Raw genomic sequence first — 461,373 nt, forward strand, 5'->3', positions numbered from 1 at the left:
CGCCGTGCGTGAATTGCGTTCCCTGATGGGCGTGTCGGGTGAGGCGAGGGGCGCGGCATCGCTTGCGGCCCGGCGCGGGACCGATCCCGCGGGCCGCGTGCTGACGGCGGCCCATGAGCTTTACGATGCGACGCTTGCGCCGGTGGCGGACATGATCGACGGGCGCGATCTCGTCATCGTGCCCTCGAAACGCCTCGCCAGCCTTCCGTTCCATCTGCTGGTGAGCGAACGGCCTGCGGCCGAATCGTCCGATCGCTATCGCGATGCGGGCTGGCTGGCGCGTGACCATGCGATCACGGTGCTGCCCTCGGTCGGCGCGCTCCGCGTCGTCGCGTCCGCCGCGCCGCGACCGGGTTCGAACCCCTATCTGGGCTTCGCCAATCCGCTTCTGACCGGCAAGAACGGCAGCGACACGCGCGCCTTCGGTCGTGAAACGTGCCGGGACCGTGCGCCGTTGCAGACGGCGGCGCTGGCCGAGACAGCGCCGGATGTCTCGATCCTCTATCGCGGTGCGCTGGCCGACGTTTCCGCCGTGCGAGGATTGGAGCCGCTGCCGGAAACCGCCGACGAGGCCTGCGCCATCGCCGCGACGCTTGGTGCCGGGGCGGATTCCGTCCGGCTTGGCGAAAAGGCGACCGAAACCGAGATCAAGCGGCTTTCGGCATCGGGAGAAACAGCGCGGGCCCGCATTCTCCACTTCGCCACCCACGGCCTGGTTTCCGGCGACCTTGAAGGGCTGGCCGAGCCGGCCATCGTCATGACCCCGCCGGAGAAGGCTTCGACAGAGGACGACGGACTGCTGACCGCCTCGGAGGTCGCGGGCCTGAAGCTGGATGCGGACTGGGTGATCCTGTCCGCCTGCAACACGGCGGCCGGTGAAAGCGGCGGCGAGGCCTTGTCCGGGCTGGCTCGTGCCTTCTTCTATGCCGGCGCGCGCTCGCTGATGGTATCGCATTGGCCGGTCGCTTCCGATGCGGCGGTGCGGCTGGCAACCGGCGCGATCGCGGAAATGGCGGGCGACGGGCGGCTCAGCCGCGCGGAAGCGCTGCGCCGCGCCATGGTGGAAGAGATACGGGCCGGCGGTCATCGTGCCGATCCCGCCAACTGGGCGCCCTTCATCGTCGTCGGCGGCTGAACGTCACCTTTTCAGGCCGGCTTGAGCCTTTCCCGTGTCCTGGCCAGCACGTCGGGTCCGCCGACCAGCCGTACAAGACCCTGCTGGTTTCCCGGCGGCGCTGAGAAGCCTTCCCTCGGCTCGGCGACGACACCGCCAAATCGGGCTTCATGGACAACCACCTCGCGTCCACGGATAAGGCAGATGATGCTGCCGCAGCATTCGTCTCTCAGAGACTGATCGTCGGCATAGCGCCAGCCAAGGCCGCCCGCGGGGCTCGGATTGTAGAACAGCAGCCTGCGTCCTTCCCCATCCTCGGCCTGCGCGACGCAGGTGGGGCAGAAATACCAAGGATAGCGCGCGAAGAATTTTTGACGTACCCCACAGCCCGGACAGAAATGATCGGTATCGTCCTCGTCTTCTCCAACTCGTCCGGACCGGCCACCGACTTGGGGAACCCTTGTCATGTCATCCCCTTTTATCTCGCCGCGCTCTGGAAAAGCCGAGAGCGCAGTGTCAGTCCGTTGGTCATTCGGAGAATCTCTGCCTTAGGCTGTTATCCGCTGGTGAACATCATCATGGCTGCAACGATGACGACCAAAGCGGCAACTGCCCAGACTTGCCAGGGCGGCGGCCAAGGCATCCAGAAGATCAGGCGTTTCAATTGTTCCAGGCTCGTACTCCCATGATCGGAGTGATTCCGATTGCGAACAAAAGAATAATGCATTTCCGATAAGATACGAATAACTCAATCGCCTTTAGCCACCGTTGCCAGCGGCAGGAAGAGGTGCAGCGGTTGCGATGGGAACAGGACAAAGCCGTGATGGCGGTAGAAGGAGGCGGCTGCTTCGTCCTTGGCATCGACCGCCAGAGCAACAACGCCCATCTCCGCCCGCAGCGCCCGGTTGGCGGCATCCCACAGCAGCGCGGCGCCAAGACGCTTGCCCTGATAGTCCTTGTCGATCGCCAGTCGCCCGATGCGCGCGACGGGAACCACGGGATAGCGGGGGAGTCGCCGGGCGATGTCGTCGGGCATGTCCCGCAGCGCCACATCACCGGCGGAGAGCGTGTAGTATCCGGCAATGCGGTTTGAATCCGTCTCGCGCGCGACATAGCATAGTGCCGCACGCCGCTTGATGTCCTGTCCCGCCTGTTCCCTCAGATAGCGGTCCAGCGCAAAGACACCGCAGGAAAAGCCCTTCCTGTCATGCTGCGGGGCAAGCGCCTCGATGACGAAATGCGCCGTCACCGCGATTGCAGGATCAGTTCGTCATGGGCAGCCTTCGCGCGCTTCAACGCCGCCGCCGGCTTCGGCGGATTGAGCAGCATGTCGACAAAACGCTGCTGGTCCTCGACCGACAGCCGAATGACATTGTTCTGCTCGATCGTTCGCTGCGCGACCTCCTGCGCGGCTGCGACCACGAAGTCGCTCAGGCTGCGCCCCTCCAGTTCGGCCGCACGCCTGACGATCGCCAGAGCCTCCGGGGCGATCCGGGCCTCAAGCCTTGCGCTGCGTGCCGTGTCCTGTGTCATGGTAAGTCTCCTTACCTTCCATTGTACGTCAATCCACCGTACAAGCCAAGAAAATTCCGCCACTTGCCCGAAACCGCGCCATTGCACACCTAATGCGGCGACGTCTGTAGCGAACGGTTGATGGCGCGCGTCACCGACCATGCCGCCATGCCGTGCTCGGCGGCGATCTCGGCCGGCGTTGCGGTTCCTGCCACGATCCGGCAATGGGCTTCGAACAGCTCCACCTGCGTCAGCTTGGGCGGCCGGCCGAGGCGCACGCCCCGGCGGCGCGCGGCCGCAAGCCCTTGCTTGGTCCGTCGCGAGAGATTCCGCCGCTCGAACTCGGCCACCGCGCCCATAATCGTATAGACAAAATACCCCTCCGGTGTGGTGGTATCGATCTTCAGGCTGGCGATCCTGAACTCGACTCCGCGCTTTTGAAGCAGGTCCAGCTCGTTGAGGGCATCCTTGGCCGAACGGAAGGCGCGGTCGAGGTCCCAGACCACCAGCATATCGCCGGGCTTCAGCGAGCGGATGACCTTCTGGTAGATCGGGCGCTTCCGGCTGACGGCTGACAAGGTTTCGACAAAGTATTCATCGCAGATTTCCTTGAGGCCGTCGATCTGGCGGTCGGGCCGCTGCTCGCCCGTGGAGACGCGCATATATCCTATTTTTCTCATGTTTTTCAGTGCCTTATAATTATCATTCTGGCACCCCTCGGTCACACAATTGACCCTTTTCGTGTCCCTGTTTCCTGCCTCGGTTATCCGGAATGACTGCTTTGCAGTCGCCCATATTTACTCTCATTTCTACTATATTATAGCAAATTCTTACACATTATGAAAATTTCAACAGAATCGGTCGTTTATGTTGAAGCAAAAGCCGATAAATATACTGGCAGGCGGTCTGATCGCCGGATCGGTGCTGGCAAATGGCAACATGGCCACCGCGCAGGTGATGACGGCCGGTGTCATCGTGGAAAAAATGGAAGCGGATGAACTAGCCGGCTTCATAAGCGGGGTTATTGAAGGTCTGGCTTACGCACGTTTTCGCAAGGACACGATTGCCGCTGGCAGCAAGGACGAGCGTGGCATGAACTGCATCTACAATTGGTACTACGCAAGTAACGACCAGCCCGCCGGCATTCTGGCGACGTTTCGCAAATACCCTGATCGGATGCCAGGCACCATCGTCGCGTTGATGGTCAAGCAGGAGTGTGGCGAATGACGGGCACGAGCGCAGCCGGGTTGCTGAGCAGGGAGTTCGCCCACCGTGTCGATGCGGCGCATTTCCAACGCTTCCTGCAACGACAGCTTGACGAGCAGAAAAAGCGTGACCGTAAGGAAGACGTCGCGCAGGCATCCGACGGTCTGGACATGGCCGTTGCGGTTCTCACCACGGCTGAAACCGTCCACTTCCGGGCGGACCTCGATCGTCTGGATACCGCCACGGTCGCCGCATTGCAGGACAACCTGGAGCGGCAGTCATACGCCCGTGAGCAATTGGATGACATGCTGGACAGAGCCTATGTCCTGCCGGACGGCCGCCGGGTGTTCAAGACCGAGGACGGTATGCGCGTCTTCGATGAATACGGCGTCGAGATCGGCCCCGACATCATCGACCCCGACATGATCGCGGACGGCGCGCCTCGTTGGGAAGGGTACGACGCTAAGAAAAAGTTCCTGAAATCCCTGGAATGTGAACAGGCCGAAATCCTCGCCTATCAGGCGAAGCTGGACGAGGCCCGTGAACGTCTCGACTCCGGCAAGATGACACGCGAGGAACATGACCGCTTCCGCGAGGAACTGAAGGCGGAAATGCCCGACGCCGTGCGCCAGCAAATCCCCGAACTCGCCGATGATCCGAAAGCCGCCGTCGCCGCGTCTGCCGCCAAGGCTGCCGAACTCGACTTCTCCGGCGATGTAGCGCCGTCAAGGCCGGCGGCCAACGGTTTCGCGCCCGGCTAACTCCGTGCGCGAATTTACCCGGTGATTCCGGTCCCGTCGCTCCACACACGACACACGACGGGACCGGAATTTCTATCCCGTCAGGCGCATCGCGCTCGATTCCGTCTATCTCACAAGCGAGCACACCAGTGTTGAGTCTCTGCATAAAGGCGATCGCATCTCCGGGGTTTCGCAGTTTCGTCTTCTACACGCTCCTGTTCGCGATCCTCACATGCGCGATAGCCTGGCTGCCTTTGTGGTACTTCTCGATCTCCCGATTTCCTCTCCTGCTGATTTTTTCCGTGTTGCTGATCGTCTTCGCGCCGCTGCGCGCCGGATATCAGATTTATGTGTGGATTTCCGGGGCGAAGTCGATTGCTGACAAGGATGAGTTTCCGGTGCCTGAAGCCAACGAAGAGCGCCTGGAACTGGCCCGAAAATACTACGACTATTTCCGCGACGAGATAAAACGCGAGGACGAGATTACTCATCAGCGGGTGACATGGACCACGACCTTTCAGGGATTCATTATCTCCGCCATGACGCTGTTGCTGATCCTCGATTGGGACGGAACCCGGAAGATCGTGCCACTGGGCCGCCTGTCCCTGTTCGCGATCGGCATGATGGGCGTGTCCATCGGTCTCGTATCCTTCATGGGGATACTGGCGTCGAGGCGCTCGACAACGGACGCCATTACCGCCTGGGACCGGCGAAACGCGCAGTGGGGACTATATTCGCAATGTGTCCCGCAGGCTCATGGACAGCAGACCGCTTTTTCCGGCGGGCACACTTTCGCGGTGCTGATGCCGGCGCTCTTCATCCTCATCTGGACGCTGTTCCTAGCCGGCTATGCCCTGCTTTCCTACTTCACTTGGATCGAGCCGTGCCTTGATAGGAGCGAGATCTTCCGCTGCATGTTCATCCGGTCGCAGACGAATTGAGTGTTTCGTAGGTCGCTTGATAAGTACAATGGCGGGTTTCCAGCTATCATTCTTGGCGAGAATCTGGCGGGAAAATATTGGCTCCATCCTCGCTTTTTCACGGAGAAAATCGTTTCCGTTCTCTCGGCTTGGTTTTATGATTTGTGAATTCCTCCTTTAGGCTATTCAAAATGAATAGAAATGACAATAATGCGAAACGACGGTCCAAAATAAGCCATCGCGATCGAAATAATTTTAGATTATTTTATTGTTAGAAACAATTAGCATTCGTAATTTTATACTTCTCAATCAGGAATGCCATTCTCAATGCCTTGTCCATCTCTCGGAGCGTCGAACTGTCTCGCTGCGCCTGGAAGCGGCGACGCTGTTGCTGGAGGACTCAGAGAATTGATCAATATTGGCGCGACGTGAAATAGCCCTTTGATCTCAACAAGGTTACGCTGGCGAGCGTCGTCTTTCCTTCTCCGATTTGCCATAATCTGCAAAGGATGGAATAACCGCACCCTGTACCCTGATGGAGGAACGTGTCCGAATTGGCCTTTGGACAGGAAATCGAAAGGAATTGCCGATGAGTTTACCGAGCGAAACCGACTATGAGGTCGGCCAGGACAACGTCGAGATATTCGGACTCGACATACATAATCCGGTCTTTTTCGTCTCCGGCGGTATCATCGTGCTTTTCGTGTTCTTCGCCGCGATTTTTCATGGACCGGCGTCTGAATTTTTTGGATGGCTTCGTCCTGCCGTCACAGATTCGTTCGACTGGTTCCTGGCGATATCGGCCAATATCTTCGTGATCTTCTGCATCGTCCTGATTTTCACGCCGTTCGGCAGCATTCGGCTCGGCGGCAAGGACGCCACACCGGACTTCACCTATACCGGCTGGTTCGCGATGCTGTTCGCTGCCGGCATGGGCATCGGATTGATGTTTTACGGCGTTTCCGAGCCGGTTTCACACTTCACCTCCTCCTTCGCAGCCAATGCCGGGACGCCGGAAAGCTGGGCGCCGCTGTCGGGCGCGGCCAGCGACGCCGAAGCCGCGCGCAGGCTCGGCATGGCTGCGACCATCTTCCACTGGGGCCTGCACCCATGGGCGATCTATGCCGTCGTCGGCCTTGCACTGGCGTTCTTCGCCTATAATCGCGGGCTACCGCTGACCATCCGTTCCGCCTTTTATCCTTTGTTGGGCGAGCGCGTATGGGGCTGGCCCGGCCACATCATCGACGTGCTTGCCGTCTTCGCGACCCTGTTCGGCCTGGCGACGTCTCTCGGCATCGGCGCGGAGCAGGCCAATGCCGGCCTCAATCACCTGTTCGGCCTGCCGGTCACCGATATTTCCAAGGTGCTGCTGATCATCGGCATTACAGGCATCGCGCTTTTCTCGGTGGTTGCCGGCCTCGACGCAGGCGTCAAGCGGCTGAGCGAAATCAACATGGCGCTTGCGGCGCTACTGCTTCTATTCGTTATCCTCGTCGGGCCGACCCTGGCCATCATCACCGGCTTCTTCGACTATCTCGCCGCCTACGTAGTCAATCTTCCCGCGCTCTCCAATCCATTTGGACGAACCGACCAGCACTTCTTCGACGGCTGGACGGCCTTCTACTGGGCGTGGTGGATATCGTGGTCGCCCTTCGTTGGCATGTTCATCGCCCGCGTTTCGCGCGGCAGGACGGTGCGGGAGTTCCTGATCTGCGTACTGCTGATCCCGTCGGCGGTCTGCATATTGTGGATGACGACCTTTGGCACGGCCGCCCTCAACCAGATCATCGAGCAGGGTTCGAGCGCGATTGCCGATGCGTCGCTGGAATTGCAGCTCTTCATCATGCTCGAAGGCCTGCCGCTTGCCGCGATCTCGTCGTTCATTGGCATCGTCCTCGTGGTGGTTTTCTTCGTCACCTCGTCCGATTCCGGTTCCCTGGTGATCGACACCATCACCGCGGGCGGCAAGGTGGACGCGCCCGTTCCGCAGCGCGTATTCTGGGCGATCTTCGAGGGACTGGTGGCAATCGTGCTTCTGCTGGCCGGCGGGCTCGCTGCCTTGCAGGCTGCCGCCATCACCACGGGCATACCGTTCGCGCTGGTGCTGCTCGGCATGTGCGTCGCCATCTGGAAGGGGCTCTCCTCGGAGAGAGCCGCATTGCAGAGCGCCTGAGACAACCCTCCTTTGCACGCACAGGCCTGCCGCGCGCCTGCGCGTCGGGTCCATGCTGCTTTTTCCAGATTTGAACCAACGGAGAATGAATTATGTTTGGCGATCACAATCCGCCCCATTGTGACGACACGCTCGGCGGCCGCATATCGCTGGCCCGCGAAGCAAAGGCGATTTCCGTGGAGGACGCGGCAAGGCGACTTGGCGTTCTTCCATCGAGCTGGAACGCCTGGGAATGCGACCGCTCTATTCCACGCGCAAACAGGCTGACGATGATGGCCGGCATCCTCGGCGTCAGCCCAACCTGGCTGCTGACCGGTCTCGGGGAAGGTCCCCTGGAACAGACGACCGACAGCGATCCGGGAGACCTCAGGCAAGCAGTCCGTGAGATGTCGCAGGACATCGAGAACCTCAGCAGGCGTATGCGCGAACTCGCATCGCGCCTCGGGGGCGAGGCCGGCGCGGCGGCATAGGGCCGCTGCCAAAAGACGACCCTTTGGCGGTCGGCTCGCAAGGCCCGGCTGCACGTAGACTTCAGGACAGGACGATGATCTCCAACCTCCCGGAAATCCATCCGGCTCTCATGACTGGCGTAGCACTTGTCGCGCTCGTGCTCGCCGCGCTTTTCGCCAACTATGTGGTGAAGGCGCTGCTGGTCCGCGTGCTCAATCGGGTGCTTTCGTACACCGCCTATGGCCGCGACCCCGAACTGCGCCGTCACGGCTTCATCGAGCGTCTGGCGAACGTCATGCCCGCCCTGGTGATCTCGACGGGCATCATGCTCGTGCCGAACCTTCCGGCCTTCGTTGCCGTGGTGGTCAGAAACGTCGCGAACGCCTTCATGATCCTCACCGTGGCGATGGCCATCGGCGCGGCCTTCAACATCGTCGACACTATCTATCACCGCAGGCCGGATGCGAAGCTCAAGCCGATCAAAGGCTATGTGCAGGTCGTCAAGATCGTCGTCTACGTCATCGCGGCGCTGCTGATGATCGCCACGCTGATCGATCGGTCGCCGCTGATCCTGCTGTCCGGTCTCGGCGCCATGGCCGCCGTCCTCATCCTGGTGTTCCAGGACACGCTCCTGTCGCTTGTGGCCGGCATCCAGATATCGTCCACCGACATGGTGCGCGTCGGGGATTGGATCGAGATGCCCGGCCAGAACGCCGATGGCGACGTGATCGAGATCGCGCTGCACACGGTCAAGGTGCAGAACTTCGACAAGACCGTCACCACCTTGCCGATCCGCAAGCTGGTGACGGAGCCGTTCAAGAACTGGCGCGGCATGGAGGAGTCGGGCGGCAGGCGGATCAAGCGCGCGCTGAACATCGACCAGACGAGCATCCGCTTCCTCTCGCCGGAGGATCACGAAAGGCTGGCGTCGTTCGGCCATCTGGAGACCTACCTGGCCGATAAGCAAACCGAGTTGGCCGAATGGAATGGCAAGCTCGGCGAGCGCGCGAAAGTTCCCGCCAACACGCGACGCGCCACCAATATCGGCACTTTCCGCGCCTATGTGGAAGCCTATTTATGCAATCATCCCGGCGTGCATCATGGCATGACGATCATAGTGCGTCAGCTTCCTCCCGGTCCGGAGGGTCTGCCGCTGGAAATCTACTGCTTTACGAACACGACGGCCTGGGCGGCCTACGAGGGCATCCAGGCCGACATATTCGACCACCTCTACGCCATCCTGCCGGAGTTCGGCCTGCGCGTCTTCCAGAGCCCGAGCGGACAGGACCTCCAGATTCTGTCTTCCGATCGGATCTCCTGGGATGCCGACGGCGACCGTGACGGAGCGAGCCCAAGCCGGCATTAAGCGACGCCGTTTGGCCTGAATGATCTTGCGCGGCGCAGAGGAGTGCGGTGGATTCGCCTTGCACCTCCGGCGTCAACGGTGCATGTCCTTGTCTACATAGAGGGAGAAGACTGTAGTGCGGCGGCCCGCAACCCGGATCGGCCTCGTCCGACGCTCCCGCGCGATGGTGATTTCGCCACGAGTCTGGAAACCCCGGCTGGTATTCTGGGCGGGCGCCCTGGCGGTCGGCGTCGGCAGCGCCGCCTTCGCCCATCTCGCCGACGAGGCGCAGGCGTTGTTCTTTCTAGCCGTCGGCGGTGAGGGTTGGCGGCGCTTCCTGCCGCTGGTCCTGACGCCCGCCGGATTCGTGGTTTGCGCCTATATGGCGTTTCGCTTCTTTCCCGGCTCGCAGGGCAGCGGCATTCCGCAGGCGATCGCCGCCCGGCATCTGCGCGACGATCGGGAGCGCAGCCGTTTTCTGTCGCTCAGGATGGTGTTCGGCAAGATCGCCCTCACCATCTGCGGGCTCTTGTGCGGAGCCTCGATCGGCCGGGAGGGGCCGACGGTGCAGGTCGGCGCATCGATCATGCTGCAGGCTGCCCGCTGGGGCGGCATGGCGCAGGCGCGCGGCCTGATCCTCGCAGGCTCCGCCGCCGGCATCGCCGCCGCATTCAACACGCCGCTGGCCGGCATCGTGTTCGCCATAGAGGAGATGGGCCGCGCCTATCAGGCGCGCACGAACGGCCTGATCCTTTCGGCCGTCATACTCGCGGGCCTGGCCTCGCTGGCGATTGTCGGCAACTACACCTATTTCGGCGTTACGCGCGCGACCGCGAGCTTTCCGGGAGACTGGCCTCTCGTATTCGCATGCGGCGTCACAGGCGGCGCGTTGGGGGCGGTCTTCTCCAGCGTGACCCTTCGGATCACGCGCCGCATCCGGCGCTGGCGTACTCACGATCCGTTCGGCCGGACCCTGCTGGTCGCGAGCTGCGCGGGTCTGCTCGTCGCGCTTGTCGGCGTGGCCTGTGGCGGATCGACCTTCGGAACCGGCTACGCCGAGGCGCGCGGCGCGATAGAGGGCGGGCAACTGCCGGTTTTCTACTTCCTCGCCAAGTTCACGGTCACCCTCGCATCCACAGTCTCGGGCATTCCGGGCGGACTGTTCGCGCCTTCGCTTTCAGTCGGCGCCGGGCTGGGGTCGACCATCGGCATGGCGCTCGGGTCCGACATAGGGCTCGCCGCCATCCTCGGCATGGCCGGCTACTTCGCCGGCGTGGTGCAGGCGCCGATGACCGCCTTCGTGATCATCCTTGAGATGACCGGCAACCATGACAATGTGATACCGCTGATGGCCGCCTCGATGCTCGGCTACGGCACGGCGCGGCTGATCTCGCGGGAGCCGCTCTATCACGCCCTTTCACGATTGTTCATCGCGGACGAACTACGTCGGAGCCGGACCGAGGTTATATCGACCGCAACCCGTTGAATTTCCGCCGCCGCACCGCAATGTCGAATGAAGAAAATCGGATACCACGTCAGAAGATACGATCTCTGCAGGTCTCAGAGTCTGGTGCGAGTCTCTTACGCCGTTCTGGCCTAGGCGACTATGTTAGACATAGTGCGAGCCGATGGCGTAGACCATCGTCGCAACGGCGAAAGCGACCACAATCGCTCCAAGCACGGTTCCGATCTTCTCCGGCAGACCGTAAGGCGTTTCCGCTGTGTCCTTTGGACGATATCTTGCCATGAGAACTCCTCCAATCTCGTGACGTTCGATCGGCATTAAACCACGAGAGCAGGCCGGGCTAAAGACGGAGATTGGTCGCGAGACTTTTGTGAGGCGCACGCCTATCTGCGAGCCAGCTTGTCACCAGCGCGCGATGCGCGGGGCGGCGAGTGCGCCGAGAATAGCAAGACCGGCGACCGCGATCGTATACCACGTCGCGACGAACAGCGGGGAATCGTCGGTGCAGTGCATCGCGTAGAAAGTGGCCGCGATGCCCCCAGCAAGAAGACCGGCCACTGCTCCGGCAAGCGCGGGACGCGTCGGCGCCCCATGGCGCAGAGCGAGTAGGAAGACAGTCAGTGGGCCGAAGCCGATCAGCGGGATATAGGTAAGGCAGACAATAGCGTTGCTGCCGACCAGCCGGGCGCTCCATTGGCCGGGAGGAACAACTGCCATTTCGATCACAACCGCGGCAAGGAGCAGAAGCGGCGCCGCCGCGAGAACGACGATGGCCGCACTGCCGGCGGCGACGGGGCGCGCGAGAGCCGCAAGCGCCACGAATGCGCTGGCCGCAAGGAAAATGGCAACGGCCGGCTTCAGCAAAAAGCGGACAGTTTCCACGGCGCTTGCAATATCGGGCCGAGGACCGATCATCGCGAAGAAAACCACCGCCGCGACCGCGACGGCGGCCGTTACCGACACACGCCAGGCCCGTCCCATCGACATTGCGGGGGCGGATGTGTCGGTGGCGATCGCCTTGATGAGATCTTCCGTCTTCATGCCGTCCGTCCGAATCTTTTGGCGATCGCCTTGAGACCCCGATGCAGCGCCACGCGCACGGCGGTCTCGTTCATGCCTAGCTTCATTGCCGTCTCCGCGATCGAATGGCCTTCGACCGATATGGCCGAGACCACGGCCCGCTGGCCCGGCGCAAGGGCGTCCAGGGCACGGCCTACATCGCGGCTGATCATCGTCTCAGCCTCCGTCTGCGCGAGGGTGTCGGCGTGGTCGGCGAGATCGACCTCCGTCCGCCGACCCTGGCGCCGGAAGGCGTCGACCAGCTTGTGCCGGGTGATGGCGTTGACCCACGGCAGGACCGGCGCATCAGTGATCCAGGTGTGTCGCTTGGTGTGTATGGCCAACAAGGTTTCCTGCACAATATCTTCGGGGTCCACGCCGCCCTGCGTGATCCTGCGCCGCGCGAAGACACGGACGCGCGCCGCCACGCGAGTCAGGAACGCCGCATAGGCTCTCTCGTCGCCGCCGACGGCGGCCCGCAGGAGAACCGCCAGTTCGGCCTCCTCGCTTTCGCTCATCGCCGCTTCCCTCCGGCAATACGCACGCAGCAGGCACTTCGTTACATGGCAGCGCAGTGATCGACTCGATCACGAATTTGTGTCGGCGCCAAGCGTAACGCAGAACGCGCAGCACGCGAAGAGATCGTTACGCGGCCGGCGACCGGCGCGCGGACAACACCTCAGAGGAGATATTCCAGCATGAACCGTTCCACCCTCGCTCTCACCCTTGCCGGGTCGCTGACCGCCGCGCTCGCCTCGGCCGCATACGCTGCGCCGGTGTCGGCCGAGTACATGTCGGGAAAGGAGAAGTGCTACGGCATCGCGCTCAAGGGCCAGAACGACTGCGCGGCGGGCGCCGGCACCACTTGCGCCGGTACCTCGACGATGGACTATCAGGGCAACGCCTGGAAGGCCGTGCCGGCCGGCACCTGCGCGTCGATGAACGTCGACGGCCATATGGGCTCGCTGGAGCCGAAGAAAAGCTGATCCGAGGGGAGGCGCGGTTCGGCCGCGCCTCCCGACCTGCTTCGGCCTTGCAAGGAGCGACGCCCATGCCCGACAGAACCCCAAGCCTGCCCGCCCGCGCCGGCCTCGGCCTCAAGCCCGAGCACTATGACGCGATCCTCGCCGATGCGCCGGATGTCGGCTTCTTCGAGGTGCATGCCGAGAACTACATGGGCGCCGGCGGCCCGCCGCATCGCTATCTGGAAGCGATCGTGGAGCGCTATCCACTGTCGCTGCACGGCGTCGGCCTGTCGATCGGCGCGGCGAGATCGCTCGACAACGCGCATCTGAAGCGGCTCCGTGTCCTGATCGACCGCTACCGTTCCGCAAGCTTCTCCGAGCATCTCGCCTGGTCGACGCATGACACCGGCTTTCTCAACGACCTGCTGCCGCTGCCCTATACGCAAGAGACGCTGGCGCGGGTGACGGAGCATGTGGACCAGACACAGCAGGCGCTCGGCCGCAGGATGCTGCTGGAGAATCCGTCCACCTACGTCCTGTTTTCCGAGAGCACGATCGACGAGATCGATTTCCTCGACACGGTCGCGGAGCGGACCGGCTGCGGGCTGCTGCTCGACGTCAACAACGTCATGGTGTCGGCGGTGAACCATCGGCTGGACCCCTTCGCCTATATCGATTGCTTTCCCATAGGGCGCGTCGGCGAGATTCATCTCGCCGGCTACGACGAGACGGTGGACGGCGCGGGCGACCGGCTGCTGATCGACGCACATGGCTCGGCTGTCAGAAGCGACGTGATGGCGCTCTACCGCCACACGCTATCGCGTAGCGGCCCGCTGCCGACCCTGATCGAATGGGACAATGACGTGCCCGGTTTCCCGACCCTCCTTGCGGAAGCAAGGCGCGTCGACGCGCTGCTCGCTGAGGAAGCCATGCGTCGCAATCGCGGAAAGGCGGCCTGAGCCATGGCGCTCGCGGCCGGCCAGGATGCTTTCGCGGCGGCGCTGCTCGATCCCGGTTCGCCGGTGCCGGCCGGCATCACTTCGGCGCGGGGCGGGGCCGACGAGGCGCGGTTCGCGGTCTATCGCAACAACGTCTTCGTCGGCCTCACGAATGCGCTTGCCCGGCGCTTCCCGGTGACGGAGCGGTTGGTCGGCGCGGCGTTCTTCCGCGCCATGGCGCGCGCCTACGCACAGGAGTACAAGCCGGCCACGCCGCTGATGTTCGCCTATGGCGGCGACTTCCCAGAATTCATCGCCGCGTTCGCGCCTGCGGCATCACTCAGCTACCTGCCCGATGTGGCCCGGCTGGAGGCAGCGTGGACAGACGCCTATCACGCGGCGGACGCCGCTCCGGTCACGCCCGCCGATCTCGGCTCGCTGGCGCCGGAAAGGCTGGAAACAGCGAGACTGACACCACACCCCGCCGCGCGGCTGATCCGCTCCGACTATCCGATCGGGACGATCTGGGGCGCGCACCAGGGCGACGAGGTGACGTCGGTCCGCAATTGGCAGCCGGAAATCGCGCTCGTCGCGCGCCCGCAATTGGAGGTGCGCGTCCACGTCGTTCCGGCGCGCGATGCCGGCTTCGCGGCCGCGCTCCTGCAAGGCAAGACGCTGGGCGAGGCCGCGCAAGCCGCCTCATCCGATCCGCGGTTCGACTTCGGTGCCGCGCTTGTCGGGCTCGTCTCGCTCGGCGCATTCAGCGCCATAGATCAGGGAGAACAACAATGACCACCGAACCCATGCCAGCGCGGCGGCTCAACCCGCTGCTGGCGGCGAGCGACCGGGCCGAAAGATGGCTGGCCTCCATACCGGCCTCGCTTCCCCTGCTGGCGCTTCGCATAGCGCTCGCCGTGCCCTTCTACAAATCCGGCCTGACCAAATGGGACGGCTTCCTGACGCTGTCGGACGGCGCGAAGTTCCTCTTCGTCGACGAGTTCCGGCTACACATCCTCGGCAGCCAGTATCCCTATCCGTTCCCGCTCGCCGCCGCGACGCTCGCCGGCATCGCGGAGATCGTGCTGCCGATCCTGCTGGTGCTCGGCCTCGGCACGCGTTTCGCCGCGCTCGGCCTGCTCGCCATGACCGCCGTGATTCAGTTCACCGTGCCGGAGGGGTGGGCGAATTTCCATCTGCCCTGGGCCGCGATGGCCCTCGCGCTCATCGTCTTCGGGCCCGGCAAGGTCGCGATCGACAGTTTCGTCTTGCCAAAGCGGCAAGCGCAGCCGCAGCACCTGTGAACAGTGAGGCGGCGGCCAGCAACGATGTTGCTCCGCCCACGCAGAGAAGCGTCAAAGACTATGTCTCGGTGGGCGTCGGGTCCGCCGTGCCGCGTCGCTCTCGGGCTCATACTCCCGCGCGCACAGCGCCGATAGCTATTCACCTCACACGAGGTTTCCCATAGACTGCCGAGACGGCACGCCCGACCCTCATTCTGCCATAACCTCGGGGAAGGTTGCGGCCGGCTTGTGGGTGAGGTCAGGCATGGCGTTCGCTCTTTCCGGCATGTGGACGAAGGCGGGCGCGCTCTTCGCCAGCCGTTTCGTGCTTCTGCTTGCCCTCTGGCTTTCGGCCGCCGGCGCGGGCAGCGCGCAGACCTTGCGCGGCGTGGCGCTGGTGATCGGCAACTCGGCCTATAAGCACCTGTCGGCCTTGCCCAACCCGGCCAACGATGCTCGTGCTATTGAAAGCCTGTTGAACGATCTCGGCTTCGAGACGAAACTGTCGTCGGATCGCGACGGGCGACGGTTGGTCCGCGACCTGCGCGACTTCATCGAAGATGCCGAGGGCACAGACGTTGCTGTCATATACTATGCCGGGCACGGTATTGAGGCGGGCGGCGAGAACTTCCTTGTGCCCGTCGATGCCGACCTGTCCGCGCTGGAAGCGGCGCGCGAGAAGTTGGTGCCGATCTCGTCCTTCATCGAGCAGCTTCAGGCGACGGTGCCGCTGACCATCGTCATGCTCGATGCATGCCGCGGCAATCCCTTTCCATCCGGTGCGATGGTGAGGCTTGACGCTTCCGCCGAGCCCCTTCCGATCGGGGAAGCGGGCCTCGGCGAGACGCGCGGCGCACAGCGATTGACAGAGCCGGAACCCGGCGTCGAGAGCTTCGGCACGGTAATCGGCTTCGCTGCTGAACCGGGACGCGCTGCGCTCGACGGAGAGCCCGGCGGCAACAGCCCTTATTCGGCGGCCATCCTTCGCCATCTGGAGGCGATGGCGGGCGAGGAGTTCGGCGCGGTGATGCGCATGGTCGGCGAGGAGGTATACCTGAAAACCTCAGGACGCCAGCGGCCCTGGGTCAACGAAAACCTGCGCAGGCTGCTCTATTTCGGGCGGGCGCCTGCCCCTGTCGCAGGCGAGGAAGGCACGCTGCTCACCGAGCGACGCCAGCTTCTGCTCACCATCGCCGCGTTGCCCGACGCTGCCTCCCGCCGCGCGCAGGTCGAGCGGGTCGCGGCGCAAGGCGGCGTGCCGCTGGATGCGGTCTACGGCATCCTGCGCGCCATGGGCGGAGATGTTCCGGACGATCCCGCCGAACTGGAGGAGACACTTCGCAACGAGGCCGAGCGCTTCGCCAGGGTGCTGGCCGAGCGCGAGGCGATCAACAGCCCCGATGCCGATATCATGCGCCTGACCGCCCTGGCCGACCGGGCCGAGCGAGAGGGCCTGCTGTCATCAGCCGATGCCTTCCGCGAGCGCGCCAAGGCACGGGTGCTGGAACTGCGTCCCATGCGTGAGGCTCAGGAGGCGCTGCTGCGGCAGCGGAACATCGAGGACGCCGCAGTCTACGCACGCAGCGCGGAGACCAAGGCGTTGAACTTCGACCATATGACCGCTGCCGGGGACTACGCGGAAGCATTCCGGATTGTCGAGAAATGGGACGACCGGCTCGCGTGGCGCTACAAGCTCGCCGAAGCATGGGCGCTGATCGACCACGGCAACTACAAGGGCGACAACGCTGCACTGGAGCGGGCCATCGCGGCGGGCAGGCTGGCGCTGTCCATGACCTCGCGCGAGGCTACGCCGCTCGACTGGGCCCTGACGCAGCTCAATCTCGGCAACGCGCTCGCGACGCTCGGCCAACGCCAGAGCGATACGGTGCGGCTGGAGGAAGCGGTTGTTGCCTATCGCGCCGCGCTTCAGGAACGCACCCGCGAGCGCGCACCGCTCGACTGGGCGCGAACGCAGAACAATCTCGGCAACGCGCTTTCCTCGCTTGGCGGGCGGGATAGCGGCACGGCGCGGCTGGAGCAGGCGGTCGTTGCCTATCGCGCCGCGCTTCAGGAACTCACCCGCGAGCGCGTGCCGCTCCAATGGGCGGCGACGCAGAACAATCTGGGCAACGCGCTCCGGGCGCTCGGCCAACGCGAGAGCGGCGCGGCGCGGCTGGAGCAGGCGGTCGTTGCCTACCGCGCTGCGCTTCAGGAACTCACCCGCGAGCGCGCACCGCGCGACTGGGCGACGACGCAGAACAATCTCGGCAACGCACTCTGGGCGCTCGGCGAGCGCGAGAGTGGCACGGCGCGGTTGGAGCAGGCCGTCGCCGCCTACCGCGCCGCACTCCAGGAGCGCAGCCGCGAGCGCGTGCCGCTCCAATGGGCAACGACGCAGAACAATCTCGGCACCGCGCTCTGGACGCTCGGCGAGCGCGAGAGCGGCACAGCGCGGCTGGGGGAGGCGATCGCCGCCTATCGCGCTGCGCTGGAAGAGCGCACCCGTGAGCGCGTGCCGCTCGACTGGGCGGGAACGCAGAACAATCTCGGCAATGCGCTCTGGACCCTCGGCCAACGCGAGAGCGGCACGGCGCGGCTGGAGGAGGCCGTCGCGGCCTTTCGCTCCGCGCTTCAGGAGCGCACCCGCAAGCGCGTCCCGCTCGACTGGGCGCAGACGCAGAACAATCTCGGCGGCACCCTGGTGGAAACAGGCAAGCGGTCGCGGCGAAAGTCCGATGTCGAGGAAGGACGCGCCGCCATCGCTGCCGCGTGGGAAGTCTATCGCGAGGCCGGTTATACCCGGCATGACGGCTATTTCCGAACGCAGATCGAAGCGACTGATGCCTTGTTGGCGGCGATAGAGTGAAGCTGAGGCATCGGGATGAAACTCTGCCAGCTAGCCATCACTCATCGGCCCGAAAACCCGCTCTGACACGTTCGTCCGAACCTCGTCGCGGTCTTCCATCACACGCTTTTTTGTGACCGGACGGCGTCCGCGCTGAGTCCGACGGTCCATTTCTCCTTTCGCTGACATGATCTGGCCGCGCCCTTGAGCGGCCTGATTCATGGCTGTCCTCGCATGGGGTTTTCGCCCCTGCAACGGCATGCGCCGTCTTTCCGTTTCGCCCGCCCGCTCGCGTTCCGCTCGGGGTTCCGGGGCTCTCTCCCCCTGCAATCCGGACGCCATCAGGCCGCGACGGTCGCGGCCGGAAACAGCGAAAGGAGAGACAAATGTCCCGCAATCAACAAAAGTTCGACGTCCATCAGGAAGTCACCCACCGTATCGTGGCCGCGCTTGAAACTGCCGGCGAGTTCCAGCTTCCGTGGATCAGAAACAAAGGCGGCTCGATGAAGCGGCCCGTCAACATCGCCTCGGCCAAACCCTACAACGGCGTCAACATCGTCTCGCTGTGGGTCGCAGCGCAGGCTTGCGACTATCCCTCGCATCTGTGGGGCACGTATCGCCAGTGGCAGGAACGCGGCTGCCAGGTTCGACGCGGCGAGAAATCCTCGTTGATCGTCTTCTACAAGCAGCTCGAATACCAGCAGACCAACGAGCAGACCGGCGAAGCCGAACTTGCCGAACGCATGATGGCCCGCGCCAGCTTCGTCTTCAACGCCGCGCAGGTCGACGGCTTCAAGCTCGATGATACCAGCCAGCCGCTTCCCGGCGAACCTACCTTCGACCCCATCGAGCGGGCGGAAGCCTTCGCCAAAGCCACCGGCGCGAAGATCGAGGAAGGCGGCGACATGGCCTGCTACATTCCCGCAGTGGACATGATCCGCATAACCGGATCGTATCGAAACGCAGAGATCGGCTTGACGCTTATCGTGATCCAGGATCGGTCTTGCGCCTCCTACGGCGTGTCGTTACTGCTCTGTACATAACGAGGGGAAGTACATGACCGAAAAACTATTGGACCTGACGAGACATATCGTCATCGGATATGTAGCCAACAACGCCGTGCCGGCTGCAGGGCTGCCGACGCTTATCGCCGATGTTGCGGCGGCGCTGTCGGGGCTTTCGGCGCCGGCGGCACCGGAAGCCGACAAGCCCATACCGGCCGTTAATCCGAAGCGCAGTGTGCTGCCTGAGTACATAATCTGTCTTGAGGACGGGAAGACGTTCAAATCGATGAAACGGCATCTCGGAACGCATTATGGCCTGACGCCGGAAGCGTATCGGACCAAGTGGGGCCTGCCTGCCGATTATCCGATGGTCGCACCGAACTATGCCAAAGCGCGTTCGGTGCTCGCGAAGACGAGGGGCCTTGGGCGGAAACGGAAGGTAGCGCTGCCAGTCGAAGCGCCAGCGCCCGTAGCGAAAGTATCGAACGAAGTCGAAAAGCCGTCACGTCGACGTGGCAAGACCGTCAAAACGGTACTCGCAGAGGCCGCGCCGGCCAAGCGGAGACACAAGGCCAAAGCGAAAGCTGAATAGGCGTGTGCTGTCCGAGAAAACTTTGCACAATTGGTCCTACCGCCTAGTGGGCGTATCTTGCTAATTGTCTCTGACAACTGTGACAGCATGCGAGCGCTTGGAAGCGAATATTATGCTTTCGCCCCGCAACCGGGCAGGTGTATGGTAGCATTTCATGAAGCCTTCGACTCTTGCGATGTGAAAGTTGTGCAGAGTGCCTTGGGCCAGTATTGCACCCAAGGAAACTTGCGCCTTGAACCGATCAAGCTAGATTGGCGTCCGGCCACAACGGAGCCTCAGGAAAATGGATCGTGATGCGGAACTGGCGCGACGGGCGGGCGACAAGGCCGCGATAGTCATCTGCGCGATTTGCTTATTCCTTCTGGCCGTGCCGCTCCTTCGGCATTGGTTCTTCTGATCTCGTTCGCGACGCTGGCGTTCTTTCGCTATCGGCTGGCGGTGAACTCCAGAACAAGTGCGACGGCGATGAGAATCACGATTATCGCTGCCGCCAGCACCAGCCAGATCGGGAAGCCGCTTAGGTCCGCGTCCTGCTTTCGCTTCGGCTTGGTCATCGCATCCTCCATGCTCATCAGATGACTGTTCAAGAGTGATCTGCCTCCAACTGGACGGTTCGCCTCAATGCTGATGGAGCGGCGGCGGGATTTCCCGTGGCGCGATGCGAAGCACCAGCCACCCCAAGAACCCCGACACGACAGAGCCGGCGAGAATACCGATCTTGGTCTGCTCCTGAAGGGCAGGCTGCGCGTCGAATGCCAGAAGTCCGATGAACAGGCTCATGGTGAAACCGATGCCGCACAGCAGTGCGACGCCGAAGATCTGGGACGAAGTTGCCCCCATCGGCGTGTCAGCCCATCCCATCCGGATCGCAAGCCATGCGCTGCCGAACACCCCGACAAGCTTGCCGAGCAGCAATCCGAGCGTCACGCCGAGGGTGACGGGATGGGACAGCGCCTCAGCGGAAAGGCCGGCAAACGAAACACCGGCATTCGCAAAGCCGAACACGGGAAGCACGACAAACGTTACCCATGGCTGAAGGGCATGCTCCAGCCGCAGCAGGGGCGAATGATGAAGGTCGTCGGTTCTCGCCGGCCGGCGGCGCAGCGGTATCGTCATCGCCAGAAGAACGCCCGCTAGCGTCGCGTGAACGCCAGATCGCAGGAACAGGACCCATAGGAGCGTGCCGAGCACGAGAAACGGCCACAGGCCCCTCACGCCCATTTTGTTGAACAGGACCAGATTGCCAAGGATCAGAGTCGCGCCGCCAAGCGCATAGAGATTGATCTCGCCGGTATAGAACAACGCGATAATGACCACCGCTCCAAGGTCATCGATGATGGCAAGCGCGGTGAGGAAGATGCGGAGCGACATCGGGACCCGGTTGCCAAGCAGGGACAGGACGCCGAGCGCGAATGCGATGTCGGTCGCGGATGGGATGGCCCATCCTCGCACGGCCTGAGCATTGTCGGCGTTGAAGGCGAAGTAGATCAGCGCCGGAACAACCATGCCGCCAAGAGCCGCAACGCCGGGCAAGACACGTCGCCCCCACGTCGCAAGCTGCCCATCGAGCACCTCACGTTTGATCTCCAGCCCGACGAGAAGGAAGAACAGCGCCATCAAGGCGTCGTTGATCCAGTGCAGGACATTCAGCGGTCCGACATAGACCTGCAAGACGGCGAAATAGGTCGGCGCCCGTGTCGAGTTCGCCAGGGCAAGCGCCAGAGCGGCAGCGAACATCAGGACGATGCCGCCGGCCGCCTGACTGTCGAGGAAATCCCTGAGAGTGGAGAACGGGCGGCGGTTGATGGAAAGATGCGTCGGCATGCAAACCTCGGGAAAACGGATCGTCTCGTTCTCCGTAGTGGGGATTTCTCCCCGCGCACGCAGCACACGCTCGCCGAAGAAATATCGCCCGGGTCTCGGGTGTCAATACCGCCGGTCGCCGATTGTCGCAACCGATGTCGATCTTTGAGCAGGCCCGCTATCGTGGTTCAATGCAGCGAAGTGCTCGGACTGGAGGAAATTTCCATGGCAAGGCATGGCCTAAAGGACACGGTGAAAGCACCGCACGGACTGCCCGAAAAGATCAGCGCGCTTATCGGATCGCACTGTTTCTGACGTCGCCGCTCATCGCAGAACTGGGACAGCGTAGCGATCCAGGCAAGCTCGATCACTTGGCTTTGGCGATCTATGGGGCCAGATCGCATCGCAGCGAGATACGATCCTTTCGCGGACCACCGGGGGACGAATCAGTCAGAGCTTGTCCACTTGGCCACCACCTCGGCTGACGGTGACCCCACCGTGTCCTGCTTTGCTCCAGTCGATAGGCCCTTCGGCCGATGATGTACGCATATTACCGTGAGATAGTGTGTCGTTCCGTCATGCTGGGCTGCAATTCGATCTCCCGGCGATGGAAGCGAGACGAATTCGTAATCGCCCCAATCCTGCGATTGGTCTCGAATCGATCCTCGTTCAACCATCAACCTTGCCGCAGACGCCATCTCCGCCATTCTCCAGGAAGCGCTCGTTGGCGCTCATGCAACTTCATCGCTGACACACGATAGCGCAGCCGGATTTGTTCGCCAACACTGCAAGACGCGCCGCGCTCTCAGCCAGATCTGCATACAATCAAATCAGAACACCGTTCTATGCGTCCCTGCCGGAAGGTCTCCAAAAGGTCGGTCAAGCTTGGCTTCAAGTCTCTCAGAAGCTACGGGTTCGGGAAAACTTGGAGACCGAAATGCGAATCGTCATTTGCGGCGCCGGCCAGGTCGGGACGACAATCGCCCGGCATCTGGCGACAGAGGGCATGAACGTCACGGTCATCGACACGGATCGAGATCTGATCCGGCGCGTCGACGAAAGCTACGACGTTCGAGGCGTGGTTGGACATGCCTCACATCCGAGAACGCTCCGGAAAGCCGGCGCTCAGGATGCCGACATGCTGATTGCGGTGACCCGCTCGGACGAGGTCAACATGGTCGCGTGCCAGATGGCCTATTCGCTGTTCGGGGTCAAACGACGGATCGCAAGGCTGAGGCATGCCGGTTATATCGAACAGGACAAGTCTGGACTCTATGCCGCCGAGCATCTTCCAATCGATGTCATCATCTCGCCCGAAATCGAGATCGCCGAGGGCATTGCCCGACGGCTTCGAACGCCCGGCGCTTTCGATATGGTCCCCATGGCCGATGGGCGCGTAGAATTGTTAGGCATTCATACCGAGCAACCGCGGTGTCAGGTCGTTGGCGAGCGGCTCGTCGATATTTCGGAAAGCGATCAGTTCGATGGGATGTCAATTGTCGCCGTGATCCGAAAGGGACGCAGCTTTGTGCCCGACGAGCATGATCGCATAGAAGTCGGCGACGACGTTTACGTGATCGCCAGGTCCGACAAGGTTGCAGATGTAATGGCTGCTTTCGGCCACAGAGAAAGGGTCGCGAGGAAACTTGTGATTGTCGGAGCCGGCAATATCGGCCTGCATCTGGCGCAAAAGATCCGCAAAACAGCCCCGCAGGTCGACATCAAGATCATTGAGCAGAACCGCGAACGCGCTGAATATGTGTCGAGCGAGCTCGGATCGGCTGCAGTCGTTCTGCACGGCGACGCGCTGGACGGAGCACTTCTCGAGGACGCGCAAGCCGGGCTGTCGGAAACTATCGTGGCGGTGACAAATGACGATGAAACCAACATCTTCTCCTCGGTTCTCGCCAAGGAGGCCGGATGCAAACGCGCCATCACCCTCGTCAACAAGCGAAACTACGAGAGGCTGATCCCGACACTCGGCATCGACTCGGTGGTGAGCCCCAGCGCGGTGACCATCTCCACCGTGCTGCGCCATGTCCGGCATGGCTCGATCGCTGCCCTCTACACCTTGCGCGAGGATTTCGGCGAAGTCATCGAAGCCGAAATCACGGAAGGTTCTAGGCTCCTGCTTCGACCCATCGATCAACTGGGCCTTCCGCGAGGAATGAAGATCGGCGCTGTCGTAAGAGACGGCGATGTCATGATTCCGCGTCGGGACACTCAGTTGAAGATTGGTGACCACGTGGTGGCTCTTGTCACCTACAGCTATCTCCAACTCGCGGAAGCGCTGCTCGGCGCCACGAGGAGGCCCGCCTGATGGCTCGGGCTCGCCAAACCGGCGTATCGCGCGTCTCCATGTCTGTTCCGGGAACGAAGCCGATCCTGTTTCTCGTCGGGTTGGTGCTTCTGGCGACGGCTGCGATGATGACGTTTCCGCTGTTTGTCGACATTTATTATCGCAATTCGGACTGGCGCGCTTTCGCTCTCGCTTCGACGCTGTCCGCAGGCATCGGCGGCGTTCTCACTTACTCAAGCCGCAAATCGCTGAAGGCAGGGCTGACGCTTCGACAGGCGTTCATGCTGACGCCCATGAGCTGGTTCGGCGTTGCCGCCGTGAGCGCGATGCCGTTCTTCTTCTCCGACTACGGCATCGTCAGCCGCAGTCTGCCCGATTCCGTCTTCGAAGCGGTCTCAGGCATAACCACCACCGGCGCTACGGTGATTGCCGGCCTGGACGATGCGCCGCCCGGCCTGCTGCTTTGGCGGGCCATCTTGCAATGGATGGGCGGCATCGGGATCATCGCGACAGCGATTGCTATTCTGCCCGCCCTGGGCATTGGCGGCATGCAGCTCTTCCGCACGGAGTCCTCTGACCGTTCTGAAAAGGCGATGCCGCGTGTGCGTCAGATCGCCATGACCATCGGCGCCGTCTATATGGGCCTGACACTGCTGGCGACGCTCACCTATTGGCTGGCCGGGATGCGACCCTTCGATGCGGTCGCGCATGCACTGACTTCGGTCGCCACCGGCGGATATTCGACCTCCGACGGCTCATTCGGAACCTGGGAAGCAAATGGCATACAATGGTTCGCAACGCTTTTCATGCTCTCAGGCAGCGTTCCATTCGTGCTCTATGTCCGCTTTGTAGCGGGTGACCGCAAGGCGCTCTGGGATCGCCAGGTCAGGACGCTGCTGAGCTTTCTCGGGCTGGTGATCCTGCTTCTCGGGCTTTGGCTCGCCCTTTCAGGGAAATACGATGTCGAGCCGGCTTTCCGACACGCCGCATTCAACGTGGTTTCAGTGGTGACCACCACCGGCTATGCCTCGACGGATTATTCGATGTGGGGCAATGTGGCGATCGGTGTCTTCTTCGGCCTTACATTCGTCGGAGGGTGTACCGGCTCGACAGCGGGTGGGATCAAGATTTTCCGCTTCGAGGCCATGGGAGTGATGCTGAGGGCCTATTTTCTGCGCCTGCTTTATCCACGAGGGGTCTTTCCTCTTTATTACGGAGATCGTCAGCTCGACGACGAGATCGTCGGTTCAGTCGTGGCGTTTTTTTCCGTGTTTTTTGTCTGCTACGCAGCGCTCACGATTGCGCTCATGGCCTTCGAGCTTGATTTCCTAACCAGTGCTTCGGGTGCTGCGACCGCACTGGCGAATGTCGGGCCGGGACTCGGAGACATTATCGGACCCGCAGGAAACTTCTCGTCGCTTCCAGATGGAGCCAAGTGGCTATTATCTTTCGGTATGCTGCTGGGGCGCCTGGAGCTTTTCACGGTGCTCTTGTTGTTCGTTCCACGGTTTTGGCGGGGCTGAGATCAGAAAAATCGGAGCTCTCTGGCGAGAATTCTGGCTGACGATTCCTCGATCTGTGCCGCTGTCGCTTCTCGTGCCAAGCGCTTAGTGAGTGTAGTGGATAGTCAAGGGCCAAGCGAGAAGTATTGAAATGAATACAGACAGGGTTGTTCCGAGAATTCTTCCGAATCGCGCTGGCGCTTCGTTGGAGTTTTGGTCAAAATAAACCTTCCTCCTCAAGACGATCTAATTTGGCAACATGGAGATCAGGGTTAGTTCATTTCGTTAAGTACGCAGCGCCATTCCGCTCATTGTTACTGCATTCCTCTCGGACGGCGGGCAATCAGCGCGGCGTCTCTCGCGCGCGGTAAACGGCGTTCATCAACGCAGCCATAAACGCCAGAAAGAGACTGCCGCTTAGTAGCTCGATAACGACAAGCAGGGGCCATTCATCCCTAAGAAGAATAGAACCCGCCCTCCAGTCGAGTATCACTAGGAGACTCGTAGCCAAAAATACCGATCCAGTTATTTGGGCGAGGAAGGGAAGTGCGTTGCTCCGATTCTCTTCTGGCGACATCGTCATTAATCCTTGCGCTATCATCACTGGGCCTAGCGATTTGCACCCCAATCCGGCAATCATGGCTGGCTGCGACGATTTTACGTTACTATAGAATTCGATCGAACCACGTAAGCTGCCAAGATCATGCATTCGATATTCATCAGGAACGTTACTGAGGTTGCCAAGGCCGTGGCGCCATTGCTCGTGGTCGTATGCCTGTTGCAGGTCATGCTGGTCCAATCTCCAACCGAGCTATTCGTGCAATTCCTCATCGGAGCCGCTCTGGTCTTCGCTGGCATGCTGCTGCTTTTCGCCGGCATCGACATTGGCATCCTGCCTATGGGCAGGTTCGTTGGTTCAGAACTTCCGAAAAGAGGGTCCCTCTCGCTCATAATCGCGGTAGCATTTGCGCTCGGCTTCGTCACGACGGTTGCTGAGCCCGACGTGCTGGTGCTGGCCGAGCAGGTAGATGAGGCATCCGTTGGACGGATACCCGACCAAGCGGTCCTCTATGTGATTGCAGCGGGAGTTGCCGTGTTTACGGCGGGGGCTATGGTCCGGGTGATCCTTGGCTGGTCAATCAAGCGGCTGATCGTGGGTGCATATTTGCTGGCGCTTGGGCTCGCGCTCTTCGTGCCGGAAGATTTCCGGCCACTCGCCTTCGACTCCGGAGCAGCGACGACCGGAGTGTTGACCACCCCCGTGGTGATATCACTCGCCGCTGGCTTGAGTTCGGTTCTGGCCGGCCGAAATGCCGTGTCGGACGGGTTTGGAGTTCTGGGTCTGGCCTCTATCGGCTCGGTCATTGCGGTGCTCGTGATGGGGTTCTTATGGTCGTGAGCGAAGCCTTTCTGGATAATCTCGCCGACACGGCCACCAGCGTTGCACAAGCGATTCTGCCGCTTGTCGCGCTGTTCGTGATCTTTCAACTTTTCCTGCTCCGATTGCCGCGCGGCAGCGTGAAAGAAATTCTCGTTGGGGCCGCGTTGGCCACAGCAGGACTTTTCCTGTTCCTCCTGGGAATCGGCATCGGCTTCTTACCCTTTGGTCGCGCAATCGGGATAGCGATCGGTTCCATAGGTGAACCTTGGTTGATCGTGCCAATCGGCCTGTTCCTCGGATTCGTCACAGCTTGGGGCGAGCCCTCTGTCCGCATCCTCGCAAATCAGGTTGAAGAGGCTTCCAACGGCTCCGTTCCCGGCGCGTTGGTGCTTTATGCAGTTTGCATCGGTGTCGCCGTTTGGGCTGCGCTCGGCTTGGTGCGCGCCAGCTATGGGATTCCGCTACTATACCTTCTGCTGCCCGGCTATTTGCTGGCGATCATCCTGATCTGGTTCTGTGATAGGGATTTCGTTTCCATCGCCATCGATGCAGGAGGGGTTGCGACAGGACCTCTGGCTAACACGTTTCTGTTAGCTTTGGCGCTGGGTATATCTTCGGCCATAGCAGACCGGAATCCGGTCACTGATGGACTCGGTTTCATTTCTTTCATCTCCCTCGCGCCGATTATCTCGGTCACAGCGCTGGGGCTGCTGGTTCGCCGTAAGGCGCGTGTAAAGGAGTGACACATGATCGTGGACCCATGTCTTATCGTCAGTATTGTCCGCAAGGGATGGGGCGACGCTGTCTTGCAGGCGTCCATGAAAGCAGGTGCGCATGGCGGAACCATCCTTCTAGGACGCGGCGTCGGCCGCAACGAGCAAATGCGGGTCTTCGGCATCCAGATAGAACCGGAAAAGGAGATCGTGCTTACCGTGGTGCCTGCCGGAATGAAGAACACAATGCTACGGGAGATTGAGCGGGCCGCCGAATTGAACGCGCCAGGACACGGCCTCGCATTTGTGCTCCCGCTGGAGAAAGTGATCGGCGTTGTCCATCTCGTAGAGCCACACGATTAATGAACCGAAGTCGCCGACTCGGATAGCCGCTCGGCGACAGATCGCCAGGACTTGAACATGCCGTCCGGATGCAAAATCCAGTTGCCTCTTCGGCGCAACCTTGTGAGGAGTGCCAACGTTCCCGCATTCCAAATTCGAGCGTCTTTACATTCCGGTCGGCAAATCCGTTCCGGCGCTCGTACCGCAAGTCGCTGAAGGGTATGTGCTAGGCGCTTGGCCCTCGAATGCGCTGCCTGCGCCGTGTGCGTTCAGCGTCCGGGGTTTCGGCCTTGCGGTCGTTGCCGCGCTCGGCCTCTGAAATCTGGCGGTTGAGCCAGGTCATTTCGCGCATATGCTGACGGCGTTCCTGCCTGATTTCGTGTTGCAGGCTCCGGCGTTCCCGTAGCTGGCGGTCGATGAGCGCCTGTTTTTCCTCGGCGTCGCGCGCAGCGCAAGCGGCCGTCTCCGCTTCGTTCTGTCCGCGCAGCTTCCCGTGCTGCCCCGTGACACGATCCCACAGACCGAGGAATCCCTTGCGGAATCGTTCTGCACGTCGCCGCATCTCGCTGACATCGCGTTGCTCATGCAGGGTTTGCAGGTGCCGGCGCGCGGCGCGATGCTCTTCCACCATCGCGAGCCGCCTCGCTTCGAGCGCCTGTGCGGCGTGCGCAAAATCTTCGGCTGCTGACGCGAGGAAGCCGGTCAGCTTGTCGCGCACGCGGCCGGCGATATCGTCGTGTGCCTCCCGCACGGAAGGCAGCATCTCCAGATCGCCCAGCCGCTTCACTACCACCTTTGTTCTCACGCCGACCCAACGGGCTAGTGCTTCTGCATGCGCGCGCCGAAGTCGCGTATGAAGTCGACGCTGAATTGGCTGATCAGGACGTTCAGCGGCTGGGAATATTGCTGGCGGATGCAGCTTGCGGCGAGCGAGCTCGATGCGAAACGGTAGCTGCTGTCGCGCTCCACGACGAGCACGCTGCCTGAGAACGATTCGGTATCGGTCAGCCAGTAGGCGGTGGAAGAACCCATCACGGCGCCGCCAACTATTACTACATCATACGACTGCCGCTTCGGAGCCGATTGGCCTGTCGCCCGCATTATGCAAATTCTCCCCTGCGTCGTGGATACGCTTGCCAAACGGCCCGGCCATGCGTTATGAGTTGTGACATCATACAACTACTGTTGTCACACTTTCCCGACGTTGCCAAGTGGCTTGCCGCCATGCAAATAGAAGCCATGTTGGAGATATGGGCATGAAGAAACGGCAGTCATTTTCGGTAGAGGTCGCAGGTCAGCTGAAGGAGATGATCAGGAAGCGCAAGCTTAAGCCGGGCGATCGCATCCCAACAGAATCGGAGCTTTGCGAGATTTACGAAGTCAGCCGGACCGTGGTGCGCGAAGCGATCATGCGCCTGAGTTCAGAGGGTATCCTGGTCGCTCGTCAGGGCATCGGCGTTTTCGTCGGAGAGCAGGCCGTAAACCGCTTCGAGGTCGACTGGGACGCCATTCGGACCTTGCCTCAGACGATCATGGTGCTGGAATTGCGCAAGGCGGTCGAGGTCGAGGCGGCGGCGTTATGCGCTGCGCGACGGACCAGGAATGACGCGGTTGAAATCCGAAGGCTGATGGAGAAGATCGACGCCGAACACGCCGATCCAAGTTCGACGAAGGTCATCTATGACTACCGTTTCCATCTTGCGATAGCGAAGGCGTCGAAGAGTCCTTACATATATGAACTTTTGAAATATATGAAACCGATCGTTACTCCCAGAGTAAAACTGTCATCGATAGTTCCAGAAGAAAACGCCGAAAAATACTATGAAATGATCCATCAGCAGCACGAGAAGATTGTCGTAGCCATAGAAGAATCAGATGTAGAAGGTGCTACGGAGGCGATGAGATATCATCTGGAGACCAGCATAAACCGCTTGCGGAATCTGGTTTCGAATTCTCCCGGCCAGATGAAGGAAGCCGCAGCCCATGCGCCCGGCATAGTGGCAAGCCTGGTCAAGAACATAGACTCCGAAGGCGAGCAGAAGATCAGGTCTCGGGGCCGCAAGCATTGAGCGGCGCTTTCTAGATTCGTGAATTTCACCGGGGTGCGGGACGCGTGGGCAGGAACTTTTCGCAGAACCTTTGGCATGTGACCGCCTCGGAAAACGTTAGCTTCCCGGCGCTCGGCGGGGAGATGACCGCCGATCTCGTCATCATAGGCGGCGGCTTTACCGGCTGTTCGGCCGCGCTTCATGCCGCGGAACTCGGCGCAAGGGTCGTTGTCCTCGAAGCCAATGTGGTTGGCCATGGCGCTTCCGGCCGCAATGCCGGCTATGTGAACGCCGGCTTGTGGACGCCGCCGGACGACGTCGAGGCGCAACTTGGCCAAAAGGCCGGGGCGAGGTTGAATGCTGAACTGGCCGTTTCCCCCAAGGTGGTGTCCGACATCATCGACAAGTACGGCATCTCCTGCGACGACGATCGCGTCGGCTCCCTGCATCTGGCCCATTCGCGCTCCGGCCTGAAGGACTTGGAGAGGCGGTTTGGACAGCAGCAGAAACGAAAGTCTCCAGTCGTTCTCCTTCCTGCGAAGGAGACCGAGGAACGGACGGGTACCCCAGCCTATCTCGGAGCGCTCTACGATCCTCGTGCCGTCATCGTCCAACCCTATTCCTATTGCCGTGGCCTTGCCCGCGCCGCGACCGAGGCAGGCGCCGCGATCTACGAGACATCGCGCGTAACCAAGGTCAGCCGAGCCCAGTCAAACTGGCTGGTCGAAACAGACAATGGCTCCATCACGGCGCCGTTGCTGATCAACGCGACGGACGCTTATCACCGTGCGTTCCCGGGACTCAATCCGCCGCCGCTGACCGAAGCCTGCTATTTCCACATTGCGACGCAGCCGCTCGCCCCGGAACACCTGCGCCGGATACTGCCCGGCAAGGAAGGCTGCTGGGACACGGCGACCGTCATGTCCGGTCTGCGCGTCGACCGGGGCGGGCGCTTGCTGGTCGGCGCTGCCGGATCGCTGCGGCACGCGGCCAACGGCATCCATACGAACTGGGCCTATCGAAAGATGGTCGCGCTGTTTCCCTTCCTGAAGGGACAGCCGGTCGACTATGCATGGTACGGTGTCATCGGCATGACCGCCGATCATCTTCCCAAGATCCTGCGGCTTGGCGATAACGCCTATGCGGCGTTTGGCTATTCCGGTCGCGGTATTGGTCCGGGAACCGTTTTCGGCAAGGCGCTTGCGAAATTTCTGCTCCAGAGAGACGCGGACGTGCTGCCGGTTCCCCCGCTCGATGCGCACAGCGAGCGCTTCAACGTTCCCAAGCAGGTTTACTACGAAACCGGTTGCGCATTGACGCATCTGGTCGCCGACCGGGTCTGATGGATGTCGGGGCCTTCCATTTCGAGACAGAGAACGAGACGATCAGTCTCCCCAGGAAATACATCGTGATCTCACAGTCGATGGCGGCGTAAGGCCAATCGCCCGTCACTTCAAAAGAGGTCAACCGTCGCCGGAAGACTATCGAAGGAGAAGGCATGTCATCGCTTCGCGGAAAGAATGTTCTTATCACCGGCGGCACAACCGGCATCGGCTTTGAGACGGCGCGCGCATTTCTGGCGGCGTCGGCCAACGTCATCGTGACGGGCGCCAATCCCGAGCGCGTGGCGTCAGCCGAGCGGTCCTTGGGCGCGAATTGCGCCGGCATCGTTTCCGACAACGCTTCCCCGGCCGCGAACCGGGAGCTCAGCAAGGCCTGTGAAGCGCGTTTCGGCCATCTGGATGTCATCGTGGCGAATGCGGGCGTCTGCAAGGCGAGCAATATTCACGATGTGACGGAAGCCGCTTTCGACCACGAGATGGACATCAATTTCAAGGGAACGCTGTTTCTCATCCAGGCTTGCCTGCCTCTCCTGCGGCCCGGTTCGGTCATCCTGATGACGACCAGCGTCAACGACGTGAAGGGCATTCCGGGGCAGCTGGTCTATTCGGCGACCAAGGCCGCCATGCGTTCGATGGTCCGGACGCTGGCCGCTGAACTCGCGCCGAGAAAGATTCGCGTCAACGGGGTCGCGCCAGGGCCGATCGATACGCCCATCTTCGACAAGGCGCTGCCGATACCCGAGGAGGCCGCTGCGATGAAGGCGCTCGAGGCGAAGTTCGGCGTCATGGACAGGATAGGCAAGCCAGAGGAAGTCGCCGCGGCTTTTGTCTTCCTGGCCGGAGAGCAGGCTGGTTTCATCACCGGAATCGATTTGCCGGTCGCTGGCGGATGGGGCGACGTCTAGAGTTCGGTGAGCCGTATTGATGTGCGAGATGCGCGTCGCATCCTCTCCGTTCGCCGCTGTGCAGGCAGCATCGGTTTCCGACCACAAAGCACGCGACACTATCGACGAATCCTCTCTCGTACGAACATGACACGCTGGTCGGTGGTGGGAGAGCAGCCAAAACGGCTTCTGTATGCGCGCGAGAAGTGCGAAGCGGACGTGAAGCCGCAGGCGACCCCGGCGTCGAAAACCGACATAGAGGAATATCGCAAAAGCGCCCTTGCACGGTCCAGTCTGAGGCGGACGTAGTAGCGGGTAGGCGAGACGCCCAGCCAGGTCTCGAAAAGACGTTCAAGCTGCCGCGGCGACACCCCGATCTTGCGAGCGATCGCCGGCATCCGAAGGGGCGATTCCGTATTTGATTCCATCAGTCGTACAGCTTCGATCAGCGTCGTATGCGGCACGCCCAGCCGCATCCGAAGCGACATGCGCTGGCTTTCGTCATGGCTGCGTATGCTGCCGTATACGAAATTCTCCGACACCCGGTTGGCGAACTCGCTGCCCTTCAGGCTCCGGATGATCTCGAGCATCACGTCCATCGCGGCGACGCCGCCGCCGCAGGTGAAGACGCGGCGGTCGAAGACGAAGATGTCGTTGCAGACGTCCAGATGCGGATATTTCTCGCGGAAGGCATCGACATAATCCCAGTGCGTCGTGCATCGCCGGCCGTCCAGCAGGCCCGCTTCCGCCAGCATGAAGCTGGCGGTGCTGACGCTGCCGATGACCGTGTCGCTTCGGACCAGATGGCGCAGGAATTCGCGTATCCTGCGGTCCGCATAGGCCTCGTCCTCCTGGCCGCCGCAGAGCACCACCAGGTCCGAGCCGTCGTCCTGCGGCGGGACCGGCAGCGTCTTCACGTCGATGCCGTTGCTGGCCAGTACCGGACCGCCAGCAGCACTGAGCAGCCGCCACCGGAAGAGCTGGGCTCCGGCGATGCGGTTGGCGCCGCGCATCGGCTCGATCAGCGACGAGAACGACATCATCGAGAACCCCGGCGTCAGGATGATGGTAGCAGTATAGATGTTCGACTCGCGCATGGCCGTCCGCCCGGCATTTTTTAAGGCTTGGCGGATCATGCAAAGCGAACGTCGAAAAATGTCAAGCCTGCGGCAAGGTCGCGATCATAGTGCCCGCCGGGGATGCAACTCGGAAGATGCACGTCAGATGGGCAACCAGTTCCACGATTTCGTCGCCTCGACCCGCTTCGCGGATCTGCCGCCGGAGGTCGCCCGGATGGCGAGCCGCTGTCTGCTTGATCTGATCGGGACGGCGGCGGCGGGCACGCAGACGGATCTGTCCCGCATCATCAACGCACATGCGGCGCGCTTCTTCGGTCCCGGTGTCGGCGAACGCCCCGCCCGCATCCTGTTCGACGGCCGCGCGGCAAGCCCGGTGGGTGCTGCGCTCGCCGGTGGCATGACCATCGACAGTTTCGACTCCCATGACGGCCACGTACTGACGAAAGGCCACGCCGGATGCGCGATCCTGCCCGCGCTGGCAGCATTGGCCGACACACTCGGCCGTCCGACCAGCGGCGCGGAGTTTCTCGTCAGCCTGACGATCGGCTACGAAGTCGCGATCCGCGCCGGCATCGCGCAGCACCGCATCTGCTGCGACTATCACACGTCCGGCGCGTGGAACGCGCTCGGTGTTGCCGCGGTGGCCGGACGGCTATGGGGCCTGGACGCGAGGCATCTGCGCGAGGCCGTCGGCATTGCGGAGTATCATGGACCGCGCAGCCAGATGATGCGCTGCATCGATTTCCCGACCATGGTGAAGGACGGGTCCGGCTGGGGTGCCATGGCCGGCCTCAGTGCGGCCTACCTCGCGGCGGACGGCTTTACGGGGGCGCCGGCTCTCGTGATCGAGGACACGGCCGTCGCCGATCTGTGGAGCGATCTTGGCACGCGCTGGTGCATCCTCGAACTCTACTTCAAGCCCTATCCGGTGTGCCGGTGGGCGCAGCCGGCCATCGAGGCCGCGCTTGCGGTTCGGCGCGCTCATGATCTCCGGCCGGACATGATCGAGGAGATCGAGATCGAGAGCTTCCACAATGCCATCCGGCTGGACGACAGGACACCGGAAACGACCGAGATCGCGCAATACAGTCTCCCCTTCCCGGTTGCGGTGGCCGTGGCCTATGGCGAACTGCCGCCATCGGCGATCGTCGGCGCCGCCCTGCGGGATCCGCTGGTGCTGTCGCTCAGCCGGCGTATCCGCCTGATCGAGGCGCCGGACATCGAAGCGCGCTTCCCGGCCGAGCGCTTCGCCCGGGCGCGCTTTCGGCTGACGGATGGCCGCGTGCTCGAAAGCGGCACCCTGCCAGCTCGCGGCGACGCTGAACGTCCTCTCGACGATGACGAGATACTTACCAAATTCCATGCCAATGCCGACGACTTTTGCGGGATCGAGCGCGCCGCCGCCATCGCCGCTGCCGTGCACGATCTTGCCGGGCAGCCTTCGGTCCAGCAGCTTCTCGATCTCGTCTCCGCCCCGCCGGTCGCGCGGGCCTTCGGCAGGTCGGCCGCGTGAGCAACTACGCCACCCGCGTCGAGGAGACCGTCTGGATTGCGCTTCCGGACGGTTGCAGGCTTGCAGCGCGCATCTGGTTCCCGGTCACGAACGAGCCTCTGCCCGCTATCCTGGAATATCTGCCCTACCGCCGCCGCGACCGCCATCGCGGTGACGATGCGTTCACGCATCCGGCGCTGGCCGCCGAAGGCTATGTCTGTGTTCGTGTCGACATGCGCGGTTCGGGCGACAGCGATGGGGTGATGTTCGACGAATACACACCGCAGGAGTGGCGCGACGCGGTCGATGTGATCGGCTGGATCGCGGCGCAGCCTTGGTGTGACGGCAATGTAGGCATGATGGGGCTGTCCTGGAGCGGCTTCAATTCGCTGCAGGTCGCCGCGCTGGCGCCCGCCCCGCTGAAGGCCATCGTGACCACCTGCGCCTCGGACGACCGCTTCGCCGACGACATGCACTATATGGGCGGCTGCCTGCTCAACGACAATCTGCAATACGGCTCGACACTTTTCACCTGGCTGGCGACGCCGCCCGACCCGGCGATTGTCGGAGGGCGCTGGCGCGACATGTGGCTGGCACGCCTCGATGCAGTTTCGCCGCCTGCACTGCAATGGATGCGGAACGGGACGCGCAATGGCTACTGGAAGTCCGGCTCCGTCTGCGAGGATTATTCCGCCATCAAGGCGGCGGTGCTTGCGGTGGGCGGCTGGGCGGACGGCTATACCAATGCCGTGATGCGCCTGCTTTCAGGCTTGACGGGCCCGCGCAAGGGCCTGATCGGACCGTGGGGCCACGCCTTCCCGCATGTCGCCACGCCGGGGCCGGGCATCGACTTCATCGCCTATCTCAAGCGCTGGTGGGACTGCTGGCTGAAGGGGCGAGACGATGGCATCATGTCCGAGCCGATGCTCGCCTGCTGGATTCAGGAGAGCGAGGCCCCGCAGCCGTCCTTTGCAGTGCGAAAGGGCCGCTGGGCCGCCGAGTCCGTATGGCCGCCGAAGGATCAGGACCGGTTCATCCTGCACGCGACCGACGATGGATTGCGCGCCACGGTGCCGGTAAAGCTGGCGCCGACGCGCATCGACAGCCCGCCACAGACCGGCACCGCCTCGGGCGAATGGTGTCCCTATGGCTGGGGTCCCGACATGCCGCTCGACCAGCGGGCCGAGGACGCCGTCTCCGCCTGCTGGGACAGCGCGCCCCTCGACGCGCCGCTCACGCTGCTCGGCGGCGTCACGGTCGAACTCACCCTTGCCGTGGATGCCCCGGAGGCCATGGTCGCGATACGCCTGAACGACGTCTCGGCGGATGGCGTCAGCCGTCGCATCACCTACGGTTTGCGTAACCTAACGCTTACCGATAATCTCGGTGACGTCTGGACGTTGCGCTCCGGCGAACCTGTCACCGTGAGGGTCCGGCTGAACGACATCGGCTATGAGGTGCCGGCCGGTAACAGGTTGCGGCTTGCCGTGTCGACCGCCTACTGGCCGCTAGCCGTCGGCGCGCCCGCCCGTGCGCCCGTCACGGTGCTCGCCGCGCATGTCGCAATGCCGCTGGCCAGCAATACCGATGCGGCCGTTCCGCCGTCCTTCGGCCCAGCCATCAGCCTTCCCTATCCGGAAGCACGCGAGATCGTCGGGCCTGGTCGCGGTCGGCTCAGCCTTACCGAACGGCTTGATCGTCGGGAGACAGTGGTGGAAGTGGTACGCAATCTCGGCGCAGTGGAACTGGGCGATGTTTCGCTGACGCTGCGTGCGCTCGGTTCCGAGACCTACACGATGCCTTGGCAGGACCCTTCGTTCGCCCGTTCGGAAGCCCGGCGTCTGGCGGCAATGCGACGCCCGGACTGGGACGTTCGCGTCGAGACGCGTTCACGCATCGCCTTCGACGGGCCCGACTACGCCTTCAGCGCCGTCATCGAGGCTTTCGAGAACGACGGAAAGATATTCGAGCGGAGCTGGAACGAGCGCGTGGCAAGGCCGGGCGCTGCCGGGCTGCGTGCGAAGGACGAGGAAGCAGCAACCAACAAACAACAGGGGTGCACGTTATGACGAAGCAGAAGATCAACTTTTCCCGCAGAACGGTTCTCGCCGCCGCCGGCCTGGCGGTGGCCGCCACGGCGCTGGCGCAGGAGGCGCTCGCACAGGACAAGCCGGTCCGCGTCGGCTTTCCGAACCAGACCGAGCAGGCGATGCTCGGATACATGGCCGCGTTGATCGTCGAGAAGAAGCTCGGCCTTCCGGTCGAGCTCTCGCCCAATCTCGGTGGCACGGCGATCGGCCAGCAGGCGATCATCGACGGGGCGATCGACATTTTCCCGGACTATACGGGCGACGCGCTCGCCAATGTGCTGAAGGAGGAGGCGCTGACCGAGCCGGCAAAGGCTTATGACCGCGTTGCCTCCCAATACAAGGAGAAGTACGGCATCACGTGGCTGGCGCCGACGAAGTTCAACAACACCTATGCGCTTGCCTTGAAGAAGGACAAGGCGGAAGAGCTCAAGATCACCAAGATCTCCGACATGGCTCCTCACGCCAAGGACTGGTCTTTGGGTTCGTCGGTCGAGTTCGCCGGCCGTCCGATCGACGGCTATCCGGGTATGACCAAGGCCTATGGCTACGAATTCGGCTCGATCAAACCGATGGACATCGGCCTGATGTACACGTCCATCGATGCCGGCCAGGTCGATGTCATCGTCGCCTTCGCCACCGATGCGCGCATCGAGAAGGTCGGTCTGCGCGTGCTCGACGACGACAAGTTCTTCTTCCCGGCCTACAACGCCGCGATCACCGTCCGCGACGAACTGCTCGCCAAGCATCCCGAGATCAAGGATGCGATCGACCAGGTGATCGGCAACATCGACACCGAGACCCAGATCAAGCTCAACGCGCGGGCCGACATCGACAATGTGCCGCTCGACAAGGTCGCGGAGGACTACCTCAAGGAGATCGGCGCGATCCAGTAAACGATCAGAGCTTCGCGGCCCGCCCTAGGTGGGCCGCAGGGCGTCACCCGTGCTAGGGTCGGCGTCCATGGATCGCACGGATGGACTATTTCATCGCCAACTATGACCGGATCGCGCTGGCGACGGCGCGGCATCTGGAGATTTGCGCCCTTTCGGTCGTGCTGGCGCTGGCTCTGGGCATTCCGCTCGGCATCCTGGCGGCCAAGGTCAGACCGCTGTCCTTCGTCATCCTCGGCACGGTCAGCGTCATCTACACCGTGCCGACGCTGGCGATGTTCGGCCTCATGATTCCGGTGCTGGGCCTCGGCTTCGTGCCGGCGATCGCGGCCATCGTCCTCTATTCGCTGCTGCCGGTGGTGCAGAATACCTATACCGGCATCGTCAATGTGCCCGCCCATACCAGGGAGGCGGCCCGCGGCCTCGGCATGAGCGAGGCGCAGATCCTGTGGCGCGTGGAACTGCCGCTGTCCTTGCCCGTTCTCTCGGCCGGCATCCGGACGGCGGTGGTGAACGCCGTCGGCATGGGAACGCTGGCCTCGCTGATCGGCGCCGGCGGCCTGGGCGATCTCATCTTCCGCGGTATTTCCACCGTGTCGCTGGTCGTCGTTCTGGCGGGCAGCATCCCCGTGGTCGTCATCGCGGTTCTCGCCGATATGCTGCTGCGCTCTGTCGAGGCGCGAGCGGAACAGCAGACACGGGCGCGTGCCGCAGGCGGCGCGCCATGAGTTTCCCGCTCTATCTCTCCATCTTCGGCGGGATGATCGCCGACCTGCTGGTCAAACACATCCTTCTTTTCCTGGTGGCGCTGTCCGGTGCCACCGTTGCAGGCATCCTGGCGGGCATCGCCGTCTACCGGCTGCGTGCTGCCCGGGCCATCGTGCCCGTCATGAACGTGCTTCAGGCGACGCCGGAGATCGTTCTGCTGGCGATCTGCATTCCGTTCCTCGGCATTGGCTATGTCGGGGCCCTGGTGCCGCTGTTCATCAAGGGCATCCTGCCGGTGATGCAGAACACGCTGAGCGGCCTGCGCAGCGTCGAGCCCGGCCTGAAAGAGGCGGCACGTGGCATGGGCATGTCCGACCGGCAAACCCTGTTGCGGGTGGAACTCATCAACGCGGCACCGGTCATCATCGCCGGCATCCGCATCTCCGCCATCATGCTGGTCTCCGTCATCACGCTGACGGCCTATATTGGTGTCGAAAGTCTCGGTACGCTGATTCTCCAGGGCATTGCGCGCATGGACGCCAACGCTCTTCTTGTCGGCTCGGGTCTTTCGGCGCTGCTCGCCGTCATCGTCAACCAGATCATGATCCTCCTGGAGAAGGTAGCAATGCGCCTGGCAGGGAGAAGCAGATGAGCGACGCCGCGATCGAATTCCGCACGGTAACGAAACGGTTCGACGCGGCCGCGAAGCCGGCCGTGGACCGGCTCGATCTCGAAATCCGCCGGGGCGAGACCGTCGCCCTGATCGGCGCGTCCGGCTGCGGCAAGACGACGACGCTCAAGATGATCAATCGGCTGATCGAGCCGACGAGCGGAACAATCCTGGTTACGGGCAAGGACGTCCACGAAATCCCCGTTCTGGAACTGCGCCGCTCGCTGGGCTACGTCATCCAGCAGGTCGGTCTGTTTCCTCACATGACGGTGGCCAGCAACATCGCCGTCGTTCCCCAACTGCTCGGATGGGACAGGCAGCGCATCGCCGCGCGTGTCGACGAACTGTTGACGCTCGTCCATTTGCCGCCCGCCGAGTATCGGCACCGGCGGCCCGTCGAGCTTTCCGGCGGCCAGCAGCAGCGCGTCGGCGTGGCGCGTGCGCTCGCCGCCGATCCGCCCATCCTTCTGATGGACGAGCCGTTCGGTGCGCTCGATCCGATCACGCGGGCCAGCCTGCAGTGCGAAGTGCTGGAAATCCAGCGCAAGTTGAGGAAGGCGATCGTCATCGTCACCCACGACATGGAGGAGGCGATCCGCCTCGGCGATCGCATCGTGGTGATGGAGGAGGGACGCATCGCCCAGTCCGGGACGCCGGCCGAACTGCTGATGAGACCGGCCACTCCGTTCGTGGCGAGCCTGCTCGGCGAGGATCGGGCCATCAAGTTGCTTCAGACGATGACCGTCGGTGACCTGATGTCGGCAGGGCGCGGCGACGCTCCGGCCGATGCGCCGCGCCTCGACCGCTTGTCGACTCTTCACGACGCGCTGGGCGCGTTTCTGGCGAGCGGCCGGAGCGAACTGGTCGTGACCGACGAGGCGGGGACGGCAGTAGGCAGGCTTGCCCGCGACCGGCTGTTCGAACTGCAGGCGGCGCGAGCTTGAGACCGCCTTTGCGCATCGCGTTGGCGCAGACGGGCGGCCAGCCCGGTTCGATCGAGGGGTCGCTTGCAGAACTCGCGAGGCATGCCGCCGACGCGGCCAAGGCAGGTGCTGCCTTCCTGCTGCTGCCCGAACTCGCCTTGTCCGGCTATGGCGATCCCGCAAAGACACGCAGCCTCGCTCTCACCGTCGACACGGCCACCGCGCGCGTCGGCGCGATCGCAAGGTCGCATGGCATCGGCATCCTCGTCGGCTATTGCGAGAAGTTCGCGGAAGGCCATGCCAACGCCGCGCTGCTCGTCGCAGCGGATGGACGGCGGCTGCTCAACTACCGCAAGATGCATCTCTGGGGCGCCTATGAGGAAGCGATCTTCACGCCGGGCGGGCCGGGCGAGGTGATCGACCTTTGCGAAGGCATCAAGGCGGGCGTGCTGATCTGCTTCGATCTCGACCATCCCGTGACCGCGCAGGATCTCGTCGCGCGTGGCGCCGATGTCGTGCTCGTGCTCAGCGGCACGACGAAGCCCTATGGCGTGGTGCCGCTGGTCCAGGTCCCGGCGCGTGCCTACGAGAACTCGGTGTTCGTCGCCTTCTGCGACCAGGCCGGGCCGCAGAACGGTTGTGACTTCGTTGGCCTGAGCACGGTCGCCGCGCCCGACGGCTCCGTGCTCGCGAGAGCGGGCGCGGCTGCGGGCGAACTCGTCTTCGCCGACCTCGATCCAACCGCGTACGACGCCTATCGCAGCGCCCACCGCTACGCCGACCAGTTGCGGCGCGACCTTTATCCGGCGCCGCAACGGCTCAGGGACTTGAGATGAACACCTTTCGTGACGTCTTCCCGCACACGGTGCGAGAGATCGAAAACGCCTGGATACCGATGCCGGATGGCGTTCGGCTGGCCGCCCGCATCTGGCTGCCGGCCGATGCCGAGGCCTCGCCTGTGCCTGCGATCCTCGAGTTCATCCCCTACCGCAAGCGTGACGGCATGGCCCATCGCGACGAGATGATGCATCCGTGGTTCTCAGGCCATGGCTATGCGGCCGTTCGAGTCGATCTGAGGGGTTCGGGCGACTCCGAAGGGCTGCTCGAGGACGAATACGCCCCTCAAGAACAGGAGGACGGGCTCGCCGTCATCGACTGGATCAGTCGTCAGCCCTGGTGCAGCGGCAATGTCGGGATGATCGGCATTTCCTGGGGCGGCTTCAACGGCCTGCAGATCGCCGCGCGCCGGCCGCCGGCGCTGAAGGCGGTCGTGACCGTCGGCTCGACCGACGATCGCTATGGAGATGACGTCCACTACATGGGTGGCGCCCAGCTCAGCGCCAATTTCACCTGGGCGCAGACCTTCTTCTCCGACCTGACGCGGCCGCCTGATCCCGCGATCGCGGGCGAGCGGTGGCGCGAGATGTGGCTTGACAGGCTCGCCAACCAGACCTTCCTGATCGAGCGTTGGCTCGCGCATCCCACTCGGGACGCTTACTGGCGTCACGGCTCGGTCTGTGAGGACTACGCGGCCGTCGAATGCGCAGTGATGGCGGTCGGCGGCTGGACCGATTCCTACACCAACGCCGTCCTGCGCCTGCTTGCCGGCCTCGCTTCGCCGCGGCGCGGTATCATCGGTCCGTGGGGCCACGACTATCCGCACACCGCCGTTCCCGGCCCGGCCATCGGCTTTCTGCAGGAATGCCTGCGCTGGTGGGACCACTGGCTGAAGGACAAGCCGACGACCGCAATGGAGGAGCCGTTGCTGAGGGTTTATGTCCAGCGCGATCTGCCAACTGCGCCGGATCATGATTTCCGGGATGGCGAGTGGATCGGGATGGACGATCTCGGTCCGCATGCGGTGCGCGGCTTTCATCTCGGCGACGGCAGCCTGGACGACGCGCCATCGCCCTCACTTTCGTTCGACACCTGCTCGCCGCAGACGCTCGGCTGGACCGCGGGCGAGTGGTGCGCCTATGGCGCATGCGCCGACCAGCCGGCGGATCAGGCGGTCGAGGACGGCCAGTCGCTCTGTTTCGACACGCCGCCTTTGGCCGAAGACCTGGAGATAATGGGCGCGCCGATACTGCGGCTGCGAGTCGCCTCGTCCGGCGATCAGGGCATCTTGATCGTCCGCCTCAACGAGGTCGACGCGGCCGGCCGTTCTGCGCGTGTCACCTATGGCGTACTCGACCTGCGTTACAGGAGCGGTTTTAGCGAGCCGACGTCGCTAAAGCCGGGCACGCCGATGGACGTTGCCGTTCGCCTCTGCGACACCGCCTATCGCTTCCGGGCCGGCACGCGCATCCGCCTCGCCCTTTCCACCTCCTACTGGCCGACGGTCTGGCCGGCCGACGAAGACGTGACGCTCACGGTCGAAACCGGCCCTTCGGTGCTGGACCTGCCGCTGCTCGACCGCGCAAAATGTCGGCCGGAGCCGGTAGCCTTCTCCCCGCCGGAAGCGTCGCGTCCGCATGCGCACCGCACCGTCGAGCCCGGCGAGATGCGGCGTACGCTCAGCCGCGACTTCATCACCGGCGAGGAAATGCTGGAAGTCGTCGTGGACGACGGGCTGCGGAAGATAGAGGCGCACGGACTGGAGTTCAGCCGTCGCTGCGTCGAACGTTACTTCGCCAGGCCTTTCGATCCGTCCACGTTGCGCATCGAGGCGGACTGGACCTTGTCTCTCGGACGTGGCGACTGGCGCATTCGCACGGAAACGCAGGCCACGATGCGGCGCGTCGAGAAGAGCTTCGCGGTCGACTGCAAGGTTCGCGCTTTTCAAGGAGACGAGAAGGTTTTTGAACGGGAGTATTTGTCTGGGCCACGCACGTGAGCGCTCACGTATCGCTGCCGGACAGGAGCAGTCCAAAATCCTGCGTTAACATCCGTCCAGAAATCACTTTCAGGTCGCTTCGAGCACCATGTTGAGGGGGGTCTGGGTCGCTCGCCGGACATGCGTGAAGCCGCCGGACCGGATCACTTCGGTAAGCCGTTTCTCTCCCGCCTGTGCGCCAAGCGCGAGCCCCGTCTCCTGCGCCAGCGAGGTGGGCACGCAGATCATCGTCGAGGCTGAGTAATAGAGCCGTCCAACCGGGTTGATGTTGTCTTCCAGCGTGTCGCCGGCCATCGGCTCGACGACCATCCACGTGCCGCCGCCTTTCAGCGCCTTCCTGATATGTGCAGCCGCCGCCTTGGGGTCGCCCATGTCGTGCAGGCAGTCGAAGCAGGTGATCAGATCGAAATCGCGCCCCTCGAAGTCCTGCGCCAGGCCGACCTCGAACTGCAGGTTCGCCAACCCGTGCGCCCGGGCGTGCGCGCTCGCGGCGGCTATCGAAGCCGGATGAAAATCGTAGCCGATAAAGCGAGAGTCGGGGAACGCCTGGGCCATCAGGATGGTGGACAGGCCGTGCCCGCATCCCACATCGGCCACGTTCGCACCCGCCTTCAACCTGTCGACGACCCCGTCGAGCGCCGGCAGCCAGTCCTGCACGAGGGCATTTACGTAGCCCGGCCGGAACAGCCGCGCCACTGCGCAGAACATGCAGCCGGCCTGATCGCCCCAGGCGACGCCTCGTCCGGTCTTGAACGCCGACTGCACCTTCGGCTGGTTCTCGACCATCGCCGCGGCGGTATCGAACGCGCCGATCAGATTGACCGGGCTGTCGGGCTCGGCAAAGACGAATGCCTGCTCGGGCGTCAGCGAGAACTGCCCGTCCTCGTAATGCACGTAGCCCGAGGCCGTCTGTGCGGAAAGCCACTCGCGTACGTAGCGCGGCGCACATCCGGCGGCTTTGGCAAGCGCTTCGGCGTTCGCCGGTCCGGCCTCCTTGAGGGTCTTGTACAAGCCGAGCGCGTCTCCGATCCGCACCAGCGGCACGCTGACTGCTCCGCCGAGATCGCCAAGGACGCGGCCAACGAGTTCATTGAGGGTGGTTTCGTCAAGTTGTGCCATGTTCGGGTTCCTCCTTGCGTCGGAGAGCGTCTTGCTGCTCCGTCAGTCCAAGGATGAGGCCCGCCGTGTCGGCGGACATGAGGCGGCAGTCCCGCCCATATAAGAAAATCCGGCGACGGAGGGGACAGATGTCCCGCATGCGGGGCTGACTACGGTGTCAATCCGCCTGAGGCGGTCGCTCCCTGCCGGACAGCGTCATGACGATCGCCTGAGACCGGCTGTGCACGCCGAGCTTGCTGAAGATCACGGATAGCTGGTTGCGCACGGTCTTCACGCTCTTGCCGAGGCGTTCTGCGATCGCGCGGTTGTCGAGCCCTTCGGCGACGAGTTCCAGCAGGGCCGCCTCCGCGGATGTCAGGCCGGCCTCACGGATGGCGCGCGGTTGCACGGGTCGATCCTGGCCGAGGAAGGCGGCAAGCTCGGCCTGGAACGCCGCCCACGCCGGTTCGTCCGGCAGGAGCACATGGTTCTTGCTTTCCAGCGGCACGAAGCGCGCACCCGGAATAGCAGCCGCAAGCTTGCAGCCTTCGTCGAACGGCACGCGCATGTCGCCGCGGCAATGCGCGATCAGCGTAGGGACGCGGAGCTTCGCCGCGAGGTTCGACACGTCGATCCGCTGCATCTCCCAAAGCAGTTGCGCGGCGACGTCAGCGGTTGCCGTCACCCTCTCGAGATCGCCCCACCAGCGATGCTGTTCAGGCGTCCCGTCGGGTATGAACAGATTGGTGAAGAACTGGCAGAACGCCGGATTGTCGCGTCCCCAGCCGATGCGAACGAAGTTGACGAGGGTTTCGGCCTCCAGCAACTCGGCCTCCGTCTGCGCCCGAACCCGCATGCCCTGACCGTAGGCGTTGAGGAGCACCAGATGCGATACGCGCTCGGGATGCCTCAGGGCATATACGATGGCGAGGGCGCCGCCCTGTGAAAGTCCGAGGAGGACGAAGCGCGGGTCCTCGATTGATGCGGCCACTGCGTCCATGTCGGCATGCCACGCTTCGATGGACAGGTCGGAGACATGCCGGTCCGAAAGTCCGCAGCCGCGCGGATCGTAACGCACGAACCGGTTGCGGGCAGAAAGCGCCTGCAGCCACGGCCGCCAGATCGGGCTTTCGAGATCGTAGTCTACATGGCTCAGCCAGTGGGCCGCCCGAAGGATCACCTGTCCCTCGCCACAAGACGCCACGGCGATGCGAGTGCCGTCGGCAGAGGTGCAGAACCGTATGCTCTGGCCGAGTTTCATTGCTCAAGGATATCGTAGCGGAAAGGCGCGCAACAGGCAGGCGGATGCCTTTTCCTGCGGCGGCGGCTTCCAGAAGCTGGGAGGGAACGTGGTCCAGGTGTCCGGGCGAATCCAAGCCGGGTTGTGACTAACTCCCAGCAAAGGTGCGACACGGATTTTCCTGGCTGGAAAGCCGCACTTTAGCGATCCTGTGCTCCGAGTGCGGCTGGGCGGACAAAAATCGAGAACAGCTCCCTCTGGGAGGAAATGCGCATTTTGGCGTAAATGTTCTTGCGGTGGATGCGAACGGTGCCGGCCGATATGTTGAGGAGATTGGCAATCGACTCGGACGAATGCCCCTCCAGGACCAGGCCGACGACCTCGAGTTCGCGCGGCGTAAGGGGCGGCATCCCGCGGGTTCTGAGCGCCTCCTGAACGGTCCGGCGCAGAACCTCTTTGTCGTCTTCCTCATGACCCGCCGTCCTCAGACGTTCGTCGGTGCGCCAATGCGCCTCTGCGATGCGCCTGACGAGCGGCTCCACTGCACGCAGAACCCGCATGTCATGTACCGAAAAAGCTGGCTGGCTCGGGGCGCGCATCAACGAGGTCACGATCATCCAGCTATCCTTGCCGGGAATGAAAAACGCGACCTCGTCTACCGGGCCGGTCTGGATGTAGTAGGATTTGTAGTACTCGCTCTTGTAGAACTGATCCGGCGCCAGATCAGCGAGCCTGTAGAGACCTGATCTGATTCCGTTGGCGGTGGCTTTATACATCGGGTCGAGGAGATAAGGGCCGATCTCATACTCCTTGACATGGATATCGAATTGTCTTGGCCCGAATGTATGATGCAGGCAGACGGGCTTGGCCGACCCGCTATAGGCAAAGCTGACAGTATAGTCGTAGGGAGCCAGACGCCGGACGGTCGAGGCGAATGCTCCCGGGAAGTCGTGACTTCCCACCTGGGACAGAAGTTCGCCGAGCGCGGCGAACCATTCCGGCTGGGAAAGGAGCTGCCTGCCTGACGTCCCTTCGGAACTTACCGCCGCCACGCTCGCCTCCTACCGCAAAACGCATATGCCTTTTGGATTACACTGAATGGGAAATATCCCACGAGCGGCACCTTCTTATAGGCTTCGCTCAGTTTGTGGAATATGCCTCTGCCGGCACCTGTCGCCTTGGAGGCTCACGTCGGTTGCATATGCTGCTAACCCCCGGGCTTGCTCCAGTTGCTTCTCCGGCGTTTGTGCGAAACATGGCTCGGAGACCTTTCCTCCGGGAATTGGAGGACGCATTGGCTCCATAGGCAGCACTGCGAACCAGCCGTTTCTCACGCGCACCGGCGGCGAGATACGTGCAGCGTTCCCGCGATAGCGTCCGAGTGCTTTCTAAAAACAGTCTCGATCGCAGGATTCGGCCGAACGCAAGGCCGTCGGCCGCGCATGAAAAGAACAACCAACCACAGGGGAAGTGCGATGCTTGGAATCAACTCAAAACTGCGTACGTTCGCAGCGGTATCGGCGCTGTCGACGTTTGCCGTGTTCGGTGTTGTCGGCGCAGCGGGCGCATGGTCGCTGGAGGAAGCGGCGGCGCCGTACAAGGGTGTCACGATCCGCACCATCGGCGAGGCCCTTCCGCCCCTGGAGGCGATGAAGAAGCTGGCTCCCGAATTCGAGAAGCGCACGGGCATCACGGTCGAGATCGAGATGTACGAGCACTCCGAGGCGGTGAGCAAGGTGATGCTCGATCTCAACTCGAAGCGCGGCCGCTACGATTTCATCATTCAGCCGCATCGCGAGCTGGGCAAGTTCGTCACCAACGGCCATGTGGAGCCGGTGGAGAACTTCATGAGCTCTCCGATCTTGCGCGATCCGGACTTCAAGCCGGAGGAACAGCTCTATCAGGGACTGTGGAAGGAAATCTCCTGGTATGACGGCAAGCCCTACGGCTTCCCGTTCACCGCGTTGACGATGTACGCTTGGTACCGGTCTGATCTTCTGAACGATCCCAAGGAGAAGGAGGGCTTCAAGGCGAAGTACGGCTACGACCTCGGGCCGGCACAGGACTGGAAGCAGTACCACGATATTGCCGAGTGGTTCACCCGTCCGGACCAACAGCTTTACGGCACCGCGCTGCAGGGCAAGCGCCATGAGGCTCTCTGGTACGAGTGGCTGAATTTCCTCTATTCCTACGGCGGCGACATGCTCGAGGTGAAGTCGGGTTCGGAATGCGGCCCGGTCATCGTCAACAGCCCGCAGGCCATCGCCGCCACCGAATACTACAAGAGCCTCATGCAGTTCTCGCCACCGGACACTCTCAATTACTTCTGGGACGACGTGATGGCGCTGATGCAACAGGGCAAGGTCGCCGAGCTCATCATGTGGAACGACGCGACTTATGCCGTGGCGGTGGACGAGGCTGCCTCGACCGTGGTCGGCAAGATGGGCTTCGACCTCGTTCCGCAGGGCGACGGCGGCAAGGTGGCTCAGGTCGAGGGCTGGACCTATCTCGTTCCCTCCTCCTCCAAGAACAAGGAAGCGGCCTACCTCTTCATCCAGTGGATGATGGCCTACGAGCAGCAGCTGAACCAGCACCTCAACGGCGGCGCCACTGCGCGCCCGGATGTCTACGCTTCCGCCGAGGTCCAGAAGCTGCCCTATTCCCAGGCGTCGATGGGGTCGAACGAGGTTGCCAGGCCGAAGCCCACGATCCCGCAGTCGAGCGAGATGACCGATATCCTCGTGCGCGAGCTCTCTTCCTACCTTGCCGACGAGAAGTCCGCCAAGGAGGCGCTCGACCAGTCGGCCAAGGAGATATCGGCGCTGCTGGGTTCCTGCGCGCCGATGAAGTATCCTGTCCAGTGACAAGGGCGGCTTGTGCAATCCTTCCCGTGGGGCCGGGCCCCACGGGAGACGACTAGGCGAATGATGTCTGGAAATCAGCCTTCCCGGGGACTGTTCCTGCTCGATCGCGGTGCATCGCTGCCGCTGATCCTGCCGGCGACGCTGCTCGTCGTCGTCTTCCTCGTCGGACCGTTCTACTACATGGCCTACACCGCCATGACCGACCTGAGCTTCGCCAATCCGGACCAGAAAGGCGCGTTCATCGGCTTCGACAATTTCCGCAGGCTTGTCCGGGACGATCCCATCTTCTGGGGTTCGTTCTGGCTCACCATCCGTTTCGTGGTTGTCAGCGTGGCCGTCGAGTTCGTGCTGGGCTTTGCCCTGGCCTGGCTCATCTGGCGCTTTATCGACCGGCAGCGGCTTCTTACCACGTTGCTGCTGGTGCCGATGATGCTGGCGCCCGTCGCTGTGGGCCTCATCTGGCGGCTGCTGCTGCAGGGCGATTTCGGCATGGCGACCTACTATCTGCGGGCAGTCGGGGTGTTGTCGCCGGCGAGCGCCGTGTTTTCCTCGCCAAGCCTGGTCATGCCGACAATCATCGCCATCGACGTCTGGCAATGGACGCCCTTCGTGACATTAATCATCCTCGCCGGATTGATGAGCCTGCCGCGATCGCCCTTCGAGGCGGCGACGATGGACGGAGCCGGGCCATGGCGCCAGTTCGTCGATATCATGCTCCCCCTGCTGCGGCCCATCATTGCCCTGGTGCTCCTGCTGCGCGGCATCGATGCCTTCAAGGAATTCGACAAGGTTTTCATCATGACCGGAGGGGGACCGGGCACCGTATCGGAATTGCTGTCGATCTACGCTTATCGCGTGAACTTCAAGAACTGGAACCTCGGCTATGGGGCCGCGGTCTCCTTCATGGTCTATCTCGTCGTGCTCATACTGTGCTCGGTCTTCTACAAGGCCGTGTACTGGAAGTCGGCGACGGCGAGGGCGTAGGTCGATGAACCGGCCCTACAGGATCCTGGCGATAGGCGTTCTGGCCTGTGTGCTGGTGATGGCGCTGACACCCTACGTCTGGATGCTGCTCACTTCCTTCAAGGGAAGGCTGGACATCCTGTCGCCTCAGCCGACCTGGTTCTTCACGCCCACGCTCGCCAACTATCCGGCGGTCTTCATCGACAAGGACTATCTGCCGCTCGTCTACAACTCGCTCGCCATCTCGCTGGGCACCACCACGCTGTCGATACTCATCGGCGCACCGGCCGCTTATGTATTCGCGCGCTCGGACTTCGCGGGCAAGGAGGACCTGTTTTTCTTCTTCCTCACGACGCGCATGGCTCCACCCATATCGATCGCCGTCCCCCTCTTCCTCTTTTTCACGACTCTTGGGCTGACGGACACGATCTACGCTGTCGTGATCGCCCATACGAGCTTCAACCTCTCGCTGGTGGTATGGATGATGCGGGGCTTCTTTGCCGAGATTCCCAAGGAGATCGACGAGGCGGCCATGATGGATGGGCGCTCGAGGCTCGGCGCCTTTGTCCGCGTCATCGTCCCCCTCGCCGCGCCCGGTCTCGCGGCGACGGCCGTGTTGTGCTTCATCCTGTCGTGGAACGAATTCCTCTACGCCTTCATCCTCGTTGCTTTCGAGGGACGGCCGCTGACGGTCGGCATTCCGGGTCTCATCACCCCGCACGGCACCTTGTGGGGACAGGTCGCGGCGGTTGCGGTCGTCGCGACCCTGCCGATCCTGGTTTTCACCTTTCTTGTTCAGAAACACCTCGTTCGCGGCCTGACCTTCGGCGCGGTGAAGGGCTGAGGTCACGGTCGGAGCGCTCTATGGCGGTATCTTTCAAGGAAGTGACGAAACGGTTCGCGGACGGAACGATCGCGCTCGACCGCCTGAACCTCGACTTTGAGCGCGGCGAGTTCGTTGTGCTGCTGGGACCCTCGGGTTCCGGCAAGACGACGGCATGCCGCCTGCTCGCCGGGCTTGAAACGCCGTCGAACGGCAGCATCGAGATCGACGGCAAGGATATAACCGATGTGCCGCCGCGTTTCCGCGGAATCGGCATGGTGTTCCAGAACTACGCCCTCTACAGCCACAAGAGCGTCTTCGAGAATATCGCCTATCCCTTGCGTATCCGTAAGGTCGCCCCTGCCGAGATCGATCGTCAGGTGAGGGGCGTGGCTGAACTCCTACGGATCGAGGGCTATCTGCACCGCAAGCCCGCCCAGCTCTCGGGCGGCCAGGCGCAGCGCGTCGCGGTGGCGCGCGCGCTCGTCTGGGAACCCGCGATCTGTCTGATGGACGAACCGCTCTCCAATCTCGACGCCCTGTTGCGCCTGCATATGCGCACCGAACTCAACCGTCTCCACAGGAAGCTCGACAAGACTTTCGTGTTCGTCACTCACGACCAGGAAGAGGCCATGACCCTGGCCACCCGTATCGCTGTGCTGAAGGACGGCAGGCTTGTCCAGTTCGACGAACCTCGCGCCATATACCGCCGACCGGCCAATCGTTTCGTCGCCGGGTTCATGGGGCGGCCCGCAATGAACACGATCGACGGAATTGTCGAGGGCGGCGTCTTTCGTTGCGATGCGGTCGTCTGTCCCGTGGAGTGCCCTGACGGGCCTGTGACGTTGGGCATAAGGCCCGAGCAGATCGAGTTTGCAGATCCGGCGGCGCCCGGAGCCGTGCGGCTGACCGTGGATGTGAAGGAAGCGATCGAACCGGACACACTGCTGATTTTCCAGCTCGGCGGCGGTACGGCCGTCACACTGCGAACCCAGAAGAACTGCGATGCGATCGAGCCCGGTCAGCCGGTCTTCCTGACCTTTCCCCGGGATGCGCTGCACTATTTCGACGCTGCAACCGGACAGAGGCTGAGGTGACGCCCACAAGCTTCGTCCCGCTGCTCCTTGCGGCAATCGTCTGGCTCGTCTTCTGGGGCGTGAACCGCTCGCGAAAATGGTTCACCCCCGGTGAGGTCATCTTCTGGGATGCTATCGTCCTCATCCTCATTCAACTCGTGTGGCTGCGATGGTTCTGAAGAGGTCCGCGATCGTGACCCTTCGGGGAGAAGCACGATGACATCGCCCCCGCGCTGGCGCCGCTTCGACGAATGGGACGCGCGACCGCTGCGTCACGACCAGTTCGCCGCCGAGGACCCGGAAGCGGGATTCTCGACCTTCCACAGCCCGTGGGATCCGGCTCCATCGGCGCGTGTCGAAAACGGCCGCGTCGTCGAGATCGACGGCAAGCCCGAAGCGGACTTCGACATACTGGACGCATTCATCGCCGCCCATCACCTCGATCAGGACGCAATCGGCGAGGCGATGGCGATGGATTCGGCCCAGATCGCCCGCATGCTCGTCGATATCAATGTGCCGCGTCAGAAGCTCGAACGGCTCGCCCGAGGCATGACGCCGGCGAAGCTCGTATCGGTGGTGGCGGAGATGTCCTCACTGGAGCTTACCTTCGCCTATTCCAAGATGCGGCAGCGCCAGACGCCTGGAAACCAGGCGCACGTCACCAACGCCAAGGACGACCCTCTCCAGCTGGCGGCCGATTCTGCTGTCGCGGTTGCGCTCGGCTTCGATGAAATCGAAACCACGATGCGGGTCGCATCCAACTCCTGGGCCAATGCGATGGCCTGCGCCGTGGGTGCCGCGGTCGGACGCGGCGGCGTGCTGTTCCAGTGCTCGATCGAGGAGGCCGAGGAACTGCGCATCGGAATGGCCGGCTTCACGTCCTACGCCGAGACGGTGTCGGTCTACGGCACGGAAGCTGCCTTCGTGGACGGCGACGATACGCCGTGGTCGAAAGCGTTCCTGACCGCCGCCTATGCTTCGCGCGGCATCAAGGCGCGCTGTACGTCCGGCGCCTCTGCCGAACTCCTGATGGGTTTTCACGAGCGCCGGTCGGTGCTTTACCTCGAGGCGCGCTGTCTCTGCCTGCAGCGCGCCATGGGCGTTCAGGGAACGCAGAACGGCGGCATCGACGGCGCGCCTTTGACGGTGTCGATGGCCGGCGGCATGCGCGAGCTGATGGCGGAAAACCTCATCGCCGTCTGGCTCGGGCTCGAATGCGCCTCGGGCAACGACACGCGCGTCAGCGAATCCGAGATCCGCATCGGCGCCAAGATCACGCCCTTCCTGATGGCGGGGTCGGACCTGCTCTGCTCGGGCTTCGGCTCGATCCGCAAATACGACAATTCCTTCAATCCCTCTCTTTTCAACGGAGAGGATATCGAGGATTTCCTCGCGCTGCAGCGCGACTTCGAAGCCGATGGCGGACTGACTCCGGTCGAGGAGGGCGACATGCGCGAATTGCGCATGCGCGCTGTCCACGCCATCGCGGCGGTTTTCGAGGAGCTGAAGCTCGCCGGCGTGCCGGAAAGCTGGATGCTTTCGGTCGCTGCGGCTTCGGGGTCGCTCGAGACGGAGACATTCTCGACCCGCGAAATCACGCGCATCAGCGAGGCGATCCGGGACAGGGGATTGACGGCTGTCGACGTCGTGCGGGCGCTTCAGCGGCGCGGCTTTGTCCGCGAAGCCGAGAACCTTCTCCTGATGCTGCGGCAGCGCATTTCCGGCGATTACCTGCAGACGTCGGCGATCCTGCGCGAGGGCAGGGTGATCAGCGCGCTGAACGACCCCAACGACTATCGTGGTCCGGGCAGCGGCTATCGCATGCCCGATGCGCGCTGGGAGGCGGTGCGCGGCGTGCGCGATCTTCAGACGCGCGAGAAGGTGCTGGAGCGCGAGCGCCGCATCGATCCGACCGCCGCGCCCTGGTTGACCGCTATGGGGGACGCCCGCAAGGGCAGTGATCCGCGCGAGGTGGTCATAGGCCTGAGTCCCGCCTTCGGCAACGAGCTGACGCAGACGACGGCCGGGCACGATTTGATCGACGTGGTGCTGGCGCTGACTGACGGCGTGCGCGAGGGCGGCGGCGTGCCGCGGTTGATCCGCATACGCCACACCGCCGACACCTCCTTCCTCGGCCTGACGGCGGCCCGCCTGTCCGGCTCGGGCTACGCCATCGGCATCCAGGCCAAGGGCACGGCGGTCATCCATCGTGCCGACCGCCTGCCGCATATGAACATCGAGCTGTTTTCCAACGCGCCGGTGACGACGCTGGAACATTACAGGGCGATGGGGCGCAACGCGGCGCTCTATGCGAACGGCGACACGCCGGAACCGATCCTCGTACCCGTCGACGGTCAGGCGCTGAGCGCGCGCTATCATGTTCGCGTCGCCATGCTCTACGCCATCGAGACGGGTCTGGTCGCGCCGGACGCCCCGCCGCTCGATCTCGCCATGAGCATCGGCCAGGGAGGACCGTCGGAATGAACTCGCCACTGGACCTCTACCCGATTTCCGAGAAGGCGCCGGAGCAGGCCGTCTCGGCTTCGGGCCTGTCGCTTGATCGCTTGACGCTTGACGCCGTCGTTTCCGGACGCATAGGCGCGGCCGACATACGCATCTCGGCGGAGGTGCTGAGGCTTCAGGCCGGGATTGCGCGTGCCGCCGGCCGCGATCGGCTGGCCCTTAATTTCGAGCGCGCCGCCGAACTGGTGACGGTGCCGCAGGATGTCATCCTGGAAACATACGAGATGATGCGGCCGGGCCGCGTCTCGGACGCCGGCCTGCTTGCCGCTCGCGCTGAGATGCTGCGGCGCGACTACGGCGCCCATGCGATCGCGACGCTGATCGACGAGGCTGTCGCTGTCTACGAACGCCGAAATCTGTTTCGCCGGCGATATTGAGAAGGAGGTGCCGATGATTCTTGAGGGACGCACGGCGATCGTCACGGGGGCAGGCTCCGGCATCGGGCGCGCTGGATCGGAAGCCATGGCGCGCGAGGGGGCGATCGTCGTGGTGACCGATCGTGACCTGGAAGCTGCGCAGGCGACTGTCGAGCGCATTGCCGGCATGGGCGGCCGGGCGGAGGCCTGCAGACTGGATGTGACCGACGACGCTGCAGTCGTCGCGCTTATCGGCGACGTCGCCGATCGGCTCGGCCGGATCGACATTCTGCACAATCATGCTGGCGTGCAGGTTGCCGGTAGCGTGGAGGAAATTGACGGCACCGGCTTCGATCGCTCGTGGGCCGTCAACGTCCATGCCCAATTCATCGCGTGCCAGGTAGTTCTTCCCATCATGAAGAAGCAGGGGGGCGGCGTGATCCTCAATACGTCGTCGAACTCCGGCGTATTCCTTGATCGCGCCATGACCGCCTACATCACCAGCAAGGCCGCGTCGATCACCATGACGCGCCAGATGGCCCTCGACGTTGCCCGGTACGGGATACGCGTCAACGCCCTGTGTCCCGGCTGGGTCGATACGCCTTTCAACGACCCTTACACGAAGCAGCTTGGCGGTCGCGAAGCTTTGGAGCACGCGATCGCAAAGATCGTGCCGATGGGGCGCTTTGCGACGGTGGACGAGATCGCTGAAGTGATCCTGTTCATGGTTTCCGATCGCTCGTCCTACATGACGGGCCACGCATTGGTCGCCGACGGCGGCGAATCGCTGGCTGGCGGGACCAATTCAGGCGACTGAGAATCGAGTTAGCACTCTAGCCGCATCGATGGTGGACGTCGGCTGGCCGCGCCTCGCGGAAGGCGCGCGGTTCGCGCCCGTAAAGACCCACGGCCCTGTTGGTCGATACTATTCCGGCAATGGCAAGAGGTTCGCCCCACGCTTCGCAGGCCTCTTGGGGTTGGCCGCTAAGGCAGGCTGCGATCGTCTCCCCACCGTTGCCGCAGCCGCTGCGTCTGTTGGCTCTTCGCACCTGCACAAAAATATGCCAAACGCCATTCCGCCAGCAGATGACGCTGGGGAAGGAGGGTCCTTTGAGCGCGACTGCTCATACGAAGGCGACCACGCCGCCCGATATTCGCGCGCGCAAGGGCCTCACGCCGCTCGTTTGTCTGACGGCATATACCACACCGGTCGCGAAGCTGGTCGATCGGCATTGCGACATCGTCCTTGTCGGTGACAGCGTCGGCATGGTGATGAGGAGGGTCCGGAGCAGGCCTTTCGCAATGCGGCAAGGCTCATGGCTGAGACCGGCTGCGCGGCGGTCAAGCTGGAGGGGGGCGAGAATCTGGCCTCCACCATCGGCTTTCTCGCCACCCGCGGCATCCCGGTCATGGCTCATATCGGCCTGACACTGCAGGCGGTGAACACCTTCGGCGGCTATCGCGTGCAGGGACGCGGAGACGATGCCGACAGGATACGGTGTGACGCGGCAGCCATTGCCGATGCGGGTGCGTTCTCGGTGGTGCTTGAAAAAGTGCCCGAGCCACTCGCCAGGCAGATCACCGCCGGGATCGCCATTCCAACTATTGGCATCGGGGCCTCGCCGGCCTGTGACGGCCAGATTCTCGTCGTCGACGACATGCTCGGCCTGTTCGAAGCCTTCAGGCCTAAATTCGTCAAACGATATGCTGAACTCGCCGATGAGGCAGAGACCGCGATCTCGGCCTATGCGCGCGAAGTCCGAGCGGCGCTTTCCGGCAGCCGAGCACGTCTTCGGCGAACTGCCAAAGGGTATTGATGCCAACAGCCCCAAGGGTGGAGGGACTGCATGAGTGTGTCTGTCGCACGGACGGTTGCCGACCTGCGCGCGATGGTAGCGGAGTGGCGCAAGGCCGGCGCGCGCATTGCCGTGGTGCCGACGATGGGCGCTCTGCACGAAGGGCATCTCAGCCTTGTGCGCACCGCGCTCGCGCAGGCGGATCGCGTCGTCGTCACGCTGTTCGTCAACCCGAAGCAGTTCAACAGCGCTGCCGACTTGTCAGCCTATCCACGGACGGAGCAATCGGACGCAGTCAAACTGTTGCCGCTCGGTGCGCATCTTCTGTACGCGCCCGACGGTGATCAGATGTACCCGGACGGTTTTGCCACGACGATATCGGTGAGTGGCGTCAGCGAAGGGCTTTGCGGCGCCTGCCGGCCCGGGCATTTCGACGGTGTTGCGACGGTGGTGGCGAAGCTCTTCCTGCAGACCGGGGCTGATCTTGCCTTCTTCGGCGAAAAGGACTTCCAACAGCTTCATGTGGTGCGGCGCATGGCGCGCGATCTGGACATTCCGATAAACATCGTTCCATGTCCGACGGTCCGCGAGCCGGACGGACTGGCCATGTCTTCGCGCAATTTGCGTTTGACCATCGCTGAGCGCGCAGTCGCGCCCAAGCTTGCATCTGCCCTTTTCGAGGCGGCGGAGCGGATCGCCGTCGGCGCGTGCGTCGATGAAACGCTCGCGGAGACTCGGTCGAAGATCGCCGCGGCCGGTTACGCGCGTGTAGAATATCTTGAATTGCGGGCCGAAGAGGATCTGGCGCAAATACGAACGTTGGATAGGCCGGCGCGCCTTTTGGCGGCGGCTTGGCTTGGCGAGACGCGGCTGATCGACAATGCAAGGGTTTCTTCGCGTCTTACTTCACGGACAGGACAACAGGCCCGGAGATCGGATCTGTAACGCCCAGTCCGCCCCCCAGATCGACCAGAGCTTCGCGGAAGCTGTTGAGAGTCGCTATCATATGCGCCCGGGCAGCGGCCAGCGCCTCGGCGCTCTCCCATTCCGCGATGATGCAGTAACGTCCGTCGGCGGCTGAAATGATGTTGGCATGACGCAAGCCCGGCCAGTCCTGAGCTATGTTCCGGTGAGCATCAAGGAAGACGTCTTCCATGCCGCTCTTGACCTTGAAGCGCACAACGTTGAATGCCGTCACGACTGCCTCCGCGTTAGATGATTGCAATGATGTCCATGAGCGTTCCCGAAACCGGTCAACGGCACCTGCAACGCGCGCCATCGACGTCTTCGTATGGTGCACAGTATCGAGAACTGGCGTGCTATAGAAGCATTCAGACGCGACGACGGAAATAATTTTGGCGCGCCGGACAGGATGAAACTGGGAACTCGTATGTAATTGTAGCGGCACTATAATTTCGCGGCACTGATATGAATGCCCGTGCCAACCTCTTCGCTGCCGTTGAGCTGGAGGAGCTGCCATTGGGCTGGCGGGATAAAATTTTTCGGCGGCAGGATGATCCAACCGTCGTCGTCACCGACGGCGACAAAGTCACCTTTCGCTACGCAGAGCGCCGATAATGCACAGACGAGTGCGGCCCGATCATCGTGGTTGACAATGGCAAGCAGATCTCCCGCCAGTTGCCTGCCCGGAAGGCAGTGCGCAATCAACGACGCTAGAACGCCGTCCGTCGCGAGGTGCCGGTAAAACGTGTCGGAGCGGTCGGCTCTATGCGCCGCGAGACGCTCTGGGTCCGCAATCATCATACCGAGGAACGAACTCGGAAACGCCTCCACCAATGCTTTTTCGTCGATGGCAACCCCATGTCGCGCGGAACTCAGGACGGCGTGCCTGACGATGTGCCCGACGCACACGTTGGCATGAAGGTTCAAGAGCTTGCCGACCGGCGCGCTGGATTGACCGGGCTTGCCGATGAGCGGGCGTAGACGCCGCGTCAGCATCCGCTCTGCTGCCCGGTAGCGGCCGATGATCTCGAAGCCGCGCTTTATGGGGCCATCAAAAGCAGCCGCCAATACGGGCTGCCCACGCGCGAGCCTTGCGATGGTCTGTTCTCTCTCAGGTTCGACTGCCCGGAAACGCGCGATCGTCCACGACACTGTTGTGAGCGACCATTCCAGCCTGCAGATGGCGCTTGACCGCCTGACAGGCGAACATCCTACGTCGATACCTATAACCGCCCCGCTCTCCAATAGCTCTCCTTGCCGACCTACCCGGCTTCACTGTCATCGGACGGATTGGCTGATACGAAAGTGACACGCCAGCGGCTCACCGGTACAGGCCCATCATGCCCGCTTGGTTCGCGATAGCGCGGTATCATCGCGCGCACATCGTCGGGGATTGATTGAGATATCTCAGGTACAGGTGGCGCATCCTCAACTCCGCCCTGCAGCCTCTCAGCAAGTCGGTTCCGCACTTCAATCGGCGTAGGCGGGATCGCAAATCCGATTGCTCGGCGGCCGCCCGACGTTACGGCATAAATAGGCCCCGGTGGGCTGCCGGGAGCCAGGGCGAACGGTGGCACAGGCAGAATAGTTGGCGGACAGAAAATATCACTCAACGGGAAAATGTGAGGGGAAATCACGCGCAAGCTTTTGTTGCTGGTGCGTAGCGGGCGGGTACTAGCTGCTTTTACAAGCCGCTCGATCAAGTAGCCGTCGACTAAGTTGACGCCCGCCACTTTGGATACACGGTCCTTGCGTGCGAGCATGCAGGTATGGGCCGGGTGATAAAGGATATACAGCGGATAGGTTGCCGATCCGGGCGCGCGGGCGGTATCGCAAAGGGTTTCGGCCTGCAGCTTGGTACCTTTGCCGGACGTATGCAGTAGCTCTCGATAGGCGTGGCGCGTCCATTTTTCCCCGTCACCATAAGCCTGCTTCGCCTGCAGCAAGATGCGGAAAAACGTCCCGTCCGTCTGGTTGACGAAGTTCCATTCCATGTCCGCCCCGGTGACGGGCTCGTCGGGGAATTCGACGATCACCCTGCCGCTCCCAGCCGTGATGAGGCTTCCCATCAACAGGTCAGTTACCGTCTCTTCACGGAACCGGCGGCGCAGATGGCGTCCACGCTCCAGGAAGCTCTCTACGAAAGCCGGAAATTGGTGAGCAAGATAGCAAAGCATAGATCGGACTATTTCTGTGGCGGGCGTTGTCGACGTTGACGGCGAGGCAACTTCTTCTTGTCAGCACTCCATAGCGCGCGATCGAGCGTACGCATCGTCACGCCCTCGTCCCTCGCTTTGTCCCGACACAGCGCCCCGTACGCCAGCCATCTCTCAAACGTATAGTAAGTTGAGCCCCCAACAGAATTCATCGCCCTAACGTCAAGAATGGGATACTGCCCAGGAAAGGCAAAGTGAAGAATGACGCTGGCCATCGGCCAATCAACACCGCGTAACGCGAGGAGCGCCCCGATTTTGAGACGCTCCCCCTTCGCCGAAAAGGCGACGCGGGATATTTCCTCAACATCCTCCGCGCTATTCTCGCTCACCAGACTCCGTGTGCGGCCGCCGCGCCACTTCCAGCGCGCCACTGCCTGTAAATCTTCCAGCGTCATCGATCCCCGGGTTTGGGCTTCCTTCATTCGTTGGCCCAAAGCCGCGTCGTCAGCAAAATACTTGTAAGACGCGGCGAGCGCTTCTATCTCGGTTTTGGTCAAGGCGATCTGCAAAATTCCTCCTTAGCAATAGTCGTCAATCGTCTCGCCATAGTGCTCATGCGGCGTGCCAATAGCCATGCAGTGAGCCTTCATGGCGCTGGCCTCCTCGAAGAACATCCCGCCTGATTCATGGCAGAACAATCGTCCTTCGATGTAAACCTTGGCGCGCGTCCAACCCTTAACGCTGTTCGGCGGCGCGCTGCACACGACCGACATCACGTTGTCAGGACCGATGCCCGCCTCTACCACGAGGTTCTCGCCGTAGCGGCTGCGCGTGAACACCGCTCCAGGCGACAGCCGCCCGAGATAATCCGCAAGCGCCTCATCTCCGACTTCCGCCGGACATTGCGGAAATTCAGTGGGCGTGCGCCACTTGCGCTGAAACGCGCTCTCTGTGAGCGAAGGCGTATCAAGCGGCTCCGGCTCGAAGATAGGACTTTTCGTCACCGCGCCCGGTATCCGCACTTCACGTTCTGCGACCGGAAACGCGAAGGCCGGCACCTCCTGTGCTTCCCGCTGCGCGGCCGTCAGCTGCGCCTCATCAACCGGCAACGCAGGCCGTGCCGGCGCAAACACCCAATCATCGAGCTTCCCGCCTTTCCCGTTCTGCGCGGTCTGCGCCCACGCCAGCAGGCGCTGCCGGCTCACTTCCGCCTGCTCCTTCGTGACGACGCGCATCCATTCCCACTGTGGAATGGTGCTGGCGCCGGGATTGGCGAAGAACGCTTCGAGCGAGCCATAGGCCAGCTCGATCCTTGCCCGCGTGATCGGGTTCAATAGGATGTTTTCGAGCCGCGTCACCCAGCGCAGATTGTCCGGCCGGTTATTGAGGCGGTTCGTGTCGATATGATCCACGACATGCTCTGCTGACGGACAGGCGCCGTGGAAGGCCGTGGCAACGATGCGGTGAACGACGTGCCCCGCGATTTCGAAATACCCCGAGTGCCGGTTCAGGCCGCCGAACGTCCAAACCTCATCAAGCGGTCTGCGCCGCCGGCCACCCGCCCGCGCGCAGCGATAAACCGCGCCATTGTCGCGCACGCGGTACAGCTCGTCTTGAAACGCAGCTTGGACTTCCTTCTCAAAAACGAGAAGCACCTCAGAAAGAGGCGGCTGCGCGGCACTTGCGTCCAGGGCCGGCATCCGCACAAAGGAATCCGTGTCGTGCATGGCACGCCTCCATAGATTGTTTGCGGGATTTCATCAGCCTGACCAGTACATACTGGCGCTGGGTTGTTGATGGCCGCAATATTCGAGGTGCCAGGCGCAGCCTTATGCTCACATGCACCCACGAATACTGCCCGGCGGCCTCGCTGCTGTCAACGGCGCACGGTCGCCGCGCAAGACAGAGCTGAACTCAGTTATTTTCGATAATTCGTAGCATGTGCGCAGCACGCGTCTCGATCACAGCGCGAACCGCACCAAGAATTCCATGAGCTATGCCTGTATCCCCAAACTCGGCCAGAAGCCCGTCCGCCTCCTTCCCGATACGTCCAGCAAAATCAGCGATGTCCTTGACCAACAAACGCTGCGCACCGCGCGTCTCGGGAACAAGCGTCAGCCAGTGTTTCGACTGGATGGTGTCAGGGACCGCCCGCCCGCCAATCGCCATGGCTTGTTTCTTCGCGAGTCGCGGATGTATGAAAGGCTTCAGGATATGCGTGGTCGGGCGCCCGCCTTTGGCGAGCCCGATGGCATCGCCCTCCACGCAGACAGCGATTTTGTCCTGCGCGCCGGCGAGCGAAAGCCGCACCCCTTCCTCACCGCCGAGCAAAGGACGCTCGCGCAGCTTGCCGAGGATTTCTTCAAGGCGGGGCTGGCTCAAAATTTCGATGCCGTCATCGTCGGACGAGGGCGGTGCCTCACCAGCCGGATAGAGCGATAAGGCACCGGCGCATTCGCCGCCGATCACTTCCAGCAGCCCGAAAGCGTTGCCCGCCGAGATTCCTAGCGCACCCGCCAGACGCTGGCGCGCCCCTTCATCCGGCAGCAGGCCGGAGAAGAAGGGGCGAACAACCCTATCCGCGTAGGGGGCTTCCTGCAGTGGCATCGAAAAAGAAATGGCGCGCGGGTCTCGCCGACAGGGCTTACGACAGTGACGCCTTGCGCGAAGAGATGGACGGGCGCGGTGCATGGGCCAATGTCCGCGCCATGCCCAACAGGGTCAAAACCTTCGCCTTCAGCGCCTGGCTCTACCGCCAACGCAACGCCGTCGAGCGCTTCTTCAACAAACTCAAACACTTCAGGGCCGTCGCCACCCGCTACGACAAACGGGACGACAACTTCCTCGCATCAGTCCAGCTCGCTTCAATCCGCATCTGGTTGCGAAGTTATGAGTCGGTCACCTAGAGAAAACCGAAACGCCCTTCGGCAGGATTTCGGGTGAACACCGTCATAGTCAGGTCCTTTTCGAACACCGCGGGCGGATGCTGGTTTTCTATGATAATGACCTGGCTGTCACTGCCGTGATGTTGAATGAGGTATTTGTAGAACCGCTCCTTTAGGTCAGTGCCTTGAAGGGCCTGATCCTCATCCCCTTCCGGCTGGAAGTAGGCCAGCAGCGGGGAGTCGAGCACCACGAATCCCGGATGCGGCAGGGAATGCTCTTGGCAGTATTCAAGGAGCGCGAGGGTAACGGCCGTATGTGTGATCGCCCGGAGCCCTTTTCCTCTGCTACCTCTGGGTTTGCCATCAATCACAAAATCGCTGGTCGCCTTATCGAAGTGAACATGACATTCACCGGGAAAATTCCAAGCTTTAAGGATCGTCTCAATCTTAAGTGACAAAGCGTGCGAAACCGAATCGGGAATGCCCGCGGCAACCTGCTTCTTTTCTTCAGGCGAATCGTCCATCTCCAAAATCGTCTTCTTGCGCTGTTCAAGCTTATCAAGTCGGTCGTATAGGCTGATCGCCTTCTGGACGCTGGCACGCTTTTCTACCAAGGTCGCAAACGCTCCGCGCGCATCGCCAACTTGCGGAGAAACCGTTTCGCGAATCTCAGCGTCCAGAGATTCGTACTCCTGTATTATTTCCGCAAGCTGAGACGAAAGGCCCCCGCGTTCACCTTGAAGATCCTTCACTGTGTCATGCAGCTCAGCATTGAGTTTCTCAATTTTCGCAATTTCTGCTGCCGCCGCCTGAACGATCGCGTCGACATCCCCGTCGCAGTCGTCATCGAGGTGCTGCGCCTCTGGCGAAGCGCCGCAAAGAGGGCAAGGCGCCTGCTGCACATGAACGAACATCGAACCGCTCTCCTCAATCGCGGCGAGGCGCTTGGTATCGACTTCGTAGTGCTCTCGCAGAAGGTCAAAGCGCGCCAGAAGTTCCTCTATCTCCGTAAGCCGGCCTTCAATGGCGCTACGCTGCTGAAGCAAATCACGTCGGGCAGCGAGTCGCTGATTAAGCTCCTCTTGCGCAGATACTAACCCCTCGCGCTGCGATTCGATCGAGCCCTCCAACCGCTCCAACTGATCTGACAGGTCAGCCCGATCCAGACCAGCATCGGCAATATCGCTCGCGAGGTCGGCAATCAGTTCGTCGATCAAGGCAACCTGTTGAGAATTGTCCTTTTCAGAAGAAGCGCCGGCTGAAACGACATTTGAATCGTCCACGCCTGTAAGCAACAATTTGACTGTCGCAAGCTCTGGGGTCTTGAGCGTGAACTGTCCGCCCCAGAAAGGCGAACCTGACTGCTGAATTTCCCCCTCCTGCACGATTACGAGGCGAGCAAGATTGCGAAAGCTCAGGCTCTGCGTTGTTCCCTTCGTGCTGCTCTTGAGGATACGTTTGCCAAGCAAACCGATCTTTCCCAACAGGAAACCAGAAACATTATCAGTACGATCATGCGCATGGCTTTGCTTCAGGATTGTCGGTTCTGCACCTTTGATGTTGAGGTCTGTCAGCTTGAAATCGCCGCCGGACGTTGCTCTTTGGAGCAGCCAATTCTCGCCAAGACTGGTCGCCAGCTCCAATGCGGCTTCGCCATATCCGGCGCGCTCAGGAATCTCCTTAAGGGTTGAACCACCAAGCATGAAATCGATGGATTCAGCCAAGAAAGATTTGCCGGTATCAGACGCGCCGCAGATGACGTTGACGCCTGGGTTGAATTCGACATCCGCGCGCTTCTTCGGACCGGAGAAGGCAATCTTCCGAAGTTGAAGGTAACTGTCGGTCATGACCCCAGCCCTCTTTGTGTTGGCTGGAACTGGCTTGTCCACCGGTCGAAGAAGCTTTGTGTGATGCCGCGGATTTCCTCGGTGGAAGCCCCTTCAAAGTGTGCGGCTGCCCACTCGGCACGGTCCTTCAGACGCATTGCATATTCTGTGGTGAGCGAAGCGAGGAACGGCGCTGCGCCTTCTCCGGCCATATAGCTGATGCCTTCACTCGTCGGGAGCCGCTGGACTAGGCCGCGGCTCATCATCAACATCAGCCCCTTTTCAATCAGCCCACGTCGCACGAGTAACTCACCGGCACGAAGGGGCAGTGGCGCGTGAAGGCTTTCGGGTCCGCCAGCATCGCTGGAGTGGACGACGAGATAATCCATTTCGATCAATCTTTGAAGATCGAAGGCCGCCGGATAAGCTGCCACCAGAATCGCGAGAGACCGAACCCCTGTCTCTAGCGGACTGTTAAACGGTGTGTGACGGATGCTGTCAGACATCATTCGGCACCCAAGTCAGGCGGTCATCGTTGGCAAGCTGGTGGCAAATGCCCTGTCTGTCTTGCGACTTGGTGGCAGGCGCGAGGGCATTGGCCGTCAGCGCAACTTGCGCGGCCTGCGCCACGGTCGCCTTCATCCTTTCGAAGCCGTTCGCGTAAGTTCCCTCACAAACATCCACGACGCCGTGGTAAACCTCATCCTGCAAGGCGTCGAACGTTCCTTCAGGCACGGTATCGCGCGCGAAGTTCCGTAGCGACTCTGCATGATAGAATCTCTCGCGCTGGCGGAGGAAATCCTTGCTGAACGCAGCATTGGATTTCAGATCATCAGGCGTAGCCAGCGGAGAGCCTAAATGATCGGCGTAGGCGTCAAGAAGCTGCCGAATGTACCGGCTTTCTTCCGGTGCAGGTGCTGACGGGGGCGCACCCGCGACAGGACGAAGCGGCAATCCGCCGCCAAATCTAACGGCGTGATATCCCGTGGTAGCATGACCATCGATCAGCTCGATGAGCGACTTTGAGGAAAATATTTTGAAATCAAAGGCCTCGAAGAAGGCGAGCAAATCACCCTCGAGCTTCACCTCGCAGGTGTCCGTGATGCCTGTCTTACAGTGTTTATCCCAGTTCGCTCGGGTCTGAATTTTTAGTTTATCAGGATCGTTGAGAAGCTTCTCCAGGCTTGTTCCTATCCCTTGCGAGCAAACGAAGTAGTGCGCACGGGGAGACGAATACTCTCCGAGATGCGCGTAGTAGATGATTTTGCCGATCTCCACCCAGGCATCGCTTGGGCGAAGAGGATGACTGTAGTGTTTACACTGATAGTTATCCCAAGCCCCCTCAAAGCCGGTACTCGCCACAAATCCTGCAATGTCAACGCCAAGGTCGCCCGAACCGCCGAAACGTCGAACTTTGCCGTATGAGCCCCCGAGTGATGTCGACCATTCTTCGATGAACTCTTCCCACTCAGCTGGCGAGAACGTACGGACGCGCGCAGCCTTCGGAAGCGGAATGCCACTTTGGATGTGTCCCGAGGAAGCCTGAGCGGTGGGCGTCTTGGGCTTTATCTCTTTAAGATCTGCATCAGAAATCACCCGCCACCTCTCTTTCGGAGAGTCGGTCCATCTGCCCATAGGGCAAACATGGTACGATTTCTGAACGTCAGCAGGCAGTCTCGCATCAAATCATGCCGCCTTGCCCAATGAAGCCAACACAGCACGGAAGCTGTTCAACCCCGCCTCAAGGTTCTCGATAATCTCTTCGGCAAGTTCATCCGGCTCCGGTAGATTGTCGAGGTCGGTAAGGCTCTTGTCTTTCAGCCAAAACACGTCGAGGCTGGTTTTGTCGCGAGCTACTAGCTCGTCGTAGCTGAACTTACGCCAACGTCCCTCAGGATTCGCTTCCGCATCCCAGGTCTCTTTGCGTTCGTGGCGATTTGCGGGATTGTAGCAGGTGATGAAGTCCGAGAGGTCTTCGAACCTCATCGGCTTCTTTTTCAGCGTGTGATGGATGTTGGTACGGTAGTCGTAGTACCAGACCTCCTTCGTCCAGGGATTCGGACTGGCCTCTCGGTTATCGAAGAAAATGACGTTTGCCTTCACGCCGTTCGCGTAAAAGATGCCCGTCGGCAGCCGCAGAATGGTATGAAGGTCCGTATTCTCCAGAAGCTTTGAACCGCCCCGGGTTTGCCGGAGGCCGTTTCGTTTGGGTCACGCTGCCATGGCTGGTTCTTCCAGCATGGCGTAGTAGCGCTCCTCGGCTTCAGCCGGCGGGACGTTGCCGATGGGCTCCAGCAGCCGGCGATTGTTGAACCAGTCGACCCACGTCAGCGTGGCAAACTCGACGGCCTCGAAGCTTCGCCACGGTCCGCGTCGATGGATGACCTCGGCCTTGTATAGCCCGTTGATCGTCTCTGCGAGAGCGTTGTCGTAGGAATCTCCAACGCTGCCCACGGAGGGCTCGATGCCGGCTTCGGCCAGGCGCTCGGTGTAGCGGATGCTGACATATTGAGAGCCCCTATCGGAATGGTGCACCAGACCGCCGCGATGGATGGGCCGCCGTTCGTGCAGAGCCTGTTCGAGAGCATCGAGGACGAAGCCCGCATGGGCGGTCCTGCTCACCCGCCAGCCGACGATCCGGCGGGCATAGGCATCGATGACGAAGGCCACGTAGACGAAACCCGACCAGGTGCTGACATAGGTGAAGTCCGACAGCCAGAGGCGGTTCGGCGCCGGAGCATGGAAGACCCGGTTCACATGGTCGCGCGGACATGGCGCCGCCTTGTCCTGCACCGTAGTCCGGATGGCCTTGCCGCGGATGACGCCGTGAAGGCCCAGGCCGGCCATCAGACGTTCGACGGTGCAGCGCGCGACGGTAAAACCTTCGCGCAGCATCTGCCGCCAGACCTTGCGCGCGCCATAGACCTCAAAGTTCTCGGCGAAGACGCGCTCGATCTCCGGCCTTAAGGCCATGTCCCGCTTCGCCCGCGCCGAGAGCTTCTCGGGATCGACCCGCTTGGCGACATGGTTGCGGTAGGTCGACGGGGCGATCGGCAGCACCTTGCAGATCGGCTCGACCCCGTGAACCTCGCGGTGATCGTCAATGAACGCAATCATCGTTTGAAAGGGCGGTCGAGCTCCGCCTGGGCAAAATAAGCGCTCGCCTTGCGCAGGATCTCGTTGGCCTGTCGAAGCTCACGGTTCTCCCGCTCCAGAGCCTTCAGCTTCGCTGCCATGTCCGTCGGCACACCGGCCCGCTTGCCGGCATCAACCTCGAACTTCTTCACCCACTCATTCAGAGTTTGCGCCGTGCAGCCGATCTTGGCCGCCACCGATGATACCGCCGCCCAGCGCGACGGATGCTCGGGCTCGTGATCAAGAACCAGCCGCACGGCTCGCTGGCGCACTTCGGGGGAAAACTTGTTCGTCGTCTTGCTCATGATGGCTCCACCTTCTCAGGAGTTGGAGCCTCCGGCAAACCCGGGGCGGTTCACTTCTTGCGGATCGTTTCTCCGGCACCGCCTTCAAAAAGCACGTTGTCAGGCACCACAACGGCGGCACAGCCCGTCGTCTTGAGCATCGTGCGGATATGCTGGACGAAGTTCAGCTGCTTGTTCGAAGTCGTCGCCCAAAAATCCTGCCTGTTGTAGGTCAGGTCATCGGTTTCCTGCTCCCCTTCTTCGTTGGTGAAGCTCATGGAGCTCTTCTTGCCGAAGGGCGGGTTTGCCAGAACATAGTCATATGTCCGGGCACTCGGCGCAACGAGAGCGTCGTTCGGTGAAACCGCGCCTTCGCCGTCGATTTCGCCGATGTTGTGCAAGAACATATTCATCAGGCACATGCGGCGGGTATTGGCGACGATCTCGTTCCCGTGGAACGCCTCGTGCTTCAGGAACGCCTTCTGCGCCTTGTCGAGCTGGTAGTTCTTGGGATCGGTTATGAAGTCATAAGCCGCCAGGAAGAATCCGCCTGTGCCGCAGGCCGGATCGGCTATGGTCTTGCCCGGCTCCGGCTGTACACATTCCACCATGGCACGAATGAGCGCGCGCGGGGTAAAGTATTGCCCTGCGCCGGATTTCGTGTCCTCCGCATTTTTTTCCAGCAGGCCCTCGTAGATATCGCCTTTGACATCGGCGCCCATCGTGACCCACTGCACGTCATCGACCATGTCGATCAGTCGGTACAGTTTGGCCGGGTCCTGGATCTTGTTCTGCGCTTTGGTGAATATCTGCCCCAGCATACCCTTGTGTGAGCCCAGTTCGCGCAAGAGCTCGATGTAGTGGCCCTCAAGCTCTGCCCCGCGTTTCGCTTTCAAGCTCTGCCAAGAATATTCTTTCGGGATCCCCACGTCGCGGCTGTATGGCGGCTTTGCGTACTCATCGGCCATCTTGAGGAAAATCAGGTAGGTCAGCTGCTCCAGATAATCACCATAGCCAACGCCGTCATCACGAAGCGTGGTGCAAAAACTCCAGACCTTGGAAACAATGGGTGCCGTACTCATGCATTTACCGCCATCAGTTGGATTTCATCGCTATCGGTATCGTCGACCTTTTCATGGCTGATGCCGCGGTCGATGACCTTACCCATGGCCTGTTCGACGAGGTCGAGCAGGCTCTGCCGTCTGCGTTCATAGAAGAGCTCGAAATCATCGCTCCGGAGGGTCGCCGCGTCGATCAGATGCGATGAGACAATCGCGTCCATTGCCGCATCTTGCAGCCCGACCTGCTTGTGAGACTGGATTGATCCCAGATATTCAGAGGGCGCCTTGCGGCCAATCATACGGTTCGCCTTATATGATATCGGCGTCTTGTTGATGATAGCGTCAAAGACCGCCGGTTTGATTTTGTTGTCCTCACACCATGCCTTCGGGAAAATGTGATGAATGGCCTGCTGCCGGTTTTTCGGACACGAGGTTAAGCTAACATAGCTTTCTCCTCGAACTCGACAGGACTCAGGTAGCCCAGTGTCGAGTGCCTCCGTCGGGGGTTGTAGAAGCGCTCGATGTAATCGAACACATCTGCCCTTGCGTCGTCCCTTTTCCTGTAGACCTTGCGGGCTGTCCGCTCGGTTTTCAGCGACGAGAAGAAGCTCTCCATCGCGGCATTGTCCCAGACGTTGCCCGACCGGCTCATCGAACAGGTGATGCCATGGTCGGCCATCAGGCGCTGGAACTGCTCGCTTGTATATTGCGATCCCTGGTCCGAGTGATGGAGCAGGCTGTCGGGTTTGCCTCGGCGCCAGATCGCCATGATGAGGGCGTCGGTCACGAGCTGGGCCGTCATCTCTGCCTTCATCGCCCAACCCACGACACGGCGGGAGAACAGGTCGACGACGGCGGCAACGTAGAGCCATCCCTCGGCGGTCCAGATGTAGGTGAAGTCGGCGATCCACTTCTGGTTCGGCGCCGATGCCTCGAATGCGCGGTCAAGCAGGTTGTCCGACACGGAGGCTCGCTCGCCCGTATCCTTCGGCAATCCACGGCGTCGGGGCCGAGCACGCAGCCCGTTCTCCCGCATGAGCCTTTCGACACGATGAAGGCCGCAGGAGAAGCCTTCGGCCAGCACGTCATGCCAGACACGACGGGCGCCATAGGTTCGGTCGCTGCTCTTGAAGCTGCGGTCGATCCGGGGAATGAGCACCTCGTCGCGCCGCGACCGGGCGCTGGGGCTGCGGTTGAGCCAGGCATGGAAGCCCGAGCGGGAGACGTCCAGCGCACTGCACAGCCATGCCACCGGCCAGATCGAACGGTGCTTCGCGATGAAGGCGAATCTCATATCGCTTCCCTCGCGAAGTAGGCTGCGGCCTTTTTTAGGATGTCGCGTTCCGCCTTCAGCTTCGCCACTTCCTTGCGCAGCCGGTCGATCTCCTGCTGCTCTGGCTTCATCTGACCATGGCCGGGAAACGCATGCTGTCGATCGGCAGCGAACTCCCTGACCCACTTGCGCAGCACGTTCTCGTGGAGATCCAGATCACGGGCAGCCTGCGCAACAGCAACGCCTCGATCCTTCACCAACCTCACCGCCTCAAGTTTGAACTCGCGGCTGAACTTCCTTCTCTGCATTCCCACTCTCCAGTTCCGTCAAACACCTTATCTCGGTGTCCACGAAACCGGCAGCAGGCCATGTACCTTGGGCTCAAGCCAGCGCTCCTTAAGGGATGATAGTACCGCAGCCAAAGGCACGATCTGCGTGCGGTACGGCAGATCACGCGCCGTGAAAAAGCATTCCTTGCGCAGGAACTTCGCTGCGAGCAGGAAGCCCTTCTCAACCTCCGGCGCCCATTTCTGGTACTCGGCAAGCGTCAACGATAGAACGGACACCCGCTTCGCGCTTACCGCCGATATGGCCTTACCCGTCTTCCCCGCAGCAATATCAGCCTGACGCCTCTCATGCGTTTCAAGCAGGCTGATGGCCTGCAGGAAATCTGTAGGCTCGACCGAGCTTAATGCCGCCTCCGCCTTGATACGCTCAGCCCGCCCCTTCACTTTGCGGAGGCCGCTGCCATACCAGTCATCACGAAGATTGAAATTCTCCGCAGCAAAGCTGGCGGTCACAAGCTCAAACACAGACAGCGGCACGCCGCCCGTATTCACCTTCTCAAACACAAGGCATACGGCTTCCTTGGTCGTCGCCTTGCCCAGCACGATCAACGGCAGCTGATAGCTGCGGAAGGCGCTGAGTACTTTCTTGCGGAACTGCATATAAGTTTGGAACTTGTCAGGCGCATACTCCTGCAGGCTCTCTTCCCAAGCATCCGAATTGAGGATTTGGTTGCAGGGAAAATAGAAGGCCTCACATTCCTTCTGTGCTGACGACAGATCAAGGACAACATCGCGGCCAAAATTTTCTTTGACCTTCCTGTCCTGCTCGACGGCGATAAACGCCTCTTCCAGCCGTCCATCTTCGAGCGCCAGATTGATATCGACATAGTAGTACCTGTCGATCGGCTTGCCCTTTTCGTTGAACGTCTTGACCGGCGTATCGAGCGCCAGCACCTGCGTCAGGGATGTCAGTCGCTGCTGCCCATCAAGAATGAGCCTCTCCGGCTCCGGGATCGCGCCAGAGAAAATCACATTTTCTACGGGGCGAACCTGGAAGCGAATATCCCCGCCGGTCTCGAGCAGCATGACCGCCCCAACCGGGAAAGATCGCGCGATGCTCACCAACAGCGAACGGACATGGTCGTCATCCCACACCCAGCCGCGCTGGAAGTCCGGAAGCTGAACCTTGCCTTCTGTGATCTGCTTGATGATTTCGGGCAGCGGGGTCTTGGTGCTGTCAAAGGTGCTCATGCGGCCTCCTTCTTGCCATTCTTTTTGTTTCGCCGCTTGGCTCCACCGCCTTCTTGGCGCTCGGCGCGGATACGATCCAGAAGAGCAGAAGCTGGTTCGTCGCCTGCGTCCTGATCAACAAGCTGTCCGGAAAAGGCCTTTTGAAGAATGGAATTCTTCAGCAAATCGGTCCGTCGAAGCTGATCAATCACTTGCTGAATCGCAAAATCCGTTGTTGATAATTTTTCCTCAACAAGCGACACAATCTTTTCTTGTTCTTTCAAAGGCGGAACAGGAACTTCAAACGAAGAAACGTGACTCTGATTAATCTTATAAATACCCGCAGTTGTTCTTGCGTCCCGCTCGATTTGCTGTCGAACTATACGAGAGTTCCAACAAAGGGAAAAATACCTTGGATTTACCAATTTTGTGTCAAGTCGAATTCTGATCATCGTATCAGGGAATGCCACCTGACGTGGTACTTCCCTAACGAGGCCGCCAGCCCCAACAAGTTGTTTGCTGCCATTTCCTCTAGATAAGAAGAAATCCCCCTTTGATACGAGGAACGGCGCTGCGTCAGAGCACTCCCAGTCACCCTCTTTGAACTCTGTAAGATCAATACGACCTTGTTTAAGCGCGGTCAGCCTGAGCACTGGGAAACCGCCTGGTCGATCCTTAACCGACCTACCGTTGCAAAGCGGCTCACTCAACAATGCGGAGACAGGTGTAAGTTGCCACTCATTCGGCAAACTTTCAGTCAAAGCAGCGCAACTCGATTTATTGGAGCGTTGCAACTCACCATCCCGTCTGTTAGCGGTCAGCTTGCCTTCGAAAGCAGCTTTAAGGACGGACTGGCGATAGGCTTTTAGCTGCTCGTACGCGGTGATGAGGTTCTCAACTCCCTTATCAAGTTCAGACAACAATTCCTCGATCTTGCGAACGATTCGATACTGCTCGTTTAGTGGTGCAATGGGTATCTGCTGCGCAATATAATCTGGAAACCGCAAGTTACGAAGATTGTTACTCCCTCCCTGAAGAGTTTCAGTACCTCCGACAGAATAGAAATGCTGTAGATACCAATTAAGGTAGGAGGTATTAATATTTTTATTGGGACGGCAGAATCGAAAGAAGTTTGTGCACACGAAATCACAGTTCTGATCCGCGCTCAGCACTTCATTTGTGATCAAAACGGTTCGCCCAACCGCTTGATCGGGACCGCCTCCCGATACTTCGACCAGAATATCGCCGGTCCGTAGGCGGCGCTTCTCAATACTAGAGTTTTTCAAGCGACGGATCGCAGCAGTCTTGCCTTTTTGCGTCCCCCAATCGCGCAGCTCAGAAGCTCGTATGCAACGCACTAGCGAGCTATCATCGAGAGCATCAGAGGGGTCTGATCCCCAATCGCCACCCAGAACGATTTGGAATAACTCTTCAAGCGGTACTTGCGCCCAGCTGTTAGGCAGATTCATCATGCCGCCAGCGCCTCATTCAATTCTGCAATCACGTCGTCCATTTTCTCCCCAAACAACTGGTGCATCCGCCCCATCCCACCCTTAGAATCGAACGGCGCCATTTCCAGATCGTCACGCTCGACATGGAACGAGTCGATCACATGGTCGCGGATCATCCGCAACCACTCCATCTGTTCTTCCGTAAACTTTTCCCCGCTGCCGCTGTGACGCTGCATGATCCAGTTCTGGAAGTTTTTGCGCACAGTCTCGGAGAACGGCGAGATCGTCGCGTCAATCCCGCAGACGCGGCGGACAAGAGCGACCAAGGCCGCAAGCTCAGTTGAGGGATTGCTGCCCTTGTAGTCGTCGAGGTGGGCATAGGCCCGCCAGACGCGCAGCGGCGCAAGCTTGGGCCGATCCTTCTTCAACCGATCCATGACCTCCTTGATCATGGCATAGGTCAGCTCCGAGCGGCGCGCAGGCTCGCTGTAGAGGATGGTCAGGGCGTCGATCTCATCCCGGCTTTGTTCGAGGTATTCGGCAAAATCCTTCGCCATGACCTCGGCGTTTTCCTGGGCATCGCCGCTCCAGGCGGCCTCGATCAGGGTGTCGAGATTGTCATGGTCGATGGTCTGCTCCTTCTCGCGGCGGATGCCGTCGATGAGCGCGATCAGCGGCCCATTGAAGACGGACGCCGCATACCCGACCAGCTCGTCGCGCGCCTTGATGCGCTGCTCGTCCGTCGGCTCGCCGCCGCCTGCTGCCTGTCGCGCCTTCTCTTCGATACGGTCGGCGTCAAGCGCCGAAACCAGCCCGCTCACGATGTCCGAGAGCGGCATCCCGCCAGCGGCCTCTGTGATGCGGGCCTGTTCCTTGTCATCCAGCTGCTTGTTAAGGCGTGCCAAACGCCCGGCGAGCGAACTCACGGTGTCTTCATCGCGCACGCCCATCATAACCCCAGTGGCGAGGTCCTTCAGCGGCACATTCGGCTTCGTGATGAGCGGCTGGCTCGCCGTCTTCAGAGACTTGGTGACGCCGATAGCGTCTACGATCACATAGTGGGTCTTAGCGGTTGTGGCGGACGGCGTGACCTTCTTCAGTCCGTCCGCGTCAAGCGTTCGTGTCCCGCGCCCTTTCATCTGCTCGAAATAGTTTCTGCTCTTCACATCACGCATGAACAACAGGCATTCAAGCGGCCTCACGTCCGTGCCGGTTGCGATCATATCGACCGTCACGGCGATGCGCGGGTAGTAATCATTGCGGAACTGGGCGAGGACGGATTTGGGATCCTCGGTTGCTTGGTAGGTGATCTTCTTGCAGAACTGATTGCCTTCGCCGAACTCCTCGCGAACGATCTGAATGATGTCGTCGGCATGGCTATCGGTTTTCGCGAAAATAAGGGTTTTGGGAACCTCATTTCGGCCAGGGAATATCTCCGGCAACTTGTCACGGAAGGTGCGGATGACGGTGCGAATCTGATCGGGGTTTACGAACTCCCGGTCGAGCTGCTTGGCGGAATATGCCTCGTCTTCGTCCTGCCGCTCCCACCGCTTGGCACGGGTCAAGCGCTCGCGACGCTCGATCTGCTGGTGCGCTTTGATCTGAGCCCCTTGTTTGGTGCGCTCTGTTTCGATGACAAAAATCTCGTTCCCGACATTCACGCCGTCAGCAACCGCCTGGTCGTGGTCATATTCGCTGACGACGTTCTTGCGGAAAAAGCCGTAGGTGCGGTTGTCCGGCGTGGCCGTAAGGCCGATGAGGTAGCCGTCAAAATACTCGATCACCTGCCGCCACAGATTGTAGATGGAGCGGTGACACTCATCGATGATGATGAAATCGAAAAACTCCGGCGGAATCTTCTTGTTGTAGACGACTGGCAGCGGCTGTTTGCCCCGGACCAGCGCCTCAGCCGGGTTTTCCTCTTCTGCCGCCTCGTCGAGCGGCTCATCCTTCAACAGCGAATACATACGCTGGATCGTGCTGATGCAGACCTGCGCGTCCTTGGCGACGAAGGAGGATTTCAGGCGCTGGACGTTGTAAAGCTCGGTGAACTTCCTGTTGTCGTCGTTGGGCAGGAATGACATGAACTCCTGCTCCGCCTGCTCACCCAGGTTTTTGGTATCGACAAGAAAGAGCACGCGCTTCGCGTCCGCGTGTTTCAGCAAGCGATAGACAGAGGTGATTGCCGTGTAGGTCTTGCCGGAACCGGTCGCCATTTGGACGAGGGCGCGCGGCTTATCGGCCTTAAAGGACTGCTCCAGATTTTCGATCGCTTTGATCTGGCAGTCGCGCAGGCCGTCATGCGGCAGCGGCGGCATCGCTTGAAGGCGAGCCCGCAGGGACAAAGGCTTGGTCAGCCACTCCGCCATTGTTTCAGGACGATGGAACGTGAACACCTCGCGCGAACGCGGCTTGGGATCGCGGCCATCGGTGAAACGCGTTATGACGCCGGTGCTCTCGTACACGAAGGGCAAAGGCTGCTGGTTGTTGACCCATTTCAGAGTCGCAGCAGCATAGCCGCCGGACTGCTCTTCGACGGTGGTGAGCTTGTGACCCCACTCGCTGGGCTTGGCTTCAATGACGCCGACGGCTTTCTTGTCGACGAAGAGCACATAGTCGGCAGGGCCCACGTCCGTCTGATACTCGCGAACCGCGATGCCTTGGCCCGCATTGAAATTGATGGCCTTCTTGTCCTGAACGGCCCAACCGGCCTCAATCAGCAGCGCGTCAATCTGATCGCGCGCCAGCTGCTCTGGATTCTTGTTGCTGTCGTTCACGGTGGCTGCATCCCCCTCGCACGCCCTGTAATTTCAGCCGCCCTGGACGACTCCCTTGCTGGCCTTATCAGTCTTAGCCGAGAGGCGGTTAAGCCGCTCATATTCTTCTACACTCAGAACGATGACCACCGGCCGACCGTGCTTCTCAATCGTGACCGGTTCCGCGCGCGCCACGTCAATCATCATTCCAAAGGCATTCTTGGCGGCCTTGGCCGACATGGTCTTCATGATCATAGCCCCGGAACGAAATCGGCCCATAATGGCTATTTCGTCCACTTTCTGCAACCTTGAAGAGATTTGATTTTCCGTAATGTATAACGGTCCATGACTGACAAAGCACTGCTTCGTCTGGAGCCGTCCGTCGCCCTCACCAGCTGAGGGGCGGCGACGGAAACAGCGAAGCCAAGGCCTGCTTTGGTGGTGGGCTCCCGAGCCCTCAAACCCCGCGCGAGGGATCGTCACCCGTATGGGCCGAGACCTCAGGGGCTCGGCGGTCAAGTCGCGCTTTAGCCGAAGGCGCGAGCGGACGGACCGTAGAGCCCGTCCCGAAGGGCGCGTCCTCTACCTCTCCCTCTCAAAATCATCCCGTCCACGCCGCCGCGAGCGCTGCCGCTCACTCTTCCGCTCCGCGCGCGATATCCGGATGGGCTCCTCCGTCCCGTCATCCCCGCCGTCACCGCCGCCATCCTCACTGCCAGCAGCCCGTGCGAAATCCCCCGGTAAATCCACCTCCTTAGCCCACGGCTCCTGCCGCTCCAGCGCCTCGCGATGCGCGTCTTTCAGGTCGATCTCAGCCGCATCAGGCTCCAGGCGCTTCTCCTCCTCCGCCATCCGCGCCCGCATAGCGCGTTCTTCATCACGCGCATGATCGCGTCCCGTCAGCATCACTCAAGACCTCGGCGATGATCCGATGAGCGTCATGGTCCGGCAGGTCTTTGCCCTGTTCGACGAATACCAGTCCAAGGAGAACGCGAAGCACGTTCTTCGCGCCATGCAGGAGAACGCCCGGCAGGGCTTCTGGAATGGCGCTGCCGCGCCTTATGGATACGCCATTGTGGCTGCGGAGCAGCGGGGAGCAAAAACCAAAAAGCGCCTCGCCATCGATGCCGTGGAGGCAGAGGTGGTGCGGCTCATGTTCCGCCTTGTCCACGAAGGCAACGGCACGAGCGGCCCACTCGGCATCAAAGCCCTTGCCTGCTACCTGAATGAACGGGGCTACCGCACCCGGCGCGGTGCGCGGTGGGGTATCGGCCCGCTCCACGCCCTTCTGACCAGCCCAACCTACAAAGGCGAGTACCGCTTCAACCGCAAAGTCTGGAAGACAAAGGAAGACAAGCCCGAAGCCGACCAGATCATGGTGGCAGTCGATCCCGTCATCAACCCTGCTCTGTTCGATGCCGTGCAGGCCCGCCTGAAATCCCGTAACCCGAAACAGACGCCGCCGCGCGTCGTCACCGGCCCCATTCTCCTGACGGGCCTTGCGACCTGCGCCAGCTGCGGCGGCGGCATGACGCTGCGCACGGGCAAGTCGGGCCGCTACCGCTACTACACCTGCGCCACCTGCGCCCAGCAGGGCAAGTCTGCCTGCCCGGGCCGGTCCGTCCCCATGGACAAGCTCGACCAGATTGTCACCGACCAGCTCAATGCATCACTATTCACGCCAGAACGAGTCCGAGCCATCCTTGGCGGGCTGATGGCACGGCAAGCCTCGCGCAGCGAAGACCATGCGCAGCGCCTGACGGCTCTTCAGAACAAAGTTGCAGATTGCGAAAGCCGCCTCTCACGGCTCTATGAGGCGATTGAGAACGGCATCGCCGATGCTTCCGATCCGACGCTGAAAGACCGGCTGGCGGCCCTCAAGACTGAACGCGACCAAGCGAAGGCCGCCAAGGACCGCGCCTTCGCCGAGCTTCAACCCGAGACCAGAATCACCGAAGAGAAGATCAGCGCCTTCGCCTCCCTCATGCGCGAGAACGTCGCCAACGGCGCCATCCCGTTCCGCCGCGCCTACCTGCGCTCTGTTATTGATCAGGTCGAAGTCGACGACACGGAAATCCGCATCCACGGGCGGCGGGACGTTCTGGAGCGGCTTGTGATGGGAAATGGGGCAACTCCGGCAGGAGTGCCCAGTTTTGTTCGTAAATGGCGCACCCGACAGGATTCGAACCTGTGACCTCTGCCTTCGGAGGGCAGCACTCTATCCAGCTGAGCTACGGGTGCCTGCGGAAATTCAACCGCACCGGCCGGATGGAATGCCGACCGTGAGCGGTTCATAGCCGAAGCTGCGCCCGCCTTCAACCGGGGATGGCGCATGCGCCGCAAGAACCGGGGCTCGAACAGCCGTCGTCAACTGGTAGGCTGCAAGAGACCGGACATGGTGGAACGCGGATGTCGACATGCTTCTTCGTTCCGGCATCCGATTGCTCTGGCCGGCGCTGCAGATTCCGAATGCCGGTCTATTCCGTGACGTCGAAACCGTCGCCCATTTCGTTCGTGGCAGCCGGATCAACCGCCGTGCCCGCGACCGGCGTGCCGGCGTCGACCGGTGTGCTGCCGGGCGGCTGGACGCCGGGCAGATCCTCTTCATCCAGCGGCTGCGTCGAGACGGGCTGGGTTGCCGGCGGTGCGATTGCGGGCACATTCGCCACGGCAGGTGCGCCGCGGACCGTGCCGGCGGGCAGGAAACGCTCGATGAGTTCGGCGACATGCGCGTCGCGCTCTCGCGCCGACTTGCCGCCCATGACCACGATGACCAGGCGCTTGCCGCGCCGACCGACCGAGGTGACGATGTTGAAGCCGGACGCCCTGATGTAGCCAGTCTTGATGCCATCCACGCCGTCGATCAGCAGCGTGCGGTTGTGGCCGGTGACGGTTCGACCCCGGAAGGCGAAGCTGCGCTGCGAGAAGTTCCCGTAATATTGGGGGAAGCGCTTTCTGAGCGCGATGCCCAGCACGGCCATGTCGCGGGCAGTCGTATGCTGTCTGTCGTCAGGCAGGCCGGACGCGTTGCGGAAGACCGTGCTGCTCATCCCTATGGAGCGCGCCTTGGCGGTCATCAGGGCGGCAAAGCGTTCCTCGCTGCCGCCGAGATATTCGCCGACGGCGGCGGCGACGTCGTTTGCCGACTTCACCGAAAGGGCGTTGACGGCGGAACGCACGTCGATCGTCGTGCCGCGCTTCAGCCCGAGCTTGCTCGGCGCCTGCGAGGCCGCGTGCGCCGAAACCGGTATCTCGCTCGACATCGAAAGGCGGCCGCTGTCGATCGCCTCGTAGAGCATGTAGAGCGTCATCATCTTGGTGAGGGAGGCCGGGAAGCGCGGGGCCGTCGCATTCGCCTGATATAGCATGCGGCCGTTGTTCCCGTCGACGACGATCGCGGCATATTTCTCCGAGGCGAGCGGCGGCGGCGTGGCGACGCTCAATGCTTCCGGCCCCGTGGTGCTGCATGACGCAAGCGCGCCGGCCATCATCAAGAGCGCAAGGAAGCGAATCAGCAGCATCGGATCGAGAAAGGACGCCCGCAAGAAGAGCCTCGCACCAGAGGAAGAGCCTGCGGCAGCCCCCCGCTGCCGGATGAATGCGTCGCTTGTACCGTACTTAACCTTGACAGTCCATTTACGACGCATCGTTCGTACGGCCGCGATGGCGGCGCCTGTCGCTTGCGCTGTCGGGCTGACCCGGCTACCTCGGACGAGCGTCGTGGGAGGGAGATCGGCATGGACAGTTTCGACTTTGACGCCGGGGGCATTTCAGTCTCGATCGATCTCGGCATCGGTCACGTTGCCGATCTGGCGATCGAAGCCGGCGGCCGAACTCTGCGGCCATTGCACCGTGCCCCCTGGATCGACGAACCGGCGACACAGGCGCTCGACATACCGGCGGGGACCAGGGGTCTTGCCGGCGATTTTCTATGCGCGCCCTTTTCCGCGAACGACATCGAACCTGCGCCCATACATGGATGGCCTGCCAATACGCCGTGGGAGGTGGTCGACAAGAACCCCTTGGCGGACGGCGTCAGCGTGCGGCTCAGGCTGCTGCGGCCGGTGCTTGGCGCGACAGTGGAGAAGACGCTGACGCTGCGCGACGGGCATCCGTTCCTCTATCAGGAGCACGCCTTTATCGGTGGCGCGGGCGAGTTGCCGGCGGCGCATCATCCGATGACGGTCATGCAAGCCGGAGGCCGCATCGCCTTCTCCCCAAAGCGGCTTGCCCTGACGCCGGACACGCCGCTGGAGCCCGATCCGTCGCGCGGACGCTACGCGCTTGCCTATCCGGCGCATGCCACCGATCTCACCGCGTTTCCGCGCGCCGATGGTGGCAGCTACGATCTCACCCTCTATCCGGCCGGTGGCCGCGAGGAGGATTTCGTGGTCCTCGTCGAGGACGCGCATGAAGGCCCGGGCTGGACGGCGGTCGCCCGCCAGGCGGAAGCAGATCTGTTCCTGGTGCTGAAAAATCCGGCGGAACTGCCGGTGACCATGTTGTGGCTCAGCAACGGCGGGCGCGATTATGCGCCATGGAACGGCCGCCATCGCGGCGTGCTCGGCATAGAGGATGGCCGCACGGCGCTCGGACACAAGGCGTCGCTTGGCGACAATGCGCTGAAGCGGCTCGGCATATCCACGAGTTTCACGCTGGACCCGGAGGGCGCGGTGCGGTTCCGCCATGTGATGGGCGCGCTGCCGCTCGCCGCCGGCAGCGACGCGCCGGTGACTGTGGAGCCGCGTGACGGCCATCTCCACGCCGCCTTTGCCGACGGCCGCACCGTTTCCGCGCCTTTCGATACCGCGTTCCTGAGCGTCTGAAGCAGGCTCCGGCGGCAGTCTGCAATTTTCCTCGGCTGTGGTGTTTGCTAGTCTGCGCAGTTGAAAGGAATGGTCGGATCATGTCTCAAATCTCCCATCTTGCCGCCACGATCTTCCGGCGCGGCGCCGGCGCGAACCGCATCGTCGTCGCTGTCGCCGGTCCGCCGGCGGCAGGCAAGTCGACCATTGCCGAGGAGATCGTCTCGCTTCTGCCAGCGGGATCGGCCGCCATCGTGCCGATGGACGGCTTCCACTACGATGATCGGGTTCTGGACCAGATCGGCTGGCGTCAGCGCAAGGGTGCCCCGGAAACGTTCGATTTCGATGGTTATGAGGTCCTCCTGAGGCGCCTGCGCGACGCAGACGCCGACGTCGCGGTGCCGCTCTTCGATCGTTCGATGGAGCTTTCGCGCGCGGCCGCCGCCATCGTGCCGAAGACGGTCAAGTTCATCGTCACGGAAGGCAACTATCTGCTGCTCGACGAGGAACCCTGGCGCAGGCTGGCGCCGCTGTTCGACATCACCATCTTTCTCGATGTGCCGCGCGACGAAGTGGACCGTCGGCTCGTGCAGCGCTGGATCGATTACGGCCGCGGCGTCGAGGCGGGGCGCGCCTGGATCGACCGCAACGATCTTCCGAATGTCGACCGTGTCCTCGGCAGGCGCCGTCCTGCCGATATCACCCTCTGACTGGACAGTCGCGGGTTTCCGACCACCGCTTTCCGGCGCGCTGGCGCATTGAACCTTGCGGCGGCATGCCTACTTCGCTTTCGGAATGCAGCAGTTTTCGATGAAGGAAGACCGATGACAAAGCTCTCCGATTTCGCCGTCGCGAGGCGTTGGCCGGCGCAGTTCCCCGACCGCATCCAGCTCTATTCCGCGCCGACGCCGAACGGCGTCAAGGTGTCGATCGCGCTGGAGGAGATGGGGCTCCCCTACGAGCCGCACTACGTCGACATCATGAAGAACGAGACGTGGAACGATGACTTCCTCGCGCTCAATCCGAACGGCAAGATTCCGGCGATCATCGATCCCGACGGCCCGGATGGAGAGCCGCTCGCGCTGTGCGAGTCCGGCGCGATCCTCGTCTATCTGGCGGAGAAGAGCGGTCGGCTGCTGCCCGAGGACCCGGCCAGACGCTACGAGACGCTGCAATGGATGTTCTTCCAGGTCGGCCATATCGGGCCGATGTTCGGGCAGGTCGGCTTCTTCCATAAATTCGCCGGACGCGAATACGAGGACAAACGTCCGCTCAACCGCTATCGCGATGAATCCATCCGTTTGCTGGGCGTCCTCGAGAAGCGCCTGGGCAGCCGACAGTGGCTGATGGGCGACGAATTTTCGATCGCCGACATCCAGACCTTCCCGTGGGTCCGCAACATGCGCGGCTTCTACGACGCAGGCGAACTGCTCGGTCTCGAGAACTTCCCGAAGACATATGAATGGGTCGACCGCGCCGCCGCACGACCAGCCTCCGTCAAGGGGCTGGAAACACCGGCGCGCAGTTGAATGAGGCGAAGGCTTACGCCTTCGCCGTTTTCTTCCGGGTTGTCTTCTTTTCGGAGTGCACGACGGAAGCCGCCTTGGCCGCAGCGCCCTTGGCAGCACCCTTTGCCGCCTTTACGGCATCCATCGCCGCGTCTTCGGCGGTCCTCACCGCGCTTTTGGCGGACTTGACGGCGTCCTTTGCCGCTCCCTTGGCGGTCTTCACCGCGCCACGCGCGGTTTTGACCGCTTCCTTGGCCGTCTTCCTCACCGTTCCGATTACCGTTTCGGCTATCGAATGCTCGGATTTGGCGGATTTCTTCGGAGCAGCCTTCTTTGGAGCCGCAGCTTTTTTTACAGCGGTTGTTGCCTTGGAAGCGCTTTTCGCCGCCGCAGGCTTTGCGGCTTTCACGGCTGCTTTCGGTGCTGCCGCTTTCTTTGCGGCCGGCTTGGCTGATACCTTCGCCGGAGACTTCGCTGCCGCAGGCTTGGCGGCTGCTTTCGGCTTCGCGGCTGCCGCGGGTTTGGCCGCCGGCTTCTTCGCGGAAGCAGATGCGTCCTTGGTACGCCCGGCAAGCGACGCGGCGGCACCGGTCTTCGGGGATGCGGATTTCGATGCTTTGGCCATGGAACAGGTTCCCTCAGGAGCAAACACGCGGTTTACACAAACGGGAACCGGTACAATCGGTTCCAAAAACGCAGCAAAGGCAGCGGCTTGAGCCGCTAATTGCTGACTGAGCCGACCAACGTCTGGTCGCCGTCCTGTATCGACACCCAGCGGCCCGTATTCTGCGCCGACTGCCGCTTCAGGAAGCGGTAGCCCGTATGGTCCCATGGCAGAACTTCGGGATTGAGGTTGTCGAGAATGAAATCACCCCTGTCCGTGCGCACGGTCAGGATTGCATGTCCTTCGCCATCGGCCTTGCGCACGACGGTCATCAGCAGATTGGCGAGGGAAATGCCGCGCTGGGCCAGCGCACGCCGCTTCTCCAGCGCGTAGTCCTCGCAATCGCCGACGCCGTTGGGATAGGCCCAGGTCTCGTCCTTGCCGTAGATGTCGATGTCGCTCATCGGCTTGACGGCGGAATTCACCGCTTCGTTCACGCCGACGATCTGCCGCCACGTCGCATCCGTCAGCCTGAGCGGCTTCTGGTCGCGCGGGCGGATGGAGCATTCCTCGGGGTTGGCCTGGCAGAATTCGTAGTGGCCGATCGGCTGCGACGTGAAGCTGCCGACGGTCATGGAGCCGGCGCTTGCGGAAGAGGCGGCCGACGCGATGGCCAGAAGAGCCGCGCCCGCTGCAATCACCCCATACCGTCGCTTTGGTGACGATATCATCCGTCGGCCCGCCCGCCCTGCGAGTTATCGTTAAGGAAGCGTTAAATATTCTGCGTCGGCTGTCAATTTGGGTGGCGCCACAATCTGCGCAAATGGTTTATGCCGCCGCGCTCGACTGTCGGCAGGGTGTCATTATTGCAACAAATGGAGAGTCGTTGCGGATTTCAGCCGCGCATAATGCCGGCGGAAGACGAATCAGGCCTTCGCCGGGCGAACCAGCTTGAGGTTTGCCGAGCCGCGTTTCGCGGATGCATGGCTGCGCATGAAATCGACCATGCGCGGCGCGATCTCGGCGCGGAAGCGAGAGCCGTTGAAGACGCCGTAGTGGCCGACGACCGGCTGCATGTAATGCGCGCGCCGTTCGGCGGGGATGTTGATGCAAAGATCGTGCGCCGCCTTCGTCTGGCCGAGTCCGGAAATGTCGTCGTTCTCGCCCTCGACCGTGAACAGGGCGACGTTGCGCACCGCAGAGAGATCGACCGGTTCGCCGCGATGGACCATCTCGCCCTTCGGCAGCAGATGCCGGATAAAGACCGTGTCCACGGTCTGGAGATAGAATTCGGCCGTCAGGTCCATGACCGCGAGATACTCGTCGTAGAACTCCCGGTGCTTGACGGCGCTGTCGCCGTCGTTCTTCACCAGCTGGGTGAAGTAGTCCTTGTGGGCGATGATGTGCCGGTCGAGATTCATCGCCATGAACCCGGAGAGCTGCAGGAAGCCCGGATAGACGCGCCTGAGAAAGCCGGGGTTCGGCCACGGCACCCGCATGATGACATTGTCCTGGAACCATCGCAGGTCCTTGGTCTGCGCCAGTTCGTTGACGGCCGTGGGATTGCGCCGCGTGTCGATCGGTCCGCCCATCAGCGTCATCGTGGCTGGCACAAGGCGATCGCCTCGCGCCTCCATCAGCGCCACAGCCGCCAGCACCGGCACCGAGGGTTGGCATACGCCGACCACATGGGTGTCGGGCCCGAGCGCATGCAGCATGTCGATCACATATTCGATGTAGTCGTCGAGATCGAAATCGCCGGCCGCCACCGGCACCATGCGGGCGTCCGCCCAGTCCGTGATATAGACCTCGCAGTGCGGAAGCAGGGCCTCGACCGTGCCGCGCAGCAGCGTCGCATAGTGCCCGGACATCGGCGCGACGAGGAGGACCTTCGGGTCCGGCTTGCGCTTCGCCGGCAGGTCGCGACGGAAATGGATCAGGTCGCAGAACGCGCGCCGCCAGACGATCTCCTCGGTCACGTCGACCTTCTTCCAGTCGACCTCCGTCTGCTTGAGGTCGAAGCTCGGCTTGCCGTAGCGACGCGTCGTCCGCTCGAAAAGCTCGGCCGACGCGGCGATCGTGCGGCCGAGCGCCGTATGCGAAAGCGGGTTGAGCGGATTGGAGTAGGCAAGCCTCACCGCATCCGCGTAAGCCCGGAAAGGCTGCAGCGCGGCATGATTGAGTTCATAAAGCTGGTACATTCCCGATCCTGTCGTCCGGGCGCTGTCCCGACGCAGCCCGGCATGATTTCAACGAGAACGTAGCATCGAACCGCCCGGTTGCAAGGCGTGACGCTGCGTCATCGCCTGTCATGATCGGCGCGAAAGCGTTGAAAATCCGTTCCGGCGCCGTAGCGGTCGTGGATTCCTCAGCCGTCGACACCTTCGACGAGCACGATCTCGCCTGCGGCATGCTTTTGCCGGATGGAGGCGGCGTGCTGGTATTCAGGCGAATGGTAGCAGTCGTGCGCGGCCTGCAGGGAGGCAAACTCGATCACCACGTTGCGGGCCCGGCCCGGTCCCTCCGCCGCCTCCGAACGGCCGCCCCGGGCAAGGAATGTGGCGCCGTATTTGTCGAAGGCGAGCTTTGCCGCCGCGACGTAGTCCTTGTAGCCCTCCGGGTCGCGGACGTCGACGCGGGCAATCCAATAGGCTTTCGGCATGTCTCTCTCCCGGCTTTCATGAGCCTTTATGCGCGCGCCATCTCGGCCAGGACGGCCTCGGCCGCGGTGCGCCTGTCGGGCGCACCGACGATGGGCCGCCCGACGACGAGATGGCTTACCCCGGCGCGGATCGCGTCCAGCGGTGTCACGACGCGTTTCTGGTCGCTATGGTCCGCTCCCGCCGGACGGATACCCGGCGTCACGACCGCCAGTTCGGGACCGACGACCTTTCGCACCGCTGCCGCCTCCGCCGCCGAGCAGACGATGCCGCCCATACCGGCGTTCAGCGCCTGCTCCGCGCGCCGGAGCACCAGCGTGTGCGGATCGTATTCATAGCCGGCATCGATCACGTCCTGCTCGTCCATCGAGGTGAGCACCGTCACCGCCAGCAGGCACAGACCGCTGCCGCGCGCCGCCTCGACGGCCGCCCTCATCGCCTTCGGATAGGCGTGCAGCGTCAGCATCGTCATGCCCATCCTGGCGATGTTCTCGACGCCCTTGGCCACCGTGTTGTCGATGTCGAGCAGCTTCATGTCGAGAAAGACCTGCTTGCCGCCGCTGGCAAGCTCCCGCGCGAAGTCGAGGCCGCCCGCGAAGGCGAGCTGGTAGCCCACCTTGAAGAAGGCCGCCGTCCCTTCGAGGTCCCGCACCACCGCCTCTGCATGCGCGACGGTCGGCACGTCGAGCGCCACGATCAGCCGGTCACGCATGTCGCCCGTCATTTCCCGCTCCGTCGAATTCTTCTACCGGAGTCCATTCGCAGAGGAGTCGGCGTGTCGCAAGGCCGAAGGCGAAGACATTGCCGCCGCCCGTGGGTTGATCCTCGCTTCGCGAGATCGCCCGGTCCGCAATGTGGCATTTCAGCAGCGTGCCGACGGCGCCATGGCCGACGAAAAGCACAGCTCTGTCGCAACCGTGCCGTGCAAGCGTCCGTTCGACGGCAGAGACGATCCGGCTCTGCGCGTCGACCGCGCTCTCCCATCCACTCCAGCTTGTCTGCGGATGGCAAAAGAATTCGTCTGCGGCGGCCTCGAAACGATCGGGCTGCAGAAAGCCGGTGGACGAACGATCATTCTCGCCCATCTCGGCCTGTATCTCTACCGTCGCGCCTCGCCTCGCCGCGATGATCTCTGCCGTCTCGACGGCCTTTCGTTCCTCGCTGCTGACAATCCGGCTGATATTGGTCAGCCACCCCCTCTCAGCGATCGCCACGATACGGGCATGTCCCCTTGTCGAGAGACGCCATTGGGGCACGGGTATATCTGGATCGACCTCAACCTGCGGGTGGGTGAGATAGTAGCCGATCAATGCTGAACCCGGGTCGTGAGCAGCCTGGCGTGTTCGATCAGCGTGCGGCACAGACGCTCCATCCCCTTGCGCAGCCGTTCCTCCCGGAATGCGCCGTTCTCGTCGAAGGCCTCGCCGCCGTTCGGTACGGATACCTGCGGCGAGATCACCTCCATGCCGATATGCGAGAGGATGGCCCGCAGATGGATGATGCAGCGTATCCCGGCGAAATGGCCGTTGGAGGACGAGCACAGGCCGACGACCTTCCCCGGATAAGGCTTGAGCGGCCTGCCGCCGTCCTTTGAAATGCGGCTCACCCAGTCGATGGTGTTCTTGAGCAGGGGCGGCAGCGAACCATTGTATTCCGGCGTGCAGATAAGCAGCGCATCATGGGAGGCGAACAGCCTTGCCAGCTTGTATGCGTTGTCCGGAATGCCTTCCTCGCGTTCCAGATCCTCGCTCATCAGCGGCAGCGGATAGTCGGCCAGCGTTATGCGGGTGACCTCGGCGCCTTGCAGCGCAAGTTCGAGCTGGGCGCAGTCGGCAACCTTGCCGCTATAGGCGCCGACCCGCGTCGAGCCGGCGAAGACGAGGGTTTTGGGAATCAATACCGTCATGCTCCGGGGATGTCTGTGAAGCCGAAACGCAAGGAGCAGTTAACGCCAAATCGCACGACCGGCAACCGCGCTCGATAGGACGGCCTCCGTCATCTTCCGCTCGTTGAACCGCCGCGTCAGTTGGGTCGGCGGCGATAGATCCAGAGCTGCGTCGGGGGGATGTTGCGCAGGATGAAGCGGAAATGCTCCACCGTATAGTTGCCGCGCCCCGGCGGCACGGGCGATTTCGGCCCGTATGTCAGCTGCACGATCGGCCGCCCGGCGGGAATGCGATCGAGAAGGTCCTCGATGTACCGGACGCGCGCGGCGACCGGAAAATTGAGCAGCGGCACGCCCGATATGACCGAATCGAACGTTGCATCGCGCAGCCCGCCCAGTGTCTCGTCAAGATTGAAGGCGTCGCCCTCGATCACATTGACGCCCTTGAAGTGGCTGCGCAGATGCCGCACGAACTCCGGCGAATACTCCACTGCGTAAAGATCACCGGGTTTGACGCCGCGGGCCAGGATCGCCTTGGTGATGACACCGGTGCCGGGTCCGAGTTCCAGCACCGGCATGCCGGAATCGGGATCGATGACCGAGGCCATTTTCCTGGCGGTGATCGAACTTGTCGGAATGATCGATCCGACGGCTCTCGGTCTGTGCAGCCAACCCTTGAAGAATTTGACCTCTTCGTCGAACCGTTCCGCGAGCGTCTTCCTGCGCGCGCTGCTGAGGCCATTCATCCGGCTGATTCTCCATTACGCAACGTCAAGGTCATCTATAGAGCGCGGCGGAATTGCGGCAAGGCGGGACCGCGGCGGAACCTGTCCAAATCCTACTCGCCGAACGATTCGAAGAAGTCCTTCATGCGCGAGAAGAACCCGCTCGACTGCGGCGAATTCTCCTTCGAGGACAGTTTCTCGAACTCCTCGAGCAGTTCGCGCTGGCGCTTGGAAAGGTTCTGCGGGGTCTCGATCGCGACCTGGATGTAGAGGTCGCCCACCTGCGGCTGGCGCAGCACCGGCATGCCCTTGCCCTTGAGACGGAACTGACGGCCGTTCTGCGTGCCTTCCGGCACCTTCACCCGCGTCTGCGTGCCGTCCAGCGTCGCCACCTCGAACTGTCCGCCGAGCGCGGCCGTCGTCATCGAGATCGGCACCTTGCAGTAGAGGTCGGCGCCGTCGCGCTGGAAGAGCTCGTGCGGCTTCACCGAGAGGAAGATGTAGAGATCGCCCGGAGGCCCGCCGCGCAGGCCGGCCTCGCCTTCGTTGGCCAGCCTGATGCGCGTGCCGTCCTCGATGCCCGCCGGAATGTTGACCGACAGCGATTTTTCCTCGACCACCCGGCCTTGGCCGGAGCACTTGGTGCAGGGGTCCTTGATCGTCGTACCGCGCCCGTTGCAGGCCGGGCAGGTGCGCTCGATGGAGAAGAAGCCCTGGCTCGCGCGCACCTTGCCGTGGCCGTGGCACATGGCGCAGGTAACCGGCTGCGTGCCCGGCTTGGCTCCCGATCCGGAGCATTCCGTGCAGGCGATGGATGCAGGCACGCGGATCTGCGCCGTCTTGCCCGCGAAGGCTTCCTCCAGCGTGATCTCCATATTGTAGCGCAGGTCGGCGCCGTGCTCGCGCCCGCCGGGGCCGCGCCTCTGGCGGCCGCCCATCATCTCGCCGAAGATGTCCTCGAAGATGTCGGTGAAGCCGCCGGCGCCGAAGCCTCCCGCTCCCCGCGCGCCCATGCCGCCATTCTCGAAGGCCGCATGGCCGAAGCGATCGTAGGCCGCGCGCTTCTGCGGGTCCTTCAGGCACTCATAGGCTTCGTTGATTTCCTTGAACTTGTGCTCGCAGGCCGCGTCGCCGGGATTGCGATCGGGGTGGAACTGCATGGCGAGCTTGCGGAAAGCGCTCTTCAGTTCCTTGTCGTCGGCGCTCTTCTGGACGCCCAGTGTTTCGTAGAAGTCGGCTTTCATTCTGTCCCGCTGCCCTTGGAAAAGAGGGAAAGCAATCGTCGGGCGCCTCCGGCGCCGGGTTGGCCCCGATTTAGTGAGCCGAATCGCGCAATGCCATAGCCGGCAAAGGGACGAAAGGCTTTTTGCGCAATGAATGGCCGAGCGGCAACATCACCCGCGCGGCATGGTCCATCCCGCGGCGCGAGGCCGGGCAAAAAGAAGGGCCCGGACGTGCCGAGCCCTTCGTTGGTTCGATTGTTCACCTGACGTCAGGCCGACTTCTTCTTGTCGTCGTCGTCGATTTCCTCGAAGTCGGCATCCACCACATCGCTGTCCTTGGCTGCATCGGCCTTGGCGTCGGCTTCCGCCGCCTCCTTTTGCGAGGCCTCGTACATGGCCTGGCCGAGCTTCATCGACACTTCGGCGAGCGTCTGCGACTTCGCCTGGATGTCGTCGGCGTCGTCGCCTTCCGTCGCGGTCTTCAGCGCGGCGATGGCGTCGGCGATCGCGGTGCGATCGGTCTCCGAAACCTTGTCGCCATAGTCCTTGAGCGACTTCTCCGAGGAGTGGATCAGGGCTTCCGCCTGGTTGCGTGCTTCGACCAGCGCCTTGCGCTTCTTGTCACTCTCGGCGTTCGCCTCGGCGTCCTTCACCATCTTCTCGATGTCGGCGTCGCTGAGACCGCCCGAAGCCTGGATGCGGATCTGGTGCTCCTTGCCGGTGCCCTTGTCCTTGGCCGAGACGTTGACGATGCCGTTGGCGTCGATGTCGAAGGTGACCTCGATCTGTGGCACGCCGCGCGGCGCGGGCGGGATGCCGACCAGATCGAACTGGCCGAGCGCCTTGTTGTCGGCCGCCATCTCGCGTTCGCCCTGGAAGACCCGGATCGTCACCGCGTTCTGGTTGTCCTCGGCGGTGGAGAAGACCTGGCTCTTCTTGGTCGGGATCGTCGTGTTACGCTCGATCAGGCGGGTGAATACGCCGCCCAGCGTCTCGATGCCCAGCGACAGCGGGGTCACGTCGAGCAGCAGCACGTCCTTGACGTCGCCCTGCAGCACGCCGGCCTGGATCGCGGCGCCGATGGCGACGACCTCGTCCGGATTGACGCCCTTGTGCGGCTCCTTGCCGAAGAACTGCTTCACCACCTCCTGGACCTTCGGCATGCGGGTCATGCCGCCGACCAGCACCACTTCGTCGATCTCGCCCGGCTTCAGGCCGGCATCCTTGAGCGCGGCCTTGCAGGGATCGATCGTGCGCTGCACGAGGTCGTCCACCAGCTGCTCGAACTTGGCGCGGGTGAGCTTCATCGTCAGATGCTTCGGACCGGTCTGGTCCGCCGTGATGAAGGGCAGGTTCACCTCGGTCTGGGCCGAGGACGAGAGCTCGATCTTCGCCTTCTCGGCCGCCTCCTTGAGGCGCTGCAGCGCGAGCTTGTCGTTCTTCAGGTCGATGCCCTGCTCCTTCTTGAACTCCGCCGCCAGATATTCGACCAGACGCATGTCGAAGTCCTCGCCGCCGAGGAAGGTGTCGCCGTTTGTCGACTTCACCTCGAACACGCCGTCGCCGATCTCCAGCACGGAGATGTCGAAGGTGCCGCCGCCGAGATCATAGACCGCGATGGTCTTGCCTTCCTTCTTGTCGAGGCCGTAGGCGAGCGCGGCCGCGGTCGGCTCGTTGATGATACGCAGCACCTCGAGGCCGGCGATCTTGCCGGCATCCTTGGTGGCCTGGCGCTGGGCGTCGTTGAAATAGGCGGGAACTGTGATGACGGCCTTCTCGACCTTCTCGCCGAGATAGGCTTCCGCCGTCTCCTTCATCTTCTGCAGGATCGCGGCCGAGACCTGCGACGGGGACTGCTTCTTGCCGCCCACCTCGACCCAGGCGTCGCCATTGTCGCCCTTGACGATCTTGTAGGGGACGAGCTTCTTGTCCTTGTCGGTCACCGGATCGTCGTAGCGCCGGCCGATGAGACGCTTCACCGCGAAGATGGTGTTTTCCGGATTGGTGACGGCCTGACGCTTGGCCGGCTGGCCGACGAGGCGTTCGCCGTCGCCGGTGATCGCGAAGATCGACGGCGTGGTGCGCGCGCCTTCCGCATTCTCGATGACCTTCGCGTCCTTGCCGTCCATGACGGCGACGCAGGAGTTGGTCGTTCCGAGGTCGATACCGATAACTTTTGCCATTTCTCTAGTCTCTCCTTCAAGCAGGCCGTCGGGACCCAATGAGGCGTTCCGGGGACGGCCCCCGTTCACTGGAAATTCCGCGAAAACGACATGCTTTTCAGCCGGCTTGCGCGGTTGCCGCGTATATAAGAACAGCATTTCGGGCGCGCAAGCGGCCTGTGAAGAACTTCATGCCGGCGCTCTACGACATTTCGCTCCATAGCCGCCGGCGTGGCCCGCACGTTTTTCGGCGCGACGCGCCACCACGGTCTTGACGCGCCGGCATGCCGCGGGATCAACATGTGGAAGAGCCGGCTGCCCGATCCGCGGCCGGTCCTCTGCCTGACGCTGGGAGGAGCGTGTGTCGGAGATGACGAAGGCGGTGGCCGAAACCGTCGCGACAGGTCTCGGCTGGCCGGAAGGGCCGACGGTGCTGCCGGACGGGCGCATCGTTCTGGTCGAAAGCTACCGCAGCCAGCTTACCGCCGTCGATCCCCGGACAGGCAAGGCACAGCGCTTCGCCTATGTCGCCGGCGCGCCGAATTCCTGCGTCCTGGGCTCGGACGGCGCCATGTATGTCTGCCAGAACGGCGGCACCACCGGCCCCTGGCGCGCGGCGGAGATGACGACGCCGTCGATCCAGCGCGTGCGCGAGGGCGGCAGCGCCGAGATCATCCTTACGGAAGTCCAAGACATAAGGCTGAACGGGCCGAACGACCTCGTCTTCGCGCCGGACGGGCGGCTGGTCTTCACCGATCCTGGAACCTACGATCCGAAGAATCCGGACCCGAGCTATATTTTCGCGCTGAATCCGGACGGCAGCGCCGACGTGGCGGTGCGCTTCGACCGGCCGACATTCCCCAACGGCCTCGCGGTGGAGGCCGATGGCTCCATCGTCTGGGCGGAATCCTACACCGGCCATGTCTGCCGCCAGCGGCCGGACGGCCGCCGCGAGGATCTCGGCCGCCTGCCGGGCGACAATCCCGTTCCCGACGGCATGAAGATCGGCGCCGATGGCCGGCTCTACGTCACCGACATCGTTGCCTGTGGCATCCATGTGCTCACCCCGGAGGGCAGGGCGGAAGCCTTCCTTCCATGCGCGAAGGCGACGACCAACTGCGCCTTCGACGGCGAGACGCTTTGGGTCACCAATGCCGGGGTTCTGGCCGAGGGATCGGAAGCCTCCTTTGGCGGTACCCTGATCCGGCTGCACGTGCCGGGCGGCGGAGCGCCGACGCATTACGGCGCGATCGAAATTGGGCCGGTCGAAAGCGGGTCCGTCGCATGAACCCCGCGCCGCGTTCCGGGAAAGCGTCGGCACCTGTCGTTGCTCCGCCTGTTCCCGTCGAGCCCTATGTGCCGACCCCCGCGCTCAAAAATCTCTATAGCGTGGCGGAAGTGCGCAATGCGGCGCGCCGCGTGCTGCCGCGTCCGGTCTTCGATTTCGGCGACGGCGGCGCGGAAGACGAGCGCACGCTTCGCCGCAACGAAGCGGCCTTCGAGGATGTCGCGCTGCTTCCGCGTCCGTTGAACGGCGCCGCCGTGCGCGATCTTTCCGTCACCTTGTTCGGCCGCCGGCTGAGCATGCCGCTCGGCGTCGGTCCGACCGGCATATCCGGTCTGTTCTGGCCGGATGGCGAATGCGAATCCGCGCGAGCCGCGAGCGCCGCCGGGGTTCCCTATATCGCCAGCCACGGCTCTGTCTGCCGGCTCGAGGACATCGCCGCCACCAACTCCGACCCGCGCTGGATGCAGGTCTTCGTCTACACGGATCGCGGCTTCACCCGCGAGATGATCGAGCGCGCGCAGGCGGCGGGTTACGAGGCGCTGGTGCTCACCGTTGACAACCAGCTTCTCGGCAATCGCGAGCGCGACATCCGCAACGGTTTTTCGATCCCGCCGCGTTTCGGTGTCGCCGGAACGATCGCAGCCGGCACCAAGCTGGAATGGCTGATGCGCATGCGGTCGACTTTGCCGAAGATCACCTTCGGCAACTATCTGAAGCCGGGCGAGAAGGCCGAACTGGCCGCCGTCGCCGCCCGCATGGGCAGCCTGCTCGATCCCGCCCTTTCATGGCAGGAGGTCGACTGGATACGCTCCTTCTGGAAAGGCCCGATGCTGCTCAAGGGCATCCTGCACCCCACCGAGGCGAGCGAGGCGGTGGCGCGCGGCATGGACGGCGTCGTCGTGTCCAACCATGGCGGCCGGCAGCTCGACGGCGCGGCATCGTCCTTCGACGCGCTGCCTGCCGTCGCGGAGGCCGTCGACGGGCGCATTCCCGTCCTGTTCGACGGCGGCCTGCGCCGGGGCGCCGATGTGGTCAAAGCGCTGGCGCTCGGGGCGTCTTTCTGCCTGATCGCCCGGCCGCAGCTCTGGGGCCTCGCCGTCGCCGGACAGGTCGGCGTCCGCCACGTGCTCGAACTCTATCGCAAGGAGATCGACCGCGCGATGGGGCTGATGGGCGCGAAGGCGATAGGCGAGATCGGTCCGGACAGCGTGATGCGATTGAGATGACGAGCCGTCCCGGCCCGGATTTCCATGTCTTCGAATGAGGTTCCTGCATGATCACCGACCCGCCGATCCTGACCATCAGGCGCAATTTCGAACGCCCGACCGCCGCGCTGGTCGAGGCGTTTCGCGGCGTCCCGACCGGCTATCTGGTCGACGCCATGCAGGGACGCGGCTGCCTCGGACCCGCAATCCGCCCGCTGCTCTCCGAGCGGTCGAGCCTTGTCGGCGTCGCCGTCACCTGCCATGCCGGCCCCGCTGACAATCTGGCGGTCTTCGGCGCGCTCGAAGTCCTGCGGCAAGGCGACGTCATCGTCGCCTGCACCGACGCCTTCATGAAGACGTCCGTGACCGGCGACCTGCTCCTCGGCATGGCGCGCAATCTCGGCGCCGCCGGTTTCGTCACCGACGGTCTGGTGCGCGACCTTGCCGGCATCGAGGCCGTAGGCCTGCCGGTCTATTGCGCGGGGCTCACCGCCAACTCGCCGGTGCGCAACGGCCCTGGCACCGTCGGCTTCCCCGTCGTCATCGGCGACGCCGCCGTCGATCCGGGCGATATTCTGGTCGGCGATCGCGACGGCGTCGTCGTCGTGCCGCGATTGCGGGCGGAGGCGGTGCTCGCCGCGCTCGACGGCATAAAGGCGGCCGAACGCGCGCTGGAAGCGAAAGTCAATGCAGGCCTTGGCGTTCCGGATTTCATCAGGACGATCCTCGATTCCGGCCGCACGCGTTTCGTGGATTGAACACGAGTCGTTGACTGACGCGCCGGCCAACTTATCTTCCTCTTCGGCGCTGGGTGCTTCGCGCCCCCAAGGGGCGCCACTAGGGGCTTAACCGGAAGATATACAATCGTGCTGCGTGTTCTCCCGAGGCTTCTGGCCGTTGCGCTGGTCGCCGCTTTCGCCCTGTCGGCCTGTTCGACGGCGGGGTTCCTGAACACCGTTCTGACGCGCGACGAAGGCGCGAAGCGTCTTGCCCGGGATATCGCCTATGGCGGCGAGCCGCGGCAGAAACTGGACGTATACGGCCCGCAAGGCAAGCCCCGGGGCGTGGTGATCTTCCTCTATGGCGGCGGGTGGGCGAGCGGCAGCAAGGACGATTACGGCTTCGTCGCCGCGTCCTTCGCCAGCCGCGGCTATCTCACCATCGTTCCGGACTACCGTCTCGTGCCGGAAGTACGCTATCCGGCCTTCGTGGAGGACACGGCGAAGGCGACCGCATGGGCCTATCGCCATGCGTCGGACTATGGCGCTCCGGACGCGCCCCTGTTCCTCGTCGGCTATTCGGTCGGCGCCTACAATGCGATGATGGTGGCGGCCGCCCCCGAATTCCTGCGCGCGGAGGGCCTGTCCCCGGCCATCGTCTCAGGCGTCGCCGGCCTCTCGGGTCCCTATGATTTCCTCCCGCTCGACGCGAAGGAGACGAAGGCGGCCTTTGCCGGCATCGCCGATCTGTACGCGACACAGCCCGTCAACCGCGTCGCCCGAAAGGGGCCGCGTCCGCCGGTCTTTCTCGCCACGGGGACGGAGGACACGATCGTGCCGCCGATCCAGACCGATGCCTTGGCGGCGGCGCTGAAGCGCGCCGGCTGGCCGGTCGAGACGCACCGCTATCCCGACATCGGCCATCTTGGCGCCGGCCTCGCGCTCAGCCGCCCCTTCCGCAACCTCGCGCCGGTTCTCGAAGATCTGATCGCCTTCATGAGCCGACAGGGCTGAACGTTCCCGTGCCCTGCGCGGCATGATCCCGCTACGCGTCAGACATATTCCCAGCTGTCGTGACCGCCAGCCCGGAAGATGGCGTCGATTACTTTCTGGTTCAGCACGGATTCTTCGAGCGTGAACACGCGCACGCTTTCGCCGGCCGCCGCGCGGGCAAAGGCCTCGGCCTCGAGCCGGTACTGGCGCGTCGCCGGGAAGCGGTACACGGTCGCCTCCGTATGCGTCTGGTTGTGGAGTTCCACCCTGTGATGATCGTAGTCGCCCGCATTGAAGGGGGCATGGACCTCGATGAAGCCCTTCTCGCCATGGAAGACCATGAACTGGCGCAACGCCATCTGCGTCGAGCAATAGAAGGAGAGGTCGAAGGTGCCGAAATCGGCCTTCACGGTCGAGTAGATGTCGGTGCCGAAATTCTCGTCGCGCTCCACCTGCGCCTGGATGCGCACCGGCTCCTTGCCGGTGACGAAGCGCGTCGAAACGGTGGGATAGACGCCGATATCCGGCAGCGCGCCGCCGCCCAGCGCCAACTGATTGCGCATGTTTGCGGGGTCGACATTGTGATAGGAGAACGCGCCCTGCACGTGCCTGAGCCGCCCGATGGCGCCGCCCTGCACCAGTTCGCGGACCTTCTGCCATTGCGGATGGTAGATCACCATGAAGGCTTCGCAGATCAGCACCTTTTTACGGTCGCGGATCTCGATCAGCGGCAGGATGTCCTTCGCGTCGAGCGCCAGCGGCTTCTCGACCAGGACATGCTTGCCCGCCTCGGCGGCTTTTGCCGTCCACTCGACATGCTGCGATGTCGGAAGGGGAATATAGACGCCGTCGATCACGTCGGAGGCCAGCATCTCCTCATACGAGCCGAAGGCATGTGGCACGCCAAAGCGGTCGGCCAGCGTCCGCGCTTTCGCCTCGTCGCGGCTGGCGATCGCCGTGACGACGCCGTTCTCGGCGTCCTGCATGGCCGGGATGACATGGTCCCGACCGATCTTCGCCGTCGATATGATTCCCCAACGAAACATGCGCTCTCTCGCTCCCGAACAATCCGGGCGGCAGTCTTGCGCGAAACACGCCGGGATTGCCAGCGTTAAACCGGTTTCACGTCCGTTCGCGCAAGGAGCGCTTGGTTCCGGGAGAAGCACCGATCCAGCCAACAGCCGGACCGGGTGACCTAGGCAGCTTCCTGGATCGCCGAGAGCTTCCAGGCCTCGCCTTTCCGGCGGGTGAAGGTCCACAGTTCCGTCGTTTCCGTCGGCTCGGTTTCGTCGCCTTCGACCACCTTGCCGGTCGCCCGGTCGCGCATCACGTCGACGGATTCGTAGAGGAAAGCGGCCGTCGCATAGTCGCCACCGTCCTCGCTCCATGCTTCCGCGATATCGGCTTGCAGAAGGTGGACGCGCGAGACGTCGTTGCGCAGGCCGCGTTTCGCATTCTCGGCGAGTTCCTCGGAGAAGAACGACACCATCTCGGGTGTGCTCAGCCGGCGCATCGCGGCGTGGTCCTCTTCCGCGAAGGCGGTCTGCACCTCGGCGAGTATTCGCTCGAACGTGTCGAGGTCGTCCTGCGTCAACTCGACGTCCTGCGACGGCGTGGCCGTCGCGCCGCCGAAACCGGGAATGGTGAAGGAGCCCGCGCGGCCGCTGCCCGCCGGGCGCTCCTCATGCGTCTCGCGCGCATGCACGGGCTGTCCGAACATGCCTGTCGCTTCCCGGCCAAAGCCAGGTCCGCCGGCGGTCGCCGGCGTCTGGCGGGAACGGAAGAAGCGCAGTGCAAGCATCGCCAGAAGGCCGAGCAGCAGCAGCTGCACGAGGAAGCCCAGCATTCCGGCCATGCCGCCGAAGCCGTAACCCATCAGCATGCCGATCAGGCCGCCGATGAGCATGCCCCGCATCAGCGAGCCCCCGAGACCGTTGAACAGGCCGGGCCTCTGCTGCGCGACGCCTGTCTGCTGACGGGTGGCGGCGTTGGGCGCGGTGCTTGGCGTCATCGAGCGCTCGACCGGCGCGGTCGGGTTGGGCGCGGTGCGCGTCGCCGGCGCCTGCTGGAAGGTGCGCGTGCCACGGCTGCCGAAGCTGCCGCCGCGCCTTGCGTCGGCGAAATCGGTCGACACCAATGTGAATGCCATCATCAAGGTGGCGAGAAGAGCGAAGGTGCGCGTCATTCCAGAGTTCATTGGGTCCTTTTCTCCAACGACCCGCTCCGGATTGATGCGCAAGCGGGCCCGATCGTCGCGGTCCGACATCACGAACGCCTTGGTCGCGCGTACGTCAAAGAGGCCCGGCCCGCGGGCGGAATGTATGCATTCCTCATTCAGCCCGCAAGCAGCCTGTCGCTGCCTTTTGCAAGGAAATGACGTCGTTGGCGGAGAACCCGGCGCGCCCGCGATGAAGCGGGCGCAAGGCGGATTTCGGCAGAATCAGCCCCTCAGCACGCCACCGGTCTGCTTCCTGACGTTCTCGACGATGCGACCGGCCAGCACCTCGAAGTCTTCGTCGGTCAGCGTCTTGTCGACCGGCTGGATGGCGACCTCGATGGCGATCGACTTCTTGCCCTCGCCGAGCGACGCACCTTCAAAAATATCGAAGACGTTGACGCCGGTGATGAGTTTCTTGTCGGCCGCCAATGCGGCGCGCGTCAGCGTGCCCGCCTCGACCGCCTTGTCGACGACGAAGGCGAAATCGCGCTTCACTGCCTGGAAGGCCGAGAGATCGAGACGCGGCTTGGTCCGGGTCGGCTTGGCCTTCGGCTCCGGGATCGTGTCCACGAACACCTCGAAGCCGGCAAGCGGCCCCGAGACGTCCAGCCCTTCCAGCACCTTCGGATGGAATTCGCCGAAGGTGCCGAGCACGACCTTCGGCCCGAGCTTGATCGTGCCGGAGCGGCCCGGATGATACCAGGACGGGCCGCCGGCCTCGATCTGCAGCTTGTCCACCGGCGCGCCGCAGGCTTCGAGCACGGCAAGCGCGTCGGCCTTGGCGTCGAACACGCCGACAGGACCGGCATTGCCGGACCAGTTGCGGCCGGAACCGTCCAGCTTTGCCGTGCCGCGCCGCACGCCGGCTGCGACCCGGCGCTGCGTCTCGGGCGTGTCGCCTTCATAGGTGCCGGAAACCTCGAACAGCGCGACGTCGCCGATGCCGCGGTCGGCATTGCGCTGTGCCGCCGCGATCAGGCCGGGCAGCAGCGACGGGCGCATGTCCGACATGTCCGCCGCGATCGGATTGGACAGTTTCAGTTCCGGCTGGCCGCCGCCGAACAGTTCCGCATGCTTCGCCGGGATGAAGGACCAGGTGACGGCCTCCATCATGCCGCGCACGGCAAGCGCACGTTTGGCGGCCCGCGTGCGCACCTGCAGCGTCGTCAGGATTTTTCCGTTGACGGCGTCGTGGCCGCCGAGCGGCCGGGGCGCGATGTTGTCGACGCCGTGGATGCGCATGACCTCCTCGACCAGATCGGCCTTGCCGTCGACGTCCGGCCGCCAGGACGGAACGACGACATCGACCACCGCGCGGCCCTTGCTGGACGGCGTGAAACCGAGTCTGGACAGTATGTCGAGGCTCTCTTCGGCGGGCACGTCGAGGCCGGTCAGCCGCTTCACCTCCGACACGGGAAAAGCCACGATCTTCGGCTCGTACCCGGCATAGCCGACCACCTCGCTCTCGCTCGGCGTGCCGCCGCAGAACTCCAGCACAAGCTTCGTGGCCAGTTCCAGTCCGGTCACCATGAATTCAGGATCGACGCCGCGCTCGAAGCGGTAGCGCGCATCGGTGATGATGCCGAGCGCGCGGCCGGTTCTGGCGATGTTCAGCGGCTCCCAGAGCGCCGACTCGATCAGCACGTCGATCGTCGCCTCGTCGCAACCGGAATGCTCGCCGCCCATGATGCCGGCGATCGATTCCACGCCTTTGTCGTCGGCGATCACGCACATGTCCGGCGTCAGCGCGTATTCGCGTCCGTCCAGCGCAAGAACGCACTCGCCGTCCTGCGCGCGGCGCACGACGAGGTCGCCCTTCACCTTGGCGGCATCGAACACATGCAGGGGCCGGCCGCGGTCGAAGGTGATGTAGTTGGTGATGTCGACCAGCGCGTTGATCGGGCGCAGACCGATCGCGATCAGGCGCTGCTGCATCCATTTCGGCGAAGCGCCATTCTTCACGCCGCGCACCAGCCTGAGCGCGAAGCCGTGGCAGAGTTTCGGCGTGTCGCCGAACTCCAGCCCGACCCGCACGGGGCAGGGTCCTTCACCCGCATGCGGCATGATCGGATTGGCCTTCAGCCGCCCGAGGCCCGAGGCTGCGAGGTCGCGCGCGATGCCATGCACGCCCGTCGCGTCCGGCCGGTTCGGCGTCAGGTTGATCTCGATGACGGGATCGTCGAGATGCGCATAGGCCGCGAAGCTGGCGCCGACCGGCGCGTCCTCCGGCAGGTCGATGATGCCCGTGTGCTCGTCGGAAAGCTCCAGTTCGCGCTCCGAACACATCATGCCGTGGCTCTCGACGCCGCGGATCTTGCCGACGGCGAGCGTCACGTCGATGCCCGGCACATAGGTTCCCGGCGCGGCGAAGGCGCCGACCAGTCCGGCGCGCGCATTCGGCGCGCCGCACACAACCTGGATCGGCGCCTTGCCGTCGCCGATGTCGACCGAGAGCACGCGAAGCCGGTCCGCGTCCGGATGCTGGACCGCCGTCAGCACCCTGGCGATGACGAAGGGTTTCAGCGCGGCTTTGTCGTCGACATGCTCGACTTCGAGGCCGATCGAGGTCAGCCGCTCGACGATCTCGTCGAGCGTCGCGTCGGTTTCCAGATGATCCTTGAGCCAGGAGAGAGTGAATTTCATTGTCTTACTCTTATGCGGCTTCGCTTCGGTTCAGTACGTCAACCAAGTTGAAGCGTTTGCAGATATGTTCGTGGCGTGAAGCCGCTATTGCGTTGAATTCTGGTGACTGGCTGGTTTCCAACGGGCGCGCAAAACTATTCCGCCGCCACGGCGGGTCTGATTGCTTTCGGGTACTTCCAGCCGCGCAGCATTCCCTTGATCGAGAGGTCTTCATCGACATCCGGCCAGTGGAGCCCATCCAGCATCAGGTGGACATTGTTCCGCTGGCTGGGGGAGGCCGCGAGAAGACGCGGGTACCACCACAAAGGGGTTACCACTTCGCGGTCGTCGGCGAGCCGCACGTGCAGGTGCGACGGATCGCACCACGCTTCGACGGGCCGCTCACTCTCCGAATAGGTCTCTGAAGAATCCATTCCACGCCTCCAGGAACTCATCCTTGTGGTCGCTCGTCACTTCAATGATACGCTTCAGGTCCGACGCCTTGAAGCCCTTGTGCTCGGCAAATTCCAGAGATTCCAGCCAGACCTTCGCCACTCCGCCGTGACCTTCGGCATGAATATGGGGCGGCTCATGCATGTCCGAACCATAAAAGTGGAACCGGATCCCGTATTTGCGGAGAACGGTGGGCATTCAACTCGACAACCCGCCGAACAGCGTCGGCATGTCGAGCGGCCGAAAACCATAATGCGACAGCCAGCGGACGTCGGCGTCGAAGAAGGCGCGCAGGTCCGGCATGCCGTATTTCAGCATGGCGATGCGGTCGATGCCCATGCCCCAGGCAAAGCCCTGATATTTGTCGGGATCGAGCCCTCCATGGCGCAGCACGTTGGGGTGCACCATGCCGCAGCCCAGAATCTCCATCCAGTCGTTGCCCTCGCCGAAACGCACCTCGCCCGGCCGCGAACGATCGCACTGGATGTCGACCTCGAGGCTCGGCTCGGTGAACGGGAAGAAGGACGGGCGGAAGCGCATCTTGACGCTCGGCACCTCGAAGAACGCCTTGCAGAATTCCTCCAGCACCCATTTCATGTTGGCGACGTTCGCCGTCTTGTCGATCACCAGCCCCTCGACCTGATGGAACATGGGCGAGTGGGTGGCGTCCGAATCCTGCCGGTAGGTCTTGCCGGGGATGACGATTCGGATCGGCGGCTTCTGCGCCTCCATGGTGCGGATCTGCACCGGCGAGGTGTGCGTGCGCAGCACCTTGCGATCTCCCTTCGCGTCAGGCGGAAAGAAGAAGGTGTCGTGCATCTCGCGCGCCGGATGGCCTTCCGGAAAATTCAGCGCGGTGAAGTTGTAATAGTCAGTCTCGATGTCCGGACCTTCGGCGATGGCGAAGCCGAGGTCGCCGAAGATGGCCGCGATCTCGTCGATCACCTGGCTGATCGGATGGATGCGACCGCGCTCGGCCGGCGACTGCCGGACGGGAAGGGTGACGTCGACCTTCTCGGCCTTGAGCCGCGCCTCGATCGCCGCGTCCTTCAACGCGCCCTTGCGGGCGGCGAGCGCCTCGGTGACCCGGTTCTTGAGACCGTTGATCGCCGGGCCTTTGACCTGCCGGTCTTCCGGGCTCATGGAGCCCAGCGTCTTCAGGAGTTCGGAGACGGACCCCTTCTTGCCGAGCGCGGTGACGCGCACGGCCTCGATCGCCGCTTCGTCGTTTGCCGCCGCGATATCGGAAAGCAATGAGGTTTCGAGAGTGTCCAATTGTACGCTCACAATGTCTCTCCCGGCAGCATACCCCCACCCCATACCCCTCCCCACAAGGGGGAGGGGGTTCTGAGACGTCGACCCCCTCCCCCTTGTGGGGAGGGGTATGGGGTGGGGGTACTATTCAAAACGATCATCGCTCTTCGAGACGGGCATGGTGAGAACAAGGAAAAACCCGCGCCGGCCCTGCCAGCGCGGGTTTCCCAAATCAGAATTTTGAATGCTTGGGAAGGCGCTAGCTCAGGCTACAGCGCTTTCAAAAGCGTTCGGGGTCGTGTTCTTCAGATATTCGAGCGCCTTCTTCGCCTGCGCGACGATCGCGGCGAAAGCCTGCGGCTCGTGAATCGCCATGTCCGACAGGACCTTGCGGTCGATCTCGATACCGGCCTTGTTGATGCCGTCGATGAAACGGGCGTAGGTCAGGCCGTGCTCGCGGACGGCGGCGTTGATGCGCTGCACCCAGAGGGCGCGGAAGTTACGCTTGCGCGCCTTGCGGTCGCGATAGGCGTACTGCATCGACTTCTCGACCGCCTGCTTGGCGATGCGGATGGTGTTCTTGCGACGGCCGCGGAAGCCCTTGGCGGCATCCAGAACCTTCTTGTGCTTGGCGTGAGCGGTGACGCCTCTTTTGACGCGTGCCATGTGATGATCTCCTTAAACGCTGTCAGCCGGGCCGGGTCTCAGAGACCGCCGCCATTCGGCAGGAAGTTCTTGATGACCTTCTCGCCGTCTGCCTTGGCGAGAACCATCGTGCCGCGTGCGTCGCGGATGAACTTGTTGGAGCGCTTGATCATGCCATGGCGCTTGCCGGCGGCGGCGGAGAGAACCTTGCCGGTGCCGGTGATCTTGAACCGCTTCTTGGCGGCCGATTTGGTCTTCATCTTGGGCATTTTGCTTTCCTTTGTCTGTGGTCCGGTAAGGACCTGTTTTTGCTGCTTCGAACCGACCAAAGTCCGAAAAGCATAAAAGACCGCCACGGCATGCCCTGCCGGGCGGCTTTTTGGGAACGCGGCCCTATACTGCAAAGCCGGGGCGCGCGCAACACCCGTTGGCGCGGCTTTGCCTCAGGGCAGGCGGAACAGCACCGGCAACAGACCGGACAATTGCGCGGCGTCGATGGATTCGAAGAAAGGGATGGCGACGAGGAAGACGAGTCCGTCCAGGAGCGTGGTCAGAAGCAGCTTCGGCCGGAACGAGCCGGTATCTCCCTCCCGATAGAGCGAAAGGTCGGGAATGAAACGCGGCACCTGCCGCAAATAGGCCTCATATGGCGCGCCGAGCGCCGTCTTGAGATATTTCTCCTCGCGCAGAATGACGAAATGGAACGCCAGCGCGCAGGCCAGGCCGAAGCCGATCATCGCGGCGATCGACCCCATCTGCGCGCCGACGCCGGCGGCGGCCATGGTCGAGAAAACGTAGAGCGGGTTGCGCGTGATCGAATAAGGGCCGCCAGTCACGATTTCCTGGCCCTTGCGACCGCCGATGTAGAGTGTGCACCAAAGCCTCCCCACAATGCCGAGGACAATCAGCACCATGCCGGCCATCTCGATCGTTTCGTGTCCGATTGATTCCGGCGCAAACAGCGATTGACCGAAGAGCAGCGCAGCGAGCAGCCCGAGAACGATACAGGCGAGCACAAGACGGCGCATACTCTGGTAGCGTCCGAGCGAAGCCAAGTCGGGTCCGGCAGTCACTTTGTCTTCCATGATTTCGCCCCTGTCCGGCTTCAACCATCACAACTGCAAGGCAAGAAAAAGGCGTCCCATGCGGAAGCAGGAACGCCTTTTGGCTTCTGATCTCAGGCCTCAGCGCGGCGCCAGCACCATCATCATCTGGCGGCCTTCGAGCTTCGGCTCGGCCTCGACCTTGGCGATCGCGGCGGTCTCCTCGCGCACCTTGTTCAAGAGTTGCATGCCGAGTTCCATATGCGCCATCTCGCGACCCCGGAACCGGAGGGTCAGCTTGACCTTGTCGCCCTCCTCGAAGAACCGCCGGACCGCGCGCATCTTCACGTCATAGTCGTGATCGTCGATGTTCGGGCGCATCTTGATCTCCTTGATCTCGATGACCTTCTGGTTCTTGCGCGCTTCCGCGGCTTTCTTCTGGTTGGCGTATTTCAGCTTGCCGAGATCGAGGATCTTGCAGACCGGCGGTTCGGCATTGGGGGAGATTTCGACGAGATCGAGGCCGGCTTCTTCAGCCAGCAGCAGCGCATCGTTGATCGAAACGTTGCCGCGATTCACTCCTTCTGCATCGATGAGCTGAACCCGGGGAACCCGGATATCCTGGTTTGCGCGCGGACCTTCCTTGACGGGCGCTGCGGCTTTGAACGGTCTGCGAATGGTCGTATTCTCCTCGAATTGTTTCGCATGAAGTCGTTGACCGTGCCTATGTCGGAACGATCGGAGGCGAGTCAATAGCACAGTCGAGCGAAGAAATCACCAGACGCGTTCCCGGCCCGGGACGCGCAAACGCGTGATGACGCCGGCCGACGCAAGCGCTTCCTGACGTCGGGTCTTTTCCCGCACCCTGCCTTTGTGTCAAAGGTGCCGACCACAAATGGCGAAGACGGCATGACGCAACAACTGACGCAGCATTTCGATCACGACGGAATCCCGATCGCGTACCGCCGTCGCGGCGGCAAGGCGCCCGGCGTCATCTGGCTTGGCGGCTACCGTTCGGACATGCTCGGGACAAAGGCGGAGACGCTGGACGCATGGGCTGCCCGTACCGGGCACGCCTTCCTGCGCCACGACTATTCGGGACACGGCGAATCCGGCGGCGCCTTTCGCGACGGCACCATCTCGAAATGGCTCGCGCAGAGCCTCGACGCGTTCCGCCGCTTCACCATGGGCAGGCAGATCGTCGTCGGCTCGTCGATGGGCGGCTGGATCGCGCTCCGCATGGCCGAGGAACTGCGCAAGGCCGGCGAGGACCGTATCGCGGGCCTCATCCTTCTGGCGCCTGCGCCGGACTTCACCGCAGAACTCGTGTCGCCGAAGCTGGCCGAAGCCGAGCGTATTGATCTCGAAACAAAAGGCTATTTCGAACGGCCGTCCGAATACTCGCCGGAACCCTATGTCTATACCCGCGCGCTGTTCGAGGACGGCGAGAAGAACCGCGTCATGAAAGGTCCGATCGACACGCATTGTCCGGTCCATATCATACAGGGCCTCGCCGATCCCGACGTGCCGCACACCCATGCGTTGAAGCTGGCGAGTTGCCTCCCGTCGGACGATCTGACGCTGTCGCTGGTGCCGGATGGCGACCATCGCCTTTCCCGTCCGGAGGATCTCGAACTGCTGGTTTCGGCGGTGGACGCCATGGTCGGGCGGGCCATCTGACCATGCGTCTGTCGATCCCCGTTTCGGCCTTCGTCGGAGCGATCGTCGGCTTCGGCGGCACGCTGGCGATCGTGATTGCCGCCGCCAATGCGGTCGGCGCGACGCAGGTCGAGACGGCGAGCATGGTCACCGCCGTCTGCCTCGCAATGGCGGTGGAAAGCCTCTGGCTCTCCTGGCGCACGAAGATGCCGATCATCACGGCATGGTCCACTCCCGGTGTCGCGCTGATCGCGGCTTCTTCCGGATTCACCCTGCCTGAAGCGGTGGGCGCGTTCATCGTGACCGCTGTCCTGCTGGTCGCCACCGGCCTTTTCCGGCCGCTGACGCAACTGATCGCGCGGATACCGGCTTCCGTCGCATCGGGCATGCTGGCCGGCATCGTCGTCACCTTCGCCATCAACGCGACGAAGACCATCCCGGCTGACCCGTGGCTGATCCTGCCGCTGGTCGCCGCCTTTTTCGTGATCCGCCTGTTCAGCCCGGCGCTGTCGGTGCTGGCCGTGCTGGTCGGCGGCGTGGCGCTGGCCTTGATGACCGGACGCGTGGGCGGCCTGCCGACGCCGGAACTCTCGACTTTGACGTGGATCTGGCCGAGCTTCACCCTTCAGGCCACGATCGGACTGGCGCTGCCGCTCTATCTCGTCACCATGGCCTCGCAGAACCTGTCCGGTCTCGCCGTGCTGCGCGCCGCCGGCTATGATCCGCCGCCCGGTCCGCTGATCGGGGTCACCGGCTTCGTCGCGCTGCTGACCGCGCCGTTCGGCGCGCCGACCTCGAACCTCGCGGCGATCTCCGCCGCCATCTGTACCGGTCCGGACGTGCATCCCGATCTGGCCGAGCGGTGGAAGACCGGGCCTTTCTACGCGCTGGCCTATCTCGTCTTCGCCGCTTTCGGCGCATCGCTGGTGGCGTTGTTCGCGGCATTGCCGTTCGCGCTCATTTCCCTCGTGGCCGGGCTCGGGCTGCTCGGCGCGCTCGCCAATGCGCTCGCCATCTCGATGAAGGACGAGACCGGGCGCATCCCCGCGACCGTGACTTTCGCCGTGACCGCCTCCGGCGTCGTGCTGCTCGGCATAGGGTCGGCATTCTGGGGCCTCGTCGCCGGTCTTGCCGTGCTGGGATTGGAGCGGATGAAAAGAAGTTAGTCTTTTCAGTCAGTTATCCGGTTTTCAACAACACCGTCTTGAATCGGGATTTTCCCCTTACCATTTCGATTCAAGCAGCCCGTCGGCTGCCTCGAATTGAAGGAACGGGAGAAATGAGCACGACTGCACTGATCCGTCCGGCCTGGACGCCGGCGACAATCGCGCTGATGGTGATCGGCTTCATGGTGTTCTGGCCGCTGGGCTTCGCCATGCTTGCTTATATCATCTGGGGCGACCGGCTTGACGGTTTCAAGCGCGACGTCAACCGCGCAACGGACGGCATCTTCGCCGGCTGCCGCCGCGGCGCCAACAAGGCGCAGCGCTGGGGCAACGGCGCCCGCACGGGCAACGTCGCCTTCGACGACTGGCGCGAGAAGGAGCTCGAGCGCCTCGACGAGGAGCGCCGCCGTCTCGACGAGACGCTGGCCGAGTTCGACGAATATGCCCGCGAACTGCGCCGTGCCAAGGACCAGGAAGAGTTCGACCGCTTCATGGCCGACCGCAACCGTCGGACCGCTCCGGCGACCACGGCGAAGTCGGGCGCTCCCGCGAAGAAGGGCAAGGGCGGCGGATTGCTCGACGACGTCTGATCGACGCAACCTCTGGATCGGCGCCGTTCGCGGCGCCGATTTCATTCGTCCGTAGTACCTCTTCCTTCTTCTGCCTCGATCTAGGGGCCCGGTGCCAGCCGGGCCTTTCGCATTTTGACGGATCGCAGAATCACCTATGTTCCGCCCATGCCGTTCGGTTTCCTCCGACCCAAGATGCCTCGCATTTCCGCCTCTTCGCTCTTGCGGGAACACGAGGTCGCGGGTCGCCGCTTGCCGCTGCGTATCGTCGAGAACGATCGCGCCCGCCGTCTGACCCTGCGCATCGACGCTGGCGGGCACGGGCTGCGCATTACCGTGCCGCCCGGCCTTGCCCGCAACGAGGTGGAACGCTTTCTCAGCCGTCATCAGGGCTGGCTGGAGCAGCGACTCGCCAAGGTGCCGGAGCGTCCGCAGGTCAGGCCCGGCGTCAGGATTCCCCTGCGCGGCGTGCCGCACCTGATCGTCCACGAGCCTTCCGTTCGCGGCACGGTCCGGGTCGAGGCCGGCGACAATGGCCCGTTGCTCGTCGTCTATGGCGACCGCCGGCATCTCGGCCGCCGTCTCTCCGATTTCCTGAAGCGCGAGGCGAAAAACGACATCGAGGCGCTGGTCGCCCGGCACACGGCCGCCGTCGGGCGCAAGGCGAGGGCCATCCGCTTCAAGGACACGTCGAGCCGCTGGGGTTCCTGCACGGCGGATGGCAGCCTGTCCTTTTCCTGGCGCATCATGATGGCGCCGCCCGCCGTCATCGACTATCTCGTCGCCCACGAGGTCGCGCATCTCAGGGAAATGAATCACGGCCCGAAATTCTGGAAGCTGTGCAAGGAGCTTTGCCCAGACACGGAGCGCTGCAAGGCCTGGCTGAAGCGCAACGGCAACGCGCTTCAGGCGATCGGCTTCGAGTGAGGCCGTGATCGGTGAACCGTGAGCGGTGAACAGATCGTTCCCGCTTGCGCGCTGCAACCGGGAGATACTATTCACTGCTCACTGCTCACTGCTCACTGCTCACTGCTCACTGCTCACTGCTCACTGCTCACTGGCAAGAACATGGACATCAAAATCTGCGGCCTGAAGACTGAGGAAGCCGTCGCTGCCGCGCTGGCCGGCGGAGCGACGCATATTGGCTTCATCTTCTTCCCGAAAAGCCCGCGCAACATCGATCCGGAAACGGCCGGTCGCTTGCGGGAGTTGGCGCGGGGCAGAGCGCTCGCGGTGGCGGTGACCGTCGATGTGGATGACGATTTTCTCGACACGATCGTCGCGGCGATGCAGCCCGATATGCTCCAGTTTCACGGCAAGGAGACGCCGGAGCGGGTGGCGGAACTGAAGGCGCGCCACGGCCTGCCGGTGATGAAGGCGTTTTCCGTCAGCACCGCCGCCGATCTTGGAAAGATCGCGCCCTATGCCGGCATCGCCGACCGCTTCCTGTTCGACGCCAAGCCGCCACAAGGATCGGAGCTTCCGGGCGGCAATGGCGTATCCTTCGACTGGACGATTCTGCGTGGCCTGCAGGACGATACCGACTACATGCTTTCCGGTGGGCTCAATGCGCAAAATGTCGGCGAGGCCGTCCGTCTCGCCAATCCGCCCGGCCTCGACATCTCGTCGGGCGTCGAAAGCGCGCCGGGCGTCAAGGATGTGGCGTTGATCGAGAGCTTTTTCCGGGCCGTCGCGGCAGCACGAAGGATGCCCGCCGCCTGATCCGTTTCAGACGGGCGGCGTGCCGTTCTCGGCCAGCACTGCGCCGACCAGATAGAGCGATCCGCCGATCAGGATGCGGGGCGGCGCCTCGCGCTCGTCCCAGCCGTCGCGCAACAGCATCAGCGCATTGGCGACGGAGCTGACCGGCTCTGCCGACAGCCCTGCCTCGCCCGCGCGGACGGCGAGCTCGTCGTTCGGGACGCCGGCCTCGCTCGTGGTCACGGGGACGGTGTAGACATGCCGTGCCATGCCGTGGAAGGCGCGGAAGTAGCCGGTCTGGTCCTTGGTGTTGATCATGCCGGCAATCAGCACCAGCGGACGCGGATTGCGCTCCTCCTGCTCCGTGAGCGCCTCGGCGACGGCCAGTCCCGCACCGGGATTGTGGCCGCCGTCGATCCAGATCTCGGCCCCGGACGGCGCGAAGCCGGCAAGCTTTCCGATGGTCAGCCGCTGCATGCGGCCCGGCCAGTAGACATTCTGCATGGCGGCATCGGCGGCCTCCAGCGGAATATCGAAACCCGCCGCGCGCACTCCGGCGATCGCCGCCGCCGCATTGGCATATTGGTGACGGCCGGGCAGTCTGGGAAGGGCGAGGTCCATGAGACCCGTCTCATCCTGATAGATCAAGCGCCCGTTCTCCTCGTAGGCGAGGAAATCCTGCCCGTAGACCTGCATCGGGCAATGCAGCCTCTCGGCTGTCTCGACCAGCACCTCGCGCGCTTCGTCGAACTCCTGCGCGCCGATCACGACCGGCCGTCCACGCTTCATGATGCCGGCTTTCTCGGCCGCGATCAGTTCCACGCGGTCGCCGAGAAAAGCCTGATGGTCGGGCGAAATCGGCATGACGATGGAGACGGCCGGATCGCTGATGACGTTGGTGGCGTCGAACCGGCCGCCGAGCCCGACTTCCAGCACCACCGCGTCGGCGGGATGCTCGGAAAACAGCACGAAGCCGACCGCCGTCAGGATCTCGAAGACGGTGATCGTCTGCCCAGCATTGGCCGCCGCCACCCGCGCGATGGCCTCCGCGAATACCTCGTCCGACACGAGCTTGCCGCCGCCCTTTGCTCCCAGCCGATAGCGCTCATGCCAATTGACGAGATGCGGTGAGGTGTGGACGTGAACCGTATGGCCGGCCGCTTCCAGGAGAGCGCGCGAGAAGGCGGCGGCGGAGCCCTTGCCGTTGGTGCCGGCTATGTGGATCACGGGCGGCAGGCGGTCTTGCGGATTGCCGAGTTTTTCGAGCAGCCGCCGGATACGGTCGAGGGAAAGATCGTAACCCTTCGGGTGCAGCGCCATCAGGCGCTCGATCTCGCGGTCGGCAAGCTGGGTGGTCATGGGCAAGACTTACGGTGTCAGCCGGGAGCGGACAATCGCCTTTCGCGGCGTGGAATGACGGCTTCAGGCGGACGGACGCGCCTCTGCGGCGGAAATCGCCGGCGGCAGGATTTCCGGCTCGATCGGCTGGGCCTCGCCGGGTGACTTCATCAGGATCTTGAGCAGCCGCGCGACCGTCTTGCGCATGTCGAGGCGTGACACGACCATGTCGACCATGCCGTGCTCCATCAGATACTCCGCGCGCTGAAAACCTTCCGGCAGTTTCTCGCGGATCGTCTGCTCGATCACGCGGGGCCCCGCGAAGCCGATCAGCGCGCCGGGCTCCGCGATATGCACGTCGCCGAGCATGGCGTAGGACGCGGTCACGCCGCCGGTGGTCGGGTTGGTCAGCACGACGATGTAGGGCAGGCCCGCTTCCTTGAGCCGGTCGACGCCGACGGTGGTGCGCGGCAGCTGCATCAGCGACAGGATGCCTTCCTGCATGCGTGCGCCGCCGGACGCGGCGAACAGCACCATGGGGCGCTTCTTCTCAAGCGCCGTCTCGAACGCCTTGATGATGGCCTCGCCGGCGGCCATGCCGAGCGAGCCGCCCATGAAGGAGAAGTCCTGCACCGTGGCGACGATCGGCAGCCCCTCGATCGTGCCGAGCCCGGAAAGGATCGCGTCTTCGAGCCCGGTCTTGGCCTTGGCGTCCCTGAGCCGGTCCGTATAGCGTTTCTCGTCGCGAAACTTCAGCGGATCGACCGCCGCCTTCGGGCTGTCGATCTGCTCGTATCTGCCCTCGTCGAAGAAATATTTCAGCCGCTCCTTGGCCGAGATCTTCATGTGGTGGCCGGAGGAAGGGATGACGAACTGGTTGCTCTCCAGATCCTTGTGGAACACCATCTCGCCGGTTTCCGGATCCTTGATCCAGAGGTTTTCCGGCATTTCGCGCCGGCCCAGCATGGAGTTGATCTTGGGGCGGACGTAGTTGGTGATCCAGTTCATCGCTGTCCTCTGGCTTCTGGACGGACGGTGAGAATGCGCCGGCTATTGGGCAGCTTGAAGGCGAGCCGCGCGCACGCCCTGCGCCAGCCCGTTGACGAGCGTCGCCACGGCCTCGGCCGGATCGGCGGTCGTCTTTCCGTTCGGTCCAAGCACGTTGGCGACCGCGTTGACGATGGCCGTGCCGACGACCACGCCGTCCGCCGACGCGCCGATGACACGCGCCTGCTCGGCCGTCTTGACGCCGAAACCGACGCAGATCGGCAGCTTCGTATGCTGTTTGATGCGCCGGACAGCTGTATCCACCTTCGCCGTATCGGCGAGTGCCGAGCCGGTGATGCCGGTCATCGACACGTAGTAGACGAAGCCTGACGTGTTTTCGAGCACCTTGGGCAGGCGCTTGTCATCCGTGGTCGGCGTTGCCAGCCGGATGAAGTTGAGGCCTGCCTTCACGGCCGGGACGCACAATTCGGCGTCCATCTCCGGCGGCAGGTCGACCACGATCAGCCCGTCGACGCCCGAGGCTTTGGCATCGGCCAGGAAGCGGTCGACGCCGTAGATATAGATCGGGTTGTAGTAGCCCATCATGACGATCGGCGTCTCGTCGTCGCCGGTGCGGAACTCCGCCGCCATCTGCAATGTCTTCGCCAGCGTCTGGCCGGCTTTCAGCGCACGCAGCCCCGCCGCCTGGATCGCCGGGCCGTCGGCCATCGGGTCCGAGAAAGGCATGCCGAGCTCGATGACGTCGGCGCCTGCCTTCGGCAGCGCCTTCATGATCTTCAGCGAAGTGGCGTAGTCCGGGTCGCCGCCCATGAAATAGGTGACCAGCGCCGGCCGGCCCTCGGCGGCGAGCTTCTCGAAACGGCGGTCAATGCGGGTATCGGTCATTGATTGTCCTCGTGACGGACGAAGCTGATCACCTCGCCATCTTCCTTGACATAAGTTCTCGGCAGCGCATCCGCCGGCAGCAGTTCGGCAACCTTTTCGGAGGGCCGGCACAGAGCCGTGCCGCGCCCGGTCGAGACGATCGGTCGGTTCATCAGGATCGGATTCCGGACCACCGCATCGAGGAGGTCGTCGTCCGAAAGCGCCGGATCGTCGAGGTTCAGCGCATCGTATGGCGTGTCCTTGCGGCGCAACAGATCGCGCACCGGCTCACCGGTCCTCGCGAACAGATCATGGAGCTCCTCGCGCGTCAGCGGCGTCTTGAGATAGTCCACGATCGCTGGCTCGATCCCCGTCGCGCGGATGATCGCCAGCACGTTGCGGGAGGTGCCGCATTTCGGATTGTGGTAGATCGTGACCGACACGGTCAGATCTCCATGCCCATCATCTTGGCGACGGTGTGCACGTCCTTGTCGCCGCGGCCGGACAGGTTGACGATGATGATCTCGTCCTTGCCCATGGACGGTGCGACCTTGATGGCGTGGGCGATGGCATGCGCGGATTCCAGCGCGGGGATGATGCCCTCGACCTTCGTCGTCACCTGGAAGGCGTCCAGCGCCTCGTCGTCCAGGATGGGCACATACTCCACCCGCCCGGAGTCCCGCAGCCACGAGTGCTCGGGCCCGACGCCCGGATAGTCGAGACCGGCCGAGATCGAATGTCCCTCGAGGATCTGGCCGTCATCGTTCTGCAGCAGATAGGTGCGGTTGCCGTGCAGCACGCCGGGCTTGCCGGCATTCATCGAGGCGCAGTGCTCGACGCCTTCCAGCCCGCGTCCACCGGCCTCGATGCCGACGATCCTGACGCTGCGGTCGTCGAGGAAGGGGTGGAACATGCCGATGGCGTTGGAGCCGCCGCCGACCGCCGCGATGACGAGATCGGGCAGGCGGCCTGCCTGTTCGAGGATCTGGGCGCGGGCCTCGATGCCGATCGCCGACTGGAAGTCGCGCACCATCTCCGGATAGGGGTGCGGGCCGGCGGCCGTTCCGATGAGATAATAGGTGTCCTCGACGTTGGTCACCCAGTCGCGCAACGCCTCGTTCATCGCGTCCTTCAGCGTGCCGTGGCCGGCGGTCACCGGCCGCACCTCCGCGCCGAGCAGCTTCATGCGGAAGACGTTGGGCTTCTGCCGTTCCACGTCGGTGGCGCCCATATAGACGACGCAAGGATAGCCGAAGCGCGCCGACACGGTGGCGGAGGCGACGCCGTGCTGGCCCGCCCCTGTCTCGGCGATGATGCGCTTCTTGCCCATGCGCTTGGCGAGCAGGATCTGGCCGAGGCAGTTGTTGATCTTGTGCGAGCCGGTGTGGTTCAGATCCTCGCGCTTCAGATAGATCCTGGCGCCGCCGAGGTGGTTCGTCAGGCCTTCGGCAAAGTAGAGCTTTGACGGACGTCCGGCATAGAAGGTCGAGAGCGCGGAAAGCTCGGCCTTGAACGCGGGATCGTTCTTGGCGTGATCCCAGTGCTCTTCCAGATCGAGAATGAGCGGCATCAGCGTCTCCGCGACGAAGCGGCCGCCGAACATGCCGAACATGCCCTGTTCGTCTGGTCCGGTGCGGAATGAATTGGGTTCGATCGGCTTGTTCATGGGATTCCCGAAGCTGGCGCGGGCGCGCTACCGCAGAGGCTTAAGCCTTTCCCGCGGCAAAAGTAAACCGTCGCGCGCGGCGCGCTTCTATTTCAGCTCGATCTCGATGAAGGCGTATTCGCCGTCATTGGCGCTGATGACGTCGTGCTCAACGCCTTCCCGCCGGAAATAGGGCGCGCCGGCCTTCATGTCGGCAAAGCTCTCGCCCTCCTTCGTCACCAGCTTTAGCTTGCCGTCCATCAGCGGCACGATGACATAGTCGTGGCTGTGCCGATGCCAGCCCGTATTGTCGCCGGGCGCGAAACGCCATTCGGTGACGACGACGCGCTCGTTCTCGATGCAAACGGTGGATTTCGCCGTTCCGGACATCGTAATTCTCCTTTCCGGTCCCGATGGATGCCAGATTCGGTCATGCCTCCGCTTTCGGCAAGGTCCACATCCGGCCCGCGCTCGGCCCAAACAAAAAAACCCGGCGCGAGGCCGGGTCTTTCGGGATATTTTGCCGGGATCACGCCACCGCGCCGCTGATCCAGTGCGACAGCGCCGTCTTCGGCGCCGCGCCCACCTTCATGTCGGCCACTTCGCCGCCCTTGAAGATCATCAGCGTCGGAATCGAACGCACGCCGAACTGCGCGGCAAGCTCGGGATTCTCGTCGATGTTCAGCTTGGCGATCTTCACCTTGCCGCCCAGCTCAGCGGAAATATCCTCCAGCGCCGGGGCGATCATCTTGCACGGTCCGCACCATTCGGCCCAGAAGTCGACGACCACCGGCTCCCTGGCATCGAGCACGTCGCTCTTGAAGTTGCTCTTGTCGACCTTGACGGTAGCCATCTCGGGAAAATCCTTTCGGGTATTGGTAGCGCAATATGTGGTGCAGGCACGCCTGCCATTCAAGCAGGTCTTGTGTCATGCGCCGCTGAGTCGGGCAAGCGCGGCGTCCATCGCTTCGCCGGGCAGCGCGATCAGCCGCGGCGCTTCGGTGAAGAGCAGCGCGGCCGTAACCTCCTTGCCCGGATAGAGCGGTTTTAGCAGCGCGCGGTAGAGCGCGAGTTGCAGCACATACGCCCGCGGGACCTCATCCAATGAAAGGGGCGGCACGCGGTTGGTCTTGTAGTCGACGATCCGCACCGTGTCCGCCGTCACCGCCAGACGGTCGATCGTGCCGGAGATGGCGCGTTCGCGTCCCCGCACGGTCAGCGTTCCCATGACGCCCACCTCGGCGCGGGAACCGGGCGCGAAAAGCGGTGCGAAGCCGGGCGCGGCCATGATCTCCATGACGGAGGCGAGCGTCTTCTCCGCCATGCCTGCCGGCCAGTCGCGCGCGGCGCGGTCAAGATAGCGCCGCGCTGCTGCCTCGCGCTCGTCGGGCGGCATGTCCGACAGCGTCTGGAGCAGCGTGTGCGTCGCCAGTCCGCGCGCGATGGCGAGATTTGGCTCGGTGTCGGGATCGAGCACCGGCGATCGCGCGGCGGCTTCCTGCCCGGTCTCGACGGCCTCGTCGATCAGCAGCGATGCGCCGGACGGTGTCAGCGGGCGCGGCAGGCGTTCGTCGCGCTTCATGGGATCGAACAATTCCGCCGGCAACGGCTCCTCGGCTGATGGCACGACATCTTTCGGCTGTTGCAGGGCCGCCGCGTTCTCCAGCGGCGTCACGCGATAGCGCCAGACCGAACTGTTTTCAGGGCCGGTCGTGAACTCCTGGCAGTGCTCGTGATCGCAGATCGCCCGCGAGACGAGCGAGAGCCATGTGCCGTCGCCGGGCGCGCGCGCGCCATGATAGCCGCAGACGATGAGCCGGTCCTCGGCGCGCGTCATGCCGACATAGAGCAGGCGGCGATATTCGTCGTCGGCCGCCGCCTTAACCTCGTCCTGTATCGCCTTCGCGGTGGTGTTGGCGACGTCGCTGCCCGGATACCAGAGGAAGCCTTTGGTGACGCCGGACCCCTCACGCAGCGAGACCGGCAGCAGGCTGGGCATATGCTGGTTGGTGAAGGACGCTCCGCCGCTGTCGACTAGGAAGACGATCGGCGCTTCCAGACCCTTCGAGGCGTGCACCGTCATGATGCGCACCTCGTCGCGGCTCTGGTCCTGCTCGCGCTTGACCTCCAGCCCGCTGCCTTCCAGCGTCGCCAGGAACGCCTCCAGACCCGGCAGGCCAGTCATCTCCTCGGCGAGGCAGAAGTTCAGGAACTCGTCGAGAATTTCTGCCGCCTCGTGACCGAGCCGCGCGACCATTTTCCGGCGCACGCCGTCGCGCCCGAGCACGGCGGAGTAGAAGGCGAAGGGCGTGCTGAAAGCGGCCTCGTTGGACCAGCGCGCGATCTGCGCGACGATGGCCTGCAACGCTTCGTCGCCTTCGGCTCCCTCGCGGAGCGATGCGGCCAGCGATTTCCTGCCGCGACCATGGGCGAGCCCAAACAGCGCCTCCTCCGACAGGCCGAAAACCGGGCTGCGCAGCACTGCGGCGAGCGACAGATCGTCCTCCGGCTGCAGCAGCATTCTGCCGAGCGCGATCAGGTCCTTGACGGCGATATGGCCGGGCAGCAGCAGCCGGTCAGCGCCCGCCACAGGTATGTCGCGGTTCTTTAGGCTGCGGGAGAGCGCATGGACGAAACTGTCGCGCTTGCGCACCAGCACCAGAACGTCGCCCGCCGCGACGCGCTTGCCTGATCCCTCGATGACCTCGCCGCCGCGAATCCAGTCTCGGATCGTGTCGGCAATGCGCTCGGCCACCAGCACGGCGGGCGCCTTCGCGTGGTCGATCGATTCCGTCCAGTCATCCGGCTCCTCGACCTGGGCATTTCCGACCGAAGGCCATATCTCCACATAGCCGGGGGCAAGCTCGCGGATCGCATTGTGGGCGACGGGCGCATCGTCCCGCGACAGTCCGCGCCGCGCCTCGTCGAGCCTGAATACCGTGTCGACGGCCGATAGCACGTCCGCCGTCGAGCGAAAGGACCAGTTGAGGCGGACATCCGCGAACGCGCCGTCGATGTCGCGCACGCGCCGGGCGAAATGATGCTTCGTCTCGGCGAAGGATTCAGGCCGCGCGCCCTGAAAAGAGTAGATCGACTGCTTTTCGTCGCCCACGGCGAAGACGGTGCGGTGCACGTCGCGCGCGCCCTGCCCGGCGAAGAATTCTTCGGCGAGGCTCTTCACCACGTTCCACTGGTCGGGGCTGGTGTCCTGCGCCTCATCGAGAAGGATGTGGTCGATGCCCCTGTCGAGCTTGTATTGCACCCACGGGCCGGCGTCCGGCCGCGCCAGAAGGCGCAATGTCCGCACGATCAGGTCGTTGAAGTCGAGCATTCCCCGCGCGCTCTTGGCCCGCTCGTAGCGCGTGATCAGCCAGTCGGCGAGATCGAGCGCGGCGACCGTCGCTTCGAGCATGCGGAACCGCGCCAGCCTGTCGCTCGCCGCAATGATGGCGTCGGCCGCCGCCGCATAGCGTTCCGGCAGATCGGGAAGCTGTTGCAGCATCGCCTTCTTGAACGTGCTCGCCGCATAATGCTCGCCCTTGCCCGTCAGGAACGCCTTTCCCAGCAGCGCCAGCCGGTGGACCGGCTCGCTTTCGGCGAATGCGGCCGAGGCGTCGGGCAGGATGTTGTCGAGCGCGCGCCTCGCGTCGGTCGCATGCGCCACCGCCTCGAAATCGCGGAAATAGGAAGGCTCGAAACCCGGCAGCGGCCAGACCCCCGCCGCGATCCGCTCGACCGTATCCGCAGGCGAGAAACCGAAGGCCGCGAACAGTTTGAGATATCGACCGTCGATCTTCACCGCGTCGAGAAAGGCGCGCAGGCCGTCCCGCTTGGCGACGATCTCGGCGAGCAGCTTCTCCAGCCCGAACTCGCCGCCATAGGCCAGCACCATGTCGAAGGCGCGGGCGAGTTCCGGATTGTCCTCGGCCGCAGCGCCGGTAAGCATCTCCCGGCGCACGCTTTCGACCAGCAGCGCTTCCATCTTGGAATCTAGCAATTCGAAATGGGCGGCGATGTTCGCTTCGAGCGGGAACTGGTGCAGCACGGATTCGCAGAAGGCGTGGATGGTCTGGATCTTCAGCCCGCCCGGCGTCTCCAGCGCGCGCGCGAAAAGCCGCCTTGCGTCGGCGAGCTTGGCGCGCGACGGTTCCTGTCCTTCGAGCAGGCTTATTTCCCCGGCGAGCCTTTCGTCGGAAAGCGCCGTCCATTCCGACAGCGTCCTGAACACGCGGTTCGACATGTTGGCCGCCGCCGCCCGAGTATAGGTGAGGCAGAGGATCTTTGACGGCTCGGCCCCGCGCAGCAGGAGGCGTACCACGCGCTGCGCCAGCACATGCGTCTTGCCCGAGCCGGCATTGGCCGACACCCAGACCGAACTCGCCGGATCGGCGGCGCGTGCCTGATCGGCCTTGGTCTCGTCCGGGATGCGCGGGAACGACTTCGCCATCAGTCGCCGCCCTCGGCGCCGTCGTCGCCGCCGGCCGACCATTCCAGCACACGGGCGAGATGGTCGTAGTCGCCATCGGTGTCGCCGGCGCGGAAGGGCAGGGCGCGCGACAGATAGCCGGTCTCCGGCTTGCCGTAATGCACCAGAAGCTGCTCCAGTCGCCGCCATGCGTCTTCGGCGAGATCGCCGGCGAGCTTGATCTGGCGCTTGTATTCGAGGATGGATTCTTCCACGACCTCGCCGCTGCCCCTGAGCCGGACGAAGGCCAGATCGGCCGGTTCGGCCTTGCCGATATCGGCGAACGCGCCGCGCTGCAGCAGCGCGCCTTCCAGCGCCAGTTGAGGTGCGAGCAGCGTGTGCGCTTGCGCCTTGGAGGGCGACGAGCCGGTCTTGTAATCGAGGATCTCGGCCATGCCGGCGGGCAGCAGGTCGATACGGTCGGCCCGTCCGCGCAATGTCGCGCCGCTCAGGCCGACGGACGTTTCGGCGGCGCTCGCCTCGGCATGGCGGGTCTTCACCTTCGGCGCGCGCTTCCTCTCCCAGTCGAGGATTTCTGGCGCCATGCGCAGGAAGCGCGGCCACCAGATCGCCCTGATGTCCGGCGGCAGGTCGCGCTCGTCGAAGGCCGCGCGCCCCGCTTCGATCAGGATATCGAGCGCGTCGCCGCGCCCCGGATCGCCGATCGTCTCGGTGAAACGGTGCAGGATATCGTGGAACAGCGTGCCGCGATCGGCCGCGCCGGGATCGGCGATCAGCGGGTCGAGCGGCTGCAAATCGAGGATGCGGCGGGCATAGACCGCATAGGGATCGCGGCGCAGCGTCTCGATCTCCGTCACCGAGAATTTTTTCGGCCGTGCCTCGACCGGCGGCGCAGGATTGGGCCGCGCGGCGAAAGGCTGCTTGTCGCCGGTGTCGAGCAGATGTGCCCAGCGCAGCAGACGGTCGCCCCGCGCCTTGAGAGCCTTCGCCTGCTCCTCGCCGGCATAGGTGAGCAGCCTTTGCAGCCAGCGCGAGGCGACCGCTGGCGCGTCGCCCGAGCGCGCCGAACGGCTGAGCACGACGCGCCTCGCGCCCATCGTCATGGCGAAGTCATGCGCGGCGAGGCCGATGCGGCGCTCGGGCGGCTCCAGCGTCAGCTCGGTTTTCATCAGCCGGGACATGAAGCGGTCGGCCTCTGCCTTGCGCGGCCACTTGCCTTCGTTCAGGCCGCCGATCACCAGCAGGTCGACGGACTGCAATCGCGCTTCCAGCGCTCCCCAGATGGCGATGCGGCTTTCCGCGCCCGGACGCGGCTTGACCACCTCCGGCGCGATCAGCGCCCTGAAGACATCCGGCCATTCCGTCCCGGCGAGCGCGAAGGGCCCATCCGATGCGATCAGCGAACGCAGGAAATCCGCGAGCCTTTCGCCGGCCTCACCCCGGTAAAGTTCACCAAGCCCGCCATCCGCCCCACGCCCCAGCGCCTCGAATGCGATGACAGTCGCGCGGGCAAGATCGGCAACGGTGAGAGCGTGTTCCGAGCGCAAGGCGGCGAGCGGCGCGATGACCTCGCCAAGCCGGGCGAGCATGGCGCGCGCATCCTCGATCCGCCGCTCGGTCACGCGGCGTCGCCAGAAGGCGGAACGGCTTTCCTCAGGCAGACGCTTCTCGAACAAAGCCGTCAGTTCCGCAATATCCGGGCGTCCGGTGCCGCCGCGCAGCGCCACAAGTTCCACCATTTCCGCCGCCGCGCGCACCGCGCCACGGTCCATGCCAAGGGCGAGCAGCGGATGCTTCAGCAGCGCCACGATGGAAACGGGATCGCCCGGCTCGAACACTGCCGCCAGAAGCAGCGTCAGCAATTCGGCCGGAGCGGTTCGCGACAAGGGCGTGCCGCCGGAATCGTCGGCCACCACATTGAACCGCAGGAGTTCGGACGACACACGTCTCGCCAGATTGCGATCCGGCGTCACCAGCGCGACCTTCGCTTCTGGGTCCGCGGCGGCCTGCTTGAGCGCGATGGCGATGGAAGCCGCCTCGTCGCGCTCGTTCGCCGCCTCGATCAGCGTGACTTCGGCTAGGGCGGCCGACACCGCCTCGGCGCGCAAATCCCGCCCTGTCGCCCAGGTATCCGTCGTCTCAGCCGGTCGCAGCGCCTCGCTGACGCAGGCCCTGCGCGCAGACATGGCCGGCTTCAGTTCGCCGACCTCTTCGACGCCATCCCGCGTCGCCTTGAGCGCGCGCAGCAGCTTGGCGAGACCGTATTGCGGATGGCCGAGGATGGTGGGCTCGGGGTTCTGCGCGTTGATCGCGGCCCACGATTCCGCGTCTATGCCGAGATCGAGGCCGGGCAGCACCACCGCGCCGCGTTCCAGCCGCGCGATGACGGAGAGCAACTCGCAGGTCGCCGGTAGCGAGCCGGTCGAGCCCGCCGCGATCACCGGGCCGGGCGGCGGACTGCGCTTCAGCCGCTCCGCCTCCAACCGGATCAGCCGGCTGCGATGCGCAGCCGGATTGGATCTTTGGCGCGAGGCGAGGATCGCCGGCCATTGCTCGGTGACGATGTTGAGGAAATCCAGCGTCACCTGCCACCAGCCTGCAAGTTCCCCCGAGACGAGGTCGCCGAGCTTCGTCCAGTCCGCTCCTTCCGTCTCGATCTCGTCCATCAGCCCGGCAAGATCCCGGGCGTGCCAGATGGCGTCGGCGGAGGAAGCCGGCACGACGACATCCTCGGCATAGAGCGCGGCGACATGCGCCGGCAGGCGGCGCTTCCACGCGCGCACGAGATCGGCCAGCAGAAGCAGCCGGTCGAGCGGCGCGATCGGCGGTTCGAGATCGAGCGAGCCCGAGAAATCGCCGTCGAAGATCGCACCGTCCTCGTCGAACTCGCCCAGCGCGCGGATTGTCGGCAGAATGGCGGAGTTTCCACCGGAAAGCCCGACAAAGACGCTGCGCAACTCGCGCGCGGCGCGCCGCGTCGGCAGATAGATCGTGGCGCCCGCCAGCGCCAACGGGTCGCCGCCGTCGAAACCCGGCACCAGCCGGCCGGACACCAGCGCTTCCGCCAGCTTCGGCAGGAAAGGCGCGCCGGGCGCGATGGTAAAAAGACGCGGCGCGGCTGCGCTCATGACGCCCCGGAGGGAGCCACGCCGCCGGCTCGTTCGGCGAGCGCGCGGGCGACGACTGCCTCGGCCGGCGCGATGGCGTCGGGCGTGCCGACCGTGATCCAGTGCCCGTCGAGTACGTGACCGAACAGCCGGCCTTTGGCGATCGCCTCGTCGAAATAGCGGTTAAGCGAGGAAACGGCGATTTCCTTGCCGGCGAACAGATCGGCGCTGAGGATCGCCGCGCCCGCATAGATCATGCCGGACGGATCGCCCCTGGCGCGCGACAGGCGGCCATCGGCGTCGATCAGGAAATCGGCGCCGCCGCTGTGTCCCGTCGCGGATTTCAGGTCGGAAAGCATTAGGAGAATATCCATCCGCGACGGGTCCCATTCAAGGGCGAGCGCATCGAGATTGGCAACACTCCTGTCAATCCAGAACGTGTCGGCGTTGAGCAGGTAGAACGGTTCGCGCCCGAGTTTCGGCAGAGCCCTGACGATGCCGCCCGCCGAATCGAGAAGGCCGTCCCGCTCGTCCGAAACGACGATATGCGGGACCTTCCTGCCCGCGACATGGGCAATGATCTGGTCCGGGAGATAATGGACGTTGACGACTGCCTTCTCCACGCCGCTGACCGCCAGCATGTCCAGCCCCCAGTCCAAAAGCGTCTTGCCGGCGACCGGCACAAGCGGCTTCGGCATCGTCTCGGTGATCGGCCGCATACGCTTGCCGAGCCCCGCCGCGAGCACCATCGCCGTCTTGGGTTTCCAGCCGGTCATGCGGCAATCTCATCCAGAAATCCGTGGTGCGCATAGAGACCGGCAAGTTCCGCCAGCGCCGGATGTTCGAGCGCGCGGCGCAGATAATCGCGAATGCGCGGCAGATGCTTCAGATAGGCCGGCTTGCCGTCGCGCTCCTTCAGCCGCACGAAAATGCCGAGGATTTTCGTGTTCCGCTGTGCCGCCATGATGGCGTAGGCCTCGCGGAATCCCGCTTCGTCGAAAGCGCCGGACGCCTTCCGACGTTCGACATAAGCGTCGGCCACGGCGCGCTCCAGCTCCTCCGGCACGGTGACGCGCGCGTCCATGGCGAGCGAAGCGACGTCGTAGGCGACGGGACCGATCAGCGCGTCCTGGAAATCGATGACGCCGAGCCGGTCGTGGCCTTTCCTCTCAGCGCGCCAGATCAGGTTCGGCGAATGATAGTCGCGCTGGACAAGGCCGGGCTCGGCGGTTTCCAGCCGGTCGATCAGAGCGTTCCAGACGGCGGCGAATTCGGTCCGAAGCGGCACATCCGGTGGCTTGCCCGTGCGCCATTTGACGTACCAGTCCAGCAACAGTTCGACCTCGATCAGCATCGCCTCGCGGTCGAAGGGCGGCACGTCGTGAAAAATGCCGTCAGCGACCGGCAGATGGCTCCTGACCGGCTTGCCATGCAGGTCGGCCAGCAACTCGGCCGCCGCGATGTAGCGTTCCGCGATCGGCTGCCCCGCCGTATCGATGACGCCTTCGGAGCCGAGATTCTCGATCAGCAGGAAGCCATGATCGAGATCCTGCGCATGGATGCGCGGCACGCTGACGCCGGCCTCGGCAAGCGCGCGGTCGACGCCGACGAAAGCCGCGACCGTCCGCGACGTGTGCGCGATCTCGGCATAGGCCTTGCCGTTCTTGACGACCGGCCCGAGCACCAGCGGCGGCGAGTTCATCAGGATGCGCGGTTCTTCTCCCGCAAGGGACACCGTTTCATAGCTGCGCGCCGAGGCATCGCCGGTGAGATGACGGCGCGACGCCTCGCCCCATCCGGCCATCGCGAGAAAGTCCCGCATGGCGAGCGCCCGCGCGACTCTTTCGAACGGCTTGCCGATGCCGGTGATGGTCGCCAGCCGGCCTTCGCCTTCATGCGCCAACGTCACATGGATGGTTTCCGCCGGCAGCAGGTCGCCGGCCCGTTCGGGCCATTCGATCAGCGCCGCGCCCGTCTCCAGCGCCTCGTCGAGGCCTAGTTCCAGAAGTTCGTCAGGCGACGCCGTGCGATAGAGATCGAAATGATGGATCGGCAACCGCCCCTCATAGGCCTGCACCAGCGTGAAGGTCGGGCTCGGCACGTCGAGTTCGGCATCGTCTGCTACGGCCCTGATCAGCGCACGCGCCAGCGTCGTCTTGCCGGCGCCGAGATCGCCATGCAGCGCGACGACATCGCCCGCCTTCAGCGCCTGAGCCAGATCCTCGCCAAGCTGCGCCGTCGCGGCCTCGCTGGCGAGGAAGCGCTCGCGCCGGAACGCCGTCATCTATTCGGCCGCATCCTGCATCGCGCGCGGCTGCCGCGGGAAGAAGCAGATGACCGTGGTGCCGTGGTCGTCGCCGGATTCAATGCGAACATTGCCGCCATGCAGCTCGACGAAGCTCTTGACGATGGAGAGCCCGAGCCCGGCCCCGCGCCGGCGGCCGCCATTGGCGTGGGATTCGAAGCGGCGGAACGCGATCTCGAGCAGATCGGGCGCCATGCCGGGGCCGTCGTCCTTGACCGCGAATTCGACGCCCTCGGCGACGTCGCGGCAGGTCAGCGTCACGGTGCTGCCTTCCGGCGCGTAGTTGGCGGCGTTGCTGAGGAGGTTGAGCAGGACCTGGCGAACGCGATTCTCGTCGCCCAGCATCGATTTCGGCGCGTCGGCTATGTCGACCGCGAGCGTGATGCGATGCTCGGTGAAGCGGTCGGACACCATCTCCGCGGCCGACGCGATCACCTGCGGAATGCGGACCTCGCCCATTTCGAGCTGCATGATGCCGGCATCGACCGTGGCGAGGTCGAGTATGTCGTTGACTAGCGTCAAGAGCACCGAGGAGGAGGAGAATATGTGTCCGACATATTCCTTCTGCCGCTCATTGAGCGGTCCGGTGGTGCCCAGCTCCAAAAGTTCGGTGAAGCCGATGATGTTGGTCAGCGGCGAGCGCAGTTCGTAGGAGACCCGCTGGATGAAGTCGTCCTTGAGCTGGTCGGCCTTTTGCAAGGCGTCATTCTTGTCCTGCAGCGCGCGCTCGACATTGACGCTGTCGGTCACATCGATGAAGGTCAGCATCACCTGCCCGTTCGGCAGATGGATCAGGCCATGGCGCAGCACGGTGCCGTTGCGGAGCCCGGTCTGCCCCTGACAGTCGCGGCGCTCGTCGTCGAAGCCGGTCACGGCGGCGACGAAGCTGTTCCACGGGCTGTCGGCGGCCATGTCGCGGCAGGCGTCGCGCAATTGCGATATGTGCGTCTGCGAGCTGATCGTCTCGGGATCGAGCCCCCACAGTTTCGAGAAGGCCGGATTGGCGAGCCGCGTGCGGCCGTCCGGCCCGAACACGGCGACGCCTTCGGCCAGATTGTCGAGTGTCTCGCCCTGCACGCGGATCGCGGCGTTGTAGCGGCTTTCGAGGTCGATCTTTTCCGTCAGGTTCTCGAACACCCAGGTCACGCCGCCCTTGGGCTGCGGGTTGGCGACGACGCGGACGGTGCGGCCGTCCGGCAGGTGCCACCAATGTTCTGCCGGCTCGACGGCGCGATAGACGGCGAGCAGATTCTCCTTCCAGCGCCGCCATTCGGGTTGCTCGGCGAGCTTGCCGTCGCCCCGCAGCCGGTCGAGCACCAGCGCATTGTCGGGCGCGCTGTTGAGGAAGGGAACGTCCAGTTCCCACAGCTTCTGGAAGGCGGCATTGTAGAAGCGCAGCTTCTGGTCGGCGTCGAACTGGGCGACGGCCGTCGTCAGCTGGTCGAGCGTATTGGCGTGGTTGCGCACGATCTGGGCGTAGTCCTCGCGGATCGCCTCCGCGCCGCTGATATCCTGCGCCAGTCCTGCCGAACCGTTGGGGCCGGCGAAATCCGTGACGCTGAACATCCTGCGATCGCCGCGCACCACCGTCGAGACGATCTGCTCGAAAAGCTTGCTGGTCCGGTGCTGGTCCGCGATCGACTCGCGCGCCTGCGTGCCTAGAAGCTCCTTGCCGTCGCGCACCGCGCCTTCCGCGCCATCGGCTTCCGCCGCGTCGGCATAGGCGCGGTTGACCCATTTCAGCCGTCCGTCCTGGTTCCTGATCCAGAACGGCATATTGAGCGCGTCGATCATGCCGAGCAGCGTGTCATAATCGGCTGCGAGCTGCTGGTTTTCGATCCTGAGGCGCGCTTCGGCGCGCTGGGCTTCCGACAGCGAGATGAAACGCACGATGGCATGCGTCGGCGTCTTGCGCCCGCGCACTTCGAGCGGCGCGCCGCTCTGGCTTTCGACGAGCCGGTCGAAGGGCGTGCCTTTCTCCCGCAGCGTCTCGATGGCCTTTTCAATGGCCGACGCCGAGAGCGGCGACAGCCACCGCCCGAAGGCGAGGAACGAACTGCGGTCTTCCGGTGCCCCCGTTTCGGAAGGCAGTCCGCCGACCAGATCGGGTTTGGAGCGGTCGGCCGGCCATATGACGAGCCGCTGGTCGCGCAGGTTGAGCAGCGCCTCGGTGCGGGACAGCGCGTTGTTCAGCTCGGACACCTTGGCGCGCAACGCGACGTTCTGCGACGCCGTACGGGCGCGTTCCCGGATCAGCCATATCGCCGACAGCAGCGCCGACCCCATGACGCCGGCGAAGACGGCGAACTGGATCACCTCGAAGGTGCCGACGGAGATTCCGGAGATGCCGAACAGGTCCATGTCCTGCGCATGAGCGCGGCCGCCGAGCGTGAGCGCCGTCGTGGAGGCAAGCGCGGTGATCGCCGTCCGCGCTGCGGGCCGCATGGAAAACCTCTCGCGCGCCGTCGCCGGACGCGAATCGTTCTGGCCGCCGGATACGGCCTCTCCCGCATGGCGCGGGCTGTCCCCCGGCATGTCTTGTCCTCTCGCCGCTAGAATTCCAAGACCGCCTGTTCCGCTCCTACGAAGCCCTACCCCGAAGCGGATGCATCGCGAATCACTTCACAATAGACGCTGGGCGAATCGCCGTGAAGAAGCTTCGCGGCAAAAAGAAACGCCGCGCGCTTGTCAAGCGCGCAGCGTCAATATCTTGTGTTATATTCCAGCGAAATCAGTATCTGTAGTGTTCGGGCTTGAACGGCCCCTGTGGGGTCACGCCGATATAGGCGGCCTGCTCGCCGGACAGTTCCGTCAGCTTCGCGCCGAGCTTTTCGAGATGCAGCCGCGCCACCTTCTCGTCGAGGTGTTTTGGCAGCGTGTAGACCTTGTTCTCGTACTTGCCGGGCTGCGTCCACAGCTCGATCTGGGCCAGCACCTGGTTGGTGAAGGAGGCCGACATGACGAAGCTCGGATGGCCGGTCGCGTTGCCGAGATTGAGCAGGCGGCCCTCCGACAGCAGGATCATGCGCTTGCCGTCCGGGAAGACGATCATGTCCACCTGCGGCTTGACATTGGTCCATTTCAGGTTGCGCAGCGCGGCCACCTGAATCTCGTTGTCGAAATGGCCGATATTGCCGACGATCGCCATGTCCTTCAGCTTGCGCATATGGTCGAGCGTCAGCACGTCCTTGTTGCCGGTGGCGGTGATGATGATGTCGGCGGATGAGATCGCGTCGTCCATGGTGACGACCTCATAGCCGTCCATGGCGGCCTGCAGCGCGCAGATCGGATCGGCTTCCGTCACCTTCACGCGTGCTCCGGCGCCCTGCAGCGAGGCGGCCGAGCCCTTGCCCACGTCGCCATAGCCGGCGACGATGGCGACCTTGCCGGCCATCATCACGTCGGTGCCGCGGCGGATGCCGTCGACCAGCGATTCCTTGCAGCCATATTTGTTGTCGAACTTCGACTTGGTGACCGAGTCGTTGACGTTGATCGCGGGGAAAGGCAGCAGGCCCTTCTTCTGGAGCTGATAGAGGCGGTTGACGCCCGTCGTCGTCTCCTCGCTGACGCCGCGGATCGCCTCGCGCTGCTTCGTGAACCAGCCGGGCGATGCCTTGAGCCGCTTGGCGATCTGCGCGAACAGGATTTCCTCCTCCTCGCTGCCGGGATTCTTGAGGATGTCCTCGCCCGCTTCGGCGCGCGCGCCGAGCAGGATGTACATGGTGGCGTCGCCGCCATCGTCGAGGATCATGTTGGACAGGCCGCCATCGGCCCACTGGAAGATCTTGTCGGTGTAGTCCCAGTAGTCCTCGAGCGACTCGCCCTTGATCGCGAAGACCGGGACGCCGCTGGCCGCGATCGCCGCCGCCGCATGGTCCTGCGTCGAGAATATGTTGCAGGAGGCCCAGCGGATTTCGGCGCCGAGCGCCTTCAGCGTCTCGATCAGCACGGCGGTCTGGATGGTCATGTGCAGCGAGCCGGTGATGCGCGCACCCTTGAGCGGCTGCGTCGGGCCGAACTCCTCGCGCGCGGCCATCAGGCCCGGCATCTCGGTCTCGGCGATGTCGATTTCCTTGCGGCCCCAATCGGCCAGCGAAATGTCGGCGACGACATAATCCTTGTGAGCTGTCACGGCAGGTCTCCAATCGTTGAGAATCGGACGGCGCACGGCACGTCCTCCGGACGGCATCCGGAAATGGTGCGCCTGACTAGCAGAAGCCGTCTGTATCGACAATGGGACATAAAGAAATCTTTATGCGTGCATGTCGGACGTTATTTCCGGAGGTAAAGGAAATAACGGTCCTTCGGCACGCCGGGCGGCACGATCATGGGCTCCAGTGCCTCATGATCGAGCGGCAGACCGCTGGCTGAGATCCCGCCCGAACGCAGCAGGCCCGCGATCAGTTGCGGCAGCCAGCGCAGCGTCAGCGCGTCCTTGTCTTCATAGCCTGTGCCGATATCGGCATGCACAAGCGCGGCACCGATGCCGACGAAGGCCTGCGCAGTCTCGGCGATCTCACCCAGCACCAGATCGTCGGTTGCCGGCGCGGTAGGAAGATGCGCGGCGAAGGCCCTGTCGAAAGCGACGACGCGCCGCCCCGGCATGCGCTCGCGCAGATGATCGTAGGTGCGGCCGTTGCCTAGGCCGAGTTCCATCACCGGCCCCTCGACATCGGCAAGCAGGTCGGCGACATGGTTGAGGCAGTCGCGCTGCGCCGACATGCGGCGGATGAAGCTGTCGAGGCGGCTCATTTCTGTGGTCTCGTCCGCTCAGAGTTTCGCGTAGTCTCGGTACCAGCCGACGAAATCCGCCATGCCTTCCTGAAGCGGCACGCGCGGCTGGAAATCGAGGTCGCGGGCGGCGCGGGTGATGTCGGCATAGGTCAGTTCGACGTCGCCGGCCGGCTTCGGCTTCATCTCCATCACCGCCTTGCGTCCTGCGGCCTGCTCGATCGCGGCGATGAAATCCAGAAGCTCGACCGGGCTGTTGTTGCCGAGATTGTAGATGCGTTCCGTCTCGTCCGGCCGGGCGAGGATGCTGTCGGCGGCCGCCACGACGCCGGCGACGATGTCGTCCACATGGGTGAAGTCGCGTTTCATCTTCCCGTCGTTGAACACGGATATCGGCTTGCCGCGAAAAATGGCGTCGGTGAAGAGCCACGGCGCCATGTCGGGCCGACCGAAGCGGCCATAGACGGTGAAGAAGCGCAGCCCGGTGGAACGGATGCCATGGATGTCGCGATAGGCGTGGGCGAGCAGTTCGCCGGCGCGCTTGGTCGCCGCGTAGACGGAAATGGGCGAATCCGCCCGCGCCGTCTCCGAAAAGGGCGGCTGCGTATCCGTGCCGTAGACCGACGAGGAACTCGCATAGACGATGGGCGGGCGACGCTTCAGCTTCGCCGCCAGTTCGAACATGACGACCTGACCCGTCACGTTCGAGTCCACATAGGTCAGCGGCGCCTCGATCGAATAGCGAACGCCGGCCTGCGCCGCGAGATGCACGATGGCGTCGGCGTCGAGCGCTTCCCCGGGCAGCGTCTCCGCGAGGCGCGGATCGGCGACGTCGCCCTGGCGGAACTCGAAATTCGGATGGGTCTTCAATCGGGCCAGCCGGTCGAGCTTCAGGCTGACGGGATAGTACTCATTGAGGTTGTCGAGCCCGAACACCCGGTCGCCCCGCGCGAGCAGGCGCCGCGCCGTGTGGTAGCCGATGAAGCCGGCGGCGCCGGTCAGGAGGATTCTCATGTGGTTTCCATGGCTTACGCCCGGCGTGGCCGGCGGCCCGCGCGGCTTGTCCGTTTGCCATGTGGCAAATTTCGGCGGCGATGTCTATTTGAGGCCGACCATATCCGCTAAAACCCGTCCGGTTCGGCCGTACGGTCCCATCAGGAACGGTTTCGCATGAAGCTCACCATTTTCGGCACCGGCTATGTCGGCCTGGTCACGGGTGCCTGTTTCGCCGATGTCGGCCACGATGTGCTGTGCGTCGATATCGACCCGAAGCGCATCGAGACGCTGGAGCGCGGCGAGGTGCCGTTCTTCGAGCCCGGCTTGAAGGCGCTCGTCGCCTCGAACAGGGCAGCCGGCCGCCTCGCCTTCACCAGCGACGGCGCGGCAGCGATACGGTCGGGCGACATCATCTTCATCGCCGTCGGCACGCCTTCCAGCGCGGACGGTTCGGCCGATCTCTCCCATGTCCGCGCTGTGGCCCGGACGGTCGGCGACAACATCGACGGCTACAAGATCGTCGTCGGCAAGTCGACGGTTCCGGTGGGCACGGCCGACATGGTGCGGGAGGTGATCGCGGAAACGCAGCAGGCGCGCGGCACGCAGCATCCCTTCGATGTCTGCTCCAACCCCGAATTCCTCAAGGAAGGCAGCGCCATCGAGGATTTCGCGCGGCCTGCCCGCATCATCATCGGCACGGATTCGGAGCGCGTGCGCAAGACGCTCGCCGCCTGCTACCGGCCCTACAACCGCAACCACGACAAGCTGATGATGATGGATGTGCGCTCGGCCGAGCTGACCAAATATGCCGCCAACGCCATGCTCGCCACCAAGATCAGCTTCATGAACGAGATGGCCAACATCGCCGAGCGGCTCGGCGCCGACATAGAGGACGTGCGGCGCGGCATCGGCTCGGATCCGCGCATCGGCTACCATTTCATCTATCCGGGCTGCGGCTATGGCGGCTCCTGCTTCCCAAAGGACGTCAGCGCCATCGTCCGGACCGCGACAGACGCCGGCGTCGAGCCGCATCTCCTGGAGGCGGTCGAGCGGGTCAACGCCAGCCAGAAGCGCGTGCTCTTCGACAAGCTCCATCAGGCGCTCGACGGCAGGCTTGCGGGCAAGACGGTCGCCGTCTGGGGGCTCGCCTTCAAGCCCAACACGGACGACATGCGCGAGGCGCCGAGCCGCGTCCTCATCGAAGCTCTGTGGCAGGCGGGCGCCTCGGTGCGGGCCTTCGACCCGGAGGCGATGCAGGTTGCGCGGGAGATCTACGGCGACCGTGCGGATTTCGTGCTGGCGACGTCGCCGCGGGATGCCGCGACCGGCGCGGACGCGCTCGTCATCTGCACCGAATGGAAGCAGTTCCGCGTTCCGGATTTCGGCTGGCTCAAGGCCAATCTCCGCCAGCCCGTCATCGTCGATGGTCGCAACCTTTACGATCCCGAGATCGTCGCGCAGCACGGGCTTCTGTATTTTGCCGTGGGGAGGGGCCTGTCGGTGCGGCACGACGGCGTCGCCGCCAACCCGCAGGTGCGGGAAGTCGCATGAACGCACAGCGATTCACGCGCCTCGACAAGCTGCGCCTCAGGCTGGAGGCGCAGAACGCCTGTCTCGGCTGGGCGTTCGCCGAGATCGCCGGGCGTCCCGGTCCCGTCTTCGAGCTCGGTCTCGGCCACGGCCGCACCTACGATCATCTGCGCACGCATCTGCCGGACCGCGACATCTATGTCTTCGATCGCGAGATCGACTGCTACGACGATTGCGTTCCGCCGTCCGACCGGACTTTTCTCGGCGACATCGAGGAGACCTTGAAAGCTGCCGCCGCCCGCTTTCCGAACAAGGCGGCGCTGGTGCATTCCGACATGGGTTCCTACACGGAAGCCCACAATTCGGCCATGAGCGAGCGGCTCAGCCGCCTTCTGCCCGCCGTGCTCGCGCCGGGCGGCATCGTCGTGTCCGACCTGCCGCTCGCCATGGCGGGAGTTTCGACGCTGCCGCTTCCGGCCGGCGCGCAGGAAGGCCGCTATTTCCTCTATCGGGCCTGATTGCCGCTACCGGTACGGGTCCGCCGCGTCCCGCAGACCGTCGCCGAGGAAGTTGAAGGCGAGGATGACGAGGATCACCGGGACCATCGGGAACAGTAGCCACGGATAGAAGGCGATCACGGTCACGCCGCGCGCCTCGGTCAGCAATATGCCCCAGCTGGTGATCGGAGGGCGCAGGCCGAGGCCGAGGAAGGACAGCGCCGTCTCGCCGAGGATCATGCCGGGAATGGCGATGGTGGCGGTCGCGATCAGATGCGACATGAAGCCGGGGATCATGTGCCTTCCGATGATGCGGGCCGGCTTCGCGCCCATCAGTTGCGCGGCGAGCACGTAATCCTCCTCGCGCAGCGCCAGCAGCTTGGAGCGCACCGCGCGGGCGAGGCCCGTCCAGTCGAGCAGTCCGAGGATCATGGTGATGGCGAAATAGATCACGATCGGATGCCAGGTCACGGGCATGATCGCGGCGAGCGCCATCCAGAGCGGGATCGAGGGCAGCGATTGCAGCACCTCGATGATGCGCTGCACGATCATGTCGAGCGTGCCGCCATGATAGCCGGCCAGCCCGCCGATGACGATGCCGAGCACGAAGCTGAAGGCCACGCCGAGCAGGCCGATGGTGAGCGAGATGCGCGCCCCGTAGATGATGCGCGAGAGCACGTCGCGGCCGAGCCGGTCGGTGCCGAGCAGGAACATCTCGCCGCCCTCCGCAGGGCAGACCAGATGCAGGTTCGACTCTGCCATCCCCCAGAACTTGTAGCTGTCGCCGCGGCAGAAGAAGCGGACCGGCTGTATGTCGCCCGGCCTGTCCGTGTAGACGCGCTTCAGCGTCTCCATGTCGAGGTTCATCTCCCGGCCGTAAACGAACGGTCCGACGAAATTTCCCTGCGTGTCGAAGAGATGCACCCGCTGCGGCGGCGTGTAGATGAAATCCATGTTGCGCGTGTGCAGATTGTACGGCGCGACGAACTCGGACACGAGGATCAGGGCGTAGAGGAAGGCGAGGAAGATGCCGGAGGCGACGGCCACCTTGTGGCGCTTGAACTTCCACCACATCAGGCGAAGCTGCGAGGCCTGATAGACGCGCGACTGCTCCACCGTCATCGCCTCGACCGACATCGGGTCGAAGGGTGCGGCGGAGACGTAATGCTCCATGGGAGCGCCGGGCGGCGGCAGGGGCGTGCTCATTTGGTGCTCCCGCCCGCCAGCCTGATGCGCGGATCGAGCAGCGCCAGCGCCAGGTCGGAGATCAGCACGCCGATGACGGTCAGGAAGGCGAGGAACATCAGGAACGAGCCGGCGAGATACATGTCCTGGCTCTGCAAGGCCTTGATGAGCATCGGCCCGGTCGTTTCGAGCGACAGCACGATGGCCGTGATCTCGGCTCCGGAAATGATCGCCGGCAGGATCGAGCCGATGTCCGAGACGAAGAAGTTCAGCGCCATCCTGAGCGGATATTTCACCAGCGTGCGGAACGGATGCAGGCCCTTGGCGCGCGCGGTCACGACATATTGCTTCTGCAATTCGTCGAGCAGGTTGGCGCGCAGCCGCCGGATCATGCCGGCGGTGCCCGCCGTGCCGACGATGATGACCGGAATCCACAGATGGTCGATGATGGACTTGGCCTTCGCCCAGCTCATCGGCTGGTCCATATATTGCTGGTCCATCAGGTGCCCGATCGACATGCCGAACCAGATGTTGGCGAAATACATCAGGATCAGCGCCAGCATGAAGTTAGGGATGGCGATGCCGATCAGGCCGAGGAAGGTCAGGCCGTAGTCGCCCCAGCTATACTGGTGCGTGGCGGAATACATGCCGATGGGAAAGGCGATGAGCCAGGTGAAGACGATGGTGACGAAGGACACCAGAACGGTCAGCCACATGCGGTCGCCGACCACGTCCGACACCGGCAGCTCGTATTCGAACGAATAGCCGAAATCGCCCTGCAGCATGCCGCCGACCCAGTAGAAGTAGCGGATATAGGCCGGTTTGTCGAAACCGTACTCGGCACGAAGCTGGTTCAGCTTGTCCATGTCGGCGTTTTCGCCCTGGGCGCGCAGTTCGGCGGCGTAGCTCTCGAAATAATCGCCGGGCGGAAGCTCGATGATGGTGAAGACCAGGATGGAGATCAGTATCAGCGTCGGCACCATCACGGCGATGCGCCAGAGGATGTATCGCAGCACTAGGCTTCTCCCAGCCAGAACGTATCCGGCTTGTAGATGCCGAGATAGGAAGTGGGATTGAAACTGTAGAGGCCTTCCTCCGGAAGGTTGCGCAACCGGGTCGTGCTGAACACCGGTTGCAGCGCGGAATTGACGATGCCGATCGAGAAAACCTGTTCCGTATAGAGCGCGAGCATCGAGCTCCACGCCGCGGCGCGTTCCGACATGTCGACCGCGCGTTTCCACTTGCGCAGAAGATCGAGAAGCGTCACCGCCTCCGGCATGTCCGGTGCGGCGCCCTGCTGGCCGTTGGAAAGGTAATGCAGACCCCAGACCGGCCATTGCAGTTGCTCGTCGGCGGTCGGCGCCAGTTCGCTCGGGCTCATGTCGGCCGTCGGCACTCCGTTGTCGATGCCCGACCACAGCGCCATGGTGATCTCGCCGGCGATGGCGCGGCTGCGGAACACGTCGCGCTGCGAGGTGCGGATGAAAAGCTTGATGCCGGCATTCTTCCAGTGATCGGTGACGAGTTCGAGCACGTCGGTTTCCAGCACGCTCTCGCCCGCCGTCTCCACCACGATCTGCGCCGTCCGGCCGTCGGGAAGGATGCGGTAGCCTTCGACGTCCCGTTCGCGAAGGCCGACCTCGTCCAGGAGCGCGTTGGCGCGCACCGGATTGAACTCCGTCCATGCCTTCGCATATTCGGGCCGGAACAGCGGACTTTCCGGCAGCACCGTGTCGGCGCTTTCCCTGGCAAGGCCGTAGAACAGCGCCTTGTTGATCTCCTCCCGGTCGATCGCCATGGACAGCGCCCGGCGGGTGCGCACGTCGCGCAGGACCGGCAGCCACACGGGATCGCCGCAATTGAGGTTGGGCAGCAGCGCCAGCCGCGCGCCCTGCGTGCGCTTCCACAGCCTGACCCTTACCGGATAGCGCTTCTCGGCGTCCTTCAGCAGCGTGTAGTCGGAGAAGTCTAGGCCCAGCGTCTGCAGATCGCTCTCGCCGGCCCCGGTCTTGGCGACGATGATCGCCGAGGAGCTGACCCCGAGGATCATCTGGTCGATATAGGGCAGTTGCTGGCCCGTCTCGTCCACCCGGTGGAAGAACGGATTTCGCTCGAAGATGAAGCGCTCGGCCGGCGGCTTCGTCCGGTTGCGCCACGGGTCGAAGGTCGGCAGGTCGGGATTTTCGGGCCGGTACTGGCGCGACATGCGGATATGCAGCGTCGTCCACTTCCTGGCCTTGTTCTCCTTGATCAGGTCCTCGAGCTTGTCCGGGTCCTGATACTTTTCGTGGAACTGCTTCATGTAGGCCGCCGGCAACACGATGCCGAGCGCCTGCGCGGAGGCCAGGCTGGGCAGGAAGTCGGGGTTCGGCGCGTGCCACGTGTAGCGGACGGTGAGATCGTCCACGACCTCGAACACCGGCGGCTTGCCGTCCACCAGCAGCGCGCGCGACAGGCCGCCCGAACTCAAATCCTCGTTCAGCCAGACATCCTCCCAGCAGTAGCGGAAATCCTCCGCGGTGAAGAGACTGCCGTCGGACCATTTGTGGCCCTCGCGGATGCGAAGGGTGAAGATGCGCTCGCCCTCGGCCTCGCAGCTTTCCAGCACGTCGGGCTTCAAGGCCAGCGTCTCGTCATAGCCGACGAGCCGCGCATAGCCGTTGATGGTCATCAGGCGGATGTCGCGCTGGCCGCTGATGAGCTGCCGCACCACGCCGCCATATCGCCCGACCTCCCGGCCCATCGACGCGAGGTTCACGACCAGCGGGTTCTTCGGCAGGCGCTCCGCCATGGGCGGCAGCGTCTTCTCGTCGATCAGCTTCTGCAGGAACTCCGGTTCCTTCGCCGGCCCGGCCAGCAGCTTTCCGGGCATCAGCGACGTCGCCGCGATCAGGCCGAGCGTGGTGCGGCGGTTGATCATGGCCGCAACTCGCTTATGTCGGCGTTGCGCCGCGCCAGAACGAAATGGCCGCTGCCGAGATCGGCCGGCGCAAGCCCGTCGGTCTCGCCCTCGTCCCGGAACTGCGGCGCCCAGGCATTGGCATCCGACACGCCGCTTTTCTTCAGCGTCCTGAAGTCGAGCGGCCGGTCGAGATCCGGGAAGGGGACCGCCGCGACCAGCGCCTTCGTATAGGGATGGACCGGCTTGCGCAGCAGGATCTCTGCCGGCGCGACCTCGACGATGCGGCCGCCGCACATCACCGCGATGCGGTCCGCCATGTAGTCCACGACCGCAAGGTTGTGCGAGATGAACAGGTAGGTCAGGCCGAGCTGCTTTTGCAGGTCCTTGAGCAGGTTGAGGATCTGCGCCTGCACCGACACGTCGAGCGCCGACACCGGCTCGTCGCAGATCAGCAGGTCGGGACCGAGCGCCAGGGCGCGGGCGATGCCGATGCGCTGGCGCTGGCCGCCGGAGAAACTGTGCGGATAGCGGCTGATGAAGCGCGGATCGAGCCCGATGGTGGAAAGCAGCGACTTCACCATTTCGAGCCGGCTCTCGGCATTGCCGCGATTGTGAATCTCCAGCGGCTCGGCGAGGATATTCTGCACGGTCATGCGCGGCGACAGCGACGACACAGGGTCCTGGAACACCATCTGGATCTTGGTGCGGAGCTTCTTCAACTCCTCGCCCTCGGCCTTCAGCACGTCTATCGTGCCGTCGGCGGTGTGCAGCGTCACCGAGCCGCTGTCCGGCGTCACGGCGCGCATCAATATCTTGCTGACGGTGGTCTTGCCCGAGCCGCTTTCGCCGACCAGCCCCAGGCATTCGCCGCGCATGACGTCGAAGCTGACGCCGTCCACCGCCTTTACGGCCGTATCCTCGGCCTTGCCGAACCAGCTCGATTTCCGGGTGGTGAACGTCTTGGAGATGTCGCGCACCTTGAGCAGGACGTCCGGTCCCGCCGCCTTGTGCTTGCCGAGCAGGTTCTCGACATTCACCGGCACTTCGCGCAGCGCCTTCAGCCGCTCGCCGGGCTTCATGTCGAAATGCGGCACGGCGGCCATCAACCCCTTGAGGTAGGGGTGGCTCGGCCGGCGGAAGATATCCTCGACCGTGCCGGCTTCCATCACCTCGCCATGATAGAGCACCACGACCTCGTCGGCGATATTCGCCACCACGCCGAGATCGTGCGTGATGAGCAGCATCGCCATGTCGAGCTTTTCGCGCAGTTCGCCCAGGAGTTCGAGGATCTGTGCCTGGATTGTCACGTCGAGCGCCGTCGTCGGTTCGTCGGCGATCAGCAGCGCCGGCCGGCAGATCAGCGCCATGGCGATCATGGCGCGCTGGCGCAGCCCGCCCGACAGCTCGAAGGCGTACATGTCGTAGGCGCGCGCCGGATTGGGGAAGCCGACCAGCTTCAGCATCTCCTCCGTGCGATCCTTGTATTCGGCGGCGGAAAGGCCGCGCTGATGGATGCGCAGCGGCTCGCTCACCTGGTCGCCGATCGTGTGCAGCGGCGACAGCGAGGTCATGGGCTCCTGGAATATCTTGCCCATGCGGCTGCCGCGCAGGGCGCGGATTTCAGGGCCGTCGACCGGCATCTGCAATATGTCGGAGGTCACGCCCGTCTTCGGATCGGTGAAGAGGATGCGTCCGCTCGCCCGCGCCGTCCGGGGCAGAATGCCCATCACCGCCTGGCTGGTGACCGATTTTCCCGAACCGCTCTCGCCGACCAGCGCGGTCACCTTGCCCGGCAGCACCCGCATGCCGATATTGCGCACGGCATAGATCGGCCCGCCGACAATGGCGAAGGATATGCTCAGATCCTCGATCCGGAGCAGATCGCCCGCTGGCTTCATCCCGTCAAACCCCTGCGCGCGGCGGCCTGGGCGCCCGCCCTCGGGGGAACACTATCGCACCGGTGCTGCGCTGCCTAGACGGCGGACGCCAACTTCATCGGGCTGTCGCGAACGGGGCTATCGGTCAGGGCAGACTCCGGCCGGCAGCACGTCCGCGCAGTTGGGCGACCGGCGGAAATCGTCGTAATAGAGTGTCCACTCGGTCGTATGCGCCGCGCGATATGGCCCGAACTTGAAATACTGGTTGGGGCCGAGACCGGCGTCGGCATGGCCGATATGGCCCGTCACCGTGACGATCGGCCTGTCGTTGGCGAAGAGTTCGATCCGGCCCGACCCGTCCGGACCGGGCTTCGTATAGATGGCGAAGTCGATCCAGCCGGAATCGGGCGTCGGCAACGGGTTGCCATGTTCCGTCACCTGTATGGCGGTCGTGCAGGCGGTAAACAGATCGCCGTCCCTGGGTGTCCAGGTCGAATCCGTGGCCACCAGCGCGCGCATCTGGTTGAGCTTCGGCCGCAGCCAGACCGGCACCGCCTTCGGCCCGCACGCGCCGGCAGCGGGTTTTCCCGCATCGGCGGCGGGAGGGATATAGTTGGTCTCAACCGTGGCGTAGAGCTTGCCGTTGCGCATCCGGAGCGCCAGGAAGGGGCTGAAGTCGCCATCCGCTCCCGGATCGATCTCGCGCTTCCATTGCGCGATGAGGTAGCGGTGATCGTCCGTCGGCACGGGATCGCCGAACTTGACCGCGAAGCCGTACCAGACGCCCTGATCGTAGGGCACGCGGAGTTCGGTCCTCTCCCAGATTTCCGCGCGCTCGCTGCAGCTGTCCGGCGCCGGCGGGCAGATCGGCTTCACCGAGAGCTTAAGCGCGCCGCCGCCATCGCGCGTCACCTCGCGCTGGAATTCCATGTGTCCGGCGCTCTGCTCGAAATTCTCGCGGTAGTAGAGTCCCCCGGCTTCCGAGAAGGTCGGTCCGTCGAATCCGTCGCGCAGCACCTGCATGCCGGGTTCGGCCTGCGCGGAGGTGCAGATCGCCATGGCTAGTCCGGCCGCCGGCAGCGCGCGGACATTCATTGCAGCTTCTTCACATCGCGGCCGCCCGGCGCGCGGCTCTCGACATCGCGGTGCAGGATCATCACCTGCTCGGCATCCGACATGCGATCGTAGCTTTCCTCCAGATTGCCGTCTTCGGTAAGTGCCGCGATATCGGAGAAGTCGGGATGCATGATGGTCAGCTTCTGGCTGGCGCCGGCAAGCTGCTCGCGGCCGATGGTGAGCCAGCTGCCGCCGCAATAGTCGGCGAAATCGCTGCTGGCGATGATCTGGTAGGGATGTTTCTTGGTCAGCGCCTGCAGCCGTTGCGCCTCGTTCACCGCCGACCCGAAGGCCGAGAAGGTCAGCCGGTCGGTCAGGCCGACATTGCCGTACATCACGTTGCCCACATGCAGGCCGATGCCGTAGCCGATTTCCTCCAGCCCGTCGCGCCTGCGCGCCTCGTTGAGGCTCGCCATGCGCGACGTGGCGCGGAAGGCTCCGGACAGGGCGGCGCGGCAGGCGATCTCGGACGGGCCGTGATGCCGTTCGCAGGGATAGACCGCCAGAAAGCCGTCGCCTACGAAACTCAGGATCTGTCCGCCATTGCGGTTGAAGGGCGCGGCGATGGCGTCGAAGAACTGGTTGAGCGTCTCGATGTAGACCTCGCGGCCGGCGGTCTCCGCCAGCCTGGTCGAACCCCGCATGTCGGCCATGACGATGGCCGCTCGGATGGTGTCGCCGTCGCCGCGCTTGACCTGGCCGCGCAGCACGCGCTTGCCGGCGTCGCCGCCGACATAGGTGGTCAGCATGTTGTCGGCGAGCTTCGTAAGCACCGCCATCTTCGCCGCCACGGCGAGGTTGCTCTGGATGCGCAGCAGCGCCGCTATGGTGCTCTCCGAAAAGCCGTTGGGGCTGTCGGTGGTCCATGAGCCGATCATGCCCTGCCGCTCCCCGCCGAAGGAGTGGACGAAGGCGAGATAATCCGTCATTCCCTGCTGGCGCAATTCCTCGAAGATGGGGAATTCGATCGGTCCCGACGGCTCGATCCGGCGTCTTATGTGTTCCAGCTTGTTGCTGAGCAGGTAGAAATAGGGGCTTCGCAGGAAACGTTCCGGCGGCAGCCCGTTCTTCTTGCGCATGCCCTCGATCTCGATCGCCTCGCCGCGCGCCCAGATGAAGCTCAGCGCGTCATAGAGCGGGTGCAGCATCGAAAAGCTGAGATGGATGCGCGCCACGGGCACGCCTGCCGCGACCAGCCGTTCGCAGAAGCTCTGGATGATGGTCTCCAGCGGATCACCGGCAAGGGCTGAGCGCATCAGCCAGTCGGCGACCTTGTCGACCAGTATGGTGGAAACCTCGCCGTTTGCGGAACCCATTGGCAGATATCCTGATCAGGCTTTCACTATGCTGTCGCCCGTGAGGCCCAGGCGGCCGAAGACGTTTCTCGTATCGATGACCAGCGAAGCCAACGAGGCGATCGCCGCGTAATCGACATTGTCGTGGTCGGTCGCGACCAGCACCGCGTCGAAGTCCTTCAGCGTCTCGGGCGTGAGCACGACCGAGCGCCGGCCCATCAGCGGCTTGTGCTCGCGGGTCGAAGGTATCTCGTCGACGAAGGGATCGTGGAATTCGGTACGCCCGCCGCGCTCCTCGATCAGCTCGATCAGCCTTAGCGACGGGCTTTCGCGGATGTCGGGCACGTTCTTCTTGTAGGCGAGGCCGACGACCAGCACGCGCGAGCGGCTGAGCGCCTTGCCGCGGAAGCGGTCGAGCGCGTCGGCGAGCCGCCCGACCACATGCCGCGGCATGGCCGAATTGATCTCGCCGGCGAGTTCGATGAAGCGCGTCGGCATTTCGAACTCCCGCGCCTTCCAGGTCAGGTAGAACGGGTCGATCGGCACGCAATGGCCGCCGAGGCCGGGTCCTGGATAGAAAGGCATGTAGCCGAAAGGCTTGCTCTTGGCCGCCTCGATTACTTCCCATATGTCGATGCCCATCGCGTCGTAGACGAGCTTGAGCTCGTTCACGAGCGCGATATTGACGGACCGGAAGATGTTCTCGGTGAGCTTCACCGCCTCCGCCGCCGCGGTGGAAGAGACCGGGACGATCTTCTTCACGACGGCGCCGTAGAGCGCATGCATCAGCCTCGCGGCTTCCTCTCCGTCGCCCGCCACCACCTTCGGGATCGTCGTCACGGCGAAGTCGCGGTTGCCGGGGTCCTCGCGCTCCGGCGAGAAGCCGAGGAAGAAATCCCGGGCCGAGCGCAGCCCCGTCGCCTCCAGAATGGGCCGTACGATGCCGTCGGTCGTGCCCGGATAGGTGGTGGATTCCAGCACCACGAGTTGGCCCGGCCGCAGCCTCTCGGCGATGGCGCGGCTGGTGTTCTCGATGAAGGAAAGGTCGGGCTCGCGATGCCGCGTCAGCGGTGTCGGCACGCAGATGATGATGGCGTCGCAGGCGGCGAGTTCGGAAAAATCGCCTGTCGCGCGGAAACGCTCCGTCTTGAGCGCGTTGCCGAGCAGGCTGCCCGGCACGGCCTCGATATAGGACGACCCCGAATTGAGTGTCTCGACCTTGGCCGGATCGATGTCGAAGCCCAGCGTCATGAACCCGCCGCCCGACATGGCCATGGCCAGCGGCAGGCCGACATAGCCCAGTCCCACGACGCCGACGGTCGCCGTTCGCGACTCAAGCCGCTGCTGCAGGGTTTCGGAAGTCGAGGGGCGAGTATCCAAGATGGTTGCTTTTCGCAAGGTAAGAAAGGTCACTGACGCCAGCCCGGATGATATGGGCCGGCAGAGGCAGCGATGCCAGAGGCTTATTGCCGATTTGATCGACCGGCAAGCGCATGGTCGGCGCCGCCGCCCCTCTGCGCGGCCGTCTTCGCCTTCATGTTCGCCGCCGCCACCGCGTAGCCGCCCGCCGCGCCGTCGACGAAGTGCACGTGGTCCCGCTGCATCGGATTGACCACCATGCAGGTCATCAGCGCCGAATCCTGCCTGTGGACGCCATAGTGGCAGACGCCCGCCGCCTCCGCCTGCGCAAGCAACGTTTCCAGGCGTTCGCGCAGTTCCGGTTTGACGTCGATCGTCATCTTCAGGCCGTCGTCGAATTTCCGGAAGTCGGTGTTCTGCACGACATCGTCGCGATAGAGTTTCGGGTCGAACGTGCCGATCCTGAAGTTGAGGCGGTCGGCCGCGGCGACCAGCAGCATCAGCGCCATCACCTTGAGCTTCTTCGCCAGACGTCGGCCTTTCGGCACAGCGGCGCGCGCCTCGGCGTCCAGTCCCGATGGCGGAAAGCTGTAGGCCAGCCCTTCGCTCGAAACCGGCCGGCCGCCGCGTCCCTGCTCGTCGACCAGCGTGACGATGTCCGAGACGAGCGCTTGGAACGCCTGCCGGTTCTGCGCCGGTCCCGGAACGGCGATGATCGACACGATTTCGCCCGACCGCGCGGCTATGGGATTCCAGCGGCACGAGAGCCCGTCGAGATCGGGCCGGCTGCCGGGCGGCGCGGGCGTCACGCCGTATCGCCCGGCCTTCATCTCGGCTTCCGCCCAACTCACGCCGCCGCCGGCGAACATGGCGTAGGACACATGCTCGGACGCGCGGAAACGGGCGACCAGAACGTCCAGCCCCTGCGCACGGATTTCTGTCAGCGGCACGATGGCCGCCCGCATGGTGAGATCGAGCTCGTCGCTTACCCAGGCCTGCACCTGCGACAGCGCCAGTCGCGTCAGCGGCTCGGAAGCTGCCGGCACCGCCACCAGCGCGCCGTCGCCACCGAACACATAGGGCAGGTCCGGCTGGCCGAGCGCGTTGAGGATGGCGGAAATCACGCTGGCGCCCGCCATGTTCACGGATTTGTAGCGGCCGGCGGCGATCGCCGCGGTCGAATCGACGATGTCCGCGGTGGCGAGCACCCAGTCGTCCGGAAGCGGGCGATAGTTTTCGGCATCCGCCACGCTCTGGAATTCCACCAGAAGCGGAGCACCCGAGAAGAAACCGTCGTCCGGTGCGGTCATCGCTTGTACCCTACCACATCCATGTCCGGCGGACAGCGGCGGTTTGACTTGGGCCGTCTTTCGCCCGATAGCATCGCCGCGATGCGGATCGCCTTTTACGCTCCCATGAAATCTCCGGATCATCCCGTCGTCTCGGGGGACCGTCAGGTCGCGCGCCTTCTCCTGCGCGCGCTTGCCGTCGCCGGACACACGGCGAGCGTTGCATCCGCGTTGCGGGCCTATCTTCCCGAGCCTGATTTCGACCGGCTGGAGAACCTGAAGCGCGAGGCAAACGTCGAGGTCGAGCGCCTTTCGCTGGAGTGGGCCGAACATGGGAAGCCCGACCTCTGGTTCACCTATCATCCCTATTATAAATCGCCGGACCTGCTCGGGCCGCCGCTCGCCGCACGTTTCGGCATTCCTTATGTCACTGCCGAAGCCTCGTGGTCCCGGCGCCGGGACCACGAGGCATGGGTTGTGTCGCAGCGCTACGTTGTCGATGCCGTGAGAGGCGCGGCCGTGAATCTTTGCTTCACGCGGCGCGACCGTGAAGGCCTGTCGTCCATCGTAGACGAGGCGAAGCTCGCGCTTGTGCCGCCCTTCATCGATGTTTCGCCTTTTGCGCCGGCCGCGGCTGGCGCATCGCACCGGCTCGTCACCGTCGCCATGATGCGCGCCGGCGACAAGCTGGAGAGTTACGGCATCCTTGCGAAAGCGCTCGGCCAACTGAGCGACGTGCCGTGGACGCTGGCCATCGTCGGCGATGGACCGCGCCGGGACGAGGTCCGTCGACTGTTTTCGGATCTGCCGCCGGATCGTATCGACTGGCTCGGCGAACTGCCGCAACAGGAGGTCGCCGCCATCCTCGCGGCGTCGGCCGTCTATGTCTGGCCGGGGCGGGGCGAAGCGTTCGGCCTTGCCTATCTGGAAGCGCAGGCGGCCGGCCTGCCTGTCGTCGCGATGGAGACGGCGGGCGTGCCGGAAGTTGTGACGCATGGCGAGACGGGATGGTTGACGCCCGATGGCGACGTCGATGCCTACGCTGCGGCGATCCGCCGGCTTCTCGGCAATGAGAATGAGCGCGGCCGTCTCGGCCGGAACGCCCGGCGCAGGATGCGCGAGCGCCATTCCCTCGATGCGGCGGCGGAGCGCTTGCGCAACCTGCTGCTGGAGAGGATGCCGGCGCGATGAGAGCGGCAGCCTGGGCGCAACTGGAGCAGGCGCTCTCCCGCTGGACAAAGGCCGGGCGCGTCGCGGATTTCTGGCTGCGCGACGACGACGCCGTGGAGCCGTCGCCGGCTCTGGAGCGCCTGCTCGAACTCGGCGATCGCCACGCCGTACCGATGACGCTTGCGGTCATCTCGGCAAGGGCAGGTGCGGCATTGGCCGAACGGCTGGCGGATGCTCCGCTGGTGACCGTCGCCCTCCATGGCTGGTCGCACCAGAACCATGCGCCGGCGGACGAGAAGAAGCAGGAGTTCGGCCCCCACCGCCCGCATGAGGTCATGCTGGCGGAACTGCGGGAGGGTGAGGAGCGGCTGCGCGGCCTGTTCGGCGACCGGTTCGTCCCTCTTTTCGTGCCGCCATGGAACCGCATCGACCCGTCGCTCGTGCCCCGGCTGCCGGAAGCGGGGTTGTCCAGCCTGTCGGCCTTCGGTCCGGCAAGGAGTTCGCCGGTCCCCATCGTGAACACCAACGTCGACATCATCGACTGGCACGGCACGCGCGGCGGCCGGGACGAGGCGGCGCTCGTCGCCGGGATCGTCGCGCAACTCGACCGCATGTTCGAGAAGGGTGCGGGAGCGGTCGGCGTCCTGACCCATCATCTCGTCCATGACGCAGCCGCCTGGGCCTTTCTCGAACGGCTTTTCGGGATCACCGCCGGACATCCGTCCTGCCGCTGGTCCTCTGTCACGAGGCTGTCGAGCGACGTTTCGCTATAGGTCGAGGATCAGGCCGTCCCGCGCCGCGAAAGCGCCTTCGAAACTTGCTTGCGCGGCTTGCTCGATCGCGTCCATCTGGCTGTCGGTGCGCGAGGGATCGTGATGGAACAGCGCCAGACGTTTCGCTCCGGCGGCCTCGCACAGCTTGACGCCCTGTTCCCAGGTCGAGTGGCCGAAGCCGCGATAGCGCGCCAGTTCGGTTTCCAGATAGGTGCAGTCGTAGACGACGAGATCGGCGCCGCGGATGAGTCGCATGACCTCGGGGTCCAGTTCGCCCGGTACATGCTCCGTATCGCTGATCAGCGCCAGCGACCGGCCGTTGGCCTCGACGCGATAGCCGACGCAACCGCCGGGATGCGTCAGCCGCCCCGTCCGCACCACGATGCCTTCGCGCGGGCGCAGGATGTCGCCGGGCTCGAAATCGCGGCAATGCACATTAGCCGTGCAATATTCGGCCTCGACCGGGAACCACGGCGGTCGCATGAATTCCTGCATCAGTTCGCGCGTGGTCATGCGCCCGTGCATGTGCCCCGACCACAGGACGAGCCTCACGCCGGGATCATAGAGAGGGTGGAAGAACGGCAGCCCGACCACATGGTCGTAATGGCTGTGCGTGAGGAAGACGTCTATCTCCTCGACACCTTCGCGCATCAGTGCCTTGCCGCAGGGGCGCAGCCCCGACCCACCGTCGAGCACTATGCGCTTGTTCCCGCAGCGCAACTCTATGCACGGGCTGTTGCCGCCGTAGCGGATGTATTCGGGGCCTGAGACAGGAATGCTGCCGCGAACGCCCCAGAAGCGGACCTGAAATGCGGCTTCCGTCATCCCGTGCCTTCAAAAAAGGAGCGTCTTCGGAACCGCCCCTTGTGCATCGGGTATTGGGATGCTGTTTCCGGCCGGTCCGCAAGCCCTTTTGTTTCGTTGTGATGGCCGAACGGCGAAAGAACCGGCATCGTCAATGGCTTCGGCTGCGCTCGGCGCTAAGTTCCGCCGTGGTGGCGCTCAGCCGGTTTGCCAGCACGCGCACGATCTCGATCGTCATTTCGGGGTTCTCGCGCAGCATGCGCAGGAAGTGGTCCTTGCGGATGCGCAGGGCCTCCAGCCGCTCGACGGCCTTGACGGTCGCGGTGCGCGACACGTCGCACAGTATGGCGATCTCGCCGACGATCGAATTGGGCTCGACTTCCGCCACCTTGATCTGCCCCGTGTCGGACTCGACCAGAATGTCGGCGGTGCCCGAGAGGATGACATAGGCGGCGTCGCCCTCGTCGCCCTGGTGGAACAGGGTCTGGCCGGCATTGTAGCTCACCCTGTCCGAGGTGAAGGCGAGCAGCTTCAGCTTCGCCGGTTCCACGCCCGCGAACAGCGGCACCCGTTTCAACATTCCGACTTCGTCTTTGAGCAACATGGTCCTGCCCCGGTCCGCTCCGTCTTCCGGCATCATTGTGATACGAGCGACTTGAAGATACCGTTTCCTGCACTCAGTGTATCGTGTGTTCCCTCTTCGACAAGAGAGCCCCCGTCCAGGACGATTACACGATCGAACAGCTGCGCCATGGCAGCATTCGGCAACACCCATATGACAGCCGGGGAACGGTTCTCCCGCCTCAGTTCTTGCAACACCTTGCGCACGATCTGGTCCTGCTGGCGTTGATCCAGCGCAAGCAGCGGACGGTTGAGGATGAGGAAATCGGCGCGTTTCAGGATGGCGCGCGCCAGATCGAGCTTCTGCCGCTGCGCGTTGCTCAGCCGCCTGCCGCCGACGCCGACATTGAAGTCGAGGCCGACATCGAGCACCTCGTCATAGAGATGGAGGTCCTCCAGCACGGCGAAGACGATGGCGCGGATACGCTCCGGTCCGTCGGCCTGGCTGTTGCTGACGCGCCCGAACAGGACGTTGTCCATGACGCTCGCAGCGGCCGTGTAGTGCTGCGGATCGTAGGGTTCGATGGCATTCTTGAGGTTCGCCGGCAGGCCCTCGTAGAAGCGTTGGCGCGCCGCCACGACGCGCGCGCGGATGTCGTCGGTCAACAGGCCGAAGCGATAGCGCGGCTCGACATATTCGAAGCTCACCGCGATGATCCGGGCGCGGTCGGCCGCCGACACATCTTCGAAGGGCTTGCCTTCGAGCTTCTGCAGCAGCGCCTCGTAGTCGGGCAGTTCCTCCGCCGTCATCAGGCCCAGCTGCTGGAAGAAGGGATGGTCGGGCGGCAGGTCGCTGAACAGCTCGACGGCCTGCCCGGCAATGTCGAGACCCATGGCGTAGAGCGCCTTGTCCAGCCCGTCGGCGGCAAGCACCTCGGCGAAGTAGGGATTGGCCGCAAGCTCCTTCGGCGCCAGTTCCTTGCCCGTCGCCGCGCCGAACAGAAGGTTCTCGCCCACCGTCGCCTCGCGGTTGTAGGCGCCCGGCTCGAACGGCACGACGAGATCGCTCAGCCCGTCCCTGTCCAGCCGCTCGCGCATGGCGGCGCGCAGTTCGACGATGCTCTCGACCAGATGCGTGTGGAACCTCGGATCGATCGAGGATCTGAGCCCGAGCTCCAGTATGTCGCGCGACAGATCGACCGCGGCCAGCACCGGCATGGCGACATGCACCAGATCGGCAGGCCCCGTGGCGCCGGCGCTGGCATAGTCTATCCAGTCGCTGTTGACGTCATAGTCCGGATTGCCGGAGCGCTCGGCTTCGGCGATCTGCCATTTCCGGAGCGCCGCCGTCTGTCCGTCGTAGGATGTTTCGGTCAGCGGCGCGTGCTTGAGCCCGTAGAAGAGGTTGTCGCGCAGCGTGCCCGAGAAGAGATAGGCGTCGGACGAGGCATAGGACACGCGGCGGCCGGTCAGGGATTCGGGAAGCGAATGCAGGTCGTCGCTGCCGAAGGTGAGTTTTCCGCTGTCCGGCCAGCTGATCCTTGCCAGCGCCTCGGCCAGCGCGTCGCCGCCGCCGTTCGGTGTGCCGACGATCGCCACCAGCTCTCCCGGCTTCACCTGGAGCGACACGCGGTCGAGCAGAGGCGCGCCGCTGTCGTCCACCATGGTCAGGTTGCTTACCGCCAGCGGCGCCGTGAGCGGGTCGGGCGCTTCCGGCGCGAGCGCCTGGACCTTGGGCTCGACGAGGCGGTCGATGGTGAACTGTTCCACCACCTGGTGGTATTTCACCTGCACGTCCTGCCGCGTCTGGTCCCAGTCGATCAGGTCCTTCAGCGGCCCGGGGAGATCCTTGTAGGCGCCGATCACGGCGACGAGCTGGCCGACGTCGACCCGGCCCCGCAGCGCCAGATAGCCGCCGACGAGGTAGAACAGGAACGGCGTCACCTGCGCCAGGAAGTTGTTGATGAACTTGACCAGGAATTTCCACTGGTAGAGATCGTAGCGGATCTTGAAGATATGCCCGAGCCGGGCGGCGATGTCGGCCCGCTCGTAGTTCGACGTGTCGTGCACATGGATCGTGCTGATGCCGTCGACGATCTCGCCGACGCGCCCGGACAGTTGCCGCGCCGTGAGCTGCCTTTCGCGGCCGAGCCGGATGAGGCGCTTGCGCATCTGCGGGATGATGATGATCTGTACGGCGACGATCACGGCGGCGATCATGCCCAGCCAGAAATTCTGCAGGATGATGAAGACCAGCGCCGTCAGCGCCTGTCCGCCGAGCAGGGCAGGCTGCACGAAGGCGTCGCCGATGAAACCGCCGAGCGGCTCCACCTCGTCCTTGACCATGGTCGCCACCTCGGCGGCCTTGACGCGCTTGAACTGGAAGGGCGGGAAGCGCAGCACGCGATCGACCAGCTCGAAGCGCGTGCGCCGCAGCATCCGCTCGCCGAGCCTGCCCTTGTAGGTGTTGATGTAGAACTTGAAGAGCCCGTTCACCACCACCAGGAACAGGAAGAAGAAGCTCAGCGCGTAGAGCATCTGCTCGCGCGTCAGCATGAAGCCGGAGAACAGGTCGGCCGTGCCGACGAAGGGCAGGTCGAGTGACAGGGCGAGGAACGGCTGGACGGCGTCGGGCCCGTCGAACCCGTCGCCCTGGATCGGTCCGTTGACGATCTGCTTAGGCAGGTCGAAGGACATGAAGTAGGGGATCATCGACAGGCCGACGATGCACAGGATCCAGACCTGCTGGCGCCAGGTATGCTTCCAGATGTATCGGGCGAGGCTGCGGTCCAAGATCGTCTCCCGCTCAGCCTTTCGGTTCGAGAACGTGGAAGCGTCTCGCCGCCCAGGGCGATCCCGCTATCGCCGCGTCGTCCAGCACCAGCTCGAACTGGCAGATCTGGGTTAGCCCGGACCGCGTCACGATCTCCGGCACCTGCGACATGGCGCGGTCGAGCGCCGGCGGATATTCGATAACGACCCGCCTGGCGTTGTCGATGAGGGAGAACAGCAGCTGCCCGAGCGGCTCGCGCTGGCCGAAGGGCTTCAGCGAGTAGCCGAGCAGCACGAGGCCATAGCTGCGCGGCGCGTAGTCGTAGTCGATCTGCTGAAACTTCTTGTCGACATGGCGCACCTTGCAGGGCTGCCCGTTCAACTCGTCGGCCTCGAAGGCCGGCGTCTTCGGGTCTATCGACGTCACCGAGAGCGGGTGATGGGTAAGGAAATTCGTGACAGGGCGGATATGGCCGCCGATTTCCAGTATGTGCGGGCAGTCGCGCACGAAATGGGCGGCGAGCACCTGCCGGACTTCGCTGGCAGGCCCCGAATGATGCGGCAGATGATCCATGCCGCCCTCGACCGGAGCCGCCCGAAACGTCGACAGATTCATGAAGGCTTATTCCCGTTGTCTTGCCCTGCCTTGCAACATACAACACGGCCATGACCGACGCCACCCAGCCAGTCGCGCCCATTCCCGACTGGCACGAGCATGCCTTCGACCTCATTCGCGGCATCGCCGCCTATACCGGCAGTCCGCTGGTGGCCGATCTCGCACGGGTGGTGGGCGAACATCCGCACTCGGCGATCGCCAATGCCTTCAACCACCGGCAGGTGGCCTCGAAGGTCTGGGCGCGGGACAATCTGTTCGAAAGCTGCGGCGGGCGCTTTCGCAGGATCTGGATTCTCGGCGGCTGGTACGGCGTGCTGGCGGCGATGCTGTTCGAGGACAGCCGTTTCGACATCGATCTCGTCGAGAGCATCGACGTCGATCCGTCCGTCGAAGTCGTCGCCCGCACGATGAACCGCCGTTCGGGCGAGCGCTTCAGGGCGTGGACCGGTGACATGTACGAGCTCGACTACGAGGGCGCGGGGCCCGATCTCGTCGTCAACACAAGTTGCGAGCATATCGCGGACGTGCGCGGATGGCTCGACATGCTGCCGCCGGGCACGCGCGTGCTGCTGCAGTCCAACGACTATTTCTCCGAGCCGACGCACATCAACAGCGTGCCGAGGCTCGAGGATTTCGCGGCGCAGGCGCAGCTTTCGACCGTCAGCTTCGCCGGAGCCATGCCGACGAAAAAATATACGCGCTTCATGCTCATCGGAGCGGTTTGAGCATCTTCGGCGTTCAACGCCCGCTCAGCCAGGGCCCGAGCGTGATCATGCAGACGGCGAGAACCGCGAGTGCGACCCCCGCCGTCTGCACGGTGCTCATGCGTTCGCCGAAGAAGGTGAAGGCGATGACGGTGACGGCGACGAGCTGGATGACGGCGGACAGGCTGAAAGCGGCGGCCATGCCGAACTCCCGCACCAGCCGCAGCATGATGAGGTTGCCGCCGGTGTAAAGCAGCAGCGTGACGATCAGCTTCCAGTGCGAGGGGGCGAGCGCCCAGGATTTCGCCATGCTGGCCGCGAGCAGGAAGATGACGGTCGAGATCGACAGCTGGATCAGGCCTGACTGGCTCAAGGTGTCCCCCGGTGGCGCGGATGAAACGGCGCCCAGCCTTCTCGGCAAAACCGCCGATGCCGTCAAGCCGCGACGTCAGCCGGGAACAGCGGCGATGTCCGGAATCCGTGGCTAGAGCCTTTCATGGTTACCCGGAAACGGTTCTGTTTGTCCGATGGCGGGACGATCCGCGCGAAGGCCGGTGCAGGTCGTACCGGGGGGGGGGGGTACGGCCAAATGCGGCCGACAAAGCGGGCGCCCGCCAGCGGCAAACCCTTCGGGCCGGGTGCATTTGCCCCATTTCCTTCGGCTTTCGGCTCGGCCGTGGCGCCACCACGCCCTTCGCCGAAACCCTCGACCCTGGAACCAAATGCCCTCCGGTAGAACGATTCCGTGTAATCCTGAAAGGCTCTAGGCGCGCTGCCCGACGAGAAGCTCGACGAACTGCGCCACCACATTGTCCTCGGCATAATCGCCGTCGAGGAACCGGCGGCGCGCGGCGTCGCCATGCTTCTGCCGGAGCGTCGGATCGTCCCGATACCGAAGGATGGCCTTCGCCAGCGCACGCGACGCGGCGTCGACCGGCTTTTCCGGCACGATCACGCCGGTCTCGCCGTCCTCCACGATCTCGCGGCATCCCTCATGGTCGCTGGCGATCGATGGAATGCCCGTCGCTGCGGCCTCGATGAGGATGCGCGGTATGCCTTCGCCGTAGCGGGTCGGCAGGGCGACGACGTCGACCTCCCGCAGCAGCGACGGCATGTCGTTGCACCGCCCGAGGAACCGGATCGAGGCTTCGTTCTCCAGTTCCTCCAGCGGCACCGCATCCGGATCGGACGCATCGAGCATCCCCGCCACGAGGAACTCGACGTCGCGGTCCTTCAGCTTCCGCGCGGCCGCTATGAAGACGTCCAGCCCCTTCGACTTCAGCAGGCGCGAGGCGAACAGCACCCGCAGTGGCTGGCCGTCCGCACGCGACTGGCGCGGATGAAATTCTCTCGGGTCGACGCCTGCGCCGCTGATCACCATGGCCTTCGCAGAGGGCACCATTCCGCGGCCAACCCATGTCGCGTGGTCGGAGGCGGTCTCGAAGGTGAACCGGACGTCCTTGCGGCGCGCGATGACGCGCACCGCGCGGTCGACCAGAAAACGCGACAGGCACTCGATCCCGCTCTTCATGCTGCTCGCGGGCGACATCAGCCGGCCCAGACCCGGCACCGTCGCCACGATTCGCGTGCGCCTGCCGCTTATGATGCGGGCCAGGATCGCGGCGATGCCCGAGAAGACGATCGGCTTCAGCGTGATGAGATGCAGCGTGTCGGGTTTCTTGCGGAGCACTTCGCGGAAGGTCTCTATGACCAGCCGCAGATCGGCGCGCGGTGCGAAGGTCCAGCGCTCGATCGGCACGTTGACGTAGTCCCATCTTCCGCGCTGCTCGGGCGCGATCGGCCTTCCGCCGGTGATGACGCAGACGCGATGCCCGGCTTCCGCCAGGGCGTCCGCCGTCGTCCGACGATGACGCAGAAAATAGTCGGCATCGTTGCAGACGATGGTTATCCGGCGTCTGCCGGAGGAAAATGCGGTCGCGGATGCACGCAGGACAATCCGGTCGCGCGCCACATTTGATTCACTCAATGCACTGTAGGCCCGCATCAGCAGTTTCGCCGCCCCACCGAATCGGAACACCTGTAAAGCAACATACATAGTTGGGGCTTGGCAATCCAGTTTTGTACGCCTGTACGGGAATGGCGGCGTCATCGCCGCTTGTGCGGTCAGCTTCAGTCGATCTGGCCGACGGCTTCTTCCTGCTCCAGCGTCAACGGCTTCACCCCGGCCGGCAGCGGTTCGGTCGTCTCCGCAGGCACGGCCTTCCGGGACGCGAGCAAGGACCCCGTTGAGGCCGAGCAGGCGGCGAGCATCGCGGCCCCGGCAAGCAGCGAGAGCAGATTCAGGATTCGGGAATGATGCCGGAGACGTATCATTGCGACCTTTTAGCCGAGCCGCCGTCTTCTGCAAATGCGCTTGCCGGGGCAGCTCTATTCCATGGCCGCTGCCGCGCCATGGCCTGCGCCGGCTGCCGCCTTCGGCTTGCGCAGCAGCAGCGCCAGCGGGATCGCCGCCAGCGTCACGATCATCATCAGCTTGAAGTCGTCTATATAGGAGATCATCGCCGCCTGCGCCGAAACCAGCCGTTCCATCATGGCAAGGGATGCCGGATCGCCTTGCGCCGCACCCGGCGACACGGCCCAAAGGTTCGGGTTGAAGGGGCTGATGCCGGCCGACAGTTCCGCATGGTTGATGGCGATGTTGCGCGTCAGGATCACGGTGACGATGGAAATGCCGATGGACGATCCGAGATTGCGCACGAGGCTGAACAGGCTGGCGGCATCCGTGCGGAAGCTCGGCGCCAGCGTGGCGAAGGCGACAGTCGACAGGGGAACGAAGACGAGCCCGAGCCCCAGCCCCTGTATCACCCCCGACAGGACGATGTCGTAGTCGTCCATCTGCGGCGTGAAGCCGGTCATGATGTGCAGCGACCATGCGGTCAGCACGAGCCCGGTGACCACCAGATAGCGTGCGTCGACCATCTGCACCAGCCGGCCGACCAGCAGCATGGAGATCATCGTGCCGACGCCGCGCGGCGCCATGACCAGTCCGGTCAGCACCGTCGAATGGTTGAACAGGTTGGACAGCATCGGCGGCAGCAGGGCCATCGAGGCGAGCAGGATCACGCCGATGACGAAGATGAACACCAGCCCGGTGACGAAGTTGCGATCCCTGAAGATGCGCGGATCGATGAAGGGGTTCTTCGCCGTCGCCAGATGGATGACGAACACCCAGAAGCCGGTCAGCGACACGCCGAGCTCTATCCAGATCTCCGGCGAGGAGAACCAGTCGACCTCGGCGCCGCGGTCCAGCATGAGCTGCAGCGCGCCGACGCCGAGCGACAGCATGGCGAAGCCGAAGAAATCGAAGCCGCGCAGTCTCTGCGCGATGCGCGGCAGATAGGCGGCGGAACCGAGGAAGGCGATGATGCCGACCGGCAGGTTGATGAAGAAGACGTAGCGCCAGTTGAAGCTCTCCGTCAGCCAGCCGCCGAGCGTCGGCCCGATGATCGGCCCGACCATGATGCCGGCGCCCCACAGCGCCATGGCCTGTCCGTGGCGTTCCTTCGGGTTGATGTCGAGCAGGAAGGTCTGCGACAGCGGCACGATCGCCGCGCCGAATATGCCCTGAAGCAGCCGGAACGCGACCATCGTCTCCAGGCTCCACGCGAAGCCGCAGAGCATCGAGCTGACGGTGAAGCCGACGACCGAGGTGAGGAAGAGCTCGCGCCTGCCGAGACGATCGGCGAGCCAGCCCGTCAGCGGCGTCATGATCGCCGCCGCGACGATATAGGAGGTCAGCACCCAGTTGATGGTGTCCTGACTGGCCCCGAGGTCGCCCGTCATCGACGGCAGCGCCACATTGGCGATGGTGGTGTCGAGCACCTGCATCACCGTCGCGAGCATGATCGAAAGCGTGATCAGCCCGCGATGCGGCGTGTCCGTGTGGGAGGTCGGGGATTGTGCCATGACGGTTTCTCGCCGGAAGCGGCTTGCGACGCGCGGCGGCTGTCTCGCTTTACTGGCCGGCGATCGCCGTTCCGAGGAATTTCGGCCAGCCGCGCGCCACGCCCGTGTCGACGGTGACCGTCGCGCTCATGCCGGTCCTCAACAACAGGTCGGCATCATTGGAATCGATCTTCAACCGCACCGGGATGCGCTGCGTCACCTTCACCCAGTTGCCCGTGGCGTTCTGGGCCGGAAGCAGCGAGAACTCCGCGCCGGTGCCGGCGCCGATCGTGTCGATCGTCGCCGTCAGCGGCCGGTCGGGGAATGTGTCCAGCGTCACCTCGGCCTTCTGGCCGCGCTTCATATGCGTGAGCTGCGTCTCCTTGAAATTCGCCTCGACCCATGTGTCGCCGGTCTCGACCAGCGTGAACAGGGATGTTCCCGCGTTGACGTACTGGCCGGGCTTGAAGGACGAGGCCTGGCTGATGACGCCGTCCGTGGGCGCCGTCACAGTCGTCTGCTTCAGGTTGAGGGCGGCCTGATCGCGGGCCGCCAGCGCCGCCAGCACGACCGGATGGCTGTCCGTCGCGATCGTCGGGTCGCCGCCGAGGGCCGCCAGCGCGCCGCTCACCGCATCCACCGCCGCGGCGTGCTCGTCCTCGGCGTTCACGAGATCGCGCCGCGCCGAATCGAGCGCCGACTGCGTGCCGACGCCCTTCTGCGTCAGCGTCTGTTGCCGGTCGAGCTCGGACTGGTAGTAGCGCACATCGCTCGCCGTCACTTTTTCCTTGGCCTGCGCCTGGCTGTAGGCGGAACGCAGCTGCTCGACATTCAGCCTTGCTGTCGCCAGCGCGGCCTCGGCCTGCGCGAGCGCGATCCGGTAGGGTTCTGGATCGACGACGAAGAGCACGTCGCCGGCCTGGACCTTCTGGTTTTCGCCGATATTCGCCTGCACGATCCGGCCTGATGACTCCGACGCGATGGTGACGCGCGCCTGCCGCAGATTGGCGTTTTCCGTTTCCTCGTAGCGGCCGCCCGTGACCCACATATAGGTGCCGCCGGCCACAAGCAGCAGCGGCAGCGCAGCCATCAGGACGAAGCGTCCGATGCCGCGCTTCCTGCGCGCCGGCGCGGGGCGCACTCCCTCTGCCGCCACCGGCACGGATGCCGGTGGCGTTTCGGTCGGGGCCGTCTTGTCCTCGACCGGGGCAGGGAACTGTTTGATTTCGGCCGGCGCCTTCTCGTTGGTGTTTGCGGCGGAACTCATGTCAGGCGGCCCTTTCGGAACTGCATTGGACAGCCGACAGCTCGCTGTCGGCAAGATTGGAGCAGATGACGCCGAGGCCGTGCAGCGTGGCCCGGCGTTCGTCGGGCGAAAGCCCGGTCAATGCGAATTCGAAGACCTGCGCCGCCACGCCGCGCATCTCGCCGAAGATGGCGCGGCTGCGCTCCGTCAGGAAGATCTGCCGCACGCGGCGATCGTTGTCGTCGAGCCGCCGCTCGATCCATCCGGCCTCGACCATGCGGTCGATGAGGCGCGAAACGCTGATCGGCTCGATTTCGAGCAGTTCGGCAAGACGGGCCTGCGCCACGCCTTCCTCCTTGAAGACGCGCACCAGAAGCCGCCATTGCGCGGACGAAAGACCGTAGCGGCTTCCCAACTGCTCGAAGCGTTTGCGCATGAGACGGGAGGCATCGTGGAGCAGGAAGCCCAGACGATCCACCTCTTCGGTATGTCGTGAATCCGTGTTCATAAGCGCCATATATTATAAGCATGCTTATGAATGCAAGAGCGAGTGTGTTTCCGATATGCGCATGGCAGACTGTGCGAATCCGCATAGCTCGCCGCCGCTTAAGGAAGAATGAGGGGTCGCTTCGGTAGCGATTTCCCCGGAACACGGGAAAATCGCCCGGAAACCGCCGATCTCTTGCCTTTTCGCCTTTCCCTGCTAAACGCCGCGCATGACCTTCCCGATCTCCCACATCCGCAACTTCTCGATCGTTGCGCATATCGACCACGGCAAGTCGACGCTCGCCGACCGGCTCATCCAGATGACCGGCGCGCTGGACGAGCGCGAAATGGCGGGCAAGGAGCAGGTGCTCGACAATATGGATATCGAGCGCGAGCGTGGCATCACCATCAAGGCGCAGACCGTGCGGCTGAACTACCGCGCGAAGAACGGCGAGGATTACATCCTCAACCTGATCGACACGCCGGGCCATGTCGACTTCGCCTATGAAGTGTCGCGGTCGCTCGCCGCGTGCGAAGGCTCCCTGCTCGTCGTCGACGCCAGCCAGGGCGTCGAAGCGCAGACGCTCGCCAATGTCTACCAGGCCATCGACAACAACCACGAGATCGTCGTGGTGCTGAACAAGATCGATTTGCCGGCCGCCGAGCCCGAGCGCATCAAGGAACAGGTCGAGGAAGTGATAGGCCTCGACGCCAGTCAGGCCGTGCTGATTTCGGCCAAGACCGGCATCGGCATCGGCGACGTGCTGGAGGCGATCGTCAACCAGCTTCCGCCGCCGCGCGAAGGCGATGCGGGCAAGCCGCTCAAGGCCATGCTGGTCGACAGCTGGTACGACGCCTATCTCGGCGTCATCGTGCTGGTGCGCGTCATCGACGGCGTGCTGAGGAAGGGCCAGACCATCCGCATGATGGGCACGGGCGCGAAATACCCGGTCGAGCGCACCGGCTATTTTACGCCCAAAATGATTCAGGCCGAGGAGATCGGTCCCGGCGAGTTCGGCTTCATCACCGCCTCCATCAAGGAAGTGGCCGACACCCGCGTCGGCGACACCATCACCGAGGACCGCCGCCCGACGACCTCGCCGCTGCCGGGCTTCAAACCCGCCCAGCCGGTCGTCTTCTGCGGCCTTTTTCCGGTCGACGCCGCCGATTTCGAGGATCTGCGCGCCGCCGTGGGAAAACTGCGCCTCAACGACGCCAGCTTCTCCTACGAGATGGAAACGTCTGCCGCGCTCGGCTTCGGCTTCCGCTGCGGCTTCCTCGGTCTGCTTCATCTGGAGATCATCCAGGAGCGGCTGGAGCGCGAGTTCGACCTCGACCTGATCGCCACCGCGCCATCCGTCGTCTACCGCATGAACCTGACCGATGGCACCACGAGGGAATTGCACAATCCGGCCGACATGCCGGACGTGGTGAAGATCGCCTCGATCGAGGAGCCGTGGATACGCGCCACGATCCTGACGCCGGACGACTATCTCGGCGGCATATTGAAGCTCTGCCAGGATCGGCGCGGCATGCAGGCCGACCTTTCCTATGTCGGCAAGCGCGCCATGCTGGTTTACGATCTCCCGCTCAACGAGGTGGTCTTCGATTTCTACGATCGGCTGAAATCGATCTCCAAGGGCTACGCCTCTTTCGACTACCACCTCACCGACTACCGCGAGGGCGATCTGGTCAAGATGTCGATCCTCGTCAATGACGAGCCGGTCGATGCGCTGTCCATGCTGGTTCACCGCTCGGCGGCGGAAAAGCGCGGCCGCGCCATGTGCGAGAAGCTCAAGGAATTGATCCCGCAGCACATGTTCAAGATTCCGATCCAGGCCGCGATCGGCGGCCGCATCATCGCCCGCGAGACGATCTCGGCGCTGCGCAAGGACGTGACGGCGAAGTGCTACGGCGGCGACGTCACCCGCAAGCGCAAGCTCCTCGAAAAGCAGAAAGAGGGCAAGAAGCGCATGCGGCAGTTCGGCAAGGTCGACATCCCGCAGGCCGCCTTCATCGAGGCGCTCAAGATGGGCGACAACTGACGACGCGGATTTCGACGGCCCGCAACGGCAGGACCCGGAAAGCGGCAACGGAATGGACCGCATGGCAGGATCCTCTCCTCCCTTTGTGAAAGAAGGCAGACTGGCGCGCAAGCATCGCAACGCGTTGTCCTGATTGGACCGCGGCCCACCCCCTCACTTCGTCATCCTATGGAAAGCGCAGCGAAGCGGAGCGCGACCATAGGATCCATGCCTGAACGTCGCGGACGGATGAGACGGCGGGCGACGGGTGCCTGTCCTTCACCGCTACGCCTTCATCGGCGTTCAGGCATGGATCCTCGGGTCAAGCCCGAGGATGACGAGGTGGAGAGAATGGCGCGAACGCCGGGACGGCAAGTCCGACAGACCTGACGAAGCGCTCGAAGCACTCACAAGCGGGGACAAATCCGCCGCCTCCGAAAACTTTCCGCCCGCGACATCAGTCGCTTGCACGATTTCGCACCCCGAACTTGTCCCCGCATCCGCTTCTGCCTCTATCCTTCTCCTCGGCAGCTTGCCGGAGGAAACGGGTGTCGAAGATCGGTCATCTAGGCAAGTGTGGCGCCGCATCATCGCCGTTGGGTTGGCGGCAGAGTTGCTGTCCCCGGCGCTCGGGTTCGTGCGCTCGCTGTTCCGTCCGGCTTCCTCCGGGCGGACGTTGGGCTGGGACCGGAAGGGGAGAAAACGCTGGCGGCGCATGGCAAGGCGTCAATGATAGTCAATAACAGGCGCCCTGCCATGCGCCCGCCTCCCGCAAACCATCCCCCCGACTTCGGAAAGCACGGGGGCGTATACGCACGCCGGTCAGAAAAATTGTCGTTCTAACGGAAGAAGAATAATGATATTACAATAATAATTGAAATTTCTGTCTGATCGCAAAATAGATAGCCGGCTTCCGAAAAAGATTGCCACTTGCCAATTTATATTAGGTCTTTACAAGTCGAAATTGCTCTTGCACATGAGAAACCGCAGGCTGCTGCCGACGGCAGCGTTTCACGCGGACACAGATCATGCGCGAGATCGAGCTGAAACTTCTGACCGACGAGCCGCCGGCGGATATCATCGCGCGGGCCAAGGCGCTCGATCCTTCAGGCGCTGCCTCGACCGTGAAGAACCTGCGCAGCATCTATTTCGACACTGGGACCCATGCCCTGAAGAAGGCGGGCATCGCCCTGCGGCTCCGTCGCGACGGTCGGCGCTGGCTGCAGACGGTGAAGATCGGGCGGTCGCAAAGCGTCGGGCTCATGCAGGTCGGCGAGTTCGAGACACCGGTACCGGGCGGCAAGATTTCGCTCGACGCGATCCCCGATCCGAACGTGCGCGAGGAACTGGTGCGGCGCATCGCCGGCATGCCGCTTGTTCCCGTGTGCGAAACCGTGATCCGGCGGACGGCGCGCGAAATCGCGCTCGGCTCGGAAACGGTCGCGGAACTCGCGATCGATGTCGGCAGCATCAAGGCCGGCGAGCGGTCGGCGGAACTGCGCGAAGTGGAACTCGAACTGCTGCATGGCAACCCCCGCGGCCTGTTCGACATTGCGAAGGCGCTCTTTCCGACGGGCGGCGTGCGGTTTTCGCGGCTCCCGAAATCGGCGCGTGGTTATCTGCTCGCCGCCGAAGGCCATATCGAATCTCCGCTCGCGCCACGCAACGCCCGCGACGTGCCGCTGCACGAGGGCATGACGGCCGAACAGGGCATGCGCGACATTTTGCGTGAATGCGTGGACCAGATCGCAGCGAATGCCGAGGTCTTGCGGTTGCTGGACGCGCCGGAGGGACTCCACCAGTTGCGCGTCGGCCTCCGCCGCCTTCGCTCCGTGCTCGGCATCTTCGCGCCGGTCGCCGGCAGCGCGGAGCTGAAGCGCCTCGATGCCGAAGCGCGTTGGCTGGCGCAAGAGGTCGGCCAGTTGCGCGATCTCGACGTCGCCGCACACGACATGGTGGGCGTGGAGGCTGCGGACCATCCTGATGAGCCATGCCTCCGCCAACTCGCGGAGGCGCTGACGAAGGAGGCCAAAATCTGTCGGGGCCACGTCCGCGCCATCCTGACGGGGCCGCGCGTACAGTCCCTGCTGTTCGACCTCTTGTGCTTCGCCGAGACGCGCGGCTGGCTGGTGCCGGAGGACATGGGGCAGACGGCACGGCTTGCGGTATCCATCGCCGACATGGCCTCGGAAGCGCTCGACCGGCGGTGGAAGAAGGTGGCGAAGCGCGCGCGGAAGATCGAAACGCTCGACGTCGGGCAGCGGCACGAATTGCGCAAGGAACTGAAGAAGCTGCGCTATGCGATCGAATTCTTCGGCCCGCTTTACGAGCCGAAGCGCGTCGCGCGCATGATTCAGCGGCTGAAAAGGCTGCAGGACGTGTTCGGCGGGCTGAACGATGCCGCAATGATCAAAAGCCTCCTGGCAAGTGGCGTCATCGCGGCGCCGGATGATCCGGTCATCCAGCGCGCCATCGGATGGGTTCTGGGGGCGAGCGCGGCCCGCGCCGTCTTTGGCTGGGCGCATGCGAGGGATGACTGGCGGGAGCTGAAGGACACGAAGTTGTTCTGGCGCTGAGCGCCGCCCGTATTTGCATATTGCAAACGGCTCGGTTCTCGGCTTGAAGCGGCACATGTCCGAACCTCTTGTCATCGCCATCGACGGTCCCGCCGCTTCCGGCAAGGGCACGCTGGCGCGGCGCCTCGCCGACTATTTCCACCTGCCGCATCTCGACACGGGGCTCACCTATCGCGCGGTCGCGCATATGCTGATCGATAAAGGCTGGCCGCTGGACGACGAGGCGCATGCCATCGAGGCTGCGCGGCAGGTCGATCTCGCCAATCTCGACAAGCATGCCCTGTCGGCGCATGGCGTCGGCGAGGCGGCGTCGCGAGTCGCCGTCATCCCGGAACTGCGGCGCATCCTCGTGGAGAAGCAGCGTGCCTTTGCGCGCAACCCCGCCGGCGCGGTGCTGGACGGACGCGACATCGGCACGGTCGTCTGCCCGGATGCCGATGTGAAGCTCTACGTCACCGCCAGCGCGGAGGTTCGCGCCATGCGCCGGCTGCGCGACATCGAGAACCGCGGGGGCTCGGCGCAACTCGCCGGGATACTGGCCGATATAAGGAAGCGTGACGAGCGCGACACGGGCCGCGCGGACTCGCCGCTTCGCCCCGCCGCCGATGCGCACTTGCTCGATACGAGCGAAATGTCTATAGAGGCCGCGTTTCAGGCGGCTCGCAGGATCGTGGACGATACACTGGCCAAGCGAAACGCAAGCTGACGCCGGAGTTTTCGGAGCCTTCGCATGGCGAAGCGCATTTCGGATGCCCATATGGTGTCGGAATACTGAACCGCCTGCCAGCATTCTTCTGCGCCGGACGCCGCACAGAGCGGCACCAGGGTTTCGACCCGGAATGCCCGGCAGGCAAACGCAACGCTAACCCACGGCGCCGCTCCGCCCCGGATAGGGAACGGAGCCTCCAGGAGATCCAATGTCACAATCCAATCCCACGCGCGACGATTTCGCCGCGCTTCTTGAAGAATCATTTTCCAGCGGCCATTCGGGCGAAGGCCAGGTCGTGCGCGGCACGGTCACCGCGATCGAGAAGGACATGGCCGTCATCGACGTCGGCCTGAAGGTCGAGGGCCGCGTGCCGCTGAAGGAATTCGGCGCCAAGGCCAAGGACGGCTCGCTGAAGCCGGGCGACACGGTCGAGGTCTATGTCGAGCGCATCGAGAACGCGCTGGGCGAGGCCATGCTGAGCCGCGACAAGGCCCGCCGCGAAGAGAGCTGGGGCAAGCTCGAAGAGAAGTTCGCCAAGGGCGAGCGTGTCGAGGGCATCATCTTCAACCAGGTCAAGGGCGGCTTCACCGTCGATCTGGACGGCGCCGTTGCCTTCCTGCCGCGCTCGCAGGTCGACATCCGTCCGATCCGCGACGTCACCCCGCTCATGCACAACCCGCAGCCCTTCGAGATCCTCAAGATGGATCGCCGTCGCGGCAACATCGTCGTGTCGCGCCGCACCGTCCTCGAGGAAAGCCGCGCCGAGCAGCGTTCCGAGATCGTCCAGAACCTCGAAGAGGGCCAGGTGGTCGACGGCGTGGTCAAGAACATCACCGACTACGGTGCGTTCGTCGACCTCGGCGGCATCGACGGCCTGCTGCACGTCACCGACATGGCATGGCGCCGCGTCAACCATCCGACCGAGATCCTGTCCATCGGCCAGACGGTCAAGGTGCAGATCATCCGCATCAACCAGGAAACCCACCGCATCTCGCTCGGCATGAAGCAGCTCGAGTCGGACCCGTGGGGCGATATCGGCACGAAGTTCCCGCTGGGCAAGAAGATCCACGGCACGGTCACCAACATCACCGACTACGGCGCGTTCGTCGAGCTGGAGCCGGGCATCGAGGGTCTCATCCACGTTTCGGAAATGTCGTGGACGAAGAAGAACGTGCATCCCGGCAAGATCCTCTCGACCTCGCAGGGCGTCGACGTGGTGGTGCTGGAGGTCGATCCTTCCAAGCGCCGCATCTCGCTCGGCCTCAAGCAGACGCTCGAGAATCCTTGGGAAGCCTTCCAGCGCAACCATCCGGTCGGCAGCCAGGTCGAGGGCGAGGTCAAGAACAAGACCGAGTTCGGCCTGTTCATCGGCCTCGAAGGCGACGTGGACGGCATGGTGCACCTCTCCGACCTCGACTGGACCCGTCCGGGCGAGCAGGTCATCGAGGAGTACCAGAAGGGCCAGATGGTGCAGGCACAGGTTCTCGACGTCGACGTCGAGAAGGAGCGCATCTCGCTCGGCATCAAGCAGCTGTCGCGTGGTTCGACCACGGCCGTCAGCACCGACGGCGAGCCGCGCAAGAATGCGGTCGTGACCTGTGAAGTGACCGCCATCAAGGACGGCGGCGTCGAGGTTCGTCTGGTCGAGAGCGGGCTGGACAGCTTCATCAAGCGTTCCGACCTGTCGCGCGACCGCGACGAGCAGCGCCCCGAGCGCTTCACCGTCGGCCAGAAGGTCGATGCGCGCGTCATCGCCTACGACAAGAAGAGCCGCAAGGTTCAGGTGTCGATCAAGGCGCTGGAAATCGCCGAGGAGAAGGAAGCCGTCGCACAGTACGGTTCGACCGACTCCGGCGCCTCGCTCGGCGACATCCTCGGCGCGGCGCTGAAGAACCGCAACAACTGAGATTGATCGGCCCGGCTTTCGTCGGGCCGGCCTTCAAGGGAAAAAAGACCCGCCCGAGCAATCCGGCGGGTCTTTGTTTGAGATCTTCCGGTTGCGGCGGGTTCGCCTATACGTGACGTCTGCCGTGTCCGTGCGGGCGGCGGTTGCCGCGCTTGGTATCGGCGGCGGCCGCATCGAAATCCACCACGCTGCCGGCGGCCTCGCGCTGGCGCGCCTGCGTCACGCGGTGCAGGCGCTCGTAGGGCAGCAGCTCCTTGATCTGCGCATTGAGCGCCGCGATCTCGCCACGTAAATCCTCGCATTCCTGGATGCGCACGTCGAGCTGGATCTGCTCCGATGCCTGGCGCAACGTGAGTTCCGACAGGTTGGCGCTGAGGCGCGAAAGATTGACCCTGTCGGCCTCGCTTTCCTTGACGAGCGCCGACAGGCGCTCCTCCAGAACGTATTTCTCCGCCAGCGCGTCCTTGAGGCGCTCCTTGACGTTCGCCTTCTCGGCGATGGCTGCGCTCTGTTCCTGAAGCACGGCTTCCAGGCGCGTCTGAAGATTCTGGATCTCCGAGCGTAAGCCGCGGCTTTCGACCTGGGCCCGTTGCATGTCGGCCTCGCGCTCCGTCTCGATCACGGCCGCGCGCTCCTTCAGTTCGGCCTGCGTCGCGATTGCACGGTCGAGCGCCTTCTGAAGGCGCAGCGTTTCCTTCTCGCTCGCGGCGAGCGCGTTGAGCAGCTCCGAATTGCGGGTCGCTTCCTTCTCGTGGATCTGTGCGTTCTCCTCGAGCCTGTGGCGCGCCTCGGCCTCGCGCTTGGCGATCTTGTCGTTTTCGATCGACAGCGCCGTATTCTTCTCGCGCAGTGCCTCGTTTTCGCGCGAATGCCGCTCGATCTCCGCGTTTCGCGACTCGACGGTCTTGGTCAGTTCGTTGAGTTCCGCCTCGTTCCTGGCGTTGGCGTTAGAAGCCTCGACCACGTCGAGCTTGGCTGTCGCGAGCGACGAGCGCAACGCCTCGTTTTCCTGGAAAAGCATGGTCTCGCGCTGCTGCAGGCGTTCGAGCAGCGTCTCGCGCTCCTGATGCTTGCGTGTCGAATCCTGCAACTGCTCCCACAGTTTGCGGTGCTCGGAAAGCAGCCGGGTGTTGGCCAGTTCGAGATCGTTGCCGCGGTGGATTTCGGCATTGAGAATGTTGACCAGTTCGCCCACCGACACGAGCAGAGTGCGCATCTCCAGGAGCCGCGCGCCAACATCCTGCAAATTGCCCTGCGCTACCTGATAGAGCCCTTCGAACCCCTTCAGCGCCTCCAGACGGCCGCGTGTATGGGGTGTCAGCTTCTCGTCGCCGGCAATGTCTCTGGCGTCCGGTTCGATCGATCCGGAAGATATCAGGGGACGATCGTTCGTTTCATCTTCGGAAAGACGGTCATCGTGCAGTTCAGGATCGTCCGAAAGCAATGGATCGTCCATGTCCACCATGCTTTCCTCGAGAGCATGGGCCATGTCAGACTGAAGCTCATCGAATTCCCTGTCCGCTTTTTTGCCAAGCCTGATCAGACTGCCGAAATCCATTGTCGATCTCCTACGCAAGACCTAGATCGCGCAATTTTTACTATTTGATAACTTATTCTTGCACGCGGCCTGCCGTGACGGAAGAGGGCTCCGACGGAGAAAAGTGAAGATAGTAAACGACTTAGCGGATTCTGCCGCTTCGAATTCGACTTGCATCGAATATCGGCGGTGATTTCCGCCAATTTCGGACACAGAATGTAATTATATGATTCCATTAACTTTTCTTGCTCAAGTGCTACGCTTTGCCCGAGTTCGGATAGGCGTTTGATCCTGCTGCCATGACCCGCAGCCACGGTTGGTTATGGCATCTGTCCGTGGCGTTGACATTTGTCCTGCGCCATGGACGGCTGTCATGCCGAAAAGGAGTGGCCGCATGAGAACCACGTCATTGCCCGCGGGCGAGATGGTGCCTGTTCTTGGACAGGGTACCTGGAACATGGGCGACGATTCGCGCCGACGCCGCGACGAGGCCGACGCGTTGCGGCTGGGTATCGATCTCGGCATGACACTGATCGACACCGCCGAAATGTACGCCAATGGCGGCTCGGAGGAGGTCGTCGGCGAGGCGATTTCCGGGAGGCGCGACAGGATTTTCCTCGTCAGCAAGGTGCTGCCGTCGAACGCCTCGCGGCGCGGCGTGGAAGCGGCCTGCGAGCGCAGCCTGAAGCGTCTCGGCACCGATCGCATCGATCTCTACCTGCTGCATTGGCGCGGCCGCGTGCCGCTGTCGGAGACCGTCGAGGCGTTCGAGGCGCTGAAGGCGGCGGGCAAGATCCGGCACTGGGGCGTCAGTAATTTCGACACGGACGACATGGAGGAGCTGGAAGCCCTGCCCGCCGGCCGGAACGTCCAGACCAATCAGGTGCTCTACAATCTGACGCGGCGGGGTATCGAGTTCGACCTGCTGCCGTGGTCACGCGAGCGCGGCATTCCGACTATGGCCTATTCGCCGGTCGAGCAGGGCGCGCTGGGCGGCGACCGGAGGCTGAAGGCGATCGCCGAACGCCACGGCGCGACGCCGGCGCAGATCGCGCTCGCCTGGGTCATGCGGGATGACGGCGTCATCGCCATTCCCAAGGCAAGCCGGCAGGAGCACGTTCGCGACAATCGCGCGGCGCTCGACATCCGCCTGACGCCGCAGGACCTCGCGGATCTCGACGCGATGTTTCCCCCGCCGTCGCGGAAGCGCGGGCTGGAAATGATCTGACGATCGGAAGGCGTTTCCGGTAACGAACGGGCTCTTCGCCGGCCAACTCCGCAAGAATGCTGCCGCGACTTTGTTTGCGTCGACTTTCGCGCGCCGCTACATATTTCATCCGACGACACCGTTCACGGCGTGCCGCGTTCGGCACTGGGAGGCGCGATGAGTGAAGACGCTCCGCTGCGGTTTCATGTTCCGGAACCGGAAGTTCGTCCGGGCGACCGCCCCGATTTCTCCAACGTCAAGATCCCGCAGGCCGGCACAGTCCGCCGCCCGCGCATCGACGAAGACGCCGAGCAGTTCCGCGATCTCGCCTATTCGATCATCCGGGTGCTGAACCGGCAGGGAGAGGCCGTCGGCCCCTGGGCCGGCACGCTCGGCGACGACGAACTGCTGCAGGGGCTGCGCCACATGATGCTGCTGCGCGCCTTCGACGCGCGTATGCTGATGGCGCAGCGGCAGGGCAAAACCTCCTTCTATATGCAGCATATGGGCGAGGAGGCAGTGAGCTGTGCCTTCCGCAAGGCGCTGCGCGACGGCGACATGAATTTCCCGACCTATCGCCAGGCCGGCCTGCTGATCGCGGGCGGCTATCAGATGGTCGACATGATGAACCAGATCTATTCCAACGAGGCGGACCCACTGAAGGGGCGTCAGTTGCCGATCATGTATTCGGCGAAGGACCACGGCTTCTTCTCCATCTCCGGCAATCTCGGCACGCAGTTCGTGCAGGCGGTCGGCTGGGCCATGGCCTCGGCGATCAAGGGTGACACCAAAATCGCTGCCGGATGGATTGGCGACGGCTCCACCGCCGAGAGCGACTTCCATGCCGCGCTGGTGTTCGCCTCGACCTACCGCGCGCCGGTCATCCTCAACATCGTCAACAACCAGTGGGCGATCTCCACCTTCCAGGGCATCGCGCGGGGCGGCTCCGGCACGTTTGCGGCGCGCGGCCTCGGCTTCGGTATTCCGGCGCTGCGCGTCGATGGCAACGACTACCTCGCCGTCCATGCCGTCGCCTCATGGGCGGCCGAGCGCGCGCGGAAAAATCTCGGGCCGACGCTGGTGGAATATGTCACCTACCGCGTCGGCGCGCATTCGACGTCGGACGACCCTTCCGCCTACCGGCCGAAGACGGAATCCGAGGCATGGCCGCTCGGCGACCCGGTGATCCGGCTGAAGAACCATCTGATCGTTCGCGGCATGTGGTCGGACGAGCGTCACAAGCAGGCGGAAGCCGAGATACTGGACGAGGTGATCACCGCGCAGAAGTCGGCCGAGCGGCATGGCACGCTGCATGCCGGCGGCAAGCCCTCGGCGCGCGACATGTTCGAGGGGGTCTATGCCGAGATGCCGCCGCATCTCAGGCGGCAGCGCCAGCAGGCGGGGGTGTGAAGATGCCCCGCAAGACCATGATCGAGGCGATCCGCGAGGCCATGGACGTCGCCATGGAGCGCGACGACAATGTCGTCGTCTTCGGCGAGGATGTCGGCTATTTCGGCGGCGTCTTCCGTGCCACGCAAGGGCTTCAGCAGAAATACGGCACCAGCCGCTGTTTCGACACGCCGATCAGCGAACTGGGCATCGTCGGCACGGCGATCGGCATGGCCGCCTATGGCCTCCGGCCCTGCGTCGAGGTGCAGTTCGCCGACTATGTCTATCCGGCCTATGACCAGATCGTGTCCGAGGCGGCACGGTTGCGCTATCGCTCGAACGGGCAGTTCACCTGCCCGATCGTGGTGCGCATGCCAACCGGCGGCGGCATCTTCGGCGGCCAGACGCACAGCCAGAGCCCGGAAGCGCTGTTCACCCATGTCTCAGGCCTCAAGGTCGTGGTGCCGTCCAATCCGCACGACGCCAAGGGGCTTCTGATCTCCGCCATCGCCGACCCCGATCCGGTGATCTTCCTGGAGCCCAAACGGCTCTACAACGGCCCGTTCGACGGCCATCACGAGCGCCCGGTGACGCCGTGGGCGAAGCACGAGCTTGGCGAGGTGCCGGCCGGCCATTACGAGATCCCGCTCGGCAAGGCAGCCGTCCGCCGCGAAGGAAAGGCGCTGACCGTGCTTGCCTACGGCACCATGGTCTATGTCGCGCAGGCGGCGGCCGAGGACACCGGCATCGACGCCGAGATCCTCGACCTCAGGACGCTGCTGCCGCTCGACCTCGACGCAATCGTGGCATCGGTGAAGAAGACCGGCCGCTGCGTGATCGTGCACGAGGCGACGCGGACCTCCGGCTTCGGTGCGGAACTGGCCGCGCTCGTGCAGCGGCACTGCTTCTACCATCTGGAAGCGCCGATCATCCGCGTCACCGGATGGGACACGCCGTACCCGCACGCGCAGGAGTGGGACTATTTCCCCGGCCCCGCGCGTCTCGGCAAGGCCATGATCGAAACGATGGAGGCGTGAGGATGGGCGAGCACGTCATCAAGCTTCCGGATGTCGGCGAGGGCGTCGCCGAGGCCGAACTGGTCGAGTGGCATGTGAAGATCGGCGATCTCGTGCGCGAGGATGCCGTGCTCGCAGCGGTGATGACCGACAAGGCGACGGTCGAGATACCGTCACCGGTCGAGGGAGAGGTGATCTGGCTCGGAGCGGAGATCGGCGATACCGTACCGGTGGGATCGCCGATTATCCGCCTGAAGGTGCAGGGCGAAGGCAATGTGAAGGGCGGGGATGCGTACCCCCCGGCGCCAGGGAAGACGGCGAAGGAGAATACCCCCACCCCTGACCCCTCCCCACAAGGGGGAGGGGAAAAGACGCCAGGTCCTGCCGACGACGGGTCAAAGTTTGCCGAAACGTCGAAAATCACTTCTGATCAGTACGCGGCGCCACGCGTGAAGCCCCAGTCCTCCTCCCCCTTGTGGGGAGGGGTCAGGGGTGGGGGTACGTCTGCGGCCCCCCGCCCTGAAGGCGAGAAGCCGCTCGCCTCGCCCGCCGTCCGCCTGCGGGCGAGGGAAGCCGGCATAGACTTGCGGCAGGTTCCGGGCTCGGGTGGCGCGGGCCGCATCACCCATGAGGATCTCGACGCTTTTCTGGCGCGCGGCTCGGGCGCGGCAATGCGCGGAAGCTCCGGTCTGATGCCGCGCGATGATGTCGAGGAAATCAAGGTCGTCGGGCTTCGCCGGAAGATCGCCGAGAAGATGGCGCTGGCGAAATCCCGCATCCCGCACATCACCTATGTCGAGGAGATCGACGTCACCGAACTGGAGGAACTGCGCGCGAAGCTCAACGGAGCCAAACGCGCCGACCGCCCCAAGCTGACCATCCTGCCCTTCCTGATGCGGGCCATGGCGAAGGCGATCGCCGAGCAGCCGCAGATCAACGCGCTCTATGACGACGAGGCGGGCGTGATCCGCCGCCATGGCGGCATCCATATCGGCATCGCCGCGCAGACGCCGAACGGGCTCGTCGTGCCGGTGGTGAAGCATGCGGAGGCGCGCGATCTGTGGGATTGCGCATCCGAGGTCAACCGCCTCGCCGATACGGCCAAGGCCGGCAGCGCGACGCGCGAGGAGCTATCGGGGTCGACCATCACCATCACCTCGCTCGGCGCGATGGGCGGCGTCGCCACGACGCCTGTGATCAATTATCCTGAGGTCGCCATTGTCGGCGTCAACAAGATCATGGTCCGCCCGGTCTGGGACGGTGCGCAGTTCGTGCCGCGCAAGATGATGAACCTGTCGTCGAGCTTCGACCACCGCGTCATTGACGGGTGGGACGCTGCGGTCTTCGTCCAGCGCATCAAGGCGCTGCTCGAAACGCCGGCGATGATTTTCGTGGAGGGGTGAATCCGTGAAGAACCCCTCTCCGGCCCTTCGGGCCACCTCCCCCCAAAGGGTGGAGGAACTGCGGTCGCAACGCCGGCACTTCTCCAGCCTCGGTTCCTCGCCCCTTTGGGGAGAGGTGCCGAGCGAAGCGAGGCGGAGAGGGGATCTTGAGGTGGAATGCCTATGAAAGACATCTCCTGCAAGCTTCTGGTCATCGGCGCGGGTCCCGGCGGCTATGTCTGCGCCATCCGCGCCGGACAGCTCGGCATCGACACCGTGATCGTCGAGGCCCGGAAGCCGGGTGGCACCTGCCTCAACATCGGCTGCATCCCCTCCAAGGCGCTGATCCACGCGGCGGACGAGTTCGAGGCGGCGAAGGCGATGGCGCGCGGCCGCCTCGGGATCACCGTTGCCGATCCCGCCATCGACCTCACCGCGACGGTCGAATGGAAGGACGGCATCGTCGGTCGGTTGACGTCCGGCGTGACGGCCCTGCTCAAGAAAGCGCATGTGAAAATCCTCCACGGTCAGGCGCGTTTTCGCGACGGCAAGACGGTGGTGGTGGAGACCGAAACGGGCGAGCAGCTCGTGCGTGCCGAGAACATCGTTATCGCGACGGGATCGGAGCCGGTGGAACTGCCTTCCCTGCGTTTTGGTGGCAATGTCATCTCCTCGACCGAAGCGCTTTCCCTGCCAACGGTGCCGGAAACCCTCGCCGTCATCGGTGCCGGCTATATCGGGCTGGAGCTTGGTACGGCTTTCGCGAAGCTCGGGTCGAAAGTGACCGTGCTGGAAGCCGCCGATCGCATCCTGCCGCTCTACGACGCCGAGCTGACGCGGCCGGTCGAGAAGCGGCTCGCGGCGCTCGGTGTGGAATTGATGCTCGGCGCGAAGGTCGAAGGCCTCCATGCGAAGACCGGGGAACTGATGATCACGGCGTCCGATGGCGGGCAGCGCCGTCTCGCCGCCGAGCGCATCCTCGTGACCGTCGGCCGCAAGCCGGTCACCGAGGGCTGGGGCCGCGAGGAACTGGTTCTCGACATGGCCGGCCGCTTCATCGCGATCGACGACCAGTGCCGGACCTCCATGTCCGGCATCCATGCAATCGGAGACGTCACCGGCGAGCCGATGCTGGCGCATCGCGCCATGGCTCAGGGCGAGATGGTGGCAGAGATTGTCGCCGGCCACAGGCGCAGTTGGGACAAGCGCGGCATTGCCGCAGTCTGCTTCACCGATCCCGAGATCGTGACGGTCGGCCTGTCGCCCGCCGAAGCGAAGAAGGCAGGCCACGACGTGAAAATCGGCCAGTTCCCCTTCTCGGCCAATGGCCGCGCCATGACCATGCAGGCCGAGGAAGGCTTCGTCCGCATCGTCGCCCGCGCCGACAACCACCTCGTGCTCGGCATTCAGGCTGTCGGCCGGGGTGTTTCGGAGCTTTCCGCGGCGTTCGGTCTGGCGATCGAGATGGGCGCCTGTCTGGAAGACGTGGCGGGAACCATCCATGCCCATCCGACGCAGGGCGAGGCATTTCAGGAGGCGGCGCTCAAAGGCCTCGGCCGAGCGTTGCACATCTGAACTGCTGCTTCAGAACTCCCGTCCGAGCCTTGCATCCAGCGAATGGCGGTTGCCGCCGCGTATGGCGAAGAACAGCATCACCGCCGCCCAGATGATCGACTTTTCCGCGCCCGCAAAGCCTTCGCCCTGCACGATCCAGTGGAAGTAGACGGTGACGAGCAGCACGATCGTCGCCGCGAAGGCCGCCGGTCGCGTGAGCAGTCCGATGGCAATGAGGATGCCGCCGAAGAATTCGGTCGCGGCCAGCAGCGGCGACCAGAAGACGCCCGGATAAAAGCCCAGCCCCTCGACCATTCCGGCAGCGCCGAACGGATTCTGGATCTTCCCCCAGCCATGCGTCACCAGCGAGAGCCCCGCGACCACTCTCATCAGCGTCTCCGCTGCCGGTCCGAGCGATGCATAGGCCTTTCCGAGCGGGGGAACGATGAGGCGGCGACCCGTCTGGGTGGAGCCGATTGCGGCGTCGGTCATTGCGTATGCACTCCTTTTTATGTTGCATTGCACACAACGATCAAAAACCTTCACAGTCCAATCAACTTTATTCCAGCGCGATGTCAGCGAAGAGCCGGGAACCGTTACCGCCCATGGACGTTGTTGGCACAGGCAAGTGCCAGAAATGAAAGGAGAATCTGATGAATTGGAACCAGATCGAAGGCAATTGGGAACAGTTCAAGGGCAAGGTCCAGCAGCAGTGGGGGAAGCTCACCAATGACGATCTCGACGTCATCGCCGGCAAGCGCAAGGAATTGGCAGGCAGGATTCAGGAGCGTTACGGCAAGGTCCAGGACGACGCCGAGCGCGACATCGACGACTGGCTTTCGCGCCACTGAAGGCTCCGTCTCAGGCGCGAGGAACCCCGCTTCGGCGGGGTTCTTTTATGCGTAACGCGAAATACGCGCGAGGAGCGCGCGCGAAACGGCAAGTCCTTCCGTTGCAGCCTGTCGGCTCGCGGCGATTTTTGAATGTCCCGGGATATGCACTCCATACACATTGGCGAGTCGGTCGAGGTAGGATGCCAGCCGCTGCGTGAAATCCGGTTCGATGAGGTCGGTGCAAATCGCTATCACGGTCAGACCCGTCGCCGGACCGCGATCGCCGCTGTTGAACGGCGGCGCGTCGACCGACCAGTTGGCGCCGCTCAGACCGGCCGCCATAACCTCCACCATAAGCGCGATGTTGGCGCCCCGGCTTCCACCGAAAGCGAGCAGCGCGCCGCGCACCGCCGCCGCGGAATCGGTCGTGGGCTTTCCCTCCACGTCGATCGCCCACCCCTCCGGAATCGGACGACCTTCCTCGGCGGCCTTGCGGATGTTGACGAAAGCCGTTGCGCTCGACGCCTGATCGATAGTCAGATGGCCGCCGTCGGCCGACGGAGCGGAAAAGGCGAGCGGATTGGTGCAGTAGACGGGCTTCGTTCCCGCCGCGGGCGACATCAGCGCCGGCCCGTTGGTCGCGGCGAAAGCGGCCAGTCCCTGCTCCGCGAGGCGCGCGGTGAAGTAGCCGAGCGCGCCGCAGGTAAACGCATTGCGCTGGCTGAACAGGGCGACGCCGAGTTGCTTTGCCGTCGCCACGAGCCTGTCGAAAGCGAGGTCGAAACCGGTATGCGCGGCTCCCTGCCGGGCATCCGAGGCTATGATGGCCGGAGCGGGCATGGTGATTTCTGGAACGGCTCTCGCGTCGATGCGTCCCGCCTTGATGGCGTCGAGATAGTCCAGGAAATGTGAGAGGCCGACATTCGGCTGGCGCTCCGCCTCCGCCGCCACCGCAGAGCGCGCCAGCGACCATGCCGTTTGCGCCGATGCGCCGAGCCGCATCGCGGTGTCGGCGCACAGCTTCGCAGCGTCGTCCATCGACATGCGGACGATATCGGGATCGTCGCTCATCCGAGCCTTTGCGGAATGCGCGCTTCGAGCTTGCGGAAGGCAAAGACGAGAACGCCTGTGATTGTGAGATAGACCAGCGCGAGCAGCAACAGCGGTTCATAGGTGATGAACGTCTCCTGCCGGACCCGCGAGGCGACCGAGTAGATGTCGACCATGGTGATCGTCGCGACGAGCGGCGTCGCCTTGAGCTGCAGCACGGTTTCGCCGGTCAGTGTCGGCAGCGCCCGGTGCAGCGCCTGCGGCAGCCAGATGCGCCGGAAGATCTTCCATCGGCTCATGCCGAAGGCGCGCGCCGCCTCCAGCTGTCCTCTGGCGACGCCGGCAAAGGCGCCGCGCATCACTTCTCCTTCGTAGCCGGCATAGGAGAGCGTCAGCGCCAGCACGCCATACGGCCATGCCTGCCTGAGATATGGCCACAGGAAGGATTCGCGAATCCACGGAAATTGCGGAAACAGCGAGCCGAGCCCGAAATAGAGCAGCCAGAGCTGCAAAAGCAGCGGCGTGCCGCGGATGACCGTGCAGAAGGCTTTTGCCGGCAGGCCGAGGAACCACGGTCCCGTCACTTGCGCGAGTCCGAGCGGGATGGCGAGAGCCAGTCCGAGCGCGCATGTCACGACGAGCAGCCAGATGGTGCGCCAGAGCCCTTGCAGCGCGAGGCCGATATAGTTCGGCAGCCAGTCCCAGCGCATGAAGAGCGCCGCGCATATGACGATCGCCAGCGCGATGGCGATAAGCACGATGCGGTGCGGCTGCAGCCAGCCCAGCATGCGCTGCCATCTTGTCGTGTCGAGCGCGATGTCGGTCATCAGTGCGCTCCGCCCAGATCCGGCGTGCCGCGCCGCGCCCGGCGTTCGACCCGGGCGATGATGAAGGTCGAGACGAGCGTCAGCGCGAGGTAGAGCATGCCGGCGGCCATGAAGAAGGTGAAGTAGGCCTTCGTCGCGCCGGCCGCGTTGCGCGTCGTCTGCGTGAGCTCGTTGAAGCCCACGACGGCGAGCAGCGCGGTGTCCTTGGTGGCGATCAGCCAGAGATTGGCGAGGCCCGGAATGGCGAAGGGAAGCATGGCCGGCAGCGTGATGCGGCGCATCAGCAGACCCGGCGGCATGCCGTAGGCGCGCGCCGCCTCGATCTGGCCCTGCGGTATCGAAAGGATGGCGCCGCGCAGCACTTCGGTCGAATAGGCGCCCTGGACGACGCCGATCACGCCGATTCCCGCCACCAGCCCGTTTATGTCGACCGGCGCGTAGCCGAAAGCTTCGAGCAGCCGGTTGATGAGGTCGGTGCCGGCGAAATAGAGCAGCAGGATGAGCACCAGTTCCGGCACGGCGCGCACCACGGTCGTATAGACTTCCAGCAGGTCGCGGACGACGGGTCCGCCATAGAGCTTGCCATAGGCGCCGCCGATGCCGATCAGCAGGCCGAGCCCGAATCCGCCGGCAGCGATCAGGATCGAGTTCCCAAGCCCGTAGAGCAGGTTGCTTCCCCAGCCCGGCGGGCTGAGCGAAAGCAGCTCCAGCGTGCTCGCTGCGAAAGTAACTGCCAGCAGGTCGTGCAGAGGGCTCTCCCGTGCTTCGGGCCGGCGTGTCCGGGGCTGCCGCGCCCTTGGCGCGGCAGCCGGATTGGATCAGTTCGCCTGGCCGTCGGCGCCGTAGACGTCGAAGTCGAAATACTTCTTGGTGATCTCGGCATATTTGCCGTTGTCGCGGATCGCCTTGATCGCCGCGCTGATCTTGTCCCTGAGTGCGGTGTCCTCCTTGCGGACGCCGGCGCCGACGCCGGGGCCGAGCACCTCGTCATCCGGCGCGACATAGCCCTTGAGGTCGCAGCAGTCCTTGCCGGCTTCCTTCAGGAAGGCGTCGAGAGCGATGGAGTCGGCCTGGGTCGCGTCGATGCGGCCGGCGATCAGGTCCTGATTGGCCTCGTCCTGTGTCTGGTATTCCTTGATCTCGGCGGCTTCGGTGAAGTGCTTCTTGGCGTAGGCGGCATGCACGGTGGAGACCTGCACGCCGATCACCTTGCCCTTGAGGTCCTCCGGCGTAGCGCCGAACGTCTCGCTCTTCGGTCCGATGATGGCGGTGGGGGTGTTGTAATACTTGTCGGAGAAGTCGATGGTCTTCTTGCGCTCGTCGGTGATCGACATCGAATTCATGATGGCGTCGATCTTCTTGGAGGTGAGCGCCGGAATGAGGCCGTCCCACGGGATCGGCGTCAGCGTGCATTCGAGCTTTGCCTCGCCGCAGATCGCCTGGATGATCTCGACTTCCCATCCGCCCCAGTTGCCGGAGGAATCCTGCGAGTAGAACGGCGGATAGGCTTCAGGCGAGAAGCCGACCTTGATCGCTTCGGCCTGTGCCGAAGCTGCGCCGAAGGCAAGTCCAAGCGCCGTTGCGGCGATTGTCAGAAATTTCCTCATGTCCAGTGCTCCCTTTTTCTTGCTTGAATACATCGCTGCGCGTCAGTGCATGTTGCGCAGGAACTGCCTGAGGCGCTCCGATTTCGGATCGCCGAAGATACGCTCCGGAGGGCCTTCTTCCTCGACCAGACCATTGTGAAGATAGACGACATGCGTCGCCACCTGCCGCGCGAACTTCATCTCATGGGTGACGAGCACCATGGTGCGCCCTTCCGCTGCGAGATCGGCGATGACCTTCAGAACCTCGCCCACAAGCTCCGGATCGAGCGCCGAGGTCGGCTCGTCGAACAGCATGACGCGCGGCTGGATGGCGAGCGCCCGCGCGATGGCGCCGCGCTGCTGCTGGCCGCCGGAAAGAAAGGCCGGGTAGACGTCCCGCTTCTCCGCAAGTCCGACGCGCGCCAGCAGCTTTTCGGCGTTGGCGATCGCCTCCGTCCGCTTCACGCCCAGCACATGCACCGGCACCTCGATGATGTTCTCGATCAGCGTCATGTGGCTCCAGAGATTGAAGCTCTGAAACACCATGCCGAGCCGCGAACGGATTCGCTCGATCTGCCGCCGGTCGGCCGGCACGCTGTTGCCGTGGCCGTCCGGCTTGAGGCGGATCTCCTCGCCGTTGACCCGGATCAGTCCGCTGGTCGGGTTCTCGAGACAGTTGATGCAACGCAGGAGAGTCGACTTGCCGGAACCGCTGCCGCCGATGATTGCGACCACCTCGCCGTCCCTGGCGGAGAACGAGATGCCTTTCAGAACGTGAAGCTGGCCGAATTTCTTGTGCAGGTTCTCGATATGGATGGCTTCCGCCGCGCCTTTTCCGGCGTCCGCAGGGACGGTCGGCGCGGCGGCCGGCGTCATCTGCCGCCTCGCATGCGCAGCGGTTCTTTCCGCCCCGTCTGGTACCCTGAACCCATTTGCCCGTCACGCGGTGCTGTTCCCTGCCGCAGGATGGACCGGCATTCACGCCGCCGTCAACCCGCCGGAACCGTATGAAGCGGCCGAAAGGAATCGGCTGGTCTTGTCCATCGAGGCGCGTCGAGGCTATGCCTTTCGGGACGGATCGGGAGGAACGCGCTTGTCGGCACTTTTGTTCAGAACTTTCGGCGCCCAGTCGATGGCTGCGCCCTTGCGCCGCGTCCTGATGCGGGCGGCGCGCGGCGCGATGAAGGGAGCCGACGCGGCGCGCTGGCACTACGGCGCCGGCTTCGACCCCGGCCGCGCGACGGAACAGCATGACGGCCTCGCCGGTCTTGTCGCGGCAAGCGGCGCGGAAATCCTCTGGCTGGACGATATCGAGGACGGGCTGGCGGATTCGGTATTCACCCACGACCCCTCGCTGATGACGGATTTCGGCGCGATCATCCTGCGCATGGGCAAGCCGCTGCGCGCGCCGGAGCCGGCCTTGCACGAGGCCGCATATGCCCGCCTCGGCATCCCGATCCTAGGGCGCATCGAGGCGTCGGGTCAGGTCGAGGGCGGCGACTGCGTCTGGGTGGACGGCAGCACCCTCGCGGTGGGCCGCGGCGTGCGCACCAATCAGGAAGGCATCCAGCAGCTCGCCAACATTCTGGGCGCGAAGGGCGTCACGGTCTACGGCTTCGACCTGCCGCTCTGGCATGGAGAGGAGGCCTGCCTGCATCTCATGTCGGTCATCAGCCCGCTGGCCGACGATCTGGCGCTGGTCCATGCGCCGCTCCTGCCGGCTGCCTTTTACCAGATGCTCAAAGCGCGCGGCATAAGGCTGGTCGCGGGCGACGCCGATGAGTTCTTCGCCTCGAACGGGCTCAGCCTGAATGTCCTCCCGACGGCGCCGCACGATATCATCGCGGTCGCCGGCTTCCCGAAGACGAAGGCCGCGATGGAAGCCGCCGGCTGCATGGTGAGCACCTTTGCAGCGGACGCGCTTTGCATCGCCTGCGAAGGCGGCCCCACCTGCCTGACGCGACCGGTGCTGAGAGGGGAATGATGACGACCGTCGGCGAGTCCCTCATCCGCCTGCTCGAAGCGAATGGCGTCGAGATCGTCTTCGGCATTCCGGGCGTTCACACGATCGAGCTTTATCGCGGCCTTGCCGCCTCGACGATCCGTCACGTCACGCCGCGCCATGAGCAGGGGGCGGGGTTCATGGCCGACGGCTATGCGCGTGTTTCAGGCAAGCCCGGCGTCGCCTTCGTCATCACCGGGCCGGGCCTCACCAACACGATCACGGCGATGGCGCAGGCGCGCGCCGATTCCATCCCGATGGTCGTGATCTCGGGCGTCAACGTGCTGGCGACGCTGGGCAAGGGCCTCGGCTATCTTCACGAGCTGCCGGACCAGCGCGGCCTCATCCAGAAGGTGGCGCTTTCCTCGACGCGGGTCGAACGGCCGGAACAGCTTGCGGACGCGATAAACGAAGCCTTCGCCCGCCTCGCCGTCGGACGTCCGGGTCCGATCCACATCGAAATCCCGCTGGATGTCATGGGCAGGCCGGCCGCGCCCCTGCCGGAGCCTCGCGCCTGGCGCGACGATTTGAGGATGGTGGAGGCCCCGATCCTCGAGGCGGCGCGACGCGCCGCCAATGCCGACCGTCCTCTGATCCTGGCCGGCGGCGGCGCGAAGCGCGCCGAGGCGGAGTTGATATCCTTTGCGGAACTGCTCGACGCGCCGGTCGTGACCACCGCCAACGGGCGCGGCCTTCTGCACCGTCATCCTCTTGCCGTTCCGGCCAGCCCGAGCCTGCCCGCCGTGCGCCGGCTGATGGCGGAATCGGATCTGGTCGTCGCCGTCGGCACCGAGTTCGGCCCCACCGACTATGACATGTACGCCGATGGCGGCTTCGTGCTGCCGCCCCGACTGGTGCGCATCGACATCGATGACGGCCAGCTTCGCCGCCGTCCGGCGACGGTTGCGATCGAGGCGGACGCGGCCCGCGCGCTTGCGGCCGTCGCCGGAGCGATACGCGAAAGCGTGCGCAAGCCGCTGGCCGAGCGGGCCGATGGAAGGGCGCGCGCCGAAGCCGCACGCTCGGCCGCGCGCGGCGAACTGGAACCCTATATGCACGCGCAGCTCGAGGCGGTGGAGGCGATCCGCGACACGCTGCCGGGAGCGATCATCGTGGGAGACTCGACGCAGCCCGTCTATGCCGCGAACCTCTATTACGATCACGACCTGCCCGGCGGCTGGTTCAGCGCCGCCACCGGCTTCGGTGCGCTGGGCTATGGACCGCCGGCGGCGATCGGGGCGGCGCTCGCCCGGCCCGGCAATCCGGTCGTATGCCTGACGGGCGACGGCGGCTTCCAGTTCACCCTGTCCGAACTTGGCACCGCGCGGGACGCCAATACGCCCGTGATCTTCGTCGTCTGGAACAATATGGGCTATCGCGAGATAGAACTCAGCATGCGCGGAGCGTCGGTGGAACCGGTGGGCGTGTCGCCCGTCCCGCCGGACTTCTGCGCGGTCGCCGCCGCCTACGGCCTGCCCTCGGAGCGTGTGTCGAGCCTTGGGAAGCTGCCGGAAGCGTTGCGCCGGGCGCGCGCCACGCGGCTGCCATTCGTCATCGAGCTGGATGTGAGCTGACGGCCTCGTCCCCTGCGTCACAAGCGCACCCGCGACGTGTCGTCGTCTTGCGGGCTCCCATGCGCGGCGTATCCTCTCCGGCGAGATGGCGCAGGCGACAATGCAGGCTGACACCCGCCGGACGGATTTGACTGGACTGCTGCCGCCGGAACTCGCCGGCCGCAACCTGATCGTCTTTGACGGCGTATGCGTGTTCTGCTCCGGCTTCGCCACCATGGTCGCGCGGCTCGACCGCGCCGACCGCTTCCGTTTCGCCACGGCGCAATCGCCGCTCGGCGAAGCGCTGTTCCGCCGCCACGGCCTGCCGACGGAGGTCTACGAGACCAATCTCGTCGTCACCGATGGCGTCGGCTACATGAGGATGGAGAGCCTGATCGCGACGGCGGATGCGCTCGGCTGGCCGTGGCGCGCCTTGCGTCTGCTGAAGCTCCTGCCGGAGCCGCTGCGCGATTGGCTCTACCGATGCGTCGCCCGCAACCGCTACGCATTGTTCGGTCGGCGCGACAACTGCGACATCCCCGATCGCCGCCTGCGGGATCGCCTGATTGGCTAGGATCGTCGTCCTCGGCGGCTACGGCGTCTTTGGCGGACGTCTGGCGCGCCGGCTCGTCTCGGAAACGGATGCGGAAATCGTCGTGGCCGGACGCTCGCTCGTCAAGGCCAAGGCTTTCTGCCGAACAAATGGGGGCGCTCCCTTCAAGCTCGATCGAGACGGCGACCTGTGCGAGGCCCTGATCCCTTTGCATCCCGACATCGTCATTGACGCAGCCGGGCCTTTCCAGTCCTACGGCGAGGATCCGTATTGCGTGGCACGCGCCGCCATCGCCGCAGGCGCGCATTATCTCGACCTCGCCGACGACACTGCCTTCGTGACGGGTATCGGCGCGCTCGACGGGGTGGCGAAACAGGCCGGCGTCTGCGTCATTTCCGGCGCCAGCAGCGTACCCGCCGTCTCCGCCGCCGCGCTCGACGAACTGACCGCAGGCATGGAAAGCGTGGCGCTGGTCGAAAGCGTCATCCTGCCCGGCAACCGTGCTCCGCGCGGCCTTTCCGTCGTCCGGTCCATTGTCGGGCAGGCCGGGCGGCCGCTGCGTGCCTGGCGCGGTGGACGATGGATGGAAGAGCCGGCATGGGACGAGGTTTCCCGGTTCGATCTGACTGTCTGGGGGGCAGCGCCGGTGCGGACGCGCCTCGCCAGCCCGATCGGTGTTCCGGATCTTGTTCTCTTCCCAGAACGTTATCGCGCCCGGTCCGTGCGCTTTCTGGCCGGTCTCGAACTAAAGCTGATGCATCTTGGCCTCAAGGCGCTGGCATGGCCGGTGCGCCTCGGTCTGGTCTCTTCCCTGCTGCCCTTGTCGCGCACTCTCAAATGGGTTGCCGACCGGCTCGAGCGCTCCGGCTCCGATCGCGGCGGCATGCTCGTCCGCGCCATCGGACACCTGCCGGACGGCAACACGGTCGAGCGCCGCTGGACACTCGTCGCCGAAGAGGGTGATGGACCGGAAGTTCCGCCGACTCCGGCCTTTCTGATCTGTCGGCGATTGCTGGACGACATGGTCACGCGCTCTGCCCACGAGCAGGGGGATATCGCAACGTCCGCGTCAGCCCGGGACAGGCAGGCGCCGTCCGCGTGCGATGCGGCCTCTGGCTCCGGAAAGGCTGTCGGGCTTCCGGAAGGCGCCTATCCTGCGGTCGGAATCCTTTCGCTCCAGGAAGTGGAAGCCGGTCTTGCGCCCTTTGCGATTCGCTTCGGCCGCGAGGAACATCCGGCGGTGCCTATGCTTGAGCAGGTGCTCGGCAAGGAAGCCAGAACGATGCCCGCAGCCTGGCGACGGCTGGCCGACATCCACGACCGCGATCATTTCACCGGCGAGGCCACGGTGACACGCGGCGAGGGTTTGCTGTCGCGCCTTATCGGACTTGCACTGGGCTTTCCGGCGGCCTCCGAACGCTGCGAGGTCGAGGTGACGAAGGAAAGGACCGCGCATGGCGAACGCTGGACGCGCCGCTTCGACGGCAGGCCGTTTCGCTCGTATCTGTCCCGCAGGCCCGGCGACGGCAAGGGCATTCTACGGGAACGTTTCGGGCCGCTTTCCTTCGTCATACGCCTGCATGTTGCCGACGACCGCGTCGAGTGGCCGATCGTGTCGTGGCGCTTCCTCGGGCTGCCGATACCGGTGACGCTGGCGCCCAAAAGCCAGACGGCGGAATTCGTGGACGAGGATGGCCGTTTCCGCTTCGACGTCGCCATATCGGTGCCTCTGGTGGGACCTGTCGTGCGCTATCGCGGCTGGCTCGCGCCGATCTGACCGGCCGGTGGGACCGACGCGCTTGCCTTTCCGTGGCGGAAGGTCTGTATTCTCCTCCGGAAGTTCGGGTGCCGGGAACGGTGGGCCGCCGCGCTTGCGGAGATGGGCAACCCTGTCGGCTTCCGGCCAGTCTGAGAAGGGGGTGCTTTGAGATGAGGAAGATCGCAACGGTTGCATTCGGTACGCTGCTGGCAGTGACGGGCGGTGCGTTCGCGGAAGGGATTTCGGACGGCAAGGCCGGGACGCGGGCTGAAGCGGCCCACAATGCGGAGGCAGCGGCGAGGCTGAAGCCGGCAAAATCGGCCGGCGGCATCAAGGCCGACCGTGCCGCTTCACGCGACGCCGTCACCGATCCGGCGGCAGCCGCCCGGGCTTACACCTTCGTCGGCCGCTCCGCCGACGGCAAGACGGTCACTGTCGCGCCAGGCGAAGAAGTGGTGAAGGCGTTGACCGGAGAGAAGGCGGCTTCTTCTGAACGGGCGCCGCTCGGCAAGGGCGCGGGCATCGAGCCGGAAGGCGAAGACGCGTCCCGCGCCGTGCTCGGCAAGGATGAGCGCATCCAGGTCAACAACACGACGCGCTATCCGTTCTCGGCCGTCGGCTATCTCGAAATGGTCGACGACAAGGGCGGCGCCTTCAGCTGTACCGCATCGCTGATCGGACCCAGCACCATCATCACCGCCGCCCACTGCCTTTACGACCACGAACACGATGGCGATCCGTGGCGCGACAAGTTCACTTTCTGGCCGGCTCTGGCCGGCGAGCAGTCGGTGCCCTTCGCCGGCGTGGAATACGACACCGCTTATGTCGCGCAGGGCTTCATCGACAATTACGGCGGCAATTACGATACCGTCTGGCCCTATGATCTGGGTGTCATCACGCTGAAGGAGCCGGTCGGAGACACGGTGGGCTGGCTCGGCTACTGGCACTATGCCGATCTCGGCGACTTCACGGCCAACATCATCGGCTACCCCTACGACAAGACCGCCTTCACCATGTGGCGGACAGCCTGCGACGTGCGTTCCGAGGATGTCGGCGACTACGACCTCGTCTTCACCTGCGACATCAGCGACGGCATGCAGGGCGCGCCGATCTATGTCTATGACGAGAACGCGAAGTCACGCGTCCTCGTCGGCGTCAGTATCGGCGATCTCGGCGACAAGAACTGGGGTCTGAGGCTCTATCAGGCCCTGTTCGAATGGGTCGGAAGTATCAACAAGTAACAATACTGCGAGGCATCGCCGTCTTTCCGTCCGCTGCGGACGGAAAGATGGCGGCATCGGTTCAAGCCGTGGCTCTGCTCAGCCGCCAAGCCCCTCGAACAGCGCCGTGGAGAGATAGCGCTCGGCGAAGGAGGGGATGATGACGACGATGTTCTTGCCGGCGTTTTCCGGACGGCGGCCCACCACGGTCGCCGCCTGCAGCACCGCACCGGAGGAGATGCCCACCGGTATGCCTTCCAGCCGCGCGACCAGGCGCGCATTGGCGAAGGCGTCGTCGTTGGACACTTTCACCACCTCGTCATAGATGCCGGTGTCGAGCACCTTCGGCGCGAAGCCTGCGCCGATGCCCTGTATCTTGTGAGGGCCGGGCTGGCCGCCGGAGAGCACCGGCGATGCCTCGGGCTCGACCGCCACGACCTGCAGTGACGGCTTGCGCTTCTTGATCACCTGTCCGACGCCCGTGATCGTGCCGCCCGTGCCGATGCCGGAGACGAAGATGTCGACCTTTCCGTCGGTATCGTTCCAGATCTCCTCGGCGGTGGTCCGGCGGTGTATCTCGGGGTTCGCGGGATTTTCGAACTGCTGCGGGATCACCGCATCGGGGATGGTCTGCGCCAGTTCCTCGGCCTTGGCGATGGCGCCCTTCATGCCCTTCGGGCCCTCGGTCAGCACCAGCTCGGCGCCGAGCAGCAGGAGCATCTTGCGCCGTTCCACGGACATGGTCTCCGGCATGGTCAGGATCAGCTTGTAGCCCTTGGCCGCCGCCGCGAAGGCGAGCGCGATGCCGGTGTTGCCGGAAGTGGGCTCGATCAGCGTCGACTTGCCCGGCGTGATCTTGCCGGCGGCTTCCAGCGCCTCCAGCATGGCGACACCGATGCGGTCCTTGACGCTGGCGATAGGGTTGAAGAATTCGAGCTTGGCCAGAAGATTGGCGACGACGCCCTTCTCCTTCGCGAACTTGTCCAGACGGACGAGCGGCGTGTCCCCGATCGTTTCCGTGATCGAATTGAAGATGCGTCCGCGTCCCGGAAGCCGGGTGCTGGAAACGGCCTGGTTCATCTTTGTCTCCCTCGGTCGATGTATCGCGAAGATAGGATGCGCCGTTGTGGAATCCGAGCGGCTTCTATGCCCAAAAAGCCCCGTCGATAGAAAATAATTCCAACAAGGCCAATGAAATAGGATGGCATCCCAAAACGGAGAGGTCGTGAGATTGGACGGCCATTTTCTAGGTAAAAAACGCAAAAAAATGCCGCCGTGGCGGAGGGGGATACCACGGCGGCCTTACTCAAATATAGCGGCAGCCCGGAGAGGGGGATAAGGCTGCCGCATTTTGTCCGGGAGGCGGGGGACGGGCCTTTACCGGACTTCAGCAGTAACGCTGATGGTCGACATTTGGTTGCCGCATCATGTCTATTCAAGGGCGGCAAGGTTACAAGTTTGTAACATACGCGTGAAAGCTTGCGGAATCCTCCGAGTCAGGAGCGAGGCGGGCTCTGGTCCTTTGCGGTGGACAGGAAAGCATGCCCGCGCTACCGCTTCCGCCATGAAAAAAGGCGATCATCTCTTTCTCGTCGACGGTTCGGGCTACATCTTCCGTGCCTATCATGCGCTGCCGCCGCTGACTCGCAAATCGGACGGCCTTCCGGTCGGCGCGGTGTCGGGCTTCTGCAACATGCTTTGGAAGCTGATGCGGGATGCGCGCAACACCGATGTCGGCATCACGCCGACCCATTTCGCCGTCATCTTCGACTATTCGTCGAAGACTTTCCGCAATACGCTCTATCCTGAATACAAGGCCAATCGCAGCGCGCCGCCCGAGGATCTGATCCCGCAATTCGGCCTGATCCGGCAGGCGACGCGCGCCTTCAACCTGCCCTGCGTCGAGATGGAGGGTTTCGAGGCCGACGACCTGATCGCCACCTATGCCCGGCTCGCCTGCGAGGTGGGCGGCGATACCACCATCGTGTCCTCCGACAAGGATCTGATGCAACTCGTCGGTCCGACCGTGGCCATGTACGATCCGGTCAAGGACAAGCGCCTCGGCGTGCCGGAAGTCATCGAGAAATGGGGCGTGCCGCCGGAGAAGATGGTCGACCTGCAGGCGCTGACCGGCGACAGCGTGGACAACGTTCCCGGCGTGCCGGGCATCGGCCCCAAGACGGCGGCGCAGCTTCTGGAGCAGTTCGGCGATCTCGACACGCTGCTGGCCCGCGCCGGCGAGATCAAGCAGGACAAGCGCCGGCAGTCGATCATCGACAATGCGGAAAAGGCGCGGATTTCGCGCGAGCTGGTTCGGCTGAAGAACGATATCCAGGTTGCAGAGGGGCTTGCCGATCTCGCGCTGCAGCCGCCGGACGGGCCGCGCCTGATCGGCTTCCTGAAGGCGCTCGAATTCACGACCTTGACCCGTCGCGTCGCCGAGGCGACCGGAACGGAAGCCGCAGAGATCGAGCCCGCGACGATCGTGGTAGAACTGGCCGCCGAGGCGCATGGCCCCGATGTAGGCGCCGGTGTTCCTGCGGCGGCCGCAGAAGGCCCGGACGAAAGCGCTTCCGCTTCGGCGATGGCGCCGCGCGACGATGTTTCCCGAAAGAAAACCGGCAGGGAAGGCTTTTTCCCCGAAGGACTCGCCGCATCCCGCGCCGAAGCCGCCAGGGCGAACAGGGTCGACACAGGCGCCTATGCCTGCATCCGCGATGCGGCGACGCTGGTCTCGTGGGTCGAGGAGGCGCGTTCCGTCGGCTATGTCGCCTTCGACACCGAAACCACCTCGCTCGATCCGATGCAGGCAGAACTCGTCGGCTTTTCGATGGCCACCGCGCCCGGCCACGCGGCCTATGTGCCGCTGATCCACAAGTCGGGCGCCGGCGACCTACTGGGTGGCGGCCTGATCGAGGGTCAGATTCCGGTGCGCGATGCGCTCGACATCATCAGGCCGCTGATGGAAGACCGCTCGGTCCTGAAAATTCTCCAGAACGTCAAATACGATCTGGTCATGCTGCAAAGGCATGGCCTCGACATCGCGCCTTATGACGACACCATGCTGATGTCCTATGTGCTCGACGCTGGCAACGGCGCCCACAACATGGACACGCTGTCGGAGAAGCTGCTCGCCCACAAGACGATCACCTTCAAGGAAGTGACCGGGACCGGCCGCCAGGCTGTCACCTTCGACCATGTGCCGCTCGACCGCGCCACCGCCTATGCCGGTGAGGACGCGGACGTGACGCTGCGCTTCTGGCAGGTGCTCAAGCCGCAACTCGTCGCCAGGGGCCTCGTATCGGTCTACGAACGGCTGGAGCGCCCGCTTGTTACCGTTCTCGCCCGCATGGAGCAGCGTGGCATCTCGGTGGATCGTCAGATTCTCTCTCGTCTTTCCGGCGAGCTTGCGCAGAAAGCGGCCGCGATCGAGGACGAGATCTACGAGCTCGCGGGCGAAAAATTCACCATCGGCTCGCCGAAGCAACTCGGCGACATATTGTTCGGCCGCATGGGCCTGCCGGGCGGATCGAAGACCAAGACCGGTCAATGGTCCACGTCCGCGTCGGTTCTCGAGGACCTTGCCACCGAAGGGCACGAACTGCCCCGCAAGATCGTCGACTGGCGGCAGCTCACCAAGCTGAAGTCGACCTATACCGACGCCTTGCCCGGCTACATCAATCCCGCGTCGAAGCGCGTTCACACGTCCTACGCGCTGGCCGCCACGACCACCGGCCGCCTGTCGTCCTCGGAACCTAATCTCCAGAACATCCCGATCCGCACGGCCGAAGGCCGCAAGATCAGGACCGCCTTCATCGCGGAGAAGGGCAACAAGCTGATCTCGGCCGACTACTCGCAGATCGAGCTGCGCGTGCTAGCCCATGTCGCCGACATCCCGCAGCTTCGGCAGGCCTTCGCGGACGGTATCGACATCCATGCCATGACCGCCTCCGAAATGTTCGGCGTGCCGGTCGAGGGCATGCCGCCTGAGGTCCGCCGCCGCGCCAAGGCGATCAATTTCGGCATCATCTACGGTATCTCCGCCTTCGGCCTCGCCAACCAGCTTTCCATCCCGCGCGAAGAGGCGGGCGCCTATATCAGGAAGTATTTCGAGCGTTTCCCGGGTATCCGGGACTATATGGAGGCCACCAAGGCGTTTGCCCGCGAGCACGGCTATGTCGAGACGATCTTCGGCCGCCGCGCGCACTATCCCGAGATCCGCTCGCCGAACCCGTCGATCCGCGCCTTCAACGAGCGCGCCTCGATCAACGCCCCGATCCAGGGATCGGCGGCCGACATCATCCGCCGCGCCATGATCCGCATGGACGATGCGCTCTCCGCGGCGAAACTCTCGGCTCGCATGCTGCTCCAGGTGCATGACGAGCTGATCTTCGAGACGGCCGAGGAGGAGGTGGAACCGACGCTGCCGGTCATCCGCGAGGTCATGGAGAGCGCGGCCATGCCGGCTCTGGCGCTCGCCGTGCCGCTGAAGGTCGATGCTCGCGCCGCCGACAACTGGGAGGCCGCGCACTAGGATCTTGCCGGACGTCCTGCCGTTTTCGCTCGCAACCGCGCTGTCATTCGCGCTGGCGTCCCTGCTGATCGAGCTGACGCCGGGTCCCAACATGACCTATCTGGCGCTGGTGGCGGCCAGCCGCGGCCGTCGCGTCGGCTTCATGACCGTGCTCGGCGTGGCGGCCGGTCTTGCCGTCGTCGGGCTGATCGCGGCGATCGGCGTTGCCGAGATCGTGCAGGCCTCCGCCCTGCTTTACGAGGCGCTGCGGTGGGCGGGCGTGCTTTTCATGCTCTATCTCGCCTGGGAGGGCTGGACCGGCGGCGGCGACGTCTCGTCCAGGACGACCGGCGAGGATGGCCGGTACTTTCGCAGGGGCCTTATCACCAACCTGCTCAATCCCAAGGCGGCGGTGTTCTACGTCGCGATCCTGCCGACCTTCATCGAGCCCGATCGGGCGCTCTTGCCCCAGACCGTCTTTCTGTCGGGAATCTATGTCGCGGTGGCGACGCTGGTGCACGCGATGATCGTGGTTCTCGCGGGCACGCTGGCGCCTGTTCTGAACGATCCCCGGCGCGAACGCCCTGTGCGGCGTGTCCTGTCGGCCTTGCTGGCGCTCGTCGCGATCTGGTTTGCGATATCCACCGCGCGCTGATGCGGCGCGCCGGCGGTCGCCGCGCTTTCACGAAGTTTCGATGCAGGCTTTGCCACATTCCAAAATACTGCCAAAATCTGGAGTGACGTAAACGGCAGGTCGGGCTTGGGAGAACTGAAAATGCTGAAGAATGTCTGGCGTCGCGGCCTGCTCGCCGCAACTGCGATGGGCGTCGTGGCGCTCGGCATGACCGCCGGCGCGGCCGAGGCCAGGACCAACCGCGCGCTGCTGGTGGCCGTAACCGCCTATCCGAACCTGCCGAAGAAGAACTGGCTCGTCGGTCCCAATCACGACGCCGAACTGGTGCGCGAATACCTGACCACCAACAGCCAGATGCCGTTCGACGCGAAGAACGTCACGGTGCTGGCGGACGGCGTCGAGGGCGCGAAGGAGAGCCCGACGCATGCCGCCATCCTTGCCAGCCTGAAGGCCCTCGCCGATGAGGCGCAGCCCGGCGATTTCGTGTACATGCATTTCTCCGGCCACGGCTCGCAGCAGCCGGAACTCGTACCCGGCAAGGAGACCGACGGCCTCGACGAGATCTTCCTGCCGGCCGACACCGATCTCTGGAAGGATCGCGACAAGGGCGTGCCGAACGCGCTGATGGACGACGAGTTCGGCGATGCGCTCGATGCGATCCGCGCCAAGGGGGCTTTCGTCTGGTTCGTCATCGACGCCTGCCATTCCGGCACCGCGACGCGCGACATCACCGCCGAAGGTCCCGAAACGAAGGATCGCGAGTTGAAACCAAGGGACTTGGAGATCCCTTCGGAGGTGATCGAGGCGGCCGTCAATGCTGCCTCCGCCACGCGCGGTGTCGGCGAGCAGACGCGCGAGAGCGCGATCAGGCTGACGGACGCGGCCGAGCCGCAGGGAGCAACACCGCTGAAGGGCGGGCTTGTCGCTTTCTTCGCCGCGCAGACCACCGAGACGACACCGGAGCGGCCCATGCCGCGCGGGCAGGAGGGCGCCAACTCCTATGGCGTCTTCACCTACACGCTGTTCCAGCGGCTGGCCGAAAACCCGAACATGACCTACCGCCAGCTCGCCCAGGCGATCCTCCAGCAATATGCCGCCGACAGCCAGACCAAGCCGACGCCGCTGTTCGAGGGCGACCTCGACGCGCGTGTCTTCGGCACCGAGAAGATCGACACGGTCATGCAATGGCCCGTCAAGATGAAGGGCGGCCAGGTCGAACTTGGCGCCGGCCTGCTGCATCGTCTCGCGCCGGGCACGAAGCTGGCCATCCTGCCGTCGCCGACCTCGGAGATGAAGGAGGCGCTGGGTTATCTCGAGGTCAGCACTGCGAAGAACCTGACCAGCGAGGCGAAGCCTGTCGCCTTCGACGGCAAGCCGGCGCTCGAAATGTCGGCGATCCCGCCGCAGGCCTATGCGCGGCTTTCCGAACTCGCCGTCAGCTTCCAGCTCAAGGTCGCGCGGCCGCCGGCCAACGAGGCGCTTTCCGGGGAAGTGGCGCTGGTCAATGCCGCCCTCGACGAACTGGCCGCCAATCCGGAGAAGCGCTTCAATATCCAGCTCGTGGATGCGGGCGCGGATGCCGACCTGCGCCTCGCCGTGCTCCGCGAGAACGAGGTGGAGGAAGCGACCGCCGACGCCACCGCCAATCCGGCGCTCTGGTTCCTGCCGCCCTCCGGCAAGATAGCCGCCAATGACGGCAGTAAGCCCCCTCTGGTGGCGATCGATCTGGCCAATCCGAAGAAGCTTTCGGATGCGACGGCGGTGAACCTGCAGAAGATTTTCCGCGCCACGAGCCTTGCCCGGCTCTCGGTCGCGTCCGACTACAAGCCGGATCAGGTCAGCGTGAACTTCCTGATCAAGCGCGAGAACAAGGACGGCATGGAGCCCATGGACGGGTCCGCCGTGCCCTACGTCAATCCGGGCGACCAGATACACATCCTCGCCGAGAACAAGTCGGCGAAGCGTGTCGACATCAACGTGCTCTATATCGGCAGCGACTATTCGATCACGCACATCACCGCGCAGAGGCTGGAATCCGGCAGCAAGCTGGAGGAGGGCCTGCTCGCCTTCACCGACGAAAGCTTCGGGCTGGAGCGCATGGTGGCGGTGCTGACGGAAGCGCCGGCCGGCAGCGAGACGGAAGACCTGAGCTTCCTCGAACAGGGCAAGGTTCCGTCGGCGACGCGCGCGGCGGGCCAGCCTTCCGCTTTCTCGTCCATGCTCGGCCAGATCGCCGAGGTGCCTTCGACGCGCGGCGCGGCCGCCTTCAAGGTCAATGACGGCGGCGGACCCAAGGGCGGAGTCATGATCTTCGGCGTGGAGACGCAGCCGCGCGCCGAATAGGCCGGCGGCTGCGGCCTCTGCTCACGCTTCGCGCTTGCGAAGCCGATACCTTTATGAAATCAGTCTCGCTGGCTCGAAATGTCCGGCTACAGCGGCGAGACATGGAGATTGCAGGATGAAATCTTTCCACAGCCTCTGCGGCGCGCTCATGGTGGGTCTGTTCACGGTGCCTGCCGCGACCGCGCAATGCGCGCTCTGCGACACCGAGGTTGTCATCAATTCCGAACTGGCGTCATGTTTCCTGTCTGAATTTCCGCAACTCGCCGAACGCAATGGTGCGGCCGTGGCCGTCGACCTCAGCACCTGCGGCACGTCGCGCGGCGTCGTCGAGGCGCTGCCGTCGCCCAATCTGGGCTCCGAGGAGCCTGACACCCAGTTCATGCTGTCGCACAGCCAGTTGACATGCCTGAAGCAGAAGCTCGAAGACCCTGACCTCGTGCTCGATCCGTCGGCGAAGATCGAGCTCAAGGATTGCGGGCAATGAGCAATGTGGAAATACCGAGCGTGGACCTTGCACAGGCTGTGCAGGCCACTGCCACCCCGAAGGTTCCGAAACCGCGCAAGGGGAAGCCGGAATTCGATGATCCGCCGCCCGTACCCCTCGCGGACGGAGGAGAGGGCGTGAAACCCGACTCCTCGCCCTTCGGCAGCAGCGACTTCCGCGTCGTCATCTATGCCTATGTTGGCTTCGCCCTGCGCATCCTTCTCGTCTTCGGCGCCGTGTTCTCGGTCGTCCAGTATCTGCAGCAGCGGGCGGAGGCGCGCGTCAACCGCACGCTGGACCTCGTGGAGATGTGGGAGCGCTCGGAGTACCAGTCGGCGCAGAAGGCGCTGAAGGACCGCCTCGTCGCCGCGAATGCGCAGAACCAGAGCCTGCTCGGCGCCAATCCGACCGAGGCCGAGAGCCGGATCTATTTCTCGCGCCTCGGACGTCTCCTGCTTACCGACGCAGGTGGCGAAATGCCCTTGCACGAGTTCCAGGACCATTTCGACCGGGTGGTCTATTTCCTCAACCGCATCTCCTCCTGCGTCACCAACAATATCTGCGACCGCGATGTGGCGAACGACTATTTCCTCGACTACGCTAGGTCGTTCTGGTCCTACTTTTCGGGCTATGCGGCGGAGGTGCGCGCAAGCGGCTCGCCGAACTTCGCCAACCCGATAGAGGAATACGTGACCAGCGAAGCGGAGAACGCTCCCGCACCTGCGCCGGCTGCCGCGAAATAGGGCGCCCGCACTCGAAGAGGTCCCGGCTATGCGCGCCTTGGCAGATTGGACAGGATCGATCGTGGCCGCCTTGGTCGGCGGGCTTCTGTTCGCCAGTCTCGCGCGCGCCGCCGATCAGGCGGATTTCAGGCTCGACCTCGACACCGGCGGCCATCGCGCCTTCGTCCGCGATCTCGACTTCACCTCCGACGGCCGGCTGCTCGTCTCCGCATCCGACGACAAGGCGATCCGCGTCTGGGACGTCGCTACCGGCACGACGCTTCGTACCTTGCGCGGCTATATGGGCGACGGCAATGACGGCAAGGTTTTCGCCGTCGCCGTTTCGCCCGACGACAGGATCGTGGCCGCGGGCGGTTATTTCGGCGCGGGCATAAACAAGCCGCCCTACGGCGACGTGCGCCTTTTCGACATCGGCACCGGCAAGATTGCGGCCGTGCTCACCGGGGCGGAGCAATCGGTGTTCGACCTCGCCTATGCGCCGGACGGCAATGAGATCGCGGCAGGCAGCGGCGACGGTTTCGTCTACATATGGGCGAAGGACGGTGAGGCGTGGGCGCCGAAAACGCGCCTCGACGCCGATGCCCGGCGGGTCAACAATGTCGTCTATGCGCTGGGCGGCGAGCGTATCGTCGCCACGACGATGGACAATGGCGTGCGCCTCTGGAACCGCGCCGATGGCAACGAGATCGACCTGCCGGACGCCGAGCCCCTGCGTGACACGGGCGTCATGGCGCTGACCGTCTCGGCGGACGGCGCGCGCTTCGCGACGGGGGACAGCGAGGGCAATTTGCTCGTCTTTGCGGCGGAAGACGGCCGCCTTGTCGCTACCCTGCCGAAGCAGCCCTTCCGCATCGGGTCGCTCACCTTCGCCGGAGAAAGGCTGATCGCCTCCTGCGGCTACCAGTGTACCGACAAATACCGAACCGTCGTCTTCGGCGCCGACGGCGGGCCGGAACGCGAATATCGCGGCCACGACAACACGGTCTATGCCAGCACGACCTCGCCGGACGGCGCGACCGTCGTCACTGCCGGCGGCCTGCGCCACGCGATCCAGCTTTGGGACCCCGCCACCGGCGAGACGAAGCGCGTCATGCAGGGCGCCGGCGCGCCGGTCATGTCGGTCGGCATCGACGTGAAGGCGGGCATCGTCGGGTGGGGTCTCGAAAACCCCTGTCCGGACCGCATCGCCTGTCCGGACGTCATGGGCAGGCTGGAGCGCTCGATGCTCTTGCCGAAGGACGGCGTGTTCTTCGAGCATCCGCAGGCGAGCCCGGGCGATACCGCCGGCTTCCGCCGCGCACGTCACGAACAGGCCGGTCGCGCCTTGCGCGCCGTGCTCGGCGGCAGCGAGGAGCTTGAGAACGGTCGGCTGGAGATCCTCGACAATGGCGCCGTTTCCAACGCCGTCGACAATGACGAGACGAACGGCTTCCTGCACGCCGCCTTCACCCTGCTGGACAAGGGCGCGCGCCTTATCACCGGCGGCAGCGACGGCACGCTGATCGAATACGACACGGCGACCGCGAAATATCTCGGCGAGTTCAAGAACGGCCACACCGGCGAGGTGAACGCGCTCGCCGTGTCGGAAGAACTCGGCCTGATGGTGACGGGCAGCGCCGACCAGACCCTGAAACTGTGGAACCTGAAGACGCGCGAACTGATCGTCAGCATGTTTTTTGCCGGCGACGAATGGATCGTCTGGCTACCGCAGGGCTACTATTATTCGTCCGACGACGGCGACAAGTTCATCGGCTGGCATGTCAACGACACGCGTCGCACGGAAGGCCGCTTTGTCTACAGCGACCAGTTGAAGCGCTTCCTCTTCTCGCCGGAAATCGTCCGCCGCGCCATCATCCTGAAAAGCGCCGCGCAGGCGATCAGGGAATTGCGGCCCGGCGCCGACAATGAATTGCAGCGCATCCTCCAGCAGCGCCCGCCGGAATTCGACATACGCGTCGCCGAGGATCAGACCGGCGTGCCGGACGGCTTCGTCGCCATCGAGATCACCGGCGAGGATGCTGCCGCCGCTGCGGCGGAATATTCCGTGCTGTCGAACAGCATCAAGGTCGGCGATTTCGCCTCGCGCGACATAGGCGGCGAGCCGGGCAGGCGGATCGTTCAGGTGCCCTTGGTCGAAGGCACGAACGTCGTCAAGATCACCGGCAGCGACGAGGCGGGCTATCTCATCGAACGCAGCATCGTCGCGCTCGGCAAGAAGGTCGAGAAGGCGGCGCGGAAGGGCAAGCTCTATGTCGCCGTGATCGGCGTCGAGGCCTATCCGAACCTGCCCACGGCCTGCAACGGCCGCTCCTGCGACCTGCGCTTTTCGGTGGACGACGCGTCGGAGCTGCTGCGCGCCGTCGCCGACAAGATGTCGCCGATGGCGACCGGGATGGAGGCGCTGGTATTGGTCAACCGCGACTCGCTGGCCAAGAATCCGGATCAGGCGGAGGCGGTCGGCAGACTGGCTGCGGCCGACCGCATCATGGAGCCGGATTCCGACACGATAGAGGACGAGCTTGCCGATTTCCTCGACAAGCCGACGGCGGACGACCGCACCATCGTCTTCGTCGCCGGCCATGGCATCAACGTCGATGAGGATTATTACTTCGTGCCGACCGACGCGCGGCAGGAGAACGGCAACTGGCGCCGCTCATCGCTGGTCGAATGGTCGGACATCCAGCGCTCGCTGGAACGCGCCAAGGGCCTGCGTGTGCTGATGCTGGACACCTGTCACGCCGCCAACGCCTTCAATCCGGGTCTGGAAAAGGAGTCGGCCGATTCCGAGCTGGTCGTCTATTCGGCCACCGCCGCCAACAGCACCGCCGCCGAAGTCGCCGACCTGAAGCACGGCGTCTTCACCTATGCGGTGATCCAGGGCCTGCGCGGCAAGGCAAACCTGTTCGGCGACGGCGTCTATCTGCTCGGCCTCGGCGAGTATGTCTCGCATGAGGTCACGCGTCTCACGAACCAGAAGCAGACGCCGTTCTTCCGCCTCAACAACATCGCCAACGCGCTCATCGCGCTGCCGTGACGGGTCCCGGATTGCGATTGGGGTGCATGTCTTCCGAGCGAGCGGGTCAAAAGCCTTCCGGGTTTGTGTTCTGGCACGTACCCCCACCCGCAGACAACCGGACTATCTTTCGCTGTCTTGTTCTCTTCTTCCTTCTGCTGGCGATGGCAGCAGTCGCCATCGCCGCGCCGGCCTGTCCTCCTGATGGTGAGCGCTATCCGCTTTTCGGCGAGGACGCGGCGGTCTTCGCCGATGGAATAGCGAAAGTCGAAGCTTACGAATCCGTCGACACGCGCCTCACCGGTATCGTCGTGCCGCATCATCTGCTGGCGGACGAACTGGTGGCGCTGGGTTTCCGCGCCGCCTCCGGCTTCCGCTACAGGCGCATCGTGATCCTGTCGCCGGATCATTTTCGTCAGACCCGAAAAATGTTCGCAACGAGCGCGACCGGCTTTGAGACACCCTATGGCAAAGTCGATGCGGACCGTGACGCGGTGGCGGCGCTGCTTGCCCATGGCGACCTGATCGAGGACTCCTGCCTGTTCGCGAAGGAGCACGGCGTGCAGGCGCTTCTCCCCTTCGTGCGCGAGTACTTTCCCGAGGCGAAAATCGTGCCGGTCGCAATGTCGATTCGCTCGAAGCGCGCGGACTGGGACAGGCTCATCGAGGCGCTTTTGCCTCTCATCGACGACGAGACGCTGGTGGTGGAGTCCACGGACTTTTCGCATTACCTGCCGCAGCATGAGGCGCGTCGTTTCGACCAGCAGACGCTGAACGTCATCGCCGCCGGCAATCCCGACCAGATCGCGGCGCTACGCCAGCCGCAACATGCGGATTCGGTCGGCGCGCTCTATGTCCAGAATGCGTTGCAGAAGCGTCGTTTCGGCGCGTCGCCGCTTGTCCTCGCCAATGAAAGCTCCAACGCCTTCAGCAGTGAGGAAATGGCTGAGACGACAAGCTATAACGTCGTGCTGTTCGCGCCACCGGGCGAGAAATTCGATGCTGCGGCCTATGGCGGAAGCAAGGTCTATTATCTTGCCGGCGACACGAATTTCGGCCGCGCCATGAAACTGGCCCTGCTCGATCCCGACGCGGCGGAGCGGGTCCGCGACGCAGTGCTGGCGCTGACAAAAGGCCGGCCGCTTGTCGTCAATCTCGAAGGCGTCATCCTCCCCAACGTGCCGGAATCTCTGGACGACCTGACGCTCGCCATGCCGGAGGACCTGACGATCCGATGGCTGAAGGGCCTCAATGTCGTGGCCGTCAGCCTCGCCAACAACCACGCCAGCGATCTCGGTGAGAGCGGGCTGGCGGAAACGAAACGCGCGCTGGATGTTGCCGGCATTCGCCACTTCGGACAAGGCGAGACGCTGAAACTGCCCGGCCTGGACATCGTCGGTCTGACCGATCTCGACTCCAACGGGCTTTACCAGACGAAGCTGCTAACCCCCGCCTTGCTCGATGCGCTGAAGGGCGAGAGCGATTCTGTCCCGCTGCTGGCGATGGTGCATTGGGGGCGGGAGTATGTGACGGAACCGTCCGCGCGCGAACGCGAACTCGCGGAGGAATTGCGGCTGCGCGGCGCGACGGCGATCATCGGCGGCCATTCGCATGTCGCGAACGGCGGCCCCGTGGCGCTGGCTGGGGGCGAGGCGACGATGGTTTATTCGCTTGGCAACTTCCTGTTCGACCAGACGGCGGCCAAGGCTTCCGGTCAACTGGTGGAGGTTCGCGTCTTCCCGCAGGGCACGCTGTTCGTCAGGACGCTGCCCTTGCCGAATCTCTTCGACCTCGCGCGCAAGCGCTGAGCCTTTCCGTCAGCAGCCGCTTGCGGAAGGCGGCAGGTAGCACTGCGCCGGTTCCATCGCCGACTGGAAGCCAGAAGGTTTTGGCCGGAAGAAATAGAAGCGGATCGGCTTGCTTTGCCGCTCGCTGCCGTCGGCGAAGCGCGCCGAGACGCTGAACTCGTGGTAGGAGGTCATGTCGGCCCGCATCTTCAGGAACGCCTGATAGTCCTTGACGTTCTTGTTGCCGCGCACCGGCATCTCGATCGAATAGCCGCTCTGGTTCACCGGGAAATGCACGTCCTGATAACGCGGCGCGTCCGGCGCGCCGCCGAACCCGTCGCCGCATTCGGCAGCCTCTTCCGGCAGCTCGATCGTGGCCAGCGCGATGTCTACGCGGAATTGCTCGGACTGGTGATAGCTGTTGCCGAAATCGTCCGCCCAGTCATAGTCGATCTTGCCCGTCGCTGTTGTGAAGAGCTTGTCCTCACCCCAGACGTAGTCCGCTATCTCGCCGAAGCCGACCGAATTGAAAAGCTGGCTGCGGCAGACGCCAAGACTGTCTCGTGACTGACAGGAGAATCGCTCCGAGGCGAGCTTGGCCGTATTGACGCCTGCCTGCTTCAGCACATCCTCTATCGATATGTCGGTGCCGTCTCCGAAATCGTCGACCTTCACTGGAAATGCCTGCGACGCGCCGCCTTCATCCGGCGTCTCGCCGGTGAACTGTACCGAGAGCTGGACATTCCTGGGGTCGCCCCAGCCATGGTTCTTGAGCGAGAATGAGGGGCGGAAGCCGACGCAGCCGATATGGTTCGCCAATGTCAGCATCGGCTTACGATAGGCGACGCTGTCCTTGACCTTGAGTTCAAGTCCATCGAGCTTCACCCGGCTCTTGTCGGCGGTGTGCAGGTCGACCGCGACGAAGGCCGGCACGTTTTCCCAGTCGATGCCCGTGACGAAATATTCGTTGGTGGAGACCTCGCCGTCGCCGCGCCAGGCTTTGTTCATATCCTCGTCTTCGGGATAAAGCTCGATCGCCTCCTCGCCTATGAATTGCGTGTAGCGCATGTCGGATTCCTGCGTCATGCGCTGATCTATCTGAATGCCGATCTCGACCTTGCCCGCGTCGCCGCCGCCGGACTGCGCCTTGAGCAGGCCACCCAGCGTCGCATCGGCGACCATGTTGCGGCGGTTGCCGAGTTCGACACCCATTGTCCATTCTGACTCATAGCTGGTGCCGCCGGGCAGCGTCGTGCGGCCATGCCCGTGCCGCTTTCCGCTGGCGAAGCTGCCGACATAGATTTCGCCGGTCCGCAGCGTCAGCCGTCCCTCGCCGGATGGAATGCCGGCACGGAATGCGCCCTCATAACGGCTGCCGTCAGCGGCGATGCGGCTGCCGGTTCCTTCCAGAATGCCGTCCCTGAACGTCCCCTCCAGTATCTCGCCGGAGCGTTCCTCCAGCCGGCCCTGTCCGTGCGGGCGGCCGTTCAGCAATTCGCCGTCATAGGTTCGGTAGATGGCTTTCGGATCGTAGCTCGCGGAACCGCGAATGCGCCACGTCACCTTGCCCTTGCCGGAGATCGTGCCGTCCGCGGCGAGGCTTGACAGGCCGTCAGAGGCGGGTTCCCAGATGAATTCAAGGTTCCTGGAGGGCTCCGGGTCCCAGACGCGCACGGTCTTGCGCGACACGGAGTTGGTCGCGCGGTCGTGGACGACCTGCACGCGCTCGGCCCATGCGCCGTTCGCCTCACTCGCGAAGGCCGAGCCATATCCAGCGCCCGCCAGCATAGCGAGCAGCGATGCCGTGCCGACCACTTTCCATAAACGCATGGGACCGCCCCCGGAGCCGCGCTACCTCGATCACGGCAAGGTAACGGGGGCCGGTAGCGGTCGCAAGACCTATTGGACGAAGACCGGGGGCGAACTCCCGGTCATGTCGGAAGGCGCGGGTTCTCAGCCGATCACTTGTTGAGGCTGTCGATCCACGCGGTATTGGCCGTCGTGAGGCGCACCGCCTGATTCATGATCTGCGGGCTGGAGGCGACGTTCACGCCGACGATGACGCGCTGCTTGGCGCCCGTGTCGTAGGCGTAGACGGCGCTGCCGCTCGAACCCGGCACCACGTCGCAATCATAGGAGAACACGTCGTCATAGACGCGCTCGGCCAGCACGTCGCAGCGCGTCCGCCACATGGTGAACTGCGGCTTGTCGCTCTGGTAGCCGGCGATGTTCGCCTCGAAATTCGCGAGGTCGGGATAGGGATAGTAGCCGAGCCATCCCAGCGCGTCGCCTATCGGGTCCTTGAGCGTGATGATCGACAGGTCCGAGGGGATGATGTTGCCGTCATACTGGCCCTTGTAGTTGTCGATATAGCCCTGGTTCACATAGACCGTGTCGTAGGAATAGGCGCCGAATGGCGCCTCTTCTGGCCCGGCAAGACCGGGCACGAAGGTGATCTCGTCGACGAAGCCGCCCTTGGTGTGGTCGTAGACGCAATGGGCGGCGGTGAGCACGGTGCGCGGCCCGATCAGCGTGCCGGTGCACATGCCGTATTCGCCCTTCTGGTTCTTCATCTCCAGATAGCCGATCACATTGTAGGGATAGACCTTAGTGTTCTTCACCTGGACGCGGTCGTCATTGCCGAAGACCTGACGGTTGGCGTCCTCGGCCTTGGTCAGCGGATCGACCGTGTCGCCTTCGATGCTGCCCCGGTCGGCCGGCGCAAGCTGGCCCTTGATGGCCTTTCGGACATTTTCGCTCGGCTCGATGCGGATTTCCTTGCCGTCCGACGACTTGCCCACGGCCGTGAACGAATCGACCGCGGTGTCCGGGTCGAGTTCGAGCCCGCGTGTGGATTCGGCCGCCGGCAAGGGCGGAACCGGCTTGGCGTCCCGGAACTGGAATTCCGTGCCTGACGGCAGGGCGCGCGAGGTTTCGCCGCTGCCTTCGCTGCCGGCGGAGAAATCCGCCGCCATGGACGGGGCCGCCCACAGCCCGGCCGAAAGGAGCGCGGCAAGCGCCAGGGTGGATGTCATGTTCTTCATTTGAGACTCTCCCAAAGTCACTGATGAGCGCAACACTATCCCGAAATTTGTCCGGATCGTGGAGCCACGAAAAGAACTGGATTTCGCCGGAATCCCGCCTGCCCGCGCGCACCGCCCGCAGTCTCGCGCCAACTCTGACATTGCGACAGCGTCGCGCGTGTGACAACCGCAAACTGGCGCGGCGGGCGACGGCTCTCCGACGATCTCCAACGAAGCCCGACGCGTCTCAGACGAAGCATGCCGCAACGGAAGACCGCGCCCCAAAATATCCTAGATCGGTTGGGAGAAAGCGCTTTCGCCGGAGCCGCGCGATGTCTTACATGGCGGTGGATTGATTGGCCGGGGTGGCTCGTCATTCGGTGAACGTCTCAGTCTCAGGAGGTCAACTTGATCAAGAAATGGTTTGGCCCGTTGGCGGCCACCTGTCTGCTGGCCGCGGCCGCGGCGCTGCCCGCCATGCAGCCGGCATCGGCGCAGGAATCCGCGCGGCCCGAAGCGTCGCCGCAGAAGCGCGTTCCGGAAGCGCGCGCCGCCCAGCGCAAGGCGAGCGGCGGAAGCAACGACCGTGTCTTCGGCGGCTTGGCCGCGGAGCAGGGCGCATGGCCGTTTCAGGTCGCGCTGCTCACATCCTACATGCTCGACAACCGGCCGGAATCCCAGATGGACGCGCAGTTCTGCGGGGGCAGCCTGATCGCTCCGGGCTGGGTTCTGACCGCCGCGCACTGCCTGGTCTATGATGGCCAGGAAGTGCCGGCCGACGCGATCACCGTGCTTTCCGGGGCGACGCACCTCGCCGAGGGCAAGCGGCTCAAGGTCGCCGAGGTCATCGTGCATGACGGTTTCGACAAGTCGATGATGTCGATCGACAACGATATCGGCTTGCTGCGGCTTCAGGACCAGGCTGCGGCCAAGGCAATCGCGCTGCCGAAGGCCGGCGTGAAGGATGCCGGCAAGGCGACGGTCACCGGCTGGGGCATGATGGAGGACGGCACTTTCCCGGCTGACCTGATGCAGGTCGACATCGACGTCACCACCAACGAGGCCTGCAACGCCGGAATCAAGGAGATCTACGCCAGGGATCTTGGCGCGATCCTGCGCAGCTGGGCGCCGCGTCTGCGCCTGCCCGACGCGGCCATCGACGCAGCGACGACCACCATGGCTTCGAGCATGTCCGATCCGCTGACGCCGAACATGCTTTGCGCCGGCATCAAGGAAGGCGGCCGCGACTCCTGCAGCGGCGACAGCGGCGGCCCGCTCTTCGTCAAGGACGGCAACGATCTGACGCAGATCGGCATCGTGAGCTGGGGCGAGGGCCCGCTGGATGCGGCCGCGCCTTGCGGCCATGCCAATGCCTATGGCGTCTACACCCGCCTCTCCAACTACACCGACTGGATAAAGTCGAAGACCGGACTCTGAGCCCGGTCGACGAGTCTCGGGCAGCAGGCGGCGGGCTTCGGCCCGCCGTTCTTTTTCATGCATCGCGCGGCAGATAGTCGAAGCGCGAAAAATCGGCCGGCAGCGCGCCGCCCGATACGTCGAACGCCACCATGCCGACAAAGGCGCCGGTGAAGGAGGCATGCTCGCCGCGTCCCCCTTCGTCGGAAACGACGCTGGCGTCGAGCGCCGGCCCGATCTTGCGCCATCCTGCGCCGCTGTCTGCGAAGAACTGCAGCGCCGCGCCGTCCACCTCCGCCGCAAGATCCACCGTGCCGCTCGCTGGCAGCGGCAGCGGATCGCCCAGCGGAAATTCGAGCTTGCCGTCCGGCCAGTTGCCCGGACAGGAGAGAATGGTCAGGACCCTGCCGCGCTTCGCGTCGTGCGTCACCGCCAGCAGGTGGAACTTGTGCCGGTTGTAATAGAGCGTCAGTCCCGCCGCCTGCTGGATGTTCACCGGCGAGAAATCCATCGTCGTCTCGGCGCGGAACGAAAAATGTTCCTGCCGGCGCGCGACCAGCGACTGCTCGAACCAGCTTCCGATCGATTCGCGGCCGTGGAGCCGCAGCCACCCCGGCCGCTCCGAGAGCGAGAACAGGCGCTCCGGAAACGGCGTCCTGAGCCACTGGAAATCGGACGGCAGCGCCGTGCCGTCGAAGCGATGGCGCATCGGCGTGTCGGGCTCCGGCTCCGCCGCGCCCTTCGGCGCGGGAACGTTCACCGCCGGAATCTGTCCGCCGTGTTCGAGCTGCAGCCAGCCGTCGTCGCTCCAGACGCATTTCTGGATGGCGGCCTCGCGTCCGAGGGGCGAGCGACGCAGGCCGGGCAGCGGCCGGGAACACAGATGCGTGTGGTAGAATTCGCCGTCCGGCGTCTCCACGATCTGGCCGTGCCCCGCGCGTTGCAGTACGGCGTCCGGCGCGTCCTTCGACGTGATGAGATGCATTTCGGGATGCAGTTCGTAAGGCCCGTCGATGCTGCGCGACCGCGCCATGGTGACGGCGTGGTCATAGCCCGTGCCGCCCTCGGCGGTTGTAAGGTAGTACCAGCCGTCGCGCCTGAAGAGATGCGGTCCCTCGACCAGCCCGTGCGCGCTGCCGGCGAAGATGTTCTTCACCGGGCCGACCAGCCTGCCTGCCGCCGCGTCCCATTCCTGCAGCAGAATGCCGGCGAAGGACGGATGTTTCGGCTGTCCGCCGACGCCGTGCGAGATGTGGTTCCACAGCATGTTCAGGAACCATTTCCGGCCGTCGTCGTCATGGAAGAGCGACGGGTCGAAGCCGCTGGAGTTGACGTAGACGGGGTCGGACCACGGCCCTTCCATCGCCGGCGCGGTGACGATGTAGTTGTGCGTGTCCTTGAAGTTGCCGTCCATGCGCTTGACGTCGGTGTAGACCAGCCAGAACAGCCCGTCGGCATGGGAAAGGCAGGGCGCCCACACGCCGCCCGAATCCGGATTGCCCCGCATGTCGAGCTGGCTGGCGCGATCGAGCGGCCGCTTCACCAGACGCCAGTTCACCAGATCGGTCGAATGATGGATCTGGACGCCCGGATACCATTCGAAGGTCGACGTGGCGATGTAGTAATCCCGGCCCACGCGGCAGATCGAAGGATCGGCGTTGAAGCCGGGCAGAATCGGGTTGCGGATCATGGTCTCGTTCCAGCAATTCCAGAGCACGCCCTCACCGACCCTTCGGGCCGCCTCGCCCCGGCAAGGGGAGAGGCGCGAGTCAGGCGAACCGGCGAGGGAGTGCCTTGCAATCTCCTACTTCTTCCGCGCGGGTCCCTTCCGCTCCGCGGAGGCCGCCCACAGATTGATGTCGGCGTCGCGCGCGAACTTGTCGATGTCGGCGAGTTCGGCGTCGGAGAAATCCGGATGTGCCAGCGCGCCGACGCAGTCGTCCACCTGCTCCGGCCGGCTGGCGCCGATCAGCGCGCTTGTGACGCGGCCTTTTCTCAGCACCCACGCTATGGCCATCTGGGCGAGCGTCTGGCCGCGCGCCTTGGCGATCTTGTCGAGCGCCCTGATGTTCTTGATCGTCGTCTCGTTGATGAAGGACTGGCGCAACGACTTGCCCTGCGAGGCGCGGCTGCCTTCCGGAATGCCCTTGAGGTATTTCGAGGTCAGCATGCCCTGCGCCAGCGGCGAGAAGACGATCGAGCCGATGCCGAGCCCGTCCAGCGTGTCGAGCAGCCCGTCATCCTCCACCCAGCGGTTGATCATGGAATAGCTGGGCTGGTGGATCAGCAGCGGCGTGCCGAGCTGGCGCATGATATCGGCCGCCTCGCGCGTGCGCTGCGAATTGTAGGAGGAGATGCCGACATAGAGCGCCCGGCCCGAGCGCACGATATGGTCGAGCGCCATCATCGTTTCTTCCAGCGGCGTGTCGGGGTCGAAGCGGTGGGAATAGAAGATGTCGACATAGTCGAGACCCATGCGCTTCAGGCTCTGGTCGCAGCTCGCGATCACATATTTGCGGCTGCCCCACTCGCCATACGGTCCAGGCCACATCTCGTAGCCGGCCTTGGAGGAAACGGTAAGCTCATCGCGATGGCCGGCGAAGTCGGTACGCAGGATATCGCCGAAGGCGGTCTCGGCCGAGCCGGGCGGTGGACCGTAATTGTTGGCGAGGTCGAAATGAGTAATGCCGAGGTCGAAGGCGCGCCGGCAGAGGGCGCGCTTCACCTGATGCGGCGTATCCTCGCCGAAATTGTGCCAGAGGCCGAGCGAGATCGCCGGCAGCTTCAGCCCCGAATTGCCGGTGCGGTTGTACTTCATCGACTGGTAGCGGTTTTCGGCGGGCGTGTATGGCATCGGAGTTCCTCGGATCAAGTTTTGCAGGCTCGCGTGTCGGTGTCGGCCGCGTCCTCACCCTTACCCTCTCCCCGTGAAGACGGGGAGAGGGGAGCGTCGACGTTGCGACTGTCCCCTTCTCCCCGCTTTCGCGGGGAGAAGGTCCCGGCAGGGGATGAGGGGCGGTCGAAACGTGCCGCTATTTCTTCCGGACCGCCTTCGCCGGGGCCAGAAGCGCCTTCCCCTCCCGGATGCCGAGCGCGGCGGGCCGTTCGCAGGTCGTCTGCATGGCCACGAACCTGCCCGTCTCGCCGGATTTCAGGACGCCCGTCATCACCTCGATCGCGTGCAGCGCCGCCTCCATCGAGCAGCGGTGCGGCCGGCCTTCCATGATCGCCAGCGCCATGTCGGCGAGCCCGGCCGAGCGGTAGTTCGCCATCATGCCGGTTGCGTGCTTCTGGTTGGGCACGGCGAGCGGATGGTCCCATTTCGGCAGCTTCTTCACCGCGTCGCCGCGCTTCGTGTAGCGCACCTCGCCACCGAAGAAGTTCGGGTCCGGCACGAAGATCGTGCCTTCCTCGCCATAAAGCTCGATCGGCGCGTGGCCGTGCTTCCACACGTCCCAGCTCGCATTGAGCGTGACCACCGCGCCGTCGACGAATTCGAGCACGGCATGGATCGTGGTCGGCGTGTTGACGGGAATCTTCTCGCCCGCGCGCGGCTTGGAGGTGATGGTGCGCTCCCTGGCCGGGATGGACGAGATCGCCGCCACTCGGCTTACCGGCCCGATGAGCTGGATCAGGTCGGAGACGTAATAAGGACCGACATCCAGCACCGGGCCTGCGCCGGGCTGGAAGAAGAAGTCCGGATTGGGATGCCAGTGCTCCATGCCGTGGCTCATCACGTAGCAGGTGCCGCTGGTGATCTTCCCGACCTTGCCGCTGTCGATCAGGTGGCGGGCAAGCTGGTGGGCGCCGCCGAGAAAGGTGTCGGGCGCGGAGCCGACGCGCAGCTTCTTCCGCTCCGCGCGCTTCTTCAGGTCCAGCCCTTCCTTCACCGAAAGCACGAAGGGCTTTTCAGAATAGACGTGCTTGCCCGCATCGAGCGCCTGCCGCGACACCTCGTAGTGAACGGCCGGAACGGTGAGGTTGACGACGATGTCGACCGCATCGTCCCCGAGCAGTTCCTCCACGGTTTCGGCGCGGAGCCCGAACTCCTTGGCGCGGGCGCGGGCCGCGTCCATGTTGATGTCCGCGCAGGCGCGCATCTCGATGCCCCTGAACAACGGGGCGAGCGTGAAATAGGCGGTCGAGATGTTGCCGCAGCCGATCACGCCGACGCCGAGTGTCTTTGCCATGGGAGGTGTCCTCAGAAATTCTTCGCCGACGCGATCGACCGGCGCGCGAAGCGCTCGATGTCGTTCGGATTGTCCTGTTCCATCACGTAGTAGCGGGCGGCGGATTTGGCGCCGAACGCTTTCATCAGCCCCGGCCAGTCGACCGTGCCGTGGCCGACGTCGGACCAGCCGTCCTCGTCGAGCCCTTCGCCCGGTTTCGCGATGTCCTTGACGTGCACGGCGACGATGCGGCGTCCCTGCCGGTCGATCCACGGCATGGGATCGGCGCCGCCGCGGATCACCCATGCGACATCCATCTCCCAGCCTATGTCCGGCGCGGAGCCAAGGATGTGATCCATCGGCACGCTGCCGTCGGCGAGCGGCTTGAACTCGAAATCGTGGTTGTGCCAGGCGAATTCGTAGCCGGCCGCCTTCGCCTTCTCGCCGACCCTTGCGAGCCGCTCGCCGAAGCCGCGCCAGCCGGCCGCGTCCGCCGGCCGGAGTTCGGCGGCGATGTGCGGGCAGATGACGATCTTCATGCCGAGCGTTCCGGCGATGTCGGCCGCCCTGGCGAAATCGCCTTCCAGCATGTCGAGACCGAAATGGCCGGTGGGCATGGCGAGCCCGTTCTTGTCGAGCGTCGCGCGCAGCCCTTTCGGATCGGCATAGAGGCCGCCGAAACCCTCGACCTGCGTATAGCCGGCATCCGCCACGGTCCTGATGACGTTTTCCCATGGCTGGAAGTTGCGGCCGCTGTAGAGTTGGAAAGACCAGTTCATGTTCGGGTTCCTGCTGTCCTGGGGAGGTTTAAAGGCGCATGCCGGTGGATGCGTTGAAGAGGGAGGCGCGCATCGGGTCGAACCCGATCGAGACATGGTCGCCGACGCGCGGCGCGCGCTCGCTGGGCAGCCGCATGGCGATGTCCTGCCCGCCGAGCTTCGCCCAGATCAGCGTGTCGGAGCCCATCGGCTCGACCACCTCGATTGCGACCTTGCGCGCATAGGGCCAGTCCTCGCCGCTGTTGACGCCGATATGCTCGGGCCGCACGCCGAGTTCCGCCGGGCCGGCGACGACCGCGTTCCGGTCGAAAGCATAGGTGGCGAGCGGCACGTCCAGATCCTCGGCGACGAAGCGCGGCTTGCCGTCCCGCACCTCCACCGCGCCGGCGAGGAAGTTCATGCCGGGCGAGCCGATGAAGCCGGCGACGAAGCGGTTGACCGGGCGGGAATAGATGGCGTGCGGCGTGTCGAGCTGCTGGATCAGCCCGCCGCGCATCACGGCGATGCGGTCGGCAAGCGTCATCGCCTCGATCTGGTCGTGGGTGACGTAGATCATTGTGTTGCCGAGCCGCTGGTGCAGCCGCTTGATCTCGACGCGCAGCTCCGAGCGCAGCTTGGCGTCGAGGTTCGACAGCGGCTCGTCGAACAGGAACACGTCGACGTCGCGCACCAGCGCCCGGCCGATGGCGACGCGCTGGCGCTGGCCGCCGGAAAGCGCGGACGGCTTGCGCTGCAGGAGCGGCTCGATCTGCAGGATCTCGGAGGCGTTCTTGACGCGCCGCGCTATCTCGTTCTTCGGCAGGCCGGCATTCTTCAGCCCGAAGGACAGGTTCCCCTCGACGCTCATCTGCGGATAGAGCGCGTAGGACTGGAACACCATGCCGATGCCCCGGTCCTTCGGCTCCTCCCACGTCACGTTGCGGCCGTTGATGAAGATCTGCCCGGCCGACACGTCGAGCAGCCCGGCGATGCAGTTGAGCAGCGTGGACTTGCCGCAGCCGGAAGGGCCAAGCAGCACGATGAACTCGCCCTCGGCTACATCGATGTTCAGGTTCTTCAGCACCTCGACGGTGCCGAAGTTCAGCGACAGGTTGCGGACCAGAACGCTCGTCATCGTGTGCTGCTAACCTTTCACCGCGCCGGCGGCGATGCCCCGCACGAACAGCTTGCCGGAGATGAAGTAGATGACCAGCGGCACGAGGCCTGTGATGATCGTGGCCGCCATGTTGACGTTGTATTCCTTCACGCCCATCGTCGCGTTGACGATGTTGTTGAGCTGCACGGTCATCGGATAGGTTTCTGGCCGCGTGTAGACGACGCCGAACAGGAAGTCGTTCCAGATGCCCGTCACCTGCAGGATGATGGCGACGACGAAGATCGGCAGGCTCATCGGCAGCATGATCTTGAAGTAGATCGCCCAGAAGCCGGCGCCGTCGACGCGCGCCGCCTTGAACAGCTCCTCCGGCACAGAGGCGAAATAATTGCGGAAGAGGAGCGTCAGGATCGGCATGCCGAAGATGGAGTGCACGATCACCAGACCCCACAGGCTGCCGTAGAGCCCCATTTCGCGCAGGATGATGACGATCGGATAGAGCATCACCTGATAGGGGATGAAGGCGCCGACGATCAGGATGGTGAAGAAGATCTCCGCGCCCTTGAAGCGCCAGTTGGCGAGCGCGTAGCCGTTGATCGAGGCAATCGCGATCGAGACGACGACGGAAGGCACGGTGATGCGCACCGAATTCCAGAAGCCCCGGCTCAGTCCGTCGCAGTTCAGGCCCGTGCAGGCTGTCGCCCAGGCTTTCACCCAGGGCTCGAAGGTGATCTCGACCGGCGGAGAGAAGATGTTGCCGAGGCGGATTTCGGGCATGCCCTTGAGGGAGGTGACGATCATCACGTAAAGCGGAATGAGGTAGTAAACCGCCACGACGATCAGCGTGCCGTAGAGCATGATGTTGCGCGGCGAGAGCGTGCGGCGCGGCCGCGTCCCCTGTGGACCGGACAGGTCGAGAGCGGCGACCGTCATGACGCGCAACGCCAGCAACGTTCGGCAGAGAGAGCCCAGTCGACAGCCATACGCGAGGCGCGGGGGGCCCCCCCCCCCCCCCCCCCCCCCCCCCGGGGGGGGGGGGGGGCCCCCCCCCCGCCGCGATCTCGCAGAAGGACCACATCAGCCATGGCGGCGCCTCCTGCCGAATTCCAGATACGCCCATGGCACGACGACGATGATGACGGAAAGCAGCATCATGGTGGAGGCGGCGAAGCCCTGGCCGAGATTCTGCGACAGGAACATCGTGTCGTAGACATATTTTGCCGGCACTTCCGAGGCGATGCCGGGGCCGCCGCTCGTCTGCGCGACGACGAGGTCGTAGACGCGCACGATGCCGCTGGCGACGATGACGAGCGTGGTGACGAACACAGCCCGCATCATCGGGATGACGATGAAGAGGTAGGTCTTCCATGTCGGGATGCCGTCGACGCGTGCCGCCTTCCAGATGTCCTCGTCGATGCCGCGCAGCCCGGCCAGCATCAGGCACATGACGAGGCCGGTCTGCTGCCAAAGCGCGGCGATCAGGATGCCGAAGATGACGATGCGCTGGTCGTAGAGCGGGTCGAAGGCGAAGCTTTCCCAGCCGAGGCTGCGCACGATGTGCTGCACGCCGAAATTGGGGTTGAGAATCCACTGCCAGACGAGGCCGGTGACGATGAAGGAGAGCGCGAAGGGATAGAGGAAGATCGTCCGGAACGTGTCCTCGAACCGGATCTTCTGGTCGAGCAGGGCCGCGAGCAGGAAGCCGAAGAGCAGCGAAAGCACCAGCATGGAGACGCCGTAGACGGCGATGTTCTCGATCGCCACATGCCAGCGCGGCGTGCCCCAGAGACGTTCGTACTGGTCGAGCCCGACGAAGTTCAGGCGCGGCAGGAGCCGCGAATTGGTGAAGGAATAGACGACCGTCCAGATCGTCCCGCCGACGAAGATGACGAGCGCCGTCAGGATCATCGGGATGGAAGCGATCTTCGAACTCAGGTTCTTGAAGAGTTGGTTCGGGCGCCCGGCGCTCTCCTCAGCCATAGGCCGACATTCCCTTGAGGTGCGGGGGAGCCGGCGCCGGTCCTTGCGGAACGGCGCCGGTCGGCGGATGACGGATCAGTCGGCCGAGGCCACGAGATCGGTGAAGCGCTTCTGCGCGTCTTCCGCTGTCATGGCGGGCGTGTTGAAGAACTCCGCGAACAGATCGTTGATGCGGGTGAGCGAGTCGGCCGACATCAGCTGATCGGGAGCGGGGATGACGTTGCCCTTGGCGAGGATGTCGAGGCCCTTCTTCATGCAGTCGTTGGCGGCGGCGAGGTCCACGTCGCCGCGCACCGGCAGCGAGCCCTTCTTGAGGTTGAAGGCGACCTGCGTCTCCTTGCTCAGCATGGTCGACGCCAGCACTTCCTGCGCCTTGGACTTCTCCTCGTCCTTGAGCAGCGGGAAGTAGAAGGCGTCGCCGCCCGTCTGGATGATGTCGTTGACGCCGAGGCCGGGCAGGCACGTGTAGTCCTTGCCGGCGACCTGTCCGGCCACCTGGAATTCGCCTTGCGCCCAGTCGCCCATGATCTGGCCGCCGGCCTGGCCGTTGATGACCATGGTCGTCGCCTGGTTCCATTCCTGCGCCGTGGATTTCGCGGCCATCTTGCGCGCATCGTCCGCGGCCTTGAACACCTTCGCCATATCGGCGCTGGCGGCGAATTCGGCATCCTTGTCGCCGAAGATCTTCATGTAGGCGTCCTTGCCGGCGAGCGCCGTCAGCAGCACTTGGAAGGCCAGCGTCGTCTGCCAGCTCTGCTGGCCGATGGCGAGCGGCACGATGCCTGCCTTTTCGAGCGCGGGAGCGGCGGCGACATACTCGTCCCAGTTCTTCGGCACCGGCACGCCGGCCTTCTCGAAGGCGGCGTTGGACAGCCACAGCCATTGCTGCGAATGGATGTTCACCGGCACGCAATAGATCTTTCCGTCGAGCGTGCACGAGTCGAGCAGGCTCGACGGCTTGACGATGTCCTTCCAGCCTTCCTTTGTGGCGAGATCGGTGAGATCCCGCATCAGGCCGGCCTGCACGAGTTCCTCGGCCTGCCGTCCGTGATTGAACTGTGTGGCGGCCATGGGGTCGCCGCCGGTGATGCGGCTGATCATGATCGGACGCGCCGTGCCGCCGGAGCCGGCGATCGCCCCGTCGACCCATTTGTTGCCCGTGGCGTCGAAGGCCTTGGCGAATTCGGCGACGGCGGCGGCCTCGCCGCCCGACGTCCACCAGTGCGTCACTTCGAGATCCGTCGCCATGGCGGCTCCGGAGAGATTGAGCGCGACACCGGTCGCGAGCAGCGCAGTCAGCTTAAAACGCATGGGTTCTCCTCCAAGAAACTGTAACGTTTCAGGAGCGGACGTTATGCGAAGTCGGATTGGCGTGCAACGGCCAAAAAGGCGCCAGCCGCGTTTTTCCAGTACCGATGGGCTGATCGTCAACAGGAGGTGCAGCTTCTACCCTACGGTATCTGCTTGTTGCAGTGCGCAAATTGCGTCCGGAATCAAGCTTCATCTCCTTGATTCCTCAATATCTTGCATTGCGGCAAAGGCAGTTGCTGTCGGCTCTGGGATCGCGGCCGGCTGACAATCGAGCGAAAAATCTGTAACGTTGCAGATAATGTCGAGGTGCTTGTCAGATTCAGTGTGCGGTGTCATACGAAAGGCGTAGTGCAGGTGGCCCGGATGGACGAGAAGATTTCAAAGGATGCACGCGGCGTGGCCGCGGCGGCCGGGCCGGACCGTCCGACCCTGAAGACCATCGCTTTCATGACCGGGCTCGGCGTGACCACCGTGTCGCGGGCGCTGAAGGATGCGCCGGACATCGGGCTGGAGACGCGCAAGCGGGTGCAGCTCGTCGCCAACCAGGTCGGTTACCGGCCCAACCGCGCCGGCGTGCGCCTGCGCACCGGCAAGACCAACGTCATCAGCCTCGTCCTCGACACCCAGGAGCAGGTCGGCGGCTTCGTGTCCGACATCATCTACGGCATTTCGGAGCAGCTCGCGCAGTCGCCCTATCATCTGATCGTCACGCCCTATTCGCGCGACAACGATCCCATGCAGCCGATCCGCTACGTCGTCGAGACCGGCTCGGCCGACGGCATCATCATCTCCCGCACCCAGCCCGACGATCCGCGCGTGCGCTACATGATCGAGCGCCGCTTTCCCTTCGCCACGCATGGGCGGACGGCGATGAATGTCGAGCATCCGTATCACGATTTCGACAATTATGCCTTCGCCGGTCTCGCCGTGAAGCGCCTGGCCGAAATCGGCCGGCAGCGGCTGGCGCTGCTCGCCCCGCCATCCTCGCTCATGTATCATCAGCACATGCGCAGCGGCTTCCTCGACGGGCTTGCCGAGGTCGGGCTGAACGAGGTGCCGTTCTCCTCGGTGACGAACGATCACTCGATCGAGCGGATACGCGCCGCCACCATCGAGATGATGCGCCGCCCGTCGCGCCCGGACGGCATCGTCAGCGGCGCCGGCGGCGGCACCTTCGCCCTCGTGGCCGGCATCGAGGCGGCGGGCTTCAGGCTCGGCCGGGACGTCGACATCGTGTCGAAGCAGTCCTTCCGGCTGCTGCCGATGTTCCGGCCGGAACTGCATGTGGTGAACGAGGATGTGCGTCTGGCCGGACGCGAACTGGCGAAAGCGGTGATCGGCAGCATAAACGGGGCGCCGGTCGAAGGGCTGCAGAGCCTCATCGTGCCGACGGAGGTGCTGTCGCCGCCCCGTTAGCCGGCGCGGTGGGGTCAGCGTTTCCGGAAGCACAGGATCTGGGAGTGGCGTGGAGGGCGCCGGTCGCATTGAGCAAGACCTTTCCGACCGTTCAGGATGTCGCGCGCGCGGCGAACGTATCGACCGCGACGGTGAGTCGCGCGCTCTCGTTGCCGGATCGCGTTTCCGAGGAAACGCGGCGCATCGTGATGGAAGCGGTCGAGCGGACCGGCTATTCGATTAATCGCGCGGCGCGGAACCTGCGGCGGCAGGAGACCAGCTCCATCGTGGTGCTCGTGCCCAATCTCGGCAATCCGTTCTTCTCGCGCATCCTCGCCGGCATCGAGGCGCGTCTCGCGCGGGACGGCTACAATGTGCTGGTCAACGACACCAACAACCCTGACGTGCCGAGGGAGAGGGTGCTCGACTATCTCCACGTCAACCGCGCCGACGGCATCATCTGTCTCGACGGCACGTTGCCGGAGCATTTTTTCCGCCACGGCGCCTCGGTGCCGCCTGTCGTCTTCTGCTGCGAATGGATCGACGGCGGCATCGGACCGTCCATCCGCTTCGACAACAGTGGCGGGCAGGCGGCGGCGGTGACGCACCTGTTCGAACACGGCCACCGCGACATCGGCCATGTGCTGGGGCCGAAGGGCAATGTCCTGACCGGCGAGCGCGTCGAAGGTTTCAGGCAGGGCCTGAGACGGCACGGGCTTCGGGAGCGCGCCGACTGGATTTTCGAGGGCGACTTCTCGCTTGGTTCAGGCGTCGAGGCGGCGCGCCGCTGGCTCGCGATGGCCGATCGGCCGACCGCGATCGCCACGTCGAGCGACATCATGGCCTGCGGCTTCATCTCGGAACTGCATCGCGCCGGGGTCGAGGTGCCGCGCGATGTCTCCGTGGTCGGCTTCGACGACATCGACATCGCCGAGGTCTTCATTCCGGCGCTGACGACCATCCGCCAGCCGCGCCGCCATATAGGCGAGAGCGCCGCCGACACGCTGCTCGGTCTTGTCCGGGCGGACAATGCCGGCTCGGGAAAGGAGCAGGTCGTGCGCTGGCCGGCGGAACTCATGCCGCGCGAGAGCGTCCGCCGGATCTGAACGGGCCGCTCAGGCGGCGCCGCTGCCCCATGGGCCGTGATGCGCGCCGGCCGCGTCGATCCGCTCGAAGCCGTGCGCGCCGAAGAAGTCGCGCTGGGCCTGGATGACGTTGGAGGTGCCGCGCCCCTGCCGGTAGCCGTCGAAATAGGCGAGCGCGGAAGCCAGCGCCGGGGCGGGCAGGCCGGCCTCCGCCGAGATCGCCACCACGCGGCGCAGCGCCGGGCTCGCCTCCTTCATCATGTCGATGAAGGCTGGCGTCATGAGCAGGTTCGCGACCTTCGCATCCTTGCCGAAAGCCGCCGCGATGGTGCCGAGGAACTGCGAGCGGATGATGCAGCCGGCCCGCCAGATCTTCGCGATGGTCGGCATCGGCAGGTTCCAGCCGAACTCCTTCGAGGCCGCGGCCATCACGGCAAAGCCCTGCGCATAGGCCGCGATCTTGCCGGCGAAGAGCGCCAGTTCGAGATCGGCCAGAATGTCCCTGGAGACGCGGCCCGTGGCCGCTGGCCCGTATGCCTTTTCGGCGGCGAGCCGCTCGTCGCGCATGGAGGAGATGACGCGCGCCGCGACGGCGGCCTCGATCGCGGTCGCCGGTACGCCGAGCGTCTGCGCCTCGATGGCCGACCACTTGCCGGTGCCCTTCTGGCCGGCACGGTCAAGGATGATGTCGACCACGGGCTTGCCGGTCTTCGGATCGTCGGCCGCCAGCACCTTTCCCGTGATCTCGATCAGGAAGGAGTTGAGACGGCCCTTGTTCCAGCCGTCGAACACCTTGCCGATCTCCTTCGCGCCCATGCCGAGGCCGTCGCGCAGGATGCCGTAGATCTCGGCGATCATCTGCATGTCGGCATATTCGATGCCGTTGTGGATGGTCTTGACGAAGTGGCCGGCGCCGTCCGGCCCGAGCCAGGCCGAGCAGGCCTCGCCCTCATATTTCGCCGAGATGGCGGTGAGCGTCGGCTCGACGCGGCGATAGGAGTCCTCCGTGCCGCCGACCATGATGGACGGGCCGTGGCGTGCTCCTTCCTCGCCGCCCGAGACACCCATGCCGATGAAGGTCAGTCCGGAGCCTTCAAGTTCGCGCGTGCGGCGCACCGTGTCGTGGTAATTGGCGTTGCCGGCGTCGATGATGATGTCGTTCTTCGCCAGAACCGGCTTGAGATGCGCGATCTGCTCGTCCACGGCAGCACCTGCCTGCACCATGACGATGATCGGGCGCGGCGGCCGGATCGCCTCCACCAGCGCCTCGATGGTGTCGCAGGGCACGATCCGGTCGGCGAGCGCGCCCGCCTGCTCGACGAAAGCCGCGGTCTTCGACGCGGTGCGGTTGAAAACCGCAATGCGCTGTCCCTTTTCGGCAATGTTCAGCGCGAGATTCGCGCCCATCACACCCAGGCCGATCAGGCCGATTTCGGCTTTTTCCGTCATTTCCATCCCGTCATGCAGTCGTTGTTTTTGTTCCGGCCGTTCTCACCCGCCGCCGGCGGCCGGATATTCGTCTGCGGGACTGCCGCCGTCAACATGCGGCGCCCCGGCAGCGCCCGCCCGCGATATTTTGGCGCCGCGCGCACTGCCCCATTGCATGGCGCGCGGCCTGCGTCTACCCAGCAGCAGGCGTCGGCGGATTCTGCCGCGCCGTTTCCCGGAAGGCCTTCTCGTGAACAGCGGTATTCTCCTGGCTCTCGCCGCCTACGCCGTCTATGCGTGGGGCGACGGCATCATCAAGGGGTTCGGCGGCCAGCTCTCGGTTTTTGAGATCGGCTTCTTCAACATTCTGTTCGCCAGCCTCTTCCTGTTCCTGCTGAAACCGGAGGGCGAAAGCTGGCGCGGCTTCTGGCGCATGAAGCGGCCGTGGGCGGTGCAGGCGCGCGCACTCTTCGGCTTCGGCGCCGGCGTGTTCAGCGTCTACGCCTTCACCACCATCCCGCTGGCCGAGGTCTACGCGCTGATGTTCCTCGCGCCGATCCTGGTCACGCTGCTTTCCATCGTCTTCCTCAAGGAGAGGGTGGGGCCGTGGCGCTGGCTGGCCGTGGTCATGGGCTTCTGCGGCGTGCTGCTCGTGGTGCGGCCCGGCTTCCGCGCGCTGGAACTCGGCCATCTGGCGGCCTTCATCGTCGCCTTCTTCGGCGCCTCGACCATCATCCTCATGCGTTCGCTGCAGCAGGAGCGGCAGACCACCATCCTCGGCGTGCTGGCCGTCTACAGCCTGGTCCTCAACGGCGCTGCGGCGCTGGCGACATCGACCTTCGCCGCGCCCGACTGGAAGGTCTGGGCGCTGCTCGCCGCGTCGGGCCTCTGCACGGCGGGCGGCAGCCGGCTGCAACTGCTGGCCGTGCGTCACAGCCCGGCCAACCTCATCGCGCCGACGCACTATTCGCAGATCGTCTGGGCGGTGATCATCGGCGCCGCCTTCTTCAACGAATATCCGGACTGGCTGAGCGTCGTCGGCATGGCCGTCGTCGTCGCATCGGGCCTGCTCACGCTCATGCGCGAGAAGATCAGGCTGGGCTTCGTGCGCTGGAATCCGTTTTCCCGCACGCGGTTGTGACCATCGGCGGCGGCCCGAAGGCCGCGGATTTTCGCGAGCCGCGATGACGTAGCCCTCGCGGGAGACACTGACAGAACGATGATGCGGCCTTGCAATTGGCCTGCATTCCACGACATTGACGGCATGGATACGTCAGTCGAACCGGCGCGCCTGCCCCGCCCGCAGCAGAGGAAGCGGCGTATCCCGATCGCAGTCATCATGGCGCTCAGCATCGGAATGCTGGTGCTGGTGTCGGTGGGCGGCGTCCTGGCGCTCGCGGTCGGAGCCAATCTTCGCAACACGGTCGACCTTCTCGGCGCGCAGTCGGCTCTTCTGATCGATGCGATGGAGGATTCGCTCAGCGACCAGCTTGGGCGCGCCGAAGACGCCGTCGACGGCATCGTGGAGCTTTACGCGCAATCCTCGTTCGAGATCGACGACACGAATGCGGCGTATGCCGCGATGGCTGGCGCCTTGTCGGCGGCGCCGCAGGTCACCGCCATGCTGCTTTGCACGCCGGAGGACGACTGCCGGGGAGCAGCACGCGACGGGGACGAGGCGAATCCGGCCGGCGGGATACGGATGTTGCCGGTGGAACGCGAGAAATCGCCGCAAATGCTGGAGGCGCTTGAGAAGCGCCGGCAGCTCGACGGGCGACGGTGGGGCGCCATCGTTTCGAACGAGTACGGCCTGTTCGCCAATGTGTCGGCGCCGCTTTCGCGCGACGGGTCGGTGCAGGGCTGGGTGATAGCCGCGGTCGAACTGCAGAATCTCTCGGCGATCACGCGGGAACTGTCCGCCCGTTTCGGCACGCACGCATTCATCCTCGACGCCGACGGCCGCGTTCTCGCGGATGCCCGGCTCGCCGATCCGGAGGCGCGAAAGAACGGATTGCTGCCTCCGATGCCGGTTGCGGCATTGGGCGATCCGGTGCTGGCCGCGTTTCCGGCCCGGCGGCCCGTCGAGGCGTTCGACGCGACGCGCACGCGCAATGTCGAGGTATCGGAAATCGAGCTTGCCGGTGACGGCGAAGGGCTGGAATCCTGGACCGGCGACCCGAACTATATCGTGCTCACGCGCCAGATTCCCGGCTATGGCGGGCCGCCCTGGACCATCGGCGCATATTTCGCGAATGGGGAGATCGGCGACGAACTCCAGCGCGTGGCAGGCTCGGCGATCGTCGGCCTGATCGCGATGGCGGTCGCTGTCCTGATCGCCATCCTGCTTGGCAAACGCCTGTCGCGCCCCATCAGGGCGATTGCCGGGCAGGCGACGCGCGTCGCCGATTTCGATATCGACAGCGTGACGCCGCTGCCGCGCAGCAGGGTCCTCGAATTGGACAACCAAGCTCTGGCGTTCAATGCCATGTTGATCGGCCTGCGGGCGTTCTCGACCTATATTCCCCGCAGCCTCGTCGCCAAGCTGGTGCGCACCGGCGAGATCGGCGTGGCCGGGCCGCGCGAGGCGATCGTCACGGTCATGTTCACCGACATTGCGGGTTTCACCACGCTATCGGAGCAGATGGACGCGACGACGACGGCGCGTGTGCTCAATCATCATTTCGCCCTCCTGTGCGGTGCGGTCGATGCGCAAGGCGGCACCGTCGACAAATTCCTGGGCGACGGCATGATGGCCTTCTTCGGCGCGCCCGACCGACTCAAGGGCCATGCGGCCGCCGCGGTGCGGCCGCCGCCGCGATCCGCGACGCGCTGGAGGAAGACAACAGGCTCGCCGTGGCGGAGGGACGGCCGCCGCTGCGAATCCGCATAGGCATCCACACGGGTTCGGCCATCGTCGGCAATATCGGCGCTGCCGACCGCGTCAACTATACGATCGTCGGCGATACGGTGAACATCAGCCAGCGCCTTCAGGATATCGGCAAGCTGCTGGCGCCTGACGCGGCGACCACGATCGTCGTGTCCGGCGAAACCGCATCCCGGCTGGACGAACGTTTCGAGACGATCCCGGCGGGCAAGCACCGGCTGAGGGGCCGCGGCGAGGCGACGGAAGTGTTCGTCGTCGGCGCGGTCGCGCTCACCGGAGGCAGCGTCGTGGAGGCGGGCTTCGCCAGAGCGGGTTGAGGCGTTCGGCCAAATTCCTTCGGGCTAGGCTGTAGTGACGATTTAGGGATTCCAGTTAAGTCGCAAATCAGATTCCATTCTGGCTTTTGGAGGTCAGTCATGGATGTGGATGGGCTGAGCAATGAACAGTGGCTGCGGATTGAGCCGTTTGTGCCGGGTGGTCGCAAGGGTCGACGTGGTCCACGCACCAACAACCGGCGCTTTGTCGACGCTTTGATCTGGATGGCCCGCTCGGGTGGACGCTGGCGTGATCTACCCGAGCGTTATGGCAACTATCAGACAGCCAAGCGGCGTTACTACCGCTGGATCGAGATGGGTGTGCTCGAAAAGCTGTTCGAGGCACTGGCCAAAGAAGCCGACCTCGATTGGGTCGCGATCGATTCCACCTCCATCCGCGCACAGCCCCAAGCCGCCGGGGCACGGCGGAAAAGGGGGGAGCGGACGCCCAGGGTCTTGGCCGTTCACGCGGCGGGCTAGGAACCAAGATCCATGCCGCCGTCGATGCGCTCGGCCTGCCGGTGCGCTTCGTGCTCTCGCCGGGCCACCGAGGCGATGTGATCTACGGCAAGGACCTGCTGGAAGGCCTTAAACCTCGCCACGTCATCGCCGACCGCGCCTATGACGCCGAGGCCTTCCACGACATCATTCTCGATGCTGGAGCTATCCCCGTCATTCCGCCAAGGCCCGAACGAAGGCGTCCTCACGCTTGCGACTGGCGCATCTACAAGGAACGAAACCTCATTGAGCGCTTCTTTGCCAAACTCAAGCAGTTCCGCCGCGTCGCAACGCGATACGACAAGCTCCTCGCAAACTTCCGAGGCTTCGTCCTCATCGCAGCCATAGCTATTTGGATCAGATAGTTAAATCGTCACTACAGCCTAGCGCAGCATCTCGACCGGCACCGGGTCGATGTCGCGCTCGTCGACATTGTCGCCGGCCATCGCCCAGATGAAGGCGTAGTTCTTCGTGCCGACGCCGGCCTGGATCGACCATGGCGGCGACAGCACCGCCTGCTCGTTGGCGACGACCAGATGCCGGGTCTCGGCCGGCTCGCCCATCATGTGGAAGACGCGTTGTTCCGGCCGCATGCCGAAATAGAGGAACGCTTCGGTGCGCCTCTGATGCAGTTCGCCGGACACGCTGTTCCACACCGAGCCCTCGGCGAGAACCGTCATGCCCACCACGAGCTGGCAGGTCTCCATGATCGACGGATGCACGATGTTGAAGGTCACGCGCTGGCTGGCCGTGGCCGGATCGCCCTGCTCGATGCGCTCCGAGCCGGGGCCGCTCAGCAGCCGCGCCGGGATTTCCTTGTGGGCGGGCGCGCTGACCAGATAGAACTTCGCCGGCCGGCTCCGGTCGAGGCTGGAAAAGGAAACCGGCCCCGTTCCGCGCCCGAGGTAGAGCGCGTCGCGGCGCGCCAGCATGTAGGTGCCGGTCAGCGTCACCACCTGGCCCTCGCCGCCTATGTTGACGATCACCATCTCGCGCCGGTCGAGGAAATGATCGGTGCCGGTTTCCTTCACCACCGGCAGGAACACCTCGCGCTCGGCTGGCAGCGCGCCGCCGAGGATCAGCCGGTCGTAGTGGGAATAGACGAGCCTGATGTCGTTCTGCGGGAAAAGCGCGTCGACGAGGAACGCCCGGCGCAACGCCTCCGTGTCGAACCCCTTCGCTTCGCGCGGACTGACCGCGTGGCGGATTTCCATCGACATGGCCCGGTCCCCCTCGAGCGTTCGGAAGCGGTTTTCTTCGTCCCGCCGGAAATGCTTTTCCATACGACTTTATACGAAAGTCGTTTCCGAAAGCTCTACCGGACCTTTCCGCCGCCGCGCCGCCCGATCAGGCCGCCTCTGCCATCGCACGGGATACTGCGTAGGAGCGGCCTTCGCTGTCGAACAGATGCAGGTCACCCGGCTTGGCGTCGAGCCGGATGACGTCGCCGCGCTTCACCTCCGCACCGCCCGGCAGCTTCGCCGTCAGCGGCTGGTCGGGACGGCCGATGTCGACATAGACGAGCTGCACTTCGCCGAGCTGCTCGATATAGTCCACCGGACCCTCGAACAGGTAGCCGTCGCCGGTCGCCACGAACAGATCCTCCGGCCGCACGCCGAAGCTGACGGCGCTGCCCGGGGCATCGGCCGGCGTCGCGATCGGCACCTCGGCCCTGCGTCCGCCGACATGGCTGACGGTGGTCGCCGCGCCCGCCTTTTCCACTTTCGCTGGCAGGATGTTCATGGCCGGCGAGCCGATGAACTGCGCGACGAACAGATTGCCCGGGTGCTTGTAGAGCTCCATCGGCGAGCCGATCTGCTCGACGCGGCCCTCCTTCAGCACGACGATGCGGTCGGCCAGCGTCATCGCCTCGACCTGATCGTGGGTGACGTAGATCATCGTCGTGTCGGGCATCGATTCCTTCAGCTTGGCGATCTCGATGCGGGTGGCGACCCGCAGCGCCGCGTCGAGGTTCGACAGCGGCTCGTCGAACAGGAAGACCTTCGGGTTGCGTACGATGGCGCGGCCGATGGCGACGCGCTGGCGCTGGCCGCCCGACATCGCCTTGGGCAGCCGGTCGAGATACTTCGTCAATTGCAGGATCTCGGCGGCGTTCTTCACGCGGCGGTCGATCTCCTCTTTGCTCTCGCGCGCGATGCGCATGCCGAAGGCCATGTTGTCGTAGACCGTCATATGCGGATAGAGCGCATAGGACTGGAACACCATGGCGATGCCCCGCTTCGACGGCGGCACGTCGTTCACCACCTCGCCGGCGATTTTCAGCGTTCCGCCGGTGATCTCCTCCAGTCCGGCGATGGAGCGCAGCAGCGTGGACTTGCCGCAGCCCGACGGGCCGACGAAGACGATGAACTCGCCGGATTTGATGTCGAGGTCGATGCCGTGCAGGATCTTGATCGTGCCGTAGGCCTTCTCGACTTGTGCCAGATTGACGTCGGCCATGATGTCCTCCCTCTTATTCCGCTGTTTCAGGCAAAGCGCCCGAACCAGGCGCCATAGGCGCCGAGCCTGATCTTGCCGCCCTCGGCGGTCGACGTGAAACCGTGACCCCCGACCGGCGTCAGCGCGACATCCGCGCCGAGATCGAGGCTGGCGTTGCGCGCGCCGAGATTGAAGGCGCAGACGATCTGCTCGTTGCCGTGCTCGCGCGTGAAGACGAGCACGTCGTCGTCCGCCGCGAGAAACTCGATATCGCCCCTGGCGAAGACCGGATGGGCATGCCGGAAGGCGAGGAAGGTGCGGTAATGCTCAAGCATCGACCCGGCGCGGCCCTGCTGCGCATCGACGGCCTGCGCGGCCTGCTCCGCCGGCACCGGCAGCCACGGCTTTACGGTCGAGAAGCCGCCATTCGCCGCCCCGCTCTCCCACACCATGGGCGTGCGGCAGCCGTCGCGGCCCTTGAACTCCGGCCACATCGTCTTGCCGTAGGGGTCCTGCAAATCCTCGAACGCGATATTCGCTTCGCCGAGGCCGAGCTCCTCGCCCTGATAGAGGCAGACCGAGCCGCGCAGCGACAGGAGCAGCGCCGAGATCACCTTCAGATAGCCGTGGAGATCCTTCTCGCCGGCGCCCCAGCGGGTCGCGTGGCGCACCACGTCGTGGTTCGACAGCGCCCAGCAGGGCCAGCCGTCCGGCGCGACCCGGCCGAACTCCTCCAGCACTTCGCTGATCTTGCGGGCATTGAGTTTGTCGGGGCCGAGGAAGTCGAAGGAATAGCACATATGGACGCGGTTGCCGCCGCCTGTATAGGCGGCGACGATCTCCAGCCCGCGCTGGGAATCGCCCACTTCGCCAACGGAGGCTTTTGCGGGGTAATCGTCCAGCAGCGCGCGAAAACGTTCGAGGAAGGCGAGGTTCTCGGGCCGGCTCTTGTCGTAGAGATGGTCCTGGAAATTATAGGGATTGACCGCCGGCGCGGTCGAGGCGTTGCGCTGCTCGGGCGGCAGCGGCGGATTGTCCTCCAGTCCCTGACTGTGAAAATAGAAATTGATCGTGTCGAGACGAAAACCGTCGATGCCGCGGTCGAGCCAGAAGCGCGCGGCGGCGAGCAGCGCGTCCTGCACCTCGCGGTTGTGGAAGTTGAGGTCGGGCTGCTCGGGCAGGAAATTGTGCAGATAATACTGCATCCGCCGCGTGTCCCACTGCCACGCCGAGCCGCCGAAGATCGACAGCCAGTTGTTGGGCGGCGAGCCGTCCGGCTTCGGATCGGCCCAGACATACCAGTCGGCCCTGGGATTATCGCGGCTCGACCGGCTCTCCCTGAACCAAGGATGCTGGTCGGAGGAATGCGAGATGACGATGTCCGTCATCACCTTCAGGCCGAGACGGTGCGCCTCGGCAAGCAGCGCGTCGAAGTCCTCCAGCGAGCCGAACAGCGGGTCGATGTCGCAATAGTCCGACACGTCGTAGCCGAAATCCTTCATCGGCGATTTCGCGATCGGCGAAATCCAGATCGCGTCGACACCGAGTTTGGCTACGTGCTCCAGCCGCCTGACGATGCCCTTCAAATCGCCGACGCCGTCGCCGTCCGAATCCTGAAAGCTGCGCGGATAGATCTGATATATCACCGCCCCACGCCACCAGTCGGGTTCGAAGGGCGCTGTGTTGTCGTTGGTCATGCGTGATCTCTGGTCTGAAGGCTACCCCCACCCCTAACCCCTCCCCACAAGGGGGAGGGGAGCGTGAACGTAGTCGCTGGTCCTTCCGGAGGATCGGATAAAAGCGCACCAGCGATGGCATCCCCCTCCCCCTTGTGGGGAGGGGTTAGGGGTGGGGGTACCGCATGCGATCTCATATCTTCACCCTCCCTTCACCGAACCGGCCAGCAGGCCGCGGACGAAGTAGCGCTGGAGCGAGAAGAAGACGAGCAGCGGCACGATGATGGTGACGAAGGCCGACGTTGTCAGGATCTCCCAGTCGCCGCCGCGCGAGCCGAGCAGTGCGTTGAGCTTTCCCGTCAGCACGAGCTGGTCCGACCCGGAGCCCAGGAACACCATGGCGACGAGCAGGTCGTTCCACACCCAGAGGAACTGGAAGATGGCGAAGGAGGCAAGCACCGGGAAGGAGAGCGGCAGCACGATCTTGATGAAGATCTCGAAGTCGCTCGCCCCGTCGATGCGGGCCGATTCCATCAGTTCGCGCGGCAGGCCGGCCATGTAGCTGCGAAGCAGATAGATGGCGAAGGGCAGGCCGAAGCCGGTATGCGCCAGCCATATGCCGAGATAGGTTTTCGACGGCACGCCGAAGAAGGCGCCGACGCCGTTGTAGAGCTGCAGCAGCGGGATCAGCGCCATTTGCAGCGGCACGACGAGCAGGCCGATGACGGTGGCGATCAGGAGCGCGCGGCCGGGGAACTTCATCCAGGCGAGCGCATAGGCCGCGAAGGCGGCTATCATGATCGGGATGACGGTCGCCGGAATGGTGACGGTGAGCGAATTGATGAAGGAACGGCCGATGCCTTCGGAGAACAGCACCGTCTCGTAGTTCTCCGAGGTGAAGCGCGGCGGCACGGTTGCGGAATAGTAGATGCGGCGGCCGCGGTCGCTGTCCTGCGCGGCCGGATAGGTCATCACGAAACTGCCGTCCTCGTTGATCAGCAGCGTCTCGCCGTCGCCGAGATCGGCGGTCGTCCCCGCCGGATACTGTGTCGGCGCCTGCGCCCTTGTGCCGAATGCCGAGATGGAACGGCTGCCGGGCTCCTCGAAGAGATTGCCTTCCAGCACGAACTTGCCGTCCTTCTCCACCGCCTTGTTCGGGGCGGGAAGGCGGCCGGCTTCCGTCTGCGCGGAACTGGTGAAAGCGGTCCACCAGCCGGACGCGATGATCTGGTCCTTGTCGCGGATCGACGTCACCAGAATGCCGAGCGTCGGAAGCGTCCAGACGGCGACGAAGAACAGCACGGCCAGATGCGTGCCGATGCGGCCGAGGGGGGATTTGCCCGCGGGGGCGCTGCCAGCGGCGGCCATCTCAGCGCCCTCCCATCTCTTTGTTGGCCTGGCGGATGTTCCAGATCATGATCGGCAGCACGGCCAGCATGATGATGATGGCGATGGTGGCGCCGCGGCCGAAATCGCCGCCGCCGCGGAACATCCAGTCGAACATGAGATTGGCGAGCACCTGGCTGTTCCACTGCCCGTTGGTCATGGTCAGCACGATGTCGAACACTTTCAGCACGAGGATGGTGATGGTCGTCCAGACGACGGCGATGGTGCCCCAGATCTGCGGCACCATGATCTTCCAGAAGATCTGGAAGGGGTTGGCGCCGTCGATCACGGCCGCCTCGATCGTCTCCTCGGGAATGCCGCGCAGCGCCGAGGACAGGATGACCATGGCGAAGCCCGTCTGGATCCAGATCAGGATGATCATCAGGAAGAAATTGTTCCAGAAGGGCAGGGAGATCCATACCTGCGGCTGCCCGCCGAAGGCCTGCACGACCGCGTTCAGGATGCCGATCTGGGTCTGGCCGTCGCCGCGATACTCGTAGACGAATTTCCAGATGACGCTGGCGCCGACGAAGGAGATGGCGAGCGGCAGGAAGATCAGGCTCTTGGCGATGGTGCCCCACCAGATGCGGTCCGTCAGCACGGCGATGATGAGGCCGAAGAAGGTGCAGGCGGCGGGCACCACGGCGAGCCAGAGCAAATTGTTCAGGATCGAGTTGCGGAACTCGCGGTCGCCAAAAGCCCATTCATAGTTGGCGAGCCCGACGAAGTTCTCGCCGCCCCGGTCGTGGAACGAGAGGATCAGGGTCTGGACGACGGGATAGATCAGGTAGACGACGAGGATGGCGAGGGCCGGGCCGAGGAACAGCCATGGCCGGATCAGCCCCTGACGACGCAGATTGTCGACCGCCGTTCCGCCGCTGACGCCGCGCGCCGGAAAGATGAGGTCGAGCAGCTTGTTGGCGCCCCAGAAATAGGCGACGCAGCCGCCGACGCCGACGATGATGACAAGGATCGCGGAGAATATCTGGGCCGCCACAGGTCCCTCCCTCGTGCGGACTGACTTGCTCTGCTTCTGCCTTCGGGCGGCGCGCGCCGCCTCTGTTCACTCGGCCATCCGCTCCCGTCAGAGCGAGGAGACACACGGAAAGCCGCGCTGCGAGCTGATCGCTGCGCTCACGCCGCGATCCCCTCGCTCCGCCGGGAGGGGATGGCCGAGTGACAGATCGAACGCAATTTACGACCGGGATACGTCCGGTCCCCGGCCCGTGGCGCAGCCGCCCGGGCCGGACGCCGAAAACTACTTGATCGCGTCCCAGCTCTTCTGGATGTCGGTCGCGACCGCCTCGGCCGGCTTGCCGCCGACGAGGTCGATCATGCCCGTCCAGAAGGCCCCCGCGCCGATCTTGCCGGGCATCAGGTCCGAGCCGTCGAAGCGGAAGGTGGAGGCGTTGACGAGGATGTCGCCCTGCTTCTTCAGCGCTTCGTTGGCATAGGCTTCCTGCTTGGCCGTCTTCAGCGGCGTCAGCAGGCCGGACTGCGCCATCCAGATCTCATGCGCCAGCGGCATTTCGAGGAATTTTATGAAAGCGCGCGCGGCCTTCGAGTCCTTGGTGATCGAGGCGAAGGTGCCCGCGCCGAGCACCGGCGTGCCGAGTTCGGGCTTCGCCGCCATCGGCGGCAGGTAGAAGAAGTCGGCATCCTCGCCAAGCTTCGTGCCTTCCGGGAAGAAGGACGAGATGAACGACGCCTGACGGTGCATGTAGCATTTCGGCGGGATCTCGAAGAGACCCTTCGGACTGTCGCGGAAATCGGTCGCCGCGACCGCCGCCTTGCCGCCATTGACGTATTTGTCGTTGGTGGCGATGTCGGCGAAGATTTGAAGCGCGTTGACGACGGCCGGATCGTTGAACGGGATCTCGTTCTTCGTCCACTTGTCGTAGGTTTCCGGCGGCGCGGTGCGCAGCATGATGTCCTCGACCCAGTCGGTCGCCGGCCAGCCCGTCGCGCCGCCCGAGCCCAGCCCGATGCACCAGGGCGTGCCGCCGTCGGCGACGATCTGGTCGGAGAGCTTAATCATGTCTTCCCAGGTCTTCGGCACCTCGTAGCCGGCTTCCTCGAAATTCTCCGGCACGTACCAGACCAGCGACTTCAGGTCCGCCTTATAGGGGAAGGCGAAGAATTTCTCCGCCCCGTCCTTGTCCTTGAAAGTGCCGAGGCCGACCCAGGATTCGCCGGCGCCGTAATTGTCCTTGACGAATTGCGCATCAGCATCGTCGAGCGGCGTCAGCAGGCCCTTGGAAGCGAGGTCCTGAATCAGGCCGGGCTGCGGCAGGATGGCGATGTTGGGCGGGCTTCCGGCCTGCGTGTCGATGACGATCTGCTGCTCGTAGTTTTCCGACGATGAGTATTTCAGCTCGACGCCTGTCGCCTCGGTGAAATAGTCGAGCACGGAGCGCACCAGCGCCTCGTCCTCGCCGCGCCACGGGCCGAAGATCGTCAGCGTCTCGCCCTTGAGATCGGTCTTCTTCAGTTCCTCGAAGTTTTCCCAGGTGAAGCGGGAATCTTCGCCCGGCTTGAATTTCAGTTCGGCGGCGGCGGGCCAGCTGAAGGCCATGGCGGCGAGCGCGACGCCCGCGAGAAGGGTTTTCCTCATGCGTTCCTCCCAGTTCGACACTCGTTCCCCCGGACCTCCTCCGGGTGCCCCGCCCTCACGGAGCATGCGCCCGGTCGCGGAACGGCACAAGTGGCCGCACGGGACCTCAAAGCGCTTTGGATTGCATCAATTGGCCATTAATCCAGCCTGACGTCAAGGGTCTTTGCAAATAAATCGATTGAAATTATTTAGTGAGCTATTTTCTCCTTGCCGTTCGGCTGCTTATTCGAAAGTCTCGGCATCGCCGGATTGATGCGCGTGTCGTTTCGCCGGATTTCATGGCGAAAATTGAAAGCGCTTTGAAGGACTTTGGTTTTGAACCTGAAACAGCTTTCCTCCATGCTCGACCTGTCGCAGACGACGGTGAGTCGCGCGCTGAACGGCTATCCCGAGGTAAGTGAAGAAACGCGACGCAGGGTGGTGGACGCAGCCAAGCGGCACGGCTACCGCCCCAATCCCAGCGCGCGCCGCCTCGCCACCGGCAAGGCGGGCATGATCGGCTATGTCATGCCGACCGGTGCGTCGGTCGACATCGATCCGCATTTCGTGGAATTCCTGTCCGGCCTCGGCGACTATGCGCGCGGCCACGATCTCGACCTCGTGCTCTCGCCGACGGAGGCCGGCGACGAGGAGACCACCTACCGCCGGGTCGTCGCCAACAAGCAGGTCGACGCGGTCTACGTGTCCTCGCCGCGCCCGAACGACCGGCGCATCCGGCTCCTGGAGCAGCTTGGCCTGCCCTACATCGTGCATGGGCGGAGCGAAGGACTCGGCTTCGACTACCCGCATATGGACATCGACAATGAAGGCGCGTTTCACGAGGCGGGCCGCCTGCTGACTCAGCTTGGGCACAGGCGCGTCGGGCTGGTCAACGGCGAAATCACGCAGACCTTCGCCATCTTCCGCGAGCGCGGCCTGAAACGGGCGCTCGCCGCCGCCGGTGTGACGCTCGATGCGCGCAATGTGCGGTCCGTCGCGATGACCGAGGAGAACGGTTACCGCTCGACCATGAATATCATGGGCCGGCCGGATCGCCCGACCGCCCTTGTCTGCTCGAGCCTGATCATGGCGCTCGGCGTGATGCGGGCGTTGAGCGAGCTTGGCCTCTCCGTGCCGGGCGACGTCTCGCTGATAGCGCATGACGACGTCTTTCCGTGGCTGAAGCCGGAGAATTTCGCGGTGCCGCTGTCGACCACCCGCTCCTCGATCCGCGCCGCCGGCGCCCGCATCGCCGAGCGGCTGACTGCCCGCCTTTCCGGGGCGGAGACCGACGCCCGCGCGGAGGTATGGCCGGTCGACCTCGTCGTCCGCGGCTCGATCAGCGCGGTGAAGGGTTAGAGCTATTCTCCGGGATCGATTGCGCTCACCACACGGGAGACGATTTCATCGACGATGGAAGGATCGAGCTTCTCCACGAAGCGGGCCGAGCCCGCGCGTACACGCGCTTCGACGTCGAAGCTGCGCACCTGATTTCAGACTGCGATTCCGGTCGTTTCATGGCCGGTGATGGCCACGGCGAGGCCAATCTGCCTTGAGAAAGTTCCACCTGTCGTGACGGGAACCGTCATGCAGACCCCGAGTGCGTTGATCTGTGTTGGTGTGATGACAACAAAACGGTGGCGATTCTTCATTTCGCGGCCGGCTACGGGATTGGGATCGATCCAGTAGATGTCGCCGCGACGGGGAACGCCGCTGCGTACCATCAGGAAATCTCGCGACCGAAGGGGTCGCCTTCGCGTGCCCATGCCGTTTCGGCACTAAGCCTGATCATTTCCTCCGCGCCTTCAAGCAGTTCGTTTAGTGAATAACGCCGCCTCGCGGTCCTTTCAGGACGCGCGACGAGTTCACCGTCAACGACGCTCAACGACAATTCGCCGCCGATCTCGACATTCATGAGCTTGAGCAAGGCAGGCGGAATCGTCACTACGGCCGCGCCGCCCTGCCGTCTGATCCTGGAAGTCACTGCCATGGAAAGAAACCTTAGAGATGTGCAACATATATAGCACATTATGCTGATAGAAACCAGAGTTCTGTTCAACTCGTCTCCCCGTCCAGCGTCGCCAGCGCCCCGTAAAGCTCCGGCCGGCGGTCGCGGAACAGGCCCCATGCGGCGCGGTCGGCGCGCATCTTTTCACGGTCGAAGACGGTAGTGAGCACCACCTCGCCGTCGCGGCCGGCCTCGGCGCGAAGCTCTCCGGAAGGACCGGCGATGAAGGAGGAGCCGTAATAGGTCTGCGACGTGCCGTCGACGGTCTCGGTGCCGGTCCGGTTGGCGGCGGCGACCGGCATCAGGTTCGCTCCGGCATGGCCGCGCATGGTGATGCGCCAGTGCTCCATCGAGTCGAAATCCGGCCGCCCGGGTTCCGAGCCGATCGCCGTCGGATAGAGCAGGAATTCCGCGCCCATCAGCGCCATGGATCGCGCCGTCTCCGGAAACCACTGGTCCCAGCAGACGCCGACGCCGATCGTGCCGAACCGGGTCTTCCAGACCCTGAAGCCTGTGTCGCCGGGATTGAAATAGAATTTTTCGGAATAGCCCGGTCCGTCCGGAATGTGCGACTTCCTGTAGACGCCGAGCGCGGTTCCGCGATCGTCCACCATCACCATCGAATTGTAATGGGCCTGGTTGTGGCGCTCGAACAGCGAGACGGGAATGACGACGCCGAGTTCGGCGGCGAGCGCCTGCATCGCCCGCAAGGTCGGATGGCCGTCGAGTTCACGGGCGCGGGCGAAATGTGCCGGGTTCTGCCGCTGGCAGAAATAGTGGCCGTCAAACAGTTCCTGCACGAGCACGATGTTGGCGCCACGTCCCGCCGCCTCGCGCACCAATCGTGAGGCCGTGGCGACGTTTTCGTCCGCATGGTCGGTGCAGGCGAACTGCACGACGCCGAGCGTGACTGTGTTGACGGTTTCCATCAGCGATCCTCGAAACCTGTCAGCACGCCGACCGCGTTGATGCCGATCTCGTCCACCGCATAGCCGCCCTCCATGACGAACAGCGTCGGCCGATTGAGCCGGGCGATCCGCCGTCCGATCTTCGGATAGTTGGCGCTGGTGAGCTTGAACTGGCTGATCGGGTCCTTCTCGAACGTGTCGACGCCGAGCGAGACGACGACGACGTCCGGGCCGTAGGCGTCGAGCTTGCGGCAGGCGTCGTCGAGCGCGGCCTCCCATTCGCCGAAGCTCGTGCCGAAGGGCATCGGATAATTGTGGTTGAAGCCTTCGCCTTCGCCCTTGCCGGTCTCGTCGGCATGGCCGAGGAAGTACGGATACTCCACCATCGGGTCGCCATGCAGGTTGAGAAGCTGCACGTCGCCGCGTTCGTAGAAGATCTCCTGCGTGCCGTTGCCGTGGTGATAATCGACGTCGAGGATCGAGACGCGCGCCGCGCCGTGATCGCGGAACCATTGCGCGGCGACGGCGGCATTGTTGATGTAGCAATAGCCGCCCATGAAGGCGCTGCCGGCATGATGGCCCGGCGGGCGGCAGAGCGCGAAGGCCGCCGGTTCCCCATCCTTGACCAGCTTCGCGCCGGTCAGCGCCACGTTATAGGACGATTTTATCGCTTCCCATGTGCCGGAGACGAAGTTCGCGCCCGCGTCGAAGGAATAGAAGCCGAGCAGCGCGTCGATGGATGACGGGCGCTTGTCGCCGCGCAAGCCCCGCGTCGGCCAGGTGAAGGGGATGGTCGAGCCGCTGCGCCCGGAGGCTTCCCAGAGCGGCCAGACCGTGGGCATGAAGTCGATGAAATCCTCGCGATGCACGCGCTTTGCGTGGGAAAGGTCGTGCTCCTCCGGCGGCAGGATCGGACCGAGCTTCACCGCCTCGACGCGCGCCTTGATGATTTCGGCGCGCGACGGTTTTTCGAAGGCCGGGACGATCGCGCCCGAAATCAGCTCGAAATTGCCCGCATGGCCCGCATGTTTCGGCGAGAAGATCGTCTTCATCGAAAATCCTTCCTTCGTCCTGACCCTAGTTAGACGGGACGGGATCGCGCCGACAAGACGTACCGGTTGCGCCAGGGAGGAAGATCGGGGGAAGCGCTCCATCGGGCAGGAGCGCGCGGGCGCTTGTAGCCTACGCTCCGGTTTCGCTGTTCCGGGCGCCGACCGGCTTGGATTCGGGCGATCCCTTGTGCCGCAGGAAAATGGACAGCACGACCAGAAGGGCTGTCGACAGGAATTCGGATTGCCAGTTCTGGAAGGATTCGAACCAGAGTTGCGCCTCGAAGACATAGGCGATGGCGGATTTCACCTCGCCGCCATGCCGTATCGCCTCGTCGTTCGCGGCTATCAGGCTGGACCACCAGTGCAGGGAGAAGGACGCGACGAACAGCAGCGCCAATGCGATGCCGAGCGAATAGGAATAGAGCCATGCCATGAGGGGACTGCGCTTGCGCATCTCGCGAGGCAGTTGATCGTCCGGACGGAAAGGGTCGTCCGGATCGCGCGACTCGGCGGAGCCTCGCTGATACAGCATGGCGGTCAGTACCACGTAGCACGCCATCTGCAGGAACTCGCTTTCCCAGTTCTCGAACAGGGCGGAGAGGAAGCTGCCGCCGGTGACATAGTTGATAAGGCTGACGGCCTCGCCGCCATGCTGCCGGAGCTCCTCGTTGTGCGCCGAATGTCCCGACCAGATCATCCCCGCCATGCTGAACAGGAACAGCCCCGCAAGAACGAGCGTCAGCCCATTGTCCCGCCAGAAAGATCTCACCGCCAACTCCTGGATACCGGCATCAAGCGTCAGGGTCCCGCCAAAGTACGAAAAGCCCGGCAGGCGGAATGGAAAGTCGTCAGCCGGCCATCCTGCGGCAGCTTTCAGCGCAGCGGCGGCACGCATCCACGCAGTCCTGCATGCCGCCGATGCGCTCGCAGTCTTCGGCGCACTCCGTGCAGATTTCGGCGCATTCCGCGCAGGTATGCCTGTGGTGCGGCGAGCCGAGCAGCATGAAATGAGCCGACGTCCGGCAAATCTCGGCGCATGCCATCATGAGCGTGAAATGTTCCTTCTCGACATGCGCGCCGCCCATCTCGAGGCAGTGGTTCATCGCCGTAGAGAGGCAGACGGAATAGCAGCGCAGGCATTCTTCGACACAGGCCTGCATTTCGGCATCGAGCTGAGACATGGCCATCTCCCTCTAGGGAAGCCGGTTTGCGGCGTGGTCCTGTTCCTGCGCCGTCTTGATCGCGTTGCCGTCCTGTCCGCGTTCCTTCGAATGCTGCTTCTTGTCACGGTTCGAGAGAATCTGGTTCTCTCCGACGGCGCCTTCGTCGAGATCGGTCATCGCGCCCGCGCCGGAGCCCTTTCCCTGGGTCCCCTTTCCGAAATGCTTCTTGTCCCCTTGGGCCATGGTCGTTCTCCTCGCATATGGGCTGCGGCCGATCTTCGGAAACCCGAGGCAGCCGGATTGGTTCCGGAATTGCGGGTATGCGTCGATGAGCCTGCCGGGCGGGAAACTTTCGACGGGTCAGGCATTCGACAAGCCGGCTCGGAAAACCTACATCCGGCTGGATGCCATGACGCGCTATGACGATACGCCGGCTGCGCCGACCCCGAAGGCCCATGCTCGATTACGAACACGCCAGACACCGTATGGTCGAAGAGCAGATCGCGCGCAGAGGCGTGCGCGACGGGCGGGTGCTTTCGGCCCTGCGGCGGGTCCCGCGCGAAGCATTCGTGGACGAGGGGTTCGAGGAATTCGCATACGAGGACAGCCCGTTGCCGATCGGCAGCGGGCAGACGATCTCGCAGCCTTTCATCGTTGCCAGAATGGCGGAGGCAGCCGAAATCAAGGCGTCGGACCGTGTCCTGGAGGTCGGTACGGGTTTTGGCTATGCGGCGGCGGTTCTGGCGGAACTGGCGGCCGAGGTTTTCACGATCGAGCGCTATCGCGAACTCGCTGAGCAGGCCCGGAAGCGGCTGCACGCTTCGGGCTATCGCAACGTCTCCGTCAAGGTTGGCGACGGCAGCAAGGGCTGGCCGGAGAAGGCGCCGTTCGATGCCATCGTCGTGGCGGCCGGCGGCCCGTCCGTTCCTCTGTCCCTCCAAAGACAACTCGAGATCGGCGGGCGTCTGGTGATCCCGGTCGGCGACAGGCGCGAAAGCCAGCGCCTGCTTCGTATCACGCGCATCGGCGACGACACGTTCGATCAGGAAGATCTGGGCGGGGTGATGTTCGTTCCGCTGATCGGCGAAGAAGGCTGGGTCGACGAAACCGGCAGATAGCGTTTGCTGCGTTCGGCGTGACGCCGAATGGCGGCGGCATCGCGTGCGCTCCGGCGCTCGTCTCCAGGCAAGAAGCGGTTGCGACGATCCCGACGCGGAATCGGGTTGACAAGCCGAACTCGGCGGGCTTACTGGTCCATTTACCGGACCACTAGACCTGTGGAGGCAGGCAGCGTGGACATACGCACGATACTGGCGGACGACGGCACGGCGCTGAGCGGCGTGCCGAAACAGTCCATGAAGGATTTCGTCGTCCAGAAGATCGCGACGTTCATCGCGACAGGTATTCTGGATGTCGGCGACCAGCTGCCCAGCGAACGCGAACTCGCGGCGGCGCTTTCGGTCAGCCGCGAGACGGTGCGCGGCGCCATCCTCATTCTCTCGACGCGCGGCATCCTCTCCGTCACGCAGGGCACGCGGACAGTCGTCGCCTCCACCGATCTCGGCGAACTGGCGTTCCAGTCGGCCCGCTATCGCGACATTTCGGCCTACAGCCTCGACGACGTGCATGAGGCCCGGCTCCTCATCGAGGACAAGGTGGCGCGGGCGGCGGCTCTGAGGATGGAGCCGGCGACGCTCGACACGCTGCGCAAGTCGATCGCGGCGCAGGAGGCTGCGAGCGACGATCCCGTCCGCTTCCTCATATGCGACCGGGAATTCCACACGGCCGTCTACCGGGCCGGGGGCAACGCCGCGCTCGCCGACATGGCCGCCGACCTTTATTCGTACCTGCTCGATCATCGCCGGCGCGCGGTCGCGCAACCCGGCAGGATCGCCACAAGCATCGCCGACCACAGGGCCATCCTCGCCGGCCTGGAAGCGCGCGATCCCGACGCGGCCGCGAATGCCTTCGCGGTCCACGAAACCCGTATCTACACCACGACCAGACAGCTTTTCATGCAGTCCGCCCGGAAGGAATGAGGGGCGCTCTGCCGGGAAAATCATGCAGCACAACAGGAGGAGTTCCACATGCTGACAAGACGTCTTTTCGCCACCGCCGCTCTGGCCGGGTTCACGGCCATGACCGGCATCGCCGGCGCCATGACCACCGCCTTCGCCCAGTCGAAGGAACTGGTCTATCTGACGCCGGGCCTTGACCTTGCGTTCTGGCGCTATCTCTCGAAGGGCATCGAGAATGTCGCCACCGAAGGCGGCTATACCTATCAGGCGCTGGATTCCGGCAACAACGCCCAGACGCAGCTGAAGAACGCCAAGGACTCGATCGCGCGCGGCGTCGCCGGCATCATCATCTCGCCGACCGACAGCTCGACCGCGCCAGCCGTGCTCGACCTCGCCAAGCAGGCGAACATCCCCGTGGTGATCGCCGACATCGGCACCGACAGCGGCGACTACGTGTCCTTCATCATCTCGGACAACTACCAGGGCGCAAACGGCGTCGGCAAGGCGCTGGCCGAAGCGATGAAGGCCGCCGGCAAGGAAGACGGCAGCGTCGGCATCGTCGGCATCAGCCAGGCCCGCCTCAACGGACAGGCCCGCACCAAGGGCTTCAAGGACGCGCTGACCGAGGCCGGCATCACCAAGGAAGCCGGGCTGCAGCAGATGCAGACCTACACCGCCGACGAGACGTTCAAGTTCACGCAGGACATGACGACCGCGAATCCGGACATGAAGGGCCTCTTCGTCCAGACCGACGGCCCGACGCTCGGCGCGCTGCAGGCGATCAAGTCGGCCCGCCTCACCGGCGAGGTTCTGGTCGCCGGCTTCGACGGCGTGCCGGAATTCGTGCCGCTGCTGCAATCGGGCGAGCTGGTCGTCTCCGGCATGCAGCAGCCCTATCTGATGGGCCAGGAATCGGCGCGCGCCATGGTCGCGCATCTCGAAGGCAAGACGCCCGAGAAGGAAGTCCTCGTGCCGATCAAGATCGTGACCAGCAAGAACATTGAGCAGGAGCTTCCGGTCATCAAGGAAACCGTCTTCGCCAACGAGATGTAATCGGCGGCTTGCCTGACATATGCTGTCCGGGGGACCGTTCCCCCGGACACCTTTTCTTATGAGCCTGGAGTGCGTCCGCTGATGGTTGACGGCAGCAAGACCCACGAGCCGCTGCTCGTGGCTCGTGGCGTGACCCGCATGTTCGGCAACGCCTACGCGCTTCGCGACGCGACGATCGCGCTCCATCGGCATGAAATATGCGGATTGCTTGGCGCGAACGGCGCGGGCAAGTCCACCCTCTCGCGGATCATCTGCGGCCATCTGCCGCCGACCAGCGGCGAGATCCTGTTCCGGGGCGCGCCGTTGACGATCGGTTCGGCGCGCGACGCGCTGCGTTCCGGCATCGCGCTGGTCGCGCAGGAAACGAGCCTTGCGCCGGACATGAGCGTGCTCGAGAACATCTTCCTGCCGAGCTATGCCATGCCGGGCAGGCTCTCCTACACGCAGCTGCGCCAGAAGGCGCGGGAGATCCTGTCGGAACTCGGCCACGATCACGTCCTGCCTCTGGACATGGAGGTGCGCCGGCTCTCCGCCGCGCAGCGCCAGCTCGTCGAGATCGCCAAGGCGCTGGCGCTCAACGCCGATCTCGTGATCTTCGACGAGCCCACCGCCTCGCTGTCGCCGACCGAGGTCGACCGGCTCTTCGACATCATGGCGAGGCTGCGCGACAGCGGCAAGGCGCTCGCCTTCGTCTCGCATCGGCTGGAAGAGGTCTTTGCCATCACCGACCGCGTGACGATCCTGCGCGAAGGCAAGACAGTGGCGGACGGGCTGCCGACGGCCGGGCTGACGCAGAACGACATCATCCGCCACATGGTCGGCCGCGACATCGGCAACGTCTATCGCAAGACTGCAGCCGTCCGGGAAACAGGCGAGCGGCCGGTCGCGCTGGAGGTGACGGGGTTGAGCGCGCCGCCCGCCGTGCGCGACGTCTCGTTCTCGGTGCGCAAGGGCGAGATACTGGGGCTCGGCGGGCTGGTCGGCGCCGGACGTTCGGAAAGCGCCGAGGCCGTCTTCGGTCTGCGCCACCGGACGGGCGGCCGCATCGTGATGGGCGGCAAGGAGCTTGCGGCGCGAAGCCCGATCGCCGCCATCCGCGCCGGCATCGGCATGGTCGCGGAGGACCGCCGCGCGCAGAACATCGTGCCGGACATGACGGTCGGCGAGAATTTGTTCCTTGCTCAGATGGGCAGGCACCGCGGCTTCGGGCGCGGCCATTCGGCACGGCGCAGGCAGGCGGCGGACCTCATCGCGCGACTCGGGCTCCCCGCGGACCGCATGGACGCCAACCTCCTGCATTTCTCCGGCGGCATGCAGCAGAAGGTCATCATCGCGCGCTGGCTGCTGATCGAGCCCGAGGTCCTCATTCTGGACGAGCCGACCAAAGGCGTCGACATCGGCACGCGCCAGACGATCTATGAGCTTCTGCGCGAGGTGGCCGGGCGCGGCATTGCCGTGGTGGTCATCTCGTCCGACTTCGAGGAACTGCTCGGGCTCTGCGAAAGGGTCGTGGTCATGAGCGACGGCTATACGATCGCCGACCTGCCGGCCTCGCAGCTCAATGAGGAAAGCCTGACGCTGCTGGCCGCGCCCAGAAGCTCGGCCGAGCGCAATGCGGCTTTCCTTCGCGACCTCGTTTCCAGCTATGGCGGCACCGCCTTCTGGGGGCTGATCGACGAGGGCCAGTTCGTGTGCCTCGCCGTCGCCGAAGCCGACAAGGCCGCGCCGATGGGTTTTGCCGCCGGCAACGTCTATGCCGCCGGGGAGACGCCGATACCTGCCGCCCTCGGCGCGCATGCGCCCGGCCTCGTCACCGAGACGGACGGGCGTTCCACGCTTCTCACGTGCCTTTCCAACCGCCGCGGCCATGATCTCGGCTGGATCGGTCTCAGCCTGCCGCCGGGCGCCTCTATCCCCGACGCGGAAGCCCTCTCGGCCCGCATGGCCACCCTGTTCGAAACATCCAAACCCGAAGAGGTCGACGCATGAGCGCGCCCAGCCGGTCCTTTGCGCTGCCGAAGATCGCCAACACGCTGGAGGTCCGCATGCTCGGCCTCGCCGTCGTGCTCGCGGTGATCCTGTCCTTCATCTCGCCGCACTTCTTCACCGAACGCAACATGTTCAACATCCTCGACCAGTCGGTGGTGCTCGGCATCGTCGCGGTGGGCATGACGCTGGTGATCCTGACCGGCGGCATCGACCTTTCCGTGGGCTCCGTCGCTGGGCTGACGGGCATCATCCTGGCGCTGTTCCTGAAGGAGTTTCCCATTCCCGTGGCGATCGTGCTGGCGATCGGATGCGGCGCCCTCATCGGGCTGTTTTCCGGGGTGCTGATCGCCGTGTTCGGGCTTGCGCCCTTCGTGGTGACGCTAGGGGTCATGGCGATGGGACGCAGCCTTGCCTACATCGTCTCCGGGCAGCGGTCGATCTCGGGCCTCCCCATGGGGCTGCAGGATATCGTCTATACGACCCTCCTCGGCATTCCGACCAATGTGATCTTCCTGCTGGGGCTCTACCTCGTCACATGGGCCTGGCTGACCTATTCGAAAGGCGGGCGCACCATCTACGCGGTCGGCTCGAACATCGACGCCGCGCGGGCCGCTGGCCTCAACACGCTGTTCTATTCCATCTTCCCCTATGTCGCGTCGGGCGCGCTCGCCGCAACCGCGATGACCTTCTCGCTTGCCCAGATCATGTCGGCCGACCCGATCGGCGGCAACCAGCTCGAACTCGACGCCATCGCCGCGGTGGTGATCGGCGGCGCCAGCCTCTATGGCGGCCGTGGCTCGATCTTCGGCACGCTGATGGGCGTGCTCATCATGGTGATGATCCGCAACGGCCTCAATCTGCTCGGCGTCTCGCCCTTCTGGCAGGGCACCGCCATCGGCGCGATCATCATCCTCGCTCTGCTGGCCGAGCGGCTGATCACCTGGAAATCGCGCCGCGTGTAGGAGGACACAGATGACCCTTTCCGAACCGTCCCGCGCCGTCCGCATCTACGGCACCGAGGAACCCCCGGCCGAGGAGCGGCTGCTGAAGGCCGGACCGCTCGGCGTGCTGTTCGACGGCGCCAACCTGCGCGACATCCGGATGCATGGCGAGGAGGTGATCCGCGCCATTTCCTTCGTGGTGCGCGACAAGGATTGGGCGACGCTCATACCATCCATCACCGATCTGGCCGTGGAGGAGGCTGCCGGCCGTTTCCGCGTGAGCTATCGCGCCGGTGTCGTCAGCAAGGGTGAGACCTTCGACTACACGGTCGAGATCGAAGGCACGGCGGCGGGCGTGCTGACCTATGCGGGGCGGGGGCAGACTTCGACCGGACTTCTCACCAACCGCACCGGTTTCGTGGTGCTGCATCCGATCGAGGGCGTCAGCGGCGCGCCGGCCGCCATTGTCCATACCAATGGCGAGAAGGTCGAGACGCGCTTCCCCGACATAATCGATCCGGTCCAGCCGATGATGGACCTCCGCGAAATCTCGCATCGCACGCCGGGCGGACAGGAGGTCAGTTGCCTGATGGAAGGCGACGGATTCGAGATGGAGGACCAGCGCAACTGGACGGACGCATCCTACAAGACCTATGTCCGGCCTCTGGCCTTGCCCTGGCCCTACAGGATCGAGCCAGGTGAAGTACTCGACCAGAAGATCACCGTAACGGTCACCGGGACGCCCAAGACTACGGCATCGCGGGGCGGCGATGCTATCGTGCTGGCGCTTGGCGATGCGTACGGAGCGATTCCGCCGCTCGGGGTCGGGCTCCAGCCTGAGGATGCCGCCGCGACCCTTGAGCATGCCGATAGGCTTCGCGGTCTCGGCCTGTCGCATGTGATCTGCCATCACGATCCCCGCCGCGGCCACGATGCGGCGACGCTCGCAAAGCAGGTTGAGGCCGTCCGGGCGATCGGAGCCGAGCCGTGGCTAGAAGCGGTGGTGGAAAATGTCGACGACGACGCGGCTGCCGCCGAAATCCGCGCGCTCGGCGAAACCGCCGCCACGCTCGGCAAACCGTTCGGCACGGTGCTGGTTTCGCCTGCGCCGGACCTCAAATGCACGCTGCCCGGCAGCGTCTGGCCGCCCGCGCCGGATGGGGCGAAACTCTACGCTGCCACGCGCGCGGCCTTTCCGGACGCGCGCATCGGCGGCGGCATGTTCTCCTTCTTCACGGAGCTGAACCGCAAGCGGCCGCCGACCGAGGCGATCGACCTCCTGACCTTCACCACTGCTGCGATCTTCCACGCGGGCGACGACCGCTCGATGATGGAGACGCTGGAATGCCTGCCGCATATCGTGCGGACGGTGCCCGTCATCGCCAAGGGTCTTCCCTATTCGGTGGGACCGTCGGCGATCGGCCTGCGCGACAACCCCTATGGCGAGGCGCCCGTCGCCAATCCCGGCAATATCCGCCAGGCGGTGAACTTCAACGATCCCCGCCAGCGGGGCGTCATGGGAACCGCCTGGAACCTCGGCTATTTCGCGGCCTTCGCCGTGGGCGGGGCCGAAGCGATCGCGCTCGGCGGCGCGGTCGGGCCTTTCGGCGTGCTGTCGGTGCCGACGCCTTTCCCGCAGCCGGGTTTCGCGGGCAAGGGCGAACTCTATCCGGTTTGGCATGTGCTGCGGGGGCTGGCGCGCCTGAAAGGCCGACCGATCCGCCCCGTATCGGCTTCCGTCGCCGGAGCCGTGCGTGGCATCGCGGCCGATACCGACGCGGGAACCGAGCTCTGGTTGTTGAACCCGTCGCCGTCCTCGCTGTCGGTGCGCTTGCCGGACGGGTTCGCCTCGGCCGCCGTGCTGGATGCCGACGCCTTCGCCGAGGCGAGCCGCCGGCCCGATCTGCTTGACGAACTCTCACGGCTGGCGGGCTCGATCCTGACACTCGACGCCTATGCTGTGGTGCGCGCCGTCAGGCCGTCCTGACTCCGGCGCATTGCAAATGACGTTGCCAGCATAGAGCGGAACACGATGCACATACTCATCATCGGCGCGGGTGGAATGATCGGCCGCAAGCTCGCCGCGACGCTGGCGCGTTCCGGTGCGCTCGGCGAACGGAAGATCGAACGGATGACGCTTGTCGACGTGATCGACCCGCCGGTACCGGACGGCATCTGGACGGTCGACGCCTTTTCCGCCGATCTGTCCTCTTCCGGTGTGGCGGAGGATCTTGCCGCGCGCCGGGCGGACGTGATCTTCCATCTCGCCGCGATCGTGTCCGGCGAGGCCGAGCGCGATTTCGAGAAAGGGTACAGGATCAACCTCGACGCGACGCGGGCGCTGTTCGAGGCGATCCGGCTGGAAGGCGCGCGCCAGGCCTATATCCCCCGTCTCGTCTTCACCTCGTCGCTCGCGGTCTATGGAGCGCCGCTGCCGGACCCGATCCCGGACGAATACATCTTGGCGCCGCTGACCAGCTACGGGACGCAGAAGGCCATAACCGAGCTTCTGCTTGCGGATTACTCGCGCCGGGGGTTCTTCGACGGCATAGGCATCCGTCTGCCGACCGTCGTCATCCGGCCCGGAGCACCGAACGCCGCGGCGTCGGGATTCTTCTCGGGCATCCTGCGCGAGCCTCTCGCCGGAAAGCGTTCCGTCCTGCCGGTCGAGGAGACGGTCAAGCACTGGCTGGCGAGCCCGCGTTCCGCCGTCGCATTCCTTGTCCACGCCGCCACACTGGACACGTCATCCCTCGGGGCGCGGCGCACGCTCAACATGCCGGGCGTGGCCGCCACGGTCGCGGACCAGATCGCCGCGCTCCGGCGTGCCGCCGGACCCGGGGCCGAGGCGCTGATCGACCGCCTGCCCGACGAAACGATCGAGAAGATCGTCGCGGGGTGGCCGAAATCCTTCACGCCTGTGCAGGCGGCGGAACTGGGATTCGTCGCGGAGAGCAGCGTCGACGAGCTGATCGAAGTCTATCTTGAGGAAGATGCTCCGGGAGCCCACCCGTGAACGCGCCGCTCGGGAAAACGCTTTTCGCAAGCCAGAACATCGAGGGTGGACTGACATGATTCTCGGATGCATCGGCGACGACTTCACCGGCTCCTCCGATCTGGCGAACACGCTGGCCAAGGGCGGCATGCGGACGGTGCAATACAATGGCGTGCCTTCGGCCGCCGCCGATCCGGCGGTCGAGGCCGGCGTCGTCGCGCTGAAGACCCGCACCATTCCGGCGGCCGACGCGGTGGCGCAGTCGCTCGCCGCGCTCGACTGGCTGAGGCGGCAGGGATGCCGCCAGTTCCTGTTCAAATACTGCTCGACCTTCGACTCGACGCCCGAGGGCAATATCGGGCCGGTGCTGGACGCGCTTTCCGACGCGCTGGGCGCGAATCGCGCCATCGTCTGCCCGGCCTTTCCCGCGACGGGACGGTCGATCTATCAGGGCCATCTCTTCGTCAACGACAGGTTGCTCAGCGAATCCGGCATGGAGAAGCATCCGCTGACGCCGATGACCGATCCGGACCTCAGGCGCTGGCTGGCGCTGCAGACCGGACACCGCGTCGGCCATGTCGGCTATGGCGTCGTCGCCGGAGGACCGGCGGCGATCGCGAACGCGATGGACGAGGCGGTGGCGAAAGGCGCGCGATATCTGGTAGTGGACGCGATCCGCGACGAGGATCTGGCGGCGATCGGCGAGGCCGCCGTCGGCGACATCCTGCTCAGCGGCGGGTCCGGCATCGCGCTCGGCCTGCCGGCGAATTTTCGCAGCGCCGGCCTGATCGGCTCCGCCCGTTCCGAATGGGCGGGCGCGCAAGGCCCGTCGGCGGCGTTGTGCGGCTCCTGCTCTATCATGAGCCGGCGTCAGATCGCCGAACACGGATCGCGATTTCCGGCGCGCGAGGCGGACGCCGACGCGATCGTCGCCGGCGCGGCCGATCCCGGGGATTTTGCGGAGTGGGTCATGGCGGGACAGGACGCGGACGGCCCTCCTCTGGTCTATTCCTCGGCGGAGCCCGAGGTGGTGGCAGCGGCCCAGCAGCGATACGGCCGGGAGAAGGCGGCTGGCGCGGTGGAAGGCTTTTTCGCCGCGCTTGCCCGCGAACTCGTCGCGCGCGGGGTGCGCCGGCTTGTCACGGCGGGCGGCGAGACCTCCGGCGCGGTCGTCTCGGCGCTGGCCATCCCGTCGTTCGAGATCGGACCGGAGATTGATCCCGGCGCTCCGGCCCTGAGGGCGGGCGGCACCGGCATGACGCTGGCGCTGAAGTCCGGCAATTTCGGCGGTCCTGACTTCTTCGCCAAGGCTGCGCGCATCCTTGCGGGAGACCTCGGCCGATGAGCGAGGAGAGCAGGCTGCGCGAAGCGATCTGCCGCACTGCCGCGTCGATGTTCGCGCGCGGGCTGACCGCCGGAAGCTCCGGCAACATCTCGGCCCGTCTCGGTGACGGCCGGTTGCTGGTGACGCCGACCGGCGCGTCCTTCGGCGAACTCGACCCGTCGCGCCTTTCGCTCTTCGACGCCGAGGGGCGTTTCGTCTCCGGCGACAAGCCGACCAAGGAAATGCCCCTGCATTCGGCATTCTACGAGACGCGCGGAGCGAGGACGGGCGCCGTGGTGCATCTGCATTCCACCCATTCCGTCGCCGTCTCGCTTCTGCCGGACATCGATCCCGACAGCGTCTTCAAGCCGCTGACCGCCTACTCGATCATGCGGCTCGGCAAGGTGAAGCTGCTTCCCTATTTCCGCCCGGGCGATCCGGCGATGGGGGATGCGGTGCGGGGCCTCGCCGGCAAGCGCTCGGCGGTTCTGCTCGCCCACCATGGCCCGGTCGTCGCGGGCAAGGATCTTGACGCGGCGGCCTACGCCATGGAGGAGCTTGAGGAGACGGCCAAGCTTACCCTGCTCACCCTTGGCATGCGGCCGAAGCTTCTATCCGACGCGGAAGTCCGCGGACTGGTTGAGCATTTCGACATCGAATGGGACGACTGATGCATATATCGGCCAATCTGGGATTTCTCTTCCGCGACCTTGCCTTGCCCGACGCGATCCGCGCTGCGAAACGGCAAGGCTTCGATGCCGTCGAGATGCACTGGCCCTATGAAACCGATCCGGCGGCGGTCTCCGCTGCACTCGCCGAAACGGCACTGCCGCTGCTCGGCGTCAACACGGCGCGCGGCAACCTCGACGCCGGCGATTTCGGGCTCTCGGCGCTGCCGGGGCGCGAGGCGGAAGCACGCGCCGCGATCGACCAGGCGGTCGCGTGGTCCGTCGCCACCGGCTGCCGCAACATCCACGTCATGGCGGGAAAGGCGGTGGGGGAGGAAGCGTTCGCCGCCTTCGCGGAGAATCTGCGCTATGCGGCCCGGGAAGCGTCTCCGCACGGCATCGGCATCCTGATCGAGCCGCTCAATCCGCGCGATGCGCCCGGCTATTTTCTGGCCGATATGCCCACGGCGCTTCGCGTGGTCGAGGCGACGGACGGCGCGGCGAAGGTGATGTTCGACTGCTATCACATGCAGATCGTCCACGGCGATCTCCTCCGCACGGTCGAGCGGCACCTGTCCGCCATCGGCCATGTCCAGTTCGCCGCCGTGCCCGACCGCGCCGAACCGGATAACGGCGAGGTCGACTACGGCTGGCTGCTGCCGGCGATCGCCGGGGCCGGCTATGCCGGCGCATTCGGCGCGGAATACCGGCCGCAAACCAATTCCTTCGAGTGGATGAAACGGTTCGCCCCGGAAAAGCTCTAAAGCATGTCGCCCGAAAGTGGGAACCGGTTTCGGGACAACGACATGCGAAAAAACAATAACTTAAAGCGTGTCGCCTGATACCGGTTCGATGCGACACGCTTTAGGTCGAAACGTTCCGCTCGTGTGAAGCCGGCGAACGAACTGCGCGGGTGTCCGGCGGGCGTCTCCGGCGGTTGCCCTCGCTTTCAGGTTCGGTCGAAGAAAATACCTTGAAAGGAGCGCGGCTTTTTCACTTATGTTAGTTTCGCGGATCGTCTGATGGCATATGCCGGAGCACTGTCCATTCCGTATGGGCGGCTTCGGATATTCTCGCGATCGATAGTCTTCGCCGCCATTGGCGCCGCGTGGTAGCTTGCGTTTTGCGTACCGGCTTTGGCCGATGGATGTTGTGGTGAGGGACACGATGTCTTCGTCGTCGGATTGGCGGAATCGAACGGCTGGCTGGCGCTATGTGGTGATCAACCCGCTGCCGGCGACCTTGCTGAACATATTGATGCTGGTCGCCATCGGCGGGCTCGGGTCGCTGATGATCTGGCAGAATTACAGCGCCGCGCTCAAGGCGGGCGAGGCCCGGGCGAAGTCGTCCGCCCATGTCGTCGCGGCGCATATGGAATGGATGATACAAGCCAGCGACCAGGCGCTTCGGCGGATCGACGCCGCGCTCGGCAGTGAGCCGATCAGCACGTCCGTCGACGCGATCGCCAGCATCACCGATGCGGTCGGCGAACTGCCCAGCGGATTTCAGTATTCCGTCTACGACGAGGCAGGGCGACTGCGATTGTCGAGCGTGCCCGAAGCGATCGGAATATCGGTCGCGGACCGCGAATATTTCCAGAGGCTGCGAGACGGCGAGCAGATCGTCATCTCGCCCCAGCTTGAGGAGCGCCTGAGCGGACAGCAGGTCTTCGTCATCGCCAGACGCATCGAGCGCGGCGGCAGGTTTCACGGCGCCGCGAGCATCGCCGTACCGACATCGGCGATGGACACGTTCTGGAGCGCGATGGAACTGGGGCCGCACTCCACCGTTTCCGTCATCCGCACGGATGGATGGCTCGTGGCGCGGCATCCCGCGCTCGACAGCGCGATCAACCTCAGCAATACGCCGCTTTTCTCCACCTATCTGAAAGAGCATCCCAGCGGCTTCTACCACAGCGCAGTCTCGCCGGCGGATGGCCTTTCCCGCATCGTCGGATACCGGAAGGTCGATAGCTGGCCGCTCGTGGCCACGACCGGTGTGGAGCGCGGCGAAGCCATGCACGACTTCTGGACGAACCTGCGATCGGGCCTGACGCTGGGATTGCCGGTGATCGGCCTGCTCATTCTCGGCACCATATGGATCGTGCACCTGCTTCGCGCCGACACGGAAAGACGCTTGCAGCTCGAACAGGCCCTCGAACGGAACCAGTTCCTGCTTCGCGAGATCCATCACCGGGTGAAGAACAATCTGCAGGCCGTATCGTCTCTGGTGCAGTTGCAGACGCTGGACCCCGACGCCAAGACCGACATGCGGCGGCGTATCGCGGCGATGGTCGCGGTGCACGAGCAGATCTACCGATCGGACCAGTTCGATCGTGTGGAGCTCGCTCCCTATGTCGACCGGCTCATCAAGGACATAGCGGCGGGATACACCAGCAACGTCGATGTCGAGATGAAGCTCGACGCGGTCAGCATCGGGCGCGATCAGGCGCTCCCGGTCGGCCTCATCATCAATGAACTCGTTTCGAACGCTTTCAAGCACGCATTCGCCAAGCAGAAGAAGGGACGCCTCGAGGTCTCGCTGACCCGCGACGGCGAAAACGTCCGCCTGGTCGTCAAGGATGACGGCCCCGGCTATGTCCCGGGCCGCCGGAAGGACGGCATGGGCAGCCGGCTGATCGGCGGTTTCGTCCAGCAGGTCGAGGGGACGCTCGACACGGACACGTCGAACGGTACCCGGGTGACGGTGACGTTCCCGCCGAACTGACGGCACATGCGATTTCGGGCGCGGGCGCTCAGTTGCCGGCCGGCCTGTCATAGGCCCGGCGCAGTTCGTCCTTTGCTTTCTCCAGCACTTTCCTGCGGCTCTCCGGAAGGTTCTTGCCGGCACGATTGATGTAGAAGGTCAGCATGGACATGGCGGAGCGGAAAGGTTCCGTCTTGCGCTTCGTGCTCCTGTCGGCCGAGCGCTTCAACGACGCGGCGATCTCCTTCGGATCGTCTTTCTCGAACACATGCGGTTCCAGTTCGAGCGCGTCGCTGTGCTCGGTCACCTCGGCGGACCATTTTTCCTTTTCTGCCATGGAGCTTCTCCGGTTTCGTTCGGCTATCGAAATGCCGTGGGCGCCGGGAAATCCGGCACGGAGGGCACTTCGGGCGGCGTTCCGGGCGGTATTTCGATGGGCTCTCTTTCCGGTGACGGAACCGGGTCCGGCGTCGGCGGAGGAATGCCGGGCGGCTCGTCCGGTTGCGGCGTCTCGGGCGGAAAGGGAGGCCGGGCCGGCTCCGGATTGGGATTGCCCGATGTCGGCTGCGGGATGTCGGGATCAGGCGTGTGACTGTTCATCGAACATGCGCTCAGGGTCTATCAACCCTAATTCGAGCGCGCGCGAAGTGTTCCTTGCATCGGCTCGCGACTGTCGAGGCGGTCGTCATCGGCGGACATTCGCTGGCACAATCGGCTACCCGCCCGCTGAGCCAGAAGAGCGGCTGGCGCATGTCGTCGCGACAGTGCTAGCCTTCCGGCCCTGCCAACATTCGTGGGAAAAGCATGGCGGAGCACGCCGACCTGATTGTCGTCAACGCCAGGGTGCTGACCGTCGACGATGACAATCCGAGAGCCGAAGCCGTGGCGGTGAAGGGCGACCGCATCGTCGCCGTGGGCGACAGGTCCGCCGTGACCGATTTCGCCGGTCCGGCGACCAGAATTCTCGATGCGGCGGGCGGCTCGGTCGTGCCCGGCTTCATCGAGGCGCACATGCATCTTTTCGCCGGCGCGGCGGAACTCTCGCATCTGCAGCTTTCCGGCGTTCACGGTTTTGATGCGCTGGCAGAGGCCGTCCGCGCCCACGCCGCCGCGCATCCCGGCAGCGGCCTGTTGCAGGCGCAGGGGACCGACTACACGATCCTGTCGAAGGACGAGCCGGTCACGCGCCATCACCTCGACCGCATCATGCCCGACCGGCCCTTCGCCATGACCGCGTCCGATCACCACACCATGTGGGCGAACACGAAGGCGCTGGAAATGGCGGGCCTGCTGCACGGCAGGAAGCTCGGCCCGGGCAACGAGATCGTCATGGGCGCCGATGGCCTGGCCGAAGGCGAGCTGCGCGAGAGCGAGGCGTTCCGACCGCTGCTCGACGCCGCCGGCGAGGGCAGGGCGCGGCTGGGGTTGGACACCGGCGGCGAGCCCGAGCCCTATCCGACGCCGGCCGGCAAGGCCGCCGACCGCGCCGTGATGAAGCGCGGGCTCGAATGGTGCGCGCGCCACGGCATCACCTCGGTGCAGAACATGGACGGCAACCTCTACCAGCTCGAACTGCTGGGCGAGCTGGAGGCTGAGGGTGATCTCCTCTGCCGCGTGAAGGTACCGTTCCACTTCAAGAATTTCATGACGACGGAGATGCTCGCCAGGGCGAGCGCGATGGCAGAACGATACGCGTCCGACTGGCTGTCCTCCGGCATGGTGAAGGTGTTCATGGACGGCGTGCTGGACAGCTGGACCGCCGTCATGATCGAACCCTATGCCGACCGGCCGGGATGGGTCGGCGAGCCGCTTTTCACGCAGGACGCTTTCGACGCGCTGGCCGTCGAGGCCGACCGGCGCGGGCTGCAGATCGCCGTCCACGCCATCGGCGACGGCGCCGTACGCTCCGTGCTCGATGGCTACGCGGCGGCGCGGCGGGCGAACGGCATCCGCGACAGTAGGCACCGCATCGAGCACATAGAGGTCGTCCATCCGGACGACATCCCCCGCTTCGCGGCGCTCGGCGTGCTGGCCTCCATGCAGCCGCCGCATCCGCCCGGCCTCGCCGGCTTCCCGCTGGAGCCGACCGTCTCCCGCATCGGCCGCGAGCGCTGGCCGCTCTCCTACGCATGGCGTACGATGAAGGACGCCGGCGCGCATGTCGTCTTCGCCTCCGACTGGCCGGTGGCGCCGATCGATCCGATTCTCGGCATTCAGGCGGCGATGCGGCGCAGGCCGTGGGCCCAGGGCAATCCGGACCAGAGTTTTGGCCTGATGGAGGCGCTTGCCGGCTATACGGCGGAGGGTGCCTATGCCGAGTTCGCCGAGGATCGTAAGGGCAGGCTGAAACCCGGTTATCTCGCCGACCTCGTCGTGCTTTCAGGCGATCTCGAAGCTACGCCCGCCGATGCTCTGGCGGCGATACGGCCGGTGACGACCATCGCTGGAGGAAGGATCACCTACGAGGCCTAGACGCATCGCACCGGGTTGCCAAGGCCGGTGCCGTGTGCTGACATCGCATCGGGAACGAAGGCGCCGACAGAGCGCGGCAGACAGTGGGGTTCGCGTGCCGGAAAAGCCGGATCGGAATGCCGTCGAGGTCAAGGGTGTTTCCAAGGTCTTCGGGTCTGGCGACGCGCAGTTCGCGGCGTTGAAGGATGTCGACGTCGCCATTCGCGAGAACGAGTTCTTCACCCTGCTGGGGCCGTCGGGCTGCGGCAAGACCACGCTGCTCAGGCTGATCGCCGGCTTCGACTATCCGACGTCCGGCGAGATCCGCCTCTATGGCGAGGATATCGCCGCGCTGCCGCCTTTCCGGCGGCCGGTGAACACGGTTTTCCAGAGCTATGCGCTCTTCCCGCACATGACGGTCGGCCAGAACATCGCTTTCGGGCTGGAGATGCTCGGCAGGCCGAAGGCCGAGATCAATGCGCGCGTCGACCAGATGCTCTCGCTGGTGCGCATGCAGGAGCTCAGGAACCGCAAGACCAGCCAGATTTCCGGCGGCCAGCAGCAGCGTGTGGCGCTCGCCCGCGCGCTCGCGCCGCAGCCCAAGGTGCTGCTGCTCGACGAGCCGCTCTCCGCGCTCGACTACAAGTTGCGCAAGGAGATGCAGATCGAGCTGAAGCGCCTGCAGAACGAGACGGGCATCACCTTCATCTTCGTCACCCACGACCAGGAGGAGGCGCTGACCATGTCGGACCGCATCGCGGTCATGTCGGCCGGGCGCATCCTCCAGGTGGGCGGCCCTCACGACATCTACGATCATCCGGCCGAGCGCTTCGTGGCGGACTTCATCGGCGAGACGAATTTCCTGCCGGCGACCGTGATGTCGGTTTCCGAAGGCCGGGCGTGGATAAGGCTGTCGTCGGGGATTGCGATCGCGGCGTCGCTGCCCGCCGGCTTCACGCCGAAGGAAGCGGTGACCGTGGTGGTGCGGCCCGAGCATGCGCGTCTCATGCGCGAGGACTCCACGCTGAACGGCACTGTGGACAATGTCGTCTATTTCGGCACCGACACGCATTTCCACGTGACGCTGGACGACGGCAGCCGCTTCATCGTACGCCAGCAGAACGCCCGCGGCGGCGGACCGGATTTCGCAGCGGGCGGCCGCGTCGGCATCTTCATCGGCGACGATGCCGCCCAGGTGCTGAAGGACTGACCATGGCAAGCGCTGCGGAGGTCGCCCTGCAGGCCGAGCGGAAGGACATCCGCTCCCGCTGGCTTCTGTCCGCGCCGGCCCTCGTCATCATCTTTCTCGCGGCCATCGGCCCGCTCTTCGTCATGCTCTATTATTCATTCCTGGTGAAGGGCGACTACGGCGACGTCAAGCTCGGCCAGTATTCGCTGGACGGCTGGTTCTCCGTGCTGTTCGAGCGCGACATATTCGACGATACGGTCGGCTTCGCCAGCGCGCACATCTCCATCTGGTGGCGGTCGGTGAAGCTGTCGATCGTGACGACGCTGCTGACGCTCCTGTTCGGTTTCCCGACGGCCTATTTCATCGCCACGCGCCCGGCGCGGACGCGCGAGGTCTGGGTCTTCCTCGTGACCATTCCGTTCTGGACGAATCTCCTGATCCGCACCTTCGCCATGCAGCAGGTAATCCGCAACGAGGGCATCCTCAACACGGTCCTGATCTGGAGCGGCGTCGTCGACCAGCCGGTCCAGATCATGTACACCGATACCGCCATCCTTTTCGGCATGGTCTACGTCTACCTGCCGCTGATGGTGCTGCCGCTCTACGCTAGCATGGAGAAGCTGGATTTCCGGCTGGTGGAGGCAGGCTACGATCTCTACGCCACGCGGCTGAAGGTGCTCTGGCGCATCATCATCCCGCTGGTCAGGCCGGGCATCGTCGCCGGCTCGATCCTCGTCTTCATCCCCTCGCTCGGCGCCTACGTCATCCCGCGCGTGCTCGGCGGCGGCAAGAACATGATGCTGGGCAACCTGATCGAGCAGCAGTTCGGCTCGGGCCGCAACTGGCCGCTGGGCGCGGCGATCTCGATCACCCTGATGGCTGTTGTGATGCTGGCCCTTCTCGTCTACGTGCGCAACGAAACCCGCTCCGGGGCGCAGCATGGCTAGAAGGGCGGCCTTCGACCTGCGCAGCCAGCCGGGCTTCACCTTCCTGGCGCTCTTCACCTTCTTCGCGCTCTATCTGCCGATCGCGGCGCTGGTCGTCTATGCGTTCAACGCCGGTGAATCGATCGCCATATGGGAAGGCTTCTCGCTGCGCTGGTTCGTGTCGGCGGCCGAAAACGACCGCGTGCAGGATGCGGCGCTGCGCTCGCTGGTTCTGGCCGTCTGCGCCGCGTTGATCGCCACCGTCGCCGCCACAATGGCCGCCATCGCCACGACACGGACGAAACCCTATCCGGGGCTGACCTTCAAATACGCCTTCATCAACCAGCCGCTGATGGTGCCGGAGATCGTGACGGCGGTGGCGCTGCTGATCGTCTTCTCCCGCGTCAAGGTATGGACCGGATATTCCGGCCTCGGCTATCTGATCGCGGCCCATTCCGCCTTCTGCATTCCCTTCGCATACCTGCCGATCCGGGCGCGGCTGGAGAGCATGGACCTGACGCTGGAGCGGGCCGCCGCCGACCTCTACGCCACGCCGTGGAAGGCCTTTCGTTTCGTCACGCTGCCGTTGCTCAGGCCCGGCATCATCGCCGGCTTCATGCTGGCCTTCGTCATTTCGCTGGACGACGTCGTCATCACCGAGTTCGTGAAATCGGGCGGGCAGGATACGCTGCCGACATACATGCTCGGCCAGCTCCGGCGCGAGACGACGCCGGAGATCAACGCCATCGCCACGGTCTTCCTGCTGATCTCCGTCGTGCTCGTGACCGTCTTCTTCTTCATCAACCGCCGTAAAACGTAACAAGACAATCAACGGAGACAGGAAATGACAGGGACACTGAAACTCACGATCGCGGGCGCGGCGCTGCTGGCGCTCGGCGGTCTCGCCCGCGCCGAAGGCGAGCTCAACATCTACAACTGGGGCGACTACACCAGCCCCGAGCTGATCAAGAAGTTCGAGGAAGAGCACAAGGTCAAGGTGACCATCACCGACTACGATTCCAACGACACGGCTCTGGCCAAGGTTCGTGCCGGTGGCCACGGCTTCGACATCGTCGTCCCTTCGGCCAATTACGTGCCGATCTGGGTGAACGAAGGCCTCCTGCTGGAGGCCCGGCCCGACCAGATGGAGAACTTCAAGAATGTCGACGAACGCTGGGTGAATGTGCCGTGGGACGAAGGCCGCCACTACACCGTGCCGTGGCAGTGGGGTCTTTCCGGCATCGGCGTCAACACCAAGGTCTATGGCGGCGACATCAACACCTCCGCCATCTTCCTCGATCCGCCGGCGGAACTGGTCGGCAAGATCAATGTCGAGCCGGAAATGACGGACGTGCTCTTCGCCACGATAAAATATTTCGGCGGCGACTGGTGCACCGACGACAAGGAGCTTTTGAAGAAGGTGCGCGACAAGCTGCTGGAGGCGAAGGCCAAGTGGCTGTCGATGGACTACAGCGTGACCGAGAAGCTGCCGGCCGGCGACTACTCGGCCGTCTACTATTGGAACGGCGCCATCATGCGCTCGCGCCTGAAGAACCCGGACATCAAGTTCGGCTATCCGAAGGAAGGCTATCCGCTGTTCATGGACAGCGTGGCGATTCTCAAGGATGCGAAGAACGTCGACAACGCCAGGCTGTTCATGAACTTCATCATGCTGCCGGAGAACGCCGCGCTGATCTCGTCCTTCGCCAAATACGCCAACGGCATCAAGGGCTCGCAGGAGTTCATGCCGGAGGATATGAAGACGGCGCCGGAACTCGTCATCCCGGCCGAGTTCGAGAAGGCCGGCGAGTTCCTGCAGGCCTGCTCGCCTGAGGTTTCAAGCCTCTATTCGCGCATCTGGACCGATATCCAGAAGTAGCCTGAATATCCGCGCGACTCTCGAGAGGAGTGAACGGCCGCCATTGCGCGGCCGTTTGAGTTCAGCCGAACACCTTGTCGCCCCTGATCCAGACGCCCTGAACGGCCAGCGCATCCGAAAGATGGACGAGGCTGGCGTCGGTTCCGGCGCCTAGCCTTCCGACGCGGTTTTCCGCGCGCACGGCGCGGGCCGGATAAAGCGTCGCCATGCGCAACGCTTCCTCGATCGGCAGGCCGATCTTCTCATGCATGAAACGCACGGCCGAGATCATGTCGAGGTCGGCGCCCGCCAGCGTGCCGTCTCCAAGGCGCAGACTGCCGTCCTTGCGGAAGATGGTGCGGCCGTTGAGCGTGAAGGACGCCATGTCCGTGCCGATCGTCGCCATGGCATCGGTGACGAGGAAAATCCTTCCGGGACCGTTCTTGGCGCGGAGCGCAATGCCGATCGAGACCGGATCGACATGGATGCCATCGGCGATCAGGCCGGCGTCGAGCGTGCCGATGTCAAGCACGGCGCCCGCGACGCCGGGTTCGCGATTGGTGATCTGGCTCATCGCGTTGAAGAGATGCGTGGCCATGGAAGCGCCGGCATCCGCCAGTTCGGCGGCACCCGCATAGGTCGTATCGGTGTGGCCGATGCTCACGGTGACGCCGGCATCGGCGAGCGCCCTTGCCTGCGCGGGCTCGACCGATTCCCGCGCCACCGTCGAGAGAAGCACCGGAACCCGCGCGCGCGACGCGATCAGGAACGCCTGGTCCTCCGCCGTCATCGGCCGTATCAGCTTCGGGTCATGCGCGCCCTTGCGCGCGACGGAAAGATGCGGGCCTTCGAGGTGCAGGCCGAGCAGGCCGGGAACGCCGGCCTCCAGCGCGGCGGCGCAGGCATCCACCGCCCGCGCCGTGATTTCCGGCGTGTCGGTGATCAGCGTGACCAGCAGGGCCGTGGTGCCGAAGGGCGCATGGGCGGCGCAGATGGTGCGGATCGCCTCGACATCCTGCCGGTCGTTGAGCATGACGCCGCCGCCGCCATTGACCTGCAGATCGACGAAGCCGGGCGCGAGAATGCCGCCATCGAGTTTTGTCGCCTCGGCGTCCGGTGGGATCGCGTTGGCCGCGACGATGCCCTCGACCTTCGCATCCCGCGTGACCAGCGCGGCATCGTCATGCCAGATCTCGCCGTCGAAAATGCGTGCGCCGACGAAGGCGCGGCGGTCTGTCCCGTTCGTGCTCATGCGGATACCGTTCCGAAAAGCCGGCGCGCCATCGACACCGCGCCGCCCAGCGCGTCCTGCAGCGGCGGCCGTACCAGCCTGCGCAGCGGTTCCGAGAGGCGTGGCTCGTAGAGCGGCGCAAGGCCGCCGAGCAGCGACAGCGGTTCGTCCGGGCCGAGCGCAAAGCGTGTCAGCGAGGCCTCGATGATCGCCTGCCCTCGCGCGAGGATCGCTTCCGCGACCGCGTCGCCCTTTGCCGCGTGTTCGAACACTTTTGGCGCGAAACCGCCGAAATCGCCGGGCTTCGCCGTTGCCGCGAAGCCGACGACGTTGCCCGGGTCGCCCTGGAAGACAGCGAGGATCCCGTCGGTGAGCGGCGAAGCCGGGCCGACGCCGTCATAGGCGAGCAGGGTGCGCTCCATCAGCTCGCGGCCGAGCTGCGCGCCGCTGCCATGGTCGCCGATCAGGAAACCCCAGCCGCCGATGGGCCGGGCCACCCCGTCGCGGCGGCCGAGATAGGCGGTGCCGGTGCCCAGAATGGCGATGGCGCCGTCGCCGCCGCCGACCGCGCCTTCCAGCGCGATCATGGCATCGGTCTCGACCCGGCTTCGGGCAAAGGGCAACGTCGCTTCCAGCTGCCGGCCATGCGTGCCGACATTGGCACCGGCGAGGCCGAGCACCGCGCGCGCCTCGCTCATGCGGGCGAGATCGATGCCGGCTTCGGCAAAAGCCTGCCGTGCCGCATCGATGATGTTCTCGCGCGCGCCGGCGAAATTGGTGTGGATGTTCGCCGAACCGCTTTTCGCGCGGGCGATGACGATGCCGTCCGCCGTGGCCAGCGCCGCCCGGCAGGTCGTTCCGCCGCCATCTATGCCGAGGAGGTAGGTCATGTGGAGAAAGGGCGCCGTGAGGCGCCCCCGTTTCCCGTCTGGTGATCAGGCATCCTGCCTGAAGGTCTGCTTCTGCGTGCCGAGCCCTTCGATGCCGAGTTCGACCACGTCGCCGTCCTTCAGGAACAGCGGCGGCTTCATGCCCATGCCGACACCGGGCGGGGTTCCGGTCGAGATGACGTCGCCGGGAAGCAGGCTCATGAACTGCGACAGGTAGGAGACCAGATGCTTGACGCCGTAGACCATGGTGCTGGTCGAGCCGTCCTGCATCGTCTTGCCGTTGACGGTGCACCACATCTTCAGGTCCTGCGGGTCCTTGACCTCGTCCTTCGTCACCAGCCAGGGGCCGATCGGCCCGAAGGTGTCGCAGCTCTTGCCCTTGGTCCACTGGCCCTGGCGCTCGGCCTGGAAGGCGCGCTCCGAGACGTCGTTGGTCACCGCATAGCCGGCCACGTAGTCGAGCGCCTCGTCTTCGGACACGTATTTCGCCTTCTTGCCGATGATGATGGCAAGCTCGACCTCCCAGTCGGTCTTCTTGGAGCCGCGGGGGATGAGCACATCGTCGTCCGGGCCGACGATGGCGGACGACGCCTTCATGAAGATGATCGGCTCGGATGGCACCTGCATATTGGTCTCGGCGGCGTGGTCGGAATAGTTGAGGCCGATGCAGATGAACTTGCCGGTGCCGGCGACACAGGGGCCGATGCGCGGATTGCCGGAAACCTTCGGCAGCGATTCAGGATCGAGCTTGGCGAGCTTCTTCAGGACCTTGGGGTCGAGCGCCGCGCCGCTGATATCGGTAACATGTGCGGACAAATCACGGATCTTGCCCTGCGCATCAATCAGGCCGGGCTTCTCCTTGCCCGCCTTGCCGTAACGAACCAGTTTCAATGTAAGTCTCCCTAATCGCCGTATGGCACCCAGACGTTCTTGACCTCGATCGCGCGCCGCAGGAATGTTTCCCCGCCCGCCGCGGGCGAAGTCCAATCGATGGCGCGGCCATTGCTGGTCCACATGCGCTTGAGATTGCCGATCGACTCCGCCTCGGCCTTCTTGCACGTCTCGGCGTCCGCGACCAGCCAGAGTCCGTCGACATCGTCATGTTTTGCCAGAACGGCGGCGAGTTCGGCGCTGCGGCCGGTGACGATGTTGATCGCGCCGGCCGGCAGATCGGAATATTCGATCACCTGATAGAGGTCGGTCGCGATCAGCGGCCAGCGCTCCGACGGCACCGCGACCACCGTGTTGCCCATGGCGAGCGCCGGCGCCACCATAGATACGAAACCGAGCAGCGGCTGCTCGTCCTGCATCACCATGCCGATGACGCCGGCCGGCTCGTTGAGCGCCAGCGTCACCGCCCGCGCCGGCGGCTGGTGGGCGCGGCCTTCGAACTTGTCGGCCATGCCGGCAAAGTCGAAGAGGCGTTCTATCGAGAGGTCGACCTCTGCGCGCACGGCCTTTGCGGAAGCGCCCGTCAGCGCCGACAACCGCGCCGCGAACTCGTCGGCGCGGATCGAGAGGTTTTCCGCCAGGAAGTAGAGCACCTGCGAGCGGTTGTAGGCAGTCGCCTCGCCCCATGCCTTGCAGGCGCGCGCGGCGGCGACTGCGTCGCGTATGTCCTTGCGGTTGCCGAGGCCGACCTCGCCGACGAACTTGCCCTTGCCGTTCAGGGCCGGCATGGAATAGGCGCCGTCCGGCCGCACCTGCTTGCCGTTGATATAGAGCTTTGCCGTGCGGTCGATGCCCGGCTGCTCAGCCGTCTCCGCAGCCTTTGCCGGCGCGGACGGCCTGATCGCCGCGCCATAGGGCAGCTTCGACAAGAGATATTCGTACATGCCCTCCTTGCCGCCCTCGCGGCCGAAGCCGCTCTCGCGGTAGCCGCCGAAGCCGCAGGCCGCGTCGAACATGTTGGTGCCGTTGATCCACACCACGCCGGCCTTGAGCTGCGGTGCGACATGCAGCGCGAGGTTGATGTTCTCGCTCCACACCGAGGCAGCCAGCCCGTAGCGCGTGTTGTTGGCGAGCTCGATCGCCTCCTCGGTGTTGCGAAACGTCATAGACGCCAGCACCGGGCCGAACACCTCCTCCTGCGCGAGGATGTTGGCCGGCGAGACGCCGGTCGCCAGCGTCGGGCGGTAGAAATAGCCGGACGACGGCAATGCGAAATCAGGCTGCCAGCAGGCCGCGCCCTGTTTCGCGCCTTCGGCGACGAGACCGGACACGCGATCGAGCTGCGTGCGGTCCACCAGCGGGCCGATGTCGGTGTTCTTGTCGAGCGGCGAGCCGACGCGCAGCCGGCCCATGCGCGTCTTCACCTTGGCGATGAAGGCCTCCGCTATGCCCTCCTGCACGAGCAGCCGAGAGCCGGCGCAGCAGACCTGGCCCTGGTTGAACCAGATGCCGTCCACCAGCCCCTCCACGGCGGAATCGAGATCGGCATCCTCGAACACCATGAAGGCCGACTTGCCGCCGAGTTCGAGCGACAGCTTCTTGCCCGAGCCGGTCGTCGCCTTGCGGATGATCCTGCCGACCTCCGAGGAGCCGGTGAAGGCGATCTTGTCGACGCCCGGATGGTTGACGATGGCCGCGCCCGCCGCCGGCCCGCCCGGCACGATGTTGACGACGCCCTTCGGCACGCCGGCCCGCTCACAGATTTCGGCGAAGAGGATGGCGGTCAGCGGCGTGTATTCGGCCGGCTTCAGCACGACCGTGCAGCCCGCCGCCAGCGCCGGCGCGATCTTCCAGGCGAGCATCAGCAGCGGGAAATTCCACGGTATGACCTGCCCGACGACGCCGACCGGCCGGTGGCCGGGAAACTCGCGCTCCAGCGCCTGCGCCCAGCCGGCGTGGTGGAGGAAATGGCGGATCGCCAGCGGCACGTCGATGTCGCGGCTCTCGCGGATAGGCTTGCCGTTGTCGATCGATTCCAGCACGGCGAAAAGCCGCTGGTGCCGCTGAATGGCCCGGGCGATGGCGTAGATAACCTTGGCGCGCTCGTAGCCGGAAGCTGCGCTCCACTTCGCCAGCGCCTTTCGCGCCGCCGCGACGGCCGCGTCGATATCGGCCTCACCGGCCTCCGAGACTTTTGCCAGCAGCTTGCCGGTCGCGGGTTCGAGCACGTCGAAGGTCTTGCCGCCCACCGCCGCGGACCATGCCCCGCCGATGAACAGCGCCTTGGACAGGTCCTTGCCGGCGATCCACTGATCCGCCTCGTTGCGCGCCTCCGGAGCCGGGCCGTAGTCCATGGCGTTGTAGCGTTCGAGGATGTTCATGGACGTTGTTCCAGCGAGAGCAATCGAGAAACTTGTGCCGCCTGCGCACGGATCGCGACCCATCTCGGATCATCAATGAGCGTGTCTGAGCTTATGGATTGAGGCGTATATTTGGAAAGGGTTTCCATCATTTCCACTAGGGCTGCACAGGCATCGTGCTGCTGCTGGTTTAATCCGTTCTCCGGGAGCTTCAGAAACTCCTCAATGGCGGCGTCACCAAAGAATTGATTGAAGGCCTCATCCGGGCTGGATACCTCCGGCCCAAGCCCAAACCAGCTACGGCGCTGCACTGCTTCATCCGCCAAACCTGCAACGGCTTCGCGGACAACTTTGCCCCACGCATTCATGTCAGCAGTCATTCGACCTGACCTATAGCAACTCACGCCATCGCGTGGCGGTGGTTGGCCGAGTAGTGGCCCGTGACGTGATGTTCGAGCTGCCGTTCGATGTCGGTCAGCAGGCTCGACGCACCGAAGCGGAACAACTCCGGCTCCAGCCACGGACGGCCGAGTTCTTCCTTCATCAGCACCAGCCAGTCGAGCGCGGACTTGGCGGTGGAGATGCCGCCGGCGGGCTTGAAGCCGATCATGTAGCCGGTTTCCTCGAAATAGGCGCGGATGGCCCGCACCATGGCGAGGCCGACCGGCAGCGTGGCGTTGACGCTCTCCTTGCCGGTCGAGGTCTTGATGAAGTCGGCGCCCGCCATCATCGCCACCATCGAGGCCAGCGTCACGTTGCGCAGCGTGACGAGATCGCCCGTGCCGAGGATGACCTTGAGATGCGCCTCGCCGCAGGCCGCGCGCATCTGGCGGATCTCGTCATAGAGTTCTTCCCAGCGCGCGCCGTAGACCAGCCCGCGCTGGATGACGACGTCGATCTCATCCGCACCGTCGGCGATCGAGGCTTCGATCTCCTCAAGCCGCGTCTTCAGCGGCGCGAGACCGTGCGGAAAGGCGGTTGAGACGGCCGCGACATGGATGCCGGAGCCCTTCAGCGCCTCGACGGCCGTCGCCACGAAGGGATGGTAGACGCAGACCGCCGCCGGTCGGATGCCGGCGCCCTCGATGCCCAGCGCCGCGACAATGTCGGGGCGGAGCGGGTTGATCGCCTTGGCGCAGAGCCGGCGCACGCGCTCGTCCGTGTCGTTGGAGTTGAGCGTCGTCAGGTCCATCAGCGCGATGGCGCGCAGCAGCCATGCGGCCTGATTGTCGTTCTTGATCGAGCGCCGCTTGGTCAGCGTGCCGACACGACGTTCCAGCGCGGAGCGGTTGACGCTGCGCATCGATTCCAGGAAGCCGAGATCGAGCGGCATGCCGGGATTGCGGGCGATGCCGTGCGCGGGCTCCGCCGCGTTCGCCGCCACGCGTGACGGCAGGGGCGTCACCACCGGGGATGCCGGTTCGGCCGCCGCCACGGCGCGCCCTGTTTCCCTGTTCATAAGCGTCATCCTCCGACCGGGCCGGCGCCGAGACAAGGACGCCGCCGGAAAGGGCTAGGGTCAGGACCTGTTGATTTGACTGGAATGGTCGGAGCGGATTTGCGCGGATGCGCGAAGCAAGGCCGCAGGAAGGCTGAAGCCTTTCAAGGCGTTGCGACAAGCGAGCCCGCGCAAATCCGCCCGATCCGAAGGACGATCGACATGGCGTCGATCTGCCGCGTCAAAGCCTTCGACCGGGGGAACAACCCCGCTCCTCAGGCTTTTCCTTGCATCTCTCGCCATCTCGAACGCCATTCCAGCCAAATCAGCAGATCCTGGCCCTAGTTCTACGCGCCAAACAGGGGTGGTTCAAGCGTCGGAAACGCCGACCGCTTCGCTCAGCGGCTTTCCCGCGATGCGTCCACGCTCCACGCGCCGGGGCCGGCGAAGAACAGATAGAGGAAGACAAAGCAGAACAGGATGGCCGCGTCGCCGCCATTGTTGACGGGGAAGAAGTTCTGCGGCGCGTGCGCCATGAAATAGGCGACGGCCATGAAGCCGGACAGGATGAAAGCCACGGGACGCGTCAGCAGGCCGAGCAGGATCAGCAGCCCGCCGAACACTTCCAGTATGCCGGCGATCAGCATCAGGGTCGGCAATCCGCCGCCGCCATCTCCTCCCGATGCCGGGAAGCCGAACAGTTTCTGCGTGCCATGCTCGATGAACAGCAGCGCCGTCACGATGCGCAGGATGGCGAGCGCCTGCGGCTGGTATCTGGATAGTCCCTCGAGCATTGCGTGATCCTCTCCGCGAATAAACGGCATTTGTAGTTGGCAACGCTGCAAAAGTTAGCGGAATGCAGCAAACTGTCCAGTCACGCGAATGTCACTGTCGGCAGCGGCGAGGGATCAGCCCACGAAGGCGCGTTCGACCACAAAATCGCCCGGCTTGCTGTTCGAGCCTTCCTCGAAGCCGAGACCTTCGATCAGGCTCTTTACGTCCTTCAGCATCCCCATGGAGCCGCAGATCATGACGCGATCCTGCGTCGGATCGAGCGGCTCGATGCCGAGATCGGCGTAGAGCTTGCCGTTTTCGATGAGATGCGTGATGCGTCCCATCCGCGGCGTCGATTCGCGGGTCGTCGAGGAATAGAGCGTCAGCCGCCCTGCGGTAAGCTCGCCGATCAGCGGATCGTTGATCGCCTGCTCGTAGAGCTCGACGCCATAGGTCAGTTCGGCATGGTTGCGGCAGGTGTGAGTCAGCACGATCTGGTCGAACTTGTCGTAGGTCTCGGGATCGCGGATCAGGCTGGCGAAGGGCGCGATGCCGGTGCCGGTCGAGATCATGAACAGCCGCTTGCCGGGCTTCAGCGCGTCGAGCACCAGCGTGCCGGTCGCCTTCTGGCGCATCAGCACCGTGTCGCCCGGCGCGATCTTCTGAAGCTCGGACGTCAGCGGGCCGTCCGGCACCTTGATCGAGAAGAATTCGATCTCCTCGTCCCATGACGGGCTGGCCACCGAATAGGCGCGGAACACCGGCTTCTCGGCATTCGGCAGGCCGATCATCACGAACTCGCCCGAGCGGAAACGGAACGATTGCGGCCGCGTGATGCGGAAGGAGAACAGGCGGTCCGTATAATGCTTCACCGAGACGACCTGCTCGGCATGCACGCCGGCCGGGACCGGGAAGGCGGCGGGCCGCTCGACTGTCAGCGCTTCGGCGGATGGCATGGCGAATTCCCGGAAATCTGAGACAGCGGACGGTGTGAATATTCACCGAAACGAGGGCGTTTCTAGGGTCACTTTGATTAGTATACAAACGAATTTGCAGTCAATCGGCTGCCGGGAAAAGCCATTCTGTTCTGCGCGTCGGCGTGAGTGGCGATTTGCGCGTCGAAGGCGAGCGGCGCAAAATCCGCTTGGGCGCGCTTTCTCACGCTTCCGTACGGCCGCCGCCATGCCACTGCGCCCGCATCAGACTGATTTGCCTCAGGAAATCCGGCCGAGCAGCTTTACCAGTTGTTCGGCCTCGCGCCGCGAGAGCGGCGCCAGCGTCTCGGCCGTGACCTGCCGGGCAGCCCGCAGCAGGGCGGCCAGCGCTGCCTGTCCCCCGGGGGTCAGCGTCACCATGACGCGCCTCCTGTCGCCTTTGTCGCGGGCCACTTCGACCAGCCCACGCCCTTTCAGCCGGTCGACGACGCCCTTGATGGTGGCGGCGTCCATGGCGACCAGCGCGCCGAGCTGGTTCTGCGACGTCTCGCCGACCTCCCCGAGCTTCGCCAGCGCGGCGAATTGCGGCGGCGTCAGGTCGCCGATCTGGGCGGCGAAGATCGCGACATGCCGCTGATGGGCCTTGCGCAGCAGGAAGCCGACCTGCTCCTGCAAGCGATAGCCGGGCGGGGCATCGGCCGGATCGGGTTCGGCGTCGAGCATTTTGAGGAGCGGATCGGCGGTGTTCATGCGGCGACGCTCCGCATGTCGGCGGGAGAGACGAGCGATTCCGCCGGCATTCCGGACAACCGAGCATCGTCACCGAGAAAAAGCGCCGCCGCGTCGATCAGTCCGGAGCGCCGCAATTCATCGGCGGTCGCCAGACCCGCGTCCAGCGCCGCGGCGCGTTCCTCGCGCGACAGATGGCCGACGGCGGTCGTCACCAGCCGCTCGCCGAGATCGCTGTCGGGCGCAAGTTCGCAGGCGGGCCGGCGCGCGATTGCCGGATGGTTCGGCAGATCGACGGCGTTGGCGATCACCGTCGCGGCCGCGTCGGCTTCAGCCGCCGTGCGCGCCAGAACCGTCACGGCATCCGCAATGCCCAGCGAAAAGCTGCGGCCGCGCCAGCCGCTGGTCGCCATGCCGCGCACGGGGTCGGCGAAGCGCACAGTCAGCCGGTCCTCCAGCCCATGCGCCGTGCCGGCGATCGCCGCCTTCATGTCGGCGCCTGGCGAGAGATGGATGGCGATGTCGCCGCCATCGTTCACGTAAGCCTTTTCGAGCCCGCGCCCCGACACCATGACGGCCAGCATCTCGTCGGCGACGGCGCCCGCGACCGCAGCCATCGGGGTCAGGAACAGGCTCTTGCCGTAGCCATGGGCGTCGGCCACCAGATGCGCCGCCGCATCATCCATGCGCTGTGCAACACGCGATCGGAACCCGCGCGGCGTCGTGCCGGCCGCGCTTCGCAGCATCGGCAGTTCCGCGACCAGTTCCGCCAGAATCGTTTCAAAGCGCGCCGCCGCCTGACCATAGGCCGCACGCACTTCGGCTGCGTCGCCGAAGGCTTCCACGATCAGGTCGATCGGTCCGTGATTCATGTGCAGCCGGCGGCCATCCGGCAGCCATGAGATCTGCGGACCGCTCATCGAAGTTGCCCTTCGCGCCGGAATTGCGCCAGCGGCGGCCACTGGTTGCCGCGCGGCGGCACCGCGAGCTGGCGGTCGTTGAAATATTCGCCGCCACGAGTCAGCACGTCCTCCACCGTGCGGATCGCGGAGACATGCCCGCCGAGCCGCTCATAATCGTCGCGGCGCAGCGTGAACTCGATCGGCGCGACGAGCGCGGGCGTCGGCACGTAGCCGAAGGCGTTGTCGGGCACGCGCGTCACGTCCACCATCAGCGTGATGCCGCCGCCCGGCCAGACATAGACCGGCGCACCGCCCACGGTCACATAGGTCCTGAGGCCCTGCACCGAGCGGGTGAGGTTGACCGGATTGTCGACCACGCCGGCGCGAAGGCTGCCGCCCGCGCCGCCGACGAAAAGAACGGTGCAGAGCGCCGGCTCGCAATTCTCCTCGATGAGTTGCACGGAGCGCCTCAGCCGTTCCGGAAAAGGCTTTTCGACCGGCTTCAGCGCCTCGTCCAGCTCGTAATAGGCGAACTGGTCGCCCGTCGTGGACACCATGAGCAGCGTCAGGCCGGGGCGCGCGCCCTTCTTCGCATTCCAGTCGCCGAGAATCCTGAGCGGATCGTCGATGTTCGTGCCGCCCCAGCCAAGGCCCGGATCGGCGACCTTGAAATACCGGCCGGGCGTGGAGCGTCGGCCGACGATCTTGATGCCCGTATTCTCCCAGCCGAGCACCTTTCCGGCCTGATGCTCGGAGACGACGCCGGTGATGTGGTCGTCAACCACCACCACATCGTCCACCAGCCCGCGCCATTGCGAGGCGAACATGCCGATCGTCGCCGAGCCGCAGCCAACGCGCATGCGGCTTTCCAGCTTGCCGTCGATGATCGGAGCCTTGCCCGCTTCGACCACGACGCTCGCGCCGCCATCGATGGTGAGCTCCACTGGCTTCCTGTTGCAGAGGTCGAGCAGCGTGTCGCAGGTGACGCGGCCCTCGGCCTTCGACCCGCCGGTGAGATGATGCACGCCGCCGAGCGACAGCATCTGCGATCCGTATTCGCCCGTGGTCACATGGCCGACCGCCTCGCCTCCGGCCCGCACCGTGGCCGCCTCGTCGCCGAGATGCCGGTCGGTGTCGATCTTTATCTTCACGCCGCAATAGGAGAAGATGCCCTCCGTCACCACCGTGACGAGATCGACGCCTTCCACCTCCTGGCTGACGATGAAGGGCGCCGGCTTGTAGTCGGGATAGGTCGTGCCAGCGCCGATGGCGCTGACGAAGGGTTTTTTGTTGACCAGCGACCCGTCCCACGGCGCTTCCGGCTCGAACGGCACCACCGCGCCATCCGTCTCCGCGACATGGTCGAGGATGCGCAGCGGCTCCATGCGCACGATGCGCCCGCCAATGTTGCCGTAGCGGTCGCAGGCGCCCGTTCGACCCTCGGCGATGTAGCACATGACCGGGCAGGCATCGCAGCGGAGCTTTTCCGCCACGATTTTCGCGCCCGGATCATGCGTGTCGAAGCGCTCCGCGAGGTCGTTCAACGCGCACCACCTTCCCCGATCGCCGTAAGCACCCGGTCGGGCGTCGCCGGCACCTTGCGCACCAGAACGCCGGTGGCGTGACGGATGGCGTTGAGGATCGCCGGCGCGGTGGGGATCAGCACATGCTCGCCGAGCCCCTTCGCGCCCGCCGGCCCCTCCGGGTCGGCGACCTCGACCAGAATGCTCTCGACCGGCGGCACGTCGCCGATGGTCGGAATCAGATAGTCGTGCAGATTCTCGGTACGGCCGGGAATGTATTCCTCCATCAGCGCAAGGCCGATGCCCTGTGCGATGCCGCCCTCGATCTGGCCTTCCACCAGCAGCGGATTGATGACGCGGCCGACATCGTGCGCGGCGGTGATCTTTATCAGCGTCACCGTGCCGAGCTTCAGATCCACCTCCAGTTCGACGATCTGCGCGCCGTAGCCGTAGACGGCATAGGGCCTGCCCTGGCCCTTCGCATCGAGCGGCGAGGTCGGCGGGTCGTAGGTTTCCTCGGCCGAGAAGGCGTAGCCGTTGGCGTCCGGCGGCATGGCGACGAGATCGAGCACGCGGCTTGCCGCGTCCTCGCGCACCCTCAGCCGGCCGCCGTCGAGTTCGAGCGCGGCGGCGGCGGAAACGTTGGCGGCGCGCAGGATCGTCTCCCGCAGCGCCTTCGCCGATTTCTCCGCCGCCTTGCCGGTGACATAGGTCTGGCGCGAGGCCGAGGTCTTGCCGGCATCCGGAGTGATGGACGTGTCGGCGCTCACCAGCTCGAATTTTTCCAGCGGCAGGCCGAGCGCGTCGGCCGCGATCTGCGCGATGACCGTGTTGGAGCCCTGGCCGATATCCACCGCGCCCTGATGCAGCATAACCTTGCCGTCGCGCGAGATTCCCATCTTGATGGTCGAGGGATTGGGCAGCGAGGTGTTGCCGCAGCCATACCAGCAGGACGCAACGCCGACACCACGCTTACTGTCGCTTGTCCTGGCATTCGCCGCTGCATCGGCCAGCGCCCGGCTCCAGTGCGGTTCCAGCGCTTCCAGACAGGCGGTAATGCCGATGCCGCCGGGCTTCTGGCCCGTCACCGTGCTGTCGCCGTCGCGCAGCGCGTTCTTCAGCCGGAAAGCCAGACGGTCCATGCCGAGCCTTCCGGCCAGTTCGTCATAGAGCGTTTCCTGCATGATGGTCGCCTGCGGCACGCCGAAGCCGCGGAAGGCGCCGGAATTCGGCCCGTTGGTATGGATGGCGCGCGCGACGGCGCGATAATGCGGAACGGCATAGGGCCCGGAGGCGTGGACCGGCACGCGGTTGGCGACGGTCGGCCCGAAACTCGAATAGGCGCCGGTGTTGAAGGTGCCGTCGAACACCATGCCGGTGACGCGGCCCTCGGCGTCGCAGCCGATGCTTGCGCGCATCTCGGCGGGATGGCGCTTGGTCGTCGACATCATCGATTCCGGCCGCGTGTAGGCGAGCGCCGCCGGCCTGCCGGTTTTCATCGCCACCAGCCCGATATAGGGCTGCACGGAAAGGTCGAGTTTCGAGCCGAAGCCGCCGCCGGTCGCGGTCGGTACGATGCGGATCTTTTCCGGCGGCAGGCCGAGCACCGGCGCGAGGTCGTCGCGGTCCATGAACGGCGCCTGCGTGCAGGCGCGGATTACCAGCGTATCGCCGTCCATCTCGGCCCAGCCGGCTTCCGGCTCGATATAGGCGTGCTCGACATAGGAGGTCTCGATCTCGCCGGTCGCGACATGGGCGGAGGCGGCAAGCGCGGCTTCCGGCTCGCCGCGCTCGACCAGCCCTTGCGTCAGCAAATTGCCGGCGCGGCTTTCGTGCAGCAGGGCGGTGCCCTCCGCCCGCGCCTCGCACGGCTTCAGCGCATGCCGCAACTCGGTCCAGACGACGGGGAAAGCGCTCATGTCGAGATCGGCGACGGCGCGGCGCTCGCCGGCGATGACCGCCACGGCCTCGCCGCGAAAGCGTGTTTCGTGCTCGGCCAGCGCGGGCTGGTCGGCGAAGGCCGGCAGGGTGCCGAACAGGTTGCGGCCGGGAATGTCTGCCGCCGTGTAGACGGCGACCAAGCCCGGATGCGCGCGGACGAAGGCGGCGGCGTCGCCGATCTCGAAGCGCGCGCGGTGGTGGGGCGACCGTACGACCAGCACGGCGAGCGCGTCGGCGGGAAAACCGTCCGCGCCAAAGCTCTCGCGGCCGTCGATCTTCGGCACGCCGTCCAGACGGCGCACGGCCGCGCCGATCGCCTGCCCGGCGGGAGGCATTGCGGCGGCTGAATTGGAGAGTTTTCCGTACGCGGCCGCCATCACCGCGTCGATGATCTTGCGGTAGCCGGTGCAGCGGCACAGCACGCCGCCCAGCGCGTCCCGCACTTGCGCCTCGCTCGGGCGCCGGTTGCGTTCGAGCAGCGCGGTGGCGGCGACCAGAAAGCCCGGCGTGCAGATGCCGCATTGCGCCGCGCCATGTTCGAGAAAGGAAGCTTGCAGCGCGGTCAGCTTGCCGTTGGCCAACCCCTCGACGGTGCGGACCTCGCGACCCTTCGCCTGCACGGCCGGCACGAGGCACGCGCAGACCGGCTCGCCGTCGAGCAGCACGGTGCAGGCCCCGCAATCGCCAGCATCGCAGCCGACCTTGGTGCCGCGCAGCATCAGCTCGTCGCGCAGCATCGACGACAGGCGCTGGACGGGCGAGACCCGCGCAGCGGTCTTCTGGCCGTTGAGGGTGAGGGCGATCTTTTCCAGCGGCAGCGTCATGCGACGGCCTCCTGCTGGACGGCGAAGGATGTTTTGCCATGCCCCTGCAACGTTGCACGGATCGCCCGCAGCACGATTTCCCGTGCCGCCGCGCGCCGATATCCGGCGCTGCCGCGCACATCGTCGATGGGCGACAGAACGTCGAAATGTTCCGGCGCGACATGCGCTTCCACATCGTCGCCACGCACCCCGACCAGCGCGCGCTCCAGATCGGGCAGGCGCTGCGCCACGGCCGAGCATGCGCCGACCGCGACGGCTGCCGTGTCGATTCGCCCTTCCTCGTCCAGCGTGAGCCGAACCGCCGCCATGGCGATGGAGATGACGAGATAGCGCCGCGCGCCGAGCTTGTAGAAGCTGGACGAGCCTGCAACCGACGTCTTCGGCACGCGTACCGCCGTGACCAGCTCGTCCGACCGCAGCAAAGTCCGGCGGTTGCCGAGGATGAACTCGCCGAGCGACAGGTATCGCGTCGTGGTCGCGGAGCGCAGTTCGACCTCGGCGTCCAGCACCAGCAGCGCCGGCACGCCGTCCGCTGCAGGCGAGGCGTTGCAGAGATTGCCGGCCATGGTGCCGGTGTTCTGGATCTGGACCGAACCGACCTCGCGTCCCGCCTGCTGCAGCGCGCCGAAGGCCGGCGGCAATTCTGCGCGGATGATGTCCGTCCATGTAGTGCGCGCGCCGATGACGATATGCGCTGCGGTGTCGCTTATGCCACGCAATTCCGCCAAGCCATTGATGTCGAGAATGTTTTCGGTGACTGGCCGGGTGCCTTGCGCCGGATAGAAGTCCGTGCCGCCCGCCAGAATCTTCCAGCGCTCCGCGCCCGCCAGCGCGAGGGCTTCATCGAGGGAAACCGGTCTTGCGTAGTGGACCAAGCGGCCTGTCCGTCAACCGAGAGAGCGAACGAAAATTCATTCGCATGCAAATGATATCAGGTGCCGTTTGCTTGTCAAAGGCGTTGATGCCGATGCTTTCCCCTCTCCGGCCCTTCGGGCCAACTTTCCCCAGAGGGGCGAGGAACTGAGGTTGCGTTTTGCTGCCGCGCCGGCGCTTCTCCAGCCTGGGTTCCTCGCCCCCTCTGGGGGAGAGGTGTCACGCGCAGCGTGACGGAGAGGGGTTCTGTAAACGATTGAGGGCATGGGCTTGACGCGTCCTCCCGGCTGGACGACTTAGATCAACAACCCCCCGTCCGACCGGAGACCCCGCCATGTCCGAAGCGCTGATCGTCATCGATGTGCAGAACGATTTTTGCCCAGGCGGGGCATTGGCGGTGGCTGGCGGCGACGAGATCGTGCTGCTCGTCAACCGGCTGATCGAGGCTTTCGACAACGTCGTGCTGACGCAGGACTGGCATCCGGCCGGGCATTCGAGCTTCGCCTCTACGCATCCGGGCAAAAGCCCCTTCGAGACGATCGAGATGGCCTATGGTCCGCAGACGCTGTGGCCGGACCATTGCGTGCAGGACACGGCCGGCGCGCTGTTCCACAAGGACCTTGTGTGGACCAAAGGGCAGATCGTCATCCGCAAAGGGTTCCGCAGCGCGATCGACAGCTATTCGGCCTTCCGCGAGAACGATCACGCCACGACCACCGGCCTTGCCGGCTATCTGCGCGAGCGCGGCATCGGCAGCCTGACGCTGGCAGGCCTTGCGACCGACTATTGCGTGGCGTTTTCGGCGCTCGACGCGCGGGCGGAAGGGTTCGACGTGACCGTCCGTCTCGATGCCTGCCGCGCCATCGATCTCGGCGGATCGCTGGCGACGATGCTCGGCCGGATGCGCGACGCGGGCGTGAAGCTGGTCGAGGCGTAGGCGGCTCTCGCTAGGCCCTTTTCGCCTCCACCGCGTCCCAGAACAGCGCCGCGATGTCGGCCCCGCCAAAACGCTTCACCTCGCGCACGCCGGTCGGCGAGGTGACGTTGATCTCGGTCATGTAATCGCCGATCACGTCGATGCCGACGAGGATGAAGCCGCGTTCCTTGAGCGACGGTCCGATGCGCGCGCAAATCTCGCGCTCACGCTCGGTCAGTTCGGTCTTCTCGGCGCGCCCGCCGACATGCATGTTCGAGCGCGATTCGAAATCCGCCGGCACGCGGTTGATGGCGCCGGCCACTTCGCCGTCGATCAGGATGATGCGCTTGTCGCCCTTGCGCACGTCCTTCAGGTAGCGTTGCACGATGAAGGGCTCCCGGAACATCTGCCCGAACATTTCGAGCAGCGAGGAGAGGTTGCGGTCGGCGTCGCCGAGATGGAACACGCCCGCGCCGCCATTGCCGTAGAGCGGCTTGATGATGACGTCGCCGAATTCCCTGCGGAAAGCCGCGACCTCGGCGGGGTCCTTGGTGATCAGCGTTTCCGGCATCAGGTCCGGGAATTCCGTCACGAAGATTTTCTCGGGGCTGTTGCGCACCCAGGCCGGATCGTTGACCACCAGCGTCTTCGGGTGGATGCGTTCCAGAATGTGCGTCGTGGTGATGTAGTTCATGTCGAAGGGCGGGTCCTGCCTGAGCAGGATCACGTCCATCTCCGACAGATCGGTCCGCACGGGTTCGCCGAGCGAAAAGTGGTTGCCCTTCTCGTCGCGCACCGTCATCTGCTCGATGCGCGCGAACACCTTGCCGTCGCGCAGCGTCAGCCGGTCGGGCGTGTAGTGGAACAGATGATGGCCGCGCCGCTGCGCTTCCAGCGACAGGGCGAAACTCGTGTCGCCGGCGATGTTGACGGTCGACACATGGTCCATCTGGACGGCGATCTTCAAGGGCATGATGTCTCCCGCTCTGCCATGCTGCGCAGCGAGCGTGACATGGGGTGACGCCGGGGCTCAAGTCAAGGCGTGGACCAACGTCGACCGATAGGTGGGTATCCGCGCCCGGCCCTACCTGTCGAACACCAGCCGCGAGTAGCCGATGAAGGAAAGGGTCATCGCCGCGACCGAGGCGACGACGAGTGCGAAAAGCGGCGGCATGGCTGGAAACACGACCAGCAGGGCCGAATAGACGAGATAGTTCGCCAACGATGTCGCGATGCCCACCCCGCCATAGCGGGTTCCCTCTACCGCGACGGAGCGGCTGCTCGGGCCGAAGGTGAAGGTGCGGTTCAGCAGCCAGGTCGCGGCGAGCGCGATGGCGATCGAAACCAGCCGCGCTGCGAACGGTCCGAGCGGTGTGACGGCGACGAGAAACGCCAGCACGCAGGCGTCGACGGCGAAGCCGATGGCGCCGACCACCAGGAAGCCGGCGATTCTCGGCATCAGGCGGCGCGTGAGGTCTTGGAACGGGCCGGCGTTTCCGCTGCGACGCTGTTTTTCGGCTTCGCGGCAGCGACACCCAGATAGAAGATGCGCTTGGTCTCGGCGCGGCCGCGCGCCACGGAATCGAGGATCAGCCCGGCGACGCCCATCAGCATGGATAGCAGCATCAGAGCCAGCGACAGCATCCAGGTCGGCATCCGCGGCACCAGTCCGGTCGCCATGTATTCGATCAGAACCGGGGTCATCAGGACAGCGCCGGCAACCGCGAATATCGCCGCGAACGCGCCGAAAAAGCGCAGGGGCTGCGTCTCCTTCATCAGCATGGCGAACATCCAGAGGATCTTCGCGCCGTCGCGGTATGTGGAGAGCTTTGACGACGAGCCTTCGGGCCTCCTGCCGTAGTCCAGCGTGATCTCCGTCACCGGCAGCTTGAGCTGCGAGGCATGCACGCTCATTTCCGTCTCGATCTCGAAGCCGCCGGAGACGGCCGGGAAACTCTTGACGAAACGCCGCGTGAAGGCGCGGTAGCCGGAAAAAATGTCGGTGAAATCGCGGCCGAAAAGGCACTGGTAGAGCCCGTTGAAGATGCGGTTGCCGAAGGCGTGCCCGGTGCGTCCGGCGTCCTCCGTCACGTTGCGGCGGGTTCCGACGACCATGTCGCAACGCTCGGTGACCAGCGTGTTGATGAGCTGCGGCGCGTCTTCCGGCGCGTAGGTGCCGTCGCCGTCGGCCATCAGATAGATGTCGGCGTCGATGTCGGCGAACATGCGCCGGATGACGTTGCCCTTTCCCTGCCGCGGCTCCCGGATGACGATGGCGCCGGCGGAACGCGCGCGCAACGCCGTCATGTCGCTGGAATTGTTGTCGAAAACGTAGATCAACGCATGCGGAAGCGTCTCGCGGAAGCGCTTCACCACGTCGCCGATCGTCTGCTCCTCATTGTAGCAGGGCACAAGCACCGCGACGTCGTACTTGTCGGAAATGTCGATCGACATGGATGGCTCCCGCATTTGGCGGACCGGCCGCCGAGAGGCCACTATCTCCATGAGCCGTTAAGGTCAGGTTTAATGCCGTGCGGTTTCGGCGCTTTACGGTTTCTTGAAACGCCGGCGCTAGTGTGTCGCACACCCGCGCCATGGACCTTCGCCCGACCCGATGACCGTCGCCACCGCTATGCCGCAAGCCGCGCCCATGTCCCGCCAGCCCGTATGGCTGCGCGACCTCGGCCTGTCCTTCGCGATCTGCCTCTTCGTCTACGCGACCTACGCGCTCGCCGGCTTTCCGACGCTCGCCGACCCAGCCGGCGACAATGACAGCATGCTGCGCCTGGTCGAGATACGCGATCTGCTGGCGGGGCAGGGCTGGTACGACTTGCACCAATACCGGATGGGGCTCGACGGTGGATTCCTCATGCACTGGTCGCGCCTGATCGACGCGCCCATCGCCGCGATGATCCTGCTTGCCTCCGCGCTTGGCGCAAGCGCGCCGCTCGCCGAGGCGATCGCGCTGATCGTCTGGCCTTTCCTGTTGATGACGGCGGCGCTCTTCGGCCTGACTCAGCTTGCGCGCGGGCTGGGCAACGAGTCCGTCGTCTTCCCGGCTGTCGCCCTCGCCGCTGGCGCGCTGTATTTCGTCGGCATCTACCGGCCGGGGTCGATCGATCATCACAACGCGCAGATCGCCCTGACGATCGCCGTGGTTGCCATGCTGGTGCATGCGCCACGCAGGCTGGCGCTCGGCGCATGGGCCGGTGTTGCCACCGCCGTCATGCTGGCCATCGCCATGGAGGCCGCGCCCTATGTCGCGATGGCGGGCGCGAGCGTGGCCGTCTGCTTCCTCGTCGGCGGTGCGCGGGAGGCGCGCATAACGGCTCTGTTCGGCGCAAGCTTCGCGGCGACCACGCTGGGCGCTTTTCTGCTGACGGTAGGACCGGGCCAATGGGGCGTCGCGGCCTGCGATGCGCTTTCCAACGTGCAGCTGGCGCTGGCCGCTATCGGCGGCGCGGGTATCGCGGCGATCGCGCTGATGCCGCTCACCAACGCCACGCCGATCCGTCGCGCCGCCGCGCTTGTCGTTCTCGGCCTGGCGTCGCTTGCCGCGCTGCGGCTGGGCTTCCCGCAATGCCTCGCCGATCCCTATGCCTCTGTCGATCCGCGTCTCAAGGAGATCTGGCTGAACTATGTCGCCGAGGCGCAATCGGTGGTGAAACTCGCGGCGGTCGACTGGACCAAGCTGCTGGCCTATTACCTGACGCCCGCGCTGGCGCTTGTCGTTCTCGCCGTCGTCATGCTGCGCGAGGGCGCAACGCGCGGCCGGCTGGTCTATGGCGGCTTCCTGCTGGCCGCCTTCCTCGTCAGCTGCTGGCAGGTGCGCGGCTCGTCCTTCGCGGTTCCGCTCGCCACCACGGCGCTCGCCATCGGCATCGGCATGCTGCGCGAGCGCGCCGCGGCTGGCGGCGCCATGCGCTCGCTGGCGCTGGTCGCGGCATGGCTCGCCTCCTTCAACATCGTCTGGAGCGCCGCCGCCAATGCCATGAGCACCCGTGTCGCCGAGGTCGCGCAGATGGAAGGCAGCGACGTTCCCTGCGCGGCCGTCGGCAATTTCGGTGCTCTCGCCGCGCTGGCGCCCGGCACTGTCCTGGCGGTGTCGGATCTGGGCTCGCCGATCCTCCTCAACACGCGGCATCGCGCGCTGGCCGGTCCATATCACCGCAACATACCCGGCAATCTCGCGATGATCGACACGATGTTCGCCCCAGCAGGCGAGGGGGAAGCTCTCGCCCGCAAGGCGCGTGTCGACTACGTCGTCTTCTGCAGGGGCAGCGTCGAGAACAGGAATTTCGAGAACATGGCGCCGTCCGGCCTGATGGCTGATCTTGTCGCCGGCCGCATTCCCGCATGGCTGGAGAAGGTGCCGGAGACCGACGGCGCGGCGATCCGGATCTACCGCGTCCGCGGCGATTGAAAGATCCGGTTTCCGATACTTTTCGGAAAGAGTTTCTGTGCAAGTGTCGCAACGAAATCGAACCTGAAACGAACTTCGCGAATGGGCTTGCCGCTCAGAAATCAACACCCTCTCCGGCGGGTCTCGGACTATGCCGATCTTGCTTTCACCGATCCGCTGACGGGGCTTGGCAATACGCGCCGCTTCGAGGACAAGGTGGAACGCCTGATCGCGGAACGCGCCAACGATCCCGCGCCTTTCACCGTCGGCATCATCGATCTCGACGGCTTCAAGCCGATCAACGATCTGTTCGGCCGCAAGGCGGGCGACGACATTCTGGTGCAGGTCGCGATGCGCCTGCGCGCGTCGATGGACGCGCATTCCACCGTCGCCCGCATCGGCGCGGACGAATTCGCCTTTCTCTGTCCCCTGGTCTTCAGCGAGGAGGCCGCGGTCGAAAAGGTGAACACGCTGATCGAGATCCTTTCGGCGCCCTATGATGTCGGCGAGCGCATGGCGCGGCTTTCCGCATCTGCGGGCTGCGCGGTCTTCTCGTCGGGCGAGGATTGCTGCGCGGCTCTCATGGACAAGGCGGAGACGGCGCTCTACCACGCCAAGCGCGGGGGCCGCCGCCGCGTCGTCGTCTATTCCAGCGAGATCGAGGCGGCGACCAGGCATACCACGCGGATGGAACAGGCATTGCGCCGCGCCGTCGCCGCCGGCGAGGTCGAGGCTTATTTCCAGCCGATCGTCGAGCTTCAGACCCGCAGGACCATCGGTTTCGAGACGCTGGCGCGGTGGACGGACCCGGATCTCGGCGCGGTTTCCCCTTCCGTGTTCATTCCGATCGCGGAAGAGCGCGGCATCATCGGCCCGCTCTCCCAGCTCGTGCTGCGCAAGGCGACGGAAGCGGCGCGGAACTGGCCGGCGGGCCTTTTCCTGTCCTTCAACCTGTCGCCGTCCCAGCTTGTCGACCAGAACACCGGCCTGCACATACTGTCGATCCTCGACAGGTCCGGCTTCGATCCCCGGCGGCTCGAGGTGGAGATCACGGAAACCGGCCTGATGACCGATCCGGTCTCGGCCGAGAAGATCCTCAACGATCTGCGCGTCTGCGGCATCAAGATATCGCTCGATGATTTCGGCACCGGCCAGTCGTCGCTCGGACGGTTGCGCGACATGCGTTTCGACAAGATCAAGATCGATCGCGCCTTCGTCTCGTCCCTGCTCGACGATCGTCCGTCCGAGCACATCATCAAGGCGATTCTCGCCATGTGCGAAGGTCTGGGCATGGACGTCGTCGCCGAAGGCATCGAACGGGAAGAGCAGGTCGAGCGGCTGCAGTCGTTCGGCTGCCGCAGCGGTCAGGGGTTCCTGTTCGGCAGGCCCGTCGACGCCGAGGCGACGCTCAGGCACCTGCGCGACGCCGCGCGTTCCGTGGCGCGCGCCCAGGCGAAATAGGCGCTGGCCTTTCCGACCCGCTTGTCTTCCGCCGCCGCCTCGGGATAGACCTTGCGGCGCAAGCGGGAGAACAAGCGTATCATGATGCCGTCGGCGCAATTTCCGGACCTCAAGGGTCGATCCGTCCTGATTACCGGGGGAGGCTCCGGCATCGGAGCCGCGCTGACGAGCGGCTTCGTCCGGCAGGGCGCGAACGTCGCGTTCATCGACATCGCCACGGAGCCGAGCCTTGCGCTTTGCGACGCGCTGGAGAAACAGACGGGCTCGCGGCCGCTTTTCCTCGAAACCGACATCCGCGACATCCCCGCGCTGCAGGCGTCGGTGGAAAAGGCCGCCAAAACGAACGGCCCGGTCACGGTGCTCATCAACAACGCCGCGTGGGACGACCGCCACCAGCTTGCCGACATGACGCTGGATTACTGGGAGAACAACCAGGCCATCAACATCCGGCCGCATGCTTTCACCGCGCAGGCGGTGGCGCCGGGCATGAAGGCGGCGGGCGGCGGCTCGATCATCAATTTCACCTCGACCTCCTACATGATCAACCATCCCGACATGCCGTCCTACACCGCCGCCAAGGCCGGCATCGTCGGCCTGACCAAGGGGCTGGCCGGCCATCTCGGGCCGCACAACATCCGCGTCAACGCCATCGCGCCGGGCTGGGTCATGACGGAGCGGCAGAGGAAATTGTGGGCCAACGAGGACAGCCTGTCGGGCTTCGTCGCGAACCGGCAGTGCATCAAGCGCGAGATGGAGCCCGACGACATGGTCGGCATCTGCCTCTTCCTTGCTTCCGACTGCTCGCTCATGCTGACGGCGCAGACCATCATCGTCGACGCAGGTGTGATGTGAGCCAGGCCGGCGCGCCGGCGGTCGCGGCCGTCGACTGGGGCACGTCGAGCCTGCGCGTCTGGCTTCTCGACAGCGGTGGCGCGGTGCTGGCCGAGCGCCGCAGCGGCGAAGGCATGCAGACCGCCCGTGAAACGGGCTTCGCGCCCGTATTGGAGCGGATGCTTTCGGAACTCGCCGCGCCAGACGCCCTGCCGGCGATCGTCTGCGGCATGGCCGGCGCCCGGCAGGGCTGGGTGGAGGCGCCCTATGCCGATGTGCCCTCTCCGCTGGACGACATTTTTGCGCGCGCCATCACCGTGTCCGGCATCGCGCGGCAGGTGCGCATCGTGCCGGGCCTCGCGCAGCGCCTCGCCGGCAATCCGGACGTCATGCGCGGCGAGGAAACCCAGATCGCCGGCGCCGTCGGCGGGCTGGGCAAGGGCCGGCACGTTCTCTGCATGCCGGGCACCCACTCGAAATGGGCCGGGATCGCCGATGGCTCGGTCACGCGCTTCACGAGCTGGATGACGGGCGAAGTGTTCGGCGTCTTCGCCGCGCACAGCATCCTCGTTCATTCCGTCGGTGCGGAAGCCGGCCATGTCGATCCCGCCAGCCCTGCCTTCGGCGAGGGTGTGGCCACCGGGCTGGCCGAACCCGACCGCGTCACGTCGCTGATCTTCGGCATCCGCGCCGCGAGCCTGCTTGAAGGGCTTGGGCACCGGGACGCTGCGGCGAGGCTTTCCGGTCTGCTGATCGGCGCCGAGATCGCGGCGGCGCGCGCGCGTTATCTGGAAAACGGCGCGCCGGTCGTGCTTGTCGCGTCCGGAGGGTTGAAGACGGCCTATGAGAGGGCGCTTGCGCAGGCCGGTCTCTCCGTCCGGGCGGTCGATGCCGACGAGGCCGTGCGTGCTGGGCTTGTCCATGCGGCGCGCGTGAACGGCTTTCTGCCGGAGGTTTGACGATGAGCGTAGCGTTTCCCCGTCTCGGTCGCGGGCTGGTCGCCATCCTGCGCGGGCTGGAGCCGAAGAGCGCGGTGGCGACGGCGCAAGCCATTTTCGACGCCGGCATCGAGGCGATCGAGGTGCCGCTCAACTCGCCGGAGCCTTTCCGCTCCATCGAGGCGATCGCCCACGCTTTGCCGGCGACGGCGCTCGTCGGCGCGGGCACCGTGCTGACGGCGGCCGATGTCGAACAACTCGACGCTGCGGGCGGCAGGCTGCTGGTCAGCCCCAACATCGACGCCGATGTGATGCGGGCGGCGGGGCGCTTCGGCATGGTGACGATGCCCGGCGTCTTCACCCCGACCGAGGCGTTTCTGGCGCTGAAGCTCGGCGCATCGGCGCTGAAGTTCTTTCCGGCGTCGGTGCTCGGCCCGAAAGGCATTGCGGCGATGATGGCCGTGCTGCCGAAGGACGCAGTCGTCGGAGCGGTGGGCGGCGTTTCGGACAAGGATTTCGCCGATTACGGCGGGATCGGCGTGCGCACCTTCGGCCTCGGTTCCAGCCTCTTTTCGCCGGGCCTGTCGGTGGAGGAGGTTGGCGCGCGGGCGAAAGCCGCCACCGCCGCATGGGATGCCGCCTTCTCCGCGCGCGGTTGACCTCGATGTCCCGGCCGGAACTGCTTCTCGTCCACGAGCCCGTCGCGGCGTGCGAGGCGCGGCTGCGCACGGAAGGCTACGATGCCGTCGCCGCCGGCGAGATCGCCTCCTATCTCGCCCAGTCCACCGATCTCGCAACGGAGTTCGACGCGCTTCGCGACACCTGCGCGCGGCACGACATCGCTTTCGTCCCGGTGGAACTGGACGATGCGGCGGAAGCCTTGCGCGCAAGACAGCCGGGCCGCGCGCTGGTCTGGACGCTGACCGACGGCATCGCCTATTTCCGCGGCGGCGCGGCCCCGGCGCTGGCGCGGCTCCATGGCCATCGCACCGTCGGCGCGGACGATTCGCTCTTCGCGCTCTGCCAGGATAAGTTCCGCTCCGGCGCGGTGCTGCGCGCCCTCGGACTGCCGGTGCCGGAGGCGGGATTGTGCCGCGACGGCGTCTGGCTCGTGCCGGCGTCGCAATCGGCGCACGGCCATTTCGTCAAGCCGAACCGGCTCGGCGCCAAGATCGGCATCTGGCCGGATTCCCGTTGCGACGACATCCGTCACGCCGAAAAGCTGAGCCGCCGCGTCTTCACCGCCTACCGCGACGACGTCGTCGTGCAGCCCTACGTGCCCGGTCGCAATGTCCGCGCGAGCTTTCTCGCGGTTGAACCCGAGGCCGGCATCGACCGGCTCGGCGTGTTCTTCGTGGAGTCCGGTGGCGACTTCCAGACCATGGCCGACAGCCTCGCGCTCTATGGCGATACGGGCGCGGCGGCCAGGGCCGGCGGAACCTATGCCGAGCCGGAGCTTCTGCCGGTCGCCGCGTCGCAGCCGGTGGCTGACCGGAAGATCCGGGAGATCGCGTCAGCGCTGATGAAAGGCCTCGGCCTGCGCGACGTGTTCTCCATCGACCTGCGCGTCGAGCCGGACGACACCGTGCATCTCATCGAGTTCGAGGTTTGTCCCGGCCTGCCCTGCTTCGACTTCCGCGCCTATTGCCGGAGTGAGTGGGGGATTTCTCTCGCCGACGCCATGGCCGAGACGGCTGCCGCACGCCTCGGCCGTTGACGGATCAACTCTGGCGGGCCATGCAGACCGGCGCGTGGCCGGCGCCGACAAAGCCGAGTTTCTGCGCGGCGGCCTTGGACAAGTCGAGCACGCGGCCCTTGATGAACGGACCGCGGTCGTTGATGCGCACCACGACGGTCTTGCCGTTGTTCTTGTTGGTCACCGCGATTTTGGTGCCGAAGGGCAGGGAGCGGTGCGCGGCGGTCATCGCCGACGGGTTCATCCGCTCGCCCGAAGCGGTCTTGGAATAGAGGGCGTACCACGAGGCGCGGCCGCATTGTGCCGACGCCATGCCGGCGGTGGCGAGCACGATGACGCCTGCGGCGAGCATCGTGCCAGCCGCATATGCAGTCCGTTGGAACATTGACTGACTGGGCTCCGTTGCAAAAGTTAACGGAGGCGGCCTAGGCAGGATTGGGGCACGGAATGCGGCTCTCACCCGGCGAGAATGTGGCAGATGTTCACGAGTCGAATCACCTCTGCAACTTTTCGTGATCGAAGCGAACGCCTGTGAACGGTGTTCAGTTCCGGTGCGGAGCTTGAAATTGCCGCCGACTCTGGCGTCGGCATACGAAGCGCCGTAAGGCTGGGAAATGGGCATCGGAACCGTCTTCATCTTCGGCGCGGGCTACTCGGCGCGCGCTTTCGCGGAAGCCAATAATGGCCGCGCGCGCCACATTTTCGGCACGACGCGTTCGTCGGGAAAGTTCGGCGTGCTCCGGCGCAGCGGTGTCTCTCCTTTACTGTTCGACGGCGCGCCGCTCTCCGGCGAAGCGACGGCAGCGCTGCGGGAGACGACGCATCTCGTCATATCCATCGCGCCCCGCGAGGCGGGCGATCCGGCGCTGGCGGCGCTCGGCGATCTGCGGAGCGCAATGCCGGGACTCGAATGGATCGGCTATCTTTCGACGGTCGGCGTCTATGGCGACCATCAGGGTGCATGGATCGACGAAACCGCCGCATGCCGGCCGAAATCGCGCCGTTCGGCGGAACGTGTCGAGGCGGAAAAGGCTTGGTTGTCGGCCGGGGAGGCGGCAGGCGTTCCCGTCGCCGTGCTGCGCCTTTCAGGCATTTACGGCCCCGGCCGCAACGCCTTCGTCAATCTGGAAGCCGGTACGGCGAAGCGTCTCGTAAAACCCGGTCAGGTCTTCAACCGCATCCATGTCGACGACATTGCCGGTGCGCTCTGGATGCTGGCCGGAAAGCGGCAGGGCGGCATCTTCAACGTCTCCGACGACGAGCCCTCGCCGCCGCAGGACGTCGTCGCTTATGCCGCCGAACTGATGGGCGTGCCGCCTCCGCCGGAGGAGCCGTTCGAGACGGCAGAATTGTCGCCGATGGCGCGCTCGTTCTACGGCGAGGTGAAGCGCATCTCCAATTCCGCCATCAAAAAGGCGGGATATCGCTTCCAGTTTCTCGATTACAGGATCGCCTTCGACGCGATGTGGCGGAACGGGAACTGGCGCGGCTCGGAGCAGCGGCCGGCGCGCAGCCCGATCCGGGGCTGACGAGGTTAACGCTTCGCTAACCGGAGCGGGCGAAGGTCGGTTCGGGGGTGGATGACGTGTCGCGGGGCAGCGGGACGAGGTGGGACGAATGAGAACGATCTGGCGCTTGGCGGTTGTGGTTGCAACCGCGCTTTCCATTGCATTGCCGGTGGCCGGCGAGGCTTTTTCACAGGATCTGGCCAAGAACCTGTTCGGTTCGCAAAAGCTGCCGGCGCTGTCGGGGAAGCCGAAATCCTATGGCTTCTACAGCAAGGGCTGCTTCGCCGGCGGCGTCGCCATCGCCACGGACGGCCCGACCTGGCAGGCCATGCGCCTGTCCCGCAACCGGCGCTGGGGCCATCCGGCCATGATCGCGCTGATCGACAAATTCGCTCGCGACGTGCCGAAGGACGGCTGGCCGGGCCTCCTGCTCGGCGACATCTCGCAGCCGCGAGGCGGCCCGATGATGACCGGGCATGCCTCCCATCAGATCGGGCTGGACGCCGACATCTGGTTCACCCCCATGCCCAACCGGCGTTTGAGCGCGGCGGAGCGGGAGACCATGGACCAGCGGTCGCTGATCAGGAAGGGCGGCCTCACCGTCGACGACCGGCTCTGGGACGCTTCCTATATGCGCGTGCTGAAACGGGCCGCGAGCTATCCCGAGGTCGAGCGCATCCTCGTCCATCCCGGCATCAAGAAGAAGCTCTGCGAGACTGCCGGCGACGACCGCGGCTGGCTGCGCAAGGTGCGGCCCTTCTGGGGCCACGACGCGCATTTCCATATCCGCATAGGCTGCCAGCCGGGCTCCAGCGGCTGCAAGGAGCAATCCGCCCCGCCGCCGGGCGACGGCTGCGACAAGTCGCTTGCGTGGTGGTTCACCGCGGAGCCCTGGAAGCCGAACCAGAACCCCGACGCGCCGAAAGCCCGCGACGTGATGACCATGGCCAATCTGCCCAGGGAGTGCCGCGCCGTGCTCGCCATGCCGTCTCCGACATCCGAGGCGGCGGTGACGGTGGGCGGCGACGGGACCGCCGTTGCGGCCGTGGCGCCGGAGGTCGCGGACGAACCCGCCATGGTCGCCATACCCGACGAGCCGGTTTCGGCGAACTCTTTCGCGCCGACGCCGAAGATCAGCATCCCTCTCCCGCGCGAACGCCCCGGAAATTGACGCGGCGCCCTTTTCAACGGGACTCAACCGGCTAGAAATGACGCTGTTGCCGGCTGGTCGGCATGCGCACGGCAGTCGAGCCGTGGAGGGGGATACCGGAATGCAAGCGAGCGGCGGGGACGAAAGTCTGGCCTTTCCGATCCTGATCGGCGATATCGGCGGCACCAATGCCCGCTTCGCCGTGGTCAGCGATCCCGTCTCCGAACCCGTCTACTTCCCCATCGTGCAGACGGCGAATTTTCCCACCATCGACGACGCCATCCGCGCGACGGTGCACGAGGCGAGCGACATACGGCCGAAATCGACCGTGCTGGCCGTGGCCGGGCCGGTCGAAAGCGACGAGATCGCACTGACCAACTGCCCCTGGGTGGTGAAGCCGAAGGTGATGGCCGCCGGTCTCGGCCTCTCCGATATCGTCGTGCTCAACGATTTCGAGGCGCAGGCGCTGGCCGTCGTCGCGCTCGGCGAGGAGCATATGGAGAAGATCGGCGGCGGCGTGCCGGAGGAGGGCGCGCCGCGCGTCGTGCTCGGTCCCGGCACCGGTCTCGGCGTCGCCGGCCTGCTCCAGTTCAGCGGCCGCTGGCTGCCCGTGCCGGGCGAAGGCGGCCACATGGACATCGGCCCGCGCACGCCGCGCGAATACCAGGTGTTTCCGCATATCGAGAAGATCGACGGCCGCATCTCCGGCGAGCAGATCCTGTCCGGCCGCGGCATCATGAACGTCTATCGCGCTGTCGCCGTCGCCAGCAACGCGCCCGCGCGCTTCACCACCCCGGCGGAAGTCACCGCCGCCGCGCTGGAAAAATCCGACGCGCTTGCCGTGGAGGCGCTGGAACTGTTCGTCACCTGCCTCGGCCGCACGGCGGGCGATCTGGCCATGGTCTTCATGAGCCAGGGCGGCGTTTTCCTGACCGGCGGCATCGCGCAGAAAATCGTGCCCGCGCTGAAGTCCGGCGCCTTCCGCGTCGCCTTCGAGGACAAGGCGCCGCATCAGGCCTTGATGCGCGAGATGCCGGTCTATGTCATGGTGCATCCGCTGGCGGCGCTCGCCGGCCTCGCCGCCTTTGCCCAGACGCCGGAGCGCTTCGGCGTCCGCACCGACGGTCGCCGCTGGCGCGGCTGACGAATTCTTCACGCATTCCGTGCATTCGCGCCATAGGCAAACGCCGCCGGGGAAGATAAGACGGCGCTGGCGAAATATGGCGCAGGCATGGCAGAGCACATCCCCGCAGACACACGGCCGCGCGGCGACCGCCGGGCCGATCCCGGCGAGGTCTTCGCGACGCTGAGGCGGATCTTCGCCGACAGCGGCCGGGAATATCGCTGGCACTATCTGTTCGCCGCGGTCTGCCTGCTGGCCATCGCCGCCACCACCGCCTTCAGCGCCTGGATCATGCGCGACGTCATCGACGAGCTGTTCGTCCGTCAGCGGCAGGATCTGGTGCTCCTGATCTGCGGCGCGATCTTCGCCGCCTTCGCCATTCGCGGCATTGCCACCTACGCGCAGGCGGTGACGCTCGCCCGCATCGGCAACAGCCTCGTCGCGCGCTACCAGCGCCGCGTCTTCGCGCATCTGATGAAGCTCGGCGTGGACTATTTCTCCGAGAAGCGTTCGGGCCGGCTGGCCGCGCGCATCAACGAGAACGTCAACGGCATACGCGATCTTCTCGGCATTACGCTCACCTCGGTCATGCGCGATTTCGTCTCGCTCGTCGCGCTGATCGCGGTCATGGTCATGCAGGACCCGCTATTGTCGGCCTTCGCGCTGCTGATCGGCCCGCCGCTCGGCTTCGCCGTCTACAAGATCATGCGCCGGCTGCGCCGCGTCACCCGCGAATCCGTCGAGGTCAATTCGCGCCTCATCGGCGCCATGCAGGAGGCGACGCAGGGCATCGCCATCGTCAAGGCCTTCACCATGGAGGAGCAGCTTTCGGCGAAGATCGACTCGCTGGTGGTCGACGCCGAGGCGCGCGCCAACAAGATCGCACGCGTGTCGGAGCGCGTCAGCCCGGTGTCCGACGTGCTCGCCGGCCTCGCCATCGCCTGCGTCATCGCCTATGCCGGCTATCGCGCGGCCTTCGAGCAGCAGCCGCCGGGCGCGGTTTTCGCCTTCATCACCGCGCTGCTGCTCGCCTACGACCCGGCCCGGCGGCTGGCGCGCCTGCAGGTCAATCTCGAGCGCGCGCTGGTCAACGCCCGCATGATCTACGAGATACTCGACATCAAGCCGCATCAGCGCGACGTGCCGGGCGCGGCCGAAATCAGGGTGACGCAGGGCGCGGTGCGTTTCGAGGACGTCTCCTTCGGCTATGCCGAGAGCCCGCCTGTGCTGCGCGACGTGTCGTTCAGCGTCGCGCCGGGCTCCACCACGGCCATCGTCGGCGCGTCGGGCGCGGGAAAGTCGACGCTGATCGCCCTCCTCCAGCGCTTCTACGATGTCCACAGCGGCCGCATCGAGATCGATGGTCAGGACATTGCCGGCGTCACCAAGCATTCGCTGCGCAGCGCGATCGCCTATGTCTCGCAGCAGCCCTACCTCTTCGAGGGCACGATCCGCGACAACATCCGCTACGGCCGCGCCGACGCCACAGACGCCGAAATCGAACAGGCGGCTATCCAGGCGCAGGCCGACGGCTTCATTCGCCAGCAGCCGCAGGGCTACGACACGCTGGTCGGCGAGAACGGCGCGACGCTTTCCGGCGGGCAGCGCCAGCGCATTTCCATTGCCCGCGCCATTGTGCGCAACGCGCCGATCCTGCTGCTCGACGAGGCGACCTCCGCGCTCGATAACGAATCCGAGGCGCGGCTCCAGATCGCGCTTGCCGAGGTCATGCGGGGCCGCACCACCATCGTCATCGCGCACCGCCTCTCGACCGTTGTCAATGCCGACCAGATCCTCGTCATGGATCACGGCCGCGTGGTCGAGCAGGGCACGCACCGCTCGCTGCTTGCCGATCCGAACGGGCTTTACGCCCGCTTCCATCGCGCGCAGAACGAACGCGGGCTCGGGCTGACCGACGACACGCAGGGCAGGAAGACGAAGGCAGGGAGAAACGCATGAGCGACATGGGTCTGGTGGTCGTTGGCGCGGCGGGCCGCATGGGGCAGGCGCTGGCGCGCGCCATTCATGCGACGCGAGGCGTCAGGATCGTCGGCGCGGTGGAGCGGCCTGGTTCTCCGCAACTCGGCAAGGATATCGGCGAGCTGGCCGGCCTCGGCTCCCTCGGCGTGGCGATCTCCGACGATCCGCTGCCGGTCTTCGCCAAAGCCGACGGCGTGCTCGATTTCACCGCGCCCGCCGCGACCGTCGAGTTCGCCGGCTATGCCGCGCAGGCCCGCATCGCCCACATCATCGGCACCACGGGCTGCACGCCGGAGGACGACGCGAAGATCGCCGCCGCGGCGCGCCATGCGACCATCGTCAAGTCCGGCAATATGAGCCTCGGCGTCAACCTGCTCGCCGCGCTGGTGGAGCAGGCGGCGAAGGCGCTCGGGCCGGAGGATTTCGACATCGAGGTGCTGGAGATGCATCACCGACACAAGGTCGACGCGCCGTCCGGCACGGCATTGCTGCTCGGCGAGGCGGCGGCGAGGGGTCGCGACATCGGCCTCAGGGAAAACAGCGTCCGCGTCCGCGACGGCGTCACCGGCGCGCGCGTGGCGGGCACGATCGGCTTCGCCACGCTGCGCGGCGGGTCGGTCATCGGCGAGCATTCCGTGATCTTCGCCGGCGGCGGCGAACGCATCGTGCTCTCCCATCATGCCGAGGACCGCTCGCTTTTCGCTTCCGGCGCGGTGAAGGCGGCGCTTTGGGCGCAGGGCCGCAAGCCCGGCCTCTATTCCATGCGTGACGTCCTCGGGCTCTGATGGCGGCGTGCTGGATCGGCGTTGCCGCCGCTCGCCATATCGCCGTCGCCGTGCGCGACGGCTTCGCCATGTTCGCCCACGGCCGCCACGACGCGGCGAAACGCATCCTCCCCGGCGACCGGGTGATCTATTATTCGCCGCGCGAGGGCATCCGCGACGGAGCGGAGTGCCGCAAATTTACGGCGGTCGGCGTGGTCGAGCCCGGCGAACCGGCCGAACGTCTGATGACACCCAGCCAGACCGGCTGGTATCGCCGCATGCATTGGCTGGACGCGCGGCCGGCGGACGTCTATCCGCTGCTCGACAGCCTTTCCTTCGTGAACGACCGGCAGCACTGGGGCATGTACTTTCGAAAATCGCTGTTCAGGGTGAACGCCGACGATTTTTCACGGATCGCTGCTGCCATGGGCGTCGATCCTTCTATCCTTCGTGACCTCTCATAGGAGTTCTTTCATGTCCGGCACCCTCGTGCTCGTGCGCCACGGCCAGAGCGAATGGAATCTCAAGAACCTGTTCACCGGCTGGCGCGACGTCGATCTCACCGAGCAGGGCCATGCCGAAGCGCTGGCCGCCGGCGAGAAGCTCAAGGCGCGCGGGCTGAAATTCGACATCGCCTTCACCTCCTCGCTTCAGCGGGCGCAGAAGACCTGCCAGCACATTCTGGACGTGGTCGGCCAGGGCACGCTGAAGACGATCCGCAACGAGGCGCTGAACGAGCGCGACTATGGCGACCTGTCCGGCCTCAACAAGGACGACGCCCGCGCCAAATGGGGCGAGGAGCAGGTGCATGTCTGGCGCCGCTCCTATGCCGTCTCCCCGCCCGGAGGCGAGAGCCTGCGCGACACCGGCGCGCGCGTCTGGCCCTATTACATGCACGTCATGCAGCCTTACGTGCTGCGCGGCAACACGGTGCTCGTCGCCGCGCACGGCAACTCGCTGCGTGCGTTGATCATGGCGCTGGACGGCATGAGCGGCGACGAGATCGTCAAGCTGGAGCTCGGCACCGGCGTGCCGATCGTCTACCGCCTCAACGCCGATTCGACCGTCGCCTCGAAGGAGGTGCTGGCGTAGCGCCATCCGCCCATGCGTATCAACGGTATCGGGCGGGCAGTGCGACCGGCCTTCGGGAAGGCCGTTTGCGTGTTTTCCGTTCGCGACGGCCTCTTCCTTCACGATTCGCTTCTTCCCTCGGGATTCGCCCCTCTCCTTTGGATTCGCTCTATCCCTCTGGATTAGATTGAATCGAGGATTTCGGACGCCTGGGCGAACGCGGAACCGCTCCGCGTCGAAACGAGGCCGGCACGCGAAATTTCGCGGGGCTGGCGTGTTGACAGCGTCGCCGCGCCCCCTTACATCGGCGCGGCACACCTGCCCAGGTGGCGGAATTGGTAGACGCGCACGGTTCAGGTCCGTGTGCCGCAAGGCGTGGAGGTTCGAGTCCTCTCCTGGGCACCATTTTGGCTATGCCAAGCACCGGTTTCTCAGCGATTTCAGTCCTGGATGATCCTTCCGGTCTACGGAAGGCGACAACGTCGCGTGCCGTTCAGGCCGGAACATCCGCTCGCGCCTGCACCTCCACCTGCTTGATGCGGACCACCGACACGGAGCACAGCGCTTCGGCGACGACCTGCGTGGAGACCGAGCCGAGATGCCGTCGCAAGGCGGAGGAGGCCCGCGCGCCGAGCACGATGTGGCCGACGTCGTTGCGCTCCGCATAGCGCAGCAGGGCGTCGGCCGGGCTGACCGCCTCGACGACGTGGTAGCTGAGCCGGTCGTCCGACAGGCCGATCGGCCGCGCCCAGTCTTTCAGCAGGACGAGGCGCGACACATAGGTCGACCGCCCCTCTGCGTCGCGGTCGGGGGTCTCGCGGATGATCTCCGTCTTGATCACCGAGACGCAGGCCAGACGTGAATCCGGCCGGTACGACAGCAGGCGCATGGCTTCGGCGCGCACTTCCTCGGCCAGGGCATCGCTGCCGTGCGCCAGATCGACGGCGGCGAGGATCACCGACGGGGCGACGACCCGGTGTTTCACCGCTCTTTGCCCCGTCAGGGCCCGCTCGTCCACCTTGCGGAACCACGCCGTCAGCCGCTCAAGAAAGCCACGCGATGCCGGCTTGCCGCGGCGGAGCACCACCTGGTCGGGATTCGTCAGGTCGAACAGCGCGCTGCTCGCATCCGCATAGCGGCGGGAGCGGTCCACCTCGAGGCAGTTGAGGATGACGGTCTCCAGCCAGTGCGGCACCGACGCGTTGACGCTGCGGGGGTCTTCCGGGGCGTGATAGAGCCGCCGCTTCATGCCCGCCGTCGTCGCCGGCCGGCCGAACGGCTCGATCCCCGTGGCGAGCTGATACAGGATCGCGCCCAGCGCGAAGATGTCGCTCGCCGGGTCGCTGCGCTCGCCCAGCACCTGCTCGGGCGCGATATAGGCGGGCGTGCCCATCGGCACGGAACTCTCCTCGCCGAGGAGATCGGGCAGTTCGGCATGGCGCGCAAGCCCGAAGTCCAGCAGGACCGCGCCCCGCCCGGCGAGGATGACGTTCTCCGGCTTGAGGTCGAGATGCGCCACGCCCTGCCGGTGGATCGCGCCGAGCGCTCGCGCCACCAGCCCGCCGATCCGCGCCACTTCCTCGGCCGGCTGCGGCTCGCCGGTCAGAGATGCGAGGCTCGTGCCCTCGACGAACTCCATGGCGATGTAGGGGATGCGCGCCAGATCGCCGCTGCCGCAATAGCGCGGCACATGCGGCCCCGACAGGCGCTTCAGGATCATCGTCTCGACCTCGTAGCCGATGATCACCGAACTGTCCTCGCCGGGATCGAGGAACGGAACCTTCAGCACCACCGGATGGGCGAAGTCGGGATGGCTCGCCCGCCACAGCGACGCCATGCCGCCGGACGGCATTTTCGCTTCGAGCCGGAAGCCGTCGATCTCCATGCCTGGTTCGAGTGCGGCCATCGCGACGTCTCCCTACCGCCCCACGAGAAGCCGCATGGCGAGCCACTTCGGCAGGTCGCCGGCCGCTTCGATCTTCCGCGCCGTGCGCTCGGCATCGTACGGCGCGCGCATCATGGTGAAAGCCCGCTCCTGCGTGTCGAGCAGGCCGAAGCAGGCCGCGGGGTTGCCGTCGCGCGGCTGGCCGACCGAGCCGACGACGACGACATGCCGCAGCACCGAAAGCAGCGGCGCCGGCTTGTCGTCGAGCGGGCGGAAATGCGTCGGCGTTGCTCCGGGGCGCGCATAGAAGATCGCCGGCAGATGCGTGTGGCCGCAGACGATGAGGCGGGCGGAGGTGGCCGACAGGCTCCGCGCGGCCGCCGAGCAACTGTCGACATAATGCCAGCGCGCCGGCTCGTCGGCGCTCGCATGGACATGGAGAGCGCCGTCTTCCTCATGGGTGAGCGGCAGCCCTGCAAGGAAGTCGAGATGCGCGCGCTCCAGCCTGCCGCGTGTCCAGTTCACTGCGATACGGGCGTTCTCGCTCATGCCCCGGGGGCCGGACAGCACGGCTTCGTCATGGTTGCCGAGCAGGCAGACGGCCCCCCTGTCCACCAGCGCGGCGGCGGTCTCGACCGCATGCTCGGGATCGGGACCGTAGCCGACGACGTCCCCCAGAATGACGATCCGGTCGACGCCGACGCGCTCCACGGCGTCGAGCACGGCTTCGAACGCCTCGCGGTTCGCGTGGATGTCGCTCAGGAAGGCTGTCCGCATGGTTCGACCCCGTCCTGCCCGGCTACGCTCGGCAACACTTGCGTGCAATTGGCAATTCGTCGCGTATGCGGCTCGCCCGTTGCGCGCGTCAGGTGAAACGGGGGGTCTTCCCGGGCGCGGATAGGCCTCGGTGAGGTCCGCGATACGCGCTCGGCGAGGGCGCTCTTCATGCGGCTTATCACGGCTTGAAAATAGCATACAGTACTGTATGTTGCCGGCAGCAGGAAAGGAGACTGGATGGCCGCCCGCAAGATCATCATCGACACCGACCCCGGTCAGGACGACGCCTTTGCCATCCTCTTCGCGCTCGGTTCGCCGGAGCTGGAGGTACTGGCGCTCACCACGGTGGGCGGCAACGTCCCGCTGGCGCTGACCTCGCGCAATGCGCAGCAGATCGTGGAGCTCGCCGGCCGCTCCGACGTGCCGGTCCATGCCGGCTGCCCGCGGCCGATGGTCAGGCAATTGAAGACGGCCGAATATGTCCACGGTCCGACTGGCATAGACGGCTGCGTGCTGCCCGAGCCTTCCGTGCCGCTGCAGGAGAAGCATGCCGTCCATTTCCTGGTGGACACGCTGATGGCCGCGCCGGAAGGTGAGATCACGGTCTGCACGCTGGGGCCGATGACGAATCTCGGCATGGCCATGGTGATGGAGCCGCGCATCATACCGCGCATCCGCGAGGTCGTGCTGATGGGCGGCGGCTTCTTCGAGGGCGGCAACGCCACGCCGGCGGCGGAGTTCAACATCTGGGTCGATCCGCATGCCGCGAGCGTCGTATTCGACTCCGGCGCGCCGGTGACCATGGCGGGCATCGACTGCACCTATACCGCCCAGATGACGCCGGAATGGCTGCAGAAGCTCAGGGCGCTCGGCACGCGCTCGGCGATCGAGGCGGCGAACATGGCCGATTTCTACCGGCAATACGGCTCGCACAAGTTTCCGACCGAGGCGCGCCCGATCCACGACGCCTGCGTGACCGGCTACCTGCTCGCGCCGCATCTCTACGAGCAGAAGCAGTGCAACGTCACCATCGAACTGATGTCGCCCGAGACGATCGGCATGACGGTCGTCGACTGGTGGCACGTCACCGGCCGGCGCAAGAACTGCAACGTGCTGAGGCGCATCGATGCCGACGGCTTCTTCGCGCTGATGCTGGAACGCTTCGGCAATCTGCCGTGAGAGCACGATGAAACAGGCGGCAGCCGGGACCGATCGAGCCGCGACGCGCCGGACACTGTCGCGCGAGGCGTGGATCGTCGCGGCTACCGCCATGCTGGAAAAGAAAGGCATTGCCAACGTCAAGATCGATCGCCTGTCCAGGCAGCTGAAGGTGACCCGCGGCAGCTTCTATTTCCATTTCAGCAACCTGAAGGACCTTCTCGGCAGCCTGCTGGAGGAGTGGCGCGTCTGCAACTGCGCGCCTTTCGAGAAGCTGGCCGGCAGCGATCCCGTCGACGGCCCTGCCTTCTTCGATGCCGTGACCGGCGTCTGGATCAGTGAGAACCCCTTCAATCCGAAGCTCGACCTTGCCGTCCGGGACTGGGCGCGCAGCGCCGCGGCCGTCGCCAGGGAGATCAGGGCGCAGGACGATCTTCGCATGGCGCTGCTGGTCCGGGCATTCCGGGCGATGGGCTATGACGCCGATGAGAGCCTGATCCGCGCCCGCATCACCTATTTTCAGCAGATCGGATACTACGCCACCTGCTTCAGGGAACCGCCCGCGGAGCGGAAGCGCTTCCGGTCGCTCTACACAAGGATACTCGTCGGCGCGCCCGACCGCTGACGATGCGATGCCCAACAAGCCGAGTTCGAGGAACCAAATGTCACGTCCCGTGCCCTATCTTGCATCCCGCACCCTGACCGTCGTCAAGCCGATCGACACGTCCGGGGCCAGGCGCATCGTCAATCTCGGCCTCAACGAGAGCTGGCTCGGAACGCCGCCCGGCGTCGTGGAGGCCATCAAGGTTTCGGCGGAGACGGTGCACCGTTATTCCGACCCCGGCTGCAAGCTGATGCGCGTGGCGATCGGGCAGCAGTTCGGCCTCGACCCCGCGCGCGTCGTCTGCGGCAACGGTTCGGAGGAACTGCTCGACGCCGTCGGCCGCGTCTATGCGCGGCCCGGCGACGAGATCCTGTTCCCGGCCTATTCCTTCCTGCAATTCGCCATCGTGGCGTATCGAATCGGCGCAAAGGCCGTCGAGGCGCCGCTGGGGAAAAATTTCGCCGTCGACATCGACGCGCTGCTGGCGGCGGTCACGCCGGCGACGCGCGTCGTCTTCCTCGCCAATCCCAACAATCCCACCGGCGTCGCGGTGCCGTTCGAAGACGTTGAGCGGCTGGCGCGCGAACTGCCCTCGCATATCGTGCTGGTGCTCGACGCCGCCTATGCGGAATATGTCGATCCCGCCCTGTCGGCGGCGATGTTCGAGCTTGCCGACCGGCATCCGAACATCGTCGTCACGCGCACCTTCTCGAAGGCCTATGGCCTCGCGGCGGCGCGGGCCGGGTGGGCCTATGCGCATCCGGAAATGGCGACGGCGCTCAACAATGTGCGCGGCATCGGCAATGTGAACGGCATGGCGCAGGCGGCGGCGATCGTGGCGATTGCCGCGCAGGATTTCGTGCGGCAGGTCCGCGAGCGCACGGCCGAGGAGCGCGAATACCTCCACGGGCGTCTCGGCGCGCTCGGTTTCGAGCTTGCCCCGAGCGTCGCCAACTTCGCCTTTGCGCGGCTGCCGGGCGCGCCGGCCGGCTGGGCGCAGGAAACCGTGGCGCGGCTCGCGAAACAGGGTTTTGTCTTCCGCTCGAACGAGGATTACGGCCTGCCGGAATGGCTGCGCATAACGGTGGCCGAGCGGCCGGATATGGACGAGATGCTGGACCTGCTGGCCGTCGAAGTCGACCGCGCGGCAGGCCGCAAGATAGCGGTTGCGTGAGAGCGCCGTCCGTTCGCTCACAGCACGCGTGACAGGAACTCGCGCGTGCGCGGCGACTGCGGATCGGCGATCATCTCCCTCGGCACGCCGCGCTCTTCCACAACGCCGCGATCCATGAAGATGAGTTGGTCGCCGACCTCGCGGGCGAAGCCGATCTCGTGCGTCACCACCACCATGGTCATGCCGCTTTCCGCCAGATCGCGCATGACCACCAGCACCTCGCCGACGAGTTCCGGGTCGAGCGCCGACGTCGGCTCATCGAAGAGGAGAACCTTCGGGTTCATCGCCAGCGCCCGCGCGATCGCGACGCGCTGCTGCTGTCCGCCGGAAAGCTGGCGGGGATAATAGCCGGCCTTTTCGGCGAGCCCTACCCGCTCCAGCAGAGCATGGGCCATCTCCCTGGCCTCGCTCTTGCGCATGCCCTTCACCGTGATCGGCGCCTCGATCAGGTTCTCCAGCGCCGTCATGTGCGAGAACAGGTTGAAGGACTGGAACACCATGCCGATGTCGGCGCGGCGCTTGCAGAGGAGGTTGTTCTTCACCTCGTAGAGCTTGCCGTCGCGCAAATCGTAGCCGACGAATTCGCCATCGACCAGCAGCACGCCGCCATTCACCTCTTCCAGATGGTTGATGCAACGCAGAAACGTGCTCTTGCCGGAGCCGGACGGGCCGATGATGCAGGCGACGGAGCCTGCCGGCACGTTGAGGTCGATGCCCTTCAGCACCTCGACGGTTCCGAAGGACTTGCGGACGCCCTTGGCGAATACCATCGAATTGGCCGGGACGCCGAAACGCGCCTGATTTTCCGCCTTGGCTGTCATGCCGGCTGCGCCGTCCTTCCCAGCTTGAACGCGCGCCGCAGGATGCCGCGCGCCGCGCCCGACTGCTGCTGGTCGCTTCTTCCATAATACTGCTCGATGTAATGCTGCCCGATCGAAAGCAGCGTGACCACGAACAGGTACCAGAACGCCACCACGATCAGCAGCGGTATCGTCTCGAAGGTGCGCGCATAGATGCTTTGCGCGGCATAGAGCAGGTCGTTGACGGCGATAATGGTGACGAGAGAGGTGGTCTTGAGCAGGTTGATCGTCTCGTTGCCGGTCGGCGGCACGATGAAGCGCATGGCCTGCGGCAGGGTGATGCGCCTGAGGATCAGGCGGTGGTTCATGCCGAGGCTTCCGGCGGCTTCGGTCTGGCCGCTCGGCACCGACTTGATGCCGGCGCGCACGATCTCGGCCATATAGCCGGCCTCATGCAGCGAGAGCGCCACGACGGCCGCCACGAAAGGCGTCATGAAGTCGTTGGTCTTGACCGAGAATATCGTGCCGACGAAAGGCAGGGTCAGCGAGAACTCGCGGACCACGAGGGACAGGTTGAACCAGAAGATGAGCTGTATTAGCGCCGGCGCCCCGCGGAAGAACCAGATATAGGCGCTCGCGAAGGCGTTCAGGATGCGGCTCGGCGACAGGCGCATGATGGCCACGATCGTGCCGATGACGATGGCCAGCACCATGATGACGACGGTCAGCACCAGCGTCTGGCCGAGGCCCCGCATGATCGAGGGGTGGAAGAGATATTTGCCGACGGTCGGCCAGTCGAAAGCCGGGTTCGTCGCCAGCGCCTGCACGAGCAGCGCCAGCAGCACGATGACCGCCGCCGTGCCGATCCACAGGCCGTAGTGGCGGACCGGAACGACGACCAGCGTCTCGACGGGAGCCTGCGGTTCGGCTTTCGACATTCCGTCAACCTTTCGACAAGGATGAGGTCGGCCCGGCGCGAACGGTCGAGTCGCGCCAGGCCCGCACCCGCTATTGGCGGATCTTGTCGGCGCTGTCGACGATGTAGGCTTCCTCGATCATGGCGCTGGTCATGCCGTACTTGCCCATGATCGTCTTGTACGTGCCGTTCTTGATCAGCTCCTCGAGCGCGGCGCGCAGCATTTCCGCCGTCTCCGTGTCGCCCTTCGGCACCGCGATGCCGAGCGGGGCGACGTCGTAGAGGCCGGGCACCACGACCATCTGGCCCTTGCTGGTGACCTCGAAATATCCGGACGCGGTCGCGTCGTCGAGACGGGCGTCGATGCGGTCGGAAAGGGCGGCCTGGATGATGTCCTTGCCCTCGGGGAACACGCTCTTTTCGATTTCGGCGAGGCCTTTCTCCTTGCACTCGCCACTCAGCCGGTCGGCGATGAAATCGGAAACCGAGCCGCCGATGACGCCGACGCGCTTGCCGCACAGATTGTTCTCGCCCTGGAACTGCGGCGCCTTGTCGGCCGTGGTCGAGGCGACGATGCCGGACTTGATGAACATGACGAAATCGACCTGCTTCAGCCGGTCGTCGGTCGCCGCGAACGTCTCCCAGGCCACCTTGAAGCGGCCGGCCGCGAGGCCCGGGATCATCGACGGGAAGGGGATGCGCGTCACTTCAAGCTCCGCGCCGAGCAGCTTGGCGGCCTCCTCGGCGAGCTCGATGTTGATGCCCACCTGCTTGCCGTTCTCATCGATGAACTCGAACGGCGCATATTCCAGCGTGTTGGCGATGGCGAGCTTGCCGGTCTCGGCGACTTCCGGCGATTTCGGGAGCTCCGCGGCGCCGAGCAGTCCGCCGGTGCCCAGAAACGCCGCGACCAGCGCGGTGCCGCGCAGAAGCGAAAAATGTCGTTGCATGGAAGTCCCTCCTCATTGTGACGGCGGCAACGGATGCCTTCCGCTTCGCCTGCCGTCGTGAAACCGTGTTCCCTTTGCAGCCCGTGGCGGCTGCTTTCTTCAGTGCAAGATCAGACGATAATTCTGATATTGAAATGTATTTTTCATGGCGCCTTGCTTGTCAAGCGGGCGTGTCTGCCGATACCCCGGGGCACGCCACCTCAAAAGCGCAGCGACCGCAATCCTACCGTGCGGTCTATGGCCAGGATAGCCGCGAAAGTCAGAAATATGCTGAGCGAGGCGATCGCGGCTGCGGTGGGGTCGAAGTTGAAGCGCAGATAGTCGAACAGTTCGAGCGGGAGCGTGTTGTTGCCGACCGACTTCAGGAGCAGCGATATGTTGAAGATGTCGAAGGAGATGACGAAGGCGAACAGGCAGCCGGTGATGATGCCCGGCTTGATCGCCGGCAGCGTCACGCGCCGGAAGGTCATCCATCCGCCCGCGCCGAGGCTGCGCGCGGCTTCCTCCTGCGAATGATCGAAATTGAACAGCGCCGACGAGACGTTGAGGAACACATAGGGGAAGGTGACCACGATGTGGCCGATCTGGATGCCGATCGAGTATTCCGTGCCGATGCCGATCTCGTAGAAATAGAAGAGCAGCGCGATCGCCGTCAGGATCTCCGGCACCAGCAGCGGGCCTGTCATCACCAGCCTCAGCCGGTCGCGTCCCCGTCCCGCATGGCGGGCGACGTAGATGGCCGCGAGCGTGCCGATGACGCCGTTGACCAGCGTTGAGATGGCGGCGATGCGCACCGAATAGAGGGTGGCGTCGAGGAAGCGGCTGTTGGAGAACAGCGACTCGAACCAGCGCAGCGAGAAGCCTTCCAGCGGGAAGGCCAGGAACTCGCCGGAATTGAACGAGAGCAGCACCACCAGCACGATCGGGAACATCAGGAAGATGTAGATCGCGGTCACCAGCGCGACGAACAGCCGGTCCCAGACGGTTTTTTCGACGCCGTCCGCACCTTTCATGGCAGCCTCCGCATCGCGCGCGCCGTCAGCCTGAGATAAAGCCCGACGACGAGAACGGCCACGCCGGCCATGATGATGGCGAGCGCGGCGCCCGCCGGCCAGCGGAAATTGTCGACCAGATACTGCACCACCAGCACCGACATGGTGCGCCCGCCCGTGCCGCCGAGCATGGCGGGCGTCACATACGCGCTGATCGACAGCACGAAGACGAGGATCGTGCCGGCCTGGATGCCGGGCAGGCTAAGCGGCAGGGTCACCTTCAGGAAGGTGCGCATGCGCGATGCGCCAAGCGAGCGCGACGCCATGGCGAGATCCGGACTGATCGCCTGGAGGTTGCCCAGCAGCGGCAGGATGATGAAGGGCAGGAAGACGTGCGTCAGCGCGATCGTCACGCCGAGCGAATTGTTCATGAGCTGGAGCGGAAAGCCGATCACGCCGAGCGTCATCAATGTCTTGTTGGCGACGCCGTTGTTGGAGAGGATGATCATCCAGGCGAAGGTGCGCACCACCAGCCCGACCAGCAGCGGCGAGAGCACGAAGATGTAGAGCAGGCTCGTCCAGCGGGAGCGCGACCTTGCGAGGTGATAGGCCACCAGGTAGCCGAGCAGGAGCGTCAGCACCGTGACGATCGCGCCGATCAGCAGCGTCTTTCCGAGGATTCCCCAGATATAGGGATCGCCGAGCGCGGTAGCGTAGTGCGCCACGGTGAAGCCGTCGCCATAGACCGCGCGGGTCGAGGCCTCGCGCAGGCTCATGGTGATGATGGTGATGTAGGGCAGGGCGAAGAAGCCGATCAGCAGCACCAGCGCCGGCACCAGCATCCAGGCGGGACCGAACCGGCCGACGCCCGGCGGGCGGACGCTTGCGCGCGGGGCGGCTTCGACCGCGCTCATGCGGCGAGCAGCCACGCGTCGCGCGCCGCGAAGCCCAGCGCGACCTGTTCGCCGACCGGCAGCGGATTGCGTCCGCTGACATCGACCGTCATGTCGCCGCCGCTCGCCAGCCGCACCTTCAGCTGCGTCGCATTGCCCTGGTAGATGGCGCTGGCCACCGAGCCCGCGAGCACGTTCTCGTCCGGCGAGGCGGCTGCCGGCTCGCCCTGCCTGCGGGTGCGGATGTTCTCGGGGCGGATCATCACGCTGACGTCGGCGCCCTTTGTCAGACCCGCCGGACCGTGCGCGCCGATCGTTCCGCCGCTGGTCTCGACCTTGTAGGCGTCCGCGCCCAGAACCTCCGCGATCTTGCCGGAGAGCGTGTTCGACCGGCCGATGAAGCCCGCCACCGCCTGCGACGCCGGTCGCTCGTATATGTCGCGCGGCGTCCCGAACTGCGAGATCACGCCGGCATTCATCACCACGATCTTGTCGGACATGACCATCGCTTCCGACTGGTCGTGGGTGACGTAGATGCTGGTGATGCCGACGCGCTGCTGAAGCTCGCGGATGAAGAAGCGCATCTCGTCACGTAATGTAGCGTCGAGATTGGCCAAAGGCTCGTCGAGCAGCAGCACCGAGGGCTCGATGACCAGCGCGCGGGCGAGCGCCACGCGCTGCTGCTGGCCACCCGAAAGCTCGCGCGGAAAGCGCTGCTCGTAGCCCTGCAGCCGCACCATGGCAAGGACGTCCCCGATGCGGCGCTTGCGCTCGGCCGGCGAGACCTTGCGCACCTCGAGGCCGAAGCCGAGATTTTCCGCCACCGTCATATGCGGGAACAGGGCGTAGGACTGGAACACCATGCCGACGTCGCGCTGCTCGGGCAGGGCGCGCGTCATGTCCTTCTCGCCGAAAAGGATGCGGCCGCTGTCGGGCCGTTCGAAACCCGCCACGCACCGAAGCGTGGTGGTCTTGCCGCAACCGCTCGGCCCCAGGAGGGAAACGAACTCTCCCTGGGCGATCGGGACGGAAATGTCCTTCAATATGTGCAGGCTGCCATACTGTTTGTTGATACGATCGATGGTCAGTGCAGTCATCCGGCCACCTCATCCACCCTGCACGTGGGCCGCCGAAGACGGGAAATCTCCGGCGGCGTTTTTCGGGAGCAGCGTCACGCCATCTCGCGGTTCCAGCGGTCGGCGATGTCGGCGGCCTTGTCGACGTAGCTGTCCCAGTTATAGCTCCTGATCTCCGACATGCGGTCGCCGACGATCGGCGTCCGCTTGCGGATCTCGTCGTCCAGCTCCGACGCCTTGTTGCAGGGCGAGGTGTAGAAGGCCTTCGCCATGTCGCGCTGCACGTTGGCGTCGAGCACATAGTTGAGATAGGCGTGGGCGGCGTCCTTCTCCGCACCCGTCCTGACCAGGTTGAAGGACTGCTCGAAGGCCAGAACGCCTTCCTTCGGCGCGACGATGTCGACCGGCGCCCCCTTGTCCTGCAGCACCATGATCTCGGTCCAGTCGACCGGCGCGACGATGGCGTCGCCCCGCATCAGCGCCGTCGACAGCTCGCCGCTCCACGATGCCTGCGAGAAGGGCAGAAGCTCCTTGATCTTGGCGAAGGCCGTATCGAAATCGTCCGGGCCGCTGCCGAACAGCTCGCCGACGAGGCGCAGGAAGACGACGGCGCCGGTGTTGCCGATCTGGTAAAGGCCGGTCCGGCCCTTGAATTCGGGGTTCTCCCAGAGGTCGTGCCAGGACGTCGGCGGCGTCTTGACCATGTCGGTCCGGTAGGCCAGCCCGATCGGGGAGATGATGGAGCGGATGCCGTTGGTGTCCTTGTTGACGAATTGCGGATAGACATTCGCGGCGTTCGGCAGCTTCGACACGTCGAACGGCTCGAAGAAGCCTTCGGCGCGCAGGATGGCGGCGATGTTCTCGTTGCCCATGAAGATGCTGTAGGGCGAGCGGTCGCCGCCGGCGCGGATCTTCGACACGAAATCCTTGCCGAGGCCGACATCGAGCTGCGGCTCGACATCCGTGGCCTCTTTCAGGCCCGGCAGCAGCTTTTCTTCCCAGAACTTCGCCCAAAGACCGCCATAGGTCGGGACGACCAGCGGAGACCGCGCCGAGGCCAGGCGCGGCAGGCCCATCGAGGCAAACGCGGCCGTCGCTGCGACGGCGAATTCACGCCTTGTCAGCTTCATCGAAACATCTCCTATGTTCCCACAAGAACTTCTTATTGTTAGGCTGCCCGGCAGACTCTCCAGTGCGACCGGACAAGGAACGCTTGCATTTTTTTTGCCACCGGTCAACAATTTCGATATTGTAATATTTAAATAAGGGAAGCGAGACGGCAGCGAACGATGAGACGGAGGGAGGAGGTCATACCGGAGATTCAGGCGACGCGGAGCCTCGCGCACCAGATCGCGACGGCGCTGCAGCAGGAGATCGTGCAGGGAACGCTGAGCGTTGCCGAGCGCCTGCCCTCGGAGACCGAGATCGCGAGGCGCTTCAACGTCTCGCAGCCGACGGTTCGCGAGGCGCTCAAGATTCTCGCCGCCAAGAAGCTGGTGCGGTCCAAGCGCGGTCCGAACGGGGGCGTCTTCGTCAACGCGCCGTCGCTGACGACGGCCAGCCAGATGCTGCAGGAAATGACGACATGGTTCGTCGGGCTCGGCGTCTTCGGGCTCAGCGAGATCGTGGAGGCCCGCCTTTTCCTCGGCCGCACCTGCGTGCAGCTCGCGGCGGAGCGCGCCACCGAGGAGGATCTCGCGACCATAGAGGCGACGCTCGAGGCCTTCGAGCGCGCGGACATTTCGGACGAGGAATTCTGCCGGCTGGACGTGGCTTTCCACCACGCCATCGCGCAGGCCACCGGCAACAACGAGTTGCGTTTCATCATGCTGGTGGTCAACGACTCGCTCATCCCCGCCACCAACATGATCTCCTTCCGCTTCCGCGAGCGCGGCCGCGTCGTCGCCCTGCACGCCGACATACTCGAGGCGTTGCGGGCCGGCGATTCCACGGCGGCGACGGCGGCGTTCGAGGAACTCATCGCGTATCAGTCGAGCGTCTACGAGAAGGCGCTGGCGGCCCGGCAGATCGACGCCGCCGGCAAGCAGGAGAGCCTGTGACGCGGATATTCGCCGACGGTCTGGCGCTGATCGAGGAGCGGCAGGCCGATGGCCGCGTCATCTACCGCAATTCGGTCCCTCTGCCGGACGGTCTGCCCGATATCTTTGCGCGCCTGTGTCATTGGGCCGGGACGTCCCCGGACAGGGTGCTGCTCTCCGAACCCGCCGGCGAAGACCGGCGTCACATCACCTATCGCGAGGCGGTTCCGCGCGCCCTCGCCCTGAAAGGGTTGCTGGTTTCGCGGTTCGACCTGCGCAAGGGCGACTGCGTGGCGACGCTGCTGCCCGCCGGCATCGACGCGCTGCTGCTGAAGCTCGCCTGCCTCGCCGGCGGATTCGTCCATGCGACGCTGCCGCCTTTCCCGTTCCGTGACGGCGTGCATGACGACGCCACGAAGCCGTTCCTGCTGGCCGCGAAGCCCAGGCTGATCGTCGCGCCCGACAGGCATCCTGCAATCACCGGCATGGGCGCGCTCGCGGTCTCCGAACTGGCCGCCGATGGCGATGCGGACGAGACTGGAGGCGCCAGCTCCGACGATTGGGCGGCTATCTTCTTCACCTCCGGCAGCACCGGCGCGCCGAAGGGCGTGCCCATCACGCGCGGCATGATCTCGTCCAATCAGGCGGCGATCGTCGCCATGTGGCCGTTCCTTGGCGAGGAGCCGCCGGTTCTGGTCGACTGGCTGCCATGGCATCATGTCTTCGGCGGCCTCGACAACATCTTCAAGATGATCTGGAACGGCGGCACGCTGCATGTCGACGCCGCGCCGAGCCCCGGCGCCATGGACGCCACCGTGCGGCTGATCGAAAAGGTCTCGCCCACGCTGCACATCGCCGTGCCGCTCGGCTTGCGCCTGCTGCTCGACCGGCTGGAAGACGACGACAACGCAGCCCGTGCCTTCACGCGCAGGCTGCGGGCGATCTTCTTTGCCGGCGCGGGCATCGACGCAGCGCTGTGGCGGCGGCTCGCGGCCTTTCGCGATGGCTATGGCGATTTCCAGATCCTTTCCGGCTATGGCGCGACGGAGGCGGCCTCGACCATCTGCCTGTCCCCCGCGCCGCTGGAGCGGCCCGGCGAGCTCGGCTATCCCCTGCCGGGCCATACGATAGCCCTTGCTGATGTCGACGGGCGGCGCGAACTGCGCGTCGCCGGGCCGAATGTCGCGCCCTGCTATCTCATCGAGGGAAACACCGTCCCGCTTCCGACGGATGAGCACGGCTTCTACCGGACGGGAGACGCGGCCGTGATGCGCCGGCGCTCGGACGGTGTCGAGGTCTTCGCCTTCGACGGCAGGCTGGCCGAGGATTTCAAGCTGTCGAGCGGCGTCAAGGTGCGCACCGGCCCCCTGCGTGCCGGTCTTCTGGCGCATTGCGCGCCGCTGCTCGACGACATCGTCATCGCCGGGGAAAACCGCGACCGGCTCGTGGCGCTGGCATTTGCCTCGGCGGCTGGGAAGGCACAGCCGGACCTTGCCGCCGCACTCGCCGCGCTTCTTGGAAGCTGGAACGCCGCGAATGGCGGCGCTTCGACCGCCATCGCCCGGTTCGATCTCGCGTCGGCCCCGCCTGACCGCGGCCGGGGCGAACTTTCCGACAAGGGGCAGATCGTGCAGTCGCGCTATTTGCGCAACCACGCCGGGATTTTCGAGGCGTTGCAGGCGGGCGGCGGTCAGGCGCCCGGAGCATGATCCCGAAAAGTTGCAGACTTTTCGGACACGATCATGCGGCTAATGGAGCATGATCCCGAAAAGTTGTAGACTTTTCGGACACGATCATGCGGCGAATGACGCCTGACGCCATCGATCGTCAGTCGAGGTCGCGGAACGGCTTCTCGCGGATCGCCAGGAATTCCTTCAGCGAATGCTCCTTGAGCAGCCGCATCCAGTAGCGCCCTTCTTCCGAGGCGTGCAGGATCGCGGTCGTCTCGCGGTTGTAGGTCCACGAACTGTCGAGCCCCGCCGTCTGCTGCTGGTGATTGAGCGCGGCCTTGGCGAACTTGATCGCCGCGCCCGGCATGCGGGCGCATTTGCGGGCCAGCTTCTCGCTCTCCGCCTTGAGCCGGTCGCGCGGCACCGCCTTGTTGACGAGGTGGATGCGCTCGGCCTCGCGCCCGTCGATCAGGTCGCCCGTGTACATGAGATGGCGCGCATGGATCATCGGCACGGTCCAGGGCAGCATCAGCGTCGGCGGGGCCGAGACGTGGCGCACCTCGGGCTCGCCGAACAGGGCGTCCTCGGCCGCGATCACCATGTCGCAGCACATCATCAGCTCGAGCCCGCCGGCCAGCGCGTAGCCGTTGACGGCGGCGATGATCGGCAGCGGCGCGTCGCGCAGCACCTGCATGCGGCGCATATTGGCGCCGATGTCCTCGCGCCAGCCTTCCGCGTCCATCTCGAAATCCTCGCCGCCGAGGTCGAAGCCGGAGGTGAAGGCGCGGCCAGCGCCGGTGATGATGACGGCGCGCACGTCCGGGTCCTTCACCGCCCGCCTGACCGCCGCTTCCAGCGCGTCGCCGAGCTCCTGGTTCATGGCGTTCATCTTGTCGGGACGGTTGAGCGTCAGGGTGACGAAGGCGTCCTGTTCGTCCTTGTGCCAGAGTACGGTATCGCTCATTTCTTTCTCCCTCAGGCGATCTCTATGACGACGCGGCCGCGCACGGCGCCAGCCACGATCTTGCCGGCGAGTTCCGGCAACTCGCTCAGCCTGTGCACTTCGGTCATCGCCGCCAGCTTCTCGCGGTCGAGATGTTCGGCCAGCGTCTTCCATGCACGGTCGCGCTTGGCCTGCGGGGCGAAGACGGAATCGACGCCGATAAGCGTCACGGACCGCAATATGTGCGGCATCACCGTGCCCGGCAGGTTGGCGCCGCCCGCCAGTCCGCAGGCCACCACCGCGCCGCCATAGACGGTCTGCGCCAGCACATTGGCGAGCGTGTTGGAGCCGACCGAATCCACCGCGCCGCTCCAGCGTTCCTTCTGCAGCGGCCTGACGTCGCCGGAAAGTTCGGCGCGGTCGATGAAGGCGGAAGCGCCGAGGCCGCTGAGGTAATCGTGCGTCTCGGGGCGGCCGGTGGACGCCACCACGATGTAGCCCTTCGACGACAGCAGGCTGACCGCCGTGGAGCCGACGCCGCCGGCCGCGCCCGTCACCAGAACCTCGCCCTTGCCGGGCTGGATCATGCCCCAGTCCTCGAGCGCGTTCACGCAGAGCGCCGCCGTGTAGCCGGCGGTGCCGATGGCCATGGCCTGCTCCATGCTGAAGGCTTCCGGCAGACGGATCAGCCATTCCGGCTTCAGCCGCTGGAAGCGGGTGTAAGCGCCCCATTCGGTCTCCGAAAGGCCCCAGCCGTTGACGATCACCTTGTCGCCCTGCTTCCACGCGGGCGAGCGCGATTCCACCACTGTGCCGGCGAGATCGATGCCCGCCACCATGGGCAGGCGGCGCGCGATGCGGCCCTTGCCGGAAACGGCGAGGCCGTCCTTGTAGTTGAGGCTGGAATAGCCGATCTCTACCAGCACGTCGTGATCGGGCAGGTCCGATGTGGAGATCTGCTTGAACGCCGCCCTGGGCTTGCCGTCCACATCCTCCAGCATCAGCGCGGTGAAGGTTTCGCTCATTCAATTCTCCAACTGGACATCTGTTGACGAAGGTACGAACTAGGGTCAGGACCTGTTGATTTGACTGGAATGGTCGGAGCGGATTTGCGCGGATGCGCGAAGCAAGGCCGCAGGAAGGCTGAGGCCTTTCAAGGCGTTGCGACAAGCAAGCCCGTGCAAATCAGCCCGATCCGGAGGACGATCGACATGGCGTCGATCTGCCGCGTCAAAGCCTTCGACCGGGGGAGCAACCCCGTTCCTCAGGCCTTTCCTTGCATCTCTCGCCATCTCGAACGCCATCCCAGTCAAATGAACAGGTCCTGACCCTAGCCGCGTTTGGCGCGGGCCGCCTCGCGTTCGGCGCGCCGCTTCAGGCTGACGGCATAGCTGTCGCGCACATAGCTGAGCAGTTCGGAAAGCACGCCGACGGCGCCGGCTCCATCACGCGCCTCGACCGCGTCTGCCAGCCTCTCGTGGAATCCGGCGACGGTGCCGCGCTCGCGCACCTGCGACACGATCATATTGGTGATCGGCATGAAGGCCTCGACCACCGTGTACATCATCAGGCTCAGGGGGCCGTTGCCGGCCGCCGTCACCAGCCCGCGATGAAAGCGCACGTCGGACGCGCAGAACTCCTCGTCGGTCAGCGAGGCCGAGCGCTGGAGCGCGATCTCGGCGCGCATGGCCGCGAGGTCTTCGCCGCTGCGGCGCTCGCAGGCCAGCCGGCAGCATATGGCCTCAGTCTCCAGCCGCGCGCCGATGATCTCGTCGATGTCGAACGCGCCCATGCCGACGAGCAGCGTCGCCGCGCCGGTTATCGCCGAGGAGAGTCCTTCCGGATCGGGACGCTTGACGAAGGTGCCGCCGGCGGGACCGCGCTGCGAGCGGATCAGGTTCTGCGCCGCGAGCCGCTTCAGCGCCTCGCGGATGGTCGGCCGCGAAATGCCGAAGCTCTTCGCCAGTTCCTCCTCGGTCGGCAGGCGCTCGTCGATCTGCAGACGGCCGTCCAGGATGGCGGAGCGGATCTTGTCCGCGACCTGTCTGGCGACCCCCGTGCGCACAACGTCTTCATATTCGATCGGCATGCGCTCTCCTCCGGCTTGACCGTGTGTCACGGCCATCGCCATTGACATCTAAACAATATAAGTTTGACAAATATTGCAAGCGAAATAGGCTGTTCCAGCCGTCCGGCATTGCGGGCGCATCTCAGGACATCATGGCTGTCTCCATCGACATGCTTCTTTCCCGCTTGGAACGCCGTCTGGACAGGGCGGGCATCCTGGCGGGCGAGGCGATTGACCCACGCTACGGCGACGACCTTTCCGGAGGCGGTTCGCTTCGGCCGGCGGCTGTGTTCCGTCCGCGTCATGGCGCGGACGTCGCCGCCATTCTGGGTGTATGCAACGAACTTGGCCAGCCTTTGGTGGTGCAGGGAGGGCGAACCGGCCTTTCCGGTGGTGCGCGCGTCGGGGCAGGCGAGGCGGTGCTTTCGCTGGAGCGCATGACCGTGCTTTCGCCGGTCGAACCGGCGGCCGGCACGGTCGTCGCGGAGGCGGGAGCGCCTCTGCAGGCCGTGCAGGAGCATGCCGGGGCGGCAGGCTTCCTCTTCGGCGTGGACATAGGCGCGCGCGGCACCGCCACCATCGGCGGCAACATCGCCACCAATGCCGGCGGCATACGCGTGCTGCGCTACGGCAGTTTCCGCGCTCAGGTGCTGGGCGTGGAGGCCGTGCTCGCCGACGGCAGCGTGCTCTCCTCTCTGAAAGGCCTTGCCAAGGACAACAGCGGCTACGATCTCAGCCAGCTTTTCATCGGCAGCGAGGGCACGCTGGGCGTGGTGACGCGCGCCTGCCTGCGCCTTCACCCGAAGCCGGTCACGCAAGCGATCGCCTTCTGCGCGATGCCGTCGCTCGATGCGGCGATGGCGCTGCTGAAATTCCTGCGCGGGCGGCTCGGCACTCTGCTGTCCGGCTTCGAGCTTATCTTCGATCCGCTGATGAGCGAGATGACCCGGACGCTCGGCCTCAACGCGCCCGTCCGGCTCGACGCTTCCGTCTACGTGCTTGCCGACATCCAGGGCATGTCGCCCGGAACCGACGAGACCGTCTTCGCCGAGGCGCTCGGGCAGGCGATGGAGGACGGGCTGGTGACGGACGCGGCGCTGTCGCAGTCGGATCGCGAGTTCCACGCGCTGTGGGCGCTGCGCGACGACTGCAACCGCTATCTCTTCGCGCTGAATTCCCTGCTGAGTCTCGACGTCAGCCTGCCGCTTCCGCGCATGGGCGAATTCCTGATCGAGGCCGGAGCGGCGCAGCAGAAGGCCGATCCATCCGCGCGCGACTATGTCTTCGGCCATCTCGGCGACGGCAACCTGCATTACTGCGTGGTGACGGACCGGCCGGACGCCGTGGCCGAGGCCGTTTTCCGCTGCGTGAAGCGCGCTGGCGGCTCCATTTCCGCCGAACACGGGATCGGCCTCGACAAGAAGCCCTATCTGCACCTCTCCCGCAGCGAGGCGGAAATCGCAACGATGCGCCGGCTGAAGGCCGCGCTCGACCCCAACGGCATCCTCAATCCCGGCCGCATCTTCGACATGGACGACGGCAGGATGCTCCGGAGGCAAGAAAGATGACGTCGGCACAAGCCCTCGAAGCCACAATCTCCGCACCCCGCCCGGCCGCGAAGGCCTCGGCGCTGGACGAACGCTACGCGCTGGAGCGCGGGCGCATCCTCGTTTCCGGCACGCAGGCGCTGGTGAGGCTGATGATGGTGCAGCGTCAGCGCGATCTCGCCGCCGGGCTCAACACCGCCGGCTATGTATCCGGCTATCGCGGCTCGCCGCTCGCCGGCTTCGACCGCGAGGCCGAGCGTGCGAAAAAATATCTGAAGGCGAACCACATCGTCTTCCAGCCGGGCCTCAACGAGGACATGGCGGCGACCGCGGTGTGGGGCACGCAGCAGGTCGGCATATTCCCCGGCGCGCGCTATGACGGCGTCTTCTCCATGTGGTACGGCAAGGGGCCGGGCGTCGACCGCAGCATGGATGTCATCCGCCATGCCAACGCCGTCGGCACGGGCCGGCATGGCGGCGTGCTGCTTCTGGTCGGCGACGATCACGCCGCCGTCTCCTCGACTTTGCCGCACCAGAGCGAGCACAATCTGATCTCCGCCATGGTGCCGCTGCTGTCGCCGGCCGGCATCGGCGAATATATCGACTACGGCCTGCTCGGCTGGGCGCTCAGCCGCTATTCCGGCGCGTGGGCAGGCTTCAAGTGCCAGACGGAGATCGTCGAATGCTCGGCCACGGTCGACCTCGATCCCGACCGGCTCGCCATCGTCACGCCGGACATCGCCTTGCCGGCGGACGGCCTGTCCATGCGCTGGCCGGACGGATCGCATGCCATGGAGCGGCGGCTGGAAGCAAAGATGCAGGCGGTGCAGGCTTTCGCCCGCGCCAACCGTCTGGATCGCGAGGTGTGGCCTTCACCCTCCGCCCGTCTCGGCATCGTCTCCACCGGCAAATCCTGGCTCGACCTCAAGGGCGCGCTGTCCCTGCTCGGCATCGACGAACGCGAGGCGGAAAAACTCGGCCTGAAGCTCTACAAGGTCGGCATGGTCTGGCCGCTGGAGCCGGAAGGTCTGCGCGATTTCGCCAAGGGGCTGGAAGAGCTTCTGGTGGTGGAGGAGAAGCGCCCGGTCATCGAGGAGCAGGTCAAGTCGCAGCTCTTCAACATGCCGGCGGACCGCCGGCCGCGGGTGAGCGGCAAGGCCGACACGCGCGGCGCGCCGCTTCTGACGGCGCTCGGCGAGCTCGGCCCGCTCGCCATTGCCCGCGCCATCCTCGCATGGCTGGGCGACAGGGCGCCGCATCTCGCCGCGCGCGGGGAACTCGTTTCGAGGCTCGGCGCTCCCGTTCCCGCCGAGCCCGGCCTGCTGACGCGCGAGCCCTATTTCTGCTCGGGCTGCCCGCACTCGACCTCCACCGTCCTGCCCAAGGGCAGCCGCGCGTCCACCGGCATCGGCTGCCACATGATGGTGGTGGGCATGGAGCGCGACACCGCCACCTTCACCCAGATGGGCGGCGAAGGCGGCTCGTGGATCGGGCTTTCGCCCTTTACCGACGAGAAGCACATCTTCGTCAATATGGGCGACGGCACCTATTTCCATTCCGGCCTGCTCGCCATCCGCGCCGCCATCGCGGCGAAGGTCAACGCCACCTACAAGATCCTCTTCAACGACGCGGTCGCCATGACCGGCGGCCAGCGGCATGACGGAGAGCTTTCCGTACCGCTGATCGTCGGTCAGGTGCTGGCCGAGGGCGCGCAGCGCGTCGCCGTCGTATCGGAACGGCCGGAGCTGCTGGAAGGCCTGTTGCCGCGTGAGGTCCACATACGTCACCGCGACGAGCTCGACGCCGTGCAGCGCGAGCTGCGCGAGGTCGAAGGCGTCACCGTGCTGATCTACGATCAGGTCTGCGCCGCCGAGAAGCGCCGACGCCGAAAGCGCGGCGCCTATCCCGTCTCGCCGAAGCGCGCCTTCATCAACGAACTGGTCTGCGAGGGCTGCGGCGATTGCTCGGCCGTCTCCAACTGCATCTCGGTCGAGCCGCGCGAGACCGAGTTCGGCCGCAAGCGCGCCATCAACCAGTCGAGCTGCAACACCGACCTGTCATGCACAAAGGGGTTTTGCCCGAGCTTCCTCACCATCGAGGGCGGCGGCCTGCGCAAGCCGCGCGCCAGAGCCGGAGCCGGGGCCGATGCGGCGCTCGACAAGCCGGCGCTCCCGGCTCTTGGCGACCAACCCTACGGCATGCTGCTCACCGGCATCGGCGGCACGGGCGTCATCACCGTCAGCGCGATCCTGTCGCAGGCCGCGCATCTCGACGGACTGTCGCTGGTGACGCTCGACCAGACCGGCCTTGCCCAGAAGAACGGCGCGGTCGTCTCGCATATCCGCCTCGCCCGCGCGCCGGAGACCATCAGCGCCGCGCGCATCGGCCCCGGCGAGGCCGACCTCGTTCTCGGCTTCGATCTCGTGGTGGCTGCCTCGCAGGCCGCGATCGCGACCTTCGCCAGGGAGCGCACAAAAGCGGTGGTGGACGATCACTTCGCGCCGACCGCCTCCTTCGTGAAGGACACCACCATCGATTTCCGTGAAAGCGCGACGTTGCGCCGGCTCCGCAATGCCGGAGCGCAGGGCGCGGTCACGACGCTGCCGGCCACAAAGCTCGCCACCGCGCTGTTCGGCGACAGCATCGCCGCCAACATGTTCCTGCTCGGCCATGCCTGGCAGAAGGGGCTGGTGCCGATCAGCCGCGCGGCGCTCGAAAAGGCAATCGAGCTGAATGGCGCCGGCGTCGCGATGAACAGCGCGGCCTTCGCCTGGGGGCGTCTTTCGGCCGTCGATCCTGATGCGGTGCAGAGGCAGGCTGGATTTGTCGAGCCGGCCGCCGGGGAAAAGACGCTGGACGAGATCGTCGCGCATCGCTCCGATTTCCTCACTGCCTATCAGGATGAAGCCTACGCTGCGCGTTATCGCGCGCTGGTTGAAAAGGCCCGGCAGGTCGAGGCGCGCGTCGCGCCCGGCGAACAGGCCTTCGCCAAGGCGGTCGCGAAGGCGGCGTTCAGGCTGATGGCCTACAAGGACGAATACGAGGTGGCGCGGCTCCATCTCGATCCCGCCATGCGCCAAAAGCTCGCCGAGCAGTTCGAGGGCGGCTACAAGCTGAAGTACAATCTCGCGCCGCCCATGCTGACCCGCATCGATCCGCGCACTGGCCATCCGGCCAAGATCGCCCTCGGCCGCTGGATCGAGCCGGCCTTCTGGATGCTGACGAAATTGAAGGGCCTGCGCGGCACGCGCTTCGATCCGTTCGGCCGCACCGCCGAGCGCAGAATGGAGCGTCAGTTGATCGAGGATTATTTCGCGCTGGTCGAGAAACTGACGGCCCGCCTGTCGCGGGAGAGCATTGCCACGGCGGTCCAGCTGGCCAGCCTGCCCGAGGAAATCCGCGGCTACGGCCATGTGAAGCTCGCCGCTGTCGAGCGATTCGAAAAACGGAAGGCGGACCTTCTGAACGCACTCGGCTCATCCGAGCCGGTCGGCAAGGCCGCCTGAGCGAACTGCGCTGGAGCGAAAGGCATTCATCGCAGCGCGACCGGACTCCGTCCGGCCGCCCGGACGAACTGTCGCGCGTCAGCTTGACTGACGCTGACCTGCTGCTAACATGTCAGTCATAGTTTCAGATGGATATGTGATGCCCAGGAAGCAGATTTTCGGCCTGTCCGCGGCGTTGGTGACGCCTTTCCGCGCCGATGGCGGCATCGATCTGGAGCGGCTGGTATCCCATGCGCGTCAGGTGCTGGCCGATGGCTGCGATTCGGTGACGGTTTTCGGCACCACCGGCGAGGGCTACGGCATCAGTCTTTCGGAAAGGGCTGCGATGCTCGGGGCGCTGGCCGGCAACGGCATCGACCCGGCGCGTAGCTATGCGGGCGTGTCGGCGGCGCCGATGGATGACGCCGTGGCGCAGGCCCGCCTCGCGCTCGACGCCGGCGTGCGCGGTCTTCTCTTCGCGCCGCCCTTCTACCTCAAGGGCGTCGAGGACGAAGGGCTCTACGCCTGGTTCTCCAGGGTCATCGAGCGCATCGGACCGGCGGCGCGCGGCATCATCCTCTATCACATCCCCGGTCAGACGGCGGTCTCGCTTTCGGTCGATCTGGTCGGCCGCCTCAAGGCGGCGTTTCCGGGCGTGATCGCCGGGGTGAAGGATTCTTCCGGCAAGTGGGAGGATGCGGAGGCTTTCCTCGCCGCGCATCCGGAACTGGCCATCCTCATCGGCGACGAGCGGCTTCTGGCGCGCGCCGTGCGCAAGGGTGCGCAGGGCTCGATCTGCGGCCTCGCCAATGTCGCGCCGCAGCTTCTGCTGCCTGTCATCCACAAGGGCAGGGACAGCGAAAAGGTGACGGAGCTGGTCGACATGATCACCAGTTTTCCGGTCCTGCCTGCGGTCAAGGCGCTGACGGCCCATATCCGCAAGGACAGGGCGTTCATCCGCATGCGGCCTCCCGTCAGCGACCTTGCGCCGGCTTTGCAGAAGAAGGCGATCGCGGCCTACGAACGGATCATGGCCGCATGACGGAGTTCGGCGTGCCAGCTTCGGGCGAGAACCAGAACCTGCGCGATCAGGCCTATGCCGGATATACGCGCAGCCTCTTGGCGCGCCAGATCAGGCCCGGGCAGTTCATCACCCAGCGCGAGCTTGTGGAGATGACCGGCTTCTCGCTCGGCTCCATCCGCGAGCTCGTGCCCCGGCTGGAGGCGGAAGGGCTTATCAGGACCGTGCCGCAGCGCGGGATGCAGGTGCCTCAGGTCGACCTGGCGCTGGTGCGCAACGCCTTCCAGTTCCGCGCCTTCCTCGAAGTGGCGGCCGCGCGCCTGTTCGCCCGCGATGCGCCGATGGAGCTGATCGCCTCGCTGCGGAAGAGCCACGAGCGCATCATCGCCCGCCACGAGGCCGGGGAGGACGCCAACCTGATGGAGGATGCGGAGGCGGTCGACCTGTCCCTGCACGAGGCGGTGATCGGCCTGCAGAACAACGAGATCCTGAGCAACGCCTATCGGGTCAACTGGATCAAGATCAAGCTGATCCGGCTGGCCGAGACGCGCCTCTACGTGACGATGATCCCGTCGGTAATGGGCGAGCACCTGAAGATCATCGAGGCGTTCGAGCGGCGCGACGAGGATGCCGCCGCGACGGCGATCTCGGAGCATATAGACGTCGCGCGGCGTCGAGCGGTCAATATCTAAAGCATGCCGCCCGAAAGTGGGAACCGGTTTCGGGACAACGACATGCGAAAAAACAATAACTTGAAGCGTGTCGCCTGATTCCGGTTCGATGCGACACGCTTTAGGGTTTTACCCTGGATTTGCCTGCAAGCTTGCCTCGCGGCCGCAGGTCTTCATAAAGTGAGCGCAAAACGAAGAAGGAGGAGACGATCATGTTCAGAAAATTCAACCCCAATCGCCGGGATTTCCTCGCGGGCGCGGCGGGGCTTGGCGCTGCCGGTGCGCTGGGCATCCGTCCCGCTTTCGCCGACGTGGACTGGAAGAAATTCTCCGGCCAGACGCTCGAGGTCAATCTGGTCAAGAGCCCGCGCAGCGACACGCTGATGAAATACATGTCCGAGTTCGAGGAGCTGACAGGCATCAAGGTCAATGCCGAGGCCACGCCCGAGCAGCAGCAGCGCCAGAAGACGGTCATCGAGCTGTCTTCGGGCAAGCCGAGCTTCGACGTCGTGCATCTCAGCTACCACGTCCAGAAGCGCCAGTTCGAGAAGGCCGGATGGCTGGCCGACATAGGCGGCTTCCTCAAGGACCCATCGCTCACCGATGCGGGCCTGACCGAAGGCGATTTCGCCGAGGCGGGTCTTGAGTTCGCCAAGAACGATCAGGGCGTCTTGCTGTCGCTGCCCTTCTCGGTGGATTACTGGATCGTCTACTGGAACAAGGAGCTGTTCGAGCAGAAGGGCCTGCAGTATCCGGCGACGTTCGAGGACATGGCCAAGGCCGCCGAGGCGCTGACCGACAAGGATGCCGGCACCTTCGGCTTCGTGGCGCGGGGCATCAAGAACGCCAACGTGCCGGTGTGGACCTCGCTGATGCTCGGCTACGGCAAGTATGCGGTCGAGAATGGTGCGTTGAACACGGAGAGCCCGGAAGCGGTCGAGGCCGCGGCGCTCTACAAGCGCCTGATGACGGCATCCGCGCCTCCCGGCGTCGCCGGCTTCAACTGGGCTGAGTCGCAATCCGCCTTCCTGCAGGGCAAGATCGGTATGTGGTTCGACGGCGTCGGCTTCGCGCCGCCTCTGGAGGACCCGAACAAGTCGCGCGTCGTCGGCAAGGTCGGCTACGGAGTCATGCCGAAGGGGCCGAGCGCGCATGCCTCGGGAACTTTCGGCGACGGCATCGGCGTCACCGCCGCGAGCGAGAAGAAGGAGGCCGCCTATCTGTTCTGCCAGTGGGCCGTGTCGCCGCTGATGGGCGCCCGGCTGCTTCAGGCCGGCGCCGGCGTTCCCTTCCGCAAGTCGGTGCTGGGCGATCCGAAGGTGCGCGAGGGCGTCACCATGCCCGGCGAGTGGGTCGATGCGGTGGCCGGTTCCGGCGAGATCAGCAAGCTCGCCCTGCCGGTCATCATCCCGGTCACCGAGTTCCGCGACACTTTTGGCGTGGCGCTCACCAACCTGATCTCCGGCGGCGATCCGGCGGCCGAGCTGAAGAAGGCGACGGAAGCCTTCAAGCCTGTGCTGGAAAAGAGCGAAAAGGCCTGATGGCCGCTACGGCGCACCGCACGCCGACGATCGAGGAATTGGCGGGCCAGCATATCAGGCTGGCCCCCAACTACTGGCCGTTCGTCATTCCGGCGCTCGTCGTGGTGCTCTCGGTGATCGTGTTTCCGTGGGTGTTCACCATATGGATGAGCACGCAGGAATTCACGCTGGGACAGGAGCGGCATTTCGTCGGCGGCGCCAACTATGCCCGCCTGTGGGGCGATCCGCGCTTCTGGGAATCGCTCGTCCACACCTTGTGGTACACCCTGCTCTCCGTCGTCCTGCCGCTGTTTCTCGGCACGCTGGCGGCGCTCGTCTTCGATTCGAAATTCCCGCTGCGCGGCTTCCTGCGCGGCATCTTCGTCATGCCGATGATGGCGACGCCCGTGGCGATCGCGCTGGTGTGGACCATGATGTTCCATCCGCAGCTCGGCGTTCTGAACTACCTTCTGTCGCTGGTCGGCATTCCGGCGCAGGAATGGATATTCAATCCGAACACCGTCATCCCCTCCCTGGTCGCGGTGGAGACGTGGCAATGGACGCCGCTGGTCATGCTGATCGTGCTGGGCGGGCTGGCCTCCATGCCGCGCGAGCCGTTCGAAAGCGCGGAGATCGACGGCGCCAATGCGTGGCAGCAGTTCCGCTACCTCACCCTGCCGATGATAGCGCCCTTCATCATGGTCGCGGCCATCATCCGCAGCATCGACGCGCTGAAGAGTTTCGACATCATCTACGCCATGACGCAGGGCGGCCCCGGCACGGCGTCGGAAACGATAAACATCTATCTCTACAACACGGCCTTCGCCTATTACGACATCGGCTATTCGTCGGCGATGGCGATCGTCTTCTTCGTCATCATCGTCGCCATGTCGCTGGCGCTCCTCATGCTGCGCCAGCGCATGCAATGGTCGGAGGCCGAGGGCAGATGAGCACCTTCTGGAACCGGCTCGGCATGTTCTTTCTGGCGCTCGTCATCGTGTCGCCGGCCATCCTGTTCTTCCTCTGGATGATCTCGCTGTCGCTCAAATACGAGATCGACAACGGCGCCTATCCGCCGATCCTCATTCCGGAGCGCTTCGCCTGGTCGAACTATGCGCAGGTGTTCCGCGAGAACAATTTCTTCCTCTATTTCTGGAACTCGCTGCTGGTCACCGGCTCGGCGACGCTGCTGGCGCTCCTCATCGGCGTCCCGGCCGGCTACGGCATCGCGCGGCTGAAGGCGGAGAAGTCGGCCATCGTCGTCATGATCGCGCGCATGACGCCGGGCCTGTCCTATCTCATCCCGCTCTATCTGCTGTTCCAGTGGATCGGCCTGCTCGGCAGCATCTGGCCGCAGATCATCATCCATCTCGTGGTCACGGTGCCCATCGTCGTCTGGGTGATGATCGGTTATTTCGAGACGACGCCGATGGAGCTGGAGGAAGCCGCCAGCATCGACGGCGCCACGTCCTGGCAGGTGTTCCGCATGGTGGCGCTGCCCATCGCCAAGCCGGGCGTCGTGGTTGCGCTGATCCTCGCGGTCATCTTCTCGTGGAACAATTTCGTCTTCGGCATCGTGCTGGCCAACCGCGAGACGCGCACGCTGCCGGTCGCCGTCTACAATATGCTGTCCTACGAGCAGGTCGCGTGGGGACCTCTGGCCGCCGCCGCCCTCGTGGTGACGCTGCCGGTGCTGGTCCTGACCATGTTCGCGCAGCGGCAGATCGTGGCCGGCCTCACCGCCGGCGCCGTCAAGGGTGGGTGAAGCATGGCCTCGGTCGAGATCAGCGACGTGCGCAAGGAGTTCGGCGCCACCAAGGTCATCCGAGGCGTTTCCGCCGACATAAGGGATGGCGAGTTCGTGGTGCTGGTCGGCCCGTCCGGCTGCGGCAAGTCCACGCTGCTGCGGATGATCGCCGGGCTGGAGACGATCACCGGCGGCACGATCAGCATCGGCGGCCGCGTGGTCAACGCGCTCAGGGCGCGCGACCGCAACATCGCCATGGTCTTCCAGAATTACGCGCTCTATCCGCACATGACGGTCGCCGACAATATGGGCTTCGCGCTCAAGCTGAAGAAGGCGGACCCTGCCGACACGGCGGCGCGGGTGAAGCGCGCGGCCGAAATCCTCGGGCTGGAGAAGTTGCTCGGCCGCTTCCCGCGCCAGCTCTCGGGCGGCCAGCGCCAGCGCGTCGCCATGGGCCGCGCCATCGTCCGCAACCCGGACGTGTTCCTGTTCGACGAGCCGCTGTCCAATCTCGACGCCAAGCTGCGCGTGCAGATGCGCGGCGAGATCAAGGGGCTGCACCAGCGCCTCGGCACCACGACCGTCTATGTCACGCACGACCAGATCGAGGCGATGACCATGGCCGACAAGATCGTCGTCATGCATGACGGCATCGTCGAGCAGACGGGCGCGCCGCTGGAGCTCTACGAGCGGCCGGCCAACCTGTTCGTCGCCGGCTTCATCGGTTCGCCGTCGATGAATTTCGTTCCAGGCCGGATCGATAAAGGCCGCTTCGTCAGCGCGAGCGGCCTCGAACTCCCGCTGCCGTCGGCCGCTGCGTCGGTGCATGAAGGCCGGGAAGTCGTCTACGGCATCCGTCCGGAGCATATCCAGTCGGCGCCGGACGGCCTTCGCGGGCGCGCGGAACTGGTCGAGCCGACGGGGTCGGAAGTGTTCGCGCGGCTCGATTGCGGCGGCGAGATGCTCACCTGCCTTTTCCGTGAGAGGGGGCTCGTCCTGCGGCATGACGACGAGATCGCCATGCGCATCGATCCGGCCGACGTGCACCTGTTCGACCGCGCTTCCGGAGCACGGATCTAGGGTCCTGACCCTGGAGCATTTCCAGCAAAAGTGTGAAGCGGTTTTGCGTCCGGAAATGCGGCTAAAACAAAGAGATAGAGCGGTTCCACCGATTCTATAAAAACCGGAACCGCTCTGGAAAGGTCCGCTACAACGCCATCACGGCCGATCTGTGCAGGTCCGGGCCTTCCGCGACCTTGCGCGCCAGCGCGACGAATGTGGTCCTTTCTTCCGGCGACAGGGGCGCCAGCCATTCCTCCTGCCGCCGCCGCGACACGTCGACCAGTTCGACCAGCAGCCTTTTCCCCTCCTCGGTGACGAAAAGACGTTTCTCCCGCCCGTCCGACGACGACGGCTCCTGTACGAGCAGGCCGCGCGTCTCCAGCAGCGACACGGCCCTGCTTATGGTGTTCTGCGGGCGGGGGAGCAGCATCCTGATCTCCTTGGCGCGTATCCCCGGAAATTTGCCGACCGCATAGAGCGCCGACCAGGCATGGACCGGCATGCCGAAGCGCCGCTCGATGAACTGGTTGGTCACCGCGTTGTTGCCGAGGACGATGTGGGTGATCACCATGAGCGGTCCCACCTCGCCGTCGAACAGACCGGTCAGCAACTCGTCCGCGGCCATCTCGATCGCCTCCTGCCAAGCAGGGGCAGCTTGCCAGATCAATCCAGATGGATCAATGTTCCGGCGCACCTGCAGGGAGACGGGGAATGATTGCACTGGGCGTCGATGTCGGCGGGACCTTCACGGACCTGATCCTGGCGGACATCGCGACGGGGCGGGTCACGGTCCACAAAACCCCGTCCACGCCTGCCAATCCGGCGGAAGGCGTCGTCGAGGGCGTGAAGGGCATCTGCCGCCTCGCGGAGATAGAACCCGGCGACGTGGACGCGATCTTCCACGGCACGACGGTCGGCACAAACGCCATGCTCGTCCATGACGGCGCCGTCACCGGCATGATCACCAATGAGGGATTTCGCGACATCCTGCATATCGGCCGGCACCAGCGGCCGCAGCATTATTCGATCATGCAGGACCTGCCCTGGCAGAGCCGGCCGCTGATCCGCCGCCGCTTCCGCAGGACCGTCGCCGGACGCCTCGACGCCCGGGGCAATGAGCTGGTTCCGCTCGACAAGGACGCGGTTGCGGCCGCCGCGCGCGAGCTTGGCGAGGCGGGTGTCGAGGCGGTGCTGGTCGGCTTCCTCTTCTCCTACGTGAACCCCGCGCATGAGCGGCGCGCGGCGGAGATCGTGCGTTCCGTCCTGCCCGGCGTGTTCGTCACCACCTCGGCGGAAGTGTCGCCGCAGTTCCGCGAGTTCGAGCGTTTCACCACGGCCGCCATGTCGGCCTTCATCGGGCCGAAGGTGCGCAGCTATGTCGGCAATCTCAGCGATCGGCTGAACGCGCTCGGAGTGAAGGGCGAGCTCAGGGTGATGACGTCGAGCGGCGGCCTGGCTACCCCGGAGATGATTGCCGAGCGCCCGGCGACGACGCTGCTCTCAGGCCTGGTCGCCGGCGTGCGCGGCGGCGCATGGGTCGGCTCGCACGCCGGGACGGATCGTCTCGTCACGCTCGACATCGGCGGCACCAGCGCCGACATCGGCATCATCCGCGACGGCCGGCTGGCCGAGGCGGACGCCCGCAGCGCCAGCATTGCCGGCTTCCCGGTCATGCTGCCGATGATCGACATCCACACCATCGGCGCGGGCGGCGGTTCGATCGCCTATATCGACCGTGGCAAGGCGTTTCGCGTCGGCCCGCAGAGCGCCGGCGCGGTGCCGGGACCGGCGGCCTACGGGCGCGGCGGCGCCGTGCCCACGGTGACCGACGCCAATCTCGTTCTCGGCCGGCTCGTCGCCGACAATTTTCTCGGCGGGCAGATGGCGCTCGACGCCGCGGCTGCAGGGCGCGTCATCAGCGAGCTTGCCGCGCAACTCGGCCGCTCGCCCGAGGAAACGGCGGAGGGCGCTCTCACCGTGCTGAACAGCAACATGGCGAACGCCATCCGCTCGCGGACTGTGCAGAAGGGCATCGACCCGCGCGATTTCACGCTCTGCGGTTTCGGCGGCGCCGGGCCGCTGCACGCGGCGGAAGTCGCGGCCATGCTGGGCATGGAGAACGTGCTGATCCCGCCGCATCCCGGCATCACCTCGGCCGTCGGCCTCTTGACCGCCGATCTCGAATACCACGCCCTGCGCACCGCCTTCGCGGTGAAGGGCGCCATCGACATGCCGCGCCTGCAAGCCCTGTTCGACGACATGGAAGAGGAGCTGGTAGCGATCTTCGCGCGCGACCACGTGCCCGGCGACAGGATCAGGATGCTGCGGCAGGCGGATCTTCGCTATGTCGGGCAGGGCTACGAGCTCAAGGTCGACGTGCCCGACGGGCCGCTGACCGATGCGTCGCTGGAAAAGGTCTGGAGCGCCTTTCACGACCGGCATCGCGCCGAATACGGCCACGCCTTCGAGGCGAGCCCGATCGAGATCGTCACGGTCAAGGTGCGCGGCGTCGGCATGGTCGACAAGCTGGCGGAGCCGCCCGCCTGTGCGGTTTCGGGCGAGCCGAGAAAGGTGGGCGGCGGCCGCTGCGTCTTCCGCGTCGACGACGCGCTGAAGACCTTCGACACGCCCCATATCGAGCGCACGTCGCTGCCGGTCGACCGCAAATTCGCCGGCCCCGCGATCCTTCTGCAGACCGACACCACGACGGTCGTTCCGCCGGGCTGGACCTACCGCGCGGACCGTCACGGCAATGTGCGCATGACGCGCGATCCCAGGGGCTGAGGGACACCACCATGCAGACACGCGTCGATCCCTTCCTCGCCGCCGTCATCCATGGCGCGCTGGAGAACATCGCCATCGAGATGGGCCACAAGCTCATGCGCATGAGCTATTCGAGCATCATCCGCGAAAGCGAGGATTTCGGCGCTGCGCTGACCGACGCCGCCGGCCGGCAGCTTTGCGAATGCACCATGAGCACGCCGCTCCAGTCGGGGCCCATACCCGGCTACATCGCCGGCATCCTGCGCGAGCTGGAAGCGCGCGGCGACAGCGTGGCGCCCGGCGACGTCTTCATGCACAACGATCCCTACGGCGGCGCCTCGCACGGGCCGGATGTCGGCTTCGCCGTGCCGATCTTCCACAAGGAGGCGCTGGCCGGTTTCTCCGTGACGACCGCCCATCATCTCGACATCGGTGCGCTGACGCCCGGAAGCTGCGGCATCGTCGATGCCGTCGACACCTATGCCGAGGGCCTTCAGTTCAAGGCCGTGCGCGTCTACGAGGCGGGCCGCAAGGTCGAGCCGGTCTGGCAGATTCTGCGCTCCAACATCCGCATCGCCGATCTCGTCGTCGGCGACATGGAGGCGCAGGTGGCGGCGGCGCGCATCGGCGCGGAGCGCTATGCGGCGCTGCTCGACCAGTACGGGCTCGAAACCGTCACCGGCGCCTATGAGGACCTGCTGGACTATTCCGAGAACCTGATGCGCGACGCGATCTCGAAGATCCCGGACGGGCGCTATAATGCGCGCACCTTCATCGACGGCTATCTGGACAGCGCCGACCCCTCGCTGAAGGAGCTGCCGATCGAGGTGACGCTGACGGTCACGGGCTCCGACATCCATGTCGACCTGACCGGCACGGCGCCGCAGACATCCAGCAGGCCGATCAACATGCCGTTCGTCGGCACCGTCGATTGCGCCGTCTGGCTGACGCTGCGCTCCATCCTGCTCGACAGCGATCTTTACGGCGCCATTCCGCAGAACAGCGGGCTGACGCGCCCGATCACCATTTTCGCGCCGGAAGGCTGCCTCGCCAATCCGGTCTTTCCCGCTCCTGTCATCGCCCGCTTCTGCTCCGGCAACGCCGTCGCCGACACGGTGATGAAGGCGATCGCCGGGGCCGTGCCGCAGCAGGTAAGCGCCGGCATCGGCAATCTGCGCGTCATGGCCTTCAGCGGCATGTCGAAGACCGGGCCGTGGGTGCATATGGAGATCATGGAAGGCTCCTATGGCGGCCGCCACGGCAAGGACGGCATGGACGCCGTCGACACGCTCTACGCCAACACCCGCAACAACCCCATCGAGGATATCGAGTCGCATCTGCCGCTGCGCGTCGTGAACTACGAACTGCGCGAGAACGTCGCCGGCGCGGGCGCCTCGCGCGGCGGCATCGGCTCGATCCGTTCCTTCGAGATGCAGGAGGATGGCGCGGTCTCGATCGAGGGTGACGGCCAGCGTTTCGCGCCCTGGGGTTTTCGGGGCGGCTCGGACGGCTCGCCGGCCAGAATGGAGATCGCGCTCGCCAATGGCGGCGTCGAGGAGCTTCCCTCGAAATTGCCTTACCGGCGCCTCGCGAAGGGCGACCGGCTCGTCGCCTTCGGCCCTTGCGGCGGCGGCTACGGCGACCCGCGCCAGCGCAGCCCGCAGGCGGTCCTCGACGATGTCCTTGACGGCCTGATCGATGCGGCCAAGGCGCGCGAGGATTATGGCGTGGTCATCGCTGACGGCCGCGTCGACGAGGCCGCGACCCGGACGTTGCGCGCCTGAACCGGCAGGCGTCCAACGCGGGCGCCGTCGGACCCTGCCTCTTCAAACTTTTTCAGCGATCTCGGCCGGTCCGCAAGCTCCCGGCGTGAGGCATGTACCGCGGCGTGCCGCCGCAGTGCGGCACGCGACCGTCTCCATCGCATTCCCGCCCAGTGCTGGTTCATCGCACCGCCGGAGGTCGTCCGAACGCGTGGACCCTCATCTTTTGCGCTGGTCTTCACGCCGATAAAAACTGGCATAAGAAAAACCACTTTTCCTCGTTGCCGCCGGGTGCGGCAAAAAATATGACTAAGATTATCCAGTTTATGGGGGAATTGAGATGGTCCAGTTCATTCACCGCCGTGCCGTGCCCGGCCTGTTGCTTGCCGCGATTCTGGCGCTTGCGCCTTTTGCGGCGTCGGCGGAACAGATCGCCATAGTCGACGAAGGCGGCTATCAGGCGACGTTTGACGGCCCGGTCAAGCGCATCGTCGCGCTCAACCGCTACAACACCGAATTCGTGCGCGCCGTCGCCGGCTCCGATGCCATCGTCGGCCTCGACCGCGACGCGTGGAACGATCGCGACTACTGGCCGGAAGTCGACGAGGCCAGGGTCGTCGCCGCCAATCAGGGCGAGATCGATTACGAGAAGGTCGTCGCCCAGGACCCCGATCTTTTCATCATCCCGCGCAACGGCGCATGGCAGGAGGCGCGCGAGAAGCTCGCCCCGTTCGGCATTCCGGTGGTGGTGCTGACCGGGTGGGACGTGCTCAGGCACGAGGAGAATGTCGAGCTTCTCGGCAAGCTCACGGGCGAGACGGAAAAGGCCGCGGACCTGAACGCCTTCTATCGCAGGCATATCGACCTGCTTGCGGAGCGCACCGCGGGCGTGGAGACGCCGAAAGTCTATTTCGAGGCGGACCGCGAGAACGTGACGGTGCTCAAGGGGTCCGGCTGGCATGACATGATCGCCGCGGCCGGCGGCCGGAGCCTCTTCGGCGATGTCGATGTGGCGTCGCTGCCGGAATCCAACCGCAACGTCAACATCTATACCGTCGAGTCCGAAGCCGTCGCCGCCGCCAATCCCGATGTCGTGCTGCGGCTGACGCCCGCGGTTCTCGCTCCCGTCCCCGTGGACAAGGCCAGGGAACTTGCGGACTCCCTGAAGGCGCGGCCGGCGCTGGCGGACAGCAATGCCGTGAAGAACGGAAAAGTCTTCCTGATGAGCTACTACGTGGCAGGCGGCGTCTCCAAGATGATCGGCGCGCTGCAACTGGCCAAGTGGCTTCACCCCGGCCGTTTCCAGGATGTCGATCCCGATGCGGTGATGAAGGAGTGGATCGAGGTCTGGCAGGGCCGCACCTATCCCGGCCAGCACACCTACGTCGCAGGGAACTAGAGCCTTTCATGGTTAGCCGGAAACGGTTCTGTTTGTCAGATGGCAGGGCGATCCGCGCGAAGGCCGGTGCAGGTCGTACCGGGAGTACGGCCAAATCCGGCCGACAAAGCGGGCGTACGCCAGCGGCAAACCCTTCGGGCCGGGTGCATTTGGCCCATTTCCTTCGGCTTTCGGCTCGGCCGTGGCGCCACCACGCCCTTCGCCGAAACCCTCGACCTTGGGACCAAATGCTCTCAGGCAGAACGGTTCCGGGTAGCCATGAAAGGCTCTAGATGATGGTCGAGGCAGGCGCCGGTCTTGCCGGCGCCGCGGCGCAGCGCAACCTGCGCCGCTTTCGTTCGCGCGTGCTGATGGTCGCGGCCGGACTGGCCGGCGTGATCGTGCTGGCGCTCTGGTGCACGACCATCGGCGCGTCCGGCCTCGGCATGCGGGAGGTCGCGGCGATCCTCGCCCACAAGCTTGGCGCGTCGTTGCCCGACCATCTGAAGCCCAGCGACGTGACCGTTGTAAGCCATCTGCGCCTGCCCCGCATCGCCATGGCCATCCTCGGTGGCGCCGCGCTCGGCGCGGCGGGCACGGTGATGCAGGGGGTCACGCGCAACCCGCTCGTCAGTCCCTACACGCTGGGCATCTCCGCCGCCGCCGCTTTCGGCGCGTCGCTCGCCATCATATTCGGTTTCGGCCAGTCCGCTGGCGGGCAGTGGCTCATCGTCGCCAGCGCCTTCGTCTTCGCGCTCGCCTGCGCCGTGGTGGTCTTCGGTGCCGGCCTGCGGGTCGGAACCTCCCCTGAAACCGTGATCCTCACCGGCATCGCGCTGATGTACCTGTTCATGGCGGGCACCGCGACAATCCAGTTCCTCGCCTCGGAGGAGCAGCTCGCCTCGGTGGTTCACTGGACCTTCGGCAGCCTGACGCGGGCAGGATGGCCGGCGGTGGTCGCAATGGCGGTCGTGTCGTTGGTCTCCTGGCCGTTTTTCTTCCGCCATGCGTGGTCGCTGAACGCCATCGCCAGCGGCGGCGACGATTTCGCGCGCAGCCTCGGCGTTCCGGTTGAGCGCGTCCGCTTCGTGCTGTGCATCGTCGCCGTCCTGCTCACCTCGACGGTGATCAGCTTCACCGGCGTCATCGGCTTCGTCGGCCTGGTCGCGCCGCATATGGCGCGCATGATGATCGGGACCGACCACAGGCTGCTCCTGCCGTTCTCCGCGATCGTTGGCGCATGGCTGCTGCTCGCCGCCGACGCGGCCGGGCGGCTGCTGTTCGCGCCCACGGTGCTGCCGGTCGGCATCACGGTCGCCTATCTCGGCGTGCCGGTCTTCCTGCATCTCGTGATGCGCAGCCGGGGGCGGGCAGGCGCATGATCGTCGAGGCGAGGGGGCTTTGCGTGCGCCGGCAGGGACGCGAGATCCTCCGGGCCATCGATCTTTCGATCGCCTGCGGCGAACTCGTCGCGCTGACCGGCCCCAACGGCGCCGGCAAGAGCACGCTGCTGCGCAGCTTCAACGGGCTGGTCAGGCCGTCAGCCGGGACATTGGCTCTGGCGAATGAGCCGATAGGAAGGCTCTCGCTTCGCCAGATCGCCCGCATAGCCGCCTACATGCCGCAGCAGGTCACCGAGATCGTCGACTGCGCGGTGTCGGAATGCGTGACTGCCGGACGGCTGCCTCATATGAGCGGCACGGACCGTCGCGACAGGCAGGTGGTGTTCGAGACGCTGGAACGTCTCGGGCTGCTGCATCTCGCCGAACGGCCGCTCTCGCGCCTCTCCGGCGGAGAACGCCAGCGCGTGTTCCTGGCGCGGGCTCTCGTGCAGGAGCCGAGACTGCTGCTGCTCGACGAGCCGACCAGCGCGCTGGACCTTCGCCACCAGCTCGAGACCTTCGAAATCGTCTCCGGCATCGTTCGCGCGCGCGAGGTCGGCTGCGTCGTGGCGATCCACGATCTCGGCCTTGCCATGCGCTACGCCGACCGCATCGTCATGCTGAGCGGCGGCGCGCTCGTTTCCGACGGCCCGCCGGCCATCGTCACGCCGGACCTGATAGAGGCGGCCTATGGCGTCGAGGCCCGCGTCGGGAAGCTCGGCGATCACCCGGTCGTCGTCCCGGTCCGCAGCCTTTCCGCTCCGCCCCCGGCCGGTTGACCGCATAAAGTGCCGCTTCAACCGCGGGCGAGCAGTTTCTCGCTGGCCAGCCAGAAGGGCGGCAGGCAGAGCGGGATGGCGGAGAGCAGCAGTATGTCCTCCCTGACCGCGATGCCGATATCGTCCGCCACGAAACGCCGCCGCGCTTCGAAGCGGGCGGCGAGCGCGGGATGCTTTCGCGCCAGCTCCGCGCGCAGGCCGGCGTCGGCGAACGTCACCGAGTCCTCGCAGTTCAGCGTCCATCCGTCGGGCATGGGCGCCGGGATGATGTCCACCTGGAAGGGCATGCCCGAGGCGATGCGGTCTGTCGAGCCCGGGCGGATCGGCGAATGCATCCACTCGTCGAGGCCGACCAGATGGCCGGGATTGAGCGCGGGCCGCAGCTTGCCGCGCGCCAGCGTCGAGACCACCGCTTCGTGGATGGCCCCGCCCTCCGCGCCGATCGCCGCCGTCTCGTACCAGGCGGCGATGCCGCGGAAATAGGCCTTCGCCACGTCGAGGAACGCGTCGTCGGATTCCGCGATCAGGCCGCCGCGCGCCGTGAGGCCGCCCCAGTAGCCGACCGCCGTGGTGGCTCCGTCGCCTTTCTTCGGCACGCGGGCGGTGGGGCTGCGCAAGCCTATCACCGGGCCGCTCCGATCGTTCGTGGCGAGCATCGGATGGCAGCACATCGGCTCGCCCGCATAGCCCATGCGCGCGGCGGCGGCGAGTTCGCTGTCGCCCGGCGCAAAACCGCTGACGATGCGCCAGACCGCCATGGACGAGCGCGCCGCGCCCCATTCGGCCTCGGCGATCTGGTCGGCGTCGACCACCGCGCGCAGTCCCTCCGTCGGGTGCATCAGAACGCGCGTCGCATCCGAAAGCGCATCGCGGCCGGCGATCGCGGCGATCGCGTCGACGATGAAGGCGGGTGCCAGGAATGTCGGCGTCGGCGCGGCCCACTCCGCCGCCTCCAGATATTTCCAGCCGACGAGGCCGACCGCATCGCCGGTCTTCAGGCCTGCCTCGCGCAGCACCGCGACGAGGTCCGGCTTCTCCGTGCGGTCCTGCGCCATCAGGCTCAGCGACTGCGCGAGCATCGTCGCCATGCCGGGCAGCCCGGCGACCGGCGTGTAGCTTATGCTCTCGTTGCCGGTCACCACGATCCTCTCGCCGCCCTTGCCGAGGAGCAGCAGCGCCTCCTCGAAGCGCGGCTCGAAGCCGGTGAGGAAAGCGATGTTGGCCGCGTGCTCGCGGTCTGCATAGACGACGAGCCAGTCCGCGCCGGAGCGCTTCAGCGCCGTGTCGCAGCGCGCGGCGTAGGTGGCGGCGGGGATCGCCGGACGCTCCAGCGGCAGGCCGAAATCCGGGATGTTCACGGTGCGCAGAGTGACGGTCATTCTCCCCCCTCGTCGTTTTTCGCAGGCTTGTGGAACGGCGGATGCCGTCATCGGCCAGTTCGATCTATTCGCGGCCGGGCGTCAAGATGCCGGCTGCGCCGATCACGCCATGCCGCCCGATCCGTCCGGCGCCGTGAAACCTTTCCGGGCCGCCGGCATTCATCCTCCACGGCGTTTCATGGAGGTTTGGATGTTCACGGTCCTGTTTGTGGCAAGCTGCGCGGCGATCGCCTACGCCATGGCGGTGTGGAAGGGCAGCACGGAGGAGTAGGCCGCCCGTCTCAGGTGCCGGTCGGCGTCGACAGCAGCCACAGGCCGAGCACGGTGTAGGCGATCATCAGCAGCGTCAGCGGCAGTTGGCTGAGCGTCGCGTTCTTCGTGTCGGGATGCAGCCGGTAGGCGAGGCCATGCGCGATCAGCACGGCAAGGATATGGCCGAGGATGATGGCGGCGGCCTGCAGGTTCCACACCACCCAGGCCGCGCCGGACCCCGCCGCGATCGCCGCATGGACGTGGAGGTCCGCCGTCCCCAACAGGTTCCAGCCGCGGTCGAGAGGATCGGAGAGGGCGGCCAGCGCATACTGGCCGTTGACCAGCAGCACGACCAGATAGTGCGAAAAGTGATAGGCGAGCGCGATCGGCACGATCGACCAGACGAGCAGGCCCGCCGACTGGCCGAGGGGCAGGCGGCTCCACACCAGCCTTTCGCCGGCGAAAACCGCCGCGAGGAAGGCGATGGCGAGCGCGGCGAAGGCGAGCGCCAGCCCGTTGCTGTTGATCGCCATCATCGCCGTCCGGCCGGGAAACTCCAGCGGATTGACGCCGTTCAGGCCAAGCCAGAAGAAGGTCCGCGACAGGCCGTCGAACGACACGGAGCTCAACGTCAGCAGCAGGAAGGCGACGCCGCTGAGCGGCAGCGGAACGGCGCGTGAAAGCCGCGCGCCGGGCCAGCCGAGATCGATCGTCCTGCCGTCCGGACCGTCCCTGCCGAGCACCGCGAAACGCGAAACCATGCCGAAGAAGACGCTCAGGAATTCGCCCCTGCCGCTCCACGCTTCGTGGCCGAAGACCAGCATCAGCGCGAAGCTGGCGAGCCAGTAGAGCCCTGCGACGGCCGCAAGCACCGCCGGATCGTCCGGCGCGGGGTGGATCAGCTCGAACCAGGCGAAGCCGGCGAAGCCGATGAAGGCCGGCCAGTAGCCCCAGCCCGTCGGCAGGCGGACGGTGCGCCCGCCGGCGACCGCCGAAGCCAGCCGCCACGGCGCATACCATGGGTCGATCCAGCGCCAGACATCGCCGATCAGCCCTTGCGCCAGCGTCAGCACGACCCAGAGCAGCGTCCACACCACCAGTGGCAGCGGATTCGACAGCGGATCGCGGCTGCCGGCGAATCCCGCCACGACCAGCGCGATGAAGAACAGGAAGCCGAGGCTGCTGGTGACGATGCGCAGCCGCTCCGGGCTCGCGAAGAGTTTCAGCCGCCGCGCCGCAAGGCGCTCCGCAAAGGCCGGCGGCAGGACCACCAGAGCGAGGAAGCTCGCCGCCACGGCGACGGCGCCGCCGACCAGATAGTGCCCTGTCGGCAGGAGCAGCACATGGCCGCGGTCGGAGGCGTGGGCGAATGCGGCATCCGGCGGGAGGCAGAAGGCCAGCGCCGCCGCCGCCCGGATCGGGCCTGCGCTGACCTTACACATACACCTTGTGCGCTTCGCGGGCCTCGTTGCCGAAGATCCTGAGGTAGCGCTTGATCTCCTCCGGATCGCCCGTCGCCTTCTCCGGATTGTCGGAGAGCTTCACCGCCGGCCGGCCGTTCGCCTCCGTCACCTTGCAGACCAGCGAGATCGCCTTCAGCCCGTCGGTCTCCACCGGCGCGCAGTCCTCGAAATCGTTGGTCAGGTTGGTGCCCCAGCCGAAGGCCATGCGCACCTTGCCGTGGAAATGCCTGTAGGTCTCCTCGATCGTTTCGACGTCGAGCCCGTCGGAGAAGATAAGCAGTTTCTGCTTCGGGTCCTTCCCCTTCTGCTTCCACCAGTGGATGATGCGCTCGCCGGCCTCGATGGGCGGGGCGCTGTCCGGGCGAAAACCGGTCCAGTCGGCCACCCAGTCCGGCGCGTCGCGCAGGAAGGCCGCCGTACCGAACGCATCCGGCAGCACGATCAGCAGGTTGCCGCCATAGTAGCGCTGCCAGTCGCGCAGCACCCGGTAGGGCGAGGCGCGCAGCTCCGTTTCGCTCTTCGCCAGCGCGGCGAACACCATCGGCAGTTCGTGCGCGTTGGTGCCCAGCGCCTCGAGGTCGGTGTCCATGGCGAGCAGCACGTTGCTGGTGCCGGTGAAGGCGTCGCCTATGCCTTCCTTGAGCGCTTCCACGCACCAGCGCTGCCAAAGGAAGCTGTGCCGTCGCCGCGTGCCGAAATCCGAGATCTTGATGTCGGGCAGCGCCCGCAGCCGCTCGGTCTTGTCCCACATTCTCGCCTTGGCGCGGGCGTAGAGCACGTCCAGCGCGAAGGGACCGAGCCCCTTCATCGCGGCGCGCGAGCGCAGCTCGTTGATGATGGCGAGCGCCGGAATCTCCCAGAGCGTCGTATATTTCCACGGTCCGTAGAAGTTCAGCTCGTACTGGCCGTCCTGCTTGCGCAGCTCGTATTCCGGCAGCCGGAAATCCTCCAGCCAACTGAGGAATTCCGGTTCGAAGATCTGCTTGCGGCCATAGAAGGTGTTGCCGGCGAGCCAGATCATCTCCTTCTTCGAGATTCTCAGCTCGCGCGCATGGTCGAGCTGGGCGCGCAGTTCGCCCTCGTCGATCTCCTCGGCGAGCTTGACCGACGTCGTGCGGTTGATCAGCGAGAAGGTGGCGTCGACATCCGGATACATGCCCCAGATCATCTGCAGCATCAGCAGCTTGTAGAAATCCGTGTCGAGCAGGCTGCGGACGATCGGATCGAGCTTCCAGGTGTGGTTGTAGACGCGCCGCGCTATGTCTGTCTGGGCTATGCTCATCGTGTGCGAAGTCCTCCTGCGGCAGCTAGCCTATAGCATCCAAATCGTTTTCGCGCGCGCAGGATGTGCCCCTGGCATCATGTTTCGTAGGAGGTGTTGGCGGGAAGATCCGGTCGTGCGGAGGCGCGGTGGATAGGACCCCTCTCCGTCACGCTGCGCGTGACACCTCTCCCCAGAGGGGCGAGGAACTGCTGCCGCGATGCCGGCGCTTTTCCAGCTTGGGTTCCTCGCCCCTCTGGGGAGAGGTGGCGAGGGCGAAGCCCGAGACGGAGAGGGGACTTTCCGCATTGAGGTTCGCCGCCGCATAAAACAAAACCCCGCGGCGTGAGCCGCGGGGCGTTTGACTTCGGGAGTTGAGCGCTGCTTACCAGCAGGCGTAGGCGTATTCGCACCAGCCATTGTAGTAGCAGTAGTATTCCCAGTAGCAGATGGCCTTGGAGTTGGCCGCCGCCGCGGCACGCGTGTCGGCCGCGACCTTGGCGATCAGCTCGTCGCCCTGCGCCAGATCTTCGGCCTTCTTCAGCACGCCCTCGATGTCGAAGGCGGCCGCTTTGTCCGCGCCCGCCTCGCCCTTGGCGTCGTCGGCCAGCACCTTGCCCGGAACGCTCGCCATCATCTTGGCGGCGGTCACGAGCGCCAGCGCGTCCGACTTGGCCTCGCCGTAGCTGACGAGGTTGCGCGCCGTCTCGAGGATCAGGCGATTCTCGGTCTGCTGGGCAGGGGTCAGGTCCTGCTTGGCGGCATCCTGTGCGATCGATGCCCCGGCCGTCAGGCTGGTGGCGGCGAACAGTGCTGCAATTGCCAGTTTCTTCATGGTGTCAGTCCTCTGTCTAACGTTTTCAGTCACGTTCCGAGGGTCCTCCGACCTCCCGGCAATCCGCATTCCGGTGCCTCCCTTACAAGCGAGCCCGGTATTCGGATACTGCGAGGCGTCGCTGCCGACGCCAGTTCCTTCGTTCCTCAGCCGTTCCTGCCCTTCTCCACGTGGAAAGGCCGGACGCTGATGGACATTTCCTCCTCGATCCTTGCCGGCGCCGTCGTCGTGGCGCGGCTCATGTCGTTCAGTCCCGTCGCGAGCAGGTCGCGCAGCGCGGCGATCCCGGCCGGATCGTCCGGCGCGGCCCGAAGACCCTCCTGTTCGAGATTGTCGAAGACGACGCTGGCGCGGCCGACGCCCGGCACGGCCAGGAAGATCAGGCGCTCGTCGGCCGCGTTTGGCGCGCCCGGCGCCATCTGCAGCATTTCGGCGGTCTTGCTCTCCGATTGCAGGATGCGGCTCGACGCGCCGTCCTGCGGCCAGACCGGCGTCAGCGAGAAATCGGCCGCGGCGAGCAGCACGGTGACGTCGAGCGGCTTCCTGCCCCCGTTCTTCATGGCGACCGAGACGATATCGCATTCGGCAAAGCGCGGCGCGTCGCCCGCCGCCACGGCGGGCTCGTAGTCCGCGCGGTCGGTGGAGCAGACGCCGTCCCTGATCGCGGACGGCTTCGCCTTCGCCACGGATATCTCGGTCGAGAAGCCGACATCCTTCAGCCCTTCGACATTGTCGCCGAGCCGTTGCAGCGCGAGCACTTTTCCGATGCGCGACACGGCGTCGGAAACCGCAGCCGCCGCCTGCGCCGGATCGGCCGGCAGCGTCAGGCGCGGCGAGGAGCCGGGGCCGTTGGCGTCGATCGCGCCCGCGCTCGGCGCGAAGGCGAGCTTGCCGTCCACCAGCGCCACCGCCACGTCATAGCCGCTTTTCCGCAGCGAGACGCGGGCGCTGAGCGGCGGTGCGCCCACGGCGGCGTTGAGCGCGGCGATCGCCGGCGCGTAGTCGTGGCCGTCGCCGGCATCGATGCGCACCGGCTCCGACAGGCTGACCGTCAGGTCGATGCCCGGCTGCGCGAGGCGCGCGAAGCGCCCTTTCTTGAAAGCGGCCTCGTCGGCCGGCGCGGGGCAGGAGCCGTCATCGTCGCAGGGATAGCCGGTGGGCGTCACCACGCTGCGCGTCGCGCCCGCCTGCTCCACCTTGCCGTAAGCGACCGCGTCGCCGTCATCGGCCGCCGGATCGGCATAGAGGCCGACGATCGAGCCGGCGGTGATGCCGTCGAACTGACCGCCCTGCATCTTGCCGCCGAAGATCTGCCACTGGCGCCGCGCCGTCGCGCCGGAAAGCTGGAGCACCGGCTCGTCGATCAGGTCGCCCTCGATCTCCGGCGTCTGCGTCGACATCAGCGTGTTGCGCTTGATGTCGGCCATCACCGCCTGATGCAGGTTGCGATAGGTCAGCGCCGGCGTCTCGTTCATGCGGCGCACGAGATTGTAGGTGAAGACACCGAAATTCTGGCCTTCCTCGCCGTTCGGCGGCACTTTTTCCAGCGCCTCCTCGCTCTCCTGCGCGGCGTAGAAGAAGGCGGCGCGGCCGCGCCTGCCGTCACTCTGCGCGGGAGCTGCGTCGAGGACGGCGCGCGATTGCGCCGGGGAGAAATCCGGCACGCCGAGATCGGCGGGATCGACCTCGCGCGACCGCGCGTCCTGTCCGGGAATGTCGCGGAAGCCGGTGGCGGAATGGCAGGCGTCGATGACGCCGAAGAAGTCCGCGCCCTTGGCGCGGATCGCATCGACCCGGCCGCGAAGCTCGTCGTCGATCAGGGCGTTCTCGACGCCGTCCTTGCCCCATTTGCCGACATCGTAGGGCAGGAAGATCTCGTCGGCATTGCCCTCTTCGTCGCCGTCGAGGTCCGGCTGCTGCGAGCCGTGGCCGGAGAAGTAGAAGACGACGAGATCGCCCGCCTTGCTCTCCTCCGCCAGCCGGTCGAGGCCGGCGAGGATCGCCGCCTTGGTTCCCGGTCCGTCGGTCGCGATGCCGTCCGCGAGCCCGGAAACCCCGTCCGCCAGCACGGTGACGTTGGCGGCGGGCACGCCGAGACGCACGATGGTATTGGCGAATTCGCGGCTGTCGTTTTTCGGCCCGGTCAGCCTCAGCGGCTCGGCCAATGCCGGATAGCCGGACACGCCGACGACGAGCGCCCGCGTCTCCGCCAGTGCGGCCTGCGTCAGCGCGGAAAATGCGCCGAACGCCAAGACCAGAACCCCCAAGCCCTGTCTCATCCAAGCCCAGCTTTAGTGCGCACCTGCAAAACATTCGCAGGCATTGTTGCCAGTGTCGAGTCAAAAGGGACAATACGGCTGTTTCACGCCGGTTTTGTGCCGCGTGGACGACATTTGTGTAACGATTGCATGCCTTTGCCGTGGAAATGCTGGCGATGCTGTAACGAGTTCGCGAGCCGTCGTTACAGTGTCTCCGGCAGGCCGGAAAAGCGTCGCGCTATTCCGCGCGTCCGCCGAGGATGCGTTTGCCGAGCGCGCTGAGCAGATAGCCGAAGGCGGCGTCGAGCGCGCCGGGCGTCGGGCTTTCCCCCATGCCGGAGAGCACGATGGCGCGCAGTTCCTGGCTCGCCGCGACGCGCTCCATCATCGCCGAGCATTCGCGGTAGGAAAGGCCCGCCTCGCGCGGATCGTCGCCCATGCCGCGCGCCACGGAGGCGTTGAGCACCAGCGCGAAGCCGTCAGTCGTCTGGGTGACGCGCTGGATCGCCTTGCGCGCCGCCTCGCGTATGCCGACGAGGTCGACGTCCTCCATGGTCAGCGCCAGGATGGCGCGTTCCTCGATCATGCGCGCCTGCTCCTTCGTCGCCCGCTGGATGCCGAACACGGCGGCGGCTTCCGGATTGGCGGCGCGGCCGATCTCGCCCGGATCGGAATCCATCCACAGGAGTCCGGACTCGACCGCCTCGTCGTCGGCCGTGTCGAGCAGTTCGAAGATACCCGCGCGATCGGGGATGATCCAGACCGGCAGGTCGGCGGCCTCGGGCATGCCGTCGCGCTTCACCTCGAAGCCGAGTTCCAGCACGCCGGCGACGAAGGCGCGCGTCTCGTCGCGGTCGTGGATGTCGGGCGCGGCGATGAGCCGGACGGCGGTCGGACGCGGCGCGACGGTCTCGCGCCCGGCCAGCGCCTTTTCGATGTAGGGCGACAGCATGGACTGCACGAGCCCGCCGTAATCCATCTCGAATCGCATCACGTCGCCGACCGCGAATTTCTTCGCCTCGGTGATGTCGACGATCAGATGGTCGCTCGACGCAGTGACGATCTCGACATTGCGGTGGCGCGGCTTCAGGCCCTCCGGCCGCATGTCGACCCGTCCGAGGTTGACGATGCCGCGCAGCCGCGCGCCGCGATCCTCGAAGACGACGCGATTGCCGAAGGCGTCGGGCCCGGTCTCGCCGTCCGGCAGCGAGTGCTTGGTCTTGATCTCGACCAGCTCCGCCTCCAGCGTGAAGGCGCCGTCGTCATAGCCGGCCAGCACGCCGCCGGTGAAGGAGTTCTCGGCCCTGAGGATGGTCGAGCCGATGCGCAGCATGTTGACGCGTTCCGGCATCGTCTCCGACTGCATCAGCGCGAGGTTCGACGAGTTGCCGCCCGACACGTAGTCGAGTTTCTGGCCGAAGCGCTGCTCCAGTTCGTCGGCGAGGTTGCAGAGCTTTTCGAGCTTCTGCCGCGTCGGCATGACGCCGCTGGCGCACATGAAGTTCGCGCCGATCCCGGCGAGCCTCAGTGACGGCTCCTTCATCGCCGTCGCCGCCAGCGGGATCAGGTCCTCCGGCGGCACGCCCTCGCGGCGGTCGCCCATCTCCAGCATCAGGATCACGTCGTGGACGACGCCCTGCTCCTCTGCCGCCCCGGCCAGCGCGTCGAGCACGGCGGCCTCCGAATTGAGGCTGATGTCGCAGAGCCTGACCACCTCCGGCGCCTCGCTCACCGAGGGGATGCGCAGCATCAGCATCGGCGCGGTGATGCCGGCGTTGCGCATGCGCTGCACATTGTCGAGGCGCGAATCCGCGAGCCCGACGGCGCCGCCGCGCAGCATGGCGCGGGCCACCAGCGGCGAGCCGCAGGTGGCCTTGGTCACGCCGAATATGGCGACGCCTTCGCCGAGGCCCGCCGCCACCTTGCGCGTGTTTTCGGCGATGATGTCGAGGTCGATGACCACTCTTGGCGCAGGCATGTCGGCCTTTCGGACGTCAGCGTCGCGGAAATGCGGACGCGGACCTGATGAGAAGCCGATCCTTGCCCGTCATGCAACCGCCTTGCGTAGGGTGGAGAGGCCGAGGCGGTCGCGCCGCGTCCAGCGGTAGATCAGGAGCACGGCGACCACCGCCAGCCCGGCGCACAGGCCGAGCCAGATGCCGACCCCGCCGAAGCCGAACTGGAAGGCGAGCAGGACGCCCAGCGTCAGCCCTATGCCCCAGTAGCCGATCGCCGCGTAGACCATCGGCACCGTCGTGTCGTGCAGGCCGCGCAGCATGCCGGCGCCCACCACCTGCGCGCCGTCCGCCACCTGGAACAGCGCCGCGAAGGCGAGGAAGGTCACCGCATAGCCGACCACGGCCAGGTTGGCCGGATCGCCGATGTCGATGAAGGCGGCGATCAGCAGCTTCGGGACGCTGATCATCATCAGCGCCATCAGCGCCATGAAGGCGACGCCGAGCACGAAGGCCGTCCAGCCGGCCCGGCTGACGCCTTCCGGGTCGCCGGCGCCGTGCGTCAGCCCGACGCGCACCGTCGCCGCCTGCGAGAGCCCGAGCGGTATCATGAAGGTCACCGACGAGATCTGCAGCGCGATGGCGTGCGCCGCGAGCTGCGCCGCTCCGATCAGGCCCATCAGGAAGGCGGCGGCGTTGAACACGGTCACCTCGAAGGCGAGGATGCCGGAGATCGGCGCCCCGAGCTTGAGCAGCGCCCGGAAGCGGGGCCAGTCGGCGCGCCAGAAGCGGCCGAACAGATGGTAGCGGCGGAATCTCGGATGCACCATCACCACCACCGCCATGCCGATGAACATGAAGCCGCTGGCGATGCTGGTGGCCAGCCCCGATCCGAATATGCCAAGCGCCGGCGCGCCGAGCTTGCCGAAAACCAGCATCCAGTTGAGCAGCGCGTTGAGCGCGACGGCGATGACCATGATGATCAGCGCCCAGCGCGGCTGTTCCAGCGCCGAGATGAAGGAGCGCAGCACGATGTAGCCGTAGAAGGGCAGCACCGCCCATTGCAGACCGCGGACATAGATGCCCGCCTCGCGCGCCAGCGAGGGGTCCTGCCCCATCAGCAGAAGCACGCTCTCCGCGTTCCACAGCAGCACCCAGATGGGGATGGAGACGAGCGCCGAAAGCCACAGGCCCTGCCGCACGGTGCGGCGCACGTCGCGCACCGAATGAGGCCTTCGGCCGAGCTCTGTCGCCATCATGGGCGCGGTCGCATAGGCGAGGCCGAGCCCGAAGATCAGCGGCGCGAAATAGAGATTGGACCCCAATGCTCCCGCCGCCAGCGCCTCCGCCCCCAGCCGGCCGATGATCATCACGTCGGTCGCCGTCATCGCCGCCTGCGCGAGATTGGTGAGCACCATCGGCCAGGCGAGCGCGAGCATCGCCTTGGTTTCCTGACGCCACGGGTTTGCCGGCGCTTCGGCGCCGGTTGCGATCGCAGACATTTCCGTCGTTCCGGTATGGCCGCGTCGGACATGGCGGCCGGCTCATCAAGGCGACGGTCTAGAGCCTTTCAGGGTTACCCGGAAACGGTTCTGTTTGTCCGATGGGGGGACGATCCGCGCGAAGGCCGGTGCAGGTCGTACCGGGGGTACGGCCAAATCCGGCCGACAAAGCGGGCGTCCGCCAGCGGCAAACCCTTCGGGCCGGGTGCATTTGGCCCATTTCCTTCGGCTTTCGGCTCGGCCGTGGCGCCACCACGCCCTTCGCCGAAACCCTCGACCCTGGGACCAAATGCTCTCCGGCAGAACGATTCCGTGTAACCCTGAAAGGCTCTTGGATCTCGTCGCGGGAGCGCGGGCTTTAAAGCACAAATGGAGAGGCTGGCAAGACATGGCGGCCGGGAAATGTTGATCCAGCAGGCCGGCCCCACGGTTCGGGACCTCTTATATCCTGTCGATCTGCTGCCGGTGCCGATGCATTTCGAGGAAGATGCGGTAGTCGCGCTCGTAGGCCGCGCCGGTGGGATCGCCGTCGCGCGGCGTTGCCGGCTTGCCCATCGCGCGCGCCGCCGCGCCCAGGTTCTCGTGCAGGCCGCCCGCCGCCGCCGCGGCCATCGCCGTGCCGAGCAGCACTGCTTCCGGCGCTGCCGATTGCATGACGCGGCAGCCGAGCGCGTTGGCGTAGAGCTCCATCATCAGCGGATTCTTCAGATGGCCGCCCGCAATATGGAGCGTGGTGATCTCGCGTCCCGCCTGCCGCAGGGCGTCGAGAATGTGGCGGATGCCGAGGGCGATCGCCACGCAGGTCCGCCAGTAGAGCCGGCAGAGGCTGTCGAAGGACGTGTCGAGCGCCAGTCCGTGCACGACGCCCAGCGCGCGGGCGTCGCCGAAGGGCGCGCGATTGCCGTGGAAATCCGGCAGCACATGCAGGCGGCCGGCGAAGTCCGCGCCTTCCAGCAGGCGGAGGGTACCGATCCGCTCCGCGATCCGCCGGTGCGTCGCCGCGTTGGGCTCCATGCCGCGCAGGCGTATCATGTGGTCCAGCAGCGCCCCGCTCACCGACTGTCCGGCCTCGCTCATCCACAGGCCGGGCAGGGCGGCGTCCGGAAACGGACCCCAGACCGCGCCGAAATGGGTCGGCGCGGCGGAGGCGAACATCACGCAGCTCGACGTGCCGGCGATCAGCGCGGCATGCGTTTCGAGGTCGCGCGCCGGCAGATAGCCGAGCTTGCCGAGCGCCCCGGCATAGGCGTCGACCATTCTCGCGCCCGCCAGGCAGCCCGTCGTCAGGCCGAGGGTGGCGGCTGCTTCGGGCGTCAGCGTGCCGAGGGGGCTGCCGACCGCCACGGCGCCGGCGGAAAGGCCCGCCCGTTCCGCCATGTCGGAAATGCCGAGCGTTTCGAGCAGTTCGGCGGGCCAACCGCCCGGCATGTCCCGCCGCCAGTTCCATTTGCAGGCCAGCGTGCTTTGCGAGCGTGCGCCGCTGCCGCTTGCCCTGAAGGCGAGGAAGTCGCTCAGGTCGAAGATGCCGTGCGCCGCGTTCCACGTCTCCGGGAGCCGGCGCTTCAGCCACATCAGCTTCGGGATCTGCATCTCCGGCGGCATGGTGCCGCCGACGGCGGCAAGGGCGGGGTGGCGCGTCGCGGTCGCTTCGCCGGCCTCCTCCAGCGCGCGGTGGTCGAGCCAGACGATGGTGTCCCAGCGCCGTTCGCCGTCGGGCGATACGGGAAGCTGTCCGCCCCCGGCGTCCCGCACCACCAGCGAGCAGGTCGCGTCGAAAGCGATGGCGCGGACATCCTCCGGCGCCGCGCCGGAGGTCTCGCGCGCGGCGCGCACCGCCGCGCCGACCGCCTTCCATATCTGTTCGGAATCGTGCTCGGCCTCGCCGGGCCGCACCTGCCGCATCTCGATCGCCGCGTCGTCGCGGCCGAGCAGATTGCCTTCGGTGTCGAAGATGCCGGCGCGGGCGGAGCCCGTTCCCACGTCGACGGCGCAGACGACGGGCCGCATCACGGGTTTTCTTGGGCGCCGCGTCCGGCGAGCAGGCCGGGCAGCCGGCGCATGTCGTCGAAGATCAGGTCGGGACCCAGCGCGGCGAGATCGTCGCGGAAGCCGGGCCGGGCGGCATGCAGGCCGCCGGTGAAGGCGAAGACCCGCATTCCCGCGCTCCTGGCCGCCGCGATCCCGGCCGGGCTGTCCTCGATCACGATGCAGTCCTCGGGGGCATGGCCCATGTCGCGGGCGGCATGCAGGAAAAGATCCGGAAAGGGCTTTCCGCGTTTCACCATGGTGGCACTGTATATATGCGGCTCCAGCACTTCCAGCAGGCCGGTCACCCGGAGCGACAGGCGGATGCGGTCGGGCTGGCTCGACGATGCGACGCAGCACGCCGCGTCGAGCCGCTTCAGCGCCTCGCCTATGCCGGGTATCGGCGTGAGCTCGGCCTCGAAGCGGTGGAAGAGTTCAGCCCGCACCTGCTCCAGATGCGCGTCGGTGAAGACCAGCCCGAACTCGGCATGCAGCATCTCGGCGATGGTCGCCATGCTCTTGCCGAGGAAGCGGTCATAGGCTTCGCCCTCCGTCATCGCCACGCCGCTTCCGGCCAGCACGCCGCGCAGCACCGCGATCGAGATCGGCTCGCTGTCGACCAGCACGCCGTCGCAGTCGAAGATGACGAGCATCCTACACGCCCCTCCCAGGCTTGTGTGCCTCCCGGCGCGACTTCGGGATTCGGGTCAGGCCGTGACGAAAACAAAGAGAGTCGAGCACCGGAGCGGAGCGTACATTTTCGCACGTGAGCACCGGAAGCGCAGGCTCTCTTTGTTTGCAGGCAGGCATCACCCGAATCTCAAATCGTCCGCAGCATGCCGCCATCGACGTGATAGGTCGAGCCGACCGAATAGCTCGCCCGGTCGGAGCAGAGGAAGACGAAGAAGTTTGCCAGCTCCTCCACCGTGCCGAAGCGCTTGATCGGCGCGTGCTCGTCGGCGACGGACTGGAGATAGGCCTGATAGTCGCCGCCGCTGTCGGCGGTGAGCTGCCTGGCCGTCTTCACCCAGTCCGGCGTCAGGATCAGGCCGGGATTGACGGTGTTGACGCGGATATTGTCTCTTATCACCTCGTTGGCGAGGTTCTTCGAGAACATCAGCAGCGCCGCCTTGGTGACGTTGTAGATCGGCTCGTACCAGAGCGGCTGCACGGCGCAGATCGAGGCATTGTGCAGGATCGCGCCGCCGCCGCGTTCCCGCATCATCGGCACGAAGCCGCGCGCGAGCCGCACCGCCGCCATGACGTGCAGCTCCCAATAGGCCTGCCACTTCTCGTCGGGGGCGTCCATGATCGTCTCGTTGGAGCCGGTGCCGGCATTGTTGACGAGGATGTCGGCCCCGCCGAACTCCTTTCGCGCCGCCGCCACCAGCGTGTCCGCGCCCTCGACCGTCGCCACGTCGCAGGCGACGGCCAGCGTGCGGACGCCGAACGCATCGGCGATGCGCTTCGCCTCGCTTTCGAGCCTTTCCCCGCCGCGCGCCGCCATGACGACATGCGCGCCCTCCCGCGCGAACGCTTCCGCGACGCCGAGTCCGATGCCGACGCTCGCGCCGGTGATGGCGGCCACCTTGCCGCGCAGTCCGAGATCCATGCTGTCCTCCGCTCCTCCGTTGCCGCGACGCTACCGCAGTGCGCCGCCGGGTGGAAGCGGCGATGTCAGGAGGCAAGGTAGCGCGTCAGCACATTCGCCGTGCCGTCCGCCCAGAGCGCCTTGAGATGCCGCGCGAAGGCCGCCTCGAAGACCGGCGAGCGGCCGACCGCGCCGTAGATGTCGTCCATCGCCAGCCATGCCCGCGCATCGTCGCGCGCCGCCTTCGAGGTCCGCACCAGCCTGTCCCAGTTCGGATCGTTCGGCTCGATCGCCGCGCCCGATTCCGTGGTGCCGTGGCAGTAGCGGCACCAGAACGCCGATTCCAGCGCCAGCCCCTCGACCGAAGCGCCGGCTTCCAGCCGGTCGGCGATGGTCGGGATGATGAATTTCGGCTGCCGGTTCGAGCCGTCGAGGCAGAGCCGGCGGATCGTGTCGCCGATCTTCGGATTGGAGAAACGCCGCTCGATCAGCGCGCGATAGTCCTCCAGCGATGTTCCCGGCACGGTCGGGACGGTCGGGATGATCTCCTCGACATGCAGCTTCTTCAGAAATCCCCGCACCAGCGGGTTCTCCATCCCCTCATGCACGAAATGGATGTCCATCAGCCCGGACGGATAGGCGATCGCCGCGTGCCCGCCATTGAGGATGCGGATCTTCATCAGCTCGAAGGGCGACACGTCGTCAACGAACTGCACGCCGACCGTCTCCAGCGCCGGACGGCCGAGCGGAAAGTCGTCCTCCAGCACCCATTGCATGAAGGGCTCGCAGAACACCGGCCAGCCGTCCTCGACGCCGAACTCGCGCGCCAGAATCTGCCGCTCGCGGTCGGTCGTCGCCGGCGTGATGCGGTCGACCATGCCGTTGGGGAAGGCGACGTTCTCCTTCACCCAGTCCGCGAAGGCCGGGTCCGAGAGCCGCGCCAGCCCGCACACCGTGTCGCGCGTCACATGGCCGTTATGGGGGATGTTGTCGCAGCACATCACGGTGAAGGGCGGCGTGCCCTCGGCCCTGCGCCGCTTCAGCCCCGCGAGGATCAGCCCGAACACCGTCCGCGGCGCCTCCGGTTTCCCTGCGTCCCCGACGATCGCCGGATGCGCCGGGTCGAAACGCCCGGTCGCCGCGTCGATGAAATAGCCGCCCTCGGTGATGGTCATCGAGACGATGCGGATCGCCGGATCGGCGAGCTTCGCCACGATCGCCGCCCCGTCGCCCGGCGTCAGGAAATCTACCATCGCGCCGGTGACGCGCGCCCCCATATGGCCGGTGTCCTGCTCGACCACCGTCGTCAGCCAGTCCTGCGCCTGCAAAAGGTCGCGGCCCCGCTTTTCGGCCTCGAACACGCCCGCGCCGACGATCGCCCAGTCGCGGTCCCGCCCGGCGTTGAACAGCGCGTCGAGATAGACGGCCTGATGCGCCCGGTGAAAATTGCCGACGCCGAAATGCAGGATGCCGGCGCTGAGGTCGGCGGCGCGGTAGGACGGCCGCGCGACCTTCGCCGGCAGGCTTTCCAGATTGGCGGCGGAGAGCTTCGTGGTCATGCTACGCGACCCTTTTCATGGACGTGCTCACGTTCAGCCGCCGAGCGCGTTGCCGTCCGCGCCGAATTTGTGGATGCGCGCCGGGTCCGGCGTCAGGAACACCGTATCGCCATGGCTGACCGGCATGTCGCCCGACGCCCGCACGGTGATCGTGCAGGCGGCGTCGGTGTTGACATGGATGAAGGTGTCGGCGCCGAGATGCTCGGCGACGCCCACCGTTCCCTTCCACTCGCCGCCGCTGGTCGACACCGAGACATGCTCCGGCCGCACGCCGATGGTCTCCGCGCCCGCCTTCCTGGCCGGCTCGCCGGTCACGAAATTCATCTTGGGCGAGCCGATGAAGCCTGCGACGAAGAGGTTGCGGGGGTTCTTGTAGAGGTCGAGCGGCGAGCCGACCTGCTCGATATTGCCGGCGTTCAGCACCACGATCTTGTCGGCCATGGTCATCGCCTCCACCTGGTCGTGGGTGACGTAGATCATCGTCGTCTTGAGCTGCTGGTGCAGTTCGCTGATCTCCAGCCGCATCGTGCCGCGCAGCGCCGCGTCGAGGTTCGACAGCGGCTCGTCGAACAGGAAGGCGCTCGGCTGGCGCACGATGGCGCGGCCGATGGCGACGCGCTGCCGCTGGCCGCCGGAAAGCTGGCCCGGCCGTCTTTCGAGATAGTTGGTGAGGTTGAGCACGCGCGCCGCGTCCTGCACCTTCTTCTCGATCGCCTCGGGCTTCTCGCCGGCCATCTTCAGCGGGAAGGCGATGTTCTTGGCCACCGTCATGTGCGGGTAGAGCGCGTAGGACTGGAACACCATGGCGAGCTTGCGCTTGGCCGGCGCCTCGTCGGTCACGTCGCGCCCGTCTATGTGGATGGTGCCGCCGGACACGTCCTCCAGCCCGGCGATCAGCCTGAGAAGGGTCGACTTGCCGCAGCCGGAAGGCCCGACGAACACCACGAACTCGCCGTCCTCTATGTCGAGGTCGATGTTCGGGATGATGGTCGTCGCCCCGAAGGACTTGTGCACGTTCCTGAGCGTGATCTTGCCCATGGTTTCTTCCCCGGGGATTGCTACTTCACCGCGCCGAATGTCAGGCCGCGCACGAGCTGCTTCTGGCTGAACCAGCCCATGACGAGGATGGGCGCGATCGCCAGCGTCGAGGCGGCCGACAGCTTTGCCCAGAACAGCCCCTGCGGGCTGGAGAACGAGCTGATGAAGGCGGTCAGCGGCGCCGCGTTCGTCGTCGTCAGGCGGATGGTCCAGAACGCTTCGTTCCACGCCAGGATGATGTTGAGCAGCGTGGTGGAGGCGATCCCCGGGATCGCCATCGGCGTCAGCACGTAGACGATCTCGTTCCACAGCGAGGCGCCGTCCATGCGCGCCGCTTCGAGGATCTCGCCCGGGATCTCGCGGAAATAGGTGTAGAGCATCCAGATGACGATCGGCAGGTTGATCAGCATCAGCATGACGGTGAGGCCGATGCGGCTGTCGAGCAGGCCGGTGTCGCGGAAGATAAGGTAGATCGGAAACAGCACCGCCACCGCCGGCATCATCTTGGTGGAGAGCATCCACATCAGCACGTCCTTGGTCCGCCGGGTCGGCGAGAAGGCCATGGCCCAGGCCGAGGGGATGGCGACGGCGAGCGCCAGGATCGTCGAGCCGACGGCGAGGATCACCGAATTCAGGAAGAAGTGGAAATATCCCGCCTGCGCCCGGACCTCCGCATAGCTCTCGGTCGTGCCGGAGGGGATCAGGTTGAAGCCCTGGATCGCCTCCTGCTCCGATTTGAACGAGGTGATGATGGTGTAGAGGATCGGGAAGAAGATGAGGAGCGCGACGATCCAGGCCGCGGCGGTGACGATCGTCTTGTGCCGTGTGGTGACTGCGCGTGCCATGTCAAAGCTCCCTGTCTGCCGGATCGGACGCGGCGACGACGACCCCCTCCCCCTTGTGGGGAGGGATAAAGGGTGGGGGTAGGAAGGGCACGCCTTGCGCGGCGGAACCCCTAACCCTGACCCCTCCCCGCAAGGGGGAGGGGAACACGGAGACGAAGCGCTTCATCTCACTTGTCCAGATTCTTGCCGACCGCCCGCATGACGAAGAAGGCGACGATGTTGGCGAGGATGACGGCGATGATGCCGCCGGCGGAAGCCTGGCCGATTTTGAATTCGAGCAGCGCCTTCTGGTAGACGAGGAAGGGCAGGTTGGTGGACGCATAGCCCGGGCCGCCATTGGTGGTGACGAGGATTTCCGCGTAGACGCCGAGCAGGAAGATCGTCTGGATCAGCACCACCACGGTGATGGCGCGCATGAGATGCGGCAGCGTCAGGTACCAGAAGCGGCTGAGCACGCCGGCGCCGTCCATTTCCGCCGCTTCCTTCTGCTCGCCGTCGAGCGACTGCAAAGAGGTGAGCAGGATGAGCGTCGCGAAGGGCAGCCATTGCCAGGCCACGATGAGGATGATCGAGAACAGCGGCAGCTGCGCGAACCAGTCGACCGGTTGCAGCCCGAAGAAGCGCGCTATGTCGGCCAGCACGCCGTAGCCCGGATGCATGATCATGTTCTTCCAGACCAGCGCCGCGACGGGCGGCATGACGAAGAACGGCGAGATGACGAGGATGCGCACGATCCCCTGTCCCCACATCGGCTGGTCGAGCAGCAGCGCCAGCAGGATGCCGCCGACGATGGTGATGGCGAGCACGCTGACGACGATGAGCAGCGTGTTGACGATCGAGGCGAGGAAAGCGGGATTGCTGAAGAACAGCGTGTAGTTGGAGAAGCCGACGAAGCCGTCCCGTATGGGGTTCAGCGGATTGTACTGCTGGAAGGAGAACCACAGCGTGAAGGCGAGCGGCACGATCATCCAGATGAACAGGAGGATGACGGACGGCGCGATCATGAAGCGCGCGAGCGAGCTGGTCTGTCTGGTGGCCATGGTCTCGTTCCCAGATGATTGAGCCGGGTTCGTTGCCGGTACATCGATCGACTGCGCTGCACGACTACAGCGAGACGGCTTGTCGTGAATCTCCCCAAAAACCGGCCGCCCGGTTTCCCGGACGGCCGAGGCACTGGGAGGCGCCTTACTGGATATAACCGCCCTCGGTCATGGCCGCGGTCGCCGCGTCCTGAGCCTGCTTGAGCGCGTCGTCGACGGACATCTGGCCTGCGAGCGCGGCGGAGAAGAGCTGGCCGACGGTGGTGCCCAGTCCCTGGAATTCGGGGATGGCGACGAACTGGACGCCGGTATACGGCACCGGCTTGACGGTCGGCTTGGTCGGGTCGGCGGCGTTGATGGAGTCAAGCGTCATCTTCGCGAAGGGCGCCGCCTTCTGGTATTCGGGGTTGTTGTAGAGCGAGGTGCGCGTGCCGGGCGGCACGTTCGCCCAGCCTTCCTTCGAGGCCACGAGTTCGAGATAGGCCTTGCTGGTCGCCCAGGACACGAACTTCTCGGCGGACGCCGCCTTCTGCGAACCGGCCGGGATCGCCAGCGACCAGGCCCACAGCCAGTTGCCGCGCTTGCCGAGGCCGGTGTCGGGAGCCAGCGCATAGCCCACCTTGTCGGCGACGGTCGAGTTCTTCGGGTCGGACACGAAGGAAGCCGCCACCGTGGCGTCGATCCACATGCCGCACTTGCCCTGCTGGAACAGCGCCAGGTTCTCGTTGAAGCCGTTCGACGATGCGCCCTGCGGGCCGGCGTCCTTCATCAGGTTGACATAGGTCTCCAGTGTCGTCTTCCACTCGGGCTGATCGAAATGCGGCTTCCACTCCTCGTCGAACCAGCGGGCGCCGAACGAGTTGGACATAGCGGTCAGGAAGGCCATGTTCTCGCCCCAGCCGGCCTTGCCGCGCAGGCAGATGCCGTTGACGTCCGCATTGTCGGCCTTGATCTTGCGGGCGGCCTCGCCGATGAAGTCCCAGGTCGGCGCGTCGGGCATGGTCAGCCCGGACTTCTCGAACAGGTCCTTGCGGTACATGACGAAGGACGACTCGCCGTAGAACGGCGCGGCGTAGAGCTTGCCGTCGGCCGACAGGCCGCCGCGGATCGCCGGGATGATGTCGTCGACGTCGTAGTCGGCGCCGAGATTGTCGAGCGGCAGCAGCCATTGCTGCTTGGCCCAGATCGGAACCTCGTAGGTGCCGATCGTCATCACGTCGTACTGGCCGCCCTTGGTGGCGATGTCGGTCGTGACGCGCTCGCGCAGCACGTTCTCCTCCAGCGTCACCCAGTTGAGCTGGATGTCCGGGTTCTTGGCGGTGAAGTCGTCCGTCAGCTTCTGCATGCGGATCATGTCGCCATTGTTCACCGTGGCGATGGTGATGGTCTCCGCATGGGCGGCGAAAGCGAGCAGGCTGGCGGTCGCGCCCAGTACGAGCGTCCTGATGTTCATCTGAAATTCCTCCCGAAAACTTGTAGTGAGCAAATGCCTCACATAAGAGCAATTACTCACTTTGAATGAATTATGTCAACGCGAATTCGTTGCTGCAGTGCAGCAGCGTTCGGGCGGCATCGCGCGCGCCGGCGCGTGGCGAGAGGGATGTGGACGGCAGGCGCGGGAAGTCCGGGAGAACGACATTGAACACTGTTCAAAAATCGCTTGAACAGTGTTCAATCGGCCTTTCCGGCGCCCTCAAGGGTATGGAAATGCATTCGCCGGACGTGCTTTCAGGCCTCGTCCGCGCTGTCCGCTGTCCGAAGTTCGGCCAGCAGCCAGTCCCGGAAGGCGCGGATTTTCGGAACGTTGAGGCGCTGTTCGGGATAGACGAGCCAGTATGCGTGGCCGTCGTCCGCCACGATGTCGAAGGGCTGGATCAAAGCGCCGTTCGCCAGTTCGGCGGCGAACAGTTTCCGCGTCAGGATGGCGACGCCCTGGCCGGCCACGGCGGCCCTGCCTTCATAGGCCTGCGAGCCGAGCTGGCTGCGCGGCCGCCGGGTGAGGTCGTCCTTCACTTCCACTCCTGCCAGCTCGAACCAGATCGCCCACCATGGATCGCCGGCATCGACGATCGGCAGGCGCAGGAGGTCCGCCGGTTCCCTGACGCCGCCGATCGTCGTGGCGAGCGCCGGGCTGAGCATCGGCGTGAAATCCGCCAGAAACAGGCGATGCGCCACGAGTCCGGGCCATTCGCCGCTGGCGCCCGTCCTGATGCCGATGTCGAAACCTTCCTGCATCAGATCGACCATCCGCGTCGCCGTCTCGACCCGCACCGCGATGTTGGGATGCGAGATCTGGAAGGAGCCGAGCCGGAGCGCCAGCCAGTTGGCGGCGAAGGTCGGGATGGTGCTGATCGACAGCGTGCCGCGGCCTCCGGTGCGCGCCGCATCGTAGCCGTCCGCGAGCAGGCGGAAGGCTTCCGTCGCCGCCTTCGACAGCGTCTCGCCGGTCTCCGTCAGCGTCACCCGCCGCGGTCTCCGGATGAAGAGCGGTGAGCCGACCCGCTCCTCCAGCACCTTGATCTGATAGCTCACCGCCGCCTGCGTCATCGCCAGTTCCTCGGCGGCGCGGGTGAAGCTCGACAGCCGCGCGGCGGCCTCGAAAGCACGCAGCGCGGCGAGTGGCGGCAGGACGTTTGGCATAAGGCCTCCTTATCAATCCTACGCGACGTTCAATTGGTCGGCAAGCGTCGGGAGGCGCATATGGACCGCAGGAAGAAATGACGGTTCAAGGAGACGGTCATGTCCACTTCGATCTTCGCGACGGTTCTCGCCTCGCTCGGCGCTTTCGCCGGAAACCTGATGGACGTTCAGTCCCGCGCCGCACATCATTGCGGCGTTGCCCTTGATCCCCGCCAGTTGCCGGATTCGCTTCGGCGCGACATCGGGCTTGCGCCGGGGGAAGACGGTCTCGACGGGCGCGAGATCCCGCGCCGGCTTCACGACCGGCATGCGCCGCATGCCATGTAGGCCGGAAGGCCGCGCTCAGGTCGCCCGCTGGCGTCCTTTCATGTGCGAAGGCATAAGCCGGATTGTTGCTGTTCGACGGCTGATCACTCGGCCAGCAGAGCCGATGCCGAGCGTTCGTCGGTGATGATGCCGTTCACCAGCCGCCGGTTCAGCGCGGCCCTCATGCCGGGCAGCTTGCCCTCGCCCATGGCGAGCGCGACCACCAGGGATTTCTCGCGGGATGGCAGCGGCGACGCTGCGACCCGCTCGTTGGTCAGCCCCTCGATCAGCCTTCCGTCGCGGTCGAAGGCCCAGCCGACGATCTCGCCCACCGCACCCGCCTTCTGGAGCGCCTTCAACTCCGCCTCCGAAATGAAGCCGTCGACATAGAGCGGCGCGTTCGGGCCGAGATCGCCGATGCCGACAAAGGTGACGTCGGCCTGCGCGGCGAGGTCCAGCGTCTGCCGGATCATGGGCTGGCTGTGCAGCATGGCGCGCTCCTCCTGCGAGGACGCGATGACCGGCAGCGGCATCGGGAAACTGCGCGCCTTGATGAGGTCTGCGATGGAGAAGATGACGTTGTAGAAGGCCGCCGAGCCGTCCGGCGCGATGTTGCCGGTCAGCGACACGATCTTGTGCTGCGGGCAGTCCATCGGCGATATCTGCTCGATCGCCGCCTTCAGCGTGCGGCCCGTGCCGATCGCCATGACGATCGGCTCCGGCGAGCGCAGCCTTTTCTCGATCTCCGCCGCCGCCGCCTCCGCTACGCCGATCGTGGTCGACGGGTTGCCCGGATCGCTCGGCACGACCTCGACGAGGTCCAGCGCGAAACGCGACCTCAGCCTCTCCGCAAGTTCCAGGCACTCCGCGATCGGATGGTCGAGCCGCACCTTGACCAGCCCTTCCGAAACCGCCAGCGACACCAGCCGCTGCGCGCTCTGCCGCGACATGCCGAGCTTCGCCGCGATCTGGTCCTGCGTGTTGCCGGCGACATAATACAGCCAACCCGCCCGCGCCGCCTCGTCCTGCCGCCCCGCCGTCCCCATCGCTCTTCCGGCCATAAGTTCGTGCTCTCAAACCTGCTTTTTGGCGCTTTAGTTTATAAAAAGTGGCATACTTGAGCAATTGTTCATGCACAAAAACAATTGTCCGGAAAAACGCTATCGTGACCGCGCCGTAATTCTGAGCTTGCAGCTCGATCGAACGCATAGCCGATGGCGGATGGAAAGCAAACTGATCTTGCCGAAGCCGTGATGCGGCCCCGTGCGGAAAACGATCGCGGTCAGGCAGCCTTCTATTCGCGCGGCGGGCGCAGCGTCGCGAGGGCTTCCGGCAGTTCGGCCAAACTCTCCAGAACCCGGTCCGCGCCGAGTTTTTCCACCGGCACGGACGTGTAGCCGCCGCGGATCACCGCGACGCCCATGCCGGCGGCGCGCGCGGAAGCGACGTCGGAAATGCTGTCGCCCACCATCAGCGCGTTCCATGACTCGACGCCAAGACGTTCGAGGGCGGCATGCAGTATGTCCGGCGCCGGCTTCTTGGCGACGCCTGCGTCGCCGCCCACGACCGTGTCCAGATGGCGGATGAGACCGAAATGGTCGAGCACCGCCTCGGCTGCGCGCTGCGGCTTGTTGGTTGCGACCCCGAGCCGCACGCCGTCCTCGTGAAGCTGCTCCAGCGTTTCCGCCGCCGCCGGCATCAATTCAGTGAAGTCGGTCAGGTGATCGGCATAGATGTCGAGCATGACGAGGTTCTCCCGTTCGAGAGCCTCGCTGTCGAGCAGGCGGCCACAGGCGCGGAAGGCGCGGTCCACCGTCACTTTGACGCCCTGCCCGATCATGCCCTTGACGTCCTCGAGCGACAGCGGCCCCAGCCCCTGACGCGCGAGCAGTTCGTTGACGGCCGCGCGTATGTCGCCGGCCGAATCGATCAGCGTGCCGTCGAGGTCGAACAGGATGGCCTGCGGCCAGCGCCGCGTGTCCGCCTCGGTCACGTCAGATGCTCCTCGCGCTTGCGGCGGCATTGCGGATCGCCTCGATATTGGCGCGGTAGGATTCGACCGTCCCGCCCTTGAACACAGCCGCGCCGGCGACGAGTACGGATGCGCCCGCCGCGACGACATCGGCCGCCGTGCCGGTCGCGATGCCGCCATCCACCTCGATGCGGATCGGCCTGCCGGCGATCATCGCCCGGATGCGGCGGATCTTTTCGAGCATGGAGCCGATGAAGGCCTGGCCGCCGAAGCCCGGATTGACCGTCATGACGAGCACCGTGTCGACAAGGTCGAGCACGTTCTCCAGCGCGGTTTCCGACGTGCCCGGATTGAGCGTGACGCCTGCTTTGCGACCCGCCGCTCTGATGGTCTGCAGCGAGCGGTGGAGATGCGGCCCGGCCTCGACATGCACGGTGATCTGGTCGCAGCCCGCATCGATGAAAGCGGGAAGATAAGGGTCGACCGGCGCGATCATCAAATGGCAGTCGAAGAACTTCTTCGTGCGGTTCCTGAGCGCCTTGATCACCGGAGGGCCGAAGCTGATGTTGGGCACGAAATGACCGTCCATGACGTCGAGATGAATCCAGTCGGCGCCGGCGGCGTCGATGGCCTCGACCTCGTCGCCGAGCCGCGAGAAATCCGCCGAAAGAACGGAGGGGGCGATCAGGATATTCTGGCTCATGGTTTCTCCGCATTGGAGCCCGGAGGCGGACGGCTCGCTCTATACGCGGATTGCGGGCGGCGGGGAAGTTGCAGGCAACAATAGCGGCCACACGCCGGGATGGAGAACGGTCAGTCGAAAGAGCGGATGCTATGAGCGTAAACAGCGTATCCGCATGTCTTGGTCATGAAAGGCCGCAGTTGACGCTCATCGCCCCGCTGTAGTTATATCCATTCGAACATATCGATGCGGCGAGGTGCCGCGCAAAAGGGAGTGCTCCGGATGTTTTCGAAGAAGATGGTCGCCAGCGCGTTTGCTGGCGCGCTTGCCGTATTGACGCTTGGGGCGGCCTCCGCGGCGCTGGCAGAGGAGAACGTCACCGTGTTCGCCGCCGCCAGCCTGAAGAACGCGCTCGACAACATCAATGCTGCCTGCGAGGCCGACGTGGGCGAGAAGGCGACGATCTCCTATGCGGCGAGCTCGGCGCTCGCCAAGCAGATCGAGGAGGGCGCGCCGGCCGACGTCTTCATGTCGGCCGACCGCGACTGGATGAAATACCTCTCCGACAAGAACCTGACGAAGAAGGACACCGAGACCGAACTGCTCGGCAATTCCATCGTGCTGGTCGCGCCGGCCGATTCCGCCGCGGCGACCGAGATCAAGGACGGTTTCGACCTTGCCGGCCTGCTCGGCGATGGAAAGCTGGCCATGGCCAATGTCGATTCCGTTCCGGCCGGCAAATACGGCAAGGCCGCGCTGGAAAAGCTTGGCGTCTGGGCGTCGGTCGAAAGCAAGGTCGCGCAGGCGGAGAATGTACGCGCCGCGCTGGCGCTCGTCTCGACTGGTGAAGCACCGCTCGGCATCGTCTACAAGACCGATGCGGCAGCCGATACCAAGGTGAAGGTGATCGGTACCTTCCCGGCCGATTCCCATCCCGAAATCGTCTACCCTGTTGCCCAGACGGCTGAATCCAAGGATGCGGAGACGCCGAAATTCCTCGAATGCCTGAAGTCCGACAAGGCCAGGGCCCTTTTCGAGGAGCAGGGCTTTACGGTATTGGCGCATTAAGATCCGGAGCGGCGTGACCTCGGGTCAGGACCTGTTGATATGATCGAAATGGCGCCAGAAACGGCAAAGAGATACGAGGAGAAGTCCGAAGGTCGATGGAGTTCCATCGGCCGAGGGGTTCGACCCGGCGGATCGAAGCCGTTTCGGCGTCCTTCGGATGTGATTCATTTGGCCGACTACTTCGCCCCGAAGGACTTGAAAGCCTTCAGGCTTCCTCCGCTTTCGCGCCTCATATCCAGCCAAATGACCTCACACCATTTCGACCAGATTAACAGGTCCTGACCCTAAGCATGGAATGGCTGGACCTCAGTCCCGATGAATGGACCGCGGTCCGGCTTTCCATCAAGGTCTCGGTGTGGGCCACGGTGGTCAGCCTGCCCTTCGGCCTGTTGATCGCCCATTTGCTTGCCCGGGGCCGCTTCCCGGGCAAGTCGGTGCTGAACGGCATCGTCCACCTGCCGCTGATCCTGCCGCCGGTCGTCACCGGCTATCTGCTGCTTCTGAGCTTCGGCCGCCGGGGGCCGATCGGCGGCTTCCTCGACCAGTATTTCGGGCTGGTCTTTTCCTTCCGCTGGACGGGCGCGGCGCTTGCCTGCGGCATCATGGGCTTTCCGCTGATGGTGCGCGCCATACGCCTGTCCATCGAGGCCGTGGACCGGCGGCTGGAAGCGGCGGCCGGTACGCTGGGCGCCAACCCGGCATGGGTCTACGCGACCATCACCTTGCCTCTGATCCTGCCGGGCATGATCGCCGGCATGATCCTTTGCTTCGCCAAGGCGATGGGCGAATTCGGTGCGACGATCACCTTCGTCTCCAACATTCCGGGCGAGACGCAGACGCTGCCTTCCGCCATCTATACGTTCACGCAGGTGCCGGGCGGGGAACTCGGCGCGCTGCGGCTGACGCTGGTGTCGATCGCGATCGCCATGGCGGCGCTGGTGGCCTCCGAAGTGCTCGCGCGCCGCGTCAGCCGACGCATGGATTAGGGTCAGGACCTGTTAATATGATCGAAATGGCGCCTGAAACGGCAAAGAGATGCGAGGAGAAGTTCGAAGGTCGATGGGGTTCCATCGGCCGAGGAGTTCGACGCGGCAGATCGAAGCCGTTTCGGCGTCCGTCGGATGTGGTTCATTTGGCCGGCTACCTCGTCGCGAAGGCTCGACAATGGTCAACATTGCCTTCGCCTTCGCTCCTCGTATCCAGCCAAATGACCTCACACCATTTCGACCATATTAGCAGGTCCCGACCCTAGAATGAGCGTCGCCGTCGAAGTCCGCCATCGCCTCGGCGCCTTCGCGCTGGAAGCGGCCTTCGAAAGCGCCGGCCAGCTCATCGCGCTGTTCGGGCCGTCGGGTTCCGGCAAGAGTTCGCTGATAAACGTCATCGGCGGCCTGATCCGGCCGCAGAGTGGCCGGGTGGTCGTGAACGGCCGCGTGCTCGTCGACACGGAAAGGGGCATTTTCGTACCGAAGCACCGGCGGCGCATCGGCTACGTGTTCCAGGACGCGCGCCTTTTCCCGCATCTGACGGTGAGCCAGAACCTTCGCTACGGCCGCTTCTTCACGCCGACCGCCGACCGCTATGCCGATTTCGCCGGTATCGTCGACCTGCTCGGCATAGGCGGCCTGCTCGACCGCCGTCCGAATCTCCTGTCCGGCGGCGAGAAGCAGCGCGTTGCCATCGGTCGGGCGCTGATCGTCAGTCCGAAGCTGCTTCTGATGGACGAGCCGCTGGCCTCGCTCGACGATGCCCGCAAGGCGGAGATCCTGCCCTACCTCGAAAGGCTGCGCGACGATGCGCGGGTGCCGATCGTCTATGTCAGTCATTCCGTCGCCGAAGTGGCGCGGCTGGCGACGGACGTCGTCATGCTGTCGGCCGGCAGGGTGGAGGCGCACGGTTCCGTGCGCGATATATTGGGGCGGCTCGACCTGCTGCCCGACGAGGGTGGCGCGGTGATCGATGCGGCCGTCGCCTGCCACGACGGCGAGTCGGGCCTGACCACGCTCGCCTCCCCGGCGGGCGACTGGCGCGTGCCGCGCATAGACGCCGCGCCCGGTTCGCGGCTGCGGCTGCGCATCCGCGCCCGCGACGTGATGATCGCCACGGAACGCCCGAACGGCGTCAGCGCCCTGAACGTCATGCCGGGCGTCATCCACGCGATCGGCGCCGGCGGTCAGGACGCGCTCGTCTCGGTCGACTGCAACGGCGACCGCATCATCGCGCGCGTGACGCCCTATTCCGCGAGGGCGTTGGGGCTGGCGCCCGGTCTAGACGTTTTCGTGATCGTCAAGGCGGTGACGTTCGACAGGGGCAATGTGGCCTTGCCCGCCTCGGGGCGGGCCGGCGGCTGAGCGCGTCCGCCGCCTGCGTCGAACGCGCGCGGCCCCTGTGCAAGTTGACATTCGGGATTCGGGCGTGGCGCTGCCATTGGATAAATCGGCGGCGATGCGCATATTCGGAAAGGGTGCCGCATTCGCGGCGCGGCAAGGATGAACTGCGGCGGGGGCATCGGCGTTTCCGGTCGCGAACATGGAGAACGACGTATGGCTGAAACCATCGAACTGACGGACCACGAGGCGATTCGCGATTGGGCCGCATCGCGCATGGGAGCGCCGGCGGTGATCGACGCATCGGCCGAAGGCGGCACCCAGCCCGTGCTGCGTATCGTCTTCGACCAGATCGCCTATCAGGATCAGGACCGGGCCGAGCGCCCGCAGAATGCCGGCGGCTACGAGCTGGTCGAGTGGGACGAGTGGTTCCGGCTGTTCGACGAGGCTGGGCTTGCCCTTGTCGTGGCGCCGGAACGGCCGGGCCGCAAGGACAGCTTTCACGAGATCGTACGCCGTCGCTGAACCGCGGCGGCCCGAGGTCGAATCGAGCTCGGTGCGTCGTTCCGGCGGCTGCGTTGCTGCTGCCGGAACGACGCATTTCCTCATACAAATGAAGCGATAGCTGGCGTAATTCGTATCATTTTTGCAACGCACCACGCCAACAGTGCGCCGGCAATCGTCCCGGCGCGCGTTTTACGGTTGATCGCCGCGGCGTAATCGGAAATTCTCCCGGAAAGACGGAAGCGCGACGGGCGTTTTCGGCGTTCAAGACCGGATGTAGGCCGGCCCCCAAGGGCAGACATCGGGTTGCAATACTGGAGAGGTCAGAAAATGAATATCAAGAGCCTTCTTCTCGGTTCGGCTGTAGCATTCGCCGCTGTGGGCGGCGCACAGGCTGCTGACGCAGTTGTCGTCGCCGATCCGGAGCCGGTCGAATACGTCCGCGTCTGCGACGTCTACGGCACCGGTTACTTCTACATTCCGGGTACCGAGACCTGCCTGCGCATCGGCGGCTACGTCCGTTATCAGGCTGCCGGCGGCGATCTGTGGGAGCGCACCCGCGTTCACGACGACACCCTTCTGGGCGGCGAGGATCGCACCGACGAGACCTACAGCCAGTATTCGCGTCTGTCGCTCCAGACCTGGACCGGCACCGAGACCGAGCTGGGCACCCTCAGCACCTACACCGAGACCCGTTTCGAGTGGGCTAACGGTGGCGGCACGGGCGTGAGCCTGAACTTCGCCTGGATCCAGCTCGGCGGCTTCCGCGTCGGTAAGGACGAATCGGCATATGTGACGTTCAACAACTATGCCGGCGCGGTGATCGCTGACGATCTGGTGCCCTACGGTCCGTTCGACACCAACCTGATCAGCTACACCTTCTCGGGCGGCAACGGTTTCTCGGCGATCATCTCGCTGGAATCTGGCAGCGCCGACTCCTACGGCCACGACTACGACATCACCGACTACGTGCCGCATGTCGTCGCCGGTGCGAAGTTCACGCAGGGCTGGGGCGGCGTGTCGCTCGTCGGCGCTTATGATAGCGTCCACGAGACCTGGGCTGCCAAGGCTCGCTTGGACGTCAACGCGACCGACACGATCTCGGCCTTCATCATGGCCGGCTACGGCGATGACGACGACTTCAACTTCTACAAGCCTTGGGGCGGCGAGTGGGCTGTCTGGGGCGGTCTGACCGCCAAGGTTTCGGAGAAGGCGGCCGTCAACCTGGCGCTGTCCTATGACGATAGCGAGCAGTTCGGCGCGGCTTTGAACGTCGACTATACGCTGGTTCCGGGCTTCACGATCACGCCTGAAATCGACTACTACGACGCCGGCAACGGCGGCGATGACGCCTTCGGCGCGATCGTTCGCTTCCAGCGCAGCTTCTAATCAGCTCTGCTGACAGAAAAAGAACCCGGCGGGCGACCGCCGGGTTCTTTTTATTTGGCTCTCCACCACGGAGCCGTTCTCCGGGGTGGAGCGAAGGCCTCAGTCAAGAATTCCTTCCCGAAAGGGGCGGACGCTCTGGGTTTCGGGACACTCGTCGCGACCGGGTTCGGATCGGGACGCTCCGCCTCAGGCCGAGGGACGGGAAAAGACGTAGACGAGACCGGCGAGGATGATGGCGACGACGGCCGCCGTCGCCGGCAAGCCATGCGGGCCGCTGGCGAGGAAGAGCACGAAACCGATCGTGCTCCCGATCAGGGCGGCGAACTTGGCTTTCGGCGCGATAGCGCCGCGCTGGCGCCATTGCCTGAGCGCCGGGCCAAAGCGGGGATGGTCCAGAAGCTTTCTTTCGAGCCTTGGCGACGAGCGCGCAAAGCATCCGGCGGCGAGAATGAGGAACGGCGTGGTGGGCAGGACTGGCAGGAAGGCCCCGGCGACGCCCAGTCCCACGAAACCCCAGCCGAGGATCAGATAGAGGCTGCGCATCGCATCGCGACGTCCGGGAGCGGGCTTTCGCCCGATGGGATCGGCAGGCGCGGCATGTCAGCGCCCGACATGTTCGGGGCGGAATCCGATGCCGATCAGCCGGCCGGCGAGATGCGCCAGCGGCCGCCATCGGCCGATGAGACGCAGGAAGGCCGGCGGCCCCTTGCGGACTCCCGCGGCGCCTGCGTCCGATCGCCGGCGTCGCATCATCAGCTGCAGCTTCTGCGTCGCCCGGGTGGGAAAACTCCTCCGCGCCTGAACCGCCGCCAGATGCGCGTCGCCCAGCGATCCCGCGCGCAGCGGTTCCGCCAGGATGTTGGCCGCCGCGACCGCGTCCTGTATGGCGAGGTTGACGCCGACGCCGCCGATCGGCGACATGGCATGGGCGGCGTCGCCGATGCACAGCACGCCGGGCTTCCACCATGTCTCCAGCCGGTCCATGCGCACTTTCAGCAGATGGATCTGCTCCCAGCCGGACAGTTCCTCGAACCGCTCGACGGGCAGCGGCGCGACCGCCGACAGGCGCACGCGGAACGCGTCGAGACCCTCGTGCCGCAATTCGGCAAAGGTGCCTTTGGCTATGACGAAGCCGATCTGCCAGTAGTCGCCGCGATCGATCATCACCAGACCCTGATTCGGGCCGGCATGGCTCATCGCGATCGGCGGATCGTCGGGGCGGCGCGAAACCTTCATCCACAGCACGTCGACCGCCGCGCCGAGATCCTCCGCCGTCAGCCCGGCGAACCGGCGCACCGTCGAATTGCGTCCATCCGCGCCGATGACGAGAGCGGCGGGAAGCGTATGGACCGCACCGTCCTCGCTGCGCGCCTCGATGCCCGCGACGTTGCCGTCGCGGATCAGGAGGCCGATGGCTTCACAGCCCATCAGCAGCTGGAAGTTCGGAAGCTTCTGCGCCTTGCCGGCGAGGAAATCGAGGAAATCCCATTGCGGCATGAAGGCGATGTATTTGCAGCGCGTCGGAAGCCGAGAGAAATCGGCGATCGTCACGGACCTGCCGTCGATTTCGGCATGCAGCCGTTCCGCCTTCTGGTGCGGCAGCGACAGGAACTCATCGAGGAATCCGAGCTCGGCCATGACTTCGAGCGTCGAGGGATGAATGGTGTCGCCGCGAAAGTCGCGCAGGAAATCGGTGTGCTTCTCCACGACCGTGACCCTGACTCCCGCCCGGGCCAGAAGCAGGCCGAGCATCAGGCCTGTCGGTCCGGCGCCGACGACGCAGCATTCCTGTTGACTCATCGGAAATCTGCCTCCGGTTCCAGTGCTTCGGCTCACTGACGAAGCCGGACCATGCCATCCCGGCATGCGATCCCGCGATTGCGGAATCGAATGACCGGCCCGGCGCGGCGAATATGGGCGTGGTGGGTTCGCGCCGCAATCGGGGTTATGGTCGCGCCCGCCGATTGCCCGATATTTCCTGCCTGAAACGGATTTCCGACGTCTGGCCTGTTTGCGCCACAGGCGCCCGGCTATGGTGTCCCGAATGGAGCCATGCTATTTCGAACGAATGTTAGAAAGAATTGATAAGGGGAATGTGCGCGTGATGCCGTCGCGGATGGAAGCCGCCCGCCGCCCGGTCCGTAGTCTGCTGATCCGTTCAGCGTTGCAGGAAGCGCCCTGACATGGCTGGGGCGCTCGCCGGAACGAAGGTCGTCGATCTGACGCAGATGCTCGCCGGGCCTTACTGCACCATGATGCTGGCCGATCACGGCGCCGAGGTCGTAAAGATAGAGCCCGTGGATGGCGACCCGACCCGTCACTTCGGGCCGTTCCCGGCTGACGATTCGCAGCGGCACTTTGGTGGCTATTTCCAGAGCACAAACCGCAACAAGCTGAGCCTCGCGCTGGATCTGAAACGGCCGGAAGGCCGGGACCTTCTCGTGAGGCTCGCGCGGGAAGCCGACATCCTCGTGGAGAATTTCCGCGCCGGCGTCATGGACAGGCTGGGCCTGGGTTATGAAGTGCTGGCGGCGGAGAATCCGCGCCTCGTTTATGCCGCCATCCGCGGTTTCGGCGATCCGCGCACAGGAAAAAGCCCACATGTCGACCGGCCGGCCTTCGATGTCGTGGCGCAGGCGATGGGCGGCGCCATGGGCATTACGGGGCCGGACGCGGACACCCCGATCAAGATCGGACCGGGAATAGGCGATATATTTCCTGCCGCGCTTGCCGCATTCGGCATCCTTGCCGCCTACCACCATGCGGTGCGTACCGGACAAGGCCAGTTCCTGGACGTGGCGATGTATGACGGCATGGTCTCGCTCTGCGAACGCATCGTCTATCAGCAATCCTATACCGGCCGGTCGCCGCATCCGGAGGGCAACCATCATCCGATCCTCTGCCCGTTCGGCACCTTTCCGGCGCGTGACGGTCAGGTCACGATAGGTTGTCCGCGCGATTCGTTCTGGGTCGAGCTTACCGGCATCATGGAAAGGCCCGAACTCGCGGCCGATCCGCGTTTCCGCACCAACAACGATCGTCTCGCGCATCGTGCCGCAACGGTCGCGCTTGTCGAGGAATGGACACGGACGCGCACCAAGGCCGAGATCGCAGCGGCCCTCGGAGAACGCGTGCCGTTCGGGCCGGTCAATACGGCCGCCGACATCTTCGCCGATCCGCACATGGCCGCGCGCGGGATGCTGGTGGAAGTGGAGCATCCGGGTTCGGACTCGCTGGTGACCATCGCCTCCACTCCGATCCGCATGACGGCAACGCCGGGCGGCGTGACGCGGCGCGCACCGAAGAGCGGTGAGGATTCGGACCGGGTGTTGCGGTCGCTCGGCCTGCGTGACGCGGAGATTGCGGCGTTGCGCGCCTCGAAGGTCGTGGCCTGAACCGCCGGATCGCGGCCGCTCAGCGTATCGGCGAAAAGGACGTCGGCCTCAGGATCGCCGTCTCCATCTTCTGGATGAAGGGCGTCGTCTTTGGCCCGAACGCGATCCATTCCGGATCGGCATAGAGCGCGGCGCGCCTGGTATCGCGATCGGCCATGCTCTCATAACCCCACATGGTGATGACCTGGTTGAGCGTACCGATCTCCGAGACGAAGTAGCCGATCATCGGCAGGTACTTGCTATGAAGCGGCAGGCCCTCCCTCTCGTAGAGGGCGAGGAATTCCTGAACCTTCCCCGGATGGAACGTGTAGGTGCGTTTTTCGATGATCATCCGCGTCCTCCCTGCAAGACGCCCATCAATAGCATTCGCTGCTAAAAAATCAAACAAACGTTAGATTTTAGCGGCGGCGACGTGAAAGCGTGCTATAGGCAAGCGTCGGTCCGGAGGAGATGTCGATGATCGCGCGCACGCTGTTTTCCGAAGAGCACGAGATCTTTCGCCAGTCGGTGCGGCGCTTCATGGAGGAGTTGGCGCCGCATCACGAGGCGTGGGAGGAGACGGGCGAAGTGCCGCGCTGGGCATGGAAGAAGGCGGGTGAGCAGGGATTTCTATGCGTGGCGATCCCCGAGGAGTCGGGCGGCGTCGGCGCCGACCGGCGCTACTCCATCATCCTGATGGAGGAGCAATACCGGCTGAATTTAAGCGGCCTCGGCTTCGCGCTGCACTCCGACATCGTCGCGCCCTATATCGACCACTACGGCACGTCCGATCAGAAGAAGCGCTGGCTGCCGAAGATGACGTCGGGGGACTATATTGCCGGCATCGCCATGACCGAGCCGGGCGGCGGCTCCGATCTGCAGGCGATCCGTACGACCGCGATCCGCGACGGAGACGACTATGTGATCTCCGGCCAGAAGACTTTCATCACCAACGGGCAGACGGCCGATCTCTTCCTCGTCGCCTGCAAGACCGACCGCAGCCAGGGAGCGAAGGGCATCAGCCTGATCGTCGTAGAGGCCGATCGCCCCGGCTTCGAGCGCGGGCGCCGTCTGAAGAAGCTCGGGACCAAGGCGCAAGATACGTCGGAGCTTTTTTTCAACGATGTCCGCGTGCCGGCCTCCAACCTCATCGGCGAGGAAGGAAAGGGCTTTGCCTATATGATGCAGGAACTCGCCTGGGAGCGCATGCATGTCGGCATCCAGGCTCTCTCCTGCTGTGAAGCGGCGCTGGACTGGACCGTCGACTACACGCGCAACCGCAACGCCTTCGGAAAATCCGTCATCGAATTCCAGAATTCACGCTTCAAGCTAGCGGAGGCGAAGACGGAGGTACAGGTCGGCCGCATCTTCCTCGATCGCTGCCTCGAACTCGTGCTGGAGAACAGGCTCGATGCGACCACGGCGGCGATGGTAAAGCTGTGGACCAGCGAGATGCAGGGCCGCGTGCTGGATGAATTGCTCCAGCTCCATGGGGGCTACGGATTCATGTGGGAGTATCCGATCACGCGCGCCTATGCCGATGCGCGCGTGCAGCGCATTTATGCCGGCACCAACGAGATCATGAAGGAACTGATCGCCAGGACGCTCTGACGGCCGCCCGTCCTCATGCCAGAAGGTGCTTGCGCGCCTCTGCGAAGGCGCGCCATCCGACGGGCGCGCGGCCGGTAATCCTTTCCACCGTATCGGACACCGCATCGTACAGCGGCATCTCTCCCAGCTCTATGGCTGCCACGCCCTCGGCGAGGCTCGCGGCATAGAGCGGTTCGGCGCCCTGCCGCTGCATGATCGGGAAAAGCTCGGAGGCCGGGCGCGGGCGATATTCGACGGGCAACCCTGTGACCTCCGACAGGATTGTGGCGACTTCGGCGAAAGTCAGGGCCTCGACAGCCAGCGGATAGATCTTTCCCGCATGCGCGTCGGGATCGCGCAGCGCGGCGGCGGCAACGGCCGCCATATCGTCGGAGGAAATCCACGACACGCGCCTGTCGCCGACGAAATGCACGATGCGGTCAGGGCGCTTCACGAAACCGTTCCACACCGTGTCGATGAAGAAGTTCGGGCGCAGATGCGTCCACACGAAGCCCATCGCCTCTGTCGCCCGCTCGATGAGCTGGTGCCAGGCGAAATGGGCATATGGTGTGTCGTCCGCGGCAAGCGCGCCGAGATGGACGACGTGGCGCACGCCGGCCGCTCTGGCGGCGTCGAGCAGCCGCTTGGAATGGACCAGCATGTCGACGCTGTAGCCGGTGAGCAGGAACACCGCATCGACGCCTTCCAGCGCGGGCCGGAGGGTCTCGACCGCGTCGAAATCGAAGGCGACGGGCAGGAAGCCGTCGCGGCGGAGCTTTTCCGCGCCTGCGTCGTTGCGCGCCGCGCCGAGCAGGTCGATCCTTCCCGCGTCGGCATCGGCCTTGAGCAGCCGCATCGTCGCCCCGCCGACCGTGCCCGTCGCGCCTGTCACCAGGATTCTCCGCGCCATCAAATCCTCCCGCATGGCCGCGCCCGCTTGACCGCGAGCGAATTCTAACGAATGTTCATTTTTCTACAGGAGGAGTCGCCGCCATGTCCAGCACCGAAACGCCCGCGCGGCGGAGGACGGCGCGTGCTCCAGGCGCGGTCGAATATGCGCTGCTGGCAGGATTGGCCCTTGGCTGGGGCACTTCCTTCATGTTCACCAAGATCGCCGTGGCGGCGGTGCCACCTGTCACGCTGATTGCGGCGCGCGTTCTGCTCGCGGCTCTCGCTATGTCCGGCTTCGCCATGGCGCGCGGCATTCGCTGGCGTATATCGGCGCGCGATTTCTGGGCCTTTGCGCTGGTCGGCCTGACGTCGACCGCGGCGCCGCTCGTGCTGATCGCCGACTCGGTGGCGCATGTGCATTCGTCGGTGACGGCCATCACGCTCGCCCTTTCGCCGGTGATCACCACCCTGCTCGGCGCCTTTCGCGGCGACCGCCCGACCTGGGCCAACCTTGCCGGCATCGTGGTGGGCCTGATCGGCATCGGCGTCCTGTTCGGACCGGAAGCACTGGCGCTGGCCGGCGATGGCGGCCGGGGCATGCTGTCGGCGCTCGGCGCGGCGCTGATCTTCTCGACATCCCTTTTTGCCATGGCGCTGGTCAGGCATCACGACGCGATCACCGTCAGCACGATCTCGTTGATCTTCGCCGCCTTGTGGACCGTCCCGCTGGCGCTGATCATCGATGGCGTGCCGCCAGTCATGCCCGGCACCGGCGTCGTCGCGTCGATACTCGTCCTCGCGCTTTGGAACACCGCCGCTTCCAGCGTCCTCATGTTCGCGCTCGTCTCGCGGGCCGGGCCGACGCTCACCTCGTACAACAATTATCTCGTCCCGGCTGTCGCCGTGCTTTGCGGCACGGTCTTCCTCGGCGAACCGCTGACATTGCAGGCGATCATCGGCGTCCTGCTCGTGCTCGCCGGCGTATCGATTTCGACACTGGGCGGTGGGCGCAGGTGATGCTGCCGAGAGGTTCCATCGCCATCGCAGGTATCGGACATGCGTTCGAAAATTTCCGTTGCACAGCTTTCGAACGAGTGTTAGGTTTTTCCAGTGGCGCCCGAAGCGGCCGCCGGGAGAGAGCATTCGGGGTCGAGCGGCCTCGCCGACGGAGCGCACCGCAGCTCCCGAGGACAGGGAGAAGGATGCGGACAATGCGCCGTCTGGAAGGAAAGCTTGCCGTCGTCACCGGCGCCGCAAATGGCATCGGCCGCGCCTCGGCGCTCCGTTTCGCATCGGAAGGCGCCAATCTGGCCATCCTGGATCTGGAGGCGGACGGCCTCGAGAAAGTAGCCGAGGAAGCGCGGGAAAAAGGCGCGGCCGTCCAGACGGTCGCCGGCGACTGCACGAACGAGGCATTCCTGGTCGATGCCTTCAAGGCGATCTACGCAGAATCCGGCTTCGTCGACGTGCTGATGAACAACGTCGGCCAGAGCGCCCGCGAGCGCGCCTCGGAATTCTACAAATCGGAGTCGGAGGTCTGGCGCTTCGTGGTCGACGTGACGCTGTTCTCGACGCTCCTCGCATCGCGTCAGGTCGTGCCATCGATGCGTGAGGCGGGGCGCGGCAGGATCGTCAATGTCGCCTCCAATGCCGGACTGGCGGGCGAGGTCGGCATCAGCGAATACGCTGCCGCCAAGATGGGCGTGATCGGCTTCACCCGCTCGCTGGCGCGCGAACTGGCGCCGTTCAAGGTCAACGTCAACGCCGTCTGCCCCGGCGTCACCAAGACGCGCGTGATCGAGCGGATATCGGAGGAGATCGTGAGCAAGATCCGGGCATCCATTCCGCTCGGCTTCTTCGCCGAGCCGGAGGACATCGCCGCCGTCGCGGCCTTCCTGGCGAGCGACGACGCCCGCTACATGACCGGCCAGTCCGTCGTTGTCGACGGCGGGCGCTGGATGGTCTGAGCGGACGGCCACCGAACGAATTCATCGACATCAGGATTGCAGGAAACAAGGTCGCGCACATGGCGGGTATGCTCGAAAACAAGGTCGCGCTGGTGACGGGAGCGGGGCGGGGCATCGGCCGCGAGATCGCGCTGATGATGGCCGCGCATGGCGCCAGGATCGTGGTGAACGATCCCGGCGTGTCGCTCGACGGCAAGGACGAGACGGACGGCCCCGCCAATGAGGTCGTCCGCGACATCAAGGCGTCGGGCGGCGAGGCCGTGGCCGACTACGGCAGCGTCTCCGATCCGGTTTCGGCGCGCGAGATGGTTGCGCGCGCGGTCGATATCTTCGGCCGGATCGACGTGGTGGTGAACAATGCCGGCATCCTGCGCGACGTCATCTTCCACAAGATGACCGACGAGGACTGGGACTCGGTCGTCAAGGTCCATCTCTACGGCAGCTACAATGTGAGCCGGGCCGCCGCCGATCACTTCCGCAAGCAGGAGAGCGGCACCTTCGTCCACATGACCTCGACCTCGGGTCTGGTCGGCAATCCGGGGCAGGCGAACTATTCGGCGGCCAAGATGGGCATCGTCGGCCTGTCCAAGTCGCTGGCGCTCGACATGGCGAAGTTCAACGTGCGCTCCAATTGCATCTCGCCCTTTGCCTGGAGCCGCATGGTGGGTTCGATCCCGAACACGCCGGATCAGGAGGAACGCCTCAAGGGCCTGCGCATGCTGACGCCGGACAAGATCGCGCCTGTCGCGGTTTTCCTCGCCAGCGACGATTCGAAGGAAGTGAACGGGCAGATTCTCGCCGTGCGCGGCAACGAGGTTTTCCTGATGAGCCAGCCCCGCCCGCTGCGCTCGGTGCACCGCTCCGAGGGCTGGACGCCGGAAACGCTGCGCGACCATATGCTGCCGGCCTTGAAGACTTCCTTCATCCCGCTGCAGATGTCCCGCGATGTCTTCTCCTGGACGCCGGTCTGAGCAATGTCCGAATACCGCCGCTATGACGAGGTGAGCGTCGGCGATGTCTTTCCCGCCGAACCGCTCAGCTTTTCGGTGACGCCGGAAGCCGTCGACACTTTCCTGTCGGCGACCGGTAATTCTGTCCGTCCGGGCTCGGCGCAGCGTGCGCCGTCGATGATCGCCTCGGTCTATCTGGTCGATCTGCTCGCGGCGCGGCGCAGCCCCCCGGGCGGCATCCATGCAAAGCAGACGATCCGCTTTCATCGCGCCATCGGAATCGGCGAGCGGCTGGAGATCCAGGCGAAGGTCGTCGAGAAATATGTGCGCAAGGAGCGGCCCTATGTCGTCTCCGATTTCGAGGCGCGTGGTGCCGACGGCTCGCTCGTCTCGTCCGGGCGCATCACCTCGATCTGGGGACGCGACCAATGAATGCCGACCTCGCATCCTCCGCCGCCCCGGAGGCCGGCGCGAGCCTGCCTGTGCTCGTCCGTCATGTCGATCAGGCGACGATCGACGCCTATGCCAAGGCGTCCGGCGACTTCAATCCGATCCATGTCGATCCAGTCTATGCACGTTCCGGCCCTTTCGGCCGTACCATCGCGCACGGATTGCTGACCCTCGCCTATGTCGCCGAAATGCTGAACGCCTGGAGCGGCGGAACCTTCGATGAGGCCGGCGAGATCGACGTCGCCTTCATCGGACCGGTGTATGCCGGCGATACAGTCGAGGTGACCGGCATCGTGGAAGCGCTCACGGAACGCGACGGGGTTGCTTGTGACCGCGTGAAGCTGCTGGTCAGCGCCGGCGGCCGGCAGATCCTTGCCGGTCACGCCATCCTGCCCGCCCGGAATACGAGGATCTGACAATGGCGCGCGAAGCGGTGATCGTGGGTGTCGGCGACGTTCCATTGAAGGACGGCAAGGTCGTCGGCGGAGGTTCGGTGCTGCAGGTTCAGGCGCGCGCGGCCAAGGCGGCGCTCGACGATGCCCGCATACCGATGCGCGATGTCGACGGCCTGCTGGTGGCGGGACTGTGGGGGGTGCCCGGGCCGGGGCAACTCCCCACCGTTACGCTCGGCGAATACCTCGGCATCCACCCGCGTTTCGCCGACAGCACCAATATTGGCGGTTCGGCCTTCGAGGCGCATGTCGCCCATGCGGCGATGGCGATCGAGAAGGGCTCTTGCGACGTGGCGCTGATCGTCTACGGATCGGTGCAGAAGAGCGAGCGCAGCCGCACCCTCGGCGGACGCCCGCCGATCCTAACCATGCAGTTCGAGAATGTCTGGGGCATTCCGCAGCCTGTCGGCGGTTATGCGCTCGCCGCGCGGCGCCACATGCACGAGTTCGGCACGACCGAGGAGCAACTCGCCGAGATCGCGGTGGCCACGCGCAATTGGGCCACGCTCAATCCGGCCGCGACGATGCGCGATCCGATCACGATCGACGACGTGATGAACTCGATGAAGATCTCCGATCCGCTGAAGCTGCTCGATTGCTGCCTCGTCACGGACGGCGCTGGCGCGATCGTGATGACGACCGCTGAAAACGCGCGCGCGCACGGCGCGAAGTCGATCCATATCCGCGGCTATGGCGAGGCGCACACGCACTGGTCGATCGGCGCGATGCCGGATCTGGCCCGGCTGACGGCTGCGGAAATGTCGTCGCAACGCGCCTTCGAGATGGCGGGTGTCGGCCGCGACGCGATCGATGTCGTGGAGTGCTACGACTCCTTCACCATCACGGTGCTGATGACGCTGGAGGCGCTGGGCTTCTGCAAGCGCGGCGAGGGCGGCGCCTTCGTCTCCGGTCAGCGCACCGCGCCGGGCGGCGCCTTTCCGCTCAACACAAATGGCGGCGGCCTCTCCTACTGCCATCCCGGAATGTACGGCATGTTCCTGCTGATCGAGGCGGCGCGTCAGTTGCGCGGCGAGGCAGGCGAACGGCAGGTGGCGGATGTGAACACGGCGCTGGTCCATGGCACCGGCGGCACGCTGTCTTCCGGCGCGACCGTCATCCTGGCCAACAATTGAGGGGGGCTGCGATGAGCGAGACCTACGAGAAGCCAAAGCCGGTCATCGATCCCGGCACGAGGCCGTTCTGGGATGCGGCGCGCGAGCATCGTCTGTCTATCCCGCGCTGCCGCGCCTGCGGGCAGCACCATTTCTACCCGCGCGAGCTTTGCCCGCACTGCCATTCCGACGACATCGAATGGACCGACGCCAGCGGCAGGGGCGAGATCTACACCTACACCATCGCCCGCAAGCCCGCCGGTCCGGTCTTCGCCGCCGACGTCCCCTATGTCATCGCCCTGATCGCGCTGGACGAGGGGCCGCGCATGCTGACCAACATCGTCACCAACGACGTCGAGCAGCTGCGGATCGGCGACCGCGTGTCCGTGAAATTCGATGATGTGACGCCCGAACTGACGCTGCCCAAATTCACGCTGGACAAGGACTGAGATGAACACGGCGCTCATCCCGGAAGAGATTGTCCAGATCGGCGAAAGCCTGATCCGCTTCGTCGATCAGGAGATCGCGCCGATCGAGGCCGAAAACAGGGCGCTGCTGTCGTCCGACCGCACCATCTATGACGAACAGGGCCGCTTCACGCCCGCGATCGAGGCGCTGAAGCGCAGGGTGCGGATGAAATCCGCCAAGGCCGGCTTCTACACCATGTTCGGACCGGAAGAGATCGGCGGTGGCGGCCTGGGGCCGGTGGCGGCCGTCTATCTCAACGTGCTGCTTTCGGCGCATTGCGGGCCGGGGCGCACGCTGATTCATCCGGTGGTGATCCCGTCGCCTTTCACAAACGGCCTGTCGCCGGTGCTGACCGCGCTCGACCCCTCGTTGCGGGACCGTTATCTGCCGCCGCTCGGATCGGGCGACAAGACGCTTTGCTTCGGCCTCTCCGAACCGGATGCGGGCTCCGACATCTTCAACATGAAGACCCGTGCGGTGAAGGACGGCGACGAGTGGGTGATCACCGGCTCGAAACAATGGATCACCAACGGTCCCTATGCGGACTATGCGATGATCTTCGCCATCACGGATCAGGATCTCTTTGCCGCACGCAAGGGGGGCATCACCGGCTTCTTCGTGGATACGAGCTGGCCCGGATTCAAGGTAGTCTCGACCATTCCGATCATGGGAAATCTCGGGGCGGAGATCGGCATCCTGTCCTTCGACGGCTTGCGTGTGCCGGACAGCCATCGGCTGGGCGAACTGCATCAGGGGCTCAAGGTGGCGCTGCGCGGCGTCAACAACGGCCGTCTCGGACTTTCCGCGACCTGCATCGGCATGGCGCGCTGGGCGCTCGTCCAGGCGCTCGAATATGCCAAGGTGCGCAGGACCTTCGGGCAGCCGATCGGCGAGCATCAGGCGGTGCAGATCCTGCTGGCCGACAGCGCGTCCGACATCTATTCGGCCGAGACCATGCTGGTCGATTGCGCGCTGAAGCTCGAGCGCGGCGAGAAGGCGCTGGCGGAGACCTCGATGGTGAAGCAGCATTGTACCGACGCCGCCAACCGGGTGTTCGACCGCTGCATGCAGGTGCATGGCGGCATGGGTCTCACCAACGAGTTGCGGCTGGAGGCAGGTTACCGCTTCACGCGTTCGATGCGCATTCCGGATGGCACCAGCGAGATCCAGCGCCGCACCGTCGCGCGCGAATTGCTGGTGAACGGGGTGAATTTCTGAGCGAGCCCATGACGCACGCAATGTCCGCAACCGGCCTCGACGCCCTGTTCCGCCCGCGCTCCGTGGCGATCCTCGGGGCGTCGGACGATCCGACCCGGATTTCCGGCCGCCCGGTCCGCTATCTGATCGAGGGCGGCTTCAAGGGGCCGATCTACCCGGTCAACCCGAACCGGGACACGGTTCAGGGGCTGAAGGCGTACAAGTCGCTCGCCGACGTGCCGGAAACGCCTGACGTCGCGCTGCTCGCCGTGTCGGCGGGGCTGACCGAACAGGCCGTGCGGGAATGTGCCGCCCGGGGCGTCCGGGCGGCGGTGATCTTCTCGGCCGGCTATGCCGAGAGCGGCGGCGAAGGGCTGGCGATCCAGAAGCGCATCACCGATATCGCGCGCTCCGGCGGCCTGCGTCTGCTGGGGCCGAACTGTCTCGGCGTCTTCAACCCGCAGACCGGCTTCTTCGGCACCTTCACCCAGTCGCTCGACAGGGAGATGCCGCATGCCGGTCCGCTCGGCATCGTCAGTCAGTCCGGCGCCTATGGCTCCCATATCGCCTATCTGGCGCGCCAGCGCGGCATCGGTATCAACTACTGGATCACCACCGGCAACGAGGCGGATGTCGATGTCGCCGAAAGCCTCGAATGGATGGCCGCGCAGCCGGACATCAAGGTCATCATGGCCTATGTCGAGGGCGTGCGTGACGGCGAGCGCTTCCGCCACGCTCTGGCGCTGGCGCAGAAGAACCGCAAGCCGGTCGTCATGATGAAGGTCGGACGCTCCGAGATCGGCGCGCGGGCGGCATCCTCCCACACCGCTTCGCTCGCCGGTTCGGACGCGATCTACGATGCGCTTTTCCGCCAGTACGGCGTGCACCGCGCCGCCACGACGGAAGAGCAGATCGATGTCGCCTATGCCTGTGCGCGCGGCATCTTCCCGTCCGGCAACAAGCTCGGCGTGGTCACCCTTTCGGGCGGCGCCGGCGTCCTGATTTCCGATGCCGCCGAGCGCTACGGCATGGATGTGGCTCCGATGCCGCCGGCCGCGCAGGAGGCGCTGAAGGCGCTGCTGCCGTTCGCCACCGTCACCAATCCGGTCGACACCACGGCGCAGGCGCTGAACGATATGACGCTGCTCGCGCGCAACATAGAGGTGATGCTCGACCAGGGCGGATACGATGCGCTGATCGGCTTCTTCACCACGGTTCCGAACACGCGAACGCTCTCGGGGCCGCTGCGCGAGGCGATCGCCGGCGGCTGCGCGCGCTTTCCCGACCGTCTGATAGCGCTGGAGATGGTGGCCGATCGGGACGTTGTGCGCGACTATGAACGCGCCGGCTTTCTTGTCTTTGAGGACGCCGACCGAGCGGTCGCCGCGCTTGCCGCGCTCGCGCGCTTCGGCCAGGCTTTCGGGCGGGCGGCGGAAATCCGCCCGGTCTCGCCCGCACCCTCGATTGGCACGGAAGCCCTGTCCGAACATGCCGCCAAGGCGCTTCTCGGCGCGGCCGGCGTGCCTTTCCTCGCCGAGCGGCTCGCAGCCGATGCCGGGGCCGCAGGGGATGCCGCCGACGCCATTGGCTACCCGGTCGTGCTGAAGATCGTCTCCGCCCAGATCGAGCACAAGACCGAGATCGGCGGCGTCATCGTCAGCGTGGCCGACCGCTCCGGCGTCGAAAAAGGTTTTGCGACGCTGCTCGAACGCGCCGCGGCCCATCGCCCCGACGCCGCCATCGAGGGCGTTCTGGTCGCGCCGATGGCGAAGAAAGGCGTCGAGGTGATCGTCGGCGTGTCGCGCGATCCGGTCTTCGGACCGGCCGTCATGTTCGGCTTGGGCGGGGTGCATGTCGAGGTGCTGAAGGACGTGACGTTCCGTCTGGCGCCTTTTGGACGCGGCGAGGCGATGCGGATGATCGGCGAGATCCGCGGCCACGCCATGCTCGACGGCGTGCGCGGTGCCGCCCCGTCGGACGTCGATGCGTTGGCCGATCTGCTGGTGAGGATTTCGGAATTCGCCGCCGCCCATCGCGACGACGTTGAGACAGTCGACCTCAACCCGGTGATTGCCCTGCCGAAGGGCGAAGGGGTGGTCGCGCTCGACGCGCTGGTGGTACCGCGGCATCCGGATTGAGATAAGGACGGGGCTGGCCTTTTGCTTGAGTCGGAATAATTTTCGAACTATCGTTAGAAAAATCAGGCGCCGCATTGCGGACGTTTCGGAGGAACCCATGGACGTCGATTACTCGGGCTACAAATATTTCCTCTTCGAGAAGGAGGACCGCACCATGACGGTGACGATGAACCGGCCCGACCAGCTCAACGCCATGACCTGGGACATGCACGAGGAAAGCTCGCGGATCTTCTACGATCTCGGCATGGATCATTCGATCGACGTGGTGATCCTTACCGGCGCCGGCCGCGCCTTCTCAGCCGGCGGCGACATCGTCGGCATGAAGATGATGTACGAGGACACCGAGATGTTCGACCGCTCGATCAACGAGGCGAAGAAGGTCGTCTTCGGCATCCTCGACTGCGACAAGGTCATCATCGCCAAGGTGAACGGCGACGCGGTCGGACTGGGCGCAACCATGGCGCTGTTCTGCGACATCATCTTCGCCGCCGATCACGCCCGCTTCGGCGACCCGCACGTGAAGGTCGGCCTTGCGGCCGGCGACGGCGGCGCGGTGATCTGGCCGCAGGCGATCGGCTACGCCAAGGCCAAGGAATACCTGCTCACCGGCGATCTCATCAATGCGAAGGACGCCGAGGCGATGGGCCTCATCAACCACGCCGTGCCTGCCGCCGAACTCGACGCGCGCGTCGACGCCTTCGCCAGGAAAATCGGCGGGGGCGCGATGAAGTCGATCAAGTATACCAAGACCGCCATCAACATCGGCCTGAAGCAACTCGCCCATTCGATGATGGACACCTGCATGGCATATGAGGCGCTGACCAATCGCAGCCAGGACCATCTCGAGGCCATCAACGCCTTCAGCGAGAAGCGGAAGCCGAAATTCACCGGCCTCTGACGGACAAAGGGCGGGAGGCGGATCAGGGAGGCAGGACATGGATTTCGGCGAGCCCGAACATATCGGCATGCTCAGGGAAAGCGTGCGCCGCATGCTGGAGCGCCACGCCACCCGCGAGATGATGGCCAAGTGGGACGAGGAGGACAAGGTTCCACGCTCGCTCATGCAGCACATCACCGAACTCGGCGTCTGCGGCATGACCATCCCGGAGGAGTATGGCGGCACGGGCCGCGACATCCTCGGCGCCATGGTCACGGTCGAGGAACTGTCGCGCCGCTCGATGGTGATCGGCACGCTCTATCTGATGAACGCCTGCTACGGCTCGATGAATATTCTCGCCTCGGGTAGCGACGGGCAGAAGCGCCGACTGCTGCCGAAGCTGGCCAATGGAGAACTGCTGTTCGCCTATGGTCTTTCGGAGCCCGACGTCGGCTCCGACCTCGCCAGCGTGAAGACACGCGCGGAGCGGCGTGGCGACAAGATCGTCATCAACGGCTACAAGCGCTGGTGCTCCGGCGCCGAGAATGCCGACTACATCTACGCGCTGGTGCGTTCGGGCGATCCGGAAGCACGCTACAGGAACCTTTCCCTCGTGCTGATCCCGCCGACGGCAAAAGGCGTGACGTTGACCCACATTCCGGCCATGGGCGCGCGGGGCCTCAACACCAACGACGTGACGCTCGACAATGTCGAGATCGGCATCGAGGACGTGATCGGCGGCGAGGCAGGCTGGAACCAGGGCTGGTCGAAGCTTGCCGGACCGGCGCTCGAGGTGGAGAAGCTCGAAGTCGCCGCCATGGCTCTCGGCATCGCGGCGCAGGCCGTGGATGACGCCTGGGAATACTCCCAGACACGCAGCCAGTTCGGCAAGCGCATCTGCTCGCACCAGTCGATCCGCCACATGCTGGCCGATGCCCAGACCAAGCTTGCCGCCGCCAGGCTCATGCTCTACCGGGGCTGCTGGTTCGCCGACAACAACCTGCCCTGCTCGGTCGAGACCTCGATGGCCAAGATGTTCGTCTGCGAGACCGGGCTGGACATCGTGCTCACCTGCCAGAAGGTGATGGGCGCGTACGGCTATGCGAAAGGCTTCGACATGGAGCGCTATGTCCGCGACATGCTGCTGATGCCGATCATCGGCGGTGCGACGGCCATACAGAAGAACAACATCGCCAACCGCATGGGCCTGCCGAAGGCATAGGCCGAAGCGAACGGGGAGGGGACCAGATGATCGAGACGGTCGGCGACATCATCCGCAACAACGCCTACAAGTTTCCGGACGAGATTGCCTACAGCTATCAGGGCCGCGTCGTCACCTTCGCCGAGCAGCTGGAGCGCGGCAACCGGCTGGCGTCGGCGCTCTGGCAGCGCGGCATACGCCGGCAGGACCGCGTCTCGATCCTGTCGCAGAACACCGTCGAATTCATGGAGTGCTACGCAGCCTGCGAGCTTGCAGGCTACATGGCCGCCACTGTCAACTGGCGTCTGGCGGCTCCGGAGATTTCCTACATCCTGAACGATTCGACGCCGCGCGTGCTGGTCTTCGAGGCGCAGTATGCGGCGACCGTCGACAGAATCCGCGACAAGCTGCCTTCCATAGAATTCTACCTGTGCTTCGGCGGCGAGGCGCCGGACTGGGCCGAGGACTACGAGCAGTTCCTGCTGGGCGGCGATCAGGCCGGCGCGCCGACGCGACCGCGGCCCGATGAGATCATGCACCTCATCTACACGTCGGGCACGACCGGCCGGCCGAAGGGCGTGATGCGCACGCACAAGGCGGAGATCGCGACGGCCATCTTGATGGCGACGGAACTCGGCCTCATCGTTTCCGACAGGCTGCAACTGATGATGCCGATCTTCCATGTCGGCGCGCGCTTCCTGCAGCTTGCAGTGCACATTCGCGGCGGCAGCGTGGTGCTGCATCACGATTTCAAGCCGGCGGAGATCGTCGAGACGATCGAGCGCGAGCGCGTCACCATGACCCATATGGCGCCGACCATGGTTCAGGCGGTGCTCAACGTACCCGGCATCGAGCAACGCGACCTGAAGTCGTTGCACACCATCTGCTACTCTGCCGCGCCGATGCCTGTGCCGCTCTTGAAGCGCGGGCTGAAGCTGCTCGGGCCGGTCTTCCTGCAGCTCTACGGCATGACGGAGGGCGGCGGTACCACCCTGCACAAGCGGCAGCACAAGCCGGACGGCATGTCGGAGGAAGTGAAGCGCCTCGGTTCCATCGGGCAGGCTGCGCCCACCGTCGACATCCGCATCATCGACGAGGAGGGCAATGAGCTGCCGACCGGCCAGCCCGGGGAGATCCTGACGCGGACCGCCACGCATATGCTGGGCTACTGGAACAATTCCGCCGCGACCATCGCCGCGCTGAAGGACGGTTGGTATCACACCGGCGACGTCGGCTATCTCGACGATCACGGCTTTCTCTATCTGGTCGACCGGAAGAAGGACATGATCATTTCCGGCGGCGAGAACATCTATTCGCGCGAGGTCGAGGAGGCGGTCGCCAGCCATCCGGCGGTGATGGATGTCGCTGTCATCGGCGTGAAGGATGAATACTGGGGCGAGACCGTGCGTGCCGTCTGCGTGCTCAATGCGGGGCAGACGGCTACCGAGAGTGAGCTGATCGAACACGCCAAGACGCAGATCGCCAGCTACAAGAAGCCGAAATCGGTGGTGTTCGTGGACGAACTGCCGCGCCTGCCGAGCGGCAAGATCAACAAGGTCGTCCTGCGCCAGACGCATGGCATGCCTGACGCGAAGACGAATTGATCGGCAAGGGCGGCAGGGAGGAATGCCATGAGCAGCAGCCTGGGTACGGCGGTCGTGACCGGCGCGGCGCGGGGCATCGGCCGCGGCATCGTCGAGCGGCTGGCCGATGACGGCTATCGCATCGTCGCCATAGACCGGCTGGAGGCGGTGCACGATGTTGCCGACGGACTGCGCGCCGCGGGCGCTGACGTCGTTTCGGAAGTGCTCGACATCCGTGACCGCGTCGCGGTCGGTTCCCTGATGGAGCGCCACGCGCCGATCGACGTGGTCGTCAACAACGCCGCCGTGACCGGCACGTATCATTTCGAGGAACTGACGGAAGAGCATTTCCGCGAAACCTTCGACATCAACGCCGTCGGCACCTTCGTCGTCGCGCAGGAAGGCGCGCGGCGCATGCGCAATGGCGGCCGCATCGTCAACATCGCATCGCGCTCCTTCGCCGGCGCGCCGCAGATGGCGCACTACGCGGCGTCGAAGACGGCCGTGGTCGGCCTGACGCGCGCCATGGCGATCGACCTCTCCCCGCGCGACATCCGCGTCAACGCGGTGGCGCCGGGCGTCGTCGACACCGACATGCTGCACTACATGACGCCCGAGCGGCAGAAGATGATGCTCTCGCTCCAGCTTCTCGGCCGCATCGGCCAGCCGGAAGATATCGCGCGCGCCGTTTCCTTCCTTGCTTCTCCGGATAACCGCTATATCACCGGGCAGGTGCTGATCGTGGATGGCGGGCGTTCGCTCGGCCAGGGTCAGCTGCCGCCCGAGGAGTCGCCTTATGCCTGAACTGTCGGAAGAGCGTCGCCTGATCCAGGACTCGGCGCGCGAGTTCACGCGCTCCGTGGTCCGGCCGATGGCGGACAGGCTCGATCCGGTAAAGGGCGAGATCCCGCGCGAGATCATCGACCAGATGGCCGAACTCGGTTATTTCGGCATCCTGATCCCGGAGGAATATGGCGGGCTCGGCCTCGGCGCCTTCGAATACTGTCTCGTGGCCGAGCAGCTGGCGCAGGGCTGGATGAGCGTCGCCTCGCTGATCGCGCGCGGCAATGCCCTGATCGGCTCGCTGAAGGCGATGACGCACGAGCAGAAGAAGATCTATCTGCCGCGCATGGCGCGCGGCGAATTCCTGGGCGCCTTTTCACTGTCGGAACCCGACGCCGGTTCAGACGTCGCCAACATATCCTGCCGGGCGAAGCGGGTCGGCGACGAATGGGAGATCACCGGCAACAAATACTGGTGCACCTTCGCCGACGGCGCCGACTTCATCATGGTCTTCGCCCGCACCGACCCGAAGGTCGATCCCAAGGTGCGGCATCGCGGCATTTCCGCCTTCATGATCGAGAAGCCGCGGGGCAGCCTCCCGGAGGGCGTATCGGGCAGCCCCATCCCCAAGATCGGCTATCATGGCTGGACCACGTGGGAACTCGCCTTCGACAAATGCCGCGTGCCGGCCGAAAACCTGATCGGCGAGGAAGGACGCGGCTTCTATCTGGCGACCGCCGGACTGGAGACGGCGCGCGCCCACACCGCCGCCCGGTCGATCGGGCTGGCGCAGGCAGGCCTTGACGACGCGGTCGCCTATGCCGGCGAGCGGCGCCAGTTCGGGAAGCCGATCGGTTCCTTCCAGGCCATCCGCTTCAAGATCGCCGGCATGGCCACCGAGATCGAGGCGGCGCGCGCTCTCATGTACGCCGTCTGCGAGAAGATCGACCAGGGCGTGCGCTGCGACAAGGAAGCCTCGATGGTGAAGCTCTTCGCCTCCGAGATGTCGGAGCGCGTCACCAGCGAGGCGCTGCAGATATTCGGCGGCGGCGGCTACACGACGCTCAACCAGGTCGAGCGTCACTGGCGCGACGCGCGGCTGACCAAGATCTTCGAGGGTACGTCGGAAATCCAGATGCGCATCATCTCCGACCACATACTCGGCCGCGGCTGAGCGCTCGAACCCGCCGGAATCAGAGCGCGCGGATCTGCGGGCCGGACGACTTCGCATTGGCGGAGGCGGGCATATTGTCGGGCGACGCAGCGTCCGGGCCGCCGGACAGGCCGTCGAGCACGAAGGAGGAGAAATCGCGCGCCACCTCCTCGATCGTGCGTCCGCCGGGCTTGAACCACTCGACGGTCCAGTTGAGCGCGCCGAGCACGAACAGGCGCACGAGCGTGAGATTGGCCGAGGTGCGGAACTCGCCGCGCGCCTGCGCCTCGGTGAGGATGCGCTGCCACATCGCGCCGTAGGAATCGCGCATGCGCGTATTGCGCACACGGATCGATTCCGGCACCTGACCGACCACGCGGCGCGTGGCGAGCGTATAGTCGCCGACCTCGATGATGGCCGAAAGATGCGCGGCGATCGCCACTTCGATCTTCCGGCGGCCGGTCGCGTCCTCAGGCAGCGCCGCGAGCGCTTCGGTGACACGGTCGGTCACCGCGTGGATGCCGATGTCGAGAACCGCGCTGATGAGGTCGTCCTTGGATTTGTAATGGTAGTAGATGCTGCCGGCCTTCAGATCCGCCTCGTCGGCGATGGCGCGCATCGTGGTTCCGGCATAGCCGTAGTCGCGGAATATCTTGGCGGCGGCGTCCAGCACGCGCTTCTGCGAGATCGCCGATTTTGCCAGTTTCTTCGCCATGCATCCGCCTCCAGCCAAACATCTATACGCTGCGATTCGCTTCCATGGAATGGTTTCTAACAACAACTCGGTTTTGTAATTTTCTAACTAGTGTTAGGTTTTGAGCTGGTGTAGGCTGGCTGCCGTTGCGATTTCGGGAGGAGTCGGTGGCACTGGTCGAAACAGAACGGCATGACCGCGGCGTCGTCCGCGTCGTCATGAACCATGCGGAAGCGCGCAACGCCATGGGTGAGGCGCTTCGCGGCGAGCTGCTTCCGACGTTCGAAGGACTGTTCCTGGACCCGTCCTGCCGCGTCGTCATCGTGACGTCCGCGCTCAAGGATTTCTCCGTCGGCGGCGACCTCTCGCGGATGGATACGCTCGGCGATCCCAAGGCCGGCCGCCAGCGCATGCTGTCGGCGCACAGGCTGGCCCGCCTGCTGCTCGCCGCCGACAAGCCGATGATCGCGGAGGTGCGCGGTTACGCGATGGGCGCGGGCGCGGGGCTCGCGCTTTTCTGCGACACCATCGTCATGGGCGAGGGCGCCGTGCTCGGCTTTCCTTTTCCGAAGGTGGGACTCGCCCCTGATTTCGCCATTGCCCACACGCTGCCGAAGCGCATCGGCTTCGCGCGGGCGCGGCAGGCCCTGCTTTATGCGCGCAGCTTCAAGGCGGCGGAGGCAATGGCGATCGGCCTTGCCGACGACGTCGTTGCGGATGCCGAGGTGCAGGCGCTGGCGCTGGAGCGCGCCATGGAGCTGGCAGCGCTCCCCTCGCATGCGGCGGCGTTGACCAAACGCATACTTGAGCGCAGCGCCGATGCGGAGGCCGTGCTCGACATCGAGGCGATGGCGCAGGCGCTCTGCTTCGCCACCGATGATTTCCGCGAGGGCGTCGCCGCCTTCCGCGAGAAGCGCAAGCCCGATTTCGACAAGGGCGTCGCATGAGCCGTTTTGCGCGCCCCGCGCTGGTGCCCCGGACGCTCGCCGACATGCTCGACGGCAATGCGTGGAAGTATCCGGATCATACCGCTTTCGTCTGGGGGGACAGGAGCGTCACCCATGCCGGGCACCATGCGCGCGCCTCTCGGCTGGCCAGCGCTCTCCATCGGCTGGGCCTGCGCCGGCAGGACCGCGTCGGCATCCTCAGCCAGAACAGGCTGGAGTTCCAGGAGGTCTATAGCGCCTGCGAGATTTCCGGCTTCATCTGCGCGACCGTGAACTGGCGTCTGGCCGTGCCGGAAATGGTGCACATTGTCAACGACAGCGCGCCGAAGGTGCTGATCTTCGAGGCCGCCTATGCAGGGCATGTGCTGGCCATGCTGCCGCAGCTCAAATCGGTCGAGCATTTCGTCTGTCTTGACGAAGCGGCAGCCCCCGATTTCGCGGACGGATACGAGGCGCTGGTCTCGTCCGGCGACGAGAGCGGCGTGCCGTTCAGGCCGAAGCCCGACGACATCGCCTTCCTGATCTACACCTCCGGCACGACCGGGCGGCCGAAGGGCGTGATGCTCAGCCAGTGCGGCGAGGTCGCGGCGGCGGAAATCCTTGGCTCCGACCAGCGCAACTCGCCAGCCGACCGGCTCCTCATCATGATGCCGCTCTTCCACATCGGCGCGAAGATCATCCAGCTGGCGCAGCACTGGCGCGCCGGCACGGTGTTCGTGCAGAAGGGCTTCGATGCGGAGGCCGTCGTGGAATGCATCGAGCGCGACCGCATCACCGTCACGCATATGGCGCCGACGATGATCCAGTCGCTGCTGGAATTGCCGGATATCGGCGCGCGCGATCTGTCGAGCCTGCGCATGATTGTCTATGCCGCTGCGCCCATGCCGCTGCCGGTGCTGAAGAAGGGGCTGAAGATAATCGGTCCGGTTTTCCAGCAGCAGTTCGGGCAGACGGAAGGCATCGGCACGACGCTGCTGGCGCACCAGCATCGGCCTGACGGCACGGAGCGCGACCGCGAGATCCTGACTTCGGTCGGGCAGGCGTCGCCGCGCGTCAACGTCCGCATCGTCGACGACAATGGCGCCGATCTGCCGACGGGCGAGGTGGGCGAGATCCTGCTGACCAGTCCCGGCGTGATGAAGGGCTACTGGAACAACACCGTCGCCACGATCGAGACGCTGCGCGACGGCTGGGTCCACACCGGCGACATGGGTCGGCTCGACCATGAAGGCTATCTCTATCTGGTCGACCGCAAGAAGGACATGATCATCTCGGGCGGCGAGAACATCTATTCGCGCGAGGTCGAGGAAGCTGTCGTCACGCATGACGCGGTCTCCGAAGTCGCGGTGATCGGCGTGCCGGACGAGAAATGGGGCGAGGCGGTGATGGCGGTCGTCGTGCTCAGGCCTGGCGAGTCAGCCACGGCTGAAGGGATCGTCGAGCACTGCCGCGCGCTGATCGCCAGCTACAAGAAGCCGCGCCATGTCGTCTTCGCCGACGAGATCGTCAAGCTGCCGAGCGGCAAGATCGACAAGGTCCGCCTGCGCGCCCTGTACGGCGCGTGGCGCTGACCGAAGGGAGGAAGGGATGCTGGAACTGTTCTCGCTGAAGGGCAGGGTGGCGCTGGTCACCGGCGCGTCGCGCGGGCTCGGCAAGGAAGCCGCGAAGGGACTGGCCGGGGCGGGCGCGCACGTCGTCGCCGTCGCGCGCGATGCCGGGAAGCTGGAGGCGACGCGCGCCGAGATCGAGAAGGCCGGCGGCACCGCCTCCGTGCTGGTGGTCGACCTTGCCGACGAGGCGGCGGTGCGGGACGGCGTGCGCCGCATCGCCAGGGAAACCGGGCGCATCGACATCTGCGCCAGCATAGCGGGCATCATCAACTGGCAGCCGCTACTGGAGAGCGACGAAACCGATTTCCAGCGCATCATGGACACGAATGTGCGCGGTACCTTCGTGCTGTCGCAGGAATGCGCGGCGGTCATGCGCGCCGGCGGTCGAGGCGGGCGCGTCATCACCACGGCGTCGGTGCTGGGGCCGCTCGGCCGGGCGAAGCTGCATGCCTACTGTGCGTCGAAGTCTGCGATCATCGGCCTGACGCGCTCGCTCGCCGCCGAACTCGGTCGTGAGAGCATCACGGTGAACTGCGTCGCGCCCGGCTATTTCATGACCGAGATCAATGCCAGCCTTCAGTCCCGCCCGGGTTACATCGAGGCGATCGACGGCGTCACGCCGATGGAGCGTTGGGGCCGGCCGGAGGAGATCGTGGGAGCGATGATATTCCTTGCTTCCGATGCAGCGAGCTTCGTCAACGGACAGGTGCTGCATGTCGACGGCGGCGTCTCCTCCTCCTTCAAGTTCCAGCTGGCGGCGTAGGAGCGGCACGATGACCAGACGTTTCTCGCTGGAAGGACAGGTGGCGGTCGTCACGGGTGCGTCGCGCGGCCTCGGCTTCGAGATGGCGAAGGCCATCGCCGAATCCGGCGCGAAGGTCTGGATGACGGCGCGCGGCCGGGACGATCTGGAAAAGGCTGCGGCGAAGCTGCGCGCCGATGGGCACGATGTCGCCACGCGTGCCTTCGATCTCGCCGACGGTGCGGCCTGCATCGAGGCGATCCGCGACATCGGCGCGGCGGAGGGCGGCCGGCTCGACATTCTGGTCAACAATGCCGGCATCAACGCCTGGGAGCCGGTCGCGCAGGCGACGACGGCGACATGGGACCGCGTGATGGGCACGAATATACGCGCGCCCTACCTGCTCTGCCGCGAGGCGGCGCGGCTGATGGCGCCGCGCGGCTACGGCCGCATCGTCAATATCGGCTCGGCGCTGGCCGTCGTCGGACGCGAGAACGTCACCGCCTACGTGTCCAGCAAGCACGGTCTTGCCGGCATGACGCGCGCCATGGCGGCGGAGCTGGGACCGAAGGGCATAACCGTCAACATGATGGCGCCGGGCTATTTCCTGACCGAGATCAACACCGCCATTCTGGCCCGGCCGGGATACGAGAAGGGCGTGTCGAGCCGCATTCCGCTCGGCCGCTGGGGCGATCCGGAGGAGGCAGGCGGCGTCGTCGCCTTCATGGCATCCAGGGCTTCCGGCTACATGAACGGTCACGTCCTCGTGGTCGATGGCGGACTGACGGAGACGCTGGTGCTGCCGGTGGATGCGGTGTGAGGGCATGACCATGACAAAAAACGGCAAGGAAGTGGCGCTGGTCACCGGCGCGGGGCGCGGCATCGGCCTGGCGACGACGGAGAGGCTGCTCGACGACGGCTTTCACGTCGTCATGGTCGATCGCGGTGCCGAGCCGCTGGCGACCAATGCCGGGAGGCTGCGCGCCGCGTCGAACTCCGTCGAGCATTACGTTCTTTCGGTCACGGACCGTGCGGCGGTGGCGGCGCTGATCGGGGCGCTGCCGCGGCTCGACGTTCTGGTCAACAATGCGGCGATCTTCTGGGACGGCAAGTTCGACGCCATCACGGAGGACGATTTCCGCAAGATGTACGAGGTGAACGTCATCGGCGCCTTCGTCATGGCGCAGGAGGCGGCAAAACGCATGGAGCGGGGCGCCCGCATCATCAATGTCGCCTCCCGCGCCTATCTCGCGGGATATGCGCACGCGCCCTACATCACCTCCAAGGCGGGAGCGATCGGCCTGACCCGATCCATGGCGATCGATCTCGCGCCGCGAGGCATCTTCGTCAACGCCATCGCGCCCGGCCTGATCGAGACCGAGATGTTCCGCTCGCTGACGCCGGAGCGGCAGCGGGAACTGATCGACAAGCAACCGACGAAAGAAGTCGGGCAGCCTGAGGACATCGCCAATGGCATCGCCTTCTTCGCGAGCCCGCGCACCAGGAACGTCACTGGACAGATCCTGACGCTCGACGGCGGCCGTTCGATGGGTGTCTCGATCTACTGAGACCCTTTGTCGGCCGGGCTCCGGTCATCGCGTGAGCAACCGGCGAAAGCTCTGCCAAGGCCTGCCGTCTATCGCTGACAGCCCGAGACCGATCAAGGCCATGCCGGCAACATGTCTCGGCAGCAGACTCTCGTTCAGGAGCAGGATTCCGAGCACGATGGCGCTGACCGGGATCAGGAACGTCACCAGCAGCAGGTTGGTCGCGCCGGCCGTGGCGAGAATCCGGAAATACAGCACATAGGCCAGCGCCGTCGAGATCGACGCCAGGCCGATCAGGGCGCCGGCCGTCGCCACGCCGGGGACGCCCAGCGTCCAAGGCCTGTCCATGACGAGCATGACGGGCGTCAGGAGGACGCTCGAAGCGATCAGTTGCCCGGCGGCTGTCGTCATCGGCGTGACGTTCATGGCCCGGAACCGACGGCCGAAAATGCCCGCGAGCGCGTAGGACACCGCTCCCGCCACGCAAAGCAATTGCGCCATGACGCCGGTTCCCGCGGTCCGCGTGGCATCGATGCCGATCGTGGCGGCGACGCCCGTGAACCCTATCGCGACGCCGAGCAGCTTGCCGCCTGTCATCCTTTCGTCGCGGGTCAGCAGGTGGGCGAAGACCACCGTGAAGAGCGGCGTGGAGGCATTGAGCACCGAGGCTACGCCCGAGGCGACGTGTTGCTGTCCCCACACGATGAGGGAAAAGGGAACGGCGTTGTTCAGCAGTCCCATGCCGAAAAAGGCTTTCCAGATCTGGCGGTCCGCCGGCAGTCCCTGTCCGCTGAGGCGCAACAGGGCGAGCAGGATGGCCGCAGCAAGCGCGACCCTGCAGACGACGATGGTGAAGACAGGCAGTTCCCGCACGGCGATGCCGTTGAAGAAGAACGAGCCGCCCCATACGGCCGAAAGTGCGATCAGCATTGCCCATTCAGGCGCTGTCATGGGCCGTTTCTGTGAGAGAGATGGGGACATCGCGTACCTTCGAGCCGGGGCTGGGACAGCGCCGGCCGAACGGATGCACTCGGGCGGCGGGACGAGCCACCCGATTTGCGCCTCGAGAATTGCTGCGGCCGTCAGGCCACTTCGCCGGTCTCGACGCCGAGGTAGAACTTCTGGATGTCCTGATTGGCGCCAAGCTCGGCGGTAGTGCCGGAGAGCACGGTGCGGCCGTTCTCGATGACATAGCCGTAGGACGCGTATTTCAGCGCGATCACCGCATTCTGCTCGACCAGAAGGATGGAAACCCTCTTTTCGCGGTTGATGCGCGCGATGATCTCGAAGATCTCCTTGACGATCAGCGGCGCCAGACCGAGCGACGGCTCGTCGAGCAGGATCATCTCTGGGTCCGCCACCAGCGCGCGGCCGATGGCGAGCATCTGCTGCTCGCCGCCGGAGAGATAGCCCGCCTGCTGGTCGCGGCGCGTGGAGAGGATCGGAAAGTAGGAATAGACCTCCTCGAACGCCTCCTTGCGCGGCCGCGCGCGGCGCTGGGCGAAGGTGGCGGCGATGAGGTTTTCCTCCACCGTCATGTCGGCGAAGATATGCCTGCCCTCGCGCACGTGGAACACGCCGCGCCGCACGATCTGGTGCGGCGCGAGCTTCAGCATGTCCTTGCCGCCGATCTTGATCGATCCGCGGGTGACGCGTCCGCCCTCGAGCGGCAGGAAGCTGGAGATCGCCTTGAGCGTCGTCGTCTTGCCCGCGCCGTTGGCGCCGAGCAGGGCGACGATCGCGCCTTCCGGCACGGTGAGGCTGAGGTCCGACAGGGCCTGGATCACACCCTGGTAGACGACCTCCAGATTCCTGATCTCGAGACCGGACGCCATGGAATCAGGTCACCTTCATCCAGCCGCTGAGATCCTTGAGGTCCCAGTTGTTGGCTTCGCTGTAGGTGACCAGACGCGCCAGCCCGATCTGCTGGTTGGTGATCGTCACCGGAGAATCGACGATGCCGCCTGTGTCCCAGTCCTTCACGCTGCGCAGCGCCTCGGCGAGATTGTCGCCGTTGACCTCCTTGCCGGCGTCGATGACGATCTCGAAGGCCTTCGTCGCCATCATCGCGCTCATCCAGGCGTCGAGGAAGCCGTCGCGGACATAGCCCGAGAAGTTCGGATAGACCTCCTTGCAGATCGTGCCGAGCGTCTCCATCGTCGGACCGGCCGGCTTGATGGTGTCGTCGTTCCACACCTTGGTCGCGACGAGGCCCTCGGTGACGTCCTTCATCTCCATGAGCTTGGCCCGCTCGCTCTCCCAGATGGTGTTGAGGAACACCACGTCGTCCATGCCGTAGTCGCGCACGAGGCGGATGATCTCCGGCCAGACCGCGTAGGAATAGCCGTGGTGGATGACGTGGGTCGGCTGCGCTTGGCGGATGGCGAGGGCGAAGGCCGAGACGTCGGTTTCCACGAACTTCGTCTGCTGGATGAGCGGCACCTCGATGCCGAGTTCCTTGGCGTAGGCGGCCGCCGCCTCGATGCCGTCTCGGCCCATGCCGGTCGAGGAGTGGACGAAGACGAGGCTTGCCGGATTGGAGCCGGCGGATTTCTTGACGTAGTCGACGAGCATCTTGAGCTGGGCGCCGTAGGTGGCGCCAGGCACGAAGTGATAGGGGAAGTTCTTCTCGTCGGCGAGTTCGGACGCGAAGGAGCCGGACGTCATGAAGATCTTGTTGGTCGAGTTGTTCTCGGGCGAGATCGCCTGGATCATGCCCGTCGACTCTCCGAAGATATAGTCGACACGGCCGGCCGCGAGCGCCTTCTTGAGGTTGGCGACGGCGACGTCGACCTTGAAGGTCGAATCGTTGATCGTCAGGTTGACCTTGCGGCCGCGAATGCCGCCCTGGCTGTTGATCCACTTGGCGTAGGCGGTGAACCCGTCGCCCTGGAACTTGCCGCCCTCGGCGGCCGGACCCGTAAGGTCGCAATGGATGGACCAGTTGAGGTCGTCGGCCGCGGCGGCCGTGCGTATGTTGAAGCCGGTCACGACGCCGGCGGCAGCGGTGGCGCCTGCGGCCTTCAGGAATTTACGTCTGGTAAGCATGTTCTCCTCCACGTTGTGCGACTCTGCGGTCGCGGTTCACGTCATGCCGGCGGACGGCCGGCGCGGTTTTCGTCACGCGTTGCCGCGTGAGAATTTCTGGCGCGCACGCTTCCAGAGCTGCGCTAGCCCGCGCGGCTCCAGGATCAGGAAGCCGACCATCAGCATGCCGAAGATGGTTTCGCGCAGCGGCGTCAGGACCGTCGCAAGATCGTATCCGAGGCTGCTGCCGACGAGCAGCGAACCTTCGCGCAGCAGTTCCGGCAGCAGCGTCATGAATGCCGCGCCGAGTATGGCGCCGAGGATGGAACCCATCCCGCCGACGATGACCGCCGACAGGAAGAACACGGAGAGCAGGAGCCCGAACTGCTCGGGATTCACGAAGCGGTTGAAATAGGCGAGCAGCGCGCCGGCGATGCCCGCGTAGAAGCTGCCGAGCGCGAAGGCCATCAGCTTGTATCCGACGATCTCGACGCCCAGCACCTGGGCGGTGAGATCGCGCTCGCGGATGGCGATGAAGGCGCGGCCGACACGCGAGCGCACGACATTGCTGGCGAAGATGGTGGAAAGCACGACGAAGGCGAGGATGAGATAATAGACGCGCGTCTCGTTGTTGAGCGGATAGCCGAACACCTCCGCCGGCGCGACCGGCAGGCCGACATCGCCATTCGTCACCGACTGCCAGTGCACGAACACGAAATGCAGGATGAACTGCGCCGCGAGCGTCGCGATGACCAGGTAGAGGCCGCGAATGCGCAGCGACGGCAGGCCGAATGCCACGCCGATGACCGCCGCCGAGATGCCGGCGGCCGGAATGGCGATCCAGAACGGCACGCCGAAATAGGTCTGCAGGATCGCGACCGTATAGGCGCCGACACCGACGAAGGCGGCATGCCCCAGCGAGAGCAGCCCCGTATAGCCCATCATGATGTTGAGGCCGTGCGTGGCCACGATGTTGATGCCAAGCAGGCCGGCGAAATAGATCCAGTAGCCCGGCGCCACGAGCGGCAGCGCGGCCAGCGCCGCAACCAGCGCGGCCTTCCAGGCAAGCCGCCCGCTCCGGGATTGCGTCAGCGCCCGCGCCGGTGACGTGTCGACAGCGCTCACCATCAGATCCTCTCGACTTCTCTGCTGCCGAATAGGCCGTTCGGGCGGACCAGGAGCACGATCAGGGCGAGAACATAGGGCGTTATCTCACGGAACTCGGTCGGCAGGACGAGGCCGGTGATCGCCTCCAGCCAGCCGATGATGAAGCCCGAGACGAGAACGCCGCCGATCGAATTGAGACCGCCGAGGATGACCACGGCCAGCACGTTGAGAGCCACGACGCCGAGCTGCGGCGTCAGCGTGTTGACGTTCGCCATCAGCACGCCGCTGATGCAGCCGGTGATGGCCGCGATGACCCAGGTGAAAGCGATGACGCGGCGCACGTCGATGCCCATCGAATAGGCGGTGATGGCGTCCGCCGCCGCCGCGCGCAACGCCACGCCGGCGCGCGAGTAGCGCAGGTAGGCGATCAGCGCCACCACGATGACGACGGCGATGGCGAAGGCCCGCGCCGTCTTGCCCGGCACGAATATGTCGCCGAGCATGAAGGGCGAGCGCGACAGGATAGCGGGGATCTGCATCTCGTTCGGACCCCAGATCATGCCGACGACGCCGCGGATGATTGAGCCGACGCCGAAGGTGACCATGACCACGGCGATGAAGGGCCGTCCCAGCATCGGCCGGATCGCGACACGCTCGATGACGAGCGCTACCGCGATCGAACCGGCCAGCGCCGCGATCAGTCCGAGCACCGGCCCGAGCGCGAAGGTGACCGCGGCGGCATAGAAGAAGTAGGCCGACAGCATCATCATCTCGCCCATGGCGAAGTTGAAGGTGCGCGACGACTTGAAGATCACGATGATGCCGAGCGCGATGAGCGCGTAGACGCCGCCGGCCGCGATGCCGACGATGGAATACTCGACGAACTGCTGGAGCGGGCTCATGTCATCCCCCTCAGGCCGCGTTCTGCGTCGGCTCGTCGGCCGTGCCGAGATATGCCTTGATGACGTCCGGATTGGCGCGCACCTCGTCCGGCGTGCCGGACGCGATGGGCCTGCCGAAGGACAGCACCACGACGTGATCCGAAATGCTCATGACCATGCTCATGTCGTGCTCGATGAGCAGCACGGTGGTGTTCCAGTCCTTTTTCACGCCGAGCACGAAGCGGCTCATTTCGCGCTTCTCCTCGCGGTTCATGCCGGCGACCGGTTCGTCGAGCAGCAGGATCTTCGGCCGCATCACCAGCGCGCGGGCGAGCTCCACGCGCTTCTGCAGTCCGTAGGCGAGGTCTTCCACGTAGTGATGCTTCACATGATCGAGTTCCAGCAGTCCGACAATGTCGCGCTGGATGGCGCGGTCGAGTTCATCCTCCTCGCGGCGCGTCAGCGGCAGCCGCAGGCCGGCGGACAGGATGCCGCTCTTCAGGTTCGTGTGGGCGCCGAGCTTGATGTTGTCGAGCACCGTCATGCCGTGGAACAGCGCAATGTTCTGGAAGGTGCGCGACATGCCGCGATAGGCGCGCGCATGAGGCTTCAGGCCGGAAATGTCCTCGCCGTCGAGGATGACCCTGCCGGCCTGCGGCTTGTAGAAACCCGAGACGACGTTGAACAGGCTGGTCTTGCCGGCGCCGTTGGGTCCGATCACGGCCGTGATCTTGCTCTTGTCGGCGCGAACCGTCACGCCGGACAGCGCCTTCACCCCGCCGAAGGAGAGCTGGATGTCCTCCACAAGAAGCATCAGAGCACCCGTCCCGCGCGCAAGACACGGCTGGAACGCGGCGAACCGCCGGCAATCATCTGTTTCCTCCCTTGGTCGAGGCGGAGCCCGCCGATCGGCCATTTCTCAAACTCTAACAGTTGTTCGAAAGTTTGTCACCACAGATTTCGCAAGTACGGCGAGCGGTTCTCAACTCACTGAAAAGACTGGGTTTCTCTTTTCCAGAAAGGCTGTCATCGCCTCTTTCTTGTCCGCCGTTCCGAACAGCAGATAGGCCGCGCGCCGCTCCAGCATCAGCGCCGTCTCGAGCGGAACATCCATGCCGGCGAGCACCGCCCGCTTGATCTCCGCCACGGCGACCGGCGGCATCGCGGCGACGGACGAGGCGATGGCCACCGCCTCGTCGACGGCCCGGTCATCCTCGACCACCTTGCTCACCAGACCGGCCGAGAACGCCTCGTCTGCGCTCATGGAGGCGCCGGTGAGCAGCATCAGCATGGCGCGATGCTTGCCGATCGCGCGCGTCAGGCGCTGCGTGCCGCCCGCGCCCGGCATGATGCCGAGCTTCACCTCCGGCTGGCCGAAAGTCGCACCTCTTCCGGCCACGATGATGTCGGCGGTCATTGCCGGTTCGCACCCGCCGCCGAGCGCATAGCCGTTCACGGCGGCCACGATCGGCCTGGGGCATTGGCTGATCGCCGCCCAGTTGGCTTCGTCGCCGCGTGCCATCATCCCTGCGGGGTCGGCCTCCGCCATGGCCTTGATGTCGGCTCCTGCGGCGAAGGCGCGGCGATCGCCCGTGACGACGATGGCGCGGCAGTCCGGATCGATCGACAGGGCGAGGAAATGCTCGCGCAGTTCCTCCCGCAATTCGGGGCTCAGCGCATTGCGCGCCTCCGGGCGGTTGAGACGCAGAAGCACGACATGGGCGGCGGGGCGCTCGATGAGTACGTTCGTCAATCCTGCCTCCCCTGATTGCCGATCGCTATTGCGGCGCACGCGAAATTCACGGTTTACGCGATCAAATTCTAACGATAGTTAGATTATAAGCGGGGAAGCGATGTGTCAAAGGTTGTCGCCGGCATCCGGACCCTGTACCTGCCGCGTGGCCGAGGGAGTGAGGACCGATCATGCTCGCGACACACTGGAAGGACCTCCAGTTTCCCTGGAACGATGCTCCCGGGAGCGGCGCGGTGCGCCAAGTCGCGCCGGGGTTGCTGTGGGCGCGCCTGCCGCTGCCCTTCCGTCTCAACCATGTCAACGTATGGCTGATCGACGAGGGCGACGGCTGGACCGTGATCGACACGGGCTGCGCGACGCCTCAGATCATCGCGGTCTGGGAAACGCTTCTGGCCGGCCCGATGCGCGGCGGCCGCGTCACGCGCGTCATCGCGACGCATGGGCATGTCGACCATATCGGCCTGGCCGGCTGGCTTGTGGAGCGCTTCGGCGCGGATTTCACCGGGACCTTCGCAGAATGGGTGTGGGCCCGCGTCACCCATACCAGCGACGTGCCCAACTCCAGCGCGGCCTATCATGCCTATCTCGTGCACAACGGCTTCGACGCGGCAGCAGCGAGGCAACTCGTCGCCAGCCGCCAGCGCTTCATCGACCTTTCGACGCCGCTTCCCGGCTGGATAACCGAAATACGCGACGGCGATACCCTTCCGATGGGCGGCAGGGACTGGCGGGTGATCGTGACGCGCGGCCATGCCTTCGAACATGCCTCGTTCCACGACCCGGTCGGCAACGTACTGATCGCGGGCGACCATCTGCTGCCGAAGATCAGCCCGGTCATCGCCGTCTACGAAATGATCCCGCAGGCCGATCCGCTCGGGGACTATCTCGCATCGTTTCCGCAATTCGACTGCGTCGCCGACGACGCGCTGGTCCTGCCTTCGCACGGGTTGCCCTACCATGGCATTCGTCCGCGCATCGATCAGTTGCGCGAGCATCATCGCCAGCGGCTGGATGCGACGGCGGATTTTCTGCGTAATCCGAAGAGTGCGGTCGAACTCGCCCGCGAAATGTTTCCGCATATAGAAGGGCCGGAGAACATCGGCTTCGCGCTCGGCGAGACGCTGGCGCATGTCAACCGCCTCGTCCGCCAGGGCATCGTGGCGGATATTTCTCCGCGCGGAGCCGGCGCCATCTACCGGACAGTCGGCTGATCGGCCGCGGCTGCGAACGGGCCGTGTCTTGCCCGTTGTTCGCATTGGTGATTTAGTTTCCGTCCGGCGCGGAGAGGTCGCACTTGCGCGACCTCGATGGTCTATGTGTCATCATCACGGACAGGGGGCAGGCATGAGCGAGAAGGCGGGTTTTGCGAAGTCGAGGATCACCAGACGCTCGGCGCTCAAGGGGCTAGGCGCGGCGGCCGCGATCGGCACGGCGCCGGGCTATGTGCGCTATGCCGGCGCGCAGAACAGCGCGCCGATTCGCATCGGCTTCCAGGCGCATCGCACCGGCATCGGCGCCGCCTATGGCCGCTGGTACGAAAAGACGACGATGGCGGCCACGAAGCTGATCAACGATGCCGGCGGCATCAACGGCCGGCCGGTCGAGATCATCACCGAGGACGACGGCACCGATCCGGCGCGCGGCGCGGAAGTGGTCGGCAAGTTCGCCACGCAGCACAAATGCGACGTGGTTTACGGCACGCTGTTCAGCCATGTCGTGATCGGCTCCGCGCCTGCGGCAGGCGAGGCCAAGATCCCCTATTTCGTGGTCAGCGAGGGGCACCACGTCGCCTCGACCAAGCTCAACCGCTACGTCTTCCAGCCTGGCATCACCGACGTGAAGAGCCAGATCCAGGCAATGGCGCCGTGGATCGCCGGAAATGTCGGCAAGAAGGTCACGCAGATCTTCCCCGACTTCGCCTTCGGCTACGATCACCGCGACTACCTGCCGCCGGCGCTCAAGGCGCAGGGCGCCGACGTGATCGCGCAGATCGCCATTCCGCCGACGGAAAGCTCCTTCACCAAGTATTTCCCGCAGATCCCGGCGGATACCGAGGTCCTGTACCATGTGATGGTCGGGCCGGCGGTGCTGACCTTCGTCAAGGAACTCGGCGAATTCTACGGCTCGAACCGGCCGCAACTCTTCGGCTTCATCGATTCGCTGGAGGCCGTCGACATCAACAGCCCGGGCCTCGAATTCCTCGACGGCAGCCATTTCTGGGAAGGTTCACCGCGCTACGCACAGGAGAACGATTCGGAGGCGCAGAAGGCCTATCGCGCCGCCGTCGGCATTGACGACAACGGCGCATCGGTCGACGATCCGAAGGACGTCTCGACCGCTGCCCACATGTTCGGCTGCTGGGAGACGCTCTACGTCATCAAGCAGGCGATGGAAGCCTGCAACTATCAGGGACCGGAGGACCGCGCCAAGCTCGTCGAGGCTACCGAGGTGCTGACCGAGTTCAAGGAGGGCCCTGAGCATCCGCAGGGCGACAAGACTTTCAACGGCAAGATACACCAGTGCTTCGGCCATCAGAACATTTCGAAGGTGGAGGGCGGCAAGCTGAAGGTGGTGCACCGGACCACGATCGAGGACGGCCTCTACGAGCCGGAAGGCGACTACACGACGATGCCCCTGTGACGGCGAACTGGTCAGAAGGATACTGACGACGTATATACGTCGTCAGTATTTGATGGAGCATCGCCATGGCCAAGGAAGCCGTCTTCACCATGAAGCTGGAGCCCGAACTGCGCGAGGCGTTCATGGCGGCTGCGGAAGCCGCCGATCGTCCCGCGTCGCAGATCGTGCGTGAATTCATGCGGGATTTCGTCCAGCAGGATCACGAGTATGTGGAATTTCTGCGGAAGCACGTGGAGCGGGCTCGCGCTGACATTGCCGCTGGACGGGTGCATACGCAAGAGGAGATCGAAGAAGAGGCGAAGCAGCGGGCGGAAAGGCTCGCCAAGCAGGCTGCTGAGCGCGCAGCGTGAGAATTCGATGGACGAGTTCCGCGCGCAGAAATCTGGGTGAGATCGTCGAGTACATAGCGCTGGAGAATCCGGGCGCCGCAATCCGAATGGACTTATTGCTATCCCGAGCGCCGCGCGTTCTGACGCGTTTTCCCTTGATGGGCAAATCCGGTGCGCTGCAAGGCACGCGAGAGCTGCTGCCCCATCCCTCGTATCGTATGGTCTATGCGGTGGGCGTCGACGAAATCGCAATCCTCGCCATCGTCCATACCTCCCGCCAGTGGCCGCCCATTGACGACGAGGGCGCATAATGTCCTTCGGCCCACACCTCCTGCTTGCGTCTCTTGAAGGCCTCGTCACCGCTGCCGTGCTGGCGCTGACCGCGCTCGGCCTGTCGCTCGTGTTCGGCGTCATGCGCGTCGTCAACGTGGCGCATGGCGAGTTCTTCATGCTTGGCGCCGTCATCGCCTGGTGGGTGGCGTCCATGGCCGGCGCGCATCCGGCCGTCGGCTTCGCGCTTGCGCTGGTGGTCGCCCCGCTGGTCGTCGGCGCGATCGCTTTCGCCTCGGAACGGCTGGTGCTGCGGCGGCTCGACTACAATCCGGAAGCGACGATCGTCGCGACCATCGGCCTGCTCTACATCATCCAGCAGGCGGCGCTTTCGCTCTACGGACCGGAAGCCCGCCCGGTTGCGCCACCCTTCAACTACCGCGTGCTCCTGCCCTGGTTCGGATACTCCGGCTACAAGCTCGCCGTGATCGCCGCCGCAATCCTGATCATTCTCGCTACATGGCTCGTGCTGACCCGCACGAAAATCGGCCTCGTCATGCGCGCCACGCAATATGACCGGGAGACGGCGCAGGCCTTCGGCATACCCGTCGGCCGCGTCTATGGCGGCGTTTTCGCGCTCGGCGCGATGCTCGCCGCTGTCGCCGCCGTGCTCATCGTGCCGATCCAGCAGGCGCACTATCTGATGGGCCGCGATCCGCTGCTTCTCTCCTTCATCGTGGTCATCATTGGCGGGCTGGGGTCGCTGCGCGGCACTTTGATCGCGGCATTGCTGATCGGCCTGTCGGACGGCATCATCTCCATGTTCTTCTCGCCGACCCTCGCCAAGATGATCGCGACGCTGGTGGTGGCGCTCGTGCTTGTCTTCCGACCGCAGGGCCTGTTCGGGACGGCCGCCCGATGAACGGCAAGAGTCTCGCCCTGCATGTCGCGGTCGTCGCGCTGCTGTTCGCGCTGAATTTCCTGCTGCCCGACTACCATCACGGCGTGCTGGCGCGCGTCATGGTCTTCGCCGTCTTCGCCATGGGCTACGGGCTGCTGTTCGGCTATGCGGGCCTGCTCAGCCTCGGGCACGCCATGTTCTTCGCCGCCGGCATGTACGGAACCGGGCTTTCCATGTTGCATCTGGGCTGGAGCGCGCCTTTCGGCTTCCTCGGCGGCATCGCGGCCGGAGCGCTGCTCGCGCTCGTCATCGGCCTTCTGGCGCTGCGGACGACCGGCGTCGCCTTCATGATCGTGACGATGATGTTCGCGCAGGTGTTTTATCTGACCATCCTCTATTTCAGCCGATGGACGCGCGGCGACGAAGGTTTCGTCATCGACCGGCAGGCGCGTGTCTTCGATGTTGCCGGCCTTCACCTCGATCTGGCCGATCCGGTGACGCGCTACATGGCCGCCCTAATTCTGTTCACCGTCGTGCTGTTCGTGCTGCTGCGCATCGTATCCTCGCCTTTCGGGCGCGTCCTCGTCGCCATCCGCGAGAACGAGGAACGGACGCGGATGCTGGGCTACGACGTCTTCGCCAACAAGCTTGCGGCGGTCGTGGTGTCGGGAACGATCTGCGCGGCAGCGGGCGCGGCCTACGCGCTGCTGTTCGGCTTTGCCGGCGCGACCTTCGCCTCGGTGCAGTACTCGATCCTGCCGCTGCTCTGGACGCTGCTCGGAGGAGCCGGCACGACGATCGGGCCACTGCTCGGCACGCTGTTCATGTATTATGTCGTCGACGTCACCAGCGGCTACACCAGCGCCTATCTGCTGGTCGTGGGCGCGGCGCTGATCGTGCTGGTGCTGTTCTTCCCCAAGGGCGTGCTCGGCACCGTCCGCGACCGCTGGGCGAGGTGGCTGCCATGATGGGACAAGCCGCCGCTCCGCTGCTGCGTACCACCGGCCTCAGCCGCCATTTCGGCGGGCTGAAGGCCGTCGACGGCGTCGATTTCAGCCTGATGCCCGGCGAGATCCGCGCCATCATCGGGCCGAACGGCGCCGGCAAGACGACCTTCGTCAGCCTGATCTGCGGACGCATCGAGCCCAGCGCCGGCCGTATCGAGTTCGACGGCGAGGACATTACCGATCTGCCGGCGCACCGCCGCGTGCGCAAAGGCATCGCCTATACCTTCCAGATCACCAGCGTCTACGCCAACCTGACCGCCTACGACAATGTCGCGCTCGCCGCGGAACGGGCGCTGCTCGACGCGCCGGGGGAGAAGCGAGGCGCGCGCGTGTTGCGCCAGCACACGCTGGAGGCCTTGCGCCGCACCGGCCTCGAAAGCCGCCGCGACACGCCGGCCGGCACGCTGGCATACGGGCACCAGCGCCTGCTCGAAGTGGCGATGGGGCTTGCGCTGAAGCCGCGTCTCCTGATCCTCGACGAGCCGACGCAGGGGCTGTCGGATGCCGAGATAGCCGACTTTATCGCGCTGGTCCGCGAGATCGCCAGGGACGCCACCGTGCTGCTGATCGAACACAATATGGATGTGGTCATGGCGCTGGCCGACCGCATCTCGGTCTTCGATGCCGGGCGTCTGATCGCGGAAGGGCCGCCGGATGCGATCCGCGCCAACCCCGCCGTCCAGCGCGCCTATCTCGGCGGAGGCGCCGATGACTGACGTGCTGACCGTTTCCGGCCTGAACTGCTTTTACGGCGAGGTGCAGGTGCTGCATGATTTCTCGCTCGGCCTGCGCAAGGGCGAGGTGCTCTGCCTGCTCGGCCGCAACGGCGCCGGCAAGACGACGGCATTGAAGGCGATCATGGGCCTCGTGCCGGCACGCTCCGGCTCGATCCGGCTCGGCGACAGGGAATTGACCGCGCTGCCTGCGCATGAAGTGCCGAGGGCCGGCATCGCCTATGTGCCGCAGGGCCGCCGGCTGTTCGCCGAGATGACCGTGGCGGAAAACATCGAGATCGGCCTGATGGCGCGCGGCAAGGGGTCTGCGACGCGCGATGCTGTGCTCGACCTTTTCCCCGTCCTGCGCGAGCGGCTGAAGCAGCGTTCCGGCACGCTGTCGGGCGGCGAGCAGCAGATGCTCGCCATGGCTCGGGCGCTCTGCGTCGAGCCTCAGGTGCTGCTTCTGGACGAACCGACCGAGGGGCTGATGCCGTCGATGATCGCGAAGATCCGCGAGACGGTGGCGAAGCTGCGCGAACGGGGTGTTTCGACCTTGTTGGTCGAGCAGCGTGTGGACGCGGTGCTGCCCGTCGCCGACCGCGTCGCCTTTATCGAGAACGGCCGCAACCGCGAAACCGCGAATGTGCGGCGGCTGCGCGACGATCCGGATCTGATCCGGCGCTATGTCGGTGTCAGTTGAGTCTGTTTTCGTTCAACAGGCATCAGAAAAACTGTCCGGTTGGCCGGACAGGCTTTCATCGCTGCATGGAAACCGCTTCTCAGCGTGGCTTGATGAGGCCGCTGAGCGGGCCGGTCTTGCGCGGATACCAGTCAAAACAACGTGTCATGTTTCCCCTCCCAATCAGTTTATCGGGATAATTTGAGGCGGATCGGCGGCGCTTGTCAAGCGAACCACTGTACAGGACTGCATCTGTTCGCTGCGCCGTTGGCACCACCGATCATGCAAGGAGCCTCTTCCGCTCGGGCGCATCGGTCGCTATTGCGCGTGACAGGCACGTCCCGCCGGATGCAGCAGTTCCAGCCGAAGAATCCTCCCATGAATGTTTCCGCCGCGTCCTCGCTTTTCCTCGGCATAGATACCGGCGGCACCTATACCGACGCGGTGCTGTGGTCGCAGGAGACGGGCGTGGTGGCGAAGGCGAAATCGCTGACCACCCGGCATGACCTCGCCGTCGGCATTTCCGGCGCCGTCGACGCCGTCCTGAGCAAGGCCAAGGTCGATCCGGGGACCATAAAGCTGGCCTCCATGTCGACGACGCTCGCCACCAATGCGCTGGTGGAAGGACAGGGCGGTCGCGTCGCGCTGGTGATGATCGGCTTCGGTGAGGAGGACCTCGCCCGCGACGGGCTGAAATCGGCGCTTGGCAGCGATCCGGTGATTTTCTGCGCGGGCGGGCACGACGTGCATGGCAACGCCGCCCGGCTGGACCTGTCTCTGCTCGAGGCGGTGCTGCCGGAACTGGCGGGCAGCGTCTCCGGTTTTGCCGTCTGCGCCTATTTCGCCACGCGCAACCCGGCGCACGAAATCGCCGCGCGCGAGCTGATCCGCGAGCGGACGGGTCTGCCGGTGACGGCCAGCCACGAACTGTCCGCAAAGCTCGGCGGACCGCGCCGCGCGCTTACGACGCTGCTCAACGCGCGGCTGATTTCCATGATCGACCGGCTGATCGCCGCGACGGAAGGGTTTCTCGACAGGCGCGCCATCCATGCGCCGCTGATGGTGGTGCGCGGCGACGGGGCGCTGGTTTCCGCTACCTTCGCCCGCCAGCGTCCGATCGAGACCATCCTGTCCGGCCCGGCGGCGAGCCTTGTCGGCGCCCGCCACATGACCGGCCTGGACGATGCCGTGGTGTCGGATATCGGCGGCACGACGACGGATGTCGCCGTGCTGGACAAGGGCCGGCCGCGCCTCGATCCGGAAGGCGCGACCGTCGGCGGCTATCGCACGATGGTCGAGGCGGTGGCGATGCGCACTTTCGGTCTCGGTGGCGATTCCGAGGTGGCGCTGGAGGATGGCGCGCTGAGCCCGAGGATTCTGCTCGGGCCGCGCCGCGTCGTGCCGGTATCGCTTGCCGCCGTCGCGCATGGCGAGGCCGTGACGGAAGTGCTGGAGCGCCAGCTTCGCGCCGCCAATCCGGGGCGCACCGACGGCCGGCTCGTCATGCGCACCGGCGTGCCGGATCGTCTCGCCGCCGGTCTGAGCGCGGCGGAGGCGAGACTTTTCGACCTCGTCACGCCGGCGCCGCAGGCGCTCGACCGTGTGCTCAGTTCCAACGCGCAGATGGCGACGCTCAACCGCCTCGTCGCGCGTGGGCTCGTCCATCTCGTTGGATTCACGCCATCGGACGCGGCGCATACGCTCGGCCGGCAGGCGAACTGGAATGCCGCCGCCGCAAGGCTCGCGGCGGAGCTTTTCGCCCGCCGCCGCGACGGGCGCGGACAGGTGATCGCCGAGACGCCCGAGGCGATCAGCGAGCGCGTGCTGGCGACGCTCACCCGCCTTTCCGCGGAAGTGATCCTCGAAACGGCATTCGAGGAGGACGGGCTGGACGGCGCGGCGACGGTCGCCCATGCGCTGGTGCAAAGGGCGGTAGGCGCGCATCCCGGCATCGCGCGTCTCACCGTCGCTCTCGACCGGCCGGTCATCGGCCTCGGCGCATCGGCCCCATTGCACTATGCGAGCCTCTCGCCGCTGGTCGGCAATCATTGCATCGTGCCGGAAGACACAGACGTCGCCAATGCGCTCGGCGCGGTGGTCGGTCAGGTTCGCGTCTCGGCGGAGGCGACGGTCAGCCAGCCGCAGGAAGGCCTGTTCCGTCTGTCTTCGGACGATCACATCCGCGATTTCCTGGACGAGGACAAGGCTCTGGAAGCCGCGGAGCAGCATGTTCGCGCCCGGGCCATGGAGCGCGCAGTGCTGGCCGGCACCGATACGGCCGAGCTTGCGGTTGTCCGCGACGTCCGCACCGCCACCGTCGAGGGCCAGCGCAAGTTCATCGAGGCGCATATCGTCGCGACCGCCAGCGGCCGGCCACGGATTGCAGTGTGAGGGGATGGCGGGCGCCGCTTCGTGATACTCTCGGGCGGCTTGACCTTCCAGTCACTGGAAACCCTACATGAGGCTCAACCCCGAAAGGAACGTTGACCATGACAGAGTCAAATCCGAAGGCCGCGACGATCTACCGGATGGTGATGCCGGAGCACACCTGCCCGTGGGGCCTGAAGAGCCTCGATCTTTTGAAGCGCAAGGGCTACGCGGTCGATGACCGGTGGCTGCGGACACGCGCGGAAACGGATGCGTTCAAGGCCGAGCACGGCGTGAAGACGACGCCGCAGACCTTCATAGAAGGCAAGCGCATCGGCGGCTACGACGATCTGCGGCGCTTCTTCGGCCTGAAGGTGCACGACCCGGACGCCGTCAGCTACCGGCCCGTCATTGCCGTCTTCGCCGTCGCCGCGCTGATGGCGCTGGCGACGAGCTGGGCGGCGACGGGCAATCTCGCCACCTTGCATGCGGTGGAATGGTTCATCGCATTCGCCATGTGTCTTCTCGCCATGCTGAAGCTGCAGGACGTCGAGAGCTTCTCGGCCATGTTCCTGAACTACGACCTGCTGGCGAAGCGCTACGTGTCCTATTCCTACGTCTATCCCTATGCGGAACTGGCGGCGGGCGTGCTGATGGTGTCCGGCGCGCTGGTCTGGCTGTCCGTCCCGATAGCGCTTTTCATCGGCACGATCGGCGCGGTTTCGGTGTTCAAGGCGGTCTATATCGACCGGCGGGAGCTGAATGCGCCTGCGTCGGCGGTTCCAGCAAGGTGCCGCTGGGCTTCGTCTCGCTGACGGAGAATCTGATGATGGTGGCGATGGCGGTGTGGATGGCCTTCCGCCACCTGCCGGCCGGCATGTGAGCCGGCGTCCCACTGGTCTTGCCGGGCACGAAAGACTTTGTGGTTTCCGACGAATTGACCCGCCGCATCTGTCATGCGAATGGCCGCTGGCCGGAACAAGAGGGAATGGAGAGACTGCATGACGGATCGCATCGAGATCGCCGGGCTGAAGATCGCGCGGGAACTCCATGACTTCATGGCTAACGAGGCGCTGCCGGGCACCGGCATCGGCAATCCCGCCTTCTGGGCGGCCTTCTCCGCCATCGTCCGCGATCTCGCGCCGAAGAACCTCGCGCTGCTGAAGAAACGCGACGACATGCAGGATGCGATCGACAAATGGCATCGCGGCCATCGCGGGCCGATCGACCTCGAAGCCTACAAGGCTTTCCTGAAGGAGATCGGCTACCTGCTCGAGGAAGGGCCCGACTTCAAGGTGACGACGACGAATGTCGATCCCGAAATCGCCACCATCGCCGGGCCACAGCTCGTCGTGCCGGTGATGAACGCCCGCTATGCGCTCAACGCCGCCAATGCGCGGTGGGGCTCGCTCTATGACGCGCTCTACGGCACCGATGCGATTCCCGAGACGGACGGCGCGGAGAAGGGCAAGGGCTACAATCCCGTGCGCGGCGAGAAGGTGATCGCCTGGGCGCGCAAGTTCCTCGACGATGCCGTGCCGCTCGCCTCGGCAAGCTGGAGCGACGCCACGGGCTTCTCGGTCGCCGATGCCGCGCTGCACGTCAGGACCGCAGACGGCAGGACGGTGGGGCTGAAGCGGCCGGAACAGTTTGCCGGCTATCTCGGCGACGCCGCCAGGCCGGAGCAGTTCCTGCTCCGGAACAACGGCATCCATATCGAGATCCTGATCGATCCGACCTCGCCGATCGGCAAGGCGGACATCGCCGACATCTCCGACATCTGGCTGGAATCGGCGATCACCACCATCATGGATTGCGAGGATTCGGTCGCGGCGGTGGACGCCGAGGACAAGGTCGCCGTCTACCGCAACTGGCTCGGCCTGATGAAGGGCGACCTGACGGAAGAGGTTTCCAAGGGCGGCAAGACCTTCACCCGCAAGCTCAACCCGGATCTCGAATACAACGCGCCGGACGGCTCGACCTTCATGGCGCGCTGCCGCTCGCTGATGCTGGTCAGGAATGTCGGCCACCTGATGACCAACCCGGCCATCCTCGACCGCGACGGCAACGAGGTGCCGGAAGGCATCATGGACGCCATGATCACCGGCGCCATCGCGCTGCATGATGTGGGGCCGAACGGCCGCCGCGCCAACTCGCCGGCCGGCTCGGTCTATGTCGTCAAGCCGAAGATGCACGGTCCGGAAGAGGTTGCTTTCGCCGTCGACCTGTTCCGCAGCGTCGAACTGGCGCTCGGCATGCCGGCCAACACGCTCAAGATGGGCATCATGGACGAGGAGCGCCGCACCACGGTGAACCTCAAGGAGTGCATCCGCGCCGCGAAGGAGCGCGTGGTCTTCATCAACACCGGTTTCCTCGACCGCACCGGCGACGAGATCCACACCTCGATGGAAGCTGGACCGATGATCCGCAAGGGCGACATGAAGCAGGCCGCCTGGATCGGGGCCTACGAGAACTGGAACGTCGATATCGGCCTTGCCTGCGGGCTGGAAGGCCGCGCGCAGATCGGCAAGGGCATGTGGGCCATGCCCGACCTGATGGCGGCCATGCTGGAGCAGAAGATCGCCCATCCGAAGGCCGGCGCCAACACCGCCTGGGTGCCGTCTCCCACGGCTGCCACGCTGCACGCCACTCATTATCACAAGGTCGACGTGCATGCGGTGCAGGAGAGCCTGAAGAGCCGGCCGCGCGCCAGGCTGGACGACATATTGTCGGTGCCGGTGGCGCCTCGCCCGAACTGGTCGCCCGAGGACATCCAGAAGGAGCTTGACAACAACTGCCAAGGTATTCTGGGCTATGTCGTGCGCTGGGTCGACCAAGGCGTCGGCTGTTCCAAGGTGCCGGACATCAATGATGTCGCGCTGATGGAGGACCGGGCGACGCTGCGCATCTCCTCCCAGCACATCGCCAACTGGCTGCATCACGGCGTCTGCACCCGCGATCAGGTGATGGAGACGCTGAAGCGCATGGCGACGGTGGTCGACCAGCAGAATGCCGGCGATCCGCTCTATCGCCCGATGGCGCCGGCCTACGATCGCTCCATCGCCTTCCTCGCCGCCCGCGACCTCGTCTTCCTGGGCCGCAAGCAGCCCAGCGGCTACACCGAGCCGGTTCTGCATGCGCGGCGGCTGGAGCTGAAGGCGGCGGCCAAGGCGTAAGCCGCCTCCGGCAGGGAGAGACAAGGCGTCCGTCATGACCCTTCTCGCCATCGATTGCGCCGCCTCGCTCTGTGCTGCCTGCGTCTACGATCAGACGACGGGCAAGACGCTCGGGCGCGAGGTGCGCGATCTCGGCAAGGGCCATGCCGAGCATCTGATGGACGTTATCGCGACGGCGCTGGCGGCGGCCGGCAAGGCCTATGCGGATCTGGACCGCATCGGCGTTTCCGTCGGTCCCGGCTCCTTCACCGGCGTGCGCGTCGGCGTTTCCACCGCGCGCGGTCTGGCGCTGGCGCTGAAAATCCAGGCGGTCGGCGTCACCGCGCTGGAGGCGATCGCGGCCGAGGGTTTTGCGCGGGCGGGCGATGTGGCGCCGGAAAATGTCCTCGCGGCAATCGATGGCGGGCGCGACGGCATCTATATCGGCGTTTACGATCGTTTCGGTTCCGTGCGCTATGATCCTGCCATTGCGACGCTGGAGGAAGCCGCGAGGCTTGCGTCGCGGGAAGGGCTCGCGCTTGCCGGCTCCGCCGCAGGCAAGATCGCGGCGTTGGCGGGAGGTGACGTGCGCATGACCGGTTTCGAGGGCGCGACCGCGGATATCGCCGTCTATGCGCGGCTCGCGGCGGGCAAGGAAATCCCGGACGAAAAGCCGAAGCCGCTCTATCTGCGCGCGCCTGACGCCAAGCCACAGACGGGCTTCGTCCTGCCGAGGCGGCCGTCATGATGCGCCTGCCCTTCGTCGCGACACGGCAGCGGGATTTCATCGTCGAACCGCTGAAACTCGAAGATACCGGCACCATCGCCGAACTGCACAAGGAGGACTTTCGCCGGCCCTGGTCGGATGTGGAGTTCGAGGCGCTGCTGACGCAGGAAACCGTGTTCGGCTATGCCGTGCGCGAGGTTGGCAACGCCCGGCGCGGTCCTGCGGGTTTCGTGCTGGCGCGGCTCGCGGCCGGCGAGGGCGAGATCCTGACGCTCGCGGTGGCGCGCGCCCAGCGGCGGTCGGGGCTCGGCTGGAAGCTGATGGACGCCGTGCTGCGCGAATTGCATTCGGCGCGCGCCGAGGCGCTGTTCCTCGAGGTCGATGAGGGCAACGCGCCGGCCATCGGGCTCTATCGGCGGCTTGGTTTCCGCGAGGTCGGCAGGCGGCCTGCCTATTACGATCACGAGGCGGGCCGGAAATCCGGCGCGCTTGTCATGCGCCGCGATCTTCGCTAGCCGGGTGCTTCGGCAACCGGCTACAGAAGCGCACGATGATCGGCAGGATACGCACAGGGCTTGCGCTGCTGCTGGTCGCAGGCGTCACGATACCGCTTGGACCTGTCCAGTGGCTCGCCATCCGCACCGGCTTTCCCCGGCCCTCGCTGGTGCCGAGGCTCTGGCACCGCGTGGCGTCGCGGGCGCTCGGCATGCGGGTGCGGGTGACGGGCCGTATCGCGACCGATCGCCCCCTGCTTCTGGTCTCGAACCATGTTTCGTGGATCGACATCGTGGCGATCGGCGCGGCGGCCGAGGTCTCCTTCATCGCCAAGTCGGAAATGGCCGGCTGGCCAGTCGCCGGCTGGCTGGCGCGCATGCAGCGCACCGTCTTCGTCGAGCGCGAGCGTCGGCGCAAATCGGGCGAGCAGGCGAACGAGATTGGCAGCCGGCTGCTCGACGGCGACGTGATGGTGCTGTTCGCAGAGGGCACGACCGGCGACGGCAATGCTGTCCTGCCTTTCAAGAGCACACTGTTCGGCGCGGCAAAGATGGCGCTGACGGGCGGCGCGTCCGAGCGCGTCTTCATCCAGCCCATGGCGATCGCCTATACGCGTTTCCACGGCATGCCGATGCAGCGCATCCACCGGCCGATGGCGGCCTGGATCGGCGATGCCGACCTGCTGCCGCATGCAGGCGCGTTGCTGAAGGAAGGCGCCGTCGACGTCGAACTGCGCTTCGGCGAACCGTTCGCTTTCGACGCCGCTTCGGACCGCAAGGCTATTGCTGCGCTCGCGGAGGCCGAAGTCCGTCGGCTCCACGCGGAAGCACTGCGCAATCCGGCGTGAAGCCGGCAGAATCGTCTGTATTCCGTCACCAAATTGCTCTAGAAGCCCGCCAATGGAGTTGAACGACACGATTGCGCCCGGAAGCGAACCGGCAGCCGGTGAAGCCGTCGCGACGATGCGCCCGCCCAAAAAGGTCTTCGTCAAGACCTATGGCTGCCAGATGAACGTTTACGATTCCCAGCGCATGGGCGATGCGCTGGCGGCGGACGGCTATGTCGCGACGGACGCCATCGAGGAAGCCGACCTCGTTCTGCTCAACACCTGCCACATCCGCGAGAAGGCGGCCGAAAAGGTTTATTCGGAACTCGGTCGCATCCGCAAGCTGAAGGTCGAGCGGGCCGGAGCAGGGCTCGAAACCGTGATCGGCGTTGCCGGCTGCGTCGCGCAGGCGGAAGGGCAGGAGATCATCCGTCGCTCGCCGGTGGTCGATCTGGTCATCGGCCCGCAGACCTATCACCGCCTGCCGGACGCCGTGCGCAAGGCAAGGCGCGGCGAGAAGGTGGTCGAGACGGATTACGCCATCGAGGACAAGTTCGAGCATCTGCCGCAGCCGAGGAAGGCGGAGGTCATCAAGCGCGGCGTGACCGCGTTCCTGACGGTGCAGGAGGGCTGCGACAAGTTCTGCACCTTCTGCGTGGTGCCCTATACGCGCGGTTCCGAGGTCTCGCGGCCGGTCTCGCAGATCGTCGCCGAGGCGCGCAAGCTCGCTGAAGCCGGCGTGCGCGAGGTGACGCTGCTCGGCCAGAACGTCAACGCATGGCATGGCGAGGGGCCGGATGGCAGGGAGTGGGGCCTCGGCCGGCTGCTTTTCGCGCTGGCCGAAATCCCCGGCATCGCGCGGCTGCGCTACACGACCAGCCATCCGCGCGACATGGACGACGCGCTGATCGAGGCGCATCGCGATCTGCCGACGCTGATGCCCTACCTGCACCTGCCGGTGCAGGCGGGCTCGGACCGCATCCTGAAGGCGATGAACCGCAAGCATACGGCCGCCGACTATCTGAAGCTCATGGAGCGTATCCGCTCGGTGCGGCCGGACATGGCGCTGTCCGGCGACTTCATCGTCGGTTTCCCCGGCGAGACGGACGCCGATTTCGAGGCGACGCTGGCGCTGGTGCGCGAGGTCGTCTACGCGCAGGCCTTCTCCTTCAAATATTCGCAGCGTCCCGGCACGCCAGGCGCGGATCTTCCCGACCAGGTCGAGGAACGCGTCAAGGACGAGCGCCTCCAGCGGCTCCAGGCGCTGCTGGTCGAGCAGCAGCAGGCTTTCGTCACCGGCATGGTGGGCAAGGAGATCGATCTGCTGATCGACAAGCCGGGGCGGCAGGCGGGGCAGAAGGTAGGCCGGTCGCCCTGGCTCCAGCCGGTGATTGTTGATGAAACGGCCGGCGAAATCGGTGACATTGTACCGGTACGAATCACGAGCGCCGGCTTCAACAGCCTGCATGCCGAGCGCATCTGAATGGCCGCCGACGAGGAGAAGCCTTTGAGCGCCGCTGCCGATCTGAAAAACGTGCCCGCAGGGGCATCGGACATGGCGCACATCGTTCTCACCTTCGACAACAACAGGCTGGCGAGCGCCCTTTACGGCCAGTTCGACGAGAATCTGGCGCGGCTTGAGCAGAAGCTCGGCGTCGATATCCGCCCGCGCGGCAATCAGCTCAACATCCGCGGCAACGCCATCGCCGCCGAACAGGCGCGGCGCGCGCTCGACCACCTCTACGGCATCCTGCAAAAGGGCGCGAACATCGCCCAGTCGGATGTCGACGGCGCCATCCGCATGACGCTCGCCGCCGATGACCAGCTGACGCTGCCGACGCTCGAACGGAAGGGCAAGGTCGCCGCCGCGCAGATCTCGACCCGCAGGCGCACCATCTATGCCCGCTCGCAGAACCAGGACGCCTATATGCGGGCGCTGGAGCGCTCCGAGATGGTGTTCGGCATCGGCCCCGCCGGCACAGGCAAGACCTATCTCGCCGTGGCGCATGCCGCCATGCTGCTCGAACGCGGCATGGTGGAGCGAATCGTGCTGTCACGCCCGGCCGTGGAGGCCGGCGAGCGGCTGGGCTTCCTGCCCGGCGACATGAAGGAGAAGGTCGATCCCTATCTGCGTCCGCTCTACGACGCGCTTTACGACATGATGCCGGCCGACAAGGTGGAGCGCGCCATCGCGGCCGAGGTCATCGAGATCGCGCCGCTCGCCTTCATGCGCGGCCGCACGCTGGCGCATGCCGCTGTCATCCTCGATGAGGCGCAGAACACGACGCCGATGCAGATGAAGATGTTCCTGACGCGTCTCGGCGAGAATTCGCGCATGATCGTGACCGGCGATCCGTCCCAGATCGACCTGCCGCCCAACACCAAGTCGGGACTGGTCGAGGCGTTGCGCATCCTCACCGACATTCCAGGCATCGTCACCGTCCGCTTCAACGAGAAGGACGTGGTGCGCCACCCGCTGGTGGCCGAGATCGTGTCCGCCTACGACCGTGAGGCGAAGCTCGCCCGCGGCGGCGCGGTGGAGAACTGAGCGGAAACCATGGCTTCCGCCGCTGGAAAGAGTGCCGTGCCTGCCGCTGCGGGTCTTGCCTGCGACGTGCTTGTCGAGGCCGGCGACTGGCCCGGCGAAACGGCGCTTCGGGTCATTGCCGACCATGCTATCGGCGCCGCGATCGCCGAACTCGGGATCAAGGGCGCGGAGAGCGAGGTGAGCCTCGTCTTCACCGACGATGCGCATATCCGCGAGCTCAACGCCGGGTGGCGTGGCAAGGATAAGCCGACCAACGTGCTGTCCTTTCCGGCCTTTCCCGTGACCCGTGGAAGCCGGGACCTGCCGCCCTTGCTGGGCGACATCGTTCTTGCCTTTGAGACGGTCGCGAAGGAGGCTTCCCTGGAAGAAAAGCCTTTCGAGCACCATCTCAGTCATCTTCTCGTGCATGGCATGCTGCATCTTCTGGGCTACGACCATGAGAGCGACGACGAGGCCGAGGAGATGGAGGAGCTTGAGAGGCGGGCGCTGGCAAGGCTTGCCATCGGCGATCCCTATGCGTAACAGGAAACGGTTTTTGGCCGAGAAGAGATGAACGAACCCAGCCAGTCCCCGGTGCTTGAAACCGGCGGCGACGCCCAGTCCCCCAAACCGGGAGACGGGCCGAGTAGAAGCGCGGAACAGTCTGCCGAACGCCCGTCCCTTCTGGGACGCCTCGCCGGATTGTTCCGCAACCGAAACGGCTCCTCCCTGAGGGAGGAGCTGGCCGACGCTCTCGCCGAGACCCAGGCGGACGACGATGCGGAGGCATTTTCGCCCGGCGAGCGGGCGATGCTCAACAACATATTGCGCCTGCGAGAGGAACGCGTCGAGGACGCGATGATCCCGCGCGCCGACATCGAGGCGATCGAACTTTCGACCACGCTCGGCCAGTTGATGGAACTGTTCGAGGAATCCGGACATTCGCGCATGCCGGTCTACGCCGAGACGCTGGACGACCCGCGCGGCATGGTCCACATCCGCGACGTGCTCGGCCACATCACGCGGCAGGCGCGCGTGAAGAAGCCGCGCCGTTCGAAGAAGGCGGCGGCTGGCGAGTCGGCGGAAGCGCAGCCGGCGTTGCAACTGCCGTTCGATCTCGGCAATGTCGATCTGACCAGGACGATCGGCGAACTGAATCTCATCCGCCCGGTGCTCTTCGTGCCGCCCTCCATGCTGGCCTCCGACCTGATGGGGCGCATGCAGGCGCAGCGCATCCAGATGGCGCTGGTGATAGACGAGTATGGCGGCACTGATGGCCTCGTCTCGCTTGAGGACCTTGTCGAGATGGTCGTCGGCGACATCGAGGACGAACATGACGAGGACGTGCCGCTGATCACCCAGACGGGCGACGGCGTCTTCGTCGTCGACGCCAAGGCCGAGATCGACGATGTCGCGGAGAAGATCGGCGCCGCCTTCTCGGCCGGCGAGCATGCCGAGTCGGTCGATACGATCGGCGGCCTGCTGTTCAACGCGCTGGGGCGCGTGCCTGCCCGCGGCGAGGTGGTGCAGGCCATCCCCGGTTTCGAGTTTCACGTGCTCGACGCCGATCCGCGCCGGGTCAAGCGCGTCCGCATCGTGCAGGACCTGCGCGGCGAGCGCCGCCGCAAGGCGCAGACCGCCGAACAGCCGAGCGGTTGATCCGGCCGGAAATCTCCGGTCACCCGCGAACGCGCCGCCGCATTGGTCGCCCGCCGGGTTGCTGGTACAGCTAGGTCCTCTGATTCGCTCAATCCGGACCTGTCATGGAGCGCCTGGCCGGCAAGATCATTTTGCTGTGGGGGTGGCGGCGCACGCTGGTTGCCTTTCTGGCCGGGGCATTCGGCGTCCTCGGCCACGCGCCCTACGATTTCTTCGCGGCGGGATTCGTCTCGTTTCCGCTTCTGGTTTGGCTGCTGGACGGCGCCACGGCCTCCCCGTCGGCCGGCCGGCTGCGCGGGCTCGTCCCCGTTTTCGCCACCGGCTGGTGGTTCGGCTTCGGCTATTTTCTGGCGGGTCTCTGGTGGGTCGGCGGCGCACTGCTGGTCGAAGCGGATGCGTTCGCCTGGGCGCTGCCGCTGGCGGTGCTCGGGCTGCCGGCGCTGCTTGCCTTCTTCTATGCCTTCGCCGCCGTGCTGGCGCGGCTGGTCTGGACGGGAGGGGTAGGACGGATCGCCGCTCTCGCCATGGCCTTCGGCGTTGCCGAGTGGCTGCGGACAGTGCTTTTCACAGGCTTTCCATGGAACCCCGTCGGCTTTCTGGCGATGCCTGTTCCGCTGCTCATGCAGTCCGTCTCGGTCGCCGGCTCGATGGGTATGAACGTACTGTCGGTGTTCGTCTTCGCCATACCGGCCCTGCTGGCGGCGCGGCGGGACCGCGCGCCCGGCTTCGCCCTCGCGGCGCTGCTGGTCGCGGCGCATGCCGGCTTCGGCCAATGGGCGCTGTCGCGGCCGGCTCCGGCGGACGCGCCCGGCCTGAATGTCAGGATCGTGCAGCCGTCGATCGACCAGAGCGAGAAATGGGACAAGGGCGTGCGCGACCGCATCTTCCGCACCCTGCTCGACCTTTCCGCCGCGCCGGCCGCCGAGGGCAGGGCGCGACCCGACCTGATCGTCTGGCCGGAAACCTCCATCCCCTTCCTGCTGACCGACCGGCCCGACGCGCTGGTGGCGCTCGGCGAACTGCTGATGCCGGGCCAGATGCTGCTTGCCGGCGTCGTGCGCGAGGAGGGAGCCTCGTCGTCGGAAAGCGAGGCGCGCTACTACAATTCCGTCGTGGCGATCAACGACGCGGGCGAGATCGCCGATGCCGTCGACAAGGTGCACCTGGTGCCCTTCGGCGAATATCTGCCGTTCCAGGAGACGCTTGAGGACCTCGGCTTCCAGAAGGTCGTGGCGCTGCCGCTGGACTTCTTCGCCGGCACCGAGCGGCATGCGATCACGCTGCCGGGCGGCGCAAGGGGCGTGCCCTTCATCTGCTACGAGATCATCTTTCCGGAACTGGTCGCGGCCGATGCCGGGAACGCGAATGTCATCGTCAGCGTGACCAACGACGCCTGGTTCGGCGACACGGCCGGCCCGTACCAGCATTTCCGGCAAGCGCAGATACGCGCGGCGGAAAACGGCATTCCGGTGCTGCGCGCCGCCAACAACGGCATTTCCGCGGTCATCGATTCGCGGGGCGAGGTGCTCGACGCGCTGGCCATCGACGCGCGCGCCTCGATCGACGCTTCGGTGAAGCTCGACCGCAGAAATCCGCCGCTCGGCGATCCTGCGCGGAACGGACTGATCATCCTCGGCGTTTTCGCGCTGGCCTCCGTGGGATTGCGCATTGCAAGGCGCGACCGGCTGAATTGACAGCACGGCTTGCGCGAACCCATAGTGCGCGCCGTCGCATGTCTCGCGGCCAGTGGAAATACAGCCCGCGCGCGCAGCGGGTTGCAACTGCAACCAACGGAACGACCCGCCGAGCCGGGGAGGCAGATGGACAGAGTGAAGAAACCCAACCCGATCGATGTGCATGTGGGCGCCCGCATCAAGCTGCGCCGGAACATGCTCGGCATGAGTCAGGAGAAGCTCGGCGAAAGCCTGGGAATCACCTTTCAGCAGGTGCAGAAATACGAAAAAGGCACGAACCGCGTCGGTGCCAGCCGCCTGCAGGACATCGCCTCGATCCTGAGCACGCCTGTCGCCTTCTTCTTCGAGGACGCGCCGAACCGGGAAAGCACGTCCATGCCGTTGCGCGCCGAAGAGGCGCCGAACGCCATGGCGATGGAGTTCTGCTCCACGGCGGAGGGCCTCGCGCTCAACCGCGCCTTCATCAAGATCACCAATCCGAAAACCCGGCGACGGATCATCGACCTCGTCAAGAGCATCGCCGAAGACGAGGACGAGTGACGCCGCCGGCGGCGGCCGCCCCTCCCGTTCGCACATTTTCCTTCTGAGAGAACTCAGATTCCGCGGCAAAAGGGTTTTGCGGCATGGCGATCCTTGACGCGGGTTGGCTTGTTTCGCTAACACGGCGCGCCGATGGGTCCGGCCGCAAAAGATCCGTTTCGAGAGGGACAGCCCGTGCCACGCCAGAACTATCTCTTCACCAGCGAATCCGTGTCCGAAGGTCACCCCGACAAGGTGTGTGACCGCATCTCCGACGAGATAGTCGATCTGGTCTACCGCGAAGCCAGGAAGTCAGGCATGAACGCATGGGACGTGCGCGTCGCCTGCGAGACGCTGGCGACCACCAACCGCGTCGTCATCGCGGGCGAGGTCCGCGTGCCGGATACGCTGCTCAAGAAGGGCAAGGACGGCAAGCCGCTGAAGGACGCGCAGGGTCATCCCGTCATCAATCCCTCGAAATTCCGCTCGGTGGCGCGCAAGGCGATCCGCGATATCGGCTACGAGCAGAGCGGCTTCCACTGGAAGACGGCGAAGATCGACGTGCTGCTGCATGCCCAGTCGGCCGACATTGCGCAGGGCGTCGACAAGGCGCAGGACGCCAACACAGAGGGCGCGGGCGACCAGGGCATCATGTTCGGCTATGCCTGCAGCGAGACGCCGGACCTGATGCCGGCGCCGATCTACTACAGCCACAAGATTCTCGAACTGCTGTCGAAGGCGCGCCGCGCGGGCGTAGGCGATGTCGGCAGGCTCGGCCCCGACGCCAAGAGCCAGGTCACGGTAAAATATGTCGACGGCAAGCCGGCGGCGGTGACGCAGATCGTGCTGTCCACCCAGCATCTCGATTCGTCCTGGGATTCCAGGAAGGTGCGCAAGGTGGTCGAGCCCTTCATCCGCGAGGCGCTCGGCGACCTGGAGATCGCCAAGGACTGCAACTGGTACATCAATCCAACCGGAAAATTCGTCATCGGCGGTCCCGACGGCGATGCCGGCCTGACCGGTCGCAAGATCATCGTCGACACCTATGGCGGCGCGGCTCCGCATGGCGGCGGCGCGTTCTCGGGCAAGGATACGACCAAGGTCGACCGCTCGGCCGCCTATGCGGCGCGCTACCTCGCCAAGAACGTGGTTGCGGCGAAGCTCGCCGAGCGCTGCACCATCCAGCTCGCCTACGCCATCGGCGTGGCCCAGCCGCTGTCGATCTATGTCGACCTGCACGGCACCGGCAAGGTGGACGAGGCGGCGCTGGAGAAGGCGCTGCGCGAGGTCATGGACCTGTCGCCCTCGGGCATCCGCCGGCACCTCGACCTGAACAAGCCGATCTACGCCAAGACGACGGCCTACGGCCATTTTGGCCGCAAGCCGGGCCGCGACGGTTCCTTCTCCTGGGAGAAGACCGATCTGGTGAAGCCGATCAAGCAGGCGCTTGCCGCCTGATCGCGGCAGCGGCGCCGCAATGACGGAAGAAACCCGGCGCCAGCGCTCGACGGAGGCCTTTTTCGGCCGGCGTCACGGCAAGTCGATACGCTCCGCCCCTGCCAGCGCGCTGGCGGAGCAGCTTCCGCACTACCGCGTCGAACTGAAGAACGACGCGCCGCAGGACATACGCGCGCTCTTCTCGGCTCCGGTATCGCGTGTCTGGCTGGAGATCGGCTTCGGCGGCGGCGAGCACCTTCTGCATGAGGCGCGGCGGCAGCCGGATATCGGCTTCATCGGGGTCGAGCCCTTCGTCAATGGCATGGCGAAATTGATGGTGGCGCTGGCCGCCGAGCCCTTGCCCAATCTCCGCATATATGACGATGACGCGACGCAATTGCTCGACTGGCTGCCGGCGTCCTCCATCGACGGGATCGACCTTCTCTATCCAGATCCATGGCCGAAGAAGCGGCACTGGAAGCGTCGTTTCGTCAACGAAACGAACCTCGACCGCTTCGTACGGGTGATGAAGCCGGGCGCGCTCTTCCATTTCGCGTCCGATATCGACACCTATGTGAACTGGACGCTGCTCCATTGCCGCGCGCATGCCGATTTTGAATGGACGGCACGCTCGGCTGCCGACTGGTATACGCCCTACGAGGCATGGCCCGGCACGCGCTACGAGGCCAAGGCGCTGCGCGAGAGGCGTCGGCCGGCGTATCTGACATTCAGGCGGCGCTGAGCCGAAGGATCGCGCAAAGCGAGGCGGAGAGGGGCTATCCGATACTTTCCGGAAACCGCACGCTGACCTTCAAGCCGTGCCCCTCGCGTCCCTCGGCCAGGTCGAGCCGGCCGCCGAAGAGCCGCGTGATCTCTTCCACGATCGGCAGGCCGAGACCCGCGCCGGCCTTGCTTGAGCCACGGGCGAACCGTTCCAGCACGCGTTTCCGCTCCTCCGGCGAAAGGCTGGGCCCGTTGTCCTCGACCGTCAGCGCCACGCCATCTTCGCGGCGCACGGCGACCGTCGCTTCCGCGCCGGCTCCCGCATAGGCGATGGCGTTGCCGATGAGATTGTCGAGAAGCTCGCCAAGGAGCAGCATGTCGCCCCGGATCATGCAGGAGTCGTCGCCTTCGAAGCCGAGATCGACGTTTTCGTTCCGGGCGCGCATGAAATGTTCGACCGTCCGCTCGCGGGCCAGCGCGGTCAGGTCGAGTGTCTCGAAGGCGGCAAGCCGCTCCGAATCGGCGGCATCGATTCGCGCCAGAAGAAGCAGTTGCGACAGCACGCGCTCGGCATGCGCTACGGCTTCGTCGCCGGCCTGCGCCGCCTGCCGCGCCGCTTCCACCGTGGGCGCCCGCGCGGCGAGCGCGAGCTGCGTGCGGACGATGGCCATCGGCGTGCGCAACTGATGGCTGGCGTTTCCGGTGAAGTTGCGCATGGCGGCCAGCGCCGAGCCCAGCCGGGCCATGAAGGAATTGACCGTTTCCACCAGACCCAGCACCTCGGAGGGCACGGCCTGGTCGATGGGCTGGAGGTCGTCCGGGCTGCGTTCCGCGATCGCGTCGCGCATGCGGTAGAGCGGCCGCAGCGAAACGCTGACGGCGACCCACACCAGCGCGGCCGCGCAGACGATCAGCGCGCCGAGCCGGATGGCGGAACGGATCAGGATGGTGCGGGTGAGCTGCGCACGCGCGATGGTCGTCTCAGCGACCGTGACGACATAGGGAATCGAACTCGCGCCGGTCGAGGCCGAGCGGGCGAGCGCGGCCACGCGGATCTGCTCGCCCTGAAACGAAGCGTCGGCGAAGGCCGTCGTCTCGCGGGCGGGGGCGCCGACGGTCGGGAGATCCTGATAGCCGGTGATGAACGTGCCGGGCGGGCCGTCGACGCGGTAGAAGACGCGATCCTGCGCGGCCGAGGTCAGCATCTCCAGCGCCACATAGGGCACGTCGACCTCAAGCCGGCCGTTCTCGCCCACCACCACGCGTTCGGCGATCGCCAGCGCCGAGCCGGCAAGCACGCGGTCGGAAACGGCGTCCGCCGTCCTGTCCGCCTCGCGGTAGGAATCGATGAGCGCGACGAGGCCGATGACGATCAGCGGCGCCAGCAACAGCGCCAGCAGCCGGCGGCGGAGGGAATACGCGCCCGCCCGCCGCTTCATTCCGGCTTCGCGGCTTCGAGATAGTAGCCGATGCCGCGCGCCGTCCGCACCGTCAGGCCGTAAGGCGCCAGCCGCTTGCGCAGCCGGCTGACGTACTGCTCGATGGCGTTGGCGCTCAGATCGTCGTCGAAGCTGGCGAGGGATTCGATGATCGCCTGCTTCGGCACCACCTTGCCGGCGCGCACGAACAGCGTCTCCAGCAGGCTGCGCTCGCGCGCCGGCATGTCGAGCGGCGAACCCTGCGACATGAACGAGCGCGTGTTGAGGTCGAGCGTGATCGATCCGTGCGAAAGCACGGCGGATTTCAGCCCGGCCTGCCGGCGCAGCAGCGTGCGCACCCGCGCCTCCAGTTCGTCGACGTCGAACGGCTTGGTCAGATAGTCGTCGGCGCCGAGGTCGAGGCCGCGCACGCGGTCCTCCAGCTCGCCGCGCGCCGACAGCACGAGCACGCTCGCCTGCATCGCGCGCCCCCGCAGGGCTTTCAGCACCTCGAGTCCGTCCATGTCGGGAAGGTTGAGGTCGAGGATGACGAGGTCGAAGCGCTCGGCGGCAAGCACGGCGAGCGCCGAGGCTCCGTCGCCGACGGCGTCCACGGCGTAGCCGCCGCCCTTGAGCACGGCGGCTAGGCCGCCGGCCAGCGCCGCACTGTCTTCCACGATCAGGATGCGCAACGTGTCCTCCCGGCGCGACTCTATCCGCCATCGCCGCTGTTGTGAACAAGAGCCGGGCGGGGCATGCTGACGGCCATGCGCCGTCTTGCCGCCGCCATGCTGCTGTTTTCGATCGCCTCAACCGCGAAAGCGGAGGAAACGGTCTTCCCGGCGCTCGACGGCAATCAGGGCGGCCGGGTGCTCACCGTCTATTCGGCCCTCGACACGCCCGTCGCGAAACCGATCGTCGCCGGCTTCCAGGCGGCGAATCCCGATGTCGCCGTGCGCTACGAGGAGCTGCTCACCTCCGATATCTACGACCGCATCGTCGCCGAGACGGATGCCGGGCGGCCGACCGCCGATCTCGCCTTCTCCTCGGCGATGGATCTTCAGGTGAAGCTCGCCAATGACGGCTATGCGCAGGAAAGCGAGCTGCCGATGAGCGCCCGCTGGCCGCGCTGGGCGAACTGGCGCAACACCGCCTATGCGCTGACCTTCGAGCCGGCCGTCTTCGTCTACCACAAGCCGAGCTTCCGCGAGGCTCCGCCGCCGGCCACGCGCGGGCAGTTCGTCGGCTATCTCAAGGAGCAGGGCGACCGCGTTTTCGGCCGCATCGCCACCTACGACATAGAACGCTCCGGCGTCGGCTTCATGTTCATGTCCCGCGATCAGGAGCAGTTTCCCGATATCTGGTCCGTCGTGCGCGCCATGGGCGGCGCGGGCGTAAAGCTCTATTCGACGAGCTCGGCCATCCTCGAACGCATTGCCGACGGCCGCTTCGTGCTGGGCTACAACATCGTCGGTTCCTATGCCGCGGACTGGGCGGCGCGTGACCCCGACATCGGCATCGTCCTGCCGAAGGACTACACCATCGTCATGTCGCGTATCGGGCTGGTGCCGAAGGCGGCGCGGGAGCCTGATCTCGGCCGGCGCTATCTGGAGTACATGATGTCGGCCGAAGGTCAGAGCCTGATGGCGCGGGAGCTCCATATCGCCGCCGTCAACCCGGACGTGTCGGGCGACAACACCGCGAACTCCATGCAGGCTGCGATGGGCGCGCAACTGAGGCCCGTGCCGGTGAGCCCGGGCCTCATGGTCTATCTCGACCAGGTCAAGCGCTCGCGCATGATCAAGCGCTGGAACGAGGCGCTGCGCGGACAATAGAAATCCGCCAGTAGAAATGATCGGCGATGTCGGGCATCATCGGGAAGTGTCAGGCAGATGTCAGCTTGGCGCGCTAGTTTCAATGCGGGTTCCGGCTGTTGGAGGCGGCCGGATCGCACCGGTGGGAGGAGCAGCTTTCGGACATTCTCGGTCGCGCTGTGCGCGCGGTGCCGGTTTTGGTCCGATGTCATCCTGATCCCTGGCCGCAGCAACTCCGGCAAGCGCGTCTCGCGCGAGGCCGGCATCGATCGTCCGGCAGCTCCAGATGCCGGCGACAAACGGGAGACATCGAACGATGAAGAAATTCCTTTGGGCATCGATCATCAGCGCGGCGCTTGCCCTGCCGGCCATGGCCGCCGACTACAAGATCATGGCGCCGGCGGCCCCGGGCGGCGGCTGGGACCAGACCGCCCGCTCCATGCAGAGCGCGCTGCAGGACGAAAAGATCTCGGACAGCGTGCAGGTGACCAACGTTCCGGGCGCCGGCGGCACCATCGGTCTCGCGCAGTTCGTCAACCAGGCCGGCGGCGATCCCACCCAGCTCATCGTCGGCGGCTATGTGATGGTCGGCGCGATCCTCACCAACAATTCGCCGGTCACGCTCGATCAGGTGACGCCGATCGCGCGCCTCACCGGCGAGTACGAGGCGATCGTCGTTCCTGCTGCCTCCGACATCAAGGACATGGCCGGTCTGGTCGAGAAGCTGAAAGCCGATCCAGGCTCGGTGTCCTGGGGCGGCGGTTCGGCCGGCGGCACGGATCACATCACGGCCGGCCTGATCGCCAAGGCGTCCGGCGTCGATCCGACCAAGGTCAACTATATCGCCTTCTCCGGCGGCGGCGAGGCGCTGGCCGCGATCCTCGGCAACCAGGTGACGGTCGGCATTTCCGGCTACGGCGAATTCGCCGAGCAGGTGAAGGCCGGCACGCTGCGCGTCATCGGCATCTCGTCGGACGAGCGGGTCCCGGGCATCGACGCGCCGACCTACAAGGAGGGCGGCGTCGACGTCTCCATCCAGAACTGGCGCATGGTCGCCGCCGCGCCCGGCATCACCGACGAGCAGAAGGCCGCCATCATCGCTGACATCGAGAAGATGGTGAACTCGGCGACGTGGCAGAAGACGCTGACCGACAAGGGCTGGGCCAACACCTATCTGGCCGGCGACGCCTTCGCCGAGCAGCTCAAGAAGGATACGGAGGCTACCGCCGGCATCCTGAAAGACATCGGTCTGGTGAAATGAGCGACGTCGAGCGCTCGAACGGACAGCGCCGCCCCGACAGGGCGGCGCTTGTCATCGCGGCGCTTCTGGTGCTCGCCGCGATCGCCATCGCTTATTCGACATCGCAGACCGGAAGCGTCGCCGGCTATTCTCCGGTAGGACCGAAGACCTTCCCGTACATCATCGCCATCGGCCTGTTCGGGCTCGGCGTGCTGACCGCCATCGAAGGCTGGCGCGGCGATTTTCCCGAGCGCGAGCCGCAGGCGATCGCGCCCATGGCATGGATCATCGGCGGGCTGGCGATCCAGATGCTGACCATGAAGACGGTCGGCTTCTCCATCGCCACCGGCCTGCTCTTCGCCGCGACGGCAAAAGGCTTCGGGCGCGGACCGCTCTATCTTACGGTGCCGGCCGGCATCGTCTTCGCGTTCATAGTCTGGTTCATCTTCGCCAAGGGCCTGCAGCTCAGTCTTCCCGCCGGGCCGCTCGAGAAACTGTTCTAGACTGTTCTGGGGAGTGGGCATGAACACGTTCGAGCTGCTTGGTCAGGGCCTCCTGACGGCCATGCAATGGTCGAACCTGCTTTACGCGCTGATCGGCGTGACGCTCGGCACCGCCGTCGGTGTGCTGCCGGGCATCGGGCCGGCGCTGACCGTCGCGCTGCTCCTGCCGGTCACCTACAAGCTCGATCCGGCCGGTTCGCTCATCATGTTCGCGGGCATCTATTATGGCGGCATGTATGGCGGCTCGACCACGTCGATCCTGCTCAACACGCCGGGCGAGAGCGCCTCCATCGTCACCGCGCTGGAAGGCAACAAGATGGCGCGCAAGGGGCGCGGCGGCCCGGCGCTCGCCACAGCCGCCATAGGCTCCTTCATCGCCGGCCTGATCGCCACGCTGGGGCTGGCCTTCATCGCGCCTTCGGTGGTGAAATTCGCGCTGTCCTTCGGCCCGGCGGAGTATTTCGGCCTGATGCTGCTGGCCTTCATGACCGTTTCAGCCGCCTTCGGCGATTCCACCCTGCGCGGGCTCACCTCGCTCTTCATTGGGCTGGCGCTGGGCCTGATCGGCATCGACCAGCTTACCGGGCAGACCCGGCTCGCCATGGGGCTACCGAACCTCTTCGACGGCATTTCGGTGACGACTCTGGCCGTGGCGCTCTTCGCCATAGGCGAGACGCTGGCGGTGGTGTCCGCGAAGCATCTCGCCGACGAGAAGATCGAAGCGGTCAAGGGCTCGGTGATGATGACGAAGGAGGACTGGAAGCGCTCCTGGAAACCGTGGCTGCGCGGCACGGCGATCGGCTTTCCGATCGGCGCCATGCCGGCCGGCGGCGCCGACGTGTCGAGCTTCCTGTCCTACTCGGCGGAACGCAATTTCTCGAGGCATCCGGAGGAGTTCGGCCATGGCGCCATCGAGGGCGTCGCGGGACCCGAGGCGGCGAACAACGCGTCGGCCGCCGGCACGCTGGTGCCGCTGCTGACGCTCGGTCTGCCGACGACGGCCACGGCGGCGATCATGCTCGCCGGCTTCCAGCAATTCGGCCTGCAGCCGGGGCCGCTGCTCTTCATCAGCAATGCGCCGCTGGTCTGGGGCCTGATCGCCAGCCTGCTGGTGGCCAACCTCATGCTTCTGGTGCTGAACCTGCCGCTGATCGGGCTGTGGGTGAAGCTGCTGACGATCCCGAAGCCGTGGCTCTATGGCGGCATCCTGGTCTTCGCCACGCTCGGCACCATCGGCGCCGACGGCTCGACCTATTCGCTGTTCGGGGTTCCGATATCGTTCGGGCTGGGCCTGCTGATGCTTTTCGGCATCCTCGGCTACGTACTGCGCCGCTTCCACTATCCGATCGCGCCGGTGGTGGTCGGTCTTATCCTCGGGCCTATGGCGGAGAAGAGCCTGCGTCAGGCGCTGCAGATCAGCCAGGGCAACCCGCTGGCGCTGTTCCACTCTTGGATCGCGGTGCTGCTATGGGTGCTGGCGCTGACGGCCGTGTTCCTGCCCATGTATCTGCGCTATCGCGGCAAGGGCAAGATGCTCGCCCAGATCGCCGGCGATACGGATTGATGCGAAACGGCACAGGGCGCGGGGTGCTTGTACCCGCGCCGATGTCATACGCCGTTTCCGCCTAGTGCAGGCGGATCTCGCGAAAACGCTTCGGGTCGATGCCGAGGCCGCGGAGATTGTGCGCTGCCGGCTGCCTGCCGATGCGGACGGCAGCCGAAACGGCTACCGCATCGCCAACGACCGCGAAGAACTGGCGAAGGGCGCTGGGCTTGCTGGACATGTGTTCCTGTCTTTCCGGTGCCATTGTGCACCGCAACAAAGATAGGATCGCGCGAAGGCTTGTGTCAGAGGCAAAAGCGCACGGCAGGCATGCCACAGGCGCATGGCGTCGTCATGACGCGTATGCTATATTGTCATGACATCATGGAGCGCGACATGAACCTGCAGATCAGGGACCCGAAAGCGCGGGAATTGGCGGAAAAGCTCGCCGCCCGACGCAATGTGACGATGACGGAAGCCGTCATCGGGGCGCTGGAGGCCGAGTTGAAGCGCGAATCGGCCAGTTCATCAACGAAACTTGGCGTCGCCGATCTGGTGAAGGAGCTTCGCGATATGGCGAAGCCCGGCGGACGGGATATGACCAAGGAGGAGATAGACGCGATGTGGGGGCACGATTAGGGTCCGATCCATGTTCGTCGACAGTTCCGTTGTTGTGGCGATCCTTTCCGACGAAGACGACGCGGAACAGTGGTTGGAGCTGTTGAGGACCGCCGAGACCAAGGCGACGTCCGCGGTCGTCATGCTCGAGTCGGTCATGAGGCTTTCCAGCAAGCTTCGACTCGAACCACTCAGGATTGAATCCGTGGTGCTCCGCTTCTTGGAGCGTTTCGGCATCGTGATTTCGCCGATCGGCGCGGCGGAATGCAAATTGGCCATCGAGGCGTTTTCGCTATACGGCAAGGGGCGCGGCCATCCTGCCCAGCTCAACCTCGCGGATTGCCTGTCCTATGCCTGCGCCAGGAACCTGAATATCCCTCTTCTCTACAAAGGGAACGACTTCGCCCGGACGGACATGGCCTGACGGCGCGCAACCTCCTTGCACTTTCCTCGCCGACGATCTATATCAGCTTCAAATTCTTGGTCGGTATGACGAAGAGTGGGTCCACCCGGTCCCGCTCTTTTTTGTTACCCGGCCTCCCGTTCCGGAGATTCGATGAACGAGCAGGCAGTGGCGCACGACGCAGGCGACGACCGCATCATCCGCGAGAGCGGCATCGATGCGCGCATCGCGCTGATCGTCGGCCCGGTGCTGCGCGGGATCGGCTACCGGCTCGTCCGCGTCCGCCTGTTAGGGCAGAACGGTCTGACATTGCAGATCATGGCCGAACGCGAAGACGGTACCATGGACGTCGAGGGCTGCGAGGAAATCAGCCGGGCGCTGTCGCCGGTGCTCGACGTCGAGGACCCGATCGAGAAGCAGTATCACCTCGAGGTTTCATCGCCGGGCATCGACCGGCCGCTGGTGCGGAAGTCGGATTTCGCCGCGTGGCAGGGTCATTTGGTGAAGGTCGAGACCTCGATCCTCGTCGGCGACCGCAAGCGCTTCCGCGGAAAGATCGCGGCGGCCGACGATGACGGCGTCGAGATCACCCGCGACCAGCCCGCCTATGGCGAGGCGCCGACCGTGAAGGTGCCTTTCGAGGCGATCTCCGAGGCGCGGCTGGTGCTGACCGACGACCTGATCCGTGACGCTCTGTCGAAGGATAACCGGGCGCGCAAGGAAGCGAAGAAGCATCGCGGCGAGGCCGAAGAAGCGGCCGACGACGCGGAATGAACCGGAAGATGCGGGCGCCGTGAGTGCCTGTGAACTGTCAGGGAGATGAAAATGGCAGTCAGTGCGAACAGGCTTGAGCTGCTGCAGATCGCCGATGCGGTCGCGCGCGAGAAGTCGATCGACAAGCAGATCGTGATCGCCGCCATGGCCGATGCGATCCAGAAGGCCGCGCGCTCGCGCTACGGCCAGGAGACCAACATCCGCGCCGACATCAACCCGAACACCGGCGAGATGAAGCTGCAGCGGCTGATGGAAGTCGTCGAGACGGTCGAGGACTACGACAAGCAGATCTCCGTCGAGGATGCCCGCCGCCGCAATCCCGACGCCGAGCCGGGCGACTTTATCGCCGAGCAGCTTCCGCCGATGGATTTCGGCCGCATCGCCGCCCAGTCGGCCAAGCAGGTGATCGTGCAGAAGGTGCGCGAGGCCGAGCGTGACCGGCAGTTCGACGAATACAAGGATCGCATCGGCGAGATCGTCAACGGCACGGTGAAGCGCGTCGAATACGGCAACGTCATCGTCGATCTCGGACGCGGCGAGGCGATCATCCGCCGCGACGAGCTGATCCCCCGCGAGAACTACAAGTACGGCGACCGCGTGCGCGCCTATGTCTACGACGTGCGGCGCGAGCAGCGCGGCCCGCAGATTTTCCTGTCGCGCACCCATCCGCAGTTCATGGCGAAGCTGTTCACCATGGAAGTGCCGGAAATCTACGACGGCATCATCGAGATCAAGTCGGTGGCCCGCGACCCTGGCAGCCGCGCCAAGATCGCCGTCATCAGCCGCGACTCCTCGATCGACCCGGTCGGCGCCTGCGTCGGCATGCGCGGCAGCCGCGTTCAGGCTGTCGTCGGCGAGTTGCAGGGCGAGAAGATCGACATCATCCCGTGGTCGCCCAACGCGGCCTCCTTCATCGTCAATGCGCTGCAGCCGGCCGAGGTGGCCAAGGTGGTGCTGGACGAGGACGCGGAGAAGATCGAGGTGGTGGTGCCGGACGATCAGCTCTCGCTGGCCATCGGCCGTCGCGGCCAGAACGTGCGTCTCGCCTCGCAGCTCACCGGCTGGGACATCGACATCCTGACGGAGGAAGAGGAGTCGCAGCGCCGCCAGAAGGAATTCGTCGACCGCTCGAAGCTCTTCATGGATGCGCTGGACGTGGACGAGATGGTCGCCCAGGTGCTGGCCTCAGAGGGCTTCACCAGCGTCGAGGAAGTGGCATACGTCGACCAGGGCGAGATTTCCTCCATCGACGGCTTCGACGAGGACACCGCCACGGAAATCCAAAACCGCGCCCGCGACTATCTGGAGAAGATCGAGGCGGAGCACGACGCCGCGCGCACCAAGCTGGGCGTCAAGGACGAACTGCGCGACATTCCGGGCATCACCACCGCCATGATGGTCAAGCTCGGCGAGGACGGCGTCAAGACGATCGAGGATTTCGCCGGCTACGCATCCGACGACCTCGTCGGCTGGAAGGAGCGCAAGGACGGCGAGACCAAGACCTACAAGGGCGTTCTCGACGAGTTCGGCCTGAGCAAGGCCGATGCCGAGCAGATGATTTTGGCGGCGCGTCTCAAGGCTGGCTGGATCAACGAGGATGATCTCGCCGCCGAGGACGAAGACGCCGAAGCCGTCGGCGCCTGAGATGAACCGGCGCGGAGACGTCCTTGGACGAGATGAACGATCGCACCTGCATCGTCACGCGCAGGACTGCCGCGCCGGATGAACTGATCCGGTTCGTGGTCGGACCGGATTCGTCCGTCGTTCCCGACCTCAAGAGAAATTTGCCGGGCCGCGGGTGTTGGGTCACGGCCGATCGTACCCATATAGACAAGGCGGCCGCCAAGCGGCTGTTCGCGCGCGCCTTCAAGCGGGACGTGGTCATTCCGGCCGATCTCGGCGGCATGGTCGACGGCCTTCTGGTGAAATCCGCGCTGGGTGCGCTGGGCCTCGCCCGCAAGGCCGGCGCGGTCGCGATGGGCGCCGCCAAGACCGAGGCCGCCGTGCGTTCCGGCAAGGCGCTTGCCGTCCTTCACGCCCATGAAGCGGCCGGGGACGGGCAGCGCAAGATCGCGCAGGCGCGCCGCGCGACCGTCCATCTGGGTGGCCCGGACATCCCCGCCTACAAACTTTTCGCGGAAGCGGAAATGGGTTTGGCATTGGGGGGGACAAATGTGATACATGCAGCGCTTCTCGCGGGCGACGCGGGAAAGGCTGCGTTGAAGCGCATGGTTGCGCTCGACCGGTACCGGGGCGGATCTCCGGAGGAAATCGCAGCGGTTGCGGCGGCTGGCGATGACGATGTTGCCGCAGAGGATACGGAATGAGTGATAGCAAGTCAGGCGACGACAAGACGTTGACTGTGAACAAGAAGACGACCCTGACCCTGAAGAGGCCGGAACAGGGGACGATCCGGCAGAGCATGTCGCACGGTCGTTCGAACTCCGTCGTTGTCGAGACGAAGAAGCGCAAGTTCGACATGCCGGGCGCCAAGCGCGAGCCGGTGCAGGTCGTCACGTCGCTGAAGCCCAGGACGCCGCAGCCGCAGCCCCAGGTGCAGCCACGCGAGACCCCGCGTCCGCAGCCCGACCGCTCGGGCATGGTTCTGAACCAGCTCTCGACCGAGGAGCTGGAGGCGCGCCGCCGCGCGCTCGAAGGCTCGAAATCGCGCGAGAGCGAGGAGCGCGCCCGCATGGCCGAGGAGGCCAAGCGCCGCACTGCCGAGGAAGAGCGCCGCCGCCGCGAGCGCGAGGAATCCGCGCGCCGTCAGGCCGAGGAGGAAGCGCGCATCAAGGCCGAGGCGGAATCGCGCCGCCGCGCCGAGGAAGAAGCGCGCCGCCGTGCGCCGACAGCCGACAGCCGCCAGCTCGCCGATGAAGAAGAGGTGGAAGAGAAGCGCCCGGCCGCACGCAGCACCAGCGCGGCCCTGCCGCCGAAGCGCATCGTCAAGCCGGAGATTGCCCGCCCGACCCGCGCCAAGGGAGACGCCGACCGGCGCCAGGGCAAGTTGACCGTGAGCGCTGTCACGTCGTCGGAAGACGGGGATTCCGCGCGTGGCCGTTCCATCGCCTCGATGCGCCGGCGCCAGGAAAAGTTTAAGCGCGCCATGTATCAGGAGCAGCGCGAGAAGATCGTGCGCGAGGTGACGATCCCGGAGACCATCACCATCCAGGATCTCGCCAACCGCATGTCCGAGCGCGCGGTCGACATCGTCAAGTTCTTCATGAAACAGGGCCAAATCCTGAAGCCGGGCGACGTCATCGACGCCGACACGGCCGAACTGGTCGCGTCCGAATTCGGCCACACCGTCAAGCGCGTCGCCGAGTCCGACATCGAGGAAGGCCTGTTCAACATTCCGGACCGTCCCGAGGACCTCGTGTCGCGGCCGCCGGTCGTCACCATCATGGGCCATGTCGACCACGGCAAGACGTCGCTGCTGGACGCCATCCGCAACGCCAACGTCGTGTCGGGCGAGGCGGGCGGCATCACCCAGCATATCGGCGCCTATCAGGTCGAGAAGAACGGCCAGAAGATCACCTTCATCGACACGCCCGGTCACGCCGCCTTCACGGCGATGCGCGCCCGCGGCGCGCAGTCGACCGACGTCGCGGTGCTGGTGGTGGCGGCCGACGACAGCGTCATGCCGCAGACGATCGAGTCGATCAACCATGCCAAGGCGGCCGGCGTGCCGATCATCGTGGCGATCAACAAGATGGACAAGCCGAGCGCCGATCCGCAGAAGGTGCGCACGCAGCTTCTGCAGCACGAGGTGTTCGTGGAATCCATGGGCGGCGAGGTGCTCGACGTCGAGGTTTCGGCCAAGACCGGCGCCGGGCTCGACAAGCTGCTCGAGGCGATCCTGCTGCAGGCCGAAATCCTCGACCTGAAGTCCAATCCGGACCGCACTGCGGAAGGCGTCGTCATCGAGGCGAAGCTCGACAAGGGCCGCGGTCCCGTCGCCACCGTCCTGGTCCAGACCGGCACGCTGCTGCCGGGCGACATCATCGTCGCCGGCAACGAGTGGGGTCGCGTCCGCGCCCTCGTCGACGATCGCGGCAGGCATGTCGAGGAAGCCGGCCCGGCCATGCCGGTCGAGGTGCTCGGCCTGCAGGGCACGCCGCAGGCAGGCGATCGCTTCGCGGCCGTCAACAACGAGGCGCGCGCCCGCGAGATCACCGAGTACCGCCAGCGTCTGGCCCGCGACAAGGCGGTCGCCAAGCATGCCGGCCAGCGCGGCTCGCTTGAACAGATGATGTCGCAGCTCCAGACCAGCGGCCTCAAGGAGTTCCCGCTGATCATAAAGGGCGACGTGCAGGGCTCCATCGAGGCCATTTCGGCGGCGCTCGACAAACTTGGCACCGACGAGGTGCGCGCCCGCATCGTGCACTCGGGCGCGGGCGCCATCACCGAGAGCGACGTCACGCTGGCGGAGACCTCGGGCGCGGCCATCATCGGCTTCAACGTGCGTGCCAATCCGCAGGCCCGTCAGGCGGCCGAGCAGGCCGGCATCGACATCCGCTACTACAACATCATCTACAACCTCGTGGATGACGTGAAGGCGGCCATGTCGGGCCTGCTCTCGCCGGAGCGCCGCGAGACCTTCCTCGGCAATGCGGAGATCCTCGAGGTTTTCCACATCACCAAGGTCGGCAAGGTGGCGGGATGCCGCGTCACGGAAGGCCGCGTCGAGCGGGGCGCGGGCGTCCGCCTGATCCGCGACAACGTGGTGATCCACGAAGGCACGCTGAAGACGCTGAAGCGCTTCAAGGACGAAGTGTCCGAGGTTCCGGTCGGCCAGGAATGCGGCATGGCCTTCCAGAACTACGAAGACATCCGCCAGGGCGACATCATCGAGTGCTTCCGCGTCGAGATGGTGACGCGCACGCTGTAGGGCGTTTGCCCCGATCGATCGAAGCGGCAGTCGTGAGGCTGCCGCTTTTCTGTTATCCTCAAAGCCCGGCGCAGTTCGATCCCGCGCCGGGCAAATTCGGACCGATGCCATGTCCAAGTCAAACAATGCAGGCCCCTCGCAACGCATGCTTCGCGTCGGCGAACAGGTGCGCCATGCGCTTTCCGACATGCTGCAGCGCGGAGAGGTGCGCGACGACCTGATCGAAACGACCGTCATCTCGGTTTCGGAGGTGCGCATGTCGCCCGACTTGAAGATCGCCACCGCCTTCGTCTCGCCGCTCGGTGCGAAGGACGACGCGGCGGTGGTCGATGCGCTGAACCGCAACGCACGTTTTATCCGCGGCCGTGTGTCGCCGGCGCTGCGCCAGATGAAATACATGCCTGAATTCCGGTTCAGGCTGGATACCAGCTACGACAATATGGCGAAGATCGACGAACTGCTGCGCTCGCCCGAGGTGGCGCGCGATCTCGACAAGGACAGTGAGGACTGATGTCGCGCCCGCGCAAGAAGAAGGGACGTCCGGTCTCCGGCTGGGTCATCCTCGACAAACCGGTCGGCATGGGATCGACTGAAGCCGTATCCAAGGTGAAGTGGCTGTTCCAGGCGGAGAAGGCCGGCCATGCCGGCACGCTCGATCCGCTGGCCTCGGGCATGCTGCCGATCGCGCTCGGCGAGGCGACCAAGACGGTGCCCTATGTGCAGGATGGCGCAAAGGTTTACCGTTTCACCGTTGCCTGGGGCGAGGAGCGCTCCACCGACGACCTCGAAGGTCCCGTGACCCGGCACTCCGCCGCTCGTCCGTCCGAGGCGGAAATCCGCGCGCTGCTGCCGAAATACACGGGCGTCGTCCTGCAGGTGCCGCCGCAGTTCTCCGCCATCAAGATCGCCGGCGAGCGCGCCTACGATCTGGCGCGCGAGGGCGAGACCGTGGATATCCCGGCGCGCGAGGTGGAGATCGGCCGGCTCGACATCGTCAAGCATGACGCAGACCGCACGGTCTTCGAGATCGAGTGCGGCAAGGGCACCTATGTGCGGTCGCTCGCCCGCGACATGGGCCGGGACCTCGGCTGCTTCGGCCATATCGCCGAACTGCGCCGCGTCGAGGTCGACCCCTTCACCGAGGAGGACTTCGTCACCATCACGGAACTGGAGGCCGCGCGCCCCGCCGACGAAGCCGCGGACGACGACGCGCCGAAGCCGTCCGCCTATCGCGACTATTCCGCGCTCGACGCGCTGCTGCTGGATACGGTGGCGGCGCTCGACTGCCTGCCGCAGATCGCCCTGTCGGATGACGCCGCGCAGAAAGTCCGTCTCGGCAACCCCATCATCGTGCGCGGCCGGGACGCGCCCGTCGAGGCCGACGAGGCCTGCGTGACGGCGCGCGGAAAACTTGTTGCCATCGGTGCGGTGGAAGCGGGTATGTTCAAGCCGAAGCGGGTGTTCGCGGGATAGATTCGGGCGCACGGTGCGATATGGCGGCGGGCAAGGTCGAGGGCCAGAAGAAACGGTCGCGCAAGAAGAACAAGCTGTCGCCGGTCGGCGCCTCGCCCGGCACGCTCGTCGCCGATCCCGGCGCCAGGCAGCCGGTCCTGACCCTGACGGCGATTTCGCCGGACCGCCAGGTCACCCTTCCCGAAGCATCCATCGATCTCGTGCGGGAATATTGCAGTGAGTGGCCTCTGCTCTGGCTCGATTGCGCCGGGCTGGCCGATGTCGGGCTGGTCGCCGAGATCGGCGAGCTGTTCGGCCTCCATCCTCTGGCGCTCGAGGATACGGTGAACACCGGACAGCGGCCGAAGGTCGACTTCTTCGACGACCACACCTTCGTCGTCGCCTCGATGATCGACGACGCCGCGACCAATCGCTACGAGCAGATCTCGATCTTCTTCGGCGAGAGATTCGTGGTGACGTTCCAGGAGCGCGAGGGCGATCCCTTCGACCCTGTGCGCAAGCGCATCGAATCGTCGAAGTCCCGGCGCCTGCGCACCCGTCCGGCCGACTATCTCGCCTATGCGCTGCTCGACGCGGTCGTCGACAGCTATTTTCCGGTCATGGAGGATGTGGCGGAAAAGATAGACGCCTTCGAGGACGAGATGCTCAACGCCTTCGACAAGAGGCAGGCGAGCCGCCTCCACCTCATGCGGCGCAACATAATCGTCGCCAAGCGGGTGCTCGGACCGATGCGGGACGCTGTCGCGACCCTGGTGCGCGCCGATGCCCAGTTCATCCAACCGGAAACGAAGATCTACCTGAACGACACGCTCGACCACACGACGCGCCTCCTCGACATGGTCGAGATGTACCGCGACGTGCTCACCGGTATGATCGACATGCACCTGTCGCTGAGTCAGGCCAAGACGGCCGAGGTCATCAACCTGCTGACGCTGGTGTCGACCATCTTCATCCCGCTGACCTTCCTCGTCGGCGTCTGGGGCATGAATTTCGATCCCGACTCGTCGCCATGGAACATGCCGGAGCTGCGGGCCTATTTTGGCTATCCGCTGGCCTTGTTCTTCATGCTCATTGTCGCCGTCTTTCTGGTGCTCTACTTCCGCTGGAAAAAGTGGTTGTAGGCCGCTAGGCTTGATTGCGTCGGGCGGTGCTCTTTTCTGAAAGTTCGCATAGAAGATGATTTCCGGCACGGTGGACGCGCATGAAGGCTGACTCGGGACGCCTGCCCCGCGCTTCCGGGTCGCTCTCCATCACCATATTGCTCGGTCTGCTCATCGCGGCGGCGGTGGTGCCGCCGTTGCTGCTGTCGGTCTTCCTGATCGATCGCAACAACCGCGCCCAGAACGAGGTCGTCGAGACGCTGGCGGAAGCTGCCGCCGGCGCCGCCGTGCAGACGGTCGACAGCCAGCTGCAGGGCATGGTCACCACGCTGCGAAGCCTTTCGACCTCGAAGTCGCTGAGCGACGGCGACATGCGTTCGTTCTACGAAGGCGCGAAGACCGCGCTTTCCGACACCGAATCCTACGTCATCGTGCTGGACGCCGAACTGAACCAGATGCTCAACACGCGCCGGCCCTTCGGCGACGTGCTGGGCACCACGTCGGAGCCCGTTTCGGCGCTCAGGGCGCTGGAAACCGGCAAGCCGGTCATTTCGGACGGCTTCCTCGGCCGCACGGCGCAGAAATGGGTCTTCAACATCATCCTGCCCTGGACGCCGAAGGGCAAGGACCCGCTGCTCCTCATCCTGACCCAGAACGCCGAGACGCTGTCGAGCGCGCTGTCGATGGAGAATCTGCGCGGCGGCTGGAACGCGGCCGTGGTCGACAACAACAGCATGGTGATGGCTTCTACGCTGATGTCTTCCGACATCGGCAAGCCTTTCCTGCTGAGCGAGGCCGCGGCCGGCGACGGTCCCGTTCACCGCGAAGCCGTGAAGGACGGCAAGGATTACGATCTGATCATCAAGGCCTCGCCGCTCAGCGGATGGCGCGTCATCCTTTGGGCCGAGCGCGACGCGGTGCAGCGGCCTCTGGAACGCACGTTGCGGCTGCTGATGCTCGGCGGCCTCGCCATGATCGCCGTCGGCGGGCTGGCGGCCTGGCTTCTTGGACGGCAGATCTCGAAATCCGTGCGCAGGCTGGCGCGCGATGCCCAGCGGCTGGGCGCCGGCGAGGAGGTGAAGGCCACGGTCTTCCCGGTGCGCGAGCTCACGACCGTTTCCGCGGCCATGGCGGAGGGCGCTGCGCAAAGGCGCGCCGCCGAAAGCGAGATACGCTTCGTGATGCGCGAGGTGGCGCACCGCTCGAAGAACCAGCTCACGGTCGTCTCCTCCATCGCCAAGCAGAGCGCCCGGAACGCGCGCGGCGTCGCCGAATTCAGCGAGAGCTTCCAGCAGCGGCTCATGGGTCTTGCCCGCTCCACCGATCTCCTGATCGCAGGCAGCGCCGCCGGCGTGGAGTTGCAGGAGCTCATCAATGTCCAGCTCGAGCCCTTCCGTCCCGCCGACACGTCGCGCACCACCGTATCGGGGCCGAAATTCCGGCTGTCCTTGCAGGCGGCCCAGACGCTCGGCCTCGCCATACACGAGATGGCGACCAACGCCGCCAAATACGGCGCCTTTGCCGCGCCGGCGGGGAGGCTCGCGGTGAGCTGGTCGGTCAAGGACGGCATGCTCGTGCTGCTGTGGCGCGAGTTCGTGCCGAATGCCGCCCCGCCTTCCGACCGCAAGGGGTTCGGCTCGCAGCTCATCGAACGCATGCTGGTCGGCGCGCTCGATGCCGAATACACGCGCGACTTCCGTGCCGACGGGCTGGAGGCGCGTTTCGCCTTCCCGGTCGAGAAGCTGAAGCCGAGCCCGAAGGCCACAGAGGAGCCCGCTGGCGAGGCATTCTGAGCCGTCACGGCGGCCTTCCGGAATACATCTGGCGTTTTCCCTTCAATTCCACTATATGCGCCGCAATGTTGCGGCGATCGCAACATCCACCGGCCCCTGCTGGACGACATCCCGGCTGTGGGCGTCCCGTTTCCTGAAGTTCAGAAAGGAAGAATCCGATGTCGATTACTGCAGAGCGCAAGCAGGCGCTCATGACCGAGTTTGCAACCGCCAAGGGCGATACCGGTTCTCCGGAAGTTCAGGTTGCCATCCTCTCCGAGCGGATCAAGAACCTGACCGAGCACTTCAAGGACCACAAGAAGGATAACCATTCCCGCCGTGGCCTGCTCGCACTGGTTTCCCAGCGCCGCCGTCTGCTCGACTATCTGAAGGGCAAGGACGAAGGCCGCTACTCGACGCTGATCGAAAAGCTCGGCCTGCGTCGCTGACGAACTATCGGACGCCGGGTCCTCTCTGAGCGCCCGGCGTCCACGCATGAGGGCCGGACTCTGGCCGGCCCGCCGTTCCAGGCTTGAGGGCAACGCCCGGAACGTCCCATGGACAGGTCATGGGGCAGGATTGCAGGACGCTCGGCAGGCGCTTCCGGAAGCGCCGGTTGGTCGAGCCTCCCGTTGTCTTGCCCGTGGCTCGTCCGCCGTACGAAGCCAGGGAAGCATTCGTCGTGGCCATTGGGAATGGCCGCGCGCTTCCCGCATATGAAGGACAGGATATGTTCAATCACCACAAAGTGGAAATCGAGTGGGCAGGACGCCCGCTCACCCTCGAGACCGGCAAGATCGCGCGTCAGGCCGACGGCGCCGTCCTCGCGACCTATGGCGAGACCGTCGTCCTCGCGACTGTTGTCTCGGCCAAGGAGCCGAAGCCGGGCCAGGACTTCTTCCCGCTGACCGTCAACTATCAGGAAAAGACCTATGCCGCCGGCAAGATCCCGGGCGGCTACTTCAAGCGCGAGGGTCGTCCCTCCGAGAACGAGACGCTGGTCTCCCGCCTGATCGACCGTCCGATCCGCCCGCTCTTCGCCGATGGCTACAAGAACGACACGCAGGTCATCATCACCGTCATGCAGCATGATCTGGAGAACAATCCGGACGTGGTGTCGATGGTCGCCGCCTCGGCCGCGCTGACGCTTTCCGGCGTGCCCTTCATGGGCCCGGTCGGCGGCGCGCGCGTCGGCTACATCAACGGCGAATACAAGCTCAACCCGCATATCGACGAGATGCCCGAGTCCAAGCTCGACCTCGTCGTCGCCGGCACCTCGGATGCCGTGCTGATGGTCGAGTCCGAAGCGCAGGAACTGCCGGAAGACGTCATGCTCGGCGCCGTCATGTTCGGCCACAAGGGCTTCCAGCCGGTGATCGACGCCATCATCAAGCTGGCCGAAGTCGCCGCCAAGGACCCGCGCGACCATCACCCGGAAGACCTGAAGGAACTCGAGCAGACCATGCTCGGCCTGATCGAGGACGAGCTGCGCGCCGCCTACAAGAATGTCGACAAGCAGGCGCGCTACGCCGCCGTCGACGCGGCCAAGGCCAAGGTCAAGGCCACCCTTCTGCCGGAAGGCGCGGAGAGCGCCCGCTGGACGGCCGAGCAGGTCGGCTCGGTCTTCAAGGAACTCCAGGCCAAGATCGTGCGCTGGAACATTCTGGACACCGGCAGCCGCATCGACGGCCGCGACCTGAAGACGGTCCGCCCGATCGTCGCCGAGGTCGGCGTCCTGCCGCGCACCCATGGTTCGGCGCTGTTCACCCGTGGCGAGACGCAGGCGATCGTCGTCGCCACGCTCGGCACCGGCGAGGACGAGCAGTTCATCGACGAACTGACCGGCACCCGCAAGGAGACCTTCCTGCTCCACTACAACTTCCCGCCCTTCTCGGTCGGCGAGACGGGTCGCATGGGCTCGCCCGGCCGCCGCGAGATCGGCCACGGCAAGCTTGCCTGGCGCGCCGTGCATCCGATGCTGCCGGCTGCCGAGCAGTTCCCCTACACGCTGCGCGTCGTCTCCGAGATCACCGAGTCCAACGGCTCGTCCTCCATGGCGACCGTCTGCGGCACCTCGCTGGCGCTGATGGATGCCGGCGTTCCCCTAGCGAAGCCGGTTGCTGGCATCGCCATGGGCCTGATCAAGGAAGACGAGCGCTTCGCGGTCCTCTCCGACATCCTCGGCGACGAGGATCACCTCGGCGACATGGACTTCAAGGTGGCGGGCACGGCCAACGGCATCACCTCGCTGCAGATGGACATCAAGATCGACGGCATCACCGAGGAGATCATGAAGGTCGCTCTCGGCCAGGCCAGGGACGGCCGCCTGCACATTCTCGGCGAGATGGCGAAGGCTCTTTCCGAGAGCCGCGGCCAGCTCGGTGAGTTCGCCCCGCGCATCGAGGTGATGAACATTCCGACCGACAAGATCCGCGACGTGATCGGCTCGGGCGGCAAGGTCATCCGCGAGATCGTCGAAAAGACTGGCGCCAAGATCAACATCGAGGATGACGGCACGGTGAAGATCGCTTCGTCCAACGCCAAGGAGATCGAGGCGGCGAAGAAGTGGATCCACACCATCGTGGCCGAGCCGGAAGTCGGCGAGATCTACGAAGGCACGGTCGTCAAGACGGCCGACTTCGGCGCCTTCGTCAACTTCTTCGGCCCGCGCGACGGCCTCGTCCACATCTCGCAGCTTGCCGACGCCCGCGTCCAGAAGACCACCGACGTGGTCAAGGAAGGCCAGAAGGTCTGGGTCAAGCTGATGGGCTTCGACGAGCGCGGCAAGGTCCGCCTCTCCATGAAGGTCGTGGACCAAGCGACCGGCAAGGAGATCGTCCGGGAGAAGAAGAAGGACGAGGCCGAAGACGCGGCCTGATCGCCTCGTCGGTCCTGTTTTTCAAAGGGCGCGGCGGCCACGCCGCGCCTTTTTCGGTTGCACGGAACGCTCCGCGCGGAAGATGATCGCTCCGGCTCATCGCTGATGGAACCATGATCTCGGACCGGCTGAAAACGCTGCTCTATCCGCTCGGACAGGAAATCCTCGCGCTGCCCGGCGATGGGCGCGTCCTGTTTGTCGGCGCGGAGTCCGGCCTCGCGGAATACGCCGGACTGGCGGGCATGGACGTCACCTGTGTCCAGGGTTTCCGTCCCACCTTTCTGGCGCTGGCGGCGGAGGGCTGGAAGACACTGCCAGAGCCGGAGGGCGAGGATTACGACGCCGCGCTCGTCCTGGCCGGCCGGCACCGCCGCCAGAACGAGGCGTGGATCGCGGAGGCCCTGCGGCGCGTGCGGCCAGAGGGATTGGTGCTGGTCGGCGGCGCGAAGACGGATGGAATCGCAAGCCTGCGCAAGCACATCGCGGAGTTTTTGCCGGAGGCCGGACATGCGTCAAAGCACCATGGGCTGGTATCCTGGCTGCGGAAGGACGGCAGTGCTGAACGATATATCGATGATATATCGCAGGAAAATCAAAAAGCTGTCGCCTTAGCAGGCGGCCTCGCACCCGATCGATCAGCCGCATTCGAGACCGCGCCCGGCATGTTCTCGCATGGGCATGTCGATGCGGGATCGGCCTTGCTCGTCCAATGCCTGCCCGCCGATCTTTCGGGCAGGGCGGCGGATTTCTGTGCCGGCTGGGGGTATCTGTCGGTCGCGCTCGCACTGCGTGCGCTCGACATCAAAGGCATCGATCTCTACGAGGCGGATCATGCTTCGCTCGAAGCGGCGCGCCGCAACATGGCGGCGTTGGCATCCGATATGCCCGCGCGCTTTTTCTGGCATGATCTTGTCAACGAGCCGGTCCGGGACCGCTACGATCTTATCGTCATGAATCCGCCCTTCCATACCGGCCGGGCGGCGGAGCCGGCGTTGGGCGAGGCGCTGATCCGTGTCGCGGCGCGCTCGCTCGGACCCGGTGGACAGCTCTATATGGTCGCCAACCGTCAGCTACCCTATGAGGCGGCACTCGCGCAGGCTTTTTCGTGTGTGGAGAAATTGCGCGAGGAGCAGGGTTTCAAGGTGTTTCGCGCCCGCCGCTGAGCCTTGAAGCGCGTCGCGATCCTTTCGGAGGCGCTTCTCACCCAAGTTCTTGTCTTAATCAGTGCACCGTCGATGCCGGCCCGACGCCGGTCGTCTCCGACGCGGGCAGCGGGGCAGGGCGGCCGAACAGATAGCCCTGCACAACGCGGCAACCGGCTTCCCTCAAAAGCGCTGCCTGACTCTCGGTCTCGACGCCCTCGGCGATCGTGTCGACGCCGAGGGCGCGCGACAGGTCCACGATCGAGGAAATGACCGCGCCGCTGCTTGTATCGGTCTCCATGCGGCTGACGAAGGAGCGGTCGATCTTCAGCTTCTGGAACGAGAAATCGATGAGGAAGCTGAGGTTGGAGTAGCCCGTGCCGAAATCGTCCACGGCGACCGAAATGCCCATTCCGGTGAGTTGCTTCAGGATCTCGGCGGCCCGGTCCCGGTCCTGCATCATGGCCGACTCGGTCACTTCGAGTTCGAGGCGCGAAGGCGCCAAACCCGCTGCCTCGATCGTCGCCTTCACCGTGCCGACGAAGTCGCGCGTCATGAACTGCACCGGAGAGATGTTCACGGCGACAAAACAGTCTTCCGGCAGCAGTCTGACGGCATCTTCGCAGGCTGTCCTGAGCACCCAGTTGCCGAGCGGCGCGATCATGCCCGTCTCCTCGGCGACCGAGATGAACTCGTTCGGCGGGATCATGCCGCGTTCGGGATGCTTCCAGCGGATCAGCGCCTCGTAGCCGACGACCCGCGCCGTGCCGAGATCGAGCTGCGGCTGGTAGTGGAGATGGAAGTCGCCGCGCTCGAAGGCGGTGTTGAGTTCGGCCTCAATCCAGCGGCGATGGTCCGCGACCCTGCCCATGTCCGGATGGAAGGTGGCCCAGGTGCCGACGCCCGTCGCGCGGGCATGGCGCAGGGCGAGGTTGGAACGGCGCAGCAGCAGCGCCGGGTCGGTGCCGTCTGTCGGGATCTCGACGACACCGATCGACAGGTTGATCGACTGCATGTGCGTCGGCAGGCGGTAAGGCTGCATCAGCTTCTCGATCAGCGACTGGATGAACGGTTCGAGCCGCTGCCGCATCTGGCTCTCGGTGACCAGCACGGCGAACTCGCCGGCGCCGAGCCGCCCGACCACGGCGCCTTTGGGCATCGCATCCTCGATCCGCCGGGCAAGACTATGGATCAGCTTGTCGCCGGCGGCGTAGCCGATCGCCTCGTTGATCTGCTTGAAGCGGTCGATGTCGATGTCGAGGAGATAGATCGACTTGCCGGTCGTGGCGGTTTCCTCGGCCGCTTCGGCCACACGGTCGATCATGGCCGTCCGCGCATAAAGTCCGGTCAGCTTGTCGATCTGGGTCTCGTGGAAGACATAGGCGGCGGATTCGTCGACGCCAGCGTAGAAAGAAAGCGCGGCCAAAGCCGCCGCCAGCGCGCTCAGCGAAATGATGATGATGCCGACCGGCTCCGCAGGCAGCACGGCGGTGTCCGCGCCGAAGCTGTACCGCAGCGCGGCAGCAGCCAGCACAAGGCTGCACAGGCCCGAAGCAGCGATTGTGACGAGACGGAACGTTCTGCTCCGCTTCGGATTCCTGATAGGCGAAAACATGCAGGCTCCCCGTACCTTGCAGTTGTACCGCCTCAATCCTTAATTCGGGCTACCGCAGGTCGATCCAAGTTTAGACAAAGCGGGAAAGCTGTGGAATCGGACAGCCGATCCCAGTCCCGACCCTAGTCCTTGCCGGCGTCGGTGCGCTTCAGTTCCTCGAGCGTCGGCATCGAAACGATGTGATACCCTGCGTCGACATAGTGGATCTCGCCCGTGACGCCGCCGGACAGGTCCGAGAGCAGATAGAGCGCCGACCCGCCGATCTCTTCCAGCGTCACCGATTTGCGCAGCGGCGAATTGCGCTGCTGGTAGGAGAACATGTAGCGCGCATCCGAAATGCCCGCGCCGGCGAGCGTGCGCACCGGTCCGGCCGAGATGCCGTTTACCCTGATGCCGCGCGGACCGTAGTCGCTGGCGAGGTAGCGCACGCTCGCTTCCAGCCCCGCCTTGGCCACGCCCATGACATTGTAGTTCGGCATGACGCGCACCGATCCGGCATAGGTGAGCGTGATCATCGAACCACCGTCCGGCATCAGCGCGGCGGCGTGGCGCGCGACCTCGGTGAAGGAGTAGCAGGAGATGACCATGGTGCGCACGAAATTGTCGCGCGTCGTGTCCGCATAGAGGCCTTTCAATTCGTTCTTGTCGGAAAAGCCGATGGCATGGACGACGAAATCGAGACTGCCCCATTCCGCCCCGAGGGCATCGAAGGTCGCGGCGACGGAAGCGCTGTCCTCGACGTCGCAGGGCAGCAGGAGTTTCGTGCCGATCTTTTCCGCCAGCGGCTTCACACGCTTGCCGAAGGCTTCGCCCTGATAGGTGAAGGCCAGTTCCGCGCCGTGCTCGGCGAGCTTGCTGGCGATGCCCCAGGCGATCGAATGGTCGTTGGCGACGCCCATGATCAGGCCGCGTTTGCCCTTCATCAGTGCGGTCATGCCGAACAGTCCTTAGAAATGTGAACAGTGAACGGTGAACAGGGACCAGTGATCCGTGAGGCAGGGACGGTGGGACATCCGTTCACTGCTCACTGTCCACTGCTCACCCGGTATAGCGCTGGAACACCAGCGTCGCGTTGGTGCCGCCGAAGCCAAAGGAGTTCGACAGGACGGTATCGATCTTCGCGTCGTCGATGCGCTTGCGCACGATCGGCATGCCCTCGAACTCCGGATCGAGAGTCTCGATATGGGCGCTCTCGCCGATGAAGCGTGCCTGCATCATGAGAATGGAATAGATCGACTCCTGCACGCCCGCCGCGCCGAGCGAATGACCGGTCAGCGACTTGGTCGAGGTTATGTTCGGCAGCCTGTCGCCGAAAACCTCGCGAATGGCGCCCATCTCCTTGCTGTCGCCCACCGGCGTCGAGGTGCCGTGCGTATTGATGTAGTCGATGGGCTGCTTCACCGTCGCGAGCGCCTGGCGCATGCAGCGCACCGCGCCTTCGCCGGACGGCGCGACCATGTCGTAGCCGTCGGAAGTGGCGCCGTAGCCGACGAGTTCAGCATAGATTTTCGCGCCACGCGCCTTGGCGTGTTCCAGTTCTTCCAGCACCACCACTCCGGCGCCGCCGGCAATGACGAAGCCGTCGCGATCGACGTCATAGGCCCGCGACGCAACCGCAGCGCGGTCGTTGTATTTGGTCGACATCGCGCCCATGGCGTCGAACAGGTTCGACATCGTCCAGTCCAGGTCTTCATGGCCGCCGGCGAACATGACGTCCTGCTTGCCCCACTGGATCATCTCGGCGGCGTTGCCGATGCAGTGCGCCGAGGTCGAGCAGGCCGACGAGATGGAATAGTTCACGCCGTGGATCTTGAAGGTGGTGGCGAGCGTCGCGGATGCCGTCGACGACATCGCCTTCGGCACCGCGAACGGCCCGATGCGCTTTGGGCTGTTGTTCTTCAGCGTGATCTCGGCCGCCTCGAAGATCGTTTTGGTCGATGGGCCGCCGGAGCCCATGATGATGCCGGTACGCTCGTTGGAGACATCGCTCTCCTCGAGGCCCGCATGGGCGATGGCCTGCTGCATGGCGACATGGTTCCAGGCGCCGCCCTTGTGCAGGAAGCGCATGGCGCGCCTGTCGATCAGTTCGGTCGGGTCGAGCGTCGGATTGCCCCACACCTGGCATCTGAACCCGAGCCGTTCGAATTCGTCCGAATGGCTGATCCCCGATTTGGCGTGACGCAGCGAGTCTTCCACCTCGGCGGCGTTGTTGCCGATCGACGACACGATGCCGAAGCCCGTCACGACGACCCGTCTCATGCTGCGCTCCTCGTCAATTCCTGATATGTCCTGACCTAGGCTGCGGACTGCCGGGACAGGCCGACCTTGAGGTCGGTCGCCGAATAGATCTGCTCGCCATCGGCCTTCAGCCACCCGTCGGCGATGCCCAGTACGAGACGGCCGCGCATGACGCGCTTGAAGTCGACGCCGTATTCCACCAGCTTCACCGATGGGGTCACCATTCCCTTGAATTTCACTTCGCCGGTGGAGAGCGCCATGCCCTTGCCGGGCTCGCCCAGCCAGCCGAGGAAGAAGCCGGTCATCTGCCACATGGCGTCCAGCCCGAGGCAGCCCGGCATGATCGGGTTGTCGATGAAATGGCAGGGAAAGAACCACTTGTCGCGGTTGATGGCGAAATCCGCGCGGATGAAACCCTTGTCGAACGCGCCGCCAGTCTCGCTGATCTCCGTGATGCGATCGAACATCAGCATCGGCGGGTATGGCAATTGCGCATTGCCGGGGCCGAACAACTCGCCTTTAGCGCAAGCCAGCAGATCTTCATAGTCGTAGCTGGATTTCCGATCTGCCATTCCACTCCCCGGTCTGGCCGGCGTTATCCCTCACCGCCGGTCCGCTGTTCCTATCACACAGTGTTTCGGGTCGGAAACACTTGGTAGGCGATAATTCGTAGCGGAAAGGCCGTCAACGGCGCTATTGATCGGGTTTGCACGACCGAATATATGTCAGGAATGCTGGAATTTCAGCAGGCCGGCCCATTTCGCTGGCTCAACGGTTCCGCTGGGCATGAGGACAGGCGACTGACGGTGAGATCACAGACGATCGATCAGCGTGTGCGGGACGCGGGGCTTCGCCCGACGCGGCAGCGAATCGCGCTCGCGACGCTGCTCTTCGCCAAGGGCGATCGTCATCTTTCGGCGGAGGAACTGCACGAGGAGGCGCTGGTCGCCGGCGTTCCGGTCTCGCTGGCGACGGTCTACAATACGCTGCATCAGTTTACCGAGGCCGGCCTGCTGCGCATTCTCGCCATCGAGGGCGTCAAGACCTATTTCGACACCAACACGTCGGACCATCACCACTTCTTCATCGAAGGCGAGAACCGGGTGTTCGACATCGACGCCGGTCCGGTGCGCGTCGAAAACCTTCCGGAGCCGCCCGACGGCATGGAAATCGCCAACGTAGATATCGTGATTCGCCTGCGTCCGAAGCGCGGCTGACCAGTTTGGGCACAGGACGTCCGGACGCGTCAATTCGACCCTTTGCCGATCAGTCCTTGATCGTCTCGCCGGGATAGGCGCCCCAGATCTGCGACTGGCTGAGCCAGCCCGTATAGCGGTCGAACGTCACCTGACACCATTCGCCGTTGCACACCTTGATCGTGCCGACGACGCCGGGCTCGAGCACGGCCACCGTGGAAGCCGTCTCGTCCGGCTCGGACCGAAGCGCGAGGCGGGCATCCTTGCCGCGCTGCCACGGAGCCGCGATAGCGGTGCGCTTGCCGGAAAGCAGCGACTGGTTGACCCAGCCCTCCGAGCCGTCCGAATCGCGGACCTTCCGCCAGTTGTCGAACTCCTGGATGATCTCCATCGGCAGGCCGGTCTTCAGATACATCCAGTCCACCGCGTAGGTGACGCCGGGGCCGACGCGCGAATTCACGCGGCCGGACTTCAGGCTGACGAAGCGCGGGAGCGGCAGGCCGCTGGGACCGAGCGTGACGCTCTGGTTCGCCGCGGCTTGCGCCTGCGGCACCGGAACGCCGGCGGAAACGGCCGCAAGGGCCACTGAACATGCCGCAACGAGCGAACGGAACGACATCGGACGGAACACTGCCTACCTCTATTGCCAGCGGGGACCACGGCCGGCAGGGCCGGCCATTTTTCTTTGTCATCGGCCCGCTCGCTTGTTACAGAGTGGCACGGGCAGGGCCGGCTTCAAGTTTCGCCGGAGTTGGTTAAAGAGGTCTCAACAGGACCCGGATCGAGGAAACAATGGCCGGCAGGAAGAAGCCACTTGTCGTCATAACGCGGAAGCTTCCGGACCCCGTCGAGACGCGGATGCGCGAGCTGTTCGATGCGCGCCTGAATGTCGACGACCGGCCGATGACGCAGCCGGAACTCGTCGCCGCCGTGAAGGAAGCGGACGTGCTGGTGCCGACGGTCACCGACCGCATCGACGAGGCGCTGCTAGCGCAGGCCGGCGAGCGGCTCAGGCTGATCGCCAATTTCGGCAACGGCGTCGACCGGATCGACGTGGCGGCGGCGACGAAGCGCTCGATCACCGTCACCAACACGCCCAACGTGCTGACCGAGGACACGGCCGACATGACCATGGCGCTGCTGCTCGCCGTGCCGCGCCGCCTGACCGAGGGCGCCAATATATTGAGCACCACGAAATGGCCCGGCTGGTCGCCGACCTGGATGCTCGGCCGCCGCATCTGGGGCAAGCGCCTCGGCATCGTCGGCATGGGCCGCATCGGTACGGCGGTGGCGCGCCGCGCCAAGGCCTTCGGCTTGTCGATCCACTATCACAACAGGAACAGGGTCACGCCCGCCGTGGAAGACGAGTTGGAGGCGACCTATTGGGAAAGCCTCGACCAGATGCTCGCCCGCATGGACATCATCTCGGTGAACTGCCCCTCGACCCCGGCCACGTTCCATCTTCTGTCGGGCCGCAGGCTGGCGCTGATGCAGCCCACGGCCTACATCGTCAACACCGCGCGCGGCGACATCATCGATGAATCCGCCCTGATCCAGCTTCTCCAGGACAACAAGCTCGCCGGCGCCGGGCTCGACGTCTTCGAGAACGAGCCGGCGGTGAATCCCAAGCTGCTGAAGCTCGCCAACAAGGGCAAGGTGGTCGTGCTGCCGCATATGGGCTCGGCGACGCTGGAGGGCCGCATCGACATGGGCGAGAAGGTGATCATCAACATCCGCGCCTTCGTCGACGGCCATCGCCCGCCGGATCGGGTTCTGCCGAGCCGCGTCTGATCGCTCGACGCGTGTCGCGATCCTGATGCCTTAGCAGCCGAGGCGGCCCTCGGCGTCGATCGTCACATCCCGCCCGGCGAAGCTCGCAAAGCGGCTGCGGTCGAGCCTGACCGCAACCGGCGTGTCCCAGCCCATCTCCCGCGCCACGATGAGGCCGAGCAGCAGGATGGCGTCCGGCTCGTGCAGCACGAGCGCGGCCGGCGCATGGCCGCCATGCACCAGTTCCATCAGCACGGCCGACGCGGAGGACGAACCGATCGTGCCGGGCAGGAAAAGCACGCTGCCGGCCACCGACTGCCCGCATTCGGGGTGGCGCACATCGATGATTCGTCCACTTTTCGGGTCTATGCCGCCCCAGAAACTGATCGGCGCGGAGAGGATGAGGGCGGGACCTTGTCCCGGTTGGCCCGGGACCAGCAACTCGGCCTGCAAGGAAGGCGCAAGCGCGTTCACAGCAGCGTCTCCAAAATGACCGGTCGTCCGGCGACCGCGCTTTCCACGCAATCGCGCAGCGTTCCATAGACGACGGCGTAGCCGGTGTTGCCGGGCGCATAATGCGCGAATTTTCCGGAGTTGGTCATCAGGATGCCGCCGGTCCTGTCGGCCAGGATCGGCGTGACCACCACACAGGTGTCCGCCACGACCACGACGCCGGCGGCTTCAAGCGTCTTGCGGCGGCCGTCGCGATCGAGCTCCGACACGACATAGCGGCCGGTGCAGGCATAAAGCGGCACCGCGAGCCGTCTGCCGGCAATGTTGCGTTCGAGCGCATCGAATTCCGCCAGCGACAGATGCGGGCTGCCGATCGCGACGGCGTCAATAAGATCCGGTCGCTGCGCCGTTGACAAGCGCCCGAGGGCGTCCCGCGCCATGTCGGGCGTCACCACGATCGTCTCGACCGGAAGCGCGCCGCAAAGGGCGGTTTCCACATCCGGCGCTTCCGGCGTTACACCCGCCATGTGAAAAAGGCCGACCGAGCCCGAGGATGCCGCCGCCGCCCCGAAAGCCTTCAACGCGTCTTCGCCGGGGTGCCGGGCAACGCCGGTGACGACACCGATGGCCGTACCGATGCTCCGGCCGTACAGGCTGCCGAGCACAGGCCACGCTGCCTCCGAGCGCAAAAACGTAAGCGGAAGCTGACATATATCGAAAACCACTGTCGCCTTCCGGTTTTCCGGACGATGCAACCCGTAGTCCGGCGCGCGCCCGACGATGGCGCAGGCGATGTCAAGGAAATCGCCGTAGCGGTTGGTGCGTGCTCCGAGCACCGAATTGCAGAAGACGACGGCGTTGGATTCGCCCCAGGCGACATCGACGCCTTTCGCCGGACGGTGCCCGGCCTGATAGGGGGCACAGGTCCAGCTCTGTTCACAGCCGAGCCTCCGGTAAGCCTCCATCATGCGCCGCGCCATGCCGCGCTCCGGCTCTTCAAGCCGCACGCGGGCGCAGCCGACGAGATCCAGCGCTCCGACATTGAGCGTCGAACGCACGGCGACCTTCGCGCCGCGCTCGACCAGACGCTCGGCGAAGAGTGTGCCGGAATCGCCGTGATAGAGCGCGCCGTCTATATGCGCGGAGGCGACCGGGATGAGGCGCGGCGCGCCGAGCAGCCGCGCGCTTTCGGCCATGATGCGCATGGCGATCGCCGCTCCGTCATCGCCTGCGGCGATCGCACGTTCTTCCCCCGTGAGAACGAGGCTCACGCAAGAACCTTCCGCATGGTAAGCGACGTGTAACGTTTGTAGCCGGGATGTGCCGTTCGCGCGATTTCACGGAAGCCCAGCCGTTCGAACATGCGATGGTTTTCGATCAGCTCGATGCGTGTCTGCAACTCGATGGCCGTCTTGCCGGCCGTTATTGCGTGGCGCTCTGCTGCCTGCATAAGCGCTTTTCCGATACCCTGGCCGTGGCAGTCCGGCTCGACCGCAAGCTTGCCGAGATAGAAATGATCGCCGCGATCGGCGAGGAAAGCGCAGCCGACAAGCCTGTCGCCTTTACAGGCGAGCAGCATCGTCTCGGTCGCGGCCCTGTGTCCAAGGCTTTCGGGCGTAAGTGCCAGCGCCGACGACGGCGGATCGATGCGTCCGTCCATGTAGGCGAATGCGCGCAGGATCAGCGCGAGCAATCCGGTCCAATCACTGAAATCGTGGGAATTTGCGCGAATAACGAGACGATCCGCGGAATGCGTGCCGGGAAATGTCGCGACCGATGTCATGTCCGTGCACGTCCGTATTTCATCGTGTCGAAGCGGGCGGCGAGCGCATCGTAGAGCAGCAACCGGCCGACGAGCGGTTCGCCGACGCCGGTGATCAGCTTTATCACTTCCATGGCCTGCAACGTTCCCATCACGCCGGTGAGAGCGCCGACGATGCCCGCTTCGGCACAGGAGGGCACGAGGCCGGTCGGTGGCGGCTCCGGGAACAGATCGCGATATGTCGGGTTCGACTTACCATTATCGTCCGTCTCGAAAGGCTTGAGCACGGTCAGCGATCCGTCGAAGCGCCCGACCGCGGCGTGGATGAGGGGTTTCTTCTCCGCTGCGCAGGCGTCCGCCACCGCATAGCGCGTGTCGAAATTGTCCGAACCATCAGCCACCATGTCGTACTCGCGCACGAGACCGCCGGCATTTGCGGCCGTCAGGCGGAGGTCGTGCAGTTCGACCCGGACATGCGGGTTGATGCGGCGGATGGCGTCCCGCGCGCTTTCGCCCTTGGGCCGGCCGACCGCTCCGGTCTCGTGGATCACCTGTCGCTGGAGATTGGAAAGCGAGACATGATCGTCATCGACGATGCCGAGCGTCCCGACGCCCGCGGCGGCGAGATATTCGAGAACGGGCGCGCCGAGCCCGCCGGCGCCGATCACCAGAACGCGTGCGCGCTTCAGCGCCTGCTGGCCGGCGCCGCCGATTTCCGGCAGCACGATGTGGCGCGCGTAACGCTCGAGCTCTTCAGGTGAGAGGGGCGGTGCCTCGTGCCTTGTCATGGCGGCAACATAGCGATGCGATGCCCGCTTGTCAGTGACCTTCGGTCAGCAGCACCGTGCCGTGGTCGACGGTGAGGAACTGCGCGCGGCCGTCAAGACTGGAGAACAGGGCGGCTTCCGTGCCGGTCATAAAAGTCTGGCAGCCGAGATTCTGGAGGATATCGAACAGAGCGGCGCGGCGTCCGGCGTCGAAATGCGCGGCGATCTCGTCCAGCAGCAGGATCGGCACCGAACCGGACATCTCGCTGCACAGCCGGGCGTGCGAGAGTACGATGCCGACCAGCAGCGCCTTCTGCTCGCCGGTCGAGCAAAGCTCCGCCGGCATGTTCTTCGGCCTGTGGCGGACCAGCATGTCCGAGCGGTGTGGCCCGTCCAGCGTTCGTCCTGCAGCGCGGTCGCGCTCGCGTCCATCGGCGAGCATCGCGCGAAACCGTTCCTCCAGATCGACCGCCGCATGTCGGGCGACAGCCTGTTCGAGAAAGCCGTCCAGAGCGATGTCGGCTTGTGGAAACGCGCCGTCGGAGGGCAGCTTTTCGACCATCGCCGTCAGCAGCCGGACGAGTTCCGCGCGGGCGGCGGCGATCGCCACGCCGGTCTCGGCCATCTGGGTCTCGATGGCGTTGAACCATCCGCTATCGCGCGATCCTTCGGCGAGCAGGCGGTTGCGACCGCGCATCGCCTTCTCATAATCGCTGGCGCGTTGCCCATGCTGTGTATCGATGGCGAGGACCAGACGGTCGAGAAAGCGGCGGCGGTCGCCGGCCGGACCGGTGAACAGCGCGTCCATGGATGGCGTCAGCCAGATGACGCGCAACCATTCGAGCAGTTCTTCGGCCGAGCGCGCATTGGCGCCGTTGATGCGCACCTTCCGGCCGGTCTCACCGGGAGCGTTGCCGGCCGTGCCGGTGCCGATCATGCCCGTTCCCAGCGGCCCTTCAAGGGTCGCGTTGACGGCGAAGCCGTCCTCCGCGCCTTCGCGCCGCACCTCTTCGAACGTGGCCCGGCGCAGACCTCGGCCGGGGGAAAGGAAGGATACCGCTTCCAAAAGGTTGGTCTTGCCCGCGCCATTCTCGCCGGTGAGCACCACCGCACCCGGCTTCAGGTCGACCGAGAGGGATGTGTAGTTGCGGAAATTGGCGAGCTGCAACCGGCTGATATGGGGCGTGCTCTGCGATGTGCTTAAAGTGGCCAAGACCGGCTGGGATGCGGGCCTACACCCGCATCGGCATCAGCACGTAGAGCGCGCGCTCGTCGGCCGTGTCGTGGATCAGCGTCGGCGAACCGGCATCCGCCAGCATGAACTTCGCCTCGCTGCCCGAAAGCTGCGCCGCTACGTCGAGCAGGTAGCGTGCGTTGAAGCCGATTTCGAGCGGGTCGGACGAATAGTCGGCCGCAAGCTCCTCGGTTGCGCTGCCGGAATCCGGATTGTTTACCGCCAGCGTCACCTGGCCGCTGCCGATGGACAGCTTCACCGCCCGCCCGCGCTCCGATGAGATGGTCGACACACGGTCGACGGCCTGGGCGAATGTTTGCCGGTCGATGACGAGCTGCTTGTCGTTGCCGGTGGGGATGACGCGCTGGTAGTCCGGGAACGTGCCATCGATCAGCTTCGACGTCAGCACGATGCTGCCGATGGTGAGCCGGATCTTGGTGTCGGAAAGCTCGACCGTCACCGCGATGTCCGGATCGTCCAGCAGCTTCTGCAACTCGCTGACCGTCTTGCGCGGCACGATGATGCCGGGCATGCCCTCCGAACCCGCGGGCGCATCGATCTCGGCGCGCGCCAGACGGTGGCCGTCGGTGGCGACGGCGCGCAGCTTCAGCTTGCCGCCGACATCCAGCGTGTGGAGATAGATGCCGTTGAGATAGTAGCGCGTCTCCTCGGTGGAGATCGCGAACTGCGTCTTGTCGATCAGCGCCTTCAGCGACGGAGCCTCCAGCCGGAAGATGTGCGACAGCGAGCCGGCGGTGAGTTCGGGGAAATCGGACTGCGGCAAGCATTGCAGGCGGAAACTGGAACGGCCGGAAATGACGGTCATCGAGTTGCCGTCCTCGTCCGTCCTCAGCATCACCTCCGCGCCCTCCGGCAGCTTGCGGACGATGTCGTAGAGCAGATGCGCCGGCACGGTGGTCGCGCCCGCGCGCTCCACCACGGCAGGCGTCGCTTCGGTGATTTCGAGGTCGAGGTCGGTCGCCTTCAGCTCGAGGCTGGCGCCGGTGGCGTTGAGCAGCACGTTCGACAGGATCGGTATGGTGTTGCGGCGCTCAACCACGCGGTGAACATGGTTAAGGGATTTCAGGAGATTGGAGCGTTCGAGAACAACACGCATGACAAGGCTCGGTCTGGGCTGCCCGGCGCCCGCCCGGTCGGGACGGCGGCACCTCGCAGGAAGCGGATGGAGTTCCAAGCAGACTGACAGGAAATGCTCGGGAAAGGCAAGCCCGCGGCGCGGTTTTGAGCCGCGCCGCGGGTGGCCTGGGGATAACGCCCGCCGGGAGGAGCAAGGCGGTCCGCCTCTATCCCCGGCCTGAGATCGGGGGCAGCCTTACCCTTGCTCGTTGATCAGGCGGCGCAGCAGTTCGAGTTCCTGCGCCAGCGTGTTGTCGCCGGAGGACAGGTCCTCGATCTTGCGGACGGCATGGAGCACTGTCGTATGGTCGCGGCCGCCGAAGCGCCGGCCGATCTCGGGCAGCGAACGCGGCGTCATCACCTTGGACAGATACATGGCGATCTGGCGCGGCTTGACGATGGTGCGCGTGCGCCGGTTGGACAGCAGCTCCGTCTTCGACACATTGTAGTGCCGCGCCACGATGCGCTGTATGTCCTCGATGCGCACCCGCTTCGGCTCGCCCGAGCGGTAGATATGGCCCAGGATCTCGTCGATGCGCTCGACCGTGATCTGGGGTTCCAGCGACTGGCGGAAGACGAGCTGGTTAAACGCGCCCTCAAGTTCACGGCCGCTGCCGGTCACGGTGCGCGCGACATGCTGAAGCACTTCTTCCGAAATGCTGATCGACTGGTCTTCGGCGCGCGCCGAGGCCATGCGCTGCTTCAGCATGGCAAGGCGCATGCCGTAATCGGGCGCCGCCATTTCGAGCGCGACGCCGCCATTGAGGCGCGACCGTACGCGCGGCTCCAGCGACTCCAGTTCCGCCGGCGGGCGATCCGCCGCCACCACGACCTGCCTGGCGCTGTCGAGCAGCATGTTGATGAGATGGCAGAACTCGTGCTGGATCGACTTGCCCTGCAGGAACTGCATGTCGTCGATGATGAGAAGATCGATGTCGCGCAGCTGCTCCTTCAGCGTCAGCGCGTTGTTGTCGCGGATCGCGGTGGCGAAGCGCCACATGAAATATTCCGCCGTCAGATAGACCACCCGCGCTTTCGGATTGGCGGCCAGCGCCGCCGTGGCGATGGCTTGCAGAAGGTGCGTCTTGCCGAGGCCGACAGAGGCATGCAGGAAGAGGGGATTGAAGCGCACGGCGCTCGATCCCGATTCCGCGACCGAGCGCGCGGCAGCCAGCGCCACGCGATTGGACGGGCCTTCGACGAAGGACTGGAACGTGTATCTGGGGTCGAGCGGGGAGCCGAGCACGCTTTGCCGCGCGACGGGCTCGGCCGGCGTCGGGCGTACCGTGGAGCCGCGCTCGTTGCGGTTCGCCGGCATCGCGCCGCTCGCGGCGACGGGAGCATAGGCGGTCTTGCGCAGCCCGGCCTCGGCCTCAGGCGCCGCTGCCTTGCCCTGCCGGGTCGCGCTGCGGACGATCACCTCCACCTTGAGGACCGACGCGTCCTCGCGCTTCCAGAGCGCAGAGATGGTGTCGAGATAGTGGCCATTGATCCAGGTCTTCAGAAATGCCGTGGGGACGGACAGGCGGACAAGACCTTTCGAAACCTCGTCGAGCTTCATGCGGCCGAACCAGCTTGCATAGACTTCGCTACCCAGCTGCGCCTTGAGCTGCGTCTTCACCCGCTCGAAGGCCTGTTCCCCATGGGACGCCGTTCCGTCTTCGCCCTGGATGAGAGCCGAAGTGGGGAATTGTCCCGGTTTGGGTTCTTCGGCAAAGCCGCTCTTCATTATCCGCATCCTCTCTCTGTTCTGCCACCGGCGGTCCCGCGCCGGCGTGATTGCTGCTGCGCCTCGTAATGCGCACAATCTCCCCGTTGGATGCTCGGGCGAGCATCCGGCGTTCAATCCGACTCCTTGTGACGGACAGGCAAAAACTCATTCCCGGCGCGAATGGACTCCGCGCCCGTTGAATTCCCGCTATGTCGACTTACCCCACTTTTACGCCGCACCATCGGGACAAACGAACCCCGCCGCATGGGGTTGACCCCGCGCGATCAAAATCGGAATGTTTGCTTGTTTCGGGGCGATTGCCGTCCCGTCTGGCAACCCGACACTACAAAAATCTCTGTGGAGAGCAAGGGCGCGGCTAACCGATTCTTAAGCAATCGGGTGCGACCGATGGTTGCTTCGGGACGTGATTTTTTTGACTCAATCGGCAAAGCCCTGTTGATTCAACGCCCTTCGCCTGTCCCGTTGCCGGCCTTCGCCGACGAGAAAAAAAATCAAAAAATTCGCTTGACAGCGTGCCCGTCCACCATCGGCGCCGAGCCCATGAACAGTTTGTGGATAACCTTCCATAACCCTTTGGAAGAATTAAGGAAAATAGGGCAGGTAAAATTATTGCGACGGCGTGCCGGATGCTTCCGCAACCGCCCGCGGGGGCCGCTTGTCGGCAAAGGAATATGTATGAGATCGGAGCTTCCGTTGCGGCATCGCGCATCGTGCGAACGGATACCGGCGGGATTCAGCGCATAAGCGCCGCCTGTCTGCAATGCGCGCTGCCGGCAAAAGAAAAACCCGGCGCAAAGCGCCGGGCTTGCCTGTCGATGCGTGAAAGATCAGGCGCCGAGCGTTTTGACGCGATTGGCAAGGCGCGACACCTTGCGGGACGCCGTGTTCTTGTGCAGCACGCCCTTGGTGGCGGCGCGCATCAACTCCGGCTGTGCTACGGCGAAAGCCGCCTGAGCCGCTGCCTGGTCGCCGGAGGCGAGGGCCTCTTCCACCTTGCGGACAAAGCCGCGCACGCGCGAACGCCGGGACTTGTTGATTTCGGCGCGCCGCGCGATCTTGCGGGTAGCCTTCTTGGCCGAAGACGTGTTGGCCATGATGCCTCTCTATTCTTCTGTGTAAGGCCGCGGCTTGAACCGTCAGGCACAAAAAAAGACAGGGCAGCCAATGGGCCGCCTCGGTTGGGCGCGCATATAGCCCAGCTTTGCCGCACCGTCAACGAGGCAGACGCTATTTTGCTCAGCGATTGCGGAAGTTGGGGGTCCGCTTCTCCACGAAGGCGGCCATGCCCTCCTTCTGGTCTTCCAGCGCGAACATCGAATGGAAGACGCGCCGCTCGAACCTCAGCCCCTCGCCGAGCGTGGTCTCATAGGCGCGGTTGACGGCCTCCTTGACCATCATCGTCGCCGGCTGCGACATGTCGGCGATCTTCGCCGCCGCCCTCAGCGTCTCCTCCAGCAACTCGCCGAGCGGCACCACCCGCGAGACGAGGCCCGACCGCTCTGCCTCCGCCGCATCCATCATGCGCCCGGTGAGGCACATATCCATCGCCTTCGACTTGCCGACGAAGCGCGTCAGCCTCTGTGAGCCGCCCATGCCCGGCATAACGCCGAGCGTGATCTCGGGCTGGCCGAACTTCGCATTGTCGGCTGCGATGATGAAGTCGCACATCATGGCGAGCTCGCAGCCGCCACCCAGCGCATAGCCGGCGACGGCCGCGATGACGGGCTTGCGCACGCGGGTGAATTCCTCCCAGCCGCCGAAGAAATCCTCGGCATACATTTCGGCGAACTGTCTGTTCTGCATCTCCTTGATGTCCGCGCCGGCCGCGAAGGCCTTTTCGGAGCCCGTCAGGACGATGCAGCCGATGGCCGGGTCCGCTTCGAATGACCGCGCCGCGTCGACAAGCTCCGCGAGCACCTGCGAATTGAGCGCATTCAGCGCTTTCGGGCGGTTGAGCGTGATCAGCCCGATCTTGCCGCGGGTTTCGACGAGAATGGTCTCATGGGGCATGGCGATGGTCCTTGCGTCGATGGAAATGCGCCGTCATCTCTGGCAGACGGGACAGAAGAATGTCGAGCGTCCGCTTTGTACGATGCGGTGGATGACGCCGTTGCAGCCGGGCTTGCGGCATGCCTCCCCTTCGCGATCGTAGACGGAAAAACGGTGCTGGAAGTAGCCGAGCGAGCCGTCGACATGCATATAGTCGCGCAACGACGAACCGCCGGCCTCGATCGCCTCCGCGATCACGTCGCGGACGGCTTCGGCAAGACGCTCGGCGCGCTGCGTCGGTCCACCGGACCTGGACGCGATCGAGCCGGCCGCGCGCCGTGGGGACAGGCCGGCCCGCCAAAGGGCTTCCGACGCATAGATATTGCCAAGCCCGGCGATCAGCTTCTGGTCGAGGAGCGCCGCCTTCAGCGGCGCTGAGCGTCCGGCGAACAGCCGGGCCAGCAAAAAACCGTCGAGCGCATTGCCGGTAGGCTCCACGCCGAGACCGTCCAGCATGGCGTGTCCGCCGTCTCTGTTCGCGAACAGCATGAAGCCGAAGCGGCGCGGGTCGTTGAAGACGACACGGGTCGGTCCGGCGCGCGTGCCGATCAGGTGAAAGACGACATGGTCGTGGACGCTGTCCTTCGAGCGCTCGTGGTGGAACGTTCCCGGTACCGATGAATTCGCATCGCTCTCGATCCGGAAAGAGCCGGTCATACCGAGATGGCAGATGAGCGTCGGCGCGGCAGCGGTCTGCAGCAGCAGATACTTGGCCCGCCTTGCTATGCCGAGAACCCTCTGGCCGGCGAGTCGCACCGGCAGATCGGCCGGAAGCGGGAAGCGCAGATCGGGGCGGCGCAGTTCCACGCTTTCGATCACGGCGCCATCGAATGCGGGCTCGAGCCCGCGCCGCACGGTTTCGACTTCTGGAAGCTCGGGCATTCAGGCGATCGCGGAATAAAAGGAGGAACCGTGGCGGCCGACGGGCAGGCCGAGGTGCTCGGCCACCGTCTCGCCAATATCGGCGAAGGTGATGCGCAGACCCGCGCTGCCGCCCCGGAAGCCTGGAGCGATGCCGAAGACCGGAACGCGCTCGCGCGTGTGGTCCGTGCCTTTCCAGGTCGGGTCGCAGCCATGATCGGCCGTCAGCAGAAGGAGATCGCCGGGCCGGAGTTTCGCAAGGAACTCCGGCATGCGTCGGTCGAACTCCTCAAGCGCCGCCGCATAGCCGACAACGTCCCGTCGATGCCCGTAGAGCGTGTCGAAATCGACGAAGTTGGCGAAGACGAGGTCGCCGTCGCGCGCGTCGTCCATCGCGCCGAGCGCCTTGTCGGCCAGCGCCATGTTGCTGGCGCCCTTGCGCACTTCGCTGACGCCGCGATGCGCGAAGATGTCGCCGATCTTGCCGATGCCGATGACGCGTCCGCCGGCGGCCTCCACCCTGTCGAGCAGCGTGGGCTCTGTCGGCGGCACGGCATAGTCGCGGCGGTTGGCGGTCCGCTCGAACGTATCGCGCGTCTCACCGGTGAAGGGGCGGGCGATGACGCGCCCGATATTGAGCGGATCGACCAGCCGGCGAACCACCTCGCAGAGCCGGTACAGACGCTCCAGCCCGAAATGCGTTTCGTGCGCGGCGATCTGGTAGACCGAATCGGCCGAGGTGTAGCAGATCGGCTTGCCGGTGCGGATATGCTTCTCGCCCAGTTCCGCGATGATCTCCGTGCCCGATGCATGGCGGTCGCCCAGAATGCCGGGAAGCCCGGCCTCGCGGACAATGGCGGCGGTCAGCTCGGCCGGGAATGTCGGCTGCGTCTCGGGAAAATAGCCCCAGTCGAAAGGCACGGGGAGCGCCGCGATCTCCCAGTGTCCGGACGGCGTATCCTTGCCGCTGGAAATTTCCTGCGCCGCCGCATGGAAGGAGCCGGCCAGCGGATTTCCGCCAAGCCCGTGCGCGGAACCGTTCGCGATGCGTGCGGCTTCGCCGAGGCCGAGCGAGGCCATATGCGGAAGCGAGAGCGGGCCTTTCCTGATGCCGGCGCGATCGGCGTCGCCGCACACGCATGCCGCCGCGATATGGCCGAGCGTATCGGCTCCCTCGTCGCCGTAGCGGGCGGCGTCTGCGGCCCCGCCAACGCCGAAAGAATCAAGTACAAAGAGAAAGGCTCGCGCCATGGATGCTCCGCCCTCGCGTCCTCGCCAAGATGGGTGGCGGCGGGCCTATTGGCAAGCGGGCGCCGGCAGGAGGCGGAAAAACGGTTTGAAGTCGACAGGAAGGTTCACCCCGACCGCCCGGGAGCCTGCGCGTGGCATGTCGCTGAGGCGCGTCGCGCTCGCTCTCGCATTCCTGCTTTCGCCGGCAGGCGCGCCGGCATCGGCGCAGACAGCGCCCGAAGGGATCGGTACGTTCCGGATTGGCATTCTCGCGGAAGCCGGCTCGGACTCCTCGGTGCAGGACCTCGCTGGTCTGAAGAAGGCGTATACGCTTGCGCTCGGCATTCCCGTGGAGTTCTTCGTCGCCGAAGACTATCGCACGCTGATCGAGGCGCAGACCGAAAGGCGCATCGACTACGCAGTCTATTCCGTCACGGCCTATGCGACGGCGGAGCTTGCATGCGGATGCGTGTCGGCGCTCGTGGCCCCGACGGCGGCGAGCGGCGCCATCGGAATACGCTCGGTGCTGGTTGCCCGGCCGGACGGCCCGAAATCGGTCTCGGACCTCGCCGGGTTCAGGATCGCGATTCCCGGGCGCGGCGACATCGCAGGCCGCGAACTGCCTTTGTTTTCGCTCGGCCGGGAAGGCCATGCGTTACGAGGCGACGAGCCTTTCTTCGTTCAGGTCGCCTCCCAGGCCGAAGCGGACGACCGGCTGGTTGCCGGCGAGGTCGACGCCATGTTCGGCTGGATCGAGACCGGCATCGACAGGAACCCGTTGCCCGGAGACGGCACACTCGCGCGGCTGGCGGCGTCGGCGGGCGGAAGCGACGGATTCCAGGTCGTCTGGACGTCTGAATTGCTGCGCTACGGACCGCATGCGATCAGCAAGGATCTCGACCCGGAGGTGAGGCGGCGGTTGATCCCGTTCCTGACCGGGCTGAAGGACGGCGAGCCCGATCTCTTCGCTGCCCTGGCCAGGCATCAGCAAGGCGGCTTCGTCAGCGTGAACGACGCGGATTATGCGATCGCGGTCGATCTCGCGCGCTTCATTTCGGAAGCGAAATGACCGCTGCCGTCAAGGACAATCGTCGCAAGGAATCTTCTGGCTGATGCGCGGCCGCAGGTAAAATGTCTCGCCCATGCCGATATCGTTGAAGGCCGTGAGCAATCCCATCGAGGTGGCGTCGCCGTTCCACGTCACGACCGGCTCGTAGTTCAGGGAACTGCGAACGCGGATGTAGAAGGCGCCCGGCGCCCTGATGCGGTTCAGCTGGCTGTCGGTGACGACGCTGTTCTTGGCGACGACTGCGACGGGGTTGCCGCTCGAATTCAGCTTCAGCGACCAGGCGACCCGCGCGACCGGCGTCGCCTCCGTGCCGAGCTGGATCGCGGTCACGTCGAGCGTGGGCTGCGACCGGTCGTAGGGCTGTATGATCGCCCCGCCGATCTGCATGATGGCGACGACCTCCGCCTTGGTGATCGCCGATTGCTGCGTGATCAGGTCGGCCACGGCGCTGCCCATCCGCGACACCTTCTTGTTCACCTCGATGCCCTGCGATGCCTCCATGGTGATGAAGTACATGCACAGCAGCACCGGCACGATGAAGGCGAACTCGACGGCGGCGACGCCGCGGCGGTCCTTGAGGAGCGCGCGGGCGCGCCGCGCCCTGGCTTCGATCCCGGAAGACAATCGAGACAGCATAGTCATGACAGGCCTCGCTCTAGTCGTCGAATGGCTCGTTGCGCCAGGTCGCCGTGGCGAAATGCAGCGTCTTGCCGCCCTTGAGGGTGGACATCTGCTTGCGCAGCAGATCGGTCATGATCGGCCACCTGTAGAAGACGCGCAGCACATTGATGGATTGCGAAGGACCCGGCTTGTACTGAAAGCCCCCGGGCAGCGCGATCTCGCCGGCGGCGTTGACGTGCGTGCGGAGCGCCGCGGCCTGCGCGAAGGTGGTGAAGTTCTGGAGGTCGATCGACAGGCCGGGGCAGCCCGCGCCGACGAAGATCTGCAACTCGTCGCAGAACTTCTCCTGGAACTCCGTCTGCGAATAGGTATCCGGCTTGATGCGTCCGGTGCGCAGTTCGCGGGCGAAATCGTCGGTGATGTTCTGCATATACTCTTCGGCCGCGAAGGAAATGCAGCTTTCGAGTATGGCGAAGACCAGCAGCGAGAACGGCATCGCGAGCAGGGCGAATTCGACCACCGTCGCGCCCTTGCGATCCTTGGTGAAGCTGCGCAGAAATCGTCTGCGCCCCTTCTTCGCCGTGGCGGCTTCCTTTGTTTGTTTGTTGCTCATAGGCTTCCCGCGCCCATATCCCGTTCACGTGCATCAATAGCGGAAACACGTTGAGATGCTGTTTTGCCGACAGTTAGAAAACACCGTCGCGACTTAACGGGCCGCTAACTTCTGCCGGGGCAGGCGGGAAAAAACGTCAGGGAGCGCCTGCGTTTTCCGAGTCGGAGAGGAACGCCGCTTCGCATTTCGGCGTGCAGGACAGCATTTCCGTCGCGGCGCGACGGAAGATGCGCACCGTGCCCCTTTCGTCGCGCGAGACGACCACCTGCTGATCGACGATGGGAGCGCCGTTGCCGTCGAGAATGACGAGGTTGGTCTGCCCGAATGCCTTTCCGGTGAGCACGATCGTCGTCGCATCCTGAACGGACGCATCGACGATCTGCGGATTGCCGATCACGACGGTGTCGGCCGGCCGTGCGAGCTTGAGAATCTTCGCCTGGTTGACGCTGACGCCGATATCGGCCGCCAATGCCGCGTTGCTCGCGAGCGTGGCGACGGACAGCATGACCGCGAAGCCTGCCCTGGAAGGAATGCGCATGCCCTCTGCCTCCGCATCTCGAAGTGTTGAATGGAAAATGAACCAGATTGGTGAACCAAGCGTTAAGGGCTTGCCGCGACCCGGCAATGCGCGCGCCACGCGCGATTCTTTATAGTGGACAGGGATCGGGGTGTCCGTTGCGCGCCAATCGTTTAGCCGGCCATTAACCACCGAAACGAGGGCCGATGCCGCAAGGTTTCGGTAACGCTGTCTCTTAAGCCGATTGAAAGAGCTTCCGCATAGTGTGCAGTCATCCGATCGACGGAAGAACAATGTTGACGGAAGTGCTGTATCACCCGGAGTAAGGAGTTCTCCAATGTCTAAGCTCATGGCGCGGTTCGCTAAGGACAAGTCCGGCGCTACCGCCATCGAATACGGTCTGATCGCCGCTCTGATCGCTCTCGCCATCATGGTCGGCGCTGGCGCCCTCGGCAACTCGCTGAACGCGCAGTTCAGCTTCATCGCGTCCAAGCTGAACGCCGCCGTGGACGAGTAATCGGCCGCTCGCTCGACGATTGAATGCAAGAGGCCGTCCCGTGGGGCGGCCTTTTGCTTTGTGATCCCTTTCATCCGAATCCGCCGGTCCGCTCATGCTCTACGCTGCGATATTCGTCATCTTTCCGTTCTGCATGGTTTTCGCGGTGATATCCGACCTCCTGTCGATGACGATCGCCAACCGCGTGTCCGTGCTTCTCGTGGCGGCGTTTGCCGTCCTCGCGCCCCTGACCGGCATGGACTGGGCGACATACGGCTTGCATTTCCTTGCCGGAACGCTGGTTCTGGCAGTGACCTTCGGCATCTTCGCCATCGGCGGCATGGGCGGCGGCGACGCCAAGCTGATGACCGGCACCGCGGTCTGGATGGGCTTCAATTTCCAGCTGCTCGACTATCTTGTCTCGGCTGCGTTCCTGGGCGGTCTGCTGACCATTCTCATCCTCATGTTCCGGAAATCGCCGCTGGCGACAGTGCACGGCAACAATATGTTCCTGCGCCACCTGAGCGACGAAAGCACCGGCATTCCTTATGGCATCGCGCTCGGCGTGGCTGGACTTCTGGTGTTTCCGCAGTCGCCTCTCGTCGTCTCCGCGCTGCAGCAGCTCGCCGCGAACTAGGTACGGCATCGATCCGAGGGTTTGAATAAACTTTAAATTAATCACGATCGTAAGGATTGCATTAACCCTAATTTGACGATTGGCCGCGCAATGTCTGCCTCGGACTGCTGATTTGCCGAGTGCGGGGCACGATGTCATGGCTGCATCGCGATTGATTATCCTGGGTGTCGCTGTCGCTGCTGCGGGCGGCGCGGGATACGTTGCAAAATTTATGTCGAAGGAGCCGCCGCGGGTGACGGTCACCGCGCCGGCGCCGGCGATCCCGACATCGGAGGTGCTCGTTCTCAGGGGCGACGTCCCGATGGGGACGCAGCTCGCCGACAAGATCGGCTGGCAGAACTGGCCGCAGGACGCGGTCAACGAGAACTTCATCACCCGCAGCGCCGAACCCGAAGCGCTGGACCAGATGCGCGAATCGATAGCACGCGTGCCGCTCTATGCAGGCGAGCCGGTGCGCAAGTCGAAACTGGTGGGCGGCGGCGTCTCCTTCCTTTCGTCCGTGCTGCCGGCCGGCTATCGCGCCGTGGCCACCTCGATCAGCGCGGATACGTCCGCGGGCGGCTTCATCCTGCCCAACGACTATGTCGACGTCATCATGGTGCGCCGGGGCGAAGGCTCGTCGAGCGCGACCGGTGGCTACACCACCGAGACCATCCTCAAGAACATACGGGTTCTGGCGATCGACCAGACCATCCAGCTGGACGAGGAAGGCAAGCGCACGCGCGTCGGCCAGACGGCGACGCTGGAGCTGACGCCGCAACAGGCCGAGATCATCACCGTTGCGCAGCAGATGGCGGATCGGCTGGCCCTGTCGTTGAGGGCGGTCGCGGATACGAATGAGAGGCCGACGGGGCAGGCGGATTATCTGGTCTCGGGCCGGGGCAAGGGCGTCATCCGCGTGATCAAGTCGGGGCAGGTTTCCGAGGTGGGGGCAAGGCAATGATGCATCCGAAGAGCCTTCGGCTGGAGATGCGCGCGCGTTTGCGAACTGTGCTGCGATTGACCACGGCGTGCGTCCTGTCGTCGGCGATGCTGGCGGCGAGCCCGGTCATTCCGGCGATGGACACCGCCGCCGTCGCCAAGGACGCGAAGGTGCGCTCTACCGGGCGCGGCGCGCAGCGGGTCAAACTTGGCCTCAACAAGTCGATCATCATTGACCTGCCGGAGGACGCCTACGACATCCTGGTCGCCAATCCCGGCGTGGCGGATGCGGTGACGCGCACCTCGCGGCGCATCTACATGTTCGGCAAGTCGGTCGGCGAAACCAACATCTACGTCTTCGGCGCCAATGGCGAGCAGATCGTCAGCCTCGACCTCAAGGTCGAGCGCGACGTTTCCGGGCTGGAGGAATACCTCAAGCGCTTCCTTCCGTCCTCCGACATCACGGTCGAGCTGCTCAACGACAACGTCATCCTGACCGGAACGGTGGATACGCCGCTCGACGCCACCCGGGCCGTCGATCTGGCCCGCATCTTCGTGACCGGCGGCGAGGCGACGACGGGACAGTATTCGCAGACGGCCGCCGGCGGTTCGGCGAATGGCGGGGTGGCGATCGACAACCCCGACGAGTCCCGGCGCGTCAGCCAGATCGTGAACCTTCTCAAGATCGTCGGCGAGGACCAGGTCACGCTCAAGGTGACGGTCGCCGAGATCAGCCGCGCCGTGATGAAGCAGCTCGGCGTGACGCTGATCGCCAACGGAAGCTCGGACGGTTTGAGCTGGGGCGCCTTCAGCGACAGCATTATGGGCCTCGGCAAGCCGCTCGCGGATTCCGGCGTGTCCAGTGCTTATAATGCCGGTTCGGCGCTCATCCAGAGCTACATCAACGCCATGGAGCAGACCGGCGTGATGAAGACGCTGGCGGAGCCGACGCTGACGGCGGTTTCGGGCGAGAAGGCGACTTTCCGTGTCGGCGGTGAGTTCAATCTTGTCAGCAGCCAGTCTGTGACCCCGCCTGACGAGGAAGAGAACGATCCGGCGACGATCACCTACGGCATCACCAAGCTGGAATATGGCATCGGTCTCGAATTCCTGCCGACGGTCCTGTCGCCGGGGCGCATCAGCCTCAAGGTGCGGACATCCGTTTCCGAGCCGACGACGGAAGGCTCCGTCGGTCTCGCGACGGGCATCAACCACCCCGGCGCCACCATGCTTTCGATCCGCAAGCGCCTTGCCGACACGACGGTGGAACTGCCTTCCGGCGGCTCCATGATGATCGCCGGTCTTGTGCGCGACGACGTGCGTCAGGCGGTGAACGGCCTGCCGGGCCTGTCGAAGCTGCCGGTGCTCGGCACGCTGTTCCGTAGTCGCGACTTCATCCGCAACGAGACCGAACTCGTCATCATCATCACGCCCTACCTGACCAAGCCGACCGCGCGCTCGGCGCTCGCCAAGCCGGACGACAACTTCAATCCGCCGAGCGACGGCGCCGGAATGTTCCTCGGCCGCGTCAACCGGGTCTACGGAACGATGAAGACCAATCTGCCGAACGGCCAGTATCACGGCGTCGTCGGCTACATCTACAAGTGATCGGAGTACCGACACCATGCGCTTCGACCTGCGAAGAGACCGGAACTCCACCGCGCTGCGCCTGGCGCTTGCCGCCACGGCGGTCGCCCTGCTCGCGGGCTGCGCCAATCGCGACAGCGTCACCGTCGGGTCCATTCCGGACGACTACCGCACCCGTCATCCGATCGTCGTTTCCGAGAAGGAGCAGTCGGTGGACGTGCCTGTCGCCGCGACCGATCGCGGCGTGACCATCACCCAGCGCGACGCCGTCGAAGGATTCATCGCGAATTACGACCGCAGCGCCGCGCCGCCGGTCACCATCCTCACGCCCTACGGTTCGCAGAACGAGATCGCGGCGAACAATGTGGCGCAGGGCCTCGTGCATCTCCTGAAAAAGAACGGCGTGCCCGCGAGCCGTATCGCCATCGCCGCCTATCAGGCGGACGCGGCCGAGACGGCGGCGCCCATCCGTGTGTCCTACGTGGCCATGATGGCCCATACGAGCAAGTGCGGAAGGTGGCCCGACGACCTCACCAAGACGTCGGAGAACAAGAACTACGCCAATTTCGGCTGCTCGTACCAGAACAACCTGGCGGCGCAGATCGCCAATCCGGCCGACCTGCTCGGGCCGCGCAAGCCGGGCGAGATCGACGCCGAACGCCGCAACATCATCATTGACGACTATCGCAACGCGTCGACCGGCGGCTTGGGCGAAGTCCAGTATTAAGGAAAAGGCGCGGAGGCGGGCATGAGCAACAACGCAGCCTACGACAACGCATATGACGAGGCGGAACAGGAGCAGCGGGACACGGCGGCATTGCAGTCGATGCGCCCGATCCCGCGGATCTCGATCCAGGCCTTCTGCGAGACCGAAGGCATCGCCAACCCGATCGAACGCGCCTCGGAAGACCGGCGCATGGCGCGTGCGCACCTCAAGGTGCACATGGGCGGCATTCCGACGGCCATCGAATTCTATCAGTCCGCGCCGACGCCGAACCTGATCATCCTCGAATCGCGGCAGGAGCCGAAGGAACTGCTGAACAGCCTTCGCCAGCTCGCGGAGCACTGCGATCCGAGTTCCAAGGTCGTGGTGATCGGCCACTACAACGACGTCGCCCTCTATCGCGATCTCGTGCGCTCCGGCGTATCCGAATACATGGTCGCGCCGATCTCGCTGGCTGATGTGATCGCAGTGATCTCGGCGATCTTCGTCGACCCGGAGGCGGCGCCGCTCGGCCGCTCCATCGCCTTTGTCGGCGCCAAGGGCGGCGTCGGTTCGTCCACGCTGGCGCACAATGTCGCCTGGTGCATGTCGAATCTGTTCAAATCGGAGGTCGTGGTGATGGACCTCGACCTTCCCTTCGGCACGGCCAATATCAATTTCGACCAGGACCCGGTGCAGGGCATCGCCGAAGCCGTTTTCTCGCCCGAGCGCATCGACGAGGTCTATCTCGACCGTCTGCTCGCGCAATGTGCCGAGCATCTGTCGCTGCTGGCGGCGCCGTCCACTCTCGACCGCGTCTACGACTTCGACGCGGACGCTTTCTCGGCCGTCATCGACACCGCACAGCGCACCGCGCCGCTTCTCGTCCTCGACGTGCCCCATGTCTGGAGCGGATGGAGCCGCAACACGCTGGCGCAGGCGGACGAGATCGTTATCACCGCCGTGCCCGACCTCGCCAATCTGCGCAACGCCAAGAACCTCGTCGACATGCTGAAGAAGATGAGGCCCAACGATGCGCCGCCGAAGCTCATTCTCAATCAGGCCGGCGTCCTCAAGCGGCCGGAGATTTCCGCAGCCGATTTCGCTGGTCCTCTCAACATCACGCCCATGGCGGTGATCCCCTTCGACGCGCAGCTCTTTGGCAATGCGTCGAACAACGGGCGCATGCTGGGCGAGATGGATGCCAAGCATGCAGCCGTGCATATGGTAAAAGACATCGCCCACGTCCTGACCGGCCGTGGCGAGATAAAGGCCAGGAAATCCATGGCCCTGTCCGGTTTGCTCGGCAAGCTGAAGCGGAAGACGTAAGCGCGTAGGGCGGACGACGGATCATGTTTGGAAAGCGCGGCAACGAAGGAGGCAATATCGGCGCGCCGGAATTCCGGCCGGTGCCGCCCCCACAGCCGCCTGCGGCAGGCTTCGCCGTCCCGGCAGCATCGCAGTCCGCCGCAGAGCCGCGCGCTGCCGCGGCAACTCCGCCGCGCATCGCCGTCGAAGCTCCGCCGCTGGCGCCGCGTCCGCGGCCGGCCACGCGCGAGCGCAGCGAAAGCTATTACGACACCAAATCCCAGGTCTTCTCCGCCCTCATCGACACGATCGACCTGTCGCAGCTCGCCAAGCTCGATCCCGAATCGGCGCGCGAGGAAATTCGCGACATCGTCAACGACATCATCGCGATCAAGAACTTCGCGATGTCGATCGCCGAGCAGGAAGAACTGCTCGAGGACATCTGCAACGACGTGCTGGGCTACGGTCCGCTGGAGCCTTTGCTGGCGCGCGACGACATCGCCGACATCATGGTCAACGGCGCCAAGACGGTCTTCATCGAAGTCAACGGCAAGGTCGAGCCGACGCAGATCCGTTTTCGCGACAACCAGCAGCTCCTGAACATCTGCCAGCGCATCGTCAGCCAGGTCGGCCGCCGCGTCGACGAATCCTCGCCGATCTGCGACGCGCGTCTGCCGGACGGCTCCCGCGTCAACGTCATCGCCCCGCCGCTGGCGCTCGACGGCGCCGCCCTCACCATCCGCAAGTTCAAGAAGGACAAGCTGACGCTCGACCAGATCGTGAAGTTCGGCGCCATCTCGCCCGAAGGGGCGGAGGTGCTGAAGATCATCGGTCGCGTCCGCTGCAACGTCGTCATCTCCGGCGGTACCGGCTCGGGCAAGACGACGCTGCTCAACTGCCTCACCCGGTATATCGACCGCGAGGAGCGCGTCATCACCTGCGAGGACTCGGCGGAGCTCCAGCTGCAGCAACCGCACGTAGTCCGGCTGGAAACCCGTCCGCCGAACCTTGAAGGCGAGGGCGAGGTGACCATGCGCGACCTGGTCAAGAACTGCCTGCGCATGCGTCCCGAGCGCATCATCGTCGGCGAGGTGCGCGGTCCCGAGGTCTTCGACCTGTTGCAGGCGATGAACACCGGTCACGACGGCTCGATGGGCACGATCCACTCGAACTCCCCGCGCGAATGCCTCAACCGCATGGAATCGATGATCGCGATGGGCGGCTTCTCGCTGCCGCAGAAGACGGTGCGCGAGATCATCGTCGGCTCCGTCGACGTCATCATCCAGGCCGCCCGCCTGCGCGACGGCTCGCGCCGCATCACCCACATCACCGAGGTGGTCGGCATGGAAGGCGACGTCATCATCACCCAGGATCTCGTCCTCTATAACATCAAGGGCGAGGACGCGAACGGCCGCATTCTCGGCCAGCATGTCTCGACCGGCATCGGACGCCCGCATTTCTGGGATCGCGCCCGCTACTACGGCGAGGAGCAGCGGCTGGCGACGGCGCTGGAAGCGATGGAAAAGCGGGCGGACTAGAATGAAACTGGCGAGGCGGTAGCCGATGTTCGGTCTGGACCTGACCATACTGGCGGTGATCGCCCTCGCCGGGCTCAGCGCGGGCAGTCTGGCCTATGCGTTCCTGTTCAACCGCGTCGCATCCGAGGCGAAGGTGGAGCGCCGCCTGGAGGGCGTCTCGCGGTCCGACGTTGAGCGCGACGCGATGCGCCAGGCGAAGGACAAGAACGCCGAGGTCGTGCGGCGCCGCAAGAACATCGCCGATTCGCTCAAGGATCTCGAAGCCAAGGAAAAGGACCGGGACCGCAACATCCGCCGGCCGCCGCTGAAGATACAGATCAAGCAGGCGGGCCTCAACCTGTCCATACAGCGCTTCTACATGCTTGCCGTCGCCTGCGGCCTCGCTCTCGCCGTCGCGGCTTTCATAGGCGGCCTGCCACGCTACGCCGTGCCGGCCGTCGCCATCGTGGGCGCGATCGGGCTGCCGCGATGGATCGTGGCGCTGGTGCGCAAGCGCCGCATCCAGAAGTTTCTGGAGGAATTCCCCAACGCGCTCGATATCATCGTGCGCGCCGTTAAGTCGGGCCTGCCGCTCAACGACGGCATCCGCATGATCGCCCACGAGGCCAAGGAGCCGGTCAGGACGGAATTCCGCCGCATCGTGGAGGCGCAGCAGCTCGGCCTTTCCATTCCCGACGCCTCGATGCGCATGATCGAGACCATGCCTTGCCCCGAGGCCGGCTTCTTCGGCATCGTCATCCAGATCCAGTCGCAGGCCGGCGGCAATCTGTCGGAAGCGCTGGGCAATCTGTCTCGCGTGTTGCGCGACCGCAAGAAGATGAAGGCCAAGGTCCAGGCCCTATCGATGGAAGCCAAGGCCTCTGCCATGATCATCGGCGCGCTGCCTTTCGTCGTCGCGTTTCTCGTCTATCTTTCGAGCCCCGGCTACATCATGCCGCTGTTCACCACGAGCCCCGGTCACATCATCATCGGCGTGGCGGGCTTCTGGATGCTGATCGGCATTCTGGTGATGCGGAAGATGATCAACTTCGAAGTGTGAGGCGGCCAAATGTCCGAACAAGTCATCCGCACCCTCACCGACCCCTCCTTCCTCATCGCGCTTCTGGTGGCGGTGGCGGTCTTCGCGACATTGCTGACGGCTCTGCCGGCGCTCGGCGGCGATCCGCTGAAGAACCGCATGAAATCCGTGGCGCTCGAGCGCGAGCAGCTGCGCGCCAAGCAGCGCAACTGGATGGCTACCGGCGACCAGAAGCGGCAGGGGCTTCGCGAGCAGCAGTCCCGCGTCCGCAGCATCGTGGACCGGCTCGATCTCCGGCGCGCGCTGGCCGACGAGGCGACGCTGCAGAAACTGCGGACCGCCGGCTATCGCGGCAGCAACCCGCTGACGATCTTTCTCTTCGCGCGCGTGACGCTGCCTTTCGCGGGCATCGCGCTCGCCGGCATCTATCTCTTCGTGCTCGGCGGCCTGCCGAAGCAGCCGACTTTCATAAAGCTTTTCGTCTGCGTTTGCGCCGCATATGCCGGCTTCTACCTGCCCGTGCTCTACGTCAGCAATCGCGGCACCAAGCGCAAGCAGTCTATCCAGCGGGCATGGCCCGACGCGCTCGACCTCATGCTGATCTGCGTGGAATCGGGCATGTCGGTCGAGGCCGCATTCCGCAAGGTGGCGGACGAGATCGGCACGCAGTCGGTCGATCTGGCGGAAGAGTTCGTGCTGACCAATGCGGAACTCTCCTTCCTTCAGGAGCGGCGGGCGGCCTACGAGAACCTCGCCGACCGCACCGGCCTCGATTCGGTCAAGGCGGTCACGCAGGCGCTGATCCAGGCGGAACGATACGGCACGCCGGTCGCCCATGCCCTGCGCGTGCTGGCGCAGGAAAGCCGCGAGATGCGCATGAACGAGGCCGAGAAGAAGGCGGCGGCCCTGCCTCCGAAGCTGACCGTGCCGATGATACTGTTCTTCCTGCCGGTGCTGTTCGCGGTCATCCTCGGACCCGCCGGCATTCAGGTCAGCCAGCGCGGCATCTTCCCGAACCAGCAGCAGTAAGTCCTTCCGCAGAACGGAAAAAGGACGCTCGGGTGATCCGGCGTCCTTTTTTCTTGCGGCCTGTGAGAGAGAGAGAAACCGGCTGCTGCCGGCTCCGTCTTCAGTTGGTGTTGGTTTCCTTTTCCTCGTCCTTGATCTGCTTCCAGGCATTCTGCTGGGCGAGCATGGAGCGCAGATAGGCGACGTTGGCCTGCGCCTGCTGCGGCGAAAGCTCGTGGCTGGCGATCTTTTCGGCCTCGCCGAAACGGCCTTGCAGGCCGACCACGAGCGCCAGGTTCTGGCGCACCCGGCTGTCGGCGCCCGGTTGCTCGGCCGCGGAGCGCATATAGGTTTCGGCGGTCTTGAGATCGCCTTGCAGCAGGTAGGACATGCCGAGATTGGAGAGCACCGAGGGTTCGTTCGGCTTGGCGTCCAGGGCCTTGCGGTAGAGTTCGCGCGCTTCGGCCTGCCTGCCGAGCTGGTCGAGGATGGCGGCTTCCGCCGATTGCAGCTTCCAGTCGGGATATTCGGGCGTCTGGGCGCGCCGCACGGCGTCGAGCGCGGGTTCGAGCTGTCCCGCGCCCGCAAGCGCCTTGCCATAGGCGGCGAGAACTTCGCGGTCCTTCGCATGGGTGATGGCCAGCTTGCGCATGACCGCAAGCGACTGATCCGCCCGTCCGTTCATCTGCAGCACGCTGGCGTAGCGCAGGCCGATCGCCTTGTCTGTCGGGTTCTTCGCATAGGCCTGTCCGAGCGAATCGGCCGCACTTGCCAGTTCGCCGGCCGACATCTGATCGACGGGGCGGCCTGTGTCCGCTCGCGATATGGAGCCGGTGGTGAGGTTCTTGTTGCTCGCGCATCCGGCGACGCTCGCGACCAGCAGCATCGCCGCGCCCGCCCTCAGGACTCGATTCGTGATTGCCTTCGTGCGGTGTTTGGTCAACATCGGCGCCGATTCTCCGTTCGAAACCGCCGCGGCAAGCGGGCCGCGCATCCCGGAGAAATATTCTGTTAACCCTAACGGATGGTTAAGACCGTCCCGCAATGGTTAACGTCTGCCGGAAGGACTGGATGGAATGACTGTCGAAGTGATCGTCGAATCCGCCGAGGAGGGCGCTCCGATCCATTTTGTGCCGAAGAACGGTCTCGATGAGGCCGGTCTGGACCCCGTCGCTATGGGATGGGCCGGCGCGAACGGCTTTTCCGGCGAGGCCGGTCGTGTCCTGCTGCTGGCCGGACGTGACGGCGCGGTCGTCGGCGCGCTGCTTGGAACCGGAGACGGAAGCGAGGGCCACCTTGCGGCGGGGGCGCTCGGCAAGGCGCTGCCGGAAGGACTCTGGCGGCTGGCAGGCGATCCCGCCAATGCCGAGCAGATCCTGCTCGGCGTCATGCTCGGCAACTATGCCTTCACGCGCTATGGCAAGAAGCCCGGCCGCGCTTTGCGTCTGCTGGCGCCGGACGGCGCGGACACGGCGCGCGTCCGGCGCATCGCCGAGGCCGTCTATCTCACGCGGGACCTCATCAACACGCCGACGAACGATATGGGGCCGGAGGCGCTGGAGAGCGCCGCGCGCCGTCTCGGCACGGCGCATGGCGCGGCCGTAAAGTCGATCGTCGGCGACGAATTGCTGGCCCAGAATTTCCCGATGATCCATGCGGTCGGCCGCGCCTCCTCCGACGCGCCGCGCCTCATCGACCTGCGATGGGGGCCATCCGACGCGCCGAAGGTGACGCTGGTCGGCAAAGGCGTCTGCTTCGACACGGGCGGCCTCGACATCAAGCCGGCATCCAGCATGCTTTTAATGAAGAAGGATATGGGCGGCGCGGCCAACGTCCTCGGTCTGGCGTCGATGATCATGTCGGCCGGCCTGAAGCTCAGGCTGCGGGTGTTGATCCCCGCCGTCGAGAACGCCATCGCCGGCAATGCCTTCCGTCCCGGCGACATCCTGCCGTCGCGAAAAGGCATTACCGTCGAGATCGGCAACACCGACGCCGAGGGCAGGCTGGTGCTGGGCGACGCGCTGGCGCTGGCCGACGAGGAGGAGCCGCAACTGCTGATCGACATGGCGACGCTGACAGGCGCTGCGCGTGTCGCGCTCGGTCCGGATCTGCCGCCCTTCTACACCGACGACGACGGCTTCGCGGCCGAGCTGTCGGCGGCCGGCAACGCCGTCGAGGACCCGCTCTGGCGTATGCCGCTCTGGAAGCCTTATGAGGCGCGGCTGGCGTCGAAAGTGGCGGACACCAACAATGTGAACTCGGACGGCTTCGCCGGATCGATCACCGCGGCGCTCTTCCTGAAGAAGTTCGTCGAGAAGGCCGGGACCTGGGCGCATTTCGATATCTTCGGCTGGAATCCGGTGGAGAAGCCGCATTGCCCGGTCGGCGGCGAGGCGCAGGCGATCCGCGCGCTCGAGCGCGTGCTTGCCCGGCGCTATCCGGGCTGATCCTGCCGCTCGAAACGGAAGCGAAACGAATTTCCGTCATGCTCGGGCAATGGCGATTCAGCTGCGCCCCAGCCAGGCACTACGGCTCTGGCAGACGGTTCTGCTCTCCGAGGTGCGCGACGACGCGCCCGATCTGACCTCGCGTCAAATGGCCATCCTGCTGCATATCTATCTCGAACCGCCGCCTCACACGATCCGCGGGCTCGCCGCGACGCTGGGTGTCACAAAGCCTGTCATCACCCGCGCGCTCGATACGATGGGCGCGCTGAAGCTCGTCTCGCGGCACCGCGACGAAACCGACCGGCGCAACGTGCTTGTCAAGCGAACGGTCGAAGGCGCATTGTATGTCGAGCGTCTCGGCGACGTGATCATGGCCAAGGCCAGGGAGCTTCCCCTTTGACCGACCTCGACTTGCGCCTGAACGCGGTTCGGCCCGATCTAGCCGACGCGCGGCTCGGCGAGCAGGTGACCGCCGCCCGCAATGTCATCGGCCGACCGGCTTCAATCGCCGTTCCCGTGGCCGATGTGATGAAGGCGCCGGACGTCCATTCCGGATTGAACACCCAGTTCCTGCTTGGCGACGAGGTGCTGGTTTTCGAGAACCATGACGGCTGGGCCTGGCTGCAGGGGGTACGCGACGGTTATGTCGGCTATGTCGCGGCCGATGCGCTCGGCGATGCGGCTGCGGAATTCACCCATGTCGTCTCGGTGCCACGCACCTTCGTCTATCCGGCCCCGGATCTGCGCCGGCCCCGCGTTCGCGTTCTCTCCATGGGATCGCGCGTCGCCGTCGTCGGCCTCGCCGAAACCCGCAACACCGTCTATGCGCTGCTTGACGAGGGCGAGGCGGTCATCGCCCAGCATCTCCTGCCCGTCGGCAGCCATGCCGCCGACTACGTGTCAGTGGCGGAAACCCTGATCCATACGCCCTATCTCTGGGGAGGCACTTCGGGCTTCGGCATCGATTGTTCGGGTCTCGTCCAGCTTTCGATGCGCATGTGCGGCGTCAGCGTGCTGCGCGATACCGACATGCAGGTGGCTTCGATCGGCAAGCCGCTCGCCGTCGATGCGGATTTCTCGAAACTCCGGCGCGGCGATCTCGTGTTCTGGAAGGGTCACGTCGCGATCATGACCGACGCCGTGAACATGATTCATGCCAGCGGCCACACCATGCTGGTGTCGAACGAGTCGCTGCGTGACGCTGTCGCGCGGATCAGCCCGCTCTACGGTCTGCCGACGGCGTTCAGGCGTCCAGCGTCTCAATAACCGGCAGTTCTGTCGACCACATTGCGCAGCGGTTCGCCGCGCTCGAACGCATCCATCTGCGCGATCATCGGCGGCACGAGATGCGCGGGGTCAGACGTGGAGGCGGCGTGCGGCGTGACGAAAACCTTCGGATGCGTCCACATCGGGCTGTCCCGCGGCAGGGGCTCCGTCTCGAACACGTCGAGCGTCGCCTCCTTCAGCGTGCCGTCGTCCAAGGCCCGCAGGATGTCGGCGCCTTTCTGCAATCCTCCGCGTCCCGCATTGATGAGGCAGGCGCCTCCCAGCCTGTTATCGCGTCGCAACTGCCGCAGCAGGCCATAGTCGATGACGCCGCGTGTGTCGGGCGTCAGCGGCAGCAGGACGACGAGGATGTCCGTCGCGGCCAGAAAGGCAGGGAGGCGATCCGTGCCGGCGAAGGTCGTCACGCCCGGCAGGTCCTTCGGCCGCCGACTCCAGCCGTTGACCCGATAGCCGAGCGCCAGCAACGCTCTCGCGGCGGCCGAGCCGAGTTCGCCGAGTCCCATGATGCCGACCGCCACCTCGCCCGCCTGCGGCTGCGGCGGCTCGTACCAGATCCTGTCACGCTGCTGGGCGCGGTAGAGCACGCCCTGCCGATGGTGGTCGAGCACGCGCCAGACGACATATTCGGTCATCGGCTGGGTCAGCGAATCGTCCACGACGCGGATAATCGGTACGTCCGGCAGCATCGGGTCGGCGAGCAGATGATCGACGCCCGCGCCGACCGAGAAGATCGCCTTGAGATTGGGATAGGCCCTAAGCCGGCTGCCGCCCTGCTTCCAGACGAGAGCATAGCGGATGGTCGGATCGTGTGGGTCGTCCGTGTCGAGCACGGCGTCGCGCCGGCCTGCGAATGCAGCCTGCCAGGCGTGCGGATCGTAGCCGGAAATCGCCAGCAGGACGCGGCCCTTGGGTGCTGTAGTCATGACGCTTCCTATTGGCTGACGACGCCGGCAGGCGCGGTCTCCACATGGAACGCGGCCGAGATGAGCGCCTTGGTGTAATCGGTCTGCGGCCGCTCGAAAATCTGCTCGGCGGGACCCGCCTCCACGATCTGGCCGTTACGCATGACAATGACGTGGTTGGCGAGCGCCCGCACCACCTTCAAATCGTGGCTGATGAAGAGATAGGCGAGATTGTGCTTCGCCTGCAGATTGCGCAAGAGGTCCACCACCTGCGCCTGCACGCTCATGTCGAGCGCCGAAGTCGGTTCGTCCAGCATGACGAAGCGGGGATTGAGCACCATGGCGCGGGCAATCGCGATGCGCTGCCTCTGGCCGCCGGAGAATTCATGCGGATAGCGGAAGCGGGTCTCCGGATCGAGTCCGACCTCCTTCAGCACGGCCACGACCTTGCCGTCGCGGTCGTCCGCCGAGAGTTTTGGCTCGTGGATCTTCAGCCCTTCCTCGATGATCTCCGCCACCGACATGCGCGGGCTCAGCGATCCGAAGGGGTCCTGGAAGACGATCTGCAATTCCCGCCGGAGCGGCCGCATCTCCGTGAAGGAGAGTTTCGCGATGTCACGGCCCGAAA

Annotated in this window: 417 protein-coding genes, 2 tRNA genes, 8 pseudogenes and 1 other annotated feature (2 of these 428 only partly in view); of the genes and pseudogenes, 221 read left to right on the forward strand and 206 right to left on the reverse strand. The window is 65.0% G+C overall.

Annotated elements, in window-relative coordinates; genetic code table 11:
- Window positions 1-1,135: the final stretch of a CHAT domain-containing protein gene (locus M9955_08920; protein ID MCO5081764.1), read on the forward strand. The gene continues 2,462 nt to the left of window position 1, outside the view; 1,135 of the gene's 3,597 nt are visible here — the last part of the coding sequence; its start codon lies off the left edge, out of view; it ends in the stop codon at window positions 1,133-1,135.
- An 11-nt stretch (window positions 1,136-1,146) separates the two neighbouring features.
- Here M9955_08920 and M9955_08925 read toward each other — a convergent pair whose 3' ends face one another.
- The 4 genes from M9955_08925 to M9955_08940 all read right to left on the reverse strand — a co-directional run bounded on the left by M9955_08925 (window position 1,147) and on the right by M9955_08940 (window position 3,306).
- The gene (locus M9955_08925) at window positions 1,147-1,581 is read right to left on the reverse strand and encodes a hypothetical protein (protein MCO5081765.1); all 435 of its coding nucleotides are present in this window, start codon (window positions 1,579-1,581) and stop codon (window positions 1,147-1,149) included.
- Window positions 1,582-1,862: 281 nt separating this feature from the next.
- Complete coding sequence (locus M9955_08930; GenBank protein MCO5081766.1) at window positions 1,863-2,363, reverse strand: GNAT family N-acetyltransferase; 501 nt, start codon at window positions 2,361-2,363, stop codon at window positions 1,863-1,865.
- Window positions 2,360-2,647, reverse strand: a complete 288-nt coding sequence (locus M9955_08935) for a DUF1778 domain-containing protein (protein MCO5081767.1) — start codon at window positions 2,645-2,647, stop codon at window positions 2,360-2,362. Before M9955_08935 ends, M9955_08930 begins: the two co-directional genes overlap by 4 nt.
- Window positions 2,648-2,736: 89 nt before the next feature.
- Complete coding sequence (locus tag M9955_08940; GenBank protein ID MCO5081768.1) at window positions 2,737-3,306, reverse strand: recombinase family protein; 570 nt, start codon at window positions 3,304-3,306, stop codon at window positions 2,737-2,739.
- A gap of 187 nt (window positions 3,307-3,493) precedes the next feature.
- Here M9955_08940 and M9955_08945 point away from each other — a divergent pair, with 187 nt between their 5' ends.
- From M9955_08945 to M9955_08975, 7 genes are all read left to right on the forward strand, one after another.
- On the forward strand, window positions 3,494-3,853 hold the full coding sequence (locus tag M9955_08945) for a hypothetical protein (GenBank protein ID MCO5081769.1): 360 nt from the start codon (window positions 3,494-3,496) through the stop codon (window positions 3,851-3,853).
- Window positions 3,850-4,593 (forward strand): hypothetical protein, encoded by a 744-nt coding sequence (locus M9955_08950; GenBank protein MCO5081770.1) that lies wholly within the window; start codon window positions 3,850-3,852, stop codon window positions 4,591-4,593. Before M9955_08945 ends, M9955_08950 begins: the two co-directional genes overlap by 4 nt.
- Window positions 4,594-4,877: 284 nt before the next feature.
- A complete protein-coding gene (locus M9955_08955) occupies window positions 4,878-5,513 on the forward strand; it encodes a hypothetical protein (protein ID MCO5081771.1) in 636 nt (211 codons plus the stop codon).
- A 568-nt stretch (window positions 5,514-6,081) separates the two neighbouring features.
- Window positions 6,082-7,665, forward strand: coding sequence for a BCCT family transporter (locus M9955_08960; protein MCO5081772.1), 1,584 nt, complete (start codon window positions 6,082-6,084; stop codon window positions 7,663-7,665).
- Window positions 7,666-7,757: 92 nt separating this feature from the next.
- Window positions 7,758-8,135 (forward strand): helix-turn-helix domain-containing protein, encoded by a 378-nt coding sequence (locus tag M9955_08965; protein MCO5081773.1) that lies wholly within the window; start codon window positions 7,758-7,760, stop codon window positions 8,133-8,135.
- 74 nt (window positions 8,136-8,209) lie between these two features.
- Window positions 8,210-9,481: a mechanosensitive ion channel family protein gene (locus M9955_08970; GenBank protein ID MCO5081774.1), complete on the forward strand. Its 1,272-nt coding sequence runs from the start codon at window positions 8,210-8,212 to the stop codon at window positions 9,479-9,481.
- Between the two features lie 163 nt (window positions 9,482-9,644).
- The gene (locus M9955_08975; GenBank protein ID MCO5081775.1) at window positions 9,645-10,946 is read left to right on the forward strand and encodes a chloride channel protein; all 1,302 of its coding nucleotides are present in this window, start codon (window positions 9,645-9,647) and stop codon (window positions 10,944-10,946) included.
- A 123-nt stretch (window positions 10,947-11,069) separates the two neighbouring features.
- Here the strand turns inward: M9955_08975 and M9955_08980 are convergent, their stop codons facing one another.
- From M9955_08980 to M9955_08990, 3 genes are all read right to left on the reverse strand, one after another.
- Window positions 11,070-11,207 (reverse strand): hypothetical protein, encoded by a 138-nt coding sequence (locus M9955_08980; GenBank protein ID MCO5081776.1) that lies wholly within the window; start codon window positions 11,205-11,207, stop codon window positions 11,070-11,072.
- Between the two features lie 120 nt (window positions 11,208-11,327).
- Window positions 11,328-11,966, reverse strand: a complete 639-nt coding sequence (locus M9955_08985; GenBank protein ID MCO5081777.1) for an NrsF family protein — start codon at window positions 11,964-11,966, stop codon at window positions 11,328-11,330.
- Complete coding sequence (locus M9955_08990) at window positions 11,963-12,502, reverse strand: sigma-70 family RNA polymerase sigma factor (GenBank protein ID MCO5081778.1); 540 nt, start codon at window positions 12,500-12,502, stop codon at window positions 11,963-11,965. The genes M9955_08985 and M9955_08990 overlap by 4 nt, the downstream gene beginning before the upstream one ends.
- Window positions 12,503-12,682: 180 nt before the next feature.
- Here M9955_08990 and M9955_08995 point away from each other — a divergent pair, with 180 nt between their 5' ends.
- The 7 genes and pseudogenes from M9955_08995 (at window position 12,683) to M9955_09025 (ending at window position 19,455) form a co-directional block, all read left to right on the forward strand.
- A complete protein-coding gene (locus M9955_08995) occupies window positions 12,683-12,970 on the forward strand; it encodes a DUF2282 domain-containing protein (GenBank protein MCO5081779.1) in 288 nt (95 codons plus the stop codon).
- 65 nt (window positions 12,971-13,035) lie between these two features.
- Window positions 13,036-13,908 (forward strand): DUF692 domain-containing protein, encoded by an 873-nt coding sequence (locus tag M9955_09000; GenBank protein ID MCO5081780.1) that lies wholly within the window; start codon window positions 13,036-13,038, stop codon window positions 13,906-13,908.
- Between the two features lie 3 nt (window positions 13,909-13,911).
- On the forward strand, window positions 13,912-14,679 hold the full coding sequence (locus M9955_09005; protein ID MCO5081781.1) for a DNA-binding domain-containing protein: 768 nt from the start codon (window positions 13,912-13,914) through the stop codon (window positions 14,677-14,679).
- A complete protein-coding gene (locus M9955_09010; GenBank protein ID MCO5081782.1) occupies window positions 14,676-15,188 on the forward strand; it encodes a DoxX family protein in 513 nt (170 codons plus the stop codon). The genes M9955_09005 and M9955_09010 overlap by 4 nt, the downstream gene beginning before the upstream one ends.
- 244 nt (window positions 15,189-15,432) lie before the next feature.
- Entirely contained in the window at window positions 15,433-18,033 is a 2,601-nt protein-coding gene (locus M9955_09015; protein MCO5081783.1) for a tetratricopeptide repeat protein, read from the forward strand.
- Window positions 18,034-18,398: 365 nt separating this feature from the next.
- Window positions 18,399-19,055, forward strand: coding sequence for an ArdC-like ssDNA-binding domain-containing protein (locus M9955_09020; GenBank protein MCO5081784.1), 657 nt, complete (start codon window positions 18,399-18,401; stop codon window positions 19,053-19,055).
- A 13-nt stretch (window positions 19,056-19,068) separates the two neighbouring features.
- Window positions 19,069-19,455: pseudogene (locus M9955_09025) on the forward strand (MucR family transcriptional regulator).
- A 771-nt stretch (window positions 19,456-20,226) separates the two neighbouring features.
- Here M9955_09025 and nhaA read toward each other — a convergent pair.
- Entirely contained in the window at window positions 20,227-21,432 is a 1,206-nt protein-coding gene (gene nhaA, locus M9955_09030; GenBank protein ID MCO5081785.1) for a Na+/H+ antiporter NhaA, read from the reverse strand.
- Window positions 21,433-22,348: 916 nt separating this feature from the next.
- Here nhaA and trkA point away from each other — a divergent pair.
- From trkA to M9955_09055, 5 genes are all read left to right on the forward strand, one after another.
- Window positions 22,349-23,731, forward strand: a complete 1,383-nt coding sequence (gene trkA, locus M9955_09035; protein MCO5081786.1) for a Trk system potassium transporter TrkA — start codon at window positions 22,349-22,351, stop codon at window positions 23,729-23,731.
- On the forward strand, window positions 23,731-25,233 hold the full coding sequence (locus tag M9955_09040) for a TrkH family potassium uptake protein (protein ID MCO5081787.1): 1,503 nt from the start codon (window positions 23,731-23,733) through the stop codon (window positions 25,231-25,233). Before trkA ends, M9955_09040 begins: the two co-directional genes overlap by 1 nt.
- A gap of 682 nt (window positions 25,234-25,915) precedes the next feature.
- On the forward strand, window positions 25,916-26,611 hold the full coding sequence (locus tag M9955_09045) for a DUF1538 domain-containing protein (protein MCO5081788.1): 696 nt from the start codon (window positions 25,916-25,918) through the stop codon (window positions 26,609-26,611).
- Window positions 26,602-27,336 (forward strand): DUF1538 domain-containing protein, encoded by a 735-nt coding sequence (locus M9955_09050; GenBank protein MCO5081789.1) that lies wholly within the window; start codon window positions 26,602-26,604, stop codon window positions 27,334-27,336. The genes M9955_09045 and M9955_09050 overlap by 10 nt, the downstream gene beginning before the upstream one ends.
- Window positions 27,337-27,339: 3 nt before the next feature.
- The gene (locus M9955_09055; protein MCO5081790.1) at window positions 27,340-27,669 is read left to right on the forward strand and encodes a P-II family nitrogen regulator; all 330 of its coding nucleotides are present in this window, start codon (window positions 27,340-27,342) and stop codon (window positions 27,667-27,669) included.
- 205 nt (window positions 27,670-27,874) lie between these two features.
- Here the strand turns inward: M9955_09055 and M9955_09060 are convergent, their stop codons facing one another.
- Window positions 27,875-28,441, reverse strand: a complete 567-nt coding sequence (locus M9955_09060; protein ID MCO5081791.1) for a hypothetical protein — start codon at window positions 28,439-28,441, stop codon at window positions 27,875-27,877.
- Between the two features lie 26 nt (window positions 28,442-28,467).
- Window positions 28,468-28,680 carry an FAD-binding oxidoreductase gene (locus M9955_09065; protein MCO5081792.1) on the reverse strand — a complete coding sequence of 71 codons (213 nt, stop codon included), beginning with the start codon at window positions 28,678-28,680 and terminating at the stop codon, window positions 28,468-28,470.
- A gap of 224 nt (window positions 28,681-28,904) precedes the next feature.
- Between M9955_09065 and M9955_09070 the strand changes: the two genes are divergently transcribed.
- The 3 genes from M9955_09070 (at window position 28,905) to M9955_09080 (ending at window position 31,944) form a co-directional block, all read left to right on the forward strand.
- The gene (locus M9955_09070) at window positions 28,905-29,717 is read left to right on the forward strand and encodes a FadR family transcriptional regulator (protein MCO5081793.1); all 813 of its coding nucleotides are present in this window, start codon (window positions 28,905-28,907) and stop codon (window positions 29,715-29,717) included.
- A gap of 122 nt (window positions 29,718-29,839) precedes the next feature.
- On the forward strand, window positions 29,840-31,039 hold the full coding sequence (locus tag M9955_09075) for an FAD-binding oxidoreductase (protein MCO5081794.1): 1,200 nt from the start codon (window positions 29,840-29,842) through the stop codon (window positions 31,037-31,039).
- 155 nt (window positions 31,040-31,194) lie between these two features.
- A complete protein-coding gene (locus tag M9955_09080; GenBank protein ID MCO5081795.1) occupies window positions 31,195-31,944 on the forward strand; it encodes an SDR family oxidoreductase in 750 nt (249 codons plus the stop codon).
- 98 nt (window positions 31,945-32,042) lie between these two features.
- On the opposite strand, the gene M9955_09085 is transcribed toward M9955_09080, so the two are convergent.
- Window positions 32,043-33,020, reverse strand: coding sequence for a GlxA family transcriptional regulator (locus M9955_09085; protein MCO5081796.1), 978 nt, complete (start codon window positions 33,018-33,020; stop codon window positions 32,043-32,045).
- A 127-nt stretch (window positions 33,021-33,147) separates the two neighbouring features.
- On the opposite strand from M9955_09085, the gene M9955_09090 reads away from it, so the two are divergent.
- The 8 genes from M9955_09090 to M9955_09125 all read left to right on the forward strand — a co-directional run bounded on the left by M9955_09090 (window position 33,148) and on the right by M9955_09125 (window position 42,611).
- Window positions 33,148-34,515: an MmgE/PrpD family protein gene (locus M9955_09090; protein MCO5081797.1), complete on the forward strand. Its 1,368-nt coding sequence runs from the start codon at window positions 33,148-33,150 to the stop codon at window positions 34,513-34,515.
- Complete coding sequence (locus M9955_09095) at window positions 34,512-36,563, forward strand: CocE/NonD family hydrolase (protein MCO5081798.1); 2,052 nt, start codon at window positions 34,512-34,514, stop codon at window positions 36,561-36,563. Before M9955_09090 ends, M9955_09095 begins: the two co-directional genes overlap by 4 nt.
- On the forward strand, window positions 36,560-37,477 hold the full coding sequence (locus tag M9955_09100; GenBank protein MCO5081799.1) for a hypothetical protein: 918 nt from the start codon (window positions 36,560-36,562) through the stop codon (window positions 37,475-37,477). Before M9955_09095 ends, M9955_09100 begins: the two co-directional genes overlap by 4 nt.
- Before the next feature lie 80 nt (window positions 37,478-37,557).
- The gene (locus M9955_09105) at window positions 37,558-38,202 is read left to right on the forward strand and encodes an ABC transporter permease (protein ID MCO5081800.1); all 645 of its coding nucleotides are present in this window, start codon (window positions 37,558-37,560) and stop codon (window positions 38,200-38,202) included.
- A 32-nt stretch (window positions 38,203-38,234) separates the two neighbouring features.
- Window positions 38,235-38,834: an ABC transporter permease gene (locus M9955_09110; GenBank protein MCO5081801.1), complete on the forward strand. Its 600-nt coding sequence runs from the start codon at window positions 38,235-38,237 to the stop codon at window positions 38,832-38,834.
- A complete protein-coding gene (locus M9955_09115) occupies window positions 38,831-39,796 on the forward strand; it encodes an ABC transporter ATP-binding protein (protein MCO5081802.1) in 966 nt (321 codons plus the stop codon). Before M9955_09110 ends, M9955_09115 begins: the two co-directional genes overlap by 4 nt.
- On the forward strand, window positions 39,793-40,611 hold the full coding sequence (locus tag M9955_09120; protein ID MCO5081803.1) for a carbon-nitrogen hydrolase: 819 nt from the start codon (window positions 39,793-39,795) through the stop codon (window positions 40,609-40,611). Before M9955_09115 ends, M9955_09120 begins: the two co-directional genes overlap by 4 nt.
- Entirely contained in the window at window positions 40,608-42,611 is a 2,004-nt protein-coding gene (locus M9955_09125; GenBank protein MCO5081804.1) for a CocE/NonD family hydrolase, read from the forward strand. Before M9955_09120 ends, M9955_09125 begins: the two co-directional genes overlap by 4 nt.
- Window positions 42,612-42,680: 69 nt before the next feature.
- Here M9955_09125 and M9955_09130 read toward each other — a convergent pair whose 3' ends face one another.
- From M9955_09130 to M9955_09140, 3 genes are all read right to left on the reverse strand, one after another.
- Window positions 42,681-43,730, reverse strand: a complete 1,050-nt coding sequence (locus M9955_09130) for a methyltransferase domain-containing protein (GenBank protein ID MCO5081805.1) — start codon at window positions 43,728-43,730, stop codon at window positions 42,681-42,683.
- A gap of 157 nt (window positions 43,731-43,887) precedes the next feature.
- Window positions 43,888-44,970: an alpha/beta fold hydrolase gene (locus M9955_09135; GenBank protein ID MCO5081806.1), complete on the reverse strand. Its 1,083-nt coding sequence runs from the start codon at window positions 44,968-44,970 to the stop codon at window positions 43,888-43,890.
- 179 nt (window positions 44,971-45,149) lie between these two features.
- Window positions 45,150-46,001, reverse strand: coding sequence for a LuxR C-terminal-related transcriptional regulator (locus M9955_09140; GenBank protein MCO5081807.1), 852 nt, complete (start codon window positions 45,999-46,001; stop codon window positions 45,150-45,152).
- Between the two features lie 423 nt (window positions 46,002-46,424).
- Here M9955_09140 and M9955_09145 point away from each other — a divergent pair, with 423 nt between their 5' ends.
- The 10 genes and pseudogenes from M9955_09145 to panC all read left to right on the forward strand — a co-directional run bounded on the left by M9955_09145 (window position 46,425) and on the right by panC (window position 56,295).
- Window positions 46,425-47,813 (forward strand): sugar ABC transporter substrate-binding protein, encoded by a 1,389-nt coding sequence (locus M9955_09145; protein MCO5081808.1) that lies wholly within the window; start codon window positions 46,425-46,427, stop codon window positions 47,811-47,813.
- Window positions 47,814-47,873: 60 nt separating this feature from the next.
- Window positions 47,874-48,797 (forward strand): sugar ABC transporter permease, encoded by a 924-nt coding sequence (locus M9955_09150; GenBank protein MCO5081809.1) that lies wholly within the window; start codon window positions 47,874-47,876, stop codon window positions 48,795-48,797.
- A gap of 4 nt (window positions 48,798-48,801) precedes the next feature.
- Window positions 48,802-49,620, forward strand: a complete 819-nt coding sequence (locus tag M9955_09155; protein MCO5081810.1) for a carbohydrate ABC transporter permease — start codon at window positions 48,802-48,804, stop codon at window positions 49,618-49,620.
- 20 nt (window positions 49,621-49,640) lie between these two features.
- A complete protein-coding gene (locus M9955_09160; GenBank protein ID MCO5081811.1) occupies window positions 49,641-50,696 on the forward strand; it encodes an ABC transporter ATP-binding protein in 1,056 nt (351 codons plus the stop codon).
- Complete coding sequence (locus M9955_09165) at window positions 50,693-50,854, forward strand: hypothetical protein (protein ID MCO5081812.1); 162 nt, start codon at window positions 50,693-50,695, stop codon at window positions 50,852-50,854. Before M9955_09160 ends, M9955_09165 begins: the two co-directional genes overlap by 4 nt.
- A gap of 37 nt (window positions 50,855-50,891) precedes the next feature.
- On the forward strand, window positions 50,892-53,159 hold the full coding sequence (locus M9955_09170) for a glycerol dehydratase (GenBank protein ID MCO5081813.1): 2,268 nt from the start codon (window positions 50,892-50,894) through the stop codon (window positions 53,157-53,159).
- Window positions 53,156-53,575 (forward strand): diol dehydratase small subunit, encoded by a 420-nt coding sequence (locus M9955_09175; GenBank protein ID MCO5081814.1) that lies wholly within the window; start codon window positions 53,156-53,158, stop codon window positions 53,573-53,575. Before M9955_09170 ends, M9955_09175 begins: the two co-directional genes overlap by 4 nt.
- Before the next feature lie 13 nt (window positions 53,576-53,588).
- Window positions 53,589-54,371, forward strand: coding sequence for an SDR family oxidoreductase (locus M9955_09180; protein ID MCO5081815.1), 783 nt, complete (start codon window positions 53,589-53,591; stop codon window positions 54,369-54,371).
- Between the two features lie 293 nt (window positions 54,372-54,664).
- Window positions 54,665-55,405: pseudogene (locus M9955_09185) on the forward strand (3-methyl-2-oxobutanoate hydroxymethyltransferase).
- Window positions 55,402-56,295: a pantoate--beta-alanine ligase gene (gene panC / locus M9955_09190; GenBank protein MCO5081816.1), complete on the forward strand. Its 894-nt coding sequence runs from the start codon at window positions 55,402-55,404 to the stop codon at window positions 56,293-56,295. Before M9955_09185 ends, panC begins: the two are co-directional and overlap by 4 nt.
- Here the strand turns inward: panC and M9955_09195 are convergent.
- The 6 genes and pseudogenes from M9955_09195 to M9955_09220 all read right to left on the reverse strand — a co-directional run bounded on the left by M9955_09195 (window position 56,252) and on the right by M9955_09220 (window position 61,097).
- Window positions 56,252-56,629 (reverse strand): antibiotic biosynthesis monooxygenase, encoded by a 378-nt coding sequence (locus tag M9955_09195; protein ID MCO5081817.1) that lies wholly within the window; start codon window positions 56,627-56,629, stop codon window positions 56,252-56,254. The two genes, panC and M9955_09195, sit on opposite strands and share 44 nt — an antisense overlap.
- Window positions 56,630-56,757: 128 nt before the next feature.
- On the reverse strand, window positions 56,758-57,381 hold the full coding sequence (locus M9955_09200; protein MCO5081818.1) for a hypothetical protein: 624 nt from the start codon (window positions 57,379-57,381) through the stop codon (window positions 56,758-56,760).
- 194 nt (window positions 57,382-57,575) lie between these two features.
- On the reverse strand, window positions 57,576-58,349 hold the full coding sequence (locus tag M9955_09205; GenBank protein ID MCO5081819.1) for a hypothetical protein: 774 nt from the start codon (window positions 58,347-58,349) through the stop codon (window positions 57,576-57,578).
- A gap of 149 nt (window positions 58,350-58,498) precedes the next feature.
- A complete protein-coding gene (locus M9955_09210; protein ID MCO5081820.1) occupies window positions 58,499-59,038 on the reverse strand; it encodes a hypothetical protein in 540 nt (179 codons plus the stop codon).
- 9 nt (window positions 59,039-59,047) lie between these two features.
- A complete protein-coding gene (locus tag M9955_09215) occupies window positions 59,048-60,196 on the reverse strand; it encodes an HNH endonuclease (protein ID MCO5081821.1) in 1,149 nt (382 codons plus the stop codon).
- A gap of 187 nt (window positions 60,197-60,383) precedes the next feature.
- A pseudogene (locus M9955_09220) lies at window positions 60,384-61,097 on the reverse strand (HipA N-terminal domain-containing protein).
- A gap of 2 nt (window positions 61,098-61,099) precedes the next feature.
- Between M9955_09220 and M9955_09225 the strand changes: the two are divergent.
- Window positions 61,100-61,375: pseudogene (locus tag M9955_09225) on the forward strand (transposase).
- Here the strand turns inward: M9955_09225 and M9955_09230 are convergent.
- From M9955_09230 to M9955_09290, 13 genes are all read right to left on the reverse strand, one after another.
- The gene (locus tag M9955_09230) at window positions 61,372-63,201 is read right to left on the reverse strand and encodes an AAA family ATPase (protein ID MCO5081822.1); all 1,830 of its coding nucleotides are present in this window, start codon (window positions 63,199-63,201) and stop codon (window positions 61,372-61,374) included. The pseudogene M9955_09225 and the gene M9955_09230 overlap by 4 nt on opposite strands.
- Window positions 63,198-63,686, reverse strand: coding sequence for a threonine transporter (locus M9955_09235; GenBank protein MCO5081823.1), 489 nt, complete (start codon window positions 63,684-63,686; stop codon window positions 63,198-63,200). The genes M9955_09230 and M9955_09235 overlap by 4 nt, the downstream gene beginning before the upstream one ends.
- Window positions 63,679-64,776, reverse strand: coding sequence for a restriction endonuclease (locus M9955_09240; protein MCO5081824.1), 1,098 nt, complete (start codon window positions 64,774-64,776; stop codon window positions 63,679-63,681). The genes M9955_09235 and M9955_09240 overlap by 8 nt, the downstream gene beginning before the upstream one ends.
- Before the next feature lie 90 nt (window positions 64,777-64,866).
- Entirely contained in the window at window positions 64,867-65,301 is a 435-nt protein-coding gene (locus M9955_09245) for an N-6 DNA methylase (protein MCO5081825.1), read from the reverse strand.
- Window positions 65,302-65,391: 90 nt separating this feature from the next.
- A protein-coding gene (locus tag M9955_09250; protein ID MCO5081826.1) for an IS3 family transposase occupies window positions 65,392-66,620 on the reverse strand; the annotation gives its coding sequence in 2 pieces (ribosomal slippage) (window positions 65,392-66,332 and window positions 66,332-66,620; 1,230 coding nt in all).
- Window positions 66,223-66,339 (reverse strand) — a sequence feature (AL1L pseudoknot). Its footprint overlaps the gene before it by 117 nt.
- Before the next feature lie 50 nt (window positions 66,621-66,670).
- Entirely contained in the window at window positions 66,671-67,681 is a 1,011-nt protein-coding gene (locus M9955_09255) for a type I restriction-modification system subunit M (GenBank protein MCO5081827.1), read from the reverse strand.
- The gene (locus tag M9955_09260; GenBank protein ID MCO5081828.1) at window positions 67,678-67,959 is read right to left on the reverse strand and encodes a hypothetical protein; all 282 of its coding nucleotides are present in this window, start codon (window positions 67,957-67,959) and stop codon (window positions 67,678-67,680) included. The genes M9955_09255 and M9955_09260 overlap by 4 nt, the downstream gene beginning before the upstream one ends.
- Before the next feature lie 134 nt (window positions 67,960-68,093).
- Window positions 68,094-69,241 (reverse strand): IS3 family transposase gene (locus M9955_09265; protein MCO5081829.1). Its coding sequence is split into 2 segments (ribosomal slippage): window positions 68,094-68,992 and window positions 68,992-69,241, totalling 1,149 coding nucleotides; the frame shifts between segments, so codons are not numbered across the junction.
- 27 nt (window positions 69,242-69,268) lie between these two features.
- Complete coding sequence (locus M9955_09270; protein MCO5081830.1) at window positions 69,269-70,471, reverse strand: DUF262 domain-containing protein; 1,203 nt, start codon at window positions 70,469-70,471, stop codon at window positions 69,269-69,271.
- Entirely contained in the window at window positions 70,468-71,922 is a 1,455-nt protein-coding gene (locus M9955_09275; protein ID MCO5081831.1) for a restriction endonuclease subunit S, read from the reverse strand. Before M9955_09275 ends, M9955_09270 begins: the two co-directional genes overlap by 4 nt.
- Complete coding sequence (locus M9955_09280) at window positions 71,919-74,678, reverse strand: DEAD/DEAH box helicase family protein (GenBank protein MCO5081832.1); 2,760 nt, start codon at window positions 74,676-74,678, stop codon at window positions 71,919-71,921. Before M9955_09280 ends, M9955_09275 begins: the two co-directional genes overlap by 4 nt.
- Before the next feature lie 33 nt (window positions 74,679-74,711).
- Complete coding sequence (locus M9955_09285) at window positions 74,712-74,906, reverse strand: type II toxin-antitoxin system Phd/YefM family antitoxin (protein MCO5081833.1); 195 nt, start codon at window positions 74,904-74,906, stop codon at window positions 74,712-74,714.
- Window positions 74,907-75,239: 333 nt separating this feature from the next.
- Window positions 75,240-75,563: a hypothetical protein gene (locus M9955_09290; GenBank protein ID MCO5081834.1), complete on the reverse strand. Its 324-nt coding sequence runs from the start codon at window positions 75,561-75,563 to the stop codon at window positions 75,240-75,242.
- 25 nt (window positions 75,564-75,588) lie between these two features.
- Between M9955_09290 and M9955_09295 the strand changes: the two genes are divergently transcribed.
- Window positions 75,589-76,851, forward strand: a complete 1,263-nt coding sequence (locus M9955_09295; protein ID MCO5081835.1) for a recombinase family protein — start codon at window positions 75,589-75,591, stop codon at window positions 76,849-76,851.
- Here M9955_09295 and M9955_09300 read toward each other — a convergent pair.
- Both M9955_09300 and M9955_09305 read right to left on the reverse strand, forming a co-directional pair.
- Window positions 76,822-76,898, reverse strand: a tRNA-Arg gene (locus tag M9955_09300). The two genes, M9955_09295 and M9955_09300, sit on opposite strands and share 30 nt — an antisense overlap.
- Window positions 76,899-77,134: 236 nt before the next feature.
- On the reverse strand, window positions 77,135-78,178 hold the full coding sequence (locus M9955_09305; GenBank protein MCO5081836.1) for a D-alanyl-D-alanine carboxypeptidase: 1,044 nt from the start codon (window positions 78,176-78,178) through the stop codon (window positions 77,135-77,137).
- Between the two features lie 216 nt (window positions 78,179-78,394).
- Between M9955_09305 and M9955_09310 the strand changes: the two genes are divergently transcribed.
- The 4 genes from M9955_09310 to M9955_09325 all read left to right on the forward strand — a co-directional run bounded on the left by M9955_09310 (window position 78,395) and on the right by M9955_09325 (window position 81,686).
- On the forward strand, window positions 78,395-79,483 hold the full coding sequence (locus M9955_09310) for a hypothetical protein (protein MCO5081837.1): 1,089 nt from the start codon (window positions 78,395-78,397) through the stop codon (window positions 79,481-79,483).
- An 80-nt stretch (window positions 79,484-79,563) separates the two neighbouring features.
- On the forward strand, window positions 79,564-80,172 hold the full coding sequence (locus tag M9955_09315) for a nucleoside triphosphate hydrolase (protein MCO5081838.1): 609 nt from the start codon (window positions 79,564-79,566) through the stop codon (window positions 80,170-80,172).
- A gap of 114 nt (window positions 80,173-80,286) precedes the next feature.
- Window positions 80,287-80,991 carry a glutathione S-transferase N-terminal domain-containing protein gene (locus M9955_09320; GenBank protein MCO5081839.1) on the forward strand — a complete coding sequence of 235 codons (705 nt, stop codon included), beginning with the start codon at window positions 80,287-80,289 and terminating at the stop codon, window positions 80,989-80,991.
- Window positions 80,988-81,686 (forward strand): hypothetical protein, encoded by a 699-nt coding sequence (locus tag M9955_09325; protein MCO5081840.1) that lies wholly within the window; start codon window positions 80,988-80,990, stop codon window positions 81,684-81,686. Before M9955_09320 ends, M9955_09325 begins: the two co-directional genes overlap by 4 nt.
- A 4-nt stretch (window positions 81,687-81,690) precedes the next feature.
- Here the strand turns inward: M9955_09325 and M9955_09330 are convergent, their stop codons facing one another.
- From M9955_09330 to dnaK, 9 genes are all read right to left on the reverse strand, one after another.
- A complete protein-coding gene (locus M9955_09330) occupies window positions 81,691-82,305 on the reverse strand; it encodes a transglutaminase-like cysteine peptidase (GenBank protein ID MCO5081841.1) in 615 nt (204 codons plus the stop codon).
- A 195-nt stretch (window positions 82,306-82,500) separates the two neighbouring features.
- Window positions 82,501-83,775: a polyhydroxyalkanoate depolymerase gene (locus M9955_09335; protein MCO5081842.1), complete on the reverse strand. Its 1,275-nt coding sequence runs from the start codon at window positions 83,773-83,775 to the stop codon at window positions 82,501-82,503.
- Window positions 83,776-83,942: 167 nt separating this feature from the next.
- Window positions 83,943-84,236, reverse strand: a complete 294-nt coding sequence (locus M9955_09340) for a DUF1330 domain-containing protein (protein MCO5081843.1) — start codon at window positions 84,234-84,236, stop codon at window positions 83,943-83,945.
- A gap of 26 nt (window positions 84,237-84,262) precedes the next feature.
- The gene (gene pyrF, locus M9955_09345) at window positions 84,263-84,958 is read right to left on the reverse strand and encodes an orotidine-5'-phosphate decarboxylase (protein MCO5081844.1); all 696 of its coding nucleotides are present in this window, start codon (window positions 84,956-84,958) and stop codon (window positions 84,263-84,265) included.
- The gene (locus tag M9955_09350; protein ID MCO5081845.1) at window positions 84,939-85,544 is read right to left on the reverse strand and encodes a phosphoglycerate mutase family protein; all 606 of its coding nucleotides are present in this window, start codon (window positions 85,542-85,544) and stop codon (window positions 84,939-84,941) included. The genes pyrF and M9955_09350 overlap by 20 nt, the downstream gene beginning before the upstream one ends.
- Window positions 85,541-86,140, reverse strand: a complete 600-nt coding sequence (locus M9955_09355; GenBank protein MCO5081846.1) for an NAD(P)H-dependent oxidoreductase — start codon at window positions 86,138-86,140, stop codon at window positions 85,541-85,543. The genes M9955_09350 and M9955_09355 overlap by 4 nt, the downstream gene beginning before the upstream one ends.
- A 116-nt stretch (window positions 86,141-86,256) precedes the next feature.
- Window positions 86,257-86,874, reverse strand: coding sequence for a class I SAM-dependent methyltransferase (locus tag M9955_09360; GenBank protein ID MCO5081847.1), 618 nt, complete (start codon window positions 86,872-86,874; stop codon window positions 86,257-86,259).
- An 83-nt stretch (window positions 86,875-86,957) separates the two neighbouring features.
- Window positions 86,958-88,088: a molecular chaperone DnaJ gene (dnaJ, locus tag M9955_09365; GenBank protein MCO5081848.1), complete on the reverse strand. Its 1,131-nt coding sequence runs from the start codon at window positions 88,086-88,088 to the stop codon at window positions 86,958-86,960.
- Between the two features lie 248 nt (window positions 88,089-88,336).
- Complete coding sequence (gene dnaK / locus M9955_09370; GenBank protein MCO5081849.1) at window positions 88,337-90,250, reverse strand: molecular chaperone DnaK; 1,914 nt, start codon at window positions 90,248-90,250, stop codon at window positions 88,337-88,339.
- A gap of 349 nt (window positions 90,251-90,599) precedes the next feature.
- Between dnaK and M9955_09375 the strand changes: the two genes are divergently transcribed.
- The 4 genes from M9955_09375 (at window position 90,600) to M9955_09390 (ending at window position 94,455) form a co-directional block, all read left to right on the forward strand.
- Window positions 90,600-91,517 carry an SMP-30/gluconolactonase/LRE family protein gene (locus M9955_09375; protein MCO5081850.1) on the forward strand — a complete coding sequence of 306 codons (918 nt, stop codon included), beginning with the start codon at window positions 90,600-90,602 and terminating at the stop codon, window positions 91,515-91,517.
- The gene (locus M9955_09380) at window positions 91,514-92,743 is read left to right on the forward strand and encodes an alpha-hydroxy-acid oxidizing protein (protein MCO5081851.1); all 1,230 of its coding nucleotides are present in this window, start codon (window positions 91,514-91,516) and stop codon (window positions 92,741-92,743) included. Before M9955_09375 ends, M9955_09380 begins: the two co-directional genes overlap by 4 nt.
- 47 nt (window positions 92,744-92,790) lie before the next feature.
- A complete protein-coding gene (locus M9955_09385) occupies window positions 92,791-93,480 on the forward strand; it encodes an RraA family protein (GenBank protein ID MCO5081852.1) in 690 nt (229 codons plus the stop codon).
- A gap of 108 nt (window positions 93,481-93,588) precedes the next feature.
- Complete coding sequence (locus M9955_09390; protein ID MCO5081853.1) at window positions 93,589-94,455, forward strand: alpha/beta hydrolase; 867 nt, start codon at window positions 93,589-93,591, stop codon at window positions 94,453-94,455.
- A 38-nt stretch (window positions 94,456-94,493) separates the two neighbouring features.
- On the opposite strand, the gene M9955_09395 is transcribed toward M9955_09390, so the two are convergent.
- From M9955_09395 to infC, 10 genes are all read right to left on the reverse strand, one after another.
- Window positions 94,494-95,480 (reverse strand): Gfo/Idh/MocA family oxidoreductase, encoded by a 987-nt coding sequence (locus tag M9955_09395; GenBank protein MCO5081854.1) that lies wholly within the window; start codon window positions 95,478-95,480, stop codon window positions 94,494-94,496.
- A 149-nt stretch (window positions 95,481-95,629) separates the two neighbouring features.
- The gene (locus tag M9955_09400; GenBank protein ID MCO5081855.1) at window positions 95,630-96,619 is read right to left on the reverse strand and encodes a Tim44 domain-containing protein; all 990 of its coding nucleotides are present in this window, start codon (window positions 96,617-96,619) and stop codon (window positions 95,630-95,632) included.
- Between the two features lie 255 nt (window positions 96,620-96,874).
- Window positions 96,875-99,295 carry a phenylalanine--tRNA ligase subunit beta gene (pheT, locus tag M9955_09405; protein MCO5081856.1) on the reverse strand — a complete coding sequence of 807 codons (2,421 nt, stop codon included), beginning with the start codon at window positions 99,293-99,295 and terminating at the stop codon, window positions 96,875-96,877.
- 134 nt (window positions 99,296-99,429) lie between these two features.
- A complete protein-coding gene (locus M9955_09410; GenBank protein MCO5081857.1) occupies window positions 99,430-99,708 on the reverse strand; it encodes a DUF2442 domain-containing protein in 279 nt (92 codons plus the stop codon).
- Entirely contained in the window at window positions 99,677-99,925 is a 249-nt protein-coding gene (locus M9955_09415; protein MCO5081858.1) for a DUF4160 domain-containing protein, read from the reverse strand. The genes M9955_09410 and M9955_09415 overlap by 32 nt, the downstream gene beginning before the upstream one ends.
- Window positions 99,926-101,014, reverse strand: a complete 1,089-nt coding sequence (gene pheS, locus M9955_09420) for a phenylalanine--tRNA ligase subunit alpha (protein MCO5081859.1) — start codon at window positions 101,012-101,014, stop codon at window positions 99,926-99,928. It abuts the gene before it with no gap.
- 231 nt (window positions 101,015-101,245) lie between these two features.
- Complete coding sequence (gene rplT / locus M9955_09425) at window positions 101,246-101,647, reverse strand: 50S ribosomal protein L20 (protein MCO5081860.1); 402 nt, start codon at window positions 101,645-101,647, stop codon at window positions 101,246-101,248.
- A gap of 38 nt (window positions 101,648-101,685) precedes the next feature.
- On the reverse strand, window positions 101,686-101,895 hold the full coding sequence (rpmI, locus tag M9955_09430) for a 50S ribosomal protein L35 (GenBank protein MCO5081861.1): 210 nt from the start codon (window positions 101,893-101,895) through the stop codon (window positions 101,686-101,688).
- Between the two features lie 174 nt (window positions 101,896-102,069).
- The gene (locus M9955_09435) at window positions 102,070-102,711 is read right to left on the reverse strand and encodes an isoprenylcysteine carboxylmethyltransferase family protein (GenBank protein MCO5081862.1); all 642 of its coding nucleotides are present in this window, start codon (window positions 102,709-102,711) and stop codon (window positions 102,070-102,072) included.
- Window positions 102,712-102,810: 99 nt separating this feature from the next.
- Window positions 102,811-103,347 carry a translation initiation factor IF-3 gene (gene infC / locus M9955_09440; GenBank protein ID MCO5081863.1) on the reverse strand — a complete coding sequence of 179 codons (537 nt, stop codon included), beginning with the start codon at window positions 103,345-103,347 and terminating at the stop codon, window positions 102,811-102,813.
- Between the two features lie 231 nt (window positions 103,348-103,578).
- Between infC and M9955_09445 the strand changes: the two genes are divergently transcribed.
- The 5 genes from M9955_09445 to M9955_09465 all read left to right on the forward strand — a co-directional run bounded on the left by M9955_09445 (window position 103,579) and on the right by M9955_09465 (window position 107,785).
- A complete protein-coding gene (locus tag M9955_09445; protein ID MCO5081864.1) occupies window positions 103,579-104,349 on the forward strand; it encodes an alpha/beta hydrolase in 771 nt (256 codons plus the stop codon).
- 2 nt (window positions 104,350-104,351) lie between these two features.
- Window positions 104,352-105,494: a benzoate/H(+) symporter BenE family transporter gene (locus M9955_09450; protein MCO5081865.1), complete on the forward strand. Its 1,143-nt coding sequence runs from the start codon at window positions 104,352-104,354 to the stop codon at window positions 105,492-105,494.
- Between the two features lie 113 nt (window positions 105,495-105,607).
- On the forward strand, window positions 105,608-106,084 hold the full coding sequence (locus M9955_09455; GenBank protein ID MCO5081866.1) for a DUF2852 domain-containing protein: 477 nt from the start codon (window positions 105,608-105,610) through the stop codon (window positions 106,082-106,084).
- Window positions 106,085-106,231: 147 nt separating this feature from the next.
- Entirely contained in the window at window positions 106,232-106,990 is a 759-nt protein-coding gene (locus M9955_09460) for a M48 family metallopeptidase (protein MCO5081867.1), read from the forward strand.
- 141 nt (window positions 106,991-107,131) lie between these two features.
- A complete protein-coding gene (locus tag M9955_09465) occupies window positions 107,132-107,785 on the forward strand; it encodes a phosphoribosylanthranilate isomerase (protein MCO5081868.1) in 654 nt (217 codons plus the stop codon).
- 6 nt (window positions 107,786-107,791) lie between these two features.
- Here the strand turns inward: M9955_09465 and M9955_09470 are convergent, their stop codons facing one another.
- The 15 genes from M9955_09470 to M9955_09540 form a co-directional block, all read right to left on the reverse strand.
- Window positions 107,792-109,123 carry a bifunctional folylpolyglutamate synthase/dihydrofolate synthase gene (locus M9955_09470; GenBank protein MCO5081869.1) on the reverse strand — a complete coding sequence of 444 codons (1,332 nt, stop codon included), beginning with the start codon at window positions 109,121-109,123 and terminating at the stop codon, window positions 107,792-107,794.
- A 63-nt stretch (window positions 109,124-109,186) separates the two neighbouring features.
- The gene (gene accD, locus M9955_09475; protein ID MCO5081870.1) at window positions 109,187-110,110 is read right to left on the reverse strand and encodes an acetyl-CoA carboxylase, carboxyltransferase subunit beta; all 924 of its coding nucleotides are present in this window, start codon (window positions 110,108-110,110) and stop codon (window positions 109,187-109,189) included.
- A gap of 42 nt (window positions 110,111-110,152) precedes the next feature.
- Window positions 110,153-110,995, reverse strand: a complete 843-nt coding sequence (trpA, locus tag M9955_09480) for a tryptophan synthase subunit alpha (protein MCO5081871.1) — start codon at window positions 110,993-110,995, stop codon at window positions 110,153-110,155.
- Window positions 110,992-111,417, reverse strand: coding sequence for an arsenate reductase (glutaredoxin) (arsC, locus tag M9955_09485; protein MCO5081872.1), 426 nt, complete (start codon window positions 111,415-111,417; stop codon window positions 110,992-110,994). The genes trpA and arsC overlap by 4 nt, the downstream gene beginning before the upstream one ends.
- Before the next feature lie 2 nt (window positions 111,418-111,419).
- Window positions 111,420-112,640 carry a tryptophan synthase subunit beta gene (gene trpB, locus M9955_09490; protein MCO5081873.1) on the reverse strand — a complete coding sequence of 407 codons (1,221 nt, stop codon included), beginning with the start codon at window positions 112,638-112,640 and terminating at the stop codon, window positions 111,420-111,422.
- A gap of 87 nt (window positions 112,641-112,727) precedes the next feature.
- Window positions 112,728-113,009, reverse strand: a complete 282-nt coding sequence (locus tag M9955_09495) for a cupin domain-containing protein (protein MCO5081874.1) — start codon at window positions 113,007-113,009, stop codon at window positions 112,728-112,730.
- Window positions 113,010-113,148: 139 nt separating this feature from the next.
- Complete coding sequence (trxA, locus tag M9955_09500) at window positions 113,149-113,472, reverse strand: thioredoxin (GenBank protein MCO5081875.1); 324 nt, start codon at window positions 113,470-113,472, stop codon at window positions 113,149-113,151.
- Between the two features lie 75 nt (window positions 113,473-113,547).
- A complete protein-coding gene (addA, locus tag M9955_09505; protein MCO5081876.1) occupies window positions 113,548-117,066 on the reverse strand; it encodes a double-strand break repair helicase AddA in 3,519 nt (1,172 codons plus the stop codon).
- Window positions 117,066-120,173 carry a double-strand break repair protein AddB gene (gene addB / locus M9955_09510; GenBank protein MCO5081877.1) on the reverse strand — a complete coding sequence of 1,036 codons (3,108 nt, stop codon included), beginning with the start codon at window positions 120,171-120,173 and terminating at the stop codon, window positions 117,066-117,068. Before addB ends, addA begins: the two co-directional genes overlap by 1 nt.
- Window positions 120,170-120,928 carry a nucleotidyltransferase family protein gene (locus M9955_09515; protein ID MCO5081878.1) on the reverse strand — a complete coding sequence of 253 codons (759 nt, stop codon included), beginning with the start codon at window positions 120,926-120,928 and terminating at the stop codon, window positions 120,170-120,172. The genes addB and M9955_09515 overlap by 4 nt, the downstream gene beginning before the upstream one ends.
- Complete coding sequence (gene tsaE, locus M9955_09520; protein ID MCO5081879.1) at window positions 120,925-122,436, reverse strand: tRNA (adenosine(37)-N6)-threonylcarbamoyltransferase complex ATPase subunit type 1 TsaE; 1,512 nt, start codon at window positions 122,434-122,436, stop codon at window positions 120,925-120,927. Before tsaE ends, M9955_09515 begins: the two co-directional genes overlap by 4 nt.
- Window positions 122,437-124,992 carry an ATP-binding protein gene (locus M9955_09525; GenBank protein ID MCO5081880.1) on the reverse strand — a complete coding sequence of 852 codons (2,556 nt, stop codon included), beginning with the start codon at window positions 124,990-124,992 and terminating at the stop codon, window positions 122,437-122,439.
- A 196-nt stretch (window positions 124,993-125,188) separates the two neighbouring features.
- Window positions 125,189-126,589, reverse strand: a complete 1,401-nt coding sequence (ahcY, locus tag M9955_09530; GenBank protein ID MCO5081881.1) for an adenosylhomocysteinase — start codon at window positions 126,587-126,589, stop codon at window positions 125,189-125,191.
- Window positions 126,590-126,729: 140 nt separating this feature from the next.
- The gene (locus tag M9955_09535) at window positions 126,730-127,209 is read right to left on the reverse strand and encodes a class I SAM-dependent methyltransferase (GenBank protein MCO5081882.1); all 480 of its coding nucleotides are present in this window, start codon (window positions 127,207-127,209) and stop codon (window positions 126,730-126,732) included.
- An 18-nt stretch (window positions 127,210-127,227) separates the two neighbouring features.
- Window positions 127,228-128,202 carry a GDP-mannose 4,6-dehydratase gene (locus M9955_09540; GenBank protein MCO5081883.1) on the reverse strand — a complete coding sequence of 325 codons (975 nt, stop codon included), beginning with the start codon at window positions 128,200-128,202 and terminating at the stop codon, window positions 127,228-127,230.
- Between the two features lie 156 nt (window positions 128,203-128,358).
- Here M9955_09540 and M9955_09545 point away from each other — a divergent pair, with 156 nt between their 5' ends.
- Together M9955_09545 and M9955_09550 are read left to right on the forward strand one after the other, a co-directional pair.
- Window positions 128,359-129,735, forward strand: a complete 1,377-nt coding sequence (locus M9955_09545) for a UDP-glucose/GDP-mannose dehydrogenase family protein (protein ID MCO5081884.1) — start codon at window positions 128,359-128,361, stop codon at window positions 129,733-129,735.
- Entirely contained in the window at window positions 129,732-130,232 is a 501-nt protein-coding gene (locus tag M9955_09550) for a class I SAM-dependent methyltransferase (protein ID MCO5081885.1), read from the forward strand. Before M9955_09545 ends, M9955_09550 begins: the two co-directional genes overlap by 4 nt.
- Before the next feature lie 6 nt (window positions 130,233-130,238).
- On the opposite strand, the gene M9955_09555 is transcribed toward M9955_09550, so the two are convergent.
- The 8 genes from M9955_09555 to M9955_09590 form a co-directional block, all read right to left on the reverse strand.
- Window positions 130,239-131,417, reverse strand: coding sequence for an ABC transporter permease (locus M9955_09555; protein ID MCO5081886.1), 1,179 nt, complete (start codon window positions 131,415-131,417; stop codon window positions 130,239-130,241).
- On the reverse strand, window positions 131,414-132,412 hold the full coding sequence (locus tag M9955_09560; GenBank protein MCO5081887.1) for an ABC transporter permease: 999 nt from the start codon (window positions 132,410-132,412) through the stop codon (window positions 131,414-131,416). The genes M9955_09555 and M9955_09560 overlap by 4 nt, the downstream gene beginning before the upstream one ends.
- On the reverse strand, window positions 132,412-134,316 hold the full coding sequence (locus M9955_09565) for an ABC transporter substrate-binding protein (GenBank protein ID MCO5081888.1): 1,905 nt from the start codon (window positions 134,314-134,316) through the stop codon (window positions 132,412-132,414). Before M9955_09565 ends, M9955_09560 begins: the two co-directional genes overlap by 1 nt.
- The gene (locus M9955_09570) at window positions 134,313-136,196 is read right to left on the reverse strand and encodes an ABC transporter ATP-binding protein (protein ID MCO5081889.1); all 1,884 of its coding nucleotides are present in this window, start codon (window positions 136,194-136,196) and stop codon (window positions 134,313-134,315) included. Before M9955_09570 ends, M9955_09565 begins: the two co-directional genes overlap by 4 nt.
- A 117-nt stretch (window positions 136,197-136,313) precedes the next feature.
- A complete protein-coding gene (locus tag M9955_09575; protein MCO5081890.1) occupies window positions 136,314-137,270 on the reverse strand; it encodes a polysaccharide lyase in 957 nt (318 codons plus the stop codon).
- Window positions 137,267-138,607, reverse strand: coding sequence for an adenylate/guanylate cyclase domain-containing protein (locus tag M9955_09580; GenBank protein ID MCO5081891.1), 1,341 nt, complete (start codon window positions 138,605-138,607; stop codon window positions 137,267-137,269). The genes M9955_09575 and M9955_09580 overlap by 4 nt, the downstream gene beginning before the upstream one ends.
- Window positions 138,608-138,622: 15 nt before the next feature.
- Complete coding sequence (locus M9955_09585; protein ID MCO5081892.1) at window positions 138,623-139,966, reverse strand: nucleotide sugar dehydrogenase; 1,344 nt, start codon at window positions 139,964-139,966, stop codon at window positions 138,623-138,625.
- A gap of 83 nt (window positions 139,967-140,049) precedes the next feature.
- On the reverse strand, window positions 140,050-141,255 hold the full coding sequence (locus tag M9955_09590) for a DUF3095 domain-containing protein (GenBank protein ID MCO5081893.1): 1,206 nt from the start codon (window positions 141,253-141,255) through the stop codon (window positions 140,050-140,052).
- A gap of 81 nt (window positions 141,256-141,336) precedes the next feature.
- Between M9955_09590 and M9955_09595 the strand changes: the two genes are divergently transcribed.
- Window positions 141,337-142,425: a glycosyltransferase family 4 protein gene (locus M9955_09595; GenBank protein ID MCO5081894.1), complete on the forward strand. Its 1,089-nt coding sequence runs from the start codon at window positions 141,337-141,339 to the stop codon at window positions 142,423-142,425.
- On the forward strand, window positions 142,422-143,177 hold the full coding sequence (locus tag M9955_09600) for a polysaccharide deacetylase family protein (protein ID MCO5081895.1): 756 nt from the start codon (window positions 142,422-142,424) through the stop codon (window positions 143,175-143,177). Before M9955_09595 ends, M9955_09600 begins: the two co-directional genes overlap by 4 nt.
- Here the strand turns inward: M9955_09600 and M9955_09605 are convergent.
- The 4 genes from M9955_09605 to M9955_09620 all read right to left on the reverse strand — a co-directional run bounded on the left by M9955_09605 (window position 143,172) and on the right by M9955_09620 (window position 147,930).
- Window positions 143,172-144,002, reverse strand: a complete 831-nt coding sequence (locus tag M9955_09605) for an MBL fold metallo-hydrolase (protein MCO5081896.1) — start codon at window positions 144,000-144,002, stop codon at window positions 143,172-143,174. The two genes, M9955_09600 and M9955_09605, sit on opposite strands and share 6 nt — an antisense overlap.
- A gap of 130 nt (window positions 144,003-144,132) precedes the next feature.
- The gene (locus tag M9955_09610) at window positions 144,133-144,585 is read right to left on the reverse strand and encodes a cyclic nucleotide-binding domain-containing protein (protein ID MCO5081897.1); all 453 of its coding nucleotides are present in this window, start codon (window positions 144,583-144,585) and stop codon (window positions 144,133-144,135) included.
- 32 nt (window positions 144,586-144,617) lie between these two features.
- Window positions 144,618-147,335 carry an ABC transporter ATP-binding protein/permease gene (locus M9955_09615; protein MCO5081898.1) on the reverse strand — a complete coding sequence of 906 codons (2,718 nt, stop codon included), beginning with the start codon at window positions 147,333-147,335 and terminating at the stop codon, window positions 144,618-144,620.
- 13 nt (window positions 147,336-147,348) lie between these two features.
- The gene (locus M9955_09620; GenBank protein MCO5081899.1) at window positions 147,349-147,930 is read right to left on the reverse strand and encodes a hypothetical protein; all 582 of its coding nucleotides are present in this window, start codon (window positions 147,928-147,930) and stop codon (window positions 147,349-147,351) included.
- A 50-nt stretch (window positions 147,931-147,980) separates the two neighbouring features.
- Here M9955_09620 and M9955_09625 point away from each other — a divergent pair, with 50 nt between their 5' ends.
- A complete protein-coding gene (locus tag M9955_09625) occupies window positions 147,981-148,655 on the forward strand; it encodes a class I SAM-dependent methyltransferase (GenBank protein MCO5081900.1) in 675 nt (224 codons plus the stop codon).
- 13 nt (window positions 148,656-148,668) lie between these two features.
- On the opposite strand, the gene M9955_09630 is transcribed toward M9955_09625, so the two are convergent.
- The 6 genes from M9955_09630 to M9955_09655 form a co-directional block, all read right to left on the reverse strand.
- Window positions 148,669-149,007 carry a hypothetical protein gene (locus tag M9955_09630; protein MCO5081901.1) on the reverse strand — a complete coding sequence of 113 codons (339 nt, stop codon included), beginning with the start codon at window positions 149,005-149,007 and terminating at the stop codon, window positions 148,669-148,671.
- Window positions 149,008-149,397: 390 nt separating this feature from the next.
- The gene (locus tag M9955_09635) at window positions 149,398-150,621 is read right to left on the reverse strand and encodes a glycosyltransferase family 4 protein (protein ID MCO5081902.1); all 1,224 of its coding nucleotides are present in this window, start codon (window positions 150,619-150,621) and stop codon (window positions 149,398-149,400) included.
- A gap of 143 nt (window positions 150,622-150,764) precedes the next feature.
- Entirely contained in the window at window positions 150,765-150,968 is a 204-nt protein-coding gene (locus M9955_09640; GenBank protein ID MCO5081903.1) for a hypothetical protein, read from the reverse strand.
- 54 nt (window positions 150,969-151,022) lie between these two features.
- Window positions 151,023-152,561 (reverse strand): DHA2 family efflux MFS transporter permease subunit, encoded by a 1,539-nt coding sequence (locus M9955_09645; GenBank protein ID MCO5081904.1) that lies wholly within the window; start codon window positions 152,559-152,561, stop codon window positions 151,023-151,025.
- A gap of 49 nt (window positions 152,562-152,610) precedes the next feature.
- Window positions 152,611-153,807: an HlyD family secretion protein gene (locus M9955_09650; GenBank protein ID MCO5081905.1), complete on the reverse strand. Its 1,197-nt coding sequence runs from the start codon at window positions 153,805-153,807 to the stop codon at window positions 152,611-152,613.
- Window position 153,808: 1 nt separating this feature from the next.
- Entirely contained in the window at window positions 153,809-154,303 is a 495-nt protein-coding gene (locus M9955_09655) for a MarR family transcriptional regulator (protein MCO5081906.1), read from the reverse strand.
- Window positions 154,304-154,502: 199 nt separating this feature from the next.
- On the opposite strand from M9955_09655, the gene lepA reads away from it, so the two are divergent.
- The 4 genes from lepA (at window position 154,503) to rpsA (ending at window position 161,487) form a co-directional block, all read left to right on the forward strand.
- On the forward strand, window positions 154,503-156,317 hold the full coding sequence (gene lepA / locus M9955_09660; protein MCO5081907.1) for a translation elongation factor 4: 1,815 nt from the start codon (window positions 154,503-154,505) through the stop codon (window positions 156,315-156,317).
- A gap of 1,007 nt (window positions 156,318-157,324) precedes the next feature.
- Window positions 157,325-158,872: a CHAD domain-containing protein gene (locus M9955_09665; protein MCO5081908.1), complete on the forward strand. Its 1,548-nt coding sequence runs from the start codon at window positions 157,325-157,327 to the stop codon at window positions 158,870-158,872.
- Window positions 158,873-158,927: 55 nt separating this feature from the next.
- On the forward strand, window positions 158,928-159,578 hold the full coding sequence (cmk, locus tag M9955_09670; GenBank protein ID MCO5081909.1) for a (d)CMP kinase: 651 nt from the start codon (window positions 158,928-158,930) through the stop codon (window positions 159,576-159,578).
- 211 nt (window positions 159,579-159,789) lie between these two features.
- Window positions 159,790-161,487, forward strand: coding sequence for a 30S ribosomal protein S1 (gene rpsA / locus M9955_09675; GenBank protein ID MCO5081910.1), 1,698 nt, complete (start codon window positions 159,790-159,792; stop codon window positions 161,485-161,487).
- A 106-nt stretch (window positions 161,488-161,593) separates the two neighbouring features.
- On the opposite strand, the gene M9955_09680 is transcribed toward rpsA, so the two are convergent.
- The gene (locus M9955_09680) at window positions 161,594-163,045 is read right to left on the reverse strand and encodes a hypothetical protein (GenBank protein MCO5081911.1); all 1,452 of its coding nucleotides are present in this window, start codon (window positions 163,043-163,045) and stop codon (window positions 161,594-161,596) included.
- Window positions 163,046-163,418: 373 nt separating this feature from the next.
- Here M9955_09680 and M9955_09685 point away from each other — a divergent pair, with 373 nt between their 5' ends.
- The 5 genes from M9955_09685 (at window position 163,419) to lpdA (ending at window position 169,593) form a co-directional block, all read left to right on the forward strand.
- Complete coding sequence (locus tag M9955_09685) at window positions 163,419-164,252, forward strand: aldo/keto reductase (GenBank protein ID MCO5081912.1); 834 nt, start codon at window positions 163,419-163,421, stop codon at window positions 164,250-164,252.
- A 156-nt stretch (window positions 164,253-164,408) separates the two neighbouring features.
- Window positions 164,409-165,641, forward strand: coding sequence for a 3-methyl-2-oxobutanoate dehydrogenase (2-methylpropanoyl-transferring) subunit alpha (locus tag M9955_09690; protein MCO5081913.1), 1,233 nt, complete (start codon window positions 164,409-164,411; stop codon window positions 165,639-165,641).
- 2 nt (window positions 165,642-165,643) lie between these two features.
- Window positions 165,644-166,657, forward strand: a complete 1,014-nt coding sequence (locus M9955_09695) for an alpha-ketoacid dehydrogenase subunit beta (GenBank protein MCO5081914.1) — start codon at window positions 165,644-165,646, stop codon at window positions 166,655-166,657.
- Between the two features lie 2 nt (window positions 166,658-166,659).
- Window positions 166,660-168,039 (forward strand): 2-oxo acid dehydrogenase subunit E2, encoded by a 1,380-nt coding sequence (locus tag M9955_09700; protein MCO5081915.1) that lies wholly within the window; start codon window positions 166,660-166,662, stop codon window positions 168,037-168,039.
- Window positions 168,040-168,201: 162 nt separating this feature from the next.
- A complete protein-coding gene (lpdA, locus tag M9955_09705; GenBank protein MCO5081916.1) occupies window positions 168,202-169,593 on the forward strand; it encodes a dihydrolipoyl dehydrogenase in 1,392 nt (463 codons plus the stop codon).
- Between the two features lie 9 nt (window positions 169,594-169,602).
- Here lpdA and M9955_09710 read toward each other — a convergent pair whose 3' ends face one another.
- Window positions 169,603-170,064: a DoxX family protein gene (locus M9955_09710; protein ID MCO5081917.1), complete on the reverse strand. Its 462-nt coding sequence runs from the start codon at window positions 170,062-170,064 to the stop codon at window positions 169,603-169,605.
- A 161-nt stretch (window positions 170,065-170,225) separates the two neighbouring features.
- Between M9955_09710 and M9955_09715 the strand changes: the two genes are divergently transcribed.
- On the forward strand, window positions 170,226-170,423 hold the full coding sequence (locus M9955_09715; protein MCO5081918.1) for a CsbD family protein: 198 nt from the start codon (window positions 170,226-170,228) through the stop codon (window positions 170,421-170,423).
- A gap of 45 nt (window positions 170,424-170,468) precedes the next feature.
- Here the strand turns inward: M9955_09715 and M9955_09720 are convergent, their stop codons facing one another.
- From M9955_09720 to M9955_09740, 5 genes are all read right to left on the reverse strand, one after another.
- The gene (locus tag M9955_09720) at window positions 170,469-171,476 is read right to left on the reverse strand and encodes an Ldh family oxidoreductase (GenBank protein ID MCO5081919.1); all 1,008 of its coding nucleotides are present in this window, start codon (window positions 171,474-171,476) and stop codon (window positions 170,469-170,471) included.
- Window positions 171,473-172,282 carry an ABC transporter permease gene (locus M9955_09725; GenBank protein ID MCO5081920.1) on the reverse strand — a complete coding sequence of 270 codons (810 nt, stop codon included), beginning with the start codon at window positions 172,280-172,282 and terminating at the stop codon, window positions 171,473-171,475. The genes M9955_09720 and M9955_09725 overlap by 4 nt, the downstream gene beginning before the upstream one ends.
- Complete coding sequence (locus M9955_09730) at window positions 172,282-173,019, reverse strand: ABC transporter permease subunit (GenBank protein ID MCO5081921.1); 738 nt, start codon at window positions 173,017-173,019, stop codon at window positions 172,282-172,284. Before M9955_09730 ends, M9955_09725 begins: the two co-directional genes overlap by 1 nt.
- A gap of 81 nt (window positions 173,020-173,100) precedes the next feature.
- Window positions 173,101-173,889 (reverse strand): transporter substrate-binding domain-containing protein, encoded by a 789-nt coding sequence (locus M9955_09735; GenBank protein MCO5081922.1) that lies wholly within the window; start codon window positions 173,887-173,889, stop codon window positions 173,101-173,103.
- 42 nt (window positions 173,890-173,931) lie between these two features.
- The gene (locus M9955_09740; protein MCO5081923.1) at window positions 173,932-174,744 is read right to left on the reverse strand and encodes an ABC transporter ATP-binding protein; all 813 of its coding nucleotides are present in this window, start codon (window positions 174,742-174,744) and stop codon (window positions 173,932-173,934) included.
- 256 nt (window positions 174,745-175,000) lie between these two features.
- On the opposite strand from M9955_09740, the gene M9955_09745 reads away from it, so the two are divergent.
- From M9955_09745 to M9955_09765, 5 genes are all read left to right on the forward strand, one after another.
- Window positions 175,001-175,852, forward strand: coding sequence for an arginine deiminase family protein (locus tag M9955_09745; GenBank protein MCO5081924.1), 852 nt, complete (start codon window positions 175,001-175,003; stop codon window positions 175,850-175,852).
- Window positions 175,852-177,444 (forward strand): 5-guanidino-2-oxopentanoate decarboxylase, encoded by a 1,593-nt coding sequence (locus tag M9955_09750; protein MCO5081925.1) that lies wholly within the window; start codon window positions 175,852-175,854, stop codon window positions 177,442-177,444. The genes M9955_09745 and M9955_09750 overlap by 1 nt, the downstream gene beginning before the upstream one ends.
- Window positions 177,445-177,544: 100 nt before the next feature.
- On the forward strand, window positions 177,545-177,997 hold the full coding sequence (locus M9955_09755; GenBank protein ID MCO5081926.1) for a DCC1-like thiol-disulfide oxidoreductase family protein: 453 nt from the start codon (window positions 177,545-177,547) through the stop codon (window positions 177,995-177,997).
- Window positions 177,990-179,753, forward strand: coding sequence for a DUF4166 domain-containing protein (locus M9955_09760; protein ID MCO5081927.1), 1,764 nt, complete (start codon window positions 177,990-177,992; stop codon window positions 179,751-179,753). Before M9955_09755 ends, M9955_09760 begins: the two co-directional genes overlap by 8 nt.
- Window positions 179,754-179,905: 152 nt before the next feature.
- Window positions 179,906-180,976 (forward strand): trypsin-like serine protease, encoded by a 1,071-nt coding sequence (locus tag M9955_09765; protein MCO5081928.1) that lies wholly within the window; start codon window positions 179,906-179,908, stop codon window positions 180,974-180,976.
- Window positions 180,977-181,054: 78 nt separating this feature from the next.
- On the opposite strand, the gene cysK is transcribed toward M9955_09765, so the two are convergent.
- Window positions 181,055-182,035: a cysteine synthase A gene (gene cysK / locus M9955_09770; protein ID MCO5081929.1), complete on the reverse strand. Its 981-nt coding sequence runs from the start codon at window positions 182,033-182,035 to the stop codon at window positions 181,055-181,057.
- Between the two features lie 484 nt (window positions 182,036-182,519).
- On the opposite strand from cysK, the gene polA reads away from it, so the two are divergent.
- From polA to amrB, 7 genes are all read left to right on the forward strand, one after another.
- Window positions 182,520-185,489, forward strand: coding sequence for a DNA polymerase I (gene polA / locus M9955_09775; protein MCO5081930.1), 2,970 nt, complete (start codon window positions 182,520-182,522; stop codon window positions 185,487-185,489).
- A 4-nt stretch (window positions 185,490-185,493) separates the two neighbouring features.
- Window positions 185,494-186,123, forward strand: a complete 630-nt coding sequence (locus M9955_09780) for a LysE family translocator (GenBank protein ID MCO5081931.1) — start codon at window positions 185,494-185,496, stop codon at window positions 186,121-186,123.
- A gap of 120 nt (window positions 186,124-186,243) precedes the next feature.
- Window positions 186,244-188,445 (forward strand): caspase family protein, encoded by a 2,202-nt coding sequence (locus tag M9955_09785; protein ID MCO5081932.1) that lies wholly within the window; start codon window positions 186,244-186,246, stop codon window positions 188,443-188,445.
- Window positions 188,446-188,560: 115 nt separating this feature from the next.
- Complete coding sequence (locus M9955_09790) at window positions 188,561-188,929, forward strand: hypothetical protein (GenBank protein MCO5081933.1); 369 nt, start codon at window positions 188,561-188,563, stop codon at window positions 188,927-188,929.
- Window positions 188,926-189,672, forward strand: coding sequence for a hypothetical protein (locus M9955_09795; protein ID MCO5081934.1), 747 nt, complete (start codon window positions 188,926-188,928; stop codon window positions 189,670-189,672). The genes M9955_09790 and M9955_09795 overlap by 4 nt, the downstream gene beginning before the upstream one ends.
- A gap of 61 nt (window positions 189,673-189,733) precedes the next feature.
- Window positions 189,734-192,706, forward strand: a complete 2,973-nt coding sequence (locus M9955_09800; protein ID MCO5081935.1) for a caspase family protein — start codon at window positions 189,734-189,736, stop codon at window positions 192,704-192,706.
- Between the two features lie 143 nt (window positions 192,707-192,849).
- Complete coding sequence (gene amrB / locus M9955_09805; GenBank protein ID MCO5081936.1) at window positions 192,850-194,493, forward strand: AmmeMemoRadiSam system protein B; 1,644 nt, start codon at window positions 192,850-192,852, stop codon at window positions 194,491-194,493.
- Window positions 194,494-194,502: 9 nt separating this feature from the next.
- On the opposite strand, the gene M9955_09810 is transcribed toward amrB, so the two are convergent.
- Window positions 194,503-196,302 carry a hypothetical protein gene (locus tag M9955_09810; protein ID MCO5081937.1) on the reverse strand — a complete coding sequence of 600 codons (1,800 nt, stop codon included), beginning with the start codon at window positions 196,300-196,302 and terminating at the stop codon, window positions 194,503-194,505.
- 131 nt (window positions 196,303-196,433) lie between these two features.
- Window positions 196,434-197,516 (reverse strand): serine protease, encoded by a 1,083-nt coding sequence (locus tag M9955_09815; protein MCO5081938.1) that lies wholly within the window; start codon window positions 197,514-197,516, stop codon window positions 196,434-196,436.
- Between the two features lie 387 nt (window positions 197,517-197,903).
- Between M9955_09815 and M9955_09820 the strand changes: the two genes are divergently transcribed.
- A complete protein-coding gene (locus tag M9955_09820; protein MCO5081939.1) occupies window positions 197,904-198,932 on the forward strand; it encodes a serine protease in 1,029 nt (342 codons plus the stop codon).
- Window positions 198,933-198,987: 55 nt separating this feature from the next.
- Here the strand turns inward: M9955_09820 and M9955_09825 are convergent, their stop codons facing one another.
- From M9955_09825 to M9955_09860, 8 genes are all read right to left on the reverse strand, one after another.
- Window positions 198,988-200,601 carry a glycoside hydrolase family 43 protein gene (locus M9955_09825; protein MCO5081940.1) on the reverse strand — a complete coding sequence of 538 codons (1,614 nt, stop codon included), beginning with the start codon at window positions 200,599-200,601 and terminating at the stop codon, window positions 198,988-198,990.
- Window positions 200,602-200,715: 114 nt separating this feature from the next.
- Window positions 200,716-201,765 carry an L-glyceraldehyde 3-phosphate reductase gene (gene mgrA, locus M9955_09830; protein MCO5081941.1) on the reverse strand — a complete coding sequence of 350 codons (1,050 nt, stop codon included), beginning with the start codon at window positions 201,763-201,765 and terminating at the stop codon, window positions 200,716-200,718.
- A 178-nt stretch (window positions 201,766-201,943) separates the two neighbouring features.
- Window positions 201,944-203,101, reverse strand: a complete 1,158-nt coding sequence (locus M9955_09835) for a Gfo/Idh/MocA family oxidoreductase (GenBank protein MCO5081942.1) — start codon at window positions 203,099-203,101, stop codon at window positions 201,944-201,946.
- A gap of 11 nt (window positions 203,102-203,112) precedes the next feature.
- On the reverse strand, window positions 203,113-203,859 hold the full coding sequence (locus M9955_09840; GenBank protein ID MCO5081943.1) for a sugar phosphate isomerase/epimerase: 747 nt from the start codon (window positions 203,857-203,859) through the stop codon (window positions 203,113-203,115).
- A gap of 28 nt (window positions 203,860-203,887) precedes the next feature.
- Window positions 203,888-204,973, reverse strand: a complete 1,086-nt coding sequence (locus M9955_09845) for an ABC transporter ATP-binding protein (protein ID MCO5081944.1) — start codon at window positions 204,971-204,973, stop codon at window positions 203,888-203,890.
- 9 nt (window positions 204,974-204,982) lie between these two features.
- Complete coding sequence (locus M9955_09850) at window positions 204,983-205,885, reverse strand: carbohydrate ABC transporter permease (protein MCO5081945.1); 903 nt, start codon at window positions 205,883-205,885, stop codon at window positions 204,983-204,985.
- Window positions 205,886-206,029: 144 nt separating this feature from the next.
- Window positions 206,030-206,932, reverse strand: a complete 903-nt coding sequence (locus tag M9955_09855) for a sugar ABC transporter permease (protein ID MCO5081946.1) — start codon at window positions 206,930-206,932, stop codon at window positions 206,030-206,032.
- Between the two features lie 75 nt (window positions 206,933-207,007).
- A complete protein-coding gene (locus M9955_09860) occupies window positions 207,008-208,243 on the reverse strand; it encodes an ABC transporter substrate-binding protein (protein ID MCO5081947.1) in 1,236 nt (411 codons plus the stop codon).
- Between the two features lie 363 nt (window positions 208,244-208,606).
- On the opposite strand from M9955_09860, the gene M9955_09865 reads away from it, so the two are divergent.
- Both M9955_09865 and M9955_09870 read left to right on the forward strand, forming a co-directional pair.
- The gene (locus tag M9955_09865; protein MCO5081948.1) at window positions 208,607-209,659 is read left to right on the forward strand and encodes a LacI family transcriptional regulator; all 1,053 of its coding nucleotides are present in this window, start codon (window positions 208,607-208,609) and stop codon (window positions 209,657-209,659) included.
- Window positions 209,660-209,727: 68 nt separating this feature from the next.
- The gene (locus tag M9955_09870) at window positions 209,728-210,744 is read left to right on the forward strand and encodes a LacI family DNA-binding transcriptional regulator (protein MCO5081949.1); all 1,017 of its coding nucleotides are present in this window, start codon (window positions 209,728-209,730) and stop codon (window positions 210,742-210,744) included.
- Between the two features lie 9 nt (window positions 210,745-210,753).
- Here the strand turns inward: M9955_09870 and gndA are convergent, their stop codons facing one another.
- On the reverse strand, window positions 210,754-212,172 hold the full coding sequence (gene gndA / locus M9955_09875; GenBank protein ID MCO5081950.1) for an NADP-dependent phosphogluconate dehydrogenase: 1,419 nt from the start codon (window positions 212,170-212,172) through the stop codon (window positions 210,754-210,756).
- 229 nt (window positions 212,173-212,401) lie between these two features.
- Between gndA and M9955_09880 the strand changes: the two genes are divergently transcribed.
- From M9955_09880 to M9955_09890, 3 genes and pseudogenes are all read left to right on the forward strand, one after another.
- Window positions 212,402-213,292 (forward strand): DMT family transporter, encoded by an 891-nt coding sequence (locus tag M9955_09880; GenBank protein MCO5081951.1) that lies wholly within the window; start codon window positions 212,402-212,404, stop codon window positions 213,290-213,292.
- A gap of 1,500 nt (window positions 213,293-214,792) precedes the next feature.
- Window positions 214,793-215,352: pseudogene (locus tag M9955_09885) on the forward strand (adenylate/guanylate cyclase domain-containing protein).
- Between the two features lie 99 nt (window positions 215,353-215,451).
- Window positions 215,452-216,212: pseudogene (locus M9955_09890) on the forward strand (IS5 family transposase).
- A gap of 18 nt (window positions 216,213-216,230) precedes the next feature.
- Here M9955_09890 and kduI read toward each other — a convergent pair.
- The 6 genes from kduI to M9955_09920 all read right to left on the reverse strand — a co-directional run bounded on the left by kduI (window position 216,231) and on the right by M9955_09920 (window position 223,962).
- The gene (gene kduI / locus M9955_09895; GenBank protein ID MCO5081952.1) at window positions 216,231-217,067 is read right to left on the reverse strand and encodes a 5-dehydro-4-deoxy-D-glucuronate isomerase; all 837 of its coding nucleotides are present in this window, start codon (window positions 217,065-217,067) and stop codon (window positions 216,231-216,233) included.
- Window positions 217,068-217,194: 127 nt separating this feature from the next.
- On the reverse strand, window positions 217,195-218,307 hold the full coding sequence (gene ugpC, locus M9955_09900; GenBank protein ID MCO5081953.1) for a sn-glycerol-3-phosphate ABC transporter ATP-binding protein UgpC: 1,113 nt from the start codon (window positions 218,305-218,307) through the stop codon (window positions 217,195-217,197).
- Between the two features lie 26 nt (window positions 218,308-218,333).
- A complete protein-coding gene (locus M9955_09905) occupies window positions 218,334-219,983 on the reverse strand; it encodes an alpha-glucosidase family protein (protein ID MCO5081954.1) in 1,650 nt (549 codons plus the stop codon).
- A gap of 180 nt (window positions 219,984-220,163) precedes the next feature.
- Window positions 220,164-221,330 carry a carbohydrate ABC transporter permease gene (locus M9955_09910; GenBank protein MCO5081955.1) on the reverse strand — a complete coding sequence of 389 codons (1,167 nt, stop codon included), beginning with the start codon at window positions 221,328-221,330 and terminating at the stop codon, window positions 220,164-220,166.
- Window position 221,331: 1 nt separating this feature from the next.
- Window positions 221,332-222,345, reverse strand: a complete 1,014-nt coding sequence (locus tag M9955_09915; protein MCO5081956.1) for a sugar ABC transporter permease — start codon at window positions 222,343-222,345, stop codon at window positions 221,332-221,334.
- 261 nt (window positions 222,346-222,606) lie between these two features.
- Window positions 222,607-223,962 carry an ABC transporter substrate-binding protein gene (locus tag M9955_09920; GenBank protein MCO5081957.1) on the reverse strand — a complete coding sequence of 452 codons (1,356 nt, stop codon included), beginning with the start codon at window positions 223,960-223,962 and terminating at the stop codon, window positions 222,607-222,609.
- Window positions 223,963-224,277: 315 nt separating this feature from the next.
- Here M9955_09920 and M9955_09925 point away from each other — a divergent pair, with 315 nt between their 5' ends.
- Entirely contained in the window at window positions 224,278-225,300 is a 1,023-nt protein-coding gene (locus M9955_09925; GenBank protein ID MCO5081958.1) for a LacI family DNA-binding transcriptional regulator, read from the forward strand.
- A 134-nt stretch (window positions 225,301-225,434) separates the two neighbouring features.
- On the opposite strand, the gene M9955_09930 is transcribed toward M9955_09925, so the two are convergent.
- The 7 genes from M9955_09930 to M9955_09960 all read right to left on the reverse strand — a co-directional run bounded on the left by M9955_09930 (window position 225,435) and on the right by M9955_09960 (window position 229,315).
- Window positions 225,435-225,665: a type II toxin-antitoxin system PemK/MazF family toxin gene (locus M9955_09930; GenBank protein ID MCO5081959.1), complete on the reverse strand. Its 231-nt coding sequence runs from the start codon at window positions 225,663-225,665 to the stop codon at window positions 225,435-225,437.
- The gene (locus M9955_09935; GenBank protein ID MCO5081960.1) at window positions 225,665-225,931 is read right to left on the reverse strand and encodes a PbsX family transcriptional regulator; all 267 of its coding nucleotides are present in this window, start codon (window positions 225,929-225,931) and stop codon (window positions 225,665-225,667) included. The genes M9955_09930 and M9955_09935 overlap by 1 nt, the downstream gene beginning before the upstream one ends.
- Before the next feature lie 65 nt (window positions 225,932-225,996).
- Complete coding sequence (gene aguB, locus M9955_09940; protein ID MCO5081961.1) at window positions 225,997-226,878, reverse strand: N-carbamoylputrescine amidase; 882 nt, start codon at window positions 226,876-226,878, stop codon at window positions 225,997-225,999.
- A complete protein-coding gene (locus M9955_09945; GenBank protein ID MCO5081962.1) occupies window positions 226,878-227,909 on the reverse strand; it encodes a histone deacetylase family protein in 1,032 nt (343 codons plus the stop codon). Before M9955_09945 ends, aguB begins: the two co-directional genes overlap by 1 nt.
- 130 nt (window positions 227,910-228,039) lie before the next feature.
- Window positions 228,040-228,678, reverse strand: coding sequence for a hypothetical protein (locus M9955_09950; GenBank protein MCO5081963.1), 639 nt, complete (start codon window positions 228,676-228,678; stop codon window positions 228,040-228,042).
- A gap of 79 nt (window positions 228,679-228,757) precedes the next feature.
- Window positions 228,758-229,090 (reverse strand): four-helix bundle copper-binding protein, encoded by a 333-nt coding sequence (locus tag M9955_09955; protein ID MCO5081964.1) that lies wholly within the window; start codon window positions 229,088-229,090, stop codon window positions 228,758-228,760.
- 12 nt (window positions 229,091-229,102) lie between these two features.
- Window positions 229,103-229,315 (reverse strand): hypothetical protein, encoded by a 213-nt coding sequence (locus M9955_09960; protein ID MCO5081965.1) that lies wholly within the window; start codon window positions 229,313-229,315, stop codon window positions 229,103-229,105.
- Between the two features lie 212 nt (window positions 229,316-229,527).
- Here M9955_09960 and M9955_09965 point away from each other — a divergent pair.
- From M9955_09965 to M9955_10015, 11 genes and pseudogenes are all read left to right on the forward strand, one after another.
- A pseudogene (locus M9955_09965) lies at window positions 229,528-230,175 on the forward strand (protein-L-isoaspartate(D-aspartate) O-methyltransferase).
- A 189-nt stretch (window positions 230,176-230,364) separates the two neighbouring features.
- On the forward strand, window positions 230,365-231,111 hold the full coding sequence (locus tag M9955_09970; GenBank protein MCO5081966.1) for an FCD domain-containing protein: 747 nt from the start codon (window positions 230,365-230,367) through the stop codon (window positions 231,109-231,111).
- 48 nt (window positions 231,112-231,159) lie between these two features.
- A complete protein-coding gene (locus M9955_09975; GenBank protein MCO5081967.1) occupies window positions 231,160-232,143 on the forward strand; it encodes a substrate-binding domain-containing protein in 984 nt (327 codons plus the stop codon).
- Between the two features lie 81 nt (window positions 232,144-232,224).
- Window positions 232,225-234,132 (forward strand): sugar ABC transporter ATP-binding protein, encoded by a 1,908-nt coding sequence (locus tag M9955_09980; protein ID MCO5081968.1) that lies wholly within the window; start codon window positions 232,225-232,227, stop codon window positions 234,130-234,132.
- The gene (locus M9955_09985) at window positions 234,129-235,094 is read left to right on the forward strand and encodes an ABC transporter permease (protein ID MCO5081969.1); all 966 of its coding nucleotides are present in this window, start codon (window positions 234,129-234,131) and stop codon (window positions 235,092-235,094) included. The genes M9955_09980 and M9955_09985 overlap by 4 nt, the downstream gene beginning before the upstream one ends.
- 10 nt (window positions 235,095-235,104) lie before the next feature.
- The gene (locus tag M9955_09990) at window positions 235,105-237,060 is read left to right on the forward strand and encodes a hypothetical protein (protein ID MCO5081970.1); all 1,956 of its coding nucleotides are present in this window, start codon (window positions 235,105-235,107) and stop codon (window positions 237,058-237,060) included.
- Window positions 237,061-237,105: 45 nt separating this feature from the next.
- Window positions 237,106-238,089 carry an SDR family oxidoreductase gene (locus M9955_09995; GenBank protein MCO5081971.1) on the forward strand — a complete coding sequence of 328 codons (984 nt, stop codon included), beginning with the start codon at window positions 237,106-237,108 and terminating at the stop codon, window positions 238,087-238,089.
- 55 nt (window positions 238,090-238,144) lie between these two features.
- Window positions 238,145-239,413, forward strand: a complete 1,269-nt coding sequence (locus M9955_10000; protein MCO5081972.1) for a four-carbon acid sugar kinase family protein — start codon at window positions 238,145-238,147, stop codon at window positions 239,411-239,413.
- The gene (locus M9955_10005) at window positions 239,410-240,063 is read left to right on the forward strand and encodes an aldolase (GenBank protein MCO5081973.1); all 654 of its coding nucleotides are present in this window, start codon (window positions 239,410-239,412) and stop codon (window positions 240,061-240,063) included. The genes M9955_10000 and M9955_10005 overlap by 4 nt, the downstream gene beginning before the upstream one ends.
- Complete coding sequence (locus tag M9955_10010; GenBank protein ID MCO5081974.1) at window positions 240,063-240,824, forward strand: TIM barrel protein; 762 nt, start codon at window positions 240,063-240,065, stop codon at window positions 240,822-240,824. The genes M9955_10005 and M9955_10010 overlap by 1 nt, the downstream gene beginning before the upstream one ends.
- A gap of 403 nt (window positions 240,825-241,227) precedes the next feature.
- Window positions 241,228-242,787: an ATP-binding protein gene (locus M9955_10015; protein ID MCO5081975.1), complete on the forward strand. Its 1,560-nt coding sequence runs from the start codon at window positions 241,228-241,230 to the stop codon at window positions 242,785-242,787.
- A gap of 28 nt (window positions 242,788-242,815) precedes the next feature.
- Here the strand turns inward: M9955_10015 and M9955_10020 are convergent, their stop codons facing one another.
- Window positions 242,816-243,103, reverse strand: a complete 288-nt coding sequence (locus M9955_10020; protein ID MCO5081976.1) for a DUF3175 domain-containing protein — start codon at window positions 243,101-243,103, stop codon at window positions 242,816-242,818.
- A 467-nt stretch (window positions 243,104-243,570) separates the two neighbouring features.
- Between M9955_10020 and M9955_10025 the strand changes: the two genes are divergently transcribed.
- The 5 genes from M9955_10025 to M9955_10045 all read left to right on the forward strand — a co-directional run bounded on the left by M9955_10025 (window position 243,571) and on the right by M9955_10045 (window position 249,211).
- Window positions 243,571-245,238 carry an amidohydrolase gene (locus M9955_10025; GenBank protein ID MCO5081977.1) on the forward strand — a complete coding sequence of 556 codons (1,668 nt, stop codon included), beginning with the start codon at window positions 243,571-243,573 and terminating at the stop codon, window positions 245,236-245,238.
- Between the two features lie 94 nt (window positions 245,239-245,332).
- Window positions 245,333-246,427, forward strand: coding sequence for an ABC transporter ATP-binding protein (locus M9955_10030; protein ID MCO5081978.1), 1,095 nt, complete (start codon window positions 245,333-245,335; stop codon window positions 246,425-246,427).
- 2 nt (window positions 246,428-246,429) lie between these two features.
- Entirely contained in the window at window positions 246,430-247,353 is a 924-nt protein-coding gene (locus M9955_10035; protein ID MCO5081979.1) for an ABC transporter permease, read from the forward strand.
- Window positions 247,346-248,152 carry an ABC transporter permease gene (locus M9955_10040; protein MCO5081980.1) on the forward strand — a complete coding sequence of 269 codons (807 nt, stop codon included), beginning with the start codon at window positions 247,346-247,348 and terminating at the stop codon, window positions 248,150-248,152. The genes M9955_10035 and M9955_10040 overlap by 8 nt, the downstream gene beginning before the upstream one ends.
- A 24-nt stretch (window positions 248,153-248,176) precedes the next feature.
- Window positions 248,177-249,211 carry an extracellular solute-binding protein gene (locus M9955_10045; protein ID MCO5081981.1) on the forward strand — a complete coding sequence of 345 codons (1,035 nt, stop codon included), beginning with the start codon at window positions 248,177-248,179 and terminating at the stop codon, window positions 249,209-249,211.
- A gap of 61 nt (window positions 249,212-249,272) precedes the next feature.
- Here the strand turns inward: M9955_10045 and nagA are convergent, their stop codons facing one another.
- The 13 genes from nagA to M9955_10110 form a co-directional block, all read right to left on the reverse strand.
- Entirely contained in the window at window positions 249,273-250,442 is a 1,170-nt protein-coding gene (gene nagA, locus M9955_10050; protein MCO5081982.1) for an N-acetylglucosamine-6-phosphate deacetylase, read from the reverse strand.
- Window positions 250,439-251,311 (reverse strand): N-acetylglucosamine kinase, encoded by an 873-nt coding sequence (locus M9955_10055; protein ID MCO5081983.1) that lies wholly within the window; start codon window positions 251,309-251,311, stop codon window positions 250,439-250,441. Before M9955_10055 ends, nagA begins: the two co-directional genes overlap by 4 nt.
- A gap of 45 nt (window positions 251,312-251,356) precedes the next feature.
- Entirely contained in the window at window positions 251,357-252,202 is an 846-nt protein-coding gene (locus tag M9955_10060) for a fumarylacetoacetate hydrolase family protein (GenBank protein ID MCO5081984.1), read from the reverse strand.
- 11 nt (window positions 252,203-252,213) lie between these two features.
- The gene (locus tag M9955_10065) at window positions 252,214-254,583 is read right to left on the reverse strand and encodes an aldehyde dehydrogenase family protein (protein ID MCO5081985.1); all 2,370 of its coding nucleotides are present in this window, start codon (window positions 254,581-254,583) and stop codon (window positions 252,214-252,216) included.
- A complete protein-coding gene (locus M9955_10070; GenBank protein MCO5081986.1) occupies window positions 254,580-254,942 on the reverse strand; it encodes a hypothetical protein in 363 nt (120 codons plus the stop codon). The genes M9955_10065 and M9955_10070 overlap by 4 nt, the downstream gene beginning before the upstream one ends.
- 20 nt (window positions 254,943-254,962) lie before the next feature.
- On the reverse strand, window positions 254,963-256,021 hold the full coding sequence (gene deoC / locus M9955_10075) for a deoxyribose-phosphate aldolase (GenBank protein ID MCO5081987.1): 1,059 nt from the start codon (window positions 256,019-256,021) through the stop codon (window positions 254,963-254,965).
- A gap of 377 nt (window positions 256,022-256,398) precedes the next feature.
- Window positions 256,399-256,794, reverse strand: coding sequence for a DoxX family protein (locus M9955_10080; GenBank protein MCO5081988.1), 396 nt, complete (start codon window positions 256,792-256,794; stop codon window positions 256,399-256,401).
- A 114-nt stretch (window positions 256,795-256,908) separates the two neighbouring features.
- Window positions 256,909-257,730 carry a ferredoxin--NADP reductase gene (locus tag M9955_10085; GenBank protein MCO5081989.1) on the reverse strand — a complete coding sequence of 274 codons (822 nt, stop codon included), beginning with the start codon at window positions 257,728-257,730 and terminating at the stop codon, window positions 256,909-256,911.
- Window positions 257,731-257,988: 258 nt separating this feature from the next.
- On the reverse strand, window positions 257,989-258,459 hold the full coding sequence (locus tag M9955_10090; GenBank protein MCO5081990.1) for a MarR family winged helix-turn-helix transcriptional regulator: 471 nt from the start codon (window positions 258,457-258,459) through the stop codon (window positions 257,989-257,991).
- Window positions 258,456-259,358, reverse strand: coding sequence for a UPF0280 family protein (locus M9955_10095; protein MCO5081991.1), 903 nt, complete (start codon window positions 259,356-259,358; stop codon window positions 258,456-258,458). Before M9955_10095 ends, M9955_10090 begins: the two co-directional genes overlap by 4 nt.
- Window positions 259,355-260,884 carry a 6-hydroxynicotinate reductase gene (locus M9955_10100; GenBank protein ID MCO5081992.1) on the reverse strand — a complete coding sequence of 510 codons (1,530 nt, stop codon included), beginning with the start codon at window positions 260,882-260,884 and terminating at the stop codon, window positions 259,355-259,357. Before M9955_10100 ends, M9955_10095 begins: the two co-directional genes overlap by 4 nt.
- Window positions 260,881-263,628 (reverse strand): molybdopterin-dependent oxidoreductase, encoded by a 2,748-nt coding sequence (locus M9955_10105; GenBank protein ID MCO5081993.1) that lies wholly within the window; start codon window positions 263,626-263,628, stop codon window positions 260,881-260,883. Before M9955_10105 ends, M9955_10100 begins: the two co-directional genes overlap by 4 nt.
- Complete coding sequence (locus M9955_10110; protein MCO5081994.1) at window positions 263,625-264,503, reverse strand: xanthine dehydrogenase family protein subunit M; 879 nt, start codon at window positions 264,501-264,503, stop codon at window positions 263,625-263,627. Before M9955_10110 ends, M9955_10105 begins: the two co-directional genes overlap by 4 nt.
- Window positions 264,504-264,835: 332 nt before the next feature.
- Here M9955_10110 and pncA point away from each other — a divergent pair, with 332 nt between their 5' ends.
- On the forward strand, window positions 264,836-265,438 hold the full coding sequence (gene pncA / locus M9955_10115; GenBank protein MCO5081995.1) for a bifunctional nicotinamidase/pyrazinamidase: 603 nt from the start codon (window positions 264,836-264,838) through the stop codon (window positions 265,436-265,438).
- A 10-nt stretch (window positions 265,439-265,448) separates the two neighbouring features.
- Here pncA and gshB read toward each other — a convergent pair whose 3' ends face one another.
- The 3 genes from gshB to M9955_10130 all read right to left on the reverse strand — a co-directional run bounded on the left by gshB (window position 265,449) and on the right by M9955_10130 (window position 267,871).
- Entirely contained in the window at window positions 265,449-266,390 is a 942-nt protein-coding gene (gene gshB / locus M9955_10120) for a glutathione synthase (GenBank protein MCO5081996.1), read from the reverse strand.
- Between the two features lie 111 nt (window positions 266,391-266,501).
- Complete coding sequence (locus M9955_10125; GenBank protein MCO5081997.1) at window positions 266,502-266,876, reverse strand: GtrA family protein; 375 nt, start codon at window positions 266,874-266,876, stop codon at window positions 266,502-266,504.
- Window positions 266,876-267,871, reverse strand: coding sequence for a glycosyltransferase (locus tag M9955_10130; protein ID MCO5081998.1), 996 nt, complete (start codon window positions 267,869-267,871; stop codon window positions 266,876-266,878). Before M9955_10130 ends, M9955_10125 begins: the two co-directional genes overlap by 1 nt.
- Window positions 267,872-268,031: 160 nt before the next feature.
- Here M9955_10130 and M9955_10135 point away from each other — a divergent pair, with 160 nt between their 5' ends.
- The 6 genes from M9955_10135 (at window position 268,032) to M9955_10160 (ending at window position 274,766) form a co-directional block, all read left to right on the forward strand.
- Window positions 268,032-269,840, forward strand: coding sequence for a GtrA family protein (locus M9955_10135; GenBank protein ID MCO5081999.1), 1,809 nt, complete (start codon window positions 268,032-268,034; stop codon window positions 269,838-269,840).
- A gap of 81 nt (window positions 269,841-269,921) precedes the next feature.
- Entirely contained in the window at window positions 269,922-271,280 is a 1,359-nt protein-coding gene (locus M9955_10140; protein MCO5082000.1) for an EAL domain-containing protein, read from the forward strand.
- Window positions 271,281-271,361: 81 nt separating this feature from the next.
- Window positions 271,362-272,132, forward strand: a complete 771-nt coding sequence (locus M9955_10145; protein MCO5082001.1) for an SDR family oxidoreductase — start codon at window positions 271,362-271,364, stop codon at window positions 272,130-272,132.
- Window positions 272,129-273,070 (forward strand): 2-dehydro-3-deoxygalactonokinase, encoded by a 942-nt coding sequence (locus M9955_10150; protein ID MCO5082002.1) that lies wholly within the window; start codon window positions 272,129-272,131, stop codon window positions 273,068-273,070. Before M9955_10145 ends, M9955_10150 begins: the two co-directional genes overlap by 4 nt.
- Entirely contained in the window at window positions 273,067-273,708 is a 642-nt protein-coding gene (locus M9955_10155; protein ID MCO5082003.1) for a 2-dehydro-3-deoxy-6-phosphogalactonate aldolase, read from the forward strand. The genes M9955_10150 and M9955_10155 overlap by 4 nt, the downstream gene beginning before the upstream one ends.
- Window positions 273,709-273,713: 5 nt before the next feature.
- Window positions 273,714-274,766 carry a D-alanine:D-lactate ligase-like protein gene (locus tag M9955_10160; GenBank protein MCO5082004.1) on the forward strand — a complete coding sequence of 351 codons (1,053 nt, stop codon included), beginning with the start codon at window positions 273,714-273,716 and terminating at the stop codon, window positions 274,764-274,766.
- A 4-nt stretch (window positions 274,767-274,770) separates the two neighbouring features.
- Here the strand turns inward: M9955_10160 and M9955_10165 are convergent, their stop codons facing one another.
- A complete protein-coding gene (locus M9955_10165) occupies window positions 274,771-275,097 on the reverse strand; it encodes a septal ring lytic transglycosylase RlpA family protein (GenBank protein ID MCO5082005.1) in 327 nt (108 codons plus the stop codon).
- A 262-nt stretch (window positions 275,098-275,359) separates the two neighbouring features.
- Here M9955_10165 and M9955_10170 point away from each other — a divergent pair, with 262 nt between their 5' ends.
- The 8 genes from M9955_10170 (at window position 275,360) to M9955_10205 (ending at window position 282,746) form a co-directional block, all read left to right on the forward strand.
- Window positions 275,360-276,274 carry an SDR family oxidoreductase gene (locus M9955_10170; GenBank protein ID MCO5082006.1) on the forward strand — a complete coding sequence of 305 codons (915 nt, stop codon included), beginning with the start codon at window positions 275,360-275,362 and terminating at the stop codon, window positions 276,272-276,274.
- Between the two features lie 88 nt (window positions 276,275-276,362).
- Window positions 276,363-277,424 carry a penicillin-insensitive murein endopeptidase gene (mepA, locus tag M9955_10175; GenBank protein ID MCO5082007.1) on the forward strand — a complete coding sequence of 354 codons (1,062 nt, stop codon included), beginning with the start codon at window positions 276,363-276,365 and terminating at the stop codon, window positions 277,422-277,424.
- A gap of 100 nt (window positions 277,425-277,524) precedes the next feature.
- The gene (locus M9955_10180) at window positions 277,525-278,547 is read left to right on the forward strand and encodes a glucokinase (GenBank protein ID MCO5082008.1); all 1,023 of its coding nucleotides are present in this window, start codon (window positions 277,525-277,527) and stop codon (window positions 278,545-278,547) included.
- Window positions 278,548-278,634: 87 nt separating this feature from the next.
- Window positions 278,635-280,485 carry an ABC transporter ATP-binding protein/permease gene (locus M9955_10185; protein ID MCO5082009.1) on the forward strand — a complete coding sequence of 617 codons (1,851 nt, stop codon included), beginning with the start codon at window positions 278,635-278,637 and terminating at the stop codon, window positions 280,483-280,485.
- Complete coding sequence (gene dapB / locus M9955_10190) at window positions 280,482-281,291, forward strand: 4-hydroxy-tetrahydrodipicolinate reductase (protein MCO5082010.1); 810 nt, start codon at window positions 280,482-280,484, stop codon at window positions 281,289-281,291. Before M9955_10185 ends, dapB begins: the two co-directional genes overlap by 4 nt.
- On the forward strand, window positions 281,291-281,734 hold the full coding sequence (locus M9955_10195; protein ID MCO5082011.1) for an EVE domain-containing protein: 444 nt from the start codon (window positions 281,291-281,293) through the stop codon (window positions 281,732-281,734). The genes dapB and M9955_10195 overlap by 1 nt, the downstream gene beginning before the upstream one ends.
- A 10-nt stretch (window positions 281,735-281,744) precedes the next feature.
- Window positions 281,745-282,362: a 2,3-bisphosphoglycerate-dependent phosphoglycerate mutase gene (locus M9955_10200; protein ID MCO5082012.1), complete on the forward strand. Its 618-nt coding sequence runs from the start codon at window positions 281,745-281,747 to the stop codon at window positions 282,360-282,362.
- Between the two features lie 299 nt (window positions 282,363-282,661).
- A tRNA-Leu gene (locus tag M9955_10205) sits at window positions 282,662-282,746 on the forward strand.
- An 88-nt stretch (window positions 282,747-282,834) separates the two neighbouring features.
- On the opposite strand, the gene M9955_10210 is transcribed toward M9955_10205, so the two are convergent.
- Window positions 282,835-284,247 (reverse strand): bifunctional serine/threonine-protein kinase/universal stress protein, encoded by a 1,413-nt coding sequence (locus M9955_10210; protein MCO5082013.1) that lies wholly within the window; start codon window positions 284,245-284,247, stop codon window positions 282,835-282,837.
- Between the two features lie 12 nt (window positions 284,248-284,259).
- Window positions 284,260-285,003 (reverse strand): metallophosphoesterase, encoded by a 744-nt coding sequence (locus M9955_10215; GenBank protein MCO5082014.1) that lies wholly within the window; start codon window positions 285,001-285,003, stop codon window positions 284,260-284,262.
- A gap of 237 nt (window positions 285,004-285,240) precedes the next feature.
- On the opposite strand from M9955_10215, the gene M9955_10220 reads away from it, so the two are divergent.
- Genes M9955_10220 through M9955_10230 form a run of 3 tightly spaced genes read left to right on the forward strand, consistent with a single transcriptional unit; the run spans window position 285,241 to window position 287,939 of the window.
- On the forward strand, window positions 285,241-286,182 hold the full coding sequence (locus tag M9955_10220) for a nucleoside hydrolase (GenBank protein MCO5082015.1): 942 nt from the start codon (window positions 285,241-285,243) through the stop codon (window positions 286,180-286,182).
- 7 nt (window positions 286,183-286,189) lie between these two features.
- Window positions 286,190-286,786 (forward strand): TetR/AcrR family transcriptional regulator, encoded by a 597-nt coding sequence (locus M9955_10225; protein ID MCO5082016.1) that lies wholly within the window; start codon window positions 286,190-286,192, stop codon window positions 286,784-286,786.
- Window positions 286,787-286,823: 37 nt separating this feature from the next.
- Window positions 286,824-287,939, forward strand: a complete 1,116-nt coding sequence (locus tag M9955_10230; protein MCO5082017.1) for an aminotransferase class I/II-fold pyridoxal phosphate-dependent enzyme — start codon at window positions 286,824-286,826, stop codon at window positions 287,937-287,939.
- Between the two features lie 17 nt (window positions 287,940-287,956).
- Here M9955_10230 and M9955_10235 read toward each other — a convergent pair whose 3' ends face one another.
- From M9955_10235 to M9955_10265, 7 genes are all read right to left on the reverse strand, one after another.
- On the reverse strand, window positions 287,957-288,709 hold the full coding sequence (locus tag M9955_10235; protein ID MCO5082018.1) for an amino acid ABC transporter ATP-binding protein: 753 nt from the start codon (window positions 288,707-288,709) through the stop codon (window positions 287,957-287,959).
- Between the two features lie 47 nt (window positions 288,710-288,756).
- A complete protein-coding gene (locus M9955_10240) occupies window positions 288,757-289,677 on the reverse strand; it encodes an amino acid ABC transporter permease (GenBank protein ID MCO5082019.1) in 921 nt (306 codons plus the stop codon).
- A gap of 70 nt (window positions 289,678-289,747) precedes the next feature.
- Window positions 289,748-290,605: an ABC transporter substrate-binding protein gene (locus M9955_10245; protein MCO5082020.1), complete on the reverse strand. Its 858-nt coding sequence runs from the start codon at window positions 290,603-290,605 to the stop codon at window positions 289,748-289,750.
- A gap of 200 nt (window positions 290,606-290,805) precedes the next feature.
- On the reverse strand, window positions 290,806-291,618 hold the full coding sequence (locus tag M9955_10250; GenBank protein MCO5082021.1) for an ABC transporter permease: 813 nt from the start codon (window positions 291,616-291,618) through the stop codon (window positions 290,806-290,808).
- A complete protein-coding gene (locus M9955_10255) occupies window positions 291,615-292,511 on the reverse strand; it encodes an ABC transporter permease (protein MCO5082022.1) in 897 nt (298 codons plus the stop codon). The genes M9955_10250 and M9955_10255 overlap by 4 nt, the downstream gene beginning before the upstream one ends.
- Window positions 292,508-293,587: an ABC transporter ATP-binding protein gene (locus tag M9955_10260; protein ID MCO5082023.1), complete on the reverse strand. Its 1,080-nt coding sequence runs from the start codon at window positions 293,585-293,587 to the stop codon at window positions 292,508-292,510. Before M9955_10260 ends, M9955_10255 begins: the two co-directional genes overlap by 4 nt.
- Window positions 293,588-293,661: 74 nt before the next feature.
- Entirely contained in the window at window positions 293,662-294,696 is a 1,035-nt protein-coding gene (locus M9955_10265) for an extracellular solute-binding protein (GenBank protein ID MCO5082024.1), read from the reverse strand.
- Window positions 294,697-294,855: 159 nt separating this feature from the next.
- Here M9955_10265 and M9955_10270 point away from each other — a divergent pair, with 159 nt between their 5' ends.
- Entirely contained in the window at window positions 294,856-295,626 is a 771-nt protein-coding gene (locus tag M9955_10270; protein MCO5082025.1) for a FadR family transcriptional regulator, read from the forward strand.
- On the forward strand, window positions 295,623-297,314 hold the full coding sequence (locus M9955_10275; GenBank protein ID MCO5082026.1) for an AMP-binding protein: 1,692 nt from the start codon (window positions 295,623-295,625) through the stop codon (window positions 297,312-297,314). The genes M9955_10270 and M9955_10275 overlap by 4 nt, the downstream gene beginning before the upstream one ends.
- 118 nt (window positions 297,315-297,432) lie before the next feature.
- Here M9955_10275 and M9955_10280 read toward each other — a convergent pair whose 3' ends face one another.
- The 3 genes from M9955_10280 to M9955_10290 all read right to left on the reverse strand — a co-directional run bounded on the left by M9955_10280 (window position 297,433) and on the right by M9955_10290 (window position 300,307).
- Window positions 297,433-298,239, reverse strand: a complete 807-nt coding sequence (locus M9955_10280; protein MCO5082027.1) for an enoyl-CoA hydratase/isomerase family protein — start codon at window positions 298,237-298,239, stop codon at window positions 297,433-297,435.
- An 11-nt stretch (window positions 298,240-298,250) separates the two neighbouring features.
- Entirely contained in the window at window positions 298,251-299,219 is a 969-nt protein-coding gene (locus M9955_10285; GenBank protein MCO5082028.1) for an oxidoreductase, read from the reverse strand.
- 329 nt (window positions 299,220-299,548) lie between these two features.
- A complete protein-coding gene (locus M9955_10290; GenBank protein ID MCO5082029.1) occupies window positions 299,549-300,307 on the reverse strand; it encodes a FadR family transcriptional regulator in 759 nt (252 codons plus the stop codon).
- Window positions 300,308-300,438: 131 nt separating this feature from the next.
- Between M9955_10290 and M9955_10295 the strand changes: the two genes are divergently transcribed.
- The 8 genes from M9955_10295 to ugpC (M9955_10330) all read left to right on the forward strand — a co-directional run bounded on the left by M9955_10295 (window position 300,439) and on the right by ugpC (M9955_10330) (window position 311,357).
- A complete protein-coding gene (locus M9955_10295) occupies window positions 300,439-301,854 on the forward strand; it encodes an FAD-binding oxidoreductase (protein ID MCO5082030.1) in 1,416 nt (471 codons plus the stop codon).
- The gene (locus tag M9955_10300; protein MCO5082031.1) at window positions 301,851-305,339 is read left to right on the forward strand and encodes an indolepyruvate ferredoxin oxidoreductase family protein; all 3,489 of its coding nucleotides are present in this window, start codon (window positions 301,851-301,853) and stop codon (window positions 305,337-305,339) included. Before M9955_10295 ends, M9955_10300 begins: the two co-directional genes overlap by 4 nt.
- 139 nt (window positions 305,340-305,478) lie before the next feature.
- On the forward strand, window positions 305,479-306,360 hold the full coding sequence (locus M9955_10305; protein MCO5082032.1) for a dihydrodipicolinate synthase family protein: 882 nt from the start codon (window positions 305,479-305,481) through the stop codon (window positions 306,358-306,360).
- Window positions 306,357-307,031 carry a GntR family transcriptional regulator gene (locus M9955_10310; GenBank protein MCO5082033.1) on the forward strand — a complete coding sequence of 225 codons (675 nt, stop codon included), beginning with the start codon at window positions 306,357-306,359 and terminating at the stop codon, window positions 307,029-307,031. The genes M9955_10305 and M9955_10310 overlap by 4 nt, the downstream gene beginning before the upstream one ends.
- A gap of 191 nt (window positions 307,032-307,222) precedes the next feature.
- On the forward strand, window positions 307,223-308,551 hold the full coding sequence (locus M9955_10315; protein MCO5082034.1) for a sugar ABC transporter substrate-binding protein: 1,329 nt from the start codon (window positions 307,223-307,225) through the stop codon (window positions 308,549-308,551).
- Window positions 308,551-309,480 carry a sugar ABC transporter permease gene (locus M9955_10320; protein ID MCO5082035.1) on the forward strand — a complete coding sequence of 310 codons (930 nt, stop codon included), beginning with the start codon at window positions 308,551-308,553 and terminating at the stop codon, window positions 309,478-309,480. The genes M9955_10315 and M9955_10320 overlap by 1 nt, the downstream gene beginning before the upstream one ends.
- Entirely contained in the window at window positions 309,477-310,295 is an 819-nt protein-coding gene (locus M9955_10325; GenBank protein ID MCO5082036.1) for a carbohydrate ABC transporter permease, read from the forward strand. The genes M9955_10320 and M9955_10325 overlap by 4 nt, the downstream gene beginning before the upstream one ends.
- A gap of 3 nt (window positions 310,296-310,298) precedes the next feature.
- Window positions 310,299-311,357, forward strand: coding sequence for a sn-glycerol-3-phosphate ABC transporter ATP-binding protein UgpC (ugpC, locus tag M9955_10330; GenBank protein MCO5082037.1), 1,059 nt, complete (start codon window positions 310,299-310,301; stop codon window positions 311,355-311,357).
- Between the two features lie 127 nt (window positions 311,358-311,484).
- Here ugpC (M9955_10330) and M9955_10335 read toward each other — a convergent pair whose 3' ends face one another.
- On the reverse strand, window positions 311,485-311,964 hold the full coding sequence (locus M9955_10335; protein MCO5082038.1) for a MarR family winged helix-turn-helix transcriptional regulator: 480 nt from the start codon (window positions 311,962-311,964) through the stop codon (window positions 311,485-311,487).
- Between the two features lie 86 nt (window positions 311,965-312,050).
- Between M9955_10335 and M9955_10340 the strand changes: the two genes are divergently transcribed.
- The 5 genes from M9955_10340 to M9955_10360 all read left to right on the forward strand — a co-directional run bounded on the left by M9955_10340 (window position 312,051) and on the right by M9955_10360 (window position 319,404).
- Window positions 312,051-314,123 carry a hydantoinase/oxoprolinase family protein gene (locus tag M9955_10340; GenBank protein MCO5082039.1) on the forward strand — a complete coding sequence of 691 codons (2,073 nt, stop codon included), beginning with the start codon at window positions 312,051-312,053 and terminating at the stop codon, window positions 314,121-314,123.
- Window positions 314,124-314,134: 11 nt separating this feature from the next.
- Entirely contained in the window at window positions 314,135-315,886 is a 1,752-nt protein-coding gene (locus tag M9955_10345) for a hydantoinase B/oxoprolinase family protein (GenBank protein ID MCO5082040.1), read from the forward strand.
- A 319-nt stretch (window positions 315,887-316,205) separates the two neighbouring features.
- On the forward strand, window positions 316,206-317,264 hold the full coding sequence (locus tag M9955_10350) for an ABC transporter substrate-binding protein (GenBank protein ID MCO5082041.1): 1,059 nt from the start codon (window positions 316,206-316,208) through the stop codon (window positions 317,262-317,264).
- Between the two features lie 272 nt (window positions 317,265-317,536).
- Entirely contained in the window at window positions 317,537-318,625 is a 1,089-nt protein-coding gene (locus tag M9955_10355) for an iron ABC transporter permease (GenBank protein MCO5082042.1), read from the forward strand.
- Entirely contained in the window at window positions 318,622-319,404 is a 783-nt protein-coding gene (locus M9955_10360; GenBank protein ID MCO5082043.1) for an ABC transporter ATP-binding protein, read from the forward strand. Before M9955_10355 ends, M9955_10360 begins: the two co-directional genes overlap by 4 nt.
- A gap of 17 nt (window positions 319,405-319,421) precedes the next feature.
- Here the strand turns inward: M9955_10360 and M9955_10365 are convergent, their stop codons facing one another.
- On the reverse strand, window positions 319,422-320,783 hold the full coding sequence (locus tag M9955_10365) for a Xaa-Pro aminopeptidase (protein MCO5082044.1): 1,362 nt from the start codon (window positions 320,781-320,783) through the stop codon (window positions 319,422-319,424).
- Between M9955_10365 and M9955_10370 the strand changes: the two genes are divergently transcribed.
- Window positions 320,773-321,054, forward strand: a complete 282-nt coding sequence (locus M9955_10370; GenBank protein ID MCO5082045.1) for a hypothetical protein — start codon at window positions 320,773-320,775, stop codon at window positions 321,052-321,054. The genes M9955_10365 and M9955_10370 overlap by 11 nt on opposite strands.
- A gap of 10 nt (window positions 321,055-321,064) precedes the next feature.
- Here the strand turns inward: M9955_10370 and M9955_10375 are convergent, their stop codons facing one another.
- The 15 genes from M9955_10375 to M9955_10445 form a co-directional block, all read right to left on the reverse strand.
- The gene (locus M9955_10375) at window positions 321,065-322,477 is read right to left on the reverse strand and encodes a hypothetical protein (GenBank protein MCO5082046.1); all 1,413 of its coding nucleotides are present in this window, start codon (window positions 322,475-322,477) and stop codon (window positions 321,065-321,067) included.
- A complete protein-coding gene (gene pncB, locus M9955_10380) occupies window positions 322,470-323,774 on the reverse strand; it encodes a nicotinate phosphoribosyltransferase (protein ID MCO5082047.1) in 1,305 nt (434 codons plus the stop codon). The genes M9955_10375 and pncB overlap by 8 nt, the downstream gene beginning before the upstream one ends.
- 370 nt (window positions 323,775-324,144) lie before the next feature.
- Window positions 324,145-324,594 carry a hypothetical protein gene (locus tag M9955_10385; protein MCO5082048.1) on the reverse strand — a complete coding sequence of 150 codons (450 nt, stop codon included), beginning with the start codon at window positions 324,592-324,594 and terminating at the stop codon, window positions 324,145-324,147.
- A 146-nt stretch (window positions 324,595-324,740) separates the two neighbouring features.
- Window positions 324,741-326,873, reverse strand: a complete 2,133-nt coding sequence (locus M9955_10390; GenBank protein MCO5082049.1) for a caspase family protein — start codon at window positions 326,871-326,873, stop codon at window positions 324,741-324,743.
- 217 nt (window positions 326,874-327,090) lie between these two features.
- On the reverse strand, window positions 327,091-328,830 hold the full coding sequence (locus tag M9955_10395; protein MCO5082050.1) for an alanine racemase: 1,740 nt from the start codon (window positions 328,828-328,830) through the stop codon (window positions 327,091-327,093).
- Between the two features lie 69 nt (window positions 328,831-328,899).
- Window positions 328,900-330,309, reverse strand: coding sequence for an MATE family efflux transporter (locus M9955_10400; GenBank protein MCO5082051.1), 1,410 nt, complete (start codon window positions 330,307-330,309; stop codon window positions 328,900-328,902).
- Between the two features lie 441 nt (window positions 330,310-330,750).
- A complete protein-coding gene (locus M9955_10405) occupies window positions 330,751-332,316 on the reverse strand; it encodes an FGGY family pentulose kinase (GenBank protein MCO5082052.1) in 1,566 nt (521 codons plus the stop codon).
- A complete protein-coding gene (locus M9955_10410; protein ID MCO5082053.1) occupies window positions 332,316-332,987 on the reverse strand; it encodes an HAD family hydrolase in 672 nt (223 codons plus the stop codon). The genes M9955_10405 and M9955_10410 overlap by 1 nt, the downstream gene beginning before the upstream one ends.
- 167 nt (window positions 332,988-333,154) lie before the next feature.
- Window positions 333,155-333,946: an SDR family oxidoreductase gene (locus M9955_10415; GenBank protein ID MCO5082054.1), complete on the reverse strand. Its 792-nt coding sequence runs from the start codon at window positions 333,944-333,946 to the stop codon at window positions 333,155-333,157.
- Window positions 333,947-334,011: 65 nt separating this feature from the next.
- Window positions 334,012-335,484, reverse strand: a complete 1,473-nt coding sequence (locus M9955_10420) for a mannitol dehydrogenase family protein (protein ID MCO5082055.1) — start codon at window positions 335,482-335,484, stop codon at window positions 334,012-334,014.
- Between the two features lie 33 nt (window positions 335,485-335,517).
- Window positions 335,518-336,522: an ABC transporter ATP-binding protein gene (locus tag M9955_10425; GenBank protein MCO5082056.1), complete on the reverse strand. Its 1,005-nt coding sequence runs from the start codon at window positions 336,520-336,522 to the stop codon at window positions 335,518-335,520.
- Between the two features lie 20 nt (window positions 336,523-336,542).
- The gene (locus M9955_10430; GenBank protein MCO5082057.1) at window positions 336,543-337,367 is read right to left on the reverse strand and encodes a carbohydrate ABC transporter permease; all 825 of its coding nucleotides are present in this window, start codon (window positions 337,365-337,367) and stop codon (window positions 336,543-336,545) included.
- A 167-nt stretch (window positions 337,368-337,534) separates the two neighbouring features.
- Window positions 337,535-338,407, reverse strand: coding sequence for a sugar ABC transporter permease (locus tag M9955_10435; protein ID MCO5082058.1), 873 nt, complete (start codon window positions 338,405-338,407; stop codon window positions 337,535-337,537).
- Window positions 338,408-338,552: 145 nt separating this feature from the next.
- Window positions 338,553-339,860: a sugar ABC transporter substrate-binding protein gene (locus M9955_10440; protein MCO5082059.1), complete on the reverse strand. Its 1,308-nt coding sequence runs from the start codon at window positions 339,858-339,860 to the stop codon at window positions 338,553-338,555.
- 275 nt (window positions 339,861-340,135) lie between these two features.
- Complete coding sequence (locus M9955_10445) at window positions 340,136-341,047, reverse strand: LysR substrate-binding domain-containing protein (GenBank protein ID MCO5082060.1); 912 nt, start codon at window positions 341,045-341,047, stop codon at window positions 340,136-340,138.
- A 99-nt stretch (window positions 341,048-341,146) separates the two neighbouring features.
- Here M9955_10445 and M9955_10450 point away from each other — a divergent pair, with 99 nt between their 5' ends.
- Window positions 341,147-341,374 carry a hypothetical protein gene (locus tag M9955_10450; protein ID MCO5082061.1) on the forward strand — a complete coding sequence of 76 codons (228 nt, stop codon included), beginning with the start codon at window positions 341,147-341,149 and terminating at the stop codon, window positions 341,372-341,374.
- A gap of 83 nt (window positions 341,375-341,457) precedes the next feature.
- Here M9955_10450 and M9955_10455 read toward each other — a convergent pair whose 3' ends face one another.
- The 3 genes from M9955_10455 to rpe form a co-directional block, all read right to left on the reverse strand.
- The gene (locus M9955_10455) at window positions 341,458-342,399 is read right to left on the reverse strand and encodes a sugar-binding transcriptional regulator (GenBank protein ID MCO5082062.1); all 942 of its coding nucleotides are present in this window, start codon (window positions 342,397-342,399) and stop codon (window positions 341,458-341,460) included.
- Window positions 342,400-342,647: 248 nt separating this feature from the next.
- The gene (gene gph / locus M9955_10460; protein ID MCO5082063.1) at window positions 342,648-343,346 is read right to left on the reverse strand and encodes a phosphoglycolate phosphatase; all 699 of its coding nucleotides are present in this window, start codon (window positions 343,344-343,346) and stop codon (window positions 342,648-342,650) included.
- A 1-nt stretch (window position 343,347) separates the two neighbouring features.
- Window positions 343,348-344,028, reverse strand: coding sequence for a ribulose-phosphate 3-epimerase (rpe, locus tag M9955_10465; protein MCO5082064.1), 681 nt, complete (start codon window positions 344,026-344,028; stop codon window positions 343,348-343,350).
- A gap of 276 nt (window positions 344,029-344,304) precedes the next feature.
- Between rpe and modA the strand changes: the two genes are divergently transcribed.
- The 5 genes from modA (at window position 344,305) to M9955_10490 (ending at window position 349,295) form a co-directional block, all read left to right on the forward strand.
- Window positions 344,305-345,075 (forward strand): molybdate ABC transporter substrate-binding protein, encoded by a 771-nt coding sequence (gene modA, locus M9955_10470; protein ID MCO5082065.1) that lies wholly within the window; start codon window positions 344,305-344,307, stop codon window positions 345,073-345,075.
- 290 nt (window positions 345,076-345,365) lie between these two features.
- Window positions 345,366-346,061, forward strand: a complete 696-nt coding sequence (gene modB, locus M9955_10475; GenBank protein MCO5082066.1) for a molybdate ABC transporter permease subunit — start codon at window positions 345,366-345,368, stop codon at window positions 346,059-346,061.
- A gap of 267 nt (window positions 346,062-346,328) precedes the next feature.
- Window positions 346,329-347,426, forward strand: a complete 1,098-nt coding sequence (gene modC, locus M9955_10480) for a molybdenum ABC transporter ATP-binding protein (protein ID MCO5082067.1) — start codon at window positions 346,329-346,331, stop codon at window positions 347,424-347,426.
- A gap of 192 nt (window positions 347,427-347,618) precedes the next feature.
- Window positions 347,619-347,927 (forward strand): hypothetical protein, encoded by a 309-nt coding sequence (locus tag M9955_10485; protein ID MCO5082068.1) that lies wholly within the window; start codon window positions 347,619-347,621, stop codon window positions 347,925-347,927.
- Between the two features lie 309 nt (window positions 347,928-348,236).
- A complete protein-coding gene (locus M9955_10490) occupies window positions 348,237-349,295 on the forward strand; it encodes a porin (protein MCO5082069.1) in 1,059 nt (352 codons plus the stop codon).
- Between the two features lie 186 nt (window positions 349,296-349,481).
- On the opposite strand, the gene M9955_10495 is transcribed toward M9955_10490, so the two are convergent.
- Together M9955_10495 and M9955_10500 are read right to left on the reverse strand one after the other, a co-directional pair.
- The gene (locus M9955_10495; GenBank protein MCO5082070.1) at window positions 349,482-349,838 is read right to left on the reverse strand and encodes a YbaN family protein; all 357 of its coding nucleotides are present in this window, start codon (window positions 349,836-349,838) and stop codon (window positions 349,482-349,484) included.
- A 57-nt stretch (window positions 349,839-349,895) separates the two neighbouring features.
- Window positions 349,896-351,095 (reverse strand): FAD-dependent oxidoreductase, encoded by a 1,200-nt coding sequence (locus tag M9955_10500; GenBank protein MCO5082071.1) that lies wholly within the window; start codon window positions 351,093-351,095, stop codon window positions 349,896-349,898.
- 383 nt (window positions 351,096-351,478) lie between these two features.
- Between M9955_10500 and M9955_10505 the strand changes: the two genes are divergently transcribed.
- Window positions 351,479-352,690, forward strand: coding sequence for a CoA transferase (locus tag M9955_10505; protein ID MCO5082072.1), 1,212 nt, complete (start codon window positions 351,479-351,481; stop codon window positions 352,688-352,690).
- Window positions 352,691-352,709: 19 nt separating this feature from the next.
- Here the strand turns inward: M9955_10505 and M9955_10510 are convergent, their stop codons facing one another.
- Complete coding sequence (locus M9955_10510; protein ID MCO5082073.1) at window positions 352,710-353,021, reverse strand: NIPSNAP family protein; 312 nt, start codon at window positions 353,019-353,021, stop codon at window positions 352,710-352,712.
- Between the two features lie 125 nt (window positions 353,022-353,146).
- Here M9955_10510 and M9955_10515 point away from each other — a divergent pair, with 125 nt between their 5' ends.
- Complete coding sequence (locus tag M9955_10515; GenBank protein ID MCO5082074.1) at window positions 353,147-354,280, forward strand: acyl-CoA dehydrogenase family protein; 1,134 nt, start codon at window positions 353,147-353,149, stop codon at window positions 354,278-354,280.
- A gap of 13 nt (window positions 354,281-354,293) precedes the next feature.
- Here M9955_10515 and M9955_10520 read toward each other — a convergent pair whose 3' ends face one another.
- The gene (locus tag M9955_10520) at window positions 354,294-355,169 is read right to left on the reverse strand and encodes an NmrA family NAD(P)-binding protein (GenBank protein MCO5082075.1); all 876 of its coding nucleotides are present in this window, start codon (window positions 355,167-355,169) and stop codon (window positions 354,294-354,296) included.
- 83 nt (window positions 355,170-355,252) lie between these two features.
- Here M9955_10520 and M9955_10525 point away from each other — a divergent pair, with 83 nt between their 5' ends.
- From M9955_10525 to M9955_10590, 14 genes are all read left to right on the forward strand, one after another.
- The gene (locus M9955_10525) at window positions 355,253-356,167 is read left to right on the forward strand and encodes an EamA family transporter (GenBank protein MCO5082076.1); all 915 of its coding nucleotides are present in this window, start codon (window positions 355,253-355,255) and stop codon (window positions 356,165-356,167) included.
- Between the two features lie 194 nt (window positions 356,168-356,361).
- On the forward strand, window positions 356,362-357,117 hold the full coding sequence (locus tag M9955_10530) for an SDR family oxidoreductase (protein ID MCO5082077.1): 756 nt from the start codon (window positions 356,362-356,364) through the stop codon (window positions 357,115-357,117).
- A gap of 59 nt (window positions 357,118-357,176) precedes the next feature.
- Window positions 357,177-358,088: an SDR family oxidoreductase gene (locus M9955_10535; protein ID MCO5082078.1), complete on the forward strand. Its 912-nt coding sequence runs from the start codon at window positions 357,177-357,179 to the stop codon at window positions 358,086-358,088.
- A 3-nt stretch (window positions 358,089-358,091) separates the two neighbouring features.
- Window positions 358,092-358,499 (forward strand): hypothetical protein, encoded by a 408-nt coding sequence (locus tag M9955_10540; protein MCO5082079.1) that lies wholly within the window; start codon window positions 358,092-358,094, stop codon window positions 358,497-358,499.
- On the forward strand, window positions 358,496-358,933 hold the full coding sequence (locus M9955_10545) for a MaoC family dehydratase (protein ID MCO5082080.1): 438 nt from the start codon (window positions 358,496-358,498) through the stop codon (window positions 358,931-358,933). The genes M9955_10540 and M9955_10545 overlap by 4 nt, the downstream gene beginning before the upstream one ends.
- Before the next feature lie 2 nt (window positions 358,934-358,935).
- Window positions 358,936-360,102 (forward strand): acetyl-CoA acetyltransferase, encoded by a 1,167-nt coding sequence (locus M9955_10550; GenBank protein ID MCO5082081.1) that lies wholly within the window; start codon window positions 358,936-358,938, stop codon window positions 360,100-360,102.
- Window positions 360,103-360,113: 11 nt separating this feature from the next.
- Window positions 360,114-360,530, forward strand: coding sequence for a Zn-ribbon domain-containing OB-fold protein (locus tag M9955_10555; GenBank protein ID MCO5082082.1), 417 nt, complete (start codon window positions 360,114-360,116; stop codon window positions 360,528-360,530).
- Window position 360,531: 1 nt separating this feature from the next.
- Window positions 360,532-361,767 (forward strand): acyl-CoA/acyl-ACP dehydrogenase, encoded by a 1,236-nt coding sequence (locus M9955_10560; protein ID MCO5082083.1) that lies wholly within the window; start codon window positions 360,532-360,534, stop codon window positions 361,765-361,767.
- 8 nt (window positions 361,768-361,775) lie between these two features.
- Window positions 361,776-363,884 (forward strand): acetate--CoA ligase family protein, encoded by a 2,109-nt coding sequence (locus tag M9955_10565; GenBank protein ID MCO5082084.1) that lies wholly within the window; start codon window positions 361,776-361,778, stop codon window positions 363,882-363,884.
- 97 nt (window positions 363,885-363,981) lie between these two features.
- Complete coding sequence (locus M9955_10570; GenBank protein ID MCO5082085.1) at window positions 363,982-364,782, forward strand: enoyl-CoA hydratase/isomerase family protein; 801 nt, start codon at window positions 363,982-363,984, stop codon at window positions 364,780-364,782.
- A gap of 37 nt (window positions 364,783-364,819) precedes the next feature.
- Complete coding sequence (locus tag M9955_10575; protein MCO5082086.1) at window positions 364,820-365,983, forward strand: acyl-CoA/acyl-ACP dehydrogenase; 1,164 nt, start codon at window positions 364,820-364,822, stop codon at window positions 365,981-365,983.
- 26 nt (window positions 365,984-366,009) lie between these two features.
- Window positions 366,010-367,566 (forward strand): long-chain-fatty-acid--CoA ligase, encoded by a 1,557-nt coding sequence (locus tag M9955_10580; GenBank protein ID MCO5082087.1) that lies wholly within the window; start codon window positions 366,010-366,012, stop codon window positions 367,564-367,566.
- A gap of 27 nt (window positions 367,567-367,593) precedes the next feature.
- Window positions 367,594-368,349: an SDR family oxidoreductase gene (locus M9955_10585; protein MCO5082088.1), complete on the forward strand. Its 756-nt coding sequence runs from the start codon at window positions 367,594-367,596 to the stop codon at window positions 368,347-368,349.
- Window positions 368,342-369,502: an acyl-CoA dehydrogenase family protein gene (locus tag M9955_10590; protein MCO5082089.1), complete on the forward strand. Its 1,161-nt coding sequence runs from the start codon at window positions 368,342-368,344 to the stop codon at window positions 369,500-369,502. Before M9955_10585 ends, M9955_10590 begins: the two co-directional genes overlap by 8 nt.
- A gap of 19 nt (window positions 369,503-369,521) precedes the next feature.
- Here M9955_10590 and M9955_10595 read toward each other — a convergent pair whose 3' ends face one another.
- On the reverse strand, window positions 369,522-370,196 hold the full coding sequence (locus M9955_10595) for a TetR/AcrR family transcriptional regulator (GenBank protein MCO5082090.1): 675 nt from the start codon (window positions 370,194-370,196) through the stop codon (window positions 369,522-369,524).
- Window positions 370,197-370,342: 146 nt separating this feature from the next.
- Between M9955_10595 and M9955_10600 the strand changes: the two genes are divergently transcribed.
- Genes M9955_10600 through M9955_10620 form a run of 5 tightly spaced genes read left to right on the forward strand, consistent with a single transcriptional unit; the run spans window position 370,343 to window position 375,042 of the window.
- Window positions 370,343-371,122, forward strand: coding sequence for an enoyl-CoA hydratase-related protein (locus M9955_10600; GenBank protein MCO5082091.1), 780 nt, complete (start codon window positions 370,343-370,345; stop codon window positions 371,120-371,122).
- Entirely contained in the window at window positions 371,119-372,693 is a 1,575-nt protein-coding gene (locus M9955_10605) for a long-chain fatty acid--CoA ligase (GenBank protein ID MCO5082092.1), read from the forward strand. The genes M9955_10600 and M9955_10605 overlap by 4 nt, the downstream gene beginning before the upstream one ends.
- A gap of 16 nt (window positions 372,694-372,709) precedes the next feature.
- A complete protein-coding gene (locus M9955_10610; GenBank protein ID MCO5082093.1) occupies window positions 372,710-373,495 on the forward strand; it encodes an SDR family oxidoreductase in 786 nt (261 codons plus the stop codon).
- A gap of 10 nt (window positions 373,496-373,505) precedes the next feature.
- On the forward strand, window positions 373,506-374,294 hold the full coding sequence (locus tag M9955_10615; GenBank protein ID MCO5082094.1) for an SDR family oxidoreductase: 789 nt from the start codon (window positions 373,506-373,508) through the stop codon (window positions 374,292-374,294).
- 4 nt (window positions 374,295-374,298) lie between these two features.
- Window positions 374,299-375,042, forward strand: a complete 744-nt coding sequence (locus tag M9955_10620) for an SDR family oxidoreductase (protein ID MCO5082095.1) — start codon at window positions 374,299-374,301, stop codon at window positions 375,040-375,042.
- A 24-nt stretch (window positions 375,043-375,066) separates the two neighbouring features.
- Here the strand turns inward: M9955_10620 and M9955_10625 are convergent, their stop codons facing one another.
- From M9955_10625 to M9955_10655, 7 genes are all read right to left on the reverse strand, one after another.
- Window positions 375,067-375,972, reverse strand: coding sequence for an EamA family transporter (locus M9955_10625; protein ID MCO5082096.1), 906 nt, complete (start codon window positions 375,970-375,972; stop codon window positions 375,067-375,069).
- Window positions 375,973-376,103: 131 nt separating this feature from the next.
- A complete protein-coding gene (locus M9955_10630; GenBank protein ID MCO5082097.1) occupies window positions 376,104-376,856 on the reverse strand; it encodes an ABC transporter ATP-binding protein in 753 nt (250 codons plus the stop codon).
- Window positions 376,857-376,860: 4 nt separating this feature from the next.
- Window positions 376,861-378,069, reverse strand: coding sequence for an ABC transporter substrate-binding protein (locus tag M9955_10635; protein MCO5082098.1), 1,209 nt, complete (start codon window positions 378,067-378,069; stop codon window positions 376,861-376,863).
- Window positions 378,070-378,141: 72 nt separating this feature from the next.
- Window positions 378,142-379,173 carry a branched-chain amino acid ABC transporter permease gene (locus M9955_10640; GenBank protein ID MCO5082099.1) on the reverse strand — a complete coding sequence of 344 codons (1,032 nt, stop codon included), beginning with the start codon at window positions 379,171-379,173 and terminating at the stop codon, window positions 378,142-378,144.
- 2 nt (window positions 379,174-379,175) lie between these two features.
- Complete coding sequence (locus tag M9955_10645; GenBank protein MCO5082100.1) at window positions 379,176-380,057, reverse strand: branched-chain amino acid ABC transporter permease; 882 nt, start codon at window positions 380,055-380,057, stop codon at window positions 379,176-379,178.
- 10 nt (window positions 380,058-380,067) lie between these two features.
- Window positions 380,068-380,850 carry an ABC transporter ATP-binding protein gene (locus M9955_10650; protein ID MCO5082101.1) on the reverse strand — a complete coding sequence of 261 codons (783 nt, stop codon included), beginning with the start codon at window positions 380,848-380,850 and terminating at the stop codon, window positions 380,068-380,070.
- A 168-nt stretch (window positions 380,851-381,018) separates the two neighbouring features.
- Entirely contained in the window at window positions 381,019-381,789 is a 771-nt protein-coding gene (locus M9955_10655) for an enoyl-CoA hydratase-related protein (protein ID MCO5082102.1), read from the reverse strand.
- Between the two features lie 170 nt (window positions 381,790-381,959).
- Between M9955_10655 and M9955_10660 the strand changes: the two genes are divergently transcribed.
- The 22 genes and pseudogenes from M9955_10660 to M9955_10765 all read left to right on the forward strand — a co-directional run bounded on the left by M9955_10660 (window position 381,960) and on the right by M9955_10765 (window position 404,479).
- The gene (locus M9955_10660) at window positions 381,960-383,000 is read left to right on the forward strand and encodes an MBL fold metallo-hydrolase (protein ID MCO5082103.1); all 1,041 of its coding nucleotides are present in this window, start codon (window positions 381,960-381,962) and stop codon (window positions 382,998-383,000) included.
- A gap of 133 nt (window positions 383,001-383,133) precedes the next feature.
- Window positions 383,134-384,429: an ABC transporter substrate-binding protein gene (locus M9955_10665; GenBank protein MCO5082104.1), complete on the forward strand. Its 1,296-nt coding sequence runs from the start codon at window positions 383,134-383,136 to the stop codon at window positions 384,427-384,429.
- A gap of 65 nt (window positions 384,430-384,494) precedes the next feature.
- Window positions 384,495-384,779, forward strand: a complete 285-nt coding sequence (locus tag M9955_10670) for an antitoxin of toxin-antitoxin stability system (GenBank protein MCO5082105.1) — start codon at window positions 384,495-384,497, stop codon at window positions 384,777-384,779.
- Window positions 384,776-385,069 (forward strand): type II toxin-antitoxin system RelE/ParE family toxin, encoded by a 294-nt coding sequence (locus M9955_10675; protein ID MCO5082106.1) that lies wholly within the window; start codon window positions 384,776-384,778, stop codon window positions 385,067-385,069. Before M9955_10670 ends, M9955_10675 begins: the two co-directional genes overlap by 4 nt.
- Window positions 385,069-385,950 (forward strand): branched-chain amino acid ABC transporter permease, encoded by an 882-nt coding sequence (locus tag M9955_10680; GenBank protein ID MCO5082107.1) that lies wholly within the window; start codon window positions 385,069-385,071, stop codon window positions 385,948-385,950. Before M9955_10675 ends, M9955_10680 begins: the two co-directional genes overlap by 1 nt.
- Window positions 385,947-386,897, forward strand: a complete 951-nt coding sequence (locus M9955_10685) for a branched-chain amino acid ABC transporter permease (GenBank protein ID MCO5082108.1) — start codon at window positions 385,947-385,949, stop codon at window positions 386,895-386,897. The genes M9955_10680 and M9955_10685 overlap by 4 nt, the downstream gene beginning before the upstream one ends.
- Complete coding sequence (locus M9955_10690; GenBank protein ID MCO5082109.1) at window positions 386,894-387,652, forward strand: ABC transporter ATP-binding protein; 759 nt, start codon at window positions 386,894-386,896, stop codon at window positions 387,650-387,652. The genes M9955_10685 and M9955_10690 overlap by 4 nt, the downstream gene beginning before the upstream one ends.
- A complete protein-coding gene (locus M9955_10695; GenBank protein ID MCO5082110.1) occupies window positions 387,645-388,352 on the forward strand; it encodes an ABC transporter ATP-binding protein in 708 nt (235 codons plus the stop codon). Before M9955_10690 ends, M9955_10695 begins: the two co-directional genes overlap by 8 nt.
- Before the next feature lie 357 nt (window positions 388,353-388,709).
- Window positions 388,710-390,722: a hydantoinase/oxoprolinase family protein gene (locus tag M9955_10700; GenBank protein MCO5082111.1), complete on the forward strand. Its 2,013-nt coding sequence runs from the start codon at window positions 388,710-388,712 to the stop codon at window positions 390,720-390,722.
- 98 nt (window positions 390,723-390,820) lie between these two features.
- Window positions 390,821-391,581, forward strand: a pseudogene (locus tag M9955_10705) (glutaredoxin).
- A gap of 118 nt (window positions 391,582-391,699) precedes the next feature.
- A complete protein-coding gene (locus M9955_10710; protein MCO5082112.1) occupies window positions 391,700-393,874 on the forward strand; it encodes a malate synthase G in 2,175 nt (724 codons plus the stop codon).
- Between the two features lie 34 nt (window positions 393,875-393,908).
- Window positions 393,909-394,601, forward strand: coding sequence for a tRNA (adenosine(37)-N6)-threonylcarbamoyltransferase complex dimerization subunit type 1 TsaB (gene tsaB / locus M9955_10715; GenBank protein ID MCO5082113.1), 693 nt, complete (start codon window positions 393,909-393,911; stop codon window positions 394,599-394,601).
- A complete protein-coding gene (locus M9955_10720; protein ID MCO5082114.1) occupies window positions 394,601-395,095 on the forward strand; it encodes a GNAT family N-acetyltransferase in 495 nt (164 codons plus the stop codon). Before tsaB ends, M9955_10720 begins: the two co-directional genes overlap by 1 nt.
- Before the next feature lie 35 nt (window positions 395,096-395,130).
- Entirely contained in the window at window positions 395,131-395,922 is a 792-nt protein-coding gene (locus tag M9955_10725; protein MCO5082115.1) for a 1-acyl-sn-glycerol-3-phosphate acyltransferase, read from the forward strand.
- A 115-nt stretch (window positions 395,923-396,037) separates the two neighbouring features.
- Complete coding sequence (gene miaB / locus M9955_10730) at window positions 396,038-397,384, forward strand: tRNA (N6-isopentenyl adenosine(37)-C2)-methylthiotransferase MiaB (GenBank protein ID MCO5082116.1); 1,347 nt, start codon at window positions 396,038-396,040, stop codon at window positions 397,382-397,384.
- Window positions 397,385-397,456: 72 nt separating this feature from the next.
- Window positions 397,457-398,449: a PhoH family protein gene (locus tag M9955_10735; GenBank protein ID MCO5082117.1), complete on the forward strand. Its 993-nt coding sequence runs from the start codon at window positions 397,457-397,459 to the stop codon at window positions 398,447-398,449.
- Between the two features lie 9 nt (window positions 398,450-398,458).
- Entirely contained in the window at window positions 398,459-398,971 is a 513-nt protein-coding gene (gene ybeY, locus M9955_10740; protein ID MCO5082118.1) for an rRNA maturation RNase YbeY, read from the forward strand.
- A 27-nt stretch (window positions 398,972-398,998) separates the two neighbouring features.
- Window positions 398,999-400,087, forward strand: coding sequence for a hemolysin family protein (locus M9955_10745; GenBank protein MCO5082119.1), 1,089 nt, complete (start codon window positions 398,999-399,001; stop codon window positions 400,085-400,087).
- 104 nt (window positions 400,088-400,191) lie between these two features.
- A complete protein-coding gene (gene lnt / locus M9955_10750; GenBank protein MCO5082120.1) occupies window positions 400,192-401,781 on the forward strand; it encodes an apolipoprotein N-acyltransferase in 1,590 nt (529 codons plus the stop codon).
- Window positions 401,782-401,907: 126 nt separating this feature from the next.
- Window positions 401,908-402,321, forward strand: a complete 414-nt coding sequence (locus tag M9955_10755) for a helix-turn-helix transcriptional regulator (GenBank protein ID MCO5082121.1) — start codon at window positions 401,908-401,910, stop codon at window positions 402,319-402,321.
- Between the two features lie 132 nt (window positions 402,322-402,453).
- Complete coding sequence (gene metK, locus M9955_10760; GenBank protein MCO5082122.1) at window positions 402,454-403,758, forward strand: methionine adenosyltransferase; 1,305 nt, start codon at window positions 402,454-402,456, stop codon at window positions 403,756-403,758.
- A 19-nt stretch (window positions 403,759-403,777) separates the two neighbouring features.
- The gene (locus M9955_10765; protein ID MCO5082123.1) at window positions 403,778-404,479 is read left to right on the forward strand and encodes a tRNA (guanine(46)-N(7))-methyltransferase TrmB; all 702 of its coding nucleotides are present in this window, start codon (window positions 403,778-403,780) and stop codon (window positions 404,477-404,479) included.
- A 34-nt stretch (window positions 404,480-404,513) separates the two neighbouring features.
- On the opposite strand, the gene M9955_10770 is transcribed toward M9955_10765, so the two are convergent.
- Together M9955_10770 and M9955_10775 are read right to left on the reverse strand one after the other, a co-directional pair.
- Window positions 404,514-405,899 carry a sensor histidine kinase N-terminal domain-containing protein gene (locus M9955_10770; protein ID MCO5082124.1) on the reverse strand — a complete coding sequence of 462 codons (1,386 nt, stop codon included), beginning with the start codon at window positions 405,897-405,899 and terminating at the stop codon, window positions 404,514-404,516.
- Window positions 405,896-406,570: a response regulator transcription factor gene (locus M9955_10775; GenBank protein MCO5082125.1), complete on the reverse strand. Its 675-nt coding sequence runs from the start codon at window positions 406,568-406,570 to the stop codon at window positions 405,896-405,898. Before M9955_10775 ends, M9955_10770 begins: the two co-directional genes overlap by 4 nt.
- A gap of 96 nt (window positions 406,571-406,666) precedes the next feature.
- On the opposite strand from M9955_10775, the gene M9955_10780 reads away from it, so the two are divergent.
- The 4 genes from M9955_10780 to M9955_10795 all read left to right on the forward strand — a co-directional run bounded on the left by M9955_10780 (window position 406,667) and on the right by M9955_10795 (window position 410,999).
- Window positions 406,667-407,713 (forward strand): ABC transporter substrate-binding protein, encoded by a 1,047-nt coding sequence (locus M9955_10780; GenBank protein MCO5082126.1) that lies wholly within the window; start codon window positions 406,667-406,669, stop codon window positions 407,711-407,713.
- A gap of 295 nt (window positions 407,714-408,008) precedes the next feature.
- Window positions 408,009-408,953 carry a tripartite tricarboxylate transporter substrate binding protein gene (locus M9955_10785; GenBank protein MCO5082127.1) on the forward strand — a complete coding sequence of 315 codons (945 nt, stop codon included), beginning with the start codon at window positions 408,009-408,011 and terminating at the stop codon, window positions 408,951-408,953.
- On the forward strand, window positions 408,950-409,435 hold the full coding sequence (locus tag M9955_10790; GenBank protein MCO5082128.1) for a tripartite tricarboxylate transporter TctB family protein: 486 nt from the start codon (window positions 408,950-408,952) through the stop codon (window positions 409,433-409,435). Before M9955_10785 ends, M9955_10790 begins: the two co-directional genes overlap by 4 nt.
- A gap of 19 nt (window positions 409,436-409,454) precedes the next feature.
- Complete coding sequence (locus tag M9955_10795) at window positions 409,455-410,999, forward strand: tripartite tricarboxylate transporter permease (GenBank protein MCO5082129.1); 1,545 nt, start codon at window positions 409,455-409,457, stop codon at window positions 410,997-410,999.
- Between the two features lie 61 nt (window positions 411,000-411,060).
- Here the strand turns inward: M9955_10795 and M9955_10800 are convergent, their stop codons facing one another.
- On the reverse strand, window positions 411,061-411,219 hold the full coding sequence (locus M9955_10800; GenBank protein MCO5082130.1) for a hypothetical protein: 159 nt from the start codon (window positions 411,217-411,219) through the stop codon (window positions 411,061-411,063).
- A gap of 113 nt (window positions 411,220-411,332) precedes the next feature.
- Here M9955_10800 and M9955_10805 point away from each other — a divergent pair, with 113 nt between their 5' ends.
- From M9955_10805 to M9955_10865, 13 genes are all read left to right on the forward strand, one after another.
- Window positions 411,333-411,617 (forward strand): type II toxin-antitoxin system VapB family antitoxin, encoded by a 285-nt coding sequence (locus M9955_10805; protein MCO5082131.1) that lies wholly within the window; start codon window positions 411,333-411,335, stop codon window positions 411,615-411,617.
- Between the two features lie 10 nt (window positions 411,618-411,627).
- The gene (locus M9955_10810; protein MCO5082132.1) at window positions 411,628-412,020 is read left to right on the forward strand and encodes a type II toxin-antitoxin system VapC family toxin; all 393 of its coding nucleotides are present in this window, start codon (window positions 411,628-411,630) and stop codon (window positions 412,018-412,020) included.
- A gap of 132 nt (window positions 412,021-412,152) precedes the next feature.
- Complete coding sequence (gene rimP / locus M9955_10815) at window positions 412,153-412,773, forward strand: ribosome maturation factor RimP (GenBank protein ID MCO5082133.1); 621 nt, start codon at window positions 412,153-412,155, stop codon at window positions 412,771-412,773.
- A gap of 51 nt (window positions 412,774-412,824) precedes the next feature.
- On the forward strand, window positions 412,825-414,417 hold the full coding sequence (gene nusA / locus M9955_10820) for a transcription termination factor NusA (GenBank protein MCO5082134.1): 1,593 nt from the start codon (window positions 412,825-412,827) through the stop codon (window positions 414,415-414,417).
- Window positions 414,418-414,449: 32 nt separating this feature from the next.
- A complete protein-coding gene (locus M9955_10825; GenBank protein MCO5082135.1) occupies window positions 414,450-415,100 on the forward strand; it encodes an RNA-binding protein in 651 nt (216 codons plus the stop codon).
- On the forward strand, window positions 415,097-417,664 hold the full coding sequence (gene infB, locus M9955_10830) for a translation initiation factor IF-2 (protein ID MCO5082136.1): 2,568 nt from the start codon (window positions 415,097-415,099) through the stop codon (window positions 417,662-417,664). The genes M9955_10825 and infB overlap by 4 nt, the downstream gene beginning before the upstream one ends.
- Before the next feature lie 109 nt (window positions 417,665-417,773).
- Window positions 417,774-418,175, forward strand: a complete 402-nt coding sequence (rbfA, locus tag M9955_10835; GenBank protein ID MCO5082137.1) for a 30S ribosome-binding factor RbfA — start codon at window positions 417,774-417,776, stop codon at window positions 418,173-418,175.
- A complete protein-coding gene (gene truB / locus M9955_10840; protein MCO5082138.1) occupies window positions 418,175-419,137 on the forward strand; it encodes a tRNA pseudouridine(55) synthase TruB in 963 nt (320 codons plus the stop codon). The genes rbfA and truB overlap by 1 nt, the downstream gene beginning before the upstream one ends.
- Window positions 419,138-419,157: 20 nt before the next feature.
- Window positions 419,158-420,258: a magnesium/cobalt transporter CorA gene (gene corA, locus M9955_10845; protein ID MCO5082139.1), complete on the forward strand. Its 1,101-nt coding sequence runs from the start codon at window positions 419,158-419,160 to the stop codon at window positions 420,256-420,258.
- 80 nt (window positions 420,259-420,338) lie between these two features.
- Window positions 420,339-422,030 carry a histidine kinase gene (locus M9955_10850; GenBank protein ID MCO5082140.1) on the forward strand — a complete coding sequence of 564 codons (1,692 nt, stop codon included), beginning with the start codon at window positions 420,339-420,341 and terminating at the stop codon, window positions 422,028-422,030.
- Window positions 422,031-422,188: 158 nt separating this feature from the next.
- Window positions 422,189-422,458 (forward strand): 30S ribosomal protein S15, encoded by a 270-nt coding sequence (rpsO, locus tag M9955_10855; protein MCO5082141.1) that lies wholly within the window; start codon window positions 422,189-422,191, stop codon window positions 422,456-422,458.
- 281 nt (window positions 422,459-422,739) lie between these two features.
- Window positions 422,740-424,887, forward strand: coding sequence for a polyribonucleotide nucleotidyltransferase (gene pnp / locus M9955_10860; protein ID MCO5082142.1), 2,148 nt, complete (start codon window positions 422,740-422,742; stop codon window positions 424,885-424,887).
- Window positions 424,888-425,000: 113 nt separating this feature from the next.
- A complete protein-coding gene (locus M9955_10865; protein MCO5082143.1) occupies window positions 425,001-426,050 on the forward strand; it encodes a class I SAM-dependent methyltransferase in 1,050 nt (349 codons plus the stop codon).
- Window positions 426,051-426,108: 58 nt separating this feature from the next.
- Here M9955_10865 and M9955_10870 read toward each other — a convergent pair whose 3' ends face one another.
- From M9955_10870 to fabA, 4 genes are all read right to left on the reverse strand, one after another.
- A complete protein-coding gene (locus tag M9955_10870) occupies window positions 426,109-427,644 on the reverse strand; it encodes a bifunctional diguanylate cyclase/phosphodiesterase (protein ID MCO5082144.1) in 1,536 nt (511 codons plus the stop codon).
- Window positions 427,645-427,766: 122 nt separating this feature from the next.
- Window positions 427,767-428,579 carry an enoyl-ACP reductase FabI gene (gene fabI / locus M9955_10875; protein MCO5082145.1) on the reverse strand — a complete coding sequence of 271 codons (813 nt, stop codon included), beginning with the start codon at window positions 428,577-428,579 and terminating at the stop codon, window positions 427,767-427,769.
- Window positions 428,580-428,682: 103 nt separating this feature from the next.
- Window positions 428,683-429,903 (reverse strand): beta-ketoacyl-ACP synthase I, encoded by a 1,221-nt coding sequence (gene fabB, locus M9955_10880; GenBank protein ID MCO5082146.1) that lies wholly within the window; start codon window positions 429,901-429,903, stop codon window positions 428,683-428,685.
- A gap of 35 nt (window positions 429,904-429,938) precedes the next feature.
- The gene (gene fabA / locus M9955_10885; protein ID MCO5082147.1) at window positions 429,939-430,454 is read right to left on the reverse strand and encodes a 3-hydroxyacyl-[acyl-carrier-protein] dehydratase FabA; all 516 of its coding nucleotides are present in this window, start codon (window positions 430,452-430,454) and stop codon (window positions 429,939-429,941) included.
- Between the two features lie 234 nt (window positions 430,455-430,688).
- Between fabA and M9955_10890 the strand changes: the two genes are divergently transcribed.
- Entirely contained in the window at window positions 430,689-431,099 is a 411-nt protein-coding gene (locus tag M9955_10890; protein ID MCO5082148.1) for a transcriptional repressor, read from the forward strand.
- A 49-nt stretch (window positions 431,100-431,148) separates the two neighbouring features.
- Here M9955_10890 and M9955_10895 read toward each other — a convergent pair whose 3' ends face one another.
- The gene (locus M9955_10895; protein MCO5082149.1) at window positions 431,149-431,697 is read right to left on the reverse strand and encodes an SH3 domain-containing protein; all 549 of its coding nucleotides are present in this window, start codon (window positions 431,695-431,697) and stop codon (window positions 431,149-431,151) included.
- Window positions 431,698-431,870: 173 nt separating this feature from the next.
- Between M9955_10895 and M9955_10900 the strand changes: the two genes are divergently transcribed.
- Complete coding sequence (locus M9955_10900) at window positions 431,871-432,869, forward strand: D-glycerate dehydrogenase (protein ID MCO5082150.1); 999 nt, start codon at window positions 431,871-431,873, stop codon at window positions 432,867-432,869.
- A 30-nt stretch (window positions 432,870-432,899) separates the two neighbouring features.
- On the opposite strand, the gene M9955_10905 is transcribed toward M9955_10900, so the two are convergent.
- From M9955_10905 to M9955_10955, 11 genes are all read right to left on the reverse strand, one after another.
- Complete coding sequence (locus M9955_10905) at window positions 432,900-433,322, reverse strand: DUF126 domain-containing protein (GenBank protein ID MCO5082151.1); 423 nt, start codon at window positions 433,320-433,322, stop codon at window positions 432,900-432,902.
- On the reverse strand, window positions 433,319-434,572 hold the full coding sequence (locus tag M9955_10910; protein MCO5082152.1) for an aconitase X catalytic domain-containing protein: 1,254 nt from the start codon (window positions 434,570-434,572) through the stop codon (window positions 433,319-433,321). Before M9955_10910 ends, M9955_10905 begins: the two co-directional genes overlap by 4 nt.
- On the reverse strand, window positions 434,569-434,961 hold the full coding sequence (locus tag M9955_10915) for a GNAT family N-acetyltransferase (protein ID MCO5082153.1): 393 nt from the start codon (window positions 434,959-434,961) through the stop codon (window positions 434,569-434,571). Before M9955_10915 ends, M9955_10910 begins: the two co-directional genes overlap by 4 nt.
- 119 nt (window positions 434,962-435,080) lie before the next feature.
- Window positions 435,081-435,851, reverse strand: coding sequence for a molybdopterin-synthase adenylyltransferase MoeB (locus tag M9955_10920; protein MCO5082154.1), 771 nt, complete (start codon window positions 435,849-435,851; stop codon window positions 435,081-435,083).
- Window positions 435,852-435,882: 31 nt separating this feature from the next.
- The gene (gene recF / locus M9955_10925) at window positions 435,883-437,043 is read right to left on the reverse strand and encodes a DNA replication/repair protein RecF (GenBank protein MCO5082155.1); all 1,161 of its coding nucleotides are present in this window, start codon (window positions 437,041-437,043) and stop codon (window positions 435,883-435,885) included.
- 19 nt (window positions 437,044-437,062) lie between these two features.
- Window positions 437,063-438,181: a DNA polymerase III subunit beta gene (dnaN, locus tag M9955_10930; GenBank protein MCO5082156.1), complete on the reverse strand. Its 1,119-nt coding sequence runs from the start codon at window positions 438,179-438,181 to the stop codon at window positions 437,063-437,065.
- Window positions 438,182-438,397: 216 nt separating this feature from the next.
- On the reverse strand, window positions 438,398-439,930 hold the full coding sequence (dnaA, locus tag M9955_10935; protein ID MCO5082157.1) for a chromosomal replication initiator protein DnaA: 1,533 nt from the start codon (window positions 439,928-439,930) through the stop codon (window positions 438,398-438,400).
- An 830-nt stretch (window positions 439,931-440,760) separates the two neighbouring features.
- Entirely contained in the window at window positions 440,761-441,027 is a 267-nt protein-coding gene (gene rpsT, locus M9955_10940; GenBank protein MCO5082158.1) for a 30S ribosomal protein S20, read from the reverse strand.
- Between the two features lie 142 nt (window positions 441,028-441,169).
- A complete protein-coding gene (locus M9955_10945; GenBank protein ID MCO5082159.1) occupies window positions 441,170-441,943 on the reverse strand; it encodes an enoyl-CoA hydratase in 774 nt (257 codons plus the stop codon).
- A gap of 33 nt (window positions 441,944-441,976) precedes the next feature.
- Complete coding sequence (mutM, locus tag M9955_10950) at window positions 441,977-442,864, reverse strand: bifunctional DNA-formamidopyrimidine glycosylase/DNA-(apurinic or apyrimidinic site) lyase (protein MCO5082160.1); 888 nt, start codon at window positions 442,862-442,864, stop codon at window positions 441,977-441,979.
- Window positions 442,865-444,094 carry a phosphopentomutase gene (locus tag M9955_10955; GenBank protein MCO5082161.1) on the reverse strand — a complete coding sequence of 410 codons (1,230 nt, stop codon included), beginning with the start codon at window positions 444,092-444,094 and terminating at the stop codon, window positions 442,865-442,867.
- 136 nt (window positions 444,095-444,230) lie between these two features.
- On the opposite strand from M9955_10955, the gene M9955_10960 reads away from it, so the two are divergent.
- Window positions 444,231-445,142, forward strand: a complete 912-nt coding sequence (locus M9955_10960; GenBank protein ID MCO5082162.1) for a PhnD/SsuA/transferrin family substrate-binding protein — start codon at window positions 444,231-444,233, stop codon at window positions 445,140-445,142.
- A gap of 9 nt (window positions 445,143-445,151) precedes the next feature.
- On the opposite strand, the gene M9955_10965 is transcribed toward M9955_10960, so the two are convergent.
- The 3 genes from M9955_10965 to M9955_10975 form a co-directional block, all read right to left on the reverse strand.
- The gene (locus tag M9955_10965) at window positions 445,152-445,784 is read right to left on the reverse strand and encodes a pilus assembly protein (protein ID MCO5082163.1); all 633 of its coding nucleotides are present in this window, start codon (window positions 445,782-445,784) and stop codon (window positions 445,152-445,154) included.
- A 13-nt stretch (window positions 445,785-445,797) separates the two neighbouring features.
- Complete coding sequence (locus M9955_10970) at window positions 445,798-446,376, reverse strand: pilus assembly protein (GenBank protein MCO5082164.1); 579 nt, start codon at window positions 446,374-446,376, stop codon at window positions 445,798-445,800.
- A 136-nt stretch (window positions 446,377-446,512) separates the two neighbouring features.
- Entirely contained in the window at window positions 446,513-446,914 is a 402-nt protein-coding gene (locus tag M9955_10975; GenBank protein ID MCO5082165.1) for a pilus assembly protein N-terminal domain-containing protein, read from the reverse strand.
- A 316-nt stretch (window positions 446,915-447,230) separates the two neighbouring features.
- Here M9955_10975 and M9955_10980 point away from each other — a divergent pair, with 316 nt between their 5' ends.
- From M9955_10980 to M9955_11020, 9 genes are all read left to right on the forward strand, one after another.
- The gene (locus M9955_10980; GenBank protein ID MCO5082166.1) at window positions 447,231-447,410 is read left to right on the forward strand and encodes a Flp family type IVb pilin; all 180 of its coding nucleotides are present in this window, start codon (window positions 447,231-447,233) and stop codon (window positions 447,408-447,410) included.
- A gap of 94 nt (window positions 447,411-447,504) precedes the next feature.
- Window positions 447,505-448,026, forward strand: coding sequence for a prepilin peptidase (locus M9955_10985; protein ID MCO5082167.1), 522 nt, complete (start codon window positions 447,505-447,507; stop codon window positions 448,024-448,026).
- A 136-nt stretch (window positions 448,027-448,162) separates the two neighbouring features.
- A complete protein-coding gene (gene cpaB, locus M9955_10990; protein MCO5082168.1) occupies window positions 448,163-448,969 on the forward strand; it encodes a Flp pilus assembly protein CpaB in 807 nt (268 codons plus the stop codon).
- Window positions 448,970-449,085: 116 nt separating this feature from the next.
- Window positions 449,086-450,555, forward strand: coding sequence for a type II and III secretion system protein family protein (locus M9955_10995; protein ID MCO5082169.1), 1,470 nt, complete (start codon window positions 449,086-449,088; stop codon window positions 450,553-450,555).
- Between the two features lie 16 nt (window positions 450,556-450,571).
- Complete coding sequence (locus M9955_11000) at window positions 450,572-451,261, forward strand: CpaD family pilus assembly protein (protein ID MCO5082170.1); 690 nt, start codon at window positions 450,572-450,574, stop codon at window positions 451,259-451,261.
- A 21-nt stretch (window positions 451,262-451,282) separates the two neighbouring features.
- Window positions 451,283-452,566: a CpaE family protein gene (locus M9955_11005; protein ID MCO5082171.1), complete on the forward strand. Its 1,284-nt coding sequence runs from the start codon at window positions 451,283-451,285 to the stop codon at window positions 452,564-452,566.
- 23 nt (window positions 452,567-452,589) lie between these two features.
- Complete coding sequence (locus tag M9955_11010) at window positions 452,590-454,083, forward strand: CpaF family protein (protein MCO5082172.1); 1,494 nt, start codon at window positions 452,590-452,592, stop codon at window positions 454,081-454,083.
- Between the two features lie 25 nt (window positions 454,084-454,108).
- Window positions 454,109-455,122, forward strand: coding sequence for a type II secretion system F family protein (locus M9955_11015; protein MCO5082173.1), 1,014 nt, complete (start codon window positions 454,109-454,111; stop codon window positions 455,120-455,122).
- A 9-nt stretch (window positions 455,123-455,131) separates the two neighbouring features.
- Window positions 455,132-456,130, forward strand: a complete 999-nt coding sequence (locus M9955_11020) for a type II secretion system F family protein (GenBank protein MCO5082174.1) — start codon at window positions 455,132-455,134, stop codon at window positions 456,128-456,130.
- A gap of 100 nt (window positions 456,131-456,230) precedes the next feature.
- Here the strand turns inward: M9955_11020 and M9955_11025 are convergent, their stop codons facing one another.
- Window positions 456,231-457,055, reverse strand: a complete 825-nt coding sequence (locus tag M9955_11025; GenBank protein ID MCO5082175.1) for a tetratricopeptide repeat protein — start codon at window positions 457,053-457,055, stop codon at window positions 456,231-456,233.
- 130 nt (window positions 457,056-457,185) lie between these two features.
- On the opposite strand from M9955_11025, the gene M9955_11030 reads away from it, so the two are divergent.
- Genes M9955_11030 through M9955_11040 form a run of 3 tightly spaced genes read left to right on the forward strand, consistent with a single transcriptional unit; the run spans window position 457,186 to window position 459,822 of the window.
- A complete protein-coding gene (locus M9955_11030; protein ID MCO5082176.1) occupies window positions 457,186-458,556 on the forward strand; it encodes a leucyl aminopeptidase family protein in 1,371 nt (456 codons plus the stop codon).
- Window positions 458,557-458,605: 49 nt separating this feature from the next.
- Window positions 458,606-458,956: a MarR family winged helix-turn-helix transcriptional regulator gene (locus tag M9955_11035; protein MCO5082177.1), complete on the forward strand. Its 351-nt coding sequence runs from the start codon at window positions 458,606-458,608 to the stop codon at window positions 458,954-458,956.
- Window positions 458,953-459,822: an NlpC/P60 family protein gene (locus tag M9955_11040; GenBank protein ID MCO5082178.1), complete on the forward strand. Its 870-nt coding sequence runs from the start codon at window positions 458,953-458,955 to the stop codon at window positions 459,820-459,822. Before M9955_11035 ends, M9955_11040 begins: the two co-directional genes overlap by 4 nt.
- Here M9955_11040 and M9955_11045 read toward each other — a convergent pair.
- Together M9955_11045 and M9955_11050 are read right to left on the reverse strand one after the other, a co-directional pair.
- Window positions 459,816-460,766, reverse strand: coding sequence for a glyoxylate/hydroxypyruvate reductase A (locus M9955_11045; protein MCO5082179.1), 951 nt, complete (start codon window positions 460,764-460,766; stop codon window positions 459,816-459,818). The genes M9955_11040 and M9955_11045 overlap by 7 nt on opposite strands.
- A gap of 8 nt (window positions 460,767-460,774) precedes the next feature.
- Window positions 460,775-461,373 carry the end of an ABC transporter ATP-binding protein gene (locus tag M9955_11050; protein ID MCO5082180.1) on the reverse strand. 1,030 nt of this gene lie beyond the right edge of the window, so 599 of the gene's 1,629 nt are visible here — the last part of the coding sequence; its start codon lies off the right edge, out of view — the gene reads right to left on this strand; the stop codon is at window positions 460,775-460,777.

This window comes from Rhizobiaceae bacterium (assembly GCA_023953845.1).
In the GTDB taxonomy this organism is placed as follows: Bacteria; Pseudomonadota; Alphaproteobacteria; order Rhizobiales; family Rhizobiaceae; genus Arvimicrobium.

Bases quoted from the DNA above. Each gene is read 5' to 3' on its own strand.
- M9955_09720 (MCO5081919.1), bottom strand. From the start codon at position 171,476: ATGAGCGACGATCCCGATATCGTCCGCATGTCGATGGACGACGCTGCG.
- M9955_09070 (MCO5081793.1), top strand. From the start codon at position 28,905: ATGAAGAAACGGCAGTCATTTTCGGTAGAGGTCGCAGGTCAGCTGAAG.
- M9955_09590 (MCO5081893.1), bottom strand. From the start codon at position 141,255: ATGACCGCACCGGACGACGGTTTCTTCTCGGGTGCTCCGCTTCTGGTG.
- addA (MCO5081876.1), bottom strand. From the start codon at position 117,066: ATGGCGAAGTCGTTCCCGCGCATCCCGGACGAGACCAAGGCCGATCAG.
- M9955_09320 (MCO5081839.1), top strand. From the start codon at position 80,287: ATGACAAAGCTCTCCGATTTCGCCGTCGCGAGGCGTTGGCCGGCGCAG.
- M9955_09945 (MCO5081962.1), bottom strand. From the start codon at position 227,909: ATGAAGACGATCTTCTCGCCGAAACATGCGGGCCATGCGGGCAATTTC.
- M9955_10310 (MCO5082033.1), top strand. From the start codon at position 306,357: ATGACGGAGTTCGGCGTGCCAGCTTCGGGCGAGAACCAGAACCTGCGC.
- M9955_08980 (MCO5081776.1), bottom strand. From the start codon at position 11,207: ATGGCAAGATATCGTCCAAAGGACACAGCGGAAACGCCTTACGGTCTG.
- M9955_10870 (MCO5082144.1), bottom strand. From the start codon at position 427,644: ATGTTTTCGCCTATCAGGAATCCGAAGCGGAGCAGAACGTTCCGTCTC.
- M9955_09930 (MCO5081959.1), bottom strand. From the start codon at position 225,665: ATGGTACGCAGCGGCGTTCCCCGTCGCGGCGACATCTACTGGATCGAT.
- mepA (MCO5082007.1), top strand. From the start codon at position 276,363: ATGAGAACGATCTGGCGCTTGGCGGTTGTGGTTGCAACCGCGCTTTCC.
- M9955_11035 (MCO5082177.1), top strand. From the start codon at position 458,606: ATGGCGATTCAGCTGCGCCCCAGCCAGGCACTACGGCTCTGGCAGACG.
- M9955_09450 (MCO5081865.1), top strand. From the start codon at position 104,352: ATGCGTCTGTCGATCCCCGTTTCGGCCTTCGTCGGAGCGATCGTCGGC.
- M9955_09725 (MCO5081920.1), bottom strand. From the start codon at position 172,282: ATGACCGACATCGCGCTCGACACGACAAGATGGCAGCGCATGCTGGGC.
- M9955_10985 (MCO5082167.1), top strand. From the start codon at position 447,505: ATGCTCTACGCTGCGATATTCGTCATCTTTCCGTTCTGCATGGTTTTC.
- M9955_09815 (MCO5081938.1), bottom strand. From the start codon at position 197,516: ATGAAGAACATGACATCCACCCTGGCGCTTGCCGCGCTCCTTTCGGCC.
- M9955_11025 (MCO5082175.1), bottom strand. From the start codon at position 457,055: ATGTTGACCAAACACCGCACGAAGGCAATCACGAATCGAGTCCTGAGG.
- M9955_09335 (MCO5081842.1), bottom strand. From the start codon at position 83,775: ATGTACCAGCTTTATGAACTCAATCATGCCGCGCTGCAGCCTTTCCGG.
- trkA (MCO5081786.1), top strand. From the start codon at position 22,349: ATGCGAATCGTCATTTGCGGCGCCGGCCAGGTCGGGACGACAATCGCC.
- amrB (MCO5081936.1), top strand. From the start codon at position 192,850: ATGGCAGCAGTCGCCATCGCCGCGCCGGCCTGTCCTCCTGATGGTGAG.
- M9955_08960 (MCO5081772.1), top strand. From the start codon at position 6,082: ATGAGTTTACCGAGCGAAACCGACTATGAGGTCGGCCAGGACAACGTC.
- M9955_09865 (MCO5081948.1), top strand. From the start codon at position 208,607: ATGGACGAGAAGATTTCAAAGGATGCACGCGGCGTGGCCGCGGCGGCC.
- M9955_10790 (MCO5082128.1), top strand. From the start codon at position 408,950: ATGAGCGACGTCGAGCGCTCGAACGGACAGCGCCGCCCCGACAGGGCG.
- M9955_10435 (MCO5082058.1), bottom strand. From the start codon at position 338,407: ATGGCCACCAGACAGACCAGCTCGCTCGCGCGCTTCATGATCGCGCCG.
- M9955_09460 (MCO5081867.1), top strand. From the start codon at position 106,232: ATGCCGTTCGGTTTCCTCCGACCCAAGATGCCTCGCATTTCCGCCTCT.
- M9955_09090 (MCO5081797.1), top strand. From the start codon at position 33,148: ATGGGCAACCAGTTCCACGATTTCGTCGCCTCGACCCGCTTCGCGGAT.
- M9955_09955 (MCO5081964.1), bottom strand. From the start codon at position 229,090: ATGTCTCAGCTCGATGCCGAAATGCAGGCCTGTGTCGAAGAATGCCTG.
- miaB (MCO5082116.1), top strand. From the start codon at position 396,038: ATGCGCCCGCCCAAAAAGGTCTTCGTCAAGACCTATGGCTGCCAGATG.
- M9955_09180 (MCO5081815.1), top strand. From the start codon at position 53,589: ATGATTCTTGAGGGACGCACGGCGATCGTCACGGGGGCAGGCTCCGGC.
- M9955_09650 (MCO5081905.1), bottom strand. From the start codon at position 153,807: ATGAGTTCCGCCGCAAACACCAACGAGAAGGCGCCGGCCGAAATCAAA.
- dapB (MCO5082010.1), top strand. From the start codon at position 280,482: ATGAGCGACATGGGTCTGGTGGTCGTTGGCGCGGCGGGCCGCATGGGG.
- M9955_10710 (MCO5082112.1), top strand. From the start codon at position 391,700: ATGACGGATCGCATCGAGATCGCCGGGCTGAAGATCGCGCGGGAACTC.
- M9955_10545 (MCO5082080.1), top strand. From the start codon at position 358,496: ATGAATGCCGACCTCGCATCCTCCGCCGCCCCGGAGGCCGGCGCGAGC.
- M9955_09110 (MCO5081801.1), top strand. From the start codon at position 38,235: ATGATCGCCGACCTGCTGGTCAAACACATCCTTCTTTTCCTGGTGGCG.
- M9955_10450 (MCO5082061.1), top strand. From the start codon at position 341,147: ATGTCCACTTCGATCTTCGCGACGGTTCTCGCCTCGCTCGGCGCTTTC.
- M9955_10455 (MCO5082062.1), bottom strand. From the start codon at position 342,399: ATGGGGACGGCGGGGCGGCAGGACGAGGCGGCGCGGGCGGGTTGGCTG.
- trpB (MCO5081873.1), bottom strand. From the start codon at position 112,640: ATGAACAAGCCGATCGAACCCAATTCATTCCGCACCGGACCAGACGAA.
- M9955_10965 (MCO5082163.1), bottom strand. From the start codon at position 445,784: ATGACTATGCTGTCTCGATTGTCTTCCGGGATCGAAGCCAGGGCGCGG.
- M9955_10755 (MCO5082121.1), top strand. From the start codon at position 401,908: ATGGACAGAGTGAAGAAACCCAACCCGATCGATGTGCATGTGGGCGCC.
- M9955_10215 (MCO5082014.1), bottom strand. From the start codon at position 285,003: ATGCGGACAGCCTTCCTGAGCGACATCCACGCGAACCGCGAGGCGTTC.
- M9955_09790 (MCO5081933.1), top strand. From the start codon at position 188,561: ATGAAATCTTTCCACAGCCTCTGCGGCGCGCTCATGGTGGGTCTGTTC.
- M9955_09235 (MCO5081823.1), bottom strand. From the start codon at position 63,686: ATGTCTGACAGCATCCGTCACACACCGTTTAACAGTCCGCTAGAGACA.
- M9955_10555 (MCO5082082.1), top strand. From the start codon at position 360,114: ATGAGCGAGACCTACGAGAAGCCAAAGCCGGTCATCGATCCCGGCACG.
- M9955_09145 (MCO5081808.1), top strand. From the start codon at position 46,425: ATGCTTGGAATCAACTCAAAACTGCGTACGTTCGCAGCGGTATCGGCG.
- M9955_09385 (MCO5081852.1), top strand. From the start codon at position 92,791: ATGATCACCGACCCGCCGATCCTGACCATCAGGCGCAATTTCGAACGC.
- M9955_10300 (MCO5082031.1), top strand. From the start codon at position 301,851: ATGACGTCGGCACAAGCCCTCGAAGCCACAATCTCCGCACCCCGCCCG.
- M9955_09410 (MCO5081857.1), bottom strand. From the start codon at position 99,708: ATGGATTCTTCAGAGACCTATTCGGAGAGTGAGCGGCCCGTCGAAGCG.
- rpsT (MCO5082158.1), bottom strand. From the start codon at position 441,027: ATGGCCAACACGTCTTCGGCCAAGAAGGCTACCCGCAAGATCGCGCGG.
- M9955_09085 (MCO5081796.1), bottom strand. From the start codon at position 33,020: ATGCGCGAGTCGAACATCTATACTGCTACCATCATCCTGACGCCGGGG.
- M9955_10430 (MCO5082057.1), bottom strand. From the start codon at position 337,367: ATGGCACGCGCAGTCACCACACGGCACAAGACGATCGTCACCGCCGCG.
- M9955_09595 (MCO5081894.1), top strand. From the start codon at position 141,337: ATGCGGATCGCCTTTTACGCTCCCATGAAATCTCCGGATCATCCCGTC.
- M9955_08940 (MCO5081768.1), bottom strand. From the start codon at position 3,306: ATGAGAAAAATAGGATATATGCGCGTCTCCACGGGCGAGCAGCGGCCC.
- M9955_09910 (MCO5081955.1), bottom strand. From the start codon at position 221,330: ATGGCCGCCGCTGGCAGCGCCCCCGCGGGCAAATCCCCCCTCGGCCGC.
- M9955_10285 (MCO5082028.1), bottom strand. From the start codon at position 299,219: ATGCTGGAGGATGTGGACGGCAAGCCCAGGGCGGCGTTCAAGCAGATC.
- M9955_10895 (MCO5082149.1), bottom strand. From the start codon at position 431,697: ATGTCGTTCCGTTCGCTCGTTGCGGCATGTTCAGTGGCCCTTGCGGCC.
- M9955_09685 (MCO5081912.1), top strand. From the start codon at position 163,419: ATGAGAACCACGTCATTGCCCGCGGGCGAGATGGTGCCTGTTCTTGGA.
- M9955_10900 (MCO5082150.1), top strand. From the start codon at position 431,871: ATGGCCGGCAGGAAGAAGCCACTTGTCGTCATAACGCGGAAGCTTCCG.
- M9955_10625 (MCO5082096.1), bottom strand. From the start codon at position 375,972: ATGACAGCGCCTGAATGGGCAATGCTGATCGCACTTTCGGCCGTATGG.
- truB (MCO5082138.1), top strand. From the start codon at position 418,175: ATGTCGCGCCCGCGCAAGAAGAAGGGACGTCCGGTCTCCGGCTGGGTC.
- trpA (MCO5081871.1), bottom strand. From the start codon at position 110,995: ATGACCGATACCCGCATTGACCGCCGTTTCGAGAAGCTCGCCGCCGAG.
- M9955_09395 (MCO5081854.1), bottom strand. From the start codon at position 95,480: ATGTTTCGTTGGGGAATCATATCGACGGCGAAGATCGGTCGGGACCAT.
- rbfA (MCO5082137.1), top strand. From the start codon at position 417,774: ATGTCCAAGTCAAACAATGCAGGCCCCTCGCAACGCATGCTTCGCGTC.
- M9955_09230 (MCO5081822.1), bottom strand. From the start codon at position 63,201: ATGACCGACAGTTACCTTCAACTTCGGAAGATTGCCTTCTCCGGTCCG.
- M9955_09765 (MCO5081928.1), top strand. From the start codon at position 179,906: ATGAGGAAGATCGCAACGGTTGCATTCGGTACGCTGCTGGCAGTGACG.
- M9955_10345 (MCO5082040.1), top strand. From the start codon at position 314,135: ATGCAGACACGCGTCGATCCCTTCCTCGCCGCCGTCATCCATGGCGCG.
- M9955_09255 (MCO5081827.1), bottom strand. From the start codon at position 67,681: ATGAGTACGGCACCCATTGTTTCCAAGGTCTGGAGTTTTTGCACCACG.
- M9955_10010 (MCO5081974.1), top strand. From the start codon at position 240,063: ATGCATATATCGGCCAATCTGGGATTTCTCTTCCGCGACCTTGCCTTG.
- M9955_09555 (MCO5081886.1), bottom strand. From the start codon at position 131,417: ATGAGCACGCCCCTGCCGCCGCCCGGCGCTCCCATGGAGCATTACGTC.
- mutM (MCO5082160.1), bottom strand. From the start codon at position 442,864: ATGCCCGAGCTTCCAGAAGTCGAAACCGTGCGGCGCGGGCTCGAGCCC.
- M9955_10535 (MCO5082078.1), top strand. From the start codon at position 357,177: ATGGCGGGTATGCTCGAAAACAAGGTCGCGCTGGTGACGGGAGCGGGG.
- M9955_10025 (MCO5081977.1), top strand. From the start codon at position 243,571: ATGGCGGAGCACGCCGACCTGATTGTCGTCAACGCCAGGGTGCTGACC.
- M9955_10585 (MCO5082088.1), top strand. From the start codon at position 367,594: ATGAGCAGCAGCCTGGGTACGGCGGTCGTGACCGGCGCGGCGCGGGGC.
- nagA (MCO5081982.1), bottom strand. From the start codon at position 250,442: ATGAGCACGAACGGGACAGACCGCCGCGCCTTCGTCGGCGCACGCATT.
- M9955_09315 (MCO5081838.1), top strand. From the start codon at position 79,564: ATGTCTCAAATCTCCCATCTTGCCGCCACGATCTTCCGGCGCGGCGCC.
- M9955_09275 (MCO5081831.1), bottom strand. From the start codon at position 71,922: ATGATGAATCTGCCTAACAGCTGGGCGCAAGTACCGCTTGAAGAGTTA.
- M9955_09625 (MCO5081900.1), top strand. From the start codon at position 147,981: ATGACCGACGCCACCCAGCCAGTCGCGCCCATTCCCGACTGGCACGAG.
- M9955_10515 (MCO5082074.1), top strand. From the start codon at position 353,147: ATGATCGCGCGCACGCTGTTTTCCGAAGAGCACGAGATCTTTCGCCAG.
- M9955_10185 (MCO5082009.1), top strand. From the start codon at position 278,635: ATGGCAGAGCACATCCCCGCAGACACACGGCCGCGCGGCGACCGCCGG.
- M9955_11000 (MCO5082170.1), top strand. From the start codon at position 450,572: ATGCGCTTCGACCTGCGAAGAGACCGGAACTCCACCGCGCTGCGCCTG.
- M9955_10250 (MCO5082021.1), bottom strand. From the start codon at position 291,618: ATGAAAGGTGCGGACGGCGTCGAAAAAACCGTCTGGGACCGGCTGTTC.
- M9955_08970 (MCO5081774.1), top strand. From the start codon at position 8,210: ATGATCTCCAACCTCCCGGAAATCCATCCGGCTCTCATGACTGGCGTA.
- M9955_10395 (MCO5082050.1), bottom strand. From the start codon at position 328,830: ATGCCTGCGCCAAGAGTGGTCATCGACCTCGACATCATCGCCGAAAAC.
- rplT (MCO5081860.1), bottom strand. From the start codon at position 101,647: ATGGCACGCGTCAAAAGAGGCGTCACCGCTCACGCCAAGCACAAGAAG.
- ybeY (MCO5082118.1), top strand. From the start codon at position 398,459: ATGGCTTCCGCCGCTGGAAAGAGTGCCGTGCCTGCCGCTGCGGGTCTT.
- M9955_10055 (MCO5081983.1), bottom strand. From the start codon at position 251,311: ATGACCTACCTCCTCGGCATAGATGGCGGCGGAACGACCTGCCGGGCG.
- M9955_10770 (MCO5082124.1), bottom strand. From the start codon at position 405,899: ATGAAGCGGCGGGCGGGCGCGTATTCCCTCCGCCGCCGGCTGCTGGCG.
- M9955_09000 (MCO5081780.1), top strand. From the start codon at position 13,036: ATGCCCGACAGAACCCCAAGCCTGCCCGCCCGCGCCGGCCTCGGCCTC.
- M9955_09905 (MCO5081954.1), bottom strand. From the start codon at position 219,983: ATGACCAACGACAACACAGCGCCCTTCGAACCCGACTGGTGGCGTGGG.
- M9955_10850 (MCO5082140.1), top strand. From the start codon at position 420,339: ATGAAGGCTGACTCGGGACGCCTGCCCCGCGCTTCCGGGTCGCTCTCC.
- pncA (MCO5081995.1), top strand. From the start codon at position 264,836: ATGTCCGAAGCGCTGATCGTCATCGATGTGCAGAACGATTTTTGCCCA.
- M9955_08985 (MCO5081777.1), bottom strand. From the start codon at position 11,966: ATGAAGACGGAAGATCTCATCAAGGCGATCGCCACCGACACATCCGCC.
- M9955_09005 (MCO5081781.1), top strand. From the start codon at position 13,912: ATGGCGCTCGCGGCCGGCCAGGATGCTTTCGCGGCGGCGCTGCTCGAT.
- M9955_09700 (MCO5081915.1), top strand. From the start codon at position 166,660: ATGGGCGAGCACGTCATCAAGCTTCCGGATGTCGGCGAGGGCGTCGCC.
- M9955_10720 (MCO5082114.1), top strand. From the start codon at position 394,601: ATGCGCCTGCCCTTCGTCGCGACACGGCAGCGGGATTTCATCGTCGAA.
- M9955_10130 (MCO5081998.1), bottom strand. From the start codon at position 267,871: ATGTCGATCGACATTTCCGACAAGTACGACGTCGCGGTGCTTGTGCCC.
- M9955_09960 (MCO5081965.1), bottom strand. From the start codon at position 229,315: ATGGCCCAAGGGGACAAGAAGCATTTCGGAAAGGGGACCCAGGGAAAG.
- M9955_10650 (MCO5082101.1), bottom strand. From the start codon at position 380,850: ATGCTTCTTGTGGAGGACATCCAGCTCTCCTTCGGCGGGGTGAAGGCG.
- M9955_09535 (MCO5081882.1), bottom strand. From the start codon at position 127,209: ATGAGCCGCCTCGACAGCTTCATCCGCCGCATGTCGGCGCAGCGCGAC.
- M9955_09470 (MCO5081869.1), bottom strand. From the start codon at position 109,123: ATGACCACCCAGCTTGCCGACCGCGAGATCGAGCGCCTGATGGCGCTG.
- M9955_09465 (MCO5081868.1), top strand. From the start codon at position 107,132: ATGGACATCAAAATCTGCGGCCTGAAGACTGAGGAAGCCGTCGCTGCC.
- dnaN (MCO5082156.1), bottom strand. From the start codon at position 438,181: ATGCGTGTTGTTCTCGAACGCTCCAATCTCCTGAAATCCCTTAACCAT.
- lpdA (MCO5081916.1), top strand. From the start codon at position 168,202: ATGAAAGACATCTCCTGCAAGCTTCTGGTCATCGGCGCGGGTCCCGGC.
- M9955_10210 (MCO5082013.1), bottom strand. From the start codon at position 284,247: ATGGCCGCACTCGAACCAGGCATGGAGATCGACGGCTTCCGGCTCGAA.
- M9955_10955 (MCO5082161.1), bottom strand. From the start codon at position 444,094: ATGGCGCGAGCCTTTCTCTTTGTACTTGATTCTTTCGGCGTTGGCGGG.
- M9955_10670 (MCO5082105.1), top strand. From the start codon at position 384,495: ATGGCCAAGGAAGCCGTCTTCACCATGAAGCTGGAGCCCGAACTGCGC.
- M9955_09810 (MCO5081937.1), bottom strand. From the start codon at position 196,302: ATGCGTTTATGGAAAGTGGTCGGCACGGCATCGCTGCTCGCTATGCTG.
- M9955_10385 (MCO5082048.1), bottom strand. From the start codon at position 324,594: ATGAAGAAACTGGCAATTGCAGCACTGTTCGCCGCCACCAGCCTGACG.
- M9955_10200 (MCO5082012.1), top strand. From the start codon at position 281,745: ATGTCCGGCACCCTCGTGCTCGTGCGCCACGGCCAGAGCGAATGGAAT.
- M9955_09100 (MCO5081799.1), top strand. From the start codon at position 36,560: ATGACGAAGCAGAAGATCAACTTTTCCCGCAGAACGGTTCTCGCCGCC.
- M9955_09330 (MCO5081841.1), bottom strand. From the start codon at position 82,305: ATGATATCGTCACCAAAGCGACGGTATGGGGTGATTGCAGCGGGCGCG.
- M9955_11005 (MCO5082171.1), top strand. From the start codon at position 451,283: ATGAGCAACAACGCAGCCTACGACAACGCATATGACGAGGCGGAACAG.
- kduI (MCO5081952.1), bottom strand. From the start codon at position 217,067: ATGTCGATGGAAATCCGCCACGCGGTCAGTCCGCGCGAAGCGAAGGGG.
- M9955_10745 (MCO5082119.1), top strand. From the start codon at position 398,999: ATGAACGAACCCAGCCAGTCCCCGGTGCTTGAAACCGGCGGCGACGCC.
- M9955_09105 (MCO5081800.1), top strand. From the start codon at position 37,558: ATGGACTATTTCATCGCCAACTATGACCGGATCGCGCTGGCGACGGCG.
- M9955_08995 (MCO5081779.1), top strand. From the start codon at position 12,683: ATGAACCGTTCCACCCTCGCTCTCACCCTTGCCGGGTCGCTGACCGCC.
- rimP (MCO5082133.1), top strand. From the start codon at position 412,153: ATGAACGAGCAGGCAGTGGCGCACGACGCAGGCGACGACCGCATCATC.
- M9955_10140 (MCO5082000.1), top strand. From the start codon at position 269,922: ATGGGCTTGCCGCTCAGAAATCAACACCCTCTCCGGCGGGTCTCGGAC.
- ugpC (MCO5081953.1), bottom strand. From the start codon at position 218,307: ATGGCCGACGTCAATCTGGCACAAGTCGAGAAGGCCTACGGCACGATC.
- M9955_10015 (MCO5081975.1), top strand. From the start codon at position 241,228: ATGTCTTCGTCGTCGGATTGGCGGAATCGAACGGCTGGCTGGCGCTAT.
- M9955_10915 (MCO5082153.1), bottom strand. From the start codon at position 434,961: ATGGACGGACGCATCGATCCGCCGTCGTCGGCGCTGGCACTTACGCCC.
- M9955_10560 (MCO5082083.1), top strand. From the start codon at position 360,532: ATGAACACGGCGCTCATCCCGGAAGAGATTGTCCAGATCGGCGAAAGC.
- M9955_09375 (MCO5081850.1), top strand. From the start codon at position 90,600: ATGACGAAGGCGGTGGCCGAAACCGTCGCGACAGGTCTCGGCTGGCCG.
- M9955_09985 (MCO5081969.1), top strand. From the start codon at position 234,129: ATGAGCGCGCCCAGCCGGTCCTTTGCGCTGCCGAAGATCGCCAACACG.
- M9955_09850 (MCO5081945.1), bottom strand. From the start codon at position 205,885: ATGACGGTCGCCGCTCTCGACCTGTCCGGTCCACAGGGGACGCGGCCG.
- M9955_10280 (MCO5082027.1), bottom strand. From the start codon at position 298,239: ATGAGCGATACCGTACTCTGGCACAAGGACGAACAGGACGCCTTCGTC.
- M9955_09155 (MCO5081810.1), top strand. From the start codon at position 48,802: ATGAACCGGCCCTACAGGATCCTGGCGATAGGCGTTCTGGCCTGTGTG.
- M9955_10525 (MCO5082076.1), top strand. From the start codon at position 355,253: ATGTCCAGCACCGAAACGCCCGCGCGGCGGAGGACGGCGCGTGCTCCA.
- M9955_10415 (MCO5082054.1), bottom strand. From the start codon at position 333,946: ATGGATCTCGGACTGCGCGGCAAGGTGGCCGCCATCACCGGCGCGAGC.
- M9955_10135 (MCO5081999.1), top strand. From the start codon at position 268,032: ATGACCGTCGCCACCGCTATGCCGCAAGCCGCGCCCATGTCCCGCCAG.
- M9955_11045 (MCO5082179.1), bottom strand. From the start codon at position 460,766: ATGACTACAGCACCCAAGGGCCGCGTCCTGCTGGCGATTTCCGGCTAC.
- M9955_10125 (MCO5081997.1), bottom strand. From the start codon at position 266,876: ATGCCGAGAATCGCCGGCTTCCTGGTGGTCGGCGCCATCGGCTTCGCC.
- M9955_09435 (MCO5081862.1), bottom strand. From the start codon at position 102,711: ATGGAAGACAAAGTGACTGCCGGACCCGACTTGGCTTCGCTCGGACGC.
- cpaB (MCO5082168.1), top strand. From the start codon at position 448,163: ATGGCTGCATCGCGATTGATTATCCTGGGTGTCGCTGTCGCTGCTGCG.
- M9955_10520 (MCO5082075.1), bottom strand. From the start codon at position 355,169: ATGGCGCGGAGAATCCTGGTGACAGGCGCGACGGGCACGGTCGGCGGG.
- M9955_09290 (MCO5081834.1), bottom strand. From the start codon at position 75,563: ATGCTGACGGGACGCGATCATGCGCGTGATGAAGAACGCGCTATGCGG.
- M9955_10180 (MCO5082008.1), top strand. From the start codon at position 277,525: ATGCAAGCGAGCGGCGGGGACGAAAGTCTGGCCTTTCCGATCCTGATC.
- M9955_10700 (MCO5082111.1), top strand. From the start codon at position 388,710: ATGAATGTTTCCGCCGCGTCCTCGCTTTTCCTCGGCATAGATACCGGC.
- M9955_10440 (MCO5082059.1), bottom strand. From the start codon at position 339,860: ATGAACATCAGGACGCTCGTACTGGGCGCGACCGCCAGCCTGCTCGCT.
- M9955_11020 (MCO5082174.1), top strand. From the start codon at position 455,132: ATGTCCGAACAAGTCATCCGCACCCTCACCGACCCCTCCTTCCTCATC.
- rpmI (MCO5081861.1), bottom strand. From the start codon at position 101,895: ATGCCCAAGATGAAGACCAAATCGGCCGCCAAGAAGCGGTTCAAGATC.
- M9955_10550 (MCO5082081.1), top strand. From the start codon at position 358,936: ATGGCGCGCGAAGCGGTGATCGTGGGTGTCGGCGACGTTCCATTGAAG.
- mgrA (MCO5081941.1), bottom strand. From the start codon at position 201,765: ATGCCATACACGCCCGCCGAAAACCGCTACCAGTCGATGAAGTACAAC.
- M9955_09690 (MCO5081913.1), top strand. From the start codon at position 164,409: ATGAGTGAAGACGCTCCGCTGCGGTTTCATGTTCCGGAACCGGAAGTT.
- M9955_09285 (MCO5081833.1), bottom strand. From the start codon at position 74,906: ATGAAGACCATGTCGGCCAAGGCCGCCAAGAATGCCTTTGGAATGATG.
- M9955_10080 (MCO5081988.1), bottom strand. From the start codon at position 256,794: ATGCTCGAGGGACTATCCAGATACCAGCCGCAGGCGCTCGCCATCCTG.
- M9955_10995 (MCO5082169.1), top strand. From the start codon at position 449,086: ATGGACACCGCCGCCGTCGCCAAGGACGCGAAGGTGCGCTCTACCGGG.
- M9955_10725 (MCO5082115.1), top strand. From the start codon at position 395,131: ATGATCGGCAGGATACGCACAGGGCTTGCGCTGCTGCTGGTCGCAGGC.
- M9955_09270 (MCO5081830.1), bottom strand. From the start codon at position 70,471: ATGAGCACCTTTGACAGCACCAAGACCCCGCTGCCCGAAATCATCAAG.
- M9955_09305 (MCO5081836.1), bottom strand. From the start codon at position 78,178: ATGCTGCTGATTCGCTTCCTTGCGCTCTTGATGATGGCCGGCGCGCTT.
- M9955_09150 (MCO5081809.1), top strand. From the start codon at position 47,874: ATGATGTCTGGAAATCAGCCTTCCCGGGGACTGTTCCTGCTCGATCGC.
- M9955_10420 (MCO5082055.1), bottom strand. From the start codon at position 335,484: ATGACCACGAAGCTCTCCGCCGCCAATCTGGAAAGCCTGCCGGCGAAG.
- M9955_09840 (MCO5081943.1), bottom strand. From the start codon at position 203,859: ATGAACTGGTCTTTCCAACTCTACAGCGGCCGCAACTTCCAGCCATGG.
- M9955_10170 (MCO5082006.1), top strand. From the start codon at position 275,360: ATGGGCATCGGAACCGTCTTCATCTTCGGCGCGGGCTACTCGGCGCGC.
- pnp (MCO5082142.1), top strand. From the start codon at position 422,740: ATGTTCAATCACCACAAAGTGGAAATCGAGTGGGCAGGACGCCCGCTC.
- M9955_09010 (MCO5081782.1), top strand. From the start codon at position 14,676: ATGACCACCGAACCCATGCCAGCGCGGCGGCTCAACCCGCTGCTGGCG.
- M9955_10425 (MCO5082056.1), bottom strand. From the start codon at position 336,522: ATGGGCAAGATCACGCTCAGGAACGTGCACAAGTCCTTCGGGGCGACG.
- M9955_10635 (MCO5082098.1), bottom strand. From the start codon at position 378,069: ATGCTTACCAGACGTAAATTCCTGAAGGCCGCAGGCGCCACCGCTGCC.
- M9955_10070 (MCO5081986.1), bottom strand. From the start codon at position 254,942: ATGACTGCTGACATGAATGCGTGGGGCAAAGTTGTCCGCGAAGCCGTT.
- M9955_09975 (MCO5081967.1), top strand. From the start codon at position 231,160: ATGCTGACAAGACGTCTTTTCGCCACCGCCGCTCTGGCCGGGTTCACG.
- M9955_10165 (MCO5082005.1), bottom strand. From the start codon at position 275,097: ATGCTCGCCGCAGGCGTCATCGTGCTCGCCACCGCCGGCATGGCGTCG.
- M9955_09795 (MCO5081934.1), top strand. From the start codon at position 188,926: ATGAGCAATGTGGAAATACCGAGCGTGGACCTTGCACAGGCTGTGCAG.
- M9955_10825 (MCO5082135.1), top strand. From the start codon at position 414,450: ATGAACGATCGCACCTGCATCGTCACGCGCAGGACTGCCGCGCCGGAT.
- M9955_09980 (MCO5081968.1), top strand. From the start codon at position 232,225: ATGGTTGACGGCAGCAAGACCCACGAGCCGCTGCTCGTGGCTCGTGGC.
- corA (MCO5082139.1), top strand. From the start codon at position 419,158: ATGGCGGCGGGCAAGGTCGAGGGCCAGAAGAAACGGTCGCGCAAGAAG.
- M9955_10240 (MCO5082019.1), bottom strand. From the start codon at position 289,677: ATGTCGAAAGCCGAACCGCAGGCTCCCGTCGAGACGCTGGTCGTCGTT.
- M9955_10610 (MCO5082093.1), top strand. From the start codon at position 372,710: ATGCTGGAACTGTTCTCGCTGAAGGGCAGGGTGGCGCTGGTCACCGGC.
- modA (MCO5082065.1), top strand. From the start codon at position 344,305: ATGGTCGCCAGCGCGTTTGCTGGCGCGCTTGCCGTATTGACGCTTGGG.
- M9955_09575 (MCO5081890.1), bottom strand. From the start codon at position 137,270: ATGAATGTCCGCGCGCTGCCGGCGGCCGGACTAGCCATGGCGATCTGC.
- M9955_09065 (MCO5081792.1), bottom strand. From the start codon at position 28,680: ATGGGTTCTTCCACCGCCTACTGGCTGACCGATACCGAATCGTTCTCA.
- M9955_10595 (MCO5082090.1), bottom strand. From the start codon at position 370,196: ATGGCGAAGAAACTGGCAAAATCGGCGATCTCGCAGAAGCGCGTGCTG.
- M9955_09050 (MCO5081789.1), top strand. From the start codon at position 26,602: ATGGTCGTGAGCGAAGCCTTTCTGGATAATCTCGCCGACACGGCCACC.
- M9955_10045 (MCO5081981.1), top strand. From the start codon at position 248,177: ATGACAGGGACACTGAAACTCACGATCGCGGGCGCGGCGCTGCTGGCG.
- M9955_09600 (MCO5081895.1), top strand. From the start codon at position 142,422: ATGAGAGCGGCAGCCTGGGCGCAACTGGAGCAGGCGCTCTCCCGCTGG.
- M9955_10620 (MCO5082095.1), top strand. From the start codon at position 374,299: ATGACCATGACAAAAAACGGCAAGGAAGTGGCGCTGGTCACCGGCGCG.
- rpsA (MCO5081910.1), top strand. From the start codon at position 159,790: ATGTCACAATCCAATCCCACGCGCGACGATTTCGCCGCGCTTCTTGAA.
- M9955_10260 (MCO5082023.1), bottom strand. From the start codon at position 293,587: ATGACTGCACTGACCATCGATCGTATCAACAAACAGTATGGCAGCCTG.
- M9955_09610 (MCO5081897.1), bottom strand. From the start codon at position 144,585: ATGTTGCTCAAAGACGAAGTCGGAATGTTGAAACGGGTGCCGCTGTTC.
- M9955_09310 (MCO5081837.1), top strand. From the start codon at position 78,395: ATGGACAGTTTCGACTTTGACGCCGGGGGCATTTCAGTCTCGATCGAT.
- M9955_10615 (MCO5082094.1), top strand. From the start codon at position 373,506: ATGACCAGACGTTTCTCGCTGGAAGGACAGGTGGCGGTCGTCACGGGT.
- M9955_10485 (MCO5082068.1), top strand. From the start codon at position 347,619: ATGGCTGAAACCATCGAACTGACGGACCACGAGGCGATTCGCGATTGG.
- M9955_09745 (MCO5081924.1), top strand. From the start codon at position 175,001: ATGGCTGCGCCCTTGCGCCGCGTCCTGATGCGGGCGGCGCGCGGCGCG.
- nhaA (MCO5081785.1), bottom strand. From the start codon at position 21,432: ATGCCGACGCATCTTTCCATCAACCGCCGCCCGTTCTCCACTCTCAGG.
- M9955_09340 (MCO5081843.1), bottom strand. From the start codon at position 84,236: ATGCCGAAAGCCTATTGGATTGCCCGCGTCGACGTCCGCGACCCGGAG.
- M9955_09160 (MCO5081811.1), top strand. From the start codon at position 49,641: ATGGCGGTATCTTTCAAGGAAGTGACGAAACGGTTCGCGGACGGAACG.
- M9955_09935 (MCO5081960.1), bottom strand. From the start codon at position 225,931: ATGGCAGTGACTTCCAGGATCAGACGGCAGGGCGGCGCGGCCGTAGTG.
- M9955_09835 (MCO5081942.1), bottom strand. From the start codon at position 203,101: ATGGCAAAGACACTCGGCGTCGGCGTGATCGGCTGCGGCAACATCTCG.
- M9955_10095 (MCO5081991.1), bottom strand. From the start codon at position 259,358: ATGAGCGGTCCGCAGATCTCATGGCTGCCGGATGGCCGCCGGCTGCAC.
- M9955_10800 (MCO5082130.1), bottom strand. From the start codon at position 411,219: ATGTCCAGCAAGCCCAGCGCCCTTCGCCAGTTCTTCGCGGTCGTTGGC.
- M9955_10295 (MCO5082030.1), top strand. From the start codon at position 300,439: ATGGCTGTCTCCATCGACATGCTTCTTTCCCGCTTGGAACGCCGTCTG.
- M9955_09175 (MCO5081814.1), top strand. From the start codon at position 53,156: ATGAACTCGCCACTGGACCTCTACCCGATTTCCGAGAAGGCGCCGGAG.
- M9955_10695 (MCO5082110.1), top strand. From the start codon at position 387,645: ATGACTGACGTGCTGACCGTTTCCGGCCTGAACTGCTTTTACGGCGAG.
- M9955_10230 (MCO5082017.1), top strand. From the start codon at position 286,824: ATGTCACGTCCCGTGCCCTATCTTGCATCCCGCACCCTGACCGTCGTC.
- M9955_10685 (MCO5082108.1), top strand. From the start codon at position 385,947: ATGAACGGCAAGAGTCTCGCCCTGCATGTCGCGGTCGTCGCGCTGCTG.
- M9955_10565 (MCO5082084.1), top strand. From the start codon at position 361,776: ATGACGCACGCAATGTCCGCAACCGGCCTCGACGCCCTGTTCCGCCCG.
- M9955_10195 (MCO5082011.1), top strand. From the start codon at position 281,291: ATGGCGGCGTGCTGGATCGGCGTTGCCGCCGCTCGCCATATCGCCGTC.
- M9955_10505 (MCO5082072.1), top strand. From the start codon at position 351,479: ATGGCTGGGGCGCTCGCCGGAACGAAGGTCGTCGATCTGACGCAGATG.
- gshB (MCO5081996.1), bottom strand. From the start codon at position 266,390: ATGCCCTTGAAGATCGCCGTCCAGATGGACCATGTGTCGACCGTCAAC.
- M9955_10975 (MCO5082165.1), bottom strand. From the start codon at position 446,914: ATGCGCATTCCTTCCAGGGCAGGCTTCGCGGTCATGCTGTCCGTCGCC.
- M9955_09125 (MCO5081804.1), top strand. From the start codon at position 40,608: ATGAACACCTTTCGTGACGTCTTCCCGCACACGGTGCGAGAGATCGAA.
- M9955_10960 (MCO5082162.1), top strand. From the start codon at position 444,231: ATGTCGCTGAGGCGCGTCGCGCTCGCTCTCGCATTCCTGCTTTCGCCG.
- M9955_10375 (MCO5082046.1), bottom strand. From the start codon at position 322,477: ATGTGTAAGGTCAGCGCAGGCCCGATCCGGGCGGCGGCGGCGCTGGCC.
- aguB (MCO5081961.1), bottom strand. From the start codon at position 226,878: ATGGAAACCGTCAACACAGTCACGCTCGGCGTCGTGCAGTTCGCCTGC.
- M9955_10355 (MCO5082042.1), top strand. From the start codon at position 317,537: ATGATGGTCGAGGCAGGCGCCGGTCTTGCCGGCGCCGCGGCGCAGCGC.
- M9955_10005 (MCO5081973.1), top strand. From the start codon at position 239,410: ATGAGCGAGGAGAGCAGGCTGCGCGAAGCGATCTGCCGCACTGCCGCG.
- M9955_10000 (MCO5081972.1), top strand. From the start codon at position 238,145: ATGATTCTCGGATGCATCGGCGACGACTTCACCGGCTCCTCCGATCTG.
- lepA (MCO5081907.1), top strand. From the start codon at position 154,503: ATGACCTTCCCGATCTCCCACATCCGCAACTTCTCGATCGTTGCGCAT.
- M9955_09015 (MCO5081783.1), top strand. From the start codon at position 15,433: ATGGCGTTCGCTCTTTCCGGCATGTGGACGAAGGCGGGCGCGCTCTTC.
- M9955_10400 (MCO5082051.1), bottom strand. From the start codon at position 330,309: ATGTCTGCGATCGCAACCGGCGCCGAAGCGCCGGCAAACCCGTGGCGT.
- M9955_08925 (MCO5081765.1), bottom strand. From the start codon at position 1,581: ATGACAAGGGTTCCCCAAGTCGGTGGCCGGTCCGGACGAGTTGGAGAA.
- M9955_09445 (MCO5081864.1), top strand. From the start codon at position 103,579: ATGACGCAACAACTGACGCAGCATTTCGATCACGACGGAATCCCGATC.
- lnt (MCO5082120.1), top strand. From the start codon at position 400,192: ATGGAGCGCCTGGCCGGCAAGATCATTTTGCTGTGGGGGTGGCGGCGC.
- M9955_09020 (MCO5081784.1), top strand. From the start codon at position 18,399: ATGTCCCGCAATCAACAAAAGTTCGACGTCCATCAGGAAGTCACCCAC.
- M9955_09455 (MCO5081866.1), top strand. From the start codon at position 105,608: ATGAGCACGACTGCACTGATCCGTCCGGCCTGGACGCCGGCGACAATC.
- M9955_10680 (MCO5082107.1), top strand. From the start codon at position 385,069: ATGTCCTTCGGCCCACACCTCCTGCTTGCGTCTCTTGAAGGCCTCGTC.
- addB (MCO5081877.1), bottom strand. From the start codon at position 120,173: ATGAGCGCAGCCGCGCCGCGTCTTTTTACCATCGCGCCCGGCGCGCCT.
- infB (MCO5082136.1), top strand. From the start codon at position 415,097: ATGAGTGATAGCAAGTCAGGCGACGACAAGACGTTGACTGTGAACAAG.
- M9955_10040 (MCO5081980.1), top strand. From the start codon at position 247,346: ATGGCTAGAAGGGCGGCCTTCGACCTGCGCAGCCAGCCGGGCTTCACC.
- M9955_09540 (MCO5081883.1), bottom strand. From the start codon at position 128,202: ATGAGAATCCTCCTGACCGGCGCCGCCGGCTTCATCGGCTACCACACG.
- M9955_10510 (MCO5082073.1), bottom strand. From the start codon at position 353,021: ATGATCATCGAAAAACGCACCTACACGTTCCATCCGGGGAAGGTTCAG.
- M9955_10305 (MCO5082032.1), top strand. From the start codon at position 305,479: ATGCCCAGGAAGCAGATTTTCGGCCTGTCCGCGGCGTTGGTGACGCCT.
- M9955_10645 (MCO5082100.1), bottom strand. From the start codon at position 380,057: ATGAGCCCGCTCCAGCAGTTCGTCGAGTATTCCATCGTCGGCATCGCG.
- M9955_10145 (MCO5082001.1), top strand. From the start codon at position 271,362: ATGATGCCGTCGGCGCAATTTCCGGACCTCAAGGGTCGATCCGTCCTG.
- M9955_10660 (MCO5082103.1), top strand. From the start codon at position 381,960: ATGCTCGCGACACACTGGAAGGACCTCCAGTTTCCCTGGAACGATGCT.
- M9955_10035 (MCO5081979.1), top strand. From the start codon at position 246,430: ATGGCAAGCGCTGCGGAGGTCGCCCTGCAGGCCGAGCGGAAGGACATC.
- M9955_10360 (MCO5082043.1), top strand. From the start codon at position 318,622: ATGATCGTCGAGGCGAGGGGGCTTTGCGTGCGCCGGCAGGGACGCGAG.
- M9955_09990 (MCO5081970.1), top strand. From the start codon at position 235,105: ATGACCCTTTCCGAACCGTCCCGCGCCGTCCGCATCTACGGCACCGAG.
- M9955_10805 (MCO5082131.1), top strand. From the start codon at position 411,333: ATGACGCGTATGCTATATTGTCATGACATCATGGAGCGCGACATGAAC.
- M9955_09550 (MCO5081885.1), top strand. From the start codon at position 129,732: ATGAACGCACAGCGATTCACGCGCCTCGACAAGCTGCGCCTCAGGCTG.
- M9955_09045 (MCO5081788.1), top strand. From the start codon at position 25,916: ATGCATTCGATATTCATCAGGAACGTTACTGAGGTTGCCAAGGCCGTG.
- M9955_09825 (MCO5081940.1), bottom strand. From the start codon at position 200,601: ATGATCCGCAACCCGATTCTGCCCGGCTTCAACGCCGATCCTTCGATC.
- modC (MCO5082067.1), top strand. From the start codon at position 346,329: ATGAGCGTCGCCGTCGAAGTCCGCCATCGCCTCGGCGCCTTCGCGCTG.
- M9955_10580 (MCO5082087.1), top strand. From the start codon at position 366,010: ATGATCGAGACGGTCGGCGACATCATCCGCAACAACGCCTACAAGTTT.
- M9955_09680 (MCO5081911.1), bottom strand. From the start codon at position 163,045: ATGGATTTCGGCAGTCTGATCAGGCTTGGCAAAAAAGCGGACAGGGAA.
- M9955_09995 (MCO5081971.1), top strand. From the start codon at position 237,106: ATGCACATACTCATCATCGGCGCGGGTGGAATGATCGGCCGCAAGCTC.
- M9955_09495 (MCO5081874.1), bottom strand. From the start codon at position 113,009: ATGTCCGGAACGGCGAAATCCACCGTTTGCATCGAGAACGAGCGCGTC.
- M9955_09295 (MCO5081835.1), top strand. From the start codon at position 75,589: ATGAGCGTCATGGTCCGGCAGGTCTTTGCCCTGTTCGACGAATACCAG.
- M9955_10065 (MCO5081985.1), bottom strand. From the start codon at position 254,583: ATGAACATCCTCGAACGCTACAACGCCATGGACTACGGCCCGGCTCCG.
- metK (MCO5082122.1), top strand. From the start codon at position 402,454: ATGGGTCCGGCCGCAAAAGATCCGTTTCGAGAGGGACAGCCCGTGCCA.
- M9955_09655 (MCO5081906.1), bottom strand. From the start codon at position 154,303: ATGGCGCTTATGAACACGGATTCACGACATACCGAAGAGGTGGATCGT.
- M9955_10020 (MCO5081976.1), bottom strand. From the start codon at position 243,103: ATGGCAGAAAAGGAAAAATGGTCCGCCGAGGTGACCGAGCACAGCGAC.
- M9955_10350 (MCO5082041.1), top strand. From the start codon at position 316,206: ATGGTCCAGTTCATTCACCGCCGTGCCGTGCCCGGCCTGTTGCTTGCC.
- M9955_11010 (MCO5082172.1), top strand. From the start codon at position 452,590: ATGTTTGGAAAGCGCGGCAACGAAGGAGGCAATATCGGCGCGCCGGAA.
- M9955_10590 (MCO5082089.1), top strand. From the start codon at position 368,342: ATGCCTGAACTGTCGGAAGAGCGTCGCCTGATCCAGGACTCGGCGCGC.
- M9955_10540 (MCO5082079.1), top strand. From the start codon at position 358,092: ATGTCCGAATACCGCCGCTATGACGAGGTGAGCGTCGGCGATGTCTTT.
- M9955_09645 (MCO5081904.1), bottom strand. From the start codon at position 152,561: ATGGCACAATCCCCGACCTCCCACACGGACACGCCGCATCGCGGGCTG.
- ugpC (MCO5082037.1), top strand. From the start codon at position 310,299: ATGGCCTCGGTCGAGATCAGCGACGTGCGCAAGGAGTTCGGCGCCACC.
- gndA (MCO5081950.1), bottom strand. From the start codon at position 212,172: ATGACGGAAAAAGCCGAAATCGGCCTGATCGGCCTGGGTGTGATGGGC.
- M9955_10390 (MCO5082049.1), bottom strand. From the start codon at position 326,873: ATGAGACAGGGCTTGGGGGTTCTGGTCTTGGCGTTCGGCGCATTTTCC.
- M9955_10490 (MCO5082069.1), top strand. From the start codon at position 348,237: ATGAATATCAAGAGCCTTCTTCTCGGTTCGGCTGTAGCATTCGCCGCT.
- M9955_10225 (MCO5082016.1), top strand. From the start codon at position 286,190: ATGAAACAGGCGGCAGCCGGGACCGATCGAGCCGCGACGCGCCGGACA.
- M9955_09845 (MCO5081944.1), bottom strand. From the start codon at position 204,973: ATGACGAGCGTTCTGGTCCGCAACCTGTCGCTGAACTTCGGCACCGTC.
- tsaE (MCO5081879.1), bottom strand. From the start codon at position 122,436: ATGACGGCGTTCCGGCGCGAGCGCTTCCTCGCCAGCGAGGCCGCGACG.
- M9955_10085 (MCO5081989.1), bottom strand. From the start codon at position 257,730: ATGCCATCCGCCGAAGCGCTGACAGTCGAGCGGCCCGCCGCCTTCCCG.
- M9955_10780 (MCO5082126.1), top strand. From the start codon at position 406,667: ATGCTGCTGTTTTCGATCGCCTCAACCGCGAAAGCGGAGGAAACGGTC.
- M9955_09920 (MCO5081957.1), bottom strand. From the start codon at position 223,962: ATGAGGAAAACCCTTCTCGCGGGCGTCGCGCTCGCCGCCATGGCCTTC.
- M9955_10325 (MCO5082036.1), top strand. From the start codon at position 309,477: ATGAGCACCTTCTGGAACCGGCTCGGCATGTTCTTTCTGGCGCTCGTC.
- M9955_09580 (MCO5081891.1), bottom strand. From the start codon at position 138,607: ATGGGTTCCGCAAACGGCGAGGTTTCCACCATACTGGTCGACAAGGTC.
- M9955_09525 (MCO5081880.1), bottom strand. From the start codon at position 124,992: ATGCCGGGGGACAGCCCGCGCCATGCGGGAGAGGCCGTATCCGGCGGC.
- polA (MCO5081930.1), top strand. From the start codon at position 182,520: ATGAAAAAAGGCGATCATCTCTTTCTCGTCGACGGTTCGGGCTACATC.
- M9955_10980 (MCO5082166.1), top strand. From the start codon at position 447,231: ATGTCTAAGCTCATGGCGCGGTTCGCTAAGGACAAGTCCGGCGCTACC.
- M9955_09620 (MCO5081899.1), bottom strand. From the start codon at position 147,930: ATGAATCTGTCGACGTTTCGGGCGGCTCCGGTCGAGGGCGGCATGGAT.
- M9955_09515 (MCO5081878.1), bottom strand. From the start codon at position 120,928: ATGACCGGCTGGAAACCCAAGACGGCGATGGTGCTCGCGGCGGGGCTC.
- M9955_09605 (MCO5081896.1), bottom strand. From the start codon at position 144,002: ATGACGGAAGCCGCATTTCAGGTCCGCTTCTGGGGCGTTCGCGGCAGC.
- panC (MCO5081816.1), top strand. From the start codon at position 55,402: ATGAGTGTGTCTGTCGCACGGACGGTTGCCGACCTGCGCGCGATGGTA.
- M9955_10920 (MCO5082154.1), bottom strand. From the start codon at position 435,851: ATGACAAGGCACGAGGCACCGCCCCTCTCACCTGAAGAGCTCGAGCGT.
- cysK (MCO5081929.1), bottom strand. From the start codon at position 182,035: ATGAACCAGGCCGTTTCCAGCACCCGGCTTCCGGGACGCGGACGCATC.
- rpsO (MCO5082141.1), top strand. From the start codon at position 422,189: ATGTCGATTACTGCAGAGCGCAAGCAGGCGCTCATGACCGAGTTTGCA.
- M9955_09130 (MCO5081805.1), bottom strand. From the start codon at position 43,730: ATGGCACAACTTGACGAAACCACCCTCAATGAACTCGTTGGCCGCGTC.
- M9955_10530 (MCO5082077.1), top strand. From the start codon at position 356,362: ATGCGCCGTCTGGAAGGAAAGCTTGCCGTCGTCACCGGCGCCGCAAAT.
- M9955_09740 (MCO5081923.1), bottom strand. From the start codon at position 174,744: ATGACGCCGGCCGCCGCGCCGACCGTCCCTGCGGACGCCGGAAAAGGC.
- M9955_10265 (MCO5082024.1), bottom strand. From the start codon at position 294,696: ATGAAGCTGACAAGGCGTGAATTCGCCGTCGCAGCGACGGCCGCGTTT.
- M9955_09355 (MCO5081846.1), bottom strand. From the start codon at position 86,140: ATGACGGTATTGATTCCCAAAACCCTCGTCTTCGCCGGCTCGACGCGG.
- M9955_09640 (MCO5081903.1), bottom strand. From the start codon at position 150,968: ATGATACGTCTCCGGCATCATTCCCGAATCCTGAATCTGCTCTCGCTG.
- M9955_10735 (MCO5082117.1), top strand. From the start codon at position 397,457: ATGGCGCACATCGTTCTCACCTTCGACAACAACAGGCTGGCGAGCGCC.
- modB (MCO5082066.1), top strand. From the start codon at position 345,366: ATGGAATGGCTGGACCTCAGTCCCGATGAATGGACCGCGGTCCGGCTT.
- M9955_10105 (MCO5081993.1), bottom strand. From the start codon at position 263,628: ATGACGCTGCCGCTGGAAAAGATCGCCCTCACCCTCAACGGCCAGAAG.
- M9955_09380 (MCO5081851.1), top strand. From the start codon at position 91,514: ATGAACCCCGCGCCGCGTTCCGGGAAAGCGTCGGCACCTGTCGTTGCT.
- M9955_08990 (MCO5081778.1), bottom strand. From the start codon at position 12,502: ATGAGCGAAAGCGAGGAGGCCGAACTGGCGGTTCTCCTGCGGGCCGCC.
- M9955_08950 (MCO5081770.1), top strand. From the start codon at position 3,850: ATGACGGGCACGAGCGCAGCCGGGTTGCTGAGCAGGGAGTTCGCCCAC.
- rpe (MCO5082064.1), bottom strand. From the start codon at position 344,028: ATGAGCCAGAATATCCTGATCGCCCCCTCCGTTCTTTCGGCGGATTTC.
- M9955_10785 (MCO5082127.1), top strand. From the start codon at position 408,009: ATGAAGAAATTCCTTTGGGCATCGATCATCAGCGCGGCGCTTGCCCTG.
- pyrF (MCO5081844.1), bottom strand. From the start codon at position 84,958: ATGACGGGCGACATGCGTGACCGGCTGATCGTGGCGCTCGACGTGCCG.
- M9955_09565 (MCO5081888.1), bottom strand. From the start codon at position 134,316: ATGATCAACCGCCGCACCACGCTCGGCCTGATCGCGGCGACGTCGCTG.
- M9955_10970 (MCO5082164.1), bottom strand. From the start codon at position 446,376: ATGAGCAACAAACAAACAAAGGAAGCCGCCACGGCGAAGAAGGGGCGC.
- M9955_10810 (MCO5082132.1), top strand. From the start codon at position 411,628: ATGTTCGTCGACAGTTCCGTTGTTGTGGCGATCCTTTCCGACGAAGAC.
- M9955_09750 (MCO5081925.1), top strand. From the start codon at position 175,852: ATGACGACCGTCGGCGAGTCCCTCATCCGCCTGCTCGAAGCGAATGGC.
- M9955_10795 (MCO5082129.1), top strand. From the start codon at position 409,455: ATGAACACGTTCGAGCTGCTTGGTCAGGGCCTCCTGACGGCCATGCAA.
- M9955_10445 (MCO5082060.1), bottom strand. From the start codon at position 341,047: ATGCCAAACGTCCTGCCGCCACTCGCCGCGCTGCGTGCTTTCGAGGCC.
- M9955_10270 (MCO5082025.1), top strand. From the start codon at position 294,856: ATGAGACGGAGGGAGGAGGTCATACCGGAGATTCAGGCGACGCGGAGC.
- M9955_09715 (MCO5081918.1), top strand. From the start codon at position 170,226: ATGAATTGGAACCAGATCGAAGGCAATTGGGAACAGTTCAAGGGCAAG.
- dnaJ (MCO5081848.1), bottom strand. From the start codon at position 88,088: ATGAAAGCCGACTTCTACGAAACACTGGGCGTCCAGAAGAGCGCCGAC.
- fabA (MCO5082147.1), bottom strand. From the start codon at position 430,454: ATGGCAGATCGGAAATCCAGCTACGACTATGAAGATCTGCTGGCTTGC.
- M9955_10320 (MCO5082035.1), top strand. From the start codon at position 308,551: ATGGCCGCTACGGCGCACCGCACGCCGACGATCGAGGAATTGGCGGGC.
- M9955_10290 (MCO5082029.1), bottom strand. From the start codon at position 300,307: ATGCCGATCGAATATGAAGACGTTGTGCGCACGGGGGTCGCCAGACAG.
- M9955_10160 (MCO5082004.1), top strand. From the start codon at position 273,714: ATGTCCCGGCCGGAACTGCTTCTCGTCCACGAGCCCGTCGCGGCGTGC.
- M9955_10865 (MCO5082143.1), top strand. From the start codon at position 425,001: ATGATCTCGGACCGGCTGAAAACGCTGCTCTATCCGCTCGGACAGGAA.
- nusA (MCO5082134.1), top strand. From the start codon at position 412,825: ATGGCAGTCAGTGCGAACAGGCTTGAGCTGCTGCAGATCGCCGATGCG.
- M9955_08975 (MCO5081775.1), top strand. From the start codon at position 9,645: ATGGTGATTTCGCCACGAGTCTGGAAACCCCGGCTGGTATTCTGGGCG.
- M9955_09080 (MCO5081795.1), top strand. From the start codon at position 31,195: ATGTCATCGCTTCGCGGAAAGAATGTTCTTATCACCGGCGGCACAACC.
- M9955_09755 (MCO5081926.1), top strand. From the start codon at position 177,545: ATGCAGGCTGACACCCGCCGGACGGATTTGACTGGACTGCTGCCGCCG.
- M9955_09135 (MCO5081806.1), bottom strand. From the start codon at position 44,970: ATGAAACTCGGCCAGAGCATACGGTTCTGCACCTCTGCCGACGGCACT.
- M9955_09075 (MCO5081794.1), top strand. From the start codon at position 29,840: ATGACCGCCGATCTCGTCATCATAGGCGGCGGCTTTACCGGCTGTTCG.
- tsaB (MCO5082113.1), top strand. From the start codon at position 393,909: ATGACCCTTCTCGCCATCGATTGCGCCGCCTCGCTCTGTGCTGCCTGC.
- M9955_08965 (MCO5081773.1), top strand. From the start codon at position 7,758: ATGTTTGGCGATCACAATCCGCCCCATTGTGACGACACGCTCGGCGGC.
- M9955_09195 (MCO5081817.1), bottom strand. From the start codon at position 56,629: ATGGCGCGCGTTGCAGGTGCCGTTGACCGGTTTCGGGAACGCTCATGG.
- deoC (MCO5081987.1), bottom strand. From the start codon at position 256,021: ATGAACAGGGAAACAGGGCGCGCCGTGGCGGCGGCCGAACCGGCATCC.
- M9955_09215 (MCO5081821.1), bottom strand. From the start codon at position 60,196: ATGCACGACACGGATTCCTTTGTGCGGATGCCGGCCCTGGACGCAAGT.
- M9955_10690 (MCO5082109.1), top strand. From the start codon at position 386,894: ATGATGGGACAAGCCGCCGCTCCGCTGCTGCGTACCACCGGCCTCAGC.
- M9955_10630 (MCO5082097.1), bottom strand. From the start codon at position 376,856: ATGGCGTCCGGTCTCGAGATCAGGAATCTGGAGGTCGTCTACCAGGGT.
- trxA (MCO5081875.1), bottom strand. From the start codon at position 113,472: ATGGCTACCGTCAAGGTCGACAAGAGCAACTTCAAGAGCGACGTGCTC.
- M9955_10765 (MCO5082123.1), top strand. From the start codon at position 403,778: ATGACGGAAGAAACCCGGCGCCAGCGCTCGACGGAGGCCTTTTTCGGC.
- M9955_09735 (MCO5081922.1), bottom strand. From the start codon at position 173,889: ATGAGGAAATTTCTGACAATCGCCGCAACGGCGCTTGGACTTGCCTTC.
- M9955_09570 (MCO5081889.1), bottom strand. From the start codon at position 136,196: ATGAAGCCAGCGGGCGATCTGCTCCGGATCGAGGATCTGAGCATATCC.
- M9955_10570 (MCO5082085.1), top strand. From the start codon at position 363,982: ATGGACGTCGATTACTCGGGCTACAAATATTTCCTCTTCGAGAAGGAG.
- M9955_08935 (MCO5081767.1), bottom strand. From the start codon at position 2,647: ATGACACAGGACACGGCACGCAGCGCAAGGCTTGAGGCCCGGATCGCC.
- M9955_10315 (MCO5082034.1), top strand. From the start codon at position 307,223: ATGTTCAGAAAATTCAACCCCAATCGCCGGGATTTCCTCGCGGGCGCG.
- fabI (MCO5082145.1), bottom strand. From the start codon at position 428,579: ATGACCGCACTGATGAAGGGCAAACGCGGCCTGATCATGGGCGTCGCC.
- M9955_09170 (MCO5081813.1), top strand. From the start codon at position 50,892: ATGACATCGCCCCCGCGCTGGCGCCGCTTCGACGAATGGGACGCGCGA.
- dnaA (MCO5082157.1), bottom strand. From the start codon at position 439,930: ATGAAGAGCGGCTTTGCCGAAGAACCCAAACCGGGACAATTCCCCACT.
- M9955_10405 (MCO5082052.1), bottom strand. From the start codon at position 332,316: ATGCGGCCCGTCGTCTGCGCCGTCGACGTGGGAACGGGCTCCGCCCGC.
- M9955_10575 (MCO5082086.1), top strand. From the start codon at position 364,820: ATGGATTTCGGCGAGCCCGAACATATCGGCATGCTCAGGGAAAGCGTG.
- M9955_08945 (MCO5081769.1), top strand. From the start codon at position 3,494: ATGTTGAAGCAAAAGCCGATAAATATACTGGCAGGCGGTCTGATCGCC.
- cmk (MCO5081909.1), top strand. From the start codon at position 158,928: ATGTCCGAACCTCTTGTCATCGCCATCGACGGTCCCGCCGCTTCCGGC.
- M9955_11030 (MCO5082176.1), top strand. From the start codon at position 457,186: ATGACTGTCGAAGTGATCGTCGAATCCGCCGAGGAGGGCGCTCCGATC.
- M9955_10255 (MCO5082022.1), bottom strand. From the start codon at position 292,511: ATGAGCGCGGTCGAAGCCGCCCCGCGCGCAAGCGTCCGCCCGCCGGGC.
- M9955_09860 (MCO5081947.1), bottom strand. From the start codon at position 208,243: ATGCGTTTTAAGCTGACTGCGCTGCTCGCGACCGGTGTCGCGCTCAAT.
- M9955_09710 (MCO5081917.1), bottom strand. From the start codon at position 170,064: ATGACCGACGCCGCAATCGGCTCCACCCAGACGGGTCGCCGCCTCATC.
- M9955_10340 (MCO5082039.1), top strand. From the start codon at position 312,051: ATGATTGCACTGGGCGTCGATGTCGGCGGGACCTTCACGGACCTGATC.
- M9955_09665 (MCO5081908.1), top strand. From the start codon at position 157,325: ATGCGCGAGATCGAGCTGAAACTTCTGACCGACGAGCCGCCGGCGGAT.
- M9955_10235 (MCO5082018.1), bottom strand. From the start codon at position 288,709: ATGGTATTCGCCAAGGGCGTCCGCAAGTCCTTCGGAACCGTCGAGGTG.
- M9955_09415 (MCO5081858.1), bottom strand. From the start codon at position 99,925: ATGCCCACCGTTCTCCGCAAATACGGGATCCGGTTCCACTTTTATGGT.
- M9955_09855 (MCO5081946.1), bottom strand. From the start codon at position 206,932: ATGGCTGAGGAGAGCGCCGGGCGCCCGAACCAACTCTTCAAGAACCTG.
- M9955_11015 (MCO5082173.1), top strand. From the start codon at position 454,109: ATGTTCGGTCTGGACCTGACCATACTGGCGGTGATCGCCCTCGCCGGG.
- dnaK (MCO5081849.1), bottom strand. From the start codon at position 90,250: ATGGCAAAAGTTATCGGTATCGACCTCGGAACGACCAACTCCTGCGTC.
- M9955_09695 (MCO5081914.1), top strand. From the start codon at position 165,644: ATGCCCCGCAAGACCATGATCGAGGCGATCCGCGAGGCCATGGACGTC.
- accD (MCO5081870.1), bottom strand. From the start codon at position 110,110: ATGAACTGGATCACCAACTACGTCCGCCCCAAGATCAACTCCATGCTG.
- M9955_10665 (MCO5082104.1), top strand. From the start codon at position 383,134: ATGAGCGAGAAGGCGGGTTTTGCGAAGTCGAGGATCACCAGACGCTCG.
- M9955_10090 (MCO5081990.1), bottom strand. From the start codon at position 258,459: ATGAACACCGCCGATCCGCTCCTCAAAATGCTCGACGCCGAACCCGAT.
- M9955_10220 (MCO5082015.1), top strand. From the start codon at position 285,241: ATGGCCGCCCGCAAGATCATCATCGACACCGACCCCGGTCAGGACGAC.
- M9955_10500 (MCO5082071.1), bottom strand. From the start codon at position 351,095: ATGAGTCAACAGGAATGCTGCGTCGTCGGCGCCGGACCGACAGGCCTG.
- M9955_10495 (MCO5082070.1), bottom strand. From the start codon at position 349,838: ATGCGCAGCCTCTATCTGATCCTCGGCTGGGGTTTCGTGGGACTGGGC.
- M9955_09545 (MCO5081884.1), top strand. From the start codon at position 128,359: ATGAAGCTCACCATTTTCGGCACCGGCTATGTCGGCCTGGTCACGGGT.
- M9955_09260 (MCO5081828.1), bottom strand. From the start codon at position 67,959: ATGATTGGCCGCAAGGCGCCCTCTGAATATCTGGGATCAATCCAGTCT.
- M9955_10245 (MCO5082020.1), bottom strand. From the start codon at position 290,605: ATGCAACGACATTTTTCGCTTCTGCGCGGCACCGCGCTGGTCGCGGCG.
- M9955_10605 (MCO5082092.1), top strand. From the start codon at position 371,119: ATGAGCCGTTTTGCGCGCCCCGCGCTGGTGCCCCGGACGCTCGCCGAC.
- M9955_10410 (MCO5082053.1), bottom strand. From the start codon at position 332,987: ATGCTCGTCATCTTCGACTGCGACGGCGTGCTGGTCGACAGCGAGCCG.
- M9955_09055 (MCO5081790.1), top strand. From the start codon at position 27,340: ATGATCGTGGACCCATGTCTTATCGTCAGTATTGTCCGCAAGGGATGG.
- M9955_09115 (MCO5081802.1), top strand. From the start codon at position 38,831: ATGAGCGACGCCGCGATCGAATTCCGCACGGTAACGAAACGGTTCGAC.
- M9955_09785 (MCO5081932.1), top strand. From the start codon at position 186,244: ATGCTGAAGAATGTCTGGCGTCGCGGCCTGCTCGCCGCAACTGCGATG.
- M9955_10945 (MCO5082159.1), bottom strand. From the start codon at position 441,943: ATGCCCCATGAGACCATTCTCGTCGAAACCCGCGGCAAGATCGGGCTG.
- M9955_10365 (MCO5082044.1), bottom strand. From the start codon at position 320,783: ATGACCGTCACTCTGCGCACCGTGAACATCCCGGATTTCGGCCTGCCG.
- M9955_09400 (MCO5081855.1), bottom strand. From the start codon at position 96,619: ATGACGCGCACCTTCGCTCTTCTCGCCACCTTGATGATGGCATTCACA.
- fabB (MCO5082146.1), bottom strand. From the start codon at position 429,903: ATGAGACGGGTCGTCGTGACGGGCTTCGGCATCGTGTCGTCGATCGGC.
- M9955_09040 (MCO5081787.1), top strand. From the start codon at position 23,731: ATGGCTCGGGCTCGCCAAACCGGCGTATCGCGCGTCTCCATGTCTGTT.
- M9955_10335 (MCO5082038.1), bottom strand. From the start codon at position 311,964: ATGGCCGCGGACGAGTTGCTGACCGGTCTGTTCGACGGCGAGGTGGGA.
- pheT (MCO5081856.1), bottom strand. From the start codon at position 99,295: ATGAAATTCACTCTCTCCTGGCTCAAGGATCATCTGGAAACCGACGCG.